The organism is Microcoleus sp. bin38.metabat.b11b12b14.051 (assembly GCF_013299165.1).
Classification (GTDB): domain Bacteria; phylum Cyanobacteriota; class Cyanobacteriia; order Cyanobacteriales; family Microcoleaceae; genus Microcoleus.
The window spans coordinates 230,687-578,324 of the sequence record NZ_JAAFKD010000001.1 but is presented as its reverse complement, the minus strand read 5'-3'; the positions used below and the strand labels follow the sequence as shown (position 1 = coordinate 578,324).

Below are 347,638 nucleotides of genomic sequence, written 5' to 3'. Positions count from 1 at the left end.
GCCCGATGCCCGATGCCCGATGCCCGATGCCCGATGCCCGATGCCCGATGCCCTAGAATTAATCTTCTAATTGTTGAACAGATGATACTTCAACTGCGGTAACATCGATCGTACCGGGCGGTGTCATGCGGCTAAAATGACCTTGCTCTATTTTCAGAGGTTCGCCACAATTCGTACACTGACACTGAGTTTGATTTAAACCCGTCAATTCGTATTGACAAACAGGACAGTTACCTTGAATTAAATTGCGTTTCAACCACCACTGAAGCGCGAAAAATCCCACCACAGGTGTCAGCAGGAAAAAACCTACTACAATCAATAATGATTTAACTATCCAACCCAAACCAATTGACACCAACACACACGCGATGCCCAACAGTATCAGCCAATTGCTAATACGCGGTAGGTTTAAAGAAATTTTGGGGGTGCCTTGGTTCACGGTGGTCTCCTTTGGTGTCTTTTCCGGTAGGCATAACTCTATCCTACTCAGAAATTCAGGCGGTCGATCGAGTTAATATTTCTATTGTACACCCTGAAACCGCTCTCTACGTTACAAGTTAATCGGACTCAGAAGGTTAAAGAACCCCTTGTAAGAATTCACACAGCGATTCAAAACTAAATCTTGCCAGGGTTTGTTCCCTCAACCAAGTGCGATCGCACTTTCGATCTTTTCCTCGCAGCATTTCCACACAAGCAACCGCTACTGCTGTGGCATCTCGGCGATCGACTCTCCATCCCAGTTTACCATCTTGCAGCGGATCTGCCGACCCGTCCGCGTCTCCCGCCAGCACGGGCAATCCGCAAGCTAGAGCTTCCAAATACACTATACCGAAGCCTTCCTGGGACGGCATGACATAAGCATCGGCTAACTGGTAGTGTGCTGCTAAATCTGCTGTCGGTACAAAACCCGCAAATATGACTTTTTCGGTAACTCCCAAATCGACGGCGAGTTTTGCTAATCTAGGGCGATCGTCTCCCCTACCAATTACTAAGTATTTCACATTGGGAAAACTTTTGGCAATTTCTGGCAAAGCTTGAATTGTGACATCGACACCTTTGTAACTATCGGTCGATCGCAATCTGGCTACAGTCATCAATATTTTAGCACCAACCAGATCGTACTTTTCTAATAAATGCGCGGGTTTGGAGCCGATAGTAAATATATTTTCATCGACAATACAAGGCACTATTTGGAATTTGTCGGGATTTAAATTGTTGAGTTCGCAAGTGCGATCGCGCGTGTACCTGCTAATAGTCCAAATGCTGTCAGCTTGTCTCATTGCTATTTGGTATTGCGGCCCAAGTGTTTTCCAAACTTCCTTGCCGTAAGTTAAAATCGTGTACGGAATTCCCAATGGCTGGCATAACGTTTTAATCAGCGGTGCGAGTTTGATGTGACCGCAGAAAACCCGTTGAGGTCGTTTTTGCAGCAAGCTGGTTAACAATTTGGCGGCAAACTTCAGACGGCCAAACCCAGCGGGAGCAGTTTTTAGGTAATAAAATTTGAGATTTTTGGAATCGAAGGGATTGTGAGAATCTGGCGAATCTCGCAATAGGAAAACTTCTGCTGGTGGAAAGTTGTTTGCTGCCCCTAGTGACAGGTAAGCTTTCAGGATGTCTTGACTGTAGGATTGAATGCCACCTTCACTGGCAAATATTTCGAGGAAACAGAACAAGCAAGAAGACTCGGCGGTGGTTGAAACCGCGTCTGTACAAACAAAACCCGCCGACGCGGGTTGAATATCAGAAGTCGTGGGGTGCGTCGCCATGAAAAATCCCTCGCCTTGCATATCCACAATCTTACAGCGACACACCCGTGCGAACGCAGCCCGTGTAAACAACCCGGAGTTTCGCTGCGCCCAAGACTTCCTTCTTCGGCAAAACTTGGTGATGAAACTCGGATAACTTTCCGAGGCGCGCCACCTCCGAGTAGCAAACCCCGTCTCGGGTTTCATTGGAGCCCAAAAACAAAAAGCCCCTCACCATCGCTGGTTTGGGGAGAAAATTATCAGGGTGCATCTACTAATGTGCTTACTATAGCATCATTTTGTGGGGTGTCACCCATCATGGGTGACACCAAGACAGATTTTTCGATGAGAATAAGTTATGTTTGAGGTAATAAATGATTGCCAAAGCTTGTATGTCCGATCGCATTGTCGCTGTTAACTTAAGATAGGACAGACGCAAAAATCCTCAGAAACCCTGTAAATTGGTAGATTCATGCTCGCGAAAGCCGATAATTTTCCAGAAATCGGGTTGGCGATCGCAAGTCCTATATTATTTAGAATAAATCCGTGCTAGACCTCAAATTAATCCGAGAAAATCCGCAAGCCGTACAAGAGAGCCTCAACACTCGCGGAGGCAACCACGAAATCGAGCCGATTTTGCAATTAGACAAACAGCAGCGAGAGTTGGAAGGCAAGCGATCGCAACTACAAGCCCGCAGCAACGAAATAGCCAAGCTCATCGGCAAAAAAAGACAATCGGGTTTACCCCTCGAATCTCCCGAAATTCAAACTTTGCAAGCAGAAGGGAACGCAGTCGGCACGGAGTCGAACGAATTGCAAGTACAGGAAAAAGACTTAAAAGCTCAAATTGAAGCGTTATTGTTGCCATTACCTAACTTGCCAGGTAAGTCAACTCCCCTGGGCAAAAATGAAGATGAAAATGTCGAAATCCGGCGCTGGGGTGACGAATACATTCCCCAAAATCCCGATATTTTGCCACACTGGGAAATCGGGGAAAAATTAGGAATTCTCAACTTTGAACGGGCCGTAAAAATTGCTAGTCCCCGATTTGTCACGTTAGTGGGAGCTGGTGCGGCTCTGGAAAGAGCGATTATTCAATTCATGCTCGACCGCCATACAAAAGCGGGTTATGTAGAAGTCATTCCCCCACTTTTAGTTAATACTGAATCCCTCACTGCAACAGGTCAATTGCCGAAATTTGCTGAAGAAAGTTTCAAGTGCAATGAAGATGATTTATGGTTGATTCCTACTTCCGAAGTTCCGGTGGTCAATTTGTACCGAGGTGAAATTTTGACAGCAGAACAGTTGCCAATTTATCACTGTTCTTTTACTCCTTGTTTTCGCCGGGAAGCTGGCAGTTACGGCAAGGATACGCGGGGATTAATTCGGTTGCACCAATTTAATAAGGTGGAATTGGTGAAACTCGTGCATCCGAGTACCTCGGAAGCCGAGCACGAGAAGCTGGTGCAGGATGCTGAGGGAGTTTTGCAGGCGCTGAAATTGCCTTATCGGGCGATCGAGCTTTGTACCGGCGACTTAGGTTTCGCCGCGGCAAAAACCTATGATTTAGAAGTCTGGCTGCCTTCTGCGGGCAAATACCGCGAGATTTCGAGTTGTTCCAATGTCGCAGATTTTCAAGCGCGACGAGCGAATATTCGGTTTAAAGAAGCGGGGAAAAAGGGTACTCAATTCGTGCACGCGCTTAACGGTTCTGGTTTGGCTGTGGGCCGGACAATGGCTGCAATTTTGGAGAATTACCAGCAGCCAGATGGGACGGTGAAAGTGCCGTTCGTGCTGCAATCTTATCTCGGGCGCGAAATTTTGTAAATCAGGTTCTCTGGTTGGGACTTCAGTCATTTTGTGAGAAAAAATGATGACTAAAGTCCTTACAGATTCCCACCAACTAATCACCCGCTAATCGCGGTTTTATCGCTAGAAGGTTCCCCGCTAGCAGGAGGCTCGATCGTATCGCCAAAGGCAATCCGCAGAAATGGCGGAGCTACAAAAGTTGTCAGAATCACCATGATAATAATTGAAACTTCCAACGGCTTATCCAGAACCCCGCTCGCCGAACCGATCGCAGCAAAGACTAACCCAACTTCACCCCGAGGAATCATCCCTACTCCGATCGCCCATCGATTGATTCCAGGCTGACCAAATACCGCCCAACCTGTCACCAGCTTCCCCAAAATCGCCACTACAATCAAAAATACCGCAATCAAAAGCCCCGCCCGATTCTCTGGTACTGTTGGGTTCAAAACCCCCAAATCCGCGCGGGCGCCGACGGTTACAAAAAAGATGGGAACAAACAAATCGGCGATCGGTTTTACCAATTCATCCAACTCATTCCGAGCATCACTTTCATCCAAAACTAAACCAGCCGCAAACGCACCCAAAATCGCTTCGAGATGAATTGCATTACCCAGAAAAGCCATGAAGAAAGCAAAGATAAACGCGGGGATAACTATATTTCCGCGAGTTTTTAGTGTTTCGACTGCCGCTGTAAAGATTTTGTTAAAGATACTGCCCAACAGAATCGAACCTAACAGAAATGCAGTGGCACCGACGATCAAATAGATGACATTAACAACATCAATTTCACCAGTTTTTGCTAAACTTGCAACCACTGCCAAAACAATAATTCCCAACACATCATCAATTACTGCGGCACCGACAATAATTTGACCTTCTTTCGATTGTAGCCGTCCCAATTCAGACAACACTTTAGAGGTAATTCCGATGCTGGTTGCTGTCAAAGCAGCCCCCGCAAAAATTGCCGGAATCGCCGCCGTATGAAAAATAATCATCAAGCCCGCAGTACCGGCGATAAACGGTACTGCTACGCCAACACAAGCGACAACGGTAGCTTGAATTCCGACTGCTTTGAGTTGTCTGAGATCGGACTCCAAGCCAATTTCAAACAGCAGAATAATTACGCCCAATTCAGCTAAGACTGAGATGACTTCACTTTGCGATTCAAAGACGCTGGTGAGGGCGGCGGGTGATAGATGATTAATCGATTGCAGCACTGTCATAATTCCTGAGTTGGAGGCTGACAGCCCTGCTTCGGGAAAAACGATGAGATGTAAAGCTGATACACCAACAATCACTCCGGCGACAAGTTCGCCCAAAACTGGCGGAAAATCCAAGTTTCTCGCTACTTCTGCGCCGAGTTTACTGGCGAGATAGATCACTACTAAACTCAGCAAAACTCCGCTGAGGACGATCGGCGAATTTTCGGAATCGACTGTGGCTAACAAAGGTAGGGGAGCAATTAGCGATGCTATCCCTGAACTAAAAGCTGTAATTGTATGGTTCAAAAACATGATACGATTCAGTTGACAGTTGACAGTTGACAGTTGACAGTTGACAGTTGAGAGTTGACAGTTGACAGTTAACAGTTAACAGTTGACAGTTGAGAGTTAACAGTTGAGCGAAGTCGAAGAGTTGACAGTGACCTAGAACCAAGAGGATTGGAGTAATTAATCATCTTCTTTTAATTTTTTAAGACAAGGGATTCGCTTTAAACCAATCCTTTCTGATAAGAAAGACATTCAAATCCAATAATCCCGGATGCAGATCAACTTAAGGGTTCCGGTTTTGTTAAGGCGGGTTGTGCAGATTCAAACGATTAAGCAAAAGCGGAAGAACCCAAATCTGGCGGTACATCCTGCCACCGCCCTTGTCCAACTGCTTGAATTGCTTCTTTTAGCAAGATATCGCCGGTATAAATGGCTCTACCGACGATCGCACTTTTGACACCAATTGGTTCTAAAGCCAACAAACTCAACAAATCTGCGATCGAACTGACGCCGCCCGAAGCAATCACCGGAATCGAAATCGAGTTAGCAATTTCGCGCAAAGATTCCAAATTCGGCCCTTCCATAGTACCGTCGCGGTGAATGTCGGTGTAAATAATTTCCGCCGCCCCTAATTCTGCCATTTTTTGCGCCAATTCTGTTGCTAAAACTTCGGAGGTTTCGAGCCAGCCTCTTGTCGCAACTTTACCATTTCTGGCATCAATGCCGACCAAAATGCGATCGGGAAATTCGGTACACAATTCGCCGACTAATTGCGGTTGTTCGACGGCGACAGTGCCGAGAATGGCGCGCTGCACGCCTAGATTGAGAATTGACGCGACAGAAGGGCGATCGCGCATACCGCCTCCTAACTGACAGGGAACGTCTACTGCGCGGACGATCGCCTCAATGGCTGCGAGGTTGACGGGATGACCGGCTTTGGCGCCATCGAGATCGACTAAATGCAGCATTGTGGCGCCTTGATTTACCCACTGTCTGGCGACTTCCACGGGATTGTCGTTAAAAGTTTGGGACTTGGCGTAGTCTCCCTGATACAGTCTGACGCATTTTCCGTCCAAAAGGTCGATCGCTGGAATGATATTCATGATTTGGTAATTGGTAATTGGTGATTGGTAATTGGTGATTGGTAATTGGTAATTGGTCATTCGTCATTGGTCATTCGTCATTGGTCATTCGTCATTCGTCATTAGTCATTGGTCATTTGACAAATCCCTTTCTCTGTCCCTCCTTCTTCCTTCTTCCTTCTTCCTTCTTCCTTCTTCCCTCCTTCTTCCTTCTTCAGCCACATTCGCAACCGCTGTTTAAATGAAACATAATCGATGACGACAGAGTTGACCATACTGGAGTATTGATTTCAGCTTCTCGTAAAGCTTCCGCCGTCCAATCGTTGCAAGTCCTCAAAATCGAGTAACTGCCTTTTGATTCAAAAAAACTGTCACTGTTGTAGTAGCCATAGCTAATTTTTATTTTGTTAGCTCCGGCGTCCAATAGGAACGAATTTTTAATAAAATTTACCATATTTAGATAGTGTTGTCCACTAATTTTAACAGATTTGGTATCTATATTTTGGGGAATAACCTGATAACCTTGAACGTGGAGCGTAGATGGAGTAGGTATAAATAGTGCGTTGAAAGCTATAACTGGGTTGATGGTTCCTGATGTGGGAGTTTCCAGCATAAAAGCTCTATCTCCCCAACCAAAAGATAAATATTTGTACTCATGATTAGCGTCCCGCCCTATTTTTGTTAGCGGTAAATATTGATTCCAGTTAAAATATTGATTTTTAACTGGAACGATGATTTCGGTGTGGATGCCTTGGTTAGAAACTTGTACGCTAACTGTGCAATTTTTTTGCGAGGAGTGTTCCCACTTTCGGGGAGTCAGGTAGCCGATCGCACCAAGGATAGCAACTAGACATAAATTAAGAATACAAATGTGGCAAATTAATTTCTTATTGAACATTTTAGTTATTTTAAGGTTGGTAGTAAGGACTTTAGTTTTTAATAATCTTAAGAATAAGGACTGAAGTCCTCACTACGAACCTTTGAGAATAAGGACTGAAGTCCTCACTACGAACCTTTGAGAATAAGGACTGAAGTCCTCACTACGAACCTTTGAGAATAAGGACTGAAGTCCTCACTACGAATTGTTTTCAAAGGGCGGGCGCTGCTTCTTTGTGGGAAAGAATTGTTGCAAAGCTGAATCCCGCTGTTCAGGCGTTTCTTTAGCCCAACTCGACAAGCTTTCATAGAAAAAGAACGAAACCCCGGCAAAATTTCTTTTGCGGACTTCTTGGACTTGCTCTTGAATTTGTTTAAGCGGAACCGGATTGTTTTTCAAACCTGTTAAAATCCCGATCGCAGTTGGGATGTGTGCTTTAGCTAATTTGACTTCTTCTCGTTCCAATTCAGCATTAAAACGCTTGATGTCATTGCGATAAATCTGCAAGACAATTTCTTCAATATAACCGCGTCTTTCCCAGCTAAACCAGTCCTGTAAATGTGCCGGTAGCGCAAAGTGCAGAGGATTGGGAGATAAGCTGATAATACATTTTTGTTTGCGGGATTTGATTGCTGTAAAAATTCGCGCCATAAAGTCGTTAATTCTATCGGCGCGCCAGCGTATCCAGAAAGTTTCACGGGCGTCGTTGGACGGAGGGCTTTTGATTTGTTCCTGATACATTAACACTGTTTGCGGCTCATAGCCAAATTCTACTGGCAAACCGAAGTGATCGTCAAATTGAATACCATCTAAATCGTAATTGGCAACAAGTTCTATGATTAAATCTAAGATAAACTTTTGAACTTCTGGATGAAAAGGATTGAGCCAAACTCGATCGTGCGTGCCTTCTTTCCAAATAGTTGAACCGTCGCGCCGCCGCGCCAACCAGTCGGGGTGCAGTCGGGCTAATTCCGATTCGGCTGGCGCCATAAAGCCAAACTCAAACCACGGGATGACTGCGATACCTTTCTTATGTGCTGCTGTGATAATTTCTTTGAGGACATCTCGCCCTTTTAATGTTGGTGTGGGATCGTTTAAATATCCAAATACTCGTTTTGTGACACCGCTGGGATGAATGGTATAACCCCCTTGCCAAACTGTAGGATAAATGGTATTAAAATTTAGTTTGTCTAGTCTATTTACAGCATCATTTATGTTTTTTTTAGAAAAAATAACGTCGCTGTCAATGTTAGTCAGCCAGATGCCGCGCAATTCGGTTGTTGGAGTTTTGGGCGGAGTTTGAGCCTCGATTCGTGGGGAGAAAATGGCGGCGGAGGTAAGGGCGATCGCAAAAACAACTATTAAAGCCAGTATCCGCCACCATTTGTGCAGTTTAATCATCATTTTTCGCAAACACCACAGCTTAACATAATACTGTAATGTTCGCACTACGCACCTTACTTTCTTCAACCCACGGAGGTGGGTTTTGTCTGTATAGTCGCGGTTTCAACCGCCGAGTATTTCTGCGATCCCCTTAAGAATAACCCGGTAATTTCATCACTTGGCGGTAGTGCGATTCAATCTCGCTCACCATCGGCGATTGGCGCTTGCTACTCCACTGACTGCGATCGAATAATTCCCGCCTCAAACCATCAACATCAATCGTTTTTACCTTACCTTCAGCGACAATTTGTTTGCCGTTTACCCAAACACTGTCTACCGCATTAGTCGGGCGTCCCAAAATTAGCAAGCCGATCGGATCGGTGCGTGGCAACAATGATAAACTGGTTAAATCGTACAGCACAAAATCAGCTTTTTTTCCAACAGTGATCGAACCCATTTCATCGCCGAGATTCAAGCCTTTTGCTCCGCCCAGCGAGGCCATTTCTACAGACTGGCGCGGTGTAATCCAGTGGCGGTAATCCAAATCCGTGATATTGTGCAAAATCGAACCAATTTTAATTGCTTCCAGCAAATCTTGCCCGTCGTTGCTAGCGGCGCCGTCGCAACCAAAAGATACGTTAACTCCGGCTTGGCGGTATTTCAAAATTGGTGCAATTCCGCTTCCCAAGCGTAAGTTGCTGAGGGGATTGTGTACGACAGTCGCTTGAGTTTCTGCCATAATCGCTATGTCGGAATCGTCTAGCCACACGCAGTGCGCTAAGGAAGTGCGCGGACTTAAATAACCGATTTGTTTCAGGTGTTCGACAGCGCTACAGCCGTATTTTTCGTGAGCCAACTGTTTTTGAGCGGGCGTTTCTAAGAGGTGGGCGTGCAGGCAAAGATTATAGCGATCGCCAAAATCGATGCAGCCTTCAAATAAAGCATCCGAACACAGTTGAATCCCCGTCGGAGCAAGTAAAACATTAACACCTTTTTCGGGATTATGAAACTCTTTAATTGCAGACTCCATTAACTCCAAAGTTGCCTTTGTCGAGCGAATGTAAGCCGCGTGTTCGATGCCGCCATCGCCCGCAGGCATTCCGGCTGTCAGGGATTCATCTTGAATTAACGGCCCGATAAAAGTGCGGATGCCGATTTCTTGATATGCGCGAACTGCCGCGGCGATTGTCTCTAATTCTTGCCCCGGAATCAAAACTAAATGATCGACTACGCTGGTGCCACCCGATAGCAATGTTTCTACCGCAGTACCCAAGGCACTCAAGTAAACTTGTTCGGGATCGAGAGGCGTGAAATCGTACAATTCGCCAATCCACAACTCCAGCGGTAAAGGAGGAATAATCCCGCGCTGCCACATTTCCGAAGAGTGCGTGTGCGCGTTGACAAAACCGGGCAACAGTAGCTTATTTTTGCCGTCAATTACTATTCCTGTAGGAGCTAAATTCTGGGCGATCGCACTTATGCAGTTATCTGCCACTTGCACGTCTGCGGTTTCATAACCGCTCTCAACCGCAATTAAAGCATTTTGAATGGTAAAGCTCACAGATTTACGCCTTCTAGTGAATTCACATCTATTTATATTTTAGTATTAAATTATCTTCTTTCATCTCGTTCTCCGCCTTTTAAATCTCGTTTAATCTCCTTACCAGGCTATGCCTGGGAACGCATATAAGTGAGGCTCTACCTCGTCGGCGCTTTATTGGAGGCAGAGCCGCCTGCAAGGGATTCTCAGGCACAGCCTGGAAACGATAAAGACTCTAAAAATAGCATATTAAACTAATTTTTGCATAACTTATGTTAAAGTTAATAAATCCTAAAATTTATCAAAATAGTTATCTCGGATACTTAATCTTAGCAAAGATTTAAGATATGACAAGTTAACAACAATCAAATAGTTCTAAAATTAAAAGAGTTTTCAAGTAAAAATTAAGATGAATCCTGAATCTCTCCGCACCTTGGGCGTGCCGCCGAATGCTTGGAAAGTTGATGCTAAAATTGCCGACATCACCCGATCGCCGATCGCGCCTCAACCTCTTACTCTAGAGACAGAAACCAAAACCCTGCGCTTGGATTTAGCAAAAGCAGCAATGTTGGTGATCGATATGCAAAACGATTTCTGTCACCCCGACGGTTGGCTAGCACATATCGGCGTCGATGTAACACCCGCGCGCACTCCAATTGATCCTTTACAAAATTTACTACCAAAATTGCGATCGCACGCCGTGCCAGTTATTTGGATAAACTGGGGAAACCGCCCGGATTTACTCAATATTAGTGCAGCTTCCCGCCACGTTTACAATCCTACGGGCGACGGCGTAGGCTTGGGAGATCCGCTACCCAAAAACGGCGCATCTGTTTTGATGGCGGGGAGTTGGGCGGCCTCCGTTGTCGATGAATTGGAACAGAAACCAGAGGATATTTGTGTAGATAAATATCGAATGAGTGGCTTTTGGGATACTCCTTTAGATAGTATCCTGCGAAACCTGGGAAGAACTACACTTTTCTTTGCAGGAGTAAACGCCGATCAGTGCGTCATGGCTACCCTGCAAGACGCTAATTTTCTCGGTTACGACTGTATTTTAGTCAAAGATTGTACAGCTACCACATCTCCAGAGTATTGCTGGCAAGCTACTCTTTATAACGTTAAACAATGTTTTGGTTTTTTGTCTGATTCTCAGGCTATGTTAGAAGCAATTAAATAGGAGTCATTGGTCATTGGTCATTGGTCATTGGTCATTGGTCATTGGTCATTGGTAATAAACTTGGGAACTTGATCGACGGACTAATGACTCTTGGTTCTCATTAATGACAGCAGAAACATATAGCAACCGTCCGTGACAGTTAGGAAGTTATTAATTACTAAAACCCAGGGTTTTCTTCTTCCTTCTTCCTTCTTCCTTCTTCCTTCTTCCTTCTTCCTTCTTCCTTCTTCCTTCTTCCTTCTTCCTTCTTCCTTCTTCCTTCTTCCTTCTTCCTTCTTCCTTCTTCCTTCGGCCATAACAACTCACAAATAACCATAAAAAAATGACAAATCAGTGCATGATTCCTGTGATGAAATCTCCTCAAGATTACCAAGCATTTCGCATCAGCCCAGGAGATACGAATAGATTAGCAATTGTATTCGATCCAGCAACCGCGAATGTTTCATTAACTGTTTGCGTCGAGATTTTCGATGCGGGTGGTAAAACTCCTCCGAACCGCCATCAATTGGCAGTAGAAATGTTTTTTGTACTCAAAGGCAGGGGGCAAGCAACTTGCGACGGCAAAACAGTTAGTATTAAACCGGGAGATAGTTTGTTAGTGCCTCCAATGGGAACTCACGTCATTGAGAATACAGGTAGCGAACGTTTGTACACTTTGTGTATCATGGTGCCAAACGAGGATTTTGTCGAACTAATTCGCAGCGGTACACCAGTCGAACTCGATGAAGAAGATTTAAGAGTTCTCGGGCGATCGGATGTGCTGGTGGCGTGCTAAGTTGGTAGTCATGACTTTAGTCTTTTCCTTAATGATTAAAGTCTTGACTGCAAACTTTTTGATGATACAATGATGATATTCGCAGTTAAATTGTAGCGGGAATTTTCCCTATCAATTTTATTACCCATTCTCCATTAAACCTAAAACCCATTTAACTATGAGCGTTATCTTTCACATCACCCGCAGCCAACAGTGGGAAGAAGCAAAACAAGTGCAATCCTATCGCGGAGATACGCTAGATACAGAAGGATTTATTCACTGTTCCACTTTACCGCAAGTTCTGAAATCTGCAAATAAGTTTTTCGTGGGACAAACAGGATTGCTGCTGCTGTGGATTGACTCGGACAAAGTAGAATCTGAACTTAAGTATGAATTTGCCGCAGGTGAGGATTACCCGCACATTTACGGCCCGCTGAATGTGGATGCTGTGTTGAAAGTTTTTGAGTTTGCAGCGGGTGCAGATGGCAAGTTTGAATTGCCGACAGAATTAACGGAAAGTACAAATTGACCTATCTCATAAGTTTTTGACTGATAGATTAACCGCCCATATAAGGCAATACGGTTCACTTAAGACAGTTCACGGGAAAAATAATGTGACAAATAGACGCTGCGATTGCCGCGCGTGGACGCTCGCAATGACAAATAAACCTTAAGTGAACCGTATTGCCATATAAGGCAGATTGACGGAGATTAACGCAGATAAATGTAGACGCATTTACTGATTGTCGCGGGGCGGGTTTATAGATATTTGGGATGTGCATTACAGATGGTTTGTGAACCAGCCCCTACCAATATTGTTGTGGCGATAGTTGCCAAATCTCAATTAATATTAACCAACTCGGTCGCCAATTTCAGCGCATCTTCGCGAGTGGCAATTCTCCCCTCCACTCGCGCTAATTGAATCTCCATTAACAATTGACCAATTTGCGGACTTCTGGGCAAATTTAAAGATTCCATTAACTCATTGCCGCTAACTAATTGGGTGGGATGAGCAATAATGTCATCAGCATCGAGATAGCGATTAATTAACAGTGAAATATCATCCACAGAAACTCCCGCAGCCACCGCTAAAACTGCTAAAACAGGAAATACTATTCCGACATCCCGAAACAAAAAATACTGGTCTCGTAAGGACATTTCTGCAATCGGTTTTGCTTGCAATTTTGGCAAGTATTTCAAAAGCTCGATCGCACTTTTAATCTCTGCATTACTATACTTCAACCGCAGCAACTCGGTTTCAGCGATTGTCGGATCGGAATTTGCCAAAATAGCTAACTTCCCAACTGCCAACAACGGCGTTTTAATTGTATCGCGAATCGATCGCCCAAACTCTCTCTCCAACTCCGGGTAAATTGTCGCCAAATCAGCAGCACAGGAGTCGATTTTTGTCAAGATATCAAAACGGTCGATCGCACTTGCAAACCAAATCGAAAACAAACCATCTTCGCAACCCTTGCAAATCCAAGGAACACCGTGATTATTGCTCAACAAATAACCCAATTCTGTCCGCACCCGTTCCACCGCCACCCGACTCAACAACGGCGCTAATTCTCGAATCGCCGATTGTGTTTCCGGCTCGATCGCAAAACCCAACTGTGCCGCTTGACGGTAAGCTCTTAATAACCTTAGCGGATCGTCCTCTAAATTCGATCGCGAAATCATTCGCAGCAAACCCAACCGCAAATCAGTTTGACCATCCAGAGGATCGATGATTTCTCCAGTAAAAGGATTGCAGGCGATCGCATTTATCCGAAAATCCCGGCGGTGCAAATCCCCCTCCAGAGTCCCCCCGAAAGCCTCCGCAAAATCCACCGTACCGCCCGCAAACACCACCCGCGCAATCTGTCTTTCCGCATCCAACAAGACAAATCCGCCTTTCGTGCGATCGGCAATTTTTCGAGCAGTTTTCACCGCCCGTGTTAGCATAACGAAGTCTAAATCAAAATAGTGCGATCGGCGGCCCAGCAGCGCATCCCGCACCGCGCCGCCCACCAAATAAACAGGCGGTGTCAGCAGTTCCAAATCGAACGGCCAAGTTTCAGGAGATAGCGTAGGTGGCAAACTATTCGACATTGCAACAAAAATAAATAAACTTACACACAATAAAGCTCTTGCTACGCTAGATTAACAGAAAGCTCGAAATTCACCAATCTTTTTGAAATGCACAGAGGATATCAAGAATGTGTATTTGTATTAACTGCCACTATGTAGATCGCTGCTTCACCTACCACGCCGTAGAAGGACAGCACGAACAAATCCACCTCACCGAAACCCCCGATTTCGACCCCGTAGAACCCACCATCAACGTCAACATTCGCTCCCACCAAGACGAAGTAGAAATGGAATGGGATGTAGTCGGGTGTGAAAGTTTCAAGCAAGAGACCGGCAAATGGGCAAAATTGCGCCCGGGCGAACTTGTACCAACTTGATCGAGAAGGAAGAAGGAAGAGGGAAGAAGGAAGAAGGAAGAGGGAAGAAGGAAACAAATAAAACGCGCTGCTTTTCTTGTTTCTTCTTTCCCATCAATTCCCCATTAGCAATTAGCAATTACCAATTCCCAATTCTAAAATTCTCAATTCCCAATCTGAAATCTAAAATCCAAAATCTAAAATCAAATGTCCTATTGCTTAAACCCAACTTGTCAGAATCCGCAAAACTCCGGTGATGCTGAATTGTGCCAAAGTTGCGGCTCAAAATTGTTGTTATCTAACGAACAATCGCCATCAGCATCTCGCTACCGTACCATAAGAGCGATCGCACAAGGAGGCTTCGGCAGAACTTTCCTAGCAGTTGATCAAACCAAACCGCCGATGTTTTCGCAGTGCGTCATCAAGCAATCTTTCCCGCAAAATACCGCAGCCGCCCAAGCCGCCCAACTATTTCACCAAGAAGCAGCCCAGCTAGAAACATTAGGGAAACATCCCCAAATCCCCGAATTAATCGCGTATTTTGAACAAGATGGGAGACAATATTTAGTACAAGAATTTATAGACGGCAAAAATCTCGCCCAAGAATTAGCGCAAAAAGGAGCATTCACCGAAAATCAAATTCGGCAAATCCTTAACGATTTATTACCAGTCCTCCATTTCGTCCACAAATCGAAAGTCATTCACCGCGATATCAAACCCGAAAATATCATTCGCCGCCGACTATCTCCCGCGCCTTTACCCGCCTTAGAAAATTCCTATCAACCCTCTCCTTTCCAAAAAGATATCGTTTTAGTAGACTTTGGTGCAGCCAAAAAAGTAACAGCAACCGGATTGCCACAAACTGGTACAATCATCGGCAGCGCTGCTTATACAGCCCCAGAACAATTGATGGGAAAAGCAGTTTTTGCCAGCGATATCTACAGTTTGGGCGTTACTTGCATTCACTTGCTGACTCACATTCCTCCCTTCGACTTGTTCGACAGCGCCGAGGATTCTTGGGCTTGGCGCAATTATTTGAAGAGTGCTGTTAGCGACGATTTCGGCCGCATCCTCGATACGATGCTTCAAAGTGCCACCAATCGGCGCTACAATTCAGCCTCCGCAGTCATCCGGCAATTGAACCCCAAACAGGTGTATTTAGAGGGGCAGCCTGTGTTAGACGCGCCGGAAACCCCCGCAGAATCCAAGCCTGCGCTGTCACCGATACCGTCGCTGTTCAGTCTGGAACAGCAAGCCGAAATTCAGCAAGCTTTGCAAAGTGCGATCGCCCCGTACAATGTTACAATCCAAGTCAGTCAAGCCAAGCAAAAGCTAAATATCGTCATCAACCGAACCGAAGACAATCCCATTTACTATCCGCACTTATCCCAAATAATTGCCACCAAACTCACCGATTTACAGTTAAACAAAGTCGCAGCCATTAAACTTTTGGGCAGAGTCAACAATTCTCGCGTCCCCGAATGGAAAGAAGTTTTGGAAACCGATCCTAATATTCAATTTAGTAACAAAAGCTGGCAACGGCAAGACAATCAATTAGTCAAGCCAATCGCCCCTGTTATTACCGAAGAATTTTTGCTCTCGGTGTTGAAAACTAAAAATTTCTGGATAGACTTACTAATGTTTGCTTTAGTTTGGTTTATCTTTGGTTCTCAAATAGTAATTTTTAATTCTGGGTTCGCGCTAATAATTTCATTGGGTTTTATGGTAGTCAAGTATCAAGTTTCTGAAAACAAAGAATTTGCGAATAAGATTTTATTTGCCACTTTAGTAGTGCTGTTTCTCATAACTGGTAGCATGGGTAATTCCAGGATTTTAAATACGGGAATATTTGGCGTCCTTTTGGGTTGCTTGGTTGTGGCTTTACCTCTGTTTTTTGTTAAGGAAAATTATCAATAATCGTGAATAGCAATCCCCAAGACGGAACCTCAGTTAAAAAATACGGCTTAGCCCTCCACACGTCAACCCCCGAATTAGGTTTAGCAATCAGCAATTTTTCCGGCAATTCTCGCTGTCAAACTTGGAATTTGGGCCGGAGTTTAGCAACGGATTTGCATCAGCTTTTAGTAGAGTTTATCCAGCCGCAAACTTGGGCAGATTTGGCTTTTATTGCAGTAGCAAAAGGGCCCGGAGGTTTCACGGGGACTCGCATGGGTATGGTGACGGCGCGGACTTTGGCTCAACAGTTGGATATTCCGGTTTTTGCGATTTCAACTTTGGCGGCTGTCGCTTGGTTGGAACCCCCCCAACCCCCCCTTGCTAAGGGGGGGCTTTTGAGCGAGGAACCACCCCTTGGTAAGAGCGAGGAACCCCCCCAACCCCCCCTTGCTAAGGGGGGGCTTTTGAGTGAGGAATCCCCGCTTGTTTTGGATATCGCGCTGCAAATGCCTGCACAGCGGGGGCAATTATTTGGTGCTGTTTATTCAGTTAATAAGAATTCTGGTGTAACTGAGTTATTTCCTGATACGGTAATGATGGCGGAATCTTGGCAGGAAAAGCTGGAAAGTTGGGAAAATTCCTATCAGTTGATTGAAGTTGGTAGCGAGTTGGGTGCGTCGGTTTCTGGTGTGTTGGAATTGGCTTATTTAGAGTGGAAAAAAGGAAGTCGGCCTGATTGGTTTGATGCTTTGCCTTATTACGGTCAACATCCTGTGCGGGGAAAATGAGCCGATTTTAGATTTTGGATTTGGGATTTTAGATTGAAGAATTGGGAATAATTGATGAATTAAATATTCGTAGGGTGTGTCGCTACGAAAAATCCTCAACAAAGAGCGACAATCTCATGGCGACGCACCTACACAATGCTGGAGTATTCGTAGGGTGTGTCGCTACGAAAAATCCTCAACAAAGAGCGACAATCTCATGGCGACGCACCTACACAATGCTGGAGTATTCGTAGGGTGTGTCGCTACGAAAAATCCTCAACAAAGAGCGACAATCTCATGGCGACGCACCTACACAATGCTGGAGTATTCGTAGGGTGTGTCGCTACGAAAAATCCTCAACAAAGAGCGACAATCTCATGGCGACGCACCTACACAATGCTGGAGTACACAAGTCTTGCTTTCACTCCGCCCAAGAATCTTGCGTCAAAAATCTGTCAAAATTGTATAAGGTGCGTCGCTGTCAGATTGTTGCTCTTTGTTGAGGGATTGTCTGTGGCGACGCACCCTACAAATACTGTTAGATGAGTTTTGGTAATTTGTATTTTCGGGATAAAATGCTATGAATTTTGGAGTTGGTGTGGCAATTTTTAAGGATTTGTGAATGAGTTTTTTTATTGAACCGCGAAGGCGCAAAGGGCGCTAAGGAAGAGAAGAGAAGATTTGAGAGAGAGTTTTTCTGGTTTTTTATTTGAGGGCGATACAAAGTTCGAGGCAAAATGTTAATGTCAGCGAATCTGGGTTTTCGGTTCGCAATTGCTCGATTTCGTCGGGATTGCAACCGCGAGATTCCATAAAAGCGAGCATCCAGCTAGTTACTGTGTCGATATCAATATATTTTGCTCCGAGACATTCGGGGCAGGTTTCTGTGCTGACTGTGCCTGTGCCGCCACACTCGGGGCAATCCCAGTGGGTGTTTATCGCATTGGACTCGATTAGGCTGTTGCTCATTTTAGCAAAAAGTTCGATCGCACTACCAGCTCATTTTAGCAATTTCTTGTCTGGGAGTTCCCCAATCCAAGCTCAACAGCGTCCACTATATGGCCATACGGTTGACAAATAGGCTTTTGAGGAAGTTGAAATCGCGACTTTATAGGCAATATAGACATTTTTGGCAATTCTGATTATTCTTAAGTCAACAGTATTGCTATATAACATTTATGAACTGAAACTTATGACTTTTATGAATTGACTTTAAGCTCAGCCTGTTTTACTATATGAATTAACTGATGTTAGTTAGCCGTATTCATGAAAAAAACCTCCCGGGTATTAATAGATGGAAAATCGACTGACTCAAACTCAACTAACGCAAATAGTCGCTGAAGTACAACGCCTTTCTAACCTCCGAGAAGCTGAACTTAATTCCGCAGAAGTCACACAAATTTTGGAGGAATTGGGCTTGCCTCCTGAGTTGCTAGATGAGGCTTTAATCCAGTTGCAGCGCCGGGAAGCGTTGGCACAGCAGGAACGTAGAAATCGGTGGATTGCTGGAGGAGTGGCTGCGGTTGCTGTGGGGACGATCGCATTTACCGGATTTTTCATCCAACAAAGCCGACAAGCCCTAGATCGGGTTTCAGTCCAACAAAACCGCATAACTTCGGTGCAGGATGATGGTGGTAATTTAACAGTTGTTTCCCGCCAAAATAATCCCGAAATATTTTACCGCGTTACTCTAAAAGATGCACCACTAGGCAAAAAACTCTCGCTATCTTGCGATTGGATAGATCCCAGTGGTCAAGTTGTCAAACAAAACAGCTATCAAACTCGCGAAATCGACAAATCTATCTGGAATACTCAATGTCGTTACAAGATTGGTACTGCTGCTGTTACTGGAAATTGGCAAGTTAAAATGTTTGTTGAAAATCGGGCGATCGGTAGTAAATCCTTTGAAGTTAAATAATCTCCAACAACTCGCCTATGGATAAATTATAACATGGGAATTACGAACAAACCGCGTCAATTTGTAGGATACTGGGGCTGCGATTCTCGTGAGAAATTGGAGGCGCGACTGGCGCAAATTATCAAGCAATCTGCAACAGAAATCCCAGTCCAACAAGTCGGCGATTCGTCTAGTTTGTCCGCCGCAAGGCACGAAAATTACCCAATTTGGAATGTAGCGAGCACCGAGTGCGATCGCCCGCAGCACCTGCAAACCGAAAAATGTGATAAAACTTGGCAAATCGCTGCCCTCTCAGCCTCTGGACTACCGACATATCCATCAACCAACGGTTTGCTGTTACCTGATACCTGGGTAAATGTCCGCGAAAATAGCCTAATTTTGGGACGAGAACCCTTCGGGCGAGTCACACTTTACTGGACGCAAATCGAGCAAACTATTTGGTTTGCATCGAGTTTACAACTGCTGTTAAATATTTGCAAACAACGGGATGTTAGCATTCCAGGTTTGTACGGTTATAGCTGTTTCTCCTACGTCCCAACTCCCTTAACTCCCGTAAAAAATGTGTTCGCAGTTCCCGCCGGAACCGAATTGACTTGGAAGTGCGATCGAGATAGCGGTGTTATTTCCGAACCCCAATCTAAATGCTTGTTGGAATGGCGAGAAAGTTCAGAAGAAATAGCAGACGAAGCGGAAGCAATCGCCCAATTACAAAACTTACTTAAAAATGCCGTTGAACGTCAGATTTTCGATATAAATAGTAATGAAACTGTCGGAGTATTTCTCTCAGGCGGTTTAGATTCCTCAATAGTCGCAGCATTATTAGTCAAAGCCGGAGTCAAAGTCCGCGCTTATACTCTCGACTTCGGCGAGGCGGGAATTCCCGAATATCCTTGGGCGCAACAAGTTGCTTACTTTCTGAACATTCCCTTAGTCAAAGTAGATGCGAGCCCACAGCGGATTAAACAAGTCTTGCATTCTGCTGTGAAAGCTTTAGATTTGCCCTTTGGTGACGGAGTTACAGTCCCGCTGTACCTGTTAAATGAGGCTGCGAGTCAAGAATGTGCGATCGTTTTTAACGGCGAAGGCGGCGATCAATTATTTGCTGGATGGACGAACAAACCTTTGATTGCAGCCGCTGTTTATCAAGCAGCAAATCCCGCCGGAGACCAAACTTTTGCCCTGCAATATATGCGAACTTTTCACCGCCTTTGGGGATACGAATCTAAAGTTTATCAGCCAGAATTTTACACTAACATTCAGAATATCAGCCCTCAAGATTGGCTGTTAGAGGCTCTTAATCCTGCTGTCAGTTCGTCTTTGCTGCATCGCCTCCGCCGCGCGGGTTTGATGCTCAAAGGGGCGCAGAACATCCATCCGCGCGCTGCTAATTTGGCTTTGGCTTTTGGTCTGAAAGTGCGATCGCCCTTTTGCGATTTTGCCCTCACAGACTGGACGTTTCAACTGTCGGGAGAACTGTGTTTGCGGGGCGCTTGCGAGAAATACATCCTCAAACGGGCGGTAGAAAATTGGCTACCTGCGGACATAGTTTGGCGAGAAAAGCGCGGTATGGGCGTGCCGTTAACCTCCTGGTGTTTTAACGAATTTTGGCATCAAATCGGCGACTGGTTGAATCCCGCCGTGTTGCTGTCACAGAAACACTGGAAACCAGATTTAGCGGCTCAACTTATCTCCGGCAAATTCGCAGCCGGAATTCAAGGCCGGCGCATTGGCGAGATGATTTGGCTGTTGGTGATGTGGCAAATTTGGCGATCGCAAATTTTAGATAAAAATGTCAAAAATAAATCTTGGAATCATCCGTTTTGGTTGCCTCGCCAGGTTTGGAATTACCGCCAACGATGGGCGGAATAAAATTCAATACAGTTTAATTAAGCCCGATCCCCCCTAGCCCCCCTTGAAAAAGGGGGGAACAAGAAATTACTCAAAGTCCCCCTTCTTAAGGAGGATTTAGGGGGATCTCCGAGGATTTTGGTTCTACACAGAGATGTGTGTACATGGTAGCTTAAAAAGAGGGGAGAAAGACTCTCAAAGTCCCCCTTCTTAAGGGGGATTTAGGGGGATCTCCGGGCAATAAACAGCGTTAACTGACTTGATTAAACAAACACCTAATTTACCATAATGCCAACAATTACAAATCGCAAATCAACTCTCAAAGAACCACCTTTCACTCTTGCCCTAGCCCAAGAGTTATTAGCTACCTATGGTTCGCCACTATATGTTTATCAAAGCGACATTTTGCGCCGAACTATTGCCCGGATTACCAAGGCTATTGACTATCCACGAACTCAATTTTGTTTTGCCAGCGTCACCAACGGTAGCATCGCCCTGCTGCAAATTTTTCGGGATAGCGGGTGGGGATTACACGCCAATACACCGGGAGACATTTATTTAGGAATCAAGGCAGGTTTCGCACCCAAAAATATTGTTTATAGTGGCAGCAATCTGCACCGAGATGAGATGGAACAAGTTCTCAAATGGGGTATCAAAACTCTGAATTTCGACAGTCTCGCTCAATTGCAGTTGTGCTGCGAAGTGTACCAATCTCTGGGGGAAAACCAACAGGCTTTAGAACCGCCCAGTATGGGTTTGAGGCTGAATTTGCCCGAATTAACGGGGGAAAGTCGCATTGGAGTGCGATCGCCCGAATTGACTGAAGCAATTGCGATCGCCAAAACAGCCGGATTAAAGCTCAGCGGCTTGCATTTCTATCGCGGAACCGGCACTAATTCCACCGCAGCCTTTACTCAAGTAATTGATACAATAATTGCCACAGCCCAGCAATTGCCAGATTGGGAATATCTCGATTTTGGTGGTGGCTTTGGCTATCCTTACCACGGCGGTACAGCCTTTGACTGGGAGCTATTTGGAGCGGAATTAACCAGCAAAATTAGTCAACTAGACCGCGCCATTGACTTAATAATTGAACCAGGAAGAGCCGCCATAGCGGGATGTGCTACTTTGCTCGCTCAAGTTGTCTCCACAAAATGGCAGGAAGCAAAACAAATTGTTGGTGTAGATACGACTGTAGCCAATCTGTCAGTACCATCGGTTCATGGCGGTTATCGAGAGATTTGTACTTGGAATTCCCGGGATGCTTTACATCTTACCGATGTTTGTGGGAATACCACTTATTCGCGGGATTATTTGGGGAAAAACTGTCAACTTCCGGCTTTGACAGTTGGAGAAATTATTGGTATTTTAGATGTGGGAGCTTATGGTTATGCGATGTCGTCGCACTTTTTGCACCGCCCCAAACCTGCGGAAGTGCTGTTGGAAAATGGCGGGCATCGGCTAATTCGCCACAGAGAAGATTACAGTATTTTGTTAGCAAATCAAGTTTTTGAATAATCAATAGGAGCTTTTTATGAAGTGCATTAACTGCCAAACTGACAATAAGTTAAAAGAGCGCACAGCCTGGGGCGGTCGCTGTTTCAAGTGTCGCCATCAGTTTGCTTTTGAGCCGACTGCGATGACTGGTGTCAAAATCACTGACCCAATGTTTGCCAAGGCGATCGCTAATATTTCTGTTAACGATACGCTGTTTTTTACTCCCCGACAGTTATTTTACTTTTTAGACCAGCGATGGAAGTTAAAAAATGTTGATTTTTTACACACAGTTCAAGGATACATAATGATTAATATACCATTTGGTTTCTTGGCTGCTCTCTGGGCATTGGTATTGAAAGAGATATTTATTTTCGTAATGTTGGCAATAAACAGTTTATTGGTATGGAAGACTTTTGTTGCGAGCCGTTCTGCAAAACATCTGTACAAACACCGCCAGATTTTTGCCGAGACTTTGCAAAATTGGGGAAAAATAGTTTTGGTTTGCGGAATCGGTATTAGTCTGTTATCAAGTTCATTTCTGCTATTTTTGGTGAGTTGTGGCCTCGGAATATTAGCTATCTACTTGGGAACCAGAAAAATTGAAAATCAACCTGCAAAAAGTCAAGAATTTACTATTGACTCAAACCAGTTTCAAGATTGGATTAAGACTTGGAAAGAAATTAACTCGTTGACTAAACTGTTGCCAGATCCCCGCGATACAAATGAAAATGCCGCCGTCAGTCCCGATGTCAGCGCTTACAGTTTTGATAGATTGGTTGTGTGCGATCGCCCGGAAATTGCCCAATTTTTAATCACCAACAATTTTCACTTTGAAAACAACTGTGCAATCCTCTGTGTTACCGGATATCCTCAAAGTATCTTCGACACAACTATGGAAATGCTGCGCCGCAATCCCGACTTAAAAGTGTACGCTTTGCATGATTGCAGTCCCAAAGGACTTGGTTTAGTTAACCAGCTACGCACGAGTCCTAATTGGTTCCCAGATAACAGCGCGATAATTATTGATATCGGATTGTTACCAAGGCAAATTATTGCAGGTGGCGATAATATGTTTGTTTTAAGTTCCAAGCAAAATGCACAAGATGCTGCACAATTACCAGCAGAGATTCGCCAAGATTTATTTTCTGATGAATTGAAATGGTTGGAATTAGGTAATTATGTGGAACTGGAGTCGTTTAGTCCTCAAAAATTGATTCAGATTCTGAATCGAGGAATTGCTGGGAGTCGAGATTTGGGTAGCGATGATAGTAGTTTAATTCTGCTAGGTGGTACGGAAAGTTCTATCTATGTTGTTGATAGTTTTGGTTGAAGATGGGACGTATGGTTGAAACCAGGTTTACAAAAACGAAGATGATACGGCGGTTGAAACCGCGTCTACACAAACAATGTCCGCCTCCGCGGACAAAGAGAGCATAATATAATCTTCACCGCTCATTCTTCAACCCGCGGAGGCGGGTTTTGTTTCTGTAGATGCGATTTCAATCGCCCAGTCTTTTGCTGAAAAGATATTACTTATTACCTTGCAGCCAAAGTTCTAAACTCGTCAACAGCCACAACTTAACGCCGTAACGCCCCCAAGTATCTCCTTCATAATCTAACCATTGAGCAATTAAAGATTGATTAAAATAAGGAGCAATAGCCGCTCTTTTCGACAGCAACAAACGCCTAGCCTCCCGATGCCAAAATTTCTTAAATCCCAACTGTACCGGAACCAGCATTCCGCTTTTGGGCCTGTCCAAAATTTGAGCCGGCAACAAATTTGCCACCGCTTCTTTTAATACAGCTTTTTCCACAACTCCCGATAGTTTGTACTCCGGCGGAATTGTCATGCTCAAATCAACAATTCGCTGGTCAAACAGGGGCGATCGCCCGTGCAAGCCCGCAGCTTGAGTCAAGTTGTTTACTTTGGTCAAAATCTGGTCTGCACCCTTAAATTTGATATTTAATGCCATTAATCGATTCAGATAATTGCCGCTAGCATTCAAATCTGCACTAAATACCGAAGGTTCTGTTTGCATCGCAGCCCAAATTTCCGGTTTTAACAGTTGAGGCAAATCTGCGGCGCACTTTTGAAATGACAGCAAATATGCTGGTAGCGCATCCAAATTAGTGACAGAATTGTACAAGCTATTCATTAACATTGGTTGATTTTTTGGCCCGCCAAAACAGGGATCGCCGCCTTCGCCGTTCAGAATTACTTCGACGGATTCCCGCGCCATTCTTCCTAATAACAAGTTTGGCACTGTTAGCGGATCGCCGATCGGATCGTCTAAGTAACCTATAGTCTCTGGTAACTTTTCCCACATATCCCGAAAGCTAATTTCTAAAATGTGGTGTTCAGTTTGGCAATGTTCGGCGACTAAACTGGAAAACTCTAATTCGTTGGCGCATTCTTCGCCAAAATGAATTGAGTAAGTGTGAATTGCCCGATCGCAAAATTGAGCAGCTAAGGCGGCGATACAGCTAGAATCTAACCCGCCGGAAAGAAACACGCCTACAGGTTGATTTGTTGGCAAATATTCTCGGACGATTTCATCTAAAAGAGAGCGCAATCTCGCGCCGTGCCATTCTAAAGATTGTTCAGCTTCAACAACTTGTTCTCGCAGTTCCCAGTAGGCCGAAATTGTCTCATCAGGCAAGCTTAAAACGCTTCCTGGGCGCAGTTCTCGGACTTGTTGCCACAGGGTACGATCGCCCGGAACGAACGAACAACAGAGGTAATCTCGCAGGGCTACGAGGTCGATCGCCCTTGAGTGGTATTTTGCGATCGCCCGCAGTTGAGGCGCAATCCAGCGAGTCTCGCCAACAGTAGTGTAGTAGAGAGTACGCGCACCCGTGCGATCGCGCGCCAGCCGCAAAACCTGCAATTCCCTATCCCAAACCGCAAACGCAAACATACCCGCCAGCAGCGGCAAGCATTCAGCGCCCCAGCATTCCCACAGTTGAGCGATTAATTGGCGATCGCACCCTTGCCAACTACTCGCAGAAATGCCCAATTTTTCCAGTAATTGCGATCGGTTACTCAGCCAAATATCGCCAACAATCACAAATTTTTCTGAGGGGCTGACAACTATCTGAACATTAGGATTAGAGCAAATAATCGCAAGTTGATTTTCTCGCCACGCTGCATCATCTGCGATTGCATCTATTTTTCCCCAAGCTATCCGCCAACTTGAGGCAAATTCAACCAGAGGATTTGGAGGAACTGATATTTTTTGTTTTTGGCTACCATTGTAATTCAGAAATGATTTTATTTTGTTCATTTTTGCGAGCTTAATATTATTCCAAATAATATCAATCTTACCAAAAATGTGCAATTATTCGCCTTCTTTCTTAGTCTGCGAAGGCGGACATTGTTTGTGTGCCCGTAAACTCTGCGAATTCTATTCGCAGGTTTGTAGTGAGGACTTTAGTCCTTATGAATGCGGACTAAAGTCCTCACTACGAACCTAGAAAAGTTTATCGCCCGCTAGCCAACGCCTCCCCTAATTTGCGATCGCGCGACTTCTCTGCAAGCTGTGGAGTAGCCATCCGCAACACAAAATCTAGCAACCAAGGCGCAATTCTGTGACACCAAACTGCTAAATGACTTTGAGATCCTACCAATATTTCCGGCGCATCTTTGTGCAAACCCGCGACAAGGGCGAGAGCAACTTTTTCGGGAGTTGTCGGTACTACCCAGCGGAATTGCTGCAAGTCTCGCACCATGTCGGTATCTGTCAGAGATGGTAGCAAAGCTGTGACTCGAACATTGTACTGAGTTAACTCACTACGCAAAGCTTGGGTGAATCCCAAAATGGCGAATTTGGTAGCAGAATAAGTTGCCATTGTGGGAGCAGCTATTTTGCCCATTAAGCTCGAAACATTGACGATTGTTCCGTCTTTTTGAGCCGCCATTCGCCTCGCTATTAAGCGGGTAATTGTGTAAGTTCCAAGCAAATTCAAGGCGATTTCTTCCTCAATTAACGGTAGCGGGGAACGCAAGAAAGATGCTTGGTGTGCAACGCCCGCACAGTTGACTAGCAGGTGAATTGGGCCGTTATCTCGCCAAGCTTGGGCGATCGCAATATTCACCGCCACTGACTGAGTTAAATCCAACGCTAACGGCACTACTTCTGTACCAAAAACATCGATTTCCTCAGCCAATTCGATCAACTGGTGGCGGTTGCGTGCTACAATCAGCAAGCGTTTGATTCCTTGGCGTGCTAATTCCAAGGCGATCGATCGCCCAATACCACGCGAAGCACCTGTAACAAGAGCTGTTTTTCCTTGAAGCTGCATAGATTAAACCCTTTGGATTTGAATCTCACCGTGCACGGAGTTATAAGTTGTGAGTTATGAATTTTGTGGAGTTAACTCAAAACTTTTGAATCGCCAACGTACACGTGAGTTGAACTAAACTTTGATTCGCCAGAAATTTATCAGGAATCTGGTAAGTCAACCTCATTCAAGCAGACAAACCTGAGATGGGAGAACAAGGTGAGAAATTATACCGACTTTGGCTGAATTTCTCTCTTTCTTAAGTCTCGCATTGTGCGGACTTTATTGGTACAATCGCGAATTCATTCGCCTGGATTGTTGTATCTTCAGTCTGCGGAGGCAGACTTTGGTTGTGTAGCCGCGAATTCATTCGCCGAGGATATTCGCCAGGGATTCACCAGAATTCGCCGGGATTTTTCAACAATGTAGAGCATAAATTCCATACCTCCTAGATATGAGTTTTTCGTCTCCATACACACAGTAACAACGGGATCGATAAGCCGCAACAATTTTTAATAAATCTTCCGCAACACTTATTTACAATCTTCTCACACAGCCGATTTCCAAGTACCGTGAAAGCCCAAAGGTATGACACCAGGCAATTCTAACGTACAAATAGGCGGGCTAGAAAGTCCATCGCTGTCAAATATCCAGACTTCGCTTTTATCAGAATTGCCGTCGTAAACAACAGTCAAAATCCAACCTTTCTCGGACGAAATATCTGGAACGTATATGGGCTCTGCGGGATAGCGATTTTCGCCGCAGTCGGCAATTGTGAGATTGCGGGTTTTCGTGTCCAAACGGGCGATCGCCCCGTAACGTTCTGCTACAATATCAACGTCAGCGCGATACATTGCCAAATAGATATACCGCGAGTCTTGGCCAATTTCTGAAGCAGGTACAATCGGAAACTCGCAAGCTTTATCCAACAATTCTTCTATTCCTGTCACTTTTCCAGTTACAGCATTGAGATGCACTCGGCAAAGAGTACCCTCCGCATCGGTGCAAGTTTCACCTGTCGCCACTTCCTTAAGTCGCTGATTAGTTTTTAAGTCCGCATAGCGCACAAAATCAACGGCTACCTCACCATCTTCGGTGACAAAACCATTAGCAAAATGCCACTGAAACCAAGCATCGGTTTCGCCGCGACTAACTAAAGAAAGAGTTTCCGAGTCAAAAACTAATATCTGAGTTCCTAACTCCGGTTTCCACTCAAATGAGTCGCCATAACTGCCAATTCCTGCTAAGACTGGCGCTATATTTAGTCGCACTGGTGGCACAAAAAATATCAGATATTTGCCAGCAAGTACAAAATCATGCAACAGCGGAATGCCATCTAAAGCAACTATTGCTTTGTTAACAATTTTGCCTGTAAAATCGCTTTGATAAACATTCAACTTTGTACTCAAGCCTGGGGTAATTCCAAAGTTAAAAATATTCCCAGTAATCGGGTCGCGCTTGCAATGAGCAGAATAAGAAAATTTACTATTTGAATTGCCTAAATTGTCAATTCCCTGAGTTTCCAGAGTTTGTAAGTCCAGGCTATGAGGCGCGCCACCTTCCCACAGTGCCAAAAGGCGATCGGGCAAAGCTAAAACAGAAGTATTAGCAGCATTCTTAACTTTTTTAGTCCACCGTAACAAAGCAGGGCCCGGCGCAGTCATGCCGTAATTAGTGTATAGAAATTTATTAGCTTTTTCCTCAGCTTGATATCCCGCTGTTTGCACGTAGCGATAAACGGCGGTAGCACCAACATCGGTAAAATTCACAGCCAAAATTGCACCATCGCCGTCAAACCAGTGTCCCGCATTTATGCCGCCACGTTCCAAACGTGCGGGCCCGTTGCGGTAGAGAGTGCCGCGCAATCCGTCTGGAATTTGACCAGTTTTAACCGATAGCTGAGTTAGCGGAAATTCCGCAGCAGGAGTGGCTAAAGCTTGAGCCCAGGATTTTTTAGCTGAGATTTTACTGGCTGTTTTCATTGGAAACTGGCAATTTTGAGTTAATGTAGCGGAAGTTTTATTATACAATTATACCACAAATCACTTAACATATATGAGTCTCCCGCGCCGCTATCTGCTGAGAACTTTTGGGCTGACTGCTATTGGTACTCAGCTTTTGCCGTTAGCGAAGCCCTTGAAGAGGATCGCCCAAAACAACCTATTTTCCAAAAGTGCGATCGCACCTCCCCGCCTCAAAGTCGGCGATACAGTCGCCTTAATCAATCCCGCCGCCTTCAACTACGCAAAAGAAGTACAGCAATTCTTTAAAGTCCTAGATAACCTAGGCTTGAAAGTTAAGATAGGAGAGCATTTTTATGACCGTTACGGCTATCTAGCAGGCAAAGATGCCGATCGCGCCGCCGATGTCAACGCAGCCTTCGCCGACGACTCAGTGCAAGCTATTTTTACCGGGATGGGCGGCTGGGGCTGCGCTCGCATCTTGCCGCTGCTTGATTACAATACAATCCGCAATAATCCCAAAATTATCATGGGATTTAGCGATATTACTGCCCTATTATTAGCAATTAATTCTCAAACTAATATAGTTACTTTTCACGGCCCTTTAGGTGTATCAAGTTGGAGTCCATTTACAATAGATTACGTCAAAAAAGTTTTGTTTGAGGGAGGTTCTGTGACTCTCCAAAACTCCAAAACTATGCCCGTCGAAACCATCCGGCGCGGCACAGCTAGGGGAAAACTAATCGGTGGCAATTTATCAGTAATCTCAACAATGCTGGGTTCAGCTTATTTGCCAGAGTGGGAAAACAGTATTTTGTTTGTCGAAGAAGTTAGCGAAGAGGTTTACCGCATCGATCGAATGTTGACGCAGCTCAAATTAGCGGGCATTCTCGATAAAATATCCGGTTTCGTTTTCGGACAGTGCACCAAGTGCGAGGCTGAAAAACCCCAAGAATCCCTCACCTTAGCTCAAGTCTTGACAGATCACATTCGCCCCTTGAATATTCCCGCGTGGTACGGTTCAATGGTAGGGCACATTCGGGATAAGTTCACTTTGCCGATCGGGCTGAAAGTAGAAATTGATGCCAACTCCGGTACAATTAAACTCTTAGAACCCGCAGTCAAATAATTTGTTTAACTCCCACCAACCACAAACCAACCAACTTAATTATGTTGTGTTGGTTTGTAGTGCGTCCTGGCGTCCGCTCCCCGAAAGCGGACTGAAGTCCGCACTACGAACCGTTCTTGCGGTAGTGCGTCCTGGCGTCCGCTCCCCGAAAGCGTCCTGGCGTCCGCACTACGAACCGTTCTTGCGATCGCCATCGCTCGGGTACGATATCACTTATTCACGCAACAATCCCTTTGTGCTTTAACTCTGTCCCGAGTTCCTGCACGAATTCCACAAAGGCACGAACCTTAGCAGAAAGATGGCGTTTTTCAGGATAAACCACTGAGATAGGTAAACCCGGTGGTGCAAAATTTTGCAGAATAGATTGCAGTTTTCCATCGGCGATCGCCCTGGCTGCAATATAGTTATACAACTGCACGATGCCCGCCCCCGCGATCGCAGTTTCCAACAGCGCCTCACCGCTGTCCAGGCGAAGGTTCCCCTGCACCGGTTGCAAAATTGTTTCACCTTCCTGCTGGAATTGCCAATCGTAACTTTTGCCCGTCCAAGCTGAAATAAAAGCAAGGCAATTGTGATCTTTCAAGTCTGCGATGGTTTCAGGAGTTCCGTAGCGTTGGAGATAGCTCGGAGCAGCACAAACCATGAATTTGGCCACAGCCACGGGCTGCACGATCGAGCTGTTGTCGCGCCCCGTTCCCACCCGTACCACCGCATCTAGTCCTTCTTCGATCGGATCGACCATCCGATTCGTCAGCGACACATCTACCTTGAGATCCGGATACTGCGCTAATAATCGCGGTAACGCCGGGATAATGTGCATCCGTCCTAGAGAGGCACTCAGATCCACCCGCAACACTCCGGTGGGCGTGGTTTGCGATCGCATCAACCCCAGTTCTGCTTCTTCGATATCTTCCAAAATTTGGCGCGATCGCTCAAAAAAGGCTGTTCCATCCTGCGTCAATGACAGCCTGCGCGTCGTGCGGTTGAGCAGCCGTACCCCCAACCGTTCTTCTAGCCGTTGAATCGATTTGCTGACCGCCGATGGCGACATTCCAAGCTGCCGTGCCGCTTCAGAAAAACTCAAGGTTTGGGCAGACCGGACAAACATAGTGAGATCGTTGAGCTTGTCCATATTTAATCATATTATTCACAAGTGATGTGAATAATAACTACTTTTGCTGATTTTGAGAATATATCCTACCAAAATCATCAAACCTGAGCTCACACAAAAGATGTTTCCCATCAAAACGCTGCTAACTGCGATCGGCATTATCTCAAGTCTGCGGTTGCCCGCAAATCAAGTTACAGTTGCTCGATCGGCTCAAACCAAACCCACAAAAGTCTCCTCCAGTAAAGCTTTGCCATCGATCGGGTTGTAAGATTTTGCCCTCAGACATCATGTCTAGTCTATTACCATCACAAAAATGGTTTGCGGTGCGCCCGAAAGTTCCCTCTCAGGCTGCCGACTTTCGGGCCCGCGCCCGATGCCGATCGCACCTGCGGTTATCGGACACGATACGAGTTCCCCAGTTCAATCCCAGCCTCAATTGGCATCAGCCCGGATTGGAATTGAGCAAAATAGCGATCGTAAAAACTGGACAAAGCTACTCAAAAATAGTCTAACGTTAGACATCTACGTTGATAACTTTAGTCCCTATTCCTAAAATTATTTTGTTTGACCGCTGCGTTCTGTCACTGACAATTATCATTTTTTTGTAATCTTTCAAACTATTTCTCAGATCTATTTACTTAGCTAAAAATACACAAATTAAATATAGCTCAATACGCTTGGGTTAAGATAGTCCGAAGAGAGGAACAAAGCAAACAAGAGGATATATTTTTCCTGTCGTTATCTCTTAACTAAACCGTATTGGCATATATAGAACAGGTACAATACATAAATATTTAAACCCGCGCCGCCTGCTGAAAAATTCGATCTCACTCCGAGGCAGAATGTTCCAGCCACCCAACCCCAACTCAGAACCTGGGCTAGCCTCAGAAAAACTAAAACTGTCAGATATTCAAGTATTCAGGATTTTTTGTTTATTTCTGCAAACAAATTTGGTAAGATGTAGGCAACCTTTTTCATTGATGGGCAGTTTAACAATCTCTCTCCCATCTTTTTTACCAGAAATCTGTCTCAACTATGTGAGATATCGGTTTCAATGAGGTTGCCAGCCTGTAAATTCTCGAATCACAGATTATCAACCACAAACGAGCCTGCTTAATTCTGTCACCGTCAACGCAGTCAACCCATCGCCGATTTTGAGAGTAAAATCATAGTTTTAACCCCAGCAAACATTCAAATACCAAATCCGAAATCTTGTGAAAAAAATAGCCCAAATCATTAAACCATTAACCGCAATTATATTAACAATAATTTGCCTATTATCGCAAAACGGTTGCACAGCAGCACAAGCAACTGACACAACCAACAAAGACCCAATTTACCAGCAGCGAACCGTCCACAATCCCGACGGCACAGGCAAATTTTACATGGGTAGAGAAATTGCCCAAGTCATGGGATATCAAGGTGCCGGTTGGCTAGAAAGACCCTCGCGCGGCATGGAAGAAAAATCAGCTCGATTAGTCAACAATCTCGATTTAAAACCAACCGACATTGTAGCAGATATTGGCGCCGGAACCGGATATTTTAGCTTTCGGATCGCTCCCTTAGTTCCACAAGGAAAAGTTTTTGCAGTTGACGTGCAGCCGGAAATGCTCAATTTTATTGAGTTGAACAAACAAGAAAAAAATATTGCTAACGTTGAGCCTGTATTGGGAAGCCTTGACAGTCCGAATTTGCCGGAAAACAGCGTAGATTTAGTTGTGATGGTGGATGCCTATCACGAATTTGCCTATCCCAGAGAAATGATGCAAGGAATTGTCAAAGCACTCAAGCCGGGAGGCCGCACCGTATCGATCGAGTATCGGGGCGAAAATCCCCTGCTTCCAATTAAAGGCTTACACAAAATGACTCAGCAGCAGGTAAAAAAAGAAATGGCCGCCGTCGGTTTAGTATGGAAAGAGACAAAAGAGATGTTACCTCAGCAGCATTTGATGGTGTTTGAGAAAAAATCTCAAATTTAGTAGTAAAAAAAGTGATTTATTACCATTTTTTTTTATTTTTGTCAAGGTTGATAAGCCGTATTCATGCGATCGAGCGATCGCCCAACAATACTAATACCAGTTTCCCAAAGAATGCAACTGGCCCAGAAGCTTCAAACCCTTGTAGGATAAGTCACCCCCCCACCTTTAAATCTCAAATCAGAAAGCGAAAATGGTATAAGCCTTAAGTAAGCATTAAGATAGGGATTGGAGCCAAAATGTCAATCTACAATTAAAAATTGACAACCCAGAGGCGCTTCCTTAATTGTTCCAGCGAAGAAGTGTCGCTACTAGAAGGTACCAGCGTGAACATTCCAAGTTCCATCCTCACCATGCTTGTCGGCATCGGAGTGACTCTAATCAGTCTCTGGTACGGGCAGAATCATGGTTTAATGCCGATCGCCGCCTCGGCTCAAGCATCCCAGATAGACGGACTATTCAACACAATGATGACACTTGGCGTAGGATTATTTATCCTAGTCCACGGAGTGCTGCTCGTTGCTGTAATTAAATATCGCCGTCGTGAGGGAGACAACACCGATGGGCCGGCTTGGCATGATAACTTTCCCTTAGAAATTCTTTGGACAGCCCTACCAGCGGTGATTATTTTAGGTATCGGAGTCTACAGTTTTGAGATTTACAACTCAATGGGTGGCCTCGATCCGATGGGTAATCACGACCACGGTACAATGCAATCGCACGCTAAAATGCGCGGAAGTGCGATCGCAGGCACACTGTCAGATACACCACAAAATGCCCCTCAAATTCAGCCAGAAAAACAAATTGCCCTAGGCGTAGGTGCTGCCCCAGAAAACGAAGGCAAACCAGCAGACTTAGTTGTAAACATCATGGGTTTGCAGTACGCCTGGATTTTTACCTATCCAGAAAGTGGCGTTAGTTCCGGTGAACTGCATATACCAGTCAACAGCGACGTACAGCTAAATCTTGGAGCTCAAGACGTGCTCCACGCATTTTGGATACCCGAATTTCGGCTCAAACAAGATGTAATTCCTGGGCGAACAAGCGAACTAAGATTTACACCAAACAAAGTCGGCGAATACCGAGTTGTTTGTGCTGAATTGTGCGGCGCATATCACGGAGCGATGAAAGCTGTAGCATTCGTTCACACGCAAGAAGATTTTGATAGTTGGATCAAAGAACAGCAAATTGCTAGCACTCAAAACCTAGAAGAAGCAGTTGCAGTCAATCCCGATAAGTTGTCAGATGGGGAATTTTTAGCTCCTTACGTCAGGGACATAAAAATCAATCCCGAAAGTCTAGAACAACTTCACCCAACTCATCACTAAAAATAGTCCCTACCTTCATCTAAAAGGTTCATAGTAAGGACTTTAGTCTCGATCCCCAAGATTTGAATGACTAAAATCATTACTACAAAAATATTCGTAGTAAGGACTTTAGTCCGGCTCCCGAGGATTGAAAGGACTGAAGTCCTTAGTACAAAATAGGATTGAAGTTTTTACGGCGAACTAGGAAGCCTTTATATTGTTGTTATGACACAAGCACAGTTCCAAGAAACCGCCAACATAGAGGCTCGCGGAACAGAGCCGGCCGACAGACATTGGCGAGACTACTTTACTTTCAATACTGACCACAAAGTCATCGGTATTCAATACCTAGTTACAACTTTTGGTTTCTATCTAATCGGCGGAGTGCTCGCAACTCTAGTGCGAACCGAACTCGCCACCCCCGACTCCGATTTTGTCACCCCCGAACTCTATAACAGTTTATTTACTGTTCACGCCACGGTGATGATTTTCCTATGGATTGTCCCCGCCGGTGCCGGATTTGCTAACTTTTTGATTCCCCTGATGATTGGGGCAAAAGACATGGCATTTCCCCGACTCAATGCCCTGGCTTTTTGGATGATTCCCGTAGCCGGCGTGTTGCTGTTGAGCAGTTTTTTGGTCGGAGCTCCCCAAGCGGGTTGGACTTCCTATCCGCCTTTGAGCTTAGTTACTGCTCAAATGGGAGAAGAAATTTGGATTCTCAGCGTTTTGTTTCTCGGAACTTCTTCGATTTTGGGGGCGGTAAATTTTGCCGTTACCATCTTCACGATGCGGGTTCCGAGCATGAGTCTCAATGAAATGCCTTTGTTTTGCTGGGCAATGATTGCGACTTCAGCGCTGACTTTAGTTGCTACTCCAGTGCTAGCAGCAGCCTTGATTTTGCTATCCTTTGACTTGTTAGCAGGAACGGCATTTTTTAACCCGACTGGTAACGGCGATCCCGTCGTCTACCAGCATTTATTCTGGTTTTATTCGCACCCGGCAGTTTACATTATGATCATGCCCTTTTTTGGGGTGATTTCAGAAATTTTGCCGATACATTCGCGCAAGCCAATTTTTGGTTATTTGGCGATCGCCTATTCCAGTCTCGCCATCAGCTTTTTAGGCTTGATCGTCTGGGCGCACCATATGTTTACCAGCGGTACACCTGGGTGGCTGCGGATGTTTTTCATGATCACTACAATGATCATCGCCGTACCCACTGGGATTAAAATATTTAGCTGGTTGGCAACTATTTGGGGAGGCAAACTCCGACTCGTCAGTGCGATGCTATTTGGGATGGGTTTTATCTCAACATTCCTGCTTGGTGGCATCACCGGGATCATGGTAGCTTCCGTACCTTTCGACATTCACGTTCACGATACTTATTTTATCGTCGCTCACTTACACTACGTGCTGTTTGGCGGCTCAGTGTTTGGAATTTACGCTGCTTTTTACCACTGGTTCCCCAAAATGACGGGGCGGATGCTCAATGAATTTTGGGGTAGAGTTCACTTTGGATTAACGTATATTGGCTTCACCGTAACTTTCTTGCCGATGCACGCTTTGGGGATGCAAGGAATGCCCCGGCGAGTTGCCATGTATGACCCGAAATTTACGACAATTAATGTCATTTGTACGATCGGCGCTTATATGCTGGCAGTCTCGACAATCCCGTTTATCGTTAACGTGATTTGGAGTTGGAGATACGGCCCGAAAGCTGGTGATAATCCTTGGGAAGCTTTGACTTTGGAATGGATGACGACTTCGCCGCCGCCTATCGAAAATTTTGAAGGAATTCCCGTATTGGCAACAGGGCCTTACGATTATGGCATGGAAAAAATTCAAAATACTGGGGAACGTCTCAAGCTCATGTTGAGGGAAAATGCGATCGCCAGCAGTGGTCAAAAACGCGGTATTCCGATTGCGGAGGCTCAAGCTTCCACTTTCTTTAGCGGTACTGCAACTTTGGTCGAGCCTGAATCAGAGATCAACGTTGATTCTCCTGCTGATGAACGTCAAGATAGCAATTAGTCATTAGTCATTAGTCATTAGTCATTAGTCATTAGTTGTTCCAATATTAGAACTTTCGACTAATGACTTTTGACTGCACAGCAGCGATGTAAGGATAATTTTTTTCTGTCTCTTCCCTCTTCCCTCTTTTTACCCGCTCGTGAAGTCTTTATAGCCTTCTTCCCTCTTCCTTCTTCCCTCTTCCTTCTTCCTTCTTCCTTCTTCCTTCAACATCCCTTACCAACTAGCAATTTATTATGCAACAAATTCCAGCGATCGACCCAGCTAAAACAGAGCTAAATTACCACCACAGCGCCGAAGTAGAAGCCCACGGCGAAGAACATCCCGACCACAGAATGCTAGGCATACTTGTGTTCTTGGGCTCTGAAGGTATGATATTTATGGGTATGTTTGCCGCGTATTTGATTTATCGGGCGATGGCCCCGATGTGGCCGCCCGAAGGTACGCCCGATCGCGAGTTATTGCTACCGGGAATTAACACAGTAATTCTGATTGCTAGCAGTTTTGTGATTCACAATGCAGATACCGCCATCAAAAAGAATGATGCGGCGGGTATGCGGAATTGGTTGCTCGTGACTATCGCCATGGGCGCGGTTTTCTTGTTCGGTCAAGTTTACGAATACACTCATTTAGAGTTTGGCTTGACGACTAATTTGTATGCCAGTTGCTTTTACGTTTTGACTGCTTTTCACGGCTTGCACGTGACGTTTGGTGTAATCCTGATGGCTGGGGTCGTTTGGCGATCGCGCACGGAAGGTCACTATTCTAGCGAACACCACTTCGGCATCGAAGCAACTGAGATTTACTGGCACTTTGTCGATGTGATTTGGATTGTTTTGTTTTTGCTGCTGTACGTGCTTTGAGCGTAGGCTTTTCTACTTAGCGGGCAGGCTGAAAAGCCTGCCCTACCTGAAATTAAGACCCCCATTGGGGGTTTTTTATTGTCTGCGAAGTGCGATCGACAGTTTGATCGTTCGGACTTTAGTCCTCTAATTTATGCGGACTAAAGTCCTCACTACAAACTCTGCCCTAAATTACGCTAAAATAAAAGAAGCAATTCTCCCATCTAACAGCATTGAGAAAATTATGCAGTGCGAATTGTGCGATCGACAAATGGAAGCATTAACCGCCCACCACCTCATCCCCAAACAAAACACCAAGCGCAAAAACGAAGATCCCAGTCAGACGATCGACATTTGTTCAGCTTGTCACCGCCAGATTCACTCTCTCTTCGACAACAAACACCTCGCCCAAGAGCTCAACACCCTAGAAAAGCTCAAAAATGACCCTCAAATCCAAAAATTTATCTCTTGGGTTAAGAAACAAAAAACCGACAAACGCATTCAAGTACACGGCAAAAAAGCCCGCTCGCAAAACTCGCACTCAGATATCTAGTCCTAGAGGTTCGTAGTGAGGACTTTAGTCCTTCTTTTTGCGGACTAAAGTCCTCACTACAAACCAATTTTATTGTTGTGGTATAGTTATTTAATTATTCGCAACAAGCTAGTAACAATTCACATGAACCTCACCTCACTAGAACTCGCAAAAGACCGAGCGCGCATCTTCAAAAACTACCTCCAAACCCAAATAGATACCAATGCTAACTCGGAAAAACTCGCCTTTTTAGACCGGGGAATTCAAAACTCCCCTTACCAAAAAGAAATTAAAAACTATCCCGATTATCTCAAACAAAAACCAGACGGTATCAAAGTAATTAGCTACATTCCCCCAGCCGATAATCCCCTCAAACTTAGCTTCTTTCCCAGCCTCGGAGAACTACCTCAAATTTACCCTCAAGCTTTAAACTTTCTCCACGAAGACATCAAACAAGCCTGCGTTTGCATTGGCACTTTTGTAGGCGACAAAATCCAGGCGCAGTGGCTGGGGAAAAATGCACTTACCAAAGGTGAGTTTTGGAGTGCCACTAAAATTATCGCGCTCCTGAATATCGTCAGTCAACTAAATACCAAATATCCCGACTGCGACGTTGACAACTGCGTTGTTAGAGATGGATACGGGCAAAAACACGATCTTTATTTTTACGATTTAGCAAAAAATATGATTAGCTATACCGAAAATATAGCAACTTCAAACTCCTTAGCCGCGATGTTCAAACGCTTTGATACTCGCGCCGGAATAGAGCAGTGGCTGAAGAATACTACTGGCAATAACGACCTAACTTTTCGCGGGGATTACGGCGATATCCCTTATCTCGACAATCCCAAAATATACGATCTCACCAAAAAACAAGTGCTGCTAACTGCCGCCGAAAATAGCCTCGAACAAAATAATTCTGTATCGGCTTATGACTTGACCAGGCTGATTTCCATGTTAGGATGGCACTTCCATATCGAACAGCGATCGCGCATCAAAGGCTCTCAGTGGAGCAGCTTAGAAACCATTGTCAGAGCAATGGGACATGACACCGCTCGATACGCGGATGAAGCAATCAAAACTTTGGGTATGGATAGCCTCATCTCTTCTCCGGTAATTATCTCAAAATTGGGTTATGGAGTCAGTTCCAGGAGGGGAACGATAGAAACAGTTTATGTGGCTTTAGTGCGCTTTGTGGACGATCGCCCGAAAGCGACCCAAAAACCTGCTAAACTCAGAACTTTAGCCATGACTTTGCGGGCACAAAAAGTTTTAGACGGTTCCAGCAGTGGCGATCGCAAAGCCATAGAACTTGACGCCAGAGTCGCCGCCGAAGTTACCGAAATCCTCCGCCGGCTGTTTGCGGAAGAATTTGCTTAAACCAGAAGTGTTGTTGTTACCGCGAAAGCCCGTGAAACTTGCGGTAAAGCATCGCCTCTATCGGCTTTCCGCCCTGCAAATGTTGCTCGGTGATTGCCGCAACTTCTTCAGCAGAAACACCGCTATACCAAACCTCTTCTGGTAGGACTAACACCATCGGCCCGTTGCCACACTGTCCCAAACAACTGCTAGCTACAACTTCTACTTCTGCACCGGACAATTTCTGAAAAGCTGTCAGTACCTTGGCTGCACTTTGCTTGCGACAAGTGCGGTTTTGGCAAACAAGAACTCGCCTCGAAGATTCGATAATTTTCATGTTTTTTTGCTTGACACTCTGCTGAATGTATGCTATTTTTGTACAATGGGAATAGGTGTGGCCATATATACCCAAAGTGGTCAGAGAGTCAATGCAGATTTTGGACGCTGCTCAAAGCCCATCCCACACATCATGATTAATGTGATGATAAACCTTTTGATGCCAACCATTGGCGATCGAACTACATCAATATTTGATGAATCGGCTAACCGCAGATGCAAAGCAGATAAACACTGATAGACGCAGATATTTTCCAGATAATTTGTGACGCCAGACAATCTTGTCGGCGCTACAAGCGTTTTCGGGATTGTTTGACTACGCCAGACTGATCTCGATACACGTGTGCAACGCGGCTACTAATCTGATGATAAACCTTTTGATGCCAACCATTGGCGATCGAACTACATCAATATTTGATGAATCGGCTAACCGCAGATGCAAAGCAGATAAACACTGATAGACGCAGATATTTTCCAGATAATTTGTGACGCCAGACAATCTTGTCGGCGCTACAAGCGTTTTCGGGATTGTTTCGCGACGCCAGACTGATCTCGATACACGTGTGCAACGCGGCTACTAATCTGATGATAAACCTTTTGATGTCAACCAATCGCGATCGAACTACATCAATAACCGTTTTCGGGATTGTTTGACTACGCCAGACTGATCTCGATACACGTGTGCAACGCGGCTACTAATCTGATGATAAACCTTTTGAGGCTAACCATTCGCGATCGAACAAACGCGACTGATACCGAGCTCCACCGTCGCAGAGTACCGTCACAATCCTATGTCCCGGCCCCATTTGCTTAGCCAAAGCCACAGCAGCCCCCACATTAATCCCCACCGAACCGCCCATAAATAGCCCCTCTTTCCTCAGCAGTTGGTAAACCACACGGACAGCTTCAGTATCATCTATTTGGATAGCATCATCTACCGGGACATTCTCCATATTTCCCGTGACACGACTCGTACCAATTCCCTCAGTAATCGAACTACCTTCACTCTTAATTTCCCCAGTTTTAAAATAACTGTAAAGTCCGCTACCCATCGGATCTGCCAAAACAGCTTTAATCGCGGGATTTTTTGATTTCAGAAACATTGCTACACCCGCAAAAGTTCCGCCAGTACCCGTCGCAGCCACCCAAGCATCAATTTTGCCGTCGGTTTGTTCCCAAATTTCCGGGCCGGTTGTCTCAAAATGAGCTCGGCGGTTTGCTAAATTGTCAAACTGATTTGCCCAAACGGCATTCTCCATTTCCGCAGCCAATCTTCCCGACAGTTTGACATAATTATTCGGGTCTTTGTAAGGAACAGCGGGAACTGTCCGAACTTCCGCGCCTAAGGTTTTCAAAGCATCGATTTTTTCTTGAGATTGGGTATCGGGAATCACAATCAAACATTTGTAACCTTTAGCGTTGCAAATGTGCGCTAAACCGATGCCAGTATTGCCGGCAGTCCCTTCAACAACGGTGCCGCCCGGTTTCAGCAAGCCTTTTTCTTCTGCATCTTTGATGATGTAAAGGGCGGCCCTATCTTTGACGGAACCGCCGGGATTGAGAAATTCTGCTTTCCCGAGAATTTCGCAGCCGGTTTCATCGCTGAAGCTGTTTAATCGAATCAGTGGCGTGTTGCCGATTGTGCCAATAAAGCCGTTTTTGATATCCATATTTTTTGAGTGTTTGTATACTATATAATTCTGAGAATAATTTGATATTTCGTAGTAGCAGTTTACCATATTTTGCTCATATTCAGAACAAATCCCGGTAAAACTGGGTCGCCACTGATTGTAGCCGGATTCTCCAAACATTCCTCTGGTAAATCGGGACGGTAGATGTAGACTCGGCGATTTTTGCGATCGATTAACCAGCCTAACTGCACTCCTGGTTCTCTCATATATTCTTGCATCTTTTCCTGCAATGGCTTGAGATTGTCAGACGCAGACCTGAGTTCTACTACAAAATCTGGGCAAATCGGAGCAAATCTTTGCTTTTGTTCGGGTGACAAAGCATTCCATCTTTCCAGTTTAATCCAAGCAGCATCTGGCGACTTGTCTGCACCTGTTGACAAAGTAAATCCTGTACTCGAAGTAAATGCTAAGCCTGTACCGTTTTGTTCTGCCCAAACCCACAGAGGCCCAAATATATTTCCTTCTCTATTTCCCGTCTCCGAACCAGTAGGGGGCATAATTAGCAGTTCTCCCGATTTGTTGCGTTCAATGCGTAATTCACGATTGATTTGACAAAACTCGAAAAACTCGTCGTCTGTCATTTTCAATTTTGGCGGTATTCGCAATACAATTTTTGATGTCAACATAATTAATTTCCTCAATCGCTGTTTGTAGTGAGGACTTCAGTCCTCAAAAATCAGGATGAATGACTAAAGTCATGACTGCGAAACTGTTTGTAGTGAGGACTTCAGTGATCAAAAATTAAGAAGGACTAAAGTCCTCACTACGAACCGGGCGGACTGAAGTCCTCACTACGAACTTGAAGGACTAAAGTCCTCACTACGAACCTCAAGGACTAAAGTCCTCACTACGAACCTGTTTGCAAATTAAACCTATTTATTTGGTTGAGGAGTCATCCGCAAATAAGGCTTAACTGGTGTGTAACCTTTCGGAAATTTTTCTGCCAACTCTGCGGGGTCGGTAATCGATGGTACGATAACGCAATCATCACCATCTTTCCAATCAACCGGAGTCGCAACGCTGTATTTGTCTGTTAGTTGCAGGGAATCAATTACTCGCAGAATTTCATTAAAGTTCCGGCCAGTGCTCGCCGGATACGTAATGCTCAAACGCAGTTTCTTGTCCGGGTCAATCACAAAAACTGTGCGGATTGTTAAGTTATTCAGGGAGTTAGGATGGATCATATCGTAAATGTCGGAAACTTTACGATCGCCATCTGCTAAAATTGGATAATTGAGAGTAACTTTTTGAGTTTCCTCAATATCTTTAATCCAGCCCATGTGAGAATCCACATCATCGACGCTGAGGGCGATGGTTTTGACGCCCCGCTTGTCAAATTCAGACTTGAGACGGGCCACTGCACCGAGTTCGGTGGTGCACACTGGAGTATAGTCTTTCGGGTGAGAAAACAACACGACCCAGCTATCGCCAGCCCAGTCGTAGAAATTGATTTCGCCTTCCGAGGAGGCTTGGGTAAAGTTGGGAACTGTATCGCCTAATCGTAGAGACATAACTGGTTTCCTCTAATTTTATTTAACAACAGGTATCTATCATCCCACAATTGCCCGGTTTCTCGATCGCGTTGTAAATGATTTTAAACTTTTTGGTCGATCGCCACCCAATTCCACTACTGTAATCTATATGCGACGTTGTTCCTACCACTAAATTTTGTTGCTATGCTTTACTTTTTGCTGAAGGCAATACAGCCTGTTTTAGTTCCGGTATGTTTTGTCTGTGCCTGGGGTTTAGTTTTGTTGGTGTGTTCGAGTATCGGGCGTGCTGTCGGCGATTCCGTGCACAGAGCTCAGCGGATGCACCAAATCCCTTGTGCTAACTGCGTATTTTTCACCGGCGACTACCACCTTAAGTGTCCCGTTAGGCCTATAATAGCTTTGTCTGAAGATGCGATCGACTGTCCTGATTATCGATCGCATTCCGGAACTTACTTTAACAGTTGACAGTTGACAGCTTGCGCGCTCGCGACTTGCCCGCCCGCGAAGTCGAGGGGAGTCGAAGAGTTGACAGAAGAGCCCGCCCGCGAAGTCGAGGGGTTGACAGTTAAGTCCGAAGTTTTTAGCCCGGGGATTTAAGCCCCTGCCTAAAAACAATCCACCTAAAGGTGGGGGCTTAAATCCCCTGTACTTTGGTTGAAAAATCCGGTTGCCGGTTTACACATTTCTTAACATCTCTCGCTCTTTGAATTAAACTGAAGTTGTGAGTCAGAGATTTTCAGGAGTGTATCAAGAATGCTAGTTCAAAAGCTAAACGGCTGCGACGAGTTTATGGCGGGTGACGGTACTCAACTGCGAGAATTGCTGCATCCAGACAAACAAGCTGTCGAGTTGCGTTACCGTTTAGCCCACGCCACTTTGCCGCCGGGAGAAACTTCCGCGCCGCACTCACTAACAACTTCTGAAGTTTACTACATCATCAGCGGTATTGGGGAAATGCACATCGACGATGACACTCAATTAGTGCAAGTCGGAGATGCGATTTACATTCCGCCAAACGCCAAGCAGTTTATTTACAACTGCGGCGAAGAACCGCTAATATTTATTTGTATCGTCGATCCGGCGTGGCGAAAGGAAGACGAGACAATTTTTCAGTAAAATGTCAAAAAAATTGTTTTAAGAACAAGTTTTAACAATAACAGCACCCAGCCATATGTACCGAGTGATTTCCTCTTTTTCAACTTCGATGCGGAGTTGCAATAAATCCTCAGATTCAGTTGCATTGCTCCCCTCTTATTAGTTGGGGAAGTATCAGCTTTGTTGGTGGGTGCTGCTATTGTTTTTTGATGGGACAGATGTGAGATTAAACAGCGTTTTTACTCCTTAAGTTATATTTTAAACTTCGCTGCGGTATCTGGAAGTTGTATCTGTCAGAGAAGCTTTTTGTTTGCTTCATATTATTAATGTACCACCTTCTTCTGGGAGCGCAAGTACCTGCAACTAAACTTTACATAACAGTTGACTGTTGACTGTTGACAGAAGGAAGAAGGAAGAAGGAAGAAGGAAGAAGGAAGAAGGAAGAAGGAAGAAGAAAGACAATCCTGTAGGGGTATAGATATTTCCGATTAATGATGAAGTTGAATTAAGCATCGAGCTTTGTGGATGCGCGCGCCGCTAAAATATTAGAGTTCGGCTGTGGCTGCTGTTGGGAGAAACAGTCATAATATCGGTATGAAAACAACCAAACTCATCAAACTGTGCGCCTTATCGCTGAGCATTTTCCTGCTGTGTAGCAGTGTCGCGACAGCGGAACCGACGGCGAGCCCTCAGCCGCAGCAGACTTATACTAATCAAGAGATTCTGCAACAGTTGCTAAAGGCGAAAATTGTGTATTTGGGTGAAACCCATGATAGCACAGCCGACCACCAAGCTCAACGGGCGATAATTCAAGAAATGCAGCGGCAAAATGGTAAAATTGCGATCGCGATGGAGATGTTTCAGCGTCCGTTCCAAAGTGCGATCGACAACTACTTAGCTGGTAAAATCACAGAAGAGCAATTAGTCGAGCAAACAGAGTACGATCGCAGATGGCGTTTTCCTTGGGAATATTACGCGCCATTTTTGCGGTTGGCCAAAGAAAAGCAACTGCCAGTCCTCGCCTTAAATACACCATCGGAAGTAACCAGAAAAGTTGCCTCTCAAGGCTTAGAAAGCCTCACAGCCGACGACAAAAAATATATTCCGCCAATTTCCGAAATTCGCACCGACAACGCCGAATACCGGCAAATGCTGCTCGAAGTTTTCCAACAGCACCAAAAATCTGCACAGGGACATAGTACAGCCTTTGAAAGATTTTTGCAAGCCCAAGTTTTGTGGGACGAAACTATGGCCGAAAGCATAGCTACATTTGTGAAAGCTAACCCCGACTATCAAGTTGTAGTGTTAGCAGGGAAAGGACATATTATGTTCGGTTATGGGATTCCCAGCCGCGTTGAGAGGCGTTTGGGAGTCGGGAAGGTAAAAATGCGATCGGTTTTATTTAGTTCGCCCACAGATACTCCTTTGTCCACAGACAAACCCATTGCTGACTTTGTTTGGCACCACTCGGAATAGTATAGCAGTGGACAGTTGACAGCTTGCGCTGAGCGAAGTCGAAGAGTGGGCCTGGGACAGTTGCTTCGTCAAGGAAATCAAACCGTTTCTGCTATGGCATATCGGCTCTATTCATGAGGTTATTTATGTCCTCACCGCTGTGGCGATTGCTATATAATTTTACTTGCAAGCAATAATCGGGAAAAGTCAATGACAAATAGACCAAAAATACTTGCATTTGCCGGAAGTATCCGGGAGGCATCCTACAACAAACTGCTGGTAAAAGTTGCGGCGGCTGGGGCTAGGGCGGCGGGTGCCGAAGTTACTTATCTAGATTTGCGCGATTTACCGCTGCCACTATTTGACGAAGATTTGGAAGCCAAAGAGGGAATCCCAGAGAATGCCCGGAAGTTGAAGGAATTGATGGTAGCTCATGACGGGTTTTTGATTGCTTCTCCCGAGTATAACAGTTCGGTTACGGCTGTGTTGAAAAATGCGATCGACTGGGTATCGCGCCCAGCACCGGGCGAACCGGGATTGGTGGCATTTACTGACAAAGTAGCGGTAATTATGAGCACTTCCCCTGGCGGGCTTGGCGGTTTGCGGGGATTGGTGCATTTGCGATCGATCTTGGGTAATATTAACGTGTTCGTGCTGCCAGATCAGAAAGCAATTCCTCAAGCTTTTGGAGTATTTAACGCTGACGGTACAATGAAAGATCCCAAACAGCAGGAGTCTGTTGAGAATCTCGGCGCTAAGTTGTCTAATGTGCTGTCCAAATTAATCGCGTGAGGCGATTTTACTCGTTACCAGGCGCAAAGCGCCTGGTACGCAGAACCGGTTGCATAGATCTTTGATAGAGCCCGTCAACCACTCCTTCAAGGCAGATCAACACAGATGTAGTGCAGATAATCTTAAGATAGTTTACCACTTTTGCAATCTTGTCTATTGTTGACTATATTTGGAAGTATTGATTTGATATAATCTCAAAAATATAACCCACTCAGGCAGAGCGAGAACCAAAGCGTGAAAGTCAAGCGTCTAAAAATGAACTCATTCCGAGGCATCAGAGATTTAACCTTGGAGTTTAATACCGATGAGCCTACTGTGTTCATCGGTATTAACGGTGTCGGAAAATCTAGCATACTTGATTGTCTAGCCATTCTTCTATCCAGTCTGACAAAGCGAATTCAAAACCCCAATAGTTCTGGGCGCTCTTTCAATGAAGATGATATCAAAAAAGGATGCAAAGAAACTCATAATGAAATTACAATTTCAATGGACAATGAGCAGGAATTAGTATGGTCTTTAACTAAGGTAAGTAAAAGGCGAAGTAAGGAGACTAGCAGCAACCTTGGGGAGTTAAAAACAGTTGTTGATAAGATACATCGTCAGTTAGATTCTACTTCTTTGGTAGACTTGCCTTTAGCAATTTACTATCCAACTAACCGTGCCGTACTTGATATTCCTTTGAAGATTAGGACGAAACATTCGTTTGAACAGATAACTGCTTATGATGAGGTACTCACGGGCGGTCAGATCGATTTTAGGCGCTTTTTTGAGTGGTTTAGAGACCGGGAAGATTTAGAAAATGAATTACGACTAAATAGTTCTAATGAGTATCGCGATCGCGAATTAGAAGCAGTCAGAGATGCGATCGCTAACTTATTAGACGGCTTCTCAAATTTACGGGTTAGGCGATCTCCTTTGCGAATGACTGTAAACAAAGAAGGCGATGAACTGATCGTCAATCAACTATCCGATGGTGAAAAATGCTTGTTAGCACTAGCAGGTGATTTAGCAAGGCGTTTGGCGATCGCAAATCCGAATCCATTATGCAATCCACTTAAGGGTTCCGGCGTTGTTTTGATTGACGAGATTGAGCTACACTTGCACCCAAAATGGCAACGGGCTATTATTCCGAATCTGGCAAAAACTTTCCCTAATTGCCAGTTTATAATTACCACTCATTCGCCACAGGTAATCAGCGATATCAAATGGGTTCATCTTTTGATATCAACATCTGAAGGAATTGTAATGAAGCGCGTACCATCCTATGGTAAAGATAGCAATCGAATTCTAGAAACGCTCATGGGAACTCCAGAACGTCCGCAGGAAACTCAGGAATCTTTATATGAACTGTTTCGCTTCATAGACAAGGGTGAACTTGACAATGCACGGCGATTGCGTCAAGAATTAGCGCGCAGAATGGGAGAAGAAGATCCTGAATTTGTGAGAGCAGATTGGCTAATTCAACGCAAGGAAATTCTCAATCAATGAAATACATTCAAAAGAGGAAAGAGCCTCAAAATTTTTCCGACTGGAAGGATACACAGAAGTCTATTAATGTCAACTATCATTACAGATATCTTCTAAATCCTGAAAAAAGATCGGTACACAGTTTTTTGCTAATTGAACAAGGCTACATTTGCTGCTACTGTTGTAAGAGAGTTGAGCAAAGCAATAGCCATATTGAACATTTAGCCCCTCAAAGTAAGACTGATGCAGAATTATCTCTTGATTATATAAATATGCTAGGTTCTTGTGGCAGAGATCCAGATTGGCCTGAGTATTGTGGCAATAAAAAGCAGAATCTTGCGATCGCAGTTTCACCGCTACAGTCCAACTGTGAAGATTTTTTTACTTATTCTAGTAATGGTGAGATAGTGCCAAATACAAAGAATTTAGCTGGCCAAAAAGATGCTGAAACAACAATTGAAGTTTTGGGACTCAACCATTATGACTTAACGCAAGGACGAATTCAAGCACTTAAAGCACTGGAAGGAGTAATGACACAGGAAGAGGCAGAATTATTAGCTCAATTTTGTAAAAAAATGGATGCACAAGGGCGATACCAGCCTTTTTGTAATGCGATTTTGTATTATCTGAAGGATTATTTTGGAGTTGATTAAATTTAATCTCACCCAAAGATTGCAGATTGGACAATGGGACTTAACTTAAATTGTACCACTACCGCATCACCCGATCGACCTAAAAGAAAACCACCCGATCGCACATTGGCACTCAGAGACCAAAGCAAGCATAATTTAACCATCGGTCATCGGTCGGTTATACTTGTTACCAACAGTATGGCAGGCGCGGGAGACTCCTCCCTCACACCTGCCATGCAGTTTTATTTAATAATTTTACGATTTGTGCGATCGCTCAACTAAGATAACATAGGTTCGTAGTGAGGACTTCAGTCCTTCTTTTTTTGCGGACTAAAGTCCTCACTACAAACCTATTTGCTTATTACTCAACTAAGATAACATAGGTTCGTAGTGAGGACTTCAGTCCTTCTTCTTTGCGGACTAAAGTCCTCACTACAAACCTATTTGTTTATTACTCAACTAAGATAACATAGGTTCGTAGTGAGGACTTCAGTCCTTATGAAAGAGCGGACTAAAGTCCTCACTACAAACCTATTCGGTTCGAGGCGACTTGATATCATCCCATTTTTTTCTTTTTCCAAGCTTCAACAAACGGCAAAAACACCGATACCAACTCCTGGCGACTCATCACCAAAGTCGGAAAAGAAATCCTCCCGTAATTCTTCCCCACTGTCAGCGGAAAAATCGCCTGAGATTCCAGCGGTAGCCAAACCGCACCCGCAGCTTTCACAATTACCCAACTTCCAGCAATATCCCAAATTTTCGGAGTCGCTTCTACTCCTCCCATCGCCACACCGGAAGCCACCATCAAAAAATTGTAACTAGCCATTCCCAACATCCGAATTTTACTCGGAAGATGAGGCCCAATTCCCACACTCCGGGAACACAAATTAAAAATATGATTTCCACTTAGTTTATCAGCACTCGGGCGAATCGGGCGATCGTTTAAAAACGCACCTTGAGGCATATTTGTCAATACTTCATCGTCCCCGAAATCTTCTGCATAAAAACCGTAAAAAGTTTGATTCAGAGGTGGCAAATACACGCAGCCAAAAACCGGAGTTCCGCGATACAATAAACCTAAAGAAATTCCCCAAATCGGAATTCCGCGAGCAAAATTAGTCGTAGCATCCAGAGGATCGACCACCCAACACCATTCAGTATCGGGTAAAACGTGTTCTCCTTCCTCGCTCAAAATCCCGTGGCTGGGAAACGCAAGTGCGATCGCATTTCTAATCTCTGCATCAGCCCAATTGTCAGACTGCGTAACCAAACTGCCATCAGATTTCTCATCCGCTTGTGCAGAGCCGAAATCTTTCAAAAACTGCTGTCCGACTGTCTTGACAGTAGTCTGAGAAAAAGTTAAAATAGAATCCCAAAAATCTTTCATTTGTATTTTGTTCGTAGAAAGGACTAAAGTCCTTACTCCACGATATCATTAGGAATGCAGTCCTCACTACAAACCTGAGTTTTTTATTCCCGAGATAATGCGGACTGAAGTCCTCACTACGAACCTTCGTCTAATTTATTTGTTTCGCAGTCAGGAGTTGAGTTTTTTTTTCCGAGATAATGCGGACTGAAGTCCTCACTACGAACCTCAGTCTAATTCATTTTCCAGGATAGTTGCGATCGCACTTTTAGCATTATCCTGAAACTCGGCAACATCCACCCGACTCAAAAGGTACACAGCAAAAATCATACCCGCCGCCGGCACAGCAAAAACTAACCCGTAAGCCAACATCGGCACCCCAAACAAAGTCCTGCCAAAATCCAAAATAGCACCACCGCTAACCGTCGCCACACCCCGCGCCATCGCCTGCGACAAACCCCAAGCGCCAATAAAAGTCCCCGCAGTTTCCGCAGCAGTCAAATCCAACATCAAACTCAGCGCCCCCGTCGTTGTAATTCCCGAAGCTAAGCCGAAACACATCAAAGCCGACTTAAACACAGTGGGATTACCAGTAAATCCCGATAAAATAATCAAGCCAAAACAAGCCGCCACCGACAAACAACCCAATCTAATCGTATTTTGCTTGCCGATGCGCGGTACAATTAAAAAACCTGTGGCGCTCAAACCGATGAGAACACCAGTACCGTAAATAGCATTCAACTTGGTACTTTCCGAAATCGGCATCTTAAAAATTTCCCCGCCGTAGGGTTCCAAAACCGCATCCTGCATAAACAAACAAATTGTCATCACCAGCAGGAAAGTAAAAAATAAACCGGTTTGGCGGCTAGCAGTCAAAATCCGCAGCGCACTTCCCAAAGTAATTTTATCTTCTCGATTCACTGCGAGCGATCGCGCCCCGTAACGCGAATACTTTTTCTCAACCCCAAAAGTTGCAATCCCCACCAACAGCAAAACCACCGCCGGCACCTTCACAAACAAACCATTAATCGAAGCCTGTAAAACTTCCCGCGGCACATCCCCATCAATCTGCTTCAACAAACCGCTGCTGACAATCGCCCCGATAATAATACCAACCATCAGCATCGACCATACCACACCCACCAACTTCGATCGATCCTCCTCATCCGAAACATCCACCAACAACGCAGCAAAAGGAGTCGAGCTCGAACAAATCGCGATACCGTAAAGCGCAAAAACCAAACCCAACAAACCCACCCAGCCGTAAGTCGGAGTCGTCCACCCCACAGCGTCCAAACTAGCGCCCAAGCGCCACATCACCTGCACCGCCAAAAAAGCCGAAATTACAAATAACAACCCTCCCAGCCACACGTAACCCGTGCGGTGATGCCCAAACAAAGGCTTAGCATCCGACATTTGCCCGAACCACACCCTAGCCGGGGCGACAAACTGGTGCATCGCCAGGGTACCCGCCACCACAGTAGCCGGAATCGCCAACTCCTTAATCATCACGCGATTGAGCACCCCCAGGGTCAAAATCGACATCATGCCCAGCCCCATCTGAAACAAACCCAGCCGGAACATAGTAGCGAGGTCAATTCTCTTGATAGTAGCAGTCGCGGAATCTGTTAATGTAGAATCTGGCAAAGAGTCGATCGGCATAAGTATTCAAATAAACAGAGCATCAGCATTCATCGTAACTGATACGAGTTACAAAAATAATCCAACTGTAGACAAGCTGCAAACCCATACACCATCACTTATTCCCAATCTAAAATCGTTCGACTGAGCGAAGTCGAAGTCTAAAATCGTTCGACTGAGCGAAGTCGAAGTCTAAAATCCAAAATGGTATGAGATATCGCAACGGGCTACCATTATTCCGCCAGCTAGAAGCTCGTTAGCGAAGCCCTCGAAGAGGATCGCGATTATTTATATAAAAATAATAGACAATAAAGAATTGTGGATTTACCAACCGTGACAACCATTACCTTGGGACAAAATGGCCCAGCCGTCATTCCCCTGTGCGTCGGAACTTGGGCGTGGGGCGATAAACTATTTTGGAACTACGGCAGCAACTACGGCGCCGCCGAAGTAGAAGCAGCATTCAACACATCCCTAGATGCCGGAGTCAACTTTTTCGACACAGCCGAAGTCTACGGTAACGGCTTGTCAGAAGAATTGCTGGGGCAGTTTATCAAAAAAACCAGCCAACCCGTCCAAATAGCCACTAAATTCGGCCCCGTACCTTGGCGGATTTCAGGAAAATCAGTTTCCGAAGCCTTAAGTGCCAGCTTAAAACGGTTGCAAGTAGAACAAATAACCCTTTACCAAGTACACTGGCCCTTCAGTTTTTTGCTGAGTCAAGAAACGCTGATGAATGCCTTAGCAGACGAAGTAAAACAAGGCAGAATTCAAGCAGTAGGAGTCAGCAACTATTCCGAAGAACAGATGCGCGAAGCCCACAAAATATTAGCAGCCAGAGGAGTTCCCCTAGCAACAAATCAAGTTCGTTACTCATTGCTATCGCGGCAAGTAGAAAAAGAAGGAATTGTGCGTGCAGCCCGCCAATTGGGAGTCACGATTTTAGCATACAGCCCCTTAGCCCAAGGATTGCTGACAGGCAAATACAGCGCCCAAGAAGAACCGACTGGAGCCCGCAAATTTGACTCCCGCTTCAGCAAAGTGGGCATCGAAAAAATCGAATTAGTCATGTCCACCTTGCGGAAAATGGGAAGAAAGCGCGATCGCACACCCGGCCAAGTTGCCCTAAACTGGTTAATAGCCCAAAACGGAGTCATCCCAATTCCCGGCGCCAAAACCGCAAAACAAGCCGAAGAAAATGCAGGCGCCCTAGGCTGGACATTAAGCCAAGATGAAGTCTACCAACTAGAACTAATGACACGTCCTTGGCGAGAATAATACGACTTATTCACCACCACTCAGAAACCGGGTTTTTTCGCAAAATACACAGATTTTACACTGCAAATTTGGTAAAAAACCCGGTTTCTTTAGCTTAATGCGTAAGTCCTATTTCAATAAGGTTCATATCAGAAAGTGCAAGGGTAAAACGAGAGTAAAAAATAGATACGGAGATTGCTTCGTTCCTCTCTTCGGACACCGCTAGCTGAACCGTATTGATTCCTGTTCTTCCTTCTTCCTTCTTCCTTCTTCCTTCTTCCTTCGTCTTACTATGAAACTATTAACAGACTGGGGTTTCACCCGCGAAGGCTTGCTCAACAACAGCCGCGGCGAATATTTAGTATTGCTTCAAGGAGCATTACTCGCAGGATTTGCCATCTTACCAGTTTATCAAATACCAGGATTCAAAATTCAATCAACTCAATTAATTTATCTTACCTGGATTCTGGCAAGCATCCTCGGCTTAGGTGCACTAATTTTAATCGTCAAAGGATTGATTGACTTAGGAAAAAACCTCACACCTTTACCTTATCCCATAGAAAATGGAGAATTAGTCCAAACAGGAATTTACAGCATAGTGCGGCATCCATTATACAGCGGCTTAATCTTCGCAGCCCTCGGCTGGACACTTTGGCAAATGAGCATATCGCACTTAATAGCCACTGCAATTTTACTAATATTTTTAGACATCAAAGCCAACCGCGAAGAAACCTGGTTAACCGAAAAATATCCCGACTATTCAGAATATCGCCAGCGAGTCAAAAAACTAATTCCAGGAATTTATTAAAAGTTTTAGATTGCGGTTTGAATCAAGCGTTCTATGATATATTCGACGATCGCAGGCTGTAGCATTAAAGTTGTTGGCGCGTTCTCATTGAGCGATCGCCGATCTTCGATGAGCGATCGCTCCGCCAGCGCCTCCAACGCTTCCATCAGCGGCCGTCCAGCAACTTTGGGCAAAATTTCAGCTTTTAACCTCGCAGGAGTCGCTGCATCTTGATTAAGGGCTAACCAGTACATGATTTGTTGTTGCAGGGGAGACAGGCGATCGAATTGGCGATCGAGCAAATCCCACAAATCGCTAAACACAGTATTTCCTTGCAATAAAAATGCCTGAATATCACCGCCAAAAAGTGTTTGAATAGTCGTGGCTGCAATTTTAATCGCCAGGGGATTGCCACCAAAGTAGTTGACAATATCTCTACTTTGTAGTAGCGTTGCCTTTAATCCTTTATCGGCAAGGATTTGCTGGCATACAGGCGGTGAAAGGCCGGAGAGTTTGAGCGATCGCACCGGCAAATTTTCGCCCGATCGCACAGCAAATCCGCCCGGTTGTTCTCGTCCCGTTAAAATCAGACAACTGTGGTGAGATTCGTCAGCAATACGCCCAAATAACAGTCCGTAATCTTCATAGCCTGGTTGATATTGTCCGCTGCAAATTCCGGCTTGCAAAATCGACTCCAGATTGTCGAAAATTAACAAACAGCGTTTTTGTCGCAACTGTTCCATCAGAGAAGAAATAGAGTTATTGGTTGTGGCTGATGAATTAGTTAAAATCGGTAAAATATTGCTGAGGATAACATCTAAGGTTGGTGCTTGCTGCAAACTGCGGTAAATCACGAATTCAAATTGAGATTGAATTTGCTGAGCGAGTTTGACAGACAGAGAACTTTTGCCGATACCGCCAAGTCCAAAAATACCGATCGCACGAGTAGAATTGCTACTAATCCAAGTTTCTAAAGTTTGCAATTCCTGTAGGCGGTTGTAAAATTGGGAAACATCGATCGCTTCTCCCCAATCTTGGATGCAGTTATGTGCTGCGCTGCGATGCTGGTAGCGGCGCAAGACTGCTTGAAGATTGTGCTTTGAAACTTGTTCACCGATGATTTTAGAGAGCTTTTGCCACAAATGCGAACCGACTTGTTTGATATAGTCGTGTTCGTAAAGTAAGCGATCGGCTATTTCTTGATAAGAATGTCCTTCCCAAGTTTCCAGAAAAACGAGAGATTGAATGTCATTGAGTTTTTGCTTTTTGTTTGCGGATTGTAACAAAATGTCAATTAGGGCGATCGCCTCTTGTGCTGTCATAAATTGTCATATTAATCTATTCAATAGATTTACCGATTATTCTGAGTGGGGGGTTGTGTTTCAGGATAGAAAACAAATTTATTGAATTAACCGCAAGGTAGCCCCTTTTATACTCGGCGGTTGAAACCGCGTCTCTACGAATAAAGTCTGCCTTTGCGGACTAAGAAATAAGAGGGATATTTAAACCGGATTTGCGATGAGGTCAATTCCACAATCTCAAATCTCAAATCGATCGAGTGAATTTACGTAACTTTACAAAAGCTTGTCACTTTTTCTCACCGCCAGGGCGATCGGGTTTGGGTTTTGATGAGGAAAGTCAAGAAGGAGAAATACTTATAAATATGCAACCAAGTCAAGACTGCTTAAATCTTATCAAAGAGTCAGAAGGTCTACATCGCAAACTTCCTGATGGAACAATTGGAGCTTATGTCGATCCAGTCGGGGTATGGACGATTGGTTATGGATCAATTCATCACATTAATAAAAACAGGGCTGTACAAAAAGGTGATGTGATTACCGAAGCTGACGCTTTACGCTGGTTAAATGTGGAAGTGACAGAGAAGGCAGACGCAGTGAATAACCTGTGCAAAGTTCCTCTCAAACAAGGTATGCTTGATGCTCTGGTTTCGTTCGCGTTTAATTTCGGATCGGAAGCCTTAAAAAAATCAACACTCCTGCGTAAGCTCAACACGAACGACTACGAGGGAGCAGCCCGTGAATTCGATCGCTGGATTCATGGGAATGGGAAAGTTCTACCAGGATTAGTGATTCGTCGCAATAAAGAAGAAGCTTTATTTCGGCGGGAGGGATGGCCGGGTGATGATGTTGAAATTGCTGCGTCCGATAATGTTGCAGCTCTAAACAAACCTTATGAGGCTCCAGAACTTCCTCTGAAGATTACCCGTACCCTCAAGGAAGGATCGGCAGGCGAAGATTGCTACATCCTCAATTGTGCATTAGCAGAGCGCGGTTTTCTTAAACTTGACAGTCAGCCTAATAGCTACACTGCTGTCACTAAAGAAGTTGTTACACGGTTCCAAGGTGAAAATAATCTCAAGGTTGACGGGCTTTTCGGTCCCAAAACAAAAGCAACACTTGCTGCCGCACTCGCTAAGTCACGCAAACGTTTACCTGAGCCAATGTTAGAACGGGTTTATTGCCGTCTGACTCGCACCTATAAGGTAAATTCCGACGGGCTGGAGTGGTTGTCACTAGACTTTATCAGTTCTCAGCAGAACGTTCTTAACTCGCTTCCTGTTGTTTCAGGTGTTAGTAGCAGACAGATTTTCAATCTTCCTGAAGATAGCGATGCAGGGAGTTTAGAGCCAATTCCTCAAGGACGCTACGTCATCGGCGATATTGATTGGGCGGGTGATAAGAACAACTACGATGTTCCTCACTTTCATAAAAATGATGGGATTGGTCCAGTCTTTGTTCCTCTAATCAAACATTTCACCCAAATTGACGATCGCGATGCTTTTGGCTTTCATGTTGATTGGAACGAAAGACATTCACCAGGTAGTGCTGGATGTGTTTGCCCAACCACAATGGAGGATTTGAAAGAACTGGTCAGGCTTTTGCGTCTTTACGATCCTCGCGACCTTTTTGTAGACTGGGATCTGCTGTAGGTGGACACTGCCCGTTAACACTCTCTAGGGCGATCTGGAAATCCTGTCCTACAAGATATCTCAGGGGTTGTCTAAAGTTTGAAAAGTGTTTGAATAGTAAGCCGATCGCACCTCACACCTTCACTCCCTCACCCAATAACGGGAAATGAAGGTTACAGGTGCGATCGCCCTTTCCTCTACCTTGACAATCTGTAAAGTTACAAACCTTTACAAAAGTCTGTCACTTTTTCTCACCGACAGGGCGATCGGGGTGATTTATTCTTTGAGTTAAGTCAAAGCAAAACTTGTTCAGACTATTCAGAGTTCAACCGCAGATGTGCGGTATAACCCGACTAAGAAAAGTATTGTACCGCATCTGCGACACAATTATAAGTTCGACTGCTTTAGCTTTCGGTTGAGATGTACTTCAGAGTTTTATGTTCGAGTTGAATCTAAAATATGAGGCTTTGTTATGTGGTTATTCAAGCAGATTAGGCAAGAGCCAGTGTTATTTCAGGGACTTATTCAAGCACTTTTTCCCGTGCTAGTGGCTTTCGGTGCTCTTCAGTTGCAGGAGATTCAGTTAGGAACTTTATATGCTTTCACTGCTGCATTGCTATCCTTTCTTACCCGCACTCAAGTAACTCCTCTTTCAAATCCCAGAAATGATTCTGGCAATCGACTAGCTCCTAGACCCAGTAGTGATTCATGACTGAAAGATAGGTTGAGGGGTGCGATAGCCAAGCTATATTAAATTGCAATTGGTGAATGCCATGCAAGCCAAACTTCAGAACTTTCCCTCGCTGATGCCGAAATTATTTTAGGACGCTTGCCCGATCGAATTCAAGCCGCTCTAATTGCTCGTGCTGCTGAAATTGAATACCCGATCGAAGCAGTTATTGAGATGGCAATCGCCAGTTTTCAAGGGCACAGAGGCATTAGGTTTTGTAGATTGCAAACCAGGACGCGGGCAGTAAAATTGTAAAATCTTTTAGGATGTCAATCGCACCTCATCACTCCTTCATCTCCTCACCAAATAACGGGAAATGAAGGTTGCAGGCGCGATCGCCCTTTCCTATAACAACTGACAAATGACAACTGACAACTGACATTTATTCATGCCGCGTACCATCAGGCATCACCGCACCCTTTAAATTCGCCCCCTTCAAATTAGTCTCCAACAGCAAAGCATTCCTCAGATTAGCACCCTGCAAATTAGCACCCTCCAGATTTGCCATCCACAGATTTGCCCCCTCCAAATTCGCCCCCGACAAGTCAGCATTAACCAAAAAAATACCTTTCATAAAAGCACCTGTTAAGTTAGCATTTTTTAAGTTACTTTCTCCCAAATAAGCATCCTCTAAAAACGCCTTTTCTAAATTGCTTTCTGCCAAATTTGCCCCTACCAAATTGCTACTTATCAGGTAAACACCAGCCAAATTTGCCTGTTTCAAGTTAGCATTTACCAAATTGGCACTCCACAAATTGGCATTTTTCAGGTTGGCATTTTCTAAATTGACGCCTTCGAGAAAAACTGCACTCAAATTAGCACCTGAAAGATTGCACTCCCGGCATTGTCTGGTAACAAGCAATTGTCGGACTTGATGCTTGACTGAGGAACCGTTGGCTGCGAAAATTATTAAACCTGTAGTTGCTAAGCCGATCGCACAAACAGTCACCATCCCGATCGCACTTACAATATTTCTCTGTGTCATGCCGCGAAAATCCGGTATTAGTATAAAAATATACCTATAATTTCTAGTGTTGGCGATCGAGTTTTTTGCTACTCTTCCCTTCCCTCATGAAAAAACAGTTAAAACTTCAATTGCTAGCGATCGCCCTAATTTCGATTTTAGCAACAATCGGCGTCGGGTGCGATCGCCTGCTCAAAAAACCCTTTCAACTTCCCCCATCAGCCAAACAAGAGCCCTGGCCAGTGAAAACAGGCCTGCGAGTCGGACTGATCCGCGACAACATCCCAACAGTCAACCGCATAGTTTTAGTCCCCGACGAAGCCACATTCTTAGCAGCAATCCAAAAATGGAACCTCAAAGGACACTGGCCCATTATCATCGAAGATAAAAAATATGCGCCGATGTTTTTGGAGCGCTTCCAACCCGAAGAAATCGTCCGTTTACCCAGCATCAAACAGCAACTCCCAACAGGTCAAAAACTCCAACAATTAATGCACAACAGCGCAGCAACAGCCTGGAATGCCACGGATGCTAAAACCTTAAAAGAAAAATGGAAAGAGCTCGGCTGGGAACCTCCAGGAGTAGTCATCACCTCAGAAAATGACCCAGCACGCACAGCAGCAGTTGCCTTAGCAGCCGCCCGTGGCCAACCTTTAGTATTTGTCGAAGGCAACTTCGGAAAACCCAACAATAACCTCAATGACACACAGTGGAAAACTCTGCAAATAGCAGTTACCAAAGCTGTCGAATCTACAGGATATTTTTACTCTCAACTCGGAGACGCGATCGACACAATCACCATTGTACGCCAACTAGCAGTAAAATATCAATCCCCTCAAAACAAAGACGAACAATTAGCTGTTACCGACGGTTTGGGACGGCACCCCAACGGCGAACGCTGGGCTGCGGCTGGCTGGATTTATGGCTCGGAAGTGCGAGCGATCTATCAAGCCATGTGCGCCATATTCCTCGACAGCGAAACAGCGATGCTGTATGACAGTTACCCAAAAGAAGGAAATTGGGGAAAATACGAAATGGAGTCAGCAGCTAGCGGACTAAAAACCATAGGTTTGAATGTCGAATTAGTGCAGCAACCAGATTCTAGCCTGCAAACTTGGCGGAATTTAGCATCAAAACCGTGGACATTTGACTTAATATTGATGAATTCCAAAGGCTATCCAAAATCATTTCAAGTCGGCGACGGCGATGCCCCAGTTGACGATATACCAAAACTCGAATTTCCCGCAGCAATCCACATGATTCACAGTTGGTCAGCATCTGATCCAGATGATGCAAGTACCGTTGCTGGGCGGTGGTTGCAAAATGGTGCTTACGCCTATGTCGGTAGCGTCAACGAACCTTTGTTATCTGCATTTATTCCGCCTAAAATTATGGTCGATCGCCTAAAACGAGGTGCGCCCTTTTTAATCGCAGCCCGCCAGCTAGAATCGCCGCCCTGGAAAGTCACCACCATCGGCGATCCGCTAATGTCGATCGCCAAACCCAGAGCCAGAATCCGGCCCGCGCAACAACCCATGTGAGGTGCGATCCAACAGGTTTGTAGTGAGGACTTCAGTCCGCATCCTTCATGACTAGGACTTCCATAGCGAACGATCCAACAGGTTTGTAGTGAGGACTTCAGTCCGCATCTTTCATGCCTAGGACTTCCATAGCGAACGATCAAACTTTCCATTTGAGATTTTTGACCCCATCAATAATCTCAAATGGAAAGTTGAGTTTCACTAATTGTTAGTATAGTGCCAGCTCACCGCTCCTCAGAGTGCGATCGCCCGAACTTCTAGCACTTTAGATATAGTTAATTAGGATTATCACTCAATTTATCTAAATTTGAATGTCACTGAGTATACAATCGTCACGTAAAATTCACCCACCCTCAGAAGCGCTTATTCCACCCCAGCCGGTCGCCCCAAAATCCTCCCTCAACTATGTCTTGATTAATACCAGTTTAAAAAAAGAATCTAACTCTCTAGTAAGCTCCAAACCCTGAACTCATCAATCATTCCTAATTCTTCAATCTAAAATCTAAAATCTAAAATCTAAAATCGTATAACTTGTCAATTCCCCTAAAATAACTCAAAATGAAAATAAGAAATAAAATGTAATATTTATCTAACTTCTCACACAAAAAAATTAACCCCTAAATGAAAGCCACCCATCCTGTGGATCTCCTGCCACCGCCCGGGCCAACCGCAGAAACTCCCCAAGCATCCCGCCTTAGCCCGCTGTTCAACAGCCTCCACCCGAGTCCAGAAACCCTGCTACTCATCCTCTCCCTAGTCATCGGGGGAGTTACGGGCGCAGGCGTAGTCACCTTTCACTACCTGATCCACGTGATCCACAGCCTGATGCTGGAAGACTTCATGGGGGCGATCGCCTCGAAAGGCTCTTGGACACTAGCGTGTATTCCCACCATCGGCGGAGTCATCATCGGGCTGATGCGCTGGTGGTTTCGCGATTTTGGCCCGAATATGTCATCGTTAATTGCCGCGACGCGGGGGCTGCAAGAACTCTCCCCGCTCAAACCCATCACCAGAATGGTGGCCGCCTCAGTATCCCTCGGCACCGGTGCATCCCTCGGCCCAGAAGCCCCCAGCGTCGAAATCGGTGCCAACTTCGGAATGCTGCTAGCTCAAGTCTTGCAGCTTTCCCCAGAAAGGCAGCGCTTGCTCCTCGGCGCCGGAGCAGCAGCAGGCTTATCTGCCGGATTTAACTCTCCCATCGCCGGAGTCTTTTTTGCCTTAGAAGTCGTGCTCGGCAGCACTTTCGCCACTTCGTCTGTGAGTGTTGTCTTGCTATCTGCCGTAGTTTCGGCGCTGATCGCTCAAATTTGTTTGGGAGCTCAGCCGGCCTTTGCTTTGCCGATCTACGATGTCCGCAGTCCTCTAGAACTGCCTCTATACATGGGATTGGGACTTTTGGCAAGCTGTGTGTCTCTCGCCTACACAGAAGCAATTCAATTGGCCGATCGCTGTTTTCAAGGAAAAACCCAAGGATTTGCTTGGCTGGGACGACTGCCCCGGCCCGTTCACCCAATCATCGGCGGTGCGATCGTCGGCTTAGTCGCCCTGCAATTGCCTCAAATTTTGGGTGTGGGCTACGAAACAGTCCAAGCCATGCTGCAAGATGTGAAATTTTCCTTGTCTTTGCTGCTGCTGCTGTTGTTCGTCAAACTAGCGGTGACAGCAATCAGCCTGGGTAGCGGTTTAGTTGGTGGTATCTTCGCTCCGGCGATGTTTTTGGGAGCTTCTCTGGGTTCGGCTTACGGCATCTTTTTGGAAATGATCCCCGCCCTGAGCGATCGAGTCGCAGGCCCTCCCGCCTACGCCATGGTGGGGATGGCCGCCGTCCTCGCAGGTAGCGCCAGAGCACCGCTGACAGCCATTCTGTTGATGTTTGAATTAACCCGAGATTACCGGATTGTCTTGCCTTTGATGGCCGCAGTCGGACTGAGCGTATGGCTGGTAGAGTTTGTGAATCGTCGATCGACAGCCCACAGCCTCAACCTCCAGCAAATGGGCGTAGACGTAGCTGTCAATACACCAATCAAAGCCCGAGAACAGTTGCAGGATTGGGAAGACGCTCTCGGAGAAAGAATTGTCACAGAGCTGATTTCTTGCGAACTTCCCACCGAAGACGAACACACTATGGAGGAGCCAGCGTTGGTAATGGCTAATGCACATTTGTCCGAAGATGTCAAGCCTTTGTCGGAAACAAAATAAGCGGTTGAAGCAGTTGAAGTGCGATCGAATTCGGCCACTTCGCCACAAAACCCATAATCTCAAACCTAAATCTTACTGCTATGACATTTATCAACCCAAAAACCGATTATGCCTTCAAAAAAATATTCGGCTCATCAGAAAGCAAAGATATTTTAATCAGCTTTCTGAATGCGCTAGTTTACGAAGGAAATGCCACCATTGAAGACTTAGAAATAATCAACCCAAATCTGCCTCCAAAAGTTGAAGGATTAAAAGATACATATCTCGATGTCAAAGCCCAACTCAGCGATGGCACATTAGTAATTATTGAAATGCAAGTGCTCAACGTGCAGTCTTTCGGGAAGCGGGTTTTTTACAATACAGCCAAAACCTACGCATTTCAATTACAAGCAGGAGAAGGCTATCGAATGCTCAAACCAGTGATTGCTTTGACAATCACTGATTTTGAAATGTTTCCGAGCAACCGGAATCTAATTTCGAGATTTGTGTATAAAGAAGTGAAAACAAACTTAGTTTATCCAGACAATGAGATAGATTTAATATTTGTAGAATTGCCGAAATTTACCAAAGAAGAGCAGGAACTAGAAACGCTAGCCGATAAATGGATTTATTTCATAAAAAATGCCAGAAGTCTGACATCAGTACCAGAAACAATGGACATTATACCAGAAATCCATAAAGCCTTTGATATTGCAAATCAAGCGAAATTAAGCCCGGAAGAAATCACAAATATGGAAAAAATAGAACAGTTTATTTATGACCAACAGGGGGCGATGCTCAAAGCGACTCTGGAAGCACGAGAGGAAGGAAAAGAAGAAGGAAAGTTAGAAGGACGAGAACAAGGAAAGCGAGAAGAAAAGCTGGCGATCGCCCGACAGCTACTTTCACGCCTCGATGATGCAACCATCAGCCAAACCACAGGGCTGAGTGTTGAGGATGTGCGAAATTTGCGAGGGGGCGATTCCTAAAAGTTCCTCCCAACCTAAATTATTGTAGCCACGATAAATACTCAAGTTATTCACCGAAACCTCATGACATTTATTAATCCAAAAACCGATTACGCCTTCAAAAAAATATTCGGCTCATCAGAAAGCAAAGATATTTTAATCAGCTTTCTGAATGCGCTAGTTTACGAAGGAAATGCCACCATTGAAGACTTAGAAATAATCAACCCAAATCTGCCTCCAAAAGTTGAAGGATTAAAAGATACATATCTCGATGTCAAAGCCCAACTCAGCGATGGCACATTAGTAATTATTGAAATGCAAGTGCTCAACGTGCAGTCTTTCGGGAAGCGAGTTTTTTACAATACAGCCAAAACCTACGCATTTCAACTACAAGCAGGAGAAGGCTATCGAATGCTCAAACCAGTGATTGCTTTGACAATCACGGATTTTGAAATGTTTCCGAGCAACCGGAATTTAATTTCGAGATTTGTGTATAAAGAAGTGAAAACAAACTTAGTTTATCCAGACAATGAGATAGATTTAATATTTGTAGAATTGCCAAAGTTTACCAAAGAAGAGCAGGAACTAGAAACGCTAGCCGATAAATGGATTTATTTCATGAAAAATGCCAGAAGTCTGACATCAGTGCCAGAAACAATGGACATTATACCGGAAATACATAAAGCATTTGACATTGCGAATCAAGCGAGATTAAGCCCGGAAGAAATAACAAATATGGAAAAAATAGAACAGTTTATTTATGACCAACAGGGGGCGATGCTCAAAGCTACTCTGGAAGCGCGAGAGGAAGGAAAAGAAGAAGGACGAGAAGAAGGGATGCGAGAAAAGGCGAGATCGATCGCCCGACAGCTACTTTCACGCCTCGATGATGAAACCATCAGCCAAACCACAGGGCTGAGTCTTGAAGATATACGGAATTTACGATCGCCCGATTCATAGTTTAAACTCCTTCGGGTCGATCGCCGATCGCCCACACTCAACCCGTCGATCGCACAGACAGTGGCGCTACACTCAACTCTGGGCTAAAATAATCAGATATTATCAACAATCGGCAGAGAGGGGCTTCGGTGGCAGGAAACGAGGCAACTGCGAAAAACAAAAGTCAGAAAACACCAGGAAAAACCCCCTTGGGTTCCAGTCATTACGGCTTGTTAGGGCTGCATCCTTCAGCCTCCGCGATCGAAATTCGGCGATCGTACCGGGAACTGAGCAAACTCTACCATCCCGATACTACCGACTTGCCACCCGCAGTCGCCACCGCCAAATTTCAACAGCTCAATAACGCCTACGCTACCCTCAGCAACCCAGAACGCCGCCTCGCCTACGATCTCAAAATAGGTTATTCTCGCCTGAACGTGATTCAGTCGCCCCCGGGCTTCAACACTCCGGTTTCGGGATCGAGTAAAAAAACTTCTAACTCGGCTTACCTAGATCCCACGGATCGCCCTCTGTCCCCCGGCGAAATATTCGCTCTATTTATCATGGGGGCTACTTTAGTCGGATGCTTGGTACTGGCGATCGCGATCGGCTTAATTCGCGGCAATTAAACCCTCAAATCCCCAATTCCCAAATCCCCGAATCCCCCCATCTAAAATCTAAAATCTAAAATCTAAAATCCTATGACTCTTCCTTCCGCTGACACTCCTTTGTATAGCCATCCACTGCCAGAAATCGAGCAGTGGCTAAAAAGCCGCGGCTGCCAGCAAGATCGGCGAGAACTCCACTGCTGGCAGATCGATCGACCTACCTGGAAAGCAGAACTCTCCCTCGATATCGACCAACTCACTGTCCGCTATATTGACGCCGGAGCCGACGGCCAAGACATTCAGCGAGCCTTCAAATACTCCCTCTCGCGTCACGACATTGAAGATGCCGTTTTCTCAGGCCCCTAATTAGATTTTAGATTTGCGATTTTAGATTTTAGATTGATGAATATACTTCAGAATCAATACCTAATTGCAAACTGAAAAATTAATCTAAAATCCAAAATCCAAAATTCCAAAATCGTTTTTAGATTTTAGATTGATGAATATACTTCAGAATCAATACCTAATTGCAAACTGAAAAATTAATCTAAAATCCAAAATCCAAAATCGTTAGACTTTGCCAAATCGGCGGCTGCGCTGCTGATAATCAGACAAAGCGCGGTGAAATTCCGATCGATCGAAATCCGGCCACAGCGTCTCAGTAATGTAAATTTCCGAATAAGCCATTTGCCACAGCAGAAAATTGCTCAGCCGCATTTCCCCGCTCGTCCGAATCAGCAAATCCGGATCGCAAACATCAGCAGTATACAAATAGCGTTTAAATAAAACCTCATCAATCTCCTCTGGCTGCAACTTGCCCTCTTGTACTTGAGTGGCGATCGCCCGACAAGCTTGTACAATCTCCTGGCGGCCACCGTAATTCGTCGCCACCCGAAACAGAATCCCCTGATTGTGCTGAGTTGCGGTAACAGAACGCTCGATTTCCGCCTGCAAAGACTTCGGCAAAGCCAGCAAATCCCCCATAAATTGAATTTGCACGTCCTCGTCCACCATCTCCCGCAATTCTTGCCGCAGCTTGCCCTCAAACAAACTCATCAAAAAGTCCACCTCCCCAGCCGGCCGCCCCCAATTCTCCGTCGAAAAAGCATAGGCCGTTAAAGCTGGAATCCCCCAATCTTTGCAGCAGCGCAGCAGTTCTTTGAGAGCGCTAGCCCCTCGGCGGTGTCCCGCAATCCGCGGCAACCCCTTATTCTTAGCCCAGCGCCCGTTCCCGTCCATAATCACTGCTATGTGCTTAGGCAGTAATTCTAGTTTTAGATCAGCAGGCAACTTTTCCAAGCAAATTCCTTGACTCATGGTTTCTCCCGATTACCAGACTAACGGCGCAGTATCCGTTTTAACAGTGTCACTCCCTTCAATCCTATCTGCCGTCCGAGACTGCCGATGGGAATTGGAGTCACCACTCTTTCTCCATCCGACGGAAACAGCTTTGCTTCCAGCAATTCCTTAAGTTTGCTGCTAGTCAAAGGTCGATTTAAAGTTCCCATCTGCGCCAGAGAAATCGAACCCGTTTCCTCCGACACCACGACGCACACGCAAGCTTGCACCCGTTCCGTAATCCCCATCGCTGCCCGGTGGCGGGTTCCCAACTGCCGCGAGGCGCTGCGATCCGACAAAGGCAAAATTACCCCAGCCGACACGATCCGCGAAGCCCGAATCAAAACAGCCCCATCGTGCAGCAAAGTTTGCGGCTGAAAGATAGTTTGCAACAATTCCTTAGAGACTTCCGCATTTAGCTTCACTCCCGGAACTGAAAAATCCCGATCGTCGATCGGAGAATCTGTTTCTACAATTAATAAAGCGCCCGTGCGGTTTTGCGAAAGTTCTTTTACTGCGTCCACAATTTCATCTATTACGCTGTCTGGTTCTGGAGTTGGTCGGCGATCGCGTCCAAACAGTTGTATAATTTCCCCCCGACCCAATTGTTCCAGAAATCGGCGAAACTCCGACTGTAATATTACCGCCATTGCCACAGCAGAACCCGTTACCAAGCTGTTGAGCGCCACGTGCAACAGCCTCAATCCAGCCCAGTTACTCACCGCCGCCGCCAGCATCAAAATAATAAATCCCCGTACCATCCAAAGCGTCCGGCGCTCCCCGACAATGACGAGCACCAAATACGCAAGGGCAAATACCAGTCCAATATCGATCGCCTGAATCAATAAGGACTGAATGAGGCCAAAGTCATAGCCAGATTGTTGATTGTTCATGGTTCATCGAACCTTACCGCCTGTGAACCGCGAACTATGATGCACTCAAACCCGTGAACCATGAACAGTTGTTATTCCAATCGCGTGACTGAACAAGCCAAAAGTAAAAAGTTTAAAAACAATCATCAAGAAATCCCAATGAATCATCTTACTTTTTACTTTTTATGTTTTACTTCTTACTTTTTAGTTCCGAGTCTTTCAGGAAGGCGATCGAACCTCAGCAAATCCTCGTCAGTTTCCCGCTCTACGATCGTGTCAACTTTCCCATCTTTCACCAAAACCGCTGCCGGTCTGGGGACTCGGTTGTAGTTAGAAGCCATGCTGTAATTGTATGCCCCTGTAGCCGTAACGACGAGAATATCTCCCGACTGACACTCTGGCAACTTAGCATCTTTTATCAGAATATCGCCTGATTCGCAGTGTTTGCCAGCAACTGTCACTGTTTCCGTTAACTCAGCAGACATTTTGTTGGCTGCGAGGACTCGATAAACTGATTGGTAGGTAATTGGACGGGGATTGTCCGACATACCGCCATCCACCGATAAATACGTCCGGATTCCTGGAATGACTTTTTTAGCGCCCACCGTATAAGCGGTGACGCAGGCTGAACCCACGAGCGATCTACCCGGTTCGCAAAGCAATTTCGGTAATGGCAACTTCTCATTATTGTTGCAAGCTGCTACCATTGCGTCGCAGACTGTCTTAGCCCAATCATCTATGCTTGGAGGATCGTCGGATTCAGTATAGCGAATACCCAACCCACCGCCAATATTAATTTCTGTCGGCTTCAACCCTTGCCCAATTGCTGCTTTGAAAGCCTTAACGATCACATCTGCTAAATCGTGGTGGGGTTTCACTTCAAAAATCTGAGAGCCAATGTGAGCGTGTAATCCGACGCAGGATAAAGACGGCTGCTTGTTGAGGTAAATGAAAACATCCTTGAGGGAGTTGGGATCGAATCCAAATTTACTGTCGATTTGACCAGTTTTAATGTAGTCGTGAGTGTGACACTCAATTCCAGGCGTAAACCTGACCATAACTCGTATCCGCTCACCAGCTTTGTGACTGACACCCAATTTTGCCAACTCTGCTAGATTCTCTAAATCCCACCAATTATCTGCGATGATCGTGCAGCCACTGGTGACAGCTAGTTTGATTTCCTCGCGGGATTTGTTATTCCCGTGAAAATAGATTTTGTCGGGATTCACGCCAGCTTTTAGTGCTGTCTTAATTTCTCCGGCAGATACTACATCTATACCTAAACCTTCGTCCGCGACGATCGCGCAAACAGCCAAACAACTCCAAGCCTTAGAAGCATAGATCGCTTGAGATTCGCCCGGATAGTACCGCTTAAAAGCCTCTCGGTACTGGCGGCTGGTCGCCCGCAGCGTTTCTTCGTCTAAGATGTACAGTGGCGAGCCAAATTTCTCTACCAAGTCTGTTACGTCGCAGCCTCCTATTTCCAAATGATTCTTACTGTTGACGCTGGCTGTCAGCGGTAAAAGCTCTTGATTGGGCGATCGACTTTCCCTGGGTTCTTGAGACTTAGACAGATACTGAAGTCCAGATTCCACTTTTTCGATAGATTGAGTTAATACCATCGCGCAATAACTATCCTTACTGTGTTCTCCAGTGTACAATTGACGGCAAGCAATTGGGTCATCAGCGCCCAGATTGATGCTTTTGAGTAATTATTAAATCTAAAATCCCCTGTGCCTTTTCTCGGAATCAAACATCTCGCCGCCGAACACCTCAACAGTGCAGTAGAGCTCGATCGCCTCTGTTTTGGCGGACTTTGGACGATCGAAGGCTACAGGCGCGAGTTAGATAGTCCTAATAGCGATTTACTGGGTTTGTGGGCATCCGCAACCGGGGACTGCCGATCGGCAAAATTGGACAGCGAACTTGAGTCTGTTGATATTTTCACCTCCCAAAACCCGGTGAGTACGGGGGGAGAACCCCTAAAAATGCCCCAAATTCTCATCGGTTTGGGTTGTCTGTGGGCAATTTTAGAAGAAGCTCACATTACCATTTTGGCGATCGATCCGCGCTTTCAAGGTCAGGGTTTGGGACAAGCTCTGCTTTGGGCTTTGCTAAAATCGGCAAACCGCAGACAGCTAGAAAGGGCAACTTTAGAAGTGCGAGCCTCTAATGCTGTCGCACTGTCTCTGTACCACAAATTTGGCTTTAAGGAAGCTGGACGGCGAAAAAGATACTACCCAGACACCGGAGAAGATGCTGCGATTATGTGGCGCAGCGGCATTGAAAAACCCGAATTTCAGCAATATTTGGCGAATGAAAAAGTGAAAATTTGCGATCGGCTGCGGCAGAAAAACTGGCAAGGGGCGATCGATAGTTTTGATTTTTGAGTGTAATTTTTCAAGAATTCAATCAGAGTTCTATCAATTTCGATACCACCGAAATTAGGACATGATAATGCCATTCTTCTACCTCAATTAATTCTATGAAAACGGTACTGCCGTCTCCAAATTTCGGGTCATATTAATTCCGATCGAGCATAGTTGATATTCTGCGTGAACGCCAATAAACCGGGTTTTTACAACAATAATTCGTTGCAACCAGTAGGTTTCGTAAAACCCAGTTTATTGGTTCGGAGTGCGTAATTTCTAGTAAATTTACGGATTGAAATACGGCAAAAAAGCTTTAATCTCTATCTCAAGATGTTGTTTACGTTAATTGCTGCTACACACGAAAACAAACGGGTGCATCTCACTTTTGAAGAGGGCGAAGCATGACCGCATATAAGTTATTAGTTACAATCCCATATTGACTACGGTCATGCTTCGCCCCTACAAACATATTTGCCTTCATTGAGATGCACCCAAACAAACTCACTACTGTGGGTAAAGCATTTCAAAGCAGGAATATCTAATGAACATAAAATATGGACTTACCGCTATCCTTGGGACATATTTACCACATGAGGAGCCTCGACCGTTATGGCGACAATCACAGGCACAATCAAAGTCAACGTCGATGTCGCCTACGTCAACGATCCCAAATTCGCGGGTGTCTACACTGGTGACTTTTCCTACGATGATACACATCTGACCAAAGTCGGCACGGAGGTCATGGATATTAGTGGTGCAAATGGAAATCGACCGGGACTGCTATCTTTTAAATTGAGATTTCTGGACTTTGCTAGAGGCTCAACTCTTGTCACCTATACAGAAAATGAGGTTTTAGACTTCTCGAACTGTGCTGTTTTAGCTTTCGAGAACGGACTTCCCAGTCAATTTTGCTTGCATAGTATTCTTGCTGGAAATAACGATCTTGGAGTTTGGGGTGGAAATAACGGATTTATGTTTGGAGATCCTGGGATATTTTACTTTGTATTGCGAAATGGAGCTATTCAAGGTCAGGGGACTGTGACCTTAGAAATTAATGAACCTACTGCTGTATTGGAGAATTTCTCCCCTTTTACCTCATTGTTAGCCTTTTTGGGCTTGGGTAGAGTTCCCTTGTCGATCAAGTCGAAAAAGCCCAAAAAATAATCTTTATAACCTAATTTGAGAGGCATAGACAATGGCAGTCATAGATACTCCGTTTTTGGTGACAAGTGGCGAAACTAACAGACCACCTACGAATGCTTTTAGTCCAAGTCAGCGTCAAATAAATATTCGCGCGCCGAGTCTTTTGAGAGCACGGCGTAGATTTAATTACTGAGATTTTCACAATATTTCGTGATTTTGAATCAAAAACTCTAGTAAATTTACGGATTTACAATCCCGATAAGAAGCTTTAATTTGTATCTCAAAATGTTGTTTTCGTTAATTGCTGCTACACACGAAAACAAACTCACTGCTGTGGGTGAAGCCTTTCAAATCAGGAATATTTAATGAACATAAAATATGGACTGACCGCTATCCTTGGAACATATTTGATATCCACATTAGGGGGAGCGACCGCTATGGCAGCTACAATAGGAGGCACAATCAGGGTTGACGTAAGTGGGGGCGACTTCGCGGGGGTCTACACAGGTGACTTTGCCTACGACGACACATACCTGACCAAAGCCGGCTCAGAATCCATGAGCATCAATGGTCGTGGAAGCCGAACTCGACCGGGACTGCTATCTTTTAACTTTAGATTTCTCGACTTTGTAACAGGATTAACTCCTGTTACCTATACGGTCAATGATGTGGACAACTTCCCAAACGCTCCAGTTTTGCTTTTCGAGAATGGAATTCCCACTCAATTTGCCTTACAAGTTTTTTCTGAATCTGGAAATGACGCATTTGGGTTCTTAGATCCCAAGGCATTTTTTTTCGCCTTGCAGAATGGAACTAATGGAGGTGATGGGATTGTTACCTTAAAAATTACTGAACCTACTACTGAACCTACTCCTGTACCAGAGAACTCTTCTCCCTTCGCCTCATTGTTGGCTTTCTTGGGCTTGGGTGGGGTTCACTTGTGGAGAAAGTCTAAAAAGGCAAACTAATAATCATCTTTACCAACCTAACTTGAAGCTGAGCGTAAATAGAATTACTTAGACTTTTAAAGTATTTAGTTGTTTTGGCAAATAAATCTAGTAAATTTACGGATTTACAATACCGATAAGAAGCTTTAATTTGTATCTCAAGATGTTGTTTTCGTTAATTGCTGCTACACACGAAAACAAACTCGCTGCTGTGGGTGAAGCCTTTCAAATCAGGAATATCCAATGAAGATAAAATTTGGACTGACCGCTATCCTTGGGATATATTTAATATCCACATTTCCAGGAGCGACCGCTATGGCAGCTACAATAGGAGGCACAATCAAAGTCAACGTCACTGGTGGGGACTTGGGCGGTGTTTACACGGGTGACTTTGCTTACGACGATACTCATCTAACCAAAGTGGGCTCGGAATCCATGACCATCAATGGTGGAAATGGAACTCGACCGGGACTGCTATCTCTGAACTTTAGATTTCTGGACTTTGCGGAGGGTTTAACTCCTATCACCTATACGGCCAGTGATGTTGACCAATTCCCAGACGCTCCTGTTTTATTTTTCTCTAACGGAATTCCGACTCAATTTGCCTTACAACTTTTTTCTGCATCTGGAAATGACGCATTTGGGTTCTTAGATTCCCAGATATTTCTTTACGCCTTGCGAAATGGAACTATTGAAGGTTCGGGGATCGTGACCTTAGAAATTAACGAATCTTCTCCTGAATCTACTCCCGTACCAGAGAACGCCTCCCCCTTGGCCTCATTTTTGGCTTTTTTGGGATTGGGTGGAGTTCACTTGTGGAGAAAGTCTAAAAAGGCAAACTAATAATCATCTTTACGAACTTAACTTGAGAGGAATGGACGATGACATCGATAAATACTCCGTTTTTGGTAACAGGTGGTGAAACTAACAGACCACCTACGAATGCTTTTAGTCCAAGTCAGCGTCAAATAAATATCCGTGCGCCCTTCTCCCTTCCCTCTGCGGATCGATGGACTGGTGAAAAAGTATGGTTGCTGATTCCTGGTTTCACAGCACCCAGCGATTCTTTTGATGCAACTCTAGCCAGAGTCATCAATGATGCTAACCCAAACGATACAGTTTTAGCCCTTGACTGGACTCAAGTGAGTGGCACCCCAACAAATAATGCAACATTAGGGATCTTGAGAGGAGACCTTTACAGGTCTGGTTCATGGATTACCCCAGTAGCAACGGCAATCCAAAACAAACTTGTTGAGTGGGGAATGCCAGCCGCAGCACTGAATATTGTTGGTCATAGTCTTGGTGCTCACCTTGCCAGCGAACTTGCCGCCACTTTCAATACTGCCTATGGGAGTCAAGTTGGTTCGGTTACAGCCCTTGACCCAGCATCAAATAGCGCAAGATCCGTGAGTCCATACGATACAACTAATGGCTTCGATACTGACCTATCAAATGGATACGTATTAGATAAAAAGGGAGGAATTGCAGACCCAATCAAACGCTTAGATCTTAATGCTGCGGCTTCAAGAAGAAGTTTTAATGGCATCAGTAGTGTATCAGGAAATGAAGCTCAAGCTGGAACGGCCAGGGAATCTTTCCTGTTTGACTTCGGCCCCAATGCAGACACCACTGCTCAACACGGTCGTGTCGTGACCGCCTACACAAATTTGGTGAATGATGCAGCCGGCAATTCTCGTTTAGCAACAAATATTTTGGGTTTGAACGACACGCAGGCAAATCATCCATTTCGACCAAACTTCTATAAAGGAGATTCTCCTAACTCTCTTCAAGTGCATGAAGGAGTGATTCCCGTTGATGCTCAAGATAATCCTTTGTTTCTGGTTGCTGCTAAAGCTGCTGGCGGAATCAACGATCGCTTCATCTATGGGACTAACAGAGACGACGAATTTAGATTAAGTGGGAGTTTTGCGAAATATTACAACAACAACGGCAACCATACTTATAATGTTGGTAACGGCAACGATCTTGTTTTTGGTGGCATAGGTAATGACATCATCTTCGGCGGGGCTGGAAATGACACGGTTGATGGCGGAGATGGGAATAATCAGATATATGGTGATGACGGTAATGATATTCTCGGTGCTGGTATAGGTAATGACACCATCTACGGCGGCGAGGGAATTGACATCATTAATGGCGGAGATGGGACTAATGACATTTATGGCGATCGGGGTAATGATTATCTGACTGGTGGAAACGGCACTAATAGGTTTTTTGGGGGTTCTGGCAACGATGTTCTACAAGGTGGTACGGGTCTAAACTTACTCAAAGGTACAGACACCAACACAATGTCTAGTGATGAGGTAGATACTTTAATTGGCAACCCTAGCGCCAGACTAAACGCATTTTATATTGGCGATCGCACCACAAATTGGTACTCAGCCAATGGTGGAAATGATTACGCCAAAATAGTTAACTTTAATCCAGTAACTGATGTAATTTTGGGCGGTACGAATATTGAGGCACAAAACCTCATCACTCAAACCTTTCTCTGGGCTGGAGGTGAATTGATTGCTAAGATTGAGGGTTTGTGGGCTTCGCAACTACAGTTCCCGACAAGGATCTTTTAGGCTTGACTTTTATGCGGTTTTGTAGAGACCGCTGTGAATTTTAAATCCTCAAAGTTGAGGAACGCTACTTGAGAGCTAAGCCAAGCGCGTGACAATTACACCGGACGCACTCCTGACCAAAGAAACCGGGTTTTTCAATTAATTTGACGGCTACAGCGAAAGATTTTCTCCAAAAACCCGGTTTCTGACTCCCCTGCGATTCGCGCAATGGATTAACATCGAAAAGCTCGATCGCACCCGTAACACATAACTCTCGTGAAGCAACCTCCACACACTTCCAGATTTATGACTTGGCGATCGCACGTAAGAGCAAAAAAGATTGTGCTAGAATCCATCAATACGTAGTCGTAGGTTGGGCACAGGCCGAGAAGAGCAATCTTCTTGCAGTCTAGGGGAGGTTGTAGGTCAGCCACCATTTGGGTCTTCCCAGTTGAAAGCCACCCTGCAACATGAGCCTGGAATCTGCAACCGCAGCCGAGTGCGGCTTTTGCGGTGGGAGTGTCGCGCTAGAATTGGCATTACGAGTTAACACTCGAACAAAAGCGCTCGTTGTGCGAGCGTGACCTCAAAACGGGCACATAGCAGGTGGGAATAAACCATGTTTGAACGCTTCACAGAAAAAGCAATAAAAGTAATCATGTTGGCCCAGGAAGAAGCTCGCCGCCTGGGTCACAACTTCGTAGGGACAGAACAGATCCTCTTGGGTCTGATCGGGGAAGGAACCGGAGTTGCGGCGAAAGTCCTCAAATCAATGGGGGTTAACCTCAAAGATGCTCGGATTGAGGTCGAAAAAATTATCGGGCGCGGTTCGGGCTTCGTAGCAGTCGAAATTCCGTTCACCCCTCGCGCTAAGCGGGTTCTAGAACTGTCCCTCGAAGAAGCTCGCCAACTCGGACACAATTACATAGGTACTGAACACCTGCTGCTGGGTCTGATCCGCGAAGGTGAAGGAGTCGCGGCTAGAGTCCTGGAAAATCTGGGAGTAGACTTGTCGAAAGTCCGCACCCAAGTGATTCGGATGCTGGGAGAAACCGCAGAAGTCGCAGCCACTGGTGGCGGTGCTCGCACCAAAACCCCAACCCTCGATGAGTTCGGATCTAACCTGACTCAAATGGCCGTCGATGGTAAGCTTGACCCCGTAGTCGGTCGGCAAAAAGAAATCGAACGGGTAATTCAAATCCTCGGTCGCCGTACTAAGAATAACCCGGTGCTCATCGGTGAACCTGGAGTTGGCAAAACTGCGATCGCCGAAGGCCTGGCCCAGCGCATCGCTAATAACGATATTCCAGATATTCTCGAAGACAAGCGCGTCGTCACCCTCGACATCGGCCTTCTCGTCGCCGGTACCAAGTACCGGGGCGAATTTGAAGAGCGCCTCAAAAAAATCATGGACGAAATCCGCACCGCGGGTAACGTGATTTTGGTGATTGACGAAGTACACACTTTGATCGGTGCTGGTGCGGCGGAAGGCGCGATCGACGCAGCTAACATTCTCAAGCCGGCTTTGGCAAGAGGCGAACTCCAGTGTATCGGCGCTACAACCCTTGATGAGTACCGCAAGCACATCGAGCGCGATGCCGCCCTAGAGCGTCGATTCCAGCCCGTGATGGTCGGCGAACCGACTGTTGATGAGACGATCGAGATTCTGTTCGGCCTGCGGGAACGCTACGAACAGCACCACAAGCTGAAAATCTTGGACACGGCCTTAGAAGCCGCAGCCAAACTCTCTCACCGCTATATCTCTGACCGCTTCCTTCCAGACAAAGCCATTGATTTGGTAGACGAAGCTGGTTCCAGAGTCCGCCTGATCAACTCCCAACTGCCCCCCGCAGCTAAGGAACTTGACAAGGAACTCCGCCAAGTCCTCAAGGATAAAGACGAAGCGGTGCGTTCTCAAGACTTTGACAAAGCAGGGGAATTGCGCGATCGAGAAATGACGATCAAAGCCGAAATTCGCGCTATTTCCCAAGCCAAAAAAACCGACTCGGCGGCCCGTGGCGACACCGACCCATCGCCAGTAGTTACCGAAGAAGATATCGCCCAAATCGTGGCAAGCTGGACGGGCGTACCGGTTAACAAACTAACTGAATCTGAGTCCGAAAAACTGCTGCACATGGAAGATACCTTGCACCAGCGTTTGATCGGTCAAGAAGAAGCAGTGAAAGCTGTTTCCCGCGCCATTCGTCGCGCTCGCGTTGGGTTGAAAAATCCCAATCGCCCGATCGCCAGTTTCATCTTCTCCGGGCCAACAGGCGTCGGCAAAACCGAACTTACCAAAGCCCTAGCAGGCTACTTCTTCGGTTCCGAAGACGCGATGATTCGGTTGGATATGTCCGAATACATGGAACGTCACACCGTCTCCAAACTTATCGGTTCTCCTCCCGGCTACGTCGGCTACAACGAAGGCGGCCAACTCACAGAAGCAGTCCGCCGCCGTCCTTATACCGTCGTATTGTTCGACGAAATCGAAAAAGCCCACCCCGATGTCTTCAATATGCTCCTGCAAATATTGGAAGACGGCCGCTTAACAGATGCCAAAGGTCGCACCGTGGACTTCAAAAACACGCTGCTGATTATGACTTCTAACATCGGTTCTAAGGTCATCGAAAAAGGTGGTGGCGGTCTCGGTTTCGAGTTCAGCGACAACCAAGCCGATGCTACTTACAACCGCATTCGCTCTTTGGTTAACGAAGAACTCAAGAACTACTTCCGCCCAGAATTCCTCAACCGACTTGACGAAATTATCGTCTTCCGTCAGTTGAACAGGGAAGAAGTCAAGGAAATTGCCGTGATCATGCTCAAAGAAGTGTTCGGCCGCTTGACTGAACAGGGAATCACTCTGGAAGTGACCGAAAAATTCAAGGAACGGCTAGTAGAAGAAGGCTACAACCCCAGCTACGGAGCTCGACCGCTGCGCCGCGCCATTATGCGGTTGTTGGAAGACAGCTTGGCTGAGGAAATTCTGTCTGGCCGCATCAAAGACGGTGATATCGCCGTTGTGGATGTGGGCGATGACGGAATTGTCAAGGTGCTGCAAGGCCAAAAGCGGGAATTGCTTCCCCAAGGTGCTGAGTAAGATTGAGTGGCGTGCGATCGCGATTAAAGTTTTGAGATCGCAAATTGCGCGATCGTAAATAACTCAAAATCCTCGCATAAAAAAGGTAGAGAATTCAAATTCTCTGCCTTTTTTATCAGAAAATTGGGTTGAAAACCCTGTCCTTATAGGACGGCTTTTTGTCATTGTTAAGTAAAATAAAAAATCCATCTTCACAAATGAATATGGTAGAGTAAACACATCAGACAAGATTTAAAAACCTACCCCCGGACTGGGGGAAAGTCTACGCCCAAAACATTTTTTAGGAGATATGACTACGCACTTTTTAGTGCAAACGTAGTCAGCCTGGGAACCCTAGCAATAGGGATATTTCGACAGAAATGTCTTAAGAATCCCCGTACCTTGATAGTCGGGGAGTGTCAAGAGTTAATATCAGGAGGATACTTATTATATCGGGTACGGTTGATTGATAATGATAAAATTAATTGGTTCGTAGTGCGGACTTTAGTCCGGCTAGGTTGCGGACTAAAGTCCGCACTACGAACCGTTTTTGTTATGTTAATCGACCGGACATGATATTACATCAATATTTGATGGATAGGGAAACCACAGACAAACGCAAATAAACGCAGATAATTGTAAGATAGTTTGCATTCTTTTGCAATTCCAGTCTAATAATTAACAGCGATATATTTCAAAGGTAAGCTGTAGAGCATTTAAATTGAATCTTCGGGCTGATTGTTTCTTGACATACAATTTGAATGTCTTTACAACTTATTAGATAATTTGTGGCAATTATATAGCGAGGACTCAATGACATCCGAAAAAAAGAATTTAGCTACAGAAGTAGCAGAAGTGCAGGCTGAAACATGGTGGCAGAAAGCTTGGAATTCGCAGCGAGAAAATCTTCAGATAGTGATTATTGCTTTGGGTTTAGCAATACTGATTAGATCTTTGGTCGCGGAACCCCGCTTCATACCCTCAGATTCTATGCTACCAACTCTCCACGTGGGCGATCGCGTCGTAGTCGAAAAAATCTCCTACTACCTCGAACCTCCAAAAACTGGTGACATCGTAGTATTTGCGCCGCCGGAACAGTTGCAAGAACAGGGATTTACCGAAGACCAAGCATTTATCAAACGGGTAATTGGCTTACCGGGTCAAACCGTCGCGGTTAAAAAAGGTTTAGTTTATCTCAACGACAAACCCCTCGTCGAAAAATATATTGCTGAACCTCCTAAATACCAGTGGGGGCCCTATGTCGTGCCGGAAAATCAATACTTCGTCATGGGAGACAACCGCAATAATAGCAACGACTCCAGCAGGTGGGGATTTTTACCTAAGAAGAATATCATCGGCCGCGCTGTGGTGAGATTTTGGCCGCTAGAACGCATCGGGCCACTTTGAAGTCATTGGTCATTAGTCATTGGTCAAACAGGTCATTTTACCCTCGCCCGCGAAGCATAAGGGTGGTCATTGGTCAAACAGGTCATTAGTCATTAGTCATTAGTCATTAGTTAGGAGGAAGATGGAAGATGGAAGCTCGGCCAACGAACAAGGTACGGGATTTCACGGATAAATGTGAAGGGCATTGGGAATTGGGAATTGGGCAATTCTCCCCAACTATCCCCCTCTCCCCCTCTTCTGTACGGAAATTTCTACTGATTCTTGCGCTTTGAGGGGTAGGGACTTACTCGGGCAACTGATAAAATAGTAGCAAAAGCAGCGGGATTTCCCGGGTCGCTCAAAATTAGTTGCATATTAAAAAATTAGGTAAGAAAATTATGGGATTTTTTGATTCAGAAATTGTTCAGCAAGAAGCCAAGCTGTTGTTTGAAGACTATCAATCTCTCATCAAACTAGGTGGCAATTACGGTAAATTCGATCGCGAAGGCAAGAAAATGTTCATCGCTCAGATGGAGTCAATGATGGAGCGCTACCGTATTTTTATGAAGCGCTTCGAGTTGTCTGAGGACTTCATGGCTCAGATGACCGTAGAGCAGTTAAAAACACAGCTCAATCAATTTGGCATCACGCCCCAGCAGATGTTTGAGCAAATGAACTCAACGCTGGAGCGGATGAAATCTGAACTGGAAAAACAATCATAAACAGTTGACAGTTGACAGTTGGCAGTTGGCAGTTGACAGTTGACAGTTGGCAGTTGGCAGTTGGCAGTTGGCAGTTTTCATCTGATGGAAGGAAGTAATTGGTAATTGTCAACTAATGACCAATGACTAATGACGGCAGGACTAATGACTAATGACCAATGACTAATGACCAATGACCAATGACGGCAGGACTAAGGTCGTTCAAAAGACGAAGCAGGTTTGAAATCTTCTTCAGGAACTCCCTGCAAAGCTTGGCTCATAAAATCGCGCCAAACTGGGGCAACAATAGTACCGCCAGTCGCACCGTAGCTCATAGGTGTGTAATCGTCGTTGCCTATCCAAACAGCCACTGACAACTGCGGCACGTAGCCTACAAACCAGATATCCCGTTCTGAGGAAGTTGTACCAGTTTTCCCAGCGGCCGGCCGTCCGAGTTGGGCTGCCTTGGCAGTACCGTTGTAAATTACTCCTTGCAGGGCGCTGTTGACAGATGCCGCAGCCCAGGCATTGAGAACTAATTTCGGCTTGGGTGTGTTGTCGAGCAAGACGTTGCCACTGCTGTCAGTGACTTGCACGATAAAGGTGGTGTCAGAATGCCAGCCGTTGTTAGCGAAGGTAGCAAAAGCTCCGGCCATTTCTAAAGGAGTCAAGTCAACGGCACCCAAGGGCAAAGAAACCACGGGTTCCATGGGACTTCTGATGCCGAGCACCCGGCAAATCTCAATTACTTTATTCAATCCGACTTCTTGGCCGAGCTTGACGGCGGGAATGTTCAGTGATACTTCTAAAGCTCTGCGGATGCTGACGGCACCGGAGAAGCCGCCGCCGTAGTTTTGAGGGTAGTAGTAGCCGTCGCCGTCGCGGTAGCCGACAGGAGAGTCGTAGACAACAGAATCAGGGCCGTATTTGCCACTAGCAAAGGCAGCGTAGTAGATGAAAGGCTTAAAAGAAGATCCGGGTTGGCGGCGTGCTTGAATGGCGCGGTTGAACTCACTCTTTTGGTAATCGACGCCGCCAACCATGGCTTTGACGAAGTGGGTGCGGGGATCGACGGCTGCTAGGGCAATTTGACCTTGGTCGCGATCGTAAAAAAGTCCTTGGTAGTAAAGTCGATCGTGCCACGCTTTGACGGTTTCTTCGGCGATGCGCTGCATTTTGAGGTCGATCGTGGTTTGAACGCGCATTCCGCCCTTGAGCACCGCATCTCGCCCGAAACGCCGTGTCAGCTCTTGAACTACGGCTTGCGTGACGTAAGGAACTTGAGAACCGCCAAAAGAGGTAATTTTGCCGAGCTTAATTTTTTGGGAGCGGGCGGTAGTCTCTTCAGCCGCCGTAATCCATTTGAGTTCCTTCATCCGGGTTAAAACGATTTCCTGCCGCTCTTTTGCCAGCTTGTAATTGACGAAAGGACTGTATTCTTCGGGGGCGGAAATTAAGCCGGCCAGCATTGCTGCTTCGGCAAGACTCAAATTCTCGGCTGACTTGTTGAAATAGCTTCTAGAAGCTGTCTCTACGCCGTACAAGTTGTGACCTAAATAAATTTGATTCAGGTACAGTTGCAGAATTTGGTCTTTGTTGAGAATTTGTTCCAAGCGGATAGACATTACCGCTTCAGCTATCTTGCGGCTGAATTTTGACTGGGGAGATAGAAACAAGTTCTTGACGAGCTGCATCGTCATAGTCGAGCCGCCTTCAACAGTTCTACCTTTCTCTAGGTTGACGATGAGAGCTCTGGCTATCCCGCCGGGGTTGATACCTTTGTGGGTGAAGAAGTTGCTATCTTCGATCGCCATTACGGCCCGTTTCAGGTTCGGGGAGATTTTGTCAAGGGGTACGACATCGCGGTTTGCTTCATCGTGGATGCTGGCTAGGGGTCGGCCGTTGATGTCGTAAATGTGGGTAGTTTCGGTGGGAGAGTAGGTTTGCAAGATGCGAACATCTGGCAAGTTGCGGAAGCTGATAGCTAAGCCAACCAGTCCGCCAGCTAGTACGGAACTGGCAAGCATTGTCATGCTGAGTATGGTTCCGGCTGTCACTTTGCTGACTGACTGAACAAACTCGAATACAGGGGCTGGGTTTTCCGTATTTTTGCGGACTGCGTTGGTTGACACGTGGATTTCACTTCCTCATTCGATTTGGGGTTTAAGACTTTTAATTTTAGATGGCAACCCTGGAGGCTGTCAGTCTATCGATTTTAGATTTTAGATTTTAGATTTTAGATTTTAGGTTTTCTCTACAGATGAATTTAGGAGTTTGAACCTTAGTCTAAAATTGTGAGTTCTCCACAGTGATAGGGTGGGGGCTTGTATCCATTTCAGGATGGGTTTGCTAATCAAAGCCGATCGGCTTTGGAATTATAGTAGCTTGATAGTTGTGTGTTTATGTGTCAATCAGTGAGTTTAACTAATTCTGCTGCACTTTGGCAAAATATAATGATGGACGATCGCTCTCCTATGATTTCTCCTAACCTTTCAGCGATATACCGTGGCATCAGCGAGATTTTTCCCGATCGACCTGATTCTAGCAACCCTGACGAAAATCTGGCCCAACTGCTGGCAAAAGTCGATCGACCGTTGCGAGTCAAACTGGGAATCGACCCCACAGGGGCGGACATTCACCTGGGGCACAGCATTTGTGTCCGCAAGCTGCGGGCGTTTCAGGATGCAGGTCACACAGCGGTACTGGTCATCGGAGATTTTACCGCAAGAATTGGCGATCCGACTGGAAAATCGGAGGCAAGAAGCCAGTTAACAGCCGAACAAGTGGCAGAAAATGCCAAAACTTATTTAGACCAAGTGCGTCCGATTCTAGATTTTGACACGCCCGGACGCCTGGAAATTCGCTATAACTCCGAGTGGTTGCCCAAATTGGACTTGGCGAAGGTTTTGGAACTGCTAAAGACCATGACGGTGCAGCAGATGCTCGCTAAAGAGGGATTTGATAACAGGATGCAGCAGGAAAATGCGATTTTCCTGCATGAGTTTCTGTATCCACTAATGCAGGGTTACGATTCCGTGGCATTGGAGGCGGATGTAGAGTTGGGCGGAACTGACCAAAAGTTTAATATTGCCGTGGGGAGAGATTTGCAGCGACATTTTGGGATGAAACCGCAGTTTGGTTTGCTGATGCCGATTTTGATTGGGACTGACGGCGTACAGAAGATGTCGAAGTCTTTGAATAATTATGTCGGTTTGTCGGAAGATCCGCTGACGATGTATTCTAAGTTGGAGAAAATTGCCGATCGCTCGATCGCCCAGTATTTTGAACTATTGACAAATTTGCCCCTTGATGAACTGCCGGAAAATCCGCGAGAAAAACAGAAACTTTTGGCTGTGGATGTGGTAAGTCAGTATTTTGGGAAAGCAGCGGGCGATCGCGCACAACAAGATGCGATCGCACTGGTGAAAGGTGCAGCAGGACAAGCTGATGCGGTGGCGGAGTTTTCCTTGGCAAACGTGCAGTTTCCGGCTAAGTTGTTTTATATTCTGAGTGCTAGCGGGCTTTGTAAAAGCAGCGGCGACGCGCGGAAGTTAATGCAAGGCGGCGGAGTAAAGTTAGAGGGCGATAAAGTATCTGATGTCAATCAGACATTTGAATCACCTGCTGATTTATGCGGTAAAGTTTTGCAAGTAGGCAAAAATAAGTTTGTCCGCTTAATCGTATAATTTCATCCAAGGTTCGTAGTGAGGACTTCAGTCCTTCTTAAAAGTTCGTAGTGAGGACTTCAGTCCTTCTTAAAAGTTCGCAATGAGGACTTCAGTCCTCAGTCCTTCTTAAAAGTTCGTAGTGAGGACTTCAGTCCTTCTTAAAAGTTCGTAATGAGGACTTCAGTCCTTCTTAAAAGTTCGTAGTGAGGACTTCAGTCCTTCTTAAAAGTTCGTAGTGAGGACTTCAGTCCTTCCAAGGTTCGTAGTGAGGACTTCAGTCCTTCCAAGGTTCGTAGTGAGGACTTCAGTCCTTCTTAAAAGTTCGTAGTGAGGACTTCAGTCCTGAAAATCCATGTTAAAAAAGTTAAATTCTCCATTGCGAACGATATAAAAGCCAAAAAGAAAGGACTAAAGTCCTCACTACGAAATGTACGAACAGTTATACACTTAGATAAAAAAAACTTGCATTCCCTACAACGAACGGTACTATGAACCCAGATAAAATTATTGTTCCTTTAGATGTCCCCAGTCAAGAAAGTGCGATCGCACTAATCGACAAACTCCCCGATGTATCATTCTGGAAAGTCGGTTTAGAATTATTCGTAAGCTGCGGGCCGACAATTATCGAGATTTTGAAAGAGAGGCAAAAACGGATTTTCCTTGATTTAAAATTTCACGACATCCCGAATACAGTAGCTGGTGCTTGTCGGGCGGCGGCTAAGTACAATGTGGACTTATTGACTATCCATTCTACTTGTGGTAAAGATGCTTTGAAAGCAGCACAGTCAGCTTTAGTAGAAGGGGCGGCTGCTGTCGATAAACCGAGTCCTAAATTAATTGCAATTACGCTGTTGACGAGTTTGAATTCCCGACAGTTAGCTTTCGAGTTAAAAATACCTTTAGAGTTGCCGGAATATGCTTTGCACATGGCATTGTTAGCAAAAGAAACGGGTTTAGCTGGTGCGGTTTGTTCTCCGCAAGAAGCGGAACAATTGCGGATGAGTTGCGGGGATGATTTTCTGTTAGTTTGTCCGGGTGTGCGTCCAAAATGGGCCGATGGAGGCGATCAAAAACGATCGATGACTCCGAAGGCTGCTTTCAAAGCTGGTGCGGATTATCTGGTGATTGGGCGGCCGATTACGGCTTCCGACGATCCGGTGGCGGCTTTTGCGCGCATTTGTGATGAGATTGGATAAACAGAGATGAACACAGATAAAATCCCATCCGCGTTTATCTGTGTTTATCTGCTAATATCTGCGATCGCAAGTCCGGCTTTGGCTGTGAATGTAGTCACAAATGGCGATCGCAGTATAAACGCAAATCTGTCTGGTTGGTTAGCGCGATCGCCCTGTCCGGCTGATTTGGAGGGTTTAGTCGATCGCCTGTTGCAAGATTTACCGAGTTATGCTAACCGTGTAATTGTGCGATCGGGCTTTTCTCCTAACACTTCAAGACCGCCCGGTTACGTGCCGCGTCAAATAATTTTAGCAGGCCGCCCGGAATTTGAACCGCTACCTTTAAATTTTGAAGAAGCACTTCCTGAAAATGCTAGCCAAGTTTTTATTACTACATTGGAAAGGCAGTATCGCGAGGGAAAGCGAGTCGATATCCAGCAATATCACTGGCTGTTTTTAACTAAAACCGAGAAGGGCTGGGAATTAGTAAAAATTGTTTCTCGGTTTGGTACAGTGGCGGATGTTCGCCCGTTGTTAGCGCCAGAGGGGGACACAAGCGCAATTGCTGAGGCGATTCGTTTGTGGTTGCGAGATTGTCGTGCAAAAGGAGAAGTGTAAATGGCTAAGAAGTTCACGCAGTCATAAGACAACTCGAAAACCGATTATGAAGTTGCGAGTGTCGGGCGAATAGTCGTTACGAAACGCAGCGCGGCAATAGTCGGGATAGTTGAGCCACGCACCCCCGCGCAGCAACCTGGTTCGCCGATCATTTTTAGACTTGATTAATAAATTAATATGATTTTGATAACGATTATTATTAGTATTCTCATCCCAAACCCTACCATCAGTCGGTGCTCCGTGATAGTTATTATGCGAGGGATCAGCGCACCATTCCCAAACATTGCCGTGCATATCGTACAAACCAAAGGCATTGGGGGGAAAACTGCCTACATCTGTAGTTTGTTCTCGATACTGACTTTTTGCTGAATTACCGTCAGAATAATTGCCGCGATAGTTAACCTGATTAGTAGTAATTGTTTGACCAAAATAGAATCGTGTAGTTGTACCAGCGCGACAAGCATATTCCCATTCTGCCTCACTGGGTAAGCGATAATTACGTCCGGTCTTTTTAGATAACCTAGCACAAAATTCCACAGCATCATACCAAGAAACTTGTTCTACTGGTCGTTTGATATTTGTGAATAAATAATTTTTTTTGAAATAAGAGGGGTCTGGGTTGAGGTCAAATTGAATTCTTGGCAATTTAGCAACTGCTTTCCACTGTGCTTGTGTAATAGCATATTTTCCGCTCAGGAAAGGTTGAATTTTAACCCGATGTTGAGGTTTTTCGTTATATTGGCTTTCTGGTTCAGTTTCCGGCGCACCCATTATGAAAGTTCCACCGGGAATAGCAATCATTTCCAAATTTACGCTATTACCCAAGTCTTCAGTAAAGGATTTCAACTGAGAAGCCTTTGGTTGAGATTTAGCTGATATTTGAGTTGGTGGTACTGGTGGTAAAGGCTGAAAAGGTTTTGCTTGTGGTGGCGCTGATATTTTAGTAGGTACTACTTGTAAAGGCTGAACAGGTTTTGATTGCGGTGGAGGTGCTGATTTTTGAGTAGGTGATACTGAGACATGATTAAGAGCTTGCAATACTTCTGCTGCTGATTGATAACGCGCACCCACTGGAAACAATAGCATTTTATCTAAGACTTTCCCCAATTCATTGCTGATGGAAACTGCCTGATTTCTCCATACCCATGCCATTTGCATCGGATCAAAAAGTTCGTCAACCAAAATTCCATTTTTTTCTTCCAGCAAACACCCAGTTAATAACCTAATGCAAGTTACACCAAGACTGTACAAGTCACTCGCTGGAAAAACATGACCTTGCATTTGTTCCGGTGCTGCATAACCAGGAGTACCAGTCACAGTTCCTACTCTAGTCAAAACACTACCGCTCAATTCCTTTGCAACTCCAAAGTCAATCAACACTAGAGAACCGTGAGAGTTTCTAATGATGTTTTCCGGCTTAATATCTCGGTGAATTACCTTTTGCTTATGAACAAAATCTAATATCGGTAGCAATTCATTCAATAATTGCTTAATCTGTTTTTCGCTAAACTTTCCCTGCTGTTCTAATTCTTTTGATAAATCCTCACCGTCAATAAATTCTTGTACTAGATAGAATCGTTTATCTTGTTCAAAAAATGCCAATAAATCAGGTATTTGAGGATGTTTCCCTAAGTCTCGCAGTCTCACTGCTTCTTGTTTGAATAACTCCGTCGCTTTCTGGATGGCGGCACTCCCTTGTAGTTGCGGGAGAAATTGTTTGATCACACAGATTGTATCGAGTCGGTGTTCGTCTACGGCTTTGAATGTACGGCCGAAACCTCCTTCGGAAATGTATTTGACTGCTCGGTATCTGTCTCCGAGTAGCAGTTTGTTGCCGCAGCGTTGGCAGAATTTTGTGATGGCTGGGTTGGGATGCTGGCAGTCGGGATTAAGGCATTGACTCATAAAATTTTGGGGTTTTAATATGTTAAGATTAACATAATTTACGTATTCAGGAATATTGTCTGTCATTGCGAGGAACGAAGCAATCTTAGTCTTGGCGATTGCTTCGTTCCTCGCAATGACAATTTTGTAAGCAATGACAATTTTGTAAGCAATGACAATTTTGTAAGCAATGACAATTTTGTAAGCAATGACAATTCTGGAAGCAATGACAATTCTGGAAGCAATGACAATTCTGTCGCGTGGGTGGGGCGGGTTTATGAGTTTGTTGGTTTGAGCCATAGATTTTTGGTGAACCCGCCCCTACAAGTATTGGGGTTGACTGGATATGATCTTATGCGTAAATTTTGATTAACTTACTGTTTTAAATTCATCCAATTTAGCTTTTACTGCCTGCATATCTTGCCACATCAACCATTTTGGTGTCTCCGGTTCGCGGGAGGGGTTTCGCAACAAGTATGATGGGTGAAAAATTGGCATACATAAACGTCCTTCCCATTCTATCCATTGACCTCTGATTTTACTAATTGGTCGCTTGTCGCTTAACAAACCTTTTAAGGCTGTTGCACCAGTTAATAAGATGATTTTGGGGTTTAAAATGCGAATTTGTTCGAGCAAGTATGGTTTGCAAGCTTCGATTTCTTTGACTGTGGGAGGGCGGTTGTTGGGCGGGCGACATTTGATGACGTTGGCAATAAATACGTCGGTTTCTGCACTTAATTCTACGGATTCTAAAATCTTATCTAACAGTTTGCCCGATCGCCCTACGAAGGGTAATCCGGTTTCATCTTCATTTTGTCCCGGCGCTTCTCCCACAATCAAAATCGAGGCTTGAGGATTGCCGCGCCCGATGACGGCGTGAGTGCGAGTATTGCCCAATTCGCAGCGGTGACAGCGGTTGCAGTGCTCGCCGATTTGTTCCATATTTTGATATGTGCCGGCTGGAATCGGAATTTTGGCATTGGTTGGGATTGAGTCGTTTTGGAAAGCAGCACTTTGATTGCTGTCAAATAGGCTGAGTTGCAAGTCGCTGGACATAAATTTTACGATTGGAGAGATTTTTTTGAGCTGAGAGTTTATAGTTTAGATGGCGCTGGGTGATTTGAGATGGGCTGAATGCTTCTATGCGCTGCTGTCGATCGCACAATCCCAAATTAACACTCGCAAATCTAACTAGACTAGCGCCAAAGAAACCCGGTTTCTCCGATAAATCCTGGTTTAGCAGCGAAGTATCTGCGAAGAAACCGGGTTTCTGACTCACGACTAGCGCCAAAAAAACCCGGTTTCTGCGAGAAATCTTGGTTTAACAGTGCAGTTTCTGCCAAGAAACCGGCTTTCAGACTCGCAAATCTCCAATTATTTGGTTGATCTCGTACAGGCAAAAATATGTTCTCTCGCCCGTTTTTTGACGATCGCGCCGATGCAGGCGAAAAACTGGCCGAGGCTGTTGCAGACGAGCTCGGCAAGTTAAATTTAACCGCACAGGAAGCTATTAAACCGATTGTGTATGCCTTGCCACGCGGGGGTTTGCCTGTTGCTGTGCCCATTGCGCGCCGCTTGGGCTGCGCTTTGGATGTGGTTGTGGCCAAGAAAATTACTCGCCCAGATAATTTGGAATTGGCGATCGGGGCTGCAACTGCTGACGGTCACGTTCTCTGGCAAAAGCAAAATCAGCAAAATTTACGCTTACAACAAAAATCAGCACTCCAGCAGGCTCAAAATAGCGCTCAATCTCTGTTAGCCGATTTGGCTCCGGGACGACCAAATGTCAGCGCGGCGGGGTCTTTAGCGATTTTAGTGGACGATGGGATTGCGACGGGGATGACGGTGGCTGTGGCGGCGCAGGCTTTGCAGTCGCAGCAACCGGCGGCTTTGTGGATTTGCGCGCCCGTCGCCCCGCCAGAGTTGATGGAATTTTTGACGGAAATGGGTGATAAATCGATTATTCTGGAGACTCCCCACCCTTTTTACAGCGTCAGTCGCTTTTACAGCCAATTTCCGCAGGTGGAGACGGCGGAGGCTTTGGCGTGTTTGTTGCGACAGATTGAATGGCGATCGTAGGTTAAGCTATAAGGCTACATCCAAAAGCTCGATCGTTAACACATGAGACCTTGGGAATATTGGTTGAACACTGTGATTCTGTCTACTCAGCAAAATCCGCCTCGCTTTGTTGAGTTGGTGATGTTAATTTTGGCGATGATTTTGCTCGGGATCTGGAGTGTAACATGGCAGTGGCAGTATTTAACTCTGTCTTTGAGTTATATAATTGGTTCGTCTTTCTCAATTTTGGTGCGGGAATATATCGGCCCGCGCCCTCAATTTCAGTTGACTCATTTCACTGCTTTGTTGTTGTTAGTTATCAGTTTTTATAGTTTTGCTGAATTGATTCGATAGTTGAGGGGTTTTGAACGAACCGCGAAGACGCTAAGGAAAAGGAGAGAAGAGCAGATGAGAGAGTTCACAAATCATTTAAGATTGTTGTGTAATTTAATTTTTTAGTCCGCGGAGGCGGACATCGTTTGTGTAGAGGCGATTTCAATCGCTAACTCTGAAATTATTTAGGATTGTTGTATAATTTAATTTTTTAGTCCGCGGAGGCGGACATCGTTTGTGTAGAGGCGATTTCAATCGCCAACTCTGATCTTCGTTTGTATTCTCGTAAACTCGGCGATTTCAATCGCTAACTCTGATCTACTAATGCGATTGATGCAAAATTATCCGATTTCCGGCGGGATCGAAGGCATAGATTTCTAAGCCGTGAGAGGCTTTAATAATTTCTCCGACAGGCGGATATCCCAAGGCCCAAATTCGGGCGATCGCATTTTCGATATCGCTGACTTCCAAACACAAACTCATGCCTGTCTTTGTGTGATTTGCAAATTCCGATTTATGGGAATCTTTGGGTTTGAATATGCCGAGTCTTAAGCCGGGAAGTTGAAACTCTGCATAGGTATTGGGAATATAGGGATTTGGTTCTCGGTCGAGAAATTTGGTGTAAAATTTAACGAGAACTTCTTTGTCAAGGTCTGCTAAAGTTATTAGGGCGGCGCTGTATTGGAAATTCATATAGATAGGTAAGTGGTAATTGGTAATTGGTAATTATGGCAAATCATTGTTGGATGATAGAACCCCGTGCCGAAAACTCAAAACTATATTATCATATTGTAATACAACAAATATTTCTCTATGGAACTCACCAATTTTATTGCTTTGTCTGTGATTGTTGTGGCTGCGTTGGGGATTGGCATCGGAACAATGACTTGGGCTTACTCGGGCAAGGGCAGCATTTCTGTACTGTTTAAAGAACCATTTTTAAACTCGCCAGATTTTCCGACAACTGACGCAGGAAGCAAAGCTGCGGTTTATTTCCAACAAGGGATTGAGGCTTATCAGTCGGAAAATTACCGCCAAGCTCAAGATAAGTTTACTAGCGCCATAGAACAGGTTTCAACGGCAGAAGCTTACCACAATCGCGGTTTAATTTTTGCGAATTTGCGATCGGACGGCGAAGCGGTTGCAGATTTGATCCGTGCTAGCGAATTATACCAACAGCAGGGGAATGTCGGTGCGATCGATACGATCAAACAAAATCTTGCAGCCTTGAAGCAGCGCAAATTGGAACGAGAAAAACAAAAAGCTGTAGCGACATAAATTTATTAGGTTGGGCGTGGGTAACGAAACCCAACCTATTGTTTAGCTCTGAAGAACCCTGTTTTGCGATCGAAAGTAGTGCTGACAAACCGAGTTGATCTACAGAATCATGATTAAATTTGAACATCAAGATTTAACATTATAGCGATTCGCTAAATATTTCTGGTATCTTCGATTTGGTCGATTTTAGCAATTAGCATTTCTCGGGTAGATGCCACAACTCGATAATTGGTAATTGGATCGTATGCTTCCCACTCTTGAGTTACTTCGCTATCTTGCCACAAAAACCATTCCCGGTAAAGTTCGCCGTCATCAATGTCGCCACACAAACCTAACCAATCATCTCCTGCTAAGCTGTCAAAGTCTCCTCCAACTAAGTCAAGCCAAGCGGCAGCAATACAAGAGTCAATAGCCTTTTGATTAACATTACAAGAGTAAGTAGCCTTTTGATTAACAGTGACTCGCTGAGACTTCACAAAAGACTGAATAGATGTTTCGGGAAAGCAAAGTGTGGATTTCATACGCTGTACCTGAATGTGATGTTATTAATCTATAAAAAATTCGTCAACGGTAGCGATCGCACAATGCCACTATCCGAACCTCCACAGTTTTTACATCAAAAAATATTGAGAGCAAAAACGTCCAAGTCTTTATCCTGTATAGCTTTATGGCGCTTTGGCTTAAGCCGTGGGAGAGGCTGATTTGAGCCAATTTGGGAAGTGGCACAGCAAAAAGCCCGATCGCCCGAATATTATTTCTGGCAAAAGCGATCGGGCGGCGAGCAGCGCAGACAGCGCGACTGCCAATGATATACTTGGTACCTTCGGGAGTTTCAGTACAGTTTTTGTGATAAAGTTTATAAAGACAGATGTTGCAGACAGACAGCAGAGTCAAGCACAAAAAGTTTGAATCGTACTAATCCTGAATATTCCAAGTATTGAAATATCGCTGGTGCTTCCCAAATTGCGAGAAGGTGCGATTGATAGAGTTCGCGAAGTAGTAAATAAGTAGTTACTCAGATCAAAATGCTAGAACTCCACTGTCACACAACTTATTCCGATGGAACTCTCACCCCAGCCGAACTTGTAGCAGCGGCGGCATCTTCGGGTGTTCGCGCTTTAGCTATCACGGATCACGATACGATGTCTGGTTGGGATGAAGCCTTTGCTGCCGCTGCTTTGCACGGTATCGAAATAGTCCCCGGGCTTGAACTCAGTACAGTCCACAATGGCCGATCGCTGCATATTTTAGGTTTTTATCCTGATGCGAATAAACTGCGAGTTCCTTTGAACGATCGCATAGAAGGCAGGTTTCGCCGATCGCAGGAAATGGTAGATAAATTAGCAGCGTTGGGATTCGCGATCGAACTGCCAATAACATCCCCAGGAATGGCACCGGGAAGGCCTCATATTGCTACCGCGCTGGTAAAAGCTGGTTACGCCAAATCATCACGGGAAGCCTTCGATCGCTGGCTGGGAGACGACGGCCCCGCCTACGTGCATTACGAGAAATTCTCGATCGCAGAAGGCATCGATTTACTCAAGAGTTGCGGCGCAGTACCAGTCTGGGCGCACCCTTATTTATTTCGCGGCGGCGCAGTTGAAGAAGTCTTAAAAGAATTAGTAGATGCTGGTTTAATGGGAGTTGAAGTATACCATCCCACCCACAGTTCCAGCCAAATTGACAAGTTAAAACAATGGTGTGTTGATTACGGTTTGCTGATGACAGGTGGCAGCGATTATCACGGCCCAGACATTGAAAGAAATGAGCGGAAAGGTGTTGAAAGTACCCAGTTGAATATGCTGCATATACCGTTAGAATTGCTAGAACCGATTAAAGTTGCGGCGGCAAGTTTGAAATAATAACGGTAGGTGTGCCAGCTAAGATTCGGAGTAAATGGGAACAATGAAGCCATTCTGACGCACCCTACTAGACATCTTGAAAATTCTAAAACTATCTGCGTTCATCTGTGTTTATCTGCCATCATCTGCGGTCGATCTATCAATCAAAAAATTACGGAAGAGGTCTAATAAAAACTTATCAAAATCAAAAGCAACATAAATTAATGTGAAGTTAGCAAGTAACTTGTGTTGAGTTAATGTTAGGGTAGTAGCAACGTTCAACTACTCAATGGAGCTGATTATGAGTACAGAAGACAGAGCAAAGGCGATCGGCAAAAACGTAGAAGGCAAAGCTCAGGAAATTTTCGGGAACATCACCGGCAACAAAAAAGACCAAGCTGAAGGCAAAGCAAAACAAGCGGAATCCGCCGCCCGCCACGCAGCAGAAGATATGAAAGATGCTGTGAAAAATCTGACGGATAAGGCCAAAAAGGCGATCGACAAACTGTAGAAACTGCAATTTACGCGAGATATTATATGTCATTGCGAGCTCTTAGCGAAGCAATCGCCGGGGTTCTGGGATTGTTTCAAGAGCTCGTAATGACATTGTTGTTTGTATTCTGGAATGGCGACGCACACTGAACAATGATAGATTATGTTGTTGGGTGCGATCGACCTTTGGAACTTGCATAAACCCTGGTGACTCTGCGATACCTCTTCAGAAGCGCAATGGAGGAGTCATGATGACAATTAATTATACAACTGAATCAGAGAAATCTTGGTACAAGTCTCCTGCGATCGTAGCTGCTTTGGGTGTGAGCGCGATCGCCTTTGGAGCTTTTCTTTACCCGGAATTCGCCAATCAGCCGATCGTACACTACCGCGCGGATGATAATTCGCTTTCTGCCGATCGCTACAACTTGCAGCGTCAAACCCACTGTCAACTCAGCAGCCAACATTATAAACCGGGAGATACCGCTGTTAGCATTCCTTTTGCCGATCGCGCCGTCGTCACTCAACCCGTCTCCATCTTCAATAGTTTGACGCTGATGGGGGAATGTCAGAAGAATGTGCGATCGATTACCAATCAAAAACCCGGAACTCCTCTGATTCCTTTATTGGAACGAGCTAAAGTTGCCATTCAACAACAGCATCAAACCAACAAAAATCCAGCTATTCTCACTATTTTAGCAAATGCCTTTGAGCCGCGTCAAGGGGAGCGGAGTTCTGCATAACCAGAGCATCTGTACCGACACTCTCTCAACAGCCACAAAAACCATAAACTGGCGAATGGACGCTTTATGAAGACGACGGACACAGTTTTGAATATGAAAACAGTGCCTGGGCAACGACTAATTATTAGGTGTATTTGGAAGGGGGAAAATCATCGTTGAAATTGCCGCGCGCGAGGAAGAGTTTGCGATTTTAGAGCGCGAAATTACTGTATAAGTTGTTGGGATTGGGGAACAGCGATTTACAGATGACGATACGATGCGGCGTTTGATATTTGGATACAAGAATTGAATATTGCCTGCATTCCAAAAGAATAACTCGTACTTACTAAGATTAACTTTTTAGATTAAGGAGAAATTATGCCCAAGTCAGCCTTTCCCTGGCAGGCTGCGCGTGGAAGCGATGAGATTATATCTTCGTGAACAGTCTGTGTTTTAAGCTGCCATTCACCAGAAGTTTCGGCAATAATCGTAATTTCTCCAGCACAGAATTTTTGCTTATCTAATCCAGATTTTTTCATCGCAGACCTTTCGATTGCTGATTTAACGCAGGTTCGAGTAACTTCGGTACAGGCAAATTTTTTCAATCGCTTAGAAGTATCATTTTTTAGATGTAATAGCAAATCAAATAGATCGGGAACTACATGACCATAATTATTGGTGCTACCGACTGATAAAACTGCTATTTCTGCATCAATAGCTTCGAGTAATTGCTTGAGATCATCCCCATTGTTAGGCCATGCTCCGTGATGGGGAATTTTTAAGAGGTTAGCGTTAAGTTCATGAGGTTTGCAAATATCCACACAATCCTTAAGTCCAGCCCCTTCGATATCTGCAAGTAGCACTGCTGCAAAATTTCCATAAGTAACGCGCAGCACTACAGATATTTCGTTACCTCTACCTTTAATGCTGGCGAGATGCTCCTGAGCATATAAAAGCCCTGGATGTAAAACATGAATTTCTAAGAAATCTTGAGAGTAGGGATTTGAGCCGCGAGTAACTTCTATAAAATTTATAATGCTCTTTTTTTCCCAGCGTCGTAGTTGATCTAAGGCATCTTCAAGACGTTTATTCGCTGCTCTGTCGGAGTCAACTTTTTTCTTAGCTTGTTGATATACCTGATAAGGTAGACAAATACTTCCTACTTTTCCACTTTTTAACCAATTGTCTAAAAAAGTAACTAAATCTTCAAGCGATGGAAAATGATCGCGATGTTCGTGGGTGATATAAAGTCTGCTGATATTAGTTTCTTTTTTATTTTGAAACCATTTAAGAAGAGTAGGTATTTTATGCAGATCAATTACAACGGCTGAACCGCCATTAGGATAGATAATCATGCTATCAGCATTGCTAACTGGTAAAAAAACAAATTCACAAGTCATAAAATTTATTTTACTCCTCTATCCCTAATTCTTCTCTTAGCTCATCGTCGGTTAAATAAGGACGAGGAGTATGGCGAAATTGCCTAATAGCCCAAGGACGTTTGGCAAGTTCTGCAAATGTTTCTACATCCTGACTTAGTTCAGCTTTAAAAACTGTACCATCCAGCGCCCAACCAGGCATTTCTGGTAAAATTGGCATCCAGTCTGCTCTATTGTCATCTAATAAGCCACTCAAATATAAATGAATTTGGTTATTATCTTGAGAAACTTCTAAAACTTGACCACGCACTATAAATGTCGGCTTTGTTCGTTCTGATTTCCATAATTCTAATTCTGGGGGTTCTCCAGTTCGTTTAATTTCTATCCAATGAGGGTTTCCATAAGATTCTTCGACAATTTCATCTAATTGTCTGCGTAGATCATCTGGTTTAGGAATTTCAAGACGTTGTTGATCTCGTTCAACGATTTGACGAGTAATATCAATGATTCGCCTGTCTATTTTTTGAGGTAAGAGAAGTTTACATAGCTCATCACTTGTTATTTCATGTGTTTTGCGTCCAATTAAAGATAGTGCATTGACTATTTTAGAAGCTAGGATACCCAACAGCCATAATCTTTGTTCTTGATAACTTAATGTGTTCCATTCTTTTAAAAATTGTTGACTTCCCAATGCTTTAGTAGATTTTCCTGCTTGTTTGGCAGGAAAAATACAAAATATATTATTATCAGGACAAAGACCTGTAGTATCTAATTGAGCCGCAAGAGGATACAAAGAGCCTCGATTCACTTTACGACCTACAAGAATTTTTGGTAAATCGAATAGGTATGAATTATTTAGGACTGCTGTATGAAGAAATTCTTTACCGTATCTTATCCAGCGTTCCTCTTCTCCAACTCTGTCTGGATCTGCCCAAATCCGATTTGTATCCCGCCACTTCATACGCCAGTTTAGCTTACATTCAGTATTTGGTGGACATTGACTAACTGGTTTGTAGTTTTTACTAGGAGTTACTCCATTAAAAACAAAGAAAAGATTTCCTAAAGGTATTGTAGGAATCTGCATGGAAACAGGCGGTGCCGTAAAAAATTCCCAATTGTCTGAATTTGATCGGGTAATCCATTGATTGCCAAGGAAACCATTATTACAAATATTAGATACAGTATCTTTTTGTCTGGAAAATACTGCTCTTGCTGCACTAGGAATTATGATTTTTGGTTTGCCTACTTGTCCTAAGACAATGCACACAGCTTGTTCTGCATCAATTCCAATAGCTTTTTCTGGACACTGCCATACTTCAAAAATTTGGCAATTTTCAGTTATCAACCTACGTGTATTTGGTATGCCATGAGTTGAACCTGTCAAAAAAGACTGAGGTAAGATAAAAGCAAACTGAGCCTCTTCTTCTAACCAACTTAAAGCTCTTTCTATAAATTTTGCTGCACGTTGAGTATTCCCATCTTCAGCAAAAGGAGGATTGGCAACAACAACACGCGGTTTGATGCCCATGTTTTCCCTGTTTAGTTTGTTGTAATCCTGATGAGAAAAGTGGTAGGGGAATGGAAATGTCACAGCCTCACCTAGCGACTCTCTTGCCAAAGTGTATCGGAGTTGTGTTATCAAGTCTGCATATTGATCTAAATCATTACCCGCTACGTGCTGTGCCAAATAGGTGTTTCGCTCATTGATATCTTCAGGAATATCAGACATCCCAGCAAGACGAGATGTAGCAGCTAATAGGAGACTACCGGAACCTGCGGCTGGATCGAAGATTACTCGATCTTCTGGTCTTAACCTTTCCAACGGAAGCAATTCAAGCATACGTTCTGCGATCGCGATTGGAGTGTAATGCCTTTGTAAATCGCTCCAATCTGTGCCTCCAATATCGCGAGGCAATTCTTTGATAGCTCGTTCATATAGCAGGCCAACATCCTTATGATCGACTAGCGCAAAGCTGACTCGACTCCCTAAATTAGCAGCTAAATGCTGCAATACTCGATCGCCTAAATGCGGTATTGATTCCTCAAGCGCCTTCTTAAAAAAACCATTCGCACGAGATACAGTGCGATCGAGCAAAATTCGAGGATCGTTGGTTGGAATTAACAAATCGGAACCAAAAGAGCCTTTATCCTCTAGAATTCTTGCTGCCAAATATGCGATCGCCACGCGAATTGCATGACCTGCTATCTGTATGCGAGAGGAGATGACGCTTTGTGGATGTGTTCGCTGATTTGGAACACCAATCTCTTCAAGTGCCCCCCGAATTGCCTCTTGAAATGCTTTATCAAGTTCGGCTCGTTGTCGAAGTATAAAGGAGAAGCTATTTTCCGAAATTGACTCTTCTAAATCTGCCAGTGAAAGCTGACCAGTACGAAACTCTGCTAATGCTTTTGGTGTAAACAGGCGACTTCTGGGTGCAGTCAACTCTACAGCCAGAGAATCAGGTTCTATTTCTAGTTCCTCTAACTTGCCGGATGGCTCGTAATACTGAAGCAGATACATCTCATCGGAGACTAACAGCCCCGCACGAAAAGGCCAATCGCGCAGCCACCGCTTCCACTGATCCATCTCCTGTGGCGGAACAGCTTGAACCATAAATGCCAGATTAGTTGCACTGGGGCGCAGTCCATAATCTGTCCATATACCATTAACAGCCACAGGATCGTTGCCGGCTACCGGGATACGCACATTGCGGTGTGGCTGCATTTTCCACACTCCCTCTGCGGTTTCAACTACATAATCAAGTCCCGGTGAGCCAGCCATACCAAAGTTATGTTTACTACGAAAGTCTTTTAAATACGATCGATAATAACACGTTGTTCTACAAAAAGTCAAATTTGTATAACAATGTTTTAATGAGCCAGACTTAATAGGATTAAGTTATACTTTTTTAAGGTTGCACAGCATCCATACCAGACAAGCTCTAGCCTCAGCAGGTTAAAACTACAATTTCAGGAAGCAATGGGGAAGCAAACCACTATGAACCAGATGTCAGGCTTTACACGACAAGAAACAATACATCTGGCGGGCTGCACGTCTAGCCGACTGGCTTATTTAGAAAAAGTAGGCTTAGTTATTCCTGAGAGATTTGGAAATAATGGAAGACCAACTGTAGTTTTTAGTTGGGAGCAGTTACTAGAAATTCGAGCAATTAAACATTTAAGAAAAGATGTTTCTTTACAAACAGTCAGAAAAATCATCAAATTTTTAGATGAAAGCGGTTATGACAACAGTCTGAGAGATAAGCAGTTAGTTGTAGTTGGAGATGAAGTTTTTTGGATGAAGCAAGACTGGTCTGATTTTAGCGATAGAATACCCACAACCGTCAAAGTTGCTGGCAAAAAAAATAAAGAGGTAGGTCAGTACGTTTTACTGGTGATACCTCCATTAATTGATATCGTTAATGATATTTGGGAAGCTGCTAAAAAATCACGAGTAATAGACTTCAAAAGCTTTAAACAACGAGCTAAAGTTTTACCTGCCTAATATTTATTGCATTCTGGGTTTGAATGAATTTTATCGATCGGTATTTCGGAATTATAATTTTTGAATTTCACCTACTTATATTGACTAATACTGTGACCTGTTTGTACTTGGCAAACAGTTAATAAATACTGTTATAATATAGCGGGAGGCAATGAGTAGACCCGACACCTACCCACAAACTATGCAGCCCATCCAAATTACCACATTCCAAGCTTTGCGGCGCAGCTTGGAGCTAATAATCCAAGCCGCACCAATAGAACTCCGCAATTTAATAATACTCAACATCATTCGCGGTGCAGCCCTATCTGGCGTACTATTTTTAGATAAATTAATCGATGTTGATGTAAATGTAGGGAGAATATGGGGCCGATCGATCGCATTATTTAATCGGTTTCACAGATATTGACGAGCCATTCCATACAGAACTTGGTATGCTTAAAAACCCGGTTCCGCACCTAAAAGCCCGATCGCCAATTCCATCGCATCCTTCCCCCGCGCCAGAAAACCTTCGCACTCCTGCAAACACTCGACAGCCACCGCAAACTGCTCAAAAACCTCCTCTAGAGGCAACTCTCCCGACTCCACTCGATCGATAATCGCTTCAATGCGATCGACCGTTTGCTCATAATTCCAGTCAGACTGACGCAACTTCGACTTAGCCATAGCATTTATTCTGCATCCAACACTTCTACAATCTTAACCTTCAGCACGCCCCGACTCAACCTCACCGTCAACTCCTCTCCCAATTCCAAACCGTCAGTTTGGCGGACAATCGTACCGTCACTTTGGATTACCGCCGCATAACCCCTTTCTAAAACCGCCGCCGGATTTAGGGCTGCTAACTTTTCTTGCAATACCTCCAGTTTACCAGTTGCTTGTCGCAAAGTTCGCGATGTCGTAGGCAACTGTTTTAAGCGATTTTTTAACAGTTGCAAATTTTCTGATTCTGTCTCAAATCTTGCCCGCACAACACTTGCTAAATTCAGCATTCTTTGCTTGTGTTCCGAGTAAATATCTGCTAAAATTGGTACAGCTTGAGTAGCAGCCGCCGTCGGAGTATGCGCTCGTTTATCTGCTACTAAATCGGCTAAAGATTCGTCTCTTTCGTGTCCGATGCCTGTAATAATTGGAATTGCACAATTCGCGATCGCCCTGACGACTCTTTCATCGTTAAAACAAGCCAAATCCTCCGCAGAACCGCCGCCCCGCCCTAAAATGATCACATCAGCGCTACCGTCCAATTCTACCAGGTCGATCGCCCTAGCAATGGCAGCCGCAGCCAAATCTCCCTGCACCAAAGTCGGCGACAGCAACACCCGCAAACCCGGATATCTCTGCGCGAGAGTGCGCTGAATATCCCCCCAAGCAGCGCCAGTATCCGATGTGACTACCGCCACAATCTGCGGGTGTACGGGAATCGGGCGCTTTCTCGCAGGATCGAAGAAACCCTCGGCTTCCAAGCGCGATCGCAATTGCTGCAACCGCAAAGCCTCCAATCCTTCCCCACCCGGTAGCGATTGGGAAACAATCAACTTGTAATCCCCGCGAGGTTTGTAAACATCAATGCTTCCGAAAACCAGCAATTGCTCACCTTTTACAGGCATTTTTACCAATTTTTTTTGCTGATAAGTCCACACCACGCACTTAATAGCAGCGCTTTTGTCGGTGTCGCACAGAGTGAAATAACAGCCAGTGGAATGCTGCGAAACGTTTGATACCTCGCCGATTAGCCAAACCGATCGCAAATTGCGATCGCCCTCCAGCAATTCTTTCAGGTATGATGTTAGTCCGCCCACCGACAACGTTGTATCAGGAAAAATTGCATTCATTGATATTTCTAATTCCAGAAACCTAGGCTACTATATTTCAAGACACTTGGGATAAAAAGACCCGGCGGTTGAAACCACGTCTATACAAATCAAACCCGAGCTCAGAGGGGTTGAAGACGGATTGGTTAAAATTACCTTGTTTTCTTAAGTCCGCGGAGGTGGTCGCTGAGCTTGTCGAAGTGCGGACATCGTTTGTGTTGACGCGGTTTCAACCGCCGTATAATCTAACGCCAAACAAACTAATGATATCAGATACAATGACTTCGATGAATATGCTGCGTCAAGAAGCTGCGGCGATCGGCATTACCGACGTTGAGGCCAGAAAATATGGCGATCTCCGGCATAAAAGAACTTGGTCTTTGGCGATCGAACATCACCTCTCGATGCAAGATTTTGCCGTTGGCGAAGCCCTCGAAGAGGATCGCGCAGCATCCGATTCTGACAGCGCACTCAACCGCTCTAAGAGAGCAGACTCCAAAGACTACGGCGTTCAGCTAACGGCTAATCTGGGCGAATCTGGAGTCAAAATTGACAACAAAACAGCATCTGAGGCTTCGCCGCCACAGTCAGGAATGGCTAACGGGCGATCGCACAATACTTCCGATTATCGTAAAGACCAAAACCGAGGTTTTAAACAAGTAGTTCACAACCATATTAAAGCCTTAACAATTGCCTCAGCATCACGGACAATTCAGGTCAATTCACAATTGAGTAATTGGGCTTGCCCAGAGTGCTATCCAGAGGTCGAATTGAGTTGTCATCTGTGCGCTGGAGAAGGTCATGTAAGCGACATTTCAGCTATTGGCTGGACGCTAGCTTATATGGAAATGTTGGGCTGTTCTGCGCGCGAAATCGAACCGCTCAGGAAATATTCGCCTGCCTCCGAAACTCTGGAATTGCATTTAAAAGTTTGTGTTGCTATCAAACAAAGTAACCAAGTTTTAGCGCGGACTGAGAAATGGGTAATTTAGTTGACAGTTGACAGTTGACAGTTGACAGTTAACAGTTGACAGTTAACAGTTGACAGTTGACAGAATTGGATTAATGAATAGTCTTCTTTTATTTGCTCCCTACAATCGTTCCGGCTTTAAAGCAATTCTTTATTGTGATTGACATTTGACCATATCAAATTATGATACTATCATTTGATTTCGGTAACAAACAATACGGATTCTAGTCCTTTCAAAGCAACTTCCAAATCATCGTTGATAACTTGAAAATCAAATTCGCGCGCTGCTTCAATCTCGTCTTTAGCCCGAATTAACCGACGGGCGATCGCACTTTCGGAATCTTGACCTCGACTCCGCAGCCTGCGTTCCAATTCTTCCCAAGAAGGAGGTAAAATAAAAATTCGCAAAGCTTCAGGAAACTTATTTCTAATTTGCCTTGCTCCTTCGAGTTCAATTTCCAGTAATACCCATTTTCCCTCGCCGATACGCTCCTGAAGAGCAAAATAAGGAGTTCCGTAAAGGTTGCCGGCAAACTCAGCCCATTCCGCCAACTCGCCAGCCTCAACCATTTCTTCAAAACGGCTGCGGCTGGCAAAATAGTAGTGTTGTCCCTCAATTTCTCCCTCGCGGGGCGATCGAGTTGTCACCGATACCGAAAGATATAATTCGGGATGGCGGTTGAGGAGCGATCGCACTAAGGTGCCTTTCCCCACACCGCTAGGCCCCGTCAGAACAATTAATTTACCGGATTTCATTTTTAGAAGAGAACCATGTCACAATTCAAGTTTTCGCTTACTCTATACTGTAAGTGCTCAAATTGCAACTGACAAACCTCAATCATCGCGACCTTGACCGTCTTTGCCGATCGCAAAACGATTAGCAACCGTTTCCGGCTGAATCGCCGACAGAATGACGTGACTCGAATCTGTAATAATTACCGCTCTCGTGCGGCGCCCGTAAGTAGCATCAACCAGTTGTCCCCGCTCCCGCGCATCAGTAATTATACGCTTAATTGGCGCTGACTCGGGACTGACAATCGCAATCACTCGGTTAGCCGACACAATATTACCAAAACCGATATTAATTAATTGAATATCCATGAATATCTCAATCTATAGGTGAACAAGTAAATATCAATTATTCCTTATTATCATATACACAAGGATTTTTTGTAACAATTTTAAAATTATTCATAACTAAATTCGCTAATGTTTACTTGCATTTTTTTCGCTCTTTGAACTCGCAGCCGCCCGTCTTTATCAAAACTTTAAAAAAGTAGCGTGTTCGCAGCTCTAGATTAAAGATTCGGTAAAATTTGAGATATATCGTTGCCAATCAAAGCATTAGATGTATTCAGCAAACATGACATTAAGTATTGCGAAATATAAAGTTATTTTCATGTATGTGCCAAGTTAAGTATAATCACTGATAAATAACTGCAAATATGCGTGGATTGCATTTAATACTGACAGTATCGATAGAGATGCTGCTTCGATGAGCCTTCCACCTAAGCTAAAATCCGCCGATAGCACATCATCTTAAATTTTCAAGATAATAGTGTGCGATATCGTGTCCGACGATTGACAGCAATAAGTAAGGTTCGTAGTGCGGACTTCAGTCCGCTTGAAAGCTGCGGACTGAAGTCCGCACTACGAACCATTTATTGTTAGAATAATCGACGGGACACGATTTTACACTACAGATGTTTATTGCTGGATTTTATAGAGTCAAATTAATTTGATGGTTCCGCAGGCGAGTCCGCATAAATCAAAGGAGTCGCCTTCGCAACTACCAACCAGGGAATTTAGCAAAAAACCGGGATGAATGCAGATAAAATTGACTGCATTCATCCCAGTTTTTTCACAGTTAATTAATTAATTAAGCTGCTGCTAAACCGCTGTGTCTCAACAAAGCTTTAGTGCTCGGTTCGCGTCCCCGGAAAGTTTTAAACACTTCCATCGGGTGCAAACTGCCGCCCAATCCTAACACTGTATCCCGGAAGCGTTTACCTGTAGAGGCGATCGCACTTTCGTCTTCTAAACCCGCCTCCTCAAACGCTGCAAAAGCATCAGCACTCAGGACTTCCGCCCATTTATAGCTGTAATAGCCTGCCGCGTAGCCGCCCGCAAAAATGTGTCCGAAAGCGCACAAAAATGCGTCTCCTTCCAGAGGAGGTAAAACAGTCGTAGTTTTAGCGATGCGGTTGCGGACATCTGCCACAGTTTCGCTGCCGCCCGATCGATAGCGGTGGTGCAATTCGATGTCAACACTGCTAAAATGGACTTGCCTGAGCATGGCACTGCCACTCATGTAGTGGCGCGCTGCTAACAGCTTTTGGTAATAGTGTTCCGGCAAAGTTTCCCCAGTTTGGTAATGCTTTGCCATCCCGAACAAAGTCGCCCTATCGTAACACCAATTTTCCATAAATTGACTGGGCAATTCCACCGCATCCCACTCAACATTATTGATGCCAGAAGCCCCGGGATAGTCTACCGTTGTCAGCATATGCTGCAAACCGTGACCGAATTCGTGAAACAAAGTTTCTACTTCCACGAAAGTCATTAAACTCGGTTTCCCGTCAACAGGAGGGCTTTGGTTGCACACCAAATACGCCACCGGCAACCGCGTTGTGGTTTTTCCCGCTTCCACAAATTTAGCGCGCACCACGCACTCGTCCATCCAAGCACCGCCGCGCTTTTCTTCCGGGCGGCTGTACGGATCTAAATAAAAATTGGCGATCGCATTTCCGGCTTCATCATCTATTCTGAAATAGCGAACATCTGGGTTCCACACAGGAGATTGACCATCCGCCGCAGTTACTGTCACGCCGAACAGCCGTTTTACTAATCCAAATAGTCCGTCCAATACCTGCGGCAAAGCAAAATAAGGACGCAATTCTTCGGCACTAAAAGCAAACTTTTCTTCCCGCTGTCTTTCCGACCAAAAACCAATATCCCAATGCTTCAAATCCGCCGCTTCCGGCGCGCCTTTGCTCGCTGCAAAAGTTTTCAATTCTTCTAAATCTTTGACAGCAGCACTGTAGCTAGCCTCGCGCAATTCTTCTAACAAAGCTTCCACTGCTGCAACATCGGGAGCCATTTTGCTCGCCAAGCTCAATTCGGCATAACTGCTAAATCCGAGCAAAGCCGCTTTTTCGTGGCGCAGTGCTAAAATGCGATCGGTCAAAGGCCAGTTATTCAATTCTCCGCTGCTGGCTCTGCCCATAAAAGCTTTGTACAACTTTTCGCGCAAATCCCGGCGGGTACTGTGCTGCATGAAAGGGCCGTAACTGGGGAAGTCTAAAGTAATCCGCCAAGGGCCGTTTTCGGCATCCGCATTTTCTTCACCGGCGCTGCGAGCAGCTTGAGCTGCTAAACTCAACAAACTCGGCGGCAAACCATCAATTTCGTCTTTGTTTGTGAGGGTGATACTGAAAGCTTTGGTAGCGTCGAGGACGTGATTGGAAAATTGGGTAGTAATTTCTGCTAATTCTAATTGAATGGCATTAAAACGCTCTTTTTGTTCGCCTTCTAAACCAACACCAGACAGTTGGGCATCTCGGAGGGAAGCTTCTACAATTCGCTGTTGAGCTGACTCTAAGCTGTCCCAATTTTTGCTAGCCCGCAGCGCTTTAAAAGCTTCGTAAAGCGGTTTGCTCTGACTGAGCTTGCTCCAAAATTTTACTACTTCCGGCTGTACTGTTTCGTGAGCCGATCGCAATTCCGGACTATTTTTCACCCCCATCAAATGCCCGACAATACTCCAGCTCCAATTTAAACGCTCTCCGAGCCGCTGCAAGGGTTCTACTAAGCCGCTCCAAGTCGGATCTACAGAGACTTCTAAGGCAGCCAGCTCGGCTTCTAGTTCTGCTAGCAGTTGCGTAATGGCAGGGACTACGTGTGAGGGTGCGATCGCGTCAAACGGTGGCAATCCTTTGCCAGTTAGTAACGGGTTATCAGCAAGAGTAAGAGTTGCAGTCATTTGATTTTCTCGTAACAGCCTGAAAATAGGTCAACTAGACAGATTACCTTTTAAATTTGTAACACATTTGCCCCAAAAATTGGACTCCTGCCCGGAGAGGGAAGAGAGGGGAGAGTGCGAAAATCTTCCTTATGACTGATGACTAATCACCAATCACCCATAATAACTGTCAACTCTCACCCCTTCAGTCTGCTAGGGGACAAGCTGTCAACTATCATCAGTGGCAAAGCGTCAATTTCCTGACTGTCAACAGATTAACGCCCTCAACCCAGAAGCTGTCAACTGTCAACTGTCAACTGTCAACTGTCTTGTGTGTGTTGCAACTGCTTGACAACAGTGATTAAACGCTTGAGGTGAGGTTTGACAACTTCTTGTTGCTCGTGTTCCAAACGGTAAATTTGAGCTTGAACTTCGGACAAATCCGGAGTCGATTGGTGGGTGGGAGATTGCAGTTGGCTTTGCAGATTTGCCATGACTTTTTGGATTTCAAAAAATCGAGTATTTACTACTTCCCATTCGTCTCGGGAGATCGTAGTTTCAGTCAAACCTTTCGTCGCCCTTTGCAGTTGTTCTATCGCCTGTTCTACAGCTTGGAGATTTGCCGACGAGCCGATCGATAAATCTTGCAGTTGTGCGTTCACCTGCTGGCGGACATCGAGGACAGCAGAGGCGACAATTTCTTGCAAAGAAGCTACCGACTCTCCCAAACTCAGCAACTGCCGCTCGATGTCGATCGACTCCTCAAAACCGTCAGCCCTTGGCATTACAGCCATTTGCTGGCGCAGTGCTGCAATATCCGCAGACAACTGCCTCCGCAATTTAACAATTACCGTCACCGCCGTTTTTTCGACCTTATTGACAGATTTTTGGACTTGACTGAGTTCCGAAGTCTGATGAAGCCGCGCTTGCTGCTCGAACCGATATCGGTTAGCCACACTCAGCGACAAAGCCAAAGTTAGCGGAGCCACCCCGTAAAAAGCTTGACCCGACACAGCCACCGCCAAGGAACCCAAACCAGAGGCCGCCAGAGAGGCGTACTCTGCCACCTCCAGCCAGTGCCTTTGAGGAAAAGTTTGCCTCAAGTGGTTTCTAGCAGATGGGTTTGGCTTGCGTGCTACTCTTTGGGTCATACTATTTTCTCGTTGTTGGTAAGGTTGCGAGACTGGGTGGAGCATCGATTTCTATCCTTTTTTCACTTATATGTTTTAGATTATTTCGGGGCGCTCTTCTATTTTTACCTTATTCAGTAGGTTAAGGATGACAGGCATATTATTATGTATTTGGGAGCTGTCTTGCTGTCGCCCTCTATTGGGGCTGTTAAATGCTGCACCCAAGCCGCCCTCTATTTTACATGACGCGGGCGCGATCGCCCCCGAGCGATCGACAATCGCCACTACCGCCAACCAAACAATCCCTCATCGGATTTGAGATTTTAGATTGATATTTTACCTGAAAAATCAAAAATTAAAAAAAATGTGATTTTTTGACGGAAATAGGAGTTTTGAGCTAGCTAGCAAGTTGCATTTTTTGGCGCGCATTGGTATAATGCACTCGTTCTCAATTGTCAGTCAAAAATTTACAGTAAAAATTAACCAATGAACTCAGAAAAAATCGGAATTGGCGATCGGCTAAAGTCTATGTTTAGTATCACAATTTTTATCATTCTTGTCCTAGCAGTAGGCTTTTTAACAGTCAATTTTATTTCAGCTCTATATGCAAGATTTGCTTAAAAAAACTCAGAAATTGGTAATTGGTAATTGGTAATTAGTAATTGGTAATTATTCCATTCGTTAAATCCCGCACATGGCTCGTTGCCGAACTTCCTTCGTCCCTCTTCCTGATTCCTGATGACAAATGACAAATGACAAATGACAAATGACCACCCTTCGACTTCGCTCAGGGCGAGATGACAAATGACAAATGACCACCCTTCGGCTTCGCTCTTCGGCGAGATGACCAATGACCAATGACAAATGACCACCCTTCGGCTTCGCTCTTCGGGCGAGATGACCAATGACCAATGACAAATGACCACCCTTCGGCTTCGCTCTTCGGCGAGATGACCAATGACCACCCTTCGACTTCGCTCTTCGGGCGAGATGACCAATGACCAATGACCAATGACCAATGACTTCTTAAAAAACTAATGCAAAAACTTGCGAACTTGATATTCGCGGCTTTCGGCGATCGGCATTTGTAAATCGCCCATTTTGGCATCCAACTCATCGATTGTGCTTTGCGGCACCGACTTCCACTGTTCCCTAGTTTTCCAGCGAATCAACATCACCACCTCATTTTCCACCGCATCCACCCAAACTTCTTTGCCCAAATAACCGGAAAAACTTCTTAGTCCCGCAGTCCAAACTTCTTCATCTCGCAGAATAAACTCTTCCCATTTTTCGGGAGGTACTTTAAATCTCAGCCACTCAATTACCATATTCTTTTAGATTGTAGATTTGAGATTTTGTAGGGTGCGTCAGGTAAAAAATGATTGGTATGTCGTCTCATATTCATTCCTGACGAACCTACAAAACTTCGTGAATAAAACATTAGTTCGTAGTCGCCACATTCTGATAGTAAAAGCACCATCACATCAATTAATCATTACCGATCGCAAGTTTAACGATCAACTCAGTACCTTCTCCCAGCCGAGAAATACACTGCAACTCACCGCCGTGCTTTTCTACTACCAAATGCTGGGATATTGCCAATCCCAAACCTGTGCTTGTTGTCGGACATTTAGTGGTAAATAAAGGGTCAAAAATGCAGCCTAGAACTTCTTGGGTCATCCCTGGGCCGTTATCGCTAATGGCGATCGCTACTTCGCTCTCCCCAATCACTTCCGTGCGAATCCGAATTTCAGGATTGAATATTTCAGATCCCGAACCGCCCGCAGACAACAAAGACTCACTTTGCATTGTACTATACTTTTCTGGATTTCTGCCCCCTTCTTCCAAAGCGTCGATCGCATTTGTCAACAAGTGCATGAAAACTTGATTTAACTCTCCCGCATAGCAGCGGACTCGCGGCAAATTTCCGTATTCCTTAATCAGAGAAATTCCCGGGCGTCCCCCTTTAGCTTGCAGCCGATTTTGCAAGATCAGCACTGTACTGTCCAAACCTTCGTGGATATCTGCGGTTTTCATTTCGGCTTCGTCGGTGCGCGAGAACAAGCGGAGCGATCGCACTACATCCCGAATCCTTTGCGAGCCGACTTTCATGGAATTTAGCAGTTTTGGCAAGTCTTTTTTAATAAATTCTAAGTCTAATTCTTCCATGAAATTTTGAATTTCTGCCACCGGATGGGGATAATGCTTTTGGTAAAGATCGATCGAGCGCAGCAGTTCTTGAATGTAACCGGTGGCGTGGCTGACGTTGCCGGAAATAAAACTAACTGGATTGTTAATTTCGTGAGCAATTCCTGCTACTAACTGCCCCAGAGAAGACATTTTTTCTATTTGAATTAATTGAGTTTGAGTTTTCTGGAGAACTAACAGCGTATTCTCAATTTTTGCCGCTTGCAGCCGCAGGCGTTCTTCTGATTGTTGCAAAGCCCAAAGAGATTGTTTACTTTCTGTGATATCCAATCCCACAAATACCGCAGCCGTACTTCTTTGATATTTTTGAGCAACTATTAAATAATTTTTGTTTTCTCCTCTGACGCTGACTGTTATTTCTTGAGACATCTGCTTTTTTGATGTGGCAAAAAACTCGTATACTAAATCGTTAAATTTTTGGCTGTTCTGTATAAAACCTATTTTTTGACCGACAAATACTTGCCCAGGCATTTGGTAAGCATTAGCTAAATGTCGGTTTACTCCCAAGTAGCGGAAATCAGAACTTACCCAAGAAACTAATCCGGGTACGGCGTCCAAGACGGCTTGAAGTTGCTCTTTTGCGTCTACAAGAGCTGATTGTGCTGCGAGGCGAGCAGAAATGTCGCGAGCGATCGCGCAGCAGTATTCGCAGCCGCCGTATGCTAAATAATTGACTTGGACTTCGACGGAAAAACTGGCGCCGTCTTTGGTTTGGTAAGTGGTTTCAAAAGTTAGGTTGCTTTGCTGCTTGAGTTGATCCCAGTGTGCTTGCCAATCCGATGCTGATAACTGCGAATCGATGTCGCTCATCCTCAGGTTTAGCAGTTCTGATTCCAAGTAGCCTCCCCGATCGCAAGCGGCTTTATTGGCGTAGCAAATTTTACCGTCTGATGTACTCAAAAAAACTGTATCAGCAGCATTGTCTAGAGCAGTTTGAGTTAGTTGTAATTTTGTTTCTAACTGCCTGTTTTGGTAATTTGGCGTCCATGTATTGTGACAAGTTCTGTCAGCTATTTTTTCAGCAAACAAGATTAAACCGCCGATCGCACCCGAGCTATTTTTCCACGGCCAAAATGCCCATTTGACTGGCGCACCGACGGATTCTTCCGTTTTTTCTGTTACAGATGGGGGCGAACTCGCTGCCACAAATTCGCTATATTCCAAAACTCCAGCCAAACAAGCGCGGGCGTTTTGCTGCCAATATTCCGGGATATTCGGGAAAAATTCCCCATGAGTTCGGCCTCGCGCCTCGCTTGGGCAGACACCCCAATCTGTTTGCCAGCGACGAGAAACGCAGATATAGCGCATTTCACAATCTACCATTGCTACGGCGTCGGCGGAGCGCTCCACAAACCGCCGAAATCCCTCTTGACTTTCAGACACGGCTGCCTCTGCGGGTTGTTGGTGGGCGATCGGGCCGGCATACATTCCCAGTCGAATTTTTTGCTTCACTGGCTTAGTTTGCACGATTTGGGATATCCTCCATAGCTGTCAAGTTAAAAAAATCTGTTTTAGACCAAAAGCACTCTTCCCCTGATTTCCTGTTATGGGTGACACCCTTAGAGGGTATCACCCATCAGTAATATCATTTTTGATGGGATGTGTCCATAGGTACTAAAGAAATTATTCGCTCAACCTTGAAATTCAGAAGATTTCCTCATAATTATTCAATAATTGAGGCAGCAAAAGCAGTGTAATTACTTAATTGGTTTGAAAATTTGCGTGTGCGATCAAACAAATTTGTGTGTAAATTCACTGGTAAAATCGACTCGCCCTTTCCGCAGCATTGCAGGATCGAATCTTTCAGTCGTGTTGCAAGTCATCAACACTACGAGTTTTTGCTGAAATTGAATGCCGTTTTCGTCCATGACGCTTTGATAGAGAGTGCCATCGAGTAAACTCAAAATGTGTTCAGTTTTGTTAGTGCGTTGGGCCTGGGGAGTCGATCGATCCTGAGCCAAATTATCAGCCTCGTTGATAATGATGCAAATCCGCTGCAAATAACTCGGCGGCACAAAATTTTCTACAGCATCGTGGTCTAAGATAAAGATCACATAACCCAGCGGCACTAAAATCTCTTTTGCTACCGCCTGCGTCCAAGCAGTTTTGCCAGTCCCAGGTTCACCGCTAACCAAAACCGCCAACTGATTTCGCTCCAAAATTGCCTGCTCAACAATATCGGTAAAACTTTGAACATCCGCAGAAAAACTCCGAATCGGGAACTGACTGTTAACCTGTCCGACACGGCTTTTATACCCGCTGAGAATCACCGCTAAATTGTAAGTAGCCTTGCTCACCAGCGGCGCAATATCCTGGCAAATCAGAGTGTAGCAGCGTCTTCCCCTGTCGTAGCTGTCAATTTGCAGCCAACAGCCGCATCGACCCCAATAAGCATAAACAGTACCCAAAACCTCCAAGCGTTCCCAGCTCACAAATCGCTCCGGCGGATAAGAAAAATGCCGTTCCATAAAACACTGGGTAATCGCATCCGGTTTTCCCAACAAATCCAGAACTTTAAAAATAGTAATCTCTTGGAGTTTGTTGAGAACGTAGTCGATGGGAATGCTAGCGCGGCTCACCAATTGCACCACGGGGGTTTCGGTAACTAAAACATCTTTGTAACGATAATCAGGGTAAACAGGCTGCGGAGTAATGTAATCCCAAAACTCGTCAATTTCGTAGCGAGTATTTTCCGAGAATACATTTAAGATATTCGCCCACCAGGTATACTGGTGTCGTCCCATGGCATCGGCAATGTCGCTAGCTGCATCTAAACTTTTTTGAGCGAGTTCTACAGGGTCGCTAGAGACTAGGTGCAGCAGGTGTTCCCAATCAAATTGACGGTATAGCGGTCGCCAGCCCGAGCCGAGCAGCCCTCGATTTTGAGGATTATTTTGATTGAAATTGCGATCGCTATCACCCATATTTTCCGAACTCATTTTCCGTAAATCCTAGTTACTACTATTGTAAAATATTTGCGGCATATTTTCTACAACCCAACAGGATTTTCTCAACTGAGTTTGAGATAAGTCGGCGGCACGAAGTCTACCAACCAAACTTTGTTATCCGAGCAGTAAAATGTATAGCCGTCCTGTTGCATTGCTGCGGCACGTACAATCAACACAGCCGGAATGCCGTGTCTGGCACCTACTTTACGGGCTGTTGGAACATCCGCCGACAAATGAACGTGATGTCGCGACATTTTCCTAATTCCTTCACTCTGAATAGATTTGACGGCAGTCGCACCTGTTCCGTGATATAAAATATCTGGGGGAACAGCGGGTTCTAACTGCAAGTCAATCTCTACGCTGTGTCCTTGATTGGCACGAATCAAAGTGCCTGTCGAGTCGAACGAAAAGCGTTGTTTGTCGTTTTGTGCGACTACTTCTTTAAGTTCCGCAACCTGAACTGGAAAGTTATTTTTTTGGCAAGCATCGAGGAGTTCGCTAACAGGAACCCAGCCCCCCGGTGCGAGTTGAATGCCGATGCGCGAGGGGGCGTGGCGCAGGTGTCTGCTGAGATATCTGCTGATTTTGACTAATCTTGTCTCGTTCATTTATTGACGTTTTTTTGATTTGTTTTGGGGAAAATCGGGTTTATTTAATCTGTTTGGACTGCGAGAATGATTGAGTGGAATAATGCGTGTAAACTCAACTCTGAAATTCTGTGTATCTCTCATTTATAGCCGAATCTCGATCCCCCTAAATCCCCCTTAAGAAGGGGGACTTTGAGAACGATCCGGTTCCCCCCTTGGGAAGGGGGGAGCGAGACCAAGCTAGAAGCGATATTTGTGATTAATTTTAGTCTTAAATTTATCCCAATGTGAGCTAACTAATCCTAGGGTGCGTCAGGGGGAATTTTCTTGAGCAGGCAGTCAAAATATTCATCCCTGACGCACCCTACAATAGCTTTTGATAGTTATCAAAGATTCTCCCTTCTACTTTGGGACAACTCCGCCAAAAATAGCAAAATTGAGATAGCGCCAATGACAAGCTGCGTCGGCAAAACCCGCTTCGGAAAGCCACCTTGTCTGCTCTTCCACAGAAGAGGGAATATCTTCTTTTAGGTAGCTGTTAAAACACGCTGCATCGTCTTCTCCATTAGCTTTGATGTACTGGCGCCACAAATGTTCGTATTGCTCGGTCAGCTTTGGGGTAGCACCTGTGACAATATCTCGGATTAGCAAGATTCCCCCGGCATTCATTGACTCAAAAAGTTTGTGAAATAGCTTTTGTTTTCCTTCGCCGTCGAGGTGGTGGATTGCTAACCCTGAAACTACCAAATCGTAACCGCTGCCGAAATCATCTTCGGCGAAATTTCCCTGCTGCAATGTCAGCCTTTCTCCGAAAGTGGACAAGTTTGTTTGACAAACTTTTAGCATATTTTCTGCCATGTCAAAGGCTGTGACATTGGCTTGAGGAAATGCTTGCAAAATCATGGCTGACAGTATGCCAGTTCCCGCCCCTAAATCGAGAAGTTTTATGTTAGCATTGGTTTCAAAATCGATTAATTGCAAGATTATTTGGTGTTGCTCGCGATAGTGCGGAATGAGGCGGGGAATTAAACCGTCATAATCAAATGCTCTTTGTTCAAATTGCTGGCGTACATCGTCTAAATTCACAGAAAAATTTCCTCAAATTGTTAATACTTGAGTGCGTTAATGCAGTAGGACTGCTCTCTCGTTTTAAGTATAATACAATATATAATACAAAATATTTACAGAGCTGTCAAGACGCAGGAAAAAATAATTTAATAGAAGTGGCGGGCGATCGCAAAAACAGACTTGGTTTGCCCTTTCCCCGCCCAGTATTTGAGCGTCAAGCCTTGCACATATATCTGGCTTCTGGAGGTGAGACAGAATGCCGGAAACTCGAAAGCCTGCGGCAGAGTAGATTTTGTACGTGCTGTGGGATGGTAATCGTCAGAAAAAATTTGGGTGTTCGTACCCCTGGGCACAGCGGGCATATCTGAGAAAATATGCCCTCAGATTGACAAAATTTAGTCTCAACTCCCTATAAAATCTGACGTGAATACATTTTATAAAAATAATACAACTGCTTTGCCCGCGAACCAAACCCCGATCGCGATCAGTCATTCCTAATCTCAGATATGAAATCTCAAATAATATGACTTCCGAGTGGAGGTGCCGACAGCCCAGTTTTCATGCCAATGAAAATATACAAAATATTGCACCCGCCAACGTGGGTAAAAAAAACAGTGATAATGAATCAGGATGCGAGTAGATTAGCTGTCAGCCGTCAGGGGAAAATAGAAGCAATGGAAATCCAACAGCGGAGCAAGGAGTGGCCAGAGCGCCAGCCACCAAACGCGCCCGATCGCCCCGGTCAAATTTCTACGACAAAAGAACTAGATTCGTCGCTGCCAGAATGTTTGGATTTTAAAGTAGCGATCGACCGATCGACACTGGCGGTGAGAACCGACGCCCGAGGAATTATCAACTATGTCAGCGATCTAGTTTGTAGTATTTCTAACTATTCGTGTACCGAACTGATCGGCTGCCATTTCAGCATCCTGCACTCGGAATATAAGTCTTCGGAATTAATCAAAAATCTGCTGTCAACTGTTGCCAAAAATGAAGTTTGGCAAGGAGAAATTAAGAATCGAGCTAAGAATGGCAGCGATTATTGGGTGCACGCAGCAGTAGTTCCGCTGTTGGACTTTCAGGGAAAAGCCAGTCAGTATTTGGCGATCGGATTCGACATCACCGATCGCAAAGCCGTTGAAACAGCCCAAGCCGCAGCCAACCGCGCCAAAGACGAATTTTTGGGCATCGCGGGACACGAACTGCGATCGCCCCTCAGCGCGATTTTGGGATGGGTACAACTAGCTCGATCGCGCAAGTTAAACGAAGCCACCACCAACCGCGCTTTGGAAATCATCGAAAACAACGCCAAATTGCAGAATCGACAAATAGACAATCTCCTCGATCTGTCGCGGCTGTTGCGAGGGAAAGTGCAGCTCAACATCAGCTCGGTTCACCTGCCGTCTGTCATAGAATCGGCGATCGACACCCTCCGCCCCGCGGCGAGGGCCAAAAACATCCGCATAGAAACACATTTCGACCCCGCCATCAACTACATTTCGGTCGATGCAGAACGCTTCGGGCAAATAATCTGGAACCTGATAGCCAACGCCATCAAATTCACCCCAGCAGCAACACCAGAGCCAATCAGGGTGCGGGTCGAGCCTACCCCGGATGGCGCGTCGATCGGCGTAGGCGACAGCGGTTGCGGGATCGAACCCAAGTTTCTGCCTTACATCTTCGACTACTTCCGCCCCGCAGATAGCTGGAAAACCAAAGAACAAAACCGCCTCGGTTTAGGGCTCTCAATTGTGCGACAGTTGGTGGAACTGCACGGGGGAACTGTTTCGGCCCAGAGTCCCGGGCTGGGACAGGGAGCGACCTTTGCGGTGCAGCTACCGATCGCCCACACCAACAATACGAGCGATCACGCTTTGGCGATCGGCAAAATCGAAAGCAGACCCGGATCTGTGTCCAAACCCCTAGCGTCCAAGCAAGTCCTGATAGTGGACAGCAACCCCGAGATCCGGGAATTTCTCAAAACAGGCCTGGAAGCATTCGGAGCCAAGGTAACAGCAGTGGGTAGCGCTTGCGAAGCGATGGCCGAGTTGCAAAAGTCGCGCCCCGACGTGTTGGTGAGCGATATGGCGGTACCCGAAGCAGACGGCTGCGATTTGATCGGCCGCGTCAGAGCCATGGAAATGTCCGAGCAAAGGGAACTGCTGCCGGCGGTAGCCCTCACGGGAGGCGTCCGTGAGGAGGATTCGGCATCGGCGCTGTCTGCGGGGTTTCAGAGGCATTTGTCGAAGCCTGTGTCCGCGAATCAGTTGGTGAACGCGATCGCCCAATTGGCCGGGCTGACTGGATTCGGCGGCGAAGACGCGGGAACTGTTGGGGCGATCGCACCTGCACCAGGGCTGTCGGAGTCTCAAAGTTTTGACTGTCCAAATAACGGCGAAGAATCAACAACAGACAGCCGAGAATTACCACTATTGCTGGTAGTTGAAGACAACAATTTTCTGCTGGATTACCTCAAAACCTTATTGAGTCCATACTATCGAGTTGCCGTGGCAAGGGACGGGATTGAAGGTTTAGAAAAAGCCAAAAGTTTGCAGCCGAATTTGATTTTGAGCGACCAAATCATGCCCCGACAAAACGGGCTGGATTTGCTCAAGGAGATTCGGAACACGCCAGAATTGAGTTCGACTCCGGTAATCTTTTTGACAGGGCGATCGGGAATGGAAGCTCGGATCGAAAGTTTGGATGCTGGTGCTGACGATTATATTGCCAAGCCTTTTGACGAGAGGGAACTGCTAGCGAGGGTGAGAAATTTGCTCAGAACCCACGCAGCCGAACAGCAGTTGACGGCGCTCAACCGCCAGTTGCAGCAGCAAAAACGGCAGTTGGAAACGGTGAATCGAGCCTTGCAGTATTTGGCAACTTACGACAGTTTGACTGAGGTGAGAAACCGCCGCTGTTTTAATGAATATCTCGATACGGAATGGCGGCGTTTGGCGAGGGAAGAAGCACCGCTATCTTTGATTATGTGCGATATCGATTATTTCAAACTTTATAACGACACTTACGGCCACCAAGCGGGTGATGAGTGTTTGCGGCAAGTGGCGCAGGTTCTCCAGAAATCGGTAAAGCGATCGGCTGATTTAGTAGCGCGTTACGGTGGAGAAGAATTTGCCATAGTTTTGCCCAATACGGATATTCAGGGTGCGGCTTGCGTGGCCGATAAAATCGCGCAACAGGTGCGGGATTTGCGGATACTTCACGCCAAGTCTGGTGTCAGCGAATACGTGACGCTGAGTTTGGGTGTCGCTTGCTGCATTCCGGCGCCGATGTCGCAGCCGGGGACGTTAATTGCGATCGCCGATGAGTCGCTTTATCGGGCGAAAGAGGCTGGGCGCGATCGGGTTTCGGTTGCAGCATTTGAAGGATAATAGTCATTTGTCAATAGTCATTTGTCAATAGTCATTTGTCAATAGTCATTTGTCAATCGCAATTATATTGTAGTGCGAGGGTCTCGATCGCGATCGGCAATTACGATGAGGATTCGCGATCGGCCAGGGCGAAAAATATTATTCCCATGCAAGCAGAAACGATACGATCGCAGTTTGACAAAAACTTCTCATTTTCGCAACAAATGTAGTATAAGGTTGTGATAGAAAAGCTCGCTCGACACTACCAGTCCCAAACGCATCAACAGGCCTAGAAACCGGGTTTTTATCGATATCAAAGGCTGTCATCGAGTATTTTCGTAAAAAACCCGGTTTCTGACTACCCGTGCGTTCAAGACTAATCAGCAAATAAAAATTAGAAAAAACCTATGCAACCCATCCGACAAGGCGACGTAATTCTCACCCCCGTACCGCAAATCGCAGGAGAAAAAAAATCTCACCTCACCCTCGCCGAAGGTGAAGTCACGGGACATTCTCACCGGATTGTTGAGGGACAAGCCGAACTGTACGAAAAAGACGGTACTCTGTACTTGCGGGTGCTTTCGCCGACAGCTTTATTGAGTCACGAAGAGCACCACGCGATCGCCATTCCTGAAGGTAATTGGATGGTGCGAATTCAGCGGGAATACGAGCCCCAAGGTTGGCGGTATGTCTCAGACTAAGGTTAAAAAACTCACGCCAGCACAAGAAGCTCAGATTCGGGTTTATCGCGAAAAGTGGAGAGTGTTCGCGCTTTCCACTGGCCCTCCGCGTGCGATCGCACGCGGAGGAAATGATTAAAGTGGGTTATTGTGCGATCGGCGATCGCAGCATTGGATGTCATTTTGGGCGATCGCCTTTGTCAAGAATTAGCAGCCACTGAATTATACGAAATCAGGGTGATTTATCCCCGTTATTCAGTTGTAGGGAATCCTACCCAAATCCCAGAAACCGGGTTTCTTCCAAAATGTCTCGTACTGAACCCAAATTTGCAGAGAAACCCGGTTTCTTGCCACCCAACAAATAAAATTACAGCGCAAATCCGGGATAATTAACCGCAATTTTCCGACTCCAAATTCCCTTCGTTCACCCGTGCGAGTCATAAAGTAGTATCATCTCCTCCTAATTTACAACAATTTTATGTCAGAACAACAACCAAAACCATCGATAACTTTCAGCAGCTTTGCCGACTGGTGCTTGCACAAAGACAGCCTTTGTGAAGCAGCAAGAAATACACTTGAGGTGCTGTTAAATAAAGCTGGCATTTCTGACATTTATGAAGCGAACCAGATACTGTCAAGTAGGAATTATCTGAATCTGAGCGAAAATCAAATATCAGACATCACACCTTTGCAATCTCTGACTCATTTGACTTCTCTGAATCTGTACAATAATAAAATATCAGACATCACACGCCTGCAATCTTTGACTCATTTGACTGATCTGTATCTGAGCGGCAATAAAATATCAGACATCACCGAAAAACGAGCGGGAAGCCCCGGGCTAACGACAAGGGGAGGAACGCGGCTGCGGTTTCAACCGCCTTCTTGATTTCTGGGATTGGTTTTGGGTCAGCATATTTTAATCTTAAATCAACCACAATATGCTACCATAAATCAAGGAGTAAAACAGAATGTATGGATGCCAGCAAAATTTAATTAATCCCGACAAAGACTTAAAAGCCGTCCTAGATTTTTTGTGCAGTGAAGCCTCAAAGTTAATAAATTGTGGGATTTACTATGCCCGACAACTCTTCTTCAAAACCGGAAGGATACCGACTAGAGGCAAGTTACATAAAGTTCTAGGAACTGAAAATAAAAACATTCATTACAAAGCTTTCTATTCGGATACCGCACAACAAATATTGACGAGCGTCGCTGAGTCTTTCAACTCCTATTTAGGCTTGCTGACTGGATTCAAAGAAGGGACAGTGGCGCAATGCCCAAGACTTCCTGGATACAGACAAGGCGGATTAGCCTTGGTTACATTTACAGGTAGATCGGTTAAATTAAAAAATGGAATGTTACGATTTCCATTAGGAAACAAGGTCAAAGCTTGGTTTGGAATTGATTCGTTCTGTTTGCCGATGCCATCTAACTTAGAGCATTCTGCTATTCGGGAATACAGGATATTGCCGAAAAACGGGTGTTTTTATCTAGAATTAGTTTGCCGAAAAGCAACTATCCAATCTGAGGTAAATGTTGACTCTGTGTTGATGATCGATCATGGGATGGACAACTGGATAACTTGCGTTAGCAATACTGGAACTTCATTCATCGTAGACGGAAAGCATCTCAAGTCTATCAACCAAGGCTATAATAAGCGAGTTGCAGCCTTGATGTCTGGAAAAGACAACGGATTCTGGTCTAAAAGACTGGAACGGCTAACCGAAAGCAGAAATAGAACAATGCGGGACGCAGTTAATAAAGCTGCTCGTAAAGTCATCAATCATTGTGTATCCTCCAAGATTGGTACAGTCATATTTGGCTGGAACAAAAATCAGAAATATTCGATAAATCTCGGTACAAAGACGAATCAAAAATTTGTGCAAATTCCCACGGGTCGGTTAAAAGAGAGAATTGCTCAACTGTGCAAACAGTACGGAATAAAATTCGTCGATACTGAAGAATCCTATACCTCAAAAAGTTCTTTTCTAGATGGCGATGAACTGCCTACATTCGGCGAAAAACCCGAAGGGTGGAAAGCTTCTGGAAGCAGAATTAAGCGTGGATTATATCGGACTGCGAAAGGATGGCTAATTAATGCAGACTGCAATGGGTGTGCAAATATTGGTCGAAAAGTAGCAACAATACTTGGATTGGATCTAAGTGGAGTTGGTAGAGGTGATTTGTCAGCACCTGTAAGACTCAAATTATGGTCTTATGAATCCCCGTCTATGACTCGGGCTGGGGAGATGTCAAACCCCTGCAATCTCTAACTAATTTGAATGTTCTGGATCTAAACCTTACACCTGAACAGATGGCTGTCATCGAAGAAGCGTATCATCATTATTCGTGGGAAACTCTCGGCAACTCTACCGAATCAATAAATCGTCATCAAGCCACAGTGGCAGTTGAAGTCGCCTATTTATGCCTTGGTTTAGAAGCCCCTGAAATAACTTTTTACAGTAGTCCTAAGAAAGCATTAGCAGAATTAGCAATGCTGAAGAGGGCGAATGAAACTAAGTTGATCTATCGACTTAAAAAACTGGTACAAGATGCGCTGCACCCCTTGTCCTTACTGACAGGATGGCAGAGGGGATCTAGCGAGTTAATTAGATGGGAGTCACAGTTAGAAGCACAATTGATTGTAGAAATTTCTGACTATTACAGGACATACTTAAGTCCAAGATACATTGTTATGGATCTCCCTCTTGCTGAATTATGGGTTTCTGCCTTTAGCATTCCGATCGCTCCAGAGGCACAGAAACTTTTTGAATGTCTGAAACAAATTGTAGCAAAATGCGGCTGGATTTTTCCCTTGGATGATATCTGCATTGTGTGCGATCGCCCTTCTGCGCTTCGCCTAGACAGCGAATACCGCCTCCACGCAGAAGGGGAAGCTGCACTGGAATTTGCCGATGGTTACAAAATCTATTCCTATCATGGCGTAACATTACCCGAAAAATACGGACAAATTCACCCGGATAGGTGGGAATCTACCTGGATTTTAGAGGAAAAGAATGCTGAATTAAGACGAGTATTAATTCAGGGAATTGGTTATGATAAAATTTGCTGCGAATTGCAAGCAGCAGAATTAGATTCTTGGCAAGAATACACTCTACTACAAATCGATAATGCGGATGTTGAGCCAATTTATCTGTTAAAAATGACTTGTCCGAGCACGGGATTCATTCATGCCCTGCGAGTGCCTCCTAATATGACATCCGCCCGCGAGGCAATTCGCTGGGTAAACTGGGACATTGACGCAGACGAGTTTTCCGTGCAAACTTGAGTAATTCTAATTTAAAAACGTATTGCTACCATCATCAATCTTAGGCCAATTGTTAAAAGCCGAACCTCGCGCCGGACACGGCAGTGCCGTTTCCCTACAGAAACTGCTATCTTGGCAAAAATCTTAATCCATAAAACTCTAATCAACATTCGCCCTGTGCCAGTTAAAATGGTGGAATGCCCAAACCATCAATTTAGCAAAAACTGTTAATAACATAAGAAAGAAGCCCACCTTCAGTCAAAGGTGGGCTAAATTCATGCCAGCTTACCGACAGCTAGGCAATCGGGTCTCTTAGCCGATTGACGTAAAAGTTGAAAAAAAGATCCGAATTTTCCGGAAAAACTTATTCCCAACAATTAAGCTCCAGTTTACCCGATCGCACCAGCGACATCTCGCCCGCAGTGAGGTTGTCCTGAATTTGGGGAAATACTGGGGCTTTATTTTGGCCAGCAATCCCCAATCTCAAAGGGTTTAAGCGTCGTGATCGTGAGCAAAGCGGCGGAAGAGGAAGTCTAGGGCGTAGTTCCGCAAGTTGTAATATTCGGGATCTTCCATCATTTGTACCCGATCGCGCGGACGGGGGAAAGGAATCTCTAAAACCTCGCCAATTGTCGCTGACGGGCCGTTGGTCATCATCACGAGTCGATCGGCTAAAAACAGCGCTTCGTCAATATCGTGAGTAATCATCAACACTGTACAGCGGTGATCGTTCCAGATTTTCAGCAACTCTTCCTGCAATTCTTCCTTGGTAATTGCGTCAAGAGCACCGAAAGGTTCGTCCAAAATCAGCACTTGCGGGCGAATTGCTAAGGCGCGGGCGATGGACACCCGTTGCTTCATACCGCCGGAAATTTGTGGTGGTCTTTTATCAGCAGCTTCAGTCAATCCCACCATCGCCAAATGCTCGTTGACGATCGCATTTTTTTCGACCTTCGACTTCTCTGGAAATACAGCGTTAACGGCAATGTACACATTCTCAAACACTGTGCGCCAAGGAAGTAAAGCATAACCTTGAAACACTACCATGCGATCGGGGCCCGGCTTCTCGATCCGCTTCCCGTTAATCGAGACAGTACCCTCGCTGGGATGGCTAAAACCCGATACCATATTTAACAGTGTTGACTTACCACAGCCGGAGTGTCCGATCAGAGTAATAAATTCTCCCTCAGCTACGGTTAAGTTAACGTTTTCTAATGCTCTGTAACCGTTTGGATATACTTTATAAACATTGTCCATCACCAAAAAAGGCTGCCGGCGATCCTGCGGTTGCTGGATCTGGGTTTTGGTGTTCGTCTGGTTGACAGCAGTATTAATCATGGTTTCAGAAGCCGTTAGTAGGTGATTAGCGATAGCAAATAATCGAGTTTTGAATCGTGAGCTGCGAGTTGAGACTGTAGATTTGCGAGTTCCCTGTATATTTTGAGTATTGAGTTTAAATTGCAAGACCTGTGCATCAGTTATATAATTGTGCCGCTTCGGGTTCAACTATGCAATCAATCGCTTTGATTTCTGATTTTTCTTGTCTGAGTTCTGAAGTTGATAAGTTTCAGACGCGAGCGATCGAGAATTCAGCAATTTTTTCACCTGTCGATACTTCAAAACTCGCAGATCACCATTACACATCATCGCCGGTGGAAAAAATTCCACCGGCTGGCCGGACAAAAACAGATCCTAAGCAGCTCTACGGCCAGAATCAAGTATCACTTCAGCCATCGTGTAATCGCGTTTAATCGCTAGATTGTTGAGATAGCCGATCGGATCTTCAGCATTAAACACCGAGCCATCAAACAAACGGAGAGAACCCCGAGTGTAAGTAATATCAGACATTCCGAGCTCGCGCGCCGCCGTACTGAAGGGGCCGACTCGCACTACCCGTTCGAGAATTTCTACCCAGTTGCGAGGGAAGACAGTATCGCCCCAGCGCGCCATCTGCACCATGTGCCATAACTGTTCGGTACGGCTTGGGCGGTTCACCCCATCTCCGGCGAACAAGTGGTGGGCGTATTCGCGCATCGGAGTATCCAGATTGCAAGCAGTAGATTTCGGATCGCCAATTTGGATGAAACTCTTGTCAGTAGCGACGTACTCGCGTCCCGCCACAATTTCGGAAACTTCTTCGGCGTGGGCCGGATCGCTGCAATAGTGGCAAGCTTCCAGCAAAGCTTTCACCAGAGCAATGTGAGTGTTGGGGTAAGCATTCGCCCAGTCTTCTCGAACTCCCAGAATTTTTGCCGGGTGTCCTGGCCATAGTTCCAAATCCGTAGCCACGGTAAAGCCGACTCCTTCCATCGCCGCGCGCAAGTTCCAAGGTTCGCCGACGCAGAAACCGTCAATCGTCCCACCTTGCAAGTCTACAATCATCTGGGCTGGAGGGATGTTTTTGAGCAACACATCGTGATCGGGGTCAATTCCGCCGGAAGCCAGCCAGTAGCGCAGCAGCAGGTTGTGCATCGATGAAGGGTGAACGATTCCCATGCGGTGAGTTTGCGCGGGGGTTCTACGCAGCATTTCTTTGAAATCTGCCAGAGTGTAAATCCCTTGGTCGTAAAAGCGACGAGCCAGGGTAATTCCGTTGCCGTTGCGGCTCATGGTGAGGGCTGTAACGGTTGGTATGGGCTTCTCTTTGTGGCCTCCCAAGCTCAACCACGCTGCCATCCCAGAGGGCATTTGCGCTGCGTCTAAGTATCCTGCTGCGATGCCGTCTACGATGCCGCGCCAGCTTGTTTCGCGCACGAGGTGGACTTCATCGAGTCCGTGTTTGGCAAATAAGCCTTTTTCTTTGGCGATCGCGAGGGGAGCACAGGCGGCCAGGGGGATAAAGCCGAGTTCCAGGTTGACTTTTTCTAGGCCGTGGCGGGCGATCGCAGGTACTTTCCGCGCCCGCAGTTTTTTCACCCGTTTCTGCTGGTTGAGGAAGTAAATCATTTCGCTTCGCAGGGCATAGTAGCTGGGGTGCGAGACTACTTCCATCCGTACCCGGGGGCGGGGGATGTCTACTTCGAGGATGCCGCCAATATTCGATTCTGGGCCGTTGGTGAGCATGACGATGCGATCGCTCAGCAGCACTGCTTCGTCTACGTCGTGCGTTACCATCAGGGCGCTAATTTCGTACTCTTGGCAAATTTCCATCAACTTTTCTTGCAAGTTGCCGCGAGTCAAAGCATCTAGGGCGCCGAATGGTTCGTCTAAGAGTAAGAGTTTGGGACGCAGGGCTAGGGCACGGGCGATCGCCACACGCTGTTTTTGTCCGCCAGAGAGGAGTGCGGGTTGCTTCTCGGAGTGGGGCCCCAAGCCCACCATGTCGATGTGTTTTTGGATGATGTCGAGGCGTTCGGCTTTGGCTAAGCCGCTCATTACTGAGTCTACGGCGAGGGTAATGTTTTCTCTGACTGTCCGCCAAGGTAGCAGCGAATAGTTTTGGAATACTACCATGCGATCGGGCCCGGGCTGAGTAATTCTCTGTCCGTCGATCGTCACCAATCCTGCTGTAGGCAGATCCAAACCTGCCACCATATTGAGTAGAGTAGATTTACCGCAGCCGGAGTGTCCGACTAAGGAGATAAACTCTCCTTTTTTAATTTCTAAATCGATACCTTTGAGGGCTACGTAGGTGCCGCCGCCTGATAAATTAAATGTTTTCCCGACTTGTTCTACCGCAATCAAAACTGACATGGTTTTCTTGCCTTTTTTGTATGTTTGTCCTTGATTTTTTGATTAGTGCTTGTTGACTGTTGACTGTTGACTGTTAGCTGTTAGCTGTTAGCTGTTAGCTGTTAGCTGTTAGCTGTTAGCTGTTAGCTGTTAGCTGTTAGCTGTTAGCTGTTAGCTGTTAGCTGTTAGCTGTTAGCTGTTAGCTGTTAGCTGTTATATTATGCCGATCGCCCAACTACAATAACAATATTGGTTCGATCGTTCGGACTTCAGTCCTCTTAAAATACTGAAGACTGAAGTCCGAACGATCGAAACACATCGCAGTTATTCTACCAAACTCTATCTTGGCTTTCAACGGTCAACTAACAACGGTCAACGGTCAACTGCTTTCCTGTCAACTGTCAACTGCCAACTGCTTTCCTGTCAACTGTCAACTGCTTTCCTGTCAACTGTTAGTTATTTGCCTTGAGATGGAGCAATTTTTTGCTGCAACCACGCCATCAGGCGATCGAGCATCAAACCAACAGCCCCAATGTAGAACACCGCTAAGAGAATTTCACTGATGTAGTTTTGTTGGTAAGCATTCCAAATAAAGAAGCCAATACCAGTAATCCCCGACATCACAATTTCCGCTGCAATAATCGCCAGCCAAGCCAAACCGATCGCAATTCTCAATCCAGTAAAGATATAAGGAAGCGCCGAAGGAAACAAGATATTGATGTAATATTCCTTCTGAGTCAGTTGCAGCACTTTCGCTACGTTATTGTAATCGTCAGGAATTTGACGGACACCTTCAGCCGTGTTGATCAAAATCGGCCAAACTGAAGTCACAAAAATCACGAACAAAGCAGCAGGTTCGTTTTGTTGCAATGCAGCCAAGGCAATAGGTACCCAAGCCAGAGGCGCCACCATCCGCAAAAACTGAAAAATCGGGTCTAAAGCCTTGTTCAAGAACGGATTCGTACCTACCAGAACCCCCACGCTAATACCCACAGCCGCCGCCATAGTGTAGCCCTTAGCCACCCGTTCCAAACTCGCCAAAGTTTGCCAAAACAAGCCGACTCCGTAGGTTTTGGAGTTCATGAAAGGATACAGCAACAAAATCCTTGTCCGTTCATCCGTCCAAACGCTAGTGGGAGGTGGCAACTTGATGATTCCAGTACCCGACAGGAATTGCCAAATGAACAGAAACCCCAACAGTCCTAAAATTGGTGGCAATATATTTGAGGAATTCTTCTTCCAAAACTCCCCAAATACTCCTTGGATATCGACTCCGCCTCTCCGATTTGTGCTGACAGCCATCTTGCTAATCTCCTAATGTTTCTGCTGTTTTTTCCTAGACTAAGTTATGGGAAGCTTTTACCCATCACGCTTTTTTGATTGCCAAGCTCTTGAGGTAATCTTCTGGTTTGTCGGGGTTAAACTCTTTACCATCAAAGAACTTCTCAACACCGCGAGTCGATTTCGCCGGAATATCAGCATCAGGAACTCCGGCTAATTTAGCCGCTGCTTTCCACAAATCTCCTCGGTTGACTTTCTCGATGATTGCCTTAGAATCTGCCAAGGTTTTTGTGGGCAAGAAACCCCAGCGGACGCTTTCGGTTAAGAACCACAAATCATGGCTCTTGTAAGGATAGGAAACATTACCTACTCCATCATTCCAGTAGAGCGTACTCATTTTGAAATCATTGATGTCTGGTTTCCCGTCGCCCATCAGATACTTGCCTTGGTAAGGAGGAAGCAAAACTTCCTGCTTTACGTCAAAGAAGTTTTTACCAGATACAATCGATACCAATTCGGCCCGATTTTCAGGTTTGTCGCACCACTGCTGTGCTTCAATTATTCCTGCTAACAGGGCTTCGGTAGCTTTCGGATGTTTGTCTACCCAGTCGCCGCGAATTGCTAGGTATTCTTCTGGATGTCCTTTCCAGATTTCGGCAGTTAAAGCCGACAAAAAACCGATTTTTTCTTTGACAATTCGCAGGGGCCAAGGGTCGCCTGTACTGAAAGCGTCCATGCTGCCGGTTTTCATGTTGGCCACAGTTTGAGCCGCCGGTACTGTCAGCAACTCAACATCTACGTCGGGATTGATGCCGTTAGCTGCTAGCCAGTAGCGAATCCATAAATCTTGGTTGGCTTTGGGAAAGGTGTAGGCTGCTTTGAAGGGCGTGTTTGCTTTCTTCAGTCCCAGAATGTAATCTTGGGCGGATTTTTCTAGTTTGAGTCCGAGCCCTTTACCTTCGTGTTTGGAGGCGATCGCAATTCCATTTCCCTGAGTGTTTAGCTGTAACAGCACGTACATCGGGATTTGGACGCTGTTTTTGGTGATCAGGCCTTTGCTAATCAAGTAGGGCATCGGCATTTGCCACTGGCCGCCGTCAATACCGCCGCCTGCGGAACCGATTTCTACGTTGTCTCGGGCTGAGCCCCAGTTGGCTTGTTTGGCGACTTTGACATCTACCATGCCGTATTTGGCAAAGAAGCCTTTTTCTTGGGCAATAATTAATGGTGCTGATTCGACGATCGGGATATATCCCAATGTAATCTTTGTACTTTCGATCCCTTCTACTCTTTTCTCATTAGCCACAGCAACTGCTGATGTGGCAACAGGCGCTCCTCCGCCAGCACCTGCGCCACCATCAGCAGTTCCACCGGGTTCGGGGGGATTGCCCAAACAACCTTTGAGTAGTATGGAACTGACGGCAGATGCACCTGCTGTAACGATAAATTTGCGCCGGGAAAAATTTTCTGAAAATTTTGTCATAGCCTAGCCTCGCTCCAATACATAATCTTCTGTAACGACATCACTGAAGTTTATCAAAGCACTTTTTTGCTGTTCGCTAATTGGGCTTAGGGAACTCTTTTAAGCGCAGGTTAGCAGGAGGGAGCAAAAAACTTATTGTTACCATAAGCTTTTATGATATCCCTGCTGATTTGACTCTTTTGATTAACTCAATATTGCGATCGGCCAAGTTATGTTAACTCGCCCAAAGCGAGTACCACATTTTCTTGACTTGATTATTCAGTTTACCGTACTCTTGGTGTAATTATAAAACAAATATTAAATTTAAATGATAAGTATATGTTGTAGGATGTTGCGTTTTATTAAGTAGTCCTTGGTGTTGCCGGATGGTGTCACCCGGCAGACCGTATTTACCCAAAAGCTTGCAGTGTAAGCTTTTAGGCAGTTTGCTGCTGCGTGCATTCTCATTGTTGTCAATGATTTTCCGCATCTCATACTTTTGGTGTATTGACTATGTTTTCAAGAAATGTTATAAGCCCAGTTGAGTATCTGCCGAGCGAGCGATCGCCCGTGGAGGTGGCGCGCTTATATGAGAAAAAAATGAGACAAAAAATGAAGTTTTGAGTATAAAGCTGAGAGACAGACTCCCTGCAAAAAATTCAAAAGCGGATGAAAGTAGCGGATGTAACGGATGTTAAGAAGAAGGCAGTTCGGCAGCGGATGTTGTAGCGGATGTAACGGATGTTAAGAAGAAGCAAGAAGGAAGAACGACCATAATCAGATTGGTTTGTAGTGAGGACTTTAGTCCGCATAAAGAAGGACTAAAGTCCTCACTACGAACCTTTTATTAATGCCGAATCAGATTCGTTCGTAGTGAGAACTTTAGTCCGCATGAAGAAGGACTAAAGTCCTCACTACGAACCTGGAATGTCCGCATAAAGAAGGACTAAAGTCCTCACTACGAACCTTTTATTAATGCCGAATCAGATTCGTTCGTAGTGAGAACTTTAGTCCGCATGAAGAAGGACTAAAGTCCTCTCTACGAACCTGGAATGTCCGCATAAAGAAGGACTAAAGTCCTCACTACGAACCTTTTATTAATGCCGAATCAGATTCGTTCGTAGTGAGAACTTTAGTCCGCATGAAGAAGGACTAAAGTCCTCTCTACGAACCTTTTATTAATGCCGAATCAGATTAGTTGGGCGGATCGAAACGGTTGACAGAAAGGGCAACACCGATCATCGGTAGCGCGACGCCAAAGCAAATCAGCCACTGATCTAGGTTCATCGGAGCCGTCTCGAAGATACGATTGATAAACGGAGAATTAGTAAATATTACCTGCAACAGCATCGCGATGACAATGCCGACACCGAGGGCGGGAGCTCCGCTAACTTCTTGCTTTGAGCCGCTAAATTTAGCCATCAAAGAAGGCAACAACTGGCTGAGACTCAATAGGTAAAAAATTCTTCCCATTACCAAAGCTTGAATTGCCATTGTCCGGGCTAGTGGCAAAGTTCCCCAATCCGATTGGCGCACCCATTCAAACATTCCGAAAATTATTGTCCAGTTGTACAGAGAAATTGCCAAGATCCGTTTGATCCGACTTTCAGTCAGGAAAGGTTCGTTAACCGGTCGCGGCTGCTGTTGCATCACCCCCGGAGACTTGGGCTCGAAAGCGAGCGGCACTGTCATGGTGATTGAGTTGAGCATATTCAACCAGAGGATTTGTAGGGACAAAATTGGTAATTCTCGCCCGAGAAGGGTGCTGAGCAAAATTGTCATTGATTCTCCGCCGTTGACTGGGAGAATGAAGCTGATGGATTTGAGTAGGTTTTTGTAAACAGATCGCCCTTCTTCTACCGCAGCCTCGATCGACGCAAAGTTATCATCGGTCAAAATCATGTCGGCGGCTTCCTTAGAAACCTCTGTACCGCTACCCATCGCGATGCCGATATCCGCTTGTTTGAGGGCGGGGGCGTCGTTAACGCCGTCTCCTGTCATTGCTACTATTTCGCCTTTTTGCTGTAGGGCTTCTACGAGGCGGAGTTTTTGTTCTGGGGCGACTCGGGCAAAAACTGAGCCGGCTTCTACGGCTTCGGCGAGGGTGTTTTTGTCCATTTCGGCGAGTTGGGCGCCGGTGTAGGCTACAAGTTCTCTGTGGTGTTTGGTTTTGCGGAATCCCATCCGGCGGGCGATCGCAGTGGCGGTAGCGATGTGATCGCCGGTAATCATTTTAACTTGGATGCCGGCGGTTTGACAGGCTTGGACGGCGGCGATCGCAGAGGCGCGCGGCGGATCGATCATTCCTTGGAGTCCCAAGAAAATTAGCCCTGATTCTACATCGGAGTGAGCAACAGAGTTCTGTTCATCGGGAACGACTTTTTTAGCCAAAGCTAGGACGCGCAAGCCTTGACCGGCCATTGTATCGACTTGGTGATGAATTTGTTCGCGATCGACTTCTGTCGAATTTCCTTGAGTATCGAGACTGGAACCGCAGCGAGTCAGAATAGATTCGACGGAACCTTTGACATACAAAATTTTGTTGCTTGTCGGGGTTTTGTGCAGCGTCGCCATGTATTGAAACTGAGATTCAAAGGGAATTGAATCGATCCGCGGCATGGATTTTTCTAAGACTTGCTGGGTGAGTTCTGCTTTTTTACCTGCTGCAATTAAAGCTCCTTCTGTCGGATCGCCGACGACTATCCAATCATTATCTTTGAATTCGAGGTGAGAGTCGTTGCAAATTAGTCCGGCTTGCAAACATTCTTGCAAAGTAGGGGCTTGACTAACTGTAATTGGTAGTTGGTTGAGTTGAATTTCGCCTTCGGGGCTGTATCCCGTACCTGTAACTGAGTAGGATTTGCCACCAGAATAGATTTCTTGGACTGTCATCTGGTTTTCTGTCAAAGTTCCGGTTTTGTCGGAACAGATGACTGTGGCGCCACCTAGGGTTTCTACGGCGGGGAGTTTGCGGACGATCGCGTGTTTGGCGGCCATTCGGGAAACGCCGACGGCTAGGGTGACGGTGATGACGGCGGGAAGTCCTTCGGGAATTGCGCCGACGATGAGGGCGACGGCGGGTTCGACGGCTTCTTTAAAGGCTGAAACTCCGGCTGGAACTGGTTTTCCCAAGCGCACTGCAAAGGTCAGTGTTGCCATTGCTAGGACGAATAAGAGCCAATTTTGACTGAATTGGTTAAATTTGCGGGTGAGGGGTGTGGTGAGGTCGATGTGGCGGTCTAATAGTTGGGAGATTTTGCCGGTTTCGGTGTTGTTGGCGATCGCAATTACGATACCGCTACCTTGGCCGAAGGTGACAAAACTACCGGCATAGGCCATGTTATCGCGTTCTGCGAGGGGAGTTTCTTGCGGCAAAACTAAGTCTCCCGCCTGTCCGAGTTCTTTTTCGACAGCAACGGATTCGCCTGTAAGTCCCGATTCATCAATTTGTAAGTCGCGCACTTTCACTAAGCGCAAATCGGCGGGCACTTTGTCGCCGGAAGTTAGAGTTACTAAGTCGCCGACAACAAGTTCTTTTGAGGGAACTCTTAATTTTTTGCCACCTCGAATGACTGTAGCTTCGGTGGTGACTGCTTGGGCTAGGGCTTCAATTTTTTTCTCAGCGCCTGCTTCTTGGATGAAACTAATAGTAGCGTTGGTGGTTGTGACTCCCCAAATGACGCTGGCGTTGAGCCATTCTCCGATTACTGCTTTGATTAAACCTGCACTCAGCAAGATAATTAGCAAAGGTTGGTTGAATTGCAGGATGAATTTTAACCAAGCTGGTTTTCCGGCTTTGACTGTTAGTTCGTTTGACCCAAATTGCTGTTGGCGGCTGGCTGCTTCTGCTGGATCTAAACCGTTTTCCAGATTGGTTTCTAACGTAGTTGCAACTTTGGATCTTTCTAGGTAGTGCCAATATTGCTCTGCTACGTCTACATCGTTGGCGGCTTTTGCTGGCATGATTTTTCCTATTTTTTGCTGTGGTGAGATTTGATCGAGCTTTGATCGGCGCGTTCAAGACTATTCATCGCTCGTTTGAGCGTGAATTTTTTGAAAGACTTGGAGGTTGGTTAATGGCTTTAACGCAGGGCTATTTCATTGTCGAAAAAACGAGGGTTTTGTAGGGGTAGTGCCCCCGTGCCTACCCCCCCACCGAAGAGTTATCGGTCATTTCAGGGATCGGGGCAACCACGGGGGGATTGCCCCTACAAAGAATGAAATAGCCCAGGGCTTTAACGGGCTGTGCTTTAGATATATCTTACAACATATTTTTCTGTTTGTTGCTATTTTTGGGCTTTTTTCGGTACTAAATATTATTTTTTTGAAAGTTTCGATAAGAGGTAAAAAAAGATACTTGACTTCTTGACATTTGGTAAATCTTAGGTTGCTTAAACACCCAGGAACACGACATGGATGTGAACGGGGATGCTAAAATATAATTTAAATATCTCTTGCTTGTCTTGTTTATTTTGCAGTTTCCTGCTGTGCTATTTTCCAACTCTGGGACTTTCCCGCAGTCGATCGCGCGCGTGTTAAAACCTAGGTTAAACAACAAAATTTTGAGCTCATGGAAATAGTGGTAACGCTGCTGCTGGGTTCGGCGCTGTTTATCTGGGGAATGCGGTTGGGAAGGGCGTTAGTGCGATCGGGTGTGACGGCTAAGGATCTGTTTAAGGGCCGAAATTCGATCGCGCTGCTGTTTTTGGGTTTCTACTTTGGGTTGCTGCTGCTGGCGTTAAATCTGCCTCAAATGCCTGTTTTGCCGATCGAGTGGCGCGTGCACGGGATGCGAGTTACTTGGACTCTGCTGCGGGTGATGCTGATGGGAGTCTGCGGGATTGGGTTTAGCATAAGTTGGCTGACGGCGCGATCGCAAGTAATCGCAGTAATCTTAATTTGCTTGCTGGGATTGGGCGGATTTACGGGCGCTGAAGCCTATTTTCTAGCGCCAATTTACGCTGATTTAATCGATAATTTGCAACCAAACCGTGTGTTTCGGCAAAGTTCTAGCAGTAGTTGTGCGCCGGCGGCGCTAGCAACTGTATTGAGGCGTTGGGGAATGGATGCGACGGAATCGAGTGTGGCGCGTTTGGCGGGTACGAGTCGTTTGGGTACTTCGATGCCACAATTGATTGTAGCAGCGAGGGCTTTGGGTGTCAGTGCGGTGGAAGTGCGGCCGACTTGGGAACAAATCCAGCAAATCAATCGCCCCGGAATATTGGCGGTTTTGCTGCTTGGTGGGGGGAGAAAGCTGCCCCACGCGGTGGCTTTGCTGGCGATGAATGACAGTGTAGCTGTTATTGGAGACCCGGCGTGGGGGAGGATTTTTTATTTAGACAGGCCAACTTTTGCGAAGATGTGGCGGGAGGAATACTTGCCGATTTTTCGATCGACAGATATCTTGTTGAGTGACAAACAGGCGATCGATTATTTGAGTAAATTAGGATATAAAAGTGGCGATTTAAAAGCAGATATCGAGCGCTTTCAAGCTGATAAAAAAATGAAAGTTAGCGGCAAGTTAGATCGAATGACTGAATTAATGTTGAGCGGTCAATTTTTGGAGGGCGTGCCGAGATTGGATGGCAAATAGTTAGCCGTAGGGTGCGTCGCCCTCGACAATCTCCAAATCAAAATCGACAATCTCCTAGCGACGCACCTCAACCATTACAGTTAGCCGTAGGGTGCGTCGCCCTCGACAATCTCCCAATCAAAATCGACAATCGAGAGAGCGACGCACCTCAACCATTGCGGACTGAATAAACAAATCAAACAATACGGCTGTAGATTGGCAATATTCACAGCGTTCAAAAGCTCTTTGAGTAATATTATGTCCGATCGAAACCAGTGGGTTAACTATTCGCAGCGGAGGTGAAAATGTTTCAGTGTCATGTTTGCAGTTCCACAGAGGCACAAGAAAATCTGGTTGATGAAGTGTTTCGAGTTAATGGTAAACTGTTTGTTGTCGAGAAAATTCCAGCTACGGTTTGTTCGCGCTGCGGTGAAGTAACTTTTAGTATGGAGAGGGCCGAAAGAGTCCGCAAAATGGTAAATGGAGATAGCAAACCTGTCGAAGTGGATGTTTTTGCTTATTGACGGGCGATCGGAACCTTAATCGCGTGGAATTATAGTAAAATTATAGTTCAATACGCTTGGGTTAACGCTTTTGTGTCATTGCGAGCGATCGAGCGAAGCAATCGCAGAGACTATGACAGTTCTCGATTAACTGATGCGCGCACAGAGAAGTTAGCTTCTTAACTGAACCGTATTGAATTATAGTTAGTAGTACGATCGGCTAAAAAGGAAGGATTAAGCTGTGCAACTAGAAGAATACTTCAACTTTCTAGCACCTGATGACATTCGCTTGAAAGATTCGCGAATTGGAATTGAAACTATCCTGTACGAGTACATTTATCGTGCTCGAACCCCAGAGGAAATTGCCAATATTTACACTTCACTGAGTCTCGAACAAGTTTATGCCACCATTCTGTATTATCTTCACCACAAAGAAGCTGTTAGCAATTACATCGCTGACTGGTTGGAATGGGGACGCAGAATGCGAGAGGAACAGCAGCGAAACCCGTCGCCTGCGGTGCGGAAACTGATGCAGTTAAAGGCAGAAAGTAAGAAGGCGAAAGATGCTCAAATATCTCATGGATGAAAACGTTAATCCCGTTTATATTAACCAACTGCGGCGGCGGGAATCAGATTTGATAATTCGGGCTGTGGGAGAACCCGATACTCCTGGCAAAGGTACGTTAGATCCAGAAATCCTAATATGGTGTGAAGTGCATAACTTTGTGCTGCTGACTAATAACCGCAAGTCAATGCCGGTACACTTGGCGGATCACATTGCTCAAGGTTGCCACATACCCGGTATTTTTATCTTCAACCCCGATATGGGTATTGGGGAGACACTGGACGAGTTGATTGTGATTGCTGGAGGTTCTTTTGATGGGGAATATCAAGACCAAATTATTCACTTGCCAATTCCTTGAATTAGCATTGAATTGCTGAATGGGCTCTTGCTTTAAGTAAAATCATCAGATGTTCCAACTGCTCGTAAACATCTAACTCTGCTATCTCCATTGGAGTTAGTGTCGCTTCGCGGTTTTTGTCAAGCAAATTTTGCAGGCGTGTCTGAGCATTTTGTGAAACCTTAAAACTAACAATGTCTTGGGGAGTTGGAGTCTCGATTAAAAAGTCCAGAACTTCTCGATAAACTGCGGGAATATCGGCGGTATTAGTTTTGGATTCGGGTTGGATAGTTGTTGGCTGTTTAGTGACTTCTAGAAGTTGCCAAAGCAGTTCGGGTAAGCGATTTTGCAAAGGTTCTAGACGTTGAGCCAATTCGTCGGGAATTTGAAGAGTAATTGTTGCCATTTTTTTTAATCACTGACGCTCTGATTGAATCCTAGCACAATAGACGACGGGAATTAGAATTATAATGATTATTAAGAAGATTTTGGGTATTCCTGAAGTATAAATGTCTGTTGGCTACCTTTAAGATTTTGTTTCATCACCCGAAGCAGACGATTCTCCATCGGCTGTGTATCTTGAGTGAAAAAGTCGTGGAGTACCTGCACTTTACCTGCATAATCTCGATCGGCTTTACAAATTATAATTCCTGCGTGATTTGAGGCTGTAGAGTGGAGATTAATGAAATCTTGACGATTTTCTGTAATGACTACACGCCCTGCATTTATTGCGTACATCAAGACTTCATCATCTGGAATTTTTTGATTAGCTTGTCCGGTTTGATAGGATCTCAAGACATCATAACCATGCGATCGCAGTAAATCAACCATTGCGATCGGGAAGTTTTCATTTGAGTAAAACTTTAGCATTTTTAATTACTTATTTTCAGCAAGCCACAGCTCGATTTCTTCTCGATTGCTTTCGTAATAGTTCGTCACCGCTTGCAAATCTTGAAGGGTGAGTCCTGGATAATTGTAGAGAAGTTCGGATTCATTTGCGCCCTGTAGTTGATAAGCAACAATCGTCCAGACGGGAATGCGGGTATCGCGAATTCGCGCTGCACAGCCACAAATTCCTGGAGTTTTTTGAATGGGATGCTGAAGGGTTTGGACGAATTTCAGGGTTGCTGCGAGCAAGTCATCAGGCAGTGTTTCAATGGTTTGGAGAAGTTGTTCTTTGATGGTCATAATCGATCGCCAAAATCTCAAGAGGATATTGTTGCTATTTTTTTTACTTACTGACACTCTGATTGAATCGTAGCACAATAGAAGCGCGATCGCCCTTATTGGAGAAACGCAATTTGCGATCGCCCAGCGCGATCGGGTAAAAGCGCGATCGTACTTCCTGATTTTAGTGGCTTCACCCTACCAATCAGTTGAATTTTGGCTAAATTTTAGTTAGCGTTGTTATCGTTGATGTCTAGATTTTGTATTAAAATATCTGAAGGTAGCGGTACAGTTATTTGTAGGAAAACATCAATTGTTATCTGATTATTCTCAAACTTTATATTGCTTACATTAACTTTACTATCTTCAGATAAACCGTCTGGAATAGGGAATTTAGCAGGTGACTTAGTTTTATATCCAGCTTCCTCAAGCCATTCAGCAATATTTCTCCAGTTACCAATCTTTTCATTACATTTACCAATCAGACCTTTAACATACTTATAGACACTAGCGCAGAGGTCACTTTCAACGCCTTTAGCATCCTTCCCCAGCTTTTCGGCCATTTCACCGGGACTGTAGCCACAAAGTAACCCCCGCAAGTGTAGCTTCTCAACAGGGGTGAGTCGTTTTCCCTTAGCCGAGGCCAAGTCTGTGTAGAGAGTTTCCAAGTCCCAATGCTGGGCGGCTTGGCTGAATTGCTCTGTGGGTGTCATAGGTTGAGGGGGCAAAAATTCCTGATGGAATCCTAACATAATTCCTGATGAATGCTAGACAAAAGCTAAGATTGGTTAACTTATGATAAGTGGAAGAGCCGATCTAGCTGCCATGAGTCAAAATGACGAGGCAGCTAGCTTGAAGTCTTTAATGAATATACTCATTGAGCATTCCTGAATCATTAGTTTTGAGAAGAATTTTATGATTTTCATCATACCGATTATCTTAGGGGCTGCTGCTATAGCGGCTTCCGCTCTTGGCATAGGAGCTGGTATTACAGGTGTTTCAGACATGAACGATGCAAAGAAAATTGGCGAGAGCGCTCAAGAACGCCATGAACGTGCTTGCAATCGTTTGAAAAACGAATGGGAATGCACTCAAGCTCTCGCAGAAGAGTACGGTCAACTGCAACTAGATATCAAAATTCGTACCATTGGGAGATTGGTCAATTTTCTTGAGCGTATTGGTCAGCGTGGTTCTCACGACAAGCAGTTTTTGGGGGGATTAGAAGGCATTTCTATTCAGCAGATCAACGAGTACAAAGCTGCGGCATTAGAAGCAGAACAATTTGTCAAAGGCGGTTTCAAAGCTGCTGGGGCAGCAGTAGCAGCCGGTCAAGGTGCACTTGGCATGATCGGACTGTTTGGGACGGCAAGTACCGGCACTGCGATCGCTGGACTCAGTGGTGCAGCAGCTTGGAATGCGACTCTTGCATGGCTGGGGGGTGGTTCTCTGGCTGCTGGTGGTGGTGGCATGGCAGTCGGTACTCTTGTACTCGGAGGTATTATGGTTGGCCCTGCTTTAGCAGTCGGTGGCTTCATGCTTGCTGGTGAAGGTGAAAAAGCTTTGACAAAAGCACGAGAATATGATGCAAAAGTCAATATAGAAATCACTAAGATTGATGCTTCTAAAGACTTTTTGGAAAGAGTCCAGCGGCAGATCAATGAACTTCGCGGCGTGGTGAATAACTTGAACGCTCGTGCTGTTCAGGGGCTTAACCAACTGGAATCTCAGCCATTCGATCGTAATCGAGATGCAGATGTGCGTAAGTTTCAAAAAGTAGCGCTTCTGGTAAAATCGCTTGCAGACATTATGAAGACCCCTGTCTTGGATAGCGAAGGAAATCTCAACCCTGCGACAGCTAAAATTAAAGCGAAATACGGTACTATTTGAGGCAAGTTGGCATGGTAGTAAAAAATCCTGTAGATGTTGTTGCGCGAGGCATCTCAGCATTCACCAGTCCTGCTGAATGCTTACAGCAAATTGTCTCAGCTTACACCGAGTACAAGAAAGTGGCAGAGGAGGAACACACTAAACGGCGTGAAATTGAGGCATGGGAGAAAACAAGTATCGCTCATATTCAAGCCCAGCGCGATTTTCTGATAGAGTACCTAGATCGTTCATTTGATGAGCGTGCAGAAAATTTTTGCGCTCTTTTTAGCGTAGTGGATTCGGCAATAGCTAGCGGCAATAATGAACAGTTAGCATTAGCCTTACATTCGATTACAGAAATAGCTAAGTCGAGTCCTTTCAAAGAGCTTGCAAACTTAGCATCAGTAAAAGCTGCACTTAACGCTCCAGACCATGAATGGTTTTTTTGATTAACCTTTCTGAGTATGGGTTGCCATTTTACCTATGCCCTTCAATGGAAGAGCGATCGCCCTTAATGTCCAAAAGTGCGATCGCCCATATCTACTAAAAAAAAATCACTATCCTAAAATGAGTTAATGGTACAATCCTAAATCAAATACCATTTAGCAGTAAACCAATTATTTTGAATAATGGCAGAGATACTTCTGAAGACACCCCAGAAGTTATAGAACAGGATATAATAGACCAAACGATAGAAGTAGGAAGTGGTTGTAACTGGACAGGCAGCGGAATAGAACCCCAGTGGGATAATCCAAAATCCATCAAAGCCTACGATCATATCGATCGCCATCACGGCCCAAAACTGAAACCCCTTAATTTTAGAGGCAGAGCAGCATCCAAAAATCAGCCTCAAGGCCAGTGGCTAAATGCTCAAGACTGGGTAAAAGCTGAACAAGTGACACCGAAATATCCCGGTTGTTATATTATAAATTTTAAGCGTTCTATTGGTAAAGTTCACTATCCCGATGGAACAATTATTGAAAATGTTACCCATGCTTTTATTAGAAGGAAACCAGATGGAACATTCAAATCTGCTTATCCCGTCCTCAATAATGCTACGCTGTCCTCATTAAATAAGAGCGATGAAGATGAATAAATATAGCAATTTTACAATCCACCTAGAAGAACCTAATTGCGAAAAATATGCCGATCCACCAGATGACTCATTAGGAGAACTTTCGCATTTTGAACTAGGTCTGAAACTATTTTGTTTTGAATGCGATGGTTTAGTATCAATAGAAATCGGTCAAGAAAAAGTTAAGGTTTTTTTAGACCCCGATATCTGCATGATGCTAGAAGATGAACTTCCCCAAAAAATGAGTGAATTATCACAAGGTAAACCCATCAACATAGAATTTATTGAAAGTGTTTGCCTAACTCTGGAATTACAGCCATTAGCGAACGATCGCATTAGCTGTAATTTCAAAAAATTTGGATATCTATCTCCAAATGAGTTTACCCTCAAATCAAAAAATCAACACTTTCAACTGCATAAAACTCAAGTTATCACAGAGTTAAAAGAATTTGTAGAACAACTCATGCAAATGGCCGTCAATGGCGGCTACATCACTCCTGAAGAAAAGCAAGAATTCCTGATGCCACTCCGCAATATTGCGCCTGCTTCGGCTATCTCGTCATAAAGTGCGTTAGCGAAGCCCGCCCCTACGGGGGCTACGCCAACGAAGAGGATCGCCCTTATTTTAGCAACACAAACAATCAAACTACTGGCTCAAATAGATCGCTTTAAAATTTGCTTCACAGAACCATACATCTCACTTGTCAACCCGTCCAGTTCATGCTCAATATCTTCCCAACGTCCCAATTTACTCGTCCACTTGCCATTAGGTAATTGTCTGGCCGCGTGCGTTGGTTCCCCGTCAGGAGTAGCATATATTGCTATTTTCTCAAAGCCTAATTCAAAGTCAGAACTTTCACAAGGTTCGTAGCCCAGCGTTTGATATGCTTGAATAAAAGCAGCGATGGTTAGTTCTGCTGGCACACCATCAGGCCAATAATAGGGACTGTTTGGTTCTAGAGGATTCCACCAACGGTCATCTTCACCAGCAGCCCAAGCAAAACAATTATAAGCGCGTGTTGCTCGGCTAGTGATGCGATACCCAGTAACGGCTAGGTAAGGAAATTCATCTTCTTTATACTGTTCCAGTTTGCCATCTGTAGCCATTTTCTCTGCCCCACTGTATCCACGCCTCTGCCATTTGTTTGAGCCTGCCGCGCTGTTCCGATCTAACAGGATTGGCACCTGTAATCGCTTGCAATGCCCAAAACCAATGATCCGGTTCTTGCTCTAATTCTCGCAGAATCAGGGGAACAACAGCTTGACCCATACCGATAATTCTTTGGTATGCTGGGTGAATTGACATTTTACTTACTAAAGACATCATACCTGTTTCGCGCCGCCATTGTTCTGCCAGCTCTAAAAAAGTTAGTTCTATCTCTGCTGTTTCCCAAATGGGATAGGAGAAAGTAGCATTTAGCCCAGAAATATTGTAGGTTCTTTCCATCAGGTTCACACCTCGCAGGTTCCTGAAAATATTACTTTTGTCTACTCTACCATATTTTATACTCTACTTCTAATTAAAATCGATCGACCTTTCATGCCAAAAGTGCGCCCATTGCAAGCTGTACGGACGAGGTGGCACGGCAAGGCATGAGTGACAGCGAGCGGATTTCAGTGGTTTTGCCCACACAGGCGAAAGAAGAGCTAGAAAAGTTGTGCAATCTCGAACCGTGCGATCGATATCCAACGAGAGTCTACCTTCTGATTCAGGATGCGATCAACCAAGCAAAGGCATCCGGAAACTAAAATCGACAGATTGAAACTAAAACTTTATAGTGCTTAAATTTTTCATCTAGAATTGCGCGATCGTTCGTAGTGAGGAATGCGAGGCTGCATAAAAATCAGAGAAGACAGATTTTAACGCTAATAAACTTCATCATGTGTTCCGATGTCTAGCAAAATAATGACCTCACTGTCGGTTTCAATATCTTGTTCGATAGAGAAGACAATACGACAATCATAGCCACAAGAACAAGACTGAAAACCGTCAAGTTTACCACTGAGTTTGTGAGTACCCAAGGCTGGGAAAAATACGTCTACTTCCATTTGTTGAATAATCTCTTCAATACGCTGCTGGAGGTCAGCATTTCTCCTCACAAATTTTCGGAATTCCCGTTTGAATTTAGGTGTTAAAAGCAGTCGTCTCATTATTCTGACTCGTTTAATGACTGGCGCAAATCTGCAATGACATCCTCGGCTGACTGCTGTTGAAATTTGCCTAAACGGAAATCAGCCAAGGTTTTTTGGGCATCCTCAGCTATTTCTGCACGGCGATTTTCACGCTGACGGTTTTGGAGAATTTTGATCAACATTTCCTGCTGTTCGTAGGTTAGCTTCAAAGCAGTTTCTAGCACTTGATCGAGAGTATTCATAGAGTTAACCGATTACTTCTGAGTTAAACGTAGCTTGCGAATTTGGTTAAATTGTAACCCATCTTATTCTTGAGTCCCTCTGAGATCGGATTTCGTTTGTGTAGGATCGGTTTCAACCGCCGACTCCTATTACCCAACTATCCATTTCCTGAGTAGATTTAACCAAATTCATACCCGCCTGCGCGAATCTTTGAAAAGCCACATCTGCTTGTTCCGTAAAATCAACAACACCCGGAACAACCACCGGCGAAGTGCAATCTTCCAACAAATAAACCTTCCTAGCCAACTGCGGATCTCGCGCCAAAATTTCCGTTAGCAAATCATCAATCGTCCAAGCAACGCAGTGACTCTTCGCTTGTCCCGCAATAATCACCGCATCAAAGTTGAGCAACTTATCAATCAACTCAGCATTCTTTTTATCAATAGCAAACCCGTCTGGGCTGTCTAAGACTTCTGGCTGCAAAACCGAATAGTTTTCAGTTAAAGGATTGCTACCTTTAATCTCAAAAAGTGCTTGACTATTCCGCACCATATTATGAAAAAATATCGCTTCTTCCACAGCGGAAACTAAGGCGTGTCCAATGCCGCCCAGCATCGAGTGATAGGGCCAAATGGTTAGGGGAAATTTCCCGTTATCGCTAAGTTTCTGTACGTAGTGGAGGCATTGTCTTTGCAGTGCTAAATACTCGCCTTTAGCTATATTGTCAGCGACGGCTGGGTTGACTTTCCAGATTCCTTGTTGTACATCTTCTAAAGTAATTAATGTCGCAGCCGGTACTGGATGTTCGCCTGCATCATTGATCCAAAAAATTGGATGAAAAATTTGCATTGCGGTGTGCGTATCCATTGTCGGCGCAATGGTGGTAATTACGTTTAAGTTGCGGTAGATAAATTCGCACAGCCGGAGATTATCATCAACAGCGCCGCTACCGGAACGCCCGCCAACAAACAGTTCAAATTCTGGAATACAAAATGTATTTTGAGCATCGATTATTAGCAAACAAATCTGTTTTTTGTCGCTAGATGCAGGCTTAATGCTGTGTTGCTTTGCCCAGTTTTTTGCTTCAGCGGCCAGTTGTTGATAGGGCACTCGCCAGACTTTGCTGATTTTTGTGGCGTCGAAATGCTCAGGGATTGGGAGTTGCATTTTTGCTGTCATGCTGGATATGATAATTGGTAATCGATCGCTAAATGCTGACTAGAACTGACATCAGTTTGTGGAAGACTGTTATATACTGTTGTTCTCTGTTTACCGATGAATTATGGCACAACCACCTAATCAACTTTCTACTAGGGATGTTTTTAAAGGCAGATTGTTGTTTTTGTCGATCGCCCTTTTGCTCCCTCTGTTAATTGTAGCAACTAGATCGGCCTACGTTCAAGGACTGTTAAGAGCTGTTTTAATCCAAATCGAGCATTTAGGTGTCTGGGGCCCGATCGCATTTATCGCAACCTACAACTTCGCCACCATACTATTTATACCCGGTTCCGTGCTGACCTTGGGAGGCGGAGTGCTGTTTGGGCTGTGGTGGGGTTCGGTTTACGTGTTAATCGCCGCCACCTTAGGGGCGACCTTTGCTTTTCTGATCGGGCGATACCTGTCGCGCGATCGCGTGGTAAAATATATGGAGGCTCACCCCAAGTTCAAAGCACTCGATCGCGCCGTTTCTAAAGAAGGATTAAAAATAGTTTTTTTGACTCGTCTGTGCCCTTTACTTCCATTCAATTTATTAAATTACGCCTTGGGAATTACCCAAGTTTCTTTGAAAGATTACATTTTAGGTTCCTTCGGGATGATTCCTGGGACTGTGATGTATGTTTATTCTGGTTCCTTGGTAGGAGATATTGCGACTATTGGATCAGCAACAGCCTCGACAAATCCCCAAGCCGAAACAGTCAAATGGTTGATTAATATCATCAGTTTTACGGCTGCTGTTGGCGTTACTTTCTTTCTTTCTCGGATTGCTCGCAAGGCTTTGGATGAAACTGTTTAATTAGGAGAATTGGCTAATGTCGCAGTCAAAAGTCGATCGCATAATAGTTCATCCGATGGACGAATATAACCAAAAATTAGTCTCTTATTTGGGGCCGCCCGATTGGGTAAATCCCCAGCCGGCTAGCAGTTACAACTTAGTAGTCATTGGTGCAGGCCCCGCTGGATTAATTGTGGCCGCAGGTGCCGCTGGTTTGGGTGCAAAAGTTGCTTTAATTGAAAAACATTTGATGGGCGGCGACTGTTTAAATGTCGGTTGTGTGCCCTCAAAAGCCATGATTCGATCGGCCCGCGCTGTCGGCGATATCTGGAATGCGAGTAAATTTGGTGTTAAGGTTTCTGAGAGTCCCGAAGTAGATTTTGCCGCAGTCATGGAACGGATGCGCCGGATTAGGGCGGGTATCAGTGATGTCGATTCAGTCGATCGCTACCAACACACATTAGGAGTCGATGTCTTCTTAGGTTACGGCTCGTTTACTAGCAATAATACCATAGAAGTTGCAGGCAAAACTCTTAAATTTAAAAAAGCAGTAATTGCCACAGGTGGAAGGGCCAGAAAACCACAAATTTCCGGTTTACAAGAAGCTGGATATCTGACTAACGAAACAGTTTTTAGCCTCACAGAAAGACCTCAACGTTTAGCCGTAATTGGCGGTGGGGCGATCGGTTGCGAATTGGCTCAAATCATGCGGCGCTTGGGTTCTGAAGTTATATTGTTACACAAAAATGCTCATATTTTAGACAAGGAAGATGTTGATGCAGCCACAATTGTGCAGCAGGCTTTTGTCAGAGAAGATATTCAATTAATCCTAGAATCAAAAATAGACCGCGTTGAACAAACAAATGCAGGCAAAGTAGTTTATTATCAATCTCAAGGTAAGGCAGCATCGGTAACGGTAGATGAGATTATTGTCAGCGTAGGGCGATCGCCAAACGTGGAAGGATTGAATCTAGAAACAGTAGGCGTAGAATACGATACAGAAAAAGGCGTATTTGTCAACGACAACTTACAAACTACTAACCCCCGCATTTATGCAGCCGGCGACATTTGCATGAGTCACAAATTTACCCACGCTGCGGATTTTGCCGCGAGGATGGTGATTCAAAACACCCTGTTTTTCGGGCGCAAAAAGCTCAGCGCCTTGACGATACCTTGGTGTACCTACACCGATCCAGAGGTAGCGCACGTCGGAATGGGCGATCGCGAATTGCAAGCCCAAGGAATTGATGTCGATACATTTTTAATTCCTTTCAATAAAGTCGATCGGGCAATCCTTGACGGCGAAGAAGAAGGATTTGTCAAAATCCACGTTAAAAAAGGCAGCGATAAAATATTAGGTGGAACTATTGTAGCACGACACGCTGGCGATATGATCGGCGAGATTACATTAGCAATGGTTAACAATATTGGTTTGGGGAAAATTGCCAGCGTCATTCATCCGTATCCGACGCAAGCCGAAGCAATTCGGAAAGCGGCAGATGCTTACAATCGCACTCGCTTGACTCCGTTTGTGAAAGATTTGTTTAATAAATGGCTAGCTTGGACACGGTAGAAAATGCCATCAGAATCTACGTACAAATTCTATCTACTCTTGTGGGATGGGCTTCTAGCCTGTCCCATAAAGCCGATCCCCCCTAGCCCCCCTTGAAAAAAGGGGGGAACAAGAAATTCTTCAAAGTCCCCTTCTTAAGGGGGATTTAGCAGGGTGGTTTTATTGTCATCATAGAAATAGGTACGTAGTTGGGCTTCAGCCCTCTTTAGACATATATATAAAGAGGGCTGAAGCCCAACTACGTACCTTCGCCGATCGCACTATCCGACGTTTAAGCGATACTTTTGGTAGTTTGAGATTTCCTCTCCCGACAATGAAACCACCCTGCTTCTTAAGGGGGATTTAGGGGGATCTCCGGGCTATAAAAATAAATTATCAACTGAACCGTGTTGATTTATGTTTCGGTTTCTATCTCAAAAGTAACACCTTCATACAAAAGTGCGATCGGCAACTCAAATTCAATACTTGACAAAGTTACAATCTCTCCAGCACTATAAGAATAGTAAAGCCACATTCTACCCTCTCCCCGACAGTAACGTTCAACGGAGATTTTTTCAGAATCAATCAAGATGTACTCTTGTAAAGTCGGAATTTTCAGGTAAGCAGTAAATTTTTCATCTCGATCCTTACTACTTGTACCGGGCGATAGAACTTCCACAATTAGTTTCGGATGTTGAATAAACTTGCGCGCATTCATATCTTCAGGATCGCAACTGACTATCACATCCGGGTAATAGTAACGGCTGCGAGGACTAACTTGCAATTTCACATCTGACACATTAGCCCGACAACCTCTCGATCGCAAATGAGGGCGCACAGCAGTATAAAAGTTAAGTGCAAGATCGTTATGGGGAATTGTACCACCAGTCATACCAAAGACTTCGCCGTTGACATATTCGTAGCGAATGTCTTGTTGGGCTTCCCATTCGAGATATTCCTCGAAGGTCATTTTTTGGGGGGCTTGGGGAATAGCTATCATAGTAAAAATTTTGATTCACTGTTACTTGGATTATAGCATCGCGAGCAGGGCGATAAATCGCCCAAATCGATCCGACGTTAAAAATCCCCTTCATCTACTTGAAAAACAGTCAATCCCAACGATCGCCACATATCAACGACTTGCTGGCGATCGTCCAATACAAACTTAACATTATATTGTCCTGCAATCTGCTGCTGATAGATTTCCTCCTTCATAATCGCATCCTTCCTCATATCCCCAGTTTTCCGCATATAGAGGCCTGCATAATTGACCTCGTATTGCCGCAACCATTGTTCAGTCTGAGGTTTACAGTCATCGGTTCTACCCGATACTACGATAATATTAACGCTAGACTGCCACTTGCGGATGGTATCTAACACAGGCTGATTCGGTAAATCGCGATCGCACTTTGAAGCATCAAAAGGATTTCTACCATTAAGAAGTGCCAGCGTACCGTCCATATCGACAAGAATTGCATCCGGCAAATCCGGGTTATATTCCGGCGGCGCAACCTGAACCCGCACGTACTGATTGTACATCTTCATTATCACATCTTTGCCCACAGAATTAGGTCTTTTCAAATCGCGTTTAATACATTCTTCCACCGAAACTTGCAGGAAAGAATCATTAACTTCGACAACAGCTTGACCTTTGACTAACTGTTTAATATGTTCGATATGCGGCCCAAAATTAGTATCATCAACAATGACGTGTTTGCCGCTTTCCAACGCCATCAAAATAATCGTATCTCTCAACTGTACAATAAACTTTTCATTCGCAGGCGACCAATGGGAAGCGTGAGCCATTTCTCTGAGTAAATCTTTATTACTACGCACCCATCTTGCAGGTTCAGACAACAGCAATTCCCTAGCAAACTGAGATTTTCCCGACGCAGGTAAACCGACAAGTACAATAACTCTTTTCATGCTGTATCTCCTAGCTATTAACAAAAAATCCAGGTTCGTAGTGAGGACTTCAGTCCTAATTTATCCTAGGTTTGTAGTGAGGACTTCAGTCCTTATTAAGCCTAAGAAGGACTAAAGTCCTCACTACGAACCTGGAGGAGGACTAAAGTCCTCACTACGAACCTGGAGGAGGACTAAAGTCCTTACTACGAACCTGGAGGAGGACTAAAGTCCTTACTACGAACCTGGAGAGGACTAAAGTCCTTACTACGAACCTGGAGGAGGACTAAAGTCCTTACTACGAACCTGGAGGAGGACTAAAGTCCTTACTACGAACCTGGAGGAGGACTAAAGTCCTTACTACGAACCTGGAGGAGGACTAAAGTCCTTACTACGAACCTGGAGGAGGACTAAAGTTCTTATTACGAACCTGGAGGAGGACTAAAGTCCTAAATTGATGTAATCCAAACCTAATAACTCCTCTATCTTGTGGATTGTAACATCGCGGAGAGCTTCTTTTACTCCCGCAACCCTGCGAGCCCGCAAAGAAAACAAAATCCCCGAATACGGCAAATGTTTCACAGCAAAAGCAAAATCTTTCTGCACTTCAATCTGTTCGTGTTCCCGATAAACCTCCTCAATTTCTGCAACCAAACAGTTATATTTATCCTTGACCTTTTGATACAATTCAGTCCACTCAGGAAAATATGCTAAAAATTCTTCTCCTTCATTAGTCACAATAATCTCTATCATCCGGCGAGTCGAAAACCCCTCCCGCAGATGAGAAATCGCCACATATTGCGGAGACTTTACTTTAACTCGATTGAAGTTAGCATCACAAATAATATACCCTTCCGAATTCATCGGATCTAAATGTTGAGAAGCTTCGATAACTTCTTTCCAGCTAGTTAAGGGATAAGATGCTACCAATTCCCAACCATATTTATGAGCCGAAATACTGGGGTCGGTTTCTAGCAGAGTTTGAATATTCCGAACGCCATGCAGCACAATTTGATTGTTGGCTTGCTGCACAACTATTCTATTATAAGGAGTCATCAACTCAAAGATATAACACTGGTCAGTTTCGGCTGGAAATTTATATCCCAATTCTTGCCAGACTTTCCAAAAAAGTTCGGCAAAGCTGAATCCAAAACCGTTAACTTCTCCGGCTGCGTCGGGAGTGCCGCTAGATTGCACTCTCCATTCTCCGTTATAAAAATACAGTACAGTCAGAGAACCGTCTAGTTTTTCGTAAACTTTGGCTTGACTCCAATCAATTGTAGCCGCGTGGCCTTCCCCGTAGTTAAAAAATTTGTCGTAGGGATAAGAAACAATCTGCCAGTTTTGAGATGAATCTAAAATAATACCCCGACACTGTTGGACTATTTTTTCGCCCATCGGAGATTCTATCTGCGAGTATTTGAGACAGACTAGATCGGGATATTGGCGGTGGCGGGTAACTTTGATATGATAAGTTTCGCACAAAGTTTCTAATCCGTGCTGGCGCAAATACTCTTGTAGTTCCACATTCGACTCCTAAATAACTCGCCTTCTCTATCTTATCCGTTACTGCATATCTTAGCGCATCTGTAAAGAAAATGTAAAGTATTTTTTTCCTGAATGCCTGTTGTGACTTTTGTATTTTGGAGTATCGTTGTAAATAGGTGAATGCCGTTCAGCGAAAAATGGGAATGTTTCGACACCAAGGAAAAAACAGTGAACAATAAATTATTACTTTTAGCTAGTTCTGCCTGTGTATTGACTGCTTTAGTGCCTGTCTCGCGAGTTTTTGGTGCCGGCAATTTGCCGCAGATACTGGCGGAAACAAAACCTGTTGCTCAAGCTGATGCTGCTGTGCCGGTTAGTGAAATTTTGCCAAAGTTAAAAGGTAAAACACAAGTGCCAATTTTTCTGCCCAGCCGTGTTACTGTTGCGGAAAAGCTTTTCTATCAAAGCCAAGCGAAACCAGACAGCTATACTGTTTCTATGGAGTATACAGCAGACTGCAAAGGTGCGGGCGCTTGCACTCTTGGGGAAATTCGAGGTCAAAAAGGCGGCGAGTTTTCTACAAAAATGGAAGGGGTAACTAAGACGTTAAAAACTGTTCAACTTGCGGGCGGAGTGAAAGGAAATTTTCATAACGGTTGCGGGGCTTATTGCACGGCGAATCTTGAGTGGAAAAATCAGGGTTTTATGTATACTGTAGCAATCAAAAATGGACAGGAAGCAGATTTAGTTAAGATTGCAAATTCTGCTATTCAAGCTGGGAAACGCTAGGACGATTTTCGATTTTGTAGAGAAACGAAGCAATTTGAGTCTTGGCGATTGCTTCGTTCCTCGCAATGACAGAGAATATTACATATTTGGGGAGCCTGGAAACCAGTTAAGCTGGGAAGCAAGACAGAATGGTTGTGATGTGTACAGGGAGCTCAGGATGAGGGGAAGATGGCTATTTGGGGCGATTTTAGCTGGTGTGGTGACTGTTTTGACGATCCTCTCCGAGGGCTTCGCTAACGCACTTTTGACACCCAACTCCGCGCTAGCAAGGCCAGAAGTGCCTGTTACAGAAATTCGGTGGTTAAATTATACTTCTCAAGATGGCTGGCAGTCGATCGACTTTATTGTGCCCGATCGCGACACCGCCCAATCTACCAGCAACCGCAAGCTGCGACTCTACGACGTTCATATCGCCAAGATGTTTGAGATTTCGCGTTTTTTGTGCGATCGCGATCGGACTTCTGAGGGTTACAATTGGTCTTACCAAGCCGAAAATGGCAACATCGACATGGGACGCTTCAAAATTAGCTGCAATCTCGCCCGTACCACCGCCACAACTTACGGATCAGGAAAACTCGAAAATACAGTCATTCGCCGCAACTTTAATCAAAAAGATGGCCGCCCTTCTCTTGCAGTTGAAAAATATTCGATTCCTACTCTCAACGTTGCTAAAAATAGAGTTGTACAGTGGAGAGATTTTGTCCGAAAGTTTCCCCCAATCCCCAACAAGTTAGCTACAAATCAAACTAACACTCGTTTTCCTGTAAATAACATCTTTGGGCAAATCAAAGGTAAAACACGAGTACCAGTTTTTCTGCCAAATATACTTCCTCTATCTGACACTCAACAACTTGATTTTGATATCAAAGCTGGCTCCCACGGTTATATTGTTGAGATGTATCTCGGCAAAGGATGTCGCGGAGGAGCCTGTACTTTCGGCACAATTGAAGCTAAAAGAGATGAACCGATTTCGCCTCCTTCACAATTACCGAGAGATACTTACAGAAGTATTGAATTAGCAGGCGGAATGAGGGGAACTTATCTCCAGACTTGCGGCAATTACTGCACTACTTCTGTGGAATGGCAAAGGCTAGGTGTATTGTACCGAGTCAGTCTCAAAAACGGACGACAGTCTGAGGTTGTTCAGATAGTAAATTCTGCTCTTCAAGCAGGACAACGTTAACAGTTGATAGTTGACAGTTGACAGCGAAGTTTTTAGGCAGGGTCTTAAATTCCCTGCCTAAAAATAATATACCTTTAGGTGGGGGCTTAAATCCCCTGTGATGACGGTTAAATTTGGGTGAGAGATGCAAAATTGTGATCTATTTTTTTATAACCAGAACAACAAATTTATTCTGGACAAACTGAATGATCGCGGTCAAACCAAATGACATAATAAACAGAATGAAGGCGAAATCCAAATATCCGTTTCTTCTCATCTATTCGCATTTCTGATAATTTCTCATCTTCAGGAACATTGTCAGGCAAAGTTGGATGAATATTAATCAACTTATAACCCGTTCCTACTGATTCACCGCGTTTTTTTGAGCCGTGACCTTTGATCTGACCCCAAGTAAATTTCTCAATTTTCTTTAGTCCTTCAATTAGGTCATTGATTTCTGATGATGTCCAGTCAGACAAACACCAACGATTTTTATCTGCATAGGTAAATCTGAAACTAGGATGCTCGTCATCTGTACCGCTGGCTCGATTTAACTGAGTTGCTTGCTCAGGAATTCTGTTTTGTTGCTTTTTTTGAGATGGCTTTGGTATTTGACTTTTTTTTCCCATTTACGCCTCCACCAAAGGTGCATAACAGGATTTCATATCGTCGCGGGAGATGATTTTAGTTGATGTTTCCGCAGGTTCTAATCCCTGGCGAGCGTTGAGCCAAGGTGTCTCAGATTGCGTCAATTCTGCAAGATGTTTAGCACTTAATTCTCCATAAGCATTCCAGACTTCTTCGATCACGTCCAACTCATCTTCTTCAAATGCTTCGTCAAAATCATTTGGAACAGGAATATCTGTATATTTGTAAGCTTTATACTCATCCCAAACATCACGGACAATGGGGCCGGAAACCCAAGCTTCGATATCTTGAAAAAATAGTGGCTGGCCTCTAAAGACTAAACTCCAAGCTTGTGCGTAATACACGAGTTTTTGCAGTTTCAGAGGAGAAATCGTATCGCCTATTTCTCGATCGACACGACATAAAAAGTAACGAGCTACATCAAGAGCGCTTTTCATAGTTTGAGGATTTTAGTAATTTGACAAATTTACTTTTATGCTAAACTAAGATGCTACTTTAAAACTACGATCGCAAATTCGCTCGCCCTTTTCCCCTCATTGCCACATTTCTCTCCCCAAATTCTGCAACCGGGGAGCAAACTCTTCAGCCAAAACAGCATTAGCCAGATTCCCAGGCACATCATACACCGTCGGCTGTCCGTCACTCGAAGAGGTCGATCGCCCGAGTTTTATCCCCCAATTGTCCCAAGCAGCAATTAAAGTCCCCACCTGCGGTACGCTAGATCAGGTGAATATACTGGCTGATTTCAAGCTATCCTCCGATCGATCTTATGTCCCCAACCACATCCGCCCCCTCCCGAACCGTCCGCATCGGTTCCCGCAAAAGCCAACTCGCCCTCGTCCAAACCCACTGGGTGCAAGCAGAATTACAGAAACACTTCCCGCAACACACTTTTGAAGTCCACACCATGTCCACCCAAGGGGACATAATTCTGGATGTCGCCCTTGCTAAAATTGGCGACAAAGGACTTTTTACCAAAGAATTAGAAACGGGAATGCTCAACAATGAAACGGACTTCGCCGTGCATTCCCTCAAAGATTTACCGACCAATTTACCCGAAGGTTTAATATTAGGATGCGTCACCGAACGGGAAAATCCCGCTGACGCCCTGGTTGTTCACCAAAAACACAAAGACAAGCAACTCGCAACCCTCCCCGAAGGTTCCGTAATCGGCACTTCTTCCCTGCGCCGACTGGCTCAACTGCGACACCATTTCCCTCATTTTGAATTCAAAGATATTCGCGGCAACCTCAATACTCGACTCGCTAAATTAGATGATGGCGGTTACGACGCAATTATTTTAGCAGTTGCAGGACTCGAAAGACTGGGAATGGGCGATCGCATCCACCAAATTATCTCTCCCGAAATCTCCCTGCACGCCGTCGGACAAGGCGCTTTAGGCATCGAATGCCGCGCCGGAGATCCAGAAATCCTCGAAGTAATTAAAGCACTAGAACACTCAGAAACCGCCCAAAGATGTCATGCTGAACGCGCATTTTTGCGGGAATTAGAAGGCGGCTGTCAAGTACCCATCGGTGTCAATACCAAAATCGAAAACGGTCAATTAACCTTAGTTGGCATGGTATCGAGTCTCGACGGCAAGCGCTTCGTCAAAGATAGTGTTTCCGGCGCCGCAGAAACTGCTGAAGCGCTAGGAATTGACCTCGCCCACCGCCTGCGCGAACAGGGAGCGAGTGCAATTTTGGAGGAAATCTTTGTCGAAGTTAAACGCGGTTCCTAAACCATATCGGCATCTATTTGTCAATGCTTGTAGATGCAAAATATCGCCTTTTGTAAAATAAAAATAACTGGCGGTTAGCTTGTGATTTTACAGGTATAGTAGCAGTATGTTTGTAGATTTTTGATGGAATTTTAGATAAAATTGCCGATCGTTTCAAAAAAATCTGACTAATTTAGGAAGGCTGTTGAGAAACCCGGTTTATAGATGGATGCCAGGGTGTAAAGCCCAGGATTGTTCGGAAAAACCGGGTGGATTTGGTCTTAGTCTGATAGCAGTCAACATACCGCTTCACAATCTACAGTCCAGCATCGAAAATAAATCAGCAACCTATTTCAGGGAAAGGCAAAATATGAGCGCTAGAGAAACTCAGTTAAAGCTTGAAGTGAAAAAAGTTCAGGAACTTTATCGCAAAATGCAGGCTGACAAAAAAGCTTTGCAGCAGCAATTAAAAGAGTTTAAAACTCAGACTGGCAGTGCTGCGGATGTCGTTGCTAAAATATTGCCATCGCTAGTTGCAGTTTACGTCATGGATTGGGATACAGGAGAAGAAATTTCTTCGGGAAGCGGCTTTTTTGTATCGCCGGACATCATTGTCACTAACTATCACGTTATCGAAGATATTGCCGATGAAGATTACTTCTACGAGGAAGATGAAGTAGAACAGGTTTTAGTGGAAACTCACGACGGCAAATTGAGATTGGCAGAGGTGGTATTTACTGGTAATGGGGAAGAAGATTTAGCATTGCTGTTAATTAGCGATTTTACCTTTGACCCGCAAACAGGGGAACAAGTGCAATCTCCCCAAGAATACGCTCCCCTGGAGCTATCTTTTGATGTGAAAGTGGGCGATCGAGTCATTGCTGTGGGCAATCCTTTAGGGCAATTTGCTGTCACAATCACTCAAGGTATCATTAGTGAAATTCGCGAACCTGAGGAGTACGAGGAAGGCGAGGAAGAAGAGGAGCAGGGTGTTGCTGAGGTGAAGGTGTTGCAAACTGATGCCGCGATTAATCCAGGAAATTCCGGCGGCCCGTTGATTAATATGGCAGGTCAAGTGGTTGGGGTGAATGTGTGGGGATGGGAAGATGCCGACACGATTAATTTAGCGATCGCCTCGGAAGCTTTGGATGACTTCTTAGCTGGATTTGAGGAGACTTTTGAGGATGATTCCGAGAATTAGTCGCAAGGCAGTCGGTAATCTGTGATTCGGGCGATCGCACTTTACTCAAAAGTGCGATCGCCACCCGTGCAACGCCTGATTTATACTTGTTTTTGAACGGCGCGTTAACATTGTGTCCCTCGCCATTTAAACTTAATCTAGACTAACCATCCCAAGGAACACAAAAAAATAATGCGTATTTTATTTGTATCCGCCGAAGCAGCACCCCTAGCCAAAGTAGGCGGTATGGGCGATGTCGTCGGCGCTTTGCCTAAATTTCTGCGCCGCATGGGCCACGATGTCCGCATCTTCATGCCCTACTACGGCTTCATCCCCGACAAAATGGACGTTCCCAAAAAACCCGTTTGGAATGGGGAGGCCATGTTTCAAAGCTTTTCTGTCTTTGAAAGTGTTTTGCCAGGAACCGATGTACCTTTATACTTATTGCAACATCCATCTTTCTTGCCCCGTCGCGTTTACGGCGGCGTCGATGAAGACTGGAGGTTCACTTTCTTTGCTAATGCAGCGGCTGAATTTGCCTGGAATCACTGGAAGCCCCAAATTATGCACTGTCATGACTGGCATACCGGGATGATACCTGTTTGGATGAGTCAAGACCCCGATATTAGCACGGTTTTTACTATTCACAATTTAGCTTATCAAGGGCCGTGGCGCTGGCGTTTGGAGCAGATGACTTGGTGCCCCTGGTATATGCAAGGTCATAATACAATGGCTGCGGCAGTACAGTTTGCCGATCGCGTAAACACAGTTTCGCCCACCTACGCCGAACAAATTAAAACCCCAGCCTACGGGGAAACCTTAGAAGGTTTGCTGTCTTACGTCGGCGGCAAGATGTCGGGGATTTTGAACGGAATTGATACAGAATCTTACAACCCAGAAACTGACAAGTACCTCCATCAACAATTTAGTGCTGATACTATTGAAAAGCGCCCAGTTAACAAAATTGCGCTGCAAGAAGAAGTCGGTTTGGAAGTGAATAAAAATGCCCTGTTAATGGGAATGGTGACGCGGCTGGTAGAACAGAAGGGATTGGATTTGATCATTCAAATGCTCGATCGCTTCATGGCCTATACCGACGCTCAGTTTATTGTACTCGGAACGGGCGATCGCTACTACGAAACCCAACTCTGGCAAATGACAGCCCGCTATCCGGGCCGGATGTCCACCCAATTACTCTACAACGACGCCCTCTCCCGGCGCATTTACGCAGGCTGCGACACCTTCCTGATGCCCAGCCGTTTCGAGCCCTGCGGCATCAGCCAAATGCTCGCCCTCCGCTACGGCTGCGTCCCAATGGTACGCCGCACAGGCGGTTTAGTCGATACCGTTTCCCACAACGACCCGATTAATGATACCGGTACAGGTTACTGTTTCGATCGCTACGAACCCCTCGACTTGTTCACCTGCATGATCCGAACCTGGGAAGGTTTCCGCTACAAAGATAAGTGGAAAGAACTACAAAAGCGCGGCATGAGAGAAGATTTTGGCTGGGATATTTCTGCCAAAAAATATGTCAACCTGTACAGCGAAATTTTGGGAATCTCACCCGAAGAAATCGCACCAGAACCAGAGCCAGAATTAATCATCGGTAAAGGTTAATCTCTCTCTTTGTAAGGTGCGTCAGACGTTATTTTCGTCGATTTAGGCGATTAGCTATTTTCTGACACACTCTACAGTCTGTCATTGCGAGGAACGAAGCAATCTCAAAACCCTGCGATTGCTTCGTCCCTCGCAATGACATCATCTAAATTCGCACCTCTTCCTTCTTCCTTCTTCCCTCTTCCTTCTTCCTTCTCATCAATTAATCAACAAACAAATCCAAAGGTAAATGACCGTAAGTCCCGCTAACTCCATCTTCCGAGGAAAATTGGCAGGATACTAACACGCCCCGATAAGTTCCCGGATAACCATCAACATAATACGAACCCTTCAAAGTATTAAACTTGATATAAACCGAACCAGTAAAGGTCGCAAAAGCACTTGCATCTAAAACAGCATCATATCCCAAAGCCTTCAAATAAGTTGCTAAAGCAGCAAAACCCTCATCCGTCGAAGTCGCGCAAACTCCCAGCATTTGGTAATCCGACAAGCTTGCTACCAGCAAAATCGCTTGACGCAACGCCTGTTTTTCCAGCGGCGATGCTACAGATTGCATATCCAGACAAGTAAAATCCTTGAGGATTTGCTGTGCTGCTTCTACAGTTAGGGTTGTCGGATTTTGAATAGACATTAATTGCTCTGAAATTTCCAAAAAGTACGATCGACCTTCGGGTACTCGTCAACGGATTTCTGCCATTGCAACCCTCGATCGACAGCGGTAACACTCGCGCCAGCCCCGATTATACCGCATTGCGGGTTCTGGGAATCAATTTGGCTCACTCTTTTAGTGAGTACAGCCCTCTTCTTCAATGGCTGGGTCAACTGGTGCATCGCACACTCTACCTATATTCCAAATAAATAGCACAAAAAATGTCAACCTTGCTGAATTTGGGTCTATTAGTGGTAAAGATTAAGAACACACAGATTGATAATAAAAGAATGAACGAACAATTGTTAAAAAACGTAAAAAATCTGAGAAGTTTTCTCTTTCGGCTGATACACAAAGCCAAACTGCTTTACTTATTGCTGATATTTGCCATCTGTATAGGTATTTCCGGCTGGACAGTAGAATCTAATTTCATCAGAATCCCTATAATCGGCTTTCACGATATTGTAGACACTCAAAATCCCGCCGAATTGCCACCGAAACGCCTTGCTTTTTCTATTGACTACACTAAACAAGATTTCTCAGTATTTTTAGAATATTTAATTAAAGAAAACTATTGGTTATTATCATCTCAAGACTTGTACGTATACTTTATCGACAAGTCACAGCCAATACCAGCTCAAAGAATTGGTCAAAAACCGATCTTAATATCCTTTGATGACGGGTATAGAGGCGTTCACGAAAATGCACTTCCGGTTTTAGAAAAACTTTCAGTCATTTACAAAGAAAAAGGCAAATTTGTATTATTTGTCAATCCTCATTTTTTAGGTGTTGATATGGGGAGAGATTTTTTACCTCATACTACTTGCAACGATTTAAGAGACGGATATCAAAAAGGTTTTTATGACGTTCAGTCCCACGGCTTTACTCACAAAGACTTCACTAAAATCAGCGGCAAAGAATTAGAATTTGAAATTGCCAAATCCAAATCCGAGTTGAGAAAATGTATGGGAGACTTAGACAAAAATAAAGTAATAGGCGCTCACATAGCCTATCCCTACGGCGCATCAGACAGGGAAGTAGAAGAGCTTTTGCCTAAATATCATTTAACAGGCTTTTTGTACAATGACCGTTTATTTAGAGTAAACCGATTGGAAAATAACTACCGCATCTCTCGCATCACTGTCGATAAAGATATGTCGCCTAGAGAGTTAATTCGCATAGCTAAAAAAGCTTCTACTCTGAAAAAGAAAGGATGGTTTTAACCCAATACAGCTCACTTATAATTGTCCGCATACAGGAACGTTAGCAAGGGAGCATCTCATTAGATATCTCGCAAAAGTCTTTTTAATCAACTTTTGGAACAGGCAAGATGCCTGTTCTACACAAAAAAACTATTTTTGTGGAACGGGCATCTTGCCCGTTCCTTCCTAGCTATTTTCGCAATCTTGTCTATTTTTGCAAAAAGTATCTGTAGGGTGTGTCGAAGAAAGACAATCTTTAAAAAAGAGCGAAAATCTAATAGCCAAGCACCTTAACCATTCAATGAACCAAACAAACCAAAAAATTGTTATGTAGCAACATTTTTTCTAAACGGTATTACAAAAAGGATATTTCTTTACAGTGCTGTCTCCACTTGCCTATTGTACGACTCGCGAGCTCTCTACAGCACTATAAATCCTGAGATGCTCTCCTTGAGAAGGGCGATATTACCATTTATTTTTAATGGCTTTCACCTGTGCGAGAAATTCTGCACCTTTCTCAGGATTTACCATTGCTACAAAGTTAGCAAAACCTTGAATCGATGCTAAAATATCAGTCGAACTCCCCCACCGCTTCCCCTCTGGCCCGTCTTTTTCGATTTGAAATAAAGCTGCGCGGAAGCGTTTCAACACTTTCTTAGAAATACTCAGTTGTTCGTTAACCACAATTCCCGTAACTTCTTGTTGCCGATTTTTTCGCAAGATTCGAGTCTTTTGTTCGTTAATGCTAAATCCTTCATGAGTAACGATCGCCTCCGTGCGCCTGAGTACGTTACAAATATTTTGCAAGCCGTCTCCCGATGCCGAAAATGTCAAATCGTCGGCGTAGCGGGTGTAAACAAATCCCAATTCCTCGGCCATTTGAGTTAAGCGCTTGTCGAGGCGGCGGCACAGCAAATTAGTAATCGCTGGACTTGCAGGAGAACCTTGGGGCAAATGGCGTTCTGTAACTGCGACAAAGTAAGTTTTGCCGTCTAATTCCAATTCTTCAATCTCCGGTTCCGTACACAGCAATCCGAAAATTGTGGCCGCAGCTTCGGAATATCCAAAAGATTGAAAAAGTCCCTTAACTCGCCTGTAGGAAATTGAGGGGAAAAAGTCTTTGAGGTCGAAGTTGATAATAACTTCGGAACCTACATGAGGTTGAGCGTTGGTGACAATTGAATGATGCGATCGAAAACCCTGTGCTGCGCCGTGCAATTCGAGTTTTTCGAGAATGTTGGCAAGTATCCAGTGCTGTGCTTTTTTGAGGCGGGGCATGGGTGCGGAAATGTGCCTTTCTCCCCCAGTTTTCTTGGGTATTTTAAACCGGATGTAGTGGGAAATATGGGAAGTTTTGCGGGAAAAAGCGAGAAACCGCAACTGTCCGATGCTGATGTCCATCGCCGCCGCTATTTCTGCTGCTGTATTGTAAAGCGGTAATTGATAGCTTTGCAAGCGTTCTGCGTTGCCGTTTGTGCGATCGAGTCCCGCAGATACACCGTCGCCGAGATAGCTAATTTCTTGCTGTTTTCTTTGCCGCCAATTCTCAGCCCGTTCTAGCCGTTCTCTTTCCCGGCGTTCCTTAGTTTCCTGCCGTTTTCGCCGGGATTCGGCAAGCCGCTGTTGCAGCATTTCCTTGCGGAGTGCTTGTTCGTTTTGCAGCCGCGAACTTTCCCTACGAAGTTCGTCAAGTTCTCGCCGAATTTCCCCGATGCGGCGAATTTCGTCGGCCGGATCTTCGGGAATTTCGCCTTGTGCGGGCCAGAAACCGAGGCGGATCATCTCTTCGAGTATGAATTCTTGTTTGCTGGTTTGGCGGATGCGATCGTACAATTCCTGGCGAGTTCGCGGCTGGTCAGTCATAGGGCAAATTTGGTAGTTTTTACCTGTATTTTACAGTTTAGATCAGTCCGCGTTTTTTGAGCCTAGCTAGTGCATCTTCTGCTGCAATTTTTTCAGCATCTTTTTTACTTTTGCCTTTACCTTCTCCATAAAGTTTCTCTGCAACATACACTTTAGCGAGAAATTCCGGCGCGTGGGGCGGCGTTCCTTGTACCTGAACAGTCGCGTATTTGGGCGGAGTCGTGTCGCCGTTGGTCTGCACCCACTCCTGAAAGCGGTTTTTCGAGTCTACAGTCGATCGAGTTTCCACAACATTTTCGGGAACAGAATCAAACATTTGCCACACAAACTCGCGAACTTTGTCCATATCTTGCGTGTCCAGATAGTAAGCGCCAACAAACGCTTCAAAAGTGCTGCTGAGCAAATTTGGATTAGTAATCCCACCTTCTCGCAAAGCTCCTTTTCCGAGCCGCATTTTTAAGTCTAAACTGATTTCGGTAGCAAATCTCGCTAATTGTCTTTCATCTACCAATGCAGAACGCCGCCGAGTAAGTTGGTCTTCTCCCATTTCTGGGTGACGCTGGTAGAGATATTCGCCGCTGAGAAAAGTCAGCAAAGCATCACCGAGAAATTCTAAACGTTCGTTATCTGCTTCGCGGAATGTGGGGTTTTCATTGACGTAGGAACGATGGGTTAGTGCTTGACGCAGGAGTTTGTCATTGTTGAATTCGGGAAGAGTAATTTGTATCTCTTTTGTTTGGTTATTTAATTGCATGGGAGTTGGATAATTGTTATTTTGTTTTGAGTTTAGTGTTGTTCTTTGGACGGACATGAAACAGCCGCAGATGGCGGTTGGTTGGGAGAATCTAGTTTATCAAATAAACTGGATTTTTGCTATCTACGGCGAGGTTAATTTTAACGGATATTTTGGGCTTTTGCCGTTAGTCCGACAGGGGTTTAAACCCCTGTCTCATAGCAAAAGTCCTCTGAAGAGGACTGAAGATTGTATTTTTTAAGTTGTTTTCAGTCGGTTTTAACCGACTTTAGCTGTTAGCCAGGGAATTAATTCCCTGGCGGGTCGTGGTGCTTCACGCAGATACTTTATCTGCTTCTATTACAAACAATTGGTTATCCTGAAATCGGATTTTTCCATCTTTCACAGCAGTCTCAACCAACTCGCTAAAGCGTGAAAATGTTTTTCCTTGATGTTTGCAGACAGAATTTACTCCCTGATATTTGGGGAAAAGCTGACACATTAGACTGTTAATGAAACCTAATCCTGCGCGTTTCCGTTTACTTAATGCTGTTTTGATAGCTTCTATCAAATACTCAACAGCCTCATTGTAAGTGAGTTGACACTGACTATTTTCTATCTGCGGCTGAGTCTTAAACCCTATCAAGCTAGGCAATTCATCCAGAAAGTGGAAGTCACTCCCCACAACTTCTTTTAGCCTTTGTTTGACATTACCTCGCTGAGCAAAGGCTATAATTTTTTTGCCCAACTTTTGTGCAGTGAGAACCAATTTTACAAAATCCCCATCTCCTGATACAAGGATAACTATATCGGGAGACCGATCGCTGTGAATATCCTCAAGACAATCAACCATCGATTGATTATCTGCACTATTTTTTAAAGGACAGGGAACATCGATCCATTTAAAACCAAAGCTTGCTAGCTTGTCTTTTGCAAAGACTTGAGCCGGATCGAGTGAATTGTAATAGACTTTTACGTCAATCAAGTGTCCCTGAGATTTGACAAATTCTAGCAATTGACTAGCTAGATATTGAGTTAAGTGTACGTTCTGATGATCGACGTAAATACAAACTAAAAGCTGAAACTGTTTTGTTTGTTTGGCAATTGCTGAATGATTGTTCGTCATTTTTATGTGTCCTACAATTATGTTGAGAGGACAGCATCGATAAATTACACATCTAGCCAAAGAAGTATTGTCTTTGGGTTCGCTCAAAAATGAGATTTCCCATTTAACAAGTTCCTCTAATAACAAACTATGAATTTAGTTTGTAGTTGCTTGGTTAGCGTCTCAGCGATAGGATGTGCAGATTTCGGGCGGGCGTCGTAAAAACCCGTTGATATAGAAATTCAAACAAATGTCGTGCCAACTGACCTATTGATTCCAGTTGAAACGACATTAACTTGAATGTCTATATCAACGGGGCTTTAGGACGCTTACCCGAAATCTGCACATCCTACCGCTGAGACGACTTAACCGACACTCTTTGCTTTTGAATGCGGGTGTCTATCTGAGCTGTATGTCTTTTAACCTAGCATCCTCAAAATTGGATGTCAAGTATCAAGTAAAAATAATTTGAATTACCCGATCGCAAATCCTGAAACCATTGTGGGGTGGGCTTCTAGCCCGCGTCAAGATGCAAGTTAAATTGGGATTGCTATATTTATATATTCTCAATAAAAAATCGCGCGCCGCCACTGGTTGCCCCTTCGTAAACCCCTCAGGACTAGACTGCTCAACTCCAGCGGGGCCAGGTACTGTTGGTCGTTGGCTTCGCAGAAGCCACACTGCAACACCAACAGTACCTGAAGCCCCGCACAGTCAAGAGCAGGCTAGTGATGCTTGTCTAGACTAAGCGCAAGGACGGCGATCCACCGCCCGGATTGCAAGGCTGTTTACCAATTTAAACGCGCGATTTATTAAGTTATTGACACTGACGTGCGTGTTGCATTCGCAGTGCTAAAATGTGTTCGCAAGGGCCTTTGTACAGCTTGTTTTGCTGGTGCCAATTACAAGTACATTCTGCACTAATTATACGCTCGTCTGCATCAATTGTCAAGTGCGGATTCAATATTTTTTCCCGGTCTGTGACACTGCCTCGCACAGTGAATGCACCGGCAGAATCGCTGGTAAAATCGGTCACTTGTACCGCATTTTCACTCAAAAATCCAGTTGCTTTTGATTCTCTTTCGTTGGCAAATCTCAAACGTTCTAGTGGTAAAGGTTCTTGGCTCAATTCCCGCACTCGATAAACCTGTTTGTTCAAATCGTAAATTGCCCTTCCCGCTTGCGTGTAGGCACTCAATGCACCCAACACTGACGCCCGATTTAACTTCAGTCTTGTTGCCAAACTGTCAGCAGTTTCTACCCAATTTTCTTTGAGCGCGTCAAATATTAATTGCTGTGTCCAAGCATCCACATCGGCGCGCGGGGCCATTAAATCAAAGTTACCGGATTGCGACCAATCATTGGCACTCCATCCCGACAATCCTAGGGTAAATGACATATCGCCCAAATCGGCGACGTAAAACGAAGGCATTCCCGTTCCCAACAGGTGAACTGTGAACTTTTTGGCGACGGGAATCAGTCTTTCGAGAATGTGAAGGCGGCGCCTTCCCCAAACGCGAATTTGTTGTGGTTGCGAACCAGTATAGGGCGATCGCGCGCAAACAACTTCCGTCCCCCACGGATCGAAAATCACCCGCACCGGTTCTCCCGGCTTCAGGATGTAGCGCATACTGCGCGGGCTTTGTTTCTCCTTGTGGCGGCGCAAGATAAAACAAATATTGTGGATATCCATCGGGTGCAAATCAAACCGCACCGCCGGCAAAGACATCGCCGAACTAACTTGCAAAAAACCTCTCACCCAACTGTCGGGTAAGTCAATTTTAACTTCTTTAAAAGTCTCTTCATTCACTGTCTGAACTTCAAAACCCGAGGGATCTACTTGGAGGGAAGTTGTCTTGTAACTGCGGATTTTTTGAAATTCATCATAAAGCGCGGCCGAGTAATCGATATTAGTCGTGCCGCAAGCAAACTCGCTGATATTTTTAAACACTTCGTAGCTGGCACTGAGGCGGCCGTAACTCGATTCATCTTGACTGAAACACTCGAAAAATACCTCATCTGGATGCACGGTAATCACCGGATCGAGGACAAACCAAGCATCGCGATCTTTTTGATAAAGGTAGTTGAAGTATCGTTGTCTGGCTTGATAAAAAGGTGCTAAACGCTGGAAATTTAATTGTGTTAATTCGCTTAATTCTGATTGCAGTGGCTGAATTTTATTGGCTACTTCTTGGCGCTGCGAAGCTACTAGCTGCCAGTCGATTTCTTGTTGTTGTGCTACCCATTCTTTATAAGCTGTTTTGTCTTTGGGTTTGAAGCGCATATCGGAAACTACGACATCGTGCAAGGCGCTAATTGCTTCACGAAAAGCGACGTTTTGACGCAATTCTCCGATAAAATAAGTTGGCGGGCGTTTGGTGTCTGGGGAGAATGACATTTGGGTATTGCTGCCGCTTTCTGTGACTCCGGTACTGCCTTTGTAAGAGTAGTTGAATTCCATAATATTTACCTGTTATATCGTTTACGGTTGTTTATGAGTGATTTAACCGCAGAGGGCGCAGAGGGCGCAGAGTCAGAGAAGTGAGAGATAATGACATACTTATTGTATTTTACTGCTGATCTACTTAGTTGAGAAACTAAGTCCTCACCTCAATTACAGGCTTTATTTGAATTGGTAAGTCAAGCTGAGGGTAACTCCTGCGAATTTTTAGCATAGTTTGAATCGCTGTCGCTTTATCTGCGATCGCAATTGTAGCCGATTGCCTGGTCAAAATTTCTGCTACCACCTTTGCAGATTGCTCGCTTTTTTGCGCTTCCGCATCCAGAAAAGCAAAAACTCGCTGTTTCGCAACTCTTCCTTTATTCACCCGCGACAAAACGGCGACAAAAAATGGCGACAATTCCCGCAATCTCTCAGAATCGCTTGCTGCATAACTTTCTAAATAATTCGTCGCAAACAACTGCATATCCGCCGACGGATGTTCGCTAAACTTCAGCAAATAATCTTGTCCGCACTCATCCTGAAAATAGCGAATTACCAAATCTCTGCCAAATTGCCGCACATCTTCCCGAATGCTGTCGCAAAGGCTAACCATGATTTCGGGAGTCCAATCTTGATCTGTAAATTCCGTGCGAAAAATCCTCGCAGCAAATTCTCGCGAATCCTCCCACTTTGCCTCCAGCAACCGCACGGCTGACAGCATTTCTTGAGAATTGGCGCGAATCGAATTTAGCTTTTGCAAAAACATCTGCCGCGCCGCATCCCGCACCGATAAAATCTCGTGACTGGCTAGTTTGACAATCTCAATTGTATCAAAATCCGCCGCCCAATTCGCGCAATTTTCAACCAGCACAAATCCGCCTAATTCCTGTGCGGTTGAAGACTTCGCTTTCAGCAGTAGCCAAGCTTTTTCTCGATCAATTCTAGGCATCCATCCGGGTAAATCTTCCCGCAGCAAATTCACTAAGTAGCCGTGCACTCCTTCGTGCCTTTCAGGAAGCATCAAAACATCGATAAATTCGGCTGCCAAATCAGCGCTAAATTCGGGATTTCCCGCTGCCAAACGCCGAATTACAGGCTTGATTGCATTGCGGATGTCTGCTAAAGCATTGACTGCCATTCCTACTAGCAAAATTCGCTTGTCGCCTGTCAGCGTTGCGTCGGAAAGTTGACCGAACAACCTGATGCCAATTCCCCGAATTTGTTCGTAAGGAGAGTCAATCAATGATTCGATTAATTCAGGAGGCAAATTAGCGGCACTGATTTCGTGGTTGAGCAAAATTGTCGCGCCCAATTCCTGAATTTCGGCGATCGGGTGTCTCAGCAAGTCCAACACTATACCTAATCCCAAACTCCGCAGTTGTACCCCAAAACAAAACAGTAAAATTTCTGCTATTTCTGCTGCTAAAATTGAGGTTTCAGTCGGCAATATAGATGCTGTCTCGAATGCTAGTATATGAGCGATGACTCTGCCAATTAACACTTTTGCAGTTCGAGCGCTCATAACTGACGAGCTTAACAAACGGCGGGCAAATTGGCGCGTATCTCCGTACAAACTGGTAACTAAAGCGGCAATTAATTCGCTGTCTTCTAAAATACGATCGCGCTGTTCGTCAATCCACTGATAAGCTGATTCCCGCCCGCCTGAAAACGCGCAGTTAACAACCGCTAAAATAACTTCCCGATGGTCTGGATATCTGTTATACTGATTTTGAATGACTAAATTGACACCCAATTCTGCGGTAAGTTCGTAAGGTCGATCGATAATTTTAACTATTGTACTGACATCTATTCCAGCCAAAAATTGTGGACAAGCTTTCAGGGCTTTCACAGCGAAATGGTGAACCGGGCGGCAGTTGCTTTCTAACAATAGCTGCAACAGTCGATCGGGATTTTGTTCCCAAACTTCCGGGAAAGCTTCTTCTCGCACGGATGGTTCCGGGTCTCCGGGTTTGTAACCTTCTTTGCAGCGCCATGCTTGGGAATTGGTAAAATAAGCATAGCGCGGGCTGTTTTCGTAGAGAATTCGGTTAAATGTTAAATAACCGGCAAAAATATCCCATTCAGATGAATAACTGATTTGATTCCAATTAGAGAAATCCCATTGATAATCAGCATCGCTAGTCCCCTCAGAGCGATTCCACTGATAATAAGTTCTCTGCAAAACTGCTTCGGCATCGCTATCAACATATTGCAGCAAAATGCTGACAGCCATGTTTGCATAATCAGCATCTCCCTCTTCGCCTAATTGTTTGAGAGTCCGCCATACCCGCCGCAGCAAATATTCCTGAGTATTGCTGCTGTAGGCAATTCTGGGGTTGGGGCTCTGCATTTCGTTTAGTAATTCATTGGTTTCAACTTGTTTGTATTCTTTGGTTTTGTTGTTATATTCCCAGTCATAGTTTCTCAAGTAAACGGAATCATCACCCGGAATGCGAATGCCGTATTTGTTGCTGCGGTACATGGCTTTTTCGTCTTCAAAGCGGCGGGCGAGAATGGCAAATACTTCGGCATCGCGGCGGTATTCAGCCATTTTGAAGATGTGGCGGATTTGTTTAAAGTAATGCGGTTTTAGCGGTGCAGTTTTTAAGATATCCAGCAATGCCGATCGCACCAACGGACTGCCAATCTGGTAAAGTCGGTCTAGAACCCCAAAACGACTGCTATCTTCGGTGTCGAGTTCAACTTTTAATGCTGCTGACAATTCCTCAGCGCTGCCATTTTTGGCTAATTCGCGCAACTGTGGGGGTAGCAATTCGATTATGGACGATCGCAAGTGCGATCGCGCTTCCTCATCCGCCAACTTCACCAATCCTTCAAAAGCAATTCTCGTCACAAACTCCGCAGTCGCAGCATCCCGATACAGCCGAGTCAGCGCCTCCACAGCGCCCTCGCCGCCGCACCAACCCAAACTCCAAGCAATACAGTAGTCTCGCAGCGCTTCTCCCGTGCCGATCAGAGCGACCAGCCCCCGCCCCGCTTCCGCAATTTTCAGCTCCCCAGCGCGCCAAATAGCCCGTTCCAGAGGCCATTTAGGACTCCCCCCAATAGCGATATTATTCAAAATAGCTTGCTGGCGCGTCTCGGCGCGAGGAAGTTCTGCCGCTGCATCGGGCGCGCTTGGGGCGTCGCTGATAACTTCGAGATAGCCTTTTTTTACCTTTTCAGCAACTAGCTTGTCGAAAACTTTCTCTGCTTGGGCTAAAGGCACTGCTGTATCGGTTTTTGTGCCTTCCTTGAGAGTAGCTGCACGGCGGCCGTAGCGAAAGTTGACTGAGTATAGGTTTTCGCCCGCCTGACACAAATCGACTTCGTATACTTTATCCGATCGATCGTCCTGAAAATAAAGAGCCGTCCGCTTAATCAGTTCCATCGCTGTTTGTCACTATCATCTTTGCTTGTCGGGGCTAGTCCGCGCGCACAATCATAACATTCCGCAGACTATCTGAGTGCAAACTGCCCCACTCTCCCACTCTCCCACTCCCCCTTATTTCCGGCATTTGAAAACTAAATGTAAAAATATGTTGCAATATTTGTCTTGTTGTGTTAAGTTTAGTTACATAAGGTTGAAATACAACGAGGTTTATGGTCATGGAAAACAAAGACGCAAAAGTAGGCTTCACAGAGTTCGCTGAAACCTGGAACGGTCGTTTGGCAATGCTGGGCTTCGTTATCGGTCTGGCTACCGAATTCCTGACTGGTCAAGGCATTCTCGCTCAAATCGGTTTGATGTAATCAGCTTCACTCTATAGAATATACAAGAACTGTAATGTGTGGCGGGCGATCGATATCATCCCAACTGCGATCGCCCCCTCACCAATACAGCACTTCTCAAAAATATCAGGTATTGATCGGCTCAATCCCTCAATCTCAAACCTAAAATCTAAAATCAAAGCCTGTACCTAACTTTTTTGAAAAAAGCTACAATTCCCTCAACCAAAAGTGAAGGCAATTGTAGCTTTTTTTATTAAAAAATAAAACCAGCGGCACAATCAAAAAAGTTTTTCGTTTCAATATTTATCCTCAGTCAAAATCCAGCGCTCCTAAGCAATTCCTATTGAATCCAACATCCTCACTTTAGGAGTCGCAACAGGAGTCAAAACAGCAAGCTTCACCAAACCCTCCCGTTTGTTAGTCCGCAGACTGTTACCTAAAATCATTTCCGACAAATCCGGCATTTCTTGCCAGCAGCGCGAGCAGAACCAATAAACGCGATTGTGGCGAGCGTGGCGGAGCAATTGAGAGGAGCAACAAGGGCAGCTATTCATGATATTTTAAACCTTCTTTAAGATATGGATCGATAACACATTGATTGCAAATATTGACCAATGCCAGCGCATCTCAACTCCAGACACCAAAATAAAAAAATTCTGTTCGCTAAAAACTCTGAATGTTTCGCAAGTACCACTTTTGGATGCCCAACAGCGACAGCAAAATCAAAAGCTGAATGCTCCAAGGAGCGCCAGAGAAACCCCCAATAAAACAACCGAGTCCAGCCAAAGCCACTAGGACAAAAATATCTTGAGAGGTTTGCCAGTAAATCCAGACTGCCACCAGGGAAAGTACGAGTAGCGAAATGTAAGCTGAGGGCATAGTCATGTTCTCCTGAGGTGTCTGCTGGCAGTCAGGCTCAATCCCTGACGATGTGATTAAACTTAAAGCGAAAACCTGAAGAAGTTATGAAGATAAGAAAGTTGTTACAAAAAGTCAAATACTCCGATGACCTTAATATTTGTCCTGTGAACCAGTGCGCTTGGGCTCAGAATATTTTAGAGGCCAAAGGCTGTGAAAAATAGATACAGCAATTGCTTTCCGACCCTTCACCGAACGCATAAAGGCTAACGGAGCGCAAAAAAAGAGCGTTCATCTATTCGGACTACCGCTAACCCAAGTCTATTGTGTATAGCCTTTCTCACTCATGTGAGGTACAGGTTCTGATTTTAGATTTTAGATTTTAGATTGGGGGATTGAGGGATTGAGGGATTAATTGGTTAATACCTCATCTTTCTGAGAACTGCTATATAAACTACTGAGCTCGTTTCTGCTGCTCGCAACGCAGAAAGAATACCTCTTATAGCGGTTCTCAAAAACATGAGGTATGCCCTATGCCCTATGCCCTATGCCCTATGCCCTATGCCCTATGCCCGACATACCTCACATGAGTGAGAAAGGCTATAGGATAGATTGGTGTGAGTTCGTGTGCGATCGATTAACATCACAAAAAACGGTTAGTCCGCAAAAGCGGACTTCAGTCCGCTCTTCGGAGAACGGACTGAAGTCCGCTTTTGCGGACCTTGCTTAAGTAAGGTTTTTAGTTTTAAACTGATAGGAGGAAAGCCGTCGGGCCTTTCCTCCTGCGTGATATCCCGTGCGATCGCATCGGATATATCTGAGGCACCATACTAAACAAACCCTGTTTTTTAAACGTCTTTCCCTGCAAAAGTAGCGATCGCCAAGCTATATGATGCCACCAACGGGCGCGACGATCTATGCTTCCTTCCAGCCCAAAGCTTCGGCCACCTGAGCCGCCAAAGACATCGGTTCAAAAGGCTTAGCAATGACGCTCACCACTCCCAAATCCGCGAACATCCGTCTGTCACTAGCGAGAGCCTTAGCTGTTAGTAAAATTACTGGAATGTGCTGCGTAGCACGATTAGCTTGTAACTGTTGAAAAGTAGTAGGCCCATCTTGGTCGGGCATCATCACATCCAACAGAATAGCATCAGGCTGTTCGGCAAGAGCCTTAGCCACACCCTCGCGGCCGGAACTCGCGGTTAGCACTTCCCAGCCCCCGACTACCTCAAGACTGACTTGAGCTACTTCCCGAATATCTTCGGCATCGTCAATCACCAAGATACGCTTGGCAGTCAAAATTAACATCTTTTTTATGAATTAGAACTGAATCATCCCACACTAGAGCCTAAATGTGAATATTTTGTAAAGCAAACTATTTTACCATAAAGAAATTACAAAGCCGATCGCTTTTTTGACCCGCATGAATGCGGTGTACTCAAGTTTTAACTGTGCCAGTTCTTTAACTGTATATTTTCAGATCAGTTAAAAAAACAACGCAACTGTCAGCACTTGCGCCCAACCCATGCCAAATCTGGCTTTCGTAATTATTAAATTTTTAAATCTAAAATCTCAACTCTCAAAGGGTATAGCTTCCAGTAAACCCGAGTAGAAATTAACTTTCACTCGCTACTTTTTCCCCGATCGCCGGCAGACTTAAGAAAAAAGTGCTGCCTTCCCCCACAATGCTCTCCACCCACATTCGGCCCCCGTGCTGCTGCACGATACTGCGACAAATAGGCAGCCCCAAACCAGTACCTCCCTTTTGGCGACAATCAGAAACATCAACCTGTTGAAAGCGTTCAAACACCAGCTCCAGCTTGTCTGCGGGAATGCCCCGTCCTTGGTCTTTCACAGCAATCACGATCGACAACGAATTCATCGGTAAGTGCAGGTGGGCGGCAGGCTCAGCAGACAAAAAAGACCGGGACGAAACCGAGTTGAAATCGGCTGTTTCTGCTACGGCCGGATTCTGGGTCAACTCCCCGCTCAGCCAAATTGTACCACCCGCCGGGGAAAACTTTATGGCATTGCTAAGCAAATTTGTCAAGGCCTGAATTAGTCGATCAGGAACACCCCGCAACTGCGCCCCCACAGGCATCACCGACAGAGTAACTCCCGCTTGCTGAGCCATTGCCTGCATTTCGTCGGCCGCCTGCAACATCAGCTCGCCAACATTGCAAATTTGTTTGATGGCGGTGCTGTAACTCGACTCCATCCGCTCTAAATCCAGGATGTCGTTGATCAAGCGCACTAAGCGGTCAGTATTGCTCACAGCAATCTCCAGCATCCGCTTGCCTTTTTGGGGGTGAGCGTCCAGCAGCCCGCTGTTGAGGAGGCCGAGGGCGCCGTGAATCGAGGTCATGGGCGTCCGCAGTTCGTGGCTGACAACGGAGATGAATTCATCTTTCATGCGCTCGATCGCCAGCCGATCGGTGATATCTTTAAAAGTCACCACAGCTCCAATAATTTCGCCTCGTTCCCGCATCGGAGCGACAACGTACTCAACTGGAAAACTGCTGCCGTCTCCCCGCCAAAACACCTCATCGGTAACGCGCCTCACTTCTCCGTCTGCCAAAGTCTCTAAAATTTGAGAATTTACCCACAACGGCAGCTTACGGGCCGCTCCGGCGCCGTTTGTTGCCAGCTCAGACCCAGAATTGAGGTCTGTTGCAGGTGACAACAACTCGATCGCCCCTGGGCGTTCATTGTGCGAACGGTTGATGGTTTCATAGAGCGGTCGATCGATCAATTCCTTCGATTCGCAGCCGGCCATTCTTACCGCCGCCGGATTGACAAAAGTTACTTTTCCTTGTTTGTTCAACCCGCAAATTCCTTCTCCTGCGGAGAACAAAATCATTTCTGTTTGGTGGCGCAGTTGTTCGAGAGCTTTTTCGACTCGCTTGCTGTCGGTAATGTCGCGAGCGATTGTCGAAACACCAGTTACGGCTCCGGTGGCATCTTTAATCGGAGAAATTGTCAGGGACACATCTATCTGTTGGCCGTCTTTCCGCAAGTGTACGGTTTCGTAATGGTCGATCGTAGCTCCTCCCCGAATATTTTCCAGAATTTGCGAGATTTCCCTAGGGCGTTCGGGAATGGCTAAAATTTCGATCGACTGCCCCTTGACTTCCTGCGCGCAGTAGCCATAAATATTCTGTGCTCCTGCATTCCAGCTCTGAATCGTCCCGGCGAGAGTTTGGCCGATAATACCGTCGTCAGAAGACTCGACAATCGACGCCAAGCGCACGAGTTCGTCTCTAGCTTCCTTGTATTGGGTAATGTCGCGACCCAAAATCACGATACTTTTGCGTCTGCCGTCGGGGTGAAATACGGGTACTTTAATCACATCGTAAATTTTTACAGTACCGTTCGATCGGGGAATCACTTCTTCTCCCCTCGAAAGCTGACCTTTTTCCCACGCGGAGCGATCGCTCACCTGACACGCCTGTAGAGCCTCTCGGTAAAAAATGCTGAGCTCTCCTAGCTGACAATCTGTCAGCCCGCGGTATTCATCTGCTGATAGCTCGAACAATTCCAATATCGCTTGATTTGCCTTCTGCCACCTGCCATCGCCATCTTTAAAGCAGGCAATATCTGGCATGGCATTCATCAGCAAGTCCAGATAGGAGTTTTCTCGCAGTGCGGCTTCAACCTGGGCCCGTTTAGCAATTTCCCGTTGCAGGTTTTCGTTTGCCGCTTGCAGCGAGTCGATTAACAAACTTTCTGTAAAAGTACGTTCTTTAATTACTTCTTGAAGTCTGTGGATTTCTAGGGATAGCTCCCTGCGAGCGAACAAATTCTCTACCCGCAAGTGAAGTTGAGCAGCATCTACCGGACTTAGTATCCAATCGTCTATTCTGCGATCGAGTTCTTTTGGACTCAGCTTTAACGGCTGCTCGGAAACAGTAGGCATTTGGGATTTACCAACCAACAAAAACGGTAAAAATATCGGAGCCGCTGCTGCTTTTAATGCTTCTACCAGCGGCCCGATGCGCTCCAAGTTTTCCTCGTCAAGAATGCACAAGTCAAAAGTAATTTGGAGAATCGGAAATTCCGAGTATGGTTCAGAATTTCCATCTAGTACCGTCACCTCATGCTCGGTATTGAGGTGTGCGATCGGCAAATTACATTGTTGGAGGCGATCGATCAAGAACAAAATGCGACTCATTAGTTTGATGAATTCCCAATGACTAATGATTTGATGCAGAATTGAATTCACCCATTATCCGGTTAGCAGTCAAAACTGAATTTCTCAGAAAACAGAGGACTTCCGTCCTCACTACTAACTAATTTTATCGCCAGCGAGCGATCGGGTGCGAGCCGAGCGAGCGAGCGAGCTAGCCATCAACAGAAGCTGAAGGCAGAAGTTAAAAAAAATTTATACTTCTTAAATTTTAATTGTTTGTGAGGTCAAACAATGACTGATCTCAAATACGACCTCAGGGTAATTATACCCTGCCACCAGTTCCACTAGAGCCGTTTCTAGCGCTTGCAGCGCCCGCCAGCAGGCAATCTCGGCAAAAAATATTACCCGAATCGATCGCCCTCAACTGTCACTATCGGGTTTTTACTTATGTATAGCGAGCATTTAAGGTAAAAATTATACTTTTATCCCGTATGTTAGTCATTGGTCATTGTTCAAACAGGTCATTGTTCAAACAGGTCATTGGTCATTAGTCATTTGACAGTGGACATTAGTCATTTGACAGTGGACATTTGACAGTGGACAGTTGGGACTTGGCAGTGGACAGTTGACGGCATCCGGGCGACCTCTACCTGCAAGGAAGACAATTGGAGCAATGAATCGTCTGCTTTGAATTTCTCCTTACAAGGGAGAGCCTTTCAACCAATTTTTTTTGGTAAAATTTTCCGAATTCGCCTGCCAACTGCCGACTGTCCACTGACAACTGCCCACTGCCAACGGCCAACTGTCCACTGCCAACTGCCAACTGTCCACTGACCACTGACCAATAACTAATGACAACTGACCAATGACTACGGCATCCCGATCGCAATCAAACCATCTTCGGGCATAGAGGTAGAATAGCGCTCCCCGGAAGATAAAACCGCAACCAGCCTCATTTGCCAGTCGGGCAGAATCTGCAAATCCGCCCAGGGTACTGCTACCTCCAAACATTTATCCAATCCCACTTGGGCGCGGCTGATGCGGGGATGCCACTCATCGCGCTCTCCTGCTTCCTGAAACCAAATCGATTTCGTCAGCAAATTAATCTCTAACTGATGGTGGAATCGATAGTTGAGCGGTGCTTCGTCGGGCAAATCCGACAGCGGAATCAGACTGTTTTGCATCGTGCGATCGGGATAAAACCAGAACAAATTTAACTGCGGCGGGCAATCAATACCCGGGCGCACTCCAGCATTGAAGTCAACACGCAGGTAAAAATTCAAGTGGTCAACCCCGTACCACAGCCGCTGAATTGCCGAACTCCGGTGCATCGTACCCCGGGCTCCCCCAACTTCAATCCGACCGGCTTTGTCCCAATCCTGTTCGTTGCCGATACCGTCGATAATCGGGTGAATAAAGCTCAGCGGCAGGTGGTCGCCTTGAACCTCGTGGGCCTCTACTTGCCGCAGCACCGACGGCGGTACAGGCTCGCCCAGACCTTGATAAATTGCGGCTACGTGTTCGCGGAAGAGCTGGTCAAACATGGCATCTTGGTTTGAGGTGTGGCCTTCGCCAAACCACCAAAACCAGTCAGAACCTTCGGCTGCATACAGGGCTTCCCAAGCTTCGGGATTGCTTTCTTCTGTGGCCTCCGGATGGTTGGCGAGCAGTTGTCTCGCCGGCTCTAACAAGTCCCAAGCGCGATTTTTTGCCGGATCGCCGATCCAAGTTGTCAGGGAACCGTCTACCCAAGAACCTGTGTGCAGTTGGGCGGCGGGTATTGTTTCGGTGGCGGGGAATTGGTCGAGAAATTCCGAGACGGTGACTAATTTGATATCTGGATTGTGGCTGAGGGTTTCATAGAGCGATTCTAAGAACGGTTTGCCGTCTTGGGGATAGAATTCCCAGCAATTTTCGCCGTCTAGGGCGATCGTCACCAACCAGGGATTTTCTAAAGCTGTTTGGCCGCTTGACTGTCGGTGTTTGAGAGTTCTGCCGATCGCCTCTAAGTGTCCCACCAAATCTGACGCTGCTTTTCTCGGTTCCATGGAACTGTAGGTAAACCCAATCAAATCAGACAATCGGTGATCTCGAAATACGATCGCCAAATCGCCATCAGGAGTTTCTAAACGGTAAGGGCGATATAACAATTCTGGTTCGCAGACATTCCCCGCCCCATCCCGGTTGAAAAAGTGTTTAATTGTCCACCCCAATACTGCCTCATCCGAGACAATCCATTTAAAGCCTTGTTTGGCAATATACGGCAAAATTTCCGGGCTGACTGCTTGTTCCGACGGCCACAAACCCCGCGGTTGACACTCAAATCTGTCTTGATACATATCCCAGGCTTTTCTCAAGTGTCTGGGAATATCTTCTGCCCACTGAAACCGATGTTGTGGCAGCGTCATGTTGGGAATAGCTATGCGGCCGCCGTTGGTGTCAGCCAGCAGCGGTAAAATCGGGTGCGTATAGGGAGTTGTGGAGACTTCCAACTGTCCCTCTGCTTGCATTTTACGGTGCTGGGGAATGATTCTGGCGAGGATTTCTTTTTGTTTTGAGTAGATATTTTCTCGGTCTGCCAGATTGAAATTTTGTCCTTGTTTCAGCCAGCCTGCAATCTGGGGATCGTCCCAAAACAGCGGATCGATCCAAGCTAAATTGTGCCACGCCAACAAGTCGGCATAATCCTGCAACTTCCAGTTTGCCAAACACCACTGAATGCCTTTTTCTTGCCGCTGAGTGTAGAGTTGATCGTAGCGGGGATGTGGCTGAATTAGGGTGTGGTAATTGGCGTCAAAAAAGTGCTGTAAAATAAATTCTTGTTCTTGGCTACTTAAGGTTTCCGCTGGCTTTAGTGTTACCGCCAAGTAAGGGTCTAATGCTTTGTCTGCGATGCAATCTTCTATCTGCAAAATCAAGGACGGAACCAGATTTACTGTTTGATGCAGTTTCGGATATTTGGTCAGAATCAGCACTAAATCTAAGTAGTCTTTGACTCCGTGCAAGCGCACCCAAGGCAGTCGGTAGCTATCTGCTTGGGGGTCAAATTTTGGTGACTGCAAGCTCGGCGAGTTTGACCTGGAACTAATGTCTGACCCAGCCGCGGATGCCCGAGATTTATACAAAGGCTGGTGCTGGTGCCAAATAAAGGCGACGTAGAGAGGGTGTGACATTGGTAATTAGTTATGAATGAGGTAGTTAAGTCTTGTGCAACTTTCCAATAAATTCTACTTCGTTCCCCAAATTCATACTGGCTCTATTGTGGACTGTTTTTTGAAAGTTTGAGTAAGAGTGCTAACTTTCAAAAAAACATTAAAAATGGCAGAATTTGCTCTTTCTGGCTTATGGGGTCGTTAAAAAACTGTCAAAAGTATTGATATAGCAATCCTAATTGATTTTCTAGATATGGAAAACCTCGAATGCTTGCCAGAGAAGGAGTATAGCAAGACAAGGTGTCGTTATCTTTTGAGACTCACATCGGATTGCTATAGAGTGCTTTGGCATCTCCCTCGCCTGAAAAGGCAAGGGGATTGCTAAGACCATAATCTTAGTCTTAAAGCTGTGGACAATTCGCCTCTACAGGCTCAAAAACAACTACCAGTACAAGAGGCATGGCAATTATGCTTAATTCGATCTTGTTTTGCTGTGCTTGGGCGGTTGAAACAGCAGCAGAGTAGCTTCCCGTGTCTTTAGCTTGGGGCTTCCGTCTCCTTCTTTGGTGAATTACTCACTACCGGGCTACATTACCTGTTCGACTTCAGAAATTTCAGGGATAGCCTCGCGCAGGCGGCGTTCAATGCCCATTCTCAGGGTCATGGTGGAACTGGGGCAAGAGCCGCAAGCTCCTTGCAGTCTCAGGTGTACTACCGGGCCGTCGATTTCTACGAGTTCGACGTTGCCGCCATCGGAGATCAGGTAGGGGCGCATTTCATCGAGAACTGTTTCGACGTTATCTCTGGTTAGTGCTAGTGTCGTCATATTTTTTTGCCTTTGTGATGATTTTTTGCTGTTTGTTAGGTTCGATCGTATCCTGAGTTGCTGCAAAATACAGCCGTGTTGCACGCACAACTTCGATCGGTAGGGTGCGCGACTTGTCGGGCACCCTACCCTGTAAGGTTAAACTACTGCTGGTTCTAGCAGTTTGACGTTGGAATAGTTAAACTCGGTTGTTGTCAGTTGACCTTTTTCTTTCGATCGCACTACTTGATTGGTCATCACATAGTAGTCGCCTATTTTGTCAAAGGTATCTTCAAATTCGAGTTCTCTGACGATTTCGTTGGTTTGGGGGTTGCGGAAAACGGCATCGTAGTGACTCGCCAAAGAACCTTCGGGTGTCTCTAAGCTTTTGTGCGTGTCAATTACGAATGCCATGCGGCCCATCACACGGCTGACTTGAGAAATGGACAGACCTCGGATTTTATAGTTCGACCCCATTGAGTCGCCTTGGACTAAAATATCCACAGCCTCGGTGCTGTCCTTCTCGCCCAAGGTGAAAGTATTTTTGCCGTGAGATTGTTCAAATGATGAGCGCTTCCGATGGGTAACAATGTCCCGCATTTGGGTGTAAACGCTCTGCTTTACTTCCTCATCTGCAATACCGCTGACTTCTACTGTCATGTCTGGTTTTATGGAAACATGACCCGTATATACTTCGTCGCCTTGTTTGAGTTCAATATCGGCGCTGTAACCGGGAAAGTTGGCATCCCAGGTGTAACGGTGTTCGTAAGCAGCGCGAAATAAATCGCGAGCGTTAGCTGGCTCTGTCATAAATCTCTCTTTCTATTTAACACCCATCTAGTTTAGCTTAACCGCTTCGGGCGCGGAGTTCAGCGCACAGGCGGGTTTCCGAATCTCGCCTGTGGGTTTGGACAGATGGTGCTAGTGGGTTTTTGTTCGATCGCCACAAAAATCTACTGTCATGTATTGGTTGCTACGATCCGATCGTCAAGTGACGAAATGGCTGGAGGTATAGCCTTTGTCAAAAAGGTGAGGTACAGGTTCTGATTTTAGATTTTAGATTTTAGATTTTAGATTGGGGGATTGAGGGATTGAGGGATTGAGGGATTAATACCTCATCTTTCTGAGAACTGCTATATCGATCGCGGTCGATCGTCCTACAGCAGTTTTAGTTATGGGTTATCTTAAAAAAAACTGGTATTGGCTTGTTACCAGAAAGGATTGGTTGAAAGCGAATCAATTGTAGGGAGAAATTAAAATCAGACTGTTCGTTACTCCCATCCTCTTGGTTCCAGGTAGAGGTCGATGTCAACCCTGTGATAGGCGAGCGGGATCTTCTGTGAATCGTCAACTGTCAATCCAACGACTGCGCTTTTGTGGCTATCAACTGTCAACTGTGCCTGGTCAACTGTCAACTGAATGAAGGGTTGCACCTTTAGCAACTATTAGATAAAACTCCCATTAATAAAATGCTAGAATCAGTCTACAAACATTTAGAAAGGTTGCAGGAACAAGTTAGAGACTTGCCGCCCTTCCAACAGGCAATTTTAAAAAAAGCTGTGGAAGAGCTATCAAATAGTTTGCAGGAAATGGCAGCGAGCAGCCAGTTTGAAAGCGCCACCAGCAAAGCAGCCAAGCTGGTTGAACTAGAAAAAACCAATCACCTGTTGGAACGCACTGTGGCGCAGCAAACAACGCAACTCAGAAAGCTACAGGAGCAGTTGGACAAAGAAATCAGCCAGCACCGCCGGGACAATCTAGCATTGACTAAAAGCGAAGCTAAACTGCAAACAGCCCTGCGGAATTCTCCCGATATAATTAGTATTATCGGCTCCGACGGGCGAGTAAAATACCACAGCGCAGCTCTAGAGCGGATTTTGGGTTACAATTCAGAAGAAAGAATTGGCAAGTTTCACGGCGAGTTAATCCATCCAGACGATTTGCTGGCTTGGCGCTATTATTTTGGTAAGCTGCTAGAAAATCCCGGAGTTGGGAAACCGATCGAATATCGCAAACGTCACGCTGACGGTTCTTGGATCTACTTGGAGTCGATCGGTAACAGTTTGCTTCACGATTCTAGCTTGCAGGGAATTCTGATCGATTCGCGCGAAATCGGGGAACGCAAGCAAGCAGAAATCGCAATCCGGGAGTCGGAATCGCACTACAAAGTTATATCGCAAATTACTTCGGATTTTGCCTATTCTTGGCAGGTACTGCCAGACGGTAAGTTCGCCCCAGAGTGGGCTACAGAAGCTTTTGAGCGCTGCACTGGCAGCCTTCCGAAACAATTAAAATCCTCTGGTTGGTGGAGCTTGGAACTCGTTCATCCTGACGACAGGGAAATCTTAATTAAACAATTAGAAGGTTGTACTTTTAGCCGCACGGGAGCCAACGAGTATCGCATTATCGATCGCCAAAACCAAGTGCGCTGGGTGCGGGATTCATGGCAAGCGGTTTGGGACAAAACTGAAGGGCGGGTTGTCCGTTTGTGGGGCGTTTGTCAGGAAATTACCGATCGCCAGCAAGTACAATTGAAGCTGCAACTGGCGAATGAAGTTTCGCAAGCCCAGATCGCATCGGCGCCGCTGGCGGTTAACTGTATCGGCAATGACGGCACCGCTGTGGCGTGGAACCGCGCCGCTGAAGAACTTTTTGGCTGGACTGCCGCTGAGGTGTTGGGGCAACCTTTACAGAATATTCTGGAAGGACAAAAGCAGGATTTTTACGGGGTGCTGAAGTCTGCGTGTAATGGCAAACTGCAAAATGGTTTGGAAGTGTGTTTGTTGAAAAAAGATGGTAGTTCGATCAATGTTTGGATGTGGGCCGCACCCGTGCGAGATCCTGGCGGCGATATCCTCGGCACTATCAACATCTTTTCAGACCTTTCTGAACGCAAGCGGATAGAGGAGGAACGTCAAAAACTAGCCGCACTCAAAAATATGGAAGAACCTTTTTGGGCGCGCTATGTCAGCCCTTCCAAAATCCCCAAGAAAAATAGCGATAAGTAGGGCTATTGAGTACAAGTTAAAAATTAAAAAATCCTTGCACAGCGATGTTTTGCTGGCGAGTTCGTTTCACTTAAAATAAGTGTTGTAGGTTGGCAGTCAGGACTTTAACTGTGTGAGCTTTATGGAAACTTGGATTCGGAACACTCAAACCTATTGAATCGGTGTCTGGCGACGCAAATAATATGAAAAACACACCCGGATGGTACTTGAAGTAATCGGTAGGCCCTACTCTAGTAAACCGTTATGACCTAAAAATAGTTTTTAACCCGCTGCCGAATTTCTAAATGCCATCCATAGATGCAAATGTCGGCTTTTCTAGGCACAAGACTTGTCTGCACGCTAAACAGCCAACTTTTTACAGATGCTGCTTCAATTTTGACTGTTGCTGAGATTCTTCCTGACTTCTCAACTCGGCTAACTCTGCGTGGGCTTGGCAAGCCTCAGTTACCTGAATGCAATCTAAGACATTACCAATTACCTTGGAAAGGTGGAGAGCCGAACGGTGAGCTTCTTGGATAAAACTTCTCTCCTCTACTGGATCGTCGGCCATATCATCTACGGTTAGTTGAAGATAGCCAATGATGTGATTTAAGGGAGTGCGAATCTCGTGGGATGCCGTCATCAAAAATTGCTTTTTGAGCTGAGATATTTCTTGTGATCGCTGGCTGTTTTGCTGGTAGAGGGTGGCCAGGGCGATCGCGCTTCCGACTTGATCGGCAAGTTCTTGTGCGAATTCGATCTGGCATTCAGTCCAAGGTTGATCGGTCTTACCATTCCCCGACACTCCCTTCTCGCACCGATGCAAGCTAATTATACCATTAGGTTGTTGTTGATAAGCCGTAGCCACCACTAGCACCGAGTTTCGTTCAAAAGGATCGTCGGTTTGAAAACCATCTATTACCACCGGTTCGAGGGTGGCTAGAGCTTGAACTATATGAGGTGCTGATCTCAGCGAGATTTCTATTCCCAGCATGGGTAGAAATGGTTCTTGACAGTATTCAGCAGCTACTTTGACTTGGAGGTTAGAACCTTGATAAGGACAAATGATGCAGCGGTTGGCACCTAGTGTTTGTCCCAGACTATTTACGGTTTGCTCCCAAATGGCATCGAGATCCAAACTTCGACGAATCTTTCTACCAATTTGGAGTAACAGTTTTTGCGATTGAGCTGATATTTGCTGATTCATAGCAACCGTTTTCTCTAAAACTGGCAAAATTGTATCACCCCGCCAACACAGCAGGAATTTAGTGAACTTGCCAGCCCCAGATTGTCCTACTCGGGATATACGTAATTACACTTATATTTTGCCACACAATGTTAAAAAATACTTGGCAGACTCATGAACTTTATCATATCTTTATGATTCTCACATAAAATGTGAAGCGTCAATTTTTCTTAATATTTCTTTATATTAGGGTGCTGAATCTGAGTTAGTCCTCTGACTTGGCGTTAAGCTCTCGTGAAGTGCGTGTTGCAGAGATGGATTGGGTGGTGGAAGCCTTCAGGGGGACAGACCGAGGTGAAGTCTTATCCGTACCCATCGGGTTCAACTGATGCGATTTCTGAAGGCGACACGGAATTGACGGGGCGACGGTCTGAGTAGAAAATACCTAAGGGGGGAGCTTGGTAGCGGAAGTTGTAACAAATGATACTAGGAAGCCACAGAAAACACACTATGATAATTGCCAGTTAATTGTGGATAACTTTGTATGCGAGAAACAAAAGTTATGGATACAGCGATCTAGAAATTCTGAGAAAGATGAGGTATTCACCAATTAATTAACAGTTCCTCAATCCGAAGGCGGCTCGGGGAGCCGCAGGGCTAATCTGAAGTCGAACAATGGAAAATCTTAAATCTTAAACCTCAAGTTGTACCTCATGTATGCGATGCAGGCTATATAGCAATGCTCTAGTGGGTGCTACAGAGTGGTAATTGGGGAAAAGGTAAAAAAAATGGCCAGTACCTCACGAAAGTTGAGAACTCCTATAGCTCAATACGGTTCACTGTAGGGTAAGGTTCGAGCGTCACCGTTCTCCCCTCCCCTAAGAACCGGACATGAGAGTTTCCAACTCATCCGGCTCAAGCCTTACTTCAAGCTAGTTGTCTTGGTTTTTATATGTACCTGTTTGTGACACGGTGTGTGTAGGTGCTGAAGATTGCTTATGTCGTCTAAGCCGCCCTGAGCAACAGGTACTATGTGGTGGGTTTCGATTTCCTCGCTATTAAATAGAGACTGTCCGCAGACTGGGCATTTCCAATTTTGATTTTGTGCTACTAGATAGTATTTGCTACCTTTTGCCCAGTAGGATTTGCCCAATTTTTGGTTTCTTTTGTCCCAATATTCTTGTAGCGAGGGGTCATCTGGGCTAGCTGTTCCTGCGACTTTAACATGGCGTTCTATGGGGGTATATGCTATGGGATATAGAGACATGATTATTTCTTTATCATAGCGGTTGCTTACATTACAAGCAAATATCCATTTAACACCATTTATAGTCTTGAAGTAGCTTTTATAAACCCATTTTGAGTTTTTGTTGGGATGTCTACGCTTCGCCCAACGCCAAAGGTATTGCCACACTCTTGATGATATGTAGCCGAAGGTTTCTTTACTAACTTGACCTTTGTAATAATTAGCAAAACCTCGGAGAATCGGATTTAGTTTGGCGATTAGTTCTTCTTGTTTGGCTCCATTCATAACTTTTATTTCTTTGCCAATCCGTCTACAGAAGTCTAAGACTTTTTGTTGAGATGGCTTGACATAAAGCTTACCATTGTAGTGGCGATGGTTAAATCCAAGAAAATCGAAACCTTCTGCCATTGACGTTATACACGTTTTCTCCTCGCTTAGTTCTAGTCCTCTTTCTGATAACCATTGCTGAATCTGGAGTTGGGTTTGTTCGAGACTCCCTTTGTCTCTAGCTGTGACGATAAAGTCGTCAGCATATCGAACCACACCTAATTTCGGGTTGGTGGACTTTAAATGAGTTTCTAGTCCATGCAATCCTATATTGGCTAGCAATGGCGAGATTACGCCCCCTTGTGGTGTGCCTTTCTCTGTGGGATTGTATTTCCCTTCAAAGAAGAATCCAGCTTTTAACCATCCTTGAATTAAGCTTCTTTTAGGGAAGTTGTTAATCATATTGAGGATGGATTCATGAGCAATATTATCGAAGAATCCTCGAAGGTCTGCTTCTAAAACCCATTTGTCATTACTGCCTTGTTGTTTGTGTAATAGTCTATTGACATTTTGCACAATTGCATCTTGACAACTTCTGCCTGGTCTGAATCCATAGGAATTAGGCTCAAACATGGCTTCCCATTCAGGTTCTAGTGAATTCTTTATTATTGCTTGTTCGATTCTGTCGCGCACGGTTGGGATTCCGAGCGGTCGTTTCTTACCATTGGGCTTCGGTATCTCTACCCGTCTGGTTGGTTGAGGGATTTCTCCTTTCCAAGTATTTACCAGGGTCACTCGTTGCGCTGGGGTATTGATTATTTCTTTGTCAATTCCTGCCGTTGCTTTACCTTTGTTGGTCTGAGTGATACGTCGAACAGATAATAATAAGTTTGCGTAGCTTCGTTGCATTAACTTTTGTAGACTCCGTAGAGTCTTGAAGTTACCAAGTTTTCTAGCACGAAAGATTCGTTGTCGTAGATTCTTAACAAGTTTATAGACTTTGTTCCATTTAATATGGCTCCAGTCTTTTAGTTGTTTCCTTAGTCGGTTTGTAGACATTACTGTCTCCATCTAACTTGTCCTCAGATTTAGTTTCTTTAACATTTGTCTTTCGTATAAGACCCAGATGAAGTCTGCTATTCCTTTCGGTCAGAGGCAAATTTGGAACCTCTATCTAACTCATTACAAGCTAGCATTCGCTTGATCATCCATCCTCTACCCTCCAGAGAGTTCTGTCTTTGTTGCCTCGGACTTACTAAGAGTATTCGACCTCTCTTAGACTCTGTAGGGTTTACCTTGTTGTATCGTTTAGTTATCTGTCCTCATTTAGATGCTGTCTATTCTACGACGGGATTTATATTCACACGATTCAATGACAATTAAACATTGAATCTGCCCGTGTACCTTTTGGTTAGAGCCTATCAGCCTGATTTGGCTCCCGGGAGCCATGACGTAGTTTAAAACGACAATTCATTTATATTCATCGTGTGAGAACTCCCTCTTGCCTCTATACCAGATTAGGCTTCCAGTATCGATTACTTTCGTGGTCTGCACTCCGCCGTTTTCATTACTTACTTGGGCGTGACCGAACTCTAAATGGAGTTCTTTACGTGAGGGTAAGGGGTGTGAATCCCTTAGACGAGTAGGCTCCTCGGACTAAACGACCTTTTCAAGTCGCGCTAGGAGATGACAACAGGGAAAACAATAGAAAAATTGACAAGGAGATGGCTTTGATCGCAGATCGCATTCATGTATAGCGTTCATCTCCAAGGATAATTTTAAGTGAACCGTATTGCCCTATAGCTATTTTTTTCCTGATGCGGTATTGTGGCTGGGTTTGTGGTTGTTAGTCATTCCAGATTCCTGATTGCTGCAACGTCCGGATGACCAATTACCAATTACCAATTAGCGCAGTTTATTTTTTAAAGAGTGGTTTTTGATACAGCGGTACAGTAAAAGTAACAGTTGAGCCGAGTCCTTCACCCATGCTGTAAAAATTTACCGTACCGCCCATTGCTTCTACGAGTTTTTGAGAAATAGCCAATCCCAAACCGGTGCCGCCGTATTGCCTGGTACGAGCGCCGTCTACCTGAAAAAATGACTCAAATAATTTGTCTTGCTTGTCGAGAGAAACGCCAATTCCTGTATCGGCGACTCGGATTTTCACGATTCCGGGGAACTCGCGATCGCGAAATGTCACTTTTTTCTCGATCGCCTCGGCACTGATGCGAATGCCCCCTTCTTGGGTAAATTTAATGGCATTGCCGGTCAGGTTCAACATTACCTGCAACAGGCGTTGGTAGTTGCCGTACAAAATAATTTCGTTTTCGGGGGCGGGTTTTTGGATCTGAAATTGCAGTTGCTTTTGCTGCGCTTGAACTTGGGTAAAATTCTCTACTTGCTGCAACAGTTCGCTGAGTTTGACTGGTGCTAAGTCTAACTGCATTTTGCCAGCTTCAATTTTAGCGATATCCAAAATATCGTTAATCACGTTGAACAAGTGTATTGCCGATTTATAAGCTTCTTGGATAAATTGGCGCGCTTCTTCGGGGTCATCGGCCATGCCGTCTACAACCAGTTTCAGGAAGCCGAGGATGCCGTTGAGGGGGGTGCGGAGTTCGTGGGAAGTATTGGCAAGAAATTGACTTTTAAGCTGGGAAAGAGCTACGGCTTCGGCGCGGGCCTCTTCTAGTTCTTGGTAAAGTGTAGCGTGGGCGATCGCGCTGCCGACTTGAGCGACTAACTCGCGGGCGAATTCGAGTTCGACAGGACTCCATGCAGGGGAAGTGCCGCAGCGGTGCAAACAGATCAAGGCATTGGGTTGGTCTTCGTAGGAAGTAGCTGCTACGAGCACGGAATGGCGTTGGAAGAGATCCGTGACGGGGGAGGCGTAATCGACTGCTACGGGTTTTAAGGTGGCTAAGGTTTGAATCCACCCTGGCTGTTCGGCTGCGCGCAGTTCTAATCCGAGCATGGAAGAGTAAGGTTCTTGGCGGTACTCGGCTACTACTTTAAAAGTTTTCGATTGGAGATTTTCGATTTGAGCCGATGACAGGGGAGGCGACGTATCGCTAGCAATTGAGTGTGGAAATTCGGCTGCTGGGGTTGACAAATTTGGCGGGTTTTCTGAGGCCAACGACGGGGAGGATTTGAGGTTTTCGCTGTCTTTTTTGTAGGAACAGATGATGCAGCGGCTGGCGTTCAATACTTGACCCAAACTGTTAACTGTTTGCTGCCAAATTGTGTCTAGGTCGAGGGTTCTGTGCAGGTTGTGAGCGATTTGGGAGATGATTTTGCGATCTATTTCCGAGTACGGAGGGAGCGCTCGACCGATGCGGCTGGCTGGATACAGCATTTGTTGGCGGGCGTCCGACGGGGATGCTAAAGCAGGGTAAGGTATGAATTCAGGGGAATCTGGCGAGTATTCTGGGGGTTTGTCAGACAGCAGCCTTCCCATCACCAAGACTTTGGTGGCTCGGCCGTTTGACTCGATCGCCGGAGTGACTGTCAAATCGAACAGAAAATATTGTCCGGCGCGCCAAAATTGATAGCTGAACCGTTCCGGTACGAGGGTTTCGATCGCTCTACGCAAAATCTCGAGATAAGGCTCAGGGGCGATGGGTTGCAGAGTTTCGCTCAGGGGGCGATCGACAATTTCTACTGCTGTGAGGTTGTACTGCTCGGCTTTTTGCCAGTAAAAAGATAGATATCTACCCTTTGCGTCTTGGGTAAATACTAATTCTGCCCCTAACTCTTGAAAAAAGGCTGTAGAGGCGAGGCTCGATCGCCGCCGAAAATCTGTGTTATGGTCCATCAGAGTTGGGGATAAAAGTAGTTCGGATTTTTGACTATTGAGTTTTTAATGCAAAAACCAATACTCAAAATTGTTTTGGGCTTCGATCGTTAAGTTGTGAGTTATTAATCAACTAAGAAATTACCGATATTTAATCTATCCAATCAAATCCGGTAACTGCGGAACTATACGCTGCTGGCGATGGTTCCGCTCGTAGTGCACCCCGAAAAATCTGATTCCGATACCAACGAAAACTATATTATTTACTCAACTCTACTCATATTTCCCAACTATTTGATGCTGCCCAGATTGGGTTTTTAGTTAGGGATGAACTCTAAATTTATTAATTATTAAATTCACCCTTCAACTCAAAATTCCAAACATTTTTTCTTTACCATTTTGGGGCATTAACCTATCAAAATTATGATTTAGGAATTAGTAGCCTAAACAAACAGATTAACGATCGACTTTGAAGATTATGTCCCTATTTGAGACTGCGAACAACTCGAGTCGGGAGCTGGCGGGCGCATTTTTGCCCCCACCTTAAAGAGTTTCGAGGTTCGGAGATAGCTCAGGGAACTCCGAACAACCTGTGGCTTTCGCCGCCCCACCCGGAACTCGCGCGCCACCCAAGCAGCGACGAAAGCCTCAGTCGTTCCACTCGCCCCGGGGCGGGACTGGCGGGTTGCGGCGCAAACTCATAGCTTGATCGTCTTCGCGGCGATCGCCTCTGAGCCACTGCTTGATGGCTGTTTCAATCACTTTACTGGGGTCATTTGTCAAGTGCTTAATTTGGTCTAGCAGCTCAGAATCTATATGGATAGATAGTTCGACTTTTTCTGAAGAACTGTGAGATGGTATGCTTGACTCGCTCATAGTTAAAAAATCCTAGTTTTAATTCTTAAGTTTCAATTCCTTCTAGGAATTTACGCCTTTTTGTTTTGAAGGAAGTGATTGAGTACCTCTAGTAGAGATGCACAGCGGATGAAAACCTATACTTGTTTACACGCTTACCGTCCCGCTTCCGTCATTTGACCAAATTATGTGTTGCTTGTCAAGCGCTACCAACCAACTCGTCACCAATATTTTTCAGTTTGCTATGGGCCTCTGTAGAGCAACTCGCTCCCAAAAATGGATACAACCGCCCGACAATCGTCACCATCGGCCCCAAATTTTAGACTTCTGCTCGAACTCCCAGATTTATCTGTTGTGCAGTATCTCTACAATCGTTCTCCTCTCTTGGGACTCGACGCTCGCGCTCGCTGAAGTCTAACGCCGAAGTCTCAAATCTCCAATCTAAAGTTGTGCAGTAAATCTAAAATCCTTGTTTTGTCTTCCGAATCGAGGCGAGGCTCGCGCTCGCTGAAGTTTGACGCCGAAGTCTCAAATCTCCAATCGAAAAATGGAAAATCGACGGACTGGGCTGGAAGTTTGAGAAGCGATGCTGCCGATCGGCTTTTTCTCAACTGTTCCAGAGTTTTCTGTAAAATAACAGAGACAAAAGTTTTTCTGAGCAGGGCGTCTAAGCTATAGTTGCCTAGAAATATAGCATAAATACAATGGCTTTGTCAACCCAAAGTAGATAAAAAATTAAATTCTATTTAAGTCTATAAATGACTGTAGATTGAATGAAGTTTTATAATACGACAAAAGTCAATCTTTTGCCAATAGGTTTTTATGACAAGCGTTCCTGTATCTCGCATTCGTAATTTTTCGATTATTGCTCACATCGACCACGGAAAATCCACTTTGGCCGATCGCCTGTTGCAGGCGACTGGGACTGTGAAGGCACGGGAAATGAAGGAGCAGTTTTTAGACAACATGGATCTCGAACGCGAACGTGGCATTACGATCAAGCTGCAAGCGGCTCGGATGAATTACACTGCCAAGGACGGTCAGGACTACGTGCTGAATCTGATCGACACTCCCGGACACGTGGACTTCTCTTACGAGGTTTCGCGATCGCTCGCTGCTTGCGAAGGTGCGCTGCTGGTGGTAGACGCTTCTCAAGGCGTGGAAGCACAAACCTTGGCAAATGTCTACCTTGCCTTGGGAAACAATTTGGAAATTATTCCGGTTTTAAATAAAATTGACCTACCGGGGGCGGAACCGGAACGGGTAAAAGGGGAAATTGAAGAAATTATCGGTCTCGACTGTAGCGGGGCGATCGAGGCTTCTGCTAAGGAAGGAATTGGTATTGATGAGATTTTGGAGGCGATCGTAGAATTCGTGCCGCCGCCGCAGGATACTGTGGAGAAACCGCTGCGGGCGCTAATTTTTGATAGTTATTACGATGCTTATCGCGGGGTAATTGTGTATTTCCGGGTGATGGACGGAAGTGTGAAAAAGGGCGATCGCGTGTTGTTGATGGTTTCGGGGAAGGAATATGTCATTGATGAATTGGGCATCCTGTCACCGACACAAGTACAAGTAGATGAATTGCACGCGGGGGAAGTTGGTTATCTGGGCGCGGCAATTAAGGCGGTAGCTGATGCTCGCGTTGGCGATACGATTACTTTGGTCAAAAAGCCTGCACCGGAGCCTTGGCCTGGTTATACGGAGGCTAAGCCGATGGTTTTTTGTGGCTTATTCCCGATCGATGCTGACCAGTTTCCAGACTTGCGGGAAGCTTTGGAAAAACTGGAACTTAACGATGCGGCGCTTTCCTATGAACCGGAAACTTCTAGTGCGATGGGATTTGGTTTCCGCTGCGGTTTCTTGGGTTTGCTGCACATGGAAATTGTGCAGGAAAGATTGGAAAGAGAATACAATTTGGATTTGATTGTTACGGCTCCTTCTGTGGTTTATCAAGTCACAACAATTAAGGGAGAAGTGTTAACAATTGACAATCCGAGCCACTTACCCGATCCTCAGTATCGCGAGAAGATTGAGGAACCTTATGTGCGGGTAGAAATGCTATCGCCGGAAACCTATGTCGGCGCGCTGATGGAGTTATCTCAAACTCGGCGGGGCATTTTTGTGGATATGAAATATCTGAGTCAGGGGCGGACTACGCTGGTTTATGAGTTACCTTTGGCGGAGGTGGTGACGGACTTTTTCGATCAGATGAAATCGCGATCGCGCGGTTATGCGAGTATGGAGTATCACATCATCGGTTATCGCGAAAATCCGTTGGTGAAATTGGACATTTTAATTAATGGCGATCCGGTTGATGCTTTGGCGATGATCGTGCACCGGGATAAGGCTTACAATGTGGGCCGTGGCTTGACGGAGAAACTGAAGGAATTGATTCCTCGCCACCAGTTTAAGGTGCCGATTCAAGCGACTATTGGCGCTAAGGTGATTGCTTCGGAACATATTCCGGCTTTGCGGAAGGATGTGTTGGCGAAGTGTTACGGCGGCGATATTTCGCGGAAGAAGAAGTTACTACAAAAGCAGGCGAAGGGTAAGAAGCGGATGAAGTCTGTGGGTACTGTGGATGTGCCGCAGGAGGCTTTTATGGCTGTGCTGAAGCTCGATCGCGATTCGTAATTTGTGTGTTGGGGCCGATCGCAAGTGCGATCGTCCCAATATTGGATGTACGGGTGGCCAGAAACCGGGTTTTTCACGAAAATCCACAGGTTCCAGCCCGTAGAATTGGTAAAAACCCGGTTTCTTTGGTGTGGAAGTGCGATCGGGAATTTGTGCGATTATGTGCGATCGGCTTTGTGAGCGAGGCAGCCCGTTATAATTAAGGGCATAATTGAAGCGGATAATGAAAAGGCTCTGGCTGTTGTGGAATAGTTAATGCACCGACGCGATCGCACTCCTGAAGAAGATGAGATATATGAGTTAGTGATTGCATTAATCGAAAAGTTTGAACAAGAATTGTATGCACCAGGAGCAGATGATTATCGCCAAATTGTTTAAAATTGGTATTAAATCGAGCGATCGACAATATGAGAGCGCAACCACTCAGTAAAGTCATCGCGGGCGATCGCACTTGATGCGACTTGTAAAATAATTTGTTCTTGCTCATCCACAGGTGCAGAAATTTCAAATCCGTTCAAAACTAAAAAGACTTCCATTGCTGCGTGGCCGATGCGTTTGTTACCATCCAAGAAGGGATGATTTTTAATTAAAGCAAAGCCAATAGCGGAAGCTTTTTCTACGATAGTTGGGTAAAGTTCCTCCCCGCCAAAGGTCATGCGCGGCTGAGCTAAAGCTGACTCTAATGCTCCTAAATTGGCGATACCAGATACTCCGCCAGACTGCTCGATAATGCGGCGATAAAGTTCTAAGACTTCAGTTAAAGTTAGATAGCGCATTATGCCAGTTTTTGGTAGAGTTCAGCATTCTTTTTGAGGACGTATTCCATAGAGTTTTCAAAGGCTATTTCTGGTGTTGCGAGCAAGCTTTCGGCGCTCATGAGTAGTAATGCTTCTAGTGAGATACCCAGACTAGAAGCTGTTTCCTGTAGCTTGAGAAGACGTTCGTCGGGAATGGTGATGGTAATGGTTTGCATTCTGTTTGTAACTTTGACGATACTCTGAGTGTAGCACGTCAGTTATTTTAGGCCGATTCGGGTTGTTTGAAAGGGCGATGTCTGCGGCTGGCTACACGCACTTTTTGCCGAAGGGCGATGCCTTCGGCAAATAAATGATTACAGATTACTCATTATCCTCATCATCATCCGGGCCAAATAAATCGCTAGCTTTACTACCCAAAAGTCCAAAAATCGCACCCACACCCATATTCCAAGTAGTATTGCAACTCTCAAAAATCCGAAGTTGTTGGGGAGATAGACTATCTTTAGTACCAAGCGATACACACACGCCTCCAGAAAGTAAAGTCAAACAAATCACGCTGAAGAAGACTTGCTGGAAAGCTGGGGGAATTTGAGGAGGAGTATTTTTAGGAGTCATTTGAGTAGATTTCCGTTTAGCGGGTGTGATATTGGATTTAGTTTTCATGATTGCTACCTTTTATTGAATATGTTTTAATCTTAAAACCTCAAAGCTTGAAATTCAGCCTGTGTATAGGTTTCAGTTACTATGAGTTTGGTATGTGTTTGGGATGCGTTTGGTTGGCGATCGCTTATAATACTGAAAAGATTTGTAATTTGGCTATGCCGCAATCAACGCTCAAAGCATCAGAGGCTGGAATCGAAAAAGCAGAAAGAGCTCGCATAGATAAAAGCTGGAGTCGCCAAGACTTAGCGGGTTACGCTGTGGTGGAAGGCGAAAAGCCGGATGGTATTGATAGACAAACAATTAATAAATTTTTCAACCTAAAAAATGTCAAGCACCAGTATTTTGTGGCAATTTGCAGGGCTTTAGGATTGGATTGGGAAGACATTAGAAATCCCAATATAACTACGCATGGGGGCCCAGAAACCGGGTTTTTTCACGAAAATACTTCGTTGCAGTCCACAGATTCGGTGAAAAACCCGGTTTCTTCGATCGCAGTGGATAATTCCGACTACAATAATCCCTTTATTCCCCAGCATGGTAAAATAGACGACCCGCGATTTTTATTTGGCAGAGAACGGGAAATTCGGCGGGTATTCGAGACGCTGAATAGTGGCAGTAGTGTAGCGATAGTGGGCGAAAGGGCGATCGGCAAAAGTTCTCTGCTACAAGCAATTTACCAACAAGCACCAACTCAACTTCGTCCTCAGCGTCAACCTATTTATCTCAACTTGCAAAATATTTGCGACGAAGATGATTTTTACGGTGCTTTGTGCAGCTTTATAGGTATCGAAACAGTCAAGGGATTTTTACTGCAACGAGCTTTAGAATCGCACCGATTGCTGTTGCTTTTAGATGAAGTTGAAAAAATGACCTGGGATGGATTTACTAACCAAATACGCGGGCAATTGCGGGGTTTAGCAGAGGGAAGCAACGCACCTTTGCGTCTAGTTGTGGCGGCCTGCACCTCTCTCGATATGCTGTTTCCTGACAGTCAAGACCAAAATATGACTTCTCCTTTCAAAGGAATTTGTATTGAGGAAACACTGAAGCGATGGGATGATGAAATCTGTCGCAAATTTATTGCAAGTCGCCTCCAGGCTGACTGGTTAACACCTGTTCCCGAACCAGTCTGTTTTACAGAGGAAGAAATTGCGGGTTTAATTGCTGAAAGTGGCGGTTATCCTCAGAAATTGATGCAATTGTGCCATCAAACTTATGCTCGTTATATTAACAACGATACTAACTCCGACTTAAATACTCCGTCAATCTCTTAGTCCGCGAAGGCGGACTTTGTTTGTGTAGACGCGGTTTCAACCGCCGAGTAATCTTCGTTTTTGTAGACTACCGAGTAATCTAAAAACTTATGAATCAAAACCATCACCCCGTACCTCGGTTAGATTTAGCTCCAAAACTGAAGCGCCCTCTTTCTTTGTGGAATCCTTTAGATTACCTGCGATTGTTATATTGGGTGTTTTTCTTTCCTCAAGCTGTGCGACGGTATGAGTTTACTTTTGGCGGTGAATCTAATTTAGAAGACACCAAAACCTGGCGAGAAAAGTGGGATTGGTTGCGTCAAAATCCCATTCAGCGTCAGTTAATTTTGCAAGGCTTGATGTTAATCATTGTTATCCCGATAGGCTTGAGTAGACTTTTGGAGGAAATAGGCGTTTCTATCGATTGGCGGAGCGTGGTGGGGGGCGTGGCGTTCGGCGTGGTGGGGGGCGTGGTGGGGGGCGTGGCGTCAGGCGTGGCGTCAGGGTGGAATGGCTGCACGACAGATGCTTGCCCGTTCCGTCCGGCCCCCGGGCCAGGGCCAGTTTTGGGCGTGGGACGTGGCGTGGCGTCGGGCGTGGCGTTGGGCGTGGCGTTGGGCGTGGCGTGGGGCGTGGCGAGGGGCGTGGCGTTGGGCGTGGCGTTCGGCGTGGCGTTCGGCGTGGCGATCGGCGTGGCGATCGCACGTCCTGAAAATTGGCTTTTCGCTGTACCGTTTACGCTACTTCAGCGCCAACAACAAAATAGACAATTTCCTCACATTACCCCGCTTCCCCTGCCCTACCTGTCTGTTCAAATAGCTAATTGGCTGAGGCGGGATTGGGAAACAGGATTGCACAACATTGACGAACTACTAAAATTTACTCTTCAGTTTATCCCTGTTATTCAAGCTGTAAATCGCGTACTAGCAGAGACACCAAGAGACCAAATTATCTATCGTATCTCTCAATTATCAGAAAATCCTTATGATTGGAAGTTAGTGCATTTTGCCTCAGCTTCCCTCAGTGAAACCATGAAGTCAGAAGCAGTAGCAAGTTTTTTCATCATCGCACCTTGGAAACAACAAATTCAAGCTCGTTTTCAAACAGAAATTCGTTTAAATAGTCCTGCCCGTGCCTCTGCTGCTGGTTTCTGGTATCTCCACGAACAGGAACCAGAGAAAGCTACAGCAGCTTTTGCTGTAGTCCGAGATTTGCTTTATGGAGAAGAGATGTTTACCTTAGCGCAAATTCTCACAGGTTTTCACCAAACATCAGAACTAGCCGAAATAGCTGCCTTGAAATTGCCACCTTCCCCAAATCCACCTGTGCTGCGCGGGACTACTTGGGAAGTAATTGCCTCTCTACGACGGGTAATTGCCGATGTTCAACTCGTTCAGAATAGCGTATCTCGTTATGCCCGTCCCTTGGCGCTCCTCCGAGCATTAGGTGAACTTGAAACTATCCTAAAACGTTCAGATATTATACCAAAACCCGAACAAGATTTAATTATTAAAACTGCCAAAAAATGGCTAGAGATATTACTGCAATTGACAATAGAAATAGGAGATATTTCAATTACTCAACCTGTGAGTAACCCCTATGTAATCGGCGATCCAGTCCAAGGCAATCTGTTTGTCGGCCGCGAAGACATCATCAAACAGCTAGAGGAGTTGTGGGTAAAGGGCGATCAATTGCAATCTGTTGCTCTCTACGGTCATCGGCGGATGGGCAAAACATCGATCTTGTTGAATGCTAGCAACTGCCTCGGAGCAAGGGTACAGGTAGCCTATGTCAACTTGCTGCTGGTGGCAGATTGTTCTCAAGGAGTCGGCGAACTACTAATATTCGTCACCGATGCCATTGCCAAAATAGTCAAAATTGCTCCTCCGGCAGATAAAGATTTACTCGATTTGCCCTACATCACTTTTCGACGCTACATCGAACAAATCATCGGAAATATAGAAGGTGGATTAATTATTGCTTTAGACGAATTTGAAAAAATCGAAGAATTGATAAACGCGGGGAAAATCGCACCAGATTTTATCGGTTTTTTGCGCGGCATGGTGCAAATGAGTTCTAAAATCGCCTTTGTGTTTGCCGGATTGCACACCTTAGATGAAATGACCGGGGATTATTTCAATCCTTTTTTTGCTAGCATTATCCCCATCCGAGTTGGTTTCCTGAATTCACCTGCAACTAGCCAAATTTTAGCCAATCCCGATGATGATTTTATCCTCGACTACAAACCCGAAGCACTCGATCGCATTTACGAACTAACCGGCGGCCAACCCTATCTCACGCAATTAATCGGATTTCTATTAGTCCGCCACTACAACGACCAAGTATTTGAAATCGGACGCCCCCGCGATCCAATGTTTAGCATAGAAGATGTGGAAATAGTCATCAATGACCCTGATTTTTTCAGCAGAGGTCGCTACTATTTTACAGGAGTTTGGGGTCAAGCAAGCGAAGGCGCACCGGGACAACAGCAGATTTTAAGAGCATTAGCACCTCATTTAGATGGAATGAATTGCGACAGTCTGAGTGCAGAAATAGGGATGGATAGAACAAGTTTAGAGGAAGCATTAAAAACTCTGGAACGCCACGATGTAGTTCAACAAAGTGATGGTTGCTACTGTATTAGTGTGGAACTATTTCGCCGTTGGGTTCAGATGTCATTGGGAGGGAACGGGTAGATATACCGTTGAAAAAACAAGCTTGGTACAATAGAATTGTTTGGTTTATTTCGTCCACCCAATGTATAAGGTGCGTCGCGATGAAATTGTCGATTTAAGTTAGGGATTGATCGCAAGCGACGCACCCTACGAATACTGTAGGGTGTGTCGCCATTGACAATTCTCAAGAAAAAAGCGACCATCTAATAGCGACGCACCTCTTTTTTTAAAGCTCTGTAGGTGCGTCGCGATGAAATTGTCGATTTAAGTTAGGGATTGATCGCAAGCGACGCACCCTACGAATACTGTAGGGTGTGTCGCCATTGACAATTCTCAAGAAAAAAGCGACCATCTAATAGCGACGCACCTCTTTTTTTAAAGCTCTGTAGGTGCGTCGCCATGAAATTGTCGATTTAAGTTAGGGATTGATCGCAAGCGACGCACCCTATGAATACTGTAGGGTGTGTCGCCATTGACAATTCTCAAGAAAAAAGCGACCATCTAATAGCGACGCACCTCTTTTTTTCAACCTCTGTAGGGTGTGTCGCCATTGACAATTCTCAAGAAAAAAGCGACCATCTAATAGCGACACACCTCTTTTTTTCAACCTCTGTAGGGTGTGTCGCCATTGACAATTCTCAAGAAAAAAGCGACCATCTAATAGCGACGCACCTCTTTTTTTCAAGAATCCAGGACACAAACCCAACATTTTTGTGGAATCAAGCTTTTTTATAAACCGATTGGTAGGGTGAAGTGACTAAAGTCTGGAAGTACGATCGCACTTCCACAGTGCTAATACCATTTCCGCCCCTTCCCTTCAAATCTCCTCTTCCTCTTCACCGCTAGACTCGCCTGAAAAAAGTAATTCTATATCCCGATAACCGCTGACTATTCTCACAATTTCAATATTTCCACTGACAACTCGATAAAAAATCAAGTAATCTTCTACTAAAAAACTCCGCAAATCCAGCTCCAATTCATCCCGACTTCTCCCCATACTTGGAAAATCAACCAATAACTTGCACTGCTGCTTAATCGCTTCCTTCAGTCTTCTAGCAGAATCCGGGTTAAACTGAGCAATATAGCGGACAATCTCTTTCAATTCACGCTTCGCTGAAGGTGCTAAAATATACCGAGTCATTACTTAACCTCCTCAGCTTGCTGCATTTGCGCTTCTATCCGACAAATATCTTCCTCGATTTCATCAAATACCTCTTCGCCATCCATCCCTTCACCGCGATCTAATTCTTCTATCCCTACTCGAATTTTTTCCTTCAAGTCAGCAAGACGCTTCTCTTTAATGCGATCGCGCTCCCACAACAACCGCAAAGCTTCCCCTACCATCTCACTCGCTGAGGAATATTTACCTTTTTTAACCTGTTCTTGGATTAACTTTTCGAGTTCTGAAGTCAAAGATATATTCATCACAATTTGCTCCGCTATCGACAATTTTATGATATCGCTTTTAACAGTAGATTAGATCGATCGCCCTTTTCTGTCTCAGCTTAAACCGATTGCGAGGGCGATCGCCACCAAAAAGTGCGATCGGGCTCCTATCCCGAGCGTAAATCCCAAGCGTCAACTCACCGATATTTGAATGCACGGGGCAGAAGTCAAAACTAATACCGCCGATATTCCCACAGTCGATCGAGCAGTTATCGACTTTTTGCTCCTGACTTCGACTGCACAACATATTGTGAGTCTTAAGGTTTTACAAAATACAGCACATATCAATTAATTGTACAACTAATTAATAGTCTGTTTTAATACCATTGAATTATTGATATAAGTATCCCACTACATCAGTTCGATCGCTGAGAATTTGGTAGAGCGCGTCTCAGTCTCTATTTATTCGACAACAAATCAACCTTTTAATTGTACAATTCAGGGAGACTAGCTATATTCAGAATTTCTGTGTATGCTGAAATCAACAATCAACAATCAACCAATGAGTAGTATCGTTACAGGCGCGGCAGGCTTTATCGGCTCTAATTTAGTAGAGACTCTTTTAAATCAAGGTGAGCAAGTAATCGGCGTTGATGAAGTCAACGATTATTACAATCCCGAATTGAAAAGAAAAAATCTCGCTCATTTTGAAAAAAATCCGAATTTTAAACTGGTTGAGGGAAATATCTTATCTTTGGATTGGAAACCGCTTTTAGCCAATGCCGAAGTCATTTACCACCAAGCAGCCCAAGCAGGAGTCCGTGCTAGTTGGGGAGACGGTTTCCGCAGCTATACCGCTCGCAATATCAATGCAACTCAGCTACTCCTAGAAGCAGCAAAAGATGCACCGCAACTGAAAAAGTTTGTATTGGCTTCGTCTTCGTCGGTGTACGGCAATGCTGAAACTTTCCCTACTTCCGAAACTGCCTGCCCTCAACCCGTTTCTCCTTACGGCATTACCAAATTGGCCGCTGAACGTTTGGCTTCACTTTATTATCACAATTTTGGCGTTCCGGCAACCATCCTGCGGTATTTTACTGTTTACGGGCCTCGCCAGCGTCCCGATATGGCATTTCACATATTTTTCAAATCTATTTTGCGCGGCGAAGCGATTTCAATTTACGGAGACGGACAGCAAACGCGAGATTTCACATTTATTAGCGATTGCGTTGCTGCTAATTTAGCTGCTGCTAAAGTGCCCGAAGCAATCGGGGAAATTTTCAATATTGGGGGCGGAAGTCGAGTTGCTTTGGCAGAAGTTATTCAGACTATGGAAAGCATTGTCGATCGCCCGATTCGCATCAATTACCTAGAATCGAGCAAAGGAGATGCGCGAGATACTAGCGCTGACGTATCAAAAGCTAAGAAAATCTTGGGATATCAGGCGCAGGTTTCTTTGAGGGAAGGGTTGAGGCAAGAATGGGAATGGGTACAGTCTTTGTACGGTTAGAGTGCGCTGAACCTACTCATATTAAGTGCAATCAGGGATGAAGCTACCGGATACGATTAGTTCAGAAACCCGGTTTCATTGAGAAACCGGGTTTCTGAGTGTTATATTTTTTATGAAGTTACTTAAGTATTTTTTCGTAATTATATAAGTGTAAGTAAAATTAACTAGGTTAGCTGCTGTGTAGATCGAAATCAGTTGAAAATATTTGACTGTGCTAAGTTAATTAAAGATTTTATGAAAGTGGGGCGCAGTCTTTACATTGTCGATCGATATTTTGCTATTCTATATAGCAAGTTTGGTTCGATCGACTCAATTGTTGTACCACAGTCTTGCACTCTAAACAGAACGGCAGTTTCCCCCATGAGAATTTTAGTTACAGGCGGTGCGGGTTTCATCGGTTCCCATCTGATCGATCGCTTAATGGCCCAAGGACACGAGGTAGTCTGCCTGGATAACTTTTACACCGGGACTAAGCGCAATATCCTTAAATGGATGGACAATCCCTATTTTGAGCTGATCCGCCACGACATCACGGAACCGATTCGCTTAGAGGTAGATCAGATTTACCATCTGGCTTGTCCGGCTTCGCCACTACACTATCAGTTCAATCCTGTCAAGACAATCAAAACAAACGTCATCGGCACGATGAATATGTTAGGGTTAGCCAAACGGGTAAAAGCAAGATTCTTTCTGGCCTCCACATCAGAAGTTTACGGCGATCCAGATGTCCACCCGCAAACAGAAGATTATCGCGGTAACGTTAATTGTATCGGTATTCGGAGCTGTTACGACGAAGGCAAGCGAGTAGCTGAAACCCTATCTTTTGACTACCACCGACAAAATGGTGTAGACATTCGAGTTGTGCGAATTTTTAATACCTACGGCCCGAGGATGTTGGAAAATGACGGCCGGGTAGTGAGCAATTTTATCGTTCAAGCTTTGCGAAATCAACCGCTGACTGTCTACGGCGACGGTTCCCAAACCAGGAGTTTTTGCTACGTTTCTGATTTGGTTGAGGGATTTATGCGCTTGATGAATAGCGATGAAATCGGGCCGATGAATTTGGGTAATCCCGGCGAATACACTATCTTAGAGTTGGCACAGAAAATTCAAAACATGATTAATCCAGGAGCGGAAATTATCTTCAAACCGCTGCCACAAGACGATCCAAAACAGCGACAACCGGATATTACTCTTGCTAAAAATTGGTTAGGGTGGGAGCCAACTGTGCCGCTGGATAAAGGTTTAGAGTTGACTGTGAAGGATTTTCGCGATCGCATTGAGGGAAATCTAAAGTAGAGATGGGGAGATGGGGAGATGGAGAGATAGGGAGATGGGGAGATGGGGAGATGGGGAGATGGTAAAATTTTCTACTTCTTATTTCCTCTTCCTTATTTCCTTCTGTCAACTGTCAACTGTCAACCCCTCGACTCCGCTCGGGGCAAGCTGTCAACTGTCAACTATCAACCCCTCGACTCCGCTCGGGGCAAGCTGTCAAATATCAACTGTTTACTAACTTTGAGGAGATTTATATGCGTGTTTGCGTCATCGGTACAGGATACGTCGGCTTAGTCACCGGCACTTGCTTGGCTCACATCGGACACCACGTGATTTGTGTTGATAACAACGAAGAAAAAGTTAAATTAATGAAGTCGGGACAGTCGCCAATTTTTGAACCCGGACTTTCTGAATTAATGCAATCGGCTTCTCAATCGGGAAAGCTTGAGTTTACTGCGGATTTAGCAGCAGGAGTTGCTCACGGGGACATTTTATTTATTGCGGTAGGGACGCCTCCTTTACCTACTGGGGAAAGCGATACTCGCTACGTGGAAGCGGTGGCGCGCGGCATTGGGGCTCACCTCGACGGCGATTATAAAGTGATTGTCAACAAATCTACTGTACCCATCGGTTCGGGAGATTGGGTGCGGAGAATTGTACTAGATGGTTTGGCTGAACGTCAAAAAGCTCACAGCGGTGAGGGCGTTACGGGTGAGGAAGTAGCAGCAAAAATTGGTGCTGATTTTGATGTGGTTAGCAATCCAGAGTTTTTGCGGGAGGGCTGCGCGGTTCACGATACGTTTAATCCCGATCGCATTGTTCTGGGCAGCAACTCTCAGCGGGCGATGGATATGATGCTACAATTATACACGCCAATTGTCGATCGCAAGTTTGCCGAAAATCCATCTTTGGCTGCGGTACCTGTGGTGATGACTGATATCAGTTCCGCAGAAATGATTAAGTACGCAGCTAATGCTTTTTTGGCGACTAAGATTAGCTTTATTAATGAAGTTGCTAATATTTGCGATCGAGTCGGTGCAGATGTTACCCAAGTAGCGAAAGGTATTGGTTTAGATTCGCGAATTGGTAGCAAGTTTTTGCAAGCAGGTATCGGTTGGGGCGGTTCTTGTTTCCCCAAAGATGTATCAGCATTAGTTCATACTGCTGAAGATTACGGCTACGAAGCGCATTTGCTGAAAGCTGCGGTTGAAGTTAACGAACGCCAGCGGTTGATTGCTATTGAAAAGTTGCAGCAAGTTTTGAAAATTCTCAAAGGTAAAACAGTCGGACTTTTAGGCTTGACTTTTAAGCCGGATACTGACGATTTGCGAGATGCTCCTTCGCTGAATTTAATCGAGAATTTGAATCGGTTGGGAGCAAAAGTTAAAGCTTACGATCCGATTGTTTCTCAAACTGGGATGCGTCACGGTTTGTCCGGTGTTTTGGTAGAAACAGATCCGGAAAGATTGGCTGACGGTTGCGATGCTTTGGTGTTGGTGACAGATTGGGAACAGTTTCGGAATTTAGATTATCAAAAAATGTCGAAGTTGATGGCTCATGCGGTGATGATTGACGGCCGCAATTTCTTAGATAAAAAAGTTTTAGAAGCGGCTGGTTTCCAATACGTGGGAATTGGCAGGTAAACAAGAGTTTTGAGTAAAATCTCTATCCCGTAAGGTGCGAAATGCGCACCTTACAAAGCGTAGAATCTCATTCGGTAGGGTGCGCAATGCGCACCTTACATTTACTCGTAGCCAACAATCGCGATTTTACCAGAAAAAATTGGTTTAAAGCCGGAACCCTTTGAGGCAGAAATTAAAAGAAGACTATTCATTGCTTCAATCCTCTTCCTTCCAGGTAGAGGTAGAGGTAGAGGTAGAGGTAGAGGTAGCTGTCAACTGTCAACTGTCAACTGTTAATCGCCCCGCCTGCTTTAGAAACTTTCCATTAATGTTTTTTCTTGAGCGTAAACATCGCGTAGCTTTTGCAGTGCTGAGGCAGAAATTACTGATTTAACTGTAGCGACTAATTTGCCCCAATCGTGCAAGCTGTCAACTGAAACAGCGGTTTTGAAGTTGTAGGTATAAAATTTAGTCCAAAACTCTGGTGCTTGGGTGCGTTTCCAGCGTTTGTACCAGCCGAGATAGTCTTGGGTGCAGGCTGGTTTTACTTCTAAGATTGGGGGGAAATCGGCGTAGCTGACAAATCTGCTGAGGCCTTTGGCGTGTACGTACACCATGTTGTGACAGCATTCGATTCGATAAATTTGGTCGGGTGTGATGTTGAACAAAAGTGCTACGGTTTCTTCGGTTACAAATCTCGATCGCGGATTGACGATTGAGGATTTGTGAATAATTTTTGAGGCGGCAATCCCTGACGATCTTAACTGATTCTCTGATATCATTGTAGGTGCATCTGGTGGTTGGTAAATCTATCTGCTGGGTGCGATCGACAGAAATTATCTGTCAGAATTAATTTTAACTGGCGATCGCCTTTTGTTTCGCCCGCCGCCGACTTGTGTCGCGCTCGATCCAAAATTTTCGATCCTTCGACTTCGCTGAAGGCAAAGCCCCCCGTTTCACATCCCAGACTCATGTGTAAAGCCAATCTAAAATCTAAAATCTAAAATCTAAAATTGACTGACCGGGCCGATCGCTTTTTGTTATATTATCCTAAATACAAAATTTTGTAAATAGTTTCTATGAGTAAAGGTTTAGTCAAATTGCGGGTTCGAGAGTTGGCGGCCGAGAAGGGATGGACGCTCAAGGAGGTTGCGGAGCGATCGGGCGTCGGGTACAGTACGATCAGCAATTATGCCCGCTCTCAGGGGATGGCGATGGTTGACTTTGCGGCAGTATACAAGTTGGCCCGCACTTTTGATGTGCTGATTGAGGATTTTGTGATAATTATGGAAAAGTAGGTGCTGTTTGGCGATCGAAGTTTTGGTGGAGATTATTGAGGAATAGGCGTTTGTGACAAGAAATCTTCCCGCCAGGTAAATAGAATTTGTTCTTCAGCTTGCCTAAATTCAATGTTGAAGCGATCGAACACGACTTCTCGGCCTAAAAGCAATTGTTCTCCACCTGTATTTGTTTGTAACCAGGCGACAGGAGCAATAAAACTGTGTCCGTCAATAGTCATTTCAAGATTCCGGATTACATACTCAACTCTTCCGCCTACAGTTTCTGCTAATAAAGAAGATTCTGCATCAGCCAAAGCAAACCCTAAGTCTTGACCAAGTTTAAAGGAAATTAAACTCAGTTCAGCGCCGGAGTCTACTAACATAGTTGTGGAAATTTCTACATCTCTATGCTTCATTGTAACATGATAGTTTGGCTGCCAATTATGGCGAGAAACTGTCCTAAAGCGAATGGATAAAATTTGAATAGAAGCAGTGGAACGGGGAACCAAATAAATTGCATAAAGCTCTCCTGAAGCTTGAGCTAAATCTAAAATTTCCCGCAAGTTTTCACTGTGAGCGATTAATCGTTCGGCGTTGTAAGCAACATATTGATTGCGATAGAAATCTAATAAATCCAGTCGGTTGCGGTTGAGCCACTTTAGCATCTCCCGACTTTGTTCTTTTGAGGGTGTATTAGTCATAAATTTGGGGGATTATTATGATTATACAATTTCAGATAATCAATTGTAGCATTTGGAATCAGGCTGTGCGATCGCACAACAGATTTCTGCGACCAAGTGAAACAATTATATATTGAGCAGTAATATCGATCGATCGCCCATCCAGACGCGCGATCGCCTATAATCAAACTAACCCGCTTGGAGCAGCGCATCAGGAGAGCCGTCAAATGTCAGATCCGATTACCTTGGGCTTGCTGTTTACCGTCGCTTGGCAAGGCATTCTAGGGACTCAAGTTAATGATGCAGTCAAGCACGCCTGTTTGACTGGGGTTAAAAAAGTATCACGAAACGGTAAAATTGTCAATCACGATTTAGAAAAAGCACTAAAAACTTCTTTCCTGAAAGCTCAGCAGCAAATCGCCTCGGAATGCAAACAGGAAATCGACCCGAAAAATGCGAATAACCGAGAGAGTTTTAGCTATTCGCTGCAAGACAGGCGGCGCCATTTTGATTGGTTGAGACGAAAGGTTGAAAAGTTAAAATTAGATTTAGAACAGGTTGATCAAGAAACAGTCCCGTCTGGGATTCCGATTGCAGGTTTAGACGAGATAGAATTGCTGCTGACTGCGACAGATGAGTTAAAGCAGAATCGGGTAGCAGTAGTCAAGCAAAAACTGCTAGAAGTTGCTCTGGAAAATTGCGATGTCGCACCCTACAAGACAAAGTTAGAGCAAGAGTTGTTTGCCTTGGTAGCTGCATACTTTGCTCAGGAAATCAAGGAAAATGAAAAGGTTTTTCAGATATTTACCGGGCAAACATTGACGCGAATTGATACCAGAACCCAACAGATGTATGCTTGGCTTGAGGAGATTGTCGAAAAGAGCCGCATTGTCTACCAACCGATTGACTGGCAGAGTATTTGTCAGCAGATTTTAGATGAGAAAGAACAGCAGCGGCTGAGTAGCAATCAGCTAACTTTTGGCAACCATCAAATTGATGATGTTTATGTGCCGCTGGGTTTGGTGGAACGGCATAAAGTGACTCAGCGCCGGGAAGATTTGGCGGCTGAGGAAGGTTCGGATTTGTACCGGGAAAAAGAAGTAACTCAAACCTTTGAACATAGCGAGTTTCTGGAGCAAGTGCTGCGGGAAGGAAGGAGTCAGAAAAGCAACGGAAAGCGGTTAGCAATTATTGGGGAACCGGGGGCGGGGAAAACTACGCTGTTGCGGCGGATTGCTAATTGGGTGGCGGATGAAATTTCAGGGGCTATTGTTATTTGGATTGCTTTGGCAGATTTGCAGGGGAAAGATTTAGAATCCTATTTATTTGATAGTTGGTTGCTGGCGGCAATTAAGAGGGTTGGGAAAGCTGAGGCGACGGCGGATATTAAGGATGATTTTTTAGCTTTGTTTAATGCTGAGCGCGTTTGGTTGGTGTTGGATGGCGCGGATGAGATGGCTGCGGGTGATGGGAATCCTTTGGCGGAAATTCAGCGGCAAGTTAGAACCGGCGGCTGTGTTCAAAGGGCGCGGATTGTGCTAAGTTGTCGGCAGAATGTCTGGGATGCGATCGGCTCTGCGTTGGATACTTTTGATACTTATCGTACTCTGGAGTTTTCCTATCCCGAACAAGTTGAAATATTTATCGATAAGTGGTTTGGAACCCCCCCTAACCCCCCCTTGCTAAGGGGGGGGACAAGAGAGGAAGGGGATACTTTTGCTCGTGGTTTATCAACGCAAGGGACAGGAGAAGGGAACACTCTTACTCCCCCCTTAGCAAGGGGGGCTGGGGGGGTTCTTCCTCCATCATTCCCAACCGAAAATACAGAAGAAACTCTTGCTCCCCCCTTAGCAAGGGGGGCTGGGGGGGTTCTTCCTCCATCATTCCCAACCGAAAATACAGAAGAAACTCTTACTCCCCCCTTAGCAAGGGGGGCTGGGGGGGTGCTTTCTCCATCATTCCCAACCGAAAATACAGAAGAAACTCTTGCTCCCCCCTTAGCAAGGGGGGCTGGGGGGGGTGCTTTCCCAACAGCTACGGGAAGCATTAGCAGCATCGGGGAAAGAGCGAATTCAAGACTTAGTAAAAAATCCCCTGAGATGTTCGCTGCTGTGCGGTACTTGGCAGTCGTTAGATGGCGATTTACCGGATACTAAGGCTAAGCTTTATCGGCGGTTTGTGACTACTTTGTATCAGTGGAAAGAACCGCGCTTAAATTGGATTCAGCAGCAGGAATTGAATGCGGCTTTGGGGAAATTGGCTCTGGCTGGGATGTTAAATGAAACGGATCGGTTTCAGTTACGAGAAAGTGTGGGATATCGGGTGATGGGTGCATCGCTGTTTGAGTTAGCTGGCGATTTGGGTTGGCTGAATTTGGTGGCGAGGGATGCGGAGACGGCGGAAGGGATTTATGCTTTTTATCATCCGACTTTTCAGGAATATTTTGCGGCGTTGGCGGTTGAGGATTGGCATTTTTTCTTGAATCATATTCCTGGGAATCCGCAGCATCCTGATGCTCGATATCGCATTTTTGAGAAGCAGTGGAAGGAGGTTATTTTGCTGTGGTTGGGGCGCGAGGAGGTTGGGAAGGACGAGAAGGAAGCGTTTATTAAGGCGTTGGTTAAGTTTGAGGATGGGTGTGATGGTGGTTTTTATTGGTATCGTGCGTATTTTCTAGCGGCGGCGGGGATTGTTGAGTTTAAGGATTGTAGTTTTGCTGATGAGATTGTGTCGAAGATTATCAAGCAGGGATTTGGTTATTTTGATGATGAAATACAGCAGTGGGTGAACGTCAATAGAACTGTTTTCAGGAGAGCAAAGGAGATACTGAAAGATACTGATCGGGAAAGAGCGATCGCCGCTTTAGTCAAGTTAACCCGCAATTCAGGTGATAAACGTACCCGGTGGGTAGCGGCAGGAGGCTTAGGGGAAATAGGCAAAGATAACCCAGTGGCGATATCGGCTTTAGTCCAGTTAATACGTACTTCTCAGGATGAAAATACCAGGAAAGAAGCGGCAGAAAGCTTAGGTAAAGTAGGCAAAGATAACTCAGTTGCGATCGTCGCTTTAGTAGAGTTAATTAGCAATTCAGGTGATAAACATACCAGGATGGAAGCGGCAAATAGCTTAGGGACAATAGACAAAGATAACCCAGTGGCGCTCGCTACTTTAGCAGACTTAATCCGCAATTCAAGTGATGAAGATACCCTGCGTAAGTTGGTAGCTAGCCTAGGTAAAATAGGGAAAAACAACTCAGAAGCAATCGCCACTTTAGCCGAGTTAATCTGCAATTCAGGTGAAGTATCTACCAGGATGGAAGCAGCATATAGCCTAGGGGCAATAGACAAAGATAACCCAGTGGCGCTCGCAGCTTTAGTCGAGTTAATCAACAATTCTGGTGATGATTATACACGGTGGCGAGCGGCAGCTTGCTTAGGGATAATAAATAAAGATAACTCAGTAGCACTTTCCGCTTTAGTCGAGTTAATTCGTAATGCTGGTGACGAAAATATCCGGAGAATGGCGACCTATAGCTTAGGGGAAATAAACACAAATAACCCTGAAGCTATTGCAGCTTTAGTCGAGTTAATCCGCAATTGTGGTGATAAAGTTACCAGGATGGTAGCGACAGATAGCTTAGAAAAAATAGGCAAAAATAACCCAGTGGTGAGAGCCACTTTTGTCGAATTAATCCGCCATTCAGATCGTGAAAATAATCGGAGTATAGTGACAAATAGCTTAGAAGAAATAGGCAAAGATAACTCAGAGAAGATAGCAGCTTTAGTCAATTTAATCCGCAATTCAGGTAATGTATCTGCCCAAAGAAATGCGGCATTTCAATTAAGGGCAATCATGAAAGATAAATACTTCGCCACCGCAGTCTCAAGTTTGAAAGATTGCCTAACTTCCCAAGACCGGAGAAAGAGTTTTAATCGCTATAATCAATGCTACAGAGTCATCTGGGAATGTGCCCAAAACATGACTTACCCAGACTTTTATCAAGCATGGCACTCTCAACCCACCAATTCCCCAATACCCGACAACTCACAAAACACCGATCGCCCCACACTCCTCAAACAACTCAAACCCACAGATAAAACCTTCCCCGTGCCCCTCAACATTCGCGCCCTAGAAGGCGAAACCGATATAAGCGCGATCGCCCAAGAACTCTGTACCCAACTATATCAAACAATCTTCCCCACAGATACAGACATCCCCGCAATCCGCAACGCCCCGGAATTCAAGCGATTAATTCCCCAACTCAAAAACCGCCTGCAAACACAGCATATCGCCTTAATTTTACACTCGTGCCCCTGCGAAAATGCGCTTTCGTCTTTCACCCGCAAACTCGCCGACTCTCACATGGGTATTCATATCGCCTGGATTACTGATACAGCGCTGGAATTGCCGTTAACCGGTTTTGGGGTGGATGGAGTGGATTTGTTGGATGCTGTGCAGGATTGGATTGGGGGGATTGGTGCGTGATATTGGGATTGCGACGCTGTTGTCTGGGTTCTGCGATTGCTTTGCTTCGCGCGCAATGACATATTCTCTTCAACCCCTCTGAGCTCGGGTTTTGTCTGTGTCGGCGCGATTTCAATCGCCCGCTACTCCGGGGCGGGCTAGAAGCCCACCCCACAAGAGTTTTAATTTCTTCAACCCCTCTGAGCTCGGGTTTTGTCTGTGTCGGCGCGATTTCAATCGCCCGCTACTCCTGTGTCGGCGCGATTTCAATCGCCCGCTACTCCTGTGTCGGCGCGATTTCGATCGCCCGCAACGGCCCCACGACCGCAATACTACTGCGATACTAATGATACAGATACAATCGAGCCTCCCCGCAAGACTCCCGCAAACCATGTCCAAGCCAAAAAAGACCACAGTCAAAACCTACACCGAAATCAACCTCAGCGACCCGGAATACTATTTCAACCGAGAACAAAGCTGGCTAGAATTCAACAACCGCGTGCTCCACGAAGCCCTAGACCCCCGCACGCCCCTGCTAGAAAGACTCAAATTTCTCGCTATTTTTAGCTCAAACCTAGATGAATATTTTATGGTGCGAGTGGCCGCACTCAAACAGCAAGTAGAAGCCAAAGTCACCAAATTGACCGCCGACGGCCGATCGCCCCAAGAACAGCTAGATGCCATCAACAAGCGGCTTTTGCCGATGGTGACTCAGCAACACGCCTATTTTGACCAAACTCTGCGGCCCAAATTAGCAGCAAGTGGCATCCATATTCTCGACTATATTGACCTCAATCAAGAACAGCGAAATTACCTGCATCGCTATTTCAAAGAACAAGTATTTCCCGTACTCACACCGCTAGCAGTTGACCCCAGTCATCCCTTCCCATTTCTATCAAATCTCAGTCTTAATTTAGCAGTAGTTGTCCGAGATCCAGACACTCGCGAAGAACTATTTGCGCGCGTCAAAGTGCCGCAGGTTTTACCGAGATTTTTGCCATTACCCGAGGACTTGCAATGGCAGCAAAGAGGCAAAATTCCTGTGTGGACGGGAGTACCTCTCGAACAGGTAATCGCGCACAATTTAGAGGCTTTGTTTCCGGGGATGGATATTCAGGAATATCACCCGTTTCGGATTACTCGCAATTCCGATTTGACTGTGGAGGAAGATGAGGCGGATGATTTGCTGCTGGCTATAGAACAGGAACTCCGCAGGCGCCGATTTACAGGTTCGGCGGTGCGCCTGGAAATTCAAGCGATTATGCCGCCTGCGCTGCGAGATATGTTGATGGATGAGTTGGTGCTCGGTGAGCAGGATGTTTACGTGGTGGAGGGGCTGCTAGGCCTCAAGGATTTGATGTCCTTTGTGGGGCTGCCGGTGCCGGAACTCAAAGACCAGCCTTGGACTCCGGTGGTGCCGCCGCGCTTGCGGAATTCGGAATCGCCCATAATTGGTAAATCCATGTTGAATATGGACGATGGCGAGGATATTTTCACGGCCATCCGCCAGGGCGATTTGATGCTACATCATCCTTATCACTCGTTTGCGGCGACTGTCCAGCGGTTTATTACTGAGGCGGCGCACGATCGCTCTGTGTTAGCCATTAAGATGACTTTATACCGCACTTCTGGTGATTCGCCGATCGTCAGTTCCCTAATTCAAGCAGCAGAAAACGGCAAGCAAGTAGCCGTTTTAGTCGAGCTCAAAGCCCGCTTTGACGAAGAAAATAACATTAATTGGGCGCGCAAGTTAGAACAAGCCGGCGTGCACGTGGTTTACGGTTTGGTGGGACTCAAAACCCACACGAAGGTTGTCATGGTAGTGCGCCGCGACGACGGTTGCATTCGCCGCTACGTCCACATCGGCACGGGAAATTACAACCCAAAAACGGCTGGACTGTATACGGATGTGGGTTTGTTGAGTTGTCGCGAAGATTTGGGTGCGGATTTAACGGATTTGTTTAATTATTTAACCGGTTATTCGCGGCAGGTATCTTATCGTAAATTGTTGGTTGCGCCTGTCAATATGCGCGATCGATTTTTAGCTTTAATCCGCCGCGAGGCCGACTTCTGTCGCATGAATGCCGAAAGCGGCACTGGTAGCTGCGGCCGGATTGTCGCTAAAATGAATGCTTTAATTGACCCTCAAATTATTGTTGCTTTGTACGAAGCTTCGCAAGCGGGTGTTAAAATTGATTTGATTATCCGCGGAATTTGCTGTTTGCGTCCGGGCGTTGAGGGCGTGAGCGAAAATATCAGAGTTATCAGTATTATCGGCCGCTTTTTAGAGCACTCGCGGATGTTTTATTTTTTCAACGGTGGCGACGAAGAGGTGTATATTGGTTCTGCTGACTGGATGCAGCGCAATCTTAGCAGGCGGGTTGAGGCGATCGTCCAAGTGGAAGATCCGACTATAGTGATGGAGTTGCAAGAAATCTTGGGTGTGATGTTGGCGGACAACCGTCAAGCTTGGGATTTGCAGCCTGGGGGACATTATTCTCAGCGCCGTCCTCCTGCTAATAACCCGGAAGTGAGCTCTCAGCAAATTTTGATGGATATGGCGATGAATTAGTCAGTTGACAGTTAACTGTTAGCTGTTAGCTGTTAGCTGTTAGCTGTTAGCTGTTAACTGTCAACTGTCAACTGTCAACTGCCAACTGTCAACTGTCAACTGTCAAAAGTGCGTTTAAATTCTTCTAACAAATCGTCAATTTCTTCGATCGCCTGACTGACATCTATTCTCAGGGATCCCAAGTCCGATCGATCTAACAGGCGTACTAGGGATGCCCGCTTGACTTCGATTTCTGCTACGCGCTCTTTGATTGTCTGTACATCCATTGTTGTTTGCCTTTGCTAGTATTAACAAAAATATTTGACTTTCCCTCCTGCGCGCAGACAGGGATTTTTAATTCACAGACTTACCTTTGGGCGGCCGCTCCTTCACCGTTTTATATGGAAGTGATGGTCGCTACCCGTGGTTTTTTAGTCTGTGTTATAATTTGATTGTACATCAAAAGTTCAGCGCAGAAAAGGCGGACGTTTGCTATCGGCAGGTTTGTTTTTCATCATTTCCGATAAAAAGCGCTTCAGGGCTTTGTCGCGATTTTTCATAAAAGCAGCCCAAAATCCCGGTTGATATTCATCCATTGTCTTGGCTAGGGCCCAGACATCGATCGCTAAGATATTATAAAGTCTTTCATCTTCGCGTTTGAGCGAGTTAATCTGGTCGAGAACAGACTTGTTTGCGACCGCAGTCTGTTTGTCTTCGTCTTTGATCATGTCCGAAAATTGGTTGAAAGGGCAAGAGCGTCGATCGCGATCGCCGCTCTGTATACTTTGATGATACTGCCGATCTCGATTGCCTTCTGGAACCAACGCCGTGCAATTAACCAGGATCTTTATCGGTGGCGCCGAGGGAAAGCGAGAGGGAAAGCGAGAGGGAAAGCGGGATAGTTTTTTGAAGCTAGACACAAAATTGTCGATCCACAGACAACCTGCTGTCATAGATGCTAGCAGTTTTGGCGGGTATTTTGGCAAAAAAACTAAATTTATTCAAGACTTCTTGCCGGATAATAATTAAAGTATATTGTTGATTCCAGCTACTTACCTCACTAATATGTTACGTAAAATTTCTTTAGCAAGCCTAGCCTTAGTTGTGGGCGGTATTTTAGCAGCAGTCGGGTTCTATGCCTACTTCACCGACAAACCTACCCTCAACCTAGCAGGTTTTTTTTATGGGATTCCGCTGTTGCTGGGAGGTTTGGCCCTCAAAGCGGCCGAACTCGAACCGGCGGAGTTCACCGAACCGACTTCTGATGAAGTTCTCCTGCTGAGAGAAAGTCAGGCCACAGATACCCAAAACCAAGTCCGCAAAGATATCACCCGATTTCGCTACGGCCAACCCGCCCACTTAGATGATGCCCTGGAACGCTTGGGCCTAGCCCCCACAGACGAAGAACGCCCTCTCCTCCAAGGGTTGCGGGAAGTTGATGTTGACGGTGCTTATGGGTTAATTCTAGAGTTTTATTCGCCGCTGATGCCGATCGAAACCTGGGAAGAGAAAAAGGCAAAAATAGCTACTTTTTTTGGCCCCGGTTTGCACGCCGAAGTCAGTCCTAAGGCAGATGACAAAATTGAATTGGCTTTAATTAAAATTACTGAAGCTTAAACAGTTCGCGATCGCTTTTCTGACCTCACCCGTTTATTTGTATAATATTATGTCCGCTCAATTCCTCCTAATAAAAATGGTTGGTAGTGAGGGCTTAAATCCTCATAATTTAGAAGACTAAAGTCATCACTACCAACTAATCTTGTTAACGGTGTAGCCAGCGGACATGATATGCAGCAACACGCAATTATTGAGCGTGCCAATTTTGAAATAAAATTTTAAATATCCTACTAAATCGCAGATTGTTTGATTTCAGAAAACAAGCGAGAACGAGTAATAAAACGCTCTCCCTCGGGCCCTTCCAGAGAAAAATCGCTGCCTCCGGGCCCCGATACCACGTCTAGGATTAACTGCGTGTGCTGCCAATGTTGGTATTGCTGTGCTGCAATATAAAAAGGACAACCACCTATTTTTCCCAGCAATACATCGCCATCACCAACTATCAATTCTCCGTTAGGATAGCACATGGGAGAACTACCATCGCAACACCCGCCGGATTGATGAAACATCAATTCTCCGTGCTCGGTTTTGAGATAGTCTATGAGTTTTAAAGCGGCTTCTGTGGCTGTGACTTTAGGGATTGTTTCCATTTTAGAAGTGATGAGATTTTTTGCATAAATCATTCATTGATACATAAACCGCAGATGTAAGGCGGATAAACACAGATAAACGCAGATCGTTTCCCGATAATTTGGAAATGAGTGCAATGCAAGTCTCTTGTAGGGTGCGTCAGGACTGAATATTTTGACTAGAAACTCAAAATCTCTCCCCTGACGCACCCTACGGTTGGTTAGTACGTACTGCTTAGAAGAAACCTAAAGCTTTGGGGCTGTAGCTGACCAACAAATTCTTAGTTTGCTGATAGTGATCCAACATCATTTTGTGGTTTTCGCGGCCGATACCGGATGATTTGTAGCCACCGAAGGCTGCGTGGGCGGGATACAAATGATAGCAGTTTGTCCAGACGCGGCCTGCTTGAACGGCGCGGCCCATGCGGTAGGCGGTGTTCATGTCGCGCGTCCAAACTCCGGCGCCTAAGCCGTAGAGGGTATCGTTAGCAATTTCTAAGGCTTCGGCTTCGTCTTTGAAGGTGGTGACTGCTAATACTGGGCCGAAGATTTCTTCTTGGAAAATTCGCATTTTGTTGTTTCCTTTGAAGACTGTCGGCTGGAAATAATAGCCGTCTTGTAAGTCGCCGGATAACGTGTTTCTTTCGCCACCAATCAGGCATTCTGCGCCTTCGGCGCGGCCGATTTTGACGTATTCGGCGATTTTTTCCATCTGGTTGACGGAGACTTGCGCGCCTAGGGCGGTTGTCGGATCTAGGGGGTTGTCTTGTTTGATTTTGCGGATGCGATCGATCGCCCTTTCCATAAATCGATCGTAAATCGACTCTTGAATTAACGCCCGCGAGGGACAAGTGCAAACTTCGCCTTGATTGAAAGCAAACATCACCAATCCTTCGACAGCTTTGTCGAGAAAATCGTCATCTTGGGCGCAGACATCCTCAAAGAAAATGTTCGGGGATTTTCCGCCTAATTCTAGGGTGACGGGGATGACGTTTTGGGAGGCGTACTGCATGATCAGCCGGCCCGTAGTTGTTTCGCCTGTGAAGGCTACTTTCGCAATCCGGGGGCTGGTAGCGAGGGTTTTGCCGATTTCGGCGCCCGGCCCGTTGACGACGTTGATGACGCCATCCGGTACTAAGTCGGCGATGATTTCCATCAACACTAGAATTGAGGCGGGGGTTGGCCCTGCGGGTTTGAGGACAACGCAGTTTCCGGCGGCTAGGGCTGGGGCGAGTTTCCAGGCGGCCATTAATATCGGGAAGTTCCAGGGGATGATTTGTCCGATGACGCCTAGGGGTTCGTGGAAGTGGTAGGCGACGGTGGTTTCGTCGAGTTGACCGATCGACCCTTCTTGAGCTCGAATGCAGCTTGCGAAGTAGCGGAAATGGTCGATCGCCAGTGGGATATCTGCTAGTCTGGTTTCGCGAATTGGTTTACCGTTGTCCCAGGTTTCGGCGATGGCGAGGCGATCGAGGTTTTCTTCCATGCGATCGGCTATTTTGTGCAATACCCGCGCCCTGTCTGCGGGGGAAGTCTTACCCCACTTATCTTTTGCCGCGTGGGCTGCATCTAGCGCCAATTCTACATCCTCCGCGCTCGATCGGGGAATTTGACAAATAGATTTTCCAGTAATTGGAGACAGGTTTTCCGAATATTTCCCCTTCACCGGTGCTACCCACTTGCCGCCAATAAAGTTGTCGTAACGAGCTTGAAAAATCGACTGACTGCCAGATTGAACAGGTGCTGCTACTACCATTTTATTACCTAATTAAAACTTGTTTTCGCGGACTGTTGAAATCTCTTGAATTTCAACTATCGTCTATTTTGGCGGAGTTAGGTAATTTTCTATACAAAATTTTACATTTTTCAAATATTGTCCAACCATTGTAGGGGCAGGTTCACCAACAATCTCAGGCTAAAACTAATAATCTCAAAAGCCCACACCCACCCAACGATCAATACAAATGTACGACTGTTAAATAAAACAAGTTTATGATATTAATCTTCGAGGGCGAGGCTTTTATATCATCTTCGGCAACATAACAATTATCAGGTTTGTAGTGAGGACTTCAGTCCGCATCTCATAAGAAAGGACTAAAGTCCTCACTACGAACCAATTTCATTATCAGGTTTGTAGTGAGGACTTCAGTCCGCATCCCATAAGAAAGGACTCGCATTCCGAACGATCGAACCAATTTCATTATCAGGTTTGTAGTGAGGACTTCAGTCCGCATCCCATAAGAAAGGACTCGCATTCCGAACGATCGAACCAATTTCATTATCAGGTTTGTAGTGAGGACTTCAGTCCGCATCCCATAAGAAAGGACTCGCATTCCGAACGATCGAACCAATTTCATTATCAGGTTTGTAGTGAGGACTTCAGTCCGCATCCCATAAGAAAGGACTAAAGTCCTCACTACGAACCAATTTAATTATCAGGTTTGTAGTGAGGACTTCAGTCCGCATCCCATAAGAAAGGACTAAAGTCCTCACTACGAACCAATTTAATTATCAGGTTTGTAGTGAGGACTTCAGTCCGCATCCCATAAGAAAGGACTCGCATTCCGAACGATCGAACCAATTTAATTATCAGGTTTGTAGTGAGGACTTCAGTCCGCATCCCATAAGAAAGGACTAAAGTCCTCACTACGAACCGTAGCACAACTATTAATCAACTGTGCCGCAAAGGAATCTCTATCCTAAACTTAGTTCCTTTCCCCGGTTCCGAAAAACACTTTAACTCTCCTTTATGCCGATCGACAATTATTTGATAGCTCACAGCAAGTCCCAAAGGGCTGCTGCGTTCTGCTGGAGTCTCCATCAAAAATGAATCGGAAAAGAAACCTGTGATATCTTCGCTGCTTGCTAGATCGTTATCAGCAATTTCAATAGCAATCCGCTGAGAATCGATGACTTGAGTGCTAATGAAAATCACAGGTTTAAATTTAACGGACTCCGACTCATTCAACTCTTGACTCGACTCTTCCAAAGCATCGATCGCGTGATTGATAATATTCACAAAAGCTTGATTTAGCTGACCCGCGTAACACTCAACTTGCGGTAAATTCCCGTACTCCTTCATCACCTTGATATCCCGCCGCCCCTCGCGCGCCGGCAAGCGGTGCTGCAACAACAACAGGGTATTTTCTAAACCGTCGGAAATATCGAATAACTGCCAGCCCGATCGATCGCTGCGGGAAAAATCCTGTACAGACAAGATTATTTGCCGGATGCGATCGCTCCCGGTACGCATGGAACTCACAATTTTCAACAAATCATCAAGTACGAATTCTACATCCATATCTTGCTGTTTTTGGATAATTTCCTCTCCAGGGCTGACGAGTTCTTTTTGATACAATCGCAGCAGTTCAATCAAATCGGTGGCGTAACTTTGGACGTGAGTGAGATTGCTGTAAATAAAAGTAATTGGGTTGTTAATTTCGTGGGCGATACCAGATACCAATTCGCCCAGGTTAGACATCTTTTCATTTTCCAGAATACGATCGCGCGATCGTTGAAATTCTTGCTGAGCTAAAGCAAGCTCTACCCTCAAATCGCGCCCCCGCAAACCTGCACGCACCCGCGCCAACAATTCCTGCTTAACTATCGGTTTAAACAAAAAATCGTCCACCAGCCCGTCGAATTCTTCAACTTCTGCAAGTTGCTCGGGTGTTGTCAGCAGCAGAAAATAAGCTGTACCCAATTCTCTATCGCCCCCAAGCAGCCGGCACACCTCCAACCAATTGATTTGCAGGGAAGTCCCGTCGCAAATTATCACATCGGGAAAAAATTCCGCCGCCAAATCAAAACCGTCCCTAGCATCGGGAGCGACTTCGATCTGATGTCCCTCCCGCTCCAGTAACTCTTGCACGACTTCCAAAGTCGCAGCATCCGCGATCGTCAGAATCTTTGCCATAACACCTGCTCCACAACTTACTCTTTAGGATACAGCCGCCACAATTGCCCGGACATATTTAAAATTACACAATAGTTCAATCCCAGCAAAAAAACAGCAGATGCTAGCTCCCTCAAAGGCAAAAATAGCTTATATCATTTTAGATTTTATATTTGACATTAAAAAAATGGGAATGAATTACTGTGCGATCCTCGGGAGCTTGCCCGCAGTTGCAGATTTTTTGGGAAAATTGTATCAGTAGAAGGTATAATTTTAGACTGGTGACGCAAAAATGTAAATTCTCACCTTGCTATCAAGTGTGAGAGCGAGCCGAGATACTTTCTTGCGTTGCGCCCGGAAACAAAAAAAAACTTTAAAATTAATCAATAGTGCAGTCAAATTCACCTTCTCGGTCAGCGCCTGGGAATGCCAATTACCAAAACCACCTCAACTTTGATTCAAGCCGAAACACTAGAACTATTAGAATGGCCGCGCCTGTGTCAGCACTTGGCTACCTTCGCAGCTACTAAACTTGGCGTCGCCGCCGCCCTAGACCTCCAAATCCCCGCAACTCAAGCTCACACAGCGGAACTTTTAGCCCAAACTGAAGAAGCTTACCAGTTAGAAAGCCGTGCTGGCGGTGCTTTGAGTTTTGAAGGCATCCAAGACATCAGCCAGGCCCTGCAACGAGCCGAGATCCAAGGTTTGCTCGGCTGCGAAGAATTGTTAGCCATTGCTACTACCCTCGCCGGAGCAAGGCAATTGCGCCGGATAATTGACTCTGCGCCCGATGTCCCGACGCTCAAAGAACTGGCGTCCCAATTGCGGACTTATCCCGAAATCGAGCAAGAAATCCATCGCTGTATAGACGATCGCGCTCAAGTAGCCGATCGAGCTACTCCTAAATTAGGAGGAATTAGAGTCCAAATGCGGCAGTTGCGCGATCGCATTTATCAAATCTTGCAAGGGATTTTGCAGCGCCAATCCAACGCCGTCCAAGAACAGGTAATTACCCAAAGAAGCTCGCGCTTTGTGATTCCGGTAAAAGCTCCCCAAAAAGATGCCATACCGGGCATTGTGCACGACTCTTCCGCCAGCGGCGCGACACTGTATATAGAACCGCACAACACAGTCAATCTTAACAACCAAATGCGGCAGTTGCTCCGGCAAGAACAAGCCGAAGAAGAAGCAGTCCGTCGCGCCCTCACCGAGCAAGTCGCAGCAGTCAAACCAGATTTAGACAGATTGGTGGTGGTAGTAACAACTTTAGATTTAGCCGCAGCTAAAGCGCGCTACGGTTATTGGCTGGAAGCAAACCCGCCGAAATTTATCGAATTGGGAGAGCCAGAATCAGCACCAAAAAATACAGAAAAATTAGACGAGCAACCAGCAGATGAGGAACCAGCAGCAGAGAGCGAAGTATTAATTCGCAATTTGCGATCGCCAATTACCCTCCGTCAATTGCGCCATCCTTTATTAGTTTGGCAGCAAAAACACGAGCAAGGCTTTGCAGTCGTGCCGGTCGATTTAACCATCAGACCAGAGATTCGCGTCGTCGCCATCACCGGCCCCAACACCGGCGGCAAAACTGTCACCCTAAAAACCTTGGGATTAGCTGCTTTAATGGCAAAAGCCGGAATGTTTATTGCCGCCCGCGAGCCAGTAGAATTGCCTTGGTTCGACAACATTCTTGCTGATATTGGTGACGAACAATCTTTGCAGCAAAGTTTGTCTACTTTCTCCGGTCACATCCGCCGCATCAGCCGCATTTTAGAAGTTTTGGCAAATAAAGGAGAAGGAGAAGGGGAAGGAGAAAAAGCAGCCGAAAGAGAAGTAAAAAAAGCAGAAGAAACATCCCAATTCCCAATCCCCAATTCCCCATCCCCAATTCCCAATCCCCAATTTCCCATCCCCAATTTCCCATCCCCAATTTCCCATCCCCAATTCCCCATCCCCAATGCCCAATGCCCGATGCCCCATGCCCCATGCCCCATGCCCAAATCTTTAGTTTTGTTAGACGAAGTAGGAGCCGGAACAGACCCATCTGAAGGCAGTGCATTGGCGATCGCCCTTTTGCAATATCTCGCCCAACATTCCCTATTAACAATTGCAACTACCCACTTTGGCGAACTCAAAGCCCTCAAATATCAAGACGCCCGCTTTGAAAATGCCTCAGTAGAATTTGACGACAGTTCCATGCAGCCAACCTATCGCTTGCTGTGGGGAATTCCCGGACGTTCCAACGCCCTAACTATTGCTAAAAGACTCGGTTTGCTAGCATCCATAGTCGAAGAAGCTCAAACCCATGTCGGAGGTGCTTCGGCCGATGTCAATCAAGTGATCGCAGGACTCGAAGCCCAGCGCCGGAGACAGGAAACCAAAGCCCGCGAAGCAACTCAACTGCTGCACCAAACCGAAAAACTGCACAAGGAAGTTTCTCAAAAAGCAGCGGCTTTGCAAGAGCGGGAACGAGAACTAAAAATTGCTCAGGAAGTGGCAGTAAATGAGGCGATAGGCACAGCAAAATCAGAAATTGCTCAAATCATTCGGCGGTTACAGGCGGGGGATAAAACTGCTCAAAATGCCCAACAGGCAACAGAAACATTAAATCAAATTTCCGAAAAACATTTGCCCTCTCGGAAACAACCGGCGAAGCCCAAACCGGGTTTTATGCCGAAAACGGGCGATCGCATCCGCATTCCCAGCCTGGGCCAAACCGCCGAAGTCCTCAGCGGGCCAGATGCTAACGAAGAGTTGAGCGTGCGGTTTGGGATTATGAAAATGAGTGTAAAACTGGCAGAAATTGAATCCCTAGACGGTGAAAAACCGGAAACCAAAGCTCAATTAGCCAAAGTTGCAGCCGCCCAAGCAGCCGCCGCAGCCAAAGCCAAGCAAGCAGCGACGGAACCGGCAAAACCCAATCCTGAAATTGCCATTCGCACTGCTAATAATTCGATCGACCTCCGGGGTGCGAGAGTCTCCGACGCCGAAATCGAAATCGACAGAGCTCTGTCCAAAGCCGTCGAATACGGTGCGCTGTGGATAATTCACGGTAAAGGTACCGGACAGTTGCGGCGCGGAGTTCACGAATTCCTCGCTACTCACCCGCAGGTTTCTCGCTTCGAGCTCGCCAGTCAAAAAGAAGGAGGTGGAGGCGTGACGTTGGTTTATCTCAAATAAGCTGGCGCGCATCTAATTTTTGCGAATGATGTTTCTCCAAACTCCTGTGAGGTGGGCATCCTGCGCGCCAGAAAAGTTAAATCTGTTCGGCCGCAACAGCTTAGTTGAAACACGCAGAATTGATTTCGGGCACCGGACGGCGTAGGATGGTTGGGGGTAAAAAATTATGGGTTTTTCTAGTTGCGATCGATCGAACTTGCAACCGCAACTTTCAACTGGCAAATCCGTCCAGCAACTAGGATTGCCGGAATCAAAGCAACGAGTTATGGAGAAAAATTAACAGAATCTGCTTTTGTCCGGCCGCCAAGCAAAAGCATTGCAGACTGTCGATATCCTGCCTCAACCTGTCTTATTTCCCGTGCCCAAGCCATGCGCTCGACAGTAAAGCCCTCCGCTCCCACAAATGAAACGGGCCCATCTCCCAACTGGGAAGAATTGACCCAAAAAGCACCAGAACCTACCCAGTTGGACAACATTAAAGCCCAACTGGATTTAGTGCTGCTAGCTCTAGAAGCGCTGGCAGAAATTGGCTCAGAGGCGATGCTCAAGGTAGCAGCCGAACTGAATTTAGAGCCAATGGTAGCCGATCGCGTCGCTTTGTGGCGGCTGCGCCAATCGAACCCGCTACGGAAAGGCCAGGGAGGGCGGAAAAAACTGGATGTAGAGGAAGCGCGATCGCTGGTTTTGATAAGCTGTAATTTAGCAAAACAGCACCAAGCTTTAATCCGCCGCGCCGTGGCTTTGCTGGAACAAATGGCCGAGCAAAACCGCGAACCTCACACAGTCGCTTTGTTGGGAGACTATATTGATAGGTTCAGCAACACCTATGCCGATCGCATGGAAGATGCAGAAACTTTATCGGCAAAAGAACTAACTAATTTAGCCCTGAAACTCCTGATCGATTTGCTATTTTACAGCAGTCCCGGCGGCCACAGGCGCCTCTGGCTGGCTCTCCTAGACCGTGCTAAGAATTAAGCTAAGCCATAATGGGAACGAGAATGAAAAATATCAGGAACAGGCAAGATGCCTGTTACTAAAAAAAAAATATTTGTTGTGGAACAGGCATCTTGCCTGTTACTAAAAAAAGCTTGTTGAAACTACTGCTAAATATCAGCTAAAACATAGTTATTCCTTCTTCCTTCTTCCTTCTTCCTTCTTCCTTCTTCGCTATGGTTTTCAAACGGTACACGCCCCCCACTTGCACGCTGGAAATTACAGCCAAAAGTTCGCCTCTATCTCGCTGGGCGGGCAAACCCGTGTTTAAATCTTTAAATTTCGAGTTGCGGCTCGATGACCCCAGGCTACCAGATACTCAACACGTTACACTCAGGGGCGATCGCCAGCAACTCGAAACCCTCCACGAAGCAGTCAGCAACTACGTCCAAAACTTCCTCGGCGAATCCCGCGAGTGGGAAAGCAATATCGAGCCTGAAACTAGCCTTACGGCGGGCGCCGACTTGCCAGAAATCGAGCGTAATGCCGTTACATTCGATCGACCCCCCAACACCTCCGAACTAGCCACCGCCGCCCCAAACACCACCTACCTGCCAGTTCCCCCGCGCCTAGAACCCCGTGGCTTGCTCGCCCACAACTTGTTTTTAGGCTCATTGAGCGCCGTCGAATCCGGGCCCGAAGTACACCTGAGCACCCTGCAACTGTTTGACTTGGCCACCGCACTAGATGACTGCGCCGCCGAAGTCATGGCCCTCCCCAACCTCAACCGCGATCGCTCCCGGGCGAAAGCATTACCGTGGCTGAATATCGCAGCTATGCTGGTCGCCGGCGTCGGAATGACGGCGGGAATTGTCAAAATGCTCGATCGACCCAACAACTCCCCGCAAACCGCTTCAGCCCCCGCCCCAGCCCCCGCCAACCCACAATTTACCCCCGTACCGGGGCAGCCCCAAATACTTGCAGGCGCCACCCCCAGCCCAGTTCCCGCCCCCACAACATCCCCCACAACATCCCCAGTACCAACACCAACAGCCACAGCCACACCCGGTTTACCCCCCCTACCGCCCCCGCCCATCAACACCGCCAGCGCCACCCCCAGCCCCAGCTTGCCCCCAATCGCCCTAGCCCCAAGCCCAGCCACCAACAAACCCAGCCCCATCCAGCAGCCCGCCCTGCTATTTCCCCCCAACAGCAGCGCACCAGCCGCCTCCGGGAGCGCCCCAGCCCTCCCCAGCGGGCAAATCATCACAATTCCCGATCCCGTTCCGGCCCCGCCGCTAACTACCGCCCCCCAAGCACCCGCAACCACGCCCTACGTGCTGCCCCCCATACCGCCGAGACTAGCTCCCGCCGTACCGCCCCCCCTGCCCCCCTCCCTATCAGCATCCCGATTTCCCGTTCCCCCACCGCAACCATTCCCGCGGCGCATCGAGCCAATTGTCCCCCCTGCGAGTACAGAACTTCCAGCCCTTGAGGACGCTCAACCGCAAGCCGAGTCCCCAGACAGCAACCAAGCAGCAGCCAGCAAAAAAAACCGCACTTTATTTGATACAATTCCTCAGGTTTCCGAAGCAAGAACCTACTTTGAGGAACGCTGGAAGCCACCAGAAGGAATGGAACAAACCTTGGAATACAGCGTGCAGATCGATGAAAACGGCTCAATTCAGACAATTGTGCCCATGGGCAAAGCAGCAGCCGATTATATCGATCGCACTAATATGCCCTTAGTCGGCGAGCCGTTTGTTTCCGCAGTTTCCCGGGGGAAAAACCCGAAAATTCGAGTAGTGTTGAGGCCGAACGGTCGAGTACAAACCTTTTTGGAAGAGAGTAATTGAACGCTCTAAAATAAATTGTTCACATGGAAAATGCAGGTTAAATACTAATGCTAAAACAACTTACAAAAAATCTATTTTTAACTGCCGCAGCCTCCAGCCTGTTGACAGTCGCTCCAGTTTCTGCCACTAATTCTGTATCGGCAAAGCCCGCAGAATCACCAGCAAATAATAGTTTAGTTCAAAACACCGGAGCCAACGAATATTTCCAGCAAGGCTTCAATTTAGCCGTACAAGATGATAAAGCAGGTGCGGAAGCAGCCTTTCGCAGAGCAATTCAAATAGACCCCAATTTTGCCGAAGCCTACGCCAACTTGGGCAGCCTTCTCGCCAATCAAAACAAACTAGAAGAAGCAGCTTCCAATCTTCAAAACGCAATTCGCCTCAAACCAAACACCGCAGAATTTCACTATATGTTCGGACAAGTCCTCTACGCACAAAATAAAATGTCAGAGGCAGTAGAATCAGTAAAAAAAGCCAGAGATTTATTCCGAAACCAAGGAAAAGCCCAAGAAGCAAACTCACTCGAACAAGTGCTCAGAAACATGAAAAAATAACTCATGTAGGGTGCGAACCCTCCAGCGCACCCTAATTTACAAATTCTCATAAAAATCAATACTCCTGTACGCAAGTTGCTCGCCCCGTCAACCAGCGCATCGAATATCACCCGACAAACTCAAATTCTTCTTTCCTTCTACCTTCTACCCTCTCTATCACTTTCCTGTTTTTCGATCCCAAACTTCTCCAATCCCATAAAAAACTATAATTCCGGCAAAACTAGCTAAAAAATCTTCAATACTAGCAGTACGATTCGGTAAAATAGCTTGCAGCGTTTCTTCCCCAGCAGTGAAAATAGTAAACAGTGCGGGCCCGAAAGGAATTGGATAACCAAACAAACTCATCATTTTTTTACCAGTTGCTCTGTGACACAAAAAAGATGCAATTCCGTACAAAATAAAATGTCCAACTTTATCATAAGGTGGATGAGCGAGAGAAAAGTTGACTAAGAGCCCCATATCTGCCACTAGCATGATACTGAGAATAATCAAAAAATACACAAGACAGGCAACAATCCAGAATTTTTTTGATAACTTCATCGTTCTTTTCCTAATAACGATCATACACAAACTAAGTCGTAGTCGTAGGGTGCGTCGCCACGATAAAGTCACTACATTCAACCGACAATCTCATAGCTAAGGAATGAAAATTTAATAACTTACACTTTTATGCTTGTGGGATGGGCGTCTCGCCCGTCCCGAAAGGGCGGGCGGGCGAGACGCCCACCCCACAAACTTGTGTAAGTTATTTAATTCTCATTCCATAGCTAAGCACCTGACAAATTTGATTTTAACGCGCCCACTGTTGCAATATATAATTGTAAAACTTTTCCGTATCTACTCGATCCATTGCTTGGATTTTTCGACCTCCATTTTGAATTTTTGTCCGTCCTTGACTGATACCTTCGGTAACAATTGCGGTTTCCCATTCTCGCAGTTCGTAAAATTCTGGGTGCGCTAAGTAAGCGGTTGCCAAAATATCCCAGAAATAGTAATCTTGAGATATTGCTAGGGCATAACACTGTCCGGCCAAGTCGGAGATTGGATATTGGCGCTGTCTGGCTAAGCGATTGGAAAATTCCACAGTCAGCGGTACGTTGTTGGTGATATCTAAAGGACACATCACAATCGGAATTTGTGTTTGCCAAATTCGCTCGATCGCGATCGGGTCCCAGTAAGCATTCCATTCCGCCGACATATCTTGTCCCGGTTCCATATCTTTGCTAACATTGCCGGGAACGTTAAGTGCGCCTCCCATCCAGACAATCTCTTGAATTTTGCCTTCAATTTCTGGCGCGATATCTAAAGCTTGGGCTACCGTTGTTAACGGCCCCGTTACCATTAATGTGACCGGTTCGGTTGCATCCCGCAAAACTCGCACCATAAAGTTTTGTCCGGGTTCTGATACTAACGGCGTGTCAACGGTTGCTTGTTCATTTAGAATGGGAAGTCGATCGCACGCAAAGGAATCTCGCCGAAACAACACCGGAAAAGGATTGAGTCCCCGCACCGTACTCGCCGCCACCGGCACCTGTGAACGCCCCATCAAATCCAGGATTTTGCGCGTTGCACTCACCGCAGGTTGAATGTAGCAGTCAGCAGGAGTCACAATTACTCCGAGAGTTTCCACTTCCTCCATAGTCATCAGCAACACGACTGAGAGATAATCGTCAACTGCACCGTCGTGATCCATTAGTACCAGCTTTTTCGACATTCTGCTTCCCCGTCACTGAATTCATGTAAAGTACAAATATAAATTTATTTGTTCTAAAAATACAACTGACTCAACTATACCCGTTTTCAAATGAGGCGATCGCCAATTCAATTACCAAATATCTCAATTCCGTTAACACCGACATTATTGCTCTCTCTTCTGTCTTCTCTCCCTCAGCGTCCTCTGTGTACTCTGCGGTAAATCATTCCGATACAACCCCAATTGATACGACCAATTACCAATTACCAATTACCAATTACCAATTACCCGTTCCCCATCTGTACCTAACTTAAGAATTCCCATTATGAATACCATATCACCTTACGGCTCTTGGAAATCTCCCATTACCTCAGATTTAATTGTTTCGGGAACTGTTGGACTCGGACAAATTGCGATCGACGGCGATGATATTTACTGGGTAGAAGGACGACCCTCAGAAGCAGGGAGAAGCGTCCTCGTGCGACGCACTCCCGACGGTAAAATAACTGACGTAACACCACCTCCTTTTAATGTTCGCACTCGCGTTCACGAATACGGCGGCGCTTCCTTTGCAGTTGCTAGCAGCACCATCTATTTCTCTCATTTTGCCGACGGGCGGATTTATTGTCAAACATTAGATTCCCAACCAGAAACCCTGACACCTGCTGCTAATTGTTGCTATGCAGATATGATTGTTGACCCGAAAGGAAATCGGCTGATTTGCGTGCGGGAAGACCGTAGCGGCGACGGTGAAGCGGTCAATACTATTGTTAGCATTAATTTGGCAGACGGCGCCAACATTCAAATCTTAACTCAAGGCAACAATTTTTATGCTTCGCCTCGTTTGAGTCCTGACGGTTCTCAACTTTCCTGGATTTGTTGGAACCACCCAAATATGCCATGGGATGGCACAGAATTGTGGGTGGCAGAAATTAATGCTGATGGTTCTTTAGGTGAAAAAAACTTAGTTGCTGGCGGAGTTGATGAGTCGATTTTTCAGCCGGAATGGTCGCCGGATGGAGTTTTGTATTTTGTTTCTGATAAGTCGAATTGGTGGAATTTTTACAGAACCCCCTTACCAAGGGGGGAAGCAAAGAGAGAAACAAGCTTGCGGGAACAACAAGAAATCGAACCTTTGTGCGATATGGCGGCTGAATTCGGCCTTCCTCAGTGGGTTTTTGGAATGTCTACCTACGCCATAATCTCGGAAAATCAAATTATTTGCACTTACACTCAACAGGGTAAGTGGCATTTAGCAAGTCTCAATTTAGCAACCAAACAATTAACAAATATTGAGACAGGTTACACTGATATTTCGTCGGTGAAAGCGCGGGGAGAAATTGTGGTTTTTCTTGCGGGTTCGCCGATCGCCTCTACAGCCATTGTACAGCTAAATTTAGCCACCACTCAACGGGAAATTATGCGAAAATCCAGCGATTTAAGCATCGATGCTGGTTATCTTTCTGTACCGGAACCGCTGGATTTTCCCACGGAAAACGGTTTGACTGCTTTCGGTTTCTTCTACCCTCCGAAAAATCAAGACTTCGCCGCACCTGCGGGTGAAAAACCGCCGCTAGTTGTCAAAAGTCACGGCGGCCCTACTGCTGCTACTTCTAGCAGCATGAATTTGAGAATTCAATATTGGACGAGTCGCGGTTTTGCTGTCCTTGATGTCAACTACGGCGGTAGCACGGGTTACGGCCGGGAATATCGCAGAAGGCTGCAAGATAGTTGGGGTATTGTTGATGTTGATGACTGCGCTAACGGTGCTAAATATTTAGCCGAAAAAGGTTTGGTGGACAATGCCAGAATGGCGATCGCCGGAGGCAGTGCAGGGGGCTACACGACTCTGTGCGCTCTGACTTTCCGCGACGTGTTTAAGGCCGGTGCGAGCTATTATGGAGTGAGCGATTTGGAAGCCTTGGCAACTGATACTCACAAGTTTGAAGCGCGCTATCTGGATGGATTGATCGGGCCATATCCGGAACGCAAAGATTTGTATGTAGCGCGATCGCCCATTCATTCAGCCGAACGTTTATCTTGTCCCGTTATCTTCTTTCAAGGATTGGAAGATAAAGTAGTGCCGCCGAATCAAGCCGAAATGATGGTAGAGATATTGAAAGCTAAAGGTTTGCCGGTTGCTTACGTTGCTTATGAAGGGGAACAGCACGGTTTTCGCCGCGCCGAAAATATCAAAAGAACTCTTGACGGCGAATTCTATTTCTATTCCCGGGTATTTGGGTTTGAGTTAGCTGAAGCGGTGGAACCAGTGCCGATTTACAATCTTTAGGACAAATTAATTTTGCAGTTGCTATGTTGGTGCAAACAAAGCAACTGCAAATTTGATGCCTAATTTGACAAAATTGAATGTGATATCGTTCACAAACTTGGCTGTTTGCTGTCACAAATTTAGCTGTTAATTGTCACAGCTTTCAAGGAAATATACCGAGAAGATATTAGGGTGCGATCGCTCTCTGCTGCCCCTAAAAAAGGCGATCGCGCAATGTCCAATTGAGAGTCAAACTCTATGCAAACTCCTGTAAACCTGATTCCATCTGCTTTGGGCGAGCTGTTTGCCGAAGTCAATCATAGAGGCTATATTACTTTAGCCGATCGCTACGGCTTGTTGGCTGCTATCTTTGACGACAGCTTAACCGAGGAAGACAAACGCTCGATCGATCGCCTGCTGCGCTCTGTATGCCGCGGCAGAATAAAATTAGTGAACGAACTGTCTGCCATCAGGTAAAGATTAATTTAGCATCAAAAAACCTTGCTGTGCAATACAATGTAAAACTCTCGCCACCGCCCGCGAAGTGTTTTCATCAGATATCGCCTGCTAAGACAGCTTCACTTCATGCGCTCTCTTCGGGAATATCCCTGTATTTTTGCACTCATCTACCTACAGCACTTTGCGTGACAGAGCGGTTAAGAAACAGCAGCCCGCAAAATAATTTCGGATTTGTTTACTTGAACCTAATTTAACTTGCAAAACTTGGGAGTTATACTGAACAATACCAAACATGGTATAACTTAGGTTACTCATCGATAGATATTAAACCGCGCCGTAACCCACTAACATTCATTGAAAGTATATGTTCACAAATTCTAAAAGCATCGCTTTATGACGATTCTGACTGTACAAATTCTTTGTTCTGAAGCAGCAATATTTTCAGCAGCCGAGTCTCAACATCCAGAACCTCTGCTTTACGGAGTCACAGACGGAAAGGCTATTGGGACATATTTAGAACAAAAGTTCAAACTGTATCTCAAGCTGCGATATGAATTTTTAGAAGGAAACTCAGCAAGCGGCATCGATTTTCCCGGACTACTTGTGGATGTCAAAGTAACAAGCGTTAAACAACCACAATCCTCATGCCCTTTTAAATCTGCAAGACAAAAGATTTTTGGGCTTGGATATTCACTGATTATCTTTGTTTACGAAAAGACAGACAACAGCACAAATCGAACTGCAACGCTGAATATTCTGCATACAATTTACGTAAGTGCGGAAAGAACAGCAGATTTTCAAATGACCCGTGGAATTCGCAATATTTTAGAGAACGAAGGTAACAAAGATGATTTGCTGGCTTTTCTGCTTGACAGAAATCTACCTGTTGACGAAATTGAAGCCGATAAAATTGCCGACGAAATAATGATAAATCCGCCCCTACAGGGATTTTTGACTATTTCTAATGCGTTGCAATGGCGACTTCAGTATGGCAGAGTAATTGAGCGTGCCGGAAAAGAAGACGGCGTGATAGCAGTTTACAGATTTAACTCATGATTTCCAATTCTCATAAAGCGAAAGTAGAATACGGAGATTTTCAGACACCCCCAGAATTAGCTGAGATGGTTTGTCGGAAATTGATAGAACTTGATATTAACCCCAAAGTTATCATTGAGCCAACTTGTGGAATAGGTAATTTCATTGAAGCTGCTGCAAATTTGTTTCCCTTTGCTAGCAACATTATCGGCGTTGAAATAAATCCAAGTTATTTAAGAGAATTTACAGAAAAAAATGAATTATTACCGGATCAGAGATGTGAAGTTAAGCAAGGAGATTTTTTTGAGTTTGACTGGACATCATTAATCAACCAATTTAATCATCAGGTGCTGGTACTGGGCAACTTTCCTTGGGTGACAAACTCACAACAAGGAACTATGGGTAGTGAAAACTTGCCTAAAAAAAGTAACTTTCAAAAGCACGCCGGCTTAGACGCACTAACAGGTAAAAGTAACTTCGATATCTCAGAATGGATGCTGATTAAAGCAATTCACTGGTTGCAGAATCGTGATGCAACTCTGGCAATGCTTTGCAAAACTTCTGTTGCTAGAAAATTATTGAACTACATTCATTCAAATAAACTTAATCTCGGTAGTTGTGTAACTTACAAAATAGATGCTAAAAAATATTTTCATGCAAATGTTGATGCCTGTCTGTTAGTCTGCAAGTTTGACTCAAACTCCCAGAACTACTTTTGCGATGTATTTAGCAGTTTAGAAAGTTCAGAATCTCACCGCATAGGCTATCAAAATAATCTCCTAGTTAAGGATATAAATGCTTTCACTAAACTGAGTCATTTATATGCCGTGAATTCAGGGGCGAAATGGCGATCGGGTGTAAAACACGACTGCTCGAATGTGATGGAGTTTCGGAAAATTGATAATTTGTTTGTCAATGGATTTGGGGAAGCTATCGAGCTTGAGGAAACTTATCTATTTCCGCTACTTAAAGGCTCTGATGTCGCTCAAAATCGCATTAATGCCACAAACCGCTATATTTTAGTAACTCAAAAATTTATTGGCGAGTCAACCGAATCTATCAGGCATATAGCTCCTAAAACCTGGCGCTATCTGGAAGATTACGGAGAATATCTAGACAATCGCAAAAGCAAGATTTATCAACATAATCCTCGTTTTTCAGTTTTTGGAGTTGGCGATTATAGTTTTAAATTGTGGAAAATTGCCATTTGCGGACTTTATAAAAAATTAGATTTCAGATTGGTCGGTGCAATAGCTAATAAATCTGTGATTTTTGATGACACTGTTTATTTTATTAGCTTTGAAAACGAACAAGTTGCGCGTGAAAATTTTGAGCTTTTGAATTCACCGGCTGCAATTAGCTTTTATTCGTCAATGGTATTTTGGGATGAAAAGCGCCCGATTAAATCCAGCATCTTAAATTGTCTGAATCTAACTCTGCTGGCAGATTTGGAATATTTAACCGCAGATGCACGCAGATGAACGCGGATGGATAGAGCTATAATTTATATGATCGGTAATTCTCAAAACCTATGACTCAAGCTTTACCCAGACTCGTAAACTTCGAGGAATTTGTGGATTCGCTGCCTGAAAATTCGGCGGTACGCTACGAACTGCATAATGGAGATATTGTTGAGATGGCACAACCAGTAGGCGAACATGAGGAAGTTAAAGGCTTTCTTACAATCAAAATTTCCTTTCAAATAGAACGTCTAGGATTGCCCTACGGTATCCCCAACCAAGTGATAGTTAGACCTCCTGAAAAAGATTCTGGTTATTTCCCTGATGTGTTGGTGCTGAATCGCGCAAATCTGGTGAACGAAAGTTTATGGAAAAAACAGTCTGTTCTCAGTTTGGGTGCATCGATACCTTTGGCGATCGAGGTTGTGTCAACCAATTGGCGCGATGATTACTATTTGAAATATGCCGATTATGAGGAGATGGGTATCCAGGAATATTGGATTGTAGATTATGCTGCGTTGGGCGGACGCAATTTTATTGGCAATCCCAAACAACCGACAATTTCTGTCTGTAATTTGGTTGATGGTGAATATCAAATACTCAGGTTTCGAGACAATGAACGAATTGTTTCCCAAACTTTTCCCGATTTGAACCTCACAGCAAATCAGATTTTTCAAGGTGGTGCAGTTTAGTTTTAGGGTGCGTCAGATCGTGAATTTTGGTCGATCGCCCAAATCACGCGATCTGACGCACCCTACTTAACTGTGATTTTTGATGATACTGTTTATTTTCTCAGTTTTGAAAACGAACGAGTCGCACGTCAAACTTTTGAGCTTTTGAATTCACCTGCTGCAATTAACTTTTATTCATCGATGGTATTTTGGGATGAAAAGCGCCAGATTAAATCCAGCATCTTAAGTTGTCTGAATCTAACTCTGCTGGCAGATTGGGAATATTTAACCGCAGATCCACGCAGATGAACGCGGATGGATACAGACTGATATGGAGTCAGTTATGCAGTTCGCAACCTGCTACTATTTTCGACCAAAAACATAAATAGTAGTGATATCGTTCCAAATTCCTCGCTCGGTTTGCAATGATTCTAATTCATTCTCAAACTCAGCTTTAGCTTGCGCTAATTGCTCGGTTGACAGTGTTGATAAAGGAGGCGGATATTGTCCGGGAGCCGGATGAGAACTTCCCGCCCACATTGCTTTTGCTTTTTCTAAGCTGATATAGCTACCATCTTGCTGAATTTTAATTTCTATATCCTTAAATCCTGCTTGTTCGAGCAAACTGTGGCACTTTTCCACAGTACCTGTGGGTTTGCTCATGTTGAAGGAAATGCCGTATTTTTTAGCTACTTTCTGCGTTACAACTCCGCCAACAAAAGCGGTATCAGCAAAGGCATGAATTCCCAGGATTCCCCCTGGTTTGAGGAATTTGTGCCAGTGGGTGAGGGTGGCGTGCAGATCCGACATCCAGATGAAGGCTGAAGCACAAAAAATACGATCGCAAGTATTGACAGGAAAATCGAGCGTTTCGGCATCTGCAAGGATAAATTCTGTGTTTTTGAGACTTAATGCTTGAGCCTTGCTTCTGGCTATATCGAGCATTCCCGTTGCAATATCTACGCCAATAACTCGACCTTGGGAGCCAACAATCTCAGCGGCTGCGATCGCCACATGACCTGTTCCCGTTGCCATGTCTAAAATCTGCTGACCAAAACCAACTCGCCCGTATTCTACCAGACGGCGAGCAGTTTGTAAATGCCAATCGCTGTTATCGTAGGTTTGACTTCGGCGGGTGTACAAATCTGCTATTTCTTGCTTGTATTTGTTTAGTTCAGGTTGGTTGCTCACCTAGGTTTTCTCGGTAGTAGAAACTTGTCTGGTGTGTCAGAGTGGGTGATGCAAGTCGATCGCCCAAATCAGCCAATCTGACGCACCCGAATTAACTCGCTCAATTCCTCAACAAACAGCGGGGACTACGCCCAATTCCTTAATCGCAGCCTCTGGGCCAACCAGAGAAACATAGGGTTCGATAAAGTATTTGTGAGCAGCTTCCTGAGCTTCCGCAGTCGTAACTGCTGCAATTTCTGCTTGAAATTCCTCGTCAAATTTAATTCCCAATTCCAGAATTTCGTACCAGCCTACAACTTGGGCAATTTGCGAATTAGTTTGTTTTCCTAAAGCATATTGGCCGAGCATTTTATTCTTGCAAGCTTGCAATTCTTCTTCGCTTAGTTCCATGTTAGCTAGTCGATCGACTTCTGTACGCAATCCTTCAAAAGCAGTCACCGTATTTTCCGGCGCTGTACCCATGTACGCGACAAACTGAGCGGTGTCTAGGCGCGTCGCGTAGAGGGCGGAAACGTCGTAAGCTAAGCCCCGTTTTTCCCGCAATTCCACAAACAATCGGCTCGACAAACCGTTACCCAAATAAGTATTCAGCAACTTAATCGCTGCGTAGTCGGGATTTTTGACCGAGGGTGCGAGGTAGCCCAGCATAATCACTGATTGCTGCGTATCTTGCGCCTTAGCGACGGATTGAGGGGAGGCTGTGAGAGGGGGGACGGTTAAAGTCGGCAGGGGTGTTAAAGGCGCTTTCCAGGATCCAAATGTCCGATCGACTAAAGCGATCGCATCTTCGGTAGATATTCGGCCGGCTATAGAAATAACTACGTTGTCGGGACGGAAATAGGTTTTGTGGAACTGTTCTAGCTCGTTTCTGGTAAGCTTTGACATCGTAGCTTCCGTACCCAAGGTAGAGAAAGCATAGGGATGTTCTTGATACATGGCGTGTCGCAATTGCTCGAAGGCGATCGCAAATGGTTGTTCTTGTTGCGATCGAATTGCCGATATCGCAATGCGGCGTTCGAGTTCGACTTCAGCTTCCGGGAAAGTGGGCGATCGCATTAATTCGGCCGCCAACTCCAAAATGTCCTGAAAATCGGCTGTTACCGTCTTCAAACTTACTAAAAAGTAATCGGTAGTCGAGTCGGTACTCAACCTCGCTCCCACCGATTCTACACGTTCGGCAATTTCCAGCGAAGATAGGCGATCGGTTCCCTTAGTCATTACCGCCGACAGTAGGTGACACAATCCTGCTTGTTCGGGCTGTACGCAGCGGCTACCGGCGCGTAGGAATATCCTAGCTGCAATAATATCTGCTGCTGGATTTTCTGATGCTAAGACAACAATACCGTTGTCTAAAATCGTGCGCTGGATTTCATTTTTCATGATTAATTTAGTAATTGGGAATCGATAATGGGTAATTGGTAATGGGTAATTGGTAATTGATAATTCAATACGGTTGACTTAAGAGAGATCCCCCCTAACCCCCCTTAAAAAGGGGAGTAGGGGGTGGGACAAGAAAGCTCTCAAAGTCCCCCTTCTTAAGGGGGATTTAGGGGGATCTCCGGGGCATAAATAGTCTTAAGTAAACCGTATTGATTGATAATTACTCGATCGCCATTTTGCTATTTTCCATTGGCATTTTGTGATGATCAGTCCTCGACGCACAGGTAGTCTGAAACCGGGTTTTTCACGAAAAGACGCGCTGTAGTTCACAGATTAAATACAAAAACCCGGTTTCTTTGATAGTGCTGCGTTCAAGACTGATGCTGTCAGACTGGCTAGGGTTTGACGCACAATATCTAAATGTAACAAAATCTACTCGCTCCGGCTGCGCCACCAGCGCAGAAAACCCCGGACAAACCAACATCTATCCGATAGAAAAGATATTTATATTCATTGATTTAACCATCAGACTGGTTTGAGTACCACAGCCGCGTAGCGTCGGGGAGAGAGATATTGTTGAGCTAGGCGTTGGAGGTCTGATGGTTTAAATGACTTAATCCTGGTAGGATAGCTGAGCGCTAATTCGGCAGTGGCGATCGTACTGTAATATCCGTAAAGACCGGCTAACTGTCCCGGCGTTTCCAGCGAGAAAGCAAAGTCGTTGCACAGCAAACGCTTGCCGCGCATCAGTTCTGCTTCGGAAACCGGCTCAGATTGCAATTCCCACAGTCGATCGCAAATCCGAGATTCCACCTCTTCGACATCCTCGGCTTCCAAGACAGCGCTAATCGTAAACAAACTCGATTCCCGTTGTAGCGAGAAAGAGCTTTCTATCGCCTGTACCAATTGTAATTCTTCGCGCAGTTCCCGAACTAAACGCGAACTCCGCCCGTCTGCGAGCAACACAGAGAGCAAATCCAAGCCGCAAGCACTTTGCAGGTGTTCAACTCCCGGCCCAGTCCACGCCATCATCAGCCGCGCTTGTTCCAATCGGGGAAGACGGAGTTCCTGACGGCGAATTTCTACTAACGGCGGTTCGGCTTCGGAGACAAATTTAGGACAATCCCATCTATCTGAAAACTTCTCGAATGATTTCCCTATGATATCCCTGGCTTCTTCTTCCTCAATTCCGCCAACTATCACCACAGTCATATTTTCCGGCTGATAGTGCGATCGATGAAAACACCGCATTTCGTGGGGAGTTCGCGACATCAGCAACTCTTCCGTCCCGAGTACCGATCGCCTGTAGGGATGTTGCTGGTAAACTGTTTCCATCATTGCTTGGAAACCCAGCCAATCGGGATCATCTTGAGATTGGCGAATTTCTTCGAGGACTACATCTCGTTCGCGATCGAATTCTGCATCGGGAATCCCAGCGCGCAGCAGCAATTCTGCTAGTGGCTGCGCCATTTCTGCTAAATAATCTGCCCCAGCATTGACATAAAAATGGGCGTAGTCGTGACTTGTAGCTGCGTTGGCGACACCGCCGCGATTTTCGATTACTTGGTCAAATTCTCCAGGGGCGATCGCATCCGTCCCTTTAAATATCATGTGTTCTAGAAAATGAGCCATTCCCGACCAAGAATCGGGCTCCTTAGTAGCGCCAGCCCTCACCCACACGTCTAGCGCAACCACAGGGGTGGCCGCAATTTGCTGGTGAATCACCGTTAACCCATTGTGCAGCTTCCAGACATTGGCTGGGAACTCTAAAGCAGCGAGCAGTTGAGACAAGCTAGTTCTTCTTAAACTTTAGTTAACTTCGGCTGCAACTATGGTAGCGCTTTACTGATATGCGATCGGGATTAATTGATACAGAAATGATGACTGCTCTCTGTAATTCAACCTTAGTCATTAGTTATTGTTTATTTTTTGCTTTTTATTAAGCAGCCTCAAATACTTACCATTTTTTTGATCAAAAGTCAATAGCTTCTGCGAGCGATCGATCAATCAGTCGAGAGAAAGAGGAAGTTATCTGAGTATTTCCATAAATTAAAAGATGTAAGAACACAAAAGACATCCAGAGGAGACACGACAGATGGTAGCTACCCTTGAAGATACCAAGCGCCAAGCGATCGCGATGAAACTAGCAGACATGAAAGCGCTGCAAAACTTGCTGATCGCCAACGAGCAATTGTTCATCAATTCCTGCAACGACTCCGAACTGTGCGATCGCTTCCGGGATATGCTGGAGGACGATCGCAAAAACCTCGGCGTATTGGAAACAACCATCATCCAATACGGCATTCAAGCTGAACCGAAAGAAACCACCACAAAAATGGTTGAAGAAATTCAGAAACTGATGGAAGGTTCAGAACTCACCCTGTTTGAAAAAGTCACCCAGCACGAACTGCTCAAACACAAACAAACAATGGCCGGCTTGTTAGTACACAAAGCCGCCCAAGTAGTCGGTGCAGATATCGAAGCAGCCATTGTACCGCTCAACACAGTGAACTTTGAAAACCGCGCTCACCAAGAACAACTCAAAGGAGTTATGGAAATTTTGGGAGTGCGCGAGCTCACCGGAAAAGACCCCGATCAAGGCGTTTGGGCGCGCGTCCAAGATGCGATGGCTGCGATGAGTGGCATTATCGGCGGTGCAGTTACCCGCACCAAAGATGAGATGAACATCACCGAAATCATCTCCATGGATCACCGCAAAGTCGATACCATCTTCATGGAAATCGAAAAAACCGAAGATCCTCAAAAACTGCAAGAATTCTTCGGTCAACTTTACAAAGACTTAAGCGTGCACGCAGAAGCCGAAGAACAAATTGTGTATCCCGCAGTACGCAGCTACTTTAGCGATACCCAACAACTGTACAACGAGCAAGCAGAAATGAAGCAAATGCTCGCCCAAATCAAGGCTCTCAACCCCAGTTCTTCTAATTTCAAAGCTCAAATCCAACAGCTCAAAACAGCGGTTCAAGCTCACGTAAAAGAAGAAGAAAACGATATGTTCCCTCAAATTAGCCGCAACCTGAGCGAAGCCCAAATGGAACAAATGGCTACTCAATTCAAAGAAGCCAAAAGCACAATTCAGCAAGAAATGGCTAAAATGAGCTAATTCAGCAGCCCGCTATTTCCCAATCTAGTGTTACTAGAGCATAGCTAAACTGCAACCTATCAATCCCGCTACTAACGTGGCGGGATTAATGTTTTGTCTAAACTCACCAACCTTCAAAAAAAAGGACTAAAGTCCTCACTACAAACCAGGTTCGTAGTGAGGACTTCAGTCCTTTCTAAAAGTTCGTAGTGAGGACTTCAGTCCTTTCTAAAGGTTCGTAGTGAGGACTTCAGTCCTTTCTAGAAGTTCGTAGTGAGGACTTCAGTCCTTTCTAAAAGTTCGTAGTGAGGACTTCAGTCCTTTCTAAAAGTTCGTAGTGAGGACTTCAGTCCTTTCTAAAGGTTCGTAGTCAGGACTTCAGTCCTTTCTTTCTATCCATTAATCACAGATCCGCCATTGGGATGTAAAATTTGACCCGTCATATAAGACGAATCTTTAGAAGCTAAAAACACGTAACTGGGAGCAACTTCATCGGGTTGTCCAGCGCGTCCCAAGGGCGTTTCTGCACCAAATTTCGCAACTTTTTCTGCTGGGAAAGTTGCCGGAATTAGCGGCGTCCAAATCGGGCCCGGGGCGACTCCGTTGACGCGAATTCCTTTCTCCGCTAAACTTTGAGACAAAGAGCGAGTAAAGGCAACAATTGCTCCTTTTGTGGAGGAGTAATCTAGCAATTGTTCATTACCTTTGTAGGCAGTGACTGAGGTAGTATTGATAATTGCACTGCCTTCTTTGAGGTGTTTGAGAGCCGCTTTTGTCAGGTAAAACATTGAGAAAATGTTGGTGCGGAAAGTGCGCTCTAATTGTTCGGCGGTAATGTCTTCGATGCTTTCTTGCGGATGCTGTTCGGCGGCGTTGTTGACGAGGATATCGAGGTGGCCGAATTCTTTAACTGTTTGTTCCACAAGGTTTTTACAGGTGCTTTCTTCGCCGATGTCTCCGGCGATCGCCAGACAGCGGCGGCCGAGTTGTTCGATCGCCTCTTTAGTCTGGTTAGCATCTCCATCTTCGTTAAGATAGCCGATCGCCACATCCGCCCCTTCCTTAGCAAAAGCAACAGCCACGGCGCGCCCGATACCGCTGTCTCCGCCGGTAATTAAGGCGACCTTGCCGCGCAATTTGTCGCTACCGCGATATTCCGAGGCGAAGGATTCAGGTGCAGGCGTCATCTGGGATTCAATGCCCGGTTGCTGTTCTTGATGTTGAGCGGGATTTGTCTTTTGTTGAGTTGGCATAACACATTCCTCTAAGTTCTACCTCTATAAATAAAGGTTTTCTGGGGACGGGGAATCGTTCTTTTTGCGGATAGGAAGCTACGACTAAAGACAGTTTGTGCGATCGATACCACACAAAAATGCACCCCAAAATCATGTTTTGAGGTGCATTTTAAATCAGCTAATTACTAATTGTTGAGTCTCTAACTAGAAACCCAACCTCAGATTAAAACAGCGGAGTTGTAGTTGGAGCGCCCAACAGCAAGTCAGGTTTGTCGAAACCTTGCTCTGCCATAAAGAATGCAATCTGGGAATTAGCCAAGTCTTTCAACTTAGTGAAGTCAACATTCATCACGCCTGCTGTCTCAGGAGCAAGCAAGCTATCAGCACTGACATTCACCCCAGCAGCGGCAACACCGCCGTTAGTCAAAGGATCGGTGCTAACTGTAGCAGCCATATCCGTGCCACCAGTTACCGGATCGATACTAGAAGCAGTTCTTGCTGGAGTTGCTGCTGGTAGTGGCACCGAAGGCGTAGTATTCGGGCCCGGCACGTTAAAGCTAACAGGATTAGGCCCCGTTGCGATCTGGAAATCGTTGGGAACGCTAGGATCTCCTAAGACTTCCAACACCGAGTAAGTGGCAGGGAACAAATTCGGGAACAGAGCAATCCCTTGCGCGTTCGTTCTTACCAGCGGCTCACTACCGGCATCATAACGACCGTTCCGGTTCAAATCCAAAGTAAATGGGATATTGGCAAGAGGTGGTTCCCCCCCGTCTTGTATGCCGTTGCGGTTGTCGTCTCGGAATTTGGGAACTAACAAATCATAGCGGCGAGAGTTACCAATCAAAGCGCAAGTAAAGGTTTGATTGGGGCCCAAAACGATATTGAGCGGTTGAGTTGTCTGGAAGAAACCAGGAGGAGGTACTTCTCGCAGGTTGTAAGTACCGGGACGCAAATTTCTGAAAGCAAAAGTACCAAACTGATCGCTAGTGGTAGTTGCTTCCCCTGCATCCAGCGCGCCGTTGTTATTGGTATCGAGAAAAACAGTAACGTTGGCAATCGCCGGTTCGTTTCCGTCTCGGTAGCCGTTTTGGTTAAAGTCCTCGAATTTGCAACCAGTGATGTTGCTGTTCGGCGTGTTGGCAAAAGTAACGTTAGCGTCCTGAGTGCTTAGAGTCACGGGAACAGCAGCAGTTGTCGAAGGCGAGAAACCAGCCGGTACGACTTCCCGCACCGTGTAATTGCCCGGTGCTAGGTTTGTAAATGCTCCTCTCCCTTGGGCATTAGTCTGTATTTGTTGTTCTCCGGCATCAGGAGTCCCATTATTGTTGGTGTCTAGGAACACAGTGACACCGCCAATCGGTGCTTCACCCTGAGTTGACTCGAAGCGACCGTTTCCGTTCAGGTCATTGTATTTGAATACAGTGATGTTAGGTCGAGTGTTTCCCACACCGCTATTAGCTCCAGTCCCAGTATTACCTACGACAGGAGTAAAGGTAAGTGCTGGTGAGGGGTTAGTCGCTGGGAAAGCTAAAGGCGTGTTGGCAAAAATCGGTCGTACACCCGTTGCTGCGATCGAATTTTCCCCAAGCTGTTGAAAGCCGTCGCGGTTGGTATCTACGAATTTAGGGTCGTTTGGTTTCAGTGTATAGCTCGGATCTGTTACTAAGATCGGTTGCTCTCTGCTGATCGTACCTTGGAACCGCGCCTGCGGCCCCGGTGCGGAAACCAGAGCGGGGTTCGGAGTAGTTGCCACTGGAGCATTGAGGTTGCCTGGGGGAATGTTGGGGCCTCCTACTTCGCTCAGAGAGCTTCTTGGGAAAACTTCCAAGACAGAGTAATTGGCCGATCGCAAGTTTTTGAAGGTAGCCACACCGTTAACATCGGTGAGTTGGAGCTCTTCTCCTGTATCAAAGCGACCGTTTCCGTTCACATCTAAAATGAAGGGTACGTTAGCAATCGGGGGTTCAAAAACTCCATTTACCACATTTCGGGTGCCGCTGCGGTCTATGTCCCGAAATTTGTTAATTTCAATTTGATACAGCGGAGTGTCACCAACTTGAGCGCAGGCAAAGGTTTGACCGGGGGCTACCGTTACGTCCAGTACGGGAATGTTGTTGGGTGGGGTGCTTTGGGGGAAATCTCTTTCTAGGGGTTCTCCGTTGATACCGTTGACTCGTTCTTCCCGAACTCTGTACGTTCCAGGTGTTACATTAAACGACCACGCACCATTTTTGTCTGTTAATGTGTTGAGTTCCCCTGCATCCAATCTGCCGTTGGGGACGCTACCGTTGCTGCCATCAAGATATATCCTGACATTTTTAATCCCAGGTTCATTGCCGTCTCGAAAGCCGTCGGCATCTATGTCTAAGTATTTGCATCCAACAATCCGGCTACCCACAAGCTGGGTGTTGCCAAAGAAAACGTTGACGTTGCTGTTTCCAACAGTGACAGCGAGGGGGTTGGGAGTCGTAGTACGGAAACCAGCAGGTACTGTGGTTTCTGTGAGTACGTAGTTACCGGGAACCAGATTTATGAATGAGAACCCTCCGTTAGCGTCTGTCAGGACGGAGACATCCCCTGTATTTAATTGGCCGTTGCTGCCGATCGCAGGTTCGAGGAGAATGGGGATATTTGCCAGACCCGGTTCGTTTGCCTGTCTGATCCCATCCGCGTTCAAGTCATTGAACTTGATACCTAAAATTGCCGGGCCTGTATTCCCAACCTGTAATTGCTGGGCAATGCGCTCTTCGCTAGTTAAATTTTCCATGATTTCTCTCCTTCACACCTAAATCCACGTAAATTACAGACTACTGTATGGGTTTGTCAATAGCTGAGTAGCTGTTGCTAGTCGCTGACAAACGCTACTCGATTTTACATACGTCTGTGCCTGAGGTAATGTTCCCCATCTCACACAACAATGCCTCAAGCTTTGTCGCTGGCAAGTATATCAGGTTTTGAAGAGCCCTGGCAATTTGAGGGCAACATCTTCAAGATTTGCACGCCTTCTCTCTCCGTACATACTTGCTGTTTCGAGCGTGAAAAAGGCCTTGACTGACTGCTCCCCCGCAATATGTTGTAGTTTGGCGGTATCGTTGTGATTTGTCATGGTTCTCTCTCAAAAGCCAATTCCAGAGGCGGAAATTGCCTCAAGAGAGCAAACTGTGACCGATCGACCTACAGGACTCGATCTGACACCCGTCAGCCCAAATAATGCAACTGCTTTGTGGGTTTCAAACCCTGATTTAATCAGTCATTCCCATCGAAAATCTGCAATGCGAAAATCGAAAATTGCATGACTTACTTTGCCTGCAAGTATGCCGATCGGAGTTAGGGGAACTGCCTGATACTTTCTCGCCTCACGCTCGATGTCACAGCCTCTGAATATTGCACCCAATATACAAGCCAGCTCCAGAGCTCCCGGAACATAGGCTTGAGTGTTGGAGGTTGCCAACAATAGGGTATCACGCGATCGCCCTTTAATCTCTTTCTGATTTTTATCTGCGGTTTCGGCGAACGGGCGATCGAGTTCGATCGCCACCTACATCACCGACAAATCGGTCGCACCTACTGACACTAACGAGTTTCTCAGATATAGATTAATTAATTCATTTTTGTTGACAAGTCCGACGATTTGTGTATCAGGAGCCAGATTGACATTCTGTGGCGCCAAGTTAGGAAGATTGCCTAAATTTACGGCTGGTCGATCGACCAAAAGATCGCTAATTTGATAACTATCGCGATCGGCGATCGAAAGCCAGCTATCCGCCCCTATATTGCCGACAGGTTCGCCCGTATAGTTGGTAGCATCCGTCAGCGGGTCGCCCTTCAATGATTTAGCCGATCGACTTTCAGGATCTCCCGTCAGCAAATCGATGCTGCTGGCCCGAACATCTGCCGAGACAACCACCAGTGCAGGCGGAGTGGTTTGAATGAAGCCTGGGGGTGGAACTTCCCTAATGATGTAACTACCTACCGGAACATTGCGGAAACTGTAATTACCTTGACTATCGCTAAAGGTATTGGCTTCGCCCGGATCTAAACGGCTGTTGTTATTGAGGTCGATGTAAATTTGGGTATTGGGTATTGGCGGTTCCCCAGCATCTAGGCGGCCGTTGGCATTAAAATCGTTAAATTTCACACCGCTAATCGTCCCCGTTACCAACACGTTGCCAAAGCTGAGATTAGTGGCATTTGTGCCGTTACCCACGGTAATCGGAGTCGGATTTGGAGTAGTTTGTCGGAAACCGGGCTGCGGGACTTCTCTGACCGAATAAATGCCAGGGGACAAGTTGATAAAAGAGAAATTACCTTGGGCGTTTGTTAAAGTCGAAGGCTCGTTGGGATCTCGGGTGCCATTGTTGTTGAGGTCGATATAAATCGGCCAGTTGGCAACTCTCGGTTCCGTCGGTTCGTTGACACCGTTAGCGTTGAGGTCGTTGAACTTGAAGCCGCTGATACTACCAGTGGGGAAATTGTTGCCGAAATTGACGCCGACAGCGTTAGTATTGCCCGTAATGTCGATCGCCCCTGGATTTGGCGTAGTCTGAATCCATCCCGGTTGCTGAACTTCCCTCACCAAATACCGGCCAGGGGAAACATTGCCAAAAGTGTAGTCGCCTTGTGGGTTAGTGATGGTATTGGGTTCGCCCGGATCTAGCCTGTTGTTGGCGTTGAGGTCGAGGTAAATTTGCCAGTTAGCCAGAGGCGGGTCTGTCGCATCTCGGATGCTGTTAGCATTGAGGTCATTGAACTTGAGACCGCTGATGCTGCCGACAAAAAAGACATTACCAAAATTGACGTTGGTGATAGTGGCGTTGGAAGTAACGTTAATCGGGCCAGGGTCAGGCGTAGTTTGACGAAAACCCGGTTGCTGAACTTCTCTTACCAAATATGTATCTGCGGGAATATTGACAAAAGCGTAATTGCCTTGAAGGTTTGTAATAGTAGAAGGTTCGCCGCCGTCGAGCCGGTTGTTGCGGTTGAGATCGAGGTAGATTTGCCAGTTAGCTAGCGGTTGTTCGCCTGGATCTTGGCGGGCGTTGCTGTTGATGTCGTTGAATTTTGTACCTGCGATCGTCCCAGCGTTGAAATTATTACCAAAATTAATATTGCCAGCATTTGTCCCGCTGGTAATCGTTATGGGTGCGGGATTGGGCGTAGTTTGGCGAAAGTTCGGCTGCTGGACTTCCCTAACTTGGTAAGTACCAGGCGGCAGGTTGGCAAAGATGTAATTGCCTTGGGGGTTGGTGAGAGTGGAAGGCTCGCCCGGATCGATTCGGGCGTTGTTGTTAAGGTCGAGGTAGATTTGCCAGTTGGGAATTGGCACATCTAGGCCGTCGGGCCGCCCGTTGGCGTTAAAGTCGTTGTATTTGTTGCCGCTGATGCTACCGACTTGGAAGTTGCCGATGTTGACGTTGCCGATGTCTATTTGGCTGGCGCTTCTGCTAGGGTTGCTGGATTCGGTCATGTGTTGGGGCTCAATGAACGCGGTTCAATGTTTGCTCTACGGCAATCTAGCAGTTTTTTTTGCCGATTGCAGCTATTTCAGGGGATTAATTTTTTGATCGGAGGGAAGCGCTGAGAATCAAAAAGGCGCCATGCCCCATGCCCCATGCCCCACCCTTCGACTTCGCTCAGGGCGAGATGCCCAATGCCCAATGCCCAATGCCCAATGCCCAATGCCCAATGCCCAATGCCCCATGCCCCATGCCCAATGCCCAATGCCCAATGCCCAATGCCCAATGCCCAATTTGATGTACGATCGCTACGGAGTTTTGCAGAGGTCAAATTTCCCATGTCCCGAAACCTGAGAGCAAGCTGGAATAAAAGCCGCGAGGTTCCGAGTTGGCTCCTCGGCTGGAGTTTGTGCGGTTTTTTGGCACTGGGCGCGATCGCCTCGACTCCCACTCTTGCACAGTTACCTACCTCCGAACCAGGTAACAATAACAGCCCGATCGCCCAAACACCCCAAACAGGTGCGATGATCGTCCGTCCCGCCCTGAAAGTCGGCAGCCGCGGCTCGGATGTCACCGAACTCCAAGCTGCTCTTAAATTATTGGGATTTTATAACGGCGAGGTAGATGGCATTTTCTCCAAAAGCACCGCTAAAGCTGTGTCTGAGTTCCAAGCAGCAGCAGGCGTCGCCCCTGATGGCATAGTGGGTCAAGATACTTGGAACCGCTTGTTTCCCGCGGCTCCGAGCGCTAGCGTTGAAAACCCGATCGCCAATACTCCTGCAACTCCCGAAAATTCAGAGATTAACCCACAACCGCAGCCAACCAATTTTCCGGTTTTGAGAAGACGAATGCGCGGGCCGGCAGTCAAAGAATTGCAAGAGCGGCTGAGGGCTAAGGGCTTTTTGCGCGCGAGTGCTGACGGCGTGTTCGGGCGCGAAACTGAAGCTGCTGTCAAGGCTGCTCAGCGAAAATATCAGCTACCAGCAGACGGCATTGTCGGCCGCGCTACTTGGGAAGCCCTGCTGCGGTGACAGCAAGGTCTACATTCTTGGACGCACTAAGACTCAAGAAACCGGGTTTTTGCGGAAAACTCTCGATGTAACGCCGTATTTTGGTAAAAACCCGGTTTCTGCTATTGCCCTAGTCGAGATTTTATTGGCAAACTGCACATTCTATGACCTACGGACTTTACAAATTGTGAATAATAAGTTTTTGAAGTATTTCGGTGCGTCAAAAAGTGTCAAGTTTGGTAAACAAAGTATTGTTATGTGCGGACTTGGTGTTAGTTTAAATACATGAGGGGCAGAAACCAAGTAGCACAAAAAACTTGGATAAAAATTTTTGAATTAGAGTATTTGTCCCGCTCGGCTCTAGTTCGCAGGCAACGCCTGAATCGTGATAGTTTATTAGCAAAGAGAAGGTTGACATTGCGCTCGGGATTTGTGAAGTAGCTTGAGGCGATTTGAGAAATCGAAAGTTATCAAGTTAGAATTGCGATCGCACAATCAAACACAGAAGTCTGAATAGGCTCCGCTAATAGCTAGTTCGCTCGCAAAGCAGTTGCCAAAAAGTCCACCTTAGTAGTAGTTGTTTGCTGAATTTCAGCAGAGCTAAAAACCCACTTGAATCAACTTAACTCACAAATGTTTTAGGGTCTGGCATTCCGATAATGCTGGGCCCTAAAATTTTTGATGTAGTCAGTAGAGTTCAAGAGAAGACGGCGGTTGAAACCGCGCCTACACAGACAAAACCCGCCTCCGCGGGTTGAAGACCGGGCCGTTAAAATTACGTTATTCTCTTCATTCCGCGGAGGCGGAATTCGTTTGTGTAGACGCGGTTTCAACCGCCGTGTGATCTATATTCATTTGATATCTTCAATCCGAGCATTCACACCATTAGTGCTGAGAATTTGTAGATGTAGACCAGCGGTTGAAACCGCGCCGACACAGACACTCACGCGCCTCCGCGGGTTGAAGACCGGGCGGTTGAAACCGCGTTATTTTCTTCATTCCGCGGAGGCGGAATTCGTTTGTGTAGACGCGGTTTCAACCGCCGTGTGATCTATATTCATTTGATATCTTCAATCCGAGCATTCAAACCATTAGCGGTGAGAATTTGTAGCAATTCCTCAGCTTGTTCACGATCGCGAAAAGCACCGGCTTGGATCACAGATCGCCCATTGCTAAAAGTCCGAAAAGCATCGGGAACCAAGGATAGCATTTTTTGTCGATCGCCCGAACTCTCGGCATCCACCACAACTCGATAGCGGAAACCTAAAGCAGAAGCTCGATCGACTAACGGCGAATTCTCCGAATCTGGCACAGAATTCCCGCCTAAACCAGAAGGTACGAAGCCTCCCCTTCCCAGAGGAATGTTACGGCCAGGAACAGGCAATTTACCCTCGGAAGAAACCCCACTAGAACTATCAAAATTCGGAGGAATCATTGGTTGCTGTGCCGAACTTTCCCTGACGGATCTAGCATCTGGATCGGGTACAGGTATAGCAATTCCCCCAGTCCCTTGAGGTGCAGTGGTATTTCTGGGAGGAAGCAGAGGCCGTAACTGAGTGCTGGCGGGTGCAGGTCGCCTCGAAACGGTTGCTGGTGGCGCAATTGGCGCTCTTTCAACCCTGGGAGTTAGCCGCCCCGGAGTGTAAGCAGGGAGAGATGTTTCTGGGCCGCCGATACTCGAAGGTCGATCGACATTTAGCTGCAAAGCCGTGCGCGCAATGGGCGAAGGCGGGCTAAAAGTTCCAGCCATATCAACCGAGCCCGTTGTCCGATTGCTCAGCAATTGATTGCCGTAAGCAGGTATCACTTGACCTTTTGCCGCATTATTAATATCGTATTGACCGTTATTGCGAATTACATTGCCACCCGGTTCCGCCGAAGTTCCCAAATCCGGTAGAGCTTTGGATATCGCCACAATTCCATCGCGGCGGTTGCTTTCGATATAATTGTTACGCAGCACCGGTCTTGCTTCCGCTTGCACCACCACGCCGTCCTTATTCCGAGTAATTTTGTTACCGATTAACAAAGGCGAAGCATTCTGTGCGATATTCACCCCAAAGCCCGTGTCTTCAAACACATTATCTCGAACTTCCGGGCGGGAAGTGCCAAAAATCGTAATCCCGTTAGCTCCATTTTTCGAGAAAAAATTCCCGCCAATCGTCGGCCTTCCAGTCCCAACTACCGAAATGCCGTCGTGAGTGCTCCCCGAAAAAGTATTATTAACAATTGTCGGAGAACTCGATTCGATCCACAAAGCGTAACCGCGATAGTTGGTATTTGTCACCGTCACCCCGCTGAGTCCAGCCCCGTCTGCGCCTAAAATTGCGATATTTTGACCCGCCGAAGTCGGGCTGATAAACTCTCCTCCGCCTTTGATGACAATATTTTGCCCGCGAGTGTTGGGATTTCCTTGCACAGTTACGCTGGGCCTGAGCATTAACGGAAATTTTTCGCCGCTTTGAGCGCTGTAAGTACCGGGCGCTAGTAAAATCGCGGTTTTCGGCGGGGCGACGCTGAGGGCGTAAGTGAGGGTTTTGAACGGAGCTACATCGCTCCCATTACCTCCCGTGTCGCTACCGCCGCTAGAACTCACGTAGAGTATGTTAATGTCGCTGTCTGGCGCTTGGGAAAGTAGCTGTACGGAGCCGGTCTCGCCAGCGATCGCCGAGGCTTGAGGATTGTAAAAAGCCGTGCTGGCAAACACGAGCAGTAAACAAGAAATTAAACTCTTGTTTGGCGATGGCGTTCCGCCCCGCAAGCTACGACTTTTTTGACACTTGCTCTGTTTTGAATTTAGGATCATAAAAAAACACAATTTATCTTTGAACCAAATTTCGCATCCCGTGTTTCGTGTCGGGTTTGTGCGATCGCAGTTTAATCTCACCCACCTACTGGGGTTTTCTGCTATTAATGTTTTGTTTTGTCCTGCTAACCTCACGGCTCTCCTCCGAAGTGTGGTATGCAGCTTAACGATTCCACTACGATCGAGTTTGATCTATTATGCTTTGTTTTTTTGAAATGCCATAAAACTTAAAAATTTGTCAAATTTAGATCCGTTGATGGCAAAATTAGGTCGATCGCCTTCACCACAATCTTGACGGCGTGGGAGAATGTAGCGGGTAGACTGCTAGGACTTAGTTTAATCAAGGTGGTTCTGAATGACCGAGAAACAAACCAGAACTTTACCGGCACAGCCAGCCCTCTGCCGGATTTTAGATGCAAATCTAGATCGATCGCGCGAAGGGTTGAGAATTATTGAAGAATGGTGCAGGTTTGGTCTCAACAGCGCCGATTTAGCTGGCGAGTGCAAGCAACTGCGTCAGGAATTGGCTTTTTGGCACACCGCAGAATTACGCAGCGCTAGGGATACGCCTGCCGATCCGGGGACGGAGTTGACTCACCCGCAGGAAGAACAGCGTTCGAGCATCCAGCAGCTACTGACGGCGAATTTTTGTCGGGTGGAAGAAGCTCTGCGGGTACTGGAAGAGTACGGCAAAGTTTACGATCCAAATATGGGCAAAGCTTTTAAGCAGATGCGCTATCGGGTGTATACTCTCGAAAGCGATTTGTTGGCTTATCGACGCTACCAGCAGTTACTTCGATCGCAGTTATACCTCGTAACTTCGCCCATAGACAACTTGTTAGCAGTTGTAGAAGCTGCTTTGCAAGGCGGACTGACTTTAGTGCAGTACCGCGACAAAACCTCGGACGATGGCGTAAAGTTAGCAAATGTGCGGAAACTGTGCGAACTTTGTCACCGCTACGATGCTTTGCTGATTGTGAACGATCGCGTAGATTTGGCGATCGCAGCGGATGCGGACGGCGTACACTTAGGACAGCAAGATTTGCCTGTGGCGGAAGCGCGCAAGTTGCTGGGGCCCGGACGCATCATCGGTAGTTCGACGACGAATGCTCAGGAAATGCAGCGAGCGATTGATGCAGGAGCCGATTATATTGGAGTTGGGCCGGTTTACGAAACTCCGACAAAGGCGAACAAACAGGCCGCAGGTTTGGACTACGTGCGGTATGCTGCTAATAAGTCTCCGGTTCCTTGGTTTGCGATCGGCGGAATTGATATCAACAACCTCGATCAAGTATTGAATGCCGGAGCCCAAAGAGTTGCGACAGTGCGGGCTATTATGGAAGCAGAACAACCTACTTTAGTCACGCAATTCTTCATCTCGCAGTTGATTAGGATGCAGAATCTAAAAGCTCAGAAAGCTTTGCAGGCGAAAACCTAGGTTAATTGGCGATCGAAAATAAGGTAATTTCAACCGTCTTATCTTCAACCCGCGGAGGCGGGTTTTGTTTATGTAGACGCGGTTTCAACCGCCGAGTCTTCTTATTGAAATATAATTTTGTTACCCAACCCGCTGATGATATTTGAATGATGACAAATCAAATCGCCTTGCAAATTAACGGAGAAAATCGCAATTGTGCGATCGAAACACCTCTACCAGAATTATTAAAACAATTAGGTTTAAATCCGCGATTGCTGGCTGTAGAGTACAACGGCGAAATTCTGCACAAACAATTTTGGGAAACCACGCAGATGCAAGAAGGCGACATCTTAGAAATCGTGACAATTGTCGGAGGAGGCTAGCCACAAAGCGAGCGAATCATAAAAAATCCCTTAGTATCCAAATTATACATCTCTCTCTTCTCTTCCTCTGTGTTCTCTGTGGCCTCTGCGGTTAAATCATTCCGAATTTCTCACAAAACTTGTCTACCAAACACAACATCCCCGACTTCTTAAAGAAGTCAGGGATATTCGTATATTGAGATAGAAAATCAGGAAGCAAGGCCTCTAGACGTGCGTTCCCAAGCAGAGCCGAGGAACGAAGAAACTATCCAAAATTAAACTGCGACAGCTTCAGCCACAGGTGCAACCACAGGATAAATGCTAACTTTCTTGCGAGTTTTGCCCTTTCTTTCAAAAGTCACAACACCATCAACCAAAGCAAACAAAGTATCATCTCTACCGATACCAACATTATTACCAGGATGAACCTTAGTGCCGCGTTGGCGAATCAAAATGTTGCCAGCCTTAACAACTTGACCGCCATACTTTTTGACACCCAAACGCTGGGAATTAGAATCGCGACCGTTGCGCGTACTACCTGTACCTTTCTTGTGGGCCATAGTATCCTCAAAGTGTATTTACTATTGTTTATTCTGACTCAGATTCGCCGGATTGGGGAGTTTCAACAACTGGTTGAGTCAAATCTCTCGCTGCCAAAACAACACCATTGACTGTAATAGAGTCAATCATAAACCGAGTTGTTTCTTGACGGTGGCCTTTTTTCTTCCGAGTTTTCTTTTTCGGCTTCATCTTGTAGACAAGGACTTTGCGGCCCCGGAAATGCCGGAGTACAGTACCTTCTACAGTGGCATTTTCTACGAGAGGCTGACCGATGTGAACATCATCTTCGTGCTGGATCAGAAATACTTTGTCGATCGTGACTTTTGATTCAGCTTCCACGTGAAGCAGTTCGATATCGTAGAAGCGGCCTGGTTCTACCCGAAATTGTTTGCCGCCAGTTTCAATGATTGCGTAAGTCATGGGATGGTTGTTGAGATTGCCGTACAGGTAGCTGGTTAGTCATGAGTCATTGGTCGTTGTGGACTTTTGACTGTGGACTGTTTTGCAGCTTTTGGAATGTCTTAACCTGATCCGAGCCGGATTTAGACAGACAATCTACAACTATCGCTGATTTGGGGATTTTTGTCAAGCGATCGCGTGCAGGATATTTTCTGATTTAGGAATTACGCATCAAAACCAAAGAAACCGGGTTTTTGCGGGTTTTGTCGCCTGTAACAAAAAATCTCGGAAAAAACCCGGTTTCTGATTTAGGACTTACGCATCAAAACCAAAGAAACCGGGTTTTTGCGGGTTTTGTCGGCTGTAACAAAAAATCTCGGAAAAAACCCGGTTTCTGAGTCCCCGTGCGTAAGTCATATTTTATTTTTTATGGAATGCTTAGAATGTTGAATGTAGATTCATGAAATACTCTCTTCCCACCCACAGCAGGTAAAAATGGCAAATCGCATATGGAAATTATTAACGACTGATATCAAAGAACTATATTCTACCGAAGCAGCCGAGGGAATCGGAGAAGCTGGGAAAGCAGCCGCAGAATTAGCAAAAATGTTCAAAGAACAAGGGCTAGACAATAGCAACTTGTTGCTAGAGGTTTTGAACTCTCCCTTAGCTCAAGTTGTGGGAACTGGATTGCCATTTGTCGGGATTGCGGCGAAACTACTGGCGGTTTATATCGAAAAAACTCAACAGCAGCCGACTTTAGCTGAGTGCATTTTCCTCGCCAGTCAGGCGGCTTATCTGGAAAGTTTTAATAATCTTCTTAACGAAAACAATATTCTGTTAAATCGCATCGGGCAAACTCCGGCTTCCGAGCAAATTAAGCAATTAATTAAAAAAATAGAGGATTTTGAACTTAGCGATAGTGAAGCTAAAAAAACTGTGCTTTGCTTCCGCGATTCGCTGTTGGCGAAGGAATTTAACCAAGTGCTATTAGAACGGCTGCAAGAAGCCGGACTAGAAACCGATGAAGCTAAAATTCTGACAGAAAGAGTAGCTGCTAATACTCACCGCTATTTCATCGAAGTCTGGGCAGTTTCCGGCGATGCAATCAAACATCTCGGACAGCCTTCTTTTCGCGAGTGGCAGCAAGCACAGGAAAAATATCAAAGCATTGATGACTACTTGGAAGAACAAATCGCCTCAAAACCGAAAGAAAAAGTATTTGCAGAAGATTTTACGTTTCAAGATATCTACGTACCGCTGAAGGCAAAACCAATTGATAAAAATGGCAAAGTCGATCGAGATGCCGAAGCATTTGATTTAGAAACTTGGGCAGAAAACTTACTGGCAGATGAAAATAAACAAGATAAAGTAATGTTTGTCGAAGCTGGGCCAGGACGTGGCAAAAGCGTTTTTTGTCGGATGTTTGCTGACAGGGTACGACAACATTTGCATCCTGTTTGGACGCCCGTGTTAATCCGATTGCGAGATATACCCACATTGCAGAAGAGTTTTCGAGAAACGCTCAAAGAGGCAGTTAATGCGGGTTTTGCTAGCGATGACGACTGGTTGACGGATCGAAATACGCGATATTTGTTTTTATTGGATGGCTTTGACGAGTTGTTGATGGAGGGGAGAAGCTGTGGCGGTTTAGAGCAATTCCTCAAACAAGTAGGGCAATTTCAGCGGGATTGTCAGAAAAATTTGGAAATGAGACACCGAGTTTTGATTACTGGCAGAACTTTAGCTTTGCAAGGAATTGAAAGGCAAATGCCGGACAATCTGGAGCGAGTCGAAATTCAGGTGATGGATGACGAACTACAGCAGCAGTGGCTAAGGAATTGGGCTGCCCAATTTGGTGCTGAAAAAACCTCAGTTTTGAAGCAGTTTTTGCAACACAAACGCTGTCCAGAACAGGTGAAATCAGACTTAGCGCGAGAACCGCTATTGCTTTATCTGTTAGCAGCGATGCACCGGGATGAAAAGTTAAAAGTTGAGGATTTTCAAGGAACTAACAGCACTCAAGCAAAAATATTGATTTATAACCAAGCTGTGAATTGGGTACTAACAGAACAGCGGTCTAAATTGCTCAATCGTGATTTGACAGAATTGGAAACAGAGGATTTGCGACGCATCCTGACAGAAGCAGGGTTGTGCGTGGTGCAGTCGGGGGGAGAATGTGCTCCCTTCGCGATGATTGAGGAACGATTGAAAGCAGATGAATCGGTTAAATCCTTACTTGAAGACGCACAAAAACGGATTGGCGATAATCCCCTGAGAAATGCTTTGGCGGTTTTTTATCTTCAGCAAGGTAGCAAAGAAGGTTCTGTGGAGTTTGTACACAAGAGTTTTGGTGAATTTTTGTGTGCGGAACGATTGAAAGAAAGTTTGGAAGAGTGGACGGAACCCGGAAAGAAAGGAAGAGGATTTAATACTAAAGACGATGATATGGCATGGGAGATTTATGATTTGTTGGGTTATGGAGGGCTGACGGTAGAAATTGTGGAATATTTGATGGGGTTGTTGACAACTCCGGCTAGTGCAGGAGAATCAAGTAAGTTTCGGCCTGTGCAGTTATTCCAGCGTCTGGAAGATTTTTATCTGCGGTGGTGCGAAGGGGAATTTATTGATATGCTGCCGGAAAGTTTGCCTCAAAAGAAGCTGCGGCTGCTGCGAGGACAATTGAAAACTCAAGAACTGGGGCAGCGACAAATAGATATTTACGCTGGTTTGAATGTGATGATTTTGCTGTTGGAGTTGCACCGTTACGGTCAGGAGAGAGATGAATTGAAAGACAAAATGGTGTTTTATCCTTGTGGGAAACCTAATGCTGAAGGTAAGCTTGACGATGCAACTCGCTTGTTGCGTATCATCGGCTATAGCAGTTGTGTTGGGACTTTTGGCTTTGTCCAAACAGTTGGGATATTTCTCAACGACGCAAACCTTTTCGGCGCAAATCTCATCGGCGCAGATTTCTTTGAGGTAGACCTCAGTGGTGCAAACCTCAGCAATGCAAACCTCAACCACGCAACCCTCAGATACGCACAACTTAGGCGCACAAACCTCAGCGATGCATGCTGCAATGCAGACCTCAGCGGTGCAGACCTCAGCAGCGCAAACCTCAGTGGTGCAAACCTCAGCGGTGCAAACCTCAACGGTGCATACCTCAGCGACGCATACCTCAGCGACGCATACCTCAGCGGTGCAGACCTCAGTAGTGCAGACCTAAGCGGCGCATACCTCAGCCACGCAGACCTCAGCAGCGCAGACCTCAGAGGCGCAGACCTCAGAGGCGCATATCTCAGCAGCGCAGACCTCAGCGGCGCAAACCTCAGCGGAAGTTTTGCCGATGTCAAATGGAACGAAAATACAAATTGGGAAAATGTTCGAGGTTTAGCCGAAGCCGTTAACGTCCCAGAAGCGTTAAGGCGACACTTAGGAATACAGTAGAAACATTTTTCAAGGCTGTGCGTGCGCTTCTTTGAAGTAGCCCGCACTTCCCCTGAAAATACACTAAAATTCTGTCCATCCCATCAGCGTTGATCCGCGTTCATCCACTGACATCTGCGGTCAAAAATTCCAAACAACTAATTTGCTTCCCCAACCAATAGGATACCGAAGCAACCGAAAACAATAGGAAACGAAGATAGAGTTCCTTGTCGGGCGGACATCTTACCCGCCCCGCAAAAGCCGATATAAAGTAATAAGATTCAGTTAAGACTGTCCAGTCGAAAAAACGATGTGAAACATAGATGCTGCGATTGCTTCGCTAAGAGCTCGCAATGACAAAAAAAGTTAACCCAAGCGTATTGCGATATATCGCTCTTCATTCAAGCAGTCACAGAACATCCGCTACTTCGTAACAATTCTAAAGCCTGGTGTCTTACCCGACCTTCCATCACCTCTTTTTGCAAGGTAATAAAAGCATCAAAATCTTCTAAACCGTACTTAGTCATCTGCAACTGCTGTCGCAACATTTCCTCGGCCTCAACCGTTAAATAACCCGTTTCCAAAGCTTTTCGGACAATTGTACTGATTAAACTCATAGTCGTTCACCCTGAAGACACGCACGTTATCAACAATGTAGTTTTATCGCTAGACTAACACTACATTTAGTTTGTTTCATTATTACGTATAAATAGGGTTAAATCTACCTTAAGGCGTACTTGAACGTAGTAGCTTTTGATACACAAAGCTCACTCTATAGTGGAGTTGATAAGTATATTTACTCCGTATCTAACAACAGCCGCCATTCTCTGATAGAAAAAGGAGGAACCAGCAACCCAACTTCTTTTTCACCTTTCACAGGTAAACTCAACCGCAAAGGTTGATTGCTTTCCAATTGTGTAATTATTGATTTAAAATTGTATTCTCCGACATTAATCGGCAACTCTGACTCGCTCCAAATATCATTGGCTTTGCCAATTTCGCGACTTCCGGCAGCAACAGTCAGGGGGACAGAGTGCTGCAATTCGGTTCCGGGAAATCCTACTAATCTCAGATTAAATGAGTTGACTAATCCTGACTGTACTCGCTTATACAAAACAACTTGCCACGCTTTATCGTTCGTGTCGCGGAGGCTTTGTACCGAGCGGAACATTACTCTGTCTGCTGTTTCTGGATATTTGTGAATTGAGGCGAAAGCGGGCGGGCTGATAGCTAGGATTAGATAGAAGCACAGGCTAATGATAGTTAAAGTTTTGCGCCAACAAGTATGGTTTTTCATATAATACCTCCATGATTCATAATTACTTTGCTTATTTTGATCCGAGAAGTTGTAGGGTGTGTCGCCATGAAAAATTCATAACTAAATATGACAATCTGATAGCGACGCACCTGCATAATTGCGAGGTTATGCAAACAAAATAAATGATGCCATTTATAAAAAGTCTTGCTAACAAAAATGACTTTGTTTTCACGGGTATCATGTATAAGGTGCGTCGCCGTGAAATTGTCGATTGAATGCAGGTATTTTTCATGGCGACACACCCTACAAATACTAAGGTGCGTCGCCGTGAAATTGTCGATTGAATGCAGGCATTTTTGATGGCGACACACCCTACAAATACTATTTCCAGTCGGTTTCGGCTTGGGATAGCACGTAGCCGGAGACATCGATAATTTGTTGTTCGGACAAACGAGCTTTGTAAGCGGGCATGATATTTTTACCGTTGGTTACTAAGTTGGAAATATTGGTGATGGAATCCATGCCGTATTTTTTTAAGGCTTTTTGTTTCAAGTTTTTGCCTCGTCTGATGATGTTGCTACCGTTGATGTGACAGCCTGCACAGTTGATGCTGAAGACTTCGGCGGCGGTGGCGGTGGCAGGTGTTGTTGCTGGATCTGCGATCGCACTTTGGGAGTTAGTTGCGATTTCTGCAAAGGCTAGTGTCAGTATTAATAGGGTGGTGGCAAGAAGTTTTTTGAATTTAGTTAGCAAAATCATTGATTTACAGGTCAAGCGATCGTGTTTGACTTGATGATATCACTAAATACATATTTGAGATTAATATCGTTTCTGGTTGGAATGGAATTATTTAACCACAGAGGACGCAGAGAACGCAGAGGGAGATGAGAGAGAGAGCAATAATTCCAACATAACTCTTCAGTCGGTTTTAACCGACTTTAGCTATGAGGCAGGGGTTTAAACCCCTGCCGGACTGCGGGTACTGCGACAGATTAAGCTAAACTGTTAACCAACAGTATTCGTGATTCATTCTTCCCAGTCGAAGGTGCGGGAAACTGCTTTTTTCCAAAAGCGGTATTTTTGCTCGCGAAGTGCGATCGACATTTGCGGTTCCCAAGTACAATCGACAGCCCAATTATCCCGCAATTCGGCTAGTTTGCTCCAAAAACTCACGGCCAAACCAGCCGCATAAGCAGCACCCAAGGCGGTAGTTTCCGCTACCACGGGCCGCACCACAGGCACTCCCAAAACATCGCTCTGAAACTGCATCAGCGTGTGATTTTCCACCATCCCACCGTCTACTTTTAAGGATAAAAGCTGCACCGCAGAATCCTGATTCATCGCATCCAATACTTCGCGCGTTTGCCATGCTGTCGCTTCCAATACTGCGCGCGCAATGTGTGCCTTAGTCGCGTAGCGAGTTAAACCTGCAATTACTCCCCTGGCGCTATCTTGCCAATAGGGCGCGTAGAGTCCAGAAAAGGCGGGGACAATGTAAACTCCGCCGCTATCTGCGACGGTATTTGCTAATGTTTCTACTTCCGCAGATGTCTTGATGATACCCAAGTTGTCTCGCAGCCACTGTACTAATGCTCCGGCGATCGCAATACTGCCTTCTAGAGCATACACAGCGGGCGATTCTCCCATCTTGTAGGCGACTGTTGTCAGTAATCCTTGCTTTGAAGGGACGATCGCCTCACCGGTATTCAGCAGCATAAAACAGCCCGTACCGTAAGTATTTTTCGCCTCGCCGACACTGAAACAAGTTTGCCCGACCAAAGCGGCCTGCTGATCTCCCAAAGCAGCAGCAATTGGAACACCATCTAACAATCCTTGTGCAGTCCCAAAAACGTGACTCGAAGGACAAATTTCCGGCAACATCTGGCGGGGAATTCCCATGATTTCCAAAGTTTCGGCATCCCAATCGAGGGTTTGCAAATCCATCAGCATTGTGCGGCTGGCGTTGGTAACGTCGGTAACGTGCGCGCCGCCGGTGAGATGCCAAATTAGAAAAGCATCGACATTGCCAAAAATCGCATCACCTCGAATTGCCGATTCCCGCAATCCTGCAATATTGTCCAGCATCCATTTAATTTTTGGGCCGCTGAAATAAGTTGCTAGTGGCAAACCGGAGCGATCGCGAAATCGGTCTTTGCCGCCAACTTCTGCTAAGCTATTACAAATTTGGTGAGTGCGAGTATCTTGCCAAACAATCGCATTTCCGTAGGATTTGCCTGTGCTTTTGTCCCAAACAATTGTAGTTTCCCGCTGGTTGGTAATACCGAGGGCTGCAATATCTTTAGTATCGATATTGCCGATTTCCAGGGTATTTTTAATTACGCTTTGGGTGCGCTGCCAAATTTCCTCGGGATTGTGTTCAACCCATCCAGGCTGCGGATAAATCTGCTGGTGTTCTTGTTGGTTGCTGCAAATTATCTGTCCCAGGCGATCGAATATGATAAATCGAGTGCTTGTGGTTCCTTGATCGATCGCAGCTACGTATTTTCCCATCTTTTATAAACCTTTTATTGATCATTGACCAATTAGATATTTTTTAATAAATATTCCATGTTTGAATTATTTTTTCTCTTTCACAATCATCTACTTGTGGTAAACCTTTACCAAGTGCATATTCCATTTCCGGTGAGAGTATGATATCTGAATTACGATCGATCTTTATATTTTGCTCTACTTGCTCTTTTGTTAAAATGCCCTTGAGTATATAGATTGATAAGATTTCAAGAACAAGCTGACAAGCTTGATAAGGAATAGAAGTCAATTTAAACCCTGGCTGATGAATATATTTACCTCCATTATCGTGCTGATACATATAACGAATCGGATTGTCATCTCGCTGAGCAGCCTCTAAATCATTGGTCTGCTTTCGACCGGGGTAAACTTGTACAGCTTTTTTCAGCTTAAGGTTTTCCAGTTCATTAACCCAGGGAATCCATTGAGATATGTCTTGCTTTATAGCTGTCATTACCTCTTCTTCTGTCTTCCCTAGGATTTTTTCTATTTGCTGAAACCATTTTTGAGGGAGATATTGTTGAGATTCATCTACTGGAAAATATAACTGATCATGGTTGTAGTACAATCCCGAAAAAATAGCTAGAATATCGGTTCCAACTTTAATAACTCCTCCATATTGACCCCGAATCATGATAGTGCTTGAAAAATTGTTGATAATGTTAGGTATTTGCAATTTCAGAGCGGAAGAAATCTTATACAATCCATAAATTTTAAATTTCACTAAATTACCTTCTGTCTGGTGTTTGCTTTGCTTTGAAGGAATAGGAATTTCTAAACTTTTTGCATAACCAACATTAATTACTGTATCAAAGTCAAGAATCTTATTAGAATTTATTGTCAGTTCAAATCCTCGATCGTTAATGGCGACATTAGTAACTTTTTGGGAATAACTAACATTCAATAATTCCTGCTTAGACAAAAGCTCAAGGAGTTTAATCATGTGGCAAGCAAATTCACCAATATTTAATACAGATTGTTTAATTTGAACTGCTCCAGCAAAAACTCCCTTTTCAGTTTTCAACCAACTTTCTCGATCGACACCAACCTTTTCACCTAATAAATGTTTTAAATCCTGTTCATTCATGATTCTTACCAGGTCTTCTGGTTGCCCCAAAAAACAATCTTCAGGATGTTTAATTAAATGTTGCCTATAAAACTTGACTAATTGATCGGCAACCTCTTTAAATGTCACTCCCTGTTTGTAGATGGCGGTATTTTCTTGTTGATTAGGAACTAAATAATTAACACGATCATCTCCAAAAACATAAGGTGGCATGAGTTTTCTAAACAAAATCCCTTGTTTTAACAGCAAATCTAAAGTTTTTGCGTGTCCACCATAAACAAAATGATGTAAAATTCCTGTATTATTAATTGAAGCACTTTTACTGTTAAAAGGTCTTGATTCAGCTTCAAATAGAGTAATATTAGCAATTCCTAATTTGGCTAGAAAACAGGCTATTGATACTCCCATTGCACCAGCTCCAATAATTGCTATTTTTTGTTTTTGTTCGGACGGGACATTAAAAACAGTATTTAGCATATTTTTTTGATTATGTACAATTTTTAGCTTAATTGGTATTCCTATCTGTCTTTTTCTTGCGATGAGGCGGAGCTTCCGATTAACTGGTTTCCAATCTCTGCGTGGAAACCAGTTAATTAGTTAAAATTAAACTACAATTATTACATAACTTCACCCTCGATTTCACCAAATTCGATTTTAGTTCCCACGGCTAATGTTAGAGTGCTTTCAGGTTCAATCATTTTCATGTCACCTTGACTGTCTGTCGCCCACCAAGAACGATCGCCCAAATTGGTCAATCCCAATGATAGCTCGTTTGGCGATCGAAAATTCACCACCGCTACCACACCGTTAGATGCCGTAGTCGTTAAACTCGGAATGTCAGAAGTGAATAGCTGAGTGCCCGCAGCTAGAGGAATAACTCGACTTCCTAATTTAAGCAAAAATTCACCGCTACTAAAAGCATTGGCTGGGGATGGTTGTGATAAAATAGTCGGCGTAGTCTGAGCAGAATTAGTAACCGGCAAGTCTGAGTTACCAACTGTAATTGTACAGTTGCCAATTCTCTTTTGATCGCCCTATCGCAAATAGCTCACCGCCCCGCCATCAAAATTCTCGCAAACAATTTGTCCCGCTTCCAAATGAAACCGCATTGCTAAGGGCGCAACATGAGGAATGTAGATAATAGACAAATTTTCATCGCTACCAAAAGTCACCGGTTCCGCCCCAATAGTCAGAGTGCGATTGGTTCCAGTATCGTAACTAATTACCAGCCAAGCTTTGTTAAACAAAGTTTCGGCCACAACTAGCATAATTCCAATCCAAAAGCCGATCGCAGCACAGCCAGCTAAACGCCCCGCCGTCCCGGATAAAGTATAAGCAAACAAAATAAACAAACAACCGCCCAACAAGCCTCCGACACCGCCGCCACCCATTCCGCGCATGGTTCCTAAATTAGGAATGCGTTTGGAAAGTCCAAGCCCTAACAAACCGCCAGCTATTCCCCAGCAAATCACTCGCAATATTTCGTTTTCGCCGTCACCAATCCCGCTAAAAATACCTTCGGCTATCGCGCCAGAAATTGCCCCGAATATGATACCAAACAATCCGCCATTTTTTAAAGATTGTTTGATTTGTGGCTTGCCTTTGATATAGTAATAATAGCCGAACATAATTGCCGTAGCAATGCCGCCACCTACCAATCCAAACCAGCGAGATGTGGACAATACACTGTCAAAAACAGATGTTGAATCGTTGAGATGGTGCATGAAAGGTTCGGTGATGAGATTGCCGGCGAAACCGCCGACAGCACCGCTAATCCCAAACTGCAAAGCTTTCTTAATGGCTGATAGATTTCTTTTCACGGCGCACCTGGTTACAAAGTGAGAGTCGATCGATTTTAGATTTTGGATTTTGGATTTTGGATTTGAGATTGATTACATGAGTCTAGGAATTTGTACCTAAATCTCAAATTTTGCGTTAGCGTGCGATCGATTTTGGATTTGAGATTGATTACATGAGTCTGGGAATTTGTCCTAAATCTCAAATTTTGCGTTAGCGTGCGATCGATTTTGGATTTGAGATTGATTACATGAGTCTGGGAATTTGTACCTAAATCTCAAATTTTGCGTTAGCGTGCGATCGCAAGTCGGAAAATTGCATCCGTTTCTGGACGAGAGATCCGAGTTAAATTTAGCTACAAGCTTAAAAGTCACCATTTCCGATTCGCACCTGTCGCCCCTCTATCTCTCACCTGTCTCTAGCACCAGGTTCCCACACAGAAATGTTTGAGCCTCACGCCGCCACCTTGGGGACACACATCTGAAGAGTCGATGGCTGTAAACCTTGCTGAGATGAGACTTGAGCGATTTTAAGACTTTGAATTTTTAATGACTCAGACCCCACCGAGGGCCCAAAAATGAAAATAAATGTTACAAACTATTACGGTAACACTCAGAATGTGAACATAATGCCTCAAAATACTTGCGAGAGGTAGTTGCGTTAGAGAAGCAATATTCTGACTAACTGCCGGACAGTCACTCGATCGCCACTTAACCGATCTGCTGCAATCTCGATCGTAGATTAAAGATCGCATCAATCATTTGTGGTATTCTAAGCGACAGGCTCAGTGCGAGCACTCACAACCGCACCGGCGTGAAGAACGAGCGCCGTTAAACAGCGAAGGCAGACACCCGCTAACAACTTCAACAGTTGCAGGCTGTGGAAAGTCCACCCTTCCCCGTCAAAGCTCCTGCCACCAGCGAAGCGAAAGGTACGGGATGAAAGCGCCCGCCGTCGCCCGTTCAACGCGGAGCAGTTCGCAATAGCAAAATATCCAGCGGGTACACACAAGATGAGTATCGTCACCAAATCAATCGTCAACGCAGACGCTGAAGCTCGTTACCTGAGCCCAGGCGAATTAGATCGGATCAAGAGCTTCGTCACCTCTGGTGAACGTCGCGTCCGCATCGCCCAAATTTTGAGCGAATCCCGCGAACGCATCGTCAAGACAGCAGGCGACCAACTTTTCCAAAAGCGCCCTGATGTTGTTTCTCCCGGCGGCAACGCTTACGGCGAAGAAATGACCGCAACTTGCTTGCGCGACTTGGACTACTACCTGCGTTTGATCACCTACGGAATCGTAGCTGGCGACATTACTCCGATCGAAGAAATCGGTATTGTTGGCGTCCGCGAAATGTACAACTCTCTCGGAACCCCGATTGCAGCAGTTGCCGAAGGCGTCCGCGCTATGAAGAATGCAGCTTCTTCGTTGCTGTCTGGAGAAGATGCTTCCGAAGCTTCCTCCTACTTCGACTACGTTATCGGTGCGATGCAGTAAGGAATTTAGGTTTTTGATTATAGATTTTTGATGGAACAATCGAGGGTTACTGACAACAAGCCAATAGCTTTTGCAGATAATCAACTACTTGTAAATCTCAAATCCCCAATCCCAAATCTCAAATTCTCGCTCCAAAATTGGACTGACTCAGCCACTTTCTAGGAAACAAGACAACCATGCAAGACGCAATTACCGCCGTAATCAATTCCTCTGACGTTCAAGGTAAGTACCTCGACATCAGCGCATTAGACAAGCTCAAGAACTACTTCGCTTCTGGTGAACTGCGCGTCCGCGCCGCTACCGCCATCAGCGCCAATGCAGCCACAATCGTCAAAGAAGCAGTTGCTAAGTCTCTGTTGTACTCAGACGTAACTCGTCCCGGCGGCAATATGTACACCACTCGTCGTTATGCAGCTTGCATCCGCGACTTGGACTACTACCTTCGCTACGCCACCTACGCCATGCTAGCTGGCGATCCTTCCATCCTCGACGAGCGCGTGCTCAACGGTTTGAAAGAAACCTACAACTCCTTGGGCGTGCCCATCGGTTCTACCGTACAAGCAATCCAAGCAATGAAAGAAGTCACCGCCGGTTTGGTCGGTTCTGACGCTGGTAAAGAAATGGGCGTCTATTTCGACTACATCTGCTCTGGCTTGAGCTAAATCTAAGGCAGAAGGAAGAAGTTCGGCAACGGATTCTGTAACGGATGTGACAGATGTAACAGATGTAACGGATTTCAGTCCGATGGAAGTCGGAAGAAGGAAAAAGGAAGAAGGAAGAAGGAAGAAGGAAGAAGGAAGAAGATTTATTTCTTACCCCTTTTAACTCTTAACTTTTAACTTTTAACTTTTAACTTTTAACTTTGGACTTGTTACCTTTAGCTTTGAAAGAAGTCAGGGAAATTGAGAGTGATTGCTAGACCGTCAAAGGCCAGTCGAGAAAGCCCGACGAGTTTTAACGAGCTAGTTTTGACTCCTAACTCCCTGACTTCAATCTTTTTAAAATCCATCTAAAAATCTGTAAACCTACTCAGGAGTTTGTTTCCCATGAGAATGTTTAAAGTGACTGCTTGCGTCCCCAGCCAAACTCGCATCCGCACTCAGCGCGAATTGCAAAATACCTATTTTACTAAGCTGGTTCCCTATGACAACTGGTTCCGGGAACAGCAAAGAATTATGAAAATGGGCGGCAGAATTATTAAAGTGCAACTGGCTACCGGTAAGCCCGGAGCTAATACTGGCTTACTTTAAAATCCGAGAATGGATTGATAGAGGGCAAGAGGTCGATCGCGACCTCTTTTTTGTTTGTTATGATTTTAGTTAGGCTGTTCCACATTAAAATTGGATATTTGAGGCGATGCTCAAAGCCCACCCCACAAGAGGTTGATTATTTCTTGATGTGCAATTTAAATGCTAATTAGCTGATAAGACTTATCCACTCGCCCACAAATAAACCGGGTTTTTAAATCGACATTGAGAGTTTTAAGCAAATATTTGGCTAAAAAATCCGGTTTTTGACCACAGCGAATTAAGCTGGCGTGCATCTGATGTTTACAATTTTGTTTCTTGAAATTATTGTGGGGTGGGCTTTGAGCAGCGCCCCAAAATTAAATTCAAATGCACAACAGCTTAGACTAATAACTAATGACTAATAACTAATGACTAATGACCTTCGACGCTTCATTCCATTTTTTGACCCCAGCGCGTCGCAATGGGCTGCGGAGGCCCGATGGCTGCGGTGGCTGACTTTTTTGTGGCTGTTTGTAGGGCTGACGGCTTTGTTCTCGGCTTCCTATCCCATTGCCAATTCCGAATTGGGAGACGGCCTTTACTATTTTAAACGGCAACTAATCGCAGTGGCGATCGGGCTGGCGGGCTTTAACTTAATGGTTTACTCTCCCCTGCGTTACCTGATGAAAACAGCTCAGTTGGGAATTCTGGTGCTGCTGGGAGTGCTCTGGTTGACGTTAATTCCGGGAGTGGGAACCACAGTCAACGGCGCAACTCGCTGGATATCTCTGGGCCCGGTGCCGATTATTCAACCTTCAGAGTTGATTAAACCGTTTTTCGTTCTGCAAAGCGCCCGCATTTTCGGCAATTGGCCTCGATTGACGAATAAAGTTCGGTTTACTTGGCTGTTAATTTTCGGTGCGATGCTGTTGGGCATTTTGTTGCAGCCGAACTTGAGTACGACGGCTTTGTGCGGGATGACTTTGTGGCTGGTGGCTTTGGCGGCGGGCTTGCCTTACTTGCAGTTGGGTGCAACGGCTGTAGGGGGAATGCTGTTGGCGGTTTTAAGTATTAGTTTTAAGGAATATCAGCGCCGCCGGATTATGTCTTTTCTCAATCCTTGGGCTGATGCGATGCAGGATGGTTATCAGTTGGTTCAAAGTCTTCTGGCTGTGGGTTCTGGCGGGATTTGGGGCGTTGGTTTCGGGATGTCGCAGCAAAAGTTATTTTATTTGCCGATTCAGTACAGCGATTTTATTTTTGCTGTGTTTGCTGAGGAGTTTGGTTTGGTGGGAGGTTTCTCGCTGTTACTGATGTTGGCGGCTTACGCTACGGTGGCTTTGAGGGTGGCGATGCGGGCGCGGAATGCTGAGTCTCAGTTGGTGGCGATTGGGGTGATGGTGGTGATGGTGGGACAGTCGCTGCTGAATATTGGGGTGGCGACGGGGGTTTTGCCGACTACGGGTTTGCCGCTGCCGTTTTTTAGTTACGGCGGCTCTTCGATGGTGGCGAGTTTTTTGTTGTCGGGGTTGCTGATTCGGGTGGCTAGGGAGAGCTCTGAGGCTGAGGTGGTTTCTCTGGATGGCCGCCGGGGACAGCCGGGAAAGCCGAAGTTGCGATCGACCAACGGCAACACACAAACCGAGTAGTTTGTCAATATTATGTCGGTTTCAGAAAGAAGAAGACTCGGCGGTTGAAACCGCGTCGATACATACAAAACCCGCCTCCGCGGGTTGAAGAATGCGCGATGAAAATTACGTTATTTTCTTCATTTTCTTTACACTGCGGAGGCAGACTTTGTTTGACTTTCTGGCGGTTGAAACCGCCGTGGGATCTGCTTTGTTTGACTTTCTGGCGGTTGAAACCGCCGTGGGATCTGCTTTGTTTGACTTTCTGGCGGTTGAAACCGCAGTCTTCGTTTGTGTAGACGCGATTTCAACCGCCGTCTTATCTGCGATTTCAACCGCCGTCTTATCTATTTCCGCCCGTCGCCCTTATTGGGCGGTTCTTCTTGCTGTTCTTGAGGCTTAGCTGTGATGTCAATTAATTCTTTTTTGTCTGGTTTTGGTGTTTCTGGAGTTGAGTTAGCCATTGAATTTTTCCCTAAATAGATGCACCACTTAATTATATCTTTTATGACTGCAAAAATATTGCTGTAGAGAGCGGGAGGAACAGCAACACCAATAATTCTCATCCAGCGGGATATGAGCTTTAATATTAGACAGGGTTATCTAGATGCAAATCCCTTTCGCTTGCTATAGGGATTGAGGGTGGCAGCCAAACAAATCAAAGGTGACACAAAAACACCGTTGTTAAAAATTAAATGCCGCGCCATCTCGACTGATTAACCCTTGCTGCTGCAATTTCCGCAACATTCCCGTTACAGTTACTCGCCAGAAGTGCAAATCGTGTTAGCAATATCTTGATACGTCAAGCGGATTTTCCAACCAGAGGCTTATCAAAAGTTATGAAACTGCAAAAAATAGGATGGTCGGTACTGACTTCAATCTTAGCGGCGCTGACTGTAGGCGAAGTTAGATTTATCCCTAATTCTCAATTTAAAATCATCAATTCTCAGGCCTTGGCTCAAACTCAAGCTGAATCCAACAAAGCCGAAGCAGATCGGCTGTTAAAGCAAGAGTTTCAGCAGTATCAAATTAGTCAATTTCAAGCTGCATTACAGTCTTGGCAACAAACACTAATAATTTATCGGCAAATTAAAGACCGGCAGGAGAGGATTGAACGAGCAAGATACCGCCATTTCTGAGATAATTCGCGGCACTCGCGATGCTCTGGGTGTGTCGGCGGGAGACATCACCAATCAACAAGCAGCTAATCGCCCTAATTCTACCCCTGCTCGTTCTCGTAGCACAATCTACCCCAAATTACAGCAAATTTATCAAATACTCATTCAACCAATTTCCGATATTTTACCCGCAGATCCCAATGCTTCCATCGTCTTCATTCCCATCAATCCCTGTTTTTACTTCTCTTTGTCGCGTTACAAGATGAAACAGGTCAATATCTGATTGAAAAACATACCATCCTCACCGCTCCGGCAATTCAACTTTTGCAGTTAACCCGCCAATCACGGCAAAAAAACCGACAACTTTCTCTCTCAAATAACCTGGTTGTCGGCAATCCCATTATGCCCAAAATTGGCAACCCGCCGCAGCAATTACCTCCCTTACCAGGCAGCGAACAGGAAGCAATTACCATTGCCAAACTTCTGAATACTCAAGCAATTACAGGTTCTCAAGCGACTAAAGCATCGATCGCGCAACTGATGGTAAAAGCGCGGATGATTCATCTGGCAACTCACGGATTACTCAATGAAGTGAAGACACGAGGTTTACCGGGAGCGATCGCCCTTGATCCCTCTGGAAATGATGACGGATTGCTGACTTATAGCGAAATATTGGATTTAAAATTAAATGCTGAATTAGTGGTACTAAGTGCTTGCAATACTGGCAGAGGAACACTCACAGGCGATGGTGTGCTTGGGTTATCTCGTGCTTTAATTAGTGCTGGTGTTTCCAGTATTATCGTTTCTCTGTGGTTAGTACCCGATGTGGCGACAGCGGAATTAATGGTAGAATTTTATCGCCAGTTACAGCAAAACCCGAATAAAGGTCAAGCTTTGCGACAAGCGATGCTGATGACAATGAAGATGCACCCTGAGCCGCCTGTCTTGGGCGGCGTTTACGCTGATTGGGGAAGTAGAATAAGACAATAAATATGGTTTATTTACTTAAGATAAGTACGGGTAAAATACTAGGAGAAATAGATACGGAGATTGTTTGATAACTCTTTTTGGACAGTTTTTAGTGAGTCGCATTGCTCTTGGTTGACAGTTGCAGACAATCTAAGTAAAGAATGAAAAATTAATAACTTAACTATCTCCTACAGTCCTCTATGCTATAAGCTACGAGGTACAAGAAGGCAGAGCCTCCGGAACTGTGTTACTAGCCTATTCCTGGTAATAAGTAACAAGTAAAAAAGCAAAAATTATTTAATTTTCATTTTTAAATTCACAACAATGTCTAGCTTTTTGGGTAAGCTAAATAAATACAGTTTTAATAAATTTTTAAGTTCATTCAGTTGACATTTGACCAGGGACAACAGGTGAAACTATCTCAAACAAGATTGCAAAAGTGATTCAGGCTATTTTGACAAAATCTCTATCAAAAAAAAATGTGCGACAATATCATTGTAAATTTGTGGTTTTAAATTAGCGAATATACAGACGGGGAAAGGGTTTGGCGCTGATATCGAGTTGTGTGGTTTTTTGAGCTGGTATAATTTATGCAAATTTAGATTGTCTGCAAGCAAAGGTTCCGGGTTTTGGGCATAATTTTTTCTAGGAACAATGTTTTGGGTGTCCTGATTTTTTTGGATAAATTCTGCACTGATGTCACGATTGGAGCTTTTTTGTACCCGAGTCAGGCTGGGGCGCGTTCAGAGTGGGGTAACAGACAAATGAGGGTTTGAGGCGATCGCATCCTAAACTAGAATGTATCAATCCTAGCCCTCGGATGAGGGCCCACATCGAACTCGGCTCAATTTCTCGACTCCCGCGGGCCGCCGCAGGCTCAAAGTGCAAATAATATAATATACTTGTTCTCCACTTGCTGCCTCCACTCGCCAAAACCGATGCCAGAGCTAGTCATTGCTGGGCATTTCTCCATCAAGTCCGAGAGTGCACTCGATAGTCTTAAGTGACGGAAGTTCATGATTGTTGCGACACCAGCAATGTCAACAACTCGGGGCTAATTCGAGTTTCGGTTCAGCATTCATCGCAGAAATTGACCGCAAGTTTTACGAATTTAGACGGCGGTGGTAGTACAAAGGCAAGCTTCAGGGTTAGAAATTCATGGTTCTGAGTCAATTAAAGTTAATTTGTCAGCAAATGAAGCGTGAATTATTGATGGTGGCGTGAATTATTGATGGATCACATCTATGGCAAAGCACTTTTTGGCAGTCGCGCCATTCACCCCGGAGGTTGTGCCAAGCTTGGGTGTGTGAAGTTTCGACCGTCGAAGTGGCGATCGGGATATTCAAAGGCCCGAAAGGTCAACAATTTGCTAGAAAATTAGGTGTCAGAATTATGATTAGTGGCAGCCCAGACTTTATATTACCAGGACAAGGCATAGATCAGGCTCCGGAATTCCAAGAACTGGAAACTCCCGAAGGCGAGCTGCACCTGCGGTTCTACGTTCCTTCGGGGAACGAGTTCGCACTGCCGGCGACAGGGATTAGAGAGGTACTATCGCCCTCCCCAGACCGGATGACACCCATCCCCAACGTTTCTTCTTTGCTTTTAGGTACGCTAAACATGAGAGGACGAGTGATTTGGGTGGCAGACCTCGGTCAATTTCTGGGAGATCAGACACCTCTGAACACAGACAGACCCGAAATCCCGATCGTGGCTGTGGAAGACCAAGATACGATTTTGGGGCTGGCGGTCGATCGAATTGTGGGGATGGACTGGCTCGATGTAGAGCAATTGCACTCCCAAAACAATGCACCAGACGGCATGATTCCATTTCTGAGGGGAGAATGGATGTTAGGTGCACAAGCGACTAAAGTGCTCCGACTGCTAGATCAAGTGAAAATTCTGCGCTCTGCGCGGTGGGCAGCGTGAAATCGATTTTAGATTTGCGATTTGCGATTTTCGATTGGGGTCTAACCATTAACAGTCACACGACTTGAGGCGCGCATCTAAACACATTCAAGATAAAAATCAAAAATCAAAAATCAAAAATCAAAAATCAAAAGAGGGCGGCAAATGGCAACAAGTACCAACTTTCAGCAGGACTACCAACGGGCAGAAGTGGCTTACATGGATGGCAACTATTCAGAAGCCGCGGCCCTAGTTTATCAATTAGTAGAAGATTTTCCCGAAGACCCCAGCGCTCGGCTGCTGTGCGGACACATCTACTGTTACGGACTGCAACAGTACGAGGTGGCACGGGAACAGTACAATGTTGTGCTAGGTCTGAGCGACGACCCGAGTTTGGTCGAACACGCTAACAACGGAATTACCTACACAGACCAATTTTTATCCGGCGAATTGCAGACGGAACATTTCGAGGCTTTGTCTGCTGAAACAGAATTGGAATTCTACCCAGACATATCTATGGAGGAAGGGTTAGAAGACCCGGATCTGGCACTTTTCGGTCGCAATGCCCCATCATCCGATTCGGCGAAGACTCAATCGCCAGAGGATTTGGAAAACGAGGACTTGGCAGACTTGGGGATGAGCGGCTTTCCCTGGGAAGCAGAAGACGACTCGCACGCGGCTTCGGTTGAAGATTTAACTTCGCATTCTAACCCATTTGCTAGCGACAGCGGGGCGATGGCTGCTTATGCTGATGCTTCGTCACCGCTAGACATGGATGAATTTGACGGCTCGGACTTTGGAGACCCTTTTGCCGATGACGCAGGGTTTGGTGGTGCGGGCTCGGGAGGTGCCAAATTGTCAGGGAACAGCGCACCAGACTCGGGACATTCGTTTTCAGAAGCTCCGACTCAAATGCTCAACGGTCAAGGTTTAGGCGCAGCTCAAATGGAGAATTCCTTTGACTCTAACCAGCTAGACTCCCGCACCGGGCCCTCGGATGACAATTTTGGTGAACCTTTTGCGCCCCTGAATTTGCCAGAGGAACTCGACTTCAACGACGACTACGACTACCAAACGCCGCCCAAGACAGGCGGGGCGAGCCGCGCCACAGGAGCAGCCCAAGACGCAGACCCCTTTGCCTCGCCGCTCCCCTCGTCGGGTTTCGGGTCTTCTCGATCGTCAAACAAGCAGCCGGAACCGGATGCAGACTACTCGTCAAACTATTCGCTGGCGGAAGACGAAACGCTGCTGATGGGGGGTGCCGTCCCCAACTCTCAAAGCCAAAGGTCGAGCCGAGGACAATTTAATTCGGTCGATCGTTCCAACTCGAACAGCAACGGTTACGGCAACTCGGAGCCCCCGGCATTTGGCTCTAGAGACAGCTTCGAGTTAGACGCTTTTGATGACGATGCTTTCAGCGATGCTTTCTCGATGGACGAAAACGAGCAAGCGACAGCTTTCGGGGCCGCCAACAAAAACAGCAGCGACTGGTCGCCCAAAACTGGCAACACTCAAGAACACAGCGGCTTTTTAGACGAATTTGACGAGTTTGACGATTTGGGGAATTTGCCGGACTTTGACATCTCAGAAGATGCCAACAGTTCTATCCTGACAAGAGGTAACACGAGTTTCGGCAACTCGACCAGCGGCATGATGGGCACGAGCGGCAGCAGCCTGGACTTTGATAACAGCGACGGCTCCGCAATTCGAGATGACGAGATATTTAGCATTTCCGGCCCGGCCGATCCGTCGGTGCCGACTTTTGCTCCCACAGAAACAGAAGCGATCGATACTTCGGTGACTGTTGAACAGGGGGGATTGGCTTTCTTGGAAAATGCCCCTTTGTTTACCAAACAGTTGTACACGGCAATCGGGGCGGGACTGGTTTCTCTGGTAGCTGTGGCTTTCGTGACTAACATTGCCTCCTATCAAGCTCTGCGCCAAGACAAGCCGGAGGCGATCGTTTACCTGCGCCAAACAGGCTGGGTAATGACCGCAGCCGCAGGCTTTACAAGCTTTTTGACTTCTTGGGGCATCGGTCAGTTGATCGCTAAGCAGGTTCGCAAGTCCTCGGACAATTTGCAAGCTCAGTTCGATGCTGTATCTCAAGGAACTTTGGACGCTCGCGCTACGATTTATTCGGAAGATGAATTTGGCAAAATGGCTGCTAAATTCAACCACATGGCGAAGGTGATCCAAACTACGATTAGCGATACCAGGCGCAAGTCTGACGAGCAAGAACAGGCAAAAGAAGACTTGCAGCGCCAAGTGATTCGCTTGCTAGATGACGTGGAAGGAGCGGCTCGGGGCGACTTGACGGTGACGGCGGAGGTGACGGCTGACGTTTTGGGCGCTGTGGCGGACTCGTTTAACTTGACTATTCAAAACCTGCGCGAAATCGTCCATCAGGTGAAGCAGGCGGCTCGGGAGGTCAGCAAAGGCGCTACGGATAGTGCCAAGTTTGCGGGCGATTTGTCTTCCGACGCGCTGCGGCAGGCTGAGGAACTGGCGGCGACTCTGAATTCGGTGCAAGTCCTCACCGACGCGATTCAGCGGGTCGCAGAGAGCGCTAGAGAGGCGGAAGAAGTGGCCCGGGGCGCGGCGGCAACGGCTCTGAAAGGGGGCGAGGCTGTGGAGCGGACGGTGGCCGGGATTTTGGAAATCCGAGAAACAGTAGCAGAAACTACGAGAAAAGTCAAGCGGTTGGCGGAAGCTTCTCAAGAAATTTCTAAGATTGTGGCTCTGATTGCGACGATCGCCTCTCGGACGAATTTGTTGGCCCTCAACGCCAGTATTGAGGCCGCCAGAGCAGGGGAAGCGGGTAGGGGTTTCGCGATCGTCGCGGATGAGGTGCGACAGTTGGCAGATCGATCGGCTAAGTCTTTGAAAGAAATCGAGCAGATCGTGATGCAGATTCAAAGTGAAACCGGCGCGGTGATGACGGCGATGGAAGAAGGGACGCAGCAGGTGATTGAGGGTACGAGATTGGCAGAACAGGCGAAACGATCGCTTGAAGATATCATTCAAGTAACTAATCGAATTGACGTGTTAGTGCGATCGATTACTGCCGATACTGTAGAGCAGAACGAAACAGCTCGCTCGGTGGCCTCGGTGATGCAGGCTGTCGAATTAACTGCTCAGGAAACGTCCCAAGAAGCGCAGCGAGTTTCCGGTGCTTTGCAAAATTTGGTAGGTGTTGCTCGCGACCTTTTGACATCGGTAGAAAGGTTCCGAGTAGAAACAGCAGAAAGACAATAATTGCTTGTTTAATGCTTTTTTTACTTGCTGACTTACAACCACGTTTCTGTGGCAATAATGATAGACAGAAAGCAACCTCGCAGCCTTGAAACCGCTGCGGGGAGGCTAATCTAGCACCTAAATAAACTAGGAGTTGTACAGATGGACAAGAACATAGTAGAGGTTGTTCCTGGTATATTTGGTGAGATTCAGCCGACTGGCTGTATTATCTGTACTCTCTCAAAAAATAGCAGGGGCTATGCCAACAAAAGACTTAAGATTGACGGTCAATGGAAAAGGCTTACAGTTCACCGTTTAGGATTAGAAAATATCTTAGGTCGTCCGATTAGATCAGAATACTTTTGTTGTCATAGTTGCGATGTTCGTAACTGCATTAATCCTAATCATTTGTGGGAAGGTTCTAGACTAGAAAATTCTCAAGATAGGTTTAGAAAAGGACGAATTAAAGATGTAGGAAGTACATCTGCTCCTAAACCTCAAAAACGACCGCGAGGCGTAGAAATAATTCCTGGTATTCGGGCCCAAATACAGCCGAATGGCTGCATGATTTGTATCTTGGCTAAAAGAAGTGATGGTTACGCTATTAAGGGTACTAAAATTAGTGGCAAAACTAAAAGTTTCTACGCTCACAGACTGGTACTGGAAAACAAACTGGGACGACCTGTAAAACCGGGTTATTTTGCGTGTCACAGTTGCGACGATCGCGGTTGTGTCAATCCCGACCATTTGTGGGAAGGAACTCCCGCCGATAACTCCCGCGATGCCAAGCGAAAAAAACCGCTTTCCTTTCGTTCCTGGCAAGATATGCCCTAACCGCAAACTAAAAGCCGAACAGGTGCAGCAGATTCGCTATCTTTTAGGTGAGGGGATATCGAAAGCAGAAATAGCTAGGACATTTGCAATATCTCGCAGTCAGATTATTCTGTTGGGAAGGGGAGAGATTTACAGAGATATTCTCTAAGAATACTAAAATAGACCCAATACAAAAACACTTAAAATCAGGAATAAAACTATGCTGCCGGAGCAACAACAGAGGATAATGGGCTACTTTATTGAGGAGGCAAAAGACCACCTCAATACGATCGAACAAGGGTTGCTGAACTTGCAATCGACGATCGAAGACCCAGAACTGGTAAACGAAGTATTTAGGGCCGCTCACTCTGTCAAAGGAGGAGCAGCGATGCTGGGGCTGACAAGCATCCAGCAAACGGCTCACCGACTAGAAGATAGTTTTAAAGTTTTAAAAGAGTGCAGCGTTAAGGTAGACCAACAGCTAGAATCCCTGTTCCTGCGAATTTTTGACACCTTGCAAGGGCTGTTAGAGCAACTGTCGGGGCCTTTTGGGCTGACAGAGGAGTTGGGAGAGCAGATGGTTCGAGATTTGGAACCGATATTTGAAGAACTCAACGGGCATTTGGGGGGACTCGTCGGACATTCGGGACACGATGCAGAGGAGAGCGGCCCGCTGCCAATACCTCAAAAAGTTGCAGCGGGGATGGGAGTTGGGGCGTTTAACTCCGAGATGAGTTTTGCTGGATCGGGGTCAGTTTACGCATTTGATAAAGATCCAGAAGAAAGCGCGCTTTCTATAGTATTTGAGTCGGATGTGCCCGCGAGGATGCGGGAAATGCTGCAAGAGTTTAAGCAGCCTGAAGGGGCAGAAAGTAGGCGCCAGCTCAAAAATATTTGTCGGAAGTTGGCTTTGGCTGGGGAGGAATTTGAACTGCCCCGCTGGGTAGAGTTGATCGGTGTGGTGGAAAAGGCGATCGCCAACACAGCAAATACCTACCGCACCTTAGCCCCAATGGCGATCAAGGATATCAAACAAGCCCAAGAACTGGTGCTTTCGGGTCTATATGAGTCGATCGAACCGAGTGCAAAACTTCTGGCGCTACTGCCGCCGGTTGTGGTTCCACAAACAGATTTTGAGGATTTGCTGGCATTCGCTCAACCCAGTACGTTGAGGACAAATGCAGTTTCTGCTGAGGATGCGGGCTGGGATCTCGACGGGTTTGGGGATTCTCAGGAGCCAGAACAACTGGTGCCGACTATTTCAGGGCTGAGCATGGAGGAGCTGTTTGACCAACTCGACGGGGGCGAAAGCGATGATAGCGCGGGACGCGGGGCGCAGCTATCGCGCCGCGAATCGGCTTTGTTCGGCGATTCCCCAGGGTTTGGAGAATCGGATATCGATACGGGTTCTTTTAGAACCTCGACCCGCACTGGCCCGGAGGTGGGGGCAGCCGAACTCAACACTTTAGCTGATTTGTTTGATGGTGAATCTCCGGATCTAGACGGGGCTTGGGAAGAAGAAGAAGACTTCGACTACGCCCAGTCTTTGAGGATGCCGACGGCGGGACTGCTGGAGTCAGACGATGATGATAATTCCGGCGATTTTACGGATTTGTTGTTTGACGAATACCTGGTGGAAAATTCGGAAACAGGGGCGGCGCCTCCGATTGATGACCTCACCAGTTTGTTTGGGGAGGATTTGCTGTTTGAAGGCGAGCGGGACGGTTCGGCGCTGGCGGCCGATCGCCCAAGTGCTAGTTTGAAACAGCAGCAGGCTCGCAAACAAGGTCAAAAGGCTAACAAAGGCGGTTTGAACCTGCCCGAGAAAATCAGGGATGCTGACAGCGGCCAAGCTGAGGAAGATGCGCTGTCCTCGCTATTGGATGAGGTGGCGGCCCAAACTTCTGCTGTGGCTTCCCAACAGGCGGCTGCAAAGGATAATTTGTTTGGCAGTTTGGAGGAAACAGTAGGCGAAGGAGTTCCGGCAGTTTCTGCAGATGGCGACGATCTCAACGATGAGCCTTGGGATTCGGGGGCGGCTGGGGCGCTGGATCGGCAGTCGGTTGATGATTTTGAGTTGCTCTCTCTCTCTGATGAGGATACGGATTTGAGCGAGCTGTTGAGCATTTCTTCTGGTTTCCTTTCTTCGGAGGGCGATCGGCATTTAGCTACTGGCAGCGGACTAAACGAGGAAATTGACAGCGTTCTTAATATGACATCAAACTCAGATTTAGATATCTCTGCGGATGGAAATTGGCTGGAAGATGCTTTTGGCGTGGAAGATGAGTCTGCACCACAGGCAAACTTGGAGCTGGAGGATACGGATTTAGATGCGCTGTTTGGAGATGTTGATTCTGGCCCGATTTCTGAGGATGATGCTGTGCGGGATTGGCAAGGAGCTGCTACTTCTAAAGAAGCTGCGGATTTGGTTGAGCTGTTCGGTTCTGTACCAACTGGTACTGAGTATGACGGGGAAGCTTCGGGACAAGGGGATGATTGGCTGAATTTAGATGCGGATTCTGAATCTCAGCGTGCGGCTGCGGCTGCGGCAGAGGGGGACGAATTGGCGAGTTTGTTCTCGATGTCGGAATCTGGCGGTGGCGAAGGTTTGACGGATTTGGTGGGAGTTGAACTTGTGGCTTTGTCTGGCGGTTCTGATGCGGAAATTTCTACCCCTGCGGGCCTAGATGTTGGGTCTGATGATAATGCTTTCGATTTGTTGGAGGATATGTTTGGGGAAACGCCCGTGAGGGCTGCTGATGCGGGATCTGCTCTTGATTTGCAGGGGTTGGCGGCTGGTGGAAGTGAGGATTTATTCGGTTCTGAGGCTGCGAATTTGTTCGATCGACCCGAATCGACAACAGAGGCTCCTGAGAATTCTAGCGGCGAGGATGATTTGTTTGACGCGCTGGAAACAGATTTTGGTGCTGGCGATTTAGAGGCGTTGTCTGGAGAATCTCTTGACAATATGTTTGAGGGCGATGCTGATTTGCTGGCTGCTCTGGAAACAGGAGCGACTCTCAACACCGAAGAGTTGGAGGGTTTTGATGATTTGTTGGATTCGATGGATGCTGGGACTCTGGTAACTTCGGAACTGACTTCGGGTTTGTGGGATACGGGCGATCGATCGACTGATGAAGATGCTTCGGATTTGGAAGATCAATCGCTAGCCGATTTCTTTAACAGCGCCGAAGCGAGCTCAGAAAATGATGCCGAAAGCAATTTTGACGATTTAGAAGCACTGCTAATTGCAGGGGGTGCTGGCGCTGCTGTGGCAGCATCTGGGGGAACAAATTCTAGCCCGGTGAACACGGAAGTTTTTTCGGATCTCGAAGAGTTGCTCAGCGAGAGCGCAACTATGCCGGAAATTCCAGCACCGCCGATCGCGGTGAATAAAGCTGCGACTAAACCTGTGCCTGCTGTTGTGGCAGTGTCCGATGACGAATTTGGCGATTTGGAAAAATTGCTAGAAGATTCCAAAGACTCAGGCCGCTCACAGGGGGAAAGCAATATCGGGCCGTCGGCGCTCAACAGATCGAGGCGGAATGCCAGGGCGGGCGGGTTCGGCGACCAGACGATGCGGGTGCCGGTCAAGCAACTCGACAACCTCAGCAACTTGATGGGGGAACTGGTAGTCAACCGGAACAGTTTGGAGCAAGACCAAGAACGGATGCGGCAGTTTTTGGACAATTTGCTCCACCAAGTGGCGCTGCTGAGCGATGTCAGCCAACGGACTCAGGATTTCTACGAGCGGAGTCTTTTGGAGATTGCTTTGCTGGCAAACCGCCAAGGACACCGATCGGCATGGCGCAATGAGGAGTCGGCCCACAGCCGGGAAAGTGCCTGGAGACCAGAGGAAATGGACAGGTTTACTCCTTTCCACAGTTTGGCTCAGGAGATTATCGAGCTGATCGTGCGGGTGCGGGAGTCGGCGGCGGACATCGAGTTTTTGGTGGATGAGGCGGATCAGGTGACTCGCCAACTGCGTCAAGTTACCACTCAACTTGAAGAAGGTTTGAATCGCGCCCGGATGAAGCCGTTTGCGGAGACGACGGACAGGCTGTTCCGGGCGGTGCGGGAAATTGCGATTAAGTGCGGGAAGCAAGCTCAGTTGCAGGTTGAGGGTAAGGATATTTCGATCGACAAGATGATTGTGGATCAGCTTTATGACCCGATGACGCACTTGGTGAATAATGCGATTACTCACGGGATCGAGCCGCCGGAGGTGCGTCTGGCGGCCGGGAAGCCGGCAGTCGGCAGGATTACGATTCGGGCTTTCCACCAAGGAAATCAAACGGTGATTTCGGTTTCTGACGACGGGGCGGGAATTGACCCGCAACTGGTAAAGGCAAAGGCGATCAAGCAGAATTTGCTGACGGCTGCTCAGGCTCAGAGAATGTCTCGCTCGGAAGTTTACGACTTGCTGTTTATGCCCGGTTTCAGCACTCAGGAACAGGCGACGGAGTACGCCGGCCGCGGGGTCGGTATGGATGTGGTGCGGACTTCTTTGCAGGAGATTCGGGGGACTGTGGGCATTGATTCGACGATCGGCAAAGGCACCGTATTTACGATCCGTTTACCTCTGGTGTTGAGTATTTCTAAGGCTCTGACTTGCATTAGCGATCGAGCTCGGATTGCTTTCCCCATGGACGGGGTGGAGGACATGATCGATGTACCTCGCGATCGGGTGACGGCGGGCGCCGACGGTTTGGCCTGCATTGAGTGGCGGGGTTCGATTTTGCCGTTCCGGCCGCTGCGCGATTTGCTGCCTTATCACCGCCATTTGGGCCGGGGCAGCGTTTACGGGTTTAATACTGACGATGACATGATTTCGGTAATCGTGCTGCGCTCTGCTGGGAATTTCTTGGCGGTACAGGTGGATCAGGTTTCGACGGAACAGGAAATCGTGATCAAGCAGTTGGAAGGGCCTGTGCCCAAGCCGATCGGGATTGCGGGTGCTACGGTGCTCGGGGATGGCCGGATCGTGGCGATTGCGGACGTTCTGGAGCTGATCGATTTGGCTACTGGCAGGCTGCGGAAGGAAGCTGGCGGTACGCTTTGGGAGGAGAGCGATCGAGCTGCTGCTGAGGCGGAAGTTGAGAAGACTGAGCCTACTGTGTTGATTGTGGACGATTCGATTACGGTGCGATCGCTCTTGTCGATTACTTTTGAGAAAGCTGGCTACCGAGTTGAGGAAGCTCGCGACGGTAAGGAGGCTTGGGAAAAGATGAAATCCGGGCTGCCTTGCGATATCGTGTTCTGCGATATTGAGATGCCGAGAATGGATGGTTTAGAGCTACTTTCTCGGATGCAGAAGGATGCGGTTTTGTGTGAATTGCCGATCGCAATGCTAACTTCTCGCGGTGCTGACAGACACCGCCAAATGGCTTACAGTTTGGGCGCGAAAGGCTATTTCACCAAGCCTTATTTGGAGGAGCAATTGATGGATGCTGCTGCTCGGATGTTGAAGGGTGAAGTTGTTGGTGCTCCGGCTGTTGTGTAAGTTAGGTGATGTTTAAAAGGCTGTGGGTTCTGTGAGGATTGAAGTCCTCGCAGGACTTGTATCATATGACGATCGATTACAGCATTTCTGAGCGACGATTTACTGCAATAAGTAAGGTTCGTAGTGCGGACTTTAGTCCGCAATAAGAGCGGACTAAAGTCCGCACTACGAACCTTTTTTATTAGGTAAATCGATTGGATATAATATAAGTCATAATGTAGTTAATTAGCAAGAAGTGGAATATCTATCATGAAAAAAAGATTATTTTTGAAAGCAGGTGTAGCCACAGTAAGCATGGCATGGTTGTCATCCTGTTTTGCTGGCAATTCAGATGTTATGGCTGCTTCTAAGGGTGTTTTTGAAGTTACTAAAACTGAGGCAGAGTGGCGCAAACTTTTGACTCCGGCACAGTTTGATGTGTTGCGAAAACATGGCACTGAACGCTCTCATACTAGCATTCTGGATAAGCAATATGGCAAGGGAATTTATGCGTGTGCTGCGTGTAATTTGCCAGTTTATGCGTCGCAAACTAAATTTGATAGCGGTACTGGTTGGCCGAGTTTTTACGATCCGATCAAAGGGGCGATCGCCACATCGATCGATAATTCGCTATTTGGGACTAGGATTGAGGTGCATTGTCGTCGCTGCGGCGGGCATTTGGGGCACGTATTTGATGATGGCCCTGCACCTACTGGTAAACGCTACTGTATGAATGGTGTTGCTATGAAGTTTATTGCTGGCTGAGATTCTTTCACTGCGATCCGAGAAACCGGGTTTCTGCGTAAATCTCGGTGAGGATGCTTAAATTCTCGTAGAAACCCGGTTTCTTGCACGATTGCGGGGTGTGGAATCCACAGTCATTCGTCCGCAAAACTGCTGGTGCAGGAGGGTTCGCGCGGATGGTATAGTGATTTGTGGGACGTGATGACGGGGATGTTATGAATGACGGCTGAAGAACTTTTAGAAAGATATGCAGCAGGACAACGCGAATTTCAGGGAGCTGACTTAAGTGGGATAGACCTCAAAGGTGCAAACCTGAGTGCAATAAACCTACAGAATGCAAATTTGTCGGGATCTGAGTTGAGTGAGGCAACTTTGAACAATGCAAACCTCGAAGGATCAAACTTCAGTAGAGCATCCCTGCTAGGAACAAACTTAGTCGGGGTGAAAGGAAATGCCAACTTTAGTTTGGCAGACCTCAGCGGTGCTGACTTGAGTAGGGCAAAGTTGTATGGTTCCAACTTGAGTCATACTAAGTTGAACAATGCAAACTTGAGTGATGCCGAATTATTCGCGGCACAGTTAACGAAAACTTCCTTCAAGGACGCAAATTTAAGTAGAGTAAATCTTACAAGCTCAACATTAACTGGAGCAAACTTGACTGGAGCAGAATTGAGTCAAGTGAACTTAAAGGGTGTTAGTCTCCAAGATGTCAATTTTCAGAGAGCCAAACTCAGAGGTGTCAATCTATCTGGATTTAACTTATCAGGCATGAATCTAACTGAGGCGGATCTTAGTGCAGCAGACCTCACAGGGACTAATTTGACAAAAGTTTGTCTGAAAAGGACAAATCTAGAAAAAGCTAGTCTTAAACAAGCAAGTTTGATGATGGCAAATTTGGATGGAGCCAACTTTCATAAAGCAGACTTGACTGATGCTAAAACCTATGGTTGGAATATCCAAAATGCAGACTTCACTGGTGCTATAATGCCCGATGGAGAAATCTACCAGCCAGAAACTTCTGACGCAGAACTCTACCAGCCCGAAACCTCAGAAAAATTATCCCAAAAAGTGACATCTATGACGCGCAAAATTATTCGTACTGACAAAGCACCGGCACCTGTGGGCCCTTACAATCAAGCGATCGCCGCCACGGGCACTATGCTGTTTGTAGCTGGTCAAATTGCGATCGACATTCGACTCAACGATATCGTCTACACCGACGATGTGGGCAAGCAAACCGAACAAGTTATGGCAAATCTCGAAGCGATTCTCACAGAAGCCGGCGCTACTTGGTTGGATGTCGTAAAAACTACGGTTTTTCTCAAGGATATGAATGATTTCGCCGCCGTGAATGCGGTTTATGGGAAATATTTTGATGCGGAAACTGCGCCGGCGCGGGCTTGTGTGGAAGTTGCTCGCTTACCGAAGGATGTTTTGGTAGAGATTGATTGTATTGCTGTTATTTAAATTCGGGGACTCGGCGGTTGAAACCGCGTCTACACAAACGATGTCCGCCTCCGCGGACTCAAGAAATAAAGATGGGACGATGGGACTCGGCGGTTGAAACCGCGTCTATACAAACGATGTCCGCCGGACGCCAACTAAGAGTAAAGTCGATCGCCATTAATAGACCTCTTTGCAAAAATATCTGGGACGGGCAAGATGCCCATCCCACAAAAAGTTTTTTCTCTTGTGGGATGGGCATCTTGCCCGTCCGAAAATTTGATTAAAAGGATTTTTGCAAGAGGTATCATCAATATCTGTCAAAATCTTAGCACCAATATTCGAGAAATCGAAGGGTAAAGTGCGCGACTGTCTTTACTCCCACAGCCGATCGCACTTGATCTGTCGCTGTCGCGCACTCTACACCCAAATCAACCGGAAACAACCGGATTGAATCTTAAGCAAGCAATTAGCAATTACCGTCCAAGCAATTACCAATTACCAACTACTGAGCAATTAGCAATTAGCAATTACCTTCCAAGCAATTACCAATTACCAACTCTAAACTACTTATTCAACGCTTCGCGGGCGGCTACCGCTTCGTCGGGATGAATATTTAAGCGGGTCAAATTAATCCGACCTTTATTGTCAATTTCTCGCACTTTGACAATCACTTCATCATTCACGGCTAACTCGTCTTCCACTTTCCCAACGCGGTAATCCGCTAGCTGGGAAATGTGAATCATTCCTTCTTTTCCTGGCAGAATTTCGACGAAAGCGCCGATCGGAATAATTCGAGTTACGCGGCCAACATACACATCTCCAGCATTCAACTTGCGCGTCATGCCGAGGATTATGCTATAAGCCCGCTGAGCTTTTTCGCTGTCGTTACCAGCAATTGTCACGGTTCCGTCGTCTTCGATGTCAATTTTGACACCAGTTTCTTCGGTGATGGCTTTGATGGTTTTGCCACCTGGCCCAATTACCAAACCGATAAATTCTGGATCGATTTTCAGCGTTAGCAAACGCGGTGCAAACGGCGACATTTCCTTGCGGGGAGTGTCGATGGTTGCTAGCATTCTTTCTAAAATGTGCAGTCTCGCGGGTTTGGCTTGACGGATGGCATTTGCGATCGCATCTAAGGGCAAACCTTTGATTTTCATGTCCATTTGCAAAGCAGTAATTCCGGTGTCGGTACCGGCTACTTTGAAGTCCATGTCGCCTAAGAAGTCTTCAATTGCCTGAATGTCAGTCAAAATTCGGACTTCATCGCCTTCTTTGATTAACCCCATTGCCGCACCGCTGACGGGTTGGGAAAGGGGAACGCCTGCATCCATTAATGCTAGCGTTGAGGCGCAAACTGAACCCATTGAGGTTGAACCGTCGGAAGAAAGGATTTCGGAGACTACGCGAATCACGTAGGGGAAATCTTCTTTGGAGGGCAAAACAGGCAGCAAAGCGCGTTCTGCTAGGGCTCCGTGACCTATTTCTCGGCGTCCGGGCGATCGCATCGGCTTGGTTTCTCCCACGGAAAACGGGGGGAAATTGTAGTGATGCAGGTAGCGTTTGTCTTGCTGTGGGTGCAAGTCGTCTGCTAAATCTTGGGCGTCTCCTGGAGTTCCCAGGGTAGCTGCGGACAGGACTTGGGTTAACCCGCGATTGAACAACGCACAGCCGTGTACTCGCGACGGCAGCACGCCTACGCGACAAGAAACGGGTCGCACCTCATCTAGCTTGCGGCCGTCTACACGGACGCCATCTTCGATGATTTGCTTACGCATCATTTTTTTGGTAACGTCTTTGAAAACGTTGCCAATTGTCTTGCTGTTGGCAGTGGCTGCTACTTTGATCGGATCGTCTTCGGCAAGTTCGGCGATCGCAGCTTCAACTTGATTTGCTTTAACTTCGTCTAAAGCTGCATTCCGTATGATTTTGTCTTTTTCAAATCTTGACAAAATGATGCGGATGGGTTCTTGGGCGCGATCGCGAATAAAGTTTTCTAGGGCTGAATCCTGCGGTGGGCGTTCCTCTACCACGAAGTCAATGCCCAATTCTGCCATGATTTCGCGCTGGGCTTGAATCAAGTCACAGGTTGCTTCGTAGCCAAAGTCGATCGCCTCGATGATATCCTGTTCCGGCAGTTGGTTAGCGCTGGCTTCCACCATGATTACTCCGTCTGGAGAACCGGCTACCACGAGATCCAACTCGCCTTCTTTGATTTCGCTGTAGGTGGGATTGATGATGAAATCGTCTCCTACCAAACCGACTCGCACCGCGGCCATTGGCCCGTAAAACGGCATTTTTGCCAGCAGAATCGCTACGGAAGCGCCTGTCACCGCCAAAACGTCGGGGGGTACTTGTTCGTCCATCGACAGCGTTGTTGCTACGACTTGGATGTCATCTCGCAACCAGCTAGGAAATAGCGGGCGCAACGGTCGATCGATCAAACGCCCAGTCAAAGTCACTTTTTCTGGGGGACGCCCTTCCCGGCGCAAAAATCCACCGGGGATTTTACCGCCTGCGTAGAGTCTCTCTTCGTAATCCACCAACAAAGGCAGGAAATCTATTCCCTCTCTCCCTTGCGATCGAGTTGCCGTCACTAAAACCGCCGTGTCACCCGACTGAATCAACACTGCACCGCCTGCTTGAGGCGCCAGTAAACCAATCTTCAGTCTAATATCCCTTCCATCAAAGGATATCGACTTGTCTATCTCTACCATGTAGGACTGCTTCCTTATCTACCACATTCTTTCTCTGTCGGGATCGTAACATTACCACAGGATGTTTGAGAGTCCGAGGCCAAAAGAGAGAGATAATTGTTGGACGATCGACTGTCGGAGCATCGATTGTAAGCATTTATACTTTTTGATGTTTTTTGGGATTCACAGGAGCGATCGGCCGCCAAACGCCTGCCATAGGTGGTACGATGAGTTTTCAATTTAGGAAATTGGGAATTGGGAATTGGGAATTGGGAATTGGGAATTGGGAATTGGGAATTGGGAATTGGGGAAATTGGGAATTGGGAATTGGGGAAATTGGGAATTGGGAATTGGGAATTGGGAATTGGGAATTGGTAATTGGTAATTTGGAATTGGGAATTGGGAATTGGGAATTATTTCTCATGACTGATGACTCCGTTATCTGCGTAGTCTGCGGTTCGTTATCAAAAAAAATATTAATAAATCTTCTAAAAAAGCTGTTGTGAATATCGCAATCACTAAAAAATTAGGATAAAAAAATGGCAATCTTACACGGTAGTTGGTTATTAGAACACGAAAAAAGTGGCTTATTTATTTGGGGAGAAACTTGGCGAAAGATTGAGGCGATCGATATCGTTGAATCAGCGATAAGTCTACAGTATCCCTTGGCTATGACTGAAGCTGAATTTAAAATTTTCCTAAGTTCCTTGCAGCAGTCGGGCAAACTCAACTGGGAATTACCCGCAACCGCAGAGATTCAGGAGAAAAGTAAGAAAACTAGGCGATCCTCTTCGAGGGCTTTGCTAACGCCCAAAACGACCGCAGCAGCCCTTCCGACGGAAAATTTATCGATTCAGAGGCAAGTTCGGGCGATCGCGCTTCCCACCCAAATCTCGGCAGACAACGCAACTGTCATGCCGCAGCACTCAGCCGCAGCACTTGAAGAATTAGTTAAAACTGAGGAAATTTACCTTTATCCGTGGCAAGTTGAGGGTTATTTACTCAACCCTCAAGCAGCTTTTGTTTTCTTGCAATCGCTACCGCTCAATAGCACAGAATCAAACTCTTTTGTCGGCTCAGATTTGCGTTTTTGGTCTCATATTGCTAGGTGGAGTTTGGATTTATTGGCCAGGTGCAAATTTTTGCCAGCTTTGGAGACACAATCCGACGGTTCTGCTATTGCTAAGTGGCAACCTTTGTTAGATAGTTCTACAGATATCCTCCGTCTCGCTACTTTTTCTAAGCAAATGCCGACGGCTTGTCGAACATATCAGAAGAAGGAAGAAGGAAGAAGGAAGAAGGAAGAAGGAAGAGAGGAGAAGGAAGAAGGAAGAGGGAAAGAAGAAATCGGGGAATTGGCTTTGGCGGTGGATTTGCCGGTGGGGGCCCAGGAGTTGGTGTTGGGGTTTTTGAGTAGTGTGGTAGATTGTGAAGTGCGATCGGCTTCGAGGGCTGCGCTAACGGCTGCTGGCTCAACTTTAGATATCAAAACAGTTTCCCCAACCCGCGAGTGGTTGCAAGCTTTGCAACAGGAATCTGGCCTTGTAAAAGCAGAATCGGCAGCTTTAGAAAAATTGGCAAACAAGCTGAGTGCTTGGGCTGCACCGCTGCAAAATCAACTATCTCAACAAAATCAATTTCACACTTGCTTTCAACTCTTACCGCCGTCACCAGGTAAAGTTAACTGGAATTTGAATTATTGTTTGCAAGCAGTAGATGAAATCGATTTTTTGGTAGATGCGACAACTGTTTGGAATAACTCAGTTGAGCGTTTGAATTATGCAGGGCGGACAATTGAATTGCCGCAAGAAACTTTACTCAGCGGCTTGGGTTTAGCATCGAAACTGTATCCGTTAATTGAACCGACTTTACAAGCACAACGACCGCAATCTTGTCAATTAAATCCGTTAGATGCTTACAATTTTATCAAGTCTGTGGCTTGGCGGTTTACTGATAGCGGGTTGGGCGTTGTTTTGCCGCCGAGTTTGACTCATACTGATGGTTGGGCGAGTCGTTTGGGTTTGAGCATTCAAGCGGAAACTCCGAAGGTGAATCCGGCGAAAGGTGGACTCGGATTGCAAAGTCTGCTAAGTTTTAAGTGGGAATTGACGATCGGCAAACAGCGCATTTCTAAGGCAGAGTTTGACAGCTTGATCGCGTTGAATTCGCCTTTGGTGGAAATTAACGGCGAGTGGGTGGAGTTGCGCGCCACCGATGTCAGGGCGGCGCAAACTTTTTTTGCTAGTCGCAAAGAGCAAATGACTCTTTCTCTGGAAGATGCTTTGCGTTTGGCTTCTGGCGATTCTCAGATGATTGAAAAGTTGCCTGTGGTGAATTTTGAAGCAACGGGTCAACTTCAGGAATTGTTGAATACTTTAAGCGATAATCAGGCCGTAAGTGCGATCGCAACTCCGGCGAGTTTCCGAGGACAATTGCGGCCGTATCAAGCGCTAGGGGCGGGCTGGTTAGCATTCTTAGAACGGTGGGGTTTAGGTGCTTGTCTCGCAGACGATATGGGATTGGGTAAATCGGCTCAGTTAATCACTTTTCTCCTGCATTTACAAGAACAAAATGCCCTAAAAGGGCCAACATTACTGGTTTGTCCCACATCAATATTAGGCAATTGGCAGCGCGAAGTCAAGAAATTTGGCCCGACGCTGAAAGTGTTACTTCATCACGGAGACAAACGCGCTAAAGGTAAAGCATTTGCGGCCGCAATTAAGGGTAAGGATTTAATAGTTACGAGTTATGCGCTGGTGTTTCGCGATGCTAAGGAAATTCAAAGCACTAAATGGCAAGGATTGGTTTTAGATGAAGCGCAGAATATTAAAAACTCCGAGGCGAAACAGTCGCAAGCAGTGCGGCAAATCGAGGCATCTTTTAGAATTGCGCTAACGGGAACTCCGGTAGAAAATAGATTGCAAGAATTGTGGTCAATTTTAGAGTTTCTGAATCCCGGCTATTTGGGGCCGCGCAATTTCTTTCAGCGCCGATTTGCTATTCCCATCGAGAAATATGGAGATAGAGAATCATTGCATACTTTGCGATCGCTCGTGCGGCCTTTCATCCTCCGCCGCCTGAAAACCGACAAGGAAATTATCCAAGATTTGCCGGAAAAACAGGAGACGACTGTATTTTGCGGACTGGCTTCAGCGCAAGCCTCCCTATATCAAAAAGTGGTCGAAGAGTCAATAGCTAATTTAGAATCAGCCGAAGGCATTCAGCGCCGGGGCATGATTCTGGCTTTGCTCGTCAAACTGAAGCAACTTTGCAACCATCCGGCGCTTGTAAATGCAGACGCTAAGCCCAAAGAATTGAGCATTAACAGCCAAGAATCAGGGAAATTGCAGCGGTTGGTGGAAATGCTGGAAGAGGTTGTCGCTGAGGGCGATCGGGCTTTGGTTTTCACTCAATTTGCTGAGTGGGGAAAACTGCTGAAACCACATCTGGAAAAGCATTTAGGGCGAGAAGTTTTGTTCTTGTACGGCGGAATTAAGCAGCAGCAGCGGGAAGAAATGATCGATCGCTTCCAACAAGATCCGCAAGGCCCACCGATTATGATATTATCGTTAAAAGCTGGCGGCACAGGTTTGAACTTAACCAGAGCAACCCACGTTTTCCACTATGACAGATGGTGGAATCCCGCAGTAGAAAATCAAGCAACTGACCGCGTATTTCGCATCGGTCAAACTCGCAACGTGCAAGTGCACAAATTTGTCTGTACGGGTACGTTAGAGGAGAAAATTCACGATATGATCGAAAGCAAAAAAGCTCTCGCCGAACAAGTAGTCAGCGCGGGCGAAAACTGGCTTACCGAACTCGATACAGACCAACTTCGCAATTTACTAATTCTCGATCGCAATGCTATTATAGAAACAGAAGAAGAATAATCTTTGTCAGTTTGTAGTGAGGACTTTAGTCCTTCTTGAATGCGGACTAAAGTCCTCACTACGAACCGATTTTTAAGTTTGTAGTGAGGACTTTAGTCCTTCTTGAATGCGGACTAAAGTCCTCACTACGAACCGATTTTTAAGTTTGTAGTGAGGACTTCAGTCCTTCTTGAATGCGGACTAAAGTCCTCACTACGAACCGATTTTTAAGTTTGTAGTGAGGACTTCAGTCCTTCTTGAATGCGGACTAAAGTCCTCACTACGAACCGATTTTTAAGTTTGTAGTGAGGACTTCAGTCCTTCTTGAATGCGGACTAAAGTCCTCACTACGAACCGATTTTTAAGTTTGTAGTGAGGACTTCAGTCCTTCTTAAATGCGGACTAAAGTCCTCACTACGAACCGATTTTTAAGTTTGTAGTGAGGACTTCAGTCCTTCTTGAATGCGGACTAAAGTCCTCACTACGAACCGATTTTTAAGTTTGTAGTGAGGACTTCAGTCCTTCTTAGTCCTTCTTGAATGCGGACTAAAGTCCTCACTACGAACCGATTTTTAAGTTTGTAGTGAGGACTTTAGTCCTTCTTGAATGCGGACTAAAGTCCTCACTACGAACCGATTTTTAAGTTTGTAGTGAGGACTTTAGTCCTTCTTGAATGCGGACTAAAGTCCTCACTACGAACCGATTTTTAAGTTTGTAGTGAGGACTTCAGTCCTTCTTGAATGCGGACTAAAGTCCTCACTACGAACCGATTTTTAAGTTTGTAGTGAGGACTTCAGTCCTTCTTAAATGCGGACTAAAGTCCTCACTACGAACCGATTTTTAAGTTTGTAGTGAGGACTTCAGTCCTTCTTGAATGCGGACTAAAGTCCTCACTACGAACCGATTTTTAAGTTTGTAGTGAGGACTTCAGTCCTTCTTAAATGCGGACTAAAGTCCTCACTACGAACCGATTTTTAAGTTTGTAGTGAGGACTTCAGTCCTTCTTAAATGCGGACTAAAGTCCTCACTACGAACCTTCTTCCTTCTTGCTTCTTCCTTCTTCCTTCCGCTTATGATTGACAGAGAATGGTGGACACAACAGTGGTTAGATTTAATCAATACCTACCGCTTCAAAAAGCGATTAGAACGGGGATGGCAATACGCCCGCGAAGGAAAAGTTCTCAGCATTAAATTTCCCAATGAAGAAGTAATTGCTGTAGTTCAAGGCACAGATCCCAAACCCTATCAAGTTTCTTTGCAACTCGATACCTTAACCGATGAAGATTGGGATTACGTGATTGAAAATATGTCGGAAAGAGCGGTTTTTTCTGCTAAACTATTAGCAGGAGAAATGCCGCACAATATTGAAGATGTATTTGCCGCAGCCGGTAAAACCCTATTTCCGTTAAGTTTGTCAGATATTCACGCGCGCTGTAGCTGTCCTGACCCCAAAAATCCTTGCAAACACATCAGTGCAGTATACTACTTATTGGGCGATCGCTTCAGCGAAGACCCCTTCGTACTTTTTCAACTGCGCGGCAGAACCAAAGAGCAAATTTTGACCGCACTCCGCCAGAGACGCGGTACGCAAGCAGAGGAAAATTCCCAGCTAAACACCGGTGAAAATTCCCCCGCTGCGAATGCTAAAGTACCAAAGGTCGATCGCTTTTGGGAATACAACCAGCAGCTAGAATCATCTTTAGTCGTGATTGTACCGCCGCCCAGCAGCGAAACAGTCTTAGATATTTTAGGCCCAATTCCCCTCGCAACCGACGCCAAAGGAACAGCTAGCAAATCTTCGCCCGCATCAGACGCAATCAAGCAGCATCTTAGCAAAATCTACCAAGCAGTTAGCCAGCAAGCAGTTTTAGTGGCACTGAAACGCGGCGAAGGAGACTAACAAATTATTCTTTATTTCTGGGAATTACCCCAAGTTTAAGAAACCCGGTTTCTCATAAAATATCTGCTGGGTGGCAAAATATTTATAGAGAAACCGGGTTTCTGGGAATTATGCAAAGTCTAAGAAACCCGGTTTCTGAGAAAATGTCTGTGGGATAGCAAAACATTTCCAGACAAACGGAGTTTCGGCGAATTATCCATCACGTTAAGAAACCCGACTTCTAATACCAAATTCAAAAAATAATAGAACTAATTACGTTTGACAGAAGGCGGATTGTTTAAACGCAACCAAGTTGCTAAAGTAGCTACCGCAAAAACTGAAGCCAAGCCGAACGTCAAGAAAGTTTCAATGGCTGACATAATACTGTTCCTCTTGATGAGAGCGATCGAGTAAATCTTTTCCTTTATCTTTATATCAGTCTCAATCTATTTTTTCAACCTGCCCGGACATAAAGTATTTACTACTTTAAATTTTAAAATATTTCTTTACATAAGTTTACACTCATCCCAGATTACTCATAATATCGAGCAATTGCTGAGGGCGTTCAATCAAAAAATCGGGATTGTGTGCAGCCAAAGCCTCCTGAGAATTAAAACCCCAACTTACCGCAATTACTTTAATTCCAGTTTTTCTAGCAGCGTCTATATCTCGGATTTCATCTCCTACATAAACGACCTCTTCAGGGTTTATATGTTCTCTTCTCAGCCATCTATTAATAACTTTATGCTTGCCAAAAGTTGAACCAGAGTAAATAAAAGTGAAAATATCTTGCAAGCCGTTTATTTCCAGCGCTTCCAACACGTTTTCTCGGGAATTAGATGTGATAATACCCAGTTGAAACCCCAGATTTTTTAATTCCGACAAAACTTCTTTAATTCCTGCAAAAATTTTTATATTGCAAATTTCACTGCGTAACTCTGCTCTCAATTTTCTAATCAGCAGGGGAAATTTGAAGATTGAAATGCCAGAATACCTGAGGATTTGCCAAGAAGTTAAGTTGCTCAATTGAGCGAGTTCCTCTTTTGTCGCAGACTTAAAGCCGAATTCTGCTGACAAACGGTTGGTGATGCTCAGAAGAATATCGATTGTATCTGCTAAAGTACCGTCAAAATCAAAAATAATTACTTTGGTCATTGGGTAAGATTCAATCACGAATGGGAAATCTCTTCTATATTACCCATTACCTCTTGATTGTGAGCGCAAAAAAGATAGCAACGGCGGGAATCGCACCCGCATCTCCCGGTATACTCCAGGGAATTCTACCACTTAAACTACGTTGCTGGTGGCAGCGAACCGAATCAAACGGTTGTCCTCGCCCTGTAGAGGCGATGTTCTACCACTGAACTACACTGCCAGTTCGATTATATATTATTTACTGGAACTTCTTTGAAGGCAGCGAATAATTAGTTAAGTAGGGTGCGTCAGTTGTGATAATTGTTGTTTCATACGAACAATCTCAAAACTGACGCACCATTCTTTCCCGGTGCGTCAGTTAAGTAGGGTGCGTCAGTTGCGATAATTGTTGTTTCATACGAACAATCTCAAAACTGACGCACCATTCTTTCCCGGTGCGTCAGTTAAGTAGGGTGCGTCAGTTGCGATAATTGTTGTTTCATACGAGCAATCTCAAAACTGACGCACAATTCTTTCCCGGTGCGTCAGTTTTGAGATTGCTCATGTCTATCAAAGTTTGTCTCACTGACGCACCCTACAGATAAATCACTAATTATTTGTGCAATCTTATCAAATACCTTCACAAATGACGTATGGCCGCGAAAAAACAAACGGTGCGTCAGCAATATATGTCTCATGTCTATCAAATTTATGCTAACTGACGCACCCTACAGATATTCCTTCTTCCTTCGACTTATCACCACGGCGAGTCAGCATAATCTTTAAATAACTTACCATAAACATAGCGTCCCTCATTTACTCCCGCATAAATCGGAGCGCAAATCCGCGCTGCCGCATCTATCGTATCAAAAGGAGGTTGAACGCCGCGTTTTTGCATAGTTAAAACTTGAGGATGAGGGTGTAAAAAACTTACCCATCCCGGATCGACTGCATTCATAAAGATTTTGTGTTTGGCGTACTCTTTAGCGCAGGTGCGAGTCATCATGTTTAGCGACGCTTTTGCCATGTTAGTATGCGGGTGACGCCAAGATTTGTCACTGTTAAACAGCCCTTCTTTTGAGGAAACATTAATAATATACTTGCAGCTTTCAGGAATTTTACTCATTAGCTGTTTGAGCCTGCTGTTGATTGCAAAAGGAGCGATCGCATTGATAATATGAACTTCTAATAACTCCAAAATGCTCACCTCATCGTCCTTCATCAGCCAACTGTTGAAAGGACGCAAATCCATTTGCTGTCCGTCGCTATCGTACATCCCCAGCGGAAACCAAGTAGGGTTATCTTCCTCTGATATCAAGTTCTCTGTGTCCGAGATGACAGCTAAAGTGCTGGGAGTTTGACTGTCGGAATCTCCCGGTGCGATCGACTGTAGCACATCCCCAGCCACATCCAAAAAGTGCGATCGCCCTACCAGCCGCTGAATTTCCGCAGGCACAACCTCGAAAGGCAGAGCTTCCAAATCCCTCAAGTGCTGGTAAAATGCTGGAGGGCGGCGAACGGTTTGAGCCGCGTTGTTGACAATAATATCGAGTCGGGGATAGCAACAGGTGAGGTGTTCTGCAAAGCGCTCAACCTTGGCAATATATCGCAAATCTAACTCATAAACGTGCAGGCGATCGGCCCAATCGCCAAAATCCAATTCTCCAGCATACCTTTTAGCAGCATCCCGAGCAAAACGAGTAGTCACAATTACCGAAGCACCAGCCCTCAGCAACCTCAAAGTTACAGCATACCCAATTTTTACCCTCGCTCCCGTCACCAAAGCAAACAGCCCCTGCAAATTAGCCGTTTCGTTGCGTTTCACATAATTAACTTCGCCACAATCCCAACACAAACCGCGATAAAAAGAATGCGACTCTTTAAAACTATTCTTGCAGACAAAACATCGTTGCAGTTTATCCATATTCAATCTACATTTTTTGAAACACAACAAAAATAACCAAGTAAATCCACTTAATTTAACGTAAACTACGGTTCACTACAAAGCTGTCTGTGTATGTTTTTTTCCTTCTTCCTTCTTCCTTCTTCCTTCTTCCTTCTTCCTTCTTCCTTCTTCCTTCTTCCTTCTTCCTTCTTTTCATGTCCAAGCACATCGCGAAAGATTAGCTTCAGTAAATTTTGCCCCATCAATATTAGCTTTTTTCAAAATAGCACCGCTCAGATTAGCATTTGTGAAATTAGCACCGCTGAGATTTGCTTTCAGGAAACTTGCTCTTTTCACAACAGCACCGCTCAGATTAGCACCAGCCAAAGTAGCTTTATTAAAATCTGCATCGCACAGGTTAGCTCCAGTAAAATCGGCTTGATAAAAATCAGCATTGGTCAAATCTGCTTTTTCTAAATTAGCACCGCGCAAATCAGCTAGCGCAAAACAAGCACCTGCGAATGTACTCCAGCGCAGATTAGCTCCTGCTAAAACTAAGCCTTTAAAATTCCCGCTATTCAAATTGGATCGAATTAATTTAATCCCCCCCAGATTTACTTTTGTCAGCTTTGCTCCGCGTAACTCAGCACCAGTCAAATCAGCCCCGCTCAAGTCAGCACCAGTCAAATCCGCGCCGCTCAAATCAGCCCCACCGAGTTTAGCTTTTTTCAGGATACTTTGACATAAATTAGCTTCCCGCAAATTAACTGAGCGCAAGTTTGCTTGACTGAGATTAGCTCCCTGCAAATCAGCCCCGCTGAGATTCGAGCGACTCAGGTTAGCTCCACTCAAATTGGCATTTTTTAGATTAGTTAATTCCAAGTTACTCTGAAAAATTTTGGCTGTTTGCAAATTGCTGCTGCCAAAATTGGCTCCTGCTAAATTTGACTCCCTCAAGTTAGCTCCGCTCAAATTAGCTCCGCTCAAATTAGCCCAACTCAAGTCTACAAAACCGCCCAAAAATAGTAGATTTTGTACCCTCCATTTATTCCAGATTGCTGTACCTTTTTCAAGCAACCTGATTTGTTCTTCCCGACAAAACATCGCAGCAGCCGTAGCTCGTACCCGCTCGTCAGCATCGTCAAAAACTGTAATTGCTGCTTCTAAACCTGCTTCTCCGTAGTTAAAGGCATCTGAAAGTGCTGCTAGCCTTGCTTCAACTAGCGGGCTGGCTAAGCGCTGCTTGACTCCTGCTATGCCGCCCAAGACAGCAGCATTAATTGGAGGTGGATTTTTACCACCTAAAACTGCATCGTATTTTGTAGGTTCATTAGCTGACATCGATTTTAGAAGAAGAAAGAAACAAAAAATACGGTAACAACTAATGAGATCATTTCCTCTGATAACTACTATGATAACATTGGTTTGTAGTGGGGACTTTAGTCCTCAGACCGATGCGGACTAAAGTCCTCACTACGAACCTTTTGATTGCGGGTAATTGAAGGGACATGACATGACTAATGACTAATGACTAATGACTAATGACAACGGACAACTGACAACTCTTCGACTCCCCTCGACTTCGCTCGGGGCAAGTCGCTCAGCGCAAGCTGTCAACTGTCAACTGTCAACTGTCAACTGTCAACTGTCAACTGTCAACTGTCAACTGACTATTAATTTGATTGGCTTTTGCATTCCGCCGTAGCATTTCGGGTTTAATTCGTCGCAGCGCGGAAGCTGTAAATCGGCGGTTCCACTCTTCGTCGGAAATTTCGGCTAATTCTGCAAGTGTCGGCGCTATGTTTTCAGGATAAGGCTCAAATTCTTTAACATCGGTTGGTTTGGCAAATCGTTGATTCCAAGGACAAACATCTTGACAAATGTCGCAACCTGCTACCCAACCTTGTAAATTAGATGCAATTTCGTCGGGTAGTTTTTCGGCTCGATTCTCGATCGTATGATAAGCTATGCACCGATCGGCATTCACGACAAAAGGCTCAGTAATTGCCCCCGTCGGACAAGCCTCGATGCAGCGAGTGCAAGTGCCGCAATGTTGCGTATGAGCAGCATCGGGCGCTAACTCCAGATTAGTCAAAATTTCGCCCAAAAACACCCAAGAGCCGTATTCCCGCGAAATTACATTACCATTTTTGGCAATCCAGCCAATCCCCGCCCGCTGCGCCCACATTTTATCCTGAATCGGCCCGGTATCAGCATAATACCGCGCTTCAATTCCTTCACCGTGCGATCGCACCCAATTTGCTAACAGCTTCAATTTTTTGTGCAGAATTCTGTGATAATCCCGACCCCAGCCGTAGCGAGAGATTTTAGCATATCCCCCTTCAACGGAGGGATTTTCGGGGCGTTGGTGAGGCGTGTAGTAGTTGATGGCTAAACATATTACTGACTGCACATCCGGCACGAGCGATCGAATATCTAGCCGTTTCGGGTTAGCCATCCATGCCATATCTGCCTGATAACCCTTGTCCAGCCAAGCCTGCAATCTTTGTTTTTCTCGATCGACATCCGCGTCTGCTGAGGCGATCCCGACTTTGTGAAATCCCAACTCTAGGGCTTTTTGCTTCACCTGAGTGCTATTAATTGATATTTTCATTGAATTAGGGTTCATATCACAAAATGTACAATAAGTCTATGAATATTTACCTTGATTTAGGACAAAATTGATAATACTTTTACAACCTTTATATTTATAAAATTGAACTACAAAATGGCAAAAACGTTACATGATGTAATTAAGGGAGAAATCGATTCGCTTTTTTCAAGTAGGCAACTAAAACCGACAGCGAATCCAAAAGTATACACATGGCAGTTAGTATTCAATCCGCTCAATCTATTTTCTCGAACACCGAGATTGCTAGCGCTGTTCCGGCTACCACGGACTCGTTCTACAAACTCAGCGTTGAAGACCAACTCGCACTGCTGTGGTATGCCTACACCGAAATGGGCATTTCCATCACCGCAGCAGCTCCGGGAGTAGCCAGCATGGCGCTTGTCGAAGGTGTGCTGAGCGAAATCAAGCAAATGTCGCCGGCTGCTCAAAGCAAAACCATGTTTGACCTAGCCAGCAACGCCGACACCACTATCGGCCGGATTTACACTTCCTTGCGCGTCAACACCAAACTCGGTTTCTGGTATGAGTTGGGACAATTGATGAAACAGGGCGCTGTCGCTCCCATCCCCGCTGGCTATCAAATGTCTCCCGAAGCCACCCAAGTTCTTGAAACCATCAAGAAACTCGATCCGGGTCAACAAATTACCGTACTCCGCAACACCGTAGTTCACATGGGCTACGACCCCGATTTCAGCCAAGAATACGGCAAGCGCTCTGCTCCTCGCAGCACTCCCACCGCTGCTGCTGAGCGGGTAAAAACCCAGATTGAGGGTATCAGCGAGCAGACAGTGCTCAGCTATATCGACAACATGAACGCCTTCGACTTCACCCCAGCCGTCGGTTTATTTGCTGAAGACGGTGCCCTACAACCACCTTTCCAAAAGCCGATCGTTGGTCGCGAAGCTATCCTCAACTATATGCGAGAAGAGTGCATCGGCCTGAAAATGATGCCCGAGCGAGGTGTATCCGAGCCGGCTGAAGATGGCTACCGCCAAGTGAAAGTTACGGGTAAAGTCGAAACTCCTTGGTTTGGCGCGAATGTGGGTATGAACATCGCGTGGCGGTTTATGCTCGATCCTCAAGGTCAAATTTTCTTTGTGGCGATCGACTTGTTGGCCTCTCCCAAGGAATTGATGAATTTGATGCGTAAATAGAATATTCTGGTTGGCTTCAGTCAAACAGACTTGCGTAAAAACCCAGATACCAGCAGGTGTCTGGGTTTTGGCTATTTTCCCTTTTTTCATTTTTCGATTTAAGATTTTAACGACAGACAGGTTGAAGGATGGGGAATGACTTACTGCATAAAGGTTTGGAGCTTCCATAATGCTGCATTTTTTTTAAGTTGTATTGATTTTGGTCGATCGCCCGCAAAGCTTCCTCAGGCGTAGAGGCTGCTGCTTTTTTTCGGATATTTTTAGGAACCTAGCTATATCTTTTGAGGGATTTGCTGGGACTAATAGAATGATTAAAGTATATTCATTCCTCTATAATCACTTCTTTTATGACCGCAACGACTAGACCTATTTTAACTACTCGCTCTATAAACGTTGCCGGCATGACAAAGCCCGCGATACTGCGATATTTTGAAACTTTAAATGCGGGCGATTTTGAAGCGACGGCTAATTTGTTTGCTGATGAGGGCGTTCTGCACGCGCCTTTTGAAGAGCCAATTATCGGCAAAAGCCTGATCGCCACATATTTAAAAACAGAAGCGCGCGGAATGCAGCTCCAACCGCAGCAAAGTGTCAGCAAAATTTTAGCAGACGGCACAGTTGAAATTCAGGTCAGCGGCCGGGTGCAAACTCCCGCATTTGGGATTAATGTCGGATGGGTGTTTTTACTAAACCATCACCAAGAAATCCTTTCTGTGACAGTTAAACTGTTAGCTTCCCCGCAAGAGTTGCTAAATCTGCGCCCCCATAAGAAATTTGATGTTTAATAAGCGCTTTCATATTTAAATAGCAGACTTGGGCCTGATATCATTTTCAGTCAATTACCACAACAAACAAAAAGGGTTCGTAGTACGGACTTCAGTCCGCTCTTCGGAGAGCGGACTGAAGTCCGCACTACGAACCTTAGTTATTGGGGTTGGTTGATCGGACACGATACGATCGATCGAAGGTTATGGCTCAAGTCATCCCGATCGCTTTTGCGCCACTGATACTAAAACCGCGTTTTTTAGCAAAATCTCCCGTTAACTGCCGCCAAGTCTTGACAAATCCGGGTTTTGAGGTATTTTTGCGTCCTAGACTCTACCCGGACAACCTTGCAGTCTCTGAGAGAGGGACGAGAAGGTATGACAAAGTGGCTGTCACCGCAGCGTGCGACAGCCACCAAAGTCAAAAAGTGCATTTCCAACGAATAACAGCTAATTAAGATTTTTCTGGCAAACTTGCTTCCAACTTGAGACAGTTGCGACCGTCTATTTGCAAAGTGTAGTCCACCCGATCCATAAGCCGGCTCATAATCAGCCAGCCGTAGCCGCTTTCCTGTTTAGCTTCTGGTCTCGGGGGACTGTAAGTATCCATTTCGTAACCTTTACCGTAATCCCAAATTTCCAATCCAATATCCCGGTTTTTCAAATTCAAGCGAATTAACACCGGCAAATTGGGTTGATCTTTGTGAGCATGGCGGATCACGTTAGAATAGGCTTCTGCTAACACCAAGCGCAAACGATTGGACTGGCGCGGCCAATCGACGTGCTCTCCTAGCTCTACTTCCAAACTGCTAAGCAACCAGTTTTCAACTATTGTTAAAAACCGCAAGTCGCTTGGCACATGAAGCTCAGTATTCATAAAAAAATCCTGTAAGTTTGGAAACCTGTGTCTTCTGACCAGGGATGAAATACAACACGCCCCATTAATTTGGCGTTAATAGTTGCTACATGAAGGATACTCAATAGCGGGCGATCGACGCAATACACTTTTTTGAAAGCCTCGATCGCAAAGCATCAGTTAAAAGTTAGGCATTGACGCGCTAGTTCTGTAACTTTTGCCGTTAGCGAAGCTTGCAGCTATGGGATCGCCCGCGTTCTCTGTGTTAATTTGTAGGCTGTCAACTCACGGCTAGAGTTTTTGATACTCGCCGCCCCGACTATTCGTCGGGATGGCTGACAGATTTAGAGAACCTCCAGAGAGAGTATGGTCTGGTCGTCTTCCTGAATGGGATTGTCAGCTCGGATGTAAGCCAACAAATTGTCCAAGTTGAAAGAACCAGGCTCCTGAATCAAAAGTTGCCAAAGCCCTTCTTGTTGTAGCATAGAACGGGTTGGTTCGCCCCCGGATACCCCCGCAGTGGTCACGCTAGCTTCAGTAATCCCGTCACTTGTCAGCAGAAATACATCTCCTGACTTTAAGTCGATCGCACCGGCTTTACCTTTCCAGACTGGTAGTATCCCCAAGGGAATGCCGCGAGCTTTGAGGAAATTTGGCTCAGCAGGTGTTGCACCGCTAGCGGCTTGAGCTTTCACCTCTGAGTGAGACCACACGATCGGATAAATGTGACCGGCATTAGCAAAAGCCATGTGTCCCGTTGACGGAGTGTAACGAGCAACAACCATTGTAATAAAATGGTTGTTGCTGATTAGGTCGTCAGCCATACTGCTGTTCATATTCTGCATCACTCGATCGGGCTCGGGAGAAATTTCTTGAGAAAGTTCGCGCCGCATCACCGAAATCGCGCTAGCCATAAATAGAGCAGCCGGAACACCCTTACCGGAAACATCACCCACCGCTATCCAAATATCCCCTTGAGAGTGGACGTAGACTTCAAAAAAGTCACCGCCAACTTCCCGCGCCGGATAGCAGCAAGCTTGCACCCTGACAGTTTCAAAATCCGGCCAACTTTGGCGCAACAAGTTTGTTTGGATTTGGCGGGCCACATCCAACTCTTTTTGCATCTGATTGGCTAAATCTAGAGTGCGCTGGTAGAGCTTAGCTTGAGACAGTGCCAGAGCAGCTTGAGCCGCTACACTTTCTATTAACTCTATCTCTTCTCCCGACCAAGGGTTAGTGCCGCCAATCTGACACAGGGCTAGTACCGCCAGCAAGTCTTGCTGGTAAGTCAGGGGCACAGCAATCTCAACCGAGTTACCGTCACCCCCACTGTTGGCATTGACTTGAGTTTGGCGGCTAGCTACGGCTTGAACCAGCAAATTTTCATCAAATGAAAAGCTGCTTGATTCCGTGGCTTGAGCTTGGTAGGGGAAGGTACTCGGTAATAGTCGATCGGCCTCTACCGGCCGCAGCATACAATAGTCGGCCTCAAAAGTTTGACCTACGGTTTGAACAATAGTTTGTACCATACTAGAGTAATCTAGCGACCCGCGAATCACGCCCATCACCTCATTGAACAGAGATTCCCTGCGTAAAGCGAGGCGCAGTGCAACGCTGCGCTGCTTGTAGTATTTGTAAGTTTCGGACGCTTGATTGATAACGGATTTCAGTTCTTCAGGATTCCAGGGTTTGGTGATGTACTTGAAAACTTGACCTGCATTGATTGCCTCAACCAAATCTTCAACATCTGTGTATCCAGTTAGCAGAATCCGAATCGTATCAGGAAAGCGATCGACTGTTTTCCCCAAGAACTCGGTACCATTCATTTCTGGCATCCGCTGGTCAGATATAATTACTGCCATCTCGCCCTGTTCGTCTAGAACTTCCAGGGCGCTGAGGGCGCTATCTGCTTTGTAAACCTGAAAGTCGCGTCGAAACGTCCGGTACAGCAAATCCAAGTTGTCGGGTTCGTCATCGACTACCATTAGTTTCAGCTTGCTTCCATCTCCCCGACTCATGCTATTCCTTTCCTAGGCGAATTAATCAGGTCTAAAACTAGCTTGTCAATTACCCTTGGCTGATTCAGCGGAGCCGAATCTGCGTGAGGGGTTCGGGTTTCATAAGTCAGTGCCATGTTAGTGATACCACAAGGAAGTTCGGAACTTGCATCCGGTCGCGGCCTTACCAGACCTCGCCTTGGTTTGGAGCTCGTTCTTTATTCACGTTGCTGCCGAATCAAGTTAATTTTTCTGCCAGTCTGAGCTTAGCAGAACGAGAGCGGGGATTTCTAGCTACTTCTTCGGATTGTGGCACGATCGGCTTTTTTGTCAGTACCTGCAAACAGTCTGTTGCTCTGAGTTGGTGCTTAACCGGCCTGTCTTCCAGACTGTGAAAAGTAATGATACCGATTCTCCCGCCGGGTTTCAACCATTTAGGGGCTTGGTTGAGAAAAGTATCTAAAGAAGTTAGTTCGGAGTTGACAGCTATTCTCAAAGCTTGAAAAGTGCGGGTGGCGGGATGGATTCTACCGTTGCGCTGCTTGGGTGGGAAGCTGCTAGCGATCGCCCCTGCAAGTTCTGTAGTAGTTTCAAAAGGACGCGATTGCACAATCCGCCTCGCGATGCGCCGCGACAGTCGCTCTTCGCCGTACTTGTAAATAATATCTGCTAATTTAACTTCATCCCAGTGATTGATAATCTCTTCTGCCGTCAAAGATTGCTGCTGATTCATACGCATATCTAATTGAGCAGGGTGGCGAAAACTAAAGCCTCGTTCCGGTGTATCGAACTGAGCCGAGCTAACGCCCAAGTCTGCTATAATACCATCAAATTCGGCATCAGGAGACTGATATTCAGCAAAATTGCCGTGCCAAAACTCGACGGGTGCGTCAGCAAATCGGGCCCCGCAAAAACGGATGGCTTCTGCATCGCGATCGATCGCCACCACAGTCACATCAGGCGCCGCCGCTAAAATCAAACCAGTGTGTCCACCCCCCCCAAGCGTCGCATCCAAATAGCGCCCGCCGGGACGCACAGCTAAACCCGCAATTAATTCTTGGGCCAAAACAGAAACGTGATAAGCCTCAATACTGACATCTGATGCAGGAGTCTCCTTCTCAGACGGCTCGATATCCTTCATAATTTAGTAAGAATGAAACAAAAATCAACAATTGTCAATTGTCAGTTGTCGGTTGTCAGTTAGAAAGTTTTTTTGCTAATGACCTGTTTGGCCAATGCCCAATGCCCAATGCCCAATGACCTGTTTGGCCAATGACCTGTTTGGCCAATGCCCTGTTTGGCCAATGACTAATTACCAATTACCAATTACCAATTATTATGTCAAGAATTGAGACGAGAACCGAACCAATGGTGCTCAACATGGGGCCGCACCACCCATCCATGCACGGCGTACTCCGCCTAATTGTCACCCTAGACGGCGAAGATGTAGTAGACTGTGAGCCTGTTTTGGGCTATCTACACCGCGGCATGGAAAAAATTGCCGAAAACCGCACCAACGTGATGTACGTCCCCTACGTGAGCCGCTGGGACTACGCTGCGGGGATGTTTAACGAAGCGGTGACAGTCAATGCACCAGAAAAGTTAGCGAATATTGCTGTCCCCAAACGGGCGAGTTACATTCGGGTAATCATGCTGGAGTTGAACCGGATTGCTAACCACTTGATGTGGGTAGGGCCGTTTTTGGCGGACGTGGGCGCGCAAACTCCATTTTTCTACACAATGCGCGATCGCGAACCAATTCTCGACTTGTGGGAAGCAGCCACCGGCTACCGCATGGTAAACAACAACTACTTCCGCATCGGCGGAGTCGCAGCAGATTTACCCTACGGCTGGGTAGACAAATGCGAAGATTTCTGCGATTACTTCCTGCCAAAAATTGACGAATACGAACGCTTAATCACCAACAACCCTATCTTCCGCCGCCGGATTGAAGGACTCGGTACTATTTCCCGCGCCGAAGCGATTAACTGGGGACTCTCCGGCCCGATGTTGCGCGGTTCCGGCGTCAATTGGGATTTGCGAAAAGTTGACCATTACGAATGCTACGACGACTTTGACTGGGAAGTTTGCACCGAAGCTGCTGGCGATTGTTTGGCCCGCTACTTAGTCCGAATTCGGGAGATGCGCGAGTCAGTTAAAATCCTCTATCAAGCCTTGAAAGCACTCCCCGGCGGCCCTTACGAAAATTTGGAAGCAAAGCGCTTAGAAAGCGGGCCAAAATCTGAGTGGAACAGTTTCGACTATCAGTTTATTGGTAAAAAAGTAGCGCCAACTTTCAAAATTCCTAAGGGCGAACATTACGTGCGGGTTGAAAGCGGTAAGGGTGAGTTGGGAATCTATATTATCGGCGATGACAGCGTGTTCCCTTGGCGCTGGAAGATTCGGGCTGCGGATTTCAATAATTTGCAGATTTTGCCCCATATCGTGCGCGGTGTAAAGATTGCGGACTTAGTGGCGATTCTGGGCAGTATCGATATTATCATGGGTTCGGTCGATCGCTAGAACAAAAAGAGCGATCGCACTTTTTGGCTATTTGCTGATGAGTGCGATCGCTATTTTGTTGCATCATACAAAGTCCAGGGCGCATAATAGCAAAGAAACCAGTTTTTTTTACTTCAACTGTCGGCTACAACGAAAGATTCTCGTAAAAACCCGGTTTCTGACTAACCATGAATAGGACTGTATATATTAACCGTACTGAAAATCCACCTCGGTTCCGCACTGCGAACAAATACCCCCAGAACCATCATCAGCTCCTCCTAGCCAGTGAAAGTTGGTACTATTACAGTACGGGCAATACTCAGTCAAAGATAAAATTTCAGCGGGTACGCACCGCCATCTGGGTAAATTAATAGCTATCTCAGACTCTAGGTAAGTTAATGTATTAACAGGTAAACAACCTACTCGATCGACTAATTGATTAATTTTTATAGTTAATTCATTGACATTTTTGCTCCACAAGTAACCGCAACGGACAGCACGACTGATGAAAACGTTTCTTTTTTCTTCAATAAATATTCGATTTCCGTTGGGATCGATCGCCCTGCATTCCCACCCCGCGAATATACGCACTTCTTGTGCATAATTGGATATGAGACTCGGTATATCCTTGAGTTGCTGTTCTGCAATACAAGCCATCCATTTATTGCCGGCAATTCTCTTATATCTTTCTAAATAAACGCAATTTTTCAACAAATTATCAAATGCAATAATATCTTTATCTACTTCAGAGTGACCTAAGTAAAGATTTCGTCTTTTTGTGTCTGCAAAATCAAAGATAACTAGATAAGCTGGTAATAATAACTCGCTTGAAGTTTTGAACTCTTCTAAAAAAGACTCTCTCGACATACAGAAGCATTATATTTAAAAGCCAAGACTAGCTTATCACAGCAATCGAAAGTTGTTAATCTCAAATCTCAAGTTTGCGATCGGCTTCAAAATGATATAATGAAACTTAAAGAACAAAGAGATTGCAGAATGAATATCGGCAAGCGAAAGTCCTACGTCATTATCGAACGAGATCAAGATGGCTATTATGTCGCGGAAGTCCCACAGCTAAAAGCCTGTTACAGTCAAGGAGAAACTATTGATGAATTGATTGCTAATATCAAATAAATTATTGCACTTTGTTTAGAATAAGAGGGTGATCGTTTAACATATAGAGGTTCTGCGTAATTCCTGTATAGCAACAATCTTAAATTACTGAACATCAATATTTCTCTCTTCTCTCTTCCTCTGTGTCCTCTGCGCCCTCTGCGGTTAAAAAAATCTTTATTTCATAAATAAAATAACATCAACCTTAATTTAATTATGACAGTCCAGCAATCAAATATCAACGACAGTAACCCAGAACTCTGCGCTTTAATCTGCGAAAAAATTGCCGCAAGTCCGCAGCAGCGCATAACCTTTGCGGAATACATGGATTTGGCACTATATCACCCGCAGTATGGTTACTATAATGGCGATCGGCCCAACATCGGCAAACAAGGTGATTTTATCACATCGCCTCATTGGAGTGCTGATTTTGCCGAAGTTTTGGGCGAGCAATTTGTAGAAATGTGGGAAATCCTCGGCAAACCTGATGCTTTTACTATTGTAGAAATGGGTGCGGGGCGAGGAACATTTGCCACACATTTGCTGCAATACCTGCAACGAAAACATCCCGATTTATTTAAAATATTAGAATACATTATTGTAGAAATTTCACCCATACAGCAATCGGTGCAGCAACAAAAGTTAGCTGAATTCAAAACAGTCAAGTGGTGCAATTGGGATGAGATAGCTAATAACTCGATTGTCGGCTGCTTCTTTTCTAACGAGTTAGTCGATGCTTTACCCGTCCATCAATTTATCGTCGAACAAGGGCAAGTCAGGGAAATTTACGTTGCCGCAGCCACAGCACAAAATGCACAATCTGGAAGTAAGTTTATTGAAGTAGTAGGCGAACTGTCAAATCCTAAAATTGCCGAATATTTTGAATTAGTAGGAATAAACTTATCGGCGAGTGTTTATGCGGATGGTTATCGCAGCGAAGTTAATTTAGCAGCTTTAGACTGGATAAAAACAGTTGCCGAAAAATTGCAGCGCGGTTACGTGTTAACCATTGATTACGGCCATCCGGCGCACCGCTATTACAATCCCAGGCGCACAGAGGGAACACTTCAATGTTATTACCGCCACCGTTATCACAGCAATCCTTATATTAATGTAGGGTGGCAGGATTTAACGGCCCATGCTGATTTTACGGCGCTGGAAAAACAAGGGGAATTGTGCGGTTTAGAGATGATGGGTTTTACTCAACAGGCTTTATTTTTGATGATGTTGGGTGTGGGCGATAGAATTGCTTCTTTGTCAACAAATGATGCAGAAGTATTGGATTTGACAACGTTTTTACGCAGGCGGGAAGCGTTGCATCGATTGATCGATCCGATGGGTTTGGGAGGTTTTGGGGTTTTGGTGCAGTGTAAGGGGTTGAGGGAGGGGGAGAAAGGAGAAAAAGTCAAAGGTTTGAGAGTGCCCGATTGATGATTAACTAATTAAGCTGTTTCTTAACCGCACGAGCGATTAAAGGTGCTTTCTTTTCTAACCCTTCTAAATTAAGTTCATTGTCTAAATACATCCGATACCACTCCTGACGTTGTTCTATCACCCATTCACTATTCTGAATCTGTAACTTTTTGATGGTAAATTCTGCTCGATCGCGCTCGTGAGAAGGAACTTCATTAGTCAAAACCAACTGACAAGAAGGTAAGACGATCTCAAACCAATTATCCTCAACTTCAAAAGGGTCGAGAATTTGTTGATCGCAAATTCCTTTGCAGCTATTCACCCGTTGCAAAGCATAGCGATAGTTTTGCCATTCATAAATCAAATGGCGGTTTTCTGCTTTGCTTTTACTCAAATAATGATCGACAGTACCCATCTGACTCGGTATATGCATTACCGAATATCCACAAAGATTGTGGAACTCTTTAGCTAATTGAGGTTTGAAGCTAGACCAAAAATCTTTTGGTTTTTTATCAGAATTTTCATCTAACCAATTATTGCCTGCTTTTCGCACCTGTTCCTCAAAATCTTTTGGTTCCGGTGGCGGAGTAAATCGCATCATCTTTACTCTACCTCGGTGCTAACAATCCATCGTGGCCAAAAGCGATCGTGTTCTGGTAAAACTCGCAGGAGTTCCTGATGAATTTGCTCTTTAGTTCTCAGGTATTCAGGAAAAGCATCTATGCTTTCTCCTCGCATGAAGGTATACGCAGCATCAATCGCTATTTCTGCTTCGCGGGAACGAGCCTGTTTCAACCCAAAAATATCTGAAGTTAGCCACCCCACAGCATCTCCTTGTTTGGCCCAAGGAACTTGATTAAGAGTTACATCTTTACCCTGTAACTCAAACAAAAATAACTTATCTTGTTCCTCATCAAATTGAGGCTCGATTGAGGCAAGTACAAGCGGAGAATGAGTAGTTGCTATTAACTGAACTTGCATTTCATTTTTAAGACTTTTAACTACTTCTAATATCGCAGGAAGAATCGATCGTTGCCAAGCTGGATGTAAGTGAGCTTCAACCTCGTCTATTAAAAAGACTATTTGATCGATAGGTTCTTGCTGCCGCAATTTAGATGCTTGCGTATGTTCATACCACGTCCACATTAGTAAGTAAGCAAGTCCTAAAATTCGTTTTATTCCCGCTGATGCGTAGATGATCGGCACATTTCCATAAGGGAAATTCAGAGTAGGAATATCACGAGTATCTTCTACAGAAACCCGTATAGGCTTTCCCGGTTCCATCCATTCATTTTCATGGGGAGAAAGTCGTCGAATCACAGAAGAAAATATTTCAAATGTAGACTCTTCTCGCTGTAGTTGCCAATTGACCCAATCGTGAATTAAACCATTACATAGAACTTTATTATCGGTTCTTAACCCATTCCAAAGATGATCGGAAGTAAAGTGATAGATACTCGACTGTTGACGAGCCGAGTCAAGAACTGAAAATCCACCATCAACACGGACATAAATAATCAAGCTTCTTAACAAGGGAGGTACTCGCAGATTCAGCCATTTCTGATCGGAAAAACTAAAAAGGCTACGATATTCCTCAGAATCTGTCTGAGAACTCAACACATAGGTAATTTCCGGTGTTTTTTCCGGTGTTTTTCCCTCTATCTGTTGAGGCCAAGCAGGTTGGCCAACCCAGTTTCCAGTTAGTCCCCACCAAGCAATATCTAGCAAAAAAGTTTTACCAAGACCATTGTCTCCAGTAAACAAATTGAGTCTTTTGGCGAAGTGAACATCGAATTCTGGAGCTGTTCCCACCCATTTTAGGTGAAGTTCTTTCAGCATCTTATGGTGAATAGATCCATCAAATTCTAAGTAGTATTCAGAATCAGATAATTTGTACAGACGGATATAGTCTCTACCATAGGCTTGAAGTGTCTGGCTTGTAACAGGTTCAAATTGTTTCAAGACACCACTTTTTTCTAGCTTGCCTTTAATCCAACGTCCTAAAATTTTTAAATCATCTTTCGATCTAAAGTTTTTGTGATTTGCTCCTTGAGTTTGGCAATCAAATGTTAAACCATCATCTGTATGAGCGAGAAAATTACCTTTTGGATAGATAGGATCGCTTATTGTTTTTGAATCCACAATAAGTTCAACTTCGTACCAATCTCTTGGGATAACTTTACCAGTAGATTTATTTGCGCGCCCTTTGCCAAAAAAAGTATTGAGATTTGATTGCTGCTGTTTATCAACTCTTGATAATGATATGTCCACATAGGGCGTTTCTGGAGTTATGGTAGGTATGGACATTAAGTCACCTCACTTGACTAAACATTAACCGTAAATTGTACTTGCTGTTCAGAAGCCTCTGATTCTGCGTGTTCTAATCGTTCTTTAATTGACATTAATTGCAATTTTTGATTTAATTTGTGTAAATCGACTTTCTGATAATCCTCTTGAAATAAGGGAATCAGTGATTCAACAACTTCAACTATGCCATCGGGCGGAACTGCATTGCCAATTTGTCTTCTTACTTCTGTAATAGAACCTTCAAACACAAAATTATCAGGAAAACTTTGTAACCTTGCTCTTTCCCTATTTGTCAATGAACGGGGATCGGGATAATGATATCCCCAAGTACCGCCACCACCACCAGCAATAATTGTAGCACAGGGTTTATCTGGATGAATTCGCCGATAAACATGACTGATCATGCCTTTTACATAGTAGGGACTATCTTTGGGAATATCAGTAAAATTCCCTCCCGGTTTGATGCGACTCAAAATTTCAATGGTTCGTGGCTGAATTTTCTGATGTTCTTGATTATATTTGACTTTTTCGACATTTTTGAGTGCTTGGCCGGCAGTTCGATAAGGATAATTGCGATTTTCACCGTATTTTGGCTGAGGATGTACAAAGTTAAATCCTGTATCCATCCGAATGCCAACTAATAATACTCTTTGGCGAAATTGGGGAACTCCGTAATCAGCAAAGTTGTAGAGTTTGGGTTTAACTAAGTAGCCGGGAGCGATACTTTCAAAGTCGGAAATTATTTGTTTTATGGCTTGATGATTATTGGCACTTAATAAGCCTTTGACATTTTCTGCTACAAAAGCTTTTGGCTGTTTTTTATTAACAAAATCGAGAAAATATGTATATAAATTGCCTCTAGTACCTTCGAGTCCGGGCCGTTTCCAAATCATGGAAAAGTCTTGACACGGAAACCCTCCTATACATATTTCTGCATCGGGAACTTGTGCAATATCTATATTTTCTATGCTGTCATTGACGATGACATCGGCGATGTTTCTGCTGAATGTTTTGCAGGCGTATTTGTTGGAGTCGATCGCCCAAACTACCTCAAATCCGGCTTTGTGGAATGGCAAGTCCATGCCACCACAACCTGAAAACAATGATATCAGTTGCGGTTTGGTTTTCCAGGCGATCGGCTTGAGACGTTCGATTAACATATTAGTTAGCAGTAGGACAAGAGCTGGCTGAATGCCGAGCACAAGATAACGATTATACCAAAATATAGTCAAATTTGACTATATTTTGATAATTTCACTCTTCGTCATCTAATGCGATTCCAGCTTGACGTAATTTTTCTGCTAGTCTTTGGGCGCGATCGTATTCGCGATCGGCCCGCAACCGTTCTTGCTGGGCCCGCTCCTCTGACCACAACAATAATTCGCCTTCGGGATTCCACCATCTCAGCCAATAGCCACTTCTAGATTCGTGGCTACCTTCCCAAATACCCAAAAACAAGTTTAATCCAGGTATCCCCAAAAAGTCGTCTGGTAGTAAGGGCTAGGTTACGATTAATTTAGCGGGAGGGTTTTTAGTTGCTACTACCATACTTTATCAGATATTATAGGGGGTTTAATTTTTAATTATACCTTTTTGTTTTGGGGATTAATGTTAATTGCGAGGCGGAGCCTCTAGATATCCGTTACCAGGCTGAAGCCTGGTAACGAGAGGATTTTCTTCAGTCCGCGGAGGCGGACTTTGTTTGTGTAGGCGCGGTTTCAACCGCCGTCTTTGTTTGTGTAGACGCGGTTTCAACCGCCGTCTTCGTTTGTCTAGGCTTTGATCTTCAGTTTTAACTCGTCTGTCATGGCTAGCAGTTCCGATTGACCGATCGCACTTTGTTCACCACTCGCCAACCACTTCAATTGTACAGTATCGCTTTCAGCTTCCGCATCACCCAAAACCAAACACGCAACTGCACCGCTTCTGTCAGCTCTTTTAAACTGTTTCCCGAAAGCACTGCCGCTCAAATCTATCTCCACACTAAAGCCCGCACTCCGCAATTTTTGAGCCAATAAAACCGATTGCTGTTCAGCTTTTTTGCCCCTAGATACCAAATAGAAATCTAACTGCGGAACGGACAAAGATTGCAACTTTTGCAACAGGATAATCAACCTTTCTACACCCATAGCCCAACCGACTGCCGCCGTATCTGGGCCGCCCAATTCCTTGACTAAACCATCGTAGCGGCCACCACCGCAAACCGTTGCTTGCGCTCCCAAATCGTCGGATATAATTTCAAAAGCCGTGTAGGTATAGTAATCTAAACCGCGCACCAATCGGGGATTTAACTGATAACTAATTCCTAAACTTGTGAGCATTTGCTGGACTTGCTCAAAGTGCGATCGCGATTCATCGCCCAAATATTCCAAAATGCTCGGCGCACCAGCGACAATTTCTTGAGTGCGTTGATTTTTGCTATCCAAAATCCGCAGCGGATTGCGAGTCAAGCGGTCTTGGGAATCGGCGTCTAATTCGTCTTTGTACGGTGTAAAATAATCAATCAACGCTTGCCGATAATTTTGTCTGTCTTGCTTGTTTCCGACAGAATTGATATCGAGGCGCAAATTTTTTAAGCCGATCGCTTGCAGGATATCACAGGCGATCGCAATTACCTCGACATCCGCCCGCGGATCTGCACTTCCCAAGACTTCCACGCCAATTTGAGTGAATTGTCGCTGTCTACCTTCTTGGGCGCGTTCGTAGCGAAACATCTGCCCAGTATACCACAGGCGCTGCACGTCACCAGCCGCGTACAAACTGTGTTGAATAAAGGCTCGCACTACTCCGGCTGTTCCTTCTGGGCGCAAAGTAGTCGATCGATCGCCTTTATCTTTAAAAGTGTACATTTCTTTGCCCACAACATCCGTAGCTTCGCCGATGCCGCGTTCAAATAAAGATGTTTGTTCAAAAATTGGCGTGCGAATTTCTCGATAAGCCGCTTTTTTCAATATTGTTCTAGCGACTTCTTCTATATTTTGCCAATATTGAATCTCAGCGGGCAAAATATCCCGCGTTCCAGGTAAAGTTTTAATTGTACTCATTGTTAGTCAGTTGTCAGTTGTTAGTTGTCAGTTGTCAGTTGTTAGGAAAGCAGTTGTTAGGAAAGCAGTTGTTAGTTATCGTATCAAATCCAGTTAGAACGGAATGATATAGTAGTGCGAGCGTCCTCTGAAGACTGACTAGGAAAATGTTGTTATCAAATAGCCTTTTAACTAAGTAGTTCATAACTTCTGTATTCGTTAGTTATCTGTCATTTAGTCTTAGCCAACTGCCAACTGCCAAACTGCCAACTGCCAACTGCCAACTGCCAACTGCCAACTGCCAACTGCCAACTGCCAACTGCCAACTGCCAACTGCCAACTGACTAATGACTTAATAATTCCCAAGCTCCGTAACGATCGCCATAATAAGCCAAAATGCGATCGACTCGCTGGCGGCAGGCTAAATCAAAATCATCAGCATACTGTATCCACAAACTCCCAACTTGGCTGTCGCTGTAATCAAACCGCTGCGACTGCTGCGGAATTAAACCGGTTTCCACCCCTTCGACTTGACGCAAATGGGCTGCTACTTCCCGATACACCGCCAGCGGCAATCCGGGGCATTGAATTTGATAGCGGAGTTGTTTTTCTTGTGCCGTTTGCATCATTTCTTTGCTTGTACCCAACCATAACCCCTATTTAAGATACTTCTTTATCGATCGGCCCCGGTAGAGGGCAACAGTTAATATCGTCCAAACATACCTTGCCCCACTGCAACGCCCAGCGTACAAGCGAAACTCGATTGTCCGCAGGTGTCTTGTTCAATATATTGCTAATGTGGTTGTCAACAGTACGTTTGCTAATCTCCAACTTTTTGGCTATTTGATCGTTAGTCAATCCCGCCGCTACTAACTCTACCACTTGCAATTCTCTGTCCGACAGGGTGACAGGGGTGCCAGAGACGCTCCCGCTCATAAATTTTTCCTATGTCTGCATATTTACCTATATACAATTCTAGAGGATGACGGATCGAGTATGAAGAGAAAATTAAATCTGCTGCTGCTTTTTCGGGTACGCGAGCACCAACTCGCTTGCAGAATCGTGGCTTCGCGCAATTCCTCAGCCGACACAGCAAGACGCACACTTGCTGGGTTCGCGCCTCGGGTGGCGGATGTCAGATACGCACGCATCTGAACATCCAAGCCCAAAAACCGACAGATGTTTGCACGTAAAACTGCTGATACGCCCGCACTGCACTTGTGCGTTGAGGGTGTAACTGCCAGTATCAGTAAGTCTGATATTATAGGAGCAGCTATTAAACAATAGCTGGCAATTTTTGGGGGATGGGTTAAAAATAATTATTGACTTGTCTGCTGCTGCTCTAAAATCTAAAATCTAAAATCTAAAATCTAAAATCCATATGACTTCTCCTCGCGTTGTGTGTCTGGGTGAAATTTTATTTGATTGTTTAGCAGACGAACCAGGAGTATCTCTCGAAGAGGTAGAATCTTGGACGCCGTATCCCGGCGGTGCCCCTGCAAATGTTGCCTGTGCTTTGGCTAAATTGGGGACGGCGGCGGGATTTATTGGTGCTGTAGGTGGGGATGAATTGGGGGATTCCTTAGTTCAGGTATTGGAAGAAGTAGGGGTTGATACCGCTGGAGTGCAGCGCCATCCTAGTGCGCCGACGCGACAAGTTTATGTCTTGCGGAATCAAGCGGGCGATCGATCTTTTGCCGGTTTTGGTAAATTGGATACTGCGGATTTTGCCGATACCCGCCTCCAGGCTGCCCAAATCCCGGAGGTGCTGTTTGAAAATGCGGAGTTTTTAGTGCTCGGCACTTTAGAATTAGCTTATCCTGAAAGTCGGGAGGCTGTAGAAAGAGCGATCGAACTAGCAGAACGTTACGATGTTAAAATTATAGTTGACATCAATTGGCGTCCGGTGTTTTGGCCAAATCCAGACGAAGCAAAAGCGCGCATCATACAACTCTTAAAAAAAGTAGATTTTCTCAAATTATCTGACGAAGAAGCCGAGTGGTTGTTTGGAACTAGCGACGCTGGGGCTATTACCTACCGTCTCGATTCCGTAGAAGGCGTTTTAGTCACAGCGGGCGATAAAGGTTGTTCCTATTGTATGTCGGAAAATGAAGGAAAAATCGCCGCTTTTGCAGTAGATGTTGAGGATACAACAGGTGCCGGCGACGGGTTTGTCGCTGGTTTTGTGCGGCAGTTGTGCAAGTATGGAATTAAGAATTTAGCCAATCCAGAAATAGCCAAAAAAGTTGTAACTTATGCCAGCGCAGTCGGTGCGATGACAACGATGAAGCCTGGGGCAATTGCAGCACAACCAACCGCCGCTGAAGTAGAAGCTTTCTTATATTTATACAAAAATTAGCACACTAAACCTCTCTTTGGTTCGTAGTGAGGACTTTAGTCCGCATAAAGAAGGACTAAAGTCCTCACTACGAACCTGGTAAAGGAAATAATTACAAAAACAAAAATGGTTCGTAGTGTGGAATGCAAGTCCGCTCTTATTGCGGACTTGCATTCCACACTACGAACCTTATACCATTTTTTTAAAGTTATGATAGAGTTTTATGAAAAGGTCAAGGAGATAATTACAATGTCCAACGGTCGTTTATCTCTATTGCATTTTTAGAAAAATGGTATTAGTCCGCAGAAAGAAGGACTAAAGTCCTCACTACGAACCTGTTTTTTATGGAATTAATCACAATAAAGAAGGACTAAAGTCCTCACTACGAACCTGTTTTTTATGGGGAATTAATCACAGGTCAGATGATTTTGAATCTGGTGCACCATTACCTCTAATTGCTGGGAAGCATCTATAATAATTGCATCTTTTGGTTCTTCGAGAGTAGCGAACTGACTTGACAGCAAGTCTACTTTCATGTAGTGATTTTCGCGATTTTTTAAGCGGGTTGCGAATAGATCAAAATCACCTTTGAGATAAACTATTTTCATCCGCTGCTTGTCTCGGCAGAGCATTTCGCGGTAAGATGCTTTTAAAGCAGAACAAGCTAACACCACATTTTTATTTTCCAACAGCCACCTGTCTATTGTAGCTTGCAATTGCAACAGCCAAGGCAGGCGATCGCCATCTTCTAAAGGAATGCCCCGACTCATTTTATCGATGTTCGCTGGCGGGTGAAAATCATCGGCATCGCTAAAATCCCAATTCAGAGATTCCGCTAGCAACTTGCCAACAGTAGTTTTACCCGAACCCGAGACTCCCATCACCATCACAATCATTGCGCTTATTTACCGAATACTTGGGATTCGATTGACAAACCGAGTTTCTGAATTTTTCTGATAAATCCTACACCAGAAAAACTTCCAGAAACCCAGTCTATTTCTAATTATAGATTAAATTTATTCCATCGTGGGCTTAATTAAGTTATAAGCCAAAACGCCGATAATTCCACCAACGATCGGGAATATAATAAACGCCCACAACTGTTGGATTGCCCAGGTGCCTTGAAAGATAGCCACACCGATACTTCTAGCGGGGTTAACTGAAGTATTGGTTACGGGAATTCCGACTAAGTGAATCAACACTAGCATCAAGCCGATCGGAATTCCGCCCAAACCAACGGGATATTTGGGGTGAGTAGTGCCCATGATGGTAAATAACAGAAAAGCCGTCAGTACAATTTCGGTCAAAGCTGCTGCTAAAAGTCCGTAACCTGTGGGAGAATGTTCTCCAAAGCCGTTGGAAGCAAATCCCGAAGCAGCGGCATCAAAACCTTGTTTTCCTGATGCTATCATGTACAAAACAAGACCGCCTAAAAGTCCTCCTAAAATCTGACCTCCTATATAATAAGGAAGCATAACAGCATCGATCAGTTTGCCAACTACTAAACCGATGCTTACCGCTGGATTGATGTGGCAGCCAGAGATCGGCCCGATCGTATAAGCCATGATTAAGAGAGACAAACCAAAGGCGATCGACACTCCCAAAAAGCCGATTTTGTCTCCAGCTAAAACTGCACTGCCGCATCCACCTAATACCAGCACAAAAGTGCCTAAAGCTTCAGCAACTCCAATCTTTATTTTTTTGTTCATGCTCACACTCTCTAAAGTTTTAGATAGGTCAATTATGCACCCTGACTAAATCTGAAATTCTCTAAATTGGAGCTACATTTTTTCCCGCCAGCGCCGCAATACTAAGGGAAACCTTTAATGATGTGTAACTCTAAATTTTAGAACGTGTATGGGATTAACTGAAATTGCGGAATTTGGAATCAATAAATCCGCTCAAAGCTTACTATTTTATAAAAAAAATGTCAACACTTAGCTATTTTATTGTATAAATTGTTGCAATTAATTATAAATACTTAACTGCTTATTTATATAATGTGGGATTAAATTGTCAATACTTAGCCTATTTTTTGTATAAATTGGGCAAGCTAGTAGTAATTCAATTCAGAATAATTCACTTGGGTTCTTGGCTAACTTGCCGATCGCACTTTTACTGATTTTTGCTGTGCAAGCCGATCGCACTTACAGCCAAAACATCCGCATTAACCAGCTTACATTCATCTTGTAAGTATGCCACAACAGCCTTCCAGGGTTGCGGCATACTCGACACCAGCTACTTTCTAACGCAGGAATTCGCGCGGATCTGTGACGTGTCCAGTCAGCGCCGAAGCCGCCGCCGTGTAAGGCGAAGCGAGATAAACTTGCGCTTCTTTGTTCCCCATCCGGCCGGGGAAATTGCGGTTAGTTGTAGACACGCAAATCTCCGGTTCGTTCATCCGCCCAAAGGTATCTTTTGGCCCGCCCAAACAAGCGGCGCAAGAAGGCGCTGCGGGTTCGATGCAGCCTGCTGCTAAGAAGATTTCCGACAGAGTTTGACCGTCGTATTTAGTGACAAACAAATCTTCGTAAACTTTCTGAGTTGCTGGTACTAAATATGTCGGAACTTTGACTTGATTTCCTTTGAGAATGCGGGCGGCACTCAAAAAGTCGGAGGTTTTGCCACCGGTGCAGGAACCGATGTAAACTCGATCGATCTTGACATCGCGGCAATTGCGGGCCAAGTCGCGGTTGTCGGGCGAGTGGGGTTTGGCGACGACCGGTTCTAATTTGCTGACATCGTAGGTGCGATCGCTATAAAATGTAGCATCCGCATCAGTGTAAAATGCCTCAAACGGCACATTAGTGCGAGGATTAACGTAATCAAACGTGGTTTTGTCCGCAGCCACCGTGCCATTTTTGCCACCAGCTTCAATCACCATATTGCACAGCGTCATCCGTTCTTCCATCGTCAAACGATCGACTGTATCGCCCGCAAATTCCATCGTGCGGTAGTTAGCACCGGCAACACTAATATCACCAATAATCTGCAAAATCAGGTCTTTTGCTAACAAATAATCCGGCAGTTCACCATTCAGTACAAAGCGCATGGTTGCGGGAACTTTGATTAGGAGTTTGCCGGTTCCCATGATAAAAGCGGCGTCCGTATTGCCGATACCGGTGGCAAATTGTCCGAAAGCGCCGGCATTGCAAGTGTGGGAATCTGTGCCGAAAAGCACTTCCCCCGGCCGCGTGTGGCCTTCTTGGGCGAGGGCGATGTGGCAAACTCCTTTATAGTCGGGATTTGCTTTGAAGTCCGATCGATCTGTGATGTCGTAAAAGTATTTTATGCCTTGTTCCTTGGCAAAATCGCGGAGAATATCGACGTTGCGGTTAGCGCGTTCATCGTTGGTGAAAATATAGTGGTCGGGAATTAAGACGATGCTGTCGGGATTCCACACTTTAGCATTGTCGCCGAATTCTCGCTTGAAAACGCCGATCGTGCCGGGGCCACAGACATCGTGAGTCATCAACACGTCTGTTTCTACCCAAATATTTTCTCCGGGCTCGACTTTAGTGCGGCCTGATGCTTTGGCTAAGATTTTTTCGGTCAGGGTCATTCCCATAGTTCGATCGCTCTTTTTGATTAGATGCTACATAACTGTATTGTAAGCGAAACATTCCCTGTTACCGAAGATACTGAGATAGGGAAATGTCTCGGATCGTTATTTTCAACTGAAGACTGAAACCCACAAGTGTTATATTCCAATACTGTTCAGTTAGGAGTTGTCATTGCGAGGAACGAAGCAATCGCAGAGTCTATTTTTCACATCGTTTTGCCTTTAGGATAGTCTTAAATGAACCGTATTGGGTCATATTCAGCTATTTTCGGCACCAGATTTTCCAGTCAATCGTTAGATCGTCAGAGACTAAATCAGAGAAATATTGACAATAATTACCCTCAATATTTTTCCAAATTTAACCGGAATTAATCTACAGAAATGTCAGATTTAATCTTTGATTTAAGTAGAAATATTACTAAATTATTTATGAATAAATCTACACTTTTTGCACAATTTACCTGTGAGTTGTAGCCCTCGCCAATCGAGAGATTTATCGCCCCTTTGCCAAGTCGGCGTAGACGATAATTTCCCAACCCAAGATTAGGAGCAGGATTAGCTCAATCCCACCCAAAATATGGATTGCTAAAGCCGCGCCAGGTACTAAGAACCAAAAAAAAGTCAGGGCAACGATTCCTGACAGGACAAAGGTAATTTCATCAACAATCAGTTGCTCGATCTTGCGGCGCGATCGCCTTTGATCGCTCCGGTGGGCAATTTCCCAGCCAAATAGAGATTCTACGTCTGCGTGTCCGATCTTTTCTTTGACCTTTTCAACTAACGTGAGCCGAATATATCGCCCGATCGCACTGATCTTTTCATCGTTGATTAGGTACGTCCAGCCGAGAATCAAGGAAGCCCAGGGGAGGAGTAGAAAAGCGTAGTAGTTGGCGGAGTTGGAAACTGCAAAGGACACAACTGTACCGAACAAACCTAATGTGACGTAGAGGAGGTTGTCTCGGAAGCCAATTCGCTGGGTTTGCTCGGCTTTGAGTTTGTCGTATTCTAGTAGCCAGACTTTTAGGATCGGGTCTTCGGTCATTTTGTCCTCGGATTACTTTTACTGTTATTGTGCGCGATCGCCAGTCGGTTAATGACTGGCAAGTCATGCCATTTTTTCAATTACTTAAGATAGATTAAACTCCAATCGCTTGGCGCTGGGAGTAAATTTCTTGTATCAGCAAGTCACGCAGTTCATCAGCAATATCGGCGGGAGGGTTGCCTGCGAGGGCGCGCCCGATCAGCCGTTCCGCTTCCCGAAGTTGAGCGCACTCAATGGCAAGTACGGCGGCGCTGCGATGCAGTACAGAACGAGTTGGTTCAAAATCCCATTCGTTGGCGACTAAATCCGCTGCGGCGCGTTCTTTGGCAAAGGCGGCTCTCGTGAGTGCAGTCATTTGGTCGCGATCGCCGCACTGACGGGCGAGAACGGCTCGATCGACCAGCTCCATTGCTTCGTGGTGAAGGGCTTCTACTGTCTGCATTTTTTGACGATCCGTGCTTTGGGAGTGCCGAACTCGACTACAGACACATAGCCTGGAGCTACTTCATCTGAAGGGCGAATTTGTTCTAATTTTATGTTAACTCTGGCTTGGAGCTGGCTGTCAGAACCTTGACGCATCCCGGAGACTTCTAAGCGGGCTTTGCGCTGAAATAGCGTGCCTGGATCTTCGAGTGAGCCAAGCCAAAAGTCGAAACCCAAGTCTTTGCCTTTGACAGAGCGTTCGATGATGGTAAGTCCAGTGAGATGAGGCATGATGAGAGCCGCGATCCCGTAGGCTCCATATTCAGTGGCAACTTCCCGATCGGCGTTGAAGCGACGGATAGTATCATCGATCGCATCTGCTTGAATTTGGATTTCACAGGATTGAATCCCGTCGATTTGCAGCGTCACAGGGATAGAATGTCCTTGCTCTTCGAGGCAAACGGCGGCTGCATCTGCACAGATGGCTCCGAAGGTGAGCGACCAGCCTGGACGTTCTGGTTTGTTCTGGCGGAGGTCGTTGAGGGAGAGGGTTTTAATTGGGTTAATGTCGGTCATCAGAGGAGATGGCATGGCGATCGCATCCCCAGAATCTTACAGCATATGGTCTTCAGTCATTTGGTTCTTCGATCTGGTTTTACAGCTATTGTGCGCGATCTAAGCTTTATTATGGAAGAAGATTTTAATCACAAAAGATGGATATCAGCGCCTCATCTTAGCTGCGAGTTTCGCCATTATAAACAAAGTATAGTAGCCAATCGATTGAAGCAAAACAAGAGGTGCATAGAACAGTAGATCGATGCTCAATGTCACTACCATCCTGATTTTATCGAATACCGCTTTGAACTGTTTTCTTCGATTGCCCTGCTGTTGAAACCGAAAATTCTGAGTTCGCTTTTGCAACGATGGTATCTCCTTCTCCGCAAAATGCCCAGCTTTCTTTGCCAATTTCTCAGCTTTTTTGTTTTTTCCCTGCAACTTAGCCAATTCAGCCATTCGGAATAACACTCCTGCTTTCGTATCGGGGCGATCGATCCGTTTACAGAGCAGAACGCAACGCTTGAAATAGCGTTCCGCTTTACGATATTGGCCGCTCAGCATGGCAACACGTCCCAGAGTCAATAGCGGTGCTGACTGGAAATAAAGATAAGAATAAGAGTTTGGAGTTGAAGAAGAGGTTGGAGTAGGTGCAACATAGAGCTTGTGTAATGTTCTGAACCCGCGCAACCCCGCCACTAATTCACGACGGCTGGCTTTGATATTCCATAGCCTAAAATAAAAATTCCCCAGCAGATTGTGAATTTCCGATTCCTGATGCAACAGACGTTGATTCAGGGGGTCAAGCTTCAGCCCATCCTGTGCCATTTTCATTGCTTCCAAATAACTCTTCAATGCTAAGCCGAAATAGTGGCGACGAAAGTGTAAAACACCCATATAACGAATAGACTGTCCTTGACCAACGCGATCACCTATCTCCTCAAACACTTGTAATGAATCCGAGAAGCAACGTTGAGCTATATCAAAGTTTTCTTGCTCCATCTGTGCCCAGCCCAACTCGTTCAGAATACGCCCCTCAATATCCCGTTTGTTGAGTTTGGTTGCACAATCAAGTGCTATCTCCCCGTACTTTCGGTAATCTTCCCAGTACCCCTGCGCCCAAAGAATCTCACTGTTAAGATCCCAGATTTTTATAAGCTGGTTAAAGTAATAATTGCTATTTGGCGAATTCTTTGGTGAATTTGATAGGCATTTCTCCCGAATTTCGATAAAATCTGGCAATAGATTAACACGGTCTTCTTCACTTTTTAGGTCTATATTCATTCTCTTCTTCTCCGATGTGTCAAATGCCATATTTCCATCGAATCCTTCGATCGAGATCATCAGGTGGGGATGGATCTTCCCAATTAGCCTGTAAGTTACTTCTTACGCTTCGTCGCACCCAAGGATGAAGGTCATATCTTTGATTGCCATTACCAGGGAGAATCATCGACCAACGACGTAATTGATTGCGGGCTTCTTTCGCTTCAGTCGAAGTCACTGGATGTACACCCTGTAACTCCTCAAACGGTACTCCAGCATTTCTTTTCGCCATATAACACAAAAATAGTTTGGAAGTCTCAGACATTCTTTGCCAAGCAGTTTCCAAAGTAAATCGATAAAATACCTCAACCTGTCCATCTGCTTTCTCTAGCGCATCTAGCACTGGATCGAGAACTTCATCATCCCGAACTTGCCCGACAATAAAGTGCAAGGCTAATGGCGCACCGCAAGACAACTCATACAGGCGATACATCTGAGGTTCACTGGCCTGGAGCAGCGCAGAAATTTTCTGATGGTTCGCTTCGTCCAAAAGTAACTGTCGCGACCAAAATTCTGACAATCCCGGACAATCAAGGACGGTGACATATTGTATAGGAGTATTCACGCGACTGGTTAGCAATACCCGACTCGGATCTAGCATCTTCACCAATTTGGACAGGATGTCGTACAAATCGGAGGTTTCCGCATTGTCCAACACCACTAACCATTTACGTTCGCGAAGACGTTTCTGAACGGATTCCCGATCGGCGGTACAATCCAGTTGTATTGAAAGTTTGTACAACAACTCTTCCCATTGAAACAGTGCGTTGGAATTATTGGCAGTAATGAAAGTATCAGACAATTCACTCTCTCGAACAGAAACCCACAGAACGTCCTCAACGACTGACTGAGCGATCGCATCTCTAGCAACACAGGTAGCAGCTTCTGTTTTTCCATATCCCGCCACACCGCCCAGACAGAGAATGGGAGCCTCTTGAGGATTTTTCAAGCGATTCAATACTTCTTCTACCAGTTCTTCTCGCCCAAAAACCTCCCGACAGCGACGATGAGGAATCAACCCTCCAGGCATATTATTTATGGTTTTTTCAACTTTAGAAATTTGTGGAGCAGTGGGTTTGAACTTAGCTAATAGCTCGAAGGCAAACGCACTAGCGTGACGGGCAGCAATTTCTTGATAACCTGCCTTATCCACCTTAGCCTTGTTGTTAATCAAATCAGAAATTCCCCGAATCACCATCGCAGATACCTGCTGATTGGCCCGCGCTGCTTCCAGGAAACCAAATCCTTCCATTTCAACGGCAACGGCATCCCCATAGTTCGATCGCAAAAATTGAAAAACCTCCGATTTCGTCGAGGCAATCACTTTCTCACCCGCCGCGATTGGCGCAACCAAGACGCGCGGGTTTGGCTGAGGAGGAACAGATAATCTTTTCAGCCAGTCACCCTTCCTGGCTTCGGCTCTGGCTCGTTGCTCTAGACTATAAGCTGACAAGCCGATTTCAGGCCTGGGTTTAAAAGTTTGTTCTATTTTCCCTGACTCGTACCCATAGACTTTAGTAGACGCGACAACATCACCGAGGGCTACATCTTTAATTCCCCCAGCCACTCCGACAAAGAGAATAACATCAGGGTTGAAATGGGCGATCGCTCTTTCAGCCTCCATTCCTGCACCAGGATTGCCGGCTCCTATTTCGACGATACCCACATCCCACGCACCTTTAGACGAGTCGAACTTTCCTCGCTCATAAATCGTCCCCTGCGGATGAATCTCTTCTTCAAGACTGGACAGATGGACACAAACGGCGAGGTACTCAACTGGGAGAGCAGTCAGAATAACGGCACAGGGCATAAGAGTCTATATAAAGAAGCTTTTGTCTATTATGACAAGTTTTTTGCTACTTGGGATTAAAAACGTCATTTCGATTTGGGATTTGGGATTTGGGATCGATCGTAACGACCTTCACCTTACGAAAGTATGCGTAATATTATATGTTGTTAAATAATTAGAGTGAATTATTAGAACGTCAAGTATATTAGACATCGACCTAATTTAAATATTACAAAATTTTGGTCGTGCCAAAATTTTGTAATATTTTGTGTACAGGTTGCAAGGAGAAATTACTATGATTTGCGACAAAGTTCAACATTTCAAAGTACAGCTATTACCAAACGATCGCCCACCAGAATATTTACCGATCGCAAAAAAAATGCGATCGCTCAAAACATCCGCTGTGGGAACTGCGATCGGCACTCTGCTCATCCTGTTAGCACCGCCCGTTCAAGCTGCTAATATTACATTTGTGAGCGATCGCGCTGCATTGGGAGCGAGCGATCGCCTTGATTGGTCGAGTTTAGGGCCAGTCCAGCCCCCGTTCAAAATATTGCCCAACTCCTTCTCAGTCACTTCTGAAGGAGGACTCGGAATCAGTGTCAATATTCCCCAAGCTACAACGCCAGGAGTCACACCCCCTTTAGTTTTTCAAACCTTACCCTCGCCCGGTATTCCCACCAATTTTGCTAAGGGCGATTTCATTTTGTTGACCGGTTTAAGACCAGGCCCGCCGCCAGCCCTGGGAAACCCAGGCCCGCTGACAATTACCTTCGATCGCCCTGTAGCCGCAGCGGGGACGCAACTAGCGGTAGATGATGCGCTGTTATTCACGGCATCGATCGCAGCATTTGACAGCGCTAATAATTTATTAGGAAGCTTCTCAAGACAAGGAACATCCTCATTAGCACTCGATAATTCGGCTCAGTTTTTCGGTGTTCGCAGCGATGTTGCCAACATTTCGCGACTCGTTTATAGCAGTTCTGAGGGGAATCGCGCCTTGGGAATTAATGCCCTCAGCATTGCCGAAGCAGTGCCAGAACCCAGCAATATTGCTGCCACCGCTGTTGCAGGTGCAGGACTGGCTTTATTTGCCTTCAAGTTTAAAAGGCGATCGCTCTCCAACTAAAAAATAGTTGCACTCAACCCGATTTGCGATCGCGATCGGGTTTTGATAATTCTATTTTAAAACAATATAAATTGCAAAAAGCATCGCACTTTCTTGAGTTAGGATAAAAAAACGATCTTTCATGCTTGACTTTGCTTTAGGGATTTTATTCCTCTTCAGATCACCTTAAAACTTAACTTCTTTCTGTGGAGCGTTAGTCTCGATCGAGCTCTAGAATTCTATTAACACGAAATTAAAAAAAGTGCAAGTCACTCGATCGTGCGACTGGTAAGTAACAGCTAGCCCGTGTTATCAATTAAAAAAGAAACTTAAATCGTTCACAGTCAAAAAAATCTCAGAGTGCATTTCTACGGCTGTAGAAATTAATGATAGTGAAATGAGCGAGATAGCCGTAACCTGCGGCTATCTGGTTTCGCCATTCTCACCGTTTATGCAAATGGAGATTTTCCAGTGAATTCACAGAAACACAGTCGCCAGCACGACGTTATTTTGACATCTCAAAGTTTTGATAAATTCCCAGCAAAAGCTGAAGCTCAAAATTACGAATATAGCCACACACATTATACTATCGAAGTTTTGGGCGATCGCACAAGCTCAGCTCCAGATACTTTAAAAACGGCGGTGCCCAAGGATTGGAGCGATGGTTGTGTCCTGAACTCCAGGAGTCTCCACCAGATTCAGGCAGAGGCAAATAACCCAGGATTCAGCCAAGTTCAGCAAATACTGAGACAATTCCAGCAAATGTTCGATCGCTTAGGTGCGATCGTTTTGGCTGTAGACGGACAGGTGCACTTTATCGCTGAACGCGCCGAACAACTGTTGAGCCAGTATTTTTTATCCCGCGCCCCCCACTCATTGCCAGAACTCTTACAACATTGGTTCCAGCAACAAATTTCGAGGCTTAAATTCAACGGCAATGTTCCATCTAGCTGTTTACCGCTGCACGTTCAGCAAGCAGGAAAACAGTTAAGCATCCGTCTGATTCCCGAACCCATTGGCGAGCAATATCTCTTGCTGTTGGAGGAAAAAGAACTGCAAAGATTTTCTATTTGTAGTCTGGAATTGCTAGGACTTACCAAACGCGAATCAGAGGTTCTTTTCTGGATTGCCAAAGATAAAAGCAATGCTCAAATTGCTAAAGTTCTCGGTTGCACTGAAGGAACAGTGCGAAAACATTTGGAGCACCTTCACTGCAAACTCGGCGTACAAACCCGAACGGCTGCGGTGATGGTTGCTCTGGAAAAATTGGGGATGCTGCCCGAGTAATTTGTTGCAATATCTTTACAATCCTATACGCGGATCGTCGTATTGTTAGCCAAGTTTATTTGGAAGACTATTAGATCAAACGCTGTTATCCAGCTTCGGAAAAACTACATAAAACTATTTCTTACTTCTGCATGAAGTTTTGATGTCCCGGTAGCGATGAAGCAATAGTCATAGACAGGCGTATCAATCAATCAAATTAACAATGGAGCAATCAAAATGTCCCAGCACGATCCTACTGCTATAGAAGTAACAGATGGTGAATTCTCATTAGGAGAAATGTCAGTAGATGAGACAGCCGCCTCGCAAGCAATAGAGGCGGGAACTGGCGACCCCACCCAGCCTGTGGGGACAATAGCTGGCACTGTACCGGTGGACTCAGCCCTCCCTAACATACCGATTATCCCGATTCCGATCGCCAAACGGCCGGTCAGCGGGCGCTATCGCGGTACTGTGGGCGGGTTTCAACTCGAAATTCGGGTTGATGTCGATCGCACGCGGCCGATGAAACGCTTAAGCGGCGACTTCTACCAAATCAGCGGCCAGACGGTAACATATTTTGCATCGTTTATCGTTGATGCGCCCACAATAACGGTGACAGCCTCACAAGTCACCGTCAAGGGGCTCGGTAGCTTTACCTTTGCTGCTGGGGCTCCTGTAGTCCAGGTGACGATGGAACGACGGCTGATTTTTCAACCGCAAGCACCCGCCACAGTCCAATTTTTCACCACCGGCGGCTCGCCCGGAGCGACTTACACTTGCGCCTTCGAGTCCATCTATTTCCGCACCGCGCACATCGAGACCGATCGAGTTTCCGATGTCAGCACGCCCGTATTCAGCAGCTACAACACAGGTTCGCTACCCTCGGGAGGCCCAGCGCGCAACCTCAGCGTAGTCGGCGCCTATGGAGAAGCAGGCATTGAGATGATTCCGACGGCCGCGAGCGATGTCATCAACATCTCCGAAGCTGGTGCCGATGCCCAGTGGAGCAACGCCGAACTGCACGCTTCCATGCAAAATCACTTTAGCTTGTGGCAAGATCAGCCGCAGTGGGCGATTTGGCAAGTAGCAGCGCAACTTCACGAAATAGGCCCCACCCTGTACGGCATCATGTTCGACCAGCAAGGGAAACAGCGGCAGGGCTGTGCAGTTTTCCACACTGGCATCGGCGGGGAAACAGCAGAGCAACTGCGATTGCAAGCCTACACCTACGTTCACGAACTCGGACACGGTTTCAACCTGCTGCACTCTTGGCAAAAACAGTACGCCTCGCCACCTCAGCCAAACCGAGTGAATGCGCTGTCTTGGATGAATTACCCGTGGAATTATCCAGGTGGCCCAGCCGTATTCTGGAACAGCTTCGCCTTTGGGTTTGACAATGAGGAAGTCATCCATATGCGGCACGGATTCCGCAACAACGTCATCATGGGCGGAAGCAACTTCGCCGTCGGGGCCGCTCTGGGTCGCGAAATCATGGCTGACCCGGTGCGCGACGAGTCGGGGCTGAAGCTAACCATATCGACCCACCAAAAGAACTTTGGGCTCGGCGAGCCTGTGGTGCTACAGTTGATGCTCCAGACGACAGATGCCAGAGGGCGCCGCGTCCACACCTGGCTGCATCCCAACTTCAGCATGGTGAAGATTGTGATTCGCAAGCCCAGCGGTGAAGTTGTGGCTTACGAACCGTTAATCGAGCACTTGGTAGGGCCTCGCGAGAGCGTCATCGGTATTGATGATACGATCGCCGAAAGCGCCTATATCGGCTACGGCAAAGATGGGCTTTACTTTGAAGAACCCGGCAACTATCGCATCCGCGCCTGCTACGCTGCTTTGGACGGATCGCAGGTAATGTCAGATATCATTACAGTTCGCGTGCGCTATCCCGTAACGGCCGCCGAAGCAGAACTGGCAGACTTGTTCATCGGCGACGAACAAGGTACATTGCTTTACCTGTTGGGTTCCGATCACGAATCCTTGCGGCGCGGTAACGAGGCCTTTGATGAAATTCTGGCGAAGTATCCCGACAACGCGATGACCAACTACGTTCGTTTGGTGAAGGGTATCAACGCCAGCCGCAACTTCAAGACAATCACCGACAAAAATGAAAACCGTGTGATGGTACGCCCCGCAGAGTTAGAGCAAAGTTCCAAGCTGCTGTCGGCAGTTGCAGATTCGGGTGTTCTCGACCCGGTTTCGGCAAAAATGACCCTGACAAATCTGGCTGAAGTTCAGACTAAAGCTGGCGATGACGAAGCTCTCAAACAGACGTTAAGTAAACTCTCGGCAATTGCGATCGGAAAATGGTAATCTGCCGTTCCCCAAGGTAAAAAGCTTGATGTTTCGCCGTCAACTGCTAATCGCCTTCGTAACTCTGCTAATGGGGTCGGGCTGCGCCACAAATCGCGGCCGACTCCATGCTCCTACGGGGCCACACAATAGGAGGTCGATCGTGCCCTTAACTGTCAAACTTCGCGACGGTTTCACCAATGAAACCGTAACGATCAAAGTCAATGGAAAGGAAGTTTATCAGAAGTCAGGAGTCTCTACAGACTTGACGATTTCTTTCGCAGATCGGGTGGAAGTCCCTGTCGAGGAATCCACCGTTCAGTTAGAGGTAGCGGTGCAGGGAGGTCTGAGGAAGACCGAGGAAATCCGCGTGTCAGAGACTCCCTTTGTTGATGTGTGGATTCTTGACGGAAAAATGGATTTGCGAGCATCAAAGGAAGAGTTACCGATGCTTTAGCAAGTCTCACACATCCAGTTTTGCTAAGCCCAAATACCGCACACCTTCTGGCGTTACGTCAAACCGGCAAGGCAAAACTTCCACACCTTCACTCATGGCTTGTCTGAACAATTCTCCGTAAAGGCGATCGGCACTATCCCCGGGAGCAAAATCACTACAATCTCCACGATTAATAAAATACAGCATTACAGCCCTCGAACCCTGCCGCACCACCTCAATCAATTCTCTCAAATGCTTCTGTCCCCTCTCCGTCACCGTATCGGGAAATAAAGCCAATGTATCTTTGACCCAAGTTGTATTTTTGACTTCCAGAAAAATCGGTTTTTCCCCACCAGTCAGCCAAAAATCAACTCGACTTTTTTTATCTTTCCCATAAACAACTTCCGGCTTAATTAAACTGTAGTTGCCCAACTCGGGAAACAATCGCAACTCCAAAGCTAATTTAATTACTCGATTTGGCAGCCCAGTATTAACTCCCACCCAAGTTGGCACAGTGTCGTAAACTTTAATTAATTCCCAAGTATAAGCTAACTTGCGTTTAGGATTGTCACTGGGAGATACCAGCACTGGATTTCCCGGAATCAAAACACCAGTCATCGGGCCGGTATTCGGACAGTGGGCGGTGATAATTTCTCCCGAATCTAGTTCGATTTCGGCGAAAAATCGCTTGTATCGCTTGATGAGAGTTCCGGGTAAAAGTGGTGGATATTTGTAAATTAATTCGTTCATTAGTTATTGGTCATTAGTTATTAGTCATTAGTCATTAGAAAAGATTACAAAAGTCCTTTTTATATAATTTGGGGACGGGCCGGAGAGCCCATTCCACAAAAATCATTTTTTCTTGTGGGACGGGCATCTTGCCCGTCCTAACTATTTTTGCAAGATATTTATTGACGATCGTTGGTCTTGATTCAATGATTGATTTAATCATTCAAAGGCTAACTTTTTTGACCTTTCATCAACTGTTTCATCTGCGCCTTAAAAGCTTCCACCAATTCGGGACTGGCTTGTGTTTGTTGCCAAGAAGGGCGGGAATTTAAGCGATCGCCCCAAGCTTGCAATTTGGGGTAATTGTCCAACGACAGGCCTAACTCGGGCAGCCAAATCACGGAAACACCCGCCACCACATCTGCGAGGGTAATCGCGCTGCTGCTGCCAAAAAAAGGTCGATCGCCCAACAACTCCTCAAAAAAGCTCAGTACCGTCGCCACTTGCTGTCCAGCTTTTTCCAGCTTCTCGGGTTCGCCAGCGCCGCCGAAACTCTGGCGGACAAAGGGACTCAGCGCTGGTGTCAATTCGTTGACTGTAACCATTTGTACCATGCGGACGATCGCCAAATCCCGAGCATTTTGCGGTAATAGGGGGATCGCAGGATACTTAGCTTCCAGATAATCAAGAATAGCCAGAGTTTCTATTATATTAAAATCCCCATCAGCCAAAACCGGAACGTGGTGGAAAGGGCTAATTGCCCAAAAATCCGGTTGAAACTGATCGCCGTTTAATTTCAGCGATACTAATTCAAACTCAATCTCTTTTTCCAGCAAAGCAATCCAGACGCGGCGAGCATTGGTGGACAGCGGATTAGAATAAAATTTCAGCAAAATCAAATCTCCTAACAGTCAAACTACTAAAATTTTGATAGTGATACCAGTTATCAAAAATATTGCTACTGCCGAAATTAGAGGATTTCATTTGTAAGGAAACGGCACGGTGGAGTGTCCGGCGGGTGGTTATGCAAATGAAAGATAATTTGTCTGAGATTAAGAATTGTAGCAATATTTTTTAAATTGGTAGTTACTACAGCGAATCAACGCCAAAAAATCATAGCACAAAACCCAGGCACCAAGAAAATTTCTGAATTCATGTTATGATTTTCCAGATTTGCTATTAAAATTAGTGAAGCCTTTTAGCACTAGCGTTTGTAACCATTTGTGTCTGAAACCCAGAAGCCCTCTCGTTCCCTAGCAGGGATTGCCGGCATTGTCGCAGTCGCCACTCTGATTAGCAAAGTCTTTGGATTGGTACGCCAAATTGCGATCGCAGCAGCCTTTGGAGTCGGTGTCGCCGTCGATGCCTACAACTACGCCTATGTCATCCCCGGTTTCTTATTTATTTTGCTCGGAGGCATTAACGGCCCCTTTCACAGCTCCATAGTCAGCGTTTTATCCCGCCGCGAGCAAAAAGAAGCAGCACCCTTAGTAGAAACAATCACCACCTTAGTTGGTGGGATCTTGTTGTTGGTAACAGTCGCTTTAATTATTTTTGCAGATCCGCTGATCGATTTGGTAGCACCGGGATTAAATAGAACACCCCAAGGTTTTGAAATCAAAGCAATTGCCGTCCAACAATTTCGGATTATGGCGCCGATGGCATTGCTTTCCGGCTTGATCGGCATTGGTTTCGGTACTCTCAACGCCGCCGATATGTACTGGCTGCCTTCGATCAGCCCTTTATTTTCTAGCATTGCACTTGTCGGCGGTTTGGGGGTTCTCGCACTCCAACTCGGAGACAAAATAACTCAGCCGCAATACGCAGTAATTGGTGGCTTAGTGTTAGCTTGGGGAACTTTGGCGGGAGCAGTTTTGCAGTGGTTGGTGCAACTGGTGGCGCAGTGGCGCGCGGGCTTGGGAAAATTGCGTTTGCGGTTTAATTTTAAGCGCCCCGGAGTACAAGAAGTAATGAAGGTGATGCTTCCTGCTACCTTATCCTCGGGAATGCTGCAAATTAATGTTTATACAGATTTGTTTTTCGCATCCTACATCCCTCAAGCGGCGTCTGCTATGGGCTATGCAGGCTTGTTAGTCATGACTCCTCTAGGCATCATTTCTAATGTAATTTTAGTGCCGTTTTTACCAATTTTTTCTCGCCTTACAGATCCCGAAGACTGGCCGGAATTAAAAGATAAAATTCGTCAAGCTTTAATTTTGAGCGCGCTGACGATGCTGCCACTAAGTGCTTTAATGGTAACACTTGCCGGGCCGCTCGTCCGCGTTGTTTACGAACGCTATGCTTTTAATCAGTCAGCCTCGCAGTTTGTAACCCCGGTATTGATGGCTTACAGTATTGGAATGTTTGTTTATTTGGGCCGCGACGTTTTGGTGCGGGTATTTTACGCTTTGGGAGACGGAAATACGCCTTTTAGGGTCAGTATTATCAATATCTTTTTGAACGGACTGCTGGATTATTTGCTAGTAGGAGCTTTCGGTGCGCCGGGATTAGTTCTGGCGACGGTGGGAGTGAATTTGGTTTCGATGATTATGTTTTTATACCTATTAGATAAAAAGCTGGGGGGTCTGCCTTGGGGGGAGTGGAGTTTGCCGTTTTTAGGGTTGGCTTCGGGTAGTTCTCTGACTGCTTTCGCTGCTTTGGCTACTCTGCGCTGCTGTCAAATATTTTTGGGTACTGAAGGTGTGATAATTCAAGTAGTGCAGTTGATTGTATCAAGTGTCGTAGGGTTGGGAGTTTTTGCCCTTTTTGTCAATCAGATGAAGTTGCCGGAAGTTGATATGTTTGTCGATCGCATTGGCGGCCGTTTTGGGAGAAAGTAAATCGGAAAACCGGACGCTGGAGTTTTAGGCTATCTGTAAATCCGCCTCATTAAACCTCAAATATCGATCGCGCTCAAGCTTGCTGTGTCTGTATTATTTGTTGTTCCTCCCACTTAAGTCTCGATATACAGACAAGACTTAGGGATTTGCGAGGTGGAAAAAGTTAGTAACCCAATGCCTCGTGAATGTTGCCGTAGTCGTTAACGGTATACTCTATTTGCAGCATCAAGCGCGGTTTCTCAGTTGGCTGCGTTCCCCGGTGAAAGCAAAGAGGATTTTCGACAAACCCAAAACCAGCTTTCCCGCAGATATTCACCACATTTTGCTCGCCGTACAACTCAACGAGCTTTTCGTCGTCAATGTCTGCACATCGCGTACCTATAACTTGGTGCAGCAACTTTTTGCCTTTGTGAGATCCCGAAACGTAAGTGTGCGGCCCGCTAGACATATCGACATCGGTAAGGTAGAAAAAAAACTTAATGAACCGATAGTCGTCTAAATCGTAGTGAAATACTTGGGCCGCTTGGCGTTGCTGCACGTGGTTTTCTGCTGGAACCGGGAAACTCCACGATATTTCGCTTCCGAGGTGTACTGGTTCGGCACCTAGAAATTTAGCTGCAACAGCCAGTATGCCGGGGTCTTTTTCCAGCTTTTTCAGGGTTGAAGACAGTTTTCCGTTGCTCATATAGCTGCAAACGCGGGCATTTTTAGGTAAGTCCACACGGACTTGTTCTGTTCCTGTGCACCGCCAAGGACGCTGGGTATCTCTGTTAATGTAGCCAACGGTAGAACTGGCAAATTTCACAAGTTCTTGAACTACGCCTTCAGGTAGCTGGAGACCTTGATAGCAACTGTCTCTTTCGATAGTTGAGGCGATCGCACATACATCTAATTCTCCCAAAATTGAAGGGTGTTCTTGACTGATTTCGGGAGATTGAGTTGGATGCTTCAACAACATCGCCGCCCAGTCGCGTACAATCTCGAAACGAGCGAACTTTCCCATCAAAAACAGTCGGGGGTCTTGAATCAGGCATCGATAGTTTCTGAGAAAATAATTGGCAAGCTTGTACCAGAATTTTTCCGATTTTTGAATCAGGATGTTGTTCATAGTTTGCGGTATTTTGGTGGTAAATCCGTCATTGTAGCTTGCACCTTGGAAGTTTAATCAGTCTTTAATTACAGCAAGACTGAGTAAATATTGATGATTGTAGCTGCCAACCCTATCTCACAATATGAGACTGTCAACGCTATCGTGAAGGTAAAACAATTGAAAAAATATACACTGTGATTGCTTTCATTTCTAGATCGCTTACGAAGGGAACTCTCGATCTGGCAAGCATAAAAAAACGTTAACAAACCTGGTCATTATATCACGAATATTTTGTTGTGTGAACAACAAAATATTTCTTTAATTAGTGTTACTTTTAATGGTTTTGTAAATTTAAGTGCGGCTAAAATTAATACATTGACCTCAAGCTATTTGCCACCATATACCGCTAATAAAACTTCAGGTTAATATGTTGCATTTATTTAATGAGCGTCGAGATATTTTTGCGATTTTTGAGTTATTGATGGCGTCGTGGTCTTCTCTGAGTTATCTGTTTGTTTGTCTATTTAGGACTTACGCACGGGTAGTCAGAAACCGGGTTTTTGACGAAAATCTTTCGTTTGGGCCCGCAGATTCGGCAAAAAACCCGGTTTCTTTGGCTCGATGCGTAACTCCTGATATTTTAGACAGTTCCCTCTTCCCTAGGGAGGATCTCAGTTTGGCATTTGTAGTGTAAATCAAGAGTTCTGGTGCTATGTATAGCACGGGAATTCTTAAGCTCGCACTGTAAAAAAAATCCTTTTTGCAAAGATGAGATGCTCCCGTTCCCTGTCCTGTAATGTCCGGTCAATTAACATCACAAAAACGGAGCTTTGCGCCCGAAAGTCCGCTTTCACGGGGAGGAGCCAAGTCCGCACATATCCTTACTTATTGCTATCAATCGACCGCAAACGATCTCAAGTATTTCTAATTTCCTGACTGAGATCCTCCCGGACTCGCATTCCGAAGAATCGAAGCGGATATTTAATATGACTTACAATTTTTTTAGCGCTTCCTTGATATCGAGCGCCAAAAATCTATCCAATGCTAAATACATCCAATAAAGAGATAACTGAGAGTCACTGTTAGTCTTTTGAAACCCCAAAGCCAAGCTCATTTTTTCGTACATCGGGTGAATCATTAGCGTGTGCAAATCGCAAAGATTGGGAAAATCTTTTTTCATTTCAACTAAAACTTGCTGTATGTGTTCTAGGAAAAGAACGCGGTATTCTTCAAAATATTGCGGGTCGATCATCCAACTGCGGACAAATACTGACTGACAATTCTCATCTCCCGGAAGTGCCATCGTAAAAGGATCGAGTTCAGCAGAAACAGAAGTTAAGTGCAGGCTTTTACTAGGTGCGTTAAAAAAATTAACTTCTGATTCGGCTGCGGTGGGATATAGTAAGTAAAATCCCACAGGATTTAGGTTGTCGCAGCGGCGCAATACTCCCATTCCTTTTGAATATTTTCCAGCCAAAACGCGGAGAATTTTAGCAATTTGGTAGGGAACTGCGTTAGTGCTGCGGTTCATCCAGTTGTAATTAATTGCTAGTAAATTAGCGACGGGGATGGTGTCGCACCGAGGGTTAAAATCATCTAATTTTAGTTTTACTGGTTTTTCCGGCTGCGGGGTATCTAAAATTTCTGCAACTGGTTGAATTTGAATTGCTGTAGCGTTACCGTCAAAGTGTTTTGCGATCAATCCGAGTGCTGCGAGTTTATCTAACATCATGCCGGCCGCGCGATCGCTCCCGCGATCGGAATCCGAGTAAAATAGTTCTGCTGCTTCCCGGTGGGTGCACTGCACTTCTGTTGCTAGCAATTCTAGTTTCGCCAGCGGCGGTTTGACGCGGGGCTGGCTTTCCTGAAGTTGTTTCACTGATAAGTAAATCCAAAGCCTGACAAAGCATTCAGCCCTAGTGCGAGTGACGCCTACTCGTTTCATCAACAGCGAAACAGCGGCGCGACGTTGAGATTGAGAATACCAAGCATCTAGCGAAGCAATATCCATTTGAGTCGGGAAGCAATGAAGGAACTCTAGTTACATATTTTGGCTTAATTTTTGCAAAAACTTCACCCTGCTTCAGGTTACTTGTTGCCGCTGTTGCTGAACTTGTCTAATTTCCCCTGACTCTACAATACAACTGGTTGCTCGTTGCAAGTTCGCTGCTTCACAAACCACAATCAATTTTAGATATTTACTCGCGTGATTTAAGTATCTCGGTAAATTTCTATACTGTCATTGTCGGCGGTAGCGCAGCAATCGCAGAATGTTGAGATTGCTGCGAGTTTCACGAAATAAGGGCTACGGTTAAATTCATTCAGACTCACTTACTTAACTCACAGCAAACTCGACTAAATTACCATTTTTAGAGGTTGACGGTATGCACAGCGCTTATATCAATCGGATTGGAAAATTTTTGCCGGGAAAACCGATTAATAATGATGAGATGGAGGAGTATCTGGGCAAAATTGCCGATCGCCCTTCGAGAGTCAGACAGCGCATTCTCAACAGCAACGGGATTAAACAGCGCTACTACGCGATCGACAAACAGCAGCAAACACTCTATTCTAACAGCCAAATGGCAGCGTTTGCCGTCCGGGATGCGATCGCCCAGGCAAATTTGGAACCAGGGGCGATCGACTTACTAGCCTGCGCCACCACTTTACCAGACTTATTAGTACCGGGATTTGCCAGCACAGTACATGGCGAACTTTCCGAATTATCTCCCCTAGAAATAGTTTCAACGCAAGGAGTTTGCTGCGCCGGAGTTACCGCCTTAAACTACGCCACATCTCAACTCGAACTCGGCAAAAAACAAACAGCAATCGCCGTAGCCTCCGAATTCCCCTCGCGGCTGTTCAAACACACCAAATTTGAAGCAGAAACATCAGTCAAAGCCGGAAAACCCCTACCTTTCGATACAGAATTTCTGCGCTGGATGCTTTCCGACGGCGCCGGAGCATTTTTGATCCAAAACCATCCCAACGCCTCAGGAATTAGCTTAAAAATAGAATGGATCGAGCTAATTTCCCACGCCAACGCCTATCCAGTTTGTATGTATTCAGGATTAGCAAACGAAACAGCAACCCAAAGCTGGCTAGATTATTCAACCTACCTCGATGCAGCCACAGCCGGAGCTTTTGACTTGCGGCAAAATATTCGCTTGCTAGACAATGTAATGAAATTAGGGGTAGAAGGTTGGCTGAGCTTGATAAAAAATGGGAGAGTTTGTCCGCAGGAAGTTGACTGGCTGCTGTGCCATTATTCCTCTCACTTTTTCCGAGGACAAATTGTGGAACTTCTGGAACAAGCAGGCTGCATGATTCCAGAAGAAAAATGGTTTACCAACTTGTACACCCGCGGAAATACAGGTTGCGCGTCGATTTATTTAATGTTAGAGGATTTGTTTAATTCAAGCAAGTTGCAGCCCGGGCAAAAAATCTTTTGTTTTGTTCCGGAAAGTGGCCGGTTTACAACGGGATACATGATGTTAACTGCTGTGGAAAGCACCAGTAAATCTATGACTTCTCCAATTTATAACTCGCTTGAGATTTCCGAAACTTCGCCTCTGGAAAGGGTTAAGCCCTCCGCACACAACTCTCCACAAGCTTATTTGTTGCGGGAGTTAGCCTGGATTTGGCTGAAGTTCGATCGCGACATTCGTTCCGTTCCCATCGTCCGCAAATTGTACCGGGGAGAGTTTACCATAGAAGACTATCAAGCTTTGCTGTGCAATCTCCGCCCGCAAGTTGTCGAGGGAGCTCGCTGGATTGCGCGCGCGGCTTCTAACATGATTGACTTTCGCCTGCGATCGACTTTTATCGGCCACGCCCAAGACGAACACCGCGACTATCAAATGCTAGAACAAAATTATGTTTCTGTCGGTGGCGACTTGTCAAAAATTGTCGAATATGATAAGAATATCGGCAGCGAAGCCCTATCAGCTTTTATCTTCCACCAAGCATCGCGAGAAAATCCAGTCGATTTAATTGGTAGTATGTTTATCATCGAAGGATTGGGCAATAAATTAGCACGAAAGTGGGCGGAACAAATCAAAGAAACTCTCGGTTTGCAAGACGAACAAGTATCGTTTTTAGCTTATCATGGAGAGAATGACGAGTCGCATTTAGCGAAATTAGAAAATTTGATTAATGCTGAATGGATGACCGATGATATCGCCCGACGCATTGTCAAAACCGCTAGCGTCACCGCTCGTTTATACTTGCTGCAATTGGAGGAAATTCGCTAATGCAAAAACTGCAAAAACAAGATATCGAAACTCTCCCAGAGGAGCGTTCAATCCCCTATGATCCGAAACCATACAACCGCCGAGATCCGAATGTTTGGGATGTCCTGTTTTGCGATCGGTCAATTCCCGTCGATTTAGTTGCAAAAGCATACATGATGAGGGATTTGCAAAACTGGACTCGCAATTATTTGCTCATCCCGATCAAAATCATTGCTAACTTGTTGCTAGCGGTAATCATGACTGCAAAGCGCCTGTTACCCTTTCAATTTCGGGCTTACACATTAATGCACAAATCCGCCGCATTTTTCCTAAATAACTTTGTCTCGCCCGAAGCTTGTTATTTAATTGTGCGGCACATCTCAATCGGCTCCAACATTATCAATTTTTTGATTGACAACGGCCCGGATACCCAGATTGAAAAGTCAAAACTTTATCCGCGCACAGTTAGCGATTTAGCTGACAATGCGTTTCTCGAACACGACTTAATTCTCTATAACTTTGTCTGGGATTACAACCAAGCAATGCTGGCAAATCCCAACTGGTTGCAGCTCGTCAAAAAACGGGGAATTAATTATGATAGCATTCAACCTGTAGAAATTGCAATAGATTGTGAAAGCTCCAGGTGGTTGAGAATTCTGGATTTAGAATCGGCGATCGAATTGTTTAAAGTATTTTATTCTCTGTGTTTGACTAGCGACGAATTTGCACGAGCAGTGATGTCGCTTCAGCTTGATGAAAACTTCGGAGTATATGTCAGCGAAATTACCGGAAATTACGACTGGAATCACGTAATTGTCAACCGCCACCCGCTAGCGCCAAACAGTCCGTTTAATGCAGCACGCGACTTGTTTTTGCACGGAATAATTTCCGAATATCTCTATCGGTACTTAGAACTAAAAAAAGAAATGAGTAATCCTTAAAAGTAGAAAGCACCAGCTATAAAACAAATAGGTTTGTAGTGAGGACTTTAGTCCGCAAAAATTCCTCACTAAACTAATCCGAGCCGATCGAACAAAAAACCCAAATAGGTTTGTAGTGAGGACTTTAGTCCGCAAAAATCCGAGGACTTGCATTCCCATTACAAACATTTATCAGCACCAGAAAAATAGAGAAAATATTACAATACGGTTCACTTAACAAATAAAAACAGGGAAACCCGATGAAAAATAGACACTCTTGTTTGCTTCATTACTCTCTTCGGACAATTGTTAAATGAGCCGTATTGCAACATAGTTTTTAACATAATTAATAGGACAGCTTAAGCTGCTGCTAACTGTTGTTTTTCCGGTGCAGTCGGCAAATTCAGATTGACCACAATCCACTTACCTGTAATTGGATCGCGGTAAGTAATAAATGGATTAGATTTTAAAGGTTGGCTGCAAGGTTTAACTGTCATTGTTCAACACTCCCTATAAATTGTCTTAAATAACTGCTACAACACCACACCTTCAATAATCGGATGTTTTGCCTGCGATCCCGGTGATTTGTACCTCAACAATAGGTGATAATTTAGGCTTTTTTTAGTGACAGATAGCACTGCCTCATGTGATTTAAAACTGCATTAGCCGTGAGCAGTATCACCAAAAACCATCCGAAAAATAATTCGGTATTGTTGCTTTAGCGCCCACCTTCAACAGAACCACTCTTTTGAGTCAATATCTGATATTATTAAGTAAGGTAAAGACATCGATCGGAGATCCCTTACAAGCTTATGGTGCTATTTGGATTTGGCAAAAAGTCGAGCCTGCCCTCTCCCCAAGACGCATTGCCGGGACGGGCAGAGCAGATGCCGGTACCGGCAACTCACTTTGTTAACGGCAATCCCCTCAAGCCTCCTTTTCCAGACGGCATGGAAATTGCCATGTTTGGGCTGGGCTGTTTTTGGGGCGCGGAACGCAAATTTTGGCAGCAAAATGGAGTTTTTTCGACGGCTGTGGGCTACGCGGCTGGGATTACTCCGAATGCTACTTATAACGAAGTTTGCAGCGGGATGACGGGACATAATGAAGTAGTTTTGGTTGTGTTCGATCCGAAGGTAATTAGTTACGAAACGCTGCTCAAAGTTTTTTGGGAAAGTCACAATCCGACTCAAGGAATGAAGCAGGGGAATGATTCGGGTACTCAATATCGATCGGGCGTTTACACCTATTCAGCCAGCCAAAAGCAGCTAGCTGAAGCTTCCCGGGATGCTTACCAGCAAGCTTTGACGCCCGCTGGTTATGGCAAGATTACTACTGAAATTATTGATGCTCCTGAGTTTTATTACGCAGAAGCCTATCACCAGCAGTATCTTGCTAAAAACCCGAACGGTTATTGCGGTTTGGGCGGTACTAAGGTTTGTTTGCCTGCTATGTCTCAAGCTTGAAATTTGATCCCGCTGGATGGGACACAACATTGTTCGTTGCTGTCAATTTAAGGTCTTATGTAGTCTATATCTGCTGTCTGACGATTAAGGCCTCTAACCCCCCTAACCCCCCTTGGTAAGGGGGGGACTGGAAGCGCTCAAAGTCCCTTTTACCAAGAATGTAGTCACAGACTTCTGTCTCACGATTAAAGCCTCTAACCCCCTAGCCCCCCTTGGTAAGGGGGGAACCGGAAGCCATAAAAGTTCTCCGACTATCCGGGGAGACTGGAAGCGCTCAAAGTCCCCCTTACCAAGGGGGATTTAGGGGGTGATGGACTCGACGCAAAGCGAGATGTCTCAGGTTTCAGACTTAAGTTGACACTACTGAACATTGTTGTGTCACTACAAAATATTTGGTGGGGCGGGCTTATAACCTGCACACAAACAGCGGAATATGTTAGTAGTTGAAAATAGGAAAGAAATGCTGACGGGTGTTGTAATTATCAATCTACTAATATCTCTTGTCTGTTTTTCTATCGCTGCGAGAGTGTGGAAAATCAGGCGGACGATCGCACTTTTTGAAGTTCGGATCGCAGCAATCGAGCGCTGTAGCAGCAATGTTCTCGGCAAATCGCCCAAATTTTTTGCAAAAAGGCAGCAACGTGCTCGCGAATTGCGGGTGCATTATCAACAACTGGAATTGCAACTGCAACAGGTTCAGCAACTCTTGGGATTGCTGGGTTTGGGGCGGATGCTTTGGCCCAAGCGCGATCGACCTGTGAGGTAAGCTATTCTAAAATCGTATGGAGAGTAGTTATAAAAATGTCATCTAAACGTTCTGGATTATTTATTGGCGGTCTGTTGGTGGGTTCTGCGATCGGGGCAGTGACTGGGTTGCTGATGGCACCGCGAACGGGCAAGGAGACGCGGCAGATCTTGAAAAAATCAGCCGATGCTTTGCCGGAGTTGGCGGAGGATTTATCAACTAGCGTGCAATTGCAGGCCGATCGACTTTCGGAAACTGCCATCCGCAATTGGGACGAAACTTTGGTGAGATTGAAGGAGGCGATCGCAGCCGGTTTAGAAGCGACTCAGCGGGAACGTCAAACTCTCTCGGAAACTGAAGTAGAAGTCAGTCCCCCGTCGCGCCCTCCTGTCCGCTAACCAGCTCAAAAGCGAGCAAAAATAAGGTATTTTAGTCATTGCGAGTCGATCGCAATCCTTGATTTACTGCAACACTTAGGTCAGCCCCAAATCCGAGATTCAAGTGAGTGACCCTATATTCTGGCTAGGACTTTCGATTTTGCTAGTGGCGGTTAGCTTAACTGCTGTTTTAGTGACTTTAATACCTGCGGTGCAAGCGCTAGCAAGGGCGGCGCGCAGCGTGGAAAAGCTGGCTGACACGCTTTCTCGCGAGTTTCCGCCGACTTTGGAGGCGATTCGGTTGACGGGGTTGGAAATTAGCGAGTTGACGGATGATGTCAGCGATGGGGTGCAAAGTGCGGGGGAGGTTGTCAAACAAGTCGATCGTAGTATTGGTACTGCAAAAAAACAAGCCCAAAACGTGCAGGTAACAACTCGCAGCGTAGTGAGTGGGGTGAAGGCTGCTTGGAAAAGTTTAACTCGGAAGCCGCCGATTTCTGGGACAAATCGCCGATCGAGCGATCGATTGTCGCAGAGTCAAAGAGGTGCAATTTCGCTGAGGGATTCGGGTTTAGATGACAGGTATTCTGGGGGTTACGCTGCGAGTGCGGGTAAGGGGGAATCGCCACGGTTGAGGAATGGCGAGGGTTCTGGTTTGCAGGCGGATGCTGAAGATTTTGAACAAGTGCGATCGAACGATACTTGATTGTACCAAAAGCGCGATCGTCCCTCAATACCCTGTAGGGTGTGTCGCCATCAACCATCCCCAAAAAAATTGCAAATCTCCTAGCGACGCACCAACCGACAATATTTGAATAAAAAAACATATAGTATTCGTAGGGTGTGTCGCCATCAACCATCCCCAAAAAAAGATAGCAAATCTCCTAGCGACGCACCAACCGAGAATATTTGAATAAAAAAACATATAGTATTCGTAGGGTGTGTCGCCATCAACCATCCCCAAAAAAATTGAAAATCTCCGAGCGACGCACCAACCGACAATATTAGAATAAAAAAACATATAGTATTCGTAGGGTGTGTCGCCATCAACCATCCCCAAAAAAATTGCAAATCTCCTAGCGACGCACCAACCGACAATATTTGAATAAAAAAACATAACAGCAATACTTTTGCAAATTTGCCTTCGTACAAATAATATCATGTCCGGTCGATTGACCGCAATAAGTAAGGTTCGTAGTGCGGACTTAAGTCCGCTCTATAGCTGCGGACTTAAGTCCGCACTACGAACCATTTTTGTTATAGTAATCGACCGGAGATGATATAAAGCGTGTTTTCCTTTCGTGACACACCCTACCAATTGCAATCAACTTCCCTCAAGATCACAGCCATCCCACCAGCAAGGATTCTTATCAATAAAATCCATCAAAGCATTATACTTAGGCGACTCCTTTTGCTCCACATACTCCAAAGCCCCCCAACTTCCCCACTTACTAAACGTACTCACATCCACAAAGTGCATAAACAGACTGCCCCCAGCTTGTTTCCAACTATTCAATAATTGCGCGTACATCTCATACATTTCTGGACGCCTATTTAGTTCCGTAAAAAACTTCGCCAATTTTTCGTTATTCTCTACTCCTTCACTACCAACAATATGTTGACCGCCCTCATAAACAAACAACTTGAGATTCTTCTTTTTAGCCACATCTAAAAAATACCTAAAATCATTATCAACATCGGGCAAACTATCTTTAAATCCAGGCAGCAACCCACCCTCTTTTAATTGCTTAAAAGCTTTACCAAAGCCACCATCTGCGTCATTCAACCAAGACTCTACAGTGCCGACACTTTCTTTCCCGCCCAAGTTGCCGCTGAAATATCCAGCAATAGCATAGGCATCAATACCGTGTTGATAACAAGGTTTATTGCCCTCAGCTACCCAAGAGGGACAATCTAAAGCATAATCTCCTAACTCTCTCCAAGCTCTTTGAGTTCCCAACACGCAGACAACTCGATGCTTTTGATCGGCAAAAACGCCTTTCCAGATATCGCACATTTGAGCAGTACGCATTCCGTGCCATTGCATAAAAGCGTCTCCTTTATCTCCCCACTTAGCTTTACCTTGTTTCAAAGCATAATGGGATTGGGGAAATGACCAATTCCAAACCTCATTAGAATACTCTACATAAACTTTCAGCTTTGGATCTAAACTATCTTTGACCATTTTAGCAAAGTTAGTCATATATTCATCCGTAGCCTGATGCGGCATATTAACCCAAGGTTCCGCTTGGAGTTTATTAGATAAATTCACCATAATTTCTATGGGTATATTGCCTCTGTAAGCATAGGACACACTCTCTGGCTTAGGTCTGTTCGACCATTCTTTTTGTTCAGAGCCGTTTGTCCCCATCCAGTCCATAAAACGCAAAACTCTAAACTTTTTAATTTTTTCAATAAACAGCGGGTTAAATATTTCACCGCTTTTAGCAAGCTGTTCGTCTTGGGAATGAACAACTTTAATATTGCGGATATAGTTCCCTGTTTTCTTAGGATCGGTAGCAGTAATTGTCATCATTATACCTCCGCCTTGTGTGGCATCGACATTAATGATATCCCTCCCGGGCTTAGACGCAGCCGGATCTTTTTTGGCATCATAGTTATATTCGATCGCACCCTCACCGTCATAAGTAACAATATATTGCCCTGAAGGATAGCGATTGGGGATTTCCCGAAGTAATAGGGTGCTTACCCTCGTATATTTAGGAGCCTCTTCGGGAGATGGGAGAGATTTTACCCACCCATTTTCATCAAGATTTAAAAGATTATATTCTTCTGTATCCCATTCACCCTTACAGTTTGGTTGTCCGCTGACACATTGAGTTATCCATTGTCTAGAAGATTTGAAAGCATCTAAAAAGGGTAATTGTGTTGAATAATCAGCTATACCACTAAGCCCAATTCCCAAGGAAGAGTGAGAATTTGAGGCATTTTTCACATCAACACGGACAGCTACTTTGTTATCTGCTTGCTGAGGTGTTGGAGAAATCTTAGTTGTTAAAGCCCAACATCCGGGAATGAAAATGACAAAAATCAATAAACCAATGAAAAAGCCAAGAGCTTGATTTTTTGATCGTACATTAAATCGAGACATAGATTTAACTAATTTAATTGTTGCAGGTAAAATCCGAGCGGGTGAGACTGTTTTAATTTTGATTTTTGATGATAACGCATCGTGGGCAAGAAACCCGGTTTCTGGGAGTTTTTGCGAAGAGTAACGAGAAATCTAGGAAGAAACCGGGTTTCTGAGGCTGGCGCGGGTGTACTTCTGATATTTTATCATAAATCGCCCATCTAACCGTTTTTATCTAAGTCTTCTTTTTTCGGAGTTTCTGAAGTTGAGGGGAATGTTAACTGAATGTTGATATCCATCGATATTGTACTTTGTTCAAGCCAACCTATATTAACTATTTTTATTAATGCTTCTGTCGGCAAAGAATTATTCAATTTAAATTGTGCTGACGACTGAACTTTAAATCCTGCTTCCTCTAGTCGATCGCACACATTTCTCCAATTTCCCACTGATTCGTTCGGTAAATCTGCGAGTTTTTTAACATATTGGTATAAAGTTTTACATAGATAAACCTCTGCACTTTTGGGAGTCTGAAACATTTTTTTAGCTATTTCGGCGGGACTGCAACCGGAAAGTAGTCCTCGGAGATAAAGCTTTTCGGTTTCTGTAAGTCCCCTGCGCGATCGGGGAGAGATTTGCCGTTTAGCTTCTGCGAAAGCTTCGTACAGCCTTTCTAAGTCCCAGTTTTGGGCTGCTTCGGCAAATAAGTCTTCTTTTGGTGCCATTGTCGGTGTTGTGAGATTTGGCTAACGTTAGCATAACCGAAATTGCTAACGTTTGTTAGTTGTATGCTAGCGGTACTTAGTGTATTGTTACATACATCAGGCATAGTTGAGTTTGTTGAAGCGGTGAGACGCCGAGTAGGAATACTCAGAGTCAGTAATGGGCGCGATCGTTTCAACTAACATCAAAGCTAGTATTTGCAAAGGTTTGGCAGGCTAATGTAAAGTTTTGTAACAAATAACGGTGTTTTGCATAAAACTTGCGGACTGAGCCCGATAGATAAATAGAAGCTCAGAAGTACCGCTACTGTTGCGGTTCATCGGAGCTCATGGTGTCTTAGGTCGATCGACTGTCTTGCTCTTGAGTATACCTACTCGGAGTCTGGACTGAACGGGCGATCGGCTATGACAAAAAATCGATTATTTAATACAAGCAAACACGCGGTAAGTCTCTGTACTTGTCCCGATTCAACACGAGGAAATAACGTGTCTAATTTTTTCACGCCTGATTTTAATAACGAAAGTGCGATCGCGCCTTGGAATACCAGCCTAGAAACGACTCCAGGAATTATCCCAAAATTAGATGCTAACCGCATCCTAACGGGCGGTGTCGGTCAAGAAGTTAATATCCCAACTTTAACGCCAAACGCCTACGACAATATCATTTTGCCTGACGCTTCGCCGACTCTGATGGCTAAGGCGCTGACAACGGATTCCAGCACAAGTTTACAGGATAGCTCTGTCGATTTGCTGACCGGTCAGGCGATGTCAGAGGTATATGAGGATCTGAGTAAGTTTGCCGCTGAGCCAGATTTCGTGACTAAGATGAATGTGGCTTTTGGGGAAAACTGGGATGCTGCGGGCGCGAAAGCCTTAGCTGAAGGATGGTTTAATCGCGATTTTAGTGCAATCCCGCCGGTAAAAGTTGTCTCATCTGCTGAGATTGGTGGCGCGAATGGAGCTTTTGCGGCGGCGACGGATACGATTTATTTATCGAAGGAATTTTTAGCTCAGAATGGCGCGAATCCAGCGGCGGTGGCGGATGTGCTGTTGGAAGAGATCGGGCACTCTGTTGATGCGCGGTTGAATGTTACGGATTCACCGGGTGATGAGGGAGCGATTTTTGCGGCGGTTGTTCAGGGTAAGGATTTGAGTCAGGGTGAGCTTAAGGCGTTGAAGAGTGAGGACGATCGGGAGGTTGTGGCGATCGACGGACAGCAATATTTAATAGAGAAACAGTTGAGTTCATTTCCGATCCAAGGTAGCATTCGTGCTTATTACGACAGGAATCCAAGTATAGCTAATCAGTTAGGTCAATCTACGGGTGCTGAATACCAATTTGTATCTAGTAAATGGCGACAAAACTTCCAAAATGGTGCAATCTTTCACTCAGCCGATGGTACTTACTCTGTTCGCGGTAGTCTGGGCAATCATTACCTCAATAGTTTAGGAGGTCAAAATAGTCAGCTTGGCTTGCCTACCAGTGAAGAATCACAATTGCCTCTTAATAGTGGCAATTGGCGGCAAAGTTTTGAGAAAGGAACTCTCGAATGGCTGAGTAATGGTACGCCTAGAGTCACCCTTACACAAAATCAAGTTCCTGCGAACAACTGGAAGGCTGAATATTTCAACAATACTAACTTAACAGGCACTCCTGTATTTGTTGAAAATTTGGGAGATGGTATTCAACGTTTTTCTCGCAACTGGGGTACGGGTTCTCCTACTAATACTCCCTCAGATAATTTTTCGGCAAGAATAACGACTCAGCGTTATTTAGCTCCTGGTTTGTACAAGATCGAAACTCAAGCTGATGATGGTATTCGAGTAAGTATCAAGAATCAAAAAGTGATCGATCAATGGAATTATAAATCATTTGCAACCAATTCAGGCTATTTCCGCTCAAGCGGCGAGACTGTTCCGATTGCAGTTGAGTATTCCGAACTAGGTGGAGGTGCGGCTTTAAACTTTAACCTTATTCCAGCCACCAAATTCCAAGAGTCTGTCAATCCCTCGCAGGAATGGAAAGCGACGGTGTACTCATGGAATAGCAGCCAAGGTAGTGCTCCACCAACAAACTTCTGGGAAGGAGACATCAACAATCCCAATGCCATCGGCGTGATTAATTTGGGATCTAATACCCGCGGTGATGGCAAAAAAGGCATCAAGGCAAACTGGGGTACAGGCGCTCCCAATGGAGATGGAAATCGTTTACCCCATGACTTTTTTGCGATGCGAGCATACACCCAGGCTAATTTTGATGGCAGTTCCTATAAGTTCCGGGTGGAGGGTGATGATGGATTCCGGCTACTTGCTAGAAATCAAAGTACAAGTCAGTGGTTTGATATCACTTCTCCAAATCAGTGGACAGAATCTTACTCAGCTAAAGACGTAACTGCTGAATTGCCGGCTGGTCAGTACGATATGTACTTCGATCAGTATGAAGGGGGTGGCGATGCTAGATTTGACCTTTCCTGGGAGAAGGTTTCACTTCCATCTACTCCCTTTACTCAGCAGGAGTATTTTCAACAACTTTATGGTAGCGCAGGTTCTTCATCAAGAGGATTTTCGGCACACGGAGCCATCGATTCAACAGATGCTATAGCTCCTTATAATGTCCGAGCGCTCGTAGGTGGACAGGTTGTTTCTGTGAAATCTAATGGTGTAGAACTTCAGTATGTTAACGCTAACGCAAACTCAGGTTATAATCCTTTGACTCGGCAATGGGTGACAGCTTCAAATCATAACAATAGTGTGACAATTTGGAACCCCGATCTTCAACGATCTTTCACATATCTTCATTTTAACCAAGTAAATGTAAGGCAAGGGGAATCTGTTAACCCAGGACAGATTATCGGCATTGAAGGCAGTACAGGTTGGTCTACAGGTCGTCATACACATCTAGCAGTTACTAACACAAGTAATACCACGGAAGATCCCTTAGTCACTCTTGGCAGGGCACGAGGATCGGGAGTTATTAGCAAGACCTACAAATAGAAGCTGAGCCAAAAAGTATTTTGATTTATTCCAAAGCTCTGTCACTTATTTGAGTTAACATTCTCACCGCCAAAAGTATTTTTAGGTTGTACCTAAAAACCGGAGCGAATGGTGTTTCATTAAACAGCGATCGCCCTTTCATTCCCAAAGAGCGATCGCTCCTATTCCTATCCCTTGCAAATCCGTCAAAGTCCGTGTAAACCACATCTAATGAGAGTCTAAAAATGTCCCAAAACACTGCAAAAATTACGATTTTAGGAGCTACATTATCCATCCTAGCAACTCTAATGTCAGTTCCACTTGTGGCTTTAGCAAACAACTGGGCTGGACCAGAAAGAAGAGGGTCTTGTTTCATTCCGCGAGCAGAATTTAGCTTTGAATGCAAATTTGGCCCCTATAATACAGTATCAAACGCTAAACAGATTGGTGGTTTCTATGTCAATGCAGAGCAGACGGCTGGCTATACGGGCCCGATGCCGTTTCTGTATAGAGTAAACGGTGGCAATTGGCAAGAGACTGTGCTTATTATGGGTCGAAGTGGCGGTAATTACATTGATTTTGGCAATGGAGTGTCTAGTTTTGAGTTCCTATTTCCCCGTTCTGTACGTACTCCTTTAGGAACCGGAGAAAGCAATATCAATTTTACTATGAATTATGACCTAGATTATTGATAGCTATCTGGGAATAATGTTATGGGCGATCGCCCTTTCATTCCAAAAGTGCGATCGCCTTTATGTAACTTCTCTTGCCCTCACATTACTAAGCAACTGCCAGTTCATATTGCAGAACTAAAATTTCATCTGCTTTCAAAATAGCCATAGCATATTCAATACCTTGACTATCAGCAAACTCCACTAAATACTGACATTCCTTTCCCGTATCATACACTTCAACAATAGTTCCCACAAGTCCTACTGGCAAACTAGAAACAGATTCATATTCCGGTTCCACTAGCGTTAATCGCGTACTTGAAACAGGCTGGAGAATCGCAACAGAATCCAAAAGTCTAAAGTTTTTTATCATGGTTTAAGAAAGCTGAAATCAAACGAGGGTTAGAATTAGTCGAAGTAATTTCCCAGATTGTCCGAAGCTCAATCCCCACTATATCGGGTACAGTCCAATCAACTTTAAACTGTTGCCCAAAATCAGTAGTATTTTCTTGGACAACTTCACCTTCAATGGCTGCTTTTTGAATAAGCTCTCGCAAAACTTCTGCATTATTAGCCGTGATTCCCAAAACCGATGCAAAGACTCTGGCTTTGTGCTTTCCACTCTTAGTGTTCTGGATTTAAACAATAGCCCACCAGCTTTTGCAGAGAAACTTCAGCCTGATTGCCATTGGGTAGTTTCATTATAACTCCTCATCACCCCCTAAGTAGTCTCAATATGCTGCAAGTAGGGTAGGACACAATTATTACCGAATAATTCTGTATGTTTAGTGTAACACTCAAAGTCTATCAGTGCTAATTTGAGTGAAAATCACTCTTGTTTAGGGTGCACATCAAACAGCCACTCTCTGCTTCATTCCAAAAGTGCGTGAAGCGAAGCTATCCCGTAGGGAATCGCCCCTATCCCCTCCCGATCAATATCAAACTCAAATATTTCCCGCTACACTCAACTCATCCGACATTTCGTAATTTATTGTTGCATCATCTTTTGGCAACTTTTCACAACTTACAAATTCTTCAAACAAATCAAAAAAGCGCTTCAGTGCATCTGCTTCATCCTCTGAATAGAAAAGAATAATCCGACTCCAAGATTGAGTATCTGCTTGGTTAAATCGAATCTCTATCCATTCTTGAAAATCCTCAAACTTTTTTTCTTCTGCTGTGAGAGGGATACCAAGTTGACGGCGGGCAAAAGTATAGCCATCTAAGAAAACATGGAGATGACTAAGTGATTGCTTCCCTAAGTACAAAGACGATCTTTTCTTGATTTTCCCTAGCAAATCATACAAATCTAACATTTGTTTATTTCCTTTTCGCTAAAATTCAATTTCCGCAATCTCAAATTCCCCGCCCAGATCGAGCGCTAAACAATAAAACTTTTCCAGCCACTCTTGTTTAGAAATTCCTTCATTATGGATATTATCAAAAATTAATTCCTCCCCATCTATTTTAACTGCAATCCCTTCATGCCGTCCATTCGTAGCAATATTTTGTCCGAGGTCATCATGGTAAATATTACCATATTTTCCCTTGGCACTGCCAGTGTAAATTTTTACCTTTTTTCCAGAAATGCCCCTTTGAATTAAAAACTCTTGGATACTTAAAGCACAAGCCTTACATTCAAACAGCTTAAATTTACTAGCTATTTCAGCAATTTCTTGTCGCAATTCATCGTTCATAATAAGTAATGTTTAAGCCATCTCATATTATAATAAATTCAGTACAATAGCCCTTTTCTTCCCAAAAATGCGCCCCTATCCAGTCCCAAATCTCACGCGGGCGATCGCCATTTTTCTAATAAGCGATCGCTTTACACATACAAAAGCTGATTAGCAATTTCATCAGCCGTGAGCGTATTTAACAGAATACCAACCCGTTGAGCAATCTCATAGGCGTTCTTTTGAGGAATCACAATAATGCCATAATGCGATCGTCCTGCTGTCATATATTCTAGGTGTAATCGCTCAAAATCTACGCGATTATGAGTAAGCAAACATCGTTCAATAGATGCAGCATAAGCTAATTGTTTGCTATCCGATTGGGTCAGCATTCCTTGTTCGCTCGTTGTCGTCACATCAAAACCCCTAGCCCGCAACAAAGTGGCTACAAGCTTAGAAACATCTTCATCTGTATAGATAGTTGCAAACAATTTCACAGTTTTTCCATTGCCGATTTAACCGCAGGATGAATCAATTCTTCAGGAATTCGATTGCGTTCAATATAAGTATTTATTTCTTCCTGATTATCCAAATAAAAGCTCAGTGCATCAAAAACTTGAGCTAATTTCAGATGAGGTAAGTGCATCGGAATTTCTTCAGGAGTAATACCCAAACGCCACAATTCTACGATCGCACGAACAGAAGTTCTCGTTTCTGCGATAACTGGTTCGCCTTGCAATATTTCAGGGTGACGTGCGACATAACGCGAAACAGATTGTGTAGTCATCGCAGATTAACAGAATAGATCCATCTTTAATTATAGCTTAGGCTAGAAGTCGCTAAAAGATTCAGAAAAAGTCAGGGCGGTGGTTATCCCCAATCCCAAAGTGCGCCGTTTCCTTCCAAAAGTGCGCCCCTATCCCATCCCAAATCTCACGCGAGCGATCGCCCTTTCATTCCCAAAGCGCGATCGCCCGTCTCCCATCCCAAATCTCAAAGATCGCCCTTTTTTCTACTCACCCGCAAATATTCTTAATGTTAACATGATAACATATTGGCAAAACAGGATGTGCGATCGTGAAAATATAGAAATTGGAGGAAACAGGAGTGGGAAACAGTACAGAAGTGCTAGCCAAGCGACACGACCCAAATTACATACAGCTATCGGGAGATGTCCAAAAACAACTAGGACTTCAATTTAAAGCTGCGTGTACTCTGAAGCAGCTAAGTATAGGACTAGGGTTGGAAGAGGCGATCGAAATGTGGTTAAAGGCTCAACAAGCCCCCTCAGCCGCCAAAAACAGCAAAAAGGGGGACGAGTGAGAGATCCAGAGCGCGAAAAAGAAGAACTTGGCAATCCCATCAACGAACCCGTACAAGCGTATAACCTAAAAGAAGCCAAAAAGAAATGCGAACAGCTAGCAACTCAATACGAACGGCCTCTTGTAGACGTTCGCTGTGAAGGAAAAGCCTGGTTTCGCTGCTACTTTGAGTGAGGGAAACTCATGAAAATTCGAGAATCGGTTGGTAAGAGTCTATGGAACTCTTCTCTTGGTTGGTGTTGCGAAGCACTTGACCCCATACCGCCCGGTCATATGGCCCTAGCTGTTGAACCGACGGATATGGATCTTGTGGATTGGGATATTGAAGAAATCGGGGAAAAAGCAGGTTTTGATATTGAGTACAGATACACGGGCTTGAATGACCCCAAGGATTCATCTTTAGCTTGTGTAACTCAGTTTGTCGGTATTTATGGGGATTTGTCAAAGCTCGATCGCGATTTAGAAGCTTTGATGGCGGCCGGCATCCCGCGCCATCTATTTAAAACGCTAGCTTCCAATGACGATATCGATTTGAAACCTGTTACCGAATACGTGAAAACCACTCTTGTTTAGGGTGCAAATCAAACAGCAGTAAGCTTGGCGATCGCCTTTTCATTCCAAAAGTGCGATCGCCCGTCTCCCATCCCAAATCTCACGCGGGCGAGATCCCTTGCCTTCCAAAAGTGCGATCGCGCCATCCAAAGAATTTCTGCTGTAGAATATTTGTCAAACGCCACCCAGCAATTAGTATAATTGAATAATCAACATCAAAGCATATTAAATACAGTCAATTAATGCCATGATTGCTAACTTGCCCCTCAAGCTGCCTCACTTACCCAACAGCTTACCAAGCGAAGGTTCTGTCCGCATTGAGTTAGTCAACGGACTTTTAATATTTAGCGCTTCTATCAAAATCCAGGAGAGAATCAAAACTTTAACTGCTCAACAACAAGCATCAAGTCTAACTTCCGAAGAACAAACAGAATTGGATGGATATCGGGAATTCATTAGCTATCTAAACTTAGTTAATGAAACCATGAACAATGCTTTTCTATATCCTTTACGCGGCACAGTCATTCGCTATGATGACCCCTGTGAACCAGCAGTTCCGTTGGAAGATTGGGAAGTGTTACAATGATTGTACTAGATACTCATATATGGGTTTGGTGGGTTGATGATAACCCGCGACTGACTCAGAAACATCGGGACTGGATACAACAATATCAATCTCAAGGTTTAGGAGTCAGCATCATTTCTTGTTGGGAGGTTTCTAAATTAGTAGAAATGGGAAGACTTACTTTGTCCGTTACAGTTGATGAGTGGTTAACACAAGCTTTGGCTTATCCAGGAGTGCAGCTACTCGATCTCACCATTCCGATTATTGTCGAGTCAACTAAACTCACAGGTTTTCATCGCGATCCCGCAGATCAAATCATTGTGGCAACGGCGAGGATTTGCTCGTGTCCGTTACTAACTGCCGATGCTAAAATTCTAGCATATTCTGATGTACAGACTCTTCAGTGAAAGGTAAAAAATGCCTTTTTATTTTATAACTTTTGCTGCCGCCTTGAGGAAACAGCGAGGACGAGATCCCTTTCCTTCCACAAGTACGCGCAAGCGAAGCTATCCCGTAGGGAATCGCTCTTATTTAAATAATGTTAATATCGAAGCATGGATAGTCTGTACAGACTGCAAGGCGTTGAGTTTGAATGGGACACAAACAAATTCCAGAGCAACCTAGAAAAGCATGGCGTTAGCTTTGAAGAAGCCGCAGAAGTCTTCTTCGATCCATTCTATCAAGAGGGAGATGCAACTGCCAATGACGAACAGCGTAACTTTATCCTCGGTTACTCCCACACTCAACGCCTATTACTGGTTGTTTATGTAGAGCGCAGCTTGCGAATACGCATCATTTCTTCCCGTCCTGCTACCCGCACAGAAAGGAAATTATATGAACAATTCTGAAGAACAAATAAAATTGCAATTGCGACCTCGTACAGCGGAAACAGTCTCGCTAAACATCCCCATAGATACTTTAGCATCACTTGAGAAAATAGCCGCCAATCGAGATATGTCTGTCGAAGCATTGCTTAAGTTTTATATAGGGCAATGTTTACGGGAAGACTTAGCGAAAGTCTTTTCAGAACGCTTGCTGGACAAAACTGCTCAAGTTCTCGCTAGACACCTTGAGTCAGCAGACGAAATCTCAACTATTCTTCGAGAAATTCAAGCTGAAACTGCACGTTAAATTATGGGCAATTTCAGTACACAGCTAAAAGTAAGCGCCGTAGCTATCCCGATCATGAATCGCCCTTTCATTCCAAAAGATCGCCCCTATGCCATCCCAAATCTCACGCGGGCGAGATCCCTTTCATTCCAAAAGCGCGATCGCCCCTATCCCATCCTAAATCTCACGCGGGCGAGATCCCTTTCCTGCCAAAAGCGCGATCGCCTTTATCTAACTTGTATTTCCCTGACATTACTAAACAAATGCGAGATCCTATTGCAGAACCCAAATTTCATCTGCTTTCAAAATAGCCATAACATATTCAATTCCTTGACTATCAGCAAATTTCACTAAATACTGATAGTCCTTTTCCGCATCATACACTTCAACAATAGTTCTCACAAATCCTACTGGCACACTCCAAAGCGATGCTCAGGACGGGTAAAGCAACGATTTACCGCTTCACTTACCCGCCCCACGCTAAAATTTATGCCTTACTTGTGCCTTAACTTCGCCCCGCTAAACTCAGAAGCAACAATCATCGAGCCAATCCCCGCATCCGTGAATATTTCTTGCAGCAAAGCATGGGGAATTCGCCCATCAATAATGTGAGCGCCCTTCACACCCTGAGCCAAACTCCGCACGCAACAATTAACCTTCGGAATCATCCCGCCCGACACAACTCCCGACTCAACTAACTCTCTCGCTTCCTGAATATCCAACTTAGCAATCAGAGTTTCCGGCTTGTGATAATCCTCCAAAATTCCCGCAGTGTCAGTCATCAAAATCAACTTTTCTGCTCCCAAACCAGCCGCAATTTCTCCGGCAACTGTGTCAGCATTAATGTTGTAAGATTGACCATGTTCATCAGCCGCCACGCTTGACACCACCGGAATATAACCGCTGTTTACTAAAGACTCCAAAATCTGGATTTTTACGCCACTAACTTCACCAACAAACCCAATTCCTTCCCGGCCATCTGGACGAGCTTGAATTAGATTCGCATCTTTGCCGCACAATCCCACTGCTTTGCCGCCAGCTTGGTTGATTAACGAAACTATTTCCTTATTTACCTTCCCTACCAAAACCATTTCTACGACTTCCATTGTCGCCGCATCAGTCACCCGCAAACCATCCTTAAATTGCGGTTCAATTCCCAGTTTTTCCAGCCAAATATTAATTTCTGGGCCGCCGCCGTGAACCACAACCGGACGCATCCCCACGCAAGCTAGCAGTACAATATCTCGAACTACTTTGTCTTTGAGAGTG

General features: G+C 45.5%; 323 protein-coding genes, 2 tRNA genes and 1 pseudogene (1 of these 326 only partly in view). 159 read left to right on the top strand and 167 right to left on the bottom strand.

The genetic code is table 11. The annotated features are described in order from the left end of the window. Nucleotides 1-58: 58 nt before the first annotated feature. The 3 genes from QZW47_RS02600 to QZW47_RS02590 all read right to left on the bottom strand — a co-directional run bounded on the left by QZW47_RS02600 (nt 59) and on the right by QZW47_RS02590 (nt 2,019). Entirely contained in the window at nt 59-439 is a 381-nt protein-coding gene (locus QZW47_RS02600) for a hypothetical protein (protein ID WP_293123337.1), read from the bottom strand. 136 nt (nt 440-575) lie between these two features. Continuing rightward, a complete protein-coding gene (locus tag QZW47_RS02595; protein WP_293123334.1) occupies nt 576-1,790 on the bottom strand; it encodes a glycosyltransferase family 4 protein in 1,215 nt (404 codons plus the stop codon). A gap of 10 nt (nt 1,791-1,800) precedes the next feature. After that, complete coding sequence (locus QZW47_RS02590; protein WP_293123331.1) at nt 1,801-2,019, bottom strand: hypothetical protein; 219 nt, start codon at nt 2,017-2,019, stop codon at nt 1,801-1,803. Nucleotides 2,020-2,294: 275 nt separating this feature from the next. Between QZW47_RS02590 and serS the strand changes: the two genes are divergently transcribed. Further along, nucleotides 2,295-3,575: a serine--tRNA ligase gene (gene serS, locus QZW47_RS02585; protein WP_293123328.1), complete on the top strand. Its 1,281-nt coding sequence runs from the start codon at nt 2,295-2,297 to the stop codon at nt 3,573-3,575. An 80-nt stretch (nt 3,576-3,655) separates the two neighbouring features. On the opposite strand, the gene QZW47_RS02580 is transcribed toward serS, so the two are convergent. The 5 genes from QZW47_RS02580 to QZW47_RS02560 form a co-directional block, all read right to left on the bottom strand. Next, on the bottom strand, nt 3,656-5,074 hold the full coding sequence (locus QZW47_RS02580) for a cation:proton antiporter (RefSeq protein ID WP_293123325.1): 1,419 nt from the start codon (nt 5,072-5,074) through the stop codon (nt 3,656-3,658). A 305-nt stretch (nt 5,075-5,379) separates the two neighbouring features. Further along, on the bottom strand, nt 5,380-6,153 hold the full coding sequence (gene hisA / locus QZW47_RS02575) for a 1-(5-phosphoribosyl)-5-[(5-phosphoribosylamino)methylideneamino]imidazole-4-carboxamide isomerase (protein ID WP_293123416.1): 774 nt from the start codon (nt 6,151-6,153) through the stop codon (nt 5,380-5,382). A gap of 193 nt (nt 6,154-6,346) precedes the next feature. After that, nucleotides 6,347-7,030, bottom strand: coding sequence for a TIGR02117 family protein (locus QZW47_RS02570; protein ID WP_293123322.1), 684 nt, complete (start codon nt 7,028-7,030; stop codon nt 6,347-6,349). 177 nt (nt 7,031-7,207) lie between these two features. Beyond that, nucleotides 7,208-8,413: a glycoside hydrolase family 10 protein gene (locus QZW47_RS02565; protein ID WP_366930790.1), complete on the bottom strand. Its 1,206-nt coding sequence runs from the start codon at nt 8,411-8,413 to the stop codon at nt 7,208-7,210. A gap of 130 nt (nt 8,414-8,543) precedes the next feature. Beyond that, nucleotides 8,544-9,953 carry an amidohydrolase gene (locus QZW47_RS02560; RefSeq protein WP_293123319.1) on the bottom strand — a complete coding sequence of 470 codons (1,410 nt, stop codon included), beginning with the start codon at nt 9,951-9,953 and terminating at the stop codon, nt 8,544-8,546. A gap of 388 nt (nt 9,954-10,341) precedes the next feature. Here QZW47_RS02560 and QZW47_RS02555 point away from each other — a divergent pair, with 388 nt between their 5' ends. Further along, nucleotides 10,342-11,112, top strand: a complete 771-nt coding sequence (locus QZW47_RS02555; protein WP_293123316.1) for a cysteine hydrolase family protein — start codon at nt 10,342-10,344, stop codon at nt 11,110-11,112. A 157-nt stretch (nt 11,113-11,269) separates the two neighbouring features. On the opposite strand, the gene QZW47_RS02550 is transcribed toward QZW47_RS02555, so the two are convergent. Then, nucleotides 11,270-11,428 carry a hypothetical protein gene (locus QZW47_RS02550; RefSeq protein ID WP_293123313.1) on the bottom strand — a complete coding sequence of 53 codons (159 nt, stop codon included), beginning with the start codon at nt 11,426-11,428 and terminating at the stop codon, nt 11,270-11,272. Nucleotides 11,429-11,434: 6 nt separating this feature from the next. On the opposite strand from QZW47_RS02550, the gene QZW47_RS02545 reads away from it, so the two are divergent. Next, nucleotides 11,435-11,887: a cupin domain-containing protein gene (locus QZW47_RS02545; protein WP_293123310.1), complete on the top strand. Its 453-nt coding sequence runs from the start codon at nt 11,435-11,437 to the stop codon at nt 11,885-11,887. Between the two features lie 157 nt (nt 11,888-12,044). Continuing rightward, complete coding sequence (locus tag QZW47_RS02540; protein WP_293123307.1) at nt 12,045-12,395, top strand: DUF952 domain-containing protein; 351 nt, start codon at nt 12,045-12,047, stop codon at nt 12,393-12,395. A gap of 311 nt (nt 12,396-12,706) precedes the next feature. Here the strand turns inward: QZW47_RS02540 and QZW47_RS02535 are convergent, their stop codons facing one another. After that, nucleotides 12,707-13,960 carry a CCA tRNA nucleotidyltransferase gene (locus tag QZW47_RS02535; protein WP_293123304.1) on the bottom strand — a complete coding sequence of 418 codons (1,254 nt, stop codon included), beginning with the start codon at nt 13,958-13,960 and terminating at the stop codon, nt 12,707-12,709. A gap of 107 nt (nt 13,961-14,067) precedes the next feature. Here QZW47_RS02535 and QZW47_RS02530 point away from each other — a divergent pair, with 107 nt between their 5' ends. From QZW47_RS02530 to tsaB, 3 genes are all read left to right on the top strand, one after another. Continuing rightward, on the top strand, nt 14,068-14,316 hold the full coding sequence (locus QZW47_RS02530) for a Ycf34 family protein (protein ID WP_293123301.1): 249 nt from the start codon (nt 14,068-14,070) through the stop codon (nt 14,314-14,316). Between the two features lie 186 nt (nt 14,317-14,502). Beyond that, nucleotides 14,503-16,212: a serine/threonine-protein kinase gene (locus QZW47_RS02525; RefSeq protein ID WP_293123298.1), complete on the top strand. Its 1,710-nt coding sequence runs from the start codon at nt 14,503-14,505 to the stop codon at nt 16,210-16,212. 2 nt (nt 16,213-16,214) lie between these two features. After that, on the top strand, nt 16,215-16,979 hold the full coding sequence (gene tsaB, locus QZW47_RS02520; protein WP_293123295.1) for a tRNA (adenosine(37)-N6)-threonylcarbamoyltransferase complex dimerization subunit type 1 TsaB: 765 nt from the start codon (nt 16,215-16,217) through the stop codon (nt 16,977-16,979). 684 nt (nt 16,980-17,663) lie between these two features. Here tsaB and QZW47_RS02515 read toward each other — a convergent pair. Then, a complete protein-coding gene (locus QZW47_RS02515) occupies nt 17,664-17,927 on the bottom strand; it encodes a hypothetical protein (protein WP_293123292.1) in 264 nt (87 codons plus the stop codon). 325 nt (nt 17,928-18,252) lie between these two features. Here QZW47_RS02515 and QZW47_RS02510 point away from each other — a divergent pair, with 325 nt between their 5' ends. From QZW47_RS02510 to QZW47_RS02495, 4 genes are all read left to right on the top strand, one after another. Further along, nucleotides 18,253-18,876, top strand: coding sequence for a DUF3859 domain-containing protein (locus tag QZW47_RS02510; protein ID WP_293123289.1), 624 nt, complete (start codon nt 18,253-18,255; stop codon nt 18,874-18,876). Nucleotides 18,877-18,909: 33 nt separating this feature from the next. Beyond that, nucleotides 18,910-20,745: an asparagine synthetase B gene (locus tag QZW47_RS02505; protein WP_293123286.1), complete on the top strand. Its 1,836-nt coding sequence runs from the start codon at nt 18,910-18,912 to the stop codon at nt 20,743-20,745. Nucleotides 20,746-21,012: 267 nt separating this feature from the next. Then, nucleotides 21,013-22,242: a decarboxylase gene (locus QZW47_RS02500; protein WP_293123283.1), complete on the top strand. Its 1,230-nt coding sequence runs from the start codon at nt 21,013-21,015 to the stop codon at nt 22,240-22,242. A 16-nt stretch (nt 22,243-22,258) separates the two neighbouring features. Beyond that, nucleotides 22,259-23,551, top strand: a complete 1,293-nt coding sequence (locus QZW47_RS02495) for a hypothetical protein (RefSeq protein ID WP_293123280.1) — start codon at nt 22,259-22,261, stop codon at nt 23,549-23,551. Nucleotides 23,552-23,750: 199 nt separating this feature from the next. Here the strand turns inward: QZW47_RS02495 and QZW47_RS02490 are convergent, their stop codons facing one another. The 3 genes from QZW47_RS02490 to QZW47_RS02480 all read right to left on the bottom strand — a co-directional run bounded on the left by QZW47_RS02490 (nt 23,751) and on the right by QZW47_RS02480 (nt 28,484). Then, nucleotides 23,751-25,505, bottom strand: coding sequence for an asparagine synthase-related protein (locus QZW47_RS02490; RefSeq protein ID WP_293123277.1), 1,755 nt, complete (start codon nt 25,503-25,505; stop codon nt 23,751-23,753). A gap of 196 nt (nt 25,506-25,701) precedes the next feature. Further along, entirely contained in the window at nt 25,702-26,523 is an 822-nt protein-coding gene (locus QZW47_RS02485) for an SDR family NAD(P)-dependent oxidoreductase (RefSeq protein WP_293123274.1), read from the bottom strand. Nucleotides 26,524-27,050: 527 nt separating this feature from the next. Next, nucleotides 27,051-28,484: a carotenoid oxygenase family protein gene (locus QZW47_RS02480; RefSeq protein WP_293123271.1), complete on the bottom strand. Its 1,434-nt coding sequence runs from the start codon at nt 28,482-28,484 to the stop codon at nt 27,051-27,053. A 73-nt stretch (nt 28,485-28,557) separates the two neighbouring features. On the opposite strand from QZW47_RS02480, the gene QZW47_RS02475 reads away from it, so the two are divergent. Beyond that, nucleotides 28,558-29,592: an LD-carboxypeptidase gene (locus QZW47_RS02475; RefSeq protein WP_293123268.1), complete on the top strand. Its 1,035-nt coding sequence runs from the start codon at nt 28,558-28,560 to the stop codon at nt 29,590-29,592. A 217-nt stretch (nt 29,593-29,809) separates the two neighbouring features. Here QZW47_RS02475 and QZW47_RS02470 read toward each other — a convergent pair whose 3' ends face one another. Then, entirely contained in the window at nt 29,810-30,724 is a 915-nt protein-coding gene (locus tag QZW47_RS02470; protein ID WP_293123265.1) for a LysR family transcriptional regulator, read from the bottom strand. A 100-nt stretch (nt 30,725-30,824) separates the two neighbouring features. On the opposite strand from QZW47_RS02470, the gene QZW47_RS02465 reads away from it, so the two are divergent. The 8 genes from QZW47_RS02465 (at nt 30,825) to QZW47_RS02430 (ending at nt 38,774) form a co-directional block, all read left to right on the top strand. Continuing rightward, nucleotides 30,825-30,971, top strand: a complete 147-nt coding sequence (locus QZW47_RS02465) for a hypothetical protein (protein WP_293123262.1) — start codon at nt 30,825-30,827, stop codon at nt 30,969-30,971. A gap of 19 nt (nt 30,972-30,990) precedes the next feature. Then, nucleotides 30,991-31,215, top strand: coding sequence for a hypothetical protein (locus tag QZW47_RS02460; RefSeq protein WP_293123259.1), 225 nt, complete (start codon nt 30,991-30,993; stop codon nt 31,213-31,215). Nucleotides 31,216-31,917: 702 nt separating this feature from the next. After that, nucleotides 31,918-32,682 carry a class I SAM-dependent methyltransferase gene (locus QZW47_RS02455; protein WP_293123256.1) on the top strand — a complete coding sequence of 255 codons (765 nt, stop codon included), beginning with the start codon at nt 31,918-31,920 and terminating at the stop codon, nt 32,680-32,682. A gap of 323 nt (nt 32,683-33,005) precedes the next feature. After that, a complete protein-coding gene (locus QZW47_RS02450; RefSeq protein WP_293123253.1) occupies nt 33,006-34,007 on the top strand; it encodes a cytochrome c oxidase subunit II in 1,002 nt (333 codons plus the stop codon). 204 nt (nt 34,008-34,211) lie between these two features. Continuing rightward, on the top strand, nt 34,212-36,020 hold the full coding sequence (gene ctaD, locus QZW47_RS02445; RefSeq protein ID WP_293123249.1) for a cytochrome c oxidase subunit I: 1,809 nt from the start codon (nt 34,212-34,214) through the stop codon (nt 36,018-36,020). 236 nt (nt 36,021-36,256) lie between these two features. After that, nucleotides 36,257-36,883, top strand: a complete 627-nt coding sequence (locus QZW47_RS02440) for a heme-copper oxidase subunit III (RefSeq protein WP_293123246.1) — start codon at nt 36,257-36,259, stop codon at nt 36,881-36,883. A 133-nt stretch (nt 36,884-37,016) separates the two neighbouring features. Beyond that, the gene (locus QZW47_RS02435) at nt 37,017-37,415 is read left to right on the top strand and encodes an HNH endonuclease (RefSeq protein WP_366930789.1); all 399 of its coding nucleotides are present in this window, start codon (nt 37,017-37,019) and stop codon (nt 37,413-37,415) included. Between the two features lie 123 nt (nt 37,416-37,538). Next, the gene (locus tag QZW47_RS02430) at nt 37,539-38,774 is read left to right on the top strand and encodes a hypothetical protein (RefSeq protein ID WP_293123243.1); all 1,236 of its coding nucleotides are present in this window, start codon (nt 37,539-37,541) and stop codon (nt 38,772-38,774) included. 16 nt (nt 38,775-38,790) lie between these two features. Here the strand turns inward: QZW47_RS02430 and QZW47_RS02425 are convergent, their stop codons facing one another. From QZW47_RS02425 to QZW47_RS02410, 4 genes are all read right to left on the bottom strand, one after another. Then, nucleotides 38,791-39,090: a (2Fe-2S) ferredoxin domain-containing protein gene (locus QZW47_RS02425; RefSeq protein WP_293123239.1), complete on the bottom strand. Its 300-nt coding sequence runs from the start codon at nt 39,088-39,090 to the stop codon at nt 38,791-38,793. Between the two features lie 694 nt (nt 39,091-39,784). After that, on the bottom strand, nt 39,785-40,759 hold the full coding sequence (locus tag QZW47_RS02420; protein WP_293123235.1) for a cysteine synthase A: 975 nt from the start codon (nt 40,757-40,759) through the stop codon (nt 39,785-39,787). A gap of 62 nt (nt 40,760-40,821) precedes the next feature. Continuing rightward, entirely contained in the window at nt 40,822-41,406 is a 585-nt protein-coding gene (locus QZW47_RS02415; protein ID WP_293123232.1) for a Uma2 family endonuclease, read from the bottom strand. A gap of 246 nt (nt 41,407-41,652) precedes the next feature. After that, nucleotides 41,653-42,291, bottom strand: a complete 639-nt coding sequence (locus QZW47_RS02410) for a peroxiredoxin (protein WP_293123229.1) — start codon at nt 42,289-42,291, stop codon at nt 41,653-41,655. A 165-nt stretch (nt 42,292-42,456) separates the two neighbouring features. On the opposite strand from QZW47_RS02410, the gene QZW47_RS02405 reads away from it, so the two are divergent. The 7 genes from QZW47_RS02405 (at nt 42,457) to QZW47_RS02375 (ending at nt 47,996) form a co-directional block, all read left to right on the top strand. Further along, complete coding sequence (locus QZW47_RS02405; RefSeq protein ID WP_293123226.1) at nt 42,457-42,738, top strand: hypothetical protein; 282 nt, start codon at nt 42,457-42,459, stop codon at nt 42,736-42,738. Nucleotides 42,739-43,026: 288 nt separating this feature from the next. Beyond that, nucleotides 43,027-43,389, top strand: coding sequence for a cupin domain-containing protein (locus tag QZW47_RS02400; protein ID WP_293123223.1), 363 nt, complete (start codon nt 43,027-43,029; stop codon nt 43,387-43,389). Nucleotides 43,390-43,962: 573 nt separating this feature from the next. Beyond that, nucleotides 43,963-44,844: a ChaN family lipoprotein gene (locus tag QZW47_RS02395; RefSeq protein WP_293123220.1), complete on the top strand. Its 882-nt coding sequence runs from the start codon at nt 43,963-43,965 to the stop codon at nt 44,842-44,844. 189 nt (nt 44,845-45,033) lie between these two features. Continuing rightward, nucleotides 45,034-45,615 carry an NAD(P)H-dependent oxidoreductase gene (locus QZW47_RS02390; protein ID WP_293123217.1) on the top strand — a complete coding sequence of 194 codons (582 nt, stop codon included), beginning with the start codon at nt 45,034-45,036 and terminating at the stop codon, nt 45,613-45,615. A 234-nt stretch (nt 45,616-45,849) separates the two neighbouring features. Continuing rightward, entirely contained in the window at nt 45,850-47,103 is a 1,254-nt protein-coding gene (locus QZW47_RS02385; protein ID WP_293123214.1) for an AAA family ATPase, read from the top strand. After that, a complete protein-coding gene (locus QZW47_RS02380; RefSeq protein ID WP_293123210.1) occupies nt 47,100-47,735 on the top strand; it encodes a retron system putative HNH endonuclease in 636 nt (211 codons plus the stop codon). Before QZW47_RS02385 ends, QZW47_RS02380 begins: the two co-directional genes overlap by 4 nt. Nucleotides 47,736-47,768: 33 nt before the next feature. Further along, a complete protein-coding gene (locus QZW47_RS02375) occupies nt 47,769-47,996 on the top strand; it encodes a hypothetical protein (RefSeq protein ID WP_293123207.1) in 228 nt (75 codons plus the stop codon). 274 nt (nt 47,997-48,270) lie between these two features. Here QZW47_RS02375 and QZW47_RS02370 read toward each other — a convergent pair whose 3' ends face one another. Both QZW47_RS02370 and QZW47_RS02365 read right to left on the bottom strand, forming a co-directional pair. Continuing rightward, nucleotides 48,271-49,104: an inositol monophosphatase family protein gene (locus QZW47_RS02370; RefSeq protein ID WP_293123204.1), complete on the bottom strand. Its 834-nt coding sequence runs from the start codon at nt 49,102-49,104 to the stop codon at nt 48,271-48,273. Nucleotides 49,105-49,311: 207 nt separating this feature from the next. Next, nucleotides 49,312-50,745: a BCD family MFS transporter gene (locus QZW47_RS02365; protein ID WP_293123201.1), complete on the bottom strand. Its 1,434-nt coding sequence runs from the start codon at nt 50,743-50,745 to the stop codon at nt 49,312-49,314. A 312-nt stretch (nt 50,746-51,057) separates the two neighbouring features. On the opposite strand from QZW47_RS02365, the gene QZW47_RS02360 reads away from it, so the two are divergent. Continuing rightward, nucleotides 51,058-52,002, top strand: coding sequence for an aldo/keto reductase (locus tag QZW47_RS02360; RefSeq protein WP_293123407.1), 945 nt, complete (start codon nt 51,058-51,060; stop codon nt 52,000-52,002). Nucleotides 52,003-52,273: 271 nt separating this feature from the next. After that, the gene (locus QZW47_RS02355) at nt 52,274-52,789 is read left to right on the top strand and encodes an isoprenylcysteine carboxylmethyltransferase family protein (RefSeq protein ID WP_293123198.1); all 516 of its coding nucleotides are present in this window, start codon (nt 52,274-52,276) and stop codon (nt 52,787-52,789) included. A gap of 5 nt (nt 52,790-52,794) precedes the next feature. On the opposite strand, the gene QZW47_RS02350 is transcribed toward QZW47_RS02355, so the two are convergent. Continuing rightward, nucleotides 52,795-54,090: an NB-ARC domain-containing protein gene (locus tag QZW47_RS02350; RefSeq protein WP_293123195.1), complete on the bottom strand. Its 1,296-nt coding sequence runs from the start codon at nt 54,088-54,090 to the stop codon at nt 52,795-52,797. Between the two features lie 236 nt (nt 54,091-54,326). Between QZW47_RS02350 and QZW47_RS02345 the strand changes: the two genes are divergently transcribed. Together QZW47_RS02345 and QZW47_RS02340 are read left to right on the top strand one after the other, a co-directional pair. Further along, the gene (locus tag QZW47_RS02345) at nt 54,327-55,718 is read left to right on the top strand and encodes a glycoside hydrolase family protein (RefSeq protein ID WP_293123192.1); all 1,392 of its coding nucleotides are present in this window, start codon (nt 54,327-54,329) and stop codon (nt 55,716-55,718) included. 145 nt (nt 55,719-55,863) lie between these two features. Continuing rightward, entirely contained in the window at nt 55,864-55,989 is a 126-nt protein-coding gene (locus QZW47_RS02340; RefSeq protein ID WP_293123189.1) for a hypothetical protein, read from the top strand. 820 nt (nt 55,990-56,809) lie between these two features. Here QZW47_RS02340 and QZW47_RS02335 read toward each other — a convergent pair. Further along, nucleotides 56,810-57,412, bottom strand: coding sequence for a pentapeptide repeat-containing protein (locus tag QZW47_RS02335; protein ID WP_293123186.1), 603 nt, complete (start codon nt 57,410-57,412; stop codon nt 56,810-56,812). 86 nt (nt 57,413-57,498) lie between these two features. Here QZW47_RS02335 and QZW47_RS02330 point away from each other — a divergent pair, with 86 nt between their 5' ends. The 6 genes from QZW47_RS02330 to QZW47_RS02305 all read left to right on the top strand — a co-directional run bounded on the left by QZW47_RS02330 (nt 57,499) and on the right by QZW47_RS02305 (nt 63,991). Next, a complete protein-coding gene (locus tag QZW47_RS02330) occupies nt 57,499-58,932 on the top strand; it encodes a hypothetical protein (RefSeq protein WP_293123184.1) in 1,434 nt (477 codons plus the stop codon). 621 nt (nt 58,933-59,553) lie between these two features. Then, nucleotides 59,554-61,131 carry a chloride channel protein gene (locus tag QZW47_RS02325; protein WP_293123181.1) on the top strand — a complete coding sequence of 526 codons (1,578 nt, stop codon included), beginning with the start codon at nt 59,554-59,556 and terminating at the stop codon, nt 61,129-61,131. 80 nt (nt 61,132-61,211) lie between these two features. Continuing rightward, nucleotides 61,212-62,099 (top strand): Rpn family recombination-promoting nuclease/putative transposase, encoded by an 888-nt coding sequence (locus QZW47_RS02320; protein ID WP_293123178.1) that lies wholly within the window; start codon nt 61,212-61,214, stop codon nt 62,097-62,099. Between the two features lie 63 nt (nt 62,100-62,162). After that, nucleotides 62,163-63,038, top strand: coding sequence for an Rpn family recombination-promoting nuclease/putative transposase (locus QZW47_RS02315; RefSeq protein ID WP_293123175.1), 876 nt, complete (start codon nt 62,163-62,165; stop codon nt 63,036-63,038). A gap of 128 nt (nt 63,039-63,166) precedes the next feature. Next, on the top strand, nt 63,167-63,646 hold the full coding sequence (locus QZW47_RS02310; RefSeq protein WP_293229821.1) for a J domain-containing protein: 480 nt from the start codon (nt 63,167-63,169) through the stop codon (nt 63,644-63,646). Nucleotides 63,647-63,718: 72 nt separating this feature from the next. Then, nucleotides 63,719-63,991 (top strand): DUF3143 domain-containing protein, encoded by a 273-nt coding sequence (locus QZW47_RS02305; RefSeq protein WP_293123172.1) that lies wholly within the window; start codon nt 63,719-63,721, stop codon nt 63,989-63,991. 204 nt (nt 63,992-64,195) lie between these two features. Here the strand turns inward: QZW47_RS02305 and QZW47_RS02300 are convergent, their stop codons facing one another. From QZW47_RS02300 to lysA, 3 genes are all read right to left on the bottom strand, one after another. Then, nucleotides 64,196-64,942 (bottom strand): isoprenyl transferase, encoded by a 747-nt coding sequence (locus QZW47_RS02300; RefSeq protein WP_293123169.1) that lies wholly within the window; start codon nt 64,940-64,942, stop codon nt 64,196-64,198. Nucleotides 64,943-64,962: 20 nt separating this feature from the next. Beyond that, on the bottom strand, nt 64,963-65,856 hold the full coding sequence (gene cdaA, locus QZW47_RS02295; RefSeq protein WP_293123166.1) for a diadenylate cyclase CdaA: 894 nt from the start codon (nt 65,854-65,856) through the stop codon (nt 64,963-64,965). Nucleotides 65,857-66,032: 176 nt separating this feature from the next. Next, nucleotides 66,033-67,457 carry a diaminopimelate decarboxylase gene (lysA, locus tag QZW47_RS02290; protein ID WP_293123163.1) on the bottom strand — a complete coding sequence of 475 codons (1,425 nt, stop codon included), beginning with the start codon at nt 67,455-67,457 and terminating at the stop codon, nt 66,033-66,035. Between the two features lie 111 nt (nt 67,458-67,568). Between lysA and rimI the strand changes: the two genes are divergently transcribed. The 5 genes from rimI to QZW47_RS02265 all read left to right on the top strand — a co-directional run bounded on the left by rimI (nt 67,569) and on the right by QZW47_RS02265 (nt 72,888). Beyond that, on the top strand, nt 67,569-68,225 hold the full coding sequence (rimI, locus tag QZW47_RS02285; RefSeq protein ID WP_293123160.1) for a ribosomal protein S18-alanine N-acetyltransferase: 657 nt from the start codon (nt 67,569-67,571) through the stop codon (nt 68,223-68,225). Between the two features lie 591 nt (nt 68,226-68,816). Then, on the top strand, nt 68,817-69,371 hold the full coding sequence (locus tag QZW47_RS02280) for a hypothetical protein (protein ID WP_293123157.1): 555 nt from the start codon (nt 68,817-68,819) through the stop codon (nt 69,369-69,371). Between the two features lie 416 nt (nt 69,372-69,787). Beyond that, nucleotides 69,788-70,318, top strand: coding sequence for a hypothetical protein (locus QZW47_RS02275; protein ID WP_293123154.1), 531 nt, complete (start codon nt 69,788-69,790; stop codon nt 70,316-70,318). A 294-nt stretch (nt 70,319-70,612) separates the two neighbouring features. Continuing rightward, entirely contained in the window at nt 70,613-71,140 is a 528-nt protein-coding gene (locus tag QZW47_RS02270; RefSeq protein ID WP_293123151.1) for a hypothetical protein, read from the top strand. Between the two features lie 38 nt (nt 71,141-71,178). Then, a complete protein-coding gene (locus QZW47_RS02265; protein WP_293123148.1) occupies nt 71,179-72,888 on the top strand; it encodes an alpha/beta fold hydrolase in 1,710 nt (569 codons plus the stop codon). Nucleotides 72,889-73,100: 212 nt separating this feature from the next. Here QZW47_RS02265 and QZW47_RS02260 read toward each other — a convergent pair whose 3' ends face one another. Continuing rightward, the gene (locus QZW47_RS02260; protein WP_293123145.1) at nt 73,101-73,304 is read right to left on the bottom strand and encodes a hypothetical protein; all 204 of its coding nucleotides are present in this window, start codon (nt 73,302-73,304) and stop codon (nt 73,101-73,103) included. 182 nt (nt 73,305-73,486) lie between these two features. On the opposite strand from QZW47_RS02260, the gene QZW47_RS02255 reads away from it, so the two are divergent. From QZW47_RS02255 to QZW47_RS02245, 3 genes are all read left to right on the top strand, one after another. Then, nucleotides 73,487-75,964, top strand: a complete 2,478-nt coding sequence (locus QZW47_RS02255) for an ATP-dependent Clp protease ATP-binding subunit (protein WP_293123142.1) — start codon at nt 73,487-73,489, stop codon at nt 75,962-75,964. Nucleotides 75,965-76,756: 792 nt separating this feature from the next. Next, nucleotides 76,757-77,350, top strand: a complete 594-nt coding sequence (gene lepB, locus QZW47_RS02250) for a signal peptidase I (RefSeq protein ID WP_293123139.1) — start codon at nt 76,757-76,759, stop codon at nt 77,348-77,350. A gap of 377 nt (nt 77,351-77,727) precedes the next feature. Continuing rightward, the gene (locus QZW47_RS02245; RefSeq protein WP_006632589.1) at nt 77,728-78,051 is read left to right on the top strand and encodes a DUF1825 family protein; all 324 of its coding nucleotides are present in this window, start codon (nt 77,728-77,730) and stop codon (nt 78,049-78,051) included. A gap of 191 nt (nt 78,052-78,242) precedes the next feature. On the opposite strand, the gene QZW47_RS02240 is transcribed toward QZW47_RS02245, so the two are convergent. Then, nucleotides 78,243-80,162: a transglycosylase domain-containing protein gene (locus tag QZW47_RS02240; RefSeq protein ID WP_293123126.1), complete on the bottom strand. Its 1,920-nt coding sequence runs from the start codon at nt 80,160-80,162 to the stop codon at nt 78,243-78,245. Nucleotides 80,163-80,483: 321 nt separating this feature from the next. On the opposite strand from QZW47_RS02240, the gene tyrS reads away from it, so the two are divergent. From tyrS to QZW47_RS02225, 3 genes are all read left to right on the top strand, one after another. Further along, a complete protein-coding gene (tyrS, locus tag QZW47_RS02235) occupies nt 80,484-81,716 on the top strand; it encodes a tyrosine--tRNA ligase (protein WP_293123404.1) in 1,233 nt (410 codons plus the stop codon). Nucleotides 81,717-82,186: 470 nt separating this feature from the next. Next, on the top strand, nt 82,187-82,894 hold the full coding sequence (gene pyrF / locus QZW47_RS02230; protein WP_293123123.1) for an orotidine-5'-phosphate decarboxylase: 708 nt from the start codon (nt 82,187-82,189) through the stop codon (nt 82,892-82,894). Nucleotides 82,895-82,900: 6 nt separating this feature from the next. After that, a complete protein-coding gene (locus tag QZW47_RS02225) occupies nt 82,901-83,491 on the top strand; it encodes a hypothetical protein (protein WP_293123120.1) in 591 nt (196 codons plus the stop codon). 21 nt (nt 83,492-83,512) lie between these two features. On the opposite strand, the gene QZW47_RS02220 is transcribed toward QZW47_RS02225, so the two are convergent. From QZW47_RS02220 to QZW47_RS02210, 3 genes are all read right to left on the bottom strand, one after another. Next, on the bottom strand, nt 83,513-85,675 hold the full coding sequence (locus tag QZW47_RS02220) for an SUMF1/EgtB/PvdO family nonheme iron enzyme (protein ID WP_366930788.1): 2,163 nt from the start codon (nt 85,673-85,675) through the stop codon (nt 83,513-83,515). Nucleotides 85,676-85,744: 69 nt separating this feature from the next. Beyond that, on the bottom strand, nt 85,745-86,431 hold the full coding sequence (locus QZW47_RS02215; protein WP_293123117.1) for a uracil-DNA glycosylase: 687 nt from the start codon (nt 86,429-86,431) through the stop codon (nt 85,745-85,747). Further along, the gene (locus QZW47_RS02210) at nt 86,400-86,654 is read right to left on the bottom strand and encodes a hypothetical protein (protein WP_293123114.1); all 255 of its coding nucleotides are present in this window, start codon (nt 86,652-86,654) and stop codon (nt 86,400-86,402) included. The genes QZW47_RS02215 and QZW47_RS02210 overlap by 32 nt, the downstream gene beginning before the upstream one ends. 125 nt (nt 86,655-86,779) lie before the next feature. On the opposite strand from QZW47_RS02210, the gene QZW47_RS02205 reads away from it, so the two are divergent. Beyond that, entirely contained in the window at nt 86,780-87,454 is a 675-nt protein-coding gene (locus tag QZW47_RS02205; protein ID WP_293123111.1) for a phosphoribosyltransferase, read from the top strand. Nucleotides 87,455-87,526: 72 nt separating this feature from the next. Continuing rightward, entirely contained in the window at nt 87,527-87,787 is a 261-nt protein-coding gene (locus tag QZW47_RS02200; RefSeq protein ID WP_366930787.1) for a hypothetical protein, read from the top strand. 300 nt (nt 87,788-88,087) lie between these two features. Here the strand turns inward: QZW47_RS02200 and QZW47_RS02195 are convergent, their stop codons facing one another. Next, nucleotides 88,088-88,459 carry a VOC family protein gene (locus QZW47_RS02195; RefSeq protein WP_293123105.1) on the bottom strand — a complete coding sequence of 124 codons (372 nt, stop codon included), beginning with the start codon at nt 88,457-88,459 and terminating at the stop codon, nt 88,088-88,090. A 120-nt stretch (nt 88,460-88,579) separates the two neighbouring features. On the opposite strand from QZW47_RS02195, the gene QZW47_RS02190 reads away from it, so the two are divergent. Next, entirely contained in the window at nt 88,580-89,044 is a 465-nt protein-coding gene (locus QZW47_RS02190; RefSeq protein ID WP_293123102.1) for a hypothetical protein, read from the top strand. A gap of 152 nt (nt 89,045-89,196) precedes the next feature. Here QZW47_RS02190 and QZW47_RS02185 read toward each other — a convergent pair whose 3' ends face one another. Further along, complete coding sequence (locus QZW47_RS02185) at nt 89,197-89,565, bottom strand: hypothetical protein (protein ID WP_293123099.1); 369 nt, start codon at nt 89,563-89,565, stop codon at nt 89,197-89,199. Between the two features lie 43 nt (nt 89,566-89,608). Beyond that, entirely contained in the window at nt 89,609-89,938 is a 330-nt protein-coding gene (locus QZW47_RS02180) for a hypothetical protein (protein ID WP_293123096.1), read from the bottom strand. 131 nt (nt 89,939-90,069) lie between these two features. Between QZW47_RS02180 and QZW47_RS02175 the strand changes: the two genes are divergently transcribed. The 4 genes and pseudogenes from QZW47_RS02175 to QZW47_RS02160 all read left to right on the top strand — a co-directional run. Continuing rightward, complete coding sequence (locus tag QZW47_RS02175; protein WP_293123093.1) at nt 90,070-90,906, top strand: PHP domain-containing protein; 837 nt, start codon at nt 90,070-90,072, stop codon at nt 90,904-90,906. Nucleotides 90,907-91,186: 280 nt separating this feature from the next. Beyond that, nucleotides 91,187-91,396, top strand: a complete 210-nt coding sequence (locus QZW47_RS02170; RefSeq protein WP_293123090.1) for a CsbD family protein — start codon at nt 91,187-91,189, stop codon at nt 91,394-91,396. A gap of 229 nt (nt 91,397-91,625) precedes the next feature. After that, complete coding sequence (locus QZW47_RS02165; protein ID WP_293123087.1) at nt 91,626-92,120, top strand: hypothetical protein; 495 nt, start codon at nt 91,626-91,628, stop codon at nt 92,118-92,120. An 83-nt stretch (nt 92,121-92,203) separates the two neighbouring features. After that, nucleotides 92,204-92,248 (top strand): annotated as a pseudogene (locus tag QZW47_RS02160) (hypothetical protein); the annotation flags it as partial. Between the two features lie 216 nt (nt 92,249-92,464). Here QZW47_RS02160 and QZW47_RS02155 read toward each other — a convergent pair. Next, nucleotides 92,465-93,499 carry a hypothetical protein gene (locus QZW47_RS02155; RefSeq protein ID WP_293123084.1) on the bottom strand — a complete coding sequence of 345 codons (1,035 nt, stop codon included), beginning with the start codon at nt 93,497-93,499 and terminating at the stop codon, nt 92,465-92,467. Nucleotides 93,500-93,509: 10 nt separating this feature from the next. Further along, nucleotides 93,510-96,203 carry an N-6 DNA methylase gene (locus QZW47_RS02150; protein WP_293123081.1) on the bottom strand — a complete coding sequence of 898 codons (2,694 nt, stop codon included), beginning with the start codon at nt 96,201-96,203 and terminating at the stop codon, nt 93,510-93,512. Between the two features lie 255 nt (nt 96,204-96,458). Between QZW47_RS02150 and QZW47_RS02145 the strand changes: the two genes are divergently transcribed. Together QZW47_RS02145 and QZW47_RS02140 are read left to right on the top strand one after the other, a co-directional pair. Beyond that, nucleotides 96,459-96,983 (top strand): MerR family transcriptional regulator, encoded by a 525-nt coding sequence (locus QZW47_RS02145; protein WP_293123078.1) that lies wholly within the window; start codon nt 96,459-96,461, stop codon nt 96,981-96,983. Between the two features lie 151 nt (nt 96,984-97,134). Beyond that, the gene (locus QZW47_RS02140) at nt 97,135-97,389 is read left to right on the top strand and encodes a hypothetical protein (RefSeq protein ID WP_293123075.1); all 255 of its coding nucleotides are present in this window, start codon (nt 97,135-97,137) and stop codon (nt 97,387-97,389) included. A gap of 29 nt (nt 97,390-97,418) precedes the next feature. Here QZW47_RS02140 and xseB read toward each other — a convergent pair whose 3' ends face one another. Together xseB and xseA are read right to left on the bottom strand one after the other, a co-directional pair. Beyond that, complete coding sequence (gene xseB / locus QZW47_RS02135) at nt 97,419-97,646, bottom strand: exodeoxyribonuclease VII small subunit (protein WP_293123072.1); 228 nt, start codon at nt 97,644-97,646, stop codon at nt 97,419-97,421. Between the two features lie 5 nt (nt 97,647-97,651). Further along, a complete protein-coding gene (xseA, locus tag QZW47_RS02130; protein ID WP_293123069.1) occupies nt 97,652-98,812 on the bottom strand; it encodes an exodeoxyribonuclease VII large subunit in 1,161 nt (386 codons plus the stop codon). Nucleotides 98,813-99,054: 242 nt separating this feature from the next. On the opposite strand from xseA, the gene QZW47_RS02125 reads away from it, so the two are divergent. Continuing rightward, on the top strand, nt 99,055-99,783 hold the full coding sequence (locus tag QZW47_RS02125; protein ID WP_293123066.1) for a hypothetical protein: 729 nt from the start codon (nt 99,055-99,057) through the stop codon (nt 99,781-99,783). Nucleotides 99,784-99,953: 170 nt separating this feature from the next. Here the strand turns inward: QZW47_RS02125 and gmk are convergent, their stop codons facing one another. The 4 genes from gmk to QZW47_RS02105 form a co-directional block, all read right to left on the bottom strand. Next, nucleotides 99,954-100,517, bottom strand: coding sequence for a guanylate kinase (gene gmk, locus QZW47_RS02120; protein WP_293123063.1), 564 nt, complete (start codon nt 100,515-100,517; stop codon nt 99,954-99,956). Between the two features lie 78 nt (nt 100,518-100,595). Continuing rightward, nucleotides 100,596-100,862 carry an extracellular matrix/biofilm regulator RemA gene (gene remA / locus QZW47_RS02115; RefSeq protein ID WP_172193250.1) on the bottom strand — a complete coding sequence of 89 codons (267 nt, stop codon included), beginning with the start codon at nt 100,860-100,862 and terminating at the stop codon, nt 100,596-100,598. Nucleotides 100,863-101,640: 778 nt separating this feature from the next. Next, nucleotides 101,641-103,743, bottom strand: coding sequence for a M3 family metallopeptidase (locus QZW47_RS02110; protein WP_293123047.1), 2,103 nt, complete (start codon nt 103,741-103,743; stop codon nt 101,641-101,643). 299 nt (nt 103,744-104,042) lie between these two features. Beyond that, on the bottom strand, nt 104,043-104,873 hold the full coding sequence (locus tag QZW47_RS02105) for a hypothetical protein (RefSeq protein WP_293123044.1): 831 nt from the start codon (nt 104,871-104,873) through the stop codon (nt 104,043-104,045). Nucleotides 104,874-105,000: 127 nt separating this feature from the next. Between QZW47_RS02105 and QZW47_RS02100 the strand changes: the two genes are divergently transcribed. Continuing rightward, nucleotides 105,001-105,171 (top strand): hypothetical protein, encoded by a 171-nt coding sequence (locus QZW47_RS02100; protein WP_293123041.1) that lies wholly within the window; start codon nt 105,001-105,003, stop codon nt 105,169-105,171. A gap of 715 nt (nt 105,172-105,886) precedes the next feature. On the opposite strand, the gene QZW47_RS02095 is transcribed toward QZW47_RS02100, so the two are convergent. The 6 genes from QZW47_RS02095 to QZW47_RS02070 all read right to left on the bottom strand — a co-directional run bounded on the left by QZW47_RS02095 (nt 105,887) and on the right by QZW47_RS02070 (nt 112,025). Then, nucleotides 105,887-106,180: a TIGR03792 family protein gene (locus tag QZW47_RS02095; protein ID WP_293123037.1), complete on the bottom strand. Its 294-nt coding sequence runs from the start codon at nt 106,178-106,180 to the stop codon at nt 105,887-105,889. Between the two features lie 160 nt (nt 106,181-106,340). Then, nucleotides 106,341-108,527: a PAS domain S-box protein gene (locus tag QZW47_RS02090; RefSeq protein ID WP_293123034.1), complete on the bottom strand. Its 2,187-nt coding sequence runs from the start codon at nt 108,525-108,527 to the stop codon at nt 106,341-106,343. A 263-nt stretch (nt 108,528-108,790) separates the two neighbouring features. Then, a complete protein-coding gene (locus QZW47_RS02085) occupies nt 108,791-109,999 on the bottom strand; it encodes an AAA family ATPase (RefSeq protein WP_293123031.1) in 1,209 nt (402 codons plus the stop codon). 71 nt (nt 110,000-110,070) lie between these two features. Then, the gene (locus QZW47_RS02080; protein ID WP_293123028.1) at nt 110,071-110,616 is read right to left on the bottom strand and encodes an RNA 2'-phosphotransferase; all 546 of its coding nucleotides are present in this window, start codon (nt 110,614-110,616) and stop codon (nt 110,071-110,073) included. Between the two features lie 381 nt (nt 110,617-110,997). Further along, nucleotides 110,998-111,681 carry a class I SAM-dependent methyltransferase gene (locus QZW47_RS02075; protein WP_293123025.1) on the bottom strand — a complete coding sequence of 228 codons (684 nt, stop codon included), beginning with the start codon at nt 111,679-111,681 and terminating at the stop codon, nt 110,998-111,000. Nucleotides 111,682-111,809: 128 nt separating this feature from the next. Further along, nucleotides 111,810-112,025: a hypothetical protein gene (locus tag QZW47_RS02070; protein WP_293123022.1), complete on the bottom strand. Its 216-nt coding sequence runs from the start codon at nt 112,023-112,025 to the stop codon at nt 111,810-111,812. A 204-nt stretch (nt 112,026-112,229) separates the two neighbouring features. Here QZW47_RS02070 and QZW47_RS02065 point away from each other — a divergent pair, with 204 nt between their 5' ends. The 3 genes from QZW47_RS02065 (at nt 112,230) to QZW47_RS02055 (ending at nt 115,732) form a co-directional block, all read left to right on the top strand. Beyond that, nucleotides 112,230-115,052 carry a diguanylate cyclase gene (locus tag QZW47_RS02065; RefSeq protein WP_293123019.1) on the top strand — a complete coding sequence of 941 codons (2,823 nt, stop codon included), beginning with the start codon at nt 112,230-112,232 and terminating at the stop codon, nt 115,050-115,052. Between the two features lie 35 nt (nt 115,053-115,087). Continuing rightward, nucleotides 115,088-115,261 (top strand): hypothetical protein, encoded by a 174-nt coding sequence (locus tag QZW47_RS02060; protein ID WP_293123016.1) that lies wholly within the window; start codon nt 115,088-115,090, stop codon nt 115,259-115,261. Between the two features lie 177 nt (nt 115,262-115,438). Then, on the top strand, nt 115,439-115,732 hold the full coding sequence (locus tag QZW47_RS02055) for a hypothetical protein (RefSeq protein WP_293123013.1): 294 nt from the start codon (nt 115,439-115,441) through the stop codon (nt 115,730-115,732). Between the two features lie 11 nt (nt 115,733-115,743). Here the strand turns inward: QZW47_RS02055 and QZW47_RS02050 are convergent, their stop codons facing one another. Continuing rightward, complete coding sequence (locus tag QZW47_RS02050) at nt 115,744-115,893, bottom strand: hypothetical protein (protein WP_293123010.1); 150 nt, start codon at nt 115,891-115,893, stop codon at nt 115,744-115,746. Between the two features lie 296 nt (nt 115,894-116,189). Here QZW47_RS02050 and QZW47_RS02045 point away from each other — a divergent pair, with 296 nt between their 5' ends. The 3 genes from QZW47_RS02045 (at nt 116,190) to QZW47_RS02035 (ending at nt 119,003) form a co-directional block, all read left to right on the top strand. Then, a complete protein-coding gene (locus tag QZW47_RS02045) occupies nt 116,190-116,600 on the top strand; it encodes a leucine-rich repeat domain-containing protein (RefSeq protein WP_293123007.1) in 411 nt (136 codons plus the stop codon). A gap of 82 nt (nt 116,601-116,682) precedes the next feature. Beyond that, nucleotides 116,683-117,987, top strand: a complete 1,305-nt coding sequence (locus QZW47_RS02040) for a transposase (protein ID WP_293123004.1) — start codon at nt 116,683-116,685, stop codon at nt 117,985-117,987. Between the two features lie 41 nt (nt 117,988-118,028). Then, nucleotides 118,029-119,003 (top strand): DUF6745 domain-containing protein, encoded by a 975-nt coding sequence (locus QZW47_RS02035; protein ID WP_293123002.1) that lies wholly within the window; start codon nt 118,029-118,031, stop codon nt 119,001-119,003. 471 nt (nt 119,004-119,474) lie between these two features. Here QZW47_RS02035 and QZW47_RS02030 read toward each other — a convergent pair whose 3' ends face one another. The 5 genes from QZW47_RS02030 to QZW47_RS02010 all read right to left on the bottom strand — a co-directional run bounded on the left by QZW47_RS02030 (nt 119,475) and on the right by QZW47_RS02010 (nt 129,360). Further along, nucleotides 119,475-120,320, bottom strand: coding sequence for a nitrate ABC transporter ATP-binding protein (locus tag QZW47_RS02030; protein WP_293122999.1), 846 nt, complete (start codon nt 120,318-120,320; stop codon nt 119,475-119,477). A 354-nt stretch (nt 120,321-120,674) separates the two neighbouring features. Then, complete coding sequence (locus tag QZW47_RS02025; protein ID WP_293122996.1) at nt 120,675-122,675, bottom strand: nitrate ABC transporter ATP-binding protein; 2,001 nt, start codon at nt 122,673-122,675, stop codon at nt 120,675-120,677. Between the two features lie 435 nt (nt 122,676-123,110). Continuing rightward, entirely contained in the window at nt 123,111-123,956 is an 846-nt protein-coding gene (gene ntrB / locus QZW47_RS02020; RefSeq protein WP_293122993.1) for a nitrate ABC transporter permease, read from the bottom strand. Between the two features lie 64 nt (nt 123,957-124,020). Further along, nucleotides 124,021-125,418: a CmpA/NrtA family ABC transporter substrate-binding protein gene (locus QZW47_RS02015; RefSeq protein WP_293122990.1), complete on the bottom strand. Its 1,398-nt coding sequence runs from the start codon at nt 125,416-125,418 to the stop codon at nt 124,021-124,023. A 1,173-nt stretch (nt 125,419-126,591) separates the two neighbouring features. Further along, a complete protein-coding gene (locus QZW47_RS02010; RefSeq protein WP_293122987.1) occupies nt 126,592-129,360 on the bottom strand; it encodes an HAD-IC family P-type ATPase in 2,769 nt (922 codons plus the stop codon). A gap of 607 nt (nt 129,361-129,967) precedes the next feature. On the opposite strand from QZW47_RS02010, the gene QZW47_RS02005 reads away from it, so the two are divergent. The 5 genes from QZW47_RS02005 (at nt 129,968) to QZW47_RS01985 (ending at nt 132,395) form a co-directional block, all read left to right on the top strand. Continuing rightward, complete coding sequence (locus QZW47_RS02005; RefSeq protein WP_293122984.1) at nt 129,968-130,990, top strand: cysteine peptidase family C39 domain-containing protein; 1,023 nt, start codon at nt 129,968-129,970, stop codon at nt 130,988-130,990. Between the two features lie 11 nt (nt 130,991-131,001). Continuing rightward, nucleotides 131,002-131,160: a hypothetical protein gene (locus QZW47_RS02000; RefSeq protein ID WP_293122981.1), complete on the top strand. Its 159-nt coding sequence runs from the start codon at nt 131,002-131,004 to the stop codon at nt 131,158-131,160. A gap of 114 nt (nt 131,161-131,274) precedes the next feature. After that, nucleotides 131,275-131,493: a YgiT-type zinc finger protein gene (locus QZW47_RS01995; protein ID WP_293122978.1), complete on the top strand. Its 219-nt coding sequence runs from the start codon at nt 131,275-131,277 to the stop codon at nt 131,491-131,493. Between the two features lie 220 nt (nt 131,494-131,713). Further along, nucleotides 131,714-132,058: a DUF433 domain-containing protein gene (locus QZW47_RS01990; protein ID WP_293122975.1), complete on the top strand. Its 345-nt coding sequence runs from the start codon at nt 131,714-131,716 to the stop codon at nt 132,056-132,058. Further along, complete coding sequence (locus QZW47_RS01985) at nt 132,051-132,395, top strand: DUF5615 family PIN-like protein (RefSeq protein WP_293122972.1); 345 nt, start codon at nt 132,051-132,053, stop codon at nt 132,393-132,395. The genes QZW47_RS01990 and QZW47_RS01985 overlap by 8 nt, the downstream gene beginning before the upstream one ends. 1 nt (nt 132,396) lies before the next feature. Here the strand turns inward: QZW47_RS01985 and QZW47_RS01980 are convergent, their stop codons facing one another. The 4 genes from QZW47_RS01980 to QZW47_RS01965 form a co-directional block, all read right to left on the bottom strand. Beyond that, nucleotides 132,397-132,780: a hypothetical protein gene (locus tag QZW47_RS01980; protein ID WP_293122969.1), complete on the bottom strand. Its 384-nt coding sequence runs from the start codon at nt 132,778-132,780 to the stop codon at nt 132,397-132,399. Nucleotides 132,781-132,851: 71 nt separating this feature from the next. Further along, on the bottom strand, nt 132,852-133,244 hold the full coding sequence (locus QZW47_RS01975) for a DUF5615 family PIN-like protein (RefSeq protein ID WP_293122966.1): 393 nt from the start codon (nt 133,242-133,244) through the stop codon (nt 132,852-132,854). A 6-nt stretch (nt 133,245-133,250) separates the two neighbouring features. After that, on the bottom strand, nt 133,251-133,562 hold the full coding sequence (locus QZW47_RS01970; protein ID WP_293122963.1) for a DUF433 domain-containing protein: 312 nt from the start codon (nt 133,560-133,562) through the stop codon (nt 133,251-133,253). Between the two features lie 206 nt (nt 133,563-133,768). Continuing rightward, nucleotides 133,769-134,293 carry a helix-turn-helix domain-containing protein gene (locus QZW47_RS01965; protein ID WP_293122960.1) on the bottom strand — a complete coding sequence of 175 codons (525 nt, stop codon included), beginning with the start codon at nt 134,291-134,293 and terminating at the stop codon, nt 133,769-133,771. Between the two features lie 163 nt (nt 134,294-134,456). Here QZW47_RS01965 and QZW47_RS01960 point away from each other — a divergent pair, with 163 nt between their 5' ends. The 4 genes from QZW47_RS01960 to QZW47_RS01945 all read left to right on the top strand — a co-directional run bounded on the left by QZW47_RS01960 (nt 134,457) and on the right by QZW47_RS01945 (nt 137,047). Further along, the gene (locus tag QZW47_RS01960) at nt 134,457-135,428 is read left to right on the top strand and encodes a hypothetical protein (RefSeq protein ID WP_293122957.1); all 972 of its coding nucleotides are present in this window, start codon (nt 134,457-134,459) and stop codon (nt 135,426-135,428) included. A gap of 11 nt (nt 135,429-135,439) precedes the next feature. Further along, nucleotides 135,440-135,856 carry a hypothetical protein gene (locus QZW47_RS01955; protein ID WP_293122954.1) on the top strand — a complete coding sequence of 139 codons (417 nt, stop codon included), beginning with the start codon at nt 135,440-135,442 and terminating at the stop codon, nt 135,854-135,856. Between the two features lie 173 nt (nt 135,857-136,029). Further along, the gene (locus QZW47_RS01950) at nt 136,030-136,503 is read left to right on the top strand and encodes a hypothetical protein (RefSeq protein ID WP_293122951.1); all 474 of its coding nucleotides are present in this window, start codon (nt 136,030-136,032) and stop codon (nt 136,501-136,503) included. Further along, a complete protein-coding gene (locus QZW47_RS01945) occupies nt 136,496-137,047 on the top strand; it encodes a hypothetical protein (RefSeq protein WP_293122948.1) in 552 nt (183 codons plus the stop codon). Before QZW47_RS01950 ends, QZW47_RS01945 begins: the two co-directional genes overlap by 8 nt. Nucleotides 137,048-137,136: 89 nt before the next feature. On the opposite strand, the gene QZW47_RS01940 is transcribed toward QZW47_RS01945, so the two are convergent. Together QZW47_RS01940 and QZW47_RS01935 are read right to left on the bottom strand one after the other, a co-directional pair. Continuing rightward, nucleotides 137,137-137,589: a hypothetical protein gene (locus QZW47_RS01940; RefSeq protein ID WP_293122946.1), complete on the bottom strand. Its 453-nt coding sequence runs from the start codon at nt 137,587-137,589 to the stop codon at nt 137,137-137,139. Continuing rightward, the gene (locus tag QZW47_RS01935; RefSeq protein WP_293122943.1) at nt 137,558-137,929 is read right to left on the bottom strand and encodes a hypothetical protein; all 372 of its coding nucleotides are present in this window, start codon (nt 137,927-137,929) and stop codon (nt 137,558-137,560) included. The genes QZW47_RS01940 and QZW47_RS01935 overlap by 32 nt, the downstream gene beginning before the upstream one ends. 146 nt (nt 137,930-138,075) lie before the next feature. Here QZW47_RS01935 and QZW47_RS01930 point away from each other — a divergent pair, with 146 nt between their 5' ends. Beyond that, the gene (locus QZW47_RS01930) at nt 138,076-138,231 is read left to right on the top strand and encodes a hypothetical protein (RefSeq protein WP_293122940.1); all 156 of its coding nucleotides are present in this window, start codon (nt 138,076-138,078) and stop codon (nt 138,229-138,231) included. Between the two features lie 117 nt (nt 138,232-138,348). Here QZW47_RS01930 and QZW47_RS01925 read toward each other — a convergent pair whose 3' ends face one another. The 3 genes from QZW47_RS01925 to QZW47_RS01915 form a co-directional block, all read right to left on the bottom strand. After that, entirely contained in the window at nt 138,349-138,633 is a 285-nt protein-coding gene (locus QZW47_RS01925) for a type II toxin-antitoxin system mRNA interferase toxin, RelE/StbE family (protein ID WP_293122937.1), read from the bottom strand. Continuing rightward, nucleotides 138,633-138,857: a hypothetical protein gene (locus tag QZW47_RS01920; protein WP_293122934.1), complete on the bottom strand. Its 225-nt coding sequence runs from the start codon at nt 138,855-138,857 to the stop codon at nt 138,633-138,635. The genes QZW47_RS01925 and QZW47_RS01920 overlap by 1 nt, the downstream gene beginning before the upstream one ends. A gap of 112 nt (nt 138,858-138,969) precedes the next feature. Next, complete coding sequence (locus QZW47_RS01915) at nt 138,970-140,016, bottom strand: isochorismatase (RefSeq protein ID WP_293122931.1); 1,047 nt, start codon at nt 140,014-140,016, stop codon at nt 138,970-138,972. Nucleotides 140,017-140,119: 103 nt separating this feature from the next. On the opposite strand from QZW47_RS01915, the gene QZW47_RS01910 reads away from it, so the two are divergent. Both QZW47_RS01910 and QZW47_RS01905 read left to right on the top strand, forming a co-directional pair. Next, the gene (locus tag QZW47_RS01910) at nt 140,120-140,851 is read left to right on the top strand and encodes a TVP38/TMEM64 family protein (RefSeq protein ID WP_293122928.1); all 732 of its coding nucleotides are present in this window, start codon (nt 140,120-140,122) and stop codon (nt 140,849-140,851) included. 16 nt (nt 140,852-140,867) lie between these two features. Then, nucleotides 140,868-142,403 carry a mercuric reductase gene (locus QZW47_RS01905; protein ID WP_293122925.1) on the top strand — a complete coding sequence of 512 codons (1,536 nt, stop codon included), beginning with the start codon at nt 140,868-140,870 and terminating at the stop codon, nt 142,401-142,403. A gap of 394 nt (nt 142,404-142,797) precedes the next feature. On the opposite strand, the gene QZW47_RS01900 is transcribed toward QZW47_RS01905, so the two are convergent. The 3 genes from QZW47_RS01900 to QZW47_RS01890 all read right to left on the bottom strand — a co-directional run bounded on the left by QZW47_RS01900 (nt 142,798) and on the right by QZW47_RS01890 (nt 145,814). Continuing rightward, nucleotides 142,798-143,382, bottom strand: coding sequence for a Uma2 family endonuclease (locus QZW47_RS01900; RefSeq protein ID WP_293122922.1), 585 nt, complete (start codon nt 143,380-143,382; stop codon nt 142,798-142,800). A 77-nt stretch (nt 143,383-143,459) separates the two neighbouring features. After that, nucleotides 143,460-144,308, bottom strand: a complete 849-nt coding sequence (locus tag QZW47_RS01895; protein WP_293122919.1) for an AAA family ATPase — start codon at nt 144,306-144,308, stop codon at nt 143,460-143,462. A gap of 420 nt (nt 144,309-144,728) precedes the next feature. Then, on the bottom strand, nt 144,729-145,814 hold the full coding sequence (locus tag QZW47_RS01890) for a T4 RnlA family RNA ligase (protein ID WP_293122916.1): 1,086 nt from the start codon (nt 145,812-145,814) through the stop codon (nt 144,729-144,731). A gap of 141 nt (nt 145,815-145,955) precedes the next feature. Here QZW47_RS01890 and QZW47_RS01885 point away from each other — a divergent pair, with 141 nt between their 5' ends. After that, a complete protein-coding gene (locus QZW47_RS01885; protein WP_293122913.1) occupies nt 145,956-146,564 on the top strand; it encodes a hypothetical protein in 609 nt (202 codons plus the stop codon). A 157-nt stretch (nt 146,565-146,721) separates the two neighbouring features. Continuing rightward, nucleotides 146,722-147,747, top strand: a complete 1,026-nt coding sequence (locus tag QZW47_RS01880) for a hypothetical protein (RefSeq protein ID WP_293122910.1) — start codon at nt 146,722-146,724, stop codon at nt 147,745-147,747. Nucleotides 147,748-147,914: 167 nt separating this feature from the next. Here the strand turns inward: QZW47_RS01880 and QZW47_RS01875 are convergent, their stop codons facing one another. The 3 genes from QZW47_RS01875 to QZW47_RS01865 form a co-directional block, all read right to left on the bottom strand. Beyond that, entirely contained in the window at nt 147,915-148,355 is a 441-nt protein-coding gene (locus tag QZW47_RS01875) for an MAG6450 family protein (protein WP_293122907.1), read from the bottom strand. Then, complete coding sequence (locus QZW47_RS01870; protein ID WP_293122904.1) at nt 148,356-148,811, bottom strand: type II toxin-antitoxin system antitoxin SocA domain-containing protein; 456 nt, start codon at nt 148,809-148,811, stop codon at nt 148,356-148,358. A gap of 96 nt (nt 148,812-148,907) precedes the next feature. Beyond that, complete coding sequence (locus QZW47_RS01865; protein ID WP_293122901.1) at nt 148,908-149,081, bottom strand: hypothetical protein; 174 nt, start codon at nt 149,079-149,081, stop codon at nt 148,908-148,910. A gap of 62 nt (nt 149,082-149,143) precedes the next feature. Between QZW47_RS01865 and hemC the strand changes: the two genes are divergently transcribed. From hemC to glgA, 3 genes are all read left to right on the top strand, one after another. Next, the gene (gene hemC / locus QZW47_RS01860) at nt 149,144-150,115 is read left to right on the top strand and encodes a hydroxymethylbilane synthase (RefSeq protein WP_293122898.1); all 972 of its coding nucleotides are present in this window, start codon (nt 149,144-149,146) and stop codon (nt 150,113-150,115) included. Between the two features lie 349 nt (nt 150,116-150,464). Continuing rightward, entirely contained in the window at nt 150,465-151,295 is an 831-nt protein-coding gene (locus tag QZW47_RS01855) for a S1C family serine protease (RefSeq protein WP_293122895.1), read from the top strand. Between the two features lie 171 nt (nt 151,296-151,466). Beyond that, complete coding sequence (gene glgA, locus QZW47_RS01850) at nt 151,467-152,894, top strand: glycogen synthase GlgA (protein ID WP_293122892.1); 1,428 nt, start codon at nt 151,467-151,469, stop codon at nt 152,892-152,894. A gap of 202 nt (nt 152,895-153,096) precedes the next feature. Here the strand turns inward: glgA and QZW47_RS01845 are convergent, their stop codons facing one another. Continuing rightward, a complete protein-coding gene (locus QZW47_RS01845) occupies nt 153,097-153,525 on the bottom strand; it encodes a DUF1824 family protein (RefSeq protein ID WP_293122888.1) in 429 nt (142 codons plus the stop codon). A 239-nt stretch (nt 153,526-153,764) separates the two neighbouring features. On the opposite strand from QZW47_RS01845, the gene QZW47_RS01840 reads away from it, so the two are divergent. Further along, on the top strand, nt 153,765-154,766 hold the full coding sequence (locus QZW47_RS01840; protein WP_293122884.1) for a polysaccharide deacetylase family protein: 1,002 nt from the start codon (nt 153,765-153,767) through the stop codon (nt 154,764-154,766). Nucleotides 154,767-155,210: 444 nt separating this feature from the next. Here the strand turns inward: QZW47_RS01840 and QZW47_RS01835 are convergent, their stop codons facing one another. From QZW47_RS01835 to QZW47_RS01815, 5 genes are all read right to left on the bottom strand, one after another. Continuing rightward, nucleotides 155,211-156,608 (bottom strand): reverse transcriptase family protein, encoded by a 1,398-nt coding sequence (locus QZW47_RS01835; protein WP_293122881.1) that lies wholly within the window; start codon nt 156,606-156,608, stop codon nt 155,211-155,213. A gap of 37 nt (nt 156,609-156,645) precedes the next feature. Continuing rightward, nucleotides 156,646-157,362 (bottom strand): ribonuclease III, encoded by a 717-nt coding sequence (rnc, locus tag QZW47_RS01830; RefSeq protein WP_293122878.1) that lies wholly within the window; start codon nt 157,360-157,362, stop codon nt 156,646-156,648. A 313-nt stretch (nt 157,363-157,675) separates the two neighbouring features. Beyond that, nucleotides 157,676-158,467 carry an NYN domain-containing protein gene (locus QZW47_RS01825; RefSeq protein ID WP_293122876.1) on the bottom strand — a complete coding sequence of 264 codons (792 nt, stop codon included), beginning with the start codon at nt 158,465-158,467 and terminating at the stop codon, nt 157,676-157,678. 796 nt (nt 158,468-159,263) lie between these two features. Further along, nucleotides 159,264-160,907, bottom strand: a complete 1,644-nt coding sequence (locus QZW47_RS01820; RefSeq protein ID WP_293122873.1) for an SWIM zinc finger family protein — start codon at nt 160,905-160,907, stop codon at nt 159,264-159,266. Nucleotides 160,908-161,043: 136 nt separating this feature from the next. Beyond that, nucleotides 161,044-164,280, bottom strand: coding sequence for a WGR domain-containing protein (locus tag QZW47_RS01815; protein ID WP_293122870.1), 3,237 nt, complete (start codon nt 164,278-164,280; stop codon nt 161,044-161,046). A 218-nt stretch (nt 164,281-164,498) separates the two neighbouring features. Here QZW47_RS01815 and QZW47_RS01810 point away from each other — a divergent pair, with 218 nt between their 5' ends. Continuing rightward, nucleotides 164,499-164,642, top strand: a complete 144-nt coding sequence (locus tag QZW47_RS01810; RefSeq protein ID WP_333271389.1) for a chlorophyll a/b-binding protein — start codon at nt 164,499-164,501, stop codon at nt 164,640-164,642. A 308-nt stretch (nt 164,643-164,950) separates the two neighbouring features. On the opposite strand, the gene QZW47_RS01805 is transcribed toward QZW47_RS01810, so the two are convergent. The 8 genes from QZW47_RS01805 to QZW47_RS01770 form a co-directional block, all read right to left on the bottom strand. Then, nucleotides 164,951-165,175, bottom strand: coding sequence for a hypothetical protein (locus QZW47_RS01805; RefSeq protein WP_293122864.1), 225 nt, complete (start codon nt 165,173-165,175; stop codon nt 164,951-164,953). 109 nt (nt 165,176-165,284) lie between these two features. Beyond that, on the bottom strand, nt 165,285-165,500 hold the full coding sequence (locus QZW47_RS01800) for a hypothetical protein (RefSeq protein WP_293122861.1): 216 nt from the start codon (nt 165,498-165,500) through the stop codon (nt 165,285-165,287). A gap of 894 nt (nt 165,501-166,394) precedes the next feature. Beyond that, a complete protein-coding gene (locus tag QZW47_RS01795; protein WP_293122858.1) occupies nt 166,395-166,787 on the bottom strand; it encodes a response regulator in 393 nt (130 codons plus the stop codon). A 307-nt stretch (nt 166,788-167,094) separates the two neighbouring features. Beyond that, the gene (locus tag QZW47_RS01790; RefSeq protein WP_366930785.1) at nt 167,095-169,701 is read right to left on the bottom strand and encodes a PAS domain S-box protein; all 2,607 of its coding nucleotides are present in this window, start codon (nt 169,699-169,701) and stop codon (nt 167,095-167,097) included. 776 nt (nt 169,702-170,477) lie between these two features. Then, nucleotides 170,478-172,781 (bottom strand): glycoside hydrolase, encoded by a 2,304-nt coding sequence (locus tag QZW47_RS01785; protein ID WP_293122855.1) that lies wholly within the window; start codon nt 172,779-172,781, stop codon nt 170,478-170,480. A gap of 565 nt (nt 172,782-173,346) precedes the next feature. Next, complete coding sequence (locus QZW47_RS01780; protein WP_193975189.1) at nt 173,347-173,586, bottom strand: NifU family protein; 240 nt, start codon at nt 173,584-173,586, stop codon at nt 173,347-173,349. Next, nucleotides 173,558-173,710: a hypothetical protein gene (locus QZW47_RS01775; protein ID WP_293122822.1), complete on the bottom strand. Its 153-nt coding sequence runs from the start codon at nt 173,708-173,710 to the stop codon at nt 173,558-173,560. Before QZW47_RS01775 ends, QZW47_RS01780 begins: the two co-directional genes overlap by 29 nt. Before the next feature lie 14 nt (nt 173,711-173,724). Then, on the bottom strand, nt 173,725-174,375 hold the full coding sequence (locus tag QZW47_RS01770) for a DUF3386 domain-containing protein (RefSeq protein ID WP_293122819.1): 651 nt from the start codon (nt 174,373-174,375) through the stop codon (nt 173,725-173,727). Between the two features lie 659 nt (nt 174,376-175,034). Between QZW47_RS01770 and QZW47_RS01765 the strand changes: the two genes are divergently transcribed. Continuing rightward, a complete protein-coding gene (locus QZW47_RS01765; protein WP_293122817.1) occupies nt 175,035-176,573 on the top strand; it encodes a PAS domain S-box protein in 1,539 nt (512 codons plus the stop codon). A 355-nt stretch (nt 176,574-176,928) separates the two neighbouring features. Here the strand turns inward: QZW47_RS01765 and QZW47_RS01760 are convergent, their stop codons facing one another. The 4 genes from QZW47_RS01760 to QZW47_RS01745 form a co-directional block, all read right to left on the bottom strand. Further along, nucleotides 176,929-177,759, bottom strand: a complete 831-nt coding sequence (locus QZW47_RS01760) for a GAF domain-containing protein (RefSeq protein ID WP_293122814.1) — start codon at nt 177,757-177,759, stop codon at nt 176,929-176,931. A 901-nt stretch (nt 177,760-178,660) separates the two neighbouring features. After that, the gene (gene ltrA, locus QZW47_RS01755; protein WP_293122811.1) at nt 178,661-180,310 is read right to left on the bottom strand and encodes a group II intron reverse transcriptase/maturase; all 1,650 of its coding nucleotides are present in this window, start codon (nt 180,308-180,310) and stop codon (nt 178,661-178,663) included. Nucleotides 180,311-181,166: 856 nt separating this feature from the next. Beyond that, nucleotides 181,167-183,065 carry a GAF domain-containing sensor histidine kinase gene (locus QZW47_RS01750; RefSeq protein ID WP_293122807.1) on the bottom strand — a complete coding sequence of 633 codons (1,899 nt, stop codon included), beginning with the start codon at nt 183,063-183,065 and terminating at the stop codon, nt 181,167-181,169. Nucleotides 183,066-183,692: 627 nt separating this feature from the next. Further along, complete coding sequence (locus QZW47_RS01745; RefSeq protein ID WP_293122805.1) at nt 183,693-183,920, bottom strand: type II toxin-antitoxin system CcdA family antitoxin; 228 nt, start codon at nt 183,918-183,920, stop codon at nt 183,693-183,695. Between the two features lie 801 nt (nt 183,921-184,721). Here QZW47_RS01745 and lepA point away from each other — a divergent pair. Genes lepA through QZW47_RS01730 form a run of 3 tightly spaced genes read left to right on the top strand, consistent with a single transcriptional unit; the run spans nt 184,722 to nt 186,914 of the window. Beyond that, complete coding sequence (gene lepA, locus QZW47_RS01740) at nt 184,722-186,536, top strand: translation elongation factor 4 (RefSeq protein WP_293122802.1); 1,815 nt, start codon at nt 184,722-184,724, stop codon at nt 186,534-186,536. A gap of 5 nt (nt 186,537-186,541) precedes the next feature. After that, nucleotides 186,542-186,739, top strand: a complete 198-nt coding sequence (locus QZW47_RS01735; protein WP_293122799.1) for a hypothetical protein — start codon at nt 186,542-186,544, stop codon at nt 186,737-186,739. Nucleotides 186,740-186,791: 52 nt separating this feature from the next. After that, nucleotides 186,792-186,914, top strand: coding sequence for a hypothetical protein (locus QZW47_RS01730; protein ID WP_293122796.1), 123 nt, complete (start codon nt 186,792-186,794; stop codon nt 186,912-186,914). Between the two features lie 8 nt (nt 186,915-186,922). Here the strand turns inward: QZW47_RS01730 and QZW47_RS01725 are convergent, their stop codons facing one another. From QZW47_RS01725 to QZW47_RS01715, 3 genes are all read right to left on the bottom strand, one after another. Then, nucleotides 186,923-187,312 (bottom strand): type II toxin-antitoxin system death-on-curing family toxin, encoded by a 390-nt coding sequence (locus QZW47_RS01725; protein ID WP_293122793.1) that lies wholly within the window; start codon nt 187,310-187,312, stop codon nt 186,923-186,925. Continuing rightward, the gene (locus tag QZW47_RS01720; protein ID WP_293122790.1) at nt 187,312-187,509 is read right to left on the bottom strand and encodes a DNA-binding protein; all 198 of its coding nucleotides are present in this window, start codon (nt 187,507-187,509) and stop codon (nt 187,312-187,314) included. Before QZW47_RS01720 ends, QZW47_RS01725 begins: the two co-directional genes overlap by 1 nt. Nucleotides 187,510-187,654: 145 nt before the next feature. After that, on the bottom strand, nt 187,655-187,957 hold the full coding sequence (locus tag QZW47_RS01715; protein WP_293122787.1) for a hypothetical protein: 303 nt from the start codon (nt 187,955-187,957) through the stop codon (nt 187,655-187,657). 47 nt (nt 187,958-188,004) lie between these two features. Here QZW47_RS01715 and QZW47_RS01710 point away from each other — a divergent pair, with 47 nt between their 5' ends. Together QZW47_RS01710 and QZW47_RS01705 are read left to right on the top strand one after the other, a co-directional pair. Next, nucleotides 188,005-189,231 carry an AAA family ATPase gene (locus QZW47_RS01710; protein WP_293122784.1) on the top strand — a complete coding sequence of 409 codons (1,227 nt, stop codon included), beginning with the start codon at nt 188,005-188,007 and terminating at the stop codon, nt 189,229-189,231. A gap of 89 nt (nt 189,232-189,320) precedes the next feature. Continuing rightward, nucleotides 189,321-191,906, top strand: a complete 2,586-nt coding sequence (locus tag QZW47_RS01705) for an ATP-binding protein (RefSeq protein WP_293122781.1) — start codon at nt 189,321-189,323, stop codon at nt 191,904-191,906. Nucleotides 191,907-192,702: 796 nt separating this feature from the next. On the opposite strand, the gene QZW47_RS01700 is transcribed toward QZW47_RS01705, so the two are convergent. Further along, nucleotides 192,703-193,026, bottom strand: a complete 324-nt coding sequence (locus QZW47_RS01700; protein ID WP_293122779.1) for a type II toxin-antitoxin system RelE/ParE family toxin — start codon at nt 193,024-193,026, stop codon at nt 192,703-192,705. Further along, the gene (locus QZW47_RS01695) at nt 193,026-193,310 is read right to left on the bottom strand and encodes a type II toxin-antitoxin system ParD family antitoxin (protein ID WP_293122776.1); all 285 of its coding nucleotides are present in this window, start codon (nt 193,308-193,310) and stop codon (nt 193,026-193,028) included. The genes QZW47_RS01700 and QZW47_RS01695 overlap by 1 nt, the downstream gene beginning before the upstream one ends. 172 nt (nt 193,311-193,482) lie before the next feature. Here QZW47_RS01695 and QZW47_RS01690 point away from each other — a divergent pair, with 172 nt between their 5' ends. The 4 genes from QZW47_RS01690 (at nt 193,483) to QZW47_RS01675 (ending at nt 197,702) form a co-directional block, all read left to right on the top strand. Continuing rightward, complete coding sequence (locus tag QZW47_RS01690) at nt 193,483-193,623, top strand: hypothetical protein (protein ID WP_293122773.1); 141 nt, start codon at nt 193,483-193,485, stop codon at nt 193,621-193,623. Between the two features lie 210 nt (nt 193,624-193,833). Beyond that, nucleotides 193,834-194,781: an NAD-dependent epimerase/dehydratase family protein gene (locus tag QZW47_RS01685; RefSeq protein ID WP_293123394.1), complete on the top strand. Its 948-nt coding sequence runs from the start codon at nt 193,834-193,836 to the stop codon at nt 194,779-194,781. A 360-nt stretch (nt 194,782-195,141) separates the two neighbouring features. Further along, nucleotides 195,142-196,080, top strand: coding sequence for a UDP-glucuronic acid decarboxylase family protein (locus QZW47_RS01680; RefSeq protein WP_293123391.1), 939 nt, complete (start codon nt 195,142-195,144; stop codon nt 196,078-196,080). A 233-nt stretch (nt 196,081-196,313) separates the two neighbouring features. Beyond that, a complete protein-coding gene (locus QZW47_RS01675; RefSeq protein ID WP_293122770.1) occupies nt 196,314-197,702 on the top strand; it encodes a UDP-glucose/GDP-mannose dehydrogenase family protein in 1,389 nt (462 codons plus the stop codon). A gap of 290 nt (nt 197,703-197,992) precedes the next feature. Here the strand turns inward: QZW47_RS01675 and QZW47_RS01670 are convergent, their stop codons facing one another. Then, nucleotides 197,993-198,463, bottom strand: a complete 471-nt coding sequence (locus tag QZW47_RS01670; protein ID WP_293122767.1) for a hypothetical protein — start codon at nt 198,461-198,463, stop codon at nt 197,993-197,995. Next, on the bottom strand, nt 198,460-198,666 hold the full coding sequence (locus QZW47_RS01665) for a hypothetical protein (protein ID WP_293122764.1): 207 nt from the start codon (nt 198,664-198,666) through the stop codon (nt 198,460-198,462). The genes QZW47_RS01670 and QZW47_RS01665 overlap by 4 nt, the downstream gene beginning before the upstream one ends. A gap of 94 nt (nt 198,667-198,760) precedes the next feature. On the opposite strand from QZW47_RS01665, the gene QZW47_RS01660 reads away from it, so the two are divergent. Then, nucleotides 198,761-198,979, top strand: a complete 219-nt coding sequence (locus QZW47_RS01660) for a helix-turn-helix transcriptional regulator (RefSeq protein ID WP_293122760.1) — start codon at nt 198,761-198,763, stop codon at nt 198,977-198,979. Between the two features lie 32 nt (nt 198,980-199,011). On the opposite strand, the gene QZW47_RS01655 is transcribed toward QZW47_RS01660, so the two are convergent. Beyond that, entirely contained in the window at nt 199,012-199,662 is a 651-nt protein-coding gene (locus tag QZW47_RS01655; protein ID WP_293122757.1) for a retropepsin-like domain-containing protein, read from the bottom strand. A 206-nt stretch (nt 199,663-199,868) separates the two neighbouring features. Between QZW47_RS01655 and QZW47_RS01650 the strand changes: the two genes are divergently transcribed. From QZW47_RS01650 to ppk1, 3 genes are all read left to right on the top strand, one after another. Further along, nucleotides 199,869-201,797, top strand: coding sequence for an NACHT domain-containing protein (locus QZW47_RS01650; protein WP_293122754.1), 1,929 nt, complete (start codon nt 199,869-199,871; stop codon nt 201,795-201,797). Between the two features lie 115 nt (nt 201,798-201,912). Next, complete coding sequence (locus tag QZW47_RS01645; RefSeq protein ID WP_366930793.1) at nt 201,913-204,126, top strand: HEAT repeat domain-containing protein; 2,214 nt, start codon at nt 201,913-201,915, stop codon at nt 204,124-204,126. Nucleotides 204,127-204,496: 370 nt separating this feature from the next. Then, nucleotides 204,497-206,677: a polyphosphate kinase 1 gene (gene ppk1, locus QZW47_RS01640; protein WP_293122751.1), complete on the top strand. Its 2,181-nt coding sequence runs from the start codon at nt 204,497-204,499 to the stop codon at nt 206,675-206,677. A gap of 95 nt (nt 206,678-206,772) precedes the next feature. On the opposite strand, the gene QZW47_RS01635 is transcribed toward ppk1, so the two are convergent. Continuing rightward, nucleotides 206,773-206,943: a hypothetical protein gene (locus tag QZW47_RS01635; protein WP_293122748.1), complete on the bottom strand. Its 171-nt coding sequence runs from the start codon at nt 206,941-206,943 to the stop codon at nt 206,773-206,775. A gap of 180 nt (nt 206,944-207,123) precedes the next feature. Further along, complete coding sequence (locus tag QZW47_RS01630; protein WP_293122745.1) at nt 207,124-207,384, bottom strand: hypothetical protein; 261 nt, start codon at nt 207,382-207,384, stop codon at nt 207,124-207,126. A gap of 79 nt (nt 207,385-207,463) precedes the next feature. Between QZW47_RS01630 and QZW47_RS01625 the strand changes: the two genes are divergently transcribed. Together QZW47_RS01625 and QZW47_RS01620 are read left to right on the top strand one after the other, a co-directional pair. Next, a complete protein-coding gene (locus QZW47_RS01625; RefSeq protein ID WP_293122741.1) occupies nt 207,464-207,685 on the top strand; it encodes a hypothetical protein in 222 nt (73 codons plus the stop codon). Between the two features lie 36 nt (nt 207,686-207,721). Next, entirely contained in the window at nt 207,722-208,273 is a 552-nt protein-coding gene (locus QZW47_RS01620) for a DUF2854 domain-containing protein (protein WP_293122738.1), read from the top strand. Nucleotides 208,274-208,503: 230 nt separating this feature from the next. On the opposite strand, the gene QZW47_RS01615 is transcribed toward QZW47_RS01620, so the two are convergent. The 3 genes from QZW47_RS01615 to QZW47_RS01605 form a co-directional block, all read right to left on the bottom strand. After that, on the bottom strand, nt 208,504-208,896 hold the full coding sequence (locus tag QZW47_RS01615; protein ID WP_293122735.1) for a DUF779 domain-containing protein: 393 nt from the start codon (nt 208,894-208,896) through the stop codon (nt 208,504-208,506). A 181-nt stretch (nt 208,897-209,077) separates the two neighbouring features. After that, a complete protein-coding gene (locus QZW47_RS01610) occupies nt 209,078-210,598 on the bottom strand; it encodes an aldehyde dehydrogenase family protein (protein ID WP_293122732.1) in 1,521 nt (506 codons plus the stop codon). Nucleotides 210,599-211,513: 915 nt separating this feature from the next. Then, complete coding sequence (locus QZW47_RS01605) at nt 211,514-212,758, bottom strand: ATP-binding protein (RefSeq protein ID WP_293122729.1); 1,245 nt, start codon at nt 212,756-212,758, stop codon at nt 211,514-211,516. A gap of 432 nt (nt 212,759-213,190) precedes the next feature. Between QZW47_RS01605 and QZW47_RS01600 the strand changes: the two genes are divergently transcribed. Together QZW47_RS01600 and QZW47_RS01595 are read left to right on the top strand one after the other, a co-directional pair. Continuing rightward, on the top strand, nt 213,191-215,917 hold the full coding sequence (locus tag QZW47_RS01600) for an endonuclease MutS2 (RefSeq protein WP_366930792.1): 2,727 nt from the start codon (nt 213,191-213,193) through the stop codon (nt 215,915-215,917). Between the two features lie 369 nt (nt 215,918-216,286). After that, nucleotides 216,287-216,892, top strand: a complete 606-nt coding sequence (locus QZW47_RS01595) for a DUF3038 domain-containing protein (RefSeq protein ID WP_293122723.1) — start codon at nt 216,287-216,289, stop codon at nt 216,890-216,892. Nucleotides 216,893-217,031: 139 nt separating this feature from the next. Here QZW47_RS01595 and QZW47_RS01590 read toward each other — a convergent pair whose 3' ends face one another. Continuing rightward, nucleotides 217,032-217,169, bottom strand: coding sequence for a hypothetical protein (locus QZW47_RS01590; RefSeq protein WP_293123419.1), 138 nt, complete (start codon nt 217,167-217,169; stop codon nt 217,032-217,034). On the opposite strand from QZW47_RS01590, the gene QZW47_RS01585 reads away from it, so the two are divergent. Further along, on the top strand, nt 217,123-218,706 hold the full coding sequence (locus QZW47_RS01585) for a DUF4335 domain-containing protein (protein WP_293123385.1): 1,584 nt from the start codon (nt 217,123-217,125) through the stop codon (nt 218,704-218,706). The genes QZW47_RS01590 and QZW47_RS01585 overlap by 47 nt on opposite strands. Nucleotides 218,707-218,753: 47 nt before the next feature. Next, nucleotides 218,754-219,260, top strand: a complete 507-nt coding sequence (locus QZW47_RS01580; protein WP_293122706.1) for a tetratricopeptide repeat protein — start codon at nt 218,754-218,756, stop codon at nt 219,258-219,260. A gap of 156 nt (nt 219,261-219,416) precedes the next feature. Here QZW47_RS01580 and QZW47_RS01575 read toward each other — a convergent pair whose 3' ends face one another. Together QZW47_RS01575 and QZW47_RS01570 are read right to left on the bottom strand one after the other, a co-directional pair. Beyond that, nucleotides 219,417-219,800 (bottom strand): VanZ family protein, encoded by a 384-nt coding sequence (locus QZW47_RS01575; RefSeq protein ID WP_293122703.1) that lies wholly within the window; start codon nt 219,798-219,800, stop codon nt 219,417-219,419. Between the two features lie 250 nt (nt 219,801-220,050). Then, nucleotides 220,051-220,974: a nucleoside hydrolase gene (locus QZW47_RS01570; RefSeq protein WP_293122700.1), complete on the bottom strand. Its 924-nt coding sequence runs from the start codon at nt 220,972-220,974 to the stop codon at nt 220,051-220,053. 304 nt (nt 220,975-221,278) lie between these two features. Between QZW47_RS01570 and QZW47_RS01565 the strand changes: the two genes are divergently transcribed. The 5 genes from QZW47_RS01565 to QZW47_RS01545 all read left to right on the top strand — a co-directional run bounded on the left by QZW47_RS01565 (nt 221,279) and on the right by QZW47_RS01545 (nt 226,868). Next, the gene (locus QZW47_RS01565; protein WP_293122697.1) at nt 221,279-223,243 is read left to right on the top strand and encodes a S9 family peptidase; all 1,965 of its coding nucleotides are present in this window, start codon (nt 221,279-221,281) and stop codon (nt 223,241-223,243) included. 237 nt (nt 223,244-223,480) lie between these two features. Continuing rightward, the gene (locus QZW47_RS01560) at nt 223,481-223,699 is read left to right on the top strand and encodes a hypothetical protein (protein ID WP_293122694.1); all 219 of its coding nucleotides are present in this window, start codon (nt 223,481-223,483) and stop codon (nt 223,697-223,699) included. A 375-nt stretch (nt 223,700-224,074) separates the two neighbouring features. Beyond that, a complete protein-coding gene (locus tag QZW47_RS01555; RefSeq protein ID WP_293122691.1) occupies nt 224,075-224,737 on the top strand; it encodes a restriction endonuclease in 663 nt (220 codons plus the stop codon). A gap of 80 nt (nt 224,738-224,817) precedes the next feature. Then, nucleotides 224,818-226,197 (top strand): class I SAM-dependent methyltransferase, encoded by a 1,380-nt coding sequence (locus tag QZW47_RS01550; RefSeq protein ID WP_293122688.1) that lies wholly within the window; start codon nt 224,818-224,820, stop codon nt 226,195-226,197. Between the two features lie 50 nt (nt 226,198-226,247). Further along, nucleotides 226,248-226,868: a Uma2 family endonuclease gene (locus QZW47_RS01545; protein ID WP_293122685.1), complete on the top strand. Its 621-nt coding sequence runs from the start codon at nt 226,248-226,250 to the stop codon at nt 226,866-226,868. A 342-nt stretch (nt 226,869-227,210) separates the two neighbouring features. Here the strand turns inward: QZW47_RS01545 and QZW47_RS01540 are convergent, their stop codons facing one another. The 3 genes from QZW47_RS01540 to QZW47_RS01530 all read right to left on the bottom strand — a co-directional run bounded on the left by QZW47_RS01540 (nt 227,211) and on the right by QZW47_RS01530 (nt 231,209). Then, nucleotides 227,211-228,038 (bottom strand): methyltransferase domain-containing protein, encoded by an 828-nt coding sequence (locus QZW47_RS01540; protein ID WP_293122682.1) that lies wholly within the window; start codon nt 228,036-228,038, stop codon nt 227,211-227,213. A gap of 108 nt (nt 228,039-228,146) precedes the next feature. Continuing rightward, a complete protein-coding gene (locus QZW47_RS01535; protein WP_293122679.1) occupies nt 228,147-229,418 on the bottom strand; it encodes a pitrilysin family protein in 1,272 nt (423 codons plus the stop codon). A 525-nt stretch (nt 229,419-229,943) separates the two neighbouring features. After that, nucleotides 229,944-231,209 (bottom strand): pitrilysin family protein, encoded by a 1,266-nt coding sequence (locus QZW47_RS01530; RefSeq protein WP_293122676.1) that lies wholly within the window; start codon nt 231,207-231,209, stop codon nt 229,944-229,946. Between the two features lie 304 nt (nt 231,210-231,513). Here QZW47_RS01530 and QZW47_RS01525 point away from each other — a divergent pair, with 304 nt between their 5' ends. Then, nucleotides 231,514-232,542 (top strand): hemerythrin domain-containing protein, encoded by a 1,029-nt coding sequence (locus QZW47_RS01525; RefSeq protein WP_293122673.1) that lies wholly within the window; start codon nt 231,514-231,516, stop codon nt 232,540-232,542. Nucleotides 232,543-232,913: 371 nt separating this feature from the next. Here the strand turns inward: QZW47_RS01525 and QZW47_RS01520 are convergent, their stop codons facing one another. The 5 genes from QZW47_RS01520 to QZW47_RS01500 all read right to left on the bottom strand — a co-directional run bounded on the left by QZW47_RS01520 (nt 232,914) and on the right by QZW47_RS01500 (nt 239,555). Beyond that, nucleotides 232,914-233,774 (bottom strand): SDR family oxidoreductase, encoded by an 861-nt coding sequence (locus tag QZW47_RS01520; protein ID WP_293122670.1) that lies wholly within the window; start codon nt 233,772-233,774, stop codon nt 232,914-232,916. Between the two features lie 205 nt (nt 233,775-233,979). Beyond that, nucleotides 233,980-236,526, bottom strand: coding sequence for an SdrD B-like domain-containing protein (locus QZW47_RS01515; protein WP_293122667.1), 2,547 nt, complete (start codon nt 236,524-236,526; stop codon nt 233,980-233,982). A 483-nt stretch (nt 236,527-237,009) separates the two neighbouring features. Beyond that, the gene (locus QZW47_RS01510; RefSeq protein WP_293122664.1) at nt 237,010-237,297 is read right to left on the bottom strand and encodes a hypothetical protein; all 288 of its coding nucleotides are present in this window, start codon (nt 237,295-237,297) and stop codon (nt 237,010-237,012) included. Next, on the bottom strand, nt 237,298-239,226 hold the full coding sequence (locus QZW47_RS01505; protein ID WP_293122661.1) for an SdrD B-like domain-containing protein: 1,929 nt from the start codon (nt 239,224-239,226) through the stop codon (nt 237,298-237,300). It lies immediately after the preceding gene. 77 nt (nt 239,227-239,303) lie between these two features. Then, nucleotides 239,304-239,555, bottom strand: coding sequence for a hypothetical protein (locus QZW47_RS01500; RefSeq protein WP_293122658.1), 252 nt, complete (start codon nt 239,553-239,555; stop codon nt 239,304-239,306). Here QZW47_RS01500 and QZW47_RS01495 point away from each other — a divergent pair. Further along, nucleotides 239,554-240,246, top strand: a complete 693-nt coding sequence (locus QZW47_RS01495) for a peptidoglycan-binding protein (protein ID WP_293122655.1) — start codon at nt 239,554-239,556, stop codon at nt 240,244-240,246. The genes QZW47_RS01500 and QZW47_RS01495 overlap by 2 nt on opposite strands. Before the next feature lie 1,036 nt (nt 240,247-241,282). Here the strand turns inward: QZW47_RS01495 and QZW47_RS01490 are convergent. Then, complete coding sequence (locus QZW47_RS01490; RefSeq protein WP_293122652.1) at nt 241,283-243,028, bottom strand: DUF1565 domain-containing protein; 1,746 nt, start codon at nt 243,026-243,028, stop codon at nt 241,283-241,285. A 355-nt stretch (nt 243,029-243,383) separates the two neighbouring features. Here QZW47_RS01490 and QZW47_RS01485 point away from each other — a divergent pair, with 355 nt between their 5' ends. Together QZW47_RS01485 and thiS are read left to right on the top strand one after the other, a co-directional pair. Then, a complete protein-coding gene (locus QZW47_RS01485; RefSeq protein ID WP_293122649.1) occupies nt 243,384-244,466 on the top strand; it encodes a thiamine phosphate synthase in 1,083 nt (360 codons plus the stop codon). 149 nt (nt 244,467-244,615) lie between these two features. Further along, nucleotides 244,616-244,828: a sulfur carrier protein ThiS gene (thiS, locus tag QZW47_RS01480; RefSeq protein WP_293123382.1), complete on the top strand. Its 213-nt coding sequence runs from the start codon at nt 244,616-244,618 to the stop codon at nt 244,826-244,828. Between the two features lie 254 nt (nt 244,829-245,082). Here thiS and rpmA read toward each other — a convergent pair whose 3' ends face one another. Together rpmA and rplU are read right to left on the bottom strand one after the other, a co-directional pair. Further along, nucleotides 245,083-245,367: a 50S ribosomal protein L27 gene (rpmA, locus tag QZW47_RS01475; protein WP_293122646.1), complete on the bottom strand. Its 285-nt coding sequence runs from the start codon at nt 245,365-245,367 to the stop codon at nt 245,083-245,085. Between the two features lie 28 nt (nt 245,368-245,395). Then, nucleotides 245,396-245,788 (bottom strand): 50S ribosomal protein L21, encoded by a 393-nt coding sequence (gene rplU, locus QZW47_RS01470; RefSeq protein ID WP_293122643.1) that lies wholly within the window; start codon nt 245,786-245,788, stop codon nt 245,396-245,398. Between the two features lie 474 nt (nt 245,789-246,262). Between rplU and QZW47_RS01465 the strand changes: the two genes are divergently transcribed. Next, nucleotides 246,263-249,217, top strand: a complete 2,955-nt coding sequence (locus tag QZW47_RS01465) for a pentapeptide repeat-containing protein (protein ID WP_293122640.1) — start codon at nt 246,263-246,265, stop codon at nt 249,215-249,217. A 380-nt stretch (nt 249,218-249,597) separates the two neighbouring features. Here the strand turns inward: QZW47_RS01465 and QZW47_RS01460 are convergent, their stop codons facing one another. From QZW47_RS01460 to QZW47_RS01430, 7 genes are all read right to left on the bottom strand, one after another. Next, the gene (locus QZW47_RS01460; RefSeq protein ID WP_293122637.1) at nt 249,598-249,813 is read right to left on the bottom strand and encodes a hypothetical protein; all 216 of its coding nucleotides are present in this window, start codon (nt 249,811-249,813) and stop codon (nt 249,598-249,600) included. Between the two features lie 179 nt (nt 249,814-249,992). Continuing rightward, nucleotides 249,993-250,493, bottom strand: a complete 501-nt coding sequence (locus QZW47_RS01455) for a DUF3122 domain-containing protein (protein ID WP_293122634.1) — start codon at nt 250,491-250,493, stop codon at nt 249,993-249,995. Between the two features lie 342 nt (nt 250,494-250,835). Next, nucleotides 250,836-251,213, bottom strand: a complete 378-nt coding sequence (locus QZW47_RS01450; protein WP_293122631.1) for a c-type cytochrome — start codon at nt 251,211-251,213, stop codon at nt 250,836-250,838. Nucleotides 251,214-251,480: 267 nt separating this feature from the next. Continuing rightward, a complete protein-coding gene (glpK, locus tag QZW47_RS01445) occupies nt 251,481-252,965 on the bottom strand; it encodes a glycerol kinase GlpK (RefSeq protein ID WP_293122628.1) in 1,485 nt (494 codons plus the stop codon). Between the two features lie 43 nt (nt 252,966-253,008). Further along, nucleotides 253,009-254,526 carry an FAD-dependent oxidoreductase gene (locus QZW47_RS01440; protein ID WP_293122626.1) on the bottom strand — a complete coding sequence of 506 codons (1,518 nt, stop codon included), beginning with the start codon at nt 254,524-254,526 and terminating at the stop codon, nt 253,009-253,011. Between the two features lie 140 nt (nt 254,527-254,666). Further along, complete coding sequence (locus QZW47_RS01435) at nt 254,667-255,032, bottom strand: hypothetical protein (protein WP_293122624.1); 366 nt, start codon at nt 255,030-255,032, stop codon at nt 254,667-254,669. A gap of 51 nt (nt 255,033-255,083) precedes the next feature. Further along, the gene (locus QZW47_RS01430; protein WP_293122621.1) at nt 255,084-255,869 is read right to left on the bottom strand and encodes a hypothetical protein; all 786 of its coding nucleotides are present in this window, start codon (nt 255,867-255,869) and stop codon (nt 255,084-255,086) included. Between the two features lie 989 nt (nt 255,870-256,858). Here QZW47_RS01430 and apcA point away from each other — a divergent pair. The 5 genes from apcA (at nt 256,859) to QZW47_RS01405 (ending at nt 260,604) form a co-directional block, all read left to right on the top strand. Beyond that, entirely contained in the window at nt 256,859-257,344 is a 486-nt protein-coding gene (gene apcA / locus QZW47_RS01425; RefSeq protein WP_265234273.1) for an allophycocyanin subunit alpha, read from the top strand. Nucleotides 257,345-257,520: 176 nt separating this feature from the next. Further along, nucleotides 257,521-258,006, top strand: coding sequence for an allophycocyanin subunit beta (gene apcB / locus QZW47_RS01420; RefSeq protein ID WP_006634930.1), 486 nt, complete (start codon nt 257,521-257,523; stop codon nt 258,004-258,006). 384 nt (nt 258,007-258,390) lie between these two features. Beyond that, on the top strand, nt 258,391-258,594 hold the full coding sequence (locus QZW47_RS01415) for a phycobilisome linker polypeptide (RefSeq protein ID WP_006634929.1): 204 nt from the start codon (nt 258,391-258,393) through the stop codon (nt 258,592-258,594). A gap of 407 nt (nt 258,595-259,001) precedes the next feature. Beyond that, nucleotides 259,002-260,222, top strand: a complete 1,221-nt coding sequence (locus QZW47_RS01410) for an FtsW/RodA/SpoVE family cell cycle protein (protein WP_293122605.1) — start codon at nt 259,002-259,004, stop codon at nt 260,220-260,222. Nucleotides 260,223-260,313: 91 nt separating this feature from the next. Continuing rightward, a complete protein-coding gene (locus QZW47_RS01405) occupies nt 260,314-260,604 on the top strand; it encodes a hypothetical protein (protein ID WP_293122602.1) in 291 nt (96 codons plus the stop codon). On the opposite strand, the gene QZW47_RS01400 is transcribed toward QZW47_RS01405, so the two are convergent. Beyond that, complete coding sequence (locus tag QZW47_RS01400; protein ID WP_293122600.1) at nt 260,549-260,767, bottom strand: hypothetical protein; 219 nt, start codon at nt 260,765-260,767, stop codon at nt 260,549-260,551. The genes QZW47_RS01405 and QZW47_RS01400 overlap by 56 nt on opposite strands. Nucleotides 260,768-261,040: 273 nt before the next feature. On the opposite strand from QZW47_RS01400, the gene QZW47_RS01395 reads away from it, so the two are divergent. From QZW47_RS01395 to QZW47_RS01360, 10 genes are all read left to right on the top strand, one after another. After that, a complete protein-coding gene (locus QZW47_RS01395) occupies nt 261,041-261,340 on the top strand; it encodes a hypothetical protein (RefSeq protein WP_293122597.1) in 300 nt (99 codons plus the stop codon). After that, nucleotides 261,312-261,602, top strand: a complete 291-nt coding sequence (locus QZW47_RS30080; RefSeq protein WP_366930782.1) for a hypothetical protein — start codon at nt 261,312-261,314, stop codon at nt 261,600-261,602. The genes QZW47_RS01395 and QZW47_RS30080 overlap by 29 nt, the downstream gene beginning before the upstream one ends. Continuing rightward, nucleotides 261,551-262,309: a CHAT domain-containing protein gene (locus tag QZW47_RS01390; protein ID WP_366930791.1), complete on the top strand. Its 759-nt coding sequence runs from the start codon at nt 261,551-261,553 to the stop codon at nt 262,307-262,309. The genes QZW47_RS30080 and QZW47_RS01390 overlap by 52 nt, the downstream gene beginning before the upstream one ends. Nucleotides 262,310-263,683: 1,374 nt before the next feature. Further along, on the top strand, nt 263,684-264,217 hold the full coding sequence (locus QZW47_RS01385) for a chemotaxis protein CheW (protein ID WP_293123379.1): 534 nt from the start codon (nt 263,684-263,686) through the stop codon (nt 264,215-264,217). Nucleotides 264,218-264,361: 144 nt separating this feature from the next. Beyond that, entirely contained in the window at nt 264,362-267,454 is a 3,093-nt protein-coding gene (locus QZW47_RS01380; RefSeq protein ID WP_293122594.1) for a HAMP domain-containing methyl-accepting chemotaxis protein, read from the top strand. Between the two features lie 141 nt (nt 267,455-267,595). Continuing rightward, on the top strand, nt 267,596-268,267 hold the full coding sequence (locus QZW47_RS01375) for an HNH endonuclease signature motif containing protein (protein ID WP_293122592.1): 672 nt from the start codon (nt 267,596-267,598) through the stop codon (nt 268,265-268,267). Beyond that, the gene (locus QZW47_RS30075) at nt 268,215-268,415 is read left to right on the top strand and encodes a helix-turn-helix domain-containing protein (RefSeq protein ID WP_366930781.1); all 201 of its coding nucleotides are present in this window, start codon (nt 268,215-268,217) and stop codon (nt 268,413-268,415) included. Before QZW47_RS01375 ends, QZW47_RS30075 begins: the two co-directional genes overlap by 53 nt. A 78-nt stretch (nt 268,416-268,493) precedes the next feature. Continuing rightward, nucleotides 268,494-273,749: a response regulator gene (locus QZW47_RS01370; protein WP_293122589.1), complete on the top strand. Its 5,256-nt coding sequence runs from the start codon at nt 268,494-268,496 to the stop codon at nt 273,747-273,749. 249 nt (nt 273,750-273,998) lie between these two features. Beyond that, nucleotides 273,999-274,493 (top strand): peptide-methionine (R)-S-oxide reductase MsrB, encoded by a 495-nt coding sequence (gene msrB / locus QZW47_RS01365; RefSeq protein WP_366930780.1) that lies wholly within the window; start codon nt 273,999-274,001, stop codon nt 274,491-274,493. Nucleotides 274,494-274,691: 198 nt separating this feature from the next. Next, entirely contained in the window at nt 274,692-275,939 is a 1,248-nt protein-coding gene (locus QZW47_RS01360; protein ID WP_293122586.1) for a Rid family detoxifying hydrolase, read from the top strand. A 542-nt stretch (nt 275,940-276,481) separates the two neighbouring features. Here the strand turns inward: QZW47_RS01360 and QZW47_RS01355 are convergent. Continuing rightward, complete coding sequence (locus tag QZW47_RS01355; protein WP_293122583.1) at nt 276,482-278,635, bottom strand: polyribonucleotide nucleotidyltransferase; 2,154 nt, start codon at nt 278,633-278,635, stop codon at nt 276,482-276,484. Nucleotides 278,636-278,790: 155 nt separating this feature from the next. Between QZW47_RS01355 and QZW47_RS01350 the strand changes: the two genes are divergently transcribed. The 3 genes from QZW47_RS01350 to QZW47_RS01340 all read left to right on the top strand — a co-directional run bounded on the left by QZW47_RS01350 (nt 278,791) and on the right by QZW47_RS01340 (nt 284,383). Continuing rightward, complete coding sequence (locus tag QZW47_RS01350; RefSeq protein WP_293122581.1) at nt 278,791-279,120, top strand: hypothetical protein; 330 nt, start codon at nt 278,791-278,793, stop codon at nt 279,118-279,120. Nucleotides 279,121-279,153: 33 nt separating this feature from the next. After that, nucleotides 279,154-282,504: a DEAD/DEAH box helicase gene (locus QZW47_RS01345; protein ID WP_293122578.1), complete on the top strand. Its 3,351-nt coding sequence runs from the start codon at nt 279,154-279,156 to the stop codon at nt 282,502-282,504. Nucleotides 282,505-283,555: 1,051 nt separating this feature from the next. Next, nucleotides 283,556-284,383 carry an SWIM zinc finger family protein gene (locus QZW47_RS01340; RefSeq protein ID WP_293122575.1) on the top strand — a complete coding sequence of 276 codons (828 nt, stop codon included), beginning with the start codon at nt 283,556-283,558 and terminating at the stop codon, nt 284,381-284,383. Between the two features lie 501 nt (nt 284,384-284,884). On the opposite strand, the gene QZW47_RS01335 is transcribed toward QZW47_RS01340, so the two are convergent. The 7 genes from QZW47_RS01335 to queG all read right to left on the bottom strand — a co-directional run bounded on the left by QZW47_RS01335 (nt 284,885) and on the right by queG (nt 289,995). Further along, nucleotides 284,885-285,517: an HAD-IA family hydrolase gene (locus QZW47_RS01335; RefSeq protein ID WP_293122572.1), complete on the bottom strand. Its 633-nt coding sequence runs from the start codon at nt 285,515-285,517 to the stop codon at nt 284,885-284,887. Nucleotides 285,518-285,592: 75 nt separating this feature from the next. Then, nucleotides 285,593-285,664: transfer RNA gene (locus QZW47_RS01330), tRNA-OTHER, on the bottom strand. Next, nucleotides 285,664-285,737: transfer RNA gene (locus QZW47_RS01325), tRNA-Val, on the bottom strand. Before QZW47_RS01325 ends, QZW47_RS01330 begins: the two co-directional genes overlap by 1 nt. Nucleotides 285,738-286,253: 516 nt before the next feature. Next, nucleotides 286,254-287,420, bottom strand: a complete 1,167-nt coding sequence (locus tag QZW47_RS01320) for an SDR family oxidoreductase (protein ID WP_293122569.1) — start codon at nt 287,418-287,420, stop codon at nt 286,254-286,256. A gap of 65 nt (nt 287,421-287,485) precedes the next feature. Then, nucleotides 287,486-287,608: a hypothetical protein gene (locus QZW47_RS01315; RefSeq protein ID WP_293122567.1), complete on the bottom strand. Its 123-nt coding sequence runs from the start codon at nt 287,606-287,608 to the stop codon at nt 287,486-287,488. Beyond that, complete coding sequence (locus QZW47_RS01310; RefSeq protein WP_293122564.1) at nt 287,595-288,722, bottom strand: pentapeptide repeat-containing protein; 1,128 nt, start codon at nt 288,720-288,722, stop codon at nt 287,595-287,597. Before QZW47_RS01310 ends, QZW47_RS01315 begins: the two co-directional genes overlap by 14 nt. A gap of 307 nt (nt 288,723-289,029) precedes the next feature. Next, nucleotides 289,030-289,995, bottom strand: a complete 966-nt coding sequence (queG, locus tag QZW47_RS01305; protein ID WP_293122561.1) for a tRNA epoxyqueuosine(34) reductase QueG — start codon at nt 289,993-289,995, stop codon at nt 289,030-289,032. A 209-nt stretch (nt 289,996-290,204) separates the two neighbouring features. On the opposite strand from queG, the gene QZW47_RS01300 reads away from it, so the two are divergent. The 3 genes from QZW47_RS01300 (at nt 290,205) to QZW47_RS01290 (ending at nt 292,389) form a co-directional block, all read left to right on the top strand. After that, nucleotides 290,205-291,167, top strand: a complete 963-nt coding sequence (locus tag QZW47_RS01300) for an orange carotenoid protein N-terminal domain-containing protein (protein ID WP_293122558.1) — start codon at nt 290,205-290,207, stop codon at nt 291,165-291,167. 401 nt (nt 291,168-291,568) lie between these two features. After that, nucleotides 291,569-291,952, top strand: coding sequence for a nuclear transport factor 2 family protein (locus QZW47_RS01295; RefSeq protein WP_293122555.1), 384 nt, complete (start codon nt 291,569-291,571; stop codon nt 291,950-291,952). 185 nt (nt 291,953-292,137) lie between these two features. Next, nucleotides 292,138-292,389, top strand: coding sequence for a hypothetical protein (locus QZW47_RS01290; RefSeq protein ID WP_293122552.1), 252 nt, complete (start codon nt 292,138-292,140; stop codon nt 292,387-292,389). Here QZW47_RS01290 and QZW47_RS01285 read toward each other — a convergent pair. The 3 genes from QZW47_RS01285 to rsmH all read right to left on the bottom strand — a co-directional run bounded on the left by QZW47_RS01285 (nt 292,386) and on the right by rsmH (nt 295,925). Then, entirely contained in the window at nt 292,386-292,808 is a 423-nt protein-coding gene (locus QZW47_RS01285) for an anti-sigma regulatory factor (protein ID WP_293122549.1), read from the bottom strand. The genes QZW47_RS01290 and QZW47_RS01285 overlap by 4 nt on opposite strands. Before the next feature lie 323 nt (nt 292,809-293,131). Further along, a complete protein-coding gene (locus tag QZW47_RS01280) occupies nt 293,132-294,805 on the bottom strand; it encodes a SpoIIE family protein phosphatase (RefSeq protein WP_293122547.1) in 1,674 nt (557 codons plus the stop codon). A gap of 217 nt (nt 294,806-295,022) precedes the next feature. After that, entirely contained in the window at nt 295,023-295,925 is a 903-nt protein-coding gene (gene rsmH, locus QZW47_RS01275; protein WP_293122543.1) for a 16S rRNA (cytosine(1402)-N(4))-methyltransferase RsmH, read from the bottom strand. 197 nt (nt 295,926-296,122) lie between these two features. On the opposite strand from rsmH, the gene QZW47_RS01270 reads away from it, so the two are divergent. Beyond that, entirely contained in the window at nt 296,123-297,307 is a 1,185-nt protein-coding gene (locus tag QZW47_RS01270) for an NAD(P)H-quinone oxidoreductase subunit H (protein WP_293122540.1), read from the top strand. A gap of 186 nt (nt 297,308-297,493) precedes the next feature. On the opposite strand, the gene QZW47_RS01265 is transcribed toward QZW47_RS01270, so the two are convergent. Next, nucleotides 297,494-298,153 carry a hypothetical protein gene (locus tag QZW47_RS01265; RefSeq protein ID WP_293122523.1) on the bottom strand — a complete coding sequence of 220 codons (660 nt, stop codon included), beginning with the start codon at nt 298,151-298,153 and terminating at the stop codon, nt 297,494-297,496. 99 nt (nt 298,154-298,252) lie between these two features. Between QZW47_RS01265 and QZW47_RS01260 the strand changes: the two genes are divergently transcribed. After that, entirely contained in the window at nt 298,253-298,420 is a 168-nt protein-coding gene (locus tag QZW47_RS01260) for a type II toxin-antitoxin system HicB family antitoxin (RefSeq protein WP_293122520.1), read from the top strand. Nucleotides 298,421-298,615: 195 nt separating this feature from the next. Beyond that, nucleotides 298,616-299,830, top strand: coding sequence for a class I SAM-dependent methyltransferase (locus QZW47_RS01255; protein ID WP_293122518.1), 1,215 nt, complete (start codon nt 298,616-298,618; stop codon nt 299,828-299,830). Nucleotides 299,831-299,837: 7 nt separating this feature from the next. On the opposite strand, the gene QZW47_RS01250 is transcribed toward QZW47_RS01255, so the two are convergent. The 8 genes from QZW47_RS01250 to QZW47_RS01215 form a co-directional block, all read right to left on the bottom strand. Further along, nucleotides 299,838-300,413 (bottom strand): hypothetical protein, encoded by a 576-nt coding sequence (locus QZW47_RS01250; RefSeq protein WP_293122515.1) that lies wholly within the window; start codon nt 300,411-300,413, stop codon nt 299,838-299,840. A gap of 2 nt (nt 300,414-300,415) precedes the next feature. Beyond that, nucleotides 300,416-302,119, bottom strand: a complete 1,704-nt coding sequence (locus tag QZW47_RS01245; RefSeq protein ID WP_293122512.1) for an AAA family ATPase — start codon at nt 302,117-302,119, stop codon at nt 300,416-300,418. Nucleotides 302,120-302,136: 17 nt separating this feature from the next. Further along, nucleotides 302,137-303,279 carry a DNA cytosine methyltransferase gene (locus tag QZW47_RS01240; protein WP_293122509.1) on the bottom strand — a complete coding sequence of 381 codons (1,143 nt, stop codon included), beginning with the start codon at nt 303,277-303,279 and terminating at the stop codon, nt 302,137-302,139. Between the two features lie 94 nt (nt 303,280-303,373). Continuing rightward, nucleotides 303,374-303,598, bottom strand: coding sequence for a hypothetical protein (locus QZW47_RS01235; RefSeq protein WP_366930778.1), 225 nt, complete (start codon nt 303,596-303,598; stop codon nt 303,374-303,376). A gap of 293 nt (nt 303,599-303,891) precedes the next feature. Next, entirely contained in the window at nt 303,892-305,163 is a 1,272-nt protein-coding gene (gene hisS, locus QZW47_RS01230) for a histidine--tRNA ligase (RefSeq protein WP_293122506.1), read from the bottom strand. A 219-nt stretch (nt 305,164-305,382) separates the two neighbouring features. Further along, nucleotides 305,383-305,508 (bottom strand): hypothetical protein, encoded by a 126-nt coding sequence (locus tag QZW47_RS01225; protein WP_293122503.1) that lies wholly within the window; start codon nt 305,506-305,508, stop codon nt 305,383-305,385. Continuing rightward, the gene (locus tag QZW47_RS01220; RefSeq protein ID WP_293123374.1) at nt 305,487-305,768 is read right to left on the bottom strand and encodes a hypothetical protein; all 282 of its coding nucleotides are present in this window, start codon (nt 305,766-305,768) and stop codon (nt 305,487-305,489) included. The genes QZW47_RS01225 and QZW47_RS01220 overlap by 22 nt, the downstream gene beginning before the upstream one ends. Before the next feature lie 34 nt (nt 305,769-305,802). Beyond that, nucleotides 305,803-306,078, bottom strand: a complete 276-nt coding sequence (locus QZW47_RS01215) for a helix-turn-helix transcriptional regulator (RefSeq protein ID WP_293122500.1) — start codon at nt 306,076-306,078, stop codon at nt 305,803-305,805. Between the two features lie 445 nt (nt 306,079-306,523). Between QZW47_RS01215 and QZW47_RS01210 the strand changes: the two genes are divergently transcribed. Beyond that, nucleotides 306,524-307,501, top strand: coding sequence for a carbohydrate kinase (locus QZW47_RS01210; RefSeq protein ID WP_293122497.1), 978 nt, complete (start codon nt 306,524-306,526; stop codon nt 307,499-307,501). Between the two features lie 386 nt (nt 307,502-307,887). On the opposite strand, the gene QZW47_RS01205 is transcribed toward QZW47_RS01210, so the two are convergent. The 8 genes from QZW47_RS01205 to QZW47_RS01170 form a co-directional block, all read right to left on the bottom strand. Further along, the gene (locus QZW47_RS01205; protein ID WP_293122494.1) at nt 307,888-308,376 is read right to left on the bottom strand and encodes a gluconokinase; all 489 of its coding nucleotides are present in this window, start codon (nt 308,374-308,376) and stop codon (nt 307,888-307,890) included. Nucleotides 308,377-308,496: 120 nt separating this feature from the next. Continuing rightward, nucleotides 308,497-309,189 carry an aquaporin Z gene (aqpZ, locus tag QZW47_RS01200; RefSeq protein ID WP_293122491.1) on the bottom strand — a complete coding sequence of 231 codons (693 nt, stop codon included), beginning with the start codon at nt 309,187-309,189 and terminating at the stop codon, nt 308,497-308,499. 536 nt (nt 309,190-309,725) lie between these two features. After that, the gene (locus QZW47_RS01195; protein ID WP_366930777.1) at nt 309,726-311,048 is read right to left on the bottom strand and encodes a 3-isopropylmalate dehydratase large subunit; all 1,323 of its coding nucleotides are present in this window, start codon (nt 311,046-311,048) and stop codon (nt 309,726-309,728) included. 487 nt (nt 311,049-311,535) lie between these two features. Then, nucleotides 311,536-312,084 carry a hypothetical protein gene (locus QZW47_RS01190; RefSeq protein WP_293122486.1) on the bottom strand — a complete coding sequence of 183 codons (549 nt, stop codon included), beginning with the start codon at nt 312,082-312,084 and terminating at the stop codon, nt 311,536-311,538. A 94-nt stretch (nt 312,085-312,178) separates the two neighbouring features. After that, entirely contained in the window at nt 312,179-312,526 is a 348-nt protein-coding gene (locus tag QZW47_RS01185; protein WP_293122483.1) for a hypothetical protein, read from the bottom strand. Continuing rightward, nucleotides 312,514-313,098, bottom strand: coding sequence for a hypothetical protein (locus tag QZW47_RS01180; protein WP_293122480.1), 585 nt, complete (start codon nt 313,096-313,098; stop codon nt 312,514-312,516). Before QZW47_RS01180 ends, QZW47_RS01185 begins: the two co-directional genes overlap by 13 nt. A gap of 129 nt (nt 313,099-313,227) precedes the next feature. Then, nucleotides 313,228-314,346, bottom strand: a complete 1,119-nt coding sequence (locus QZW47_RS01175; protein WP_293122477.1) for a hypothetical protein — start codon at nt 314,344-314,346, stop codon at nt 313,228-313,230. A gap of 19 nt (nt 314,347-314,365) precedes the next feature. After that, nucleotides 314,366-316,195 (bottom strand): NB-ARC domain-containing protein, encoded by a 1,830-nt coding sequence (locus tag QZW47_RS01170; protein WP_293122474.1) that lies wholly within the window; start codon nt 316,193-316,195, stop codon nt 314,366-314,368. A 274-nt stretch (nt 316,196-316,469) separates the two neighbouring features. Here QZW47_RS01170 and QZW47_RS01165 point away from each other — a divergent pair, with 274 nt between their 5' ends. The 4 genes from QZW47_RS01165 to QZW47_RS01150 all read left to right on the top strand — a co-directional run bounded on the left by QZW47_RS01165 (nt 316,470) and on the right by QZW47_RS01150 (nt 321,309). After that, nucleotides 316,470-317,303, top strand: coding sequence for a hypothetical protein (locus tag QZW47_RS01165; RefSeq protein ID WP_293122471.1), 834 nt, complete (start codon nt 316,470-316,472; stop codon nt 317,301-317,303). A gap of 450 nt (nt 317,304-317,753) precedes the next feature. After that, nucleotides 317,754-318,569, top strand: a complete 816-nt coding sequence (locus QZW47_RS01160; RefSeq protein ID WP_293122468.1) for a helix-turn-helix transcriptional regulator — start codon at nt 317,754-317,756, stop codon at nt 318,567-318,569. A 216-nt stretch (nt 318,570-318,785) separates the two neighbouring features. Then, entirely contained in the window at nt 318,786-320,873 is a 2,088-nt protein-coding gene (locus tag QZW47_RS01155) for a hypothetical protein (RefSeq protein WP_293122465.1), read from the top strand. A 28-nt stretch (nt 320,874-320,901) separates the two neighbouring features. Next, nucleotides 320,902-321,309 carry a hypothetical protein gene (locus QZW47_RS01150; RefSeq protein ID WP_293122462.1) on the top strand — a complete coding sequence of 136 codons (408 nt, stop codon included), beginning with the start codon at nt 320,902-320,904 and terminating at the stop codon, nt 321,307-321,309. Between the two features lie 6 nt (nt 321,310-321,315). On the opposite strand, the gene sfsA is transcribed toward QZW47_RS01150, so the two are convergent. Both sfsA and QZW47_RS01140 read right to left on the bottom strand, forming a co-directional pair. Continuing rightward, nucleotides 321,316-322,038 (bottom strand): DNA/RNA nuclease SfsA, encoded by a 723-nt coding sequence (gene sfsA / locus QZW47_RS01145; protein ID WP_293122459.1) that lies wholly within the window; start codon nt 322,036-322,038, stop codon nt 321,316-321,318. A gap of 209 nt (nt 322,039-322,247) precedes the next feature. Further along, complete coding sequence (locus QZW47_RS01140; protein ID WP_293122456.1) at nt 322,248-322,910, bottom strand: glutathione S-transferase family protein; 663 nt, start codon at nt 322,908-322,910, stop codon at nt 322,248-322,250. Between the two features lie 330 nt (nt 322,911-323,240). On the opposite strand from QZW47_RS01140, the gene murJ reads away from it, so the two are divergent. Next, the gene (murJ, locus tag QZW47_RS01135) at nt 323,241-324,857 is read left to right on the top strand and encodes a murein biosynthesis integral membrane protein MurJ (protein ID WP_293122453.1); all 1,617 of its coding nucleotides are present in this window, start codon (nt 323,241-323,243) and stop codon (nt 324,855-324,857) included. A gap of 163 nt (nt 324,858-325,020) precedes the next feature. Here the strand turns inward: murJ and QZW47_RS01130 are convergent, their stop codons facing one another. Further along, entirely contained in the window at nt 325,021-325,965 is a 945-nt protein-coding gene (locus QZW47_RS01130) for a phytanoyl-CoA dioxygenase family protein (RefSeq protein WP_293122450.1), read from the bottom strand. A gap of 973 nt (nt 325,966-326,938) precedes the next feature. Further along, nucleotides 326,939-327,958 (bottom strand): hypothetical protein, encoded by a 1,020-nt coding sequence (locus tag QZW47_RS01125; RefSeq protein ID WP_293122447.1) that lies wholly within the window; start codon nt 327,956-327,958, stop codon nt 326,939-326,941. A 373-nt stretch (nt 327,959-328,331) separates the two neighbouring features. Here QZW47_RS01125 and QZW47_RS01120 point away from each other — a divergent pair, with 373 nt between their 5' ends. Together QZW47_RS01120 and QZW47_RS01115 are read left to right on the top strand one after the other, a co-directional pair. Then, entirely contained in the window at nt 328,332-330,200 is a 1,869-nt protein-coding gene (locus tag QZW47_RS01120) for a 3-oxoacyl-[acyl-carrier-protein] synthase III C-terminal domain-containing protein (protein ID WP_293122444.1), read from the top strand. Beyond that, nucleotides 330,200-331,120, top strand: a complete 921-nt coding sequence (locus QZW47_RS01115) for a hypothetical protein (RefSeq protein WP_293122441.1) — start codon at nt 330,200-330,202, stop codon at nt 331,118-331,120. Before QZW47_RS01120 ends, QZW47_RS01115 begins: the two co-directional genes overlap by 1 nt. 338 nt (nt 331,121-331,458) lie before the next feature. On the opposite strand, the gene QZW47_RS01110 is transcribed toward QZW47_RS01115, so the two are convergent. Beyond that, nucleotides 331,459-331,596: a hypothetical protein gene (locus QZW47_RS01110; RefSeq protein WP_293122438.1), complete on the bottom strand. Its 138-nt coding sequence runs from the start codon at nt 331,594-331,596 to the stop codon at nt 331,459-331,461. Between the two features lie 315 nt (nt 331,597-331,911). Here QZW47_RS01110 and msrA point away from each other — a divergent pair, with 315 nt between their 5' ends. The 4 genes from msrA to QZW47_RS01090 all read left to right on the top strand — a co-directional run bounded on the left by msrA (nt 331,912) and on the right by QZW47_RS01090 (nt 334,393). Beyond that, the gene (gene msrA, locus QZW47_RS01105; RefSeq protein ID WP_293122435.1) at nt 331,912-332,565 is read left to right on the top strand and encodes a peptide-methionine (S)-S-oxide reductase MsrA; all 654 of its coding nucleotides are present in this window, start codon (nt 331,912-331,914) and stop codon (nt 332,563-332,565) included. 433 nt (nt 332,566-332,998) lie between these two features. Further along, entirely contained in the window at nt 332,999-333,331 is a 333-nt protein-coding gene (locus tag QZW47_RS01100) for a hypothetical protein (RefSeq protein WP_293122432.1), read from the top strand. 35 nt (nt 333,332-333,366) lie between these two features. Then, nucleotides 333,367-333,708 (top strand): YtxH domain-containing protein, encoded by a 342-nt coding sequence (locus tag QZW47_RS01095; protein ID WP_293122429.1) that lies wholly within the window; start codon nt 333,367-333,369, stop codon nt 333,706-333,708. Between the two features lie 103 nt (nt 333,709-333,811). Continuing rightward, the gene (locus QZW47_RS01090) at nt 333,812-334,393 is read left to right on the top strand and encodes a DUF948 domain-containing protein (protein WP_293122426.1); all 582 of its coding nucleotides are present in this window, start codon (nt 333,812-333,814) and stop codon (nt 334,391-334,393) included. Between the two features lie 24 nt (nt 334,394-334,417). Here the strand turns inward: QZW47_RS01090 and QZW47_RS01085 are convergent, their stop codons facing one another. The 3 genes from QZW47_RS01085 to QZW47_RS01075 form a co-directional block, all read right to left on the bottom strand. Further along, a complete protein-coding gene (locus tag QZW47_RS01085; RefSeq protein WP_293122423.1) occupies nt 334,418-334,804 on the bottom strand; it encodes a hypothetical protein in 387 nt (128 codons plus the stop codon). A 207-nt stretch (nt 334,805-335,011) separates the two neighbouring features. Further along, nucleotides 335,012-336,799 (bottom strand): cellulose-binding protein, encoded by a 1,788-nt coding sequence (locus tag QZW47_RS01080; RefSeq protein ID WP_293122420.1) that lies wholly within the window; start codon nt 336,797-336,799, stop codon nt 335,012-335,014. A 200-nt stretch (nt 336,800-336,999) separates the two neighbouring features. Next, on the bottom strand, nt 337,000-337,503 hold the full coding sequence (locus tag QZW47_RS01075; protein WP_293122417.1) for a DNA-binding response regulator: 504 nt from the start codon (nt 337,501-337,503) through the stop codon (nt 337,000-337,002). 483 nt (nt 337,504-337,986) lie between these two features. Here QZW47_RS01075 and QZW47_RS01070 point away from each other — a divergent pair, with 483 nt between their 5' ends. Together QZW47_RS01070 and QZW47_RS01065 are read left to right on the top strand one after the other, a co-directional pair. Then, nucleotides 337,987-340,494, top strand: coding sequence for a PA14 domain-containing protein (locus QZW47_RS01070; protein ID WP_293122414.1), 2,508 nt, complete (start codon nt 337,987-337,989; stop codon nt 340,492-340,494). Nucleotides 340,495-340,718: 224 nt separating this feature from the next. Next, a complete protein-coding gene (locus QZW47_RS01065; RefSeq protein WP_293122411.1) occupies nt 340,719-341,165 on the top strand; it encodes a hypothetical protein in 447 nt (148 codons plus the stop codon). A gap of 88 nt (nt 341,166-341,253) precedes the next feature. On the opposite strand, the gene QZW47_RS01060 is transcribed toward QZW47_RS01065, so the two are convergent. The 6 genes from QZW47_RS01060 to QZW47_RS01035 form a co-directional block, all read right to left on the bottom strand. After that, nucleotides 341,254-341,517 (bottom strand): DUF4926 domain-containing protein, encoded by a 264-nt coding sequence (locus tag QZW47_RS01060; protein WP_293122408.1) that lies wholly within the window; start codon nt 341,515-341,517, stop codon nt 341,254-341,256. Continuing rightward, nucleotides 341,501-341,731: a DUF6883 domain-containing protein gene (locus QZW47_RS01055; RefSeq protein ID WP_293122405.1), complete on the bottom strand. Its 231-nt coding sequence runs from the start codon at nt 341,729-341,731 to the stop codon at nt 341,501-341,503. The genes QZW47_RS01060 and QZW47_RS01055 overlap by 17 nt, the downstream gene beginning before the upstream one ends. A 357-nt stretch (nt 341,732-342,088) precedes the next feature. Then, nucleotides 342,089-342,460, bottom strand: coding sequence for a hypothetical protein (locus QZW47_RS01050; protein ID WP_293122402.1), 372 nt, complete (start codon nt 342,458-342,460; stop codon nt 342,089-342,091). An 18-nt stretch (nt 342,461-342,478) separates the two neighbouring features. Then, nucleotides 342,479-342,841 (bottom strand): papain fold toxin domain-containing protein, encoded by a 363-nt coding sequence (locus QZW47_RS01045; protein ID WP_293122399.1) that lies wholly within the window; start codon nt 342,839-342,841, stop codon nt 342,479-342,481. A gap of 131 nt (nt 342,842-342,972) precedes the next feature. Beyond that, on the bottom strand, nt 342,973-343,317 hold the full coding sequence (locus QZW47_RS01040) for a DUF5615 family PIN-like protein (RefSeq protein ID WP_293122396.1): 345 nt from the start codon (nt 343,315-343,317) through the stop codon (nt 342,973-342,975). Continuing rightward, complete coding sequence (locus QZW47_RS01035; RefSeq protein WP_293122393.1) at nt 343,314-343,607, bottom strand: DUF433 domain-containing protein; 294 nt, start codon at nt 343,605-343,607, stop codon at nt 343,314-343,316. Before QZW47_RS01035 ends, QZW47_RS01040 begins: the two co-directional genes overlap by 4 nt. 320 nt (nt 343,608-343,927) lie before the next feature. Here QZW47_RS01035 and QZW47_RS01030 point away from each other — a divergent pair, with 320 nt between their 5' ends. From QZW47_RS01030 to QZW47_RS01020, 3 genes are read left to right on the top strand one after another with little or no spacing between them, the layout of a single operon-like run. Then, on the top strand, nt 343,928-344,143 hold the full coding sequence (locus tag QZW47_RS01030) for a hypothetical protein (protein WP_293122390.1): 216 nt from the start codon (nt 343,928-343,930) through the stop codon (nt 344,141-344,143). Further along, on the top strand, nt 344,140-344,316 hold the full coding sequence (locus QZW47_RS01025; RefSeq protein WP_293122387.1) for a hypothetical protein: 177 nt from the start codon (nt 344,140-344,142) through the stop codon (nt 344,314-344,316). The genes QZW47_RS01030 and QZW47_RS01025 overlap by 4 nt, the downstream gene beginning before the upstream one ends. A gap of 9 nt (nt 344,317-344,325) precedes the next feature. Next, the gene (locus tag QZW47_RS01020; RefSeq protein WP_293122384.1) at nt 344,326-344,715 is read left to right on the top strand and encodes a hypothetical protein; all 390 of its coding nucleotides are present in this window, start codon (nt 344,326-344,328) and stop codon (nt 344,713-344,715) included. Nucleotides 344,716-344,723: 8 nt separating this feature from the next. Here the strand turns inward: QZW47_RS01020 and QZW47_RS01015 are convergent, their stop codons facing one another. Next, nucleotides 344,724-344,879: a hypothetical protein gene (locus QZW47_RS01015; RefSeq protein WP_293122381.1), complete on the bottom strand. Its 156-nt coding sequence runs from the start codon at nt 344,877-344,879 to the stop codon at nt 344,724-344,726. A gap of 62 nt (nt 344,880-344,941) precedes the next feature. Here QZW47_RS01015 and QZW47_RS01010 point away from each other — a divergent pair, with 62 nt between their 5' ends. The 4 genes from QZW47_RS01010 to QZW47_RS00995 all read left to right on the top strand — a co-directional run bounded on the left by QZW47_RS01010 (nt 344,942) and on the right by QZW47_RS00995 (nt 346,390). Continuing rightward, on the top strand, nt 344,942-345,280 hold the full coding sequence (locus tag QZW47_RS01010; RefSeq protein WP_293122378.1) for a hypothetical protein: 339 nt from the start codon (nt 344,942-344,944) through the stop codon (nt 345,278-345,280). Continuing rightward, a complete protein-coding gene (locus QZW47_RS01005) occupies nt 345,277-345,666 on the top strand; it encodes a type II toxin-antitoxin system VapC family toxin (protein ID WP_293122375.1) in 390 nt (129 codons plus the stop codon). Before QZW47_RS01010 ends, QZW47_RS01005 begins: the two co-directional genes overlap by 4 nt. 147 nt (nt 345,667-345,813) lie before the next feature. Beyond that, nucleotides 345,814-346,107 (top strand): BrnT family toxin, encoded by a 294-nt coding sequence (locus tag QZW47_RS01000; RefSeq protein ID WP_293122372.1) that lies wholly within the window; start codon nt 345,814-345,816, stop codon nt 346,105-346,107. Next, nucleotides 346,094-346,390 (top strand): hypothetical protein, encoded by a 297-nt coding sequence (locus QZW47_RS00995; RefSeq protein ID WP_293122369.1) that lies wholly within the window; start codon nt 346,094-346,096, stop codon nt 346,388-346,390. Before QZW47_RS01000 ends, QZW47_RS00995 begins: the two co-directional genes overlap by 14 nt. 252 nt (nt 346,391-346,642) lie before the next feature. Here the strand turns inward: QZW47_RS00995 and QZW47_RS00990 are convergent, their stop codons facing one another. Together QZW47_RS00990 and argB are read right to left on the bottom strand one after the other, a co-directional pair. Then, on the bottom strand, nt 346,643-346,771 hold the full coding sequence (locus QZW47_RS00990; RefSeq protein ID WP_293122366.1) for a hypothetical protein: 129 nt from the start codon (nt 346,769-346,771) through the stop codon (nt 346,643-346,645). A gap of 92 nt (nt 346,772-346,863) precedes the next feature. Continuing rightward, nucleotides 346,864-347,638: the 3' portion of an acetylglutamate kinase gene (argB, locus tag QZW47_RS00985; protein WP_293122363.1), read on the bottom strand. The gene runs 137 nt beyond the window's last position; only the last 775 of its 912 coding nucleotides appear in the window; its start codon lies off the right edge, out of view — the gene reads right to left on this strand; the stop codon is at nt 346,864-346,866.

Coding starts and splice junctions, on each gene's coding strand:
- QZW47_RS02595 (WP_293123334.1), bottom strand. CDS start 1,790: ATGCAAGGCGAGGGATTTTTCATGGCGACGCACCCCACGACTTCTGAT.
- QZW47_RS02590 (WP_293123331.1), bottom strand. CDS start 2,019: ATGCACCCTGATAATTTTCTCCCCAAACCAGCGATGGTGAGGGGCTTT.
- QZW47_RS02580 (WP_293123325.1), bottom strand. CDS start 5,074: ATGTTTTTGAACCATACAATTACAGCTTTTAGTTCAGGGATAGCATCG.
- hisA (WP_293123416.1), bottom strand. CDS start 6,153: ATGAATATCATTCCAGCGATCGACCTTTTGGACGGAAAATGCGTCAGA.
- QZW47_RS02570 (WP_293123322.1), bottom strand. CDS start 7,030: ATGTTCAATAAGAAATTAATTTGCCACATTTGTATTCTTAATTTATGT.
- QZW47_RS02565 (WP_366930790.1), bottom strand. CDS start 8,413: ATGATGATTAAACTGCACAAATGGTGGCGGATACTGGCTTTAATAGTT.
- QZW47_RS02555 (WP_293123316.1), top strand. CDS start 10,342: ATGAATCCTGAATCTCTCCGCACCTTGGGCGTGCCGCCGAATGCTTGG.
- QZW47_RS02550 (WP_293123313.1), bottom strand. CDS start 11,428: ATGGTTATTTGTGAGTTGTTATGGCCGAAGGAAGAAGGAAGAAGGAAG.
- QZW47_RS02545 (WP_293123310.1), top strand. CDS start 11,435: ATGACAAATCAGTGCATGATTCCTGTGATGAAATCTCCTCAAGATTAC.
- QZW47_RS02540 (WP_293123307.1), top strand. CDS start 12,045: ATGAGCGTTATCTTTCACATCACCCGCAGCCAACAGTGGGAAGAAGCA.
- QZW47_RS02535 (WP_293123304.1), bottom strand. CDS start 13,960: ATGTCGAATAGTTTGCCACCTACGCTATCTCCTGAAACTTGGCCGTTC.
- QZW47_RS02530 (WP_293123301.1), top strand. CDS start 14,068: ATGTGTATTTGTATTAACTGCCACTATGTAGATCGCTGCTTCACCTAC.
- QZW47_RS02525 (WP_293123298.1), top strand. CDS start 14,503: ATGTCCTATTGCTTAAACCCAACTTGTCAGAATCCGCAAAACTCCGGT.
- QZW47_RS02515 (WP_293123292.1), bottom strand. CDS start 17,927: ATGAGCAACAGCCTAATCGAGTCCAATGCGATAAACACCCACTGGGAT.
- QZW47_RS02510 (WP_293123289.1), top strand. CDS start 18,253: ATGGAAAATCGACTGACTCAAACTCAACTAACGCAAATAGTCGCTGAA.
- QZW47_RS02505 (WP_293123286.1), top strand. CDS start 18,910: ATGGGAATTACGAACAAACCGCGTCAATTTGTAGGATACTGGGGCTGC.
- QZW47_RS02500 (WP_293123283.1), top strand. CDS start 21,013: ATGCCAACAATTACAAATCGCAAATCAACTCTCAAAGAACCACCTTTC.
- QZW47_RS02495 (WP_293123280.1), top strand. CDS start 22,259: ATGAAGTGCATTAACTGCCAAACTGACAATAAGTTAAAAGAGCGCACA.
- QZW47_RS02490 (WP_293123277.1), bottom strand. CDS start 25,505: ATGAACAAAATAAAATCATTTCTGAATTACAATGGTAGCCAAAAACAA.
- QZW47_RS02485 (WP_293123274.1), bottom strand. CDS start 26,523: ATGCAGCTTCAAGGAAAAACAGCTCTTGTTACAGGTGCTTCGCGTGGT.
- QZW47_RS02480 (WP_293123271.1), bottom strand. CDS start 28,484: ATGAAAACAGCCAGTAAAATCTCAGCTAAAAAATCCTGGGCTCAAGCT.
- QZW47_RS02475 (WP_293123268.1), top strand. CDS start 28,558: ATGAGTCTCCCGCGCCGCTATCTGCTGAGAACTTTTGGGCTGACTGCT.
- QZW47_RS02470 (WP_293123265.1), bottom strand. CDS start 30,724: ATGGACAAGCTCAACGATCTCACTATGTTTGTCCGGTCTGCCCAAACC.
- QZW47_RS02465 (WP_293123262.1), top strand. CDS start 30,825: ATGTTTCCCATCAAAACGCTGCTAACTGCGATCGGCATTATCTCAAGT.
- QZW47_RS02460 (WP_293123259.1), top strand. CDS start 30,991: ATGTCTAGTCTATTACCATCACAAAAATGGTTTGCGGTGCGCCCGAAA.
- ctaD (WP_293123249.1), top strand. CDS start 34,212: ATGACACAAGCACAGTTCCAAGAAACCGCCAACATAGAGGCTCGCGGA.
- QZW47_RS02440 (WP_293123246.1), top strand. CDS start 36,257: ATGCAACAAATTCCAGCGATCGACCCAGCTAAAACAGAGCTAAATTAC.
- QZW47_RS02435 (WP_366930789.1), top strand. CDS start 37,017: ATGCGGACTAAAGTCCTCACTACAAACTCTGCCCTAAATTACGCTAAA.
- QZW47_RS02430 (WP_293123243.1), top strand. CDS start 37,539: ATGAACCTCACCTCACTAGAACTCGCAAAAGACCGAGCGCGCATCTTC.
- QZW47_RS02425 (WP_293123239.1), bottom strand. CDS start 39,090: ATGAAAATTATCGAATCTTCGAGGCGAGTTCTTGTTTGCCAAAACCGC.
- QZW47_RS02420 (WP_293123235.1), bottom strand. CDS start 40,759: ATGGATATCAAAAACGGCTTTATTGGCACAATCGGCAACACGCCACTG.
- QZW47_RS02415 (WP_293123232.1), bottom strand. CDS start 41,406: ATGTTGACATCAAAAATTGTATTGCGAATACCGCCAAAATTGAAAATG.
- QZW47_RS02410 (WP_293123229.1), bottom strand. CDS start 42,291: ATGTCTCTACGATTAGGCGATACAGTTCCCAACTTTACCCAAGCCTCC.
- QZW47_RS02405 (WP_293123226.1), top strand. CDS start 42,457: ATGCTTTACTTTTTGCTGAAGGCAATACAGCCTGTTTTAGTTCCGGTA.
- QZW47_RS02400 (WP_293123223.1), top strand. CDS start 43,027: ATGCTAGTTCAAAAGCTAAACGGCTGCGACGAGTTTATGGCGGGTGAC.
- QZW47_RS02395 (WP_293123220.1), top strand. CDS start 43,963: ATGAAAACAACCAAACTCATCAAACTGTGCGCCTTATCGCTGAGCATT.
- QZW47_RS02390 (WP_293123217.1), top strand. CDS start 45,034: ATGACAAATAGACCAAAAATACTTGCATTTGCCGGAAGTATCCGGGAG.
- QZW47_RS02380 (WP_293123210.1), top strand. CDS start 47,100: ATGAAATACATTCAAAAGAGGAAAGAGCCTCAAAATTTTTCCGACTGG.
- QZW47_RS02375 (WP_293123207.1), top strand. CDS start 47,769: ATGGGACTTAACTTAAATTGTACCACTACCGCATCACCCGATCGACCT.
- QZW47_RS02370 (WP_293123204.1), bottom strand. CDS start 49,104: ATGAAAGATTTTTGGGATTCTATTTTAACTTTTTCTCAGACTACTGTC.
- QZW47_RS02365 (WP_293123201.1), bottom strand. CDS start 50,745: ATGCCGATCGACTCTTTGCCAGATTCTACATTAACAGATTCCGCGACT.
- QZW47_RS02355 (WP_293123198.1), top strand. CDS start 52,274: ATGAAACTATTAACAGACTGGGGTTTCACCCGCGAAGGCTTGCTCAAC.
- QZW47_RS02350 (WP_293123195.1), bottom strand. CDS start 54,090: ATGACAGCACAAGAGGCGATCGCCCTAATTGACATTTTGTTACAATCC.
- QZW47_RS02340 (WP_293123189.1), top strand. CDS start 55,864: ATGAAGGTTACAGGTGCGATCGCCCTTTCCTCTACCTTGACAATCTGT.
- QZW47_RS02335 (WP_293123186.1), bottom strand. CDS start 57,412: ATGACACAGAGAAATATTGTAAGTGCGATCGGGATGGTGACTGTTTGT.
- QZW47_RS02330 (WP_293123184.1), top strand. CDS start 57,499: ATGAAAAAACAGTTAAAACTTCAATTGCTAGCGATCGCCCTAATTTCG.
- QZW47_RS02325 (WP_293123181.1), top strand. CDS start 59,554: ATGAAAGCCACCCATCCTGTGGATCTCCTGCCACCGCCCGGGCCAACC.
- QZW47_RS02320 (WP_293123178.1), top strand. CDS start 61,212: ATGACATTTATCAACCCAAAAACCGATTATGCCTTCAAAAAAATATTC.
- QZW47_RS02315 (WP_293123175.1), top strand. CDS start 62,163: ATGACATTTATTAATCCAAAAACCGATTACGCCTTCAAAAAAATATTC.
- QZW47_RS02305 (WP_293123172.1), top strand. CDS start 63,719: ATGACTCTTCCTTCCGCTGACACTCCTTTGTATAGCCATCCACTGCCA.
- QZW47_RS02300 (WP_293123169.1), bottom strand. CDS start 64,942: ATGAGTCAAGGAATTTGCTTGGAAAAGTTGCCTGCTGATCTAAAACTA.
- cdaA (WP_293123166.1), bottom strand. CDS start 65,856: ATGAACAATCAACAATCTGGCTATGACTTTGGCCTCATTCAGTCCTTA.
- lysA (WP_293123163.1), bottom strand. CDS start 67,457: ATGGTATTAACTCAATCTATCGAAAAAGTGGAATCTGGACTTCAGTAT.
- QZW47_RS02280 (WP_293123157.1), top strand. CDS start 68,817: ATGGCGACAATCACAGGCACAATCAAAGTCAACGTCGATGTCGCCTAC.
- QZW47_RS02275 (WP_293123154.1), top strand. CDS start 69,788: ATGGCAGCTACAATAGGAGGCACAATCAGGGTTGACGTAAGTGGGGGC.
- QZW47_RS02270 (WP_293123151.1), top strand. CDS start 70,613: ATGGCAGCTACAATAGGAGGCACAATCAAAGTCAACGTCACTGGTGGG.
- QZW47_RS02265 (WP_293123148.1), top strand. CDS start 71,179: ATGACATCGATAAATACTCCGTTTTTGGTAACAGGTGGTGAAACTAAC.
- QZW47_RS02260 (WP_293123145.1), bottom strand. CDS start 73,304: ATGGTGGCTGACCTACAACCTCCCCTAGACTGCAAGAAGATTGCTCTT.
- QZW47_RS02255 (WP_293123142.1), top strand. CDS start 73,487: ATGTTTGAACGCTTCACAGAAAAAGCAATAAAAGTAATCATGTTGGCC.
- lepB (WP_293123139.1), top strand. CDS start 76,757: ATGACATCCGAAAAAAAGAATTTAGCTACAGAAGTAGCAGAAGTGCAG.
- QZW47_RS02245 (WP_006632589.1), top strand. CDS start 77,728: ATGGGATTTTTTGATTCAGAAATTGTTCAGCAAGAAGCCAAGCTGTTG.
- tyrS (WP_293123404.1), top strand. CDS start 80,484: ATGATGGACGATCGCTCTCCTATGATTTCTCCTAACCTTTCAGCGATA.
- pyrF (WP_293123123.1), top strand. CDS start 82,187: ATGAACCCAGATAAAATTATTGTTCCTTTAGATGTCCCCAGTCAAGAA.
- QZW47_RS02225 (WP_293123120.1), top strand. CDS start 82,901: ATGAACACAGATAAAATCCCATCCGCGTTTATCTGTGTTTATCTGCTA.
- QZW47_RS02220 (WP_366930788.1), bottom strand. CDS start 85,675: ATGGCTCAAACCAACAAACTCATAAACCCGCCCCACCCACGCGACAGA.
- QZW47_RS02215 (WP_293123117.1), bottom strand. CDS start 86,431: ATGTCCAGCGACTTGCAACTCAGCCTATTTGACAGCAATCAAAGTGCT.
- QZW47_RS02205 (WP_293123111.1), top strand. CDS start 86,780: ATGTTCTCTCGCCCGTTTTTTGACGATCGCGCCGATGCAGGCGAAAAA.
- QZW47_RS02195 (WP_293123105.1), bottom strand. CDS start 88,459: ATGAATTTCCAATACAGCGCCGCCCTAATAACTTTAGCAGACCTTGAC.
- QZW47_RS02190 (WP_293123102.1), top strand. CDS start 88,580: ATGGAACTCACCAATTTTATTGCTTTGTCTGTGATTGTTGTGGCTGCG.
- QZW47_RS02185 (WP_293123099.1), bottom strand. CDS start 89,565: ATGAAATCCACACTTTGCTTTCCCGAAACATCTATTCAGTCTTTTGTG.
- QZW47_RS02175 (WP_293123093.1), top strand. CDS start 90,070: ATGCTAGAACTCCACTGTCACACAACTTATTCCGATGGAACTCTCACC.
- QZW47_RS02170 (WP_293123090.1), top strand. CDS start 91,187: ATGAGTACAGAAGACAGAGCAAAGGCGATCGGCAAAAACGTAGAAGGC.
- QZW47_RS02165 (WP_293123087.1), top strand. CDS start 91,626: ATGATGACAATTAATTATACAACTGAATCAGAGAAATCTTGGTACAAG.
- QZW47_RS02155 (WP_293123084.1), bottom strand. CDS start 93,499: ATGACTTGTGAATTTGTTTTTTTACCAGTTAGCAATGCTGATAGCATG.
- QZW47_RS02150 (WP_293123081.1), bottom strand. CDS start 96,203: ATGCAGCCACACCGCAATGTGCGTATCCCGGTAGCCGGCAACGATCCT.
- QZW47_RS02145 (WP_293123078.1), top strand. CDS start 96,459: ATGGGGAAGCAAACCACTATGAACCAGATGTCAGGCTTTACACGACAA.
- QZW47_RS02140 (WP_293123075.1), top strand. CDS start 97,135: ATGAGTAGACCCGACACCTACCCACAAACTATGCAGCCCATCCAAATT.
- xseB (WP_293123072.1), bottom strand. CDS start 97,646: ATGGCTAAGTCGAAGTTGCGTCAGTCTGACTGGAATTATGAGCAAACG.
- xseA (WP_293123069.1), bottom strand. CDS start 98,812: ATGAATGCAATTTTTCCTGATACAACGTTGTCGGTGGGCGGACTAACA.
- QZW47_RS02125 (WP_293123066.1), top strand. CDS start 99,055: ATGATATCAGATACAATGACTTCGATGAATATGCTGCGTCAAGAAGCT.
- gmk (WP_293123063.1), bottom strand. CDS start 100,517: ATGAAATCCGGTAAATTAATTGTTCTGACGGGGCCTAGCGGTGTGGGG.
- remA (WP_172193250.1), bottom strand. CDS start 100,862: ATGGATATTCAATTAATTAATATCGGTTTTGGTAATATTGTGTCGGCT.
- QZW47_RS02110 (WP_293123047.1), bottom strand. CDS start 103,743: ATGACTGCAACTCTTACTCTTGCTGATAACCCGTTACTAACTGGCAAA.
- QZW47_RS02105 (WP_293123044.1), bottom strand. CDS start 104,873: ATGACCCAAAGAGTAGCACGCAAGCCAAACCCATCTGCTAGAAACCAC.
- QZW47_RS02100 (WP_293123041.1), top strand. CDS start 105,001: ATGACAGGCATATTATTATGTATTTGGGAGCTGTCTTGCTGTCGCCCT.
- QZW47_RS02095 (WP_293123037.1), bottom strand. CDS start 106,180: ATGGTAATTGAGTGGCTGAGATTTAAAGTACCTCCCGAAAAATGGGAA.
- QZW47_RS02085 (WP_293123031.1), bottom strand. CDS start 109,999: ATGAGTTCGGAAAATATGGGTGATAGCGATCGCAATTTCAATCAAAAT.
- QZW47_RS02080 (WP_293123028.1), bottom strand. CDS start 110,616: ATGAACGAGACAAGATTAGTCAAAATCAGCAGATATCTCAGCAGACAC.
- QZW47_RS02070 (WP_293123022.1), bottom strand. CDS start 112,025: ATGCCCGCTGTGCCCAGGGGTACGAACACCCAAATTTTTTCTGACGAT.
- QZW47_RS02065 (WP_293123019.1), top strand. CDS start 112,230: ATGAAAATATACAAAATATTGCACCCGCCAACGTGGGTAAAAAAAACA.
- QZW47_RS02055 (WP_293123013.1), top strand. CDS start 115,439: ATGCAACCCATCCGACAAGGCGACGTAATTCTCACCCCCGTACCGCAA.
- QZW47_RS02050 (WP_293123010.1), bottom strand. CDS start 115,893: ATGACATCCAATGCTGCGATCGCCGATCGCACAATAACCCACTTTAAT.
- QZW47_RS02045 (WP_293123007.1), top strand. CDS start 116,190: ATGTCAGAACAACAACCAAAACCATCGATAACTTTCAGCAGCTTTGCC.
- QZW47_RS02040 (WP_293123004.1), top strand. CDS start 116,683: ATGTATGGATGCCAGCAAAATTTAATTAATCCCGACAAAGACTTAAAA.
- QZW47_RS02035 (WP_293123002.1), top strand. CDS start 118,029: ATGGCTGTCATCGAAGAAGCGTATCATCATTATTCGTGGGAAACTCTC.
- QZW47_RS02030 (WP_293122999.1), bottom strand. CDS start 120,320: ATGATTAATACTGCTGTCAACCAGACGAACACCAAAACCCAGATCCAG.
- QZW47_RS02025 (WP_293122996.1), bottom strand. CDS start 122,675: ATGTCAGTTTTGATTGCGGTAGAACAAGTCGGGAAAACATTTAATTTA.
- ntrB (WP_293122993.1), bottom strand. CDS start 123,956: ATGGCTGTCAGCACAAATCGGAGAGGCGGAGTCGATATCCAAGGAGTA.
- QZW47_RS02015 (WP_293122990.1), bottom strand. CDS start 125,418: ATGACAAAATTTTCAGAAAATTTTTCCCGGCGCAAATTTATCGTTACA.
- QZW47_RS02010 (WP_293122987.1), bottom strand. CDS start 129,360: ATGCCAGCAAAAGCCGCCAACGATGTAGACGTAGCAGAGCAATATTGG.
- QZW47_RS02005 (WP_293122984.1), top strand. CDS start 129,968: ATGGAAATAGTGGTAACGCTGCTGCTGGGTTCGGCGCTGTTTATCTGG.
- QZW47_RS01995 (WP_293122978.1), top strand. CDS start 131,275: ATGTTTCAGTGTCATGTTTGCAGTTCCACAGAGGCACAAGAAAATCTG.
- QZW47_RS01985 (WP_293122972.1), top strand. CDS start 132,051: ATGGATGAAAACGTTAATCCCGTTTATATTAACCAACTGCGGCGGCGG.
- QZW47_RS01980 (WP_293122969.1), bottom strand. CDS start 132,780: ATGGCAACAATTACTCTTCAAATTCCCGACGAATTGGCTCAACGTCTA.
- QZW47_RS01975 (WP_293122966.1), bottom strand. CDS start 133,244: ATGCTAAAGTTTTACTCAAATGAAAACTTCCCGATCGCAATGGTTGAT.
- QZW47_RS01970 (WP_293122963.1), bottom strand. CDS start 133,562: ATGACCATCAAAGAACAACTTCTCCAAACCATTGAAACACTGCCTGAT.
- QZW47_RS01965 (WP_293122960.1), bottom strand. CDS start 134,293: ATGTTAGGATTCCATCAGGAATTTTTGCCCCCTCAACCTATGACACCC.
- QZW47_RS01960 (WP_293122957.1), top strand. CDS start 134,457: ATGATTTTCATCATACCGATTATCTTAGGGGCTGCTGCTATAGCGGCT.
- QZW47_RS01955 (WP_293122954.1), top strand. CDS start 135,440: ATGGTAGTAAAAAATCCTGTAGATGTTGTTGCGCGAGGCATCTCAGCA.
- QZW47_RS01945 (WP_293122948.1), top strand. CDS start 136,496: ATGAATAAATATAGCAATTTTACAATCCACCTAGAAGAACCTAATTGC.
- QZW47_RS01940 (WP_293122946.1), bottom strand. CDS start 137,589: ATGGCTACAGATGGCAAACTGGAACAGTATAAAGAAGATGAATTTCCT.
- QZW47_RS01935 (WP_293122943.1), bottom strand. CDS start 137,929: ATGGAAAGAACCTACAATATTTCTGGGCTAAATGCTACTTTCTCCTAT.
- QZW47_RS01930 (WP_293122940.1), top strand. CDS start 138,076: ATGAGTGACAGCGAGCGGATTTCAGTGGTTTTGCCCACACAGGCGAAA.
- QZW47_RS01925 (WP_293122937.1), bottom strand. CDS start 138,633: ATGAGACGACTGCTTTTAACACCTAAATTCAAACGGGAATTCCGAAAA.
- QZW47_RS01920 (WP_293122934.1), bottom strand. CDS start 138,857: ATGAATACTCTCGATCAAGTGCTAGAAACTGCTTTGAAGCTAACCTAC.
- QZW47_RS01915 (WP_293122931.1), bottom strand. CDS start 140,016: ATGACAGCAAAAATGCAACTCCCAATCCCTGAGCATTTCGACGCCACA.
- QZW47_RS01910 (WP_293122928.1), top strand. CDS start 140,120: ATGGCACAACCACCTAATCAACTTTCTACTAGGGATGTTTTTAAAGGC.
- QZW47_RS01905 (WP_293122925.1), top strand. CDS start 140,868: ATGTCGCAGTCAAAAGTCGATCGCATAATAGTTCATCCGATGGACGAA.
- QZW47_RS01900 (WP_293122922.1), bottom strand. CDS start 143,382: ATGATAGCTATTCCCCAAGCCCCCCAAAAAATGACCTTCGAGGAATAT.
- QZW47_RS01895 (WP_293122919.1), bottom strand. CDS start 144,308: ATGAAAAGAGTTATTGTACTTGTCGGTTTACCTGCGTCGGGAAAATCT.
- QZW47_RS01885 (WP_293122913.1), top strand. CDS start 145,956: ATGCCGTTCAGCGAAAAATGGGAATGTTTCGACACCAAGGAAAAAACA.
- QZW47_RS01880 (WP_293122910.1), top strand. CDS start 146,722: ATGAGGGGAAGATGGCTATTTGGGGCGATTTTAGCTGGTGTGGTGACT.
- QZW47_RS01875 (WP_293122907.1), bottom strand. CDS start 148,355: ATGGGAAAAAAAAGTCAAATACCAAAGCCATCTCAAAAAAAGCAACAA.
- QZW47_RS01870 (WP_293122904.1), bottom strand. CDS start 148,811: ATGAAAAGCGCTCTTGATGTAGCTCGTTACTTTTTATGTCGTGTCGAT.
- hemC (WP_293122898.1), top strand. CDS start 149,144: ATGTCCCCAACCACATCCGCCCCCTCCCGAACCGTCCGCATCGGTTCC.
- QZW47_RS01855 (WP_293122895.1), top strand. CDS start 150,465: ATGAGCGCTAGAGAAACTCAGTTAAAGCTTGAAGTGAAAAAAGTTCAG.
- glgA (WP_293122892.1), top strand. CDS start 151,467: ATGCGTATTTTATTTGTATCCGCCGAAGCAGCACCCCTAGCCAAAGTA.
- QZW47_RS01845 (WP_293122888.1), bottom strand. CDS start 153,525: ATGTCTATTCAAAATCCGACAACCCTAACTGTAGAAGCAGCACAGCAA.
- QZW47_RS01840 (WP_293122884.1), top strand. CDS start 153,765: ATGTCAACCTTGCTGAATTTGGGTCTATTAGTGGTAAAGATTAAGAAC.
- QZW47_RS01835 (WP_293122881.1), bottom strand. CDS start 156,608: ATGACTGACCAGCCGCGAACTCGCCAGGAATTGTACGATCGCATCCGC.
- rnc (WP_293122878.1), bottom strand. CDS start 157,362: ATGCAATTAAATAACCAAACAAAAGAGATACAAATTACTCTTCCCGAA.
- QZW47_RS01825 (WP_293122876.1), bottom strand. CDS start 158,467: ATGACGAACAATCATTCAGCAATTGCCAAACAAACAAAACAGTTTCAG.
- QZW47_RS01820 (WP_293122873.1), bottom strand. CDS start 160,907: ATGGAATTCAACTACTCTTACAAAGGCAGTACCGGAGTCACAGAAAGC.
- QZW47_RS01815 (WP_293122870.1), bottom strand. CDS start 164,280: ATGGAACTGATTAAGCGGACGGCTCTTTATTTTCAGGACGATCGATCG.
- QZW47_RS01810 (WP_333271389.1), top strand. CDS start 164,499: ATGGAAAACAAAGACGCAAAAGTAGGCTTCACAGAGTTCGCTGAAACC.
- QZW47_RS01805 (WP_293122864.1), bottom strand. CDS start 165,175: ATGAATAGCTGCCCTTGTTGCTCCTCTCAATTGCTCCGCCACGCTCGC.
- QZW47_RS01800 (WP_293122861.1), bottom strand. CDS start 165,500: ATGCCCTCAGCTTACATTTCGCTACTCGTACTTTCCCTGGTGGCAGTC.
- QZW47_RS01795 (WP_293122858.1), bottom strand. CDS start 166,787: ATGTTAATTTTGACTGCCAAGCGTATCTTGGTGATTGACGATGCCGAA.
- QZW47_RS01785 (WP_293122855.1), bottom strand. CDS start 172,781: ATGTCACACCCTCTCTACGTCGCCTTTATTTGGCACCAGCACCAGCCT.
- QZW47_RS01780 (WP_193975189.1), bottom strand. CDS start 173,586: ATGACGACACTAGCACTAACCAGAGATAACGTCGAAACAGTTCTCGAT.
- QZW47_RS01770 (WP_293122819.1), bottom strand. CDS start 174,375: ATGACAGAGCCAGCTAACGCTCGCGATTTATTTCGCGCTGCTTACGAA.
- QZW47_RS01765 (WP_293122817.1), top strand. CDS start 175,035: ATGCTAGAATCAGTCTACAAACATTTAGAAAGGTTGCAGGAACAAGTT.
- QZW47_RS01760 (WP_293122814.1), bottom strand. CDS start 177,759: ATGAATCAGCAAATATCAGCTCAATCGCAAAAACTGTTACTCCAAATT.
- ltrA (WP_293122811.1), bottom strand. CDS start 180,310: ATGTCTACAAACCGACTAAGGAAACAACTAAAAGACTGGAGCCATATT.
- QZW47_RS01750 (WP_293122807.1), bottom strand. CDS start 183,065: ATGGACCATAACACAGATTTTCGGCGGCGATCGAGCCTCGCCTCTACA.
- QZW47_RS01745 (WP_293122805.1), bottom strand. CDS start 183,920: ATGAGCGAGTCAAGCATACCATCTCACAGTTCTTCAGAAAAAGTCGAA.
- lepA (WP_293122802.1), top strand. CDS start 184,722: ATGACAAGCGTTCCTGTATCTCGCATTCGTAATTTTTCGATTATTGCT.
- QZW47_RS01730 (WP_293122796.1), top strand. CDS start 186,792: ATGCACCGACGCGATCGCACTCCTGAAGAAGATGAGATATATGAGTTA.
- QZW47_RS01725 (WP_293122793.1), bottom strand. CDS start 187,312: ATGCGCTATCTAACTTTAACTGAAGTCTTAGAACTTTATCGCCGCATT.
- QZW47_RS01720 (WP_293122790.1), bottom strand. CDS start 187,509: ATGCAAACCATTACCATCACCATTCCCGACGAACGTCTTCTCAAGCTA.
- QZW47_RS01715 (WP_293122787.1), bottom strand. CDS start 187,957: ATGAAAACTAAATCCAATATCACACCCGCTAAACGGAAATCTACTCAA.
- QZW47_RS01705 (WP_293122781.1), top strand. CDS start 189,321: ATGAATCAAAACCATCACCCCGTACCTCGGTTAGATTTAGCTCCAAAA.
- QZW47_RS01700 (WP_293122779.1), bottom strand. CDS start 193,026: ATGACTCGGTATATTTTAGCACCTTCAGCGAAGCGTGAATTGAAAGAG.
- QZW47_RS01695 (WP_293122776.1), bottom strand. CDS start 193,310: ATGAATATATCTTTGACTTCAGAACTCGAAAAGTTAATCCAAGAACAG.
- QZW47_RS01690 (WP_293122773.1), top strand. CDS start 193,483: ATGCACGGGGCAGAAGTCAAAACTAATACCGCCGATATTCCCACAGTC.
- QZW47_RS01685 (WP_293123394.1), top strand. CDS start 193,834: ATGAGTAGTATCGTTACAGGCGCGGCAGGCTTTATCGGCTCTAATTTA.
- QZW47_RS01680 (WP_293123391.1), top strand. CDS start 195,142: ATGAGAATTTTAGTTACAGGCGGTGCGGGTTTCATCGGTTCCCATCTG.
- QZW47_RS01675 (WP_293122770.1), top strand. CDS start 196,314: ATGCGTGTTTGCGTCATCGGTACAGGATACGTCGGCTTAGTCACCGGC.
- QZW47_RS01670 (WP_293122767.1), bottom strand. CDS start 198,463: ATGATATCAGAGAATCAGTTAAGATCGTCAGGGATTGCCGCCTCAAAA.
- QZW47_RS01660 (WP_293122760.1), top strand. CDS start 198,761: ATGAGTAAAGGTTTAGTCAAATTGCGGGTTCGAGAGTTGGCGGCCGAG.
- QZW47_RS01655 (WP_293122757.1), bottom strand. CDS start 199,662: ATGACTAATACACCCTCAAAAGAACAAAGTCGGGAGATGCTAAAGTGG.
- QZW47_RS01650 (WP_293122754.1), top strand. CDS start 199,869: ATGTCAGATCCGATTACCTTGGGCTTGCTGTTTACCGTCGCTTGGCAA.
- QZW47_RS01645 (WP_366930793.1), top strand. CDS start 201,913: ATGTTAAATGAAACGGATCGGTTTCAGTTACGAGAAAGTGTGGGATAT.
- ppk1 (WP_293122751.1), top strand. CDS start 204,497: ATGTCCAAGCCAAAAAAGACCACAGTCAAAACCTACACCGAAATCAAC.
- QZW47_RS01635 (WP_293122748.1), bottom strand. CDS start 206,943: ATGGATGTACAGACAATCAAAGAGCGCGTAGCAGAAATCGAAGTCAAG.
- QZW47_RS01630 (WP_293122745.1), bottom strand. CDS start 207,384: ATGATCAAAGACGAAGACAAACAGACTGCGGTCGCAAACAAGTCTGTT.
- QZW47_RS01620 (WP_293122738.1), top strand. CDS start 207,722: ATGTTACGTAAAATTTCTTTAGCAAGCCTAGCCTTAGTTGTGGGCGGT.
- QZW47_RS01615 (WP_293122735.1), bottom strand. CDS start 208,896: ATGATTTATGCAAAAAATCTCATCACTTCTAAAATGGAAACAATCCCT.
- QZW47_RS01610 (WP_293122732.1), bottom strand. CDS start 210,598: ATGGTAGTAGCAGCACCTGTTCAATCTGGCAGTCAGTCGATTTTTCAA.
- QZW47_RS01605 (WP_293122729.1), bottom strand. CDS start 212,758: ATGGCAAAGATTCTGACGATCGCGGATGCTGCGACTTTGGAAGTCGTG.
- QZW47_RS01595 (WP_293122723.1), top strand. CDS start 216,287: ATGCGCTCGACAGTAAAGCCCTCCGCTCCCACAAATGAAACGGGCCCA.
- QZW47_RS01580 (WP_293122706.1), top strand. CDS start 218,754: ATGCTAAAACAACTTACAAAAAATCTATTTTTAACTGCCGCAGCCTCC.
- QZW47_RS01575 (WP_293122703.1), bottom strand. CDS start 219,800: ATGAAGTTATCAAAAAAATTCTGGATTGTTGCCTGTCTTGTGTATTTT.
- QZW47_RS01570 (WP_293122700.1), bottom strand. CDS start 220,974: ATGTCGAAAAAGCTGGTACTAATGGATCACGACGGTGCAGTTGACGAT.
- QZW47_RS01565 (WP_293122697.1), top strand. CDS start 221,279: ATGAATACCATATCACCTTACGGCTCTTGGAAATCTCCCATTACCTCA.
- QZW47_RS01560 (WP_293122694.1), top strand. CDS start 223,481: ATGCAAACTCCTGTAAACCTGATTCCATCTGCTTTGGGCGAGCTGTTT.
- QZW47_RS01555 (WP_293122691.1), top strand. CDS start 224,075: ATGACGATTCTGACTGTACAAATTCTTTGTTCTGAAGCAGCAATATTT.
- QZW47_RS01545 (WP_293122685.1), top strand. CDS start 226,248: ATGACTCAAGCTTTACCCAGACTCGTAAACTTCGAGGAATTTGTGGAT.
- QZW47_RS01535 (WP_293122679.1), bottom strand. CDS start 229,418: ATGAAAAATGAAATCCAGCGCACGATTTTAGACAACGGTATTGTTGTC.
- QZW47_RS01525 (WP_293122673.1), top strand. CDS start 231,514: ATGGTAGCTACCCTTGAAGATACCAAGCGCCAAGCGATCGCGATGAAA.
- QZW47_RS01520 (WP_293122670.1), bottom strand. CDS start 233,774: ATGCCAACTCAACAAAAGACAAATCCCGCTCAACATCAAGAACAGCAA.
- QZW47_RS01515 (WP_293122667.1), bottom strand. CDS start 236,526: ATGGAAAATTTAACTAGCGAAGAGCGCATTGCCCAGCAATTACAGGTT.
- QZW47_RS01505 (WP_293122661.1), bottom strand. CDS start 239,226: ATGACCGAATCCAGCAACCCTAGCAGAAGCGCCAGCCAAATAGACATC.
- QZW47_RS01495 (WP_293122655.1), top strand. CDS start 239,554: ATGTCCCGAAACCTGAGAGCAAGCTGGAATAAAAGCCGCGAGGTTCCG.
- QZW47_RS01500 (WP_293122658.1), bottom strand. CDS start 239,555: ATGGGAAATTTGACCTCTGCAAAACTCCGTAGCGATCGTACATCAAAT.
- QZW47_RS01490 (WP_293122652.1), bottom strand. CDS start 243,028: ATGATCCTAAATTCAAAACAGAGCAAGTGTCAAAAAAGTCGTAGCTTG.
- QZW47_RS01485 (WP_293122649.1), top strand. CDS start 243,384: ATGACCGAGAAACAAACCAGAACTTTACCGGCACAGCCAGCCCTCTGC.
- thiS (WP_293123382.1), top strand. CDS start 244,616: ATGACAAATCAAATCGCCTTGCAAATTAACGGAGAAAATCGCAATTGT.
- rpmA (WP_293122646.1), bottom strand. CDS start 245,367: ATGGCCCACAAGAAAGGTACAGGTAGTACGCGCAACGGTCGCGATTCT.
- rplU (WP_293122643.1), bottom strand. CDS start 245,788: ATGACTTACGCAATCATTGAAACTGGCGGCAAACAATTTCGGGTAGAA.
- QZW47_RS01465 (WP_293122640.1), top strand. CDS start 246,263: ATGGCAAATCGCATATGGAAATTATTAACGACTGATATCAAAGAACTA.
- QZW47_RS01460 (WP_293122637.1), bottom strand. CDS start 249,813: ATGAGTTTAATCAGTACAATTGTCCGAAAAGCTTTGGAAACGGGTTAT.
- QZW47_RS01455 (WP_293122634.1), bottom strand. CDS start 250,493: ATGAAAAACCATACTTGTTGGCGCAAAACTTTAACTATCATTAGCCTG.
- QZW47_RS01450 (WP_293122631.1), bottom strand. CDS start 251,213: ATGATTTTGCTAACTAAATTCAAAAAACTTCTTGCCACCACCCTATTA.
- glpK (WP_293122628.1), bottom strand. CDS start 252,965: ATGGGAAAATACGTAGCTGCGATCGATCAAGGAACCACAAGCACTCGA.
- QZW47_RS01440 (WP_293122626.1), bottom strand. CDS start 254,526: ATGCTAAATACTGTTTTTAATGTCCCGTCCGAACAAAAACAAAAAATA.
- apcA (WP_265234273.1), top strand. CDS start 256,859: ATGAGTATCGTCACCAAATCAATCGTCAACGCAGACGCTGAAGCTCGT.
- apcB (WP_006634930.1), top strand. CDS start 257,521: ATGCAAGACGCAATTACCGCCGTAATCAATTCCTCTGACGTTCAAGGT.
- QZW47_RS01415 (WP_006634929.1), top strand. CDS start 258,391: ATGAGAATGTTTAAAGTGACTGCTTGCGTCCCCAGCCAAACTCGCATC.
- QZW47_RS01410 (WP_293122605.1), top strand. CDS start 259,002: ATGACTAATGACCTTCGACGCTTCATTCCATTTTTTGACCCCAGCGCG.
- QZW47_RS01405 (WP_293122602.1), top strand. CDS start 260,314: ATGCGCGATGAAAATTACGTTATTTTCTTCATTTTCTTTACACTGCGG.
- QZW47_RS01400 (WP_293122600.1), bottom strand. CDS start 260,767: ATGAGAATTATTGGTGTTGCTGTTCCTCCCGCTCTCTACAGCAATATT.
- QZW47_RS01395 (WP_293122597.1), top strand. CDS start 261,041: ATGAAACTGCAAAAAATAGGATGGTCGGTACTGACTTCAATCTTAGCG.
- QZW47_RS01380 (WP_293122594.1), top strand. CDS start 264,362: ATGGCAACAAGTACCAACTTTCAGCAGGACTACCAACGGGCAGAAGTG.
- QZW47_RS01375 (WP_293122592.1), top strand. CDS start 267,596: ATGGACAAGAACATAGTAGAGGTTGTTCCTGGTATATTTGGTGAGATT.
- QZW47_RS30075 (WP_366930781.1), top strand. CDS start 268,215: ATGCCAAGCGAAAAAAACCGCTTTCCTTTCGTTCCTGGCAAGATATGC.
- QZW47_RS01370 (WP_293122589.1), top strand. CDS start 268,494: ATGGGCTACTTTATTGAGGAGGCAAAAGACCACCTCAATACGATCGAA.
- msrB (WP_366930780.1), top strand. CDS start 273,999: ATGAAAAAAAGATTATTTTTGAAAGCAGGTGTAGCCACAGTAAGCATG.
- QZW47_RS01360 (WP_293122586.1), top strand. CDS start 274,692: ATGACGGCTGAAGAACTTTTAGAAAGATATGCAGCAGGACAACGCGAA.
- QZW47_RS01355 (WP_293122583.1), bottom strand. CDS start 278,635: ATGGTAGAGATAGACAAGTCGATATCCTTTGATGGAAGGGATATTAGA.
- QZW47_RS01345 (WP_293122578.1), top strand. CDS start 279,154: ATGGCAATCTTACACGGTAGTTGGTTATTAGAACACGAAAAAAGTGGC.
- QZW47_RS01340 (WP_293122575.1), top strand. CDS start 283,556: ATGATTGACAGAGAATGGTGGACACAACAGTGGTTAGATTTAATCAAT.
- QZW47_RS01335 (WP_293122572.1), bottom strand. CDS start 285,517: ATGACCAAAGTAATTATTTTTGATTTTGACGGTACTTTAGCAGATACA.
- QZW47_RS01320 (WP_293122569.1), bottom strand. CDS start 287,420: ATGGATAAACTGCAACGATGTTTTGTCTGCAAGAATAGTTTTAAAGAG.
- QZW47_RS01310 (WP_293122564.1), bottom strand. CDS start 288,722: ATGTCAGCTAATGAACCTACAAAATACGATGCAGTTTTAGGTGGTAAA.
- queG (WP_293122561.1), bottom strand. CDS start 289,995: ATGAAAATATCAATTAATAGCACTCAGGTGAAGCAAAAAGCCCTAGAG.
- QZW47_RS01300 (WP_293122558.1), top strand. CDS start 290,205: ATGGCAGTTAGTATTCAATCCGCTCAATCTATTTTCTCGAACACCGAG.
- QZW47_RS01295 (WP_293122555.1), top strand. CDS start 291,569: ATGACAAAGCCCGCGATACTGCGATATTTTGAAACTTTAAATGCGGGC.
- QZW47_RS01290 (WP_293122552.1), top strand. CDS start 292,138: ATGGCTCAAGTCATCCCGATCGCTTTTGCGCCACTGATACTAAAACCG.
- QZW47_RS01285 (WP_293122549.1), bottom strand. CDS start 292,808: ATGAATACTGAGCTTCATGTGCCAAGCGACTTGCGGTTTTTAACAATA.
- QZW47_RS01280 (WP_293122547.1), bottom strand. CDS start 294,805: ATGAGTCGGGGAGATGGAAGCAAGCTGAAACTAATGGTAGTCGATGAC.
- rsmH (WP_293122543.1), bottom strand. CDS start 295,925: ATGAAGGATATCGAGCCGTCTGAGAAGGAGACTCCTGCATCAGATGTC.
- QZW47_RS01270 (WP_293122540.1), top strand. CDS start 296,123: ATGTCAAGAATTGAGACGAGAACCGAACCAATGGTGCTCAACATGGGG.
- QZW47_RS01265 (WP_293122523.1), bottom strand. CDS start 298,153: ATGTCGAGAGAGTCTTTTTTAGAAGAGTTCAAAACTTCAAGCGAGTTA.
- QZW47_RS01260 (WP_293122520.1), top strand. CDS start 298,253: ATGAAACTTAAAGAACAAAGAGATTGCAGAATGAATATCGGCAAGCGA.
- QZW47_RS01255 (WP_293122518.1), top strand. CDS start 298,616: ATGACAGTCCAGCAATCAAATATCAACGACAGTAACCCAGAACTCTGC.
- QZW47_RS01250 (WP_293122515.1), bottom strand. CDS start 300,413: ATGATGCGATTTACTCCGCCACCGGAACCAAAAGATTTTGAGGAACAG.
- QZW47_RS01245 (WP_293122512.1), bottom strand. CDS start 302,119: ATGTCCATACCTACCATAACTCCAGAAACGCCCTATGTGGACATATCA.
- QZW47_RS01240 (WP_293122509.1), bottom strand. CDS start 303,279: ATGTTAATCGAACGTCTCAAGCCGATCGCCTGGAAAACCAAACCGCAA.
- hisS (WP_293122506.1), bottom strand. CDS start 305,163: ATGAGTACAATTAAAACTTTACCTGGAACGCGGGATATTTTGCCCGCT.
- QZW47_RS01220 (WP_293123374.1), bottom strand. CDS start 305,768: ATGCAAACGGCACAAGAAAAACAACTCCGCTATCAAATTCAATGCCCC.
- QZW47_RS01215 (WP_293122500.1), bottom strand. CDS start 306,078: ATGAGCGGGAGCGTCTCTGGCACCCCTGTCACCCTGTCGGACAGAGAA.
- QZW47_RS01210 (WP_293122497.1), top strand. CDS start 306,524: ATGACTTCTCCTCGCGTTGTGTGTCTGGGTGAAATTTTATTTGATTGT.
- QZW47_RS01205 (WP_293122494.1), bottom strand. CDS start 308,376: ATGATTGTGATGGTGATGGGAGTCTCGGGTTCGGGTAAAACTACTGTT.
- aqpZ (WP_293122491.1), bottom strand. CDS start 309,189: ATGAACAAAAAAATAAAGATTGGAGTTGCTGAAGCTTTAGGCACTTTT.
- QZW47_RS01195 (WP_366930777.1), bottom strand. CDS start 311,048: ATGGGAATGACCCTGACCGAAAAAATCTTAGCCAAAGCATCAGGCCGC.
- QZW47_RS01190 (WP_293122486.1), bottom strand. CDS start 312,084: ATGACCGAAGACCCGATCCTAAAAGTCTGGCTACTAGAATACGACAAA.
- QZW47_RS01185 (WP_293122483.1), bottom strand. CDS start 312,526: ATGCAGACAGTAGAAGCCCTTCACCACGAAGCAATGGAGCTGGTCGAT.
- QZW47_RS01180 (WP_293122480.1), bottom strand. CDS start 313,098: ATGCCATCTCCTCTGATGACCGACATTAACCCAATTAAAACCCTCTCC.
- QZW47_RS01175 (WP_293122477.1), bottom strand. CDS start 314,346: ATGAATATAGACCTAAAAAGTGAAGAAGACCGTGTTAATCTATTGCCA.
- QZW47_RS01170 (WP_293122474.1), bottom strand. CDS start 316,195: ATGCCCTGTGCCGTTATTCTGACTGCTCTCCCAGTTGAGTACCTCGCC.
- QZW47_RS01165 (WP_293122471.1), top strand. CDS start 316,470: ATGATTTGCGACAAAGTTCAACATTTCAAAGTACAGCTATTACCAAAC.
- QZW47_RS01155 (WP_293122465.1), top strand. CDS start 318,786: ATGTCCCAGCACGATCCTACTGCTATAGAAGTAACAGATGGTGAATTC.
- QZW47_RS01150 (WP_293122462.1), top strand. CDS start 320,902: ATGTTTCGCCGTCAACTGCTAATCGCCTTCGTAACTCTGCTAATGGGG.
- sfsA (WP_293122459.1), bottom strand. CDS start 322,038: ATGAACGAATTAATTTACAAATATCCACCACTTTTACCCGGAACTCTC.
- QZW47_RS01130 (WP_293122450.1), bottom strand. CDS start 325,965: ATGAACAACATCCTGATTCAAAAATCGGAAAAATTCTGGTACAAGCTT.
- QZW47_RS01125 (WP_293122447.1), bottom strand. CDS start 327,958: ATGGATATTGCTTCGCTAGATGCTTGGTATTCTCAATCTCAACGTCGC.
- QZW47_RS01120 (WP_293122444.1), top strand. CDS start 328,332: ATGCACAGCGCTTATATCAATCGGATTGGAAAATTTTTGCCGGGAAAA.
- QZW47_RS01115 (WP_293122441.1), top strand. CDS start 330,200: ATGCAAAAACTGCAAAAACAAGATATCGAAACTCTCCCAGAGGAGCGT.
- QZW47_RS01110 (WP_293122438.1), bottom strand. CDS start 331,596: ATGACAGTTAAACCTTGCAGCCAACCTTTAAAATCTAATCCATTTATT.
- msrA (WP_293122435.1), top strand. CDS start 331,912: ATGGTGCTATTTGGATTTGGCAAAAAGTCGAGCCTGCCCTCTCCCCAA.
- QZW47_RS01100 (WP_293122432.1), top strand. CDS start 332,999: ATGTTAGTAGTTGAAAATAGGAAAGAAATGCTGACGGGTGTTGTAATT.
- QZW47_RS01095 (WP_293122429.1), top strand. CDS start 333,367: ATGTCATCTAAACGTTCTGGATTATTTATTGGCGGTCTGTTGGTGGGT.
- QZW47_RS01085 (WP_293122423.1), bottom strand. CDS start 334,804: ATGTTTTTTTATTCAAATATTGTCGGTTGGTGCGTCGCTAGGAGATTT.
- QZW47_RS01080 (WP_293122420.1), bottom strand. CDS start 336,799: ATGTCTCGATTTAATGTACGATCAAAAAATCAAGCTCTTGGCTTTTTC.
- QZW47_RS01075 (WP_293122417.1), bottom strand. CDS start 337,503: ATGGCACCAAAAGAAGACTTATTTGCCGAAGCAGCCCAAAACTGGGAC.
- QZW47_RS01065 (WP_293122411.1), top strand. CDS start 340,719: ATGTCCCAAAACACTGCAAAAATTACGATTTTAGGAGCTACATTATCC.
- QZW47_RS01060 (WP_293122408.1), bottom strand. CDS start 341,517: ATGATAAAAAACTTTAGACTTTTGGATTCTGTTGCGATTCTCCAGCCT.
- QZW47_RS01050 (WP_293122402.1), bottom strand. CDS start 342,460: ATGTTAGATTTGTATGATTTGCTAGGGAAAATCAAGAAAAGATCGTCT.
- QZW47_RS01045 (WP_293122399.1), bottom strand. CDS start 342,841: ATGAACGATGAATTGCGACAAGAAATTGCTGAAATAGCTAGTAAATTT.
- QZW47_RS01035 (WP_293122393.1), bottom strand. CDS start 343,607: ATGACTACACAATCTGTTTCGCGTTATGTCGCACGTCACCCTGAAATA.
- QZW47_RS01020 (WP_293122384.1), top strand. CDS start 344,326: ATGAAAATTCGAGAATCGGTTGGTAAGAGTCTATGGAACTCTTCTCTT.
- QZW47_RS01010 (WP_293122378.1), top strand. CDS start 344,942: ATGATTGCTAACTTGCCCCTCAAGCTGCCTCACTTACCCAACAGCTTA.
- QZW47_RS01005 (WP_293122375.1), top strand. CDS start 345,277: ATGATTGTACTAGATACTCATATATGGGTTTGGTGGGTTGATGATAAC.
- QZW47_RS01000 (WP_293122372.1), top strand. CDS start 345,814: ATGGATAGTCTGTACAGACTGCAAGGCGTTGAGTTTGAATGGGACACA.
- QZW47_RS00995 (WP_293122369.1), top strand. CDS start 346,094: ATGAACAATTCTGAAGAACAAATAAAATTGCAATTGCGACCTCGTACA.